This is a genomic window from Xanthomonas phaseoli pv. dieffenbachiae, assembly GCF_008639345.1.
Taxonomy (GTDB): Bacteria; Pseudomonadota; Gammaproteobacteria; order Xanthomonadales; family Xanthomonadaceae; genus Xanthomonas; species Xanthomonas phaseoli.
Genome location: NZ_CP041380.1, coordinates 2,871,029 through 3,332,401 on the forward strand (window position 1 = coordinate 2,871,029; position 461,373 = coordinate 3,332,401).

Here is a 461,373-nt window from a genome sequence, read left to right on the forward strand (position 1 = left end):
CTGTCCAGGGCAGCCAGCGGTACGTCTTCGCAGCGGCAGATCAACGTGTCCGCCTGCGCCAGGGTGCGGATGCGCGGGTCAAGCGCGAATTGCCGCTGCAGCAGGTCGGCAAACGCACGCGCGGCGTGACGCCGTGGCTGCAGGCGCAGCGCCGCCTCCGGTGCATCGGCGGCCATATGCCCGGCCATCGCCCCTTCGATCACTGCGCAATCGCGGCCGCCGATGCCGCAGACTTCACCGGCGGCAAAGACCTGGTTGACGCTGGTACGCAACAGCGCATCCACCTGCACCTGCTGGTGCGCGCCGTAGGCTTGCAGCTGGCAACCCAGCAATTGCGCAAGTTCGGTGTTGGGCACCAGGCCATAGCCCACCGCCAGTTGATCGCAGGCAAGACGCGTGCGGCCGCCGGGCCCGGCGAGTTCCACTTCGCGCAGCTGCGTGTCGCCATGCGCGGCAATCACGATGCTGCCGGCGCGATATGCCACCGCGCGCAGCTGCAGGCGCAACGCCACCGCCTGCGCCGCCTTGCCCGGCCAGCGCCACAACTGCAGTGCGAACTGATGCAGGGCGGCCGGCGAGGTTTGTTCGTGAATGCCGAGCACGCGCGCGCCATGCCGTTGCAACGTGGCCGCACTGGCCAGCAACAACGGGCCACTGCCGGCCACCAGCACGCGCTTGCCCGCCAGCGGCCAGCCCTGCTTGGCCAGCGCCTGCGCCGCGCCGGCACCGGTGACGCCGGGCAGGGTCCAGCCCGGGAATGGCAGCAGCAGTTCGCGCGCACCGGTGGCCAGCACCAATGCGGCGTAATGCAGTTGCAGCGTGCCGTCGGGGCCATCGGCCAGGAGCCAGCCCGGCTGCGCCAGCAAGATCTGCGTGCGCGTCAGCACGGTGATCGATGCATTGCCGGCCACTTGCTGCAGCAATGCGCGCGCATCGGCCGGCGCGCCGTGTTGCACATCGCTGCGCCACACCTGACCGCCGGTCCGTGGCTGCATGTCGACCACGCCCACCCGCACGCCTTGGCTGGCCGCCGCCCGCGCCGCCGCCAGCCCGGCCGGACCGGCGCCGATCACCAACACATCGAAATGCAGCGCGCGCTCAACCATCGGTGCGCACCTGCATGCCATCGCATGCGTCCACCAGGCAGGCGCGTTGCTGTCCCACGCCGTCGATGCGCACGCGGCATTCGAAACACACGCCCATGCCACACAGGGGCGCGCGCGCTTGCCCACTGCTCGATTGCCGAAACTGCAACGTCGCCTGCGCCACTGCCGCCGCCACGCTGGCACCGGCCGGCACCTGGACCAGGCGCCCATCCACGTGCAGACGCACCGTCGCGCTCATGCGCGCGCGCCTTGCACGGCACGCGCCGGTGCGTAGGGCGCCGGGTCGATGGCCGGGGTGCGCCCGAGCAGGCTGTCCACGATCACCCGTGCGCTCCCCAGCGCCGTGGTGACCCCCAACCCCTCGTGACCGGCGGCCACCCACACATCGCGTCGGCCGGGCACCGCCCCCAAATACGGGCGCCCGTCCGGCGTGGCCGGACGCAGGCCGGTCCACACGCGGATCGCCTGCAACTCACGCAGCACCGGCAGGTACGCAAAGGCACGCTGCAACATCTGCTGCAGCACCGGCATCGACACGTCGCGGTCGTGCTCGCCGAACTGGCGCGAGGAACCGATCAGAATCTGCCCAGTGGGCCGCGGCTGCACATTGAAGGCCACGCTGGTCTCGTCGGCCCCATGCGCCGAATCCGCGTAGCCCAGTTCCAGCAGCTGATGCCGGATCAGCCCCGGGTGCCGGTCGGTGATCACCAAATGGCCCTTGCGCGGGCGCAATGCCAGCTCGGGCAATAGCTGCGGCAAGGCCACACCGCTGGCCACCAGCACCGGCCCGGCGAGCATCTGCCCATCGTCCAGACGCACCGCATGCTCCTGCAGCTGCACCACGCGGCGGCCGGCGAACACGCGTGCACCGGACGTGCAGGCCGCGCCTACCAGGTGGCGCGCGACCCGCGGCGGATACACCACCGCTTCATCGGGCACGCGCATGCCGCCAGCCAGCCCGGGCACCAGCTGCGGCTCCAGCGCATACAGCTGCGCGGCATCGATCGCTTCGGCATGCAGGCCGGCCGTTGCCAGGCGCGCGATCTTGGCTGGCACCGCCGCCAGTTCGCGCGCATCGCGGGCCACCCACAGCGTGCCGCAGCGGCTGAATTCGGCGTCGCCGAGCGTGGCGAAGCGTTCCCATAGCCGCAGCGAATACGCCGACAACGCCAGCTCGGCCGGGTCGTCGTCCATCGCCACCAAATGCCCCATCGCCGCTGCGGTGGCGCCACCGCCGATCGGTCCCGGCTCGACGATCGCCACGCGAAGGCCCTCGCCCGCCGCGGCTTCCGCGCAAGCGGCGCCCACGATGCCGGCGCCGATCACGATCAGGTCGTAACTGCGTCGCGTGTATGCGGCAGACGCGGCGGGCCCGGATCCGGCAACCGCAGTCAATCCAGGCGCCGCTGCCGACGCGTGCGTTGCAGCAACGGTCCCTGCCATCGCAGCGGACAGTGCTGCGCCAGGCGGCGTGACCGACGCAAGCACCGGCGCGGGCCGCTGGGGTTCCATCAGGCCACGATGCCCCAGGCGAACGGGTCCGCCGGGTCGATCACCAGCTGCGCGCGCGCGGTGATGTACGCCCGCCCACTGATGCGCGGTGCGATGCCGCGCCCGCTCAGCCGATAACTGCCTTCGAAAGCGCTGCCCAGAATGCCTTGCTGCACCCAGCGCTCGCCTTCGGCCAACTTGCCGTCCGCCGCCAGGCAGGCCAGCTTGGCGCTGGTGCCGGTGCCGCACGGCGAGCGGTCATAGGCCAGCCCCGGGCACAGCACGAAATTGCGCGCCACCCCGCTGCCGTCGGGTGCGGCGCCGTTGACTTCGATATGGTCGATCTCGCCACCGGCCTCGCCGGTGATCCCGGCCGCTTCCAGGGCCAGCCGAATCGCCTCGGTGTAGGCGGTCAGCTCGCGCTGGTGCGCCAGGTCCAGCGCGCACGGCGCATGCTCGGTGATGAAGAACCAGTTACCGCCCCAGGCCACGTCGCCGCGCACCCGGCCATGCCCGGGCACCTCCACTTCCACCCCGCTGGCAAACCGATAGCTCTCGACATTGTCCACCGACACCGTGCCGTCGTCGGCCAACGCTACCCCCACCGTTCCCACCGGTGTCTCGATCCGGTGCTGGCCCGGCCCGATGCGCCCTAACGCGGCCAGCGTGCGGACCACCCCGATGGTGCCGTGCCCGCACATGCCCAGGTAGCCGACATTATTGAAGAAGATCACCCCGGTGCAGGCGCCTGGGTCGCGCGCGGGCAGCAACAAGGCGCCCACCATGGTGTCCGACCCACGCGGTTCGCACGCGATGGCGCTGCGCCAGTGGTCGAACTCGCTGCGAAAGCGTTCGCGGCACTGCGCCAGATCGCCATCGCCCAGATCTGGAAAACCGGAAAGGACCACGCGGGTAGGCTCGCCAGCCGTGTGGGAGTCGATGACGTCGATGGTGTGCATGCCACATGCTCCCACTGCCGACCTGCGGGCGACTAGCGTTCAATGCCGAGTGAAAATGCGGAAATCCGCACAATCACCACCCCAATCACGACCACGCGTTTGCGCTAGGATCATTGCTGGGCTGCACCGTCGTGCAACCGTCTAATCGTGACCGCTACCATGACCCTGATGGACCTCAACCTGCCCGCCCTGGAAATGCAGACGCTGTTCGATGCACTGCCGGATGTGGTGTTCTTCATCAAGGACAGCGAGGGCCGCTACACCCATTGCAACCTGACCCTGGTGCGCCGGCTGGGACGCAAGCTGCGCAGCGAGATCATCGGCCGCTCGCCGCTGGAAGTGTTTCCGTTGCCGCTGGGCGGCAGCTACATGATGCAGGACCGCCGCGTGCTGTGCGGCGAGCTCATCGACAACCAGCTTGAAGTGCATCTGTACCCCAACCGCCTGCCGGGTTGGTGCCTGACCTTCAAACGCCCGCTGTGCGAGGCTAATGAGGTGATCGGCGTGGTCGGCATCTCGCGCGACCTGGGCCAGCCCGACAGCCGTCATTCCGCGTACGAACGCTTGAGCCAGGTCATGGACCACATGCAGGCCAACTTCGGCGACAACCTGCGCGTGCAGAGCCTGGCCGACCTGGCCGGGCTGTCGGTGGCGCAGCTGGAACGCCACTTCCGCCGCGTGTTCCAGGTCACCCCGCAGCAATTGCTGACCAAGTTGCGCATCGAATCGGCGATGCGGCTGCTCTACGGCGACGACAGCATCGCCAGCATCGGGCAACGCTGCGGGTTCGCCGACCAGAGCGCCTTCGCGCGCCAGTTCAAGGCCACCGTCGGTATGACGCCGCGCGATTACCGCGCGCTCAAAGGTCAGTTGTAAGGACACAACTTCGCGTTGACACATCGCTGGCACAAATGCCGAATTCGGCAGGATTTGTCATGCGCTGGCGCAGCTAGGTGAGTCGCCAGACCTGCGTGCGGCGGTGCATGCAATGCGCCCGGGCGCGGCGCTGGAGGCAGCGTCAAGGTGTCGGGGGGGCCGGATGATAGACTTTCGGGTTTCCCCTACTGCGTTGCCAATGGCCAGCTTTTTTCGCCGTCACAAGCCAATCACGCCAGACAGCTCGCGTACCTCGCGCTACAGCCTGGAAGAACTGGCAGCCGCATTCCCCACCGCGCCGTCTGCCGCCACCCCGGCATCGCCGGTCGAAGCGCTCGCCACGGCCGAGCCAGGCACAGAGACGGCTGCAACGCCGGCTGTTGCGCCTGTTGCGCCTGTCACGCCTGCTCCGGCAGGCAGCGAGCCTGCTGCGCCGGCACCGCCGCAGACCACCGCTGCGCCAGCCGACCAGCTGGCACAGGAGATCGCTGCACGCACGGGCCAGGCGCAAAGCGTTGCCGCCGTTCCCAGCGCACCGACAACTCCTGCGGCGCCTGCGCCGACCGCATTGCAGGCGCTGCCAGACCCGGTACCCGCCAGCGCCCCCAGCGCGCCGGTTGTGGTGGTGCCGCCGGTCGTGGCGCAGCCACAGACTGTCCCGACGCCGCCTCCCGTCGTGCCTGCGCAGCCAGCCGCGCCTTCGCAACGCGCAGCCCCTGCCGTGGTCGCGCCGCCGGTCTCGACGCCTGCAGCGGCTGCTGCACCTCCCGCCAGCGCGCCCCCAACCAGTGCCGCGCCGACGGTCACCGCACCGGCCATCGTCAGCGCGCCGCTGCCGAGCACGCAGGACGAGAGCATTGTCGGCCAGCGTGATGCCCTCCCCGCCGCACCGGCCGGAAAACCCGGCTGGCGCGAACGGCTGCGCAACAGCACCTTCGCACGCAGCTTCGGCGGCCTGTTCTCGCGCAACCCCAAGCTCGACGACGACCTGCTCGACGAGATCGAAACTGCGTTGATCACCGCCGACGTCGGCATCGGCGCCACCACCGCGTTGATCGACGGCCTGCGCAAGCGAATGAAGTCGCGCGAATTCGTCGACGCCCAGGCGCTGTTCAAGGCCTTGCGCGCCGACCTCATCGCGCTGCTGCAGCCGGTCTCCAAGCCGCTGGTGATCGACCGCTCGCTCAAACCCTTCGTGGTGCTCACCGTTGGCGTCAACGGCGTCGGCAAGACCACCACCATCGGCAAGCTCGCCAAGCGCTTCAAGGACGAAGGCAACAGTCTGATGCTGGCGGCCGGCGACACCTTCCGTGCTGCCGCGGTGGCGCAATTGCAGGCCTGGGGCGATCGCAATGGCGTGGCCGTGATCGCGCAGGGACAAAACGCCGATGCCGCTTCGGTGGCGTTCGACGCGCTGCAGGCCGCCAAGGCGCGCGGCACCGATGTGTTGATCGCCGACACCGCCGGCCGCCTGCACACCCAGACCGGGCTGATGAACGAGCTCGGCAAGATCCGCCGCGTGCTCGGCAAGATCGATGCCGCCGCGCCGCACGAAGTCTTGATGGTCATCGACGGCACCACCGGCCAGAACGCCATCTCGCAGCTGCGCCAGTTCCATGCTGCCGTGGGTGTCACCGGCCTGGTCGTGACCAAGCTCGATGGCACTGCCAAGGGCGGCGTGGTGTTCGCGCTGGCGCGCGAGTTCAATATCCCGATCCGTTTTGCCGGTATCGGCGAGCGCCCGGAAGATCTGCGCGTCTTCGACCCGGTCGCCTTCGTCGACGCGCTGTTGCCGGACGCGTTGGGCGGCTGATTGGAAGATGCCTGCGCGCATCTGCAACCGCTGTGCGCGCAGGCGCTACAGGCAGGTGGCACGGTGCGGCAGGTGTCATGCGATTGGCCCCAGACAAGACCCGTACTGGAGTTCGCCCAGCCCTTGCCCGCAGGACTCTGAAAGCAAGGCTGCGCGGATGCGTCAGTGGCCTGGTCCCCTGCGCCGACACCACCGCAGTGGCCGCCTGGCGATACAGGATGGCGCTGCGAACGGTGCCTGGGCGCAATGACGTGCCGCTGCGGCGAAGGGATGCGCCGCACGAGGTACGCAGCAGATCCGCTCCGCGTCACGTAACTCTCGCCTCGCCCTCCATCGCCAGCACAGCTCATGCCAGCCGACCACGCCACTCCTTCCGCTGATGCATTCGTCGACCGCCTGTTGCACTGGTTCGACGGCCATGGCCGCCATGATCTGCCCTGGCAGCATCCACGCACGCCCTACCGGGTATGGCTGTCGGAGATCATGCTGCAGCAGACCCAGGTCGCGGTGGTCATTCCGTATTTCCACAAGTTCATGGCGCGCTTCCCTCAGCTGGCCGATCTGGCGGCGGCCGACAACGACACCGTGATGGCGCAGTGGGCCGGACTGGGCTACTACGCCCGCGCGCGCAATCTGCATGCCGCCGCCAAGCAATGCGTCGCGCTGCACGCCCGGCAAGTGCCGCGCGACTTCGATGCACTGCTTGCGCTGCCGGGCATCGGCCGCAGCACGGCAGGCGCGATCCTGAGCCAGGCCTGGAACGATCGCTTCGCGATCATGGACGGCAACGTCAAACGCGTGCTCGCGCGCTTCCACGGCATCGCCGGGTATCCCGGCCTGCCGGCGATCGAAAAACAGTTATGGCAACTGGCCACCACCCATGTTGCGCATGTCCCGGCTGGCCGCCTGGCCGACTACACCCAGGCGCAAATGGATTTCGGCGCCACGCTGTGCACGCGCGCCAAGCCCGCCTGCGTGCTGTGCCCGCTACAGACCGATTGCATCGCACGCCGCGATGGCTTGGTCGAGGCGTTGCCCACCCCCAAACCCGGCAAACCGCTGCCCGAACGCGAGGCCACTGCGCTGTTGCTGCTCAATGCCGATAGCCACATCCTGCTGCAGCGACGCCCGCCAACCGGCATCTGGGCCTCGCTCTGGACGCTGCCGCAGGCCGATACCGACAGCGGCATGCGCGCCTGGTTCGCAGCGCATATCGACGGCACCTACGAGCGCGCCGACGAGATGCCGTTGATCGTGCACACCTTCAGCCATTACCGGCTGCACTTGCAGCCCCTGCGCCTGCGCAAGGTCGCGCTGCGTCCGGCGGTGCGCGACAATGACGATCTACGCTGGGTCGCGCCCGCCGATCTCGCATCGCTGGGCCTGCCGGCGCCGATCCGCAAGTTGCTCGACGCGTTATAAGCGCGTCTCCCAAAGGAATCCGCATGACCCGCACCGTGTTCTGCCACTACCAGCAAAGCGACGCCGAAGGCCTGGATTTCGTGCCGTATCCGGGCGAGCTCGGCCAGCGCATTTTCGCGCAGATCGGCAAGACCGCCTGGCAAGCGTGGCTGGCGCATCAGACCATGCTGATCAACGAAAACCGGCTGTCGCCGCGCGACCCCAAGCACCGTGCCTTTCTCGAAGCGGAGCTGCAGAAGTTCCTATTCGAGCGCAACGCCGACAAGCCGGACGGCTACGTGGCGCCGCTGGGTGAGGAATAGTTGGCGCAGACATTGTGATTTAGGGATTGGCAGCAAGGTCGGGCGTTGACAGCCGGAATGCGGGATCACGCTTCATGGCCGTGCTCCGGGTATCTGGAATGGTGATTGGCGACGACAGGCACTGGCCCGTCCGACATTAACGCGCAATCGACATTTATCACTGACGCTGGCGGCGCGCAGTGGCAAAAGTCGCCTTGATGATTGCGCAAGCGCTCACTGACGCGCAGTTGAATCTGGCCGACGTCGAAGAGGCAGCCGACCGCGTCGCGCAGCGCATTGCCTGCCTTGTTCTGAGCGGTCGGCTGGAGGCTGCGGGTGATGTGGCCGACTGGCGACACGTCTCGCTGCCCATTCGCCGCACGCACGCTGACGCAGCCACGTAGGGACTGCGCGACGCATCGCTGCAGTTCCCTACCCAACGGCACATCGACGGCCCACTGCTGTGGGGCAGCGCGCTATTCGGCATTGTTAGGGGACTGGTCGGGCGCTGCACGGCGCCCGCGTTGCCGAGCGCGTCTGCGTTACGGCCGTCCAGCTGGTGTTCGTGGTCGGTTCGTGTCGCAGTGCTGATCGGCAGGCGGCTGCACCTGCGCTATCGACAGAGCACCGCACATTATCCGCGTCGCTGATCGCATCACTGGCCGCGACGGCTGCATCGCCGCTCATCGGCAATGCACCCCGCTACCTCCGCTCGTATGCATCGGGCCAACGACCCAACGCATGGCCATCGATATCCGGGGAATTTCCACAAAGACGGTGTAGGAGCATCGCGATCTTCACCCGGCAGCCAATCGGCGATTGCAAGCATGTTTCGGTGACGCCACCGCATCGCGATAGCGTCACCGGGCGGCACACGCGCTCAGCCCACCCCGGTCGGCCCATCCAGCAGCATACGGATGCGCTTGAGCAATTCCTTCTGCGTATAGGGTTTGCTGACCACATCGAACTCGGCGCCGCCCACGTCGGTGCGCTGGATGCTGGCATCGGCGTAACCGGTGGTGAGCAGGATCTTGATCTTGGGCAACATGCGGCGCGCCTCACGGGCGAGCATCACTCCGTTCATGCCACCGGGCATGATCAGGTCGGTGAACAACGCATCCACCTGCGGAGTCTTCTCCAAGATCTCCACCGCCTCGCGTCCGCTGGACGCAGACAGGATGCGGTAACCGGCGTTTTCCAGAAACATCCGGGCCACCACCGCCACGTCCTGCTTGTCTTCCACCACCAGGATGGTTTCGTTGCCCCCCTTGTCGATGGCGCGGCTCTTGGCTGCCTGCAAATCGTTTTCGAATTCGCTGGAGGCAGGGAAATACAGCCGCACGGTGGTGCCTTCGCCCACCTCGCTGTAGATGCGCACGGTGCCGCCGGACTGCTTGACGAATCCGTACACCATCGACAAGCCCAGGCCGGTGCCCTGCCCTTCCTCCTTGGTGGTGAAGAACGGTTCCATCACCCGGCTGACCACCTCCGGCGGCATGCCCGAGCCGGTGTCGGTCACGGCGATGCTGACGTAGCGGCCCGGGGCCAGCTGGTGGTACATCGCCAGGTCGTGGCCGGTGATCTCCACGTTCTGGGTTTGCACCGTGACTTCCTTGCGCTCGGCCTGCGCCATCGCGTCGCGCGCATTGATCAACACGTTCAACAACGCCACCTCTGCCTGGGTGGTGTCGATCTGGCAGTTCCACAGCCCTTCTTCCAGCACCTGGCGCAACGTGACGCCGCCCCCCAGCGCGCGCTCGGCCATGTTGGTCATGCCGGCCACCAGCCCGTTGAGGTTCACGACCCGCCCGCGCAGTTTCTGCTTGCGTGAAAACGCCAGCAATTGCTGGGTCAAGGTGGCCGCCTTGGCAGCCGCTGCCGCGGCGTGTTCGGCACTGAAGGCAATCCGCTCGGCATTGCCCCCGCCGGCGCTGGCCATCATCTGGATCACTTCCAGATGTCCAGACATCACCTGCAGCAGATTGTTGAAATCGTGCGCGATGCCGCCCGTCAGCTGGCCCAGGGCCTCCATCTTCTGCGCCTGGCGCAGCGCGTCTTCGGCATCGCGGCGCCGGCTCACATCCAACTGCGAGCCGAAGAAATACACCAGGTTGCCCTTGTTGTCGAACACCGGCGAGATGAACAGCGCATTCCAGAACGAAGAGCCGTCCTTGCGGTAATTCAGCACCTCGGTGGCAATTTCGCTGCGGCTTTCGATCGATTCGCGCACATCGCTGATGCTGGCCGGATCGGTCTCCGGCCCCTGCAGGAAACGGCAGTTATTGCCGATGACCTCATCGGCGGCATAGCCGGTCATCTCCAGAAACGCGCGGTTTGCGAACACGATGGGATTATCCGGAAGATGCGGGTCGGTCACCGTCATTGGCATACGCGTGGTTTCCACGGCGGCAAAGAAGATGTCCGAGCGGTGCTTCTCGACAGGCAGGCCGCTTGTGTCGCTGATCTGAGGCGCCCGCAGCTCTCCGTGACCGGGATCGTTCAAGTGATGTTCTCCGCGGGGCCGTTCCCGTGGCCACAGTTTAGTTGGGTTCGGTGAGGCGATTCGTCACATCCATGAGCATTTCCCGTACGGCCGCGCCCGCCATCGAACCGGATGCGCTGCGATAGCCCCCCCGTCACGGTGCAGGCGTATAGGCAGACAGCAGGACCGGCTGACGCGGATCGGCGGCAATTTCTTTGTGCTCGCGCAGCCGCAGCGCGTCGGCATCGGGCGTGTCCTGGGTGTTCATTTCCCATGCTTCGATCACGCGCTTGTGGAATACGAAAACGCCGCGGCGGCGGTCGTAACGAAAGGTGATGTAGTCGGTCCAGTGTTGTCCGCACGCCACCCCATTTTGCACGGTGAAATACGCGCCCTTCGCGACCAGGCCCTGGTCGCTGTCCAGGAACGGGTCGCACTGTCCGCCTTCGTCGGCTCTGAAGATCACCCGCGTGCTGCGCGCGGCTTGGACAAACCCGCCGTCGGCGTTTGCAACCAGCACCAGCAAGGTACGCGGCGGTGCCGCATCGCCATGGCCACGCAGCGTTTGTTCTGCCGATGCACGCAACGCAACCACGTAATCCAGCCGGCCATCGCCGGTGAGATCTGCGCGAGCGACGCTCATCACCGACTGCCCGGCAGGTAACAACTTGGCAGCGCCGGCGGGCAGCGTGGCGGCGCCGGCTGGCATTGCAAACGTCGCCGTCATTGCCAGCACTGTTGCCCACCACCGGCATCGTGTCGTCATCGCTGTATCCTGGTCTGCGTCGCGGCTGCCAGGATAGCCGGCCGCACCTGCCCCCGCGCGGTGGCATCGGACTGCAACACGCAGGGCCGTGTCGCACGTTCGTCGCATGCGCTGCGGCGCGCACGCACGATGGCGCCGCAATACTGTCGAGCGTCTCCAGCATTGCGTCGCCATGCCGCGTTTTTCGCCAGTGAAGATCGCATGTCAAGCCCGCTTGCCGGCTCACGCCTGGCTGCCGAAATCCCCACGTCCGATTGATGCTTCCACCGCGATGCTGGCCTCGCACCACGGCGTCCAGTGGTGCATTCCCCAACTGACGAATGAGAATCTGCAATGGCAAATCAGAACGACAACAAGGGTGGCACCAGCAACCGCGGCTTTGCTTCGATGGACGAAGACAAGCAGCGCGAAATCGCCTCCAAGGGCGGCAAGGCGGCCCATGAAAGTGGCAACGCCCACGAGTTCACCTCCGAAGAAGCGCGCGAGGCCGGCAAGAAGGGTGGCCAGGCGAGCGGTGGCGGCAACAACCGCTGAGCAGCACAACACGGCAGGTACCACGGCGCTTCCGGAATTGCTGCAGCTCTTCCGGAAGCGTTCTTTTCAAGAATCGTGCAGCGTCTCAGCTGATGCGACAGCACATCGGCACGCTGCTGCCCGATGACAACGATTTTCCGCACGCACTCATACGCCACCGAGCATGCAGCAGCCCCAGGCCCTCTGGGTGGTTACGCACGCATCGAGACGCCGGCGCAGCAGACCAAGGTCCGTCGTGGCCCGCAGTGAACGCGTTCGCCGCGGTCTCGGTGCGGTCGAATACGCCTATCCCGATCATTTACGCAGCACGCTCGCAACCTTGCCAACGACTGCCGGGGTGTAGCTGTTCCACGGCCAGGACAGCGAACTGCCGTTGTACATCGGCAAGAGCGTGAACTTGCGTGGGCGGGTGATGGATCACTTCCGCACGCCACGCGAAGCCGCCTTATTGCGCCAGACCCGTCGCATCAGCGTGTTCGAAATGGCCGGCGATCTTGGCGCGCAGCTATTGGAATCGCAGCTCATCAAATCGATGCGCCCGCTGTACAACCAAAAACTACGTCGCGTCCCGCATCAGTTTTCGATCCGGCTGTATTGTGGCGATGTGTCTATCGTGCATTCGGCCGAGCGCGATCCGGCGGTCACACCGTGGCTGTATGGGCTCTATTCCAGCCCACGCGCCGCCAAGGAAGCACTACGGCGGCTGGCCGATCGCGACCGTCTTTGCTACGGGCTGCTCGGCCTGGAACGCGCCACCGATGGCCGCCCGTGTTTCCGCGCCATGTTGAAGCGCTGTGCCGGTGCCTGCCATGGCGCCGAATCGCTGGGCGACCACGAGACGCGTCTGCGCGCTGCCCTTGAGCATCTGGAACAGGCCGTCTGGCCCTTTCCTGGCGCGGTGGCGTTAAAGGAAGAAGGCAAGCAGTTGCGCCAGTTCCACGTGCTGCGCAACTGGCATTATCTGGGCAGTGCCACCTCGCTGGCTGCTGCCCGCAAACTGAAGACCGCACCCGGCGACTTCGATCGCGATTGCTACCGGATTTTGCGCAAGGGGCTACAAACGCATCTGCACAACGTGGTGTTGCTCTAAGCACGACTTGAGCGGGCGCGCTCATTTCGGCACTCGCAGTAGGCGCTGAGTTCAGGCAAGACATTGCGCGCCTTGCAGCCGAGCTGTCCTGTTCCATCACCAACAACGCCCGCCTGCCTGCACTTGCGTAGCGCACGCGAGAGTCTTCGATGCTTCAGCCGCTCTGCCTCTCGCAGCAGCGGTATTGCTTGGGGTCCAGAAACTCCGCCAGACAAGAACCTACGCGCAGCGCCTGCTCGCGTGCATCGCCCCGGTACTCGCTCTGCCCTGCACCCTCGATCGTGGCCACGGGCGCGGCGCGATCGCGGTGGTAAACGAACGCGGTCGAAAGCCACAGCGTCGCGCCTGGCGCCTGGCTTTCCAGGGTCTCCACACGGAATTCACCGCAGTAGCCGTGGATCAGGGTGCGTCGAAGTGTCTTGTGCGTCATGCGCGCAGTATCGCCATGCGCATTTGAAGACCACGTCGAAATCGATTGCATCGCGCGCACATAGGACCTCCGCGGATGCTGACCGGGCGGCCGAACCAACGCGCGAGTCTGCGTCCACGCTGGATCGCGTCAGCGCACGCACGCGCGCAGCCCAAAGACAGCACACCGCGTGCGCAATCGAGCCGGTGACAAGTGGTGGGGGAAGCAGTAGATCCGGTGGGAACCGGGAAGCCTTGCGAACGAAGGCTTGGATATGGTGGCCGAGGACGGAATCGAACCGCCGACACGGGGATTTTCAATCCCCTGCTCTACCAACTGAGCTACTCGGCCACTTACCCTGCAACACGATGCCTGCGTTGCGAGGACGCGCACTATAGCGAGCAGGCGCAGTTTGGGCAAGCGTTGCGAGCAACTTTATTGCCGGCCGCCGTGGGGGACGCGTTTCTTGCACCGCTTCACGCCGCGCGGCCGGGGACATGGCCTAGCCTGCGCGCGTCCACCGGAGATTGTCATGCTCCTGCCCCGCCTGCTGCTGTCGTTCGTCGCCCTGCTGCCGCTGGCCGCGTTTGCGCAACAGCCGGTGCGCGCGGTGCCGCAGCTGGACATCTCGCGCTATGCCGGCCAGTGGCATGAGATTGCACACCTGCCGGTGTCGTTCCAGAAAAAGTGCCGTAGCGACATTACCGCCATCTACACCTTGCGCGACGATGGCTTGATCGGCGTGCGCAATGGCTGCCGCACCGCCGATGGCAGCCTGACCCAGGCCGACGGCGTGGCGCGCCCGGTCGCCGGCCAGCCCGGGCAGTTGCAGGTGCGCTTCGCTCCCGAGTGGCTGGGTTGGTTGCCGCTGGTGTGGGCCGACTATTGGGTGATCGCGCTCGACCCGGATTACCAATGGGCGGTGGTCGGCGAGCCGGATCGCAAGTACCTGTGGATCCTGTCGCGCTCGCCGCAGATGCAGCGCGCGCAACTGGAACGGCTCAAGGCGCAGGCCACCGCGATGGGCTACGACCTGTCGCCATTGATCGTGGCCGCGCCGGTGTTGTGAGGCCTGCCCGCGCCCCGGCCTAGGATCGCCACCTCCGCTGCGCGCGCTGGGGGAGCAGCGACCGTACTGCGTAGTATTCTTGGCGCCGCCTCATTCCGCCAAGGACCCGAGTCCATGCGTCGTGCCTATCGTCTTCTTCTTGTGTCGCTGGCCTGCGGGTTGCTGCTGAGCGCCTGCGGCGGCGCAGTCCGCCGGGTGTCCGAGCCGGCCGCCAGCATCCAGCAACTGACCGTGCGTGCCGACGGCGCCTGGTCGGTTGACCTGCGCCTGCAGAACTACAGCAGCATCCCGATGCAGTTCGAACGCGTGGCGCTGGAAATCTCTGCCGGCGATCAACTGGCCGGCAAGCTCGACCAGGCAGTGGGCATGTCGATCGGCCCGGAAACCGCCGACGTGGTCACCGTCACCGTGCAACCCACCTCGCTGGGCCGCATCACCGTGGCCGACGTGCTGGCCGGCGGCCGCTCGTTCCCGTATGCGCTCAAGGGCACCGTCTGGGCGACCCCACAGGACAAGAAACAACGCGAGTTCAGTGTGGAATCGCGCAATACGCTCAGCCCGGCTCCCGGCCTCAACGGCGTGCTGCGCTAAGAGTGGCCCTAAGGCGCACGCCTCCCGTACCCGCTTCCAAGGATCCCGCATGAGCAGCTATACCGCCCCGCTGACCGATTTCCGCTTTGCCCTGCACGACGTGCTTGGCGCGCACGCCCTGTTCGCCCGGCTCGGCTACACCGAGGCCAGTGCTGACATCATCGACGCCGTCCTCGAAGAGGCCGGCCGCTTTACCTCGCAAGTGCTGGCGCCGCTCAACAGCGTGGGCGACGAGATCGGTTGCGCGTTCGACAAGAGCACACACGCAGTGACCACCCCGCCCGGCTTCCGCGCCGCCTACGATCAATTCGTGGAAGGCGGCTGGAACGGGCTCACCGCCGAACCGCAATTCGGCGGCCAGGGCATGCCGCACACGCTGGGCGTGCCGCTGAGCGAAATGATCAACGCCGCCAACCTGGCCTGGGGCAACTTCCCGCTGCTGTCGCATGGCGCGATGGAAGCCCTGCGCCAGCACGGGGAGACCTGGCAGCAGGACGTCTTCCTCAAACCGCTGATCGACGGCCGCTGGACCGGCACCATGTGCCTGACCGAACCGCATTGCGGCACCGACCTGGGCCTGCTCAAGACCCGTGCCGAACCCAATGCCGACGGCAGCTACGCCATCACCGGCACCAAGATCTTCATCACCGCCGGCGAGCACGACCTCACCGACAACATCGTGCACCTGGTGCTGGCCAAGCTGCCGGACGCACCGGCCGGCGCCAAGGGCATCTCGCTGTTCGTCACCCCCAAGTTCAAGGTGGACCGCGACGGCACCATGGGCGAGCGCAACGCGCTGCATTGCGGGTCCATCGAACACAAGATGGGCATCAAGGGCTCGGTGACCTGCGTGATGAACTTCGAGGGCGCGCAGGGCTACCTGGTCGGCCAGCCGCACAAGGGCCTGCAGGCGATGTTTACGATGATGAATACCGCACGCCTGAGCGTGGGCCTGCAAGGCATCGGGCTATCCGAGCGCGCCTACCAGAACGCCCTGCGCTACAGCCGCGAGCGGTTGCAATCGCGGGCGCTCAGCGGCGCCAAGTTCCCGGACAAGCCGGCCGACCCGATCATCGTGCACCCGGACGTGCGCCGCATGCTGCTGACCATCAAGTCGCTGACCGAAGGCAGCCGCTTGCTGGCGCTGCACGCGGCCAGCCTGGTGGACGTGGCACATCGTGGCGAAACCGAACGCGAACGCGCCGATGCCGAGACCCTGGTGAGCTTCCTCACCCCGATCTCCAAGGCCTGCCAGACCGAATGGTCGATCGAGAACACCTACCACGCCCTGCAGTGCTTCGGCGGCCACGGCTACATCCGCGAGTACGGCATGGAGCAGCTGGCCCGCGATGCGCGCATCACCACCATCTACGAAGGCACCACCGGCATCCAGGCGCTGGACCTGATCGGGCGCAAGACCGCCGCCAGCCAGGCTGCCGGGCTGAAGTTGTTCCTGGCCGCCGTGGAAACCTTCGCCAACGCGCAGGACGGCAATGCCGCGCTGGCCGAGTTCATCAAGCCGCTGCGCGACAAGTGCAGCGAATGGGCGATGCTGACCCGCGATGTGCTCGATCGCGCCGCGCGCAACCCGGACGAACTGGGCGCGGCCAGCCATGACTACCTGTTTTATTCGGGCTACGTGGTGCTGGCGTACTGGTGGGCGCGTAGCGTGGCCGCTGCCGACGCATCGGCGCATGGCGAGGACTTCAGGCGCGCCAAGCGGGAGACGGCGCGGTTCTACTTTGCGCGTCTCCTGCCGCGCACCCTGACCCATGCCGCCGCCATCCGCAGCGGCGCCGCACCGCTGATGACGCTGGAAGCGGAACTGTTCGGCGAAGGCTGAGTGCTCGCGCCCGGGTGCGCTCCTACGGCTAACGTCGCGGGATTCCGCCGCTGTCGTAGGAGCGGACCTGGCCGCGACTGGGAGTATCGCGCGACAAGGCATCGCGCCCGGGTGCGCTCCCACGGCTAATGCCGCGGAACTCCATCGTTTTCGTAGGAGCGGACCTGGCCGCGACTGGAAGTATCGCGCGACAAGGCGTCGCGCCTGGGTGCGCTCCTACGGCTCATTAAGGCCATCACTGCGTTCGAAGCGTGATCCCGCGGCGCGGCGGCACGGAATCGCAGACAACAGTACTCGCCGAGCCAGTGCTTTCGAGTCACGCGCCAACGCCGTTCGCTGCGATACACAAACTGTCAACGATCGGGTATAAGCTGTTTTCCCGATGGAGACAGACACGCACGTTCGTGATGTGATCGTCCCCGGAGGCAGCCCTGCCCCGGACGCGGGCAGCGCTGTCGCTGCAATCCACCAACTCCCCACGCTTCGCCTGTTGTCGCTCGATGCGCACGGCCGCGTGCTGGACTGGATCAACTGGCAAGACGCTGCCTGCCTGTACGCCCGCGATGCGGTGTCGTGGACGCTGGGCGAGCCTTGCATGCAGATCCACGGCGGCATCTCGCGGCTGACCGGCGAGCGCAGCACGCTGGACCTGCACCCCATCATCGCCGCGCGCGGGCATGCCCGTTCGCGCGCGCTGGACCCGACCCCGACCCTCAGCAACACCGCGTTGTTCGCGCGCGATTCGCAGCTGTGCATGTATTGCGGCCAGCATTTCAGCCGCCCGCACCTGACCCGCGACCACGTCATGCCGGTGTCCAAAGGCGGTCGCGACAGTTGGGAAAACGTGGTGACCGCCTGCTTCCAGTGCAATTCGCGCAAGGCCAACCGTACGCCGCAACAGGCGCATATGCCGCTGCTGGCGGTGCCCTACCGGCCGAGCTGGATCGAGCACCTGATCTTGTCCAACCGCAACATCCTGTCCGATCAGATGGCCTTCCTGCGCGCGCAACTGCCCAGGCGCTCCAAGCTGTCGCTGTAGGCCCACTGGTCACGCGTTGCGCCTTCTGGCGGGTGACTTGCCGCGCCAGGCTCGGCGCAGGGCCAAGGCAGCCACGAATGATTGAGCCTGGACACGCGTGCTCGTGCCCCACGCGCGCAGCAGCGCTGGCGGCTTCCCTGGCGCGCCGGGTGTCCCACGTGACATCGAACCCGGCCACCGCGACCCAAGGCATGACACGCCTCGATACGGCCCAGTGCCCTCCGCCCGACGCAGGCACTGAGGCCGAGTGATCTAGACGACACGGCGCAATCGACCCATCCACAGGTGCGGCAGATTGCCGCAGGTGTCGGTGAGCGCCGCGCGCGCCAAGCGTGCCGTTGCGCGTGCCCATCACTTCCCGCTGACAGCTGAACCGGTTTGCTTGCCGGGCCTTCGCATGGGGAGGACAATACGGCTTCAGAAAATTGACACGATGATGATCGACACCACCCGCTATCCGCGCCTGTCCCGCATCCAGACTCCCGACGATCTGCGCCGCTTCGACGAAGCCGAGCTGACCGCGATCGCCGAAGAACTGCGCTCCTATCTGATCGAATCGGTGGGCAAGAGCGGCGGGCACTTTGCGGCCGGCCTGGGCGTGATCGAGCTCACCGTCGCCCTGCACTACCTGTATCAGACGCCGGTGGACCAGCTGGTGTGGGACGTCGGGCATCAGACCTACCCGCACAAGATCCTCACCGGCCGGCGCGACCAGATCCACACGGTCAAGCAAAAGGACGGCGTTGCGCCGTTTCCCAAGCGCGAAGAGAGCATCTACGACACCTTCGGCGTTGGCCATTCGTCCACCTCGATCTCGGCCGCGCTCGGCATGGCCATCGCTGCGCAGCGTAACGGCGACGAGCGCAAGGTGGTGGCGGTGATCGGCGATGGCGCGATGACGGCCGGCATGGTCTACGAGGCGCTCAACCACGCCGGCGGCATGGACCCGGAACCGAACCTGCTGGTGATCCTCAACGACAACCGCATGTCGATCTCCGAAGCGGTCGGCGGGTTGACCAAGATGCTGGGGCGCGCCAGCGGCAGCCGCACGCTCAATGCGATCCGCGAAGGCGGCAAGAAGATCCTCGGCGACAAGAAGAACAATCCCACCGCGCGCTTCGTGCGTCGCTGGGAGGAACACTGGAAAGGCATGTTCGTGCCGTCCACGTTGTTCGAGGAAATGGGCTTCCATTACACCGGCCCGATCGATGGCCACGACCTGCCCAGCCTGATCGGCGCACTGAAGACCCTGCAGACGCTCAAGGGCCCGCAGCTGCTGCACGTCATCACCACCAAGGGCAAGGGCTACGAGCTGGCCGAAGGCGATCAGATCGGTTATCACGCCGTTGGCCCGTTCGATCCGAGCAAGGGCCTGGTCGCCAAGACCGGTGCCAAGAAGCCGACCTATACCGACGTCTTCAGCGACTGGGTCTGCGACATGGCCGCCGCCGAGCCCAAGTTGCTGGTGATCACCCCGGCAATGCGCGAGGGCTCGGGCCTGGTGCGCTTCAGCAAGGAATATCCGCAGCGCTACTTCGACGTGGCCATTGCCGAGCAGCATGCGGTCACGCTGGCCGCCGGCATGGCGACCCAGGGCGCCAAGCCGGTGGTCGCGATCTATTCCACGTTCCTGCAGCGCGGCTACGACCAACTGGTGCACGACGTGGCGGTGCAGCAACTGGATGTGCTGTTTGCGATCGATCGCGGTGGCGTGGTCGGCCCGGATGGCGCTACCCATGCCGGCAATCTGGACCTGAGCTTCCTGCGCTGCGTGCCGCACATGGTCGTGATGGCGCCGGCCGATGAGGCCGAATGCCGTCAGATGCTGAGCACCGGCGTGCAGTACCAAGGCCCGGCGGCGGTGCGCTACCCGCGCGGCACCGGCCCCGGCGCAGCATTGGACACCTCGCTGGCCACCCTGCCGATCGGCAAGGCGCAGCTGCGTCACAGCGGCACCCGCATTGCCCTGCTCGGCTTCGGCGCGACCGTGGATGCGGCGGAGGCAGTGGGCCGCGAACTGGGCCTGACGGTGGTCAACATGCGCTTCGTCAAGCCACTGGACAAGTCGCTGCTGCTGGAGCTTGCAAAAACCCACGACGGCTTCGTCACCATCGAAGACAACGTGGTTGCCGGCGGCGCAGGTTCTGGCGTGTCGGAACTGCTCAACGCCGAAGCCATTACCGTGCCGATGCTGCACCTGGGCCTGCCGGACAGCTTCCAGCATCACGCCAGCCGCGAAGACCTGCTGGCCGAGGCCGGCATCGACCAGGCCGGTATCCGCGCTGCCGTGCTCAAGCGCTGGCCGCAGCTGATGACCAGCAAGACGCCTGCGTTGAACGCAGCTGCAGGCTGATCGCCCCTACAGGCTCGTTGTGGCGCGTGCCGCATTACACCGGCGGCACCGCGCCAGTCTGCGCGAAATCCTCCACCAGGTGCGCGATGCGCGCCTGCGATTGGATCAGCTGTAGCTCCGCCTGCAGGCGACGCACGCCGCGTGGCACCTCGCCGGCGCCGAGCGCCTGACGCAGCAACGCCGGCAAGCCATCCAGATCGCGCAACCACCAGGCAGCGCCCGCTACCTGCAGGCGCGCGGCGTGATCGAACTGGTCGTAGTCCAGCGGGTAGACGATGGCCGGCAATCCCGCGGCAAGGCAGGCGTAGAGAATGCCGGCACCGCCGTGATGGATCACCAATGCGTAGCGGTGCAGGTGCTGTGCGTAATCCACATAGGGCAGCCGCTGATAATTGCCCTGCCCCGGCTGCGGCGGAGCGCCGGTGTCGCCGTCGCTGAAATGGAAAATCACCTCCGGGAACTGCGGCGCCAGCGCGCGCAACACGCCATCCATGCGCTGCTTGACCCATTGCAGATGCGTGCCCAGCGTCACCAGCACATGTCGGCGACCGTCGACGAAGGTGGGCGCAGTCACCGACGAAGGCGGCGTGCACAACTGCGGCCCGACGAAGCGCACTGCCGCCGGCCAATGCTGCGCCAGCTCGAACGACGGTACTCCCAGGGCCAGGATGCACTGCGGCGAATACACCGCCTCGCTGCGATCGCTGCGATAGATCGCCGGCAACCCGCACGCGCGCATCTGGCGCCGATAGCACAGGTGCAGGGTCCGTTTGAAACCACGCGTGAGCCGGCGCGCCGCTGCATGCCAGACACGCTGCAAGGGCGTGGTCGCAGGCAGCAATCCACCAATGTATGCGGGCGGCCCATCCGTGGTTTCGATCACGCACGGCGACGGCATGCTGGTCCACCAGGCGATGCCCATCGCCTGTGCGGCCAGTCCTGCGCTGGGCAGGGTGAAGTCGACGATCACCAGATCCGGCCGCCGCTCGCGCCAGCGCTGCTGTAGCACTTCGCCCAGCTGCGCCATGAGCCCGAGCGCATGGTGCAACTGCCGACGCAGGCGCACGGGGTTGTGGCCCACGGCGTGCGGCGGGTTGGCGATGGAAAGCAGCAAGCGATCGGCATGCGCGTCCAGCACGCTGGCAGCGGTGAGCCCACATGCTTCGATGCGCGCCTGCGCGGCAGGCGTACTGATGACGCAGACCTGGTGCTGCGCGCTGAGTTGTTGCGCGATTGCCAGGATGGGATGCAGATGGCCGCTGTAGGGCGGTGCGATCAGATCAATGCGCATGCGCTGCGCCCTGTCGCGTCCGTTCGATCTGCGCGAGGAAGCGCTGGCACTCGGCAAGCACCTTGGCGTTGCGCAGGTACGCCATGTGTCCGCACGCAGGCCTCGCATCGACGTGCCCATCGAACAATGTTCGAGAGATCCAGTCGCTGCGGCCCTGTACCACGCGCAGCTGGCCGAACACTGCGGGCGCATCGCACACCGGGCCGTACGCAAAAACCGCCAGACGTGCGCGCAACGCATCCGGCAACTGCAAAGCGGTCAATAGCTGCAGCCCGCAGCTGCCGGCAAGAAGCAGCGTCATCGGCGCCTGATCCAGCAGCGCATGCACACGCTTGCGATCGGCCTCGGCAAGGCGGGCATGCCGGGCCGCAAGATACTGCCGCGCATTGGACAGGCTGGCACGCCACAACGGCGTGCGCCGGTGCGGCACGTTGTTTCGGCGGTACGGATAATTGCAGTCCACCAACTGCCTGCCCGTGCCCCGCAGCTCTTGCAGAAATGCCCCCTGCTCCGCACTCAAGGCGCAGCTTGCCGGATCGCTCTGCCCGGTGAGGAAGGCGATCTGCAGCGGACCCGACTCACTCTGCACGAAAGCACCCATTGGCTAACACGCGGTAGCGCCGCGTGCGCCAGCGGATCGTGCGCACCAGCACGGCGTGCAGCAGATGCAACGGCTGCAGGCATTCGGCGCAGAGCGACACCAGCAGGCGATGGCGAACGGCGCCGGTGACGCGCCATTGCACACCGCACAGCAGCAACGCGCGCACCAGCAAGACGATCAATACGCACAGTGCAGCCGGCCAGGTGTGTTGCACGCAAGCGCAAACCAGCATGGCCACCAGCAGCACCGGCGGCAGCCCCTGCAACACGCCGATGGCACTGCGTACGCGCAGGCGTTGACGGCCTAGCAGGATCGTTGCGAACAGCATCCAGCGATGCATCTGGCGCACATAGCCACGCAGGTCGGGCATGGCGGTACGCATCGCCACCGGCGCAGTGGATTGCCAGAGTCGCCCGCCGCGGTCGCGCACCAGGGTCGCGAAGGCCAGATCGTCGGTCAGTTGCTCCAGCAATGCGGCAAAGCCGCCCCAGCGGCGCAGCTGTTCGGTACGCGCGGCGTAGCACATGCCATTGATGGTCAGCGGCGCTGCGAATGGCAGCCACCCCAAGTATGTGAGCGCGGCATTGTTGTTGACGAACTGCGCCAACAGGCGCCCGGCCAGCGTGGCGCTGTCGCGGTAATACGGCAGCGCGGTGACGACATCGGCATGCGTGAGGTCCGACAACAGTTGCGACAGCGCATGTCCGCCCAGATGCGCATCGTCGTCGAGAATCAGGCTGACAGGCGCATCGATGTGCGGCAACGCGTAATCGAGTTTCCAGGCCTTGGGGTTGATGCCTGCTGGTGCCGCCGGCACCAGCAGGCGCGCGATACGCCGCTGCGGATAGCGCGCAACGACAGCATCGGCAGCAGCGTTTCCCGGGCCATCGTCGGCATCCAGCAACCAGACGAACTGCGCCTGCGGCAATGCCTGCACGTTGGCGCTGAGCACCTCTTGCAGGTGCGCATCGCCACCAAGAATCGGCTGCAGGATCGCCACGTCGGCCGGCGTTGCAATGGCACTGCGCGCTGAGCTCCTGCGTTCGCCACGCATGATCCACAGCACGGCCGCCGTCTTGACCAGCAGCACGGCCAGATACAGCGCCGCCAGGAGGGGGACGATCAGGCCCACTGCGCTGCCTGCCAACGCACGAAGGCGTCCACGCCCTCGTCCAGGCCGACACTGGGCGGGCCGAGATCGGCCAGCGTGCGGCGCGGATCGAAGGTCTTGGAGTACGCGAACACGCCAACGCCGAAACGCGTGATCGGCGGCTCGCCGCGCAGCCGCAGCCCTCGATACACCGCCTCCACCACGCTGGCCATGCGCAATGCGGTGCCGATGCGTACCTCGCGCCGCGGCAACGGCAGTTGCAGGCGCGCCAGCACCTCCAGCAACAAGTGCTGCAGGTCCACCGGGTGTGCGTTGGTGAGGTTGTACGCCGGCTGCAACTGCGGCGCGGTGGCCGCGCGGTACAGGTAATCGCACAGCGTATCGATATAGATCAGGTCGCCGATCACCGGTTCGGTCTGGCCGACAAAACGTGGCAAGGCACCCTTGCGCGCGGCGGCGATCACGCGCGGAAACAGCACCGTATCGCCGGGCCCGAACACCGCACGCGGGCGCAACACGCTCTTTTCCCCGGGATAGTCGTCGAGCAGGGTTTCGCCAAGATATTTGGTTCGTGCGTAGGTATTGACGAACGCCGGGCCGATCGGGCTGTCTTCATCCAGGTCGTATTGATGCGCTTCGCGATAGAACACCGAACTGGAGGAGACATACAGCAGGCGCGGGCAACCGTGCCGCTTGCAGAAGTCGATGACGTTGGCGGTGGCCTGCACGTTGTGCTGGTGGAACTGCGCGCGCGTTCCCCACGGCGAGGCCAGCGCGGCCGCATGGATCACCACATCCGGTCGCCAGTCCAGCGCGAACGGTTGGCTCAGATCGATGCGATGGTAGCTGGGCAGATCGCTGGCGCGCCGCCCGATGCCATGGATCTCCACACCGGGCCGCCCCTGGAAACGCCGCAGGAACGAGCCACCGACAAAACCGGATGCACCGGTCACGAGAATGCGCAGGCTCATCGCCACTCCGGTTGATAACGGTCAAGACTGGGCTGGCAATGCGAAGGCAGGATGACCAGCTCCGGATGCGCCTGCGACAGGCCGTGCAGTTGCCGCACGGTGCGCTGGAATGCGTGCCAGTCGTGCATCAGCAAACGCGTGGGCCAGGCTGGCCATTGCAGCGAGGCCCAGGTGGCCGAGGACCACACCGCGTCCGCACACAGCAACACCTCGCGGTCGTGCTGGTCGCGTACCCATAGCCCCATCTGGCCGGGCACGTGCCCGGGTAGCGGTACCGCGAGCACGCTGCCGTCCTCGAACAGATCGTAGGCCGGGCCGAGCTCCTGCCAGGCTCCAGTCAACGCGCACTGCGGTGCCTGGTCGGCGAACTGCAGGCGCTGGTCGAAGTCGTCGGGCAACAACTGCGGCAGCAAGGCGCGGCGCAACCCGCCCACGCGCGAGCAGCTGCGCAGCTGCTGGTAGTCCGCGCGCAGGCAGATGAAGCGCGCATTCGGCAGATCGCGCAGGCCACCGATATGATCGGCGTGGAAGTGCGAAATCAGACACCAGGCGATCTCGTCCAGCTGCACGTCGCGACGCGCCAGTTGCGCGCCCAAGGTTTCGTGCGCCGGCAGCGTCACCGGCGTGGTCCAGCGGTACAGGCGCTCCGGCCACGGATCGGTGGCGCGAAAAAAATGCTCCGCATAGCCGGTGTCGTAGAGCAGCGCGCCGCGCTGTGGATGCCGAATTAGCACGCTCAAGGCTGGAAACTCGACCGCGTGCCAATGTCCATCGGCGCGCACCATGCGTTCGCAATGTCGGCAATGGCCGATGCGCAGCAGGTCGAGGGAAATACGCGGCGCCATCAGTAGCGCAACACCATGCCGCCGATCGCCAAGCCGGCGCCGGTGCCGAGCAAGGCGACCAGCTCGCCGCGCTGCAGTTGCCGACCCACCACCGCATGATGCAAGGCATGCGGCAACGAGGCGGCCACCTGGTTGCCGGTGGTCGGCAGGATGCGCACCACCTGCTCGGCACGCAGCCCCAGCGCCTGCACCACATGATCCAGGCCGCCACCGGAGGCCTGGTGCGGCACCAGCCAGTGCAACGCAGTGGCCGCAACTCCCGCCTCGTCCAGCAGCTGCGTCCAGAACGCCGGCAGGTAACGCGCGGCAAAGCGATACGCGCCGCGGCCATCCATCCAGAACAGGCGCGAAGCGGCGGGTGCGCTTGCTTCTCCGTGCGGCGCGCGGGTGCCGCCGCCGCCGATGCGACACAGGTCCGCGCCGTTGCCATAACTGGCAAGGCGGCTGGACAGCAACGCCGAGCCCTGCTCTGCACTGCTGCGCCCGACCACGACCGCGGCAGCACCATCGCCGAACAATCCCGCCGTGCCGGGGTTGGCATCGTCCAGCCCAGCCGAGGCCACTTCGCTGGAGACGATCAACACGCGCCGATAGCGGCCCAGGGCCAGCGCATTGGCGGCCATGTCCAGCGCCACCAGGAAGCTCAGGCAGGTGGCATTGACATCGAATGCGGGAATGCCGGAATCGCCCAACCCCAATGCGCGCTGGATCAGCACCGCCTGACAGGGAATTGGTTGCTCCATGACCGCACAAGCCGAGATCAGGCAATCGATCTGGCTGCCGTCGATGCCGGCATTGTCCAACGCCTGCTGCGCCGCGGCCGCTCCCATCGACGATGCCGTTTCGCCCTCGCCCACGTAGTGGCGGGTGACAACCCCCAGGCGTGCGGCCGTGGTTCCGGCCGGCAACTGCCAGCGCGCGTCCAACTCGCCCGAGCTGACTTCGCGCGCCGGGACATGGCGTCCGGTGCCCAGGATGCGTAGCGGCAATGCGTTCAACACGAAGCTCTCGGCAAAGAAGGCGCGCAGCATACCGTGGCAGGAACGGCCGGCCTAACCCCCGCACGGCCAGTCGCCCTGCGCGATCGCGGTGCCGTCCGGGCGGAGCGCGACACGGCTCCGGCGATCGGGCGCGGCAAGCACCGCTCCAAACGGCTGCAAGCGCTGCACAACCCGCATCGCCAGCGCACCGCAGCAGGCACTCGCGTGTGCAGACGTGCCTGGGGCGCATGCGCGCCGTCCTGCGCGTCAGGCGATCAAGGCGCTTGCACCTCATAGCCCAGCGCTTGCAGGCGTGCCAGATAGCCATCCGGCGCGGTCAACCGACTGATCGGCAGCACCGCGAACGTGCTGCGATTGCGTTGCAGCGCGGCGGTAGCGATGCCCAGCCAATGCTCGCGCATGCGCCGTTCCAGGTCGTCGATGCCGCGTTTCTTTGCAGCAGCGGAGCTGGCCATTGCGCCCATGCAGGCGGCCCGCGGGTCTTCGCGCGGCAGCTGACGCAAGGCCTCGATATCGCCCACCGACCAGGCATTGGCGCGCTCCACCATCGTCGGCAGGTCGCGTTCCACTGTCACCAGGATGCTACGGAAACACGCGGTATCGTCCATTCCGCCGGCCCGAAATTCCTTGAGCGCCTGGCGCGGGTCCTTGATCTTGTAGTCCAGTGCGGTCGGTGTGGGTTTGATGCCCGCACGCTTGGCGGCGCGTTCCACCACTGGCCAAACCACCGGCGAACGGGCCAGGCCGGAGCGCTTGATCGCCGCCTGATACAACTCGCCGGCGGCCAGCATCGGGCGCTTGCGCTCCACGCCGCGGTCGCTGCCGAGATAGCGCGCCTTGGACACGCTCCAGCGCGCATACAGGTCGGCCGGCAAGATATCGCGCAGCTCGCGCCCGTCTTCGTTCTTCATCGCTTGCATGGCCGACGGCAGCAAGGTCAGCTTGCCGAAGAATCCCATGTCCGCATCCACCTGCACGGTTGGCGCTTCCAGCACCTGCTGGGACTGGCCGATGATGGTTTCCACCTCGGTCGACTGCCACTGCAGTCGCCTTGGCAATGGCGACGAGGTACCCAGGATCCACAACACATGATCGCCCTTGCTGACCTTCCACAAGCCCGGCCCGGGCTGCACGCCGCGCACGACCATGGCTTCCAGATCCACCACGGCCGGTGCCGGCGCCGCCTTGGGCGGCACGGCTTCACCGGCGGTCGCCAGCAGCGACACCAACATCAACCCCATTCCCCATCCCGCGGCCTTGCGTTGCATGGTGTGTCGCCCCTGTTTGAGGCGGACAGTACGCCAAGCCGGCAGCGGCCGCGTTAGGGAAGCGTTTGGCCGAACTCGCAGTCGACGGCTAGCGTGGCAGCAGCGTCGCCAGGTGTGCGGCCAACGGCGAAGCCTCGTCGAGCAGCGCAAAGCCTTCCCAGACAAATCCCGGCGACACCGTGCAGCCCACCAAGGTGAAGTCGCCGAGCGAGCGTGCCGCTTGCCAACAGCCTGCCGGCACCACATGCATCGGCTCGCCGCGTTCGGCGGCATCCACGATCACGAGCTGCACTTGATCGGTGCAGGTGTCGTAGATCAGCAGTTCCAAGGCATCGCCCAACTGCCAGTGCCAGGTTTCTTCCGCATCGACGCGGTGCCACGCACTGCATTCGCCTGCATTCAACAAAAAGCGGATGGCAGTCATTGCCGGACGGGTCTGCCCGTTGTCGGTCACCTGACGCGCGGAGGCGTAGACGCGGCGATAGTGTCCGCCTTCCGGATGCGGGGCGAGCTCCAGCGAGCGGATCAGGGCGGCGGCGGTCGGATGCATGCGCGCATGCTAGGCCAGACACGCCCGCGCTGCATCAGGGCAGCTGCTTTCCCGCGCGCAGACAGGTACGGAAGAACACCAGCAGATCCCAGCTATAGCGCTTGAGCAAACGGCGTGGCTCGTTGAGCAGCCGATACATCCACTCCATATGCAGGCTTCGCACCCACTCGGGCGCGCGCTTGGCGGTACCGGACAAGAAGTCGAGCAACGCGCCCACCCCAAAGACCAGCGGCACGCTCAGCGCGTGGCTATGGTCCAGGATCCAGCGCTCCTGCAGCGGGTTGCCGAACGCCACCAGCAGCACATCGGCACCGGAGCGATTGATACGCTCGGCCAGGCCCTCGCCCGCCGCCGCAAATTCGCCATAGCCGTCGCACATGCCGACCACCTGCTGCCCCAAGGTCCCGGTCAGCGTCGCCGCAGCGGTCTTGCCCACACCCGGACGGCCGCCCAACAGAAAGAACTTCAGCGGCTGCGCACTCTCACGGCACAGATACGGAATCAGGTCGGTGCCATTGAGGTTGCCGGCAAAGCGGCGGCCGTGGATCAGCCGAGCAGCCAGATCCATGCCGATCCCGTCGTTGACGATACGCACGCTGGGCTCGCGCATGCGCATCCGCAGCGACTGGCACTGCACGATGAAATTGGTATTGGCGAAGAACACCCGCCGCGGCTGACGAGCGGCCAGCGCGTGGAACAGATCCAGCGCGAAGGCTTCCTGCGTGGTGGACGACACCGGAAAGCCGCCTAACGGAATCACCACACCAGGCGGCGTGGTTCCGCTGGCAATCCCCGTTGTTTCCACATCCACGCGCTGGCCCTGCGTCATCGAATCACCAAAGGTCGTAAGGGAAGGCAGCCAACAGCCCCGCCTGCAGCTTTTCCAGATCGAAATCGCCGTTGCCGCCCAGTTGCAGACACTCTTCCACGCTGTTGCCGGAATGCCATTGCAGACGCCCGGTACCGTTGTAGTAGTCGTCGTACTTGAAGCGATCTTCGCCGTTGCCCCAATCCAGGTACACCGCCGGAATTCCATAGGCTTCGGCAAGGATCAGGCCGTGCAGCGAGCTACTGATCACCAACTCCGCGCCAAGCAAGGCGCTCATGAAGGTTGCGGGCTTGACGTTGGGAAATACCAAGTGATCCTTGTACGCGCTGTACTTTTCGACCGGCTCGTTGAAGTGCGGAACGATGGCGAACGGGCGCTTGTTGACCGCGCCAAGCGCATCGGCCGGAAAGAACATCGGCGTCAGCAGCCCGGGATCGCCATACACTTCCGGCACGGCGATGCCGCGATCGAGCAGAAACTTGCGCGTCTTCGGCCCACGCACCGCGCGGACATCGAGCGTACTGAAGGTGTTGCGCTCGGCAGGAATCTTGCCGTTGATGCCACTGCCCCAGACGGTGTCGCCGTCTTTGGCAAAGTGCAGCACCGAGCCGATCGCGATCAGCTTCTTGCTCAGATCCCGCTTCTCGATCAGCGTCTTGTCCTGCAAGGACAGCACGCAGGAGACGATTACCTTGGACAGGTGATCCCCCATATTCACGCCAGCGTTCTTGGGCTGCCACCAGAACAGCGCACGACGTTCTGCATGTTCTATCCATTTCTGCAGCAAGGCGTTGGCCATAACGTATGAGTCTCCTAATGAAAAAATGTGCGCCGCATCAGTGCGAGAGCGCAGCCTCCGACGAGGCATGCACCGCTGCGCTTTGCTGTGGATACAAACGGGTTTCCGGATACGCCCCTGGGTCCAGCACGCGATCGGTGGTGTCGGACCAATTCAGGCACTGGCGATAACGCACACGCGGCGCTTCCAGGGCGCGGCCGATTGCGGCAACGACAGAATCGGCGTCGCCCGGAGTGTAGCCGAAACGTGACTGATACGGCCCCACCACGGCGTTCGGACACACCGCAGGCAAGCCGAAAAAGTCGTATTGCAGCAACTTCATCGAACTGTCGGCCAGGTAGACCGGCACCTGCTCGGAGGCATACGGCGCAATCCCGAACCGCGCGTGCTTGATATAGCCAATGGTCTCGGCATGCTTCATCTCGCCGTAGACCACCACGTTATCGCCGTAGCCCGGATGCCGGCCCATGCCCGAGCCGATCACATGAAACGTCACCTGAGGGAAGGCCTTGCTGGCAACCACGAAGAATTCCGGATCGAACAACATCGAACCGACCGCCACTGCGTGGATGCCCTCGCCGTACGGCGACGGGTCGCCGAGTTGATCCAGGTTGTGATCGACGCCATGGCCAACGTGATAGACGTTGTCGCGGCTGGCGATCTCCTCTGCCATTGCCGGCGACACCAGTGCAATCACATCGAGCTTGGGCGCTACGCGGTCGAACTCGCGCTCGATATAGGACGCAACATTGATCGTGCTCAATCCGTCTGACGCGCGGTATACCAGCTTGGCTACAGGATTGACGCGCTTGGCCAGTTCGATGAAAGCCACCGCAATGCCGCTTTCGAACACGATTACGTCCGCCTCGCGCATCCAGTCGAGTAGCTGGCGCGGCGGATGCGCGGCATACCAACGGAACATCGCATCCTCGACCGACCGCAACCATGGACGACGCGTATTGAACGGATGCACCGTCGTGCGCCACAGGTAGCAGTCGACACCCTTATGCGAGACGACCGTGTTTGCGGTTTCGTCGAGCGGCAGCCGCATATCGCCCTTCATGCGCGACAACCGGCTGTAACGCAGCGAGAAGAATCGCGTGGTCCCGCGCAACGCCAGTTGATCGGTAATGAAGTGGATATTGGCGCGCCGCGGCGTGCGGTAATCGTGGGCGGACAAGACCAGATAGCAAGGCCGGCGGATGCCGGAAGCGGCGGCGGGTGTATCGCTCATGGGCCGTGTCCTATGAATGAGTGAGAGAAAGCATGACCGACTGCAGGCGAAGACAATGTCGACTCATCGACGTGCCTTGGCCTGGGTCAGCAGCTTGCGGATGTTGATGATCGCAATCACATCGCGACGGAATGCAGGCCAGATCGCCAAGGCAAGCAGGCAGACGGCAAGCATTGTCACTGCGCCGACAGCCAGTTGCTCCCACAGCGGGCCGCCCACCGTAATGGAGGCGTAATACGCACAGCCACCCGCCGCCCCGTAGGCGACCATGGCGCGCAGCGCATTGGTGAAGAGAGCTCCGACCGGCGCGTCTGAAATCTTGCCGATCCACAGCAGCGACAGCGGCCAGGTCAACAACAGACCGAACGAATAGCCGATCGCCACACCCATCGCGCCCCAGCGCGAGCCAACGAAAATGCAGGCAATCAGCAGGACGCGGCTGACCAGCGAATACACCAGCTGCGCGCGCATCAGCCCCCGCGCAAGGAACACCCAGTACGTTGCATAGGCCGCCGTCTGGAAGATACCGCCCAGTGTCAGCACCTGGAACAGCGGCACCGCCTCACGCCACTGCTCGCCCAGTACCAGCACGATCAGCGGCATCGCCAGTGCGCAGGCAAACGCAAACAGCGCAAAGATCAGGTGCACCATGACGGTCTGCCCGCGCAGCAGGAAGGCACTAAAGCGCTCGCGGTCGTCCTGCAACTGCGACAACACCGGCAGCGCCACGCTGGTGGCAGGCGCATTGATCTGGTTCAACGGCATCATCAACAGCTGGAATGCGCGGTTGTACAAGCCCAGCGCGTCCGGTCCGGTCCGCCAACCGATGATGACCTGGCCCACGTTGCGACTGGCATACCCGAGCAACTGCGCTGCCATCAGGTTCCAGCCGAAACTCATGAAATCGCGCATCGGCGCCGAACGTCGGTAGCCACCCGGTAACCAGCGCGCGCAGCTGGCGGCGATAATGAAATTGACGCCGGCCTGCACCACCTGCTGTACCACCAGCGCCCAGTAGCCCCAGCCCAGCAGCGCAGCGGCAACCGCCGCGCCAAGACCGAGCACCTGCGAGCCCACGTCGCTTAGCGCCACCTGCCCGAAGCGCAGCCCGCGGCTCAGGTGCGCGCGGTACTGCGTGGTCATGCCGTTGATCAGGAAGGTGACCGCCAGCGCCTGGGAAATCGTCACCAGGGCCGGCTCCTTGTAGAAGTTGGCAATCAGATGCGCCGAGGCGAACACCACCAGCGACAGCAGCAGACCAATGCCGCTGTTGATCCAGAACAGGTTGTCGCGCTGCTCGCGACTGACTTGCTTGGCTTGCACGGCTGCCGCCGACAGGCCGAAATCGCGCAGGATCTCGGCGGCGCCGACGATGGCGGTGACCATCGCCATCAGACCGTAGTCGTAAGGCGTCAGCAGACGCGCCAACAGGATGATGCCGCCGAACTGCACCACCATCTTGGCCGACTGGCCAAGCATGGTCACCGCTGCGCCACCGGCAGCGCGCGACCCAAGACTGCGCTGTGGCGGTGGCGGCGGTGTGGAAGATGTCATCGTAGGTGTCTCAGCGGTCACAGCGCGGCGTCTCCATCCTTGCCCAACGCTTCCAGATAGGTGCGGTAATGCAATTGTCCAATCCGCGGCCAGTCGCGCTGCGAGAGATCCGGTGCCGGGCCGCGTGGCGCAGCGCGCACCTTGTCCAGCATGCCGGTCAGCAACGCGGCATCGAACTCGCCTTCGTACAGGAACACCCAACCGGGGCCCACTTCCTCGGCGATGGCCGCGTTGGATTCGCTCCATGGCGCCAGCACCGGACGCGCCAGCGACAGCGCCAGCAGCAACGTGCCGGAGTTATGCATCTGCCGATACGGCAACACCACCAGTTCGGCCGCGCTGACTTCTCGCGCCAGCACCGGCTCTTCCACATAGGCCAGCAATGCGCTGATCCGCGGATCCTGCGCACAGGCGTCCTCCACCAAGGTGCGCATCTGCGGCGTGGCCGGGTTGCCGACAATACGCAGGCTGAGACGCGTATCGTCGACCTCGCGCATGACCTCCAGCAAGGTTTCGACGCCTTTGTACGGGCGAATCAGGCCAAAGTGCAGCAACCGCCCCGGCACCGTGCTGCCCTGCTCCATGGTCGCGAACCAGTCGCGATAATGGCCGTGCAGAATCGTGTCGGTGAACGGCGGACGCGGCGGCGTGGTCGCATTGATGCGAATCCAGCGCCGCGTCAGCCGGTCGATCCAGCGCAGCAGGCTACGTTCGCGCCAGCCGCGGTCCTCATGCGGTGCAAGATTGTGCAAGGTGCGTACCACCGGCGTGCCGGTCAGCTGCAGCTTGAGCAACAACAACGCCGCGCAGACCTGCTTGGCTAACGTCCCGGCAGCAGTCGGATGGCGTAGCAGGTATTCGGGCCAATGCAGATGCAACACGTCGTAACGCGACAGCAATGCGTCGCGCATCGAAAAGAACCGCGGATGCACTGCGGCAGGCAGCGCGTCGTAGAGCTGGGTCAGGTACGGGTTGGTGTTGGCATTGGGCTTTTCGGTGGAAAACAGCACCGTCACCTGCGGCTGCGTTGCCGCATGCGTCATCGGCGCAGAAGCAAGCGTGCTCATCGCACAGCCTCCTGCACGCGCGGAATACCCAACGCATCGTGATATTCGTCGACGTAGCGCCCGACCACGTGCTTCCAGTCATAGCGGCTCACATAGGCCATGGACGCCGCGCGACGGGTGTCGAAATCGCTGTCGGACTGCAACGCAAGCGCCTGCACCTGATCTGCTGCCGCTTCGATCCTGTCGCGGTTGACGATCACGCCCTGGCCCGATTCGCTGGCGAGCCGCACGAATGGCGGGATATCGCTGAAGATAGGAATCAAGCCCGCACTCATCGCTTCGACCGCCGCGATACCAAAGCCTTCATGCCGCGACAGGCACACGAAGAACTGCGCCTGCTGCATCAATGCACGCAACTGCTCCTGCGAGGGCGACATGCTCAGCTGCACCTTGTCCTGCAGCCCGCGTTCGGCAATTGCCTTGCGCAGATCAGCTTCGTTCAGATCGTACTGGCGGCCGGCAATGATCAGCCGCCAGTGCGGGTCGCGGTTGAGCGCTGCCTGCAACAGCTCCAGGGTTTCGATCAGCCCCTTGTTGACCGACCACCGCCCGAAATACAGCATGGTCCGGCCGGGCGCGGTCGCTCCCTGCCCTGCATATTTGTCTACATCCACGCCGTTTTCGATCACCCGCAGCCGCGCCGGTGCCACGACCTTGGCGAACAGATCGCCATCGTTTTCGCTGGTGGCGATCACCCGCGCATAGGCCAGCGCCGAGGTACGCGTGAGTGTCTGGAACCACAGCTGTTTCATGCGCGATGCGTAGGCGGTATGGAAAAACCCGCCGTGCGTGGACACCACCATCGGCTTGCCGTGCAGCGGCTTGGTCAATGCCAGATAGTCGTAAAAAAAATCGATGCCATGCACATGCACGACATCGGCCGAACGAATCGCACCGAGCACTGAAGGCGCCAGCGGGTAGCGCGACGAGCCGCGGTAGCCAATCCGTCGGATCGGTAGCCCCTGGTGCGTCTCCTGCGCCGAAAGCTGCGCACCGGGATCGGTGAACACACGATCCAGCGTCACGATCTCGACCGTGTCGGCACTGGTGGCTTGATGTTGGCGGGCAACATTGAGAACGACCTCTTCCATGCCCCCGATCGAAGGATGGAATTGGCGGACGACATGCACCACTTTCATTACGCCACTCTCCTTTGCCAGCGGCGCGCACTCTGTTGCTGCGACGGCTGATGATTCTGAAAACTCGTCATTTGCGTTTCAACCCCAACATCCATGGTGCGACCAGCACCAGCACCGCGCGCATCGGCACGCTTGCAGCAATCGCGAAAGCGCTCAGCCCCAACGCCCAGGCAGGTGTACCGATTGCGCTACGTGCGACCAGGCCCGTACGCGCCACCACGCTGGTGGTCACCAAGAAAACCAGGGTATGCGTGCACAGGATCAGCAAGGTGTTGGTGCCAATCCATTGCACCCAGCGCAGGCGCCGAATGAAATAGGCGACGCAAAACGTCATCGCCGTCCCGAGCAGACTGACCAGCAGGAAGACGGCCGCCGACCGCCCGAACTGCAGGTTGTTCACATCCACCTGCCCGTTCCACCCCGCCAGCCACCACCACAGTGCAGCCAACGGCAACAAGGCAAGCGCCCACACCTGCGCGCGCAGCGATCGCAACGCATCGGAGAACCGCGCCAGCCAACCGCCAACTGCAATGAAGAACAGCGCCACTGGCAGCACATCCAGCGCGAGCGGCAGGCGCTGCTGTAGCAAAGGAAACCAGCCCGCCCACGCCAGCGCTATCGGCAGACTGACCGCCGCCACCGCAGCCGCACTCAATCGCGCACGCAACGCAATGTAAGCCAGCGTTGTGACAAATAACGCGGGCAGGAACCACAGCGCCGGAAGCACATACAGGCGTGACCCGTTGGCCCACAGCAATCCCGTGAGCGGGTGCCACCACGGGCGCGCCTGCGGATGACCCGCATGCCCGTCGATCGCAGCAGTCAACAACCACAGCGCATAGGCCACCATGAAAAACGCGAGATACGGCACCAGCAGCGTGCGCGCCAGTTTTGCGACCGATGCCCCGGTCAATGCCCGCTGTCCAAAACGCTCGCCAACCCACCCCGACAACACGAAAAACAGCGGCACATGGAAGCTGTAAGCGAACAGCTTGTACGCTGGCGGCATGCCGCTGGCATGGCCCAGCACCACCAGCGCGATGGCCAACGCCTTGGCGGCGTCGATCTGCCAGTCGCGCGTCCGCGCAGGCGCCGTTTCGGCGTCCGCCAGGTGATGGGCACGCATAGCGTGCGGTGAAGAGAATTCGCGTGTCATGCCAAGGCGCCGCTCATGCCGCCACCCGACGCGCACCCAGCGCCCACGGCGCGAAGCGCATCAGGATCCAACGCAGCGGCACGCTGGCGGCCAATGCGAACAGCGTGACAAACACCGCCCAACCAAGCCCCGGACGCGCACCGCCAAATCCACCAGCCAAAGCGGCAACACCGGAGAGCACGAAGAACACCAACATATGCGTACAGAGAATCAGCAAGGTGTTGCGGCCGATCCACTGCAGCCACGCCCAATGCTGTACCAGCCGCGCCGCGCAGATCACCATCAACGAACCAAGCAACGCGCTCACCAGGAACAGCGCGGGGTTGCGTCCGAATTCGAGCATGTTGACGTCGATTCGCCCGTTGGCGACGGCCAACCAGGCCACCGCCAATGCCAATGCCAACACGACCGTTGCCAGCGCGCTTCCGGCCAAGGAGGTTGGCAGGCGTGGCGAAACGTAGATCAGCAAGGCGCCCAATGCGTAATAGCAGAGCGACACCGGTAGCACATCCAAACCGAAAAAAATCCGCAAATGTTGGGCGGGGAACCAGTTCATCCAGAACCATGCCACGATCAATGTCAGCCCCACGATCAGCAACGGCGACATCAGCCGGCGCAAGACCATGTAGCTCACCACGGTTACCAACATGACGGGCAAGAACCACAGCGGAGGCTGCACATACAGGTCCGGGCCAATACCGGTGAACATCGCGACGATCGGCTCCCACCACGGGTGACTTCCCCAGCGCGCAGCCTTTTCGCCGATATTGCGGGTCAGCAACCAGTAGGCATAGCCAAGCAGGTAGAACGTGACATACGGCAGCAGCAAGCTGCGTACATGCCGGCCGACCGAGCGCCTGTCCAGTCCAGTCGTGGTCGACGCATAACCCGCTGCCAACCAGCCGGATACCAAGAAAAACAGCGGCACGTGGAAGCTATAGGCGAACAAGGTCATGCCATGTGGGACGCCCTTGGCATGACAGAACACCACCAGCAGGATCGCAATGGCCTTGGTGGCATCGATACGCGGGTCGCGGACGCGACCGCCTGTTGCAACCTGCGCGGCTGCGGCCGGCAAAGCCGACGGCGATGCCGGCGTTGCCGACACACTCACCGTGCCGCTCCGGCAGGCAACGGCAGCTGCGCGCCATCTGCCGCTGGATCGTCCTTGATCAGAGCAGTCTGCGTGCCGGACGCAGACCAGGTCGGCAGCATGTGCCACATGTAGCCACAGACGAACCACCACAACGCCGAGGTCTTGATCGAGAAGTAGCCGTTGGAGACAAGCAAGCTCAAGGCGAACGCGAAGATCGCCAGGTTCTTGAACAGCTGCCCTTCCTTGCTCGGCATCAGCAGCAGGAACGAATAGGCCAGCAGGAAGGCCAGCACGCCCACGATCGACTGCGATGCGATGAAGTACGAAATGCCACTGTCGAAGTAACGATACGCCTGCGCAAAATCCAGCCCCATCCAGGATTCGAACGACAGGTTATTCATCGAATAAACGGTGAAGAACACGCGCCCCATCGTGGTGTCCTGGTATGCGGTGATGCCCGTGACCCAGACCAGCAGCCATGCGCTCATGATCACCAGCAGGAACACCAAGAACGCCAGTCGCTGGTCCAACCGTTTCAATAGCGGCGTCAGCAGCACCATCAAGACACAGGTGCCCGCCGCCAATCGTCCGTCTGAGGCCACGATCATGAAGCCGATCAACCCCACCGACAGGATCAGCGCCGCCGGTCGCATCCAACGCCAGAACACCAGCACGGTCGCGGTGAAGAAGCAGATGTAGTTACCCATCGTCACCGGCTCGATGAACATCGAAGAGGCGCGCGGCAGATTGGAGCCCGGCAGGAAGTTACGTTCGCCTGGCCGGGTGGCGCTGACGAACAGATTACTGTCTTCGTTCCAAAAGCCTTCGGCGCTCATGCCGCGCGCGTTGACGAAGAAGCTCTTCGGATTGATCAGATCGCCGTATTTGACCGGCATTGCCAGCTCGAATGCGGCAACCAGCGACACGATGATGGTCATGCGGATGAACAGCTTGGGCACCGAGCCGGTGTAGGCTGAGCCAAGCACGACGAAGGCGAACACCACCAGCGCGTCGCGGAAGAACTTGGGGTCGATCTGCCAGTTCACCAAAAACCGCACGAACATCAGCGTGACGATCAACCCGAGTCCGCTGACGATCAGGGCAATGCGCTTGCGGCTCAACGAACCCAGGCCAAGCAGGAAGCACGCCGCGTAGACCATGAACTCGACCGCGTAGGTGATCACCGGGCGCACGGTGAACACGTTCGCGTTGATGAATGCCAGTACCAGGTTATAACCCACGCCGACCAGCAAGGTCAGCTCGATCAGCAGGTTATGCCAGCGCACGCGAGTTTCCTCGCTCATTCGAATCAGCATGCATATGCCCGCTTGAAAGGAGCGGCTGCAATGCAGCCGCCCGCGGCGCCGGACGCGCCAGCTCGCACGCTCCCCACCATCATCAGTACGCGGTCTTCTGTCCGAGCACGCGTACAGCGGTCAGCACGATGATGCGGATATCCAGCCACAACGACCAACGGCGGATATAGTCGAGGTCGTACTGGATACGCTTCTTCATCGTCCGCAGTTCCGGGGTTTCGCCACGGAACCCGTTCACCTGCGCCCAACCGGTGATTCCCGGCTTGACGTAGTGACGTTGCATGTAATGGTTGATCAGCTTCTCGTAGTGCGTGTTGTGCTGCGCAGCGTGCGGGCGCGGCCCGACGATCGACATGCTGCCACCCAACACGTTGAAGATCTGCGGCAGTTCATCCAGGCTGCTACGGCGCAGGAACGCACCGAAACGCGTGATACGTACATCGTTCTTGGTCGCCTGCTGAATCGTCGTGCCATGGTCGTCATGCACGCGCATCGAGCGGAACTTAAACATGTAGAACTCGCGGCCACCCAGACCATGACGGCGCTGACGGAAGAACACCGGGCCCGGCGAACTCAACTTGACGCCCACTGCAATGGCGGCCATCAGCGGCCACAGGCCAAGCAGCGCGATCACGGCCAGAATCTTGTCCTGCAACGCCTTGGCCACCACGAAGTAATTGTCGCGGTCCACGCCGCCCTGGCGCAGATTGATCACCGGCACGTTGCCGATCTGCTCGCCAGACTGATTGAGCAGACCGAAATCGAACAGGTCAGGCACCAGCTTGACGTTGATCGGGTAACGGTCCAGGCGCTGCAACAGTTGCTTGATGTGATCGCGTTCGCCCAGCGGCAGCGAGATCCACACCTGCTCGACCTGATTTTCCTTCAGGTAGTCGATCAACGCATCCGGCTCGCCCAGGCACGGCAACGACTGACGCTGCTCGGTCACGGCAATGTCGTAGGGGGTGCGGAAATAACCGACCAGGTTCATGCCCACCCACGAGTTACGGCTCAGGTAGTGGTTGATTTTCATCACCGGGTGACGCAGCCCCACCACCACCACACGCTGCACGTCCACGCCCTGGGTACGCAGATGGTTCAGGAAGCCGCGCAGCACCGTGCGTGCCGCCACTAGCGAGGCCAGGCCACCGACGAACCACAAGCCAATCCATCCGCGCGACACCTGCTCGCCCACCTGCACAATCAGCGCATGCACGGCAAACAGCGCGAACACACCGCCGAACGCGCCGCCCAGCACCATCAGTTCGCTCAACAGTCCACGGCCGCGCCAGCTGCGGTAGAGCGGGAACAGCGCAAAGCAGATCACCGAATACAGCAGCGTGGTCGCGATCGCCAGCCTATACGGCGCTGCCGGCACCCAGGAGCCAAACACGATGCGATAAGCAACCAGACCGGACACCACAACCATGGTCAGGTCGAAGACGCGCAGAACCAGATCGGCCGCAGCCGAATATTTGGACAACAATCGCGGCGAAGAAGTTGTGTAAGTCGCGCTACTCAAGTCTGCCAAAAGCATGGGGATGTCCTCCAAACTCGATACGACGCATGCGGGGGAACATACGAATCGCACGCGAGCTTTCAATCATCTCCGCCAAGCGATCACCGCGGTAACACCTACCGACCCCAGATCACTCGACAGCCCTTTGTTTCAACAGAGACAAACTTTCAAACGAAGGAGCCCGAAACATACGGGATCCGACCTTTTCCACGCTGAATCAGTTGTCACTTTAATTAACCATCGTTTTGCAACATCACGATGTCAATTCGGCCGTGTTTCCGGCCCATTGACACGTAGGAAGTACCGCACCAGAGCCACAGCCAAACCTAGGAATACGCCAAAGATCAGGCCCAAAGCGAGGTTCAATTTCAGTTTCGGCGAAGTCTTCGACGTAGGCACATCTGCGGTATCGACGATGGTCACGTTGTTGGCGCCGACATTGCCTGCCACACCGATTTCCTTGTAGCGCTGAAGCAGCGCATCGTAGAGCTGACGATTGGTGTCGACGTCGCGCTTGAGCATGTTGTAACGAATGCTGCGACCCTGCAGATCCAGCTCGTTGTTCCGCAGACCGGCGATGCGCTCGTTGAGCAACTGCTCCTGGTGCACCGACGCATCGTAGGTCGCCTTCAGCGACTGGCGCACATTCACGACCTCGCCGTTGATCTGCCGACGAGACTCTTCGATCTGCGCCTTCAGACGCTGCATCTCCGGGTAATCCGGCTTGAAGGTCGACAACTTCTGCTGGTACTCGGTGGTTAGACGCACTTGCTCGCTACGCAGGCTCTGGATCAACGGACTGCTGAGCACCTGCGGCAACGACATGCCATCGCCACTGGCTGCCTGGCGCCAGGCGGCCTCGGCCTTGATACGGGCATCCTGAGCGGACGCCAGCAAGGCGTTGAGATCGGTCAGGTTCTGTGCCGGCAACGAAGGTTTGTCGTCGCCCACCGACACAATCTGCTCGTCGGTCGAGTACGCAACCAACGACTTCTCCGAATCTTCCACCTTGCTGCGCAACTGCTCCAGTCGCTCGGCGAGGAACTTGGTCGCGAACGAGGACGCCTTCATGCGGCGTTCCTGCGTACTGATGATGAACATCTTCGCGTACGTATTGGCGATCTTGGCCGACAGCACCGGGTCCGGCGAGTCGTAATTGACGTAGACCAGTCGCGAATTGAGGATGGGCTCGACCACCAGGCCGGCCAGCAACGTATCGGTGAGACTGCGCTCGATGATCGCCTGACGCGAATCGACCGATTTGCCTGCCTCCGGATTTTTCGCCGCGGCCTTCTCCAGTGCCTCGTCCACCTGGTCCTTGAACGCCGGCTCCTTGTCGAGCTTGGCTTCGCGGATCACTGCACGTGCCAGCGAACGGCTCTGCAGCAGCTGATACTGGGTCTGGTAGAAATCGCGGTCCTGCGGCGACTCCACCGGCATCAGGTTGTCGACGTTCACCACGTTCAGCGAATCGCGTTCGATCTGCAGCGTGCTGGTCGCGCGGTACTTCTCCGGCATCAGCAGCGTGATGGCCAGCGCCAGCAGCAGTGCGGCCAGTGCGATCGCGATAATCAACCAACGCTGCGACACCAGGGCGCGCCAGTAGTCGAGCAACCCCACATCGGCAAGTTCGAGATGCCCGTGACGCTGCGACGAAGAGAAACGATTGTCGGAATTCATGCTCATCGGTAAGCGCGCCACACCATCACAAGAGGAGTCAGTTCCAGCATGGTGCGCAACCACACGCGCGCATCCGAGCGGTACACCACCACGATGTCGCCGCCATAAATCTCAGGATCCGGGTTGGTGCCCTTCTCGATTTCGGTCAGGTCGAACCGCGCGAGCATCTTTTGCCCGTTGACCATGCGGAACACGATGACATTGCCGCGGCTGGCGACCGTACTCACGCCCTTGGCCTGCGCGATGGCCTGCTGCAAGGTCAGGTTGGCCCCGATCACCGGATAAATGCCCGGCTCGTCGACCGCTCCGGTCACGGTGACACGACGGCCGTTGGATTCCTGCACGAACACCGACACCTGCGGATTTTGCAGGTAGCCGTTGCGGTATCGGTCGGCCACCATCTTTTCCAGCTCGCCGACGCCCATGCCGGCCGCATTCACATCGCCAATCAGCGGCAACGAAATGTGGCCGTTCTGATCGATACGGACCTGCCGTTCCAGATCGTCGATCTGGAACACCTTGACCAGCAGCAGGTCGCCTGGCGAGAGCCGATACTCGGGCTGCACTGCGGACATTGCGAGCGGGTCAGGCAGGGGCAACGAGGTCGCCATATCCTTACCGGTGCTGCAAGCGCCCAGTGTTATCGAGCAGATCAACGCCAGGCTGAGCGCTTGGCAGAATCGTCCGATCAGTTTCTTCATGCGTGTGGCTGGCTGCCTCGGTTGGGTGGGACAGGAGCTCGCGCAGCATTCAACCGGCCAAACACGCCAGCACGAACGTACGACAGAGGGTTCATCCCGGGACATCGGGATCACGACAGGTAAGGCGTGTTGCACTGCACTATGGCACAGAAAAATCGCACCGCAAGAGACCGCACGCCATTTTTTTGACAGCGTTGGCCTATTGATTCAAGTTCGTCGATATCGCGTTAACGAACCGTGATCCACGTTTGAATCTGGAGAAAATGTTTCGGAGTGTTTTCGGACACTTAGCACCATTGCGTGATCCAAGTCCATAGCGAACCGGACCGCAAAAAGCGGGCGCTAGTGCGCCGTTCATGCTGCATCGCGATATGCCGATATGCGTATTCGCCCAGTTGGTCGCCGACACAAAAATGCAATGTTGCAGCGCAACAAAAAAGCCCATGACATGACGTCATGGGCTCAATGTTTGGTCGGGGTAGCCGGATTCGAACCGACGACCACTAGTCCCCCAGACTAGTGCGCTACCAGGCTGCGCTATACCCCGAAGATGCTGCGTTCCGCCGCGAGGGCGGCCTGCCATTATAGCGGCTTTATGAAGCGTTTTCCTAGCGGCGCAGCAGTTGCAGGACTTCTTCCAGCTCCATCCGCACCTGCTTGATGATCTGATTGCTCAGCGCCGACTCGCTCTTGGCACCGTCGCCCTCCAGGCGCAGGCGCGCACCGCCGATGGTATAGCCCTGCTCGTACAGCAGGCCGCGGATCTGACGCACCATCAGCACGTCATGGCGCTGATAGTAGCGCCGGTTCCCGCGCCGCTTGACCGGCTCCAGGCTGGGAAACTCGGTTTCCCAATAACGCAGCACATGCGGCTTGACGTCGCATAGCTCGCTCACCTCACCGATGGTGAAATAGCGCTTGGCCGGGATTGGCGGTAGCTCGCGATTACTGCCCGGATCCAGCATAAGCCTCCACCCGTTCCTTGAGTTTTTGACCGGGGCGGAACGTCACCACCGTCCGTGCCGAGATCGGAATTTCTTCGCCGGTCTTGGGATTGCGACCGGGCCGTTGGTTCTTTCGCCGCAGATCGAAGTTGCCGAAACCCGACAGCTTCACCTGACGGCCCTGCTCCAGCGCATCGCGCAGCACATCGAAGAACGCGTCGACAAATTCCTTTGCCTCACGCTTGTTCAGACCGACCTCGTCGAACAGACGTTCGGCCATCTCCGCTTTCGTCAATGCCATGCCAATCCCCTGGTTACTGCCTCAACTCCGGATCCGGGCGCGATGTTCGCGCTCGATCACGGCCACCACATCGGTGACGACCGCATCCACGTCCCGGTCGGTGAGAGTGCGCGAGTTATCCTGCAAAATCAAGCCCATAGCCAGACTCTTGAAACCTGGCTCGACCCCCTGCCCGACATAGCGGTCGAACAATTGCACCTCACGCAACAATGGCCCGACCGTCGTGCGTACGCTGGCCGACACTGCCGCCCAGCTCACTTCGTCGGGCACCAGGAAGGCCAGATCGCGGCGCACCGAAGGGAAACGCGACAGCTCGCCAGCGCGCGGCAGGGTCCGCTGGGTCAAGGGCATCAGCTGCAACTCGAACGCGATCACGTCCACATCGATGTCCAGCGCCTTGGCCAGACGCGGATGCACCTGCCCGATCCAGCCGATACAGACGCCGTCGCGATAGATATCGGCCGACCGGCCCGGGTGCCCGAACGGCTGCGTCGACGGCTGGAACTCCAGCTGCGCGCCACTGGCCGCAGCCAGTGCCATCAGGTCGCCCTTCAAGTCATGGAAATCCACCTTGCGCGCTGGCTCGCCCCACTGCAGCGCCAGCGCATCGCCGCACACCGCCGCGGCAACGTGTTGCGATTCGTCGGGTGCTGCACCGGCATCGGCCGCAGCCGCGAACACCTTTCCCAGCTCGAACAACCGCACCCGCCCAGCCTGACGCGCCGCATTGCGGCCCAACGTGGCGACCAGGCCCGGCAACAGGCGCGGACGCATGACCGCCAACTCCGCACTGAGCGGGTTGGCCAACGGCACCAGGCCTTCGGTGAGCTGCCAACGCTCCAGCAAGGCCGCATCGACGAAGGCGTAATTGATGGTTTCCTGCAGCTCGCGCGCCACCAGCTGGCGCCGCACGCTGAGCTCGTCCAGCCGGGTTTCGCTCGGCATCGCGATGCGGCTGGCGCCACCAGGCAGCGTGGTCGGCACCCGGTCGTAACCGTGGATACGCGCCAGCTCTTCAATGAGATCCTCTTCGATGGCGATATCGAAGCGACGGCCCGGGGCCATCACCTCCCAGCCTTCGGCAACCGCCTCGACGTGCGTGCCGAGCGCACGCAGCATGCGCACGACGTCGGCATCGTCGATCTGGATACCGAGCACGCGTGCAATGCGCGCGCGGCGCAAGCGGATGCGCGCTGGCTGCGGCAGATGCTCCGGCAGCTGCGCATGCACCACCGGGCCAGGCATACCGCCGGCCAGTTCCAGCACCAGGCGCGTCGCCACTTCAAGTGCCTGCGGCGGCAATGCCGGATCCACGCCACGCTCGAAACGGTGCCCGGCATCGGTATGCAGGCCGAGTTTGCGGCCACGGCCCATGATGGCCGCAGGGTCGAAGTACGCCGACTCCAGGAACACGTTACGGGTGGTTTCGGTGACGCGTGTGTCCAGCCCGCCCATCAAGCCGGCCAATGCAACCGGACGCCCGGCATCGGTGATGGTCAGAAAACTATCGTCCAACGTGACCTGGCGGCCGTCCAGCAGCGCCAGCTGCTCGCCGGCGCGGGAACGGCGCACGCCGATCGGCCCCTGCAAGGTGTCCAGGTCGAAGGCATGCATCGGCTGGCCCAGTTCCAGCATCACGTACTGGGTGATGTCCACCAGCAACGACACCGGACGCACGCCGCTGCGGCGCAGGCGCTCGGCCAGCCACACCGGCGTCTTGGCGGCCGGGTCGATGCCTTCGATCACACGGCCGCAATAACGCGGCGCATCTTTACCGGCGTCCAGTTCCACTGCCAGCGTACGCGTGGACACCGGCGCCACGGCAACAGCGTCGAACGCCACCACTTCGCTGGCGCACGCGGCGGCCACGTCGAAGGCGATGCCGCGTACGCTGAAACAATCGGCACGATTGGGCGTGAGCTTGATCTCGATGCTGGCATCGGGCAGCCCCAGATACTCCGCCAGCGCCTGCCCCACCGGCGCATCGTCCGGCAACTCGAACAGGCCCGAGGCATCGCTGTCCAGGCCGAGTTCCTTGGCCGAACACAACATGCCGTTGGACGCCACACCGCGCAGCTTGGCCGCAGTGATCGTCAACTCGCCGATCTTTGCACCGACCAGCGCCAACGGTGCCACCAGACCCGCACGCGCATTGGGCGCGCCACACACGATCTGCAGCAACTCGCCCTGCCCGGCATCGACGCTGCAGACCTGCAGACGATCGGCCTCCGGATGACGCACCGCCTCGACGATACGCGCCACCACCACCTGACCAAGCGACTCGCCCAGCGGCGTGACCTCTTCGACTTCCAGACCGATCGCCGTCAGCGTCGCGGCCAGTTCGTCGCGCGTGGCCTGGATAGGAACGTGGCTGCGCAGCCAATTTTCAGAGAATTTCATGAGAGGCCGGGATTCGGGAATCGGGATTGGAGATTCGTATAAAGCAGCATGCCGGAACGGTGCGGAACAGGGGCGCTGTTGCCAATCCCCAATCCCGAATCACCACTCCCCGCCGTCAGGCGAACTGCCGAAGAAAACGCACATCGTTCTCGAAGAACGCGCGCAGGTCGTTGACGCCATAACGCAGCATCGCGAAGCGTTCCACGCCCAGGCCGAAGGCGAAGCCGGTGTAGCGTTCGGGGTCGATACCGACGCTACGCAGCACGTTCGGGTGCACCATGCCGCAGCCCAGCACTTCCAGCCAGCGCGTGCTGCCGTCCGGCTGCTGCCAGGCGATATCCACTTCCGCGCCCGGTTCCACAAACGGGAAATAGCTGGGGCGGAAGCGCATTTCGAAATCGCGCTCGAAGAACGCGCGCACGAACTCGGACAAGGTGCCCTTGAGGTCGGCGAAGTTGGAGTGCTCGTCCACCAACAGGCCTTCGACCTGATGGAACATCGGCGAGTGGGTCTGATCCGAATCGGAGCGATACACCTTGCCGGCCGCAATCATGCGCAGCGGCGGCTTGTGTGCGTCCATGTAGCGCACCTGCACACCGGAGGTGTGGGTCCGCAGCAGGCGTCCGTCGCCGAAATAGAACGTGTCGTGCATCGCGCGCGCCGGATGGTGCGGCGGGAAATTCAGCGCTTCGAAGTTGTGCCAGTCGTCCTCGATTTCCGGGCCGTCCGACAGCTCGTAGCCGAGACGGGCGAAGATTTCGACGATGCGCTCCAGCGTGCGCGTGACCGGATGCAGCCCGCCGCGCTCGCTGCGGCGGCCCGGCAAGGTGACGTCGATGCGTTCGCCGGCAAGACGGGCATCCAGCGCGGCGGTTTCCAGCGTGTGCTTGCGCTCGGCCAGCGCTGCAGTCAGCGCGTCGCGCGACAGATTGATCGCCTCGCCAGCCGCCTTGCGTTGCTCTGCCGGCAACGTCCCGAGCTGCTTGAGCTGGGCGGTAATGCTGCCGCTCTTGCCCAGCAATGCGACACGCAAAGCTTCCAGTTGGTCCGGCGTCTGCGCCGCGGCAACATCGGCCAGCGCGCGTTCGGTCAGGGATTGAATCTCACTCATTGCACTTGCGCCTCAACTGCTAACCGAACGGTGTTTCCGGATGCACCGGAACGCATTGTCATTGCATTGACCTGTCATCGCCCACTTGGCACTTCGCTAAAACGCAAAAGGGGAAGGACTCGCGCCCTCCCCCTGCATCTCTGCGTCTCATCTCACCGAAGGCACGCACACCAAGTGTGACTACATCCGATGACCCGCTTTTCTAAGCAGTCCGCACATGGATGTGCGGGCTCCTGCGAGGGACTCGCACACACAGCGTGCGGACTCTTGCGAGGGACTATCTCATTAAGAAGTCCGCAGATGGATGTGCGGGCTCTTGCAGAGGGACCTGCATTTACGCCGCCAGCGCGCCCTTTGCTTTCTCGGCCAGCGCGGCAAAGCCGGCGGCGTCGTGCACGGCGATATCAGCCAGCACCTTGCGGTCCAGGGTGATGCCGGCCTTGAGCAGGCCATTCATGAAACGGCTGTAGCTCATGCCGTTGATGCGGGCAGCCGCATTGATGCGGGTGATCCACAACGAACGGAAATTACGCTTCTTCTGCTTACGGCCAATGTAGGCGTACTGCTGCGCCTTGATGACCGCCTGCTTGGCAACGCGGAAGACCTTGCGGCGAGCGTTATAGTAGCCCTTCGCCAGGGTCAGAATTTTCTTGTGGCGGCGGCGCGCCTGCACACCACGCTTTACTCGTGCCATGGTTCAGTCCTCAGAGATAGGGAAGCATACGATCAAGACGGCCTGCGTCCTCGGCACGGACGTGATTCGTCTGCCGCAGGTTGCGCTTCCGCTTGGTCGCTTTCTTCGTGAGGATGTGGCTACGGTTTGCGTGGCCGCACTTGTACTTGCCGGAGGCGGTCTTGCGGAAACGCTTGGCCGCCGCCCGGTTGGTCTTGATCTTGGGCATTGCAATGTCCTTGATGGTGTTTTGTCACTGACACGGGCGGCAGTCTTGCGACCACGCTTTCCATCCTTGCCCTTGCCTGCTTGTAAGTCCTTGATCGAACACGATCCGGACAGGTCCTGGTGCCGCTTGCGCGGCGCCCCGATAAAACCGGGCCGCACAGTCTACCCGTTGCCGGGAATTGTTGCAACTGATTGATCCTGCAACCACAACGGCCCCCGCTGGGGGCCGGGCAGCAACGAAGAAGATCCTTAGACCTTCTTCTTGGGCGCGATCATCATGACCATCTGGCGCCCTTCCAGGCGCGGACGCGACTCGATGACGATATCGTCGCCCAGATCGGCCTCGATCCGGGCCGCCATCTCGCGACCGAGCTCCTGGTGGCTCATTTCGCGGCCACGGAAGCGGATGTTGACCTTGACCTTGTCGCCCTCTTCCAGGAAGCGGCGCATGTTGCGCAGCTTGATCTGATAGTCGCCCTCGTCGGTGACCGGGCGGAACTTCAGTTCCTTGATCTCGACCTGCTTGGTCTTCTTCTTGGCCTCGTTGGCCTTTTTCTGCTGCTCGAACTTGAACTTGCCGAAATCCATGATCTTGCAGACCGGCGGATCGGCCTGCGGCTGGATTTCGACCAGATCCAGGCCTTCTTCTTCGGCCTTGGCGAGCGCTTCGTCGCGCGACAACACGCCGACCATCTCTCCGTCGCTGCCGATCACGCGAACGCGCGGCACCCGGATTTCTTGGTTCTTGCGGTTCTGTTTGTTGTCAGGGGTACTGATATTGCAATCTCCCAGAGGAATCGAACCGGCGCATCCGGATCATCCAGACCGGCCGGGGTTGGCTCACGCTGCCTGCTCTGCCTGCAGACGTTCGATGAAGGCCGAGACCGTCATGGTCCCAAGATCTTCGCCTGAACGGGTCCGCACGGCGACAGCACCATTTTCCTTCTCACGGTCGCCGACCACGAGCAGATATGGCACGCGTTGCAGCGTATGCTCGCGAATCTTATAACCGATCTTCTCGTTACGCAAATCGGCGCTGACACGGAAGCCTTGATTTGCAAGGGTTTTCCGCACCGAGTCGACATATTCAGCCTGAGCATCGGTGATGTTGGCGACAACGACCTGCACCGGGGCCAGCCAGGACGGGAATGCACCGGCGTGGTGCTCGATCAAAATGCCGATGAAACGCTCCATGGAACCAACGATGGCCCGGTGCAGCATGACCGGATGCTTCTTCTGGCTGTTTTCGTCCACGTACTCGGCGCCGAGGCGGCCCGGCATCATGAAATCGACCTGCATGGTGCCCAGCTGCCAGGTGCGGCCGATGGCGTCCTTGAGGTGGTACTCGATCTTGGGGCCGTAGAAGGCGCCTTCGCCCGGCAGCTCCTGCCATTCCACCCCGCACACGCCCAGCGCACTGCGCAGCGCAGCTTCGGCCTTGTCCCAGGTGGCATCGTCGCCCAGACGCTTCTCCGGGCGCAGCGCGATCTTGATCTGGATGTCGTCGAAGCCGAACGCTTTGTAGACCGCCAGCGCCTGCTGGTGGAAGGCGGTGACTTCGGATTCGATCTGCGATTCCAGGCAGAACACGTGCCCGTCGTCCTGGGTGAAGCCGCGCACGCGCAGGATGCCGTGCAGCGCGCCGGAGGGTTCGTTGCGATGGCAGGCGCCGAACTCGCCGTAGCGGATCGGCAGGTCGCGGTAGCTGTGCAGGCCCTGGTTGAACACCTGCACGTGGCCCGGGCAGTTCATCGGCTTGACTGCGTAGGTGCGCTTTTCCGACTCGGTGAAGAACATCGCGTCCTGGTAGTTGTCCCAGTGGCCGGACTTCTGCCACAGCGACACATCCAGTATCTGCGGGCAGCGCACTTCGCCATAGCCGCTGTCGCGGTAGACCTTGCGCATGTACTGCTCGACCACCTGCCACAGCGACCAGCCCTTGGGGTGCCAGAACACCAGGCCGGGCGCCTCTTCCTGCAGGTGGAACAGGTCCTGCGCCTTGCCGATGCGGCGGTGGTCGCGCTTGTCGGCTTCCTCCATGCGCAGGATGTAGGCGTCGAGCTGCTTCTTGTCGGCCCAGGCGGTGCCGTAGATACGCTGCAACTGCTCGTTCTTGGCGTCGCCGCGCCAGTAGGCGCCGGAGATGCGGGTCAGCTTGAACGCCTTGAGGAAGCGCGTGTTCGGTACGTGCGGGCCGCGGCACATGTCCACGTATTCCTGGTGGTAGTACAGGCCCATCGCGGTGATGTCCTCGGACATGTCCTCGATCAGACGCAGCTTGTACTCCTCGCCGCGCTGGGCGAATACCTCGATCACCTCGGCGCGCGGGGTAACCTTTTTGATCACGTCGTAATCCTGCGCGATCAGCTCCTGCATGCGCTGCTCGATCGCGGCCATGTCGTCGGGCGTGAACGGGCGCTCGCTGTAGATGTCGTAATAGAAGCCTTCGGCGATGACCGGGCCGATCACCATCTTGACCTCGGGATACAGCTGCTTGACCGCGTGCCCGACCAGGTGAGCGCAGGAGTGGCGGATGATCTCCACGCCTTCCGCATCTTTGGCAGTGATGATGCGCAGGCTGGCGTCATGGTCGATGACGTCGCTGGCGTCGACCAGCTGGCCGTCGACCTGGCCGGCGATGGTGGCCTTGGCCAGGCCGGCGCCGATCGACTGGGCGACCTGCATCACCGAGACGGGGGATTCGAATTCGCGGCGGCTGCCGTCGGGGAGCGTGATGTTGATCATGGGCAAGAATGAGGTCTGGTCTGGCTGCAGCGGTCGGCTGCCATGGGAGATCTGGCCATTGCTGGTCAGGCTCGAAGGAGAATGCGGGACGTGGGGCAAGACGGCGCCATGCAGGCGCTCTGCGCGCTGGCGCAGGCAAGGATCAGCGGTGGGCGGTGGTAGTGCTCATGTCGCACGCTGGGCCGGCGCGGGGCGCGGGCCACCTTCTCGCAAGGGGTCTTGGGTGCGAATGGTAAACCAATCAGCCGTCCGCTGCGTATGGCGGCACGGCGCTGGCGGGCGCATGGCATGATGCCGGCCACCTGTCCTGCCGTTGCCAACCATGACCATCAAGGGTAAAGCCACCTCGCTGGATATCGCCTACCTGGCCGGCGTGTCGCAGCCGACCGTGTCGCGCGCACTGCGCGGCAGCCCGATGGTCAACGAGGAAACCCGCAAGCGCATCCTGCGCATCGCCCGCGAGCTGAACTACAAGGTCGACAAGAACGCCTCCTCGCTCCGTCTGCGCAATGCCGGCACGCTGGCACTGCTGTTCTTCGAAGACCCCACCGCCGACGATTCGCTGATCAACCCGTTCTTTCATTCCATGCTTGGCTCGATCACCCGCGCCTGCGCGCTGCAGGGCTACGACCTGCTGGTGTCGTTCCAGCAGTTGTCCAAGGATTGGCAGGCCGATTACGAAGACAGCAACAAGGCCGACGGCATCATCCTGCTGGGCTATGGCGACTACCAGGAGTCGCGCCAGCGGCTGCAACTGCTGGTCGAGCAAGGCACCCATTTCGTGCGCTGGGGCGCGGCCCTGCCCGGCCAGCCCGGCATTTCGATCGGCAGCGACAATTACCAGGGCGGGCTGGACATCACCGACCATCTACTGGCGCAGGGCTGCCGGCGCATCGCGTTTGTCGGACACGCGTCCAACCATTATCCCGAATTCGAAGAACGCTACCGCGGCCATGCCGCTGCGCTGGCGCAGCATGGCTTGGCGGCCGATCCGGCGCTGCAGTTCGATGCGATCACCACCGAATTGTCTGGCTACACCGCGTGCCTGGCACTGCTGGACAGCGGCAATGCGTTCGATGCGGTGTGCGCAGCCAGCGATCTGATTGCGATCGGTGCGATGCGCGCCCTGCGCGAGCGCGGCCTGCGGGTGCCGCAGGACGTCGCGGTCAGCGGCTTCGACGATATTGCGTTGGCGGCGTCGGTTGCGCCCGCGCTGTCGACCGTGCAGCAGGACACCAAGCAGGCCGGCACACTGCTGGTGGAAAGCCTGGTTGCCCTGATTCGTGGCGAGGCGGCGCAGAGCCGCACGATTCCGGTGCGTCTGGCGCTCCGCGATTCCTCGCGCAGCAGCGGGCTGCAGCGGCCACTGGGATGGGCGCCATCCGGCGCAGAGACAGGCGATGCGATGACGGGTCGAGCGGCGGATGGTGCGGTCAGGCGCTGATTCGGGATTCGGGATTCGGGATTCGGGATTCGGGATTCGGGATTCGGGATTCGGGATTCGGGATTCGGGAATCGGGAACCGGGAACCGGGAACCGGGAACCGGGAATCGGGAATCGGGAATCGCGACAGCATGCACGGTGTGCCGCGATCGGTCGCCACCTGCTGATGTCGTTGCAGGAGCGGACCCGGCCGCGGCGAGGCGTTGCCGATATCGGTGATGCCCCATGCGTAGCGCCCCGAGCATAAAGCGCCCGGGGGCGCTCCTAGTGGTTGCGGGCGTCGCGGGCGGCTTGTTCGGCCATCTGCGTGTCGAGTTGCTTGCGCAATGCGGGATCGGTGACCGGCGCGTCCGAGAGCAGCACGCGCACGCCATGCGCCGGCACCGCTGTTGCGAAATCACCCCGCACCTGCAATTGCTCGCCACTGACTGCATCGCGCCACGCGCCAGGCTGCAGGAAGCGCCTCACTTGAATGGTGGCTGCGGTATCGGCCTTGTTGAGCAGCACCAATGCGGTCTGGGTTGTACCAGCATGCTGGTAGACACGCAGGAACGCGGCTTGATCGCCGTGTAACTGCACATCGACCTGCACGCCACGCTGCAATGCCGGAGTGTTGCGTCGCACCTGGGCGATGCGTTGCAACGGGCCGAAGATCGGGCTCTGCGGTGCATTGCGAATGCGCTCGGCGCCGAAGTAATTGCGGTTGCCGGCATGTTCGGCGCGCCCGCGCATGAAGCCGATTTCCGAGCCGTAATAGATCACCGGAATGCCGCGGGCGGTGAACAACCAGTTGTGCGCATCGATGAATCCGTTATCGCTGGCATCCAGGCGCGCCATGTCGTGGTTATCGTAGAAGCTCATCAACTCATAGGGGTTCGCATAGGGCCCCTGACGCAGGAACAAGGGCGCGGAGAGCTTCTCGAAGCCGGCCTGTTCATGACCGAACACCGCGGCAATCTGCTGTTTCAGCGGGAAATCCAGCACGCTGACGCCGGCATTGCGCGTCCAGGTATGCCCGGCGATCTTGTTGGCGTCGTAATCGAAGGCTTCGCCGAACATGAAAAAGCCAGGGCGTTTTGCACGAATGCGCGCCACGAAGGCATGCCAGAAGCGATCCGGCATCCAGCCGATGGTGTCGATGCGAAACGCATCGGCGCCCTGCTCCATCCACTGCAGGTATGCGCCGGCCAGATAATCCAGCACTGCCGGATTGTTTTCGTTGAGGTCGGACAATTCCGCCAGCCCGCCGCCGGTGTTGTAGAAAGCATGCAACGGGTTGTGCTGGGGATCCAGTTGCGCAGGCGCAAGATTCTGGTGGTCGGCGACCAGGCGCCCCTGTGCATCGTAGAGCTTGCCAAAGCCGGGTTGCGCCTGCGGCATGGTGTAGGCCGGCGAACCATGGTTGCCCACGATGTCCAACACGACCTTTAGCTTGCTGGCATGCATGGCGCGAGTGAAGCCTGCGAAATCCAGGCCCGGACTGGGCAGATGTTCGTCGAGCTTGTAGAAGTTGACGCCCCAATAGCCGTGGTAGCCAGTCTTGCCATGGTCGCTGAGCGTGCTGCCGCAAGTGATCGGCTTGCCGCCGGTAAACGCTTCGTCGGGATTGTCGACGATCGGGGTGATCCAGACCGCCCCGAAGCCCAGGTCGCGGATGTAATCGGCATGCTCAACGATGCCTTTGAAATCGCCACCGAGATAGCCGATGTTGTCCTCGCTGCCGTCGGCGCATGGTGTGGGCACATCGAAGGTGCGATGCGCCCCGCCCTGGTCGCGATGGTCGTTGCCGGTATCGCCGTTGACGAAGCGGTCGGTCACCACGAAGTACACCGCCTCGGCGGCGAACGGCTCCAGGGTGCCGTAGTAGTCCTTGGTTGCAGGCGCCGCCATTGCCGCGCCCGCGTACATCGTCAACGCTACATACATCGCACTGCGCATCACTGCCCTCCCGAGGCCACTGGAACCCGCACCACGCACACACCTGCAATCAACAGGCTGAGCCCGCCGATGGCCAATGCATAGATCGGCTGCCCGCCCAGCCACGCGCGCAGCACAAAGCCCAGCGCGCTGGCGGCAACCAACTGCGGAATCACGATGAAGAAATTGAAGATGCCCATGTACACGCCCATCTTTGGCGCAGGCACGCTGTCTGACAGCAAGGCATACGGCAGCGACAGGATCGAGGCCCAGGCGAAACCGACGCCCACCATCGACAGCAGCAACCACTGCGGATCGCGGATGACCAGCATCGACAACAAGCCGGCGGCACCCAGCCACAGATTGCACAGATGGCTCCAGCGCAAGCCGATCGCACGCACCAGTAGCGGAATCACCACTGCAGCCAATGCTGCAAACCCGTTATAGGCGCCGAACAACACGCCGACCCAGTTTGCGCCGTCGTTGTAGGCGGCCGAAGCGGTGTCGTTCGCACCGAAATGCACTTGCGTCACTGCGGCAGTGGTGTAGATCCACATCGCAAACAAGGCAAACCACGAGAAGAACTGCACCCAGGCCAGGCGGCGCATCGTCGCCGGCATGCTGCGCACGTCCTGCACGATCGCCACCAACATACTGGTGGCGGGCAGCATGCGCGCCAACGCAAGCAAGACGCCGTAGGCAAAACACAACCCGGCCAGCACATACAGCATGCGGTCGCCATGCTGCCAGGCGATGGCCGCGGCAAGCAGCACGCCCAGACCGCACCACAGCATGCCTGCCAGGGGCGTTGGCGCCATGCCGGTGCTTGCCACCTGCGCGAGAGGCGGATGTGCATCGTCAAAACCGGCAAGCTGCGCTGGGCTGTACTCGCGCGTACGCAGCACCGTCCAGGTGATCGACAGGAACAGTACCGCTGCGCCGAGGTAGAACGCATAGCGCACACTGTCGGGCAATTGGCCTGGCGGCGCAGTGTTGGCAATGCCCCAATGGGTCAGCAGCCAGGGCAGAAAACTCGCGACGATCGCGCCGATGCCGATGAAGAAGCTCTGCATCGCGTAGCCGGTCGGCCGCTGCGACGGCGGCAACTGATCGCCCACCAGCGCACGGAAAGGCTCCATCGAGATGTTGATCGATGCATCCAGCACCCACAGCGTGCCGGCGGCCACCCAGAGCATGGGCGCGTTGGGCATCACCAGCAAGGCCAACGTGGTGAAGACAGCGCCCACCATGAAGTACGGACGCCGGCGGCCCCACGGGGTCCAGGTGCGATCGGACAGGTAACCGATGACCGGTTGCACGATCAGCCCGGTGAGCGGTGCGGCGATCCACAGGCCAGGCACGTCGTCGACCTGCGCGCCCAGGGTCTGGAAGATGCGGCTGGCATTGGCGTTCTGCAGTGCGAAGCCGAACTGGATGCCGAGAAAGCCGAAGCACATGTTCCAGATCTGCCAGAAATTCAAGCGTGGCTTGGCGGTCATGGCGCGACCTCCACGCGTGCTGCAGGCCCGACCAACAATGCACTGACCTGCGCAGCATTGATCACACCATCGCGGCCGCCGCGGCCGCCGTTGTACTGCGCAAAATGCGCCAACGCGCTCATGTTGAAGCCGTTCTCGAGCCGGAAGGTACAGGCCTGGCCCGCCACCGCATCGAAACTGACTTGGGTGGAAAGCTGCTCGCCCACGCTATGCGGCATCACGATGACCTGCGATTGCGCAGGTTTCCCCGGGCATTCCAGCACCAGGTGTTTCACCGCTGCCGTGATACCGGTATTGATTGGACCACTGGCATTGCGGTAACGCAGCGCTACCCGATGCACGCCTGCACGTGCCGGACGCCAGCTCCAGTGCTGGCTGCCCGGCAACTGCTGCAGTGGGCCCAGCGTCAACGACGGGCTATGCAGCGACTCCAGACCATCGCGCCGCCGGGTCAGGCTGAGCACATGCAGCAGGCCATCGTCGGGAAGATCCCAGTGCGCGCTGGCATCGAGTGCGCGGCCGTCCAGATACAGCGTTGTTCCTTCCGGAATGCCGATGCGATACGTGTTGCCGATCCGTTGCGCGACCGGCGCCTGGGGCGTCTGCGGTGCGAACACCTGTTTCGGACGCGGCGGCGGCGTGAGGTCGGCAGTGCGCCCGACCAACTGCACCAGCGTGGTCTGACCCTGCCGTTCGATACGCCCTGCTACCAGCAACTCGCCGGTATCGTTCGCCGGGCGCTGCAGCACATACCGTTGCGCGCCGTGTTCCAGCACGATCTGTTTGGCGTCGCCAAACAACTGGGGCAGCAAGGACCGCGGCAACTTCGGCTGCAGGCTGCCATCGGCCGACAGACCGAACACCCCTTCCCGCACTGCAGCCAGATAGCCGGCAACCGACCACAGCTGGCGTGGCGAGTTGACCACCGGGCCACTGCGTGCACCCTCTTCCACGTGCACAGCAAGACTCTGCATCTCGTAGTTTTCCATGTTGGAACCCGCCAGCGCGCTACCGCGCATCAGCGATTGCAGCTCCAACGCGATGCGTGGCGCATCGTCCAGCGTGCGTGCGGCGCGCAGCGCATAGGCGCTGACGAACGGCCAGACAGCGCGGTTGTGATAGATCGGCTGCGCGGCCTCCTGCGGCCACACCACTGGGCTGCCACCCGCGACCATCGGGTAATTGCGCAACGCAACGCGTGCCCGCTGCGGCGGAAACACATCGACCAGCACGCCCAGCGAGAGACCGAGCAGATCCACCTTGGCGTAGCGCACCGGATGCGCGGCGCTGCCGAGATAGCTGACGTATTGGCTGCTGGTCGCATCCCAAAAACGCCTATCGATGGCCTGGCGCAGTGCATCAGCCCACTGCGCGTATTGCGCAGCGCGTGCATCGCCATGCTGGCGCGCCAACTGTTCGGCCAGGCGCAATGCCTGGTAATGCAGCACGTTGGTGGAGAGCGCAAAGGATTCGGCAATGAATCGCACATCCTCGCGCGTCCAGTCCGGGTAGGTCTGTTCGCGCCAATCCAGAAACGAGGTTTCGCCGTGGTAGAGACCGATCTGAGCGTCGAAGACGGCATCGCGGTCCTGCGCAATCGTCGCCCGCAGCGCCTGCCACACCTGTTCGGCAAATGGCTTGTCGTCCAACAGGCCGCGCGCGGCAAGGAACCACACCACACGGTCGCTGCTGATCGGCCAGCTGCCACCGGAGCCGGTGTCCTGCGCCACGAACAGTCCCGGCGTGCGCCCATCGCGTGCGGCAGAGAGCTTGAAGCGCAGTGCATTGCGCGTGCGCTCCGGCTCCAGCTGCGCCAACGCAAGATCGGCCGCAAAGCTGACATCGCGCGTCCACACGTACGGCCAGCGCTCGCCGGTTTCGAAGCAGGCGCACGGCACCGGCCTGCCGTCGTTGAAGGCGGGGTCGCGGATCGCCTCGACGCGGTCGTCGGCCATTTCCTGCTGTGCCAGCGCGAACAAGGCGTCGAACAGCGGGCTGGCGGTGTGCGTGCGCATCGGTTGTGCCGCAATGCGGCGTTCGCCTTGCGGCCAGCGCAACACGAAGCTGCCATCCTCCAACGCCTGCGCTTGGGCCCGGCGCCCGTGAAATTCCAGTTCGTCGGCCAGTGCCGGCGAGCTTGCCGCAACGCCCAGCGTTGCAGCCATGCAGATCATCTTCAACATCGAAGCGGCAAGACAGCTTGCGCCGTCGGCCTTCCTCCCTCGTTGCACGCGTTATGGTGCGCAGCACGGACGTGCCACGGGCGCGGACCCTCCCAGGTGCCGTGTCGCCATGGTAGACGCGCACTCCACTGTTCCGCACCACTGCATACGTATTCATGGGCTTCCAGCAGCGCGCACCACGGCGCATCCACTACCAGGCACTGCATAGTCACTGCTTGCGCAACGGTCACCTTGGGAGGGGATATGCCGCTGTCTTCACGTCGAGCGCACTCGACACTGGGCGCCGCATGGATCGCCCAGCTGCTGGTCCTCACGCTGTTCGGCGGGACTGCGCCGCAACTGCATGCCGAAGCCACCACCGTCAGCGTGGAGTCGCCGAACAAGGTGCTGCAGGTCAGCCTGGACGTGGATGGCGGCACGCCTTATTACCGCGTGCAGCGCCTGGGCGAGGCGGTGGTGCAACGCTCGCGACTGGGGTTCGAGCTACGCGACGGCCGGCTGGACCGCGGCATGGTGGTGCTTGCGCAAACACGTCAAAGCCACGATGACACCTGGGAGCAGCCCTGGGGCGAAACGCGGCTGGTGCGCAATCACTACAACGAATTGCGCGTGAGCCTGGGCGAGCGCGACGGTGCGCAGCGCACCTTCGAGGTGATCTTCCGCGTCTACGACGACGGGCTGGGCCTGCGCTATCACTTCCCCAAGCAAGCAGGTATGCGCGAGGCAGTCATCGACGAGGAAGTAACCGAATTCGCCATCGCGCAACCTGCCGATGCGTGGTGGATTCCCGCAGGCGAGCCGATCCACTACGAATATCTGTATCGGCACACGCCGTTGAACCAGGTTGCACTGGCGCATACGCCACTCACGCTGCGCACCGACAGCGGGCTGCACATCGCACTGCATGAAGCGGCCTTGGTCGACTACGCCGGCATGTGGCTGCGCCGCACCGACAACCAGCGCCTGCGCGCGCAGCTGTCGCCGGCGGCCGAAGGCTGGAAGGTACGCCGCAGCCTGCCCTTCGATACGCCATGGCGCACGCTGCAGATCGCCGATCAGGCCACCGGCCTGGTGGAATCCAACCTCATCCTCAACCTCAACGAGCCCAATGTGCTGGGCGAGGTGAGCTGGATCAAGCCATCCAAGTATGTGGGCGTGTGGTGGTCGATGCATCTCAATCAACAGACCTGGGCCACTGGCCCCAAACACGGCGCAACCACCGCGACGACAAAACGCTATATCGACTTCGCCGCCGACCACGGCTTTCGCGGCGTGCTGGTCGAAGGCTGGAATCCCGGCTGGGACGGGGAATGGTTCGGCAATGGCGGCAGCTTCGATTTCACCCGGCCCACGCCGGATTTCGACCTGCCCGCACTCAGCAAGTACGCCGCCGGCAAGGGCGTACACCTGATCGGCCATCATGAAACCGGGTGCGCAGTGGACCATTACGAAGATCAAATCGCCGAAGCGATGGACTTGTATGCGCGCTTCGGCGTGGACTCGGTCAAGACCGGCTATGTCTGCGACGACGGCCAGGTGGAGCGGCGCAATCCCGCGGGCGGCACGCCGCTGCGCGAATGGCACGATGGGCAATGGATGGCGCGTCACCACCTGCACGTGGTGCAGGAAGCAGCGCAACGCCACATCGCGGTCAATGCGCACGAGCCGATCAAGGACACCGGGCTGCGCCGTACCTATCCCAACTGGATCTCGCGCGAAGGCGCGCGTGGCATGGAATACAACGCCTGGGGCCAGCCGCCCAATCCGCCCGAGCACGAAGTCAACCTGGTGTTTACCCGGCTGCTCGCAGGGCCGATGGATTACACGCCTGGCATCGTCAGCCTGAAGGGCCGCAACGGCCAGGCGATTCCCAGCACGTTGGCGCGTCAGTTGGCGCTGTATGTGACGCTCTACAGCCCGATCCAGATGGCCGCCGATCTGCCCGAGCACTATCTGCAACACCGCGACGCGTTTCGCTTCATCGAAGACGTGGCAGTGGACTGGGACCAGACCCGTGCGCTGAATGGCGAGGTAGGCGATTACGTCACCATCGCACGCAAGGACCGGCATAGCCGCGACTGGTTCCTGGGCAGCATCACCGACGAACACGGCCGCCTGCTGCAGGTGCCGCTGGGCTTTCTCGAACCCGGCGTTCGCTACACCGCGCAGATCTATCGCGATGGCGACGGCGCGGACTATGCCAGCAACCCGTTCGCCTTCGTGCGCGAAGAACGTCAGGTCAGCAGTGCCGATATGTTGGAGCTACGTCTGGCACCGGGCGGTGGTCAGGCCATTCGCTTTGTTCCGATGGGTGGCAAACGCTGACTACGCCATCGCGTGGGCGCCGGCATGCACAGCCGGCGCGATCGATTGCACGGCGCAGCGCTCGTACCGCCGCTGCGCATCGCGCACCATGTCGTTACCGAGCGCAATCACCGTGCTGTCGCCGGCATGGCCCTGGATGGAATCGATTTCATCGCGCAACACCGCAGTGAATACGTATGCAGTGCACGTTTGCACCCAGGTGCCGTGTCTACCATACGTCGCAGTCGCGTAACGTCCATCGTGGCGCGCGACGCATGACATCCAGGCAACTGCCGGATCAAAAATCAGAAACAACATGTACCTGGGAGGGGAAAATGTTGAAACACAAGCGCTCCGCGCTGAGTATCGCCCTGGCTGTTGCCATGGCACCGACATGGGTAGCCGCGCAAACGGCAGCGCCTGCACAAGCAAGCGACGCCCAACAAGGCGCGTCCGAACGGACTGCTGGCGCGGTCACCGACCTGGACAAGGTCCAGGTCACCGGCCTGCGCCGCGCAATCGAAGGCGCCATCTCGGTCAAGCGCGACTCCACTTCGATCGTGGAAGCCATCTCGGCCGAAGACATCGGTCGCCTGCCGGACGTGAGCATCGCCGAATCGCTGGCGCGCCTGCCCGGCCTGGCTGCGCAACGCGTGGCCGGCCGTGCGCAGGTGATCAGCGTGCGCGGCCTGTCGCCGGACTTTTCCACCACGCTGCTCAACGGGCGCGAAGTGGTCAGCACCGGCGACAACCGCAGCGTGGAGTTCGACCAATACCCGTCCGAACTGGTCAGCGGCGTCACCGTCTACAAGACCCCCGATGCCGGCCTGGTCGGACAGGGCCTGTCGGGCACGGTGGACATGCAGACCGCACGCCCGCTCAGCTACAACGAGCGCGTGATCGCCATCGGTGGCCGCTATCAGCGCAATTCGCTGGGCAAGGCCGCTAACGTCGACCCGTATGGCAACCGTTTCAATGTCAGCTACATCGACCAATTCGCCGACCGCACCATCGGCCTGACCATCGGTTACGCGCACACCGACATGCCGATCCAGGAAAACCAGGTGGGCCTGTACGAACCGTGGCAGCAGGTCAACGCACAGCGGCAGCGTCCTGGCGTCGCCGATGGCGTGTACTTCTCCGATGGCATAAAGGCCCTGCGGCGCACCGGCAATCAGAAGCGCGACGGCGTCATGGCCACGCTGCAGTATCGCCCGTCCAATGCCTGGACCAGCACGCTCGATGCGTTCCACACCGAAGCCGAGCAGATCGACACCGCCAACCAGTTCGAGCTCAATCTGAGCAACTACAACGGCGGCTACACGCCCGGCCTGAACATCAGCAACGTGCGCGTCAACGATCGCAATACCTTCATTGGCGGCGATGCCAGCGGCGTCTATCCGTTGGTGCGTGGCATGTACAACAAGCGCGAAGACAAGATCGATGCGTTCGGCTGGAATAATGAGATCACCGCCGGCTCCGTCAAGATCGTCGCCGACCTGAACTACTCCAAGGCCACCCGCGACGAACTGAACCTGGAGAACAATCTTCAGCGTGCCCCCATGCCGCAGCTGGACACCGTGGGCGTGTCGGTCGTCGGCAACGGCTTCTCCCAGCTGTCGCCGGGCATGAATTATTCCAATCCGGACGAGCTGTTCCTCACTAACACCATCTACGGTTCCGGCTACGGCAAAGTGCCGAGCGTGGAAGACGTGCTCAAGGGCGCGCGCCTGCAGGCCAACTTCCCGATGCCCGAAGCGCTGAGCTGGTTCTCGGACCTGGATGTGGGCGTCAACTACGCCAATCGCCGAAAGCAGAAGACCCAGCCGGAAGGCAACATCACGCTGGGCGCTCAGGGCGAGGCCACGGTGGCGGCGGATCTGCAATACGCACCGGTCAATCTCGGCTTTGCCGGTCTCGGCTCCCTGCCCGCATGGAATGTGCCAGCCACGGTGGCGCGCTACATGGTGTTCAACCCCAGCGACGACGCCTCGTTCCTGGTGTCCAAGGCGTGGACGGTGGAAGAAAAAATCACCACCGCCTGGCTGCGTGCAAATATCAATACCGAATGGGGCGAAGTGGGTGTGCGCGGCAATATCGGCGTGCAACTGCAGAGTGCCGACCAGTCCTCGCAGGCGAATTACTGGGATGCCTCGCAGCCGGCCGGTAGCGAAGTGCGGCCCATCGACGATGGCAAGACCTACCGCGACTGGCTGCCCAGCTTGAACCTGGCTTTCCAGTTCCCGTACGAGCAGACGCTGCGCTTTGCGATGGCCAAGCAGGTCGCACGCCCGCGCGTGGACCAACTACGTGCCTCGCTGGAATTCGGTGTCGACACCTCGACCGGGCGCCCCGGAGCCAGCGGTGGCAACCCCATGCTCGACCCATGGCGCGCCAATGCCCTGGACATCTCCTACGAGAAGTATTTTGCCGACCGTGCTTACGTGGCCGCGGCGTTCTTCTACAAGGACCTCAAGAGCTACATCTACACCCAGAGCCGCGACAACTACGATTTCTCCGCACTGGTGGCCGGCTACGTGCCGCCGCCGGGCTCTGCACCGGTGCTGACCACCGGCACCTTCAGCGCCCCGTTCAACGGCAAGGGCGGCACTTTGCGCGGCGTCGAACTCACCGCCTCGCTGCCGCTGGATCTGGTCTTCGCGCCCTTGGAAGGCTTCGGCATCCAGGCCAGCGCCACCTTCAACGACAGCGACGTCAAGATCCGCGACCCGGAAAGCGCCTCCAGCGTGGGCGACGGTGAAATCAGCCTGCCGGGCTTGTCCAAACGCGTCTACAACCTGACTGCCTACTACGAGCACAAGGGCTTCGAAGCACGCGTCAGCCAGCGTCGGCGCTCGGACTTCATCGGCGAAATCGGCAATTTCAACGGCAACCGCACGTTGCGCTACGTGGTCGGCGAAAACATCACCGACGCGCAGATCAGCTACAACTTCAGCGAAGCCAGCGCCCTGTCCGGACTGACCCTGCTGCTGCAGGCCAGCAACCTCAGCAACTCGCCGTATCGCACATATGCAGAAACCAAGGACCGCCCGCTGGAATACATCGAGTGGGGCCGTACGTTTGTGCTGGGTGTGAACTACAAGTTCTGATCTGCTGCAGCAACAAATAGCGGCCCTGTAGTCCCTCTCCCCCGGGAGAGGGGTTGGGGTGAGGGTACGGATTCAAACACAATCAGCTCCAGGTGTACTGCTTCATATTCTGTAGATTTTTCAAAAAGGCCGCTCTCCAATACGCGCAATGCAACCCAAAGCGCCCTGCCCCAGCGTAAGCTCCCCCGTCAAGCAGACAGTCCAAAAGTAGACCTTCTGGCGTGTTGGTTGCGGTACTCGGTCGGCGTTAGGCCGCCGAGCGCGTCATGGGGCCGCTGTTCGTTGTAATCGATCATCCACCAATGGGTAGCTTCGCGGATATCGTCGAGGCGGGTGAAGAGGTGCTGGTCGAGCACTTCTTCCCGGAAGGTGCGGTTGAAACGTTCGATGAAGGCGTTCTGGTTCGGCTTGCCGGGCTGGATGTACTGGATCGCCACGCCATTGACCTTCAGCCAGCTGGTAAATGCGTCGCCCAGAAACTCTGGTCCGTTGTCGGAACGCACGACCTGCGGCAGGCCATGATCGTGCTTGATCTGCTCGAACACGCGCACCAGACGATGCGAGTTGATCGACGTATCCACCTCGATGTGGAGCACCTCGCGGTTGAAGTCGTCGACCACGTTGAAGGTGCGGAAGCGTCGGCCGCACGCCAGAGCGTCGCTCATGAAGTCGACCGACCAGACGGTATCAGGCAACCTTGGGACATACAGCGCGACACGCTCGCGCTTGGGAAGCCGCCGCTTCGCAGCGCGGCGCAGGTTGAGCCGCATGGCCTTGTACACGCGATAGATTCGCTTCGGGTTCCAGTCAGGTCGCGTCCTGCGCAGTACGTCGCTGCATTTCCAAAAGCCGCGACTGGGGCGGTCTTCGACGACACGTGCGATCGCCGCGATCAACTCGGCATCGCGTACTGTCCAGTCGAGCGGTGGCGCATACCACGCCGCACGTGCAAGCCCGACGCATGCACAGGACCGACGCAGCGGCCGCGCGTGTACCTCGATCAGGTACCGCACGGCCTCGCGCTTGCGCGCCGGCCCTAGAGTTTTTTTGCGATGAGATCCTTCATGGCCGCATTGTCGAGCGCCAACTCGGCGTACATCCGCTTGAGCTTGGCGTTCTCCGACTCAAGCTCCTTGACCCGCCGCAGCTCCGAAGCCTCCAGGCCTCCGTACTTACTCTTCCACTGGTAGTACGTCGCTGTGCTGATACCAACCTGGCGACAGACGTCCTTGACCGGCACGCCGGCGTCGGCCTGCTTGAGCGTCGCGACGATCTGCGTCTCGGTGAACTTTGAGGTGCGCATAGAACCTCCTGGCTGAGGTAACGATGCCAGAAATATCCACTTATGCGGTGTCTGTCAGGCTGGGGAGCTTACGGGTGCTTCAGGCCGTAAGCCAGGCGATCGGAGTGACTTTCGGCGCGTAGGCGGTGGGCGGTCCAGGTCTCACCCCGGCCATATGCGTTTTCGAAAGCGCGCCGGGAGTCCCTCGACTGCGAAAACGAGTGTTCCGTGCGGCTGTTTCGCGAGGCAGCGCTGTCGGCCGCAGCCCGGTCCGCCGAAACCGCTTTTACCGTCACACGTCTTGCTTTAGCATCGCCACCGCGCTGACGGAAAGGAAGGCTGGCGATGGACGAATATCAGCACACCGTGCTGACCAGGGGCGGATATCGCGTTGTGGCGATTACGCGTGACGAGGTGTACGCACCCGACGCGGTCGTGGCATACGCCGTTGTGACCGATGCGGGTACGCGAATCACGCCGGATTTGTCCCTGGACCAGGCCAAGGTCTGGATCGATTCGCTGGTGGAGAGCGAGAGCGGCGGGCGCAAGTCCGAGCTTGTCGACCATAAGCCGGTCGTGCGTCGCTAGCCCGCCATCGTGATGCAAGCCTAAGGAGAAGGGCGCATGTCCAAACCCAAAATCATCGCAATCGCCACGCTGGTGGCGGTCCTAGTCGGATACTGCCTGTCTGGCTATCTGACCCTGCTGTTGCTGCGGCTCGACACCGGTCTGTACGGGTGGGACACCTACTACCGCTATTTCAGTGCGCTTGGGTTGCCCCAAGTGGCGCCTTACGCGACCAAGATCAAGATTGCGGGCGTGCTTGGATTCGGCCTGCCGGTGCTGGTCTGGGCGATTGCCGTTGTGCTCATCGTCAAGCCCAAGGCGCGCGCCCTGCACGGTGACGCGCGCTTCGCCGGCGCCGCCGATCTCTCCAAACATGGGCTGTTCAAGCCCAGCGGAAACGGCATCGTCGTCGGCAAGTTCAACGGCAAGCTGGTGCGATTGAGCGGCCAGCAATTCGTGATTCTTGCTGCGCCGACGCGCTCGGGTAAGGGTGTCGGCGTCGTCATCCCGAACCTCTTGGAGTATCAGGAGTCGGTGGTGGTCCTGGACATCAAGCAGGAAAACTTCGACCTGACCAGTGGTTGGCGCGCCAGCCAGGGCCACGAGGTCTTCCTGTTCAATCCGTTCGCCGAAGATCGTCGCACGCATCGCTGGAATCCGTTGACCTACGTGTCGAACGACCCCGCATTTCGCGTTTCGGATCTGATGAGCATTGCGGCGATGCTGTATCCAGATGGGTCGGACGACCAGAAGTTCTGGGTCAGCCAGGCGCGTAATGCCTTCATGGCATTCGCGCTGTACCTGTTCGAAAACTGGGACGAGGAGCTCGCGCTCGGTTTTCCGGGCGGGGCGGGGGCACCCACCTTGGGCGGGATTTATCGCCTCTCTTCGGGTGACGGCACCGATCTCAAGAAATACCTGAAGTCGCTGTCCGAGCGGCGGTTCCTCAGCAGCAACGCCAAGTCGGCCTTTGCCAACATGCTGTCCCAGGCGGATGAGACCTTCGCCTCGATCATGGGCACCTTGAAGGAGCCGCTCAATGCGTGGATCAATCCGGTGCTGGACGCCGCCACCAGTGCGGACGACTTCGTGCTCACGGACCTTCGCAAGAAGAAGATGACCATCTACATCGGCATCCAGCCCAACAAGCTTGCCGAAAGCCGCCTGATCATCAATCTGCTCTTCAGCCAGATCATCAACCTCAACACCCGCGAATTGCCCAAGTCCAACCCTGAGCTCAAATATCAGTGCCTGTTGCTGATGGACGAATTCACCTCGATCGGCAAGGTGGACATCATCGCGACCGCGGTAGCCTACATGGCCGGCTACAACATCCGCCTGCTGCCCATCATCCAGAGCATGGCCCAGCTGGACGCGACCTACGGTAAAGATCTGTCACGCACCATCATCACCAACCACGCCCTGCAGATCCTCTACGCACCGCGTGAGCAGCAGGATGCCAACGACTATTCCGAGATGCTGGGTTACACCACCATCAAGAAGAAGAATGTCACCCGAGGGCGGGAGACCACCCACAGCGTGTCAGAAGAGCGTCGGGCGCTGATGTTGCCGCAGGAACTCAAGGCCATGGGCAACGAGAAGGAAGTGTTCTTGTACGAGGGGATCCCGCATCCGGTGAAGTGCGACAAGATTCGCTACTACGAGGATCGCTACTTCACTGCGCGTTTGTTGCCGAAAACTGAAGTGAAAACGCTTACCATCAAAGTGTGATGACTGCCTCGTTTGCGGTGCGGGGCTTGGCGCGCAATTCTTGACGGATCTGCTTGTTAAGGGCAAAGTTAGCAAGAATCTGCGGTATGGATAGATGGTCGTAGGGGAGCGGCGCCGGATGGGCCGTACTGGAGTAAGGCTATGGATGGTTTTTCAGCGTATTCATTTTTCTTGGCAGCACAGACTCGCAACTGGGACGCCCCGGCGAGTTGGAGGACTGCGAGAAACGCATCAATAACAGGTTTCCTCCGGTACCCACTGGTGCGCGGAGGCTTAGTGCTGTCCGTCTTAAGCCCGAAATTTCATGAGTTGGAGAAGTCAGAGTGAATCCGATGTATGTGTCCAAGCTGTCGTTGGTGCTAGTGGCTGCAGCATTGGTAGGCGCGTGCGCGACCAAGCCTGCTCCTGACTTTGGTGGCCGTTGGAAGCACGTCAACCACTTTGACGAGGCGCCTACCGAGATCCCGCTCTACACCTCGTACACGTATCAGGCCACGCCCATGGACGGCACGTTGAAGACCATGCTGGAGCGCTGGGCGGCGGACTCCAATATGCAGCTGTCCTACAACTTGCCATCGGACTACACCTTGATCGGGCCGGTTTCCGCAATCAGCACGACCAGCGTCCAGCAGGCTGCAACCGAGCTGAGTGCCGTGTACGCAGCTCAAGGGGTTTCGGTGTCGGTTTCTGCCAACAAGTTGTTGGTTCAGCCAGTGCCAGTGTCGTCTGGCGCCAAGCTCTAAAGGTTGCTGTCGGCTCGATGCCTGTCAGGCATGGAGCCGGCGGTGTTCCTACCTTCTCAAGTACCCGCGACGCGTTGCGGCAATAGTTTCAGGCCTGACAAGGCCTTACGGTGACGGATCTAGACATGTTGCGTAAGAAGGTCAGTGAAAAGGACGGCTCCGCCCAAGTAGGTGCGGCCGTTCAAAAAGCGGTGAATTACGAGGTCAGCATTGCAGACCTCGCGCGTCGCAGCGAAAAGCGTGCCTGGATCGTGGCGACCTTGTCGATGCTGGTCACCGTCATGACAGCGGGCGGCTACTACTACATGCTGCCGCTGAAGGAAAAAGTGCCGTATCTGGTCATGGCAGATGCGTATTCGGGCACTAGTACCATCGCCAAGCTTGAGCCCAACTTTGGCGGTCGGGCCATCAGCACCAGCGAAGCGCTGGCGCGCAGCAATATCGCACGGTTCATTATTGCGCGTGAGTCTTACGACGCCTCGAACATAAGCGATCGTGATTGGAATACCGTGGTAGCAATGGCAACCACCGGCGTGCTGGCAGAGTATCGGGCCCTTCACGCTGCCAATAACGCTGCCAGGCCGTTCAACGTTTATGGTAGAAATCGCGCGATCCGCATCAGCATATTGAGTATCACACTTATCGGCGGCAAGGGTAAGCCGTTTACGGGGGCTACTGTGCGCTTTCAACGCAGCCTTTATGATAAGAGTTCAACAGTATCCACACTATTGGATAACAAGATTGCGACGATGGAGTTCGCTTATCAAGATAATCTGCAGATGAGCGACGACTTGAGGGTAGAAAATCCACTGGGTTTCCGGGTTTCTGACTATCGCGTAGACAACGACTACTCCGCATTGCCTGCGGTTCCAGCTTCTGGAGCTCAGGCCCAAGTCCCAACAGCCGCGCCGGGAGTCTCTGCCACGCAACCAGGACTGCCAATGACGGCTGCGCCCCCCGTCCCAGGGGCCGTACCACAAGGATCCCTGCCTCTACAGCAGTCTGTTCCGCCAGCGGGAACAGTCCAGCAGCAACCGGGGGCAATGTACCCTAATCAGGCTCAGCCGGCGATTCAGCCTCAAGGAACAATAAATAATGTCAATGGAGCGAACGGTAGATGAAATTCTTTAGCCGACACAGGATGGCGCTACCAGCGTTGATTCCATTACTCCTTTTTGTTTTCCCTGCTGTTGCGCAAGTCGTGCAAGAGTATGAGTACGAGCCAAATCGCATCTACCCAGTCCGAACCGGTCTTGGTATTACAACCCAGGTTGAGCTTAGTCCAAACGAGAAAATTCTGGACTACAGTACCGGTTTCACAGGCGGTTGGGAGTTGACCCGTCGTGAAAACGTGTTTTATTTGAAGCCTAAGAACGTCGATGTCGACACGAATATGATGATTCGTACGGCAACGCACTCCTATATTCTTGAGCTCAAAGTTGTTGCAACCGATTGGCAACGATTGGAGCAGGCGAAGCAAGCTGGTGTGCAGTACAAGGTTGTTTTTACTTACCCTAAAGACACCAGTTTCAACGGGGCTGAGGAGGCAGTTGCGGTGAAAGATGGCCCGCAGTTGAATTCTAAAATATTGAAGGATCGTCGTTATTATTACGATTATGATTATTCAACCCGGACCAAGAAATCCTGGCTGGTCCCGAGTCGGGTATATGATGATGGGAAGTTCACTTATATAAATATGGATTTGACTCGCTTCCCTACCGGCAACTTTCCGGCCGTTTTTGGTCGAGAAAAAGAGCATAGCGAAGATTTTCTGGTCAATACGACAGTGGAAGGAAATACATTGATCGTGCACGGCACCTACCCATTTTTGGTGGTTCGCCATGGCAACAATGTGGTCGGTCTGCGAAGGAATAAGCAAAAGTGAACTCAAATCCGCCAAACAATTCAGATGAGCGCATCCACGGAGAGAGCGATGCGCAGGCACGTGCTGAGCACGACAGTAATCCCTATTTTGCAAGGCAGCGCGCAACCGAGTCTCCAGACTTGGATGCAAATGAGCCCGTTCTTCAGTCTAACGACTTAAAGCGGCTTAACCGTAAAGCTCTATTTTTTCTGGCTGGCGTTGCACTGCTGCTGGTTCTCGCGATTTTCTGGCTTGTGTCGCGCGATTCGAAGAAAGCAGAGGTAGTGAAGCCGCGTGCAGAAACCGTGGTAGCGCCCGCTCTTCCTCAAAACATCACTCCAACAGCGGAGCCTGATCCGGTGCCGCTTGCTCAGCAGCAGTATCTGCCGCCGCTGCCGGTGACGCAGCCGCCCGAGTACAACAGTGCCCCTATCACAGCTGCTCCTGAGAGAGAAAGGGGGCCTACATTGCTCGAAAGGCGTATTCTAGCTGAACAAGATGCTAGGGCCGGTGCTCCCAGTGCTCCGGCGGCGAATGGACTTCTTGGAGCACAATCGCCTGCAGATCAGGAAGATAATCAAGTAACTTTGGCCAAGCCAATCAGTAATCCAGATGGACTGCTAGTCCGTGGGACTTATATACGGTGCATATTGGAGACGCGAATTATTAGCGATTTCGATGGATTTACTTCATGCATTGTTACTGAGCCTGTGTACTCGATCAACGGCCACAAGTTGCTCTTGCCGAAAGGGTCGAAGATGTTGGGTCAGTACGCAGCCAAGGAGCCAACATCTGCGCGCATGCAGGTGGTCTGGGATCGGATCACAACGCCAAACGGGCTCGACGTGAAGCTGGAAGGGCCTGGTATCGATAATCTTGGTAGTGCGGGTCACCCAGGTCAATACGATGCCCATTGGGGTAACAAGATTGCGTCTGCGCTTTTCATAAGTATGCTCAGTGATGCTTTCAAGTATGCTGCGGCTGAATACGGCCCTCAGACTACGACCGTTGGTGTGGGTAGTGGTGTTATCACTCAGCAACCATTCGAAAGCAATACTGCGCGCAGTATCCAGGATATTGCGGAGCAGGCCGTCGCCAAGTCTGGTCGCCGTCCTTCTACTGTTACGATTAACCAGGGAACCGTTCTGAATGTCTACGTCGCCAAAGACGTTGATTTCACAGCGGTGCTGCCGAAGTGAACGACGCTTTCGCTGTGACAATCGAAGATTCACCAGTCGCGAGGATCTCAAATGATTTCCTGGACTATCAATATTCTGTGCTCGGGATATTGGATTATCTCAATTCTCCGGAAGTTACGGAGATTTGCATCAATCGTCCAGGGGAACTTTATCTTGAAACCATTAATGGTTGGCAGCGAGTAGATGTACCTTCTTTGACCTTCGACCGTGCAAGACAGTTTTGCACCGCGGTTGTAAACGAAAGCAACACCGGTCAGCGGATTACTGACGCTGATCCGGTGGTTTCATTGACATTCCCCACCGGGCAGCGTGCACAGTTTGTAATTCCCCCGGCCTGCGATGCTGGTAAGGTGTCGATCACAATTCGGCTGCCTTCGAAGCACACCAAGACCCTTGAGCAATACAAGCACGACGGGTTCTTCGATCAGGTTTTGGAGCAAGCTGCTGACGTCAGTGATCAGGACCGCGAGCTGCTTGATCTTCGACGCAATAGAGACTACTCAGAGTTCTTCAAAAAGTGTGTTCTTTATAAAAAGAATGTCGTGGTTGCAGGCGCCACCGGAAGTGGCAAGACCACTTTTATGAAAGCTCTAGTGAATCACATTCCCAATGAGGAGCGTTTAGTTACTATCGAGGATGCACGTGAGCTATTCATCAGTCAGCCTAATTCTGTGCATCTCCTTTATTCGAAAGGAGGTCAAAGCGCTAGCAATGTGACGGCCAAGAGCTGTATGGAGGCGTGTCTGCGCATGAAGCCAGATCGGATCATATTGGCTGAGTTACGTGGTGATGAATCGTTTTATTTCATACGAAACTGCGCATCGGGGCATCCTGGCTCGATCACAAGTTGTCACGCAGGTAGTGTTGAGCAGACCTGGGATCAACTGGCACTGATGGTTAAAGCCTCGAACGAAGGTTCAGGGCTAGAATTTGACGTGATCAAACGCCTGCTGCGTATGACGATCGACATCGTTGTGCACATCAAGGCACATGCAGGCAGGCGTTACATCACAGGGATCGATTTTGATCCTGTTAGAACCCTTCGGGGCGGTTAGATCGCCGTTACCGGTGGGCACCGTATGAGCTTAAGGAAACCACTATGTCGCCTGGTATGGAACTGATGGGGTGCACTGGATTGGCTGTTCCCGGCGAAGTGATGCAGCACGTCGTCCGGGTAGAGTCTTCGCGGAATCCCTATGCGATCGGTGTAGTCGGCGGGAGACTCGTTCGAGAGCCGAAAGGACTGGAAGAAGCTGTTGCTACCGCAAAGATGCTAGAGCAGAAGGGATACAACTTTTCGCTGGGGCTGGGCCAGGTCAATCGATACAATCTTTTGAAGTACGGCATTACCAGCTATGAGATGGCATTTGCCAAATGCCCAAATCTCGTTGCGGCCTCTCGGATTCTAGCCGAGTGTCATTCTCGTTCCGGTGCAGATTGGGGTAAGTCTTTTAGCTGCTACTATTCCGGAAATTTTGAAACTGGTTTCAAGCATGGATACGTCCAGAAAATTTATGCATCCATTCGCCAGTCAGGAGCGGCGGCTGGAGGCGCGGAGCCGATCAGTGTCATTCCCAATCGGCCAATCAAAATCAAGGTACAGAGCTCGGTGCGGCAGGCAGCGGCCGAGTTGACCGACGCTCTTGTTTCCCGCCGTATTCAAGATTTAAGTCAGCGGTCCTTTCGTGACGACCAGAGATCGGATGCTAACGTAGGGTCACCCTTAGATCAGGGACAGGCTCAACCTTCTCCAACGCCTGCCACCCCTAGCGATCTATACGTCATTCAATCGACCGGCCAGGGTCATGGCGTCGCCGTTCCCGCTTCCGCCGCTCGGCCACGGCCCGTAAGTCCTGCTTTGCAACCCGCTCCGACTGAAGCGCCGACGCTTCCTCAGAAGGGGCAGGTAGATAATGCTTTCGTTTTTTGACAAGGATGAAAAAATGCAATGGATAGCTGTGTGTCCCCCTGTTCTAGGAGATAATTGATGAAAATGTTAAATGATAAGCAATTGGTTGCCGATGCTAAAATGATTGGTATACAGGCCCTAAAGGCCGTAATTTTTACCTCCGCCTTGCTGGTTGCGGGAGGCGCGGGTGCACAGGTGGGTGATCTGGCAAAGACTGACGAAAAGGTCTGTGGATTCTTGGATAATATTAATTCGCTGCTCACCATGGGCTCTGTTGCAGTTGTGACGATTGCAGTGATTGTCGCTGGTTATCAGATTGCATTTGCTCACAAGAGAATATCCGAGGTTTCGCCGATTCTGATTGGCGGTGTTTTAATTGGCGCTGCAGGACAGATTGCAAACATGGTCATCGGTAAGCGCGATAGTCAGTGCCAAGGCGAGGCGGCGATGGCTTTGTTCCAAGCTCTGCATCATTATGCATAAGGATGTACTCTTTCGTGGTTGCACCCGTCCTGCAATGTTTTTAGGGGTTCCTTATATTCCTTTTTTCATTGGTGCTGGCGGTGGCCTCATGATGGGTATGTATTTTAATCTTTGGTTTTTACTGACTATTCCCGTCATTGTTTTCGTCATGCAGCAAATGGCTAAGCGTGATGAAATGATTTTTAGATTGTTGGCGTTGCGGTGGTTGTTTAGATTTCGTGCTCGAAATCTTCAACGATATTCGGGTATGTGGATTTTTAGCCCTAATGAATATCGTAAAGTTCCTCCTGGAAAGCGTTAATTGAAGGACGTCTTGAATGGCCAACCCCATGCACAAAGGTGCATGGGGTTGATATTTTTAATGATCTAAGTTTTTCAATGCCTTTTTACTCTTATTGGTAAGGTCATGTTTAGTCCAGATAGCCCGATCAGCGAATTTGTCTCTATTTCGACGCATGTTGCCCCGTCGGTTCTTAAGACAACAGGAGGTGATTATCTTCTGATCTGGCATCTTGCGGGCCTACCATTTGTCGGACGGGATGAATTTGAGCTAGAGCAGCGGCATAATACGTTTAATCGACTTCTGCAGACACTGCGTGCGCCGGATTTCGCTAACGTTGCATTTTGGGTGCACGATGTTCGTCGCCGCCGCAAGATTGGAGATGAAAGTCGCTTCAAACAGGCATTTAATCAAAACCTGTCTGACGAGTATTATTCTGCATTGTCTTCCCAGAAAATCATGCAAAATGAGCTTTATTTCAGCATGATTTATCGTCCAGTGATAACTGGTAGAAGGTTGGTTGAAAAGTCTGCTGATCCTGAACGCATCCGCTCAGAGGAAGAGCAGGCTGTTGCAAAAATGATCGAACTTGCCACGAACGTCGAGGCAGTGCTCAAGGATTATTCGCCTTATCGGCTAGGAATGTACGAAGCAAAAAATGGCATTGTTTTTTCCGAAACTCTAGAGTTTTTAGGATATTTGCTGAATCGTATTGATGAGCCGGTTCCGGTATTGCAGGCCCCCGTACAAGCTTACTTGCCTGTAAGCAAGCATATGTTTGCAAATAAAACAGGTGATTTCGTTATACGGACGCCTGACGGAATTAATCACTTTGGCGCGATTCTTAATGTTAAAGAGTATGCGGATGGTACATATCCAGGCATCCTCAATGGCTTGAAATATCTTGATTTTGAATATGTAGTGACTCACTCCTTTAGTCCTGTCGGCCGACATGAGGCATTGAAGGTGCTGGAACGTACTAAGGGCATGATGATTTCGTCAGGTGACAAATCGTCTAGCCAGATACGTGACCTGGATATAGCTATGGATGACGTTGCCTCCGGTAACTTCGTCCTTGGTGAGTATCATTTCACCATCGCGATCTATGCTGATAGTCAAGAAAAGCTTGCGCGTCAAATTGCTACTACCAGAGCAGAATTGTCTAATGCAGGCTTCGTATCCTCAAAAGAGGATTTGGCCGTAGCTTCGTCTTTTTATGCGCAGTTGCCTGGGAATTGGCGCTTTCGTACGCGTATCGCAAATCTTAGCTCACTTAATTTTCTGGGTCTTTCACCGCTGCATAATTTTGCGCAGGGGAAGCAGCGAAACAATCCATGGGGCGAGTGTGTTACTACTCTGCAGACGACTAACGGCCAGCCCTACTACTTTAATTTCCATGCTACGCATCCTGCTGAAAATTCACTGGGTGAAAAAGCAATTGCTAACACAATGGTAATTGGTAAATCTGGCACCGGCAAAACTGCTTTAATTAATTTCTTATTAAGTCAGGTTCAGAAGTTCGATCCTATTCCGACCATTTTCTTCTTTGATAAAGATCGGGGGGCTGAGATTTTCGTGCGCGCTTGTGGGGGGAATTATTTGGCGCTCGAAAACGGTGTGTCGACTGGTTTCAACCCGTTTCAATGCGAGAGGAACGAGGCGAATACTCAATTTCTTGCAGAGCTAATCAAGGTGTTAGGCGGTAAGTCTGAATACAGCTCGCGTGAAGAGGAGGATATATTCAGGGCTGTGGAGGGGATGCTGGATACCCCGATGCATCTGCGTAGCATGAGTAATTTTCGTAAAAGTCTACCCAATATGGGTGACGACGGGCTTTATGCCCGACTGCGACGATGGACAGCCGGTAATTCGCTTGGTTGGGTGTTCGACAATCCACTAGATACGATTGATTTGCAGAAAGCCTCTATTATTGGTTTTGATTACACGGATATGATTGACAATGCCGAGGTGCGCGCCCCGGTTATCAACTACCTGCTGCATAGGCTTGAATCTTTGATAGATGGACGCCCTCTAATTTACGTCATGGATGAATTCTGGAAGATCCTCGATGGCAAAGGGGGGCTGAAGGAGTTTGCGAAAAACAAACAAAAGACTATTCGAAAGCAGAATGGAATGGGTATATTTGCGACCCAAAGTCCAGAGGATGCACTTGCCAGCGATATTGCTGCGGCGCTCATCGAGCAGACCGCCACTATGATTTTGCTGCCCAACCCTAATGCTAGTCGTGACGACTATATCGAGGGTCTCAAGCTCACTGACGCCGAGTATCAGGTCGTGGTGTCACTGGACGAGCGGTCGCGTTGCTTCCTGGTCAAGCAAGGGCATGCCTCAGCTGTGTGTCAGCTCAATTTGCGAGGCATGGACGACGCGCTTTCCGTGATCTCTTCTTCCACTGACAACATCGAAATTATGCATGATGTCTTGTCGCGTAAGGCAGGTCAGTTGGGAGTAAGTATTGACCAGCTCACGCCCGAACAATGGCTAGAAGATTTCTATGCGAATCGTAAGGGTTCTGGCAAGCGTAAGTCGAATAGCGGTAGTGTCGAAGATCGCGTGTAGTTTTTTGATTGATTCGGCCGATGATTTATATAGGGCGCCACGTGCGTAGGACGTTGTCTTGACTCTGTGGCGATGTGGTTCAGGTCTTGGCTTGCTTCGTGTCCGGAGCAGGCCGTCCGCATGGACTTCGCTGTCGACTTTGTCGATTGCCGTTGTTTCATGCAAATACGAACCGCATGGGCGGCGCGCAGGCTGCTGAAATTTTGGCTCCACGAGGGCTAGTTCGAGAATTAGGTCAATAAGCTGCTTTTTGTGCTGTCGCTAAGGCGCTGACAGTAGGTGCTCGCAACAGTGGCTGCCTACGCGATCCGTCCATTGACCACCAGTGATCTGTCCGCAAGAGCAATGAATACGTATGCACGCCCACGCTCTTGCAGCGTCACGCCGCTAGGCTAACGCCCTTAGTCGGTGGCCGTGTTGGCTGCCAGCAGTGGCCCGGGAGGGGCGTGCATGTTGCAGACACCATGGTGGCGCGGGGCGGTCATCTATCAGATCTATCCGCGTAGTTTTCTGGATTCCAACGGCGATGGGGTCGGCGATCTGCCGGGCATCATTGCCAAGCTCGACTACATCGCTGGGCTAGGTGTGGATGCGATCTGGATCTCGCCGTTCTTCAAGTCGCCGATGGCCGATTTCGGCTATGACATCGCAGACTATCGTGCCGTGGATCCGTTGTTCGGAACGCTGGACGATTTCGATCGTCTGCTCGACAAGGCGCATACGCTCGGGCTGAAAGTAATGATCGACCAGGTGCTGAGCCACACCTCGATCGAACATGCGTGGTTCCAGGAAAGCCGCCAGGACCGAACAAATGCGAAGGCCGATTGGTATGTATGGGCCGATCCGCGCGAGGACGGGACGCCGCCCAACAATTGGTTGTCGCTATTCGGTGGTGTGGCGTGGCAATGGGAGCCGCGGCGCGAGCAGTACTACCTGCATAACTTCCTGGTGGATCAGCCCGACCTCAATTTCCACAATATCGAGGTGCAGCAGGCGACCCTGGACAATGTGCGGTTCTGGTTGGACCGAGGGGTGGATGGCTTCCGCCTGGATGCAATCAACTTCTGCTTCCATGACGCGCAGCTGCGCGATAACCCAGCCAAGCCGGCCGACAGGCGGGTGGGGCGGGGCTTTAGCGCGGACAATCCGTATGCCTATCAGTACCACTACTTCAACAACACGCAGCCGGAAAACCTGACGTTCCTGGAACGCCTGCGTGCGCTGCTTGACCGCTATCCCAATGCGGTGAGCCTGGGCGAGATTTCTTCGGAAGACTCGCTGGCGACCACGGCCGAATACACCGCCAAGGGCCGCTTGCACATGGGCTACAGCTTCGAGTTGCTGGTGCAGGACTACAGCGCGGCCTATATCCGCGAAACGGTGAGCCGGCTCGAGGCCACCATGTTGGAAGGATGGCCGTGCTGGGCGATTTCCAATCATGATGTGGTGCGTGCGGTGACGCGTTGGGGCGGCGAAGAAGCATCGCCTGCGTTCGCTCGCATGGTGGTGGCGCTCCTGTGTTCGTTGCGCGGTTCGGTCTGCCTGTACCAAGGCGAGGAGCTTGGGTTGAGTGAGGCGGATGTGGCCTTCGAGGATCTGCAGGATCCGTACGGCATCACGTTCTGGCCGACCTTCAAAGGCCGCGACGGGTGCCGTACGCCGATGCCGTGGACCGATGCGCCGTCGGCGGGTTTCACCAGCGGCAAGCCGTGGCTGCCGTTGTCCGAGCCGCACCGTCTGGCTGCAGTGAGTGTGCAGCAGGACGATGCCCAGTCTGTGCTGAGTGCCGTGCGGGCATTTCTTGCCTGGCGTAAGGGCATGCCAGCGCTACGCGAAGGCGCGATCATGTTCTACGACACAGCAGAGCCGGTGCTGATGTTCCGGCGTGAGCATGCGGGCCAGGTCATGCTGTTGGCGTTCAATTTGTCCTCCGACGTTGCCGAGCTTGCGCTGCCTGAAGGCGCATGGGAACAGATCGATGTCCCCGGTGTGGCGCGGGGCGTGATCGAGGATGGACGGGTGAGCTTGCCTGGGCACGCGGTGGTGTGCGCCACGGGCGAGGGCTGATAGCACCGTTTCACAGTCGGGCATGCTGCGATTGAGTGAGACAGGCGAGGCGTTCGATCGGGATGCCTCGCTTTTTTGTATGCGATGTCAGCTACCAATCAGTGCTTGCGCCGGGCGCTGTGCCCGGCAAGCGATTCAAGATGCGTCATATCGAGGGGCTGTTGCAGGAAACGGCAATGCATCTGCGCCGGCCCGATCAAGCTGCAGGCGCAGGGTGCCTGATGACGCTGCGTGCGATCGCGACGTCGTCAATCGACGCGCTTGGCTCGCGTGTTACGGCGTTTGATGCGCATGGTAACGTCGAGAAGCCAGGGGGGTATGTGGCGCTCAGCACACCCGATTCCCTGGATTGAAAGCGGCTGACAGAACGCAGCGAGCATGGCGTGTATGGGGCCCGTTGAGCTGGAGTGCACGAGCAGCACATGCCCCCTTCCAGCTCCGGTATCGCCCGCTTGGCGTTTGCATGGTCTTGTTATTAGCTGCTCTCGTGGCGATTGTGTTTACCCGAATGGTGGTGGTGCTCACTCAAAAGAAAAGCCGCCGGTCTTTAACCGGCGGCTTCTGAGTAGGCAACATGATGAGGTTCTGGCGTAAGCTCCCCAGCCTGACAGACACCGCATAAGTGGATATTTCTGGCATCGTTACCTCAGCCAGGAGGTTCTATGCGCACCTCAAAGTTCACCGAGACGCAGATCGTCGCGACGCTCAAGCAGGCCGACGCCGGCGTGCCGGTCAAGGACGTCTGTCGCCAGGTTGGTATCAGCACAGCGACGTACTACCAGTGGAAGAGTAAGTACGGAGGCCTGGAGGCTTCGGAGCTGCGGCGGGTCAAGGAGCTTGAGTCGGAGAACGCCAAGCTCAAGCGGATGTACGCCGAGTTGGCGCTCGACAATGCGGCCATGAAGGATCTCATCGCAAAAAAACTCTAGGGCCGGCGCGCAAGCGCGAGGCCGTGCGGTACCTGATCGAGGTACACGCGCGGCCGCTGCGTCGGTCCTGTGCATGCGTCGGGCTTGCACGTGCGGCGTGGTATGCGCCACCGCTCGACTGGACAGTACGCGATGCCGAGTTGATCGCGGCGATCGCACGTGTCGTCGAAGACCGCCCCAGTCGCGGCTTTTGGAAATGCAGCGACGTACTGCGCAGGACGCGACCTGACTGGAACCCGAAGCGAATCTATCGCGTGTACAAGGCCATGCGGCTCAACCTGCGCCGCGCTGCGAAGCGGCGGCTTCCCAAGCGCGAGCGTGTCGCGCTGTATGTCCCAAGGTTGCCTGATACCGTCTGGTCGGTCGACTTCATGAGCGACGCTCTGGCGTGCGGCCGACGCTTCCGCACCTTCAACGTGGTCGACGACTTCAACCGCGAGGTGCTCCACATCGAGGTGGATACGTCGATCAACTCGCATCGTCTGGTGCGCGTGTTCGAGCAGATCAAGCACGATCATGGCCTGCCGCAGGTCGTGCGTTCCGACAACGGACCAGAGTTTCTGGGCGACGCATTTACCAGCTGGCTGAAGGTCAATGGCGTGGCGATCCAGTACATCCAGCCCGGCAAGCCGAACCAGAACGCCTTCATCGAACGTTTCAACCGCACCTTCCGGGAAGAAGTGCTCGACCAGCACCTCTTCACCCGCCTCGACGATATCCGCGAAGCTACCCATTGGTGGATGATCGATTACAACGAACAGCGGCCCCATGACGCGCTCGGCGGCCTAACGCCGACCGAGTACCGCAACCAACACGCCAGAAGGTCTACTTTTGGACTGTCTGCTTGACGGGGGAGCTTACGCACCCATTCGCGGCAAAAGCCCCCATCAGCCGAGCGCTACACAGTCACCCCGCGACCATCGATCAAGCCACTGTTCCAAGATAGGAAGAGAGCGGCGCGGGGAGTTCATCGCTCGGATGGGGCGAGACTCGCTGGCGTCTCGCCCCATCGGCAACGTGTAGATCAGATAGATGGCGCAGCACGATTCGGCATCGCCATGGCAACGCCGCGCACCTGGGCGGGATTTTTTGATCGCAGCCAGCCACTTTCATAGGCGACGGGCGCCTCGGCATCGTCAGTCGACAAGCGACGCGCAGCGCAAGCACATATGCAAGTGCAGAAAGGCTGGGATTTAAGTTCAGCAGACCCGGGCTGACGCATGCCAACGCTGCGAGAGCGTTTGCTTGGGATCACTTTGGGTCAGTGGCAGACGTTGCTGCCGATATTGAATCCACTCAAGACCCTGTGCCATCTGGACTTAGAGTGGTGGGCGGTACAGGGTTCGAACCTGTGACCCCTACCATGTCAAGGTAGTGCTCTACCGCTGAGCTAACCGCCCGAATCCTGCTTCAGCATTGCGCTGTGCAGGGCGCGCATTCTAGCGCAGGGATTTAAGGACTACAAGCCCTTCAGCAACCCACTCCCCCCTGCCCTAGCCCAGACTTACCGCTTTCAACTTCTGGATCTGATCGCGGATTTGAGCCGCGGCCTCGAACTCCAGATCCTTGGCGTGCTGATACATCTTCTGCTCCAGACTCTTGAGCTTGCCGGCGATTTCCGCAGGCTTCATGGCACGGTAATCGGGCGCGTCCTCTGCGACCTGGCGCGATTTCGAACGACCCTTGCCCGACTTCTTGTCGGCCGCATCGTCGCGCGCGCCTTCCATGATGTCGGCGATCGGCCGTTCGACGGATTTCGGCGTGATGCCATGTTCCAGGTTGTACTCGACCTGCTTCTCGCGGCGACGATCGGTCTCGTCGATTGCCGCCTGCATCGAACGCGTCACCTTGTCGGCATACAGAATGGCTTTGCCGCGCAGATTGCGTGCGGCACGGCCGATGGTCTGGATCAGCGACCCGGTCGACCGCAGGAAGCCTTCCTTGTCGGCATCCAGGATCGCCACCAGCGAGACTTCCGGCATGTCCAAGCCCTCGCGCAGCAGATTGATGCCCACGAGCACATCGAACTTGCCCAGGCGCAGGTCGCGAATGATCTCCACGCGCTCGACGGTGTCGATATCCGAGTGCAGGTAGCGCACCCGAATTCCGTGTTCTCCCAGGTACTCGGTGAGGTTCTCGGCCATGCGCTTGGTCAACGTGGTCACCAGCACGCGATCGCCGAGCTTGATGCGCTCGTGAACCTCGGACATGAGGTCGTCGACCTGCGTACCAACTGGTCTGATCTCCACCACCGGGTCGATCAGACCGGTTGGGCGCACCACCAGCTCAGTGACTTCGCCGGCAGACTCGCGTACCTCATAAGGACCCGGCGTTGCCGAAACATAGATGCTGCGTGGTGAACGCGCCTCCCACTCTTCGAAACGCAAGGGTCGGTTGTCCAAGGCGGACGGCAAGCGAAAACCGAACTCCACCAGCGTTTCCTTGCGCGAACGGTCGCCCTTGTACATCGCACCGATCTGCGGAATGGTCACATGCGACTCATCGATGACCAGCAGTGCGTCCGGCGGCAGGTAGTCGAACAGGGTCGGCGGCGGCTCGCCCGGCGCCTTGCCGGTGAGATGCCGCGAGTAGTTTTCGATACCGTTGCAGAAACCCACTTCGGCCATCATTTCCAGATCGAATTGCGTGCGCTGGGCCAGACGTTGGGCCTCGACCAGCTTGTTCTGCGCGTAGAGCTGTTCCAGGCGTTCTTTCAGCTCTTCCTTGATGGTGTCCACCGCACTCAAGGTGCGCTCGCGCGTCGTGGCGTAATGGGTTTTCGGGTACACGGTGTAGCGCTGCAACTTGCGCAAGGTTTCGCCCGTGAGCGGATCGAACAACGTCAGCTGCTCGATGTCCCCATCGAACAACTCGATGCGCAAGGCTTCGGTATCCGACTCGGCCGGGAACACATCCAACACCTCGCCGCGTACGCGAAAGGCACCGCGCGTGAGTTCGAACTCGTTGCGGGTGTATTGCAGATCGGTGAGATGGCGGATCAACTGGCGCTGATCGATGTGCTCGCCAACCGACAGGATCAGACGCAGCGATAGGTAGTCCTCCGGCGCGCCAAGGCCGTAGATGGCCGACACCGTCGCCACCACCAGCGAATCGCGCCGGGACAGCAAGGTCTTGGTCGCCGACAAACGCATCTGCTCGATGTGTTCATTGATCGAACTGTCCTTCTCGATGAAGGTGTCCGACGAGGGCACATAGGCCTCCGGCTGGTAGTAGTCGTAGTAGCTGACGAAGTACTCGACCGCGTTATGCGGGAAGAACGACTTGAACTCGCCGTACAGCTGCGCCGCCAACGTCTTGTTGGGCGCCATCACCAGGGTCGGCTTCTGCACCTGCTGGACCACATTGGCAATGGTGTAGGTCTTGCCCGAACCGGTCACGCCCAACAGCGTCTGCTTGGCCAGCCCGGCTTCGAAGTTGGCCACCAACTTGTCGATGGCCGCAGGCTGGTCGCCCGCCGGCGAGTAAGGGGATACGAGCTGAAAACGGTCGGTCATTGAGCGGATCTCGGGAGGCTGCACGAATTTACGGAGGCCAGCATCGGTAGAACCCTGACAGCCATTCAAGGGGAGGCAGCGTTACCTTGCAAACAATCAATGTTGAGACTGCTTGCTCCACTTCAAGGAGACGCGCAATGGACGCAGCAGGCTATTTGAGCGCGAGAGGGTACACCGCAGTCCAGTTGCTCATCGTGATGGCGGTCATCGGGATCGGCGCAGCCATCGGCGTGCCCAGCTTCAAAAGCCTCATTGAGTGGCAGCGAGCGACCACCCGCGTGCATCTGCTGACTGCGCACCTTGCGATGGCCAGAAGTCTTGCCGTCACCCAAGGCGAGCCCGTCAGCCTTTGCCCCTCCACTGACGGCACACGTTGCCGAACAGATCGCATCTGGAGCCAAGGATGGATCCTCTTTAAGGATCCAGGGCGCGGCGGGCAGCCGCCAACTTCCGCATCCGTGATCAGAGCGGAGTACGGCTTCGCCACCGGCGGCATCGATATCGTCAGCACAGCTGGACGATCAATCGTTCGCTTCCTGCCGAACGGCCGCAGCAGTGGCACGAATATCACCATAAGCCTCTGCAGCAACGCTAGGCGCCTCGCTGACGTGGTGGTCAACAACTCCGGAAGGGCGCGCACTGTGCGCTACACCAGCCCTACCAGCTGCGCAGCCCGATGAGCGGGCAAACAAAAAGCCGCGACACGTCGCGGCTTTTTGAACATCTTGGCGCCCGAAGTTGGACTCGAACCAACGACCCCCTGATTAACAGTCAAGTGCTCTAACCGGCTGAGCTATTCGGGCGGGGTCCGCATTGTAGCAGGATTCAGACCCGATGCAACACCCTTCGGACGTTTTTTTGCACTACCAACAATCCGATTTGTTGCCCCTTGAGTTGCTCTTGCGAGAAGCCTGATCAATGCTCAAGGTGCCGCACTTGTCGGCGGCCTGGGCAGCAGCCGGCGTTGCCGTGATGACGTATCCGGACTGCGTCTGTTGTGTCAAGGCAAGAGTATAAGCCGCCGTCCCTCCCTCACGCGGCGACACGTTGGTCGGCAGAGTAAAGCCCGAGTATGTGTTCTGCACTGTGTGGAACCGCTCTGCGAGCTGCCCATATTCCACCAGGTCAACCTTTGCCTGTGCGCGCCTCGACTTCCGCACATGTTCGGTGTAACTGGGGTACGCAATCGCTGACAAGATTGCGACCACTGCAACCACAATCATCAGCTCAATGAGCGTAAAGCCACGCACTTGCGCCGCAGTGCGCTTCATAACTTTTGCACGGGAACGTTCGAATAGCATCGTCACTGGATCTGCCTCCACGACTGTCTTCCGCAGGGATAAGGAACATACATCGGCTGCGCGCCAGCCACATTGATTACCATCCAGCAAGAGCTACCACCGGGTGGCAGAGACCCGCCTGTCTCGGAGGGAGTCAAGCGTGGAATTGCTGAAACACCCACGTCTTTCACGGGCGTCGTCCCCTGCGTGGTCAACGACGTCGCCGCAGTGCCGGAGGCAAAAGCTGCCCCGGAGGGAGAGCCGTTTCTTGCGACATCCAGCGCCGCACCACCTGTGCGGGTGTTCAACCCAAACAGCCAGTTGCTCCCCTGAGATGCACAGCCCACGCTGTTGGGATTGGGAACATAAGTGGGTATAAAAACAATACCCGACGCAACACTAGGATTCCCCACCATACGCTCGCCAGCCGGTAGATCCACATACCACCCCTGCCCGCCTGCCACGCTAGAGCCCATCACCAGACTGCGAGATGTACCAGAGGTGGCGATCGAGTTGGCCTGGAGGTTCGAACGCGTAATCGTGCTGGTGACGCTCCCCGTAGCGACGTCGTTGATGCCATACAGAGACTGGATCGCTGTATCGAACGGGTCGTTCTGGAAAGAGAAGCTGCCAGTACCGAAGAACAACGTCACACCACCATTTTCACCGGCACTGGCCACCAGGCCACCCGTGATCGGCTGCCGGTATGTCGCGCCATTCTCGACAGACGTGCGACTGGTGAACAGCGGAACCGTCAGCGCAGTCGTAGTGTTGCGCAAATCGAATTTCCAAATAGCTCCCTTTTGATCGGCAGCATAGACAGTATCTGCGTAGCCATCACGCACTCTTTCCGACTGGCCCGTGCCGCCCCACCGATCAACAACCACGATATTGCCCAAACCGTTGCTACCAGAGACAGTACTGCCGCTCTCGGCAGCTTCAATCATCGTTACGGTCGGCGTGCCTGTCTTGATATCCACAAGAAACAGGACAGCCTTCCCGCTAGCGCTGTTGTAGCCGTTGCCGAAGACCGCCTTCCAGGTCACCGTGCCATTCGAACTCAAGATCGGCACGATGACTGGCTTGCCGAGCACAAATCCGATATTGGCACGTATGGCAGCGGACAACGAGCTGTCGAGATCGCTAATCTCCCAAAGCCGGCTAGCCGCAGTCACACTGGTAGGCGTCGTAACGTCCATCGCAAAAACACTTCGGCCGCCAGCGCCAGCAGTGCCGACTAGGCTGGCCTTCCATGCGCCGCCGTAGTAGGTGTCGGATATGGCCAAGGGCCCATCGACATAGTAGCGGTGACCGAATTTCTGATCGCTTTGATTGGCCGGGTCATACGGCAAGAGAAGATTCCCCATATGGCCCAGTGCGGTCGACGGGATATATGCAAAACGCTCGACCCCGCCGTTGGAGGCCATAACGCCATCGCCATTCATACCACCGTCGAAACCGTGCAGCATTCCATCATTGGCCCCCACATAGACCATATAGTTACGGCCGGCCTTTTTCGTATTCAAATAGGCCTGATAGGTAGCCCCAGGGTTGCCCGGCAGGCTTCCGTAACCATAATCATCCAGTGGACTACTGATCACGGGAGTCGAGTTGACGATGTCGCCCAGAACAGTCGTTCGGTCACGCAAGCGACCTCCGCTTCGCACTTCTCCAGACGCGTCCCCGCGCAAATATGCAGTCGCCGTCGCTGCATTCGCCCCAAGAGTTGCAAGATCCAAAGCAGTGCACAAGGACATGCCCGGGTAAAGCGCAGTCGACTTGGTGCAAAGATCCGACAAAGAGACATTCGTCTCGTTGAACGCCGAAACCACCCCGGCCTTGCTCACCAACACATTACGCGCTGCAGCGGACGGCATGCGCGCGCTAGCTTCCCATGCAGCAGTGCTGACCGCTACGCGGGTCTGCGGGTTGACCGAGACAGTGTACCCGGTGAGCCGCCCAAACCAGTCTGTGCCCTCATTTGCAATTTCATAGTTCGGGGCAACCGAGAAGGATCCTACGCCGATGCGGGCACCACTCTGAGCCAGAGTACCTGAAGGCGAAGAGCCCGCCGTCACCGACGAAAGCACACGTCGCATTGCTTGAGTGATTTCGGCCGGGGTCCGGGCGTTGATGTACTGGCCACGCGTGTTCGTAGCCGCATGCCAGATATCGTCGACAGTGCTTCGCTCATCGTTCTCGCGAGGCGGCCAATTTTGATAAATCGCCGGGGTCGTGTACGCGTCCTGCACAACATTTGGATTGAAAAGATTACCTCGTGCACCCAAAGTAATGCCATAGAAGTTAACATGCAGATTCTTCTGACAATCCAGCCTTACACTTGCATTAGCGGTGTTGCATGAACTCGGAACGGGCACCAAACCAGAGGGCATATCCGCTCGAATGGGAGAACCACCGTTTATATTATTGTAATACTTGGCAGCAATGTCGCCCATGGTGTTATCGTACGTGTCGGCAAAAGGAATCCCCATATTCCCGTCGCCGCTCGCGTTACTTACGGATGGGCCATCCTGATTACTGTATCCATCCGTAAACAGCATGACCGCATTTTTTTGGCATGCCAACTGCACAGGAGCTGCACTATCAGTCCGCTGAAACTGGATACCAGCGGCGTTGACCGCCTGCCGATTTGGCGTTCCGCCACTAGCGGGCAGGGCTAGAATCGAATTATACAGGGCGGTCTTCTCGCTTTGCGTACCCATGTTGCGCATAGGCAATTTTTCATTAACCGAGTCATAACTTGCGTTCTGGTTAATCCTAAAAAAACCAACTCGCATATTATTAACGTTAGCTAACGACCTGGTCATGCCAGCAATGATTGCTCGATTTCGATTTCCATAGAATGAAAACCAATTTGCAAAGTTTTGAAGGGCATCAATATTTGTGGCCTTTATTGTGTACTTCCACATATCGCAGCCAGTACCACATACATTACGCACCCGATCGCGCTGGACCGCATCGTAAGCGGCGGTGCCAGCGAGAAGCGGCCTGGCGTCCGTGTCGCTTGTATAAGGCACAAAGAAAGTCGCCGGCCAGAACCTGATCAGCAGCGTCTGCGAACCACCATTCCAGGTTACGTCGGAAGTCGTTATCTGTTCATTCCCGAAATAAAGATTTCCATTATTATCCTGGAAACGCTGCTTGTATCCAGTACCGCGAGGGAGCACCATTCCGTTCTGAATTCTGAAACTGCTGCTGAAATCATCCCCCATATAGTTGGAAGCAAGCGCTACAGTGGCGCCGGCTTGGAGGGGGTTGATCCGCGTGTTGACCAAATCCGCCTGAGGAAAAGGATTTCCATCGTTATTTATCCACGGGTCGTACTTGACCTCAGGATCGTAATAGGTGGGGTTGTAGGCAGCAGAGCGCGCAAACCCAAGGCTATCCAGGGGTGGGATGCCGCGACGGTTTTCGTCGATACGAACGCCGGGCAGGACATGGTTATAACCACACCCCACGCTTGGCGAATCCTCGGTGTTCAATACGCCCTGAGCAGAAAAGAAGCTGAGTCTAGCCGTGCTCCAGCATCCTTGACCGTCCTGTCCTGGAAACTGGGTCTGAAATGTCATCGAGCCCGAATCGTCCACCGCCATGATGAACGCAGGAGGCGTCTGCACCTGATCGTTCATCGGCGCCTGAGCCAGTACGCCCTGTCCTTGCGCAGCAATCAAGGTGTAGATGAAGAACCCTAACCCGACCGCACCCGTCAGTGCCGAAGCAAGGACCACTTTTTTCGTGTGAGCTGTCATTTGCGTTTCTTCAGAGTTTGAAAACGGTATCTATCGCTGCTTCGGAACTGGCATTATCGTTGTCGTCGGCAGCAACACCGGTAATTTGAAAAACTGGAGATGCTGGATCGACCGGCTGGCCCATCCCGATGTTTGCTTCGCCCTGGATACATTGATCGATCTGACGGACATTGACCGCACGATTGGATGTCTGCGACTGGGCCCATTGCATCGGATCAAAGCCATCGTCGCACACCCGCTTGATGTCACCCGAATTCACCAGACTAGAGGTATCGCTCGAAGACGTGGTTCGATTTGAGATCTTCTCCACAGAATTCTCGGCGTTTCTAACCGTTCCCTCTGCCTCCTCGAACGCACGATTCACTGCGCGATAATTCGACGCCATCTTCTCCTGCATGCCGGAGACTTGAATACCTGCAATGCCGATTAATGCCAACAGCACCAAAATTATCAGCGCAACATATAGGACAGCACCCTTCTCCCGTCCAGACCCGACTCTTGGCATCATGCGCTTTTTGAACACAGGTAGCATTCTCATGATCAATTTCCGAACAATCGGTTACGGAGAGCCACGGAAAGTTCATAGCTGGCCCGATATCGTCCATCATTGGTCGTAGGTGGGATTACCGTTACTCCCAATACACCAAGACGATTTTCGGTACGCTGCGCTGCTGCGGCAGCAGGAGTCGGACTGCGCACAAGAACGCCAACCTGCACCTGACCAACCCGCCGCCATTGATTAGCGGCTGCTGCATCGGTTGTAACGGCAACATCGCTGGCAACCCTCTGCACGGTGATGTTGCCGACGGGAGGAGTCTGCGTCGCAATTGTTTCGGTAGTGTCCAATCCATAAAGGAATTGAAGGCTTTCGATGCCTTCTACCAGTTCTTCGCTGGTGTATTGGCCATTACCTCCGGCCCGAGCCCGGCGCAGCGCAGGCTCTCCGGTATCTGGATTGTTGGCGACGTAGTAGACCAGTGATTCCGCACGATAAACCATGGTCTGCCCGGTGGGCTGTACGACATATCTTCCGGCCAGGTTGACTCCTGAGGCCACCACGGTTCCGGCCGTGGTCGTGCCGGCAAAAACGTCGGCATGTGCGCAATCGGCAATTCCGAACAGTGTTGGTGCGGCAACGCCATCATCCGTCAGCCGCGCCCAGCGGGTGGCATCCATTGTCAATGTCGTATTGGAACCCGCCGCCACGATACCCGTCGCAGGGACGCCTTCGGCGGAAAGAAAACGCAAGACGATGATATCGCTACCCGCTACTGGCGCTGGACTGAGGTTCTGGATTGCCGCAGGCAATCCAGTGACAGAACCTGCGCTCGCTCCGATAGTGACCGCTTGCCCGGGAGCAGTACCCGGCGCCTCGTACCCTTGAATTGATACAGAAAAGTCAAGCGGTGTGCCGCTCCCCGTTGTGGCAGAAAGATTGACTCGTGGATCGCCTTGCCCCTTCACAAACTGCGCCTGATCGTTGACACATCCAAAATGCCCGGCCATCCGGATATCACGGGCCAGATAATCCAGCGCGAAGCGCCCATTCTCCTGAGCGCGCGAGGCGCCCTCGGATAGCTGAGCAGCAGTACGCGATGCGGAAAAAATCTGGATGACGCCCAACAGCAGCACCAGCCCGATCACCATCGCAATCATGAGCTCGATCAGGGACACACCCGCATTGCGCCTATACCCACTCATCGCAGTCAAATCTCCGTACGTAGGGCAAAACTTGTAATGGTGTCGGGATTATCCTTATCCCAGCGCTGATCGCCCCAGCTGATCGACACTGTCGCCACTCCATTTACATAAGTGACAGTAGCGGCGGCTTTATCTCCCAAAGCTTTTGCGACCTGACACTGCCATCGCGCAATGTTTTGAGCGACAGGAACCGCGGTGCCGGTGGGGTAAGCGCAGGCGCCCGTCGGGGTAACAGAACCGGCAGCGAACGTAGCAGCAGTGTACTGCGTCACCAGATACCGGTTCGATCGCATTTGATCGGTGAGGTCGTATGCAAGATTGGTCGCCTGCGTCCGGTAATTTGCACTTTGCACGAACCGTACATTCATGGTCTGCAGCAATGCGAACCCCAGCAAACCGAAGGCCAGCACAAGAATGGCGATCAGCACTTCGATCAAAGTGAAGCCCCGCGACGAGCGCGCGTTGAAGCGAGCAAGCTTGCTCATACACAAGTCTCTTTTTTGCTACGAATTTGCCCAGATGCGTTCACAGTTAATGACCGCCTCAGTGGCTGACTACCGCACTGATCCGGCCGGAGAGTGACTTGCTGGTCTGCAGCTGCGCGACGTCGACCACGGGCATCGAAGGCGATTACCGTCCCGCTGGTAGGCCCCTGGACAACGAGCAAGGGATTGCCGGTCGAGTAGCGCAGCACGGTTTCCCCGGCGTCGAAGCTGCCGTTCCCATTAGTGTCGCTCCAAGCCATAACTCCTCCACTCCAGTTGCCGTCGCAGCTATTACCGTTAGAGCTGCCACAGATGCCTCCGCCTCGACCGTTGCGGATGGCCTCGCTTCTGGAAAGATTTAGAAGAGCAATGAGCTCATTGTTGGCGGCAGCCACACGGTTTGATCGCAAAACCCCTTGAAAGCTCGGATAACCGATGGCGACCACGATCGCAAGCACAGCGATCGTTACCATGAGTTCAATCAGAGTGAACCCGCGTGAACGGACAACAGGCATTAGACGCTCCCCAGCGTTGGCCCTAGCAGCTTCGTCAAAGTTCACACCCGACGCAATCGGCCGCGGATGGGCGGTAAAAATGGCCGACGAACGACGTCGGCCAGGCCGTAACTCCGCAAAATCCTTAGGTCACCACCCGATAACAAGGCCGGTAGTCCCCCGAGATCTTCATCCGGCGCTGCTCGACGAAGCCGCGCAGGAGTTCGTCCAGTGCCTGCATGATCTCGGGATCGCCGTGGATTTCGAAGGGGCCGAATTCCTCGATGCGGCGCATGCCGTCTTCCTTGACGTTGCCGGCGACGATGCCGGAGAAGGCACGGCGCAGGTCGGCGGCAAGGGCCGGCGCCGGGCGGCCGTGGTGCAGGTCCAGCGCAGCCATCGCTTCGTGGCTAGGCTCGAAGGGCTGCTGGTACTCGAGCGGGATGTGCACGGACCAGTTGAAGTAATACGAGTCTTTCTGGTCCTTGCGGTGTGCGCGCACTCCGTGGACCCCCTCGGCCATACGGCGCGCCACGGCGACCGGGTCGCCGACGATGATCTCGTAGCGCGAGGCGGCAGCGTTCCCCAGGGTGAGGCGAATGAAACGGTCGATCTGCTCGAAGTACGGCGCGGCGATGGTCGGGCCGGTGAGGATCAGCGGGAACGGCACATCCGCGTTTTCTTCGCGCAGCAGGATGCCGAGCAGATAGAGAATTTCCTCTGCGGTACCGACGCCGCCTGGGAAGACCAGGATGCCGTGCCCGATGCGGACGAAGGCCTCAAGGCGCTTCTCGATGTCCGGCATGATCACCAGATGGTTGACGATCGGGTTCGGCGATTCGGCGGCAATGATGCCGGGCTCGGTGACGCCGATGTAGCGGGTATTGTGCTTGCGCTGCTTGGCATGCGCGATGGTGGCGCCCTTCATCGGACCCTTCATGGCGCCCGGGCCGCAGCCGGTGCAGATATCCAGCCCGCGCAAGCCAAGCTCGTAGCCGACCTGCTTGGTGTAGAGGTATTCATCGCGCGAGATGGAATGGCCGCCCCAGCACACGACCAGGTTCGGGTCCAACGGTTGCAGGATGCGCGCATTACGCAGCTGACCGAACACGGCATTGGTGATGCCTTCGCTGGTGTCCAGGTCGGCGCGCTGCGCTTCGAGCTCGATGGCCATGTAGGCGAGGTCGCGCACAACGGCGAACAACAGCTCGGCCACGCCGCGGATGATCTCGCCATCGACGAACGCCATTGCCGGCGCGTTGGTCAGATCGATGCGGATGCCGCGGTCTTGCTGGTTCACCTGGATGTCGAAATCCGGGTAGAGATCGCGTGCGGCACGCGGGTCGTCCGATGCGCTTCCGCTGGTCAGCACGGCCAGCGCACAGCGGCGCAACAGCTCATGCATGCCACCGCTGGATGCGTCGCGCAACCGTGCTACTTCTGCCTTGGACAACACATCCAGCCCACCGCGCGGATAGATCCGCGCATCCACCACCGGCAGCGCCCGTGCTGCCGTACTGCTGAGTTCCATAGCATGCTCCTGTCGTATGCACGGAACTTTAGCGTACTCACCCGCACAAAAGAAAACGGCCGGGAGACCCCGGCCGTTTTTTCAAACATCGACACGCTAGCCGGCTTTAGAACTGGTAGCGGAAGCCCAGCTGCAGCGCCCAGCGGGAGATGCCCTTGTCGTCGTAGATGGTCGCGGCATCCGGCTCGTTGAAGCGGTAAACGTACTTGCCGGTCGCTGCATCGATACCGCCGTATTCAGCGACACCCTTGAAGCCCGGGAATGCGTACTCATCGACGCGGCCCCACTTCTTGTTGAGCAGGTTGCCCACGTTCATGACGTCGACCCAGATCTGCGCCTTGTTGCCATCGAAGAAACCAGGAAGCTCCTGCTCGATGTGTAGATCGAACTGGTTGACCCACGAATTACGCACCGCATTGCGACCGGCAACCTGGCCCTTGTGCGTGGACAAGTACTGGTCATTGTTGACGTAATTCCAGAACGCGTTTTCTTCGGCCGCGTTACGGAACAGCACATCGCCGCGCGCCGCCGGGATATACAACAGGTCGTTGGAGCGACCGTCGCCATTGGCATCGTTGTCGAACGTATAGCTATAGGGACGACCGCTACGGCCTTGATACACAAGACCGACCTTTGTTGCAAAATCGCCGAAGAAATTATGCTTCCACTGCAGCGTACCCAGGAAACTGTCCTTAATTTCGTATGCAGAGGTTGCATTGACCTCTTCATTCGCCTGGAAGGTTGCGGTGTTGAGCAACTGCGAACTCGAAGTGGAACTGGTCAGACCGCTGACTTCCTTCGCGTTCGAGTAGGTATAAGCCAAGCTCCACGACCAGTCGCTGTCATTGAACGGCTTGTTCAAGCCGACAGTGAAACTCTGTGAGCCACCCCGATCGGTGGGGCGCGCAATGATGGCATCGTTGAAGCTCATGTTGCGACCAGCACGAATATCGGTACCGCTGTTCACACATGACGAGCCAGCCGCAACACCCGTCTCGCGGAGACATGCATTACCCAGGGAATTCCAATTAGCCGGATTGCGGCCATTGGCGTTCCAGTAGATGTCACGACCATCCTGGCCAACTGCCGTCGGATTACCGAGATTGAGCTGCTGGTAATAAATCGCTTCCTTGACTTTGGTCACCACGCCTTCCATCGAGGCGACGATGCCGTACCACGGCAACTCGGTATCGAACGCGAGGTTTGCTTTCCAAACGGACGGCTGACTCAGATCCTTGTCAACAAAGTCGACCGACTGCGTGGCGCCCGATGTTCCGCGCGGCTGGTTGTTGATATCCGGCGTGAAGCGGATACCACTGTTGGAGGCGTTATTGAAGTTGTAATCGGTGTAAGCCAAACCCGTATTGGAATACGGGTTGGACAACCAAACCGACGCGGCAGCACCCTGGAACAGACCAACACCGCCACGCAGCTGGGTCGGACGATCTGCATCGAAGGTGTAGTTGAAACCAAAGCGCGGCTGCCACAAGCCATTGCCGTCAATGGTTTCATCATTGCGAAGACCGAATGCGTTGAACGCAGCCTGGTTGAACTGCGGTGAGTTCTTCACCATCGGTTCGTCGTAACGCAGGCCGAAGTTCAGCGTCAGGTTGCTATTGACGGCCCAAGAATCCTGCAAGAACACGCCCACGTTCCGCATGCCCCACTTCGCAGCGATATTATCGATCCCGGTGGGCGAATACGAGTAACGATACGCGTTCGGCAGATTCGCCTGGTAGTTGGCAACCGAATTGAAGGTGTAGCTGCCGAAGACACGCGGACCGTACAAGTTGTAGATGTCGTTGTCTTCGTAGTCGAACCCGAACTTGACCGTGTGGTCATTCAAGAACAGCGTGCCGGCGAAGAACGCGTTCCAGGTTTCGGTGCGCAACTCGTTAGCCTGAGTATTGGCTTCAGTACCAAGATTTAAGGTGTTGTTGCCAAAACGCACAGCGATGGCCGGCAACTGCGATGCCGCAGTACGAACTGCCGAGTAATCGCGATAAGACACCTTGGCTTCGGTCGAGAAAGTATCGGTCCAATCGCTGAACAACTGACCGGTGTAGGTCTCGAGCTCGAAGTCGCGCACATAGTGGTACGAGTTCAACGCCAGCTGGTTGTTGCCGAACCCGTTGAGATTGGCCGTGCTCTGCTCGGACTTGCCATAGCGGAACGAACCACGATGCTTATCGCTGATGTTCCAATCCAGCTTGAAGCCCTTCTCTTCCGAATCAGAATCCAAAGCCGGCAAGGCCAGGGTCCCAGGGTCGAAGCCATAGACATTGCGCGAGATATCGATCACCTGATCGACCTGCGCCTGGGTAATACCGACTTCATTGCTGGCACCAGAACCGGCCGGACCATAGCCACTGTTACCGGTAAACACGCCCTTGCCCTTGTACTTCTCGTAGTTGGCGAAGAAGAACAATTTGTCCTTGACGATCGGGCCGCCAAGGGTCAGACCATACGTCGCTTCGTTGTCGAACAGCTGCGGGCGGATGTTGTTCTGATTCTTGCCCGACCAGTCGTTCTCGCGATAAGTGCCGTAGACCGAACCATGGAATTCGTTTGTGCCCGACTTGGTGACGGCATTGATCACGCCACCGGTGCCGCCACTGATCGTAACGTCGTAGTTAGCCACGTCCACCGAGATTTCATCGATGACATCCATCGAGAACGGCTGGCGCGGGGTCGGCAGGCTGTTGGATTCCAGACCGAAGGCGTCGTTGGTGCTGATGCCGTCGACGCGGATCGCGTTGTAACGCGGGTTCTGGCCGGCGATGGAGATTTCGTTGCGGGCCTTGTCGGTTTGCGCAACGCGCGGATCCAGGCGCACATAGTCCTGCAGGTTACGGTTGATCGATGGCAGCGACTCGATTTCTTCGCGGGTCACGTTGGTGCCAGTGCCCATCTTGTTCGCGCTGAAAATGGCCGAGCCGTAATTGCCGGCGATTGCCTGCACGGTGCCCAGCGTCGCCAGATCGCCGCCCAGGGCGGCATCGACCTGGTTGACCTTGTCCAGATTCAGATACACGCCTTCGCGGGTGGTGTTGCCAGCGCCCGAAGCGGTAATGGTGATGGTGTACGGCCCGCCCACACGCAAGCCGCGCGCGTTATAGCGTCCGCTGGCATCGGTGGTGGCGCGGCTGACCGTTCCGGACTCCACATGCGTGATGGTGACTTCGGCGTTCGGGACGGGCTGGCCGCCACTGCCGGTCACCAGGCCGGCGACGCCAGCCGAGGTGCTTTGCGCAAATACAGGAGCGGCGGCGAGCGCGGCGACAAGGCCAAGCGTCAGCTTGGACATGCGGAGATAACGGGGATGGGTCATTTCGGTAGCCTCGATACAGGTTGGGCAGTGACAAAAAGGCGCAGTCAGCCCAACCGTTCCCGGGGGTGGGCTGCCGATGATCTGGGGTCCCTTGCCGCGCGACTGGTTGCTGCCGCAACGGTTAACAACAGATTAACACGCTAAGGCCTGATTGTGACGACGGCGTGACAAACTTCGCGCACTGCTACATGAACTGCGAAGTTAGGGGCGCAATCGCCAAATCGTGCAAGGTCGCAACCGGAGCGAGACGCACGTCGCGCCTCTGGCGCCGCAAAGTCGCGAGATCGGGTCAATTTGCCCAAACGCCCCCATTCGGCCACCGCGTGCGTGCTGCGCATGGTGGCGCCACTGTCCAAGCACCCCACCGAATATGACATTCCACCTGCACTCTTGCGTCACTGACGGATCGGCCTCAAGACAGGCGCGAGCGGCCAGGTGCTGCGCCGTCTTCCTCGTCCAGAGACCATCACGTCGCAACGCCACTTTTCCGGACGCGACGCTGCGCTGGCCGCCGTCACCATGAACCGTAGGCACGTCACCACAGCTGGCGCGGGTTGAATCCAGGCCATCGGCGCACGTCGACGTCCACATGCGACGCGATCGGCAAGCTGCGGGGCTGCGCTAGATCGACACCGGCAGCTTGAAATACGTGCCCAGGCCGTCCAGGAACATCTGTACCGAGATGGCGACCAGCAGCATGCCCATCAAGCGCTCGATGGCCGTCAGGGCGCGGTGGCCGAGCAGTTTGTATAACAGCGGCGCGGCGGCCAGGATCGACGAGGCGCCGATCCAGGCGATCATCAGGGCAAGGCTCCAGTCCCACAGCCGCGTGGGCTCGTTGCTGCCCATGAGCATCACCGCGGCCATGCCAGACGGGCCGGCCACCAGCGGGATGGCCAGCGGCACGATGAAGGGCTCGCCGTCGGGGATCTCGCCCATCAGGCCTTCGGGCCGCGGGAAGATCATGCGGATGCCGATCACGAACAGCACGATGCCGCCGGCGATGGCCACCGACTCCTGGCGCAGGTGCATCAGCTCCAGCGCGTACTTGCCGCCCCACAGGAACGCCATCAACACGCACAGGGCGATCAGCAGTTCACGCGCAAGCACGAAGCGCTGGCGCTTGGGTGGCAGCGGCTTGAGCACGCTGAGAAACACCGGAATGTTGCCCAGCGGGTCGAGAATCAGGAACAGCAGCAGCGCCGCGGAAAGAATGGTCATACCGACGGACTCCAGATCGCACCGCGATGCGTCGCCCCTGCGGCCGACAGCACGCTGACGCATGCAGGTGCGTAACGTGCGGCATCGACCGCGTCGTTGTCTTCGTGATGGGTGAATGCGCGTGCGCGCAATGCGGTGCGCATCGGGCCGGGCTGCAGGCCGCTGACGCGCACCGGGCCGGCGGCGGTTTCATGATGCAAGGTGGCGATCAAGCCGCGCTGCGCATGTTGGGCGGCGCCATACGCCCCCCAATAGGCCCGACCCACACGCGCGGGGTCGTCCACCACGAAGACAGCTGCCGCATCGTCCTGCTGCCGCAACAACGGCAGACACGCCTGGGTCAGCCAGGCACGCGCGGTCAGGTTGACGTGCAGGGTGCGTGCGAAATCTGCAGGTGAGGCCAGTTCGGTTGGCGTCAGGCCGGAAAAGTCGGCAGCGCACTGCAGCAGGCCATGCAGACCACCAAGTTCGGTCTGCAACCGTTGCGCAAGCGTGGCGTAGTCGTCCGGCGTGGCGCCGGCCAGATCCAGCGGATACAGCAGCGGCTCGGCACCCAGCGCTGCCACCGCGTCGTAGATGCGCTCCAGCGGGCGCACCTTGCGACCAAGCAGGACCACCGTGGCGCCTGCAGCCGCACATGCCTGCGCCGCGGCGGCGCCGAGGCCGCCGCCGGCGCCGGTCACCAGCACGACCCGTCCCGACAAGGCGGCCGACTGCGGCTGGGCCTGCACCGAACTCACGGCTGGTACGCCTCGCTGACAATGCGCTTGAGCTCGCCGGCCTCGAATAGTTCCAGCGTGATGTCGCAGCCGCCGATCAGCTCGCCATGGATGAACAACTGCGGAAACGTAGGCCAGTTGGAGTAGCGCGGCAGATTTGCGCGCACTTCGGGCTCTTCCAACACGTTGACCGTACGCAGTTGGTCGGCACCGGCGGCCACCAAGGCCTGCACGGCGCGACTGGAAAACTCGCACATCGGAAATTGCGGGGTGCCTTTCATGAACAGCACGATCGGGTGTTGTTCGACTTCGGCCTGGATCCGTTCCATCACCGGCATTGGACTCTCCTGACTGGGAGCGGCAGGCCCGACCGCCGGGTCGGATAGACTTCCGCAAAGGCGCGCATTGTAAGCCTTCAGCGCGACCTATCGCCGCACTCCCTTCGCTGCCACTGCCATCATGCCGATCGAACACGTTGCACTGCCCTACTCTCGCGCTGCCCTGGAGCCGCATCTGTCCGCCGCAACACTGGAGGCGCATCACGGCGTCTGTCACCGCAGCGAGGTCGAACAGCTCAACGCGCGCATCGAAGGCAGCGAATTTGCTGAGTTGACGCTGGAAGAGATCATCGCGCAGGCGCAGGGCACGCTGTTTCATCTGGCCGCACAGGTGTGGAACCACAATTTCTATTGGCAGTGCCTGCGGCCGCGCGCTGGCGGGGAGCCACTTGGACGGCTGGGCGACGGCATCGCCAAATCGTTCGGCGACTTCGTGCATTTCAAGCAGGAGTTCACGCGTGTGGCGTTGAGCAGCTTCGGCTCGGGCTGGGTGTGGCTGGTGCAGCGCCCGGACGGCGCGCTGGCAGTGGTCGCCACACCCAACGCCTCCACCCCACTCACCGGGCCGGACATCCCGCTGCTCGCCTGCGATATCTGGGAGCACGCGTACTACCTGGACTACCAGCAGGATCGCGCGCGCTACCTGGAGGCGTTCTGGAAGCTGGTGAACTGGGATTTTGTCGCAAGCCGGCTGGGCTGACCTGGCCGCTCAGCGTTCAGACGCAGATGCGGACTGGCTCATCTGCTGGAACATCGCAGAACGGGTCCGCGCCCGACACCGACGCGCCCTCGCAGACGGCGCGCGGCGTCGCATGCGATCACCACCGAGACGCTGCGCGCATCAGCCTTCGTTCAAACGCGCAACCACTGGCCGAGCCTGCGCATCGCGCTGCAGCGCAGCGCCGGCATCGCTCACTGCCAGCGCCAGCGCCTGCGCCGTCTCCGCGCGCAGCGTTGCGTGTCCCACCTTGCGTCCATCGCGCGCTTGCTTGCCGTAGTCGTGCCAATGCCCACCGGGCACCGCCAGGAACGCCCTGGCGTCTGGCATCGCGCCCAGCCAGTTGAGCATGCAGGCGTGGCCGCGCATCGCAGTACTGCCCAGTGGCAAGCCAAGCACGGCCCGCACATGATTTTCGAATTGCGAGGTCTCGGCGCCCTCGATGGTCCAATGCCCCGAGTTATGCACGCGCGGCGCCATTTCGTTGGCAAGCAACTCACCGTCGCGCACGAACAGTTCCAGCGCAAATACGCCGACATAGTCGAGCTTTTCCGCCACGGCACGCGCGTGCGATTCGGCCGAGGCTTGTAGCGCCGCCTCCACGCTCGCCGGTGCCAGGCTGGCCGACAGCACACCGTCCACATGCCAATTTTCGGTCAATGGCCAGGCGCGGAATTCGCCATCGCGCCCGCGCACTGCAACCACGCTGACCTCGCGCTGGAACGGCACGAACGCTTCCACGATCAACCCGACGTGCGCCGCCTGTGCGCCAAGCGCGTCCCACGCTGCATCGGCATCGGCGAGCGACTTGATACGGAACTGGCCCTTGCCGTCGTAGCCGAAGCGGCGGGTCTTCAGCACGCAGGGCGTACCGATCCGCGCAAGTGCTGCGTCCAGGCCGGCGCGGTCGTCGATCGCGGCAAACTCGGGCACCGGAATGCCGAGCTCGCGGAACAGGGTTTTTTCGCTGAGCCGGTCCTGCGCAACCGCAAGCGCAGCCGGACTCGGAAACACCGGCACCTGGGCGGCAAGTTGCTGCGCGCTGGCGGCCGGCACGTTTTCGAAATCGAAGGTGATCACGTCCACCTGCTGGGCGAATGCGGCCAGGGTCGCCGCGTCTTCGAACGCGCCAACCTGCAGCGGTGCCACCTGGCCTGCGCAGGCATCGGCTGCCGGGTCGAAGACCGCAAAGCGTATGCCCAGCGGCGCCCCAGCCAGTACCAACATGCGCGCCAGCTGGCCGCCACCGAGAATGCCGACCGTGCTCATTGGCGTGGGTCGTCGCTGGCCATGACATCGTCGGTCTGTTTGGCGCGGAACTGCGCCAGCGCCTGACCGACCTGCGCCTGCTCGGGCGCCAGCATGGCCGCCGCAAACAACGCCGCATTGGCCGCACCCGCATTGCCGATGGCGAAGGTCGCCACCGGAATGCCGGCCGGCATCTGCACGATCGACAGCAGCGAATCCATGCCGTTCAGCGCCTTGGACTGCACCGGCACGCCAAGCACCGGCACTGCGGTCTTGGCCGCCAGCATGCCCGGCAGGTGCGCCGCGCCGCCGGCGCCGGCAATGATCGCGCGCAGTCCGCGTTCGCCAGCCTGCTCGGCGTAGGCGAACAGGACGTCCGGGGTACGGTGCGCCGAGACCACCTTGACTTCGTACGGCACGCCCAGTGCGTCGAGCTTCTGAGCTGCGTGTTGCATGGTCTCCCAATCCGAACGGGAACCCATCACGATGCCGACCAGCGGCGCGGAGTGGTTGGAGGTCATGGCCCTGCCCTGCGGTAAAGACGTATTCTAGCCAATCTCCACGCAAGACAAGACTTCGATGGATCGCAAATTGCTCGACCTGCTGTGCTCGCCCGACACCCGCCAGCCGCTTTCGCTGCTCGACGGCAAGGGCCTGGAAGCACTCAATGCCGCCATCGCCGGCGGAACCCTGCAGCGCGCCGACGGCGCCGCGCAAACCCAGCCGCTGCGCGAAGCGCTGATCACCCGCGACCGCAAGCAGATCTTCCGCGTCGACGACGGCATTCCGGTGTTGCTGGCCGAGGAAGCCATCGCCACCGCACACATCGCCGACTTCCCCGAGAAGTGAGCCTGACCGTGCGCACCAACGTGCCGGACGCGCCACCGGCCGAATCGGTCGACGCCGACGTAGCGCGCGCCCTGGCCGAAGACATCGGCAGTGGCGATGTCACCGCTGCGCTATTGCCCGACCAGGCCGACAGCGCCTATCTGCTATGCAAGCAGGACGCGGTGATCGCCGGACGCCCCTGGTTTGATGCCACGCACCGCGCGCTCGACCCGCAGGTACGCATCGACTGGCAAGTGCATGAAGGCCAGCACGTCGGAGCCGGCACGGTGCTCGCGCTGTTGCAGGGGCGCAGCCGTAGCCTGGTCAGTGCCGAACGCACCTCGCTCAATTTCATGCAGACGCTGTCTGCCACGGCGACCACCACCGCGGCATATGTGGCTGCGGTGGCCGGCACGCGCGCGCGCATCCTGGACACACGCAAGACGCTGCCTGGCCTGCGCGCCGCGCAGAAATATGCCGTGCGCTGCGGCGGTGGCGACAATCACCGCATCGGCCTGTTCGACACGGTGATGCTCAAGGAGAACCACATCCGCGCCGCCGGTTCGTTGAGCGCGGCCGTGCATGCCGCACGCGCGCAGCAACCGCAGCTGCCGCTGGTGGTCGAAGTGGAAACGCTGGAACAGCTACACGAAGCACTGCAGGTTGGCTGCACACGCATCCTGATCGACGACTTCGACCAGGCAATGCGCCGAGAAGCGGTGCGTATCGTTGCTGCATTACCGCCGGAGCGACGCATTCCGCTGGAGGTCTCCGGCAGCGTGGATCTGGGCGGCATTCGCGCCATTGCCGAAGACGGAGTGGACTGCATTTCGATTGGCGGGCTCACCAAGCACGTGCAGGCAGTGGATCTGTCGCTCAAACTCGGCCCGCCGCCAAAGCGCTGATTTCACGCGTGCGCGCAGCCGGCTCTGGCAGCCTGCTGCGATTGTTTCCGTGCAGGACCTGCAATGACCGTCAAACCTTGGCCGTGGATCTGCTTCTTGCTGGCAGGTATCGGAAGCAGCGCTGCGGCTGCGGAAGTGTGCGATATCCCGCCACGGTTCGGAACGAGTCCCGCCGCGATCGCCATCGTGCGCAACGCCTGCAATGAGCATCGACTGTGGCAACGCCCGTTTATCGATGCCAAGGGTCGCCTGGCCAGCCTTGGCGTTACCGAAGCCGAATCGGGCTATCTCGCCGATCATGCCGTGGTCGCCTGGCAACGCGTTGCAGGCTACTGGCGCGACAGCGGCACGCTTGCGTCGATGGGCGGACGCCCCGGCGCATCGAGTTGCGCGGCACTGGATGGTACGCGCTACACCGCCAGCGACTGCCGGGCATTCCTGATCGACAACCCATGGTCGGCCGCTTTCATCTCCTGGGTAATGACGCAATCGGGGTTGAGCGGTTTTCATCGCTCCGCGCGCCATCTGGATTACATCCGCAGCGCCTACAACGACGGCGCTACCGGCCCGTACCGGTTCACCGATCCTGCAGTCGAGAAGCCGGCGCCAGGCGATCTGCTGTGTCTGCTGCGCGGCCGCAGCACTGCGTTGGGCTATGCCGGCCTGAAAGCCGCGCTGGGCGGCAGTGCGCCGATGCCGTGGCAGTCGCATTGCGATGTCGTGGTAGCCGCCAATGTCGGCGGCGATCGCACGTTGTATCTGATCGGCGGCAACGTCTTCAACACGGTGATGATGCGCAAGATGCCGCTGGATCGCGCCGGCCGCGTGGTGTTGCCAACACCGCAATCGGACAGCAGCCAGGATCAGAACGAAGACAGCTTGGGCATCGCCAGCGAATGCACGCCGGCGCACGAAGAACTGTGCGACTTCAATCGCCGCGACTGGGCCGCACTGTTGAAACTGCGTCCTGATGCGGCAATGGTTGCGCCGGCACCGACCGCGCCGCTGCCCACACCCGACACCGTGCCTACAGAACAAACAATGCCGCCGGGCTTCCCACGCGTCGTGCCACCACGCCCGGAAGCCCAGCCTGCGCCGACACAACAACAGCAACCTGAGTAAAGACGGATTCCAAGCCCCTCTCCTGCGGGAGAGGAGTTGGGGTGAGGGTACGTGACGGAGGCTTCGCTCAGTTCACAGCACCAGGCTCCGCCCATACCCTCATCCGGCGCTACGCGCCACCTTCTTCCGGTGGGAGAAGGAACAAAGCTGCTGGCGACGGGTGTGGGTAGGACGAGGCCGCAACGCCGAAGCGGCACATCAACTGCACGATGCGGCGCACCTTGTCCGACGCCATGCATTTCCTCTTGGTGCGAGCAGGAGTCAGACAGCCCTGCTAGCCACAACAAAAAAAAAACGGGCCGAAGCCCGCTTTTTTGTCATGCATCATGCGTGATGCATCAGCATGCGGCGATTACTCCGCCGACGCCTGCACGCCTTCGCCTTCTTCCACTGCCTTGATCGACAGACGGATGCGGCCCTGCTTGTCCACTTCCAGCACCTTGACGCGGACCAGATCGCCTTCCTTCAACTTGTCGCCGACCTTCTCCACGCGCTCGCTGGAAATCTGCGACACGTGCACCAGGCCGTCCTTGCCCGGCAGGATGGTGACGAACGCACCGAAGTCCATGATCTTGGCGACCTTGCCTTCGTAGATGCGGCCCGGCTCCACGTCCGAGGTGATCTGCTCGATGCGCGACTTGGCAGCCTGCGCGGCAATCGCGTTGACCGAAGCGATGATGATCGTGCCATCGTCCTGGATGTCGATCTGCGTGCCGGTTTCCTTGGTAATGGCCTGGATGGTCGAGCCACCCTTGCCGATCACTTCGCGGATCTTGTCCGGGTGGATCTTGATGGTCAGCAGTCGCGGCGCGTAGTCGCTCAGCTCCTGACGCGGGGTGGTCAGCGCATGCGCCATCTCGCCCAGGATATGCAGACGGCCAGCTTTGGCCTGCTGCAATGCCTGCTTCATGATCTCTTCGGTGATGCCTTCGATCTTGATGTCCATCTGCAGCGCGGACACGCCTTCGGCAGTACCGGCCACCTTGAAGTCCATGTCGCCGAGGTGATCTTCGTCACCCAGGATGTCGGAGAGCACGACGAAGTCGTTGCCTTCCTTGACCAGACCCATCGCGATACCTGCGACCGGCGCCTTGATCGGCACGCCGGCATCCATCAGCGCCAGCGAGCTGCCGCAAACCGATGCCATCGAGGACGAACCGTTGGACTCGGTGATTTCCGAGACCACGCGAATGGTGTACGGGAATTCTTCCAGAGTCGGCATCACGGCCAGCACGCCGCGCTTGGCCAGGCGGCCGTGGCCGATTTCGCGACGCTTCGGCGCACCGAAACGACCGCACTCGCCCACCGAATACGGAGGGAAGTTGTAATGGAACAGGAAGTTTTCCTTGTACTCGCCCGACACTGCGTCGATGACCTGACCGTCGCGCGCGGTGCCCAGCGTGGTGATCACGATCGCCTGCGTCTCGCCGCGGGTAAACAGCGCCGAGCCATGGGTACGCGGCAACACGCCGGCCTTGGCGCTGATCGGACGCACGGTATCCAGTGCACGGCCGTCGATGCGCACCTTGCTGCTCAACACCGAACCACGCATGGTCTGGTATTCCAGCTCGCCGAATTCCTTGGCCAGATCACCGGCAGCCCAGCCTTCGATGGTCGCGCGCGGCGCCAGGGCGCCCAGCACGTCCTTCTTGATCGCCGAAATCGCATCGCGGCGCTGCAGCTTGTCGCGCACCTGGAATGCCGACGCCAGCTGGTCGCCCACCGCTTCCTTCAGTGCGGCGATCATGCCGTCGTTCTTGGCCGGGGCCACCCAATCGGACGGCTTGGTGCCGGCTTCGACGGTCAGCTCGTTGATGACGTTGATGACCTTCTGCATCTCGCGATGACCGAACGTCACTGCGCCCAGCATCACTTCTTCGGACAGCAGCTCGGCTTCGGACTCGACCATCAGCACCGCGTTGGCGGTACCGGCCACGACCAGCTCCAGCTGCGAATCCTTCAGCTCGGTCACGGTCGGGTTGAGGATGTATTCGCCATTCTTGTAGCCGACCTTGGCGGCGCCGATCGGGCCCTTGAAGGGGGTGCCGGCCAGCGACAGTGCAGCCGAGGCGCCGATCAGCGCGGCGATGTCGCCGTCGATGTCCGGATTCATCGACATCACGGTGGCGATGATCTGCACTTCGTTCTTGTAGTCCTCCGGGAACAGCGGACGGATCGGACGATCGATCAGGCGCGAGATCAACGTTTCCTTCTCGGTCGCGCGTCCTTCGCGCTTGAAGAAGCCGCCCGGGATGCGGCCGCCAGCGTAGAACTTCTCCTGATAATCGACCGTCAGAGGAAAGAAGTCCTGCCCTTCGCGCGCGCTCTTGGCGGCGACGGCGGTGACCAGCAGTACGGTGTCGTCGAACTTGACGATCACGGCACCGCCTGCCTGGCGAGCGATTTCGCCCGTCTCAAGGGTGACGGTGTGCTTGCCGTACTGGAAGGTTTTGGTGATTTTTGCCACGGAGGTTTTTTCCCTTAGGTATTGCTGTCTGCGTTGGACCGTCGTCGACCCATGCCGAGAACGGGCGGCCGGGAGGCTCCGGCCCAAAAGTGCGTCTTGCTTAAAACGGAGTGCGATTGACCAAAACAAAACCGCGGCGCATCGCTGCGCCGCGGCGGTAGGACTCGATTAGCGGCGCAGGCCGAGCTTCTCGATCAAGGACTTGTAACGCTCGTTGTCCTTCTTCTTCAGGTAGTCGAGCAGGCTGCGACGACGGTTGACCATCTGCAGCAGACCACGGCGGCTGTGGTGATCCTTCTTGTGGGTCTTGAAGTGACCGGTCAGCAGCTCGATGCGTGCGGTGAGCAGAGCGACCTGCACTTCCGGCGAACCGGTGTCCTGGGCGCTGCGCTTGTTGTCTTCAATAACTTTCTGGGTGTCGACGGACATGATGTTTTCTCGATAGATGCGTGGTCGACAGGAACGTGCGTGACGCACCGTCGGACTCGCCGTTTGCTTAGGATGAGCGCGCTTGGCGCAAAGGTGCCCCGATCGGGGCCGCGAAATTGTAACGTCGCCCGGCCCGGGTAACAAGTTGACAGAATCTTAACAGGCTGGAATTTCGTTCAGTCCATTGAACAATCGCTGCGGCGACAAGCGCCCGTCGGCGTCGACCAGGCCTAGTCCCGAGGGGGTTCCGTCCGGTCCGAATACGGCGACCTGCCCCGCCGGAAATGCGGCGTCACGCAGGCGCTGGCCCATGCGGAAACGCGCCGCGTGGTTCTGATCGAGCACGATTCGCGCAAAATCGGCCAGGCCGGCCTCGATCGGCAGCAAGAGTGCCTGTGCCTCGGCGCCCGCCTCCAGCGCGGCCGACAACGCCTCCAGCGTGATCATCTGTGGAGCGCGAAACGGCTCCACCCACAGCCGACGCAACGAGGCGATGTGCGCCCCACATCCCAGCACCTCGCCCAGGTCGCGTGCCAGGCTGCGAATATACGTGCCCGAGCCGCAGGTCACGCGCAGGCGCAGACGTGGGGCGCTGTAGCCCAGCACCTCGATCGCCTGCACATCCACCTCGCGCACCGGCGCTTCGATGCGTTCGCCGCGTCGCGCCTTGGCATACAGCGGCTCGCCGCCTTGCTTGAGCGCGGAATAAATCGGCGCTTGTTGCTGGATACGGCCGATGAAGGGCGCCAACGCCGCCTGCAGATCGGACTCGCTCAGGTCCGGCACCGCACGCTGGCGCAGCGGCTCGCCGTCGGCGTCGTCGGTGTCGGTGGTGACGCCCAACACGATCTCGGCGTCGTACGCCTTGGCTGAACCGAGCAGCAGCCCGGCGATCTTGGTGGCTTCGCCAAAACAGAGCGGCAACAGGCCGGTGGCCAGCGGATCCAGGCTGCCGGTATGGCCGCCCTTCTCAGCGCGCAATAACCGACGTGCGGCCTGCAGTGCATTGTTGGAGCTCAACCCGGCCGGCTTGTCCAGCAGCAGGATGCCGTGCAACGGGCGATAGACGATGCGGGGTTTCAAAAGATCGGTGCTCGAATCAGGCGCAGTGCGCGCCCGCGGGAATCAGGGCCGCGGCAGGCGCGGCAGGCCGTGACAGCGCTCAGCGCTGTTCGGCATCTTCATCGCTGGATGTGGCCTCGGGGCCAACGTCGTCCAGGTCACGCAGCAGATTGTCGATGCGTTCGCCGCGATCGACCGAATCGTCGTAATGGAAGTGCAGCTCCGGCACATGGCGCAGCTTCATCGCGCGCGCCAACTGCGTACGCAGCTGGCCGGCGATTTCCTTGAGCCCCTTGACCGCTTCGGCCGAACGCTCCTGCTGCAGCGCGGTGACGAACACCTTGGCGTGCGCCAGGTCGCGACTGATTTCGACGTCAGACACGCTGACCGACGGCAGGCCATGGTCGCGCACGGCCGCGTGCACGATCGTGCCGAGGTCGCGACGCACCTGCGCAGACACCCGGTCGGTGCGATGGAATGATTTGGTTGGCATGGTCGTGGACCTGGTTGATTCGGAGGGCCAGTTGGCACCGAAGCCAAAAACAAACGCGGGCGGCCATGCCGCCCTCGCCTTGCAGAACCTGCATTGGACAACTCCGCCGAGCGGAGTCCGGGGCCGGTCGGCCCCGGCAGCCGTTACAGCGTACGGGCCACTTCGATACGCTCGAAGCACTCGATCTGGTCGCCGGCCTTGACGTCGTTGTAAGCCTTCACGCCGATACCGCATTCGGTGCCGTTACGCACTTCGTCAACGTTTTCCTTGAAGCGACGCAGCGATTCCAGCTCGCCTTCGAACACCACGACGCTGTCGCGGAGTACGCGGATCGGCTTGCTGCGCTTGACCACGCCTTCGATGACCATGCAGCCTGCAACCGCGCCGAACTTCGAGCTGCGGAACACATCGCGGACCTGTGCGATGCCGATGATCTCTTCGCGGATTTCCACGCCGAGCAGACCGGAGGCCACCTGCTTCACCTGATCGATCACGTCATAGATGATCGAGAAATAACGCAGATCGATGCCGTTGGACTCGACGATCTTGCGCGCCGAGGCATCCGCACGCACGTTGAAGCCGATGATCGTCGCCTTGGAAGCAGCAGCCGAATTGGCGTCCGATTCGGTGATGCCGCCCACGCCGGAGTGGATCACGTTGATGCGGATGTCCTCGTTGGACAACGCCACCAACGACTGCTTGAGTGCTTCCACCGAGCCCTGCACGTCAGCCTTGATCACCAGGTTCAGCACCTGCTGGCCTTCGCCCTTGCCCATCTGGGCCAGGATGTCTTCCATGCGGTTGGTGGCCGAGGCAACCAGACGCGATTCGCGGCGCTTGGTTTCGCGCTGCTGCGCCACGTCCTTGGCCAGGCGCTCGTCGTCGACGACCACGAAGTCGTCGCCCGCCTCCGGCACGCCGGACAAACCCAGCACCTGCACCGGAATCGACGGGCCCGCCGAGGCCGGCTGATGACCGGTTTCGTCGAACAACGCACGCACGCGACCGTACTGGATGCCGCACACCAGATAGTCGCCACGCTTCAGCGCACCCTGCTGCACCAGCACCGTCGCGACCGGGCCGCGGCCCTTGTCCAGCGAGGATTCGATGACGGTACCGCTGGCGCGGCCCTCGGCCACGGCCTTGAGTTCCAGCACTTCGGCCTGCAACGAAATCGCATCCAGCAGCGTGTCCACGCCGGTACCGACCTTGGCAGAGACTTCGATGAACTGGGTGTCGCCACCGAACTCTTCGGCCACTACGTTTTCGGCCAGCAGCTCGTTCTTGACCCGCAGCGGATCGGCGCCGGTCTTGTCGATCTTGTTGACCGCCACGATCAGCGGTACGCCTGCCGCCTTGGCATGCGCAACCGCTTCCTTGGTCTGCGGCATCACGCCGTCGTCGGCGGCAACGACCAGCACCACGATGTCGGTGATCTTGGCGCCACGGGCACGCATCGAGGTAAATGCGGCATGGCCGGGCGTATCCAGGAAGCTGATGACGCCACGACCGGTTTCGACGTGGTACGCACCGATGTGCTGGGTAATGCCGCCGGCTTCGCCGGAGGCGATCTTGGTACGGCGGATATAGTCCAGCAGCGAGGTCTTGCCGTGATCGACGTGACCCATGATGGTGACCACCGGCGGACGCGACGTGGCTTCGCCCTGCGCATCTTCGGCATGCGCCAGCAGCGCGTCCTCGAAGTCGGCATTGTCGGCACGCACGGCCTTATGGCCGAGCTCTTCGGTCACCAGTGCGGCGGTGTCGTGATCGATGCTCTGGGTGATGGTCGCCATGACGCCCATCTTGAACAACGCCTTGACCACGTCGCCGCCCTTGAGCGCGAGCTTCTGCGCCAGGTCTGCCACGGTGATGGTCTCGCCGATCGCCACTTCACGCACCACCGGTGCGGTCGGACGCTCGAACCCATGCGGGCCACTGTTGGCCTGGCTGCCACGGCCGTTGTCATTACCACGACGCGAGGACGACGAACCCGGGCGGCCGGTCGGCTTGCCGCGCACATTGGAACGCCGCGCGCGATCGGCCGCGGACAGATGCAACTGCCCGGCAAAGCGCTTGGTCGCATCGTCGTCTTCGACACCGGCCACCATGACGTGCGAACCGCGCGTCTTGTGCTTGGCGGCATTGCTGCGGTCGTCCGCACGTGCCGGCGCTGCCGGACGCGAGGCCGGGGATGCACCGGCCGGGCGCGCCGCACGCGGTGCGGACGACGGCGAAGCAGCAGAACGTGCAGCCGGCGCGGCGGCAGACGGCGTCGGCGCGTCAGCAACCGGGGCCGGCGCACTGGCAGCCGCAGCGGCTTCCTCGGCAGCCTTGCGCTCGGCTTCTGCACGGTCCTTGGCGGCCTGCTCTTCCTCGCGCTTGCGCTGAATTGCCTCGTCGCGCACACGGTCGCTTTCGGCCAGGCGCTGCTGCTCTTCGAGGTTGCGCTGACGCGACTCCTCGAGCTTGCGCAGGATATCGGCGCGCTCTTCGTCCGGCGTCATCGGCGCGGCCCGGCCGCTGCCTTCGTTCTCGGACTTCACGTAGGTGCGCTTCTGCCGCACTTCCACATTGACCGTGGTCTTGGTGCGGCCGGCGTTGACAGTGACTTCCTGCAGCTTGCGCCGATTGAGCGTGATTTTCTTGGCTGCTTCGCTCGCCGCTTCGGCAGACGTTTCCGCCTTGCCATGCGTGCGACGCAGGAAGCCAAGCAGTTTCATCTTCTCGGTGCTGGTCACGACCTGGTCGGGACCGCTGAACTTCATTCCGGCCTCGGCCAGTTGAACCAGCAGTTTATCGACCGGCGTGTTGACCAGTTCGGCAAGCTTGCGGATGGTGGTTTGCTGCGACATTCGGATCCTATGATCTGGTTGGCGCCCCCTCGCCCAGAGCAAGGGATACGCTGATTCTAAGCCCTGATGGGGTCAGGGCGCGGTTCATTGCCGGCTCATTCGCCGCGCTCCAAACGGGCGATCTCCTCGGCGCGGGCCGCCAGGATCAGCGCCGCGGCGCGCTCCTGGGTCATGCCCTCGATGCCGAAGTCGACGATCTCGTCCGCGGCCAGGTCGGACAAGTCCTCGCTGGTACGCACGCCGTGCTCGGCCAGCGCAAAAGCCGTCTCCTCGTCCATCCCCTCCAGCGCCAGCAGGTCCTCGGCGGGCTGAGTTCCTTCCAGGCCTTCCTCCTCGGCCAGCGCGGCGTTCAGCAGCGCATCGCGGGCACGGGCGCGCAGTTCCTCAACGATGTCTTCGTCGAAGCCTTCCACCGCCAGCAACTCGCCGACCGGCACATAGGCAATTTCTTCGACCGTATTGAAACCTTCGGAGACCAGGATCGCGGAAATTTCCTCGTCCACTTCCAGGCGGTCCATGAACAGCTGGCGTGCCGCGGCCTGCTCGGCCTCGGACTTGGCGGCCACCTGGTCGGCGGTCATCACGTTGAGCTGCCAACCGGTCAGGCGGCTGGCCAAACGCACGTTCTGGCCGCCCTTGCCGATCGCCTGCGCCAGGCGGTCTTCCGCCACCGCCAGGTCCATCGAGTGCTTGTCTTCATCGACAATGATCGACTGCACTTCGGCAGGCGCCATCGCGTTGATGACGAAGTTGGCCGGGTTCTCGTTCCACAACACGATGTCCACGCGCTCGCCATTGAGCTCGTTGGACACCGCCTGCACACGTGAACCGCGCATGCCGATGCACGCGCCGATGGGATCGGTGCGGGCGTCGTGCGCGATCACGGCAATCTTGGCGCGGTCGCCCGGATCGCGTGCGCAAGCCTTGATCTCGACCAGGCCCTGACCGACTTCCGGCACCTCGAGCTTGAACAGCTCGATCATGAATTCCGGTGCGGCACGGCTGATGAACAGCTGCGGGCCACGAGGCTCGGAGCGCACTTCGGCCAGATAGCCGCGCACGCGGTCGCCGGGACGCAGCACGTCGCGCGGAATGCCCTTGTCCTTCGGAATGAAGGCTTCGGCGTTGCCGCCAAGATCGACAAAGATATTGCCGCGCTCTGCACGCTTGACCACGCCGGTGATCAACTCGCCTACGCGATCCTTCCACGCATCCACCACCTGCTGGCGCTCGGCCTCGCGCACACGCTGCACGATCACCTGCTTGGCAGCCTGCGCGGCGATACGGCCGAAGTCGGGGTTCTCGATCTGCTCTTCGATGTAATCGCCCACTTCCACGCCGTCGGCCTCGTCGATGGCATCCATCAGACGCACCTGGCGGTCAGGGGATTCCATCACCACGTCATCGGCAACCACTTCCCAGCGACGGTAGGTTTCGTAAGTACCGTCCTTGTGATCGATGGTGACGCGGGCCAGCACGTCCTGGTCGGGATAGCGCTTCTTCGCTGCGGACGCCAGCGCAGCTTCGATCGCTTCGAAGATCACTTCGCGCGGCACGCCCTTTTCATTGGCGACCGCATCCACTACCAGCAAAAGTTCCTTGCTCATTTCGTCACTCCGCGCGCGGCTTGCCAGCCGCCGACTCGTTGGATGGTTTCTTCTTTTCGTGCCCGGGTTTCTTCGGGCCGGGCTTGTTCGGTTTCTGCGGTGCCAGACCCAGCGCAACCCAATCCGGCACGATGCGCGCTTTGTCGATATTGTCGTAGCCGATCTGCACGTCCTTGCCATCGACGGCGAACACCACCGCATCTGCCTCGGCATCGATGCGCAGGATCTCGCCCTGGAAGCGGCGCCGCCCATCCTGCGCCAGCTTCAAGACGATCTTTGCCGACTCACCGGTATGGCGCGCGAACTGTTCCAGCGTGAACAGCGGACGATCCACGCCTGGCGATGACACTTCCAGCGTGTAGTTGCCGCTGATCGGGTCTTCCACGTCGAGCTGGGCAGAGACCTCGCGGCTCACGCGCTCGCAGTCGTCGACATTGATGACGCGCTCGGGATGTTCGGCCAACGGCACATCGATATAGAGGCGCAATGTGGCGCCGCCTGGAGCGGGAAGATATTCCACACCCAGCAGTTCCAAGCCCAGGGACTCAACCGTTGGACTCAGCAGATTCGCGATTTCGGTCGCTTTTTCGCTCACAGACTGCCCTGATCAGATGATTGCCAGTAGAACCCCGGCAACCGGCAGCAAACTTTCCGGTTCCGGAAAAAACAAGGGGCCCGATGGGCCCCTTGCGTGAAAAAAGCCCGACCTCTCTGGGTCGGCGTAAAGACGGGAACATGCGTCCTTACGATCCAAGAAGTTGAATTACTGCGATGAAGCAACAATTCGAAACTTGGTAGCGGGGGCAGGATTTGAACCTGCGACCTTCGGGTTATGAGCCCGACGAGCTGCCAGACTGCTCCACCCCGCAGCAGAAGCGGAATTATGAAGAACTTGAGCGGCAATTGCAAGCCCTAGTTTTTCATCTGTTGAACAGCGTGGCGGCTGTTCAACGTCGCGGCGAATAATACCCGCATTGCAACAAAAACGAAACAGTCAACGCAGCCCTATTTCAGAGCGGCGCCGCACAGGCTGCGCGACACCGTCTTACGTCGCGCCAACATGGCGGTCTCAGGCGAGCCCGGCGAACGCGCGCTGGCACCACACCATGATCGGGCTCCAGGCCAGGCCAAGTGCAAGCAGGGCCAGCGCGTTGACGCCGAGCACGGTGCCGAGCACACGATCGTTATTGGCCGGCAACGGCTCACCTACAGGCTCGTCGAAGTACATGACCTTGATGACGCGCAGGTAGTAGTACGCACCGATCACTGCACAGATCACACCAACCAAGGCTAGCCACAGCATGTCGCCCTTCACTGCCGCGCCCAGCACCGCCAACTTGGTCCAGAAACCAAGGAACGGCGGGATGCCCGCAAGCGACGCCATGATGCACAGCACCAGGCCGGCCATCCACGGATTGCGCGCGTTGAGTCCCTTGAAGTCGTCGATGTTTTCCGCTTCGAATCCATTGCGCGACAGCGCGATAATGGCGCCGAAGGACGCGGTAGACATGATGGTGTAGCTGACCGCGTAGAACATGGCAGCCGCATAGCCCTCTTCACCACCGCCAGCCACGCCCATCAGCAGGAAGCCGATATGCGAGACCGTCGAGTATGCAAGCATGCGCTTGAGGTTGCTCTGCGCAATGGCCATCAGGTTACCGACCACCAGCGACACCGCCGACAAGCCGCCGATCAGCAGATGCCACTGCGGCGACAACGGGCCCATACCGACTTCCAGCAGGCGATAGGCCATACCGAACGCCGCAAGCTTGGGCGCCGAGCTGATGAACAACGCGATCGGCGCAGGCGCACCCTGATACACATCGGGCAGCCACATGTGGAAAGGCGCAGCACCCAGCTTGAAGGCGACGCCGGCGATCATGAAGATGGTGCCGGTCAGCAGCAAGGTGCGTTCGTTCGAGCCTTCGATTACATCGTGGATGCCGGCCAGGCTAAGCGTACCAGTGGCGCCGTAGACCAAGGACATGCCGTACAGCAGCAGACCCGACGCGAGCGACCCGAGCACGAAATACTTCATCGCCGCTTCGGTGGCCAGGCCGTTGTCGCGATTGGAGGCGACCAATGCGTAGGAGCACAGCGCCAGCAGTTCCAGCCCCAGATAGACCATCAGCAGGCTACCGGCCGAGGCCAGCAACATCATGCCGGCAGTGGCGAACAGCACCAGCACCGGGATTTCGCCCTGGTAGAGATTGCGCTCGCGCAGGTAGGTCCAGCCATAGACCAGGCTCAACCCGCTGACCAGCACGATCACCGTCTTCATGACATCGGCTGCCGTATCGCGGACGAACATACCGTTGAAGATATCGCCCTGCCCGCCCGTGCCGGTCGCAAGCAACACGAGTACCACGGCAAGCACGGCAACGGAGAACAGGTGGGTCCAGACCTTGTTCCGCTGGCTCACGAATAGGTCGAGCATCAGCAGTGCGAAGGCGCCGCCGATCAGCACCAGCTCCGGTACGAGCGGAGCCAGGTCAGCGGTGGTCAACGGCGCGAGCGTTGGCGTGGTCATCATTAAATCCTGGAAATCAAAACGTACGGCAAGCGGTCAGAGCTTGGTCGCGGCAATCTGGGTTGCCAGCTTGGCGATCGACGGTTCCATCAGATCGGTCAGCGGCTTCGGGTAGAGGCCCAGGGCCAGCACGCCAGCGGCGAACACCCCCAGCACGAATGCTTCGCGGCCATTGATGTCCTTCAGCTCGGCCACATGGGCGTTGGCCACTTCGCCGAAAAACACGCGCCTATAGAGCCACAGCGTGTACGCGGCGGTGATCACCAGCGTGGTGGCGGCGCCGAAGGCGACCAACGGATGCTTCTGGAAGCTGGCCAGGATGACCATGAACTCGCCGACGAAACCACTTGTTCCAGGCAGGCCGGCATTGGCCATGAAGAACAACATCGCGAAGGTGGCGAACCAGGGCATCACGTTGACCACGCCGCCGTAGTCGGCGATGCGACGGGTATGCATGCGGTCGTAGAGCACGCCGATGCACGAGAACATCGCACCGGACACGAAACCGTGCGAGATCATCTGCACCATCGCACCCTGCAAGCCCAGACGGGCAGCATCGGTGCTGCCGTACTCGCGCACCAGAGTGAACGCGATGAAGGTACCGAGCGTGACGAAACCCATGTGCGCGATGGACGAATAAGCCACCAGCTTCTTCATGTCGTCCTGTACCAACGCCACCAGGCCGACATAGATCACCGCAATCAGCGATAGCGTGATGACCAGCCAGGCGAACTCATGACTCGCATCGGGCACGATCGGCAGGTTGAAGCGCAGGAAGCCGTAGCCGCCGATCTTCAACGCAATCGCCGCCAGGATCACCGAACCGGCTGTGGGCGCCTCGACGTGCGCGTCCGGCAGCCAGGTATGCACCGGGAACATCGGCACCTTGACTGCGAAGGCGATCAGGAACGCGAAGAAGATCCAGGTCTGTTCCTTGGCTGTCAGCTGCAGCGCATACAGGTCGGCGAGCTGGAAGCTTCCGCCCTTCAGATACAGATACACAAGGCCCACCAGCATCAGCACCGAGCCGAGGAAAGTGTAGAGGAAGAACTTCATCGCGGCATAGATGCGCCGCGGCCCGCCCCAGACACCGATGATCAAGAACATCGGGATCAGCATGGCTTCGAAGAACACGTAGAACAACATTGCGTCGGTGGCGGCGAAGATACCGACGGTGACGCCTTCCAGGATCAGGAAGGCAGCCACGTACTGATTGACGCGCTTGTCGATCGAGCGCCAGGCACCGATCAGGGCCAGCACCGTCACCAGCGTGGTCAGCACGATCAACGCGACCGCGATGCCATCCACGCCCAGGTTGTAGCCGATGTTATAGGCCGGAATCCAGGCATGCAGTTCGATGAACTGCATGGCGTCATTGGCCGTGTCGTAGCCCAGCAGCGGCAGACTCAGCGCAAAGGTCGCCACCGCTACCGCCAAGGATGCCCAGCGGGCAGTCTCGGCGTTGCGCAACGCAAGGATCAGGGCGCCACCGATAATCGGCAGCCAGATCAAGATAGACAGTAAAGGCCAGTTCGACACGTTTTCTTATTCCGTACAGGTCAACGCCAGAAATGCATCAGTACCGCCAACAAGGCGATCAAACCGATGATCATTGCGAAGGCGTAGTGATAGAGGAAACCGGATTGCGTGCGACGCAGCAGATTTGCAGCCAGGTCGATCAGTCGGGCAGAACCGTTGACGACAGCGCCGTCGACCACATGGGTATCGACTGCGCGTGACGCCTTGCCAAGAACCACGCCACCACCGGCGAAGCCATTGATCCAAACCTTGTCTAAGAAGTACTTGTTCTCAAGTATCCAAACCAGCCACGAAAGCTTCTTACGTGATGTCGCTGCCCACTCAGGCTTCCAGAGATAGAACAGCGCGGCAAGCAGCAGGCCGGCAACCGTCAGGAAGAAAGGAGCGGCCAGCAGGCCATGCCGTGCGAATGCCACCGGACCATGAAACTCCTTGGCCAATGCACCAACGGTATCGCGTGCCGGATCGTAGAAATCGACGATACCGGTGAAGAACGAGACTGCCTGGCCCTGCATGGCGTGCGCCGCATGGTTGCCTTGCCAGTCGGTACCGAACAACATCGGACCGATGGTGAAGAAACCAATCGCCACCGAGGGGATTGCCAGCAGGATCAACGGCAGCGTCACAACCCACTTGGACTCATGCGGCTCGTGCGCACCGTGATGACCATGTCCGTGATCGTCGTGGCCATGCGCATCGTGCGCGTGAACCTGCGCTTCGGCATCGGTATGCGCGCTGTCGTGATGCGAATGCGCGTCGTGCGCATGGGCGTCGCGGAAGCGCTCCTTGCCATGGAAGGTCAGGAACAGCAGACGGAAGCTGTAAAAGCTGGTCACCAATACACCACCTAACACAGCCCAATAGCCATAGAGTGCGATCAAGCTATGCGACTCATGCGCATGATGCGCGGCCGCTTCGATGATGGTGTCCTTGGAGTAGAAACCGGAGAAGAACGGCGTACCGACCAGCGCCAGGGTACCGATCACGCTGGTCCAGTAGGTGACCTTCATGTACTTGCGCAGGCCGCCCATCTTGCGCATGTCCTGCTCGTGGTGCATGCCGATGATCACCGAGCCGGCCGCCAGGAACAGCAGCGCTTTGAAGAAGGCATGCGTCATCAGATGGAACACGGCAGCCGAATAGGCCGACACGCCCAATGCCACGGTCATGTAACCCAGCTGCGACAGCGTGGAGTACGCAACCACGCGCTTGATGTCGTTCTGCACGATGCCGATCAGGCCGGTGAAGAAGGCCGTGGTCGCACCGATGACCAGGATGAAGTTCAGGGCGGTCTCCGACAGCTCGAACAGCGGCGACATGCGCGCCACCATGAAGATGCCGGCGGTGACCATCGTTGCGGCATGGATCAGCGCCGAGATCGGCGTGGGGCCTTCCATCGAGTCCGGCAGCCACACGTGCAACGGCACCTGGGCCGACTTGCCCATCGCACCGATGAACAGGCAGATGCAGATCAGCGTCATCACGCTCCATTCGTGGCCCGCGAACAGCTGCACCTTGGCACCGGCCATCGTGGTTGCGTTAGCGAACACGGTGGAGTAATCCAACGAGCCGAACCACAGCAGCACACCGGCGATACCGAGGATGAAACCGAAGTCGCCGACGCGATTGACCAAGAACGCCTTCATGTTGGCGAACACGGCGGTCGGCCGCTTGAACCAGAAACCGATCAGCAGGTACGACACCAGACCCACCGCTTCCCAGCCGAAGAACAGCTGCAGGAAGTTGTTGCTCATCACCAGCGTGAGCATGGAGAACGTGAACAACGAGATATAGCTGAAGAAGCGCTGGTAGCCCGGGTCTTCTTCCATGTAGCCGATGGTGTAGATGTGCACCAGCAGCGACACGAAGGTCACTACCACCATCATCATTGCGGTCAGGCGGTCGACCATGAAGCCGACATGCGCCGAGTAATTGCCGACATCAAAGAACGTGTAAAGGTTCTGGTTGAACGGGCTGGCGCCCTGCTCCACCAGCTGATACAGCGTCAGGCACGACAACACGCAGCTGACCGCAACACCGAGGATGGTGACGTACTGCGCGCCCTTGCGCCCGACCTGGCGCCCGAACAGGCCGGCGATGATGCTGCCGACCAGCGGTGCAAGCACCACTGCGATCAACAGACTCTTGGAGAGAGTGATTTCCATCTACAGGTCAGCCCTTCAACGTATCGACTTCGGCCACATTGATCGTGCGGCGCGTGCGGAACAGAGTCACCAGGATCGCAAGGCCGATTGCAGCCTCCGCAGCGGCAACCGTCAAAATGAAGAACACGAACAACTGACCGGCGGTATCGCCGAGCTCGCGCGAGAACGCGATGAAGTTGACGTTGACCGACAGCAACATCAACTCGATCGACATCAGTAGCACGATGACGTTCTTGCGGTTGAGGAAGATGCCGGCCAGCGAGATGCAGAACAGCACCGCGCCCAGTCCAAGCAGGTGGCCCAAGGTAATCAAGACTTCGCCTCCTGTCCGTCGGCCGCGTCGATCTGCGGCGCAACCTGTACCGGCTTTTCAACCGCCATTTTGACCATGCGCAGACGGTCGCCCGCCTTCACCCGGGACTGCTCGCCGGCATTCTGCAACTTGATACCAGTGCGCTTGCGCAGGGTCAGCATCACTGCAGCCACCACCGCCACCGTCAGGATCACCGCAGCAAATTCGAACGGCAGCAGGAATTCTGTGTACAGGCTCTTGGCCAGCCAGGTCAGATTCGAGCTGTCAGCCGCTTGCGCAGCTGCGTTGTCTGCCGGGAACGGCGTGGCGCTGCGCGCCTTGACGCCGATCAACGTGACCATCTGCGCGAGCATGGCAACGGCCACGATGACGCCCAGCGGCATGTACTTGACCCAACCCTCGCGCAGGCGGCTGGTATCGATGTCCAGCATCATCACCACGAACAGGAACAGCACCATCACCGCGCCGACATAGACCAGCACCAGGGTCACGCCGAGGAATTCAGCCCCGACCAACAACCAGATGCATGCCATGGAGAAGAACGTGAGGATCAGGCACAACACGGCGTATACCGGGTTGCGCACGCTGATCACCGCACCGGCGGACACGACCGCGACGGCGGAGAAGGCGTAGAAAGCAATAGTGACCCAGTCCATCATGACCTCAACGGAAGGCGGCATCGGCAGCGCGACGCTCGGCGATCTCGGTCTCTAACCGGTCTCCGATCGCCAGCAACTGCGGCTTGTTGACAATGTTTTCGCCACGCTTCTCGAAGTGGTACTCGAGGATGTGCGTTTCGACGATCGAGTCCACCGGGCAGCTTTCTTCGCAGAAGCCGCAGAAGATGCACTTGAACAGATCGATGTCGTAGCGCGTGGTGCGGCGGGTGCCGTCCTCGCGCTTGGCCGAGTCGATGGTGATCGCCAGCGCCGGGCACACCGCCTCGCACAGTTTGCAGGCGATGCAACGCTCTTCGCCGTTGGGATAACGGCGCAGCGCATGCAGGCCACGAAAGCGCGGCGACTGCGGGAACTTCTCCATCGGATACAGCACGGTGTACTTGGGCTTGAACGTGTATTTCAACGTCAGCCACAAGCCGCCGAGCAGCTCGAGCAGCAGCAAGCTCTTGAAGTAATGGGTGATCTTGTTCATCAATTACACGCCCTTCTGGATCACGCCGTAAAACACCATCAACGCCGTCACTGCGATCCATACGATCGTGAGCGGAATGAAGACCTTCCAGCCCAGACGCATGATCTGGTCGTAGCGGTAACGCGGGAAGCTGGCGCGGAACCAGATGTAGGCGCTGGCGAAGAAGAACACCTTCATCAGCAGCCACGGCCAGCCGCCCTTCCACAACCAGTCGATCCACGGCGAAACATCCGCATTGACCCAACCCTGGATCGGGCTCAGCCAGCCACCGAGGAAGAAGATCGAGATCAGGAAGCTGACCAGGATCATGTTGGCGTATTCGGCCAGGAAGAACAGCGCGAACGCGCCGCCCGAGTATTCCACCATGTGACCGGCGACGATTTCCGATTCGCCTTCCACCACGTCGAACGGCGCGCGGTTGGTTTCGGCGACGCCGGAGACCCAGTAGACGATGAACAACGGGAACAGCGGAATCAGGAACCAGTCGAAGAAGCCGGAGTTGCCGGCCTGCGCGAACACGATCTGGCTCAGGTTGACGCTGCCGGAGGCAATCATCACACCGACCAGCGCAAAGCCCATCGCGATCTCGTAGCTGACCACCTGCGCAGCCGAACGCATCGCGCCCAGGAAGGCGTACTTCGAGTTCGACGCCCAGCCGGCCAGGATGATGCCGTACACGCCCAACGAGGTCATCGCCAGCAGATACAGCAGGCCGACGTTGGCATTGGACAACACCAGCTTCGCATCGAACGGCACCACCGACCATGCGGCGAAGGCCGGCGCCAGTGCCAGCAGCGGTGCGATGACGAACATCGCCTTGTGCGAGCTGGTTGGCTGCACGATCTCCTTGAACAGGAGTTTGAACACGTCGGCGAAGGCCTGGAAGATGCCCATCCCCACGTACATGGGCCCGTGGCGCACGTGCATCCAGCCGATCAGCTTGCGCTCCCAGACCACGTAGAAGGCCACCGCCACGATCACCGGCACGGCGATCAGCAGGATCTTCAAGACCGACCACAGCACCACGCCGCCATCGCCCAGCCCCAGGAACCACTGGTGCAAGGGGTCGACCAGGTTCAACAGCAATTCGTTCATGCGGCCACCACCGTTACACGACCGGCACCGAGCGGCGCGGTTGCGCCATGGCCGGATTCGATCCACACCGTGCCCGGTGCGACGCGCTTGTCCAGCACCACCGGCAACGTTGCCTTACCGGCATCGGTACCGACCTTGACCATCTGACCCGCCTGGACGTGCAACTGCGTCGCCTGCTCCGGATGCATCGCCACGCATGGCGCGATGTTGAGCGGATGCGACTGCAGTGCAGCAGCCCGACGCACCACTGCATCGGTGCGGTAGATCGCTGCCGTTGCAGCGACCTCCAGCCCATCGCTGGCGGGCGCTGGCTGTGCCGAGGTCGTCGGCGTCACGCTGCGGTTCTGCATGCCGGCGCGCAGGCCGACCAGATCGATGAATTCGAAACCGGGCAGACCCAGTTCACCGCCCAGTGCACGCAACACGCGCCAGCCATCGCGTGCTTCGACCGGCAGGCGGCCAGCAGCGCGTGCGGTCTGTACGCGACCATCGAGATTGGTCAGCGATGCATCGATTTCCGGCAACGCGCCGATCGGCAGGATCACATCGGCCACATCGCGCGTGGACGCACAGGCGAACTGACTGAAGGCCACCACCTTGGCGCCTGCCAGAGCGCTGCGTGCAGCGGCGGCGTCGGCAAAATCCAGGCCTGGCTCGACGCCATACAGCACGTACGCCTGACGCGGTTGGGCCAGCATGCCGGCGACATCGCGCGCGGTGGGCAGCACGCCCTGCGACACCAGACCGACGGCATTGGCACCCTGCGGGATGCGGCACAGCGACGCCCCGGTTGCGGCAGCAAAATCGCGTGCGGCAGCACGCAACGCGGCAGCCTGCGGATGATTTTCGGCCAACGCACCAACGACGACCACGGCGCGGCTTGCAGCCTTGACCGTATCGCGCAGCGTCGCATCGCTCAGTGCGCCCGCCAACTGCGACGGCGCCACCACGGTGCGGCTTGCCTGGGTGAAGGCGAAATCGAAGTCGACCGGGTTGACCGAATGAATCTGCGTACGATTCTGGATGTGCGCCTTGCGCAGACGTGCATGCAGCAACGGCAGCTCATGCCGCACATTGGTGCCGAACAACACCACCACATCGGCCTGTTCGATCTCGGCCAGCGGCGTGGCGAAGGCTTCGGCCACCGCAGCGTCGGAGAAATCGCGATTGAGCAAACGGTGATCCAGATTGCCGCTACCCAGCCCTTCGGCCAGACGCGCGAGCAATGCGCCTTCTTCATTGGAGGTGGACGGATGCACGAGCACGCCAAGCGCATCGCCGGCGTTTTCGCGCAGGATCTGCGTAGCGGCGGCCAGACCTTCGGCCCAGCTCACTTCAGTCCACTGCCCGTTGACCTTCTTCAGCGGCTTGACCGCACGGTCTTCGGCATACAGGCCCTGATGCGAATAACGGTCGCGGTCGGACAGCCAGCATTCGTTGACCGCCTCGTTCTCACGCGGCACGGTGCGCAGCACTTCGCCGCGACGCACGTGCAGGAACAGGTTCGAGCCCATCGCATCGTGGTAACCCAGCGATTCGCGCGCCATCAGTTCCCACGGACGTGCACGGAACTGGAACACCTTGTTGGTCAGCGCGCCCACCGGGCAGACGTCGATGACGTTGCCGGAAATCTCGGTGGTCAGCGGCTTGCCATCGTAGGTGCCGATCTGCAGGTTCTCGCCGCGATACATGCCACCCAGCTCGTAGGTACCGGCGATGTCCGCGGTGAAACGCACGCAGCGCGTGCACTGGATGCAGCGGGTCATCTCGGTGGCGACCAGCGGGCCGATGTCCTCGTCGGGCACCACGCGCTTGCGCTCGTTGAAGCGGCTGACCGAACGGCCATAGCCGAGCGAGACGTCCTGCAATTCGCACTCGCCGCCCTGATCACAGATCGGGCAGTCCAGCGGGTGGTTGATCAGCAGGAATTCCATCACGCTGCGCTGGTACTTCAGCGCCTTCTCGCTGCGCGTGGTGACCTTCATGCCATCCATCACCGGCGTGGCGCAGGCCGGCGACGGCTTGGGCGACTTTTCGACATCGACCAGGCACATGCGGCAATTGGCCGCGATCGGCAGCTTCTCGTGGTAGCAGAAGCGCGGGATCGGAATGCCGGCCTTGTCGGCCGCCTGAATGATCATCGAGCCCTTCGGCACGACCAGACTCTGGCCGTCGATTTCGACGGTCACATGATCCGGCGGCACGTTCGGGTTCACTGGTTGGGCGCTCATGCAGCCACTCCGACTTGCGTATCGACGATCGAACGACCGTTGACGATGTAGTACTCGAACTCGTCCCAGAACTGGCGCAGGAAGCCTTGGATCGGCCATGCCGCCGCTTCGCCGAACGCACAGATGGTGTGGCCTTCGATCTGGCCGGCGACGGTGCGCAGCTGATGCAGGTCTTCCATCGTTGCCTTGCCGGCGACGATGCGCTCCAGCACGCGGTGCATCCAGCCGGTGCCCTCGCGGCACGGGGTGCACTGGCCGCAGGATTCCTTGTGGAAGAACTGCGAGATGCGGCAGGCGAAACGTACGCAGCAGACGCTGTCGTCCAGCACCACGATGGCACCCGAGCCCAGACCGGTGCCCAGCGCACGCAAGGTGTCGTAGTCCATCTGCAAGCCAGCGACCTGGTCGGCCTTCAGCACCGGCATCGACACACCGCCGGGCACCACGCCCTTGAGCTTGCGACCCGGGCGCAGACCGCCGGCCATTTCCAGCAGTTCGTCGAAGGTGGTGCCGAGCGGCACTTCGAAGTTGCCGCCCTTCTGCACGCAACCGGACACCGAGAAGATCTTCGGGCCGCCGTTCTTGGTCTTGCTCAAACCAAGGAACCACTCCGGGCCGTTGCGAATGATCGCCGGCACCGACGCATAGGTCTCGGTGTTGTTGATGGTGGTCGGCTTGCCGTACAGGCCGAAATTGGCCGGGAACGGCGGCTTGTAGCGCGGCTGGCCCTTCTTGCCTTCCAGCGATTCCATCAGCGCGGTTTCTTCGCCGCAGATGTAGGCACCGGCGCCCAGCGCACCGTAGATATCGATATCCACGCCGCTGCCGAGGATGTTCTTGCCCAGCCAGCCATTTGCGTAGGCGTCGGCCAGCGCCAGCTCGAAGTTCTCGAACGGCTCATGGTGGAACTCGCCACGCAGGTAGTTGTAGCCCACGGTCGAACCGGTGGCGTAGCAGGCGATCGCCATGCCCTCCACCACCGAATGCGGGTTATAGCGCAGGATGTCGCGGTCCTTGCAGGTGCCCGGCTCGGATTCGTCCGAGTTGCACAGGATGTACTTCTGCATCGTGCCCTTGGGCATGAACGACCACTTCAACCCGGTCGGAAAGCCTGCGCCACCACGGCCGCGCAGGTTCGACGCCTTGACCATCTCGATGACATCGGCCGGCGGGATCTTCTCTTCGAGGATCTTGCGCAGCGCGGCGTAGCCACCGGTTTTCAGATAGCTCTCATACGACCACGGAGTGTCGTAATGCAGGGTCGTGTAGACGACCTGATGCGGCTGCGGCGCCGGACCGACCGGGCCTGAGGGTGCGTGATGATGTGCCATGTCTTACTCCAGCCCGTCCAGCAGCGCGTCGACCTTTTCTTTCGTCAGGTGCTCGTGATAGTGGCCATTGATGACCATCATCGGCGCCGCGGAGCAGGCAGCCAGGCACTCTTCTTCGCGCTTGAGGTAGACGCGCCCATCGGCCGTCGACTGCCCCAGCTTGCAACCCAGTTTCTTTTCCGCGTGCGCCAACAGATCTTCGGCGCCATTGAGCCAGCAGCTGATATTGGTGCAGAACGCCACGTTATGACGGCCGACGCGTTCGGTCTCGAACATCGAGTAGAAGCTGGCGACCTCATAGGCCCACACCGGCGGCAGCTCCAGGTACTTGGCCACGCCCACGATCAATTCGTCGGTCAGCCAGCCCTGGTTCTGTTCCTGCGCGGCATGCAGACCCTGCAGCACCGCAGAACGCTTGCGGTCGGGCGGGAACTTGGTCAGCCAGTGATCGATGTGCGCGCGCGTCTTGTCGCTCAGCACCACCAGCGGATCGACGTCGCGCGCCGCTTCGAAATTACCCGTCGCCTTCATCGGTCAACCTCACCGAAAACCAAATCGTAAGTACCGATCATCGCCACGACGTCGGCCAGCAAATAGCCACGCACCACCGCGTCCATCGACGACAAATGCGCAAAACCCGGCGCGCGCAGATGCACGCGGAACGGCTTGTTGGCGCCGTCTGACATCAGGTAGCAACCGAACTCGCCCTTCGGCGCTTCGACCGCGCTGTAGGTTTCGCCAGCCGGCACGCAGTAGCCTTCACTGAACAGCTTGAAGTGATGGATCAGCGCTTCCATGTCGTCCTTCATGCCTTCGCGGCTGGGCGGAGCGACCTTGAAATTGGTGACCATGACCGGGCCGGGGTTGGCCTTCAGCCACTTCACGCACTGCTTGATGATGCGGTTGGATTCGCGCATCTCGGCCACGCGCACCAGGTAGCGGTCATAGCAGTCGCCGTTGGTACCGACCGGGATATCGAAATCCACTGCGTCGTACTTGGCATAGGGCTGCTTCTTGCGCAGATCCCACTCGATACCCGAACCACGCAGCATCGGGCCGGTCATGCCCCAGGCGCGCGCCAGATCCGGGCTGATGATGCCCACATCCACAGTGCGCTGCTTCCAGATACGGTTATCGGTCAGCAGGGTCTCGTATTCGTCCACGCGTGCCGGGAAGGTATTGGTGAACTCTTCCAGGAAGTCCAGCATGGTGCCTTCGCGCCCCGCATTGCGCTTCTTCAGCGCACCGCCCTTGTGCCAACGCGACTCCTTGTACTGCGGCATACGATCAGGCAGATCGCGGTAGACGCCGCCGGGACGGTAGTAGGCGGCATGCATGCGCGCGCCACTGACCGCCTCGTAAACGTCCATCAGTTCTTCGCGCTCGCGAAATGCATACAGCATCACCGCCATCGCACCCAGATCGAGCGCATTGGAACCGACCCACATCAGGTGGTTCTTGATGCGGGTGATCTCGTCGAACATGGTGCGGATGTACTGCGCACGCTCGGGCGCCTCGATTCCCATCAGGGATTCGATCGCGCGCACGTAGGCGTGCTCGTTGCACATCATCGAGACGTAATCCAGACGGTCCATGTACGGAACCGACTGGTTGAACGGCTTGGACTCGGCCAGCTTCTCGGTGCCACGGTGCAGCAGGCCGATATGCGGATCGGCACGCACCACGGTCTCGCCGTCCATTTCCAGGATCAGGCGCAACACGCCGTGCGCCGCAGGATGCTGCGGGCCGAAGTTCATCGTGTAATTGCGGATTTCCTGCTTGCTTTCGACAGGATTGCTCGCGAAGGCATCGGTTGCCTGGCGGAACTCACTCACTTGGCAGTCTCCGACTTGCCCACTTCACCAGCGGCAGTCTCATAACGGGCATCGTCGCGAATGACGCGCGGCACGCCGACGCGCGGCTCGACCGAGGTGACCGGCTCGTACACCACGCGCTTGCGCTCCTCGTCGTAACGCACTTCGACGTTGCCGATCAGCGGGAAGTCCTTGCGGAACGGGTGGCCGACGAATCCGTAGTCGGTCAGGATGCGGCGCAGGTCCGGGTGACCATCGAACACGATGCCGAACAGGTCGAACGCCTCGCGCTCGAACCAGTTCACGCCCGGCCAGATGTCGGTCACCGATGCCACCACCGGCACCTGCTCGTCCGGTGCATAGCAGCGCACGCGCAAACGCTGGTTGTGCTGGTAAGAGATCAGCTGCGCGACCACTGCAAAACGCTGCTTGGGCAGCTGCTGCGGCTGCGCGCCGGCGGAGCTTTCCTGGCTGGGGAATTCGCCCCAGGCGAAACGGCCGACGGCCTTGCCCTCGACGCCGCGGCTGAAGCCCTGCGACGACACGTCGGCGGTATCCCACTCGTCGCTGCCGTAACCCAGGTAATCGACGCCGCACAGGTCGCTGAGCTGTTCGAAGCCGAGCTCGTCACGCAGTGCAAGACAGGTGGCATGCCAGTCGGCGGCAGCGACTTCCAGCGTCACTTCGCCGCGCGGCAATGCCACGGCAATCTGCGCACCGGCGAAACGTGCCGCAAGTCGGTCAGTGAAGGAGGATGCTTGCTCTGCCATGGGGGCTTGGCTGCTCTCGGTAGAAGATGACGGGTGTCAGCGCGCGATCGTCTGGGTACGCCAGATCTTCTTCTGCAGCTGCAAGATGCCGTAGACCAGCGCCTCGGCGGTCGGCGGGCAGCCCGGGACGTAGATGTCCACCGGCACGATGCGGTCGCAACCGCGCACCACCGAATACGAATAATGATAGTAGCCGCCGCCGTTGGCGCAGCTGCCCATCGAGATGACCCACTTCGGATCTGGCATCTGGTCGTAGACCTTGCGCAGCGCCGGGGCCATCTTGTTGACCAGGGTTCCGGCCACGATCATCACGTCGGACTGGCGCGGCGAGGGACGGAACACCACGCCGTAGCGGTCCAGATCCAGGCGCGAGGCGCCTGCGTGCATCATCTCGACGGCGCAGCACGCCAGACCGAAGGTCATCGGCCACATCGAGCCGGTGCGCGCCCAGTTCAGCAGCGCATCGACGCTGGTGGTCACATAGCCCTTTTCGAGCAACGGGTTTTCGCCTTCCGGGCGCAGGATGTCTTCCACCCGGCCTTCCGGCATCGGGTTGGTCATCAGACTATCCAGGGTCTGAATCACTCCCATTCCAGCGCTCCCTTCTTCCACACGTAGATAAAGCCGAGGAACAACATGCCGACGAACAGGCCCATGGTGACCAGCGAACGTGCGCCGATCTCCATGAACACCTGCGTCCACGGCACGATGAAGATGATTTCCAGATCGAACACGATGAACTGGATCGCGATCAGGTAGTAGCGCACATCGAACTTCATGCGCGCGTCTTCGAAGGCTTCGAAGCCGCACTCGTAAGGCGAGAGCTTGCGCGGGTCCGGGCTACGCGGACCGAGGAATCGACCGACCAACATCAGCACGATGCCGATACCGGTGGCGACGATCAGAAACAGCAGACTCGGCAAATATTCGGCCAGCACAGCGATTCTCTCTTGCCTCTGCCCGCACGCGCCGCGTGCCGGCATGGGGTATAGGCAGACCCCGCGCGCGACAAGCGATGCGCAGGAACTGCAGCCAAACAATGGTGCCCAAGAGGGGACTCGAACCCCTACGACCTAAGTCGCTACCACCTCAAGGTAGTGCGTCTACCAATTCCGCCACCTGGGCATACGTTGCGCCGCTGGGCATCCCAGTGCGCAGCGTATTGTAACCGGCTTCAGCGTTTTTGTGCTGGTTCTGAAGCGTTTTCTTCGCTTGCTGCAGGCGCCGGCTGCGCCGGTGCGGACTGCGCAGGCGCCACCGCCGGGGCCGCGGCCGGCTGCGACGGAGCGGTCGGCACCGCACCTGCGGCCGGAGCCTGCGGCAACGGCTTGGTGAGCTCGCCCGCGGCGGCCGGAGCCGGGGTTGCCGACTGCGACATCACACCCAGGTTCTGATCCGTCGGACGTGCGCCGTGCGTGGCGTACCACGCCATGAACAGGCTGATGCTGAAGAACACCACCGCCAGCCACTTGGTCGACTTGGACAGGAAGTTCGACGCACCCTGCGAACCGAACACGGTGCCCGACGCGCCGGCGCCGAAGCCGGAACCGGCCGCGGCACCTGCGCCACGCTGCATCAGGATCAGCGCAATCATCGCCAGGGCGACCAGCACGTAGACCACATTGAGGATCAACATCAGCATTTCGAAATCCGTCCCCGGACAAAACTTAATGGGTTAAAACGCGGCCGCCGCGCGTGCGATGGCCAGGAAATCTTCGGCGACCAGTGATGCGCCGCCAACCAGCCCGCCATCGACGTCAGGCTGTGCGAACAGCTCGCCGGCGTTGTCGGGCTTGACACTGCCCCCGTACAGGATGGGCAACGAATCGGCGATTCTAGCATCCGCCTTCGCGACTTCGCCACGCAGGAAGGCGTGCACGGCCTGGGCCTGCTCCGGGGTCGCAGTGCGGCCGGTGCCAATGGCCCAGATCGGTTCGTAGGCCAGCACCGCGCCTGCAAAGCCGTCACTGCCGACCAGCGCCAGGACCGGGTCGAGCTGGGCACGCAGGATTGCCTTAGTCTGACCGGCTTCACGCTGTTCCAGCGATTCGCCCACGCACAGCACCGGAATCAGCCCGGCATGGATGGCGGCGGCAAACTTGCGCGCCACCAGCTCGCTACTCTCCTGGTGGTATTGGCGGCGCTCGGAGTGGCCGACCAGCCCGTAGCCGGCGCCGACGTCGACCAGCATCGAGGCCGAGACCTCGCCGGTATAGGCGCCCTTCTCGTTGCTGCTGACGTCCTGGGCTCCGAACGCCAGGTGATGGGCCTCGAAATCCTCGATCAGGTCGCCGAGGTAAGGCAGTGGCGGCAGGATGACGACTTCGACACCCTTCAGGGGCATGTGCGCGGCCACCTTGGCCACCAGTTCGGTGGCGAAGGCGCGGCTGCCATGCAGCTTCCAATTTCCGGCAACGATCTTTCGACGCATCAGGCGCAGGTTCCTGAGTTGAAGACAGGCGACAGAATAGCCCAAGGCCTGTCGGCAACCGGCACACTTCTGTCCGCCAGATGTCCTCCCCCTCCCCTTCCAGGAACCTGCCATGTCCGTTTCGCCTGTCTTCGCCGTGATCACCGGCGCATCCAGCGGCATTGGCCGCGAGATTGCGCGCGCATACGCCAGGCGCGGCATGCCGCTGATCCTGACCGCACGACGGGTGGATCGGTTGCAGGCATTGGCCGAGGAATTGCGAGGCACGGTTCGGGTGGAAGTGCTGCCGGCCGACCTGGCCGACCCTGCCGCGGCCGAGGCGCTGGCAGCGCAGATCCAGCGCAACGGCTGGACAGTGGGCACACTGGTCAATAACGCCGGTTACGGCGTGCCGGGCCGCTACCTGCATCACGACTGGGCCACGCATGCGCGCTTCCTGCAGGTGATGGTGGGCGCGGTGTGCGAGCTGACCTGGCGACTGCTGCCCATGATCCGTGCCAGCGGCCAGGGCCGCATTCTCAACGTGGCCTCGTTCGCGGCGCTGACGCCCAGCGCCGATGGGCAGACCCTGTACGCGGCCAGCAAGAGCTTCATGCTGCGCTTCAGCGAATCGCTGGCGCTGGAAAACGCCGATTGCGCGGTCAAGGTGTGTGCCCTGTGCCCGGGCTTTGCATGGTCCGAATTCCATGACGTGACCGGCACTCGCGAGGCGATGTCCACCCTGCCCGACTGGGCCTGACTGCAGGCCGACGCAGTGGCCGAGTATGGAATCGCCGCCCTGGAGCGCGGCCAGGTGCTGGCAGTGCCGGGCTGGCGCTACCGGCTGGTCAACGCAGCATTGCGGCTGTTGCCGCACGCGTTTGCGCTCCGCCTGATGGCGCGCGGTTCGCATCGGGTGCGGCCGCTGGAGTGACGCACCGGCAGGCGGCATGTGCAGAAGAGATCGCCTAGCTCGGCCGCGCGTCTGGCCCGGGCCACCGAAGGGCTTGCAACGCGTACGCAAGCGCAGGTATCGAGCGTCAATGATTTGGGCGCATGCGCATGCAGGTCCAAGCCAGCATCAGCTCACGCGCTGGCCGCCAGCGCTGAACCACCCGCTGTTGTCAGTGATTGACGATCTCGCCGTGCATCGCCGCCAGGCGCGCCAGCAGGCGGTTTTGCGTGCGGCGCGGAATCTTGCGCTGATCCATGGCCCAGTTCAGATCTTCGACCAAGGCATTGAAGTCGCCTTCGCGGATCGCCAGGTGCGCATGTGCCTGCTGCATCGACTTGGCGGTGTCAGGGCATGGGCCGTCGGCAACATGGCAGAACTTTTGCACCAGGCGCTCGTTGAGCATGACGATATTGACGCGTGCGAATTTGTCGACGATGCGTGGGTCGTCGGCGATGCGCGAGAGCATGGTTTCCACCAGCGCTTCGATGCCGGCCTGGCCGCCGAGTTCGTCGTACAGCGTCTGCCGCGCTTGCGTGCTGGCGCAGGCACTCGTCAGGCCCAGCATGCAGAGCAACGACCAGCGCAACCATCGGTTCATCAGAACGCCACCTGCAAGGAGAGATAAGGGCCGCGCTGATCGGCAAGCGTGGCGATATCGCCAAGATCGGCCCAGGCAGCGGTCAACGAGACATGCTTGCTGGGGAACCAGGCGACGAATGCATCTGCCCACGCTTGCTCGCGCGCGAAGCCGAGGTTATTGGGCTTGTCGCGATATTCCACGCCCACCGCCCAGGACGGCGACAGCACCACTGCAGCACTGACCTCCGGAACCAGGCGATAGCTGTTGCGGCGATCGCCGCCGAAGCCGAGCAAGCCGGCCTGGTTGGCGCGGGTAGCGCGCAAGGTGCCGTTGAGCAGTAGCTGATATCCGCCGGCGCCCTGCAGCAACAGGCGGCTCGCGCTGACGTAGATGTCGGTGCCGTGGTCGTCGCGCGCACCGATCGCCAACGGCAAGGTTCCGTTGCGCAGGCGCTTGTATTGCACGCCCAAGCTGACTTGCGGCGCGTGTCCGTACACAAGGTCGCCGGCCACGCGCCACTTGGCACCGACCACGTCCTGGCCAAGCGCATTCCACGGCAAGCCGAGCCGGTCCTGCAAGGCGCCCAGATCCAGACGCTGGCGGGCAAGCGAAAGCTCCAGCCGATTGCCAACCGTGAGCGCGGCGCCCTGCACGTCGAGACGGTAATCGCCGCTGTCGACGTGGGTTGCGAACGCGACGGTGCCAAGCTCGTCGCGCGTGCCGTACCCAGACAACGTGGCCCACGGCACGATGCCGCCGCCGCTACTGCCTTCGATCATCGATACGCCGCCGGTGGCGAGCAGGCGTCCGTCGCCGGCCAGGGCATGCAGCGGCGCAAACACGCCAGCTGCCGCAGCAGCAAGAAGCGCAACACGCAGATGGGCGCTCATCGCTGCACACCTGCATGCGCTGGCGTGGTCATGCCCAGTTGGCGCATGCACCAGGCCACCAGCGGCGCTGCTTCCAGCGGTGGCGAGTACAGATAGCCCTGCACCATGTCGCAGCCGTAGCCGCGCAGCAGCGCAAGCGCCGCGGCGTTTTCGACACCTTCGGCAATGACGCTCAGCCCCAGGTTGTGTCCCAGATCGATCGTGCTGCGGACGATGAAGGCATCGTCGGTGCCGTCGGCCAACTGCATGACGAAGCTCTTGTCGATCTTCAGTTCGTTCACCGGCATGCGCTTGAGTTGTGCCAACGAGGAATAGCCGGTGCCGAAGTCGTCGATGGACAGGCGTACACCGACACTGCGCAACTGATGCAGCATGTGCAGCGCAAATTCGACATCGCGCATCAGGGCACTTTCGGTCAATTCCAGCGTGACCGACTGCGCTGGCACGGCATGATGCTCCAGGCAGCCGCGGACGAAGTCCGGCAAGCCGGGATCGGACAGATCCAGTGCGGACAGATTGATGGCCATGCCCAGTTCCAGCCCCTGCTTGCGCCATTGCGCCTGGCAGCGCAGCGCTTCGTCCAGTACGAAGCGGGTGAGCGGATGGATCACGCCGGAGTGTTCGGCAAGCGGGATGAATTCGTCCGGACCGATCGGCCCGAGCACCGGATGATGCCAGCGCACCAGCACTTCGACCTGTTCGACACGATCGGTGCGCAGACAAATCTTGGGCTGGAAGCGCAAGGTGAGTTCATTGGCGCCGATGGCCTGACGCAGATCGCCGGTGAGGCGCAAACGCCGCAGATGCTGTTCGTCCTGGCCCATGCGGTAGACGCTGGCGCCGAAGGTGGCCGTCGTACCGACCTGCCGCCGTGCGATGTCGGCGCGGCGCAACAAGGTGTCCGGGTCGGCGCCGTGCTCGGGAATCAAGGCGATGCCGATGCTGGCTTCGAGCTGGATGCGCGCCTGCGGCAACACCAGCGGGCGGCGCAACTGCAGCAGCAGGCGCTGCGCATCCTGCTGCACGCTGGCCGCATCGGCTTGCGCCACCACCACCATGAATTCATCGCTGCCCAGCCGACCCACCAGGTTGGGCTCTTGCACCACATCGACGAGCCGGCGTCCGGCTTCCACCAACACCTGGTCGGCGAAATCGTGGCCCAGGCTGTCGTTGAGTTCCTTGAAGCGCTCCAGATCCAGGATCAGCACCGCGGCAGTGCCACCGGATGCCACAGTCTGATCCACCACGTCCTTCAAACGCTCCAGCAACCAGATCCGGTTCGGCAACCCGGTCAAGGCGTCATGGCGGGCCTGATGCAGGATGTGTTGTTCGCGGCTGGCGATCTGGTGCTGCATGCGCCCGAAACTGTCTGCCAGTTCGGCGAGTTCACGGCCCGGCGGCACCTGCACGGCGGTGCGGTAATCGCCGCGCTGAATGCGCCGTGCGGCCTGCACCAGTTGCGCAACGGGTTTGCTCACGCTGCGCGCAAGAAAAATCGCCACACCCAATGCAGCGACCGTGGCCAAGCCTGCCAGCAGCAGGATCCGCAGCTTGAGGATGCGGTACGGCGCGATGGCGCGATCCAGCGATGCCTGCAACGCCACCCGCACCTGGCTGTCGCCCTGGATCGATTGCAGCCTGACCAGATAGCGCGCCTGGTCCAGCGTCAGCGGGATCGATGCAGCCTGCACCTTCTCGACCAGGGGCAATTGCTGCGCAAACTGGGCGCGCGCCGAGGGCTCCAGGGTGGAGGCCAGCACGCGCACTGGCGGGCCATCAGTGAAGAAGGTCGCATCCAGCCCGGTGGTGGTGCGGAAATCCTGCGCCAGGCCATCGCCGGATTCGTTGCCGATCCCAATCCAGCCCACCCGGTTCGGCGCCAGCACCTGCACCACCGCCAACCGCACGATGTGTTGATTCAGCGCCACCACACCGACCGCGCGTCCATCGCGCTGCGCTTGTTGCAGCAATGCCTGCACCGCACGCAATTGTTCGGCCTGCGGGACGTCGGCCAGGCCGGTCAGGAATTGCCCATCGGGCGACAACAACAGCGCGGTTTGCGCCGACATGCGCGCGGCGTGGTTGCGCAGGGCCGATTGCATGGTCGGCACATCGCCGCTTGCAACGGCCGCACGAAACCCGAAATCGTCGGCCAGCACCGACGCCGACTGCAGCAGCTGTTCGTCGCGGCGCATGTTGATGCGTTGCCAGACCCGCTGCCCGATCTCCAGCTCTTCGCCAAGCTGGGCCTTGACGCTGCGCTCGGTCGCCACCTGCACGGCAAGGAAGGTCAGCGCCTGCGTGGCAAGCACGACCAGCACCAGCAAGGCCGCGATGCGGGTATGCAGGCGCATCGACCTCATGGGCGCGGCTTCTTCGAGTCGGCGTTACGGAACTTGTCCTGCAGCGCGCGCACGCGCGCATCCGGTGGCGCCACGGCCGGCGCGGTGCCGGTGGTCTGCAGGGTCACGCGGCGCTGCACCTGCTCGCGTGCGATCACCAACGGCTCGCTGGTGGCAGCGCCCTTGATGCGCGGGTGCCAGACCCGCAGCGTGTAAGTGCCGGCAGGCGCCTCCAGCTGGGCACGGCCATCGCTGCCGGTTTTGCCGAAATACGGCGTGTCCAGCACCACGATGTATCCCAGCATCCAATCGTGGATGTTGCAGCCTATGGTGACCAGACCCGCCTGATCGAAACGCACCGGCGTCGCGGTGGTGCCTTGAAACAGCGGCAGCTCGAAGCGCTTGGCCGGAGAGAACGAATACACCTGATGGCGAATCTGATCGTTGTTCGGAAAGCGCACCAGGGTGCCGGTGCGCACCGCCAGCACGGCAGGCACGAACTGCGAATTGACCTGATCCATCTCCGCAGTCTTGCTGGCGGCTGGCGGAGCAGGCCGCGCCGGCTCCAGGCTCACGACCGCATCGACCAGCACGCCGCCGGCATCGGCGACGGTCACACTGACCGCTGTCGCCGACACCGATCCCACGGCAGCACAGGCCACCAGCACCGACACGACACCCAGCCATTTGATCCATCGCATGCGCACGCCCCCAGCCTTGTGCAATCGGCAGCGGAGCGCCAGGCGAGTCCGACGTCGCGCTAGCGATTAGCCTCGGTTATCGGCCCGAGTGAACGCAAGCTTTAACCAGACGCGAGCGGGATTTTCTGAACAGAAGTGCGGCACCGGTCACCGGTGGGTGCTGCGAGCGCGGCTACCGGCGACGGGCGATGCGTGCCGGCGCTGGCGCCGGATCACTTCAGCTTGATCTCGCGCAGACGCTCTTCCAGGAAGCCATGCGCCGTGATCGGCTCCGGATAACGGCTGGGATTGTCGGCGCTGATGCACGAGGGCAACACGTCGATCAGGAAATCCGGATTGGGGTGCAGGAAGAACGGCACCGAATAGCGCGGCTGGCGCGCCTGCTCGCCCGGCGGATTGACCACACGGTGGATGGTGGACGGATACACGTGATTGGTCAGGCGCTGCAGCATGTCACCGATGTTGACCACGATGGTGTCGGCGTCGGCAGTGAACGGCACCCACTCGCCATCGTGGGAACGCACTTCCAGGCCGGCGGCACTGGCGCCCACCAGCAAGGTGATGAAATTGATGTCGCCATGCGCACCGGCACGCACGTTGGGGATGTCGTCGCTGGTGATCGGCGGGTAATGGATCGGCCGCAGGATCGAATTGCCGTTGTTGGTCTTGTCGACGAAGTAGTCCTGCGGCAGGCCGATATGCAGCGCCAGCGCCGACAGCACGCGCGAACCCAGCTGATCGAGCTGCTGGTACAGCTGGTAGCCGCGCTCGCGGAAACCCGGCACTTCGCTGGGCCACAGGTTCGGCGGCATCACTGCGCGATACGGCGAATCGTCCGCGATCTCGCGGCCGATGTGCCAGAACTCCTTGAGGTCGAAGTGCTTGGAATCCTTGGCGGTTTCCACGCCGAACGCGGTGTAGCCGCGCGCGCCACCGCTGCCTTCCACGTGATAACGGCGCTTGGTCGCTTCCGGCAACGCGAAGAACGCCTTGAACACGTCGTAGGCGGCATCGATGTCGGCCTGGGCGATACCGTGATTGCGGATGCCGGCAAAGCCCCACTGCCGGTAAGCCGCTCCGAGCTCGGCGACGAAGGCGTCGCGGTCGGTGTCGAAACGGGTGATGTCCAGCGTGGGGATGCGCGCGCTCATACGGATGTCTGCAGTCAAGGTCGAAAGGTCGAGAGAAACCTGCTGGTCAGATCAGCAGGCGATACAACAGGTAAAACGTCGCGGCCTTGGCGATGACCACGCAGACGCCAATGACGATCGACTCACGCCGCGTCACGCACTGCACCCGAGAGCCGGTCGAGCGTGTCCTGCATCAGGCCGGCGTCGTCGGCTTCGACGGTCACCCGCACCACCGGCTCGGTGCCCGACGGACGCAGGAACGCGCGGCCACGGCCTTGCACGGCGGCCTGCGCCTGCTGCAATGCCTGGCGCACGTTGGCCGCTTCCACAATGGCCTTGGCGGTACCGCCATCCAGGCGCACGTTGACGGTCTTCTGCGGCACCTTGCTCAGGCTGCCCAGCGCCTCGCGCAGGCTCTGCCCGTCGCGACCCAGCGCCTCGAGCACCTGCAGCGCACTGACGATGCCATCGCCGGTGCTGGCACGGTCCAGGCACAACAGGTGACCGGACGTTTCGCCGCCCAAGGTGCCGCCGCCTTCGACCAGGGCCTGATGCACGTAGCGGTCGCCGACCTTGGCGCGCTGGAACGGGATGTTCAGTGCAGCCAATGCCTGTTCCAGACCGTAATTGGTCATCAAGGTGCCGACCACGGTACCCGCCAGCCGGCCGCTGGCCTGCCACGAGCGCGCGAGCACGTACAGCAGATCGTCGCCATCGACCGGGTTGCCCTGGTCGTCGGCCATCAGCACGCGGTCGCCGTCGCCGTCGAAGGCGATGCCCAGGTGCGCACCGCACTCGCGCACCTTGGCAGCGAGATTCTCGATATGGGTCGAGCCCACACCGGCGTTGATGTTGAGCCCGTCCGGCGCAGCGCCGATGACCACCACGTCGGCGCCCAGCTCGCGGAACAGCATGGGTGCGATGTGGTAGGTGGCGCCGTGCGCGCAATCCAGCACCATCTTCAGCCCGTGCAGGGTGAAACCGCGCGCCACGCTGGCCTTGCAGAATTCGATATAGCGGCCGATGGCATCACGCGTGCGGATGGCCTTGCCCAATCGCTCCGAGTCCACCGTGTGGAACGGCTCGTCCAACGCCGCTTCGATCGCCGCTTCGGTGGCGTCATCGAGCTTCTCGCCTTCGGCGGAGAAGAACTTGATGCCGTTGTCGTAATGCGGATTGTGCGAGGCGCTGATCACCACCCCGGCGTCGGCGCGTAGCGTGCTGGTCAGAAAGGCGATGGCCGGGGTCGGCATCGGTCCGATCAGCTGCACGTCGGCCCCGGCGGCAACCAGGCCGGCTTCCAGCGCCGCTTCGAACATGTAGCCGGAAATGCGGGTGTCCTTGCCGATCAGCACCAACGGCCGCTTGCTGCGGCCCCGGGTCAGCACACGGCCAAGCGCATTGCCCAGGCGCAGCACGAAATCGGCCGAGATCACGCCCTGCCCGACCCGGCCGCGGATGCCGTCGGTGCCGAAATACTTGCGTGCGCTCATGCGGCGTCGGCGTCTTGCGGATGCGGCTGCCGCATCATCATCGCGGTGAGCTCGGCGATGCGGTCGCGCATCTGGCGGCGGTCGCAGATCTGGTCGATGGCGCCGTGATCCAGCAGGAACTCCGAGCGCTGGAAACCTTCCGGCAGCGTTTCGCGCACGGTCTGTTCGATCACGCGCGGGCCGGCAAAGCCGATCAGCGCATGCGGCTCGGCGATGTTGATATCGCCAAGCATCGCGAACGAGGCCGACACGCCGCCGGTGGTGGGATGGGTCAGCACCGAGATATACGGCAGGCCGGCTTCGCGCAGGCGGCCGAGCGCGGCCGAGGTCTTGGCCATCTGCATCAGCGAGAACAGGCCTTCCTGCATGCGCGCGCCGCCACTGGCGGAAAAGCACACGAACGGGCAGCCGACTTCCAGCGCCACTTCGGCCGCGCGCGCAAAGCGCTCGCCGACCACCGACCCCATCGAGCCGCCCATAAAGGCGAAATCGAACGCAGCGGCGACCAGCGGATTGCCCTTGAGCGTGCCGCGCATGGCGATCAGCGCGTCGTATTCGCCGCTGGCCTTCTGGCTGGCCTTGATGCGTTCGCCGTAGCGCTTCTGGTCCTTGAACTTGAGCGCGTCGACCGGCCCGAGCTGCGCGGCGATTTCAGTGGTCGCGGTGTCCGGGTCGAACAGCGAATTCAGGCGCGCGCGGGCGCGGATCGCCATGTGGTGATCGCACTTCGGGCACACCTCGAGGTTCTCTTCGAGTTCCGGGCCGTACAGCGCGCTCCCGCAATTGCTGCACTTTTCCCACAGGCCCTCGGGGACGCTGCGCTTCTTGGCCGGTGTGTTTTCGGTGCGGATGCCGGAGGGCATCAATTTGCTGAGCCAGCTCATGCGTGTATGACAATCCATGCAGGGCGGCCTGGCGGGCCGCAGAGGGGCGACAGTCTAACGCAGCGCCCCAGGCTGGTGCAGCGCGCCGGACATGGCGGGTTGCCGCTGTGGCGGAGCGTTGTGGTGCAAGCTGTCGGGCGATATGCAGCAGGTTGGCATGCTGCGGGGCACCGTGTGTTCAATGGCTGTCAACGCCTTCGCCCAGCCCGGCGCTGCTTCGCCCGTCCCCTCACCTCCCCCCCTCCCGCAGGAGCGGGGCTTTGATTCCTTCTCCGATCGGGACATTGTCCTCGCAGATGGGAGAGACGGTACCCCGCAGGGGTGGATGAGGGTGCGGGCGAAGCCCCGTGCATCCACGCGAGAAGGTCCTGAGGTCTGGCGTTAGCGGTGATCCAGCGCCTGCCGAAGTGGGGCAAGGAACGCTTCGGCGCGCTCACGGGCGCTGCGGACCTCGCCTGCTTCCGCCAACGCGGCGACCAGGGCGCTGCCCACCACCACGCCATCGGCATCCACGGCCATGGCAGCGGCACTGGCCGCATCCTTGATGCCGAAGCCGGCCACCACCGGCGCGCCGGCCCGCTGGCGCAGCTGGCGCAGGCGGTCGCTGGCGGCGTGGGTGTCGAGCAGATTGGAGGCGCCGGTGACGCCGGCAAAGCTGACGTAGTACAGATAGCCCTGCGCGGTGCTGCACAGCATGTCCAGGCGCTGCTCGCTGGTGGTGGGCGAAGCCAGTGCGATCAGCGCCAAGCCGACCTCGGTGAAGATGGTGCGCGTTTCGCCGGCCTCTTCCGGCGGCAGGTCGACCAGCAGCACACCATCCACGCCCGCGGCGACCGCGGCTTCGGCGAAGCGTCGCGTGCCATGGATCTCGATCGGGTTGAGGTAGCCCATCAGCACCACCGGCGTGGTGGCATCTTCGCGGCGAAACTCGTGCACCGCTTCCAGTACATACGCCAGGCCGGCGCCACGTGCCAGCGCGCGCTCGGAGCTGCGCTGGATGGTGGGGCCGTCGGCCATCGGGTCGGAGAACGGCACACCCAACTCGATCACATCGGCACCGGCGCGCACCAGCGCGTGCATCACCGGCACGGTGGCTTCCAGCGATGGGTCGCCGGCGGTGATGAAAGGGATCAGTGCCTTGCGCCCATTGGCACGCAGCTCGGCGAAGCGGGAATCGATACGACGCATGAAATCACTCGAACAAGGGAGGAAAGCCAGCCGCCATGGAACCTCAGGTGGCAAAGAAATACCGCATCAGCGCAAAGCACAGCGCAAACAGGTAGCCGTAGGAAAATCGATCGATGCGCAGCACCGGGTCGCCGCGCCGCGCACGCCACGCACCAAGCGCGGCCATCAGCCCACCGGCGACTAGCGGTACGATCACTAGCGCTGCCAGTCGCGCGCCGTGGGTTGCGGTGAGGTGCTGCGGCAGCAGCCAGAGACTGACACCGCCAAGCAACGCACCCGCGATTGCGTAGCCGACCGCTGCCAGCCCCGGCGAGGGCCTGCGCTCGAACGACTCGGCGACAGCGTGCAGGCCAAGTTCGATCAGCAGCTCGGTCAAGGCCTGCAGCAGCACCTCGGCCACCAACTGGAGCATTCCTTCGAGCATCGCCGCGTCCCTGCATCCGGAGAGAGCGTTAGCCGCAGCCACGCTTAAAGCGCGATTCCCTCGCGCGCCGCGATGGTATGCACATCCTTATCGCCACGCCCGGAGAGATTGCACAACACCAGCGCATCCCTGGGCAGCTCGCGCGCCAGCTTGATCGACTGCGCCACCGCATGGCTGGACTCCAGCGCGGCCAGAATGCCTTCGGTATGCGCCAGCAGATGGAAGGCCGCCATCGCCTCGTCGTCGGTGATGCCCTGGTACACCGCGCGACCGCTGTCGGACAGAAACGAATGCTCCGGGCCCACGCCGGGGTAATCCAGGCCAGCGGAAATCGAATGCGTCTCGGTGATCTGGCCGTCGTCGTCGCAGATCACGTAGGTGCGGTTGCCGTGCAGCACGCCCGGGCGACCTGCGGCGATGGAGGCGGCATGCCGGCCGGTGGCGATGCCGTCGCCGGCCGCTTCGGCGCCATAGATCTTGACGCCGGGATCGTTGAGGAAGGCATGGAACAGACCGATCGCATTGCTGCCGCCACCCACGCAGGCACTGATCGCATCCGGCAGCCGGCCATAGTCCTGCAGCATCTGTTCGCGCGCCTCGCGGCCGACGATGGCGTTGAAGTCGCGCACCATGCGCGGGTACGGGTCCGGGCCGGCCACGGTGCCGATGATGTAGAAGGTGTCGCGCACGTTGGTCACCCAGTCGCGCATGGCTTCGTTGAGCGCGTCCTTGAGCGTGGCCGAGCCGGAGGTCACCGGGATCACCGTGGCGCCGAGCAGCTTCATGCGGTAGACGTTGATCTTCTGCCGCTCGATATCGGTGGCGCCCATATAGACCACGCATTCCAGGCCCAGGCGTGCGGCCACGGTGGCACTGGCAACGCCGTGCTGGCCAGCTCCGGTCTCGGCAATGATGCGGGTCTTGCCCATGCGGCTGGCCAGCAAGGCCTGGCCGATGGTGTTGTTGATCTTGTGCGCGCCGGTGTGGTTCAGGTCTTCGCGCTTGAGCAGGATCTGCGCCCCACCCACTTCACGGCTGAGCCGTTCGGCATGGTAGATCGGGCTGGGACGGCCGACGTAGTGCTTGAGGTCCTTGTCGTATTCGGCAATGAAACTCGGGTCCTGCCGCGCCTGATCGTAGGCAGCGGACAGTTCCTGCAGCGGGCCGATCAAGGTTTCGGCGACGAAACGGCCACCGAACTTGCCGAAGTGGCCGGCAGCATCCGGATAGGCGTAAAAGTCACTGATGGGCTGGGCCGACATGGAAATCCTCTGCAGCAATGCGTCATACGAGAAGCGTCACTCTAGCGCAGCCGCGGCACGGGATAAATCGATAAGATTGCCGCAACCTGTGAGCTGGAATCACACATGAGCACCTTGCTTCCTCCGCTGGCAGCGCTGCGTGCGTTCGACGCTGCCGCGCGCCTGCAGAGCGTCAGCCGTGCTGCCCAGGAACTGCACGTCACCCATGGCGCCATCAGCCGGCACGTGCGCTCCCTGGAACAGGCATTGGGCACCGCGCTGTTTGCGCGCCAGGGCCGCGGCCTGGTGCTGACCGCGGCGGGCGTTCGGCTACGCGATGCCACTGGCGAAGGCTTTGGCCTGATTAGTCAGGCCTGGGCGGCATTGCAACGCCCGGCCACCGAAGCGCCGCTGGTGCTCGGGTGTTCGGGCAGCCTGCTGGCGCGCTGGGTGATTCCGCGCCTAGGACTGCTGCAGCAAGAGCTACCGGATGTGCGCCTGCATCTGTCGGCCAGCGAACAACCGCCCGGCCCGGACCTGGACGGCCTGGATGCTGCCCTGCTGCTGGACACCCCGCCCTGGCCGAGCGAGTGGCAGGTCCGCACCCTGGGCGTGGAGTGGATCGGGCCGGTGTTGAGCCCCCAGCTCGCATCCACCCTGCAGATCGAGGGGAGCGGCCCGGCCGCGCTCGGCGATCACGCGCTGCTGCACACCCGCTCGCGCCCGCAGGCCTGGCCGGAATGGGCCCAGGCGCACGGGCTGGCACCTGAGGGGTTGCACTTCGGCACCGAATTCGAACACCTGGTGTATCTGCTGGAAGCCGCTGCCGCTGGCCTTGGAATCGCGATTGCGCCGCAGCCCTTGGTCGCCGCGGACCTGGCAGCCGGGCGCCTGCTGGCGCCATGGGGCTTCACCGCCACGCCCGGCCGCTGGGTGCTGTGCGCCGCCAAGCGCAACCCGGATCCACGCATCGAACGACTGGCGGGTTGGCTAGGCAAAGCGCTGGCGGAAGATCAGCACATGTCTCTGGCCATGGGTGCAACGAACGCCTGAGCGGCTATCGCAGATGTTCGTTGCAACACTGCATCGCCCGCCCACACCTCGCGACGAGCGTGTGTACCGTCAGGAGCTATACCTGCCGAGCGGAAGGCCACGCATCGGCACAACTAGCCAGAAGACACAAAGACGTCAGTCGCGGCTCAGCCTGAAGGACCGCCATCTAGCGCGCGAACGCTCGTTAAACCGCCTTAAATGGCGAAACCGCGACTGTATCCAGCGAGATGAACGCAACGTGCGGGAAGGTCGCTGAGGGCTGATTAATGATTGCTGATCGTTATTCGGAATTCGGAATTCGGAAAGCATGCTACGCGCACGCACACTGATAGCTATCCAAACGACCCAGCCGCGTCACGCGCCTGCTGTTACGAATCCCCAATCCCGAATCCCAAATCCCACCCTCACGACATGTCGTGACAATCCGCCCGCCGCACTTCCTCGACGAACTTGCGCATCTTGTGGCCGTCCTTGATGCCCGGCGCCAGCTCCACGCCACTGGAAACGTCCACCCCCCAGGGCAAGGTGGCCACGATGGCGTCGAACACGTTGTCGGCGTTGATGCCGCCGGCCAACAGGAACGGACGATGCAAGCCGGTGGGCAGGCGCGACCAGTCGAAGGTCTTGCCGGTGCCGCCGCCCGCGCCGGGCGCATGGCTGTCGAACAGGAAACCAGCGGTATTGGGATAGGACAACTGCAGCGTACGCGCGTTGGCATCTTCGCCATTCACGCCGCTGCTGCCCATCGGCACCGCCTTGAGATACGGCAGGTTGAAGCTGCGGCAGAACGCGTCGTCTTCCTCGCCATGGAACTGCAACAAGGTCGGGCGCACGGTGCGCACCACTTCGCGCACCTCTTCCTTGGAATTGTTGCGGAACAACGCCACCACATCGACCATCGGCGCAGTCGCCTGGCGCATCGCGCGCGCCTCTGCCGGCGCAACGCGCCGGGGGCTGCCATGCGCAAAGATGAAACCTACCGCGTCCACACCCAGCTCGCCGGCCAGCCGGATATCGCCGGCGCGGGTCATGCCACAAAACTTGATACGGGTGCGGTACAGCGATCGATTCATTGGGTCACCTCAGCAGGCAGATGCCACTCTGCAGGATACAGAGGTCCGATAAACACCAGACCCTGTGGCGGCGCTGTCGGGCCGGCCACAGTGCGGTCGCGTCCGGCGAGCAACGTCGCGATCCAGTCGGCCGGCTGCTCGCCGGTACCGACCAAAATCAGCGAGCCCACAATATTCCGCACCATGTGATGAAGGAATGCATTGGCCTGGACCTGCACCTCCACCACCTCGCCGATACGCTGCACGTGGATGGCTTGCAGGTGACGGCGTGCGTGCAAGGCCTGGCATTGCACGCTGCGGAACGCGCTGAAATCGTTCTCGCCCAATAACGCCTGTGCTGCCGCATGCATGGCATCGGCATCGAGCGGGCGACGCTCCCAGCTCAGGGTCTGCCGATACAGCGCCGGGCGAATCTGCCGATTGAGCAGGCGATAGCGGTAACGACGCGCGCGCGCGGAAAAGCGCGCATGGAAGTCATCGGCTGCCGGCACGCACCAGCGCACGGCGATCGACGGCGGCAGGCGCGCAGTGGTGCCCAGCATCCAGCCACGCGGCTCGCGGCGTGCGTCGCTGTCGAAATGCACCACCTGGCATTCGCCATGCACGCCGGCGTCGGTGCGCCCGGCGCAGACCACCTGCACCGGCGCATCGGCGACCGACGACAAGGCTGCCTGCAGGCTGGCCTGCACGCTCGGCCCGCCATGCTCGCCCAACTGCTGCCAGCCCTGGAACTCGCTGCCGTCGTATTCCACGCCCAGCGCGTAACGCATCGGTATCTGCCCTATGAGTGAATCGAAGAAATCCGCGCGCCGGTCATGCCACCGCCAGCGCAGGCGATTGCCAGCCCAGCCCCGCCGCCGCAAAGAAGGTGAAGTGTACGAGCCGCATTGCCTGGTGGGTGCCGAGCCGCGGCAACGCGCGTGCGGCCAGCGCGCAGGTGCGTGCTCAGTCGTCGGACCCGACGCTATGCTCGGACCACACGGCCAAGGTGGTGCCGCCGGGCTCGCGGAAATGAAACCGGCTGCCGCCCGGAAAACCGAATATCGGCTTGACGATCTCCCCGCCTGCGCCACGCACGCGCTCCATTACCGGGGCCAACGCGTCCGCATACAGCACCACCAACGGCCCACCCTGTTCCGGCGCCGGCGCGGCTGCACGGTAGAAGCCGCCGTCCAGGCGGCCATCGTTGAAGGCCAGGTAATCCGGGCCGTAGGCCTGGAATTGCCAACCGAACACCGCTTCGAAAAACGCACGACTGGCATCCGGATCGATGGAGGCGAACTCCACATAATCGATCCGGCGCTCGCGTGCGGCGCCTGTCTGCGCGGGCAGGCAGTCGATCGCCGGGCTCATGCCAGGCGTTCCAGCAGCTCGGCCGCTTCGGCGCGCGTGGCGTCGTCGCCGGTGGCGGCAACTTCCAGCAGCAGGCCGCGCGCGGTGTCCTTGTCGCCCAGGTCCATGTAGGCCACCGCCAGTTCCAGGCGATCGCGCCCGGCCGAGGCGATGCCCCGGCTGGCCGACGCGCTGGGCGCGGCACTCGGTGCCGCAGGCGCACGTTCGAAATCCAGGCTGTCTTGCGTGGCCACCGCGACCGGGGAGGCGTTCGACGGAACATCGCCGATCGTGGGCGCGACATCTGCGTGGCGCGTTTCCACAGCTTCGGACGCCGGTTGCGGCGGGGCCTGCGCCTCGTCGACGGGCGTGGTGTGCTGCGGCGGCGTTGCCACCACCGGCGGTGCGGCACGCAGCGCACGCCAGTCGTCGCTGTTGACCGCCATGGGTGCAGCAGCCGGCTCGGACGGCAGCGGCTCGCGACGCAACACCTCCGACAACGGTTGCTGCGTGTCATGGGCGCGCTCTTCGTCGCGCAGATCGGCCTGCTCGAATTCGGTCTCGTGCACCACATCGCGCTCGCTGGGCTCGGTGGTTGGCGTCGCGTCTTGCGGTTCGGCGGCCTGCACCGGTGCGCCAGGCAGGACGAAGTCGAACTGCCGACGCGGCAACGGCGGCAGCGGCGAGGGTTTGCGGCGGCGCGCGGCCAGCCACGCCACCACGGCAGCGACGATCAACACCAGCCCGCCGATCAACCACAGCGGAAAACCGCCGCCCTGTTGTGCGGCCGCCGGAGTTTCCGACAGGCGTTTTTGCACGGCCGCCAGATCGCTGTCCTTCATGGCGATCAGCGCTTGCTGTTGCTGCTTGAGCTTTTCCAGATCCGCCACGCGGGTCCGCAGGTCCTGCAATTCCGCATCGCGGGTGGCGATGTCTTCCTTGGCCTGTTGCAATTGTTGATTGGCCGCCATCTCGCCCTCGCCTTCGGCACTGGTGCCGGACGTGACGCCGGCGGTGTTGGTCTGACTCGCCACTGCAGGGGCGATTTCGAGCCGCGCGCCGTTGCCGGACGCTGCGGCAGGCGTGGCGGGCGGCGGCGTGGCGGTAGCGGCAGCGCCGGCCTCGGCCGGTTGCGGCACCGCCGATCGCGCCTGCCGCCACTGCGCGGCCTGCTCGCGCACCATGACCGCCGCTTCGGCCGCACCGACCTGGGCAAGTGCGTCTTCCTGCGGCGTGCGCAGCACCGCGCCCTGCTTCAGGCGGTTGATGTTGCCGTTGATGAAGGCGTCCGGATTGGTGCGCAGCAACGCCAGCATGGTCTGGTCCAGCGAATTCCCGCTGGAACGCGCCACTACCGCGGCGATCTCCGACAAGGTCTGGCCCGCGCGCACGGCCGGCAACGCATCGCCGGCCTGCGTCGCAGACCCGGCAGACGCACTGGCAGTCGCACGTGCGGCCGGTTCGGCGCTGGCGTTGTCTTGCGCGGTGCGGTCGGCGACCGGCGCCGGCTCGCGTGCAATCGCATTGCTGGAACCGGCACGCGGCGCTTCGATGGCCGGCTCGGCGATGGCGGCCGCGGTATTGGGCGCATCGACCAAGGCGGAATATTCGCGCACCAGCCGGCCCTGGCCCCACTCCACCTCGATCAGGAAGTTGATCGCCGGCTGGTCCACCGCCTGGCTGCTGGTGACGCGGATCACTGCCCGCCCGCGTGCGTCCTGCGCGAACTGGAACTGCAGATTGCTGACCAGCCCTTGTGGGCGCTCCAGGCCGACCCGCGCAAACGTGGTGGCCGATGCAAGCGCCACGCGCGCGTTGTCGAGCTCGCCCGGCTCGTTGGAGATGACCGGAATCTCGGCCACCAGCGGTTGCCCGGGCTTGGACAGCACCCGGATATCGCCCAGCCCCAACGCCATTGCGGCGCCGCTGCAGGCCATCAGCAGCAACGCACCTATCCCTTGTATCGGACGCATCGCGCCCCCGCCCCTATGTTTCATGGGCATCAATATAGCCGCTGAATGAGCGAAAAAGTCGGTGCCGTGATCCAGAGCGCTGCGCCAGCGACGCTGCCGCAGTGCGGCATGCATGCGTGGCCACTGCAAACAGGCAAGCGTTGATGGGCGCTCGCACTGCGCGAGGTCTCCAGCGCGCAACGGTTTGTCGGCAGATTGCGTGGTGCAACGTCACGAACTGCGCGATGCCACGATGTGACACCAATGTCGCGTCCTCTGCAGGCAATGGCGTGTGCGAGCGGCGGGCGGCGTGACGGCTCGCGCAAGCTGCAAGACCCCTCGACGCGTAGGGCGTGCGATAGCAGGCGACACGCGCACGTACGCATGTCTGCAGGCACGCGACGGGCAGCGCGCGTGCAGGTTGGAGCTTGGTTGAGAATCGAGCAGACCTTCTACGCGTCGGCGCGCACCCTGCCAGAGCGCTTGCTCGCGGTGCGCCTGTCTGGAAAGCATCATTGCGCGCCGACATGCTCGTGCATGTGCACGGCGGTGTAGAGCCGCCAACCGCGTGAAGCGACCAGTCCTCATGCAGGTGCAACCGGCGCGCTCAGCACCGCAGTGAACCGCAGTGACCGGGCGGTGCCTGCTGCACCATGCACGGGCCGCGCGCGCCGATGGCGACTGCGCGGCCGTTTTTGTCGTGCCCCTCAGCCTTCCTGTGCGACCAGTTCGGCCAACTGCACGGCGTTGAGCGCGGCGCCCTTGCGGATGTTGTCGGAGACGATCCACAGGTTCAGGCCACGCGGATGCGAGAAGTCTTCGCGGATGCGACCGACAAACACCGCATCCTTGCCGGACGCATGCGTGACCGGGGTCGGGTAGCCGCCGGGCTTGCGCTCGTCCACCACTTCCACGCCGGGCGATGCTTCCAGCAGCGCGCGCGCCGCTTCCACGGTGATCTTGTCGCGGGTCTCGATCGCCACCGCTTCGGAATGGCCGTAGAACACCGGCACGCGCACCGCGGTGGGATTCACCTGGATGCTGTCGTCGCCGAGGATCTTGCGGGTTTCCCAGACCAGCTTCATCTCTTCCTTGGTGTAGCCGTTGTCCTGGAAGTCGTCGATGTGCGGGATCAGGTTGAAGGCGATCTGCACCGGGAAACGCTGCGGATCGATGTCCTGGAAGCTCAGCAGCTCGCTGGTCTGCTTGCCCAGTTCTTCCATCGCCGAACGCCCGCCGCCGGAGACCGACTGGTAGGTCGCCACATTGATGCGCTCGATGCCGTACTTGCGGTGAATCGGGCCCAGCGCCACCAGCATCTGCATGGTCGAGCAATTGGGATTGGCGATGATGCCGCGCGGGCGCTGCTTGAGCGCCTCCGGGTTGACCTCGGACACCACCAGCGGCACGTCGTCGTCGTAACGGAAGGCCGAGGAGTTATCGATCACCACCGCACCGGCCGCGGCGAACTTGGGGCCGTATTCCTTGGACACGCTGCCGCCGGCGGAGAACAGCGCGATGTCCACGCCGGCGGGGTCGAACTCGGCCAGGTCCAGCACATCGACCTTGCCGCCATTGAACTCCACCTGCCCGCCCGCCGAGCGCGACGACGCCAGCGCGTACAGGGTGGCGACCGGGAAGTTGCGCTCGGCCAGGATGCTCAGCATGGTCTCGCCGACAGCGCCGGTGGCGCCCACGACGGCGACGTTGAAACGACGGTTTTCGTTGCTCATGAGTTTGTCTTTATCGAAAGGGGAAATGAGGAAGCACTGCGCGCTGGGTTCGGGGAACCTCCAACGCTGGCCGCGGAGGTTCCCTATCGTTTGGTCGAAATGGTTTTGCTCGCGCCCACGATCGCGCCGCCACGTTTGGCAGCGGCAATCGCATCGGCATTGAGCGCGCTCGGCGGGTTGCCGGCATGCGGGCCCTTGCCCAGCGCAGCGATCAGGTTGTCAACCGCCAGTTGCACCATCGCGCGGCGGGTGGCCAGGCTGGCGCTGCCGATATGCGGGGTGAGCACCACGTTGTGCAGCGCCAGCAACTCCGGACGCACACGCGGCTCGCCTTCGTAGACATCCAGGCCGGCACCGGCCAGGCGGCCGTTGGCCAGCGCGTCGGCCAGCGCCAGCTCATCGACGATGCCGCCGCGGGCGATATTCACCAGCGTGGCAGTCGCGCGCATCTTGCCCAGCGCCGCGCCGTCGATGAAGTGATGCGACTCCGTGGTGTACGGCAGCACCAGCACCAGGTGATCGGACTGCGCCAGCAACGTCTCGAAATCGACGTACTGCGCGCCCAGCGCCTGTTCGGTGGCGGCCGGCAACTGGCTGCGGTTGTGATACAGCACGCGCATGCCGAAACCGTGCGCGCCGCGCCGCGCGATGCCCTGCCCGATCCGGCCCATGCCCAGGATGCCGAGCGTGCTGCCGTGGATATCGGCGCCGAGCATGGTCTTGAACGACCATTGCCCCCACTGCCCGTCGCGCAACCAGCGCTCGGACTCGGTGATGCGGCGCGCGGTGGCCATCAGCAGCGCGAAGCCGAGATCGGCGGTGGTTTCGGTGAGTACGTCCGGCGTGTTGCTGGCCAGGATGCCGGCGGCGCTCAGCGCATCCAGATCCAGGTTGTTGTAGCCCACGCCGACATTGGCGATGGCGCGCAGCTGCGGCGCGGAGGCGATTTCGGTCGCGCCGATACGCTCGTTGAGGGTGATCAGGGCGCCGTCCAGCGGTGCCAGTTGCGCAGCCAGCTCGGCCGGCGAATACGCGCTGACGCGCTGCGTGGTGGTCAGCTCGAAATGCTCGCCCAACTGCGCGACGACATCGTCGAACAGCGGCTGGCTGACCCACACCTTGGCGCGACGGCCGTCAGACATCGACCTGCCCGGGAATGCGGGGCGACACCTCGCCCACATCGCCGCATTGCGCACGGTGACGCAGCGCCTGGTCCATCAGCACCAGCGCCATCATCGCCTCGGCGATCGGCGTGGCGCGGATGCCCACGCACGGGTCGTGCCGGCCGGTGGTGATGACATCGACCACGCTGCCGTCGGCATCCACCGTGGCGCCGGGCAAGCGCAGGCTGGAGGTGGGCTTGAGCACCATCGAGGCGGTGACCGCCTGGCCGGTGGAGATTCCGCCCAGGATGCCGCCAGCATGGTTGCTGAGAAAGCCTTCCGGGGTGATCAGGTCGCGGTGCTCGGTGCCCTTCTGCGCCGCGCTGGCAAAGCCGTCGCCGATCTCCACGCCCTTGACTGCATTGATGCTCATCAAGGCCGCCACGAGTTCGGCATCGAGCTTGCCGTAGATCGGCTCGCCCCAGCCTGCGGGCACGCCGCCAGCGACCACGTCCACCCGCGCACCGACCGAATCGCCGGATTTACGCAGCGCATCCATGTAGGTTTCCAGTTCCGGCACCTGCGCGGCATGCGGCCAGAAAAACGGGTTGTCTTCCACCGCATCCCAGTCGAAACCAGCGGGACGGATCTGGCCCAGTTGCGACAGGAAACCGCGCACCAGCACGCCATAACGCTGCTTGAGCCACTTCTTGGCGATCACGCCGGCGGCCACGCGCATGGTGGTTTCGCGCGCCGACGAGCGCCCGCCGCCGCGCGGATCGCGAATGCCGTACTTCTGCCAGTAGGTGTAATCCGCATGGCCCGGACGGAACTGCTGGGCGATATTGCTGTAGTCCTTGCTGCGCTGATCGGTGTTGCGGATCAGCAAGCCGATCGGCGTGCCGGTGGTGCGGCCTTCGTACACGCCGGACAGGATCTCGATGGCGTCGGCCTCGCGGCGCGCGGAGGTGTGCCGGCTCTTGCCGCTGGCGCGGCGCTGCAGGTCGTGGGCGAACTCTTCCGGCGCCAGCTCCAGGCCGGGAGGACAGCCGTCGACGACGCAGCCGATCGCCGGCCCGTGCGATTCGCCGAAGGTGGTGACAGTGAACAGCTTGCCGAACGAATTGGCACTCATGCGCGCAGGCTCATCGCTGCGCGGCCAGCTCGGCGATGCGGGCGCCGTGGGCGATCAATTCGCGGCATTCCACCGCGAAAATGCCCATCTGCCCCACCTTGAACTCGACCCAGGCCAGATCCACTTCCGGCAGCAGCTTGACCAGGTGCTGCTCGGACTCGCCCACCTCGCAGATCAGCAGGCCGTCTTCGCTCAGGTGCTGCGGCGCATCGCGCAGGATCTTCAGCACCAGGTCCAGGCCATCGTCGCCGGCGCGCAGGCCCAGTTCGGGCTCGTAGGAATACTCCTGCGGCAGCGCGTCGGTTTCGTCGTTGGTGACGTACGGCGGGTTGGTGACGATCAGGTCGTACTGGCGACCGCCCAGGCTGGCGAACAGGTCCGACTTGAGCAAGCTGACATTGTCGGCATGCAGGCGCGCCTTGTTTTCGGCGGCCAGCGCCAGCGCATCGTCGCTGATGTCCACGCCGTCCACATCCCACTGCGGGTTGTAGTGGCCCATCGCGATGGCAATACAGCCCGAACCGGTGCACAGGTCGAGCGCACGGGTCACCTCGCGCCCGCCCAGCCACGGCTCGAAGCCGGCTTCGATCAGTTCGGCGATCGGCGAACGCGGCACCAGCGCACGCGCATCGCTCTTGAAACTCAGGCCGGCAAACCAGGCCTCGCCGGTGAGGTACGCGGCCGGCACGCGCTCGGTGATGCGGCGCTCGAACAGACCGAGCACCTGCTCTTTTTCCGAGCGCAGCAAGCGCGCCTGGCCGTAGGCCGGGCCCAGATCGTGCGGCAGATGCAGGCTGTGCAGCACCAGTTGGGTGGCTTCGTCCAGCGCATTGTCGTAGCTGTGGCCGAAGGTCAGACCGGCTGCGTTGAAACGGCTGGTGCCATAGCGGATCAGGTCGATGATGGTGTGCAGTTCGTCGGCCGCGGCGGCAGTCATGGCAACAACTAAAGAGGAATCGGCCCCCGATTATAGAGGTCGGATCGGTATCATGAGCGTCCGTTGCACTGGAAACCGCCATGTTCAATCGCAATACCGGCATCGTGCTACTGGTGGCCCTGGCCGCTGGCCTGGGGATGTTGCTGGGCCAGAAGTTCCTTGGCGGCGCGCCCAGTTCGCCATGGCCCCCCACCAAGACCATCACCTTTTATCCGCAGCCGCGCCCGCTGCCGCAATTCAGCCTGCGCCAGTCCGACGGCACCCAGTTGGTGCCCGGCGAGCTCAAGGGGCATTGGACGCTGGTGTTTCTGGGCTTCACGTTTTGCCCCGATGTCTGCCCCACCACCTTGACCGATCTGGCCGTGGCGCAACAGCAATGGGAAAGCATTCCCGATGGCTTGCGCCCGCGCGTGCTGTTCGTCTCGGTGGACCCGCAGCGCGATCCGCCTGCGCGCCTGGGCGAGTACGCGCACGCCTTCCACAAGGACACCCTGGCCGCCACTGCCGACGTGCCGGCGCTGGAGCGCTTTGCCACCGCGCTGGGCTTCGTGTTCCAGAAGGTGCCGGGCAAGGGCTATGCGCAGAATCCCAACGACTACAGCATGGATCATTCGGCCGGCATCGCCGTGCTCGATCCGCAAGGCCGTCTGGCCGGGTTGATCCGTCCCCCGCTTGATCCGAAGGCGATCGCCGCCGACCTCCAACAGCTGACCAAGGTAACCGCTCCGTGAGTCTCGTCACTTCCCTGACCTACGTGCTGCCGCACCGGTTGCTGTCGTCGCTGGCGCGCGCGCTGGCCTATTCGCAGACCCCCTCCACCAAGCAGTGGTTGATCGACACGGTCACGCGCAAGTTCGGCGTGGACCTGAGCGAGGCACAGGAGCCGGATCCGCGCGCCTACCCCACCTTCAACGCGTTTTTTACCCGCGCCTTGAAGCCCGGCGCGCGCGTGCCGGATGCCGACCCTGCGGCGGTGCTGATGCCGGCCGACGGCCGCATCAGCCAGCTCGGCCCGATCGAGAACGGCCGCATTTTCCAGGCCAAGGGGCAGTCGTTCACCGCTGCCGAGTTGCTTGGCGACGAAGCGGCCGCAGTGCCGTTCAACAACGGTCTGTTCGCCACCGTGTATCTCTCGCCCAAGGACTACCACCGCGTGCATATGCCGTGGACCGGCACCCTGCGCGAAACCGTGCACGTGCCCGGCCGGCTGTTCAGCGTGGGCCCGGATGCAGTGCGCAACGTGCCGCGCCTGTTCGCGCGCAACGAGCGGCTGGTGTGTCACTTCGACACCGAGTTCGGCCCGATGGCCTCGGTGATGGTTGGCGCGTTATTGGTCTCGGGTGTGGAGACGGTCTGGAGCGGCGTGGAGATTCCGCGCTATGGCGACCGCATCACGCGCAAGGACTATCGCGGCAAGGGCATCGTGCTGGAAAAGTTCGCGGAGATGGCCCGGTTCAATTACGGCTCGACCGTGATCGTGCTGCTGCCGCCGGGCGTGGCCACGCTAGATGGCAATCTTGCGGCCGAAACATCGGTTCGTCTTGGCCAGGCGCTCGCCCGTCGCCAGTGAAGTGCAACACCGCGGCGTAGGAGCGGACTTGGCCGTAACCAGACATTCCCGACGATGCGCAGCCCCTACGCGCACCGTCTTGCTCGGCCCAAGATAAAAAACACACGGCACACAACAGGGCGATTTGGAGGCTTCGTCGCTGCCGGTTCCGCTCCCGCGGCAACCAGACTTGTCACGAGCTCGCCGCCATCGCAGGAGCGGACCTGGCCGCGACCAAGCATGCCCGAGAACGCGGCGCATACCCGCGCGCTGTGTTCCCAGCTTCAGATCGAAAAGCTCCAGCCCGTGTTTGAGGCTACCGGACCGGCGTTGACGCGGCCTGGCCTGCCCCACGCTAGCGGGTTCAGCCCGATGCGCACCGCCGCCTAACAGGTGCGGCCATCAGCACCGCACCAACAGCGCATGGTTCAGCGATCGCAACCGGCCAGCTTGATGCTCTGCCCGGGCTTGAGGGCGTACGACGGTGCCTTCAAACCGTTGGCCTTGGCCAGCTCCTTGATCTCGCATTGGTATTTGTTCGCCACGCGACCGAGCGTGTCGCCCTTGGCGATGGTGTAGCTGCGTACCTGCTTGGCCTTGGGCTTGGCCACTGCCGGCTGGCCGGTAGCGACCGTGGTCGGGATGCCGGCCATCTGGCTGACATCGCCCACCGCGACGCTGGGCACGTACTCAGGCGCGCTGCTGCTGCGCACGATCGCGCTGTTGAGGTCGGCGGTGATCAGGGTACGTGCCAGATCCGCACGCGGGCCGTTGACGCAGTAACGGGTGTAGAGGTTGACGATGCGGTTGGTGGCATTGATGACCGTGCCGGCCGGAATCCAGCCGTCGGATTCGTAACGCGGGTTGAGATTGCGCAGCGCACGCATGTAGCCGTCGCGCGTGCCCATGCTGCCCAGGCAGATGGTGAGTTCGTAGATGGTGGTCGACTTGGCCAGCTTGAGCGTGGCCGGCTGCGCATCGAGCTTGGGGAAATCCACCCCGTACTGGCGCGGGTGCAGGAAGATCCACGCCGCCGCGATCACCATCGGCACGTAGTCCTTTGTTTCGGCCGGGAACTGGTTATAGACGTCCTGCTCCCAGAAGCCGCGCCCGCCGCTCTGCGAGAACACGCGTGCGGCACGGCCTTCGCCGCCGTTGTAGGCGGCCAGTGCCAGTTCGATGCTGCGGTTGAGCCCGGCCATGCGCTCATTGAGGTAGGCGGCGCTGGCTTCGGCGGCACTGCGTGCATCAAAGCGCGTATCGAAGCCGGTGCCGTCCGGGCCCAGCCCGAAGCGACGTCCGGTGGCAGGCATGAACTGCATCAACCCGGCCGCACCCGCGCGCGAGCTGGCATGCACCTTGCCGTTGGATTCCTTGGCCATGATGCCGAACAGCAGCGCTTCTGGAAGGCCGCGCTTCTGCCATTCCGGCCACATCACGCCGCGCAGGTTGCTGTAGTTTTCGTAGCTGGTCAGCAGCGCCGGGCGCATATCGGTGAGCCAGCGCCGGATACCGGCCTGCACGGCCGGGTTGTACTGCACCATCTTGTCGAAGTCGTGGCGCTGGTCGTTGAGCAGCGTGGCGACACGCGCGGCCTCTGGCACGCCGTTCGACGCCGGGCCGAGATGGTCCGGGTCGGCTTGCAGCAGCGTGTCGTCGTCTTCCGGATCTTCGGCGGCCGGCGCCTCGGCATCGGCGCGCGCCTTGAGCAGGCGCTTGTAGGTGGCCAACTGGTTGGACACCAGGCAACCACGTTGCTTGATGCAGGCGTCGATGATGTCTTCCATGTCCTCCAGCGCGGCATCGCCTTCGGCGGTGCCCTTGGGGTCGGAGTTGTTCACCAGCACCAGCGCATCGCGATAGCGCTTTTCGGCGGCGGCCATGCGCGCATCGAGCGCGGCGGCCTTCTCCGTGTCGCGTTTGGAGATGGCGTGGGCGGCGGGGACGACAGACATCAGCGCCACCACAGCCAGGACAGGCCATGGGCGCAAACCAAAATGAGCGAGCGGCATCGTAGGCAGTACAGCGGAAAGGCAGGCAGGGTAGCCGCCGGGGCAACATCGGGGCAAGGCAGCGGGGCCACCGGGGTCAGTGGGCCGTTAGCTTGGTGGGCGCGATCGATGCGTGCGGCACCTGCCAACCGGCTCACCGACGCGAGGAATTGGGTGCGTCTGCGGCTGCAGCGCTGCGCGTGCATGATCGCCCGTTCGACCCAGCCTGCCGACCAGGATCTGCCGAGTTGCCGGCCGGCATTGCCCACTGGGTTTGCCCGTTAGAATCGGCCCTTTCCTACCGGATCAGCGCAATGGCCTCGTTCCTGCTCGGTAAAGGCGTCACCGACGATATCCCGGTTGTGCTGGAAGGCCGCTTCGGCAACCGCCACGGGCTGGTAGCCGGCGCCACCGGCACCGGCAAGACCGTGACCTTGATGACCCTGGCCGAAGGCTTCTCGCGGCTGGGCGTTCCGGTGTTCCTGGCGGACGTGAAAGGCGATGTCGCCGGCCTGGCCGTGGCCGGTGATGGCGCGCCCGGCGTGCTGCAGCGCGCCAACGATTTGGGCATGACCGACTACGCCCCGACCGCCAACCCGGTGGTGTTCTGGGACCTGTATGGCCAGCTGGGGCATCCGGTGCGTACCGCCGTCAGCGAGATGGGCCCCACCCTGCTCGCCCGGATTCTGGAACTCAACGACATCCAGTCCGGTGTGCTGGACATCGTGTTCAAGCTGGCCGACGACCGCGGCTTGCTGCTCCTGAACCTGGACGACCTGCGCGCGCTGCTCGCGCTGGTGGTCGAAGAGCGCAAGGAGCTCTCCACCAGTTATGGACTGGTGTCCAGCCAATCGGTGGCCGCCATCCAGCGCGCCTTGCTGCGTTTGTCCCAGGACGGCGGCGAACAGTTCTTCGGCGAGCCTGCGCTGGAGCTGGCCGAACTGATGCGCGTCGCGCCGGATGGCCGTGGCGTGATCGGCATCCTGGCTGCCAACCAACTGGTGCTCAAGCCCAAGCTGTACTCCACCTTCCTGCTGTGGCTGCTGTCGGAACTGTTCGAACGCTTGCCCGAAGTAGGCGACCTGGAACAACCCAAACTGGTGTTCGTGTTCGACGAGGCGCACCTGCTGTTCGACGATGCGCCGGCGGCGCTGGTGCAGCGCATCGAACAAGTGGTGCGCCTGATTCGTTCCAAGGGCGTGGGCGTGTATTTCTGCTCGCAGTTTCCCGACGACATTCCCGACAACATCCTCGGCCAGCTCGGCAACCGCGTGCAGCACGCACTGCGCGCCTACACCCCGCGCGACCAGAAAGCAGTCAAGACCGCCGCGCAAACCTTCGTCGGCAATCCCAAGCTCGATGTCGCCGCCGCCATCTCCAGCCTGGGCACCGGCGAGGCGCTGGTGTCGCCGCTGCAGGGCAAGGGCGTGCCGGCGCCGGTACAGCAGACCTTGATCGCACCGCCGCGCTGCCGGATGGGGCCGATCACGCCGCCCGAACGCGCGCAGGTACGCGCCTGCAGCCCGGTCGGCACCCGCTACGACACCGCGATCAACCGCGAATCGGCTGCCGAACTGCTGGCGCGTCGCGTCGAACAGGTGGCCGAACACAATGCCGCACCGCCTGCCCGCACTCGCGAAGACGACGACGCGCACGACAGCGGCTTCGGCCAGGCGGTCAAGGACGCGGTGTTCGGCACCGGCCGCCGCCAGGGCATGCTCGAAGCGATGGCCAAGCAGACCTCGCGCACGGTGGGCAACAAGATCGGCCAGCAAATCGTGCGCGGCATCTTCGGTAGCATTTTTGGTGGGAAGCGGTGAGCCTTGCATTGCAACCAGCGTGGTTGTGCGCCTCCACGCAATAAAGCCTGACCAACAAGGCATCGCAATCGAGCGTGCTCGCGCAGCACCACATCCGGAGGTCAAGGAGACTCGCAGATGCAAGCAGATGCAGCTGTTATTTCGTCACTTTTTTTACTCATCAGCGCGGGCACAACCTTCGCTGAGCAGAACGCAAATCAAGACGACCCGCCCAGCGCATGGCCACAGGGCAGGCAGCACCTGCTTGCAGGTCACTATGTCGGCAAGCTGCACCCAGACAATACGCAATGCCAGGCCGTTAGCGCAGAACTCTGGCTTGAGGCCAAAGGAAACAAGGAAAGCCGGCGATACATTTTGAAGACGGCATGTATCGCGCCCGAAACGCAACGCAACACCACCACCACAACCGAACGTGGACCTTGGTGGCTCGATAAGAACGGAGACGAGTGCCTGATTCTCTCGCGCGACGACGTCTCCGATCTCTCGCTCAATCCGAATATGTATGGATTTCGGATCGACCAAGAAACTGATCCGAAAGGGCAGCAAGCTAGCTTTTCGTTAGCTCAAGACGGCAATAACTGCCACAGCGGCAATCCACTAGAACATCGAGACAAAGTGTTGAGACGAGCTCGTTGAGCGAGAGCCTGGGCATCCGCGCGTTGCGTGTTTGCCTACTTACCCATACTGGGCAGGGTAGACAGCGCGCACCTCAATCCAACACACCATGCAACTTGGCGTACTGCAACAGCATGATGGTCTTGGCATCGGCGATCTCACCTGAGCCGATCATCGCCAGCGCTGCATCCAGCGACAGCTCCAGCACTTCGATCTCTTCGCCGTCTTCTTCGAGTCCACCGCCCTGATTGAGCTTGTCGCCGTCGAAGTATTCGCCGACGAAGAAGTACAGGCGTTCGGTGACCGAGCCAGGGCTCATGAAGGCCTCGAACACCTTGCGCACGTCGTCGATGCGGTAGCCAGTTTCTTCTTGGGTTTCCTTGCGGATGCAGGTCAGCGCATCGTCCTGGTCGAGCAGGCCGGCACAGGTTTCGATCAACATGCCATCCGGGTTGCCATTGAGCAGCGTCGGCAGGCGGAACTGACGGGTGAGCATCACCGTCTGCTTGGCTCGGCTATACAGCAGGATGGTGGCGCCGTTGCCACGATCGTAGGCCTCGCGCGACAAGGTCTGCCAGCGGCCGTCCTTGCGCTGGAAATCGAACGTGACCTTGCGCAGCACATACCAATTGTCCGAGAGCACATCGATGCTGCGAATGCGGACCTGCGGGTTGCCGGTGGCAGACGGAATCAAGCAATACTCCTTGTGATGCGGGCGATGGCAGTGCCGCGGCTGCGGCTGCGGCGCGCGGTCGCTCGCAGGACCGCAAGAGCGCGGCGGGCCACCATTTTACCTGTGGCTCGATTGGAACCTCGGACAGTCACGCACGCACCGCATTGGCGGGCTGCCGATGCGCCGACGCTGCTGTCGGACACAGCATGCTCCAATGCAATGCCGGCACTGATGCACTGCCTGGCCAGCAGTTTGCAGACCATGCCCGCGACATGTCGCCGGTCGCGGGCGATCCAGGTTTGTCGGCTTGACCACCCCTGATTGCGTGGCGACACGCGGCCCCGCACAATCCGGTCACATCACACGCTTGGGGAGCGTCATGGAAGACCGTTTTCGCGCACGCACGCTGGCCGCGCAAGCTGCGCCTGCACCGTTCTGGACCCGCATTCCCGCCATCGCCACCTACCCGCTGCGTGGCTCGGCGCTATATGCGCTGATCGCATTGACGCTGTGCAGCGCATTGTTGGTGCTGCCGGGCATCCTGAAACTGGTGATTGCCGGTGTGCTGGGCATGGCGACCTACACCTATGCCTTCGACATTCTGCGCCACACCGCCGATGGCCAGACCGATGCGCCACGCCTGGGCTACAACAGCTTCGACAGCGCGGTACTGCGCCTGATCCTGCTGGCCATCGCGCTGGGCATCGTGATCGGCGTGGGAGCCGTGATCGCCGGCCCGTTCGGCCTGGCAGTTGCCTATCTGGGCACCATGCTGCTGCTGCCGGGCATGCTGATCTCGCTGGCCATCGACGGCAGCCTGCGCCGCGCACTCAACCCCGCCGTCTCCATCGACATGGCGCTCCGGATCGGCTGGCCGTATCTGGCCGCCTACGGCCTGCTCTACGTGATCCAGGGCAGCGGCACGGCAGCGGTCTTCTTCGCTACCAAATACCTTCCGCCGCTCGTGCGCGAAGCGACGGTCATGGTGACCTCGATCTGGACGCTGTTCGCCAGCTTTCACTTGCTGGGGTACCTGGTGTACCAGTACCACGAAGAGCTGGGCTATGTGCCCAGTGGCGCGGATGCGCACGAACGCAGCGACCCGGACCAGCGCCTGCTCGACGAAGCGGAACAGTACGTGCGCGACGGGCATTCCGACGAAGCCTTTCAGGCCTTGCGTGGCGCGGTGCGCTCGCGCGCGGTGAGCCTGGCGGTGCACGAGCTGTATCAGCGCTTGCTGCGCCAACACCATCGCAACGACGAACTACGCGAACACACTCGCCAATACATCAATCGGCTGTTGCAGGAAAAGCAGGAACGGCGCGCGCTCGCGCTGCAGCGCGAAGCGCTGGACATCGACGCCACATTTACGCCACTGACGCCTGAGCAGGCCAACCTGCTGGCCGAGCGCGCAAAGATGGCCGGGCAGTTCCAACTGGTCACCGATGGCCTGCTGGCCGCCATCGCTGCGTGGCCGCGCGACCCGATGCTGCCTGCCTGGTCGCTGGACGCCGGCGTGCTGCTCGCCGAGCGCTTCGGTCGCGACGAGCAAGCGCGGGCCGTCTTGCAGAATGCGACGGATCGCTGCGACGACGAAGCATTGCGCGCGAAGCTGGATGCGGCACTGAAAGCGGTGGCCATTCAGCCGGCGTGATCGGCTGAGGACCCTTCTGCAGGTTCCAGACAGACAGAGTCCATCACACCCAGAACCATCCCTGTCGGCCAACTCGACCGGCTTTTGCCCGCCCGGCGTCGCGCGCGTCAAGGCGCGCGCGTCGAGCGGAACCGCTCACCCGTTCTCGAGCAAAAAACGCGCCTTGTTCGCCTGTGCCTGCTCGGGAAACTGATCCAGCACTTGGCGCAACAAGCGCGTACGTTGCGCACCGTCTTGCAGCTCACCGTGACGCAAGGCAAGCACGAACCACTGTTGGGCTAATTCGTCGCGGGGCGTACTCAGTTCGCCGTCCTTCAACAGACACTCGGCATCGGCCAACAGGCCGTTACGCATGCACGCAGCGATCAGCGCCTTGCGCGCCGTCGGACTGCAGGCGATCTTGGCCTTGCCGAGTTCGGAGGCGACTGCCAGCTGGATGCGCGTCTGTTCGGCGCTGTGGGTTTGCAGGGCCAGCAGCGTCTCGGCGTGGCGCAGGCTGTCCTGGCTGCGCCCTGCATGACGCGCGGCGCGATAACGCGCAAGCGCAACCTCCAGATTGTGCGGCTGCTCGCTCGCCAACTCCGCCAGCACATGTTCGGCCTCGGCGTTTTCCATCCGGCCCAGATGGCGCTGCGCACGCGCCCAGCGATCGTCCACCGCAACTGCGTCGCCCTCCTCCATGAATACCGGCCGGGTCTGCCGCAACACCACCAGCAAGGCGCCCAACAAGGCACCGCTCACCAGTCCCCCGGCATGCGCCTCAAAGGCGACTGCGCCGTCGTCGTTGGATGCCAGGCTATACAACTCCCAGCCCAGCCACAGCGGCAATAGCAGGATCGCCGGGCCGCGTGCGTAATTGAAGACCACGAAAAACCAATAGAAAAAACGGACCCTGCGCCTGCCCCAGACCACGCAGAACGCGCCCATCAGCGCAGCGATGGCGCCGGAGGCGCCCAGACCGCCGCCGGGCTCGCCCCAGCGCCACCACAAGCTGGCCAGGCTGGCGCCGAATCCGCCGAGCACATACAACAACAGGAACCAGCCACTGCCGATCGCGCCTTCCAGCAAGGTACCCAAGGCAAGCAGAAACAGCATGTTGCCCAGCAAATGATCGAAGCTGCCGTGCAGGAACGTGGCGGTCAGCATGCGCGCTGGCGACCATTCGGAACTGCGCTGCAAGTGGCGCAGCGTAAATATCTTTGACAGCCGCGTTTGGTAAGGCGCACGCAATGCACGCCACTCGCGCAGATGCGCGTCGTCCTTGAACAAGCTGCCGCTACGCAGGGCGTGTTCGAAGGCGACATCGTGCATCGTCAGGTGCGCCAGATACGCGATGCGTTGCGGTTTAGGCACGCTGTCCAGTTTTGCCTGGCGTGCCGCGCGCAGCTTGGCGTTGGCGGTCTGCTGCAGGTAGCGCGCATGCGCATCGGCCTCCAGCGCGCCCAAGCCGGAGTGCACGTAATAGTGCACGGCGCTCTCGACCAGGCTGTCGTCCTTGCGTTGGTAGCCCAGGTAGACCGCCACATTGATCAGCACCAGCAGCAGCGTTACCCAGGGGATGTTCTGGCGCGACCAGGGTTTGTGCAGCGGCATGATCAGCATGACAACGTCCGTGTCCTAAGAATGGCGCAAAGCTTCGCTGTGCGGCGGCAGATGCGCAAGCACGTCATGCGCGCTAGCATCGCGGCCCCGCCGTTCGAAACTGCCTGCCCCATGAGCCGTTGGCGCCCACCTGCCGAGAAAAGCACCGCGCTGATCACGCCCGAAGGCCATGCCCGCCTCAAGGCCGAGCTGGACGACTTGTGGCGCGTACGCCGGCCCGACGTGGTACGTGCCCTTGCGGCGGCCGCCGCCGAAGGCGACCGCTCTGAAAACGCGGAATACACCTATCGCAAGAAGCAGCTCGGTGAAATCGATCGGCGTGTGCGCTATCTGAGCAAACGGCTGGAAACGTTGCGCGTGGTGGATACGGCACCCACCGACGCGAACGCGGTGTTCTTCGGCGCGCAGGTGGAACTGGAAGATGCCGACAGCGGCGAGCTGCTGCGCTACCGCATCGTCGGCCCGGACGAAACCGATGCGGGACGCGGCTGGATCAGCATCGATTCGCCCCTGGCGCGCGCACTACTGAAAAAGCGCGTGGACGACGAATTCGACGCGCACTTGCCGGCCGGCAAGCACACGTTTGTGGTGGTGTCGGTGCAATACGTGCCGTTGTAGGCGATAGACAGCGCGCGAAGCGACTCTGGCGCCGTGCATCAGCAACGGCGGTCATCGACACCCGGAGAACCGAACACCTATGACCCCAGCACTGCCTCGCGGCGCGCTGATGCGCTCGCACGCTCCCTCATGCGGCACTGTCATGCCCACACGCGATGCGGGTAGTGCAGCGCGTCGTGTGGGGGGGGCGACTGCGCGTGGCACGCCGCGTCGCGCGCAGGCCCGCCCCTGTGGCTTGGCGTGCCCAGCGGGCATGTGCGCCGACGGTCCGGCGCAGCCGGGAGCACCGACGCGATCGGCCATCGACCATCGGCCATCCGGCAGCCTGCGGCGGCTAGACGATCTGCAGGTTCAACGTCCGTCCTGGCTGCATCGCAGGGCCAGACGGCAGTGCATCACCGAACAGATCGTGCTCGTCGCTGTCGGTGATTTCCACATCGACCAGATCGCCCACCTTCAAGCCGAGCTCGCCGCCGTTCTGGATATGCACCAGCCCGTCGATTTCCGGGGCATCGGCACGCGAGCGGGCGACCGCGATGTCGTCTTCGATCACATCCACCAGGCACTGCTGCACGCTGCCGATCTTGGATTCCAGACGTAACGCAGAGATCTGCGCCTGCTTGGCCATGAAGCGCGCCTGGCGCTCCTGCTTCACTTCCTCGGGCACCTGGTCCGGCAAGGCATTGGCGCTGGCGCCGTCGACCGGCGAATACGCAAACGCACCGACGCGGTCCAGCTGCGCCTGATCCAGGAAGTCCAGCAGGGATTCGAATTCGGCGTCGGTTTCGCCAGGGAAACCGACGATGAAGGTCGAGCGCACGGTGATCTCCGGGCACATTGCCTTCCAGCGCTGCACGCGCTCCAGGGTTTTTTCCACCGCGCCCGGGCGCTTCATCAATTTGAGGATGCGCGGACTGGCGTGCTGGAACGGGATGTCCAGATACGGCAGCAGCTTGCCTTCGGCCATCAGCGGAATGACATCGTCCACGTGCGGGTACGGGTACACGTAATGCAGGCGCGTCCACACGCCCAGCTCCGACAAGCCCTCGCACAGCGCCTTCATGCGGGTCTGGTACATGCGGTCGCGCCACGGGCGCTCGGCGTACTTCAGGTCCACGCCGTAGGCCGAGGTGTCCTGCGACACCACCAGCAATTCCTTGACGCCACCGCGCACCAGCCGCTCGGCTTCGCGCAGCACTTCATCGACCGGACGCGAGACCAGATCGCCGCGCATCGAGGGAATGATGCAGAAGCTGCACCGATGATTGCAGCCTTCGGAAATCTTCAAGTAAGCGTAATGGCGCGGGGTCAGCTTGATGCCGTAGTCCGGCACCAGATCGACGAACGGATCGTGACGCGGCGGCAACGCCGCGTGCACTGCCTCCATGACGCTCTGGTAGTCCTGCGGGCCGGATACCGCCAGCACTTGCGGGTACGCCTCACGAATCTGCTCCGGGCGCTTGCCCAGGCAGCCGGTGACGATGACCTTGCCGTTGGCGTTCATCGCCTCGCCGATCGCATCCAGCGATTCGGTCACCGCCGAATCGATGAAGCCGCAGGTATTGACCACCACCACATCGGCGGCGTCGTAACTGGGCACGATGTCGTAGCCCTCCACGCGCAGCTGGGTGAGGATGCGTTCGGAATCGACGAGCGCCTTCGGGCAGCCAAGGCTGACGAAGCCGACTTTGGGGTTCAGCTGGGACATGGAAGCAGGAGCCTGGGAAACGGAGCGGCCTGGGGCCTGAGCGGGTCAATTATAGCGGCGCGGGGGCGGCGCTCTGAACCGCATGCCGCGCACGCGGGGCCATCTTAGCGGAACCCTCACCTTCACCCCCGCCGATCCGGTCGATAATGCGCGCCTCCCCCAGACTGCAGCAGGAGTTTCCATGGGTCACTGGACCACGCTCGACACCCCCGACGGCCAAGTCGCCGCCTGGCACGCCACACCCGCTTCCAGCCCGCGCGGCGGCCTGGTGGTGATTCAAGAGATCTTCGGCGTCAACGAACATATCCGTGCGGTGGCCGACGATTACGCTGCGCGCGGTTACGAGGTGCTGGCACCGGCCTTTTTCGATCTGGAAGAAAAAGATGTGCAGTTGCCGTACGACCAGGAAAGCCTGCAGCGGGGCCTGGCACTGGCCAATGCGGTCGGCCTGGAGCGCGCTGTGGAGGTGGTGAAAGCCGCCGCCACCCTGCTGACCCGCGCCGGCAAGGTGGGCACGGTGGGCTACTGCTGGGGCGGCTCGGTCGCGCTGCTGTCGGCCATTCGCCTGGGGCTGCCGTCGGTGAGCTACTACGGCGGCCGCAACACCCAGCTGCTGGACGAAACCCCCAAGGCGCCGGTGATGTTCCACTTCGGCGAGCGCGATGCCAGCATCCCGCCCGAGGCGATCCAGGCCCATCGCGAGAAACTGCCGCAGATGGAAACCTTCGTGTATCCGACCGGGCACGCCTTCAACCGCAGCATCGACCCCACCCACTACGACGCCGACAGCGCCGAGCGTGCATTGGAGCGCACCCTGGGCTTCTTCGCGGCGCACCTGGGATGAGCGACGCCGCACCGGACAGGCCTGCGGGCGACTTCCAGCTCGATCCGCGCCTTGCAGCCGACAGTGTGTTCGTCGCCGACGGACCACTGTCGCAGGTGCGGCTGATGGACGACAGCCGCTTCCCGTGGCTAGTGCTGGTGCCACGGGTGGCCGATGTCAGTGAGTGGATCGATCTGGATGGCGGCCAGCAGCGTTTATTGCTGGCCGAAATCAACCAGCTCTCGCAGTTGCTACGCGCCGAACCTGGGGTGGGCAAGCTCAATATCGGCGCGCTAGGCAACATCGTGCGGCAGCTGCATGTGCATCTGGTCGGCCGTCACCCCGGCGATGCCGCCTGGCCCGGGCCCGTCTGGGGCAGCGGCAGTGCGCAGCGCTTTACGGCCGACGCGTTGCAGCAGCATGTCGCGACGTGGGCGCAACGGCTACGATAGGCGCCTGTCTTTCAACCAGTCTCCCGCATGAAATCCAATGTCGTCGCCGCGCTGATCCTGATCCTCGTCGGCCTGCTGTTCTTGGCCAACAACCTAGGCTGGACCAATCTCAGCATTGGTCGCTTGATCGCCACGTGGTGGCCAGCCGCATTGGTTGCATGCGGAATCGGCATGCTGTTCGGGCGCGGCAAATAGGTGGCGCCGGGATTGAGGAGTTGGGATTCGGGATTGGTTAGAGCGGGCTGATTGCGCTGCTGATGTTCCAGCGGATCGACGGGATTGGCGCTTGCGCGTTGAGGTGCGCTGCTGCGCTCCGCTGGCGAAGTCGCACCGAATGAGGCGACCGGCATGACGTTTGTCATCTGCAATTGTTGACTTCCGGCACCTGATCGCGGGGCGCATCGGGCGCAGCATGGCCTCATACCCAACGAGGACATCGCCATGAACTACCGCCTGATCCCCGCCCTGTTCCTGATTGTCATGGGCGCGCTGTTTCTGCTGGACAACCTGGGGCTGGCCCATCTGGACGTGGGCAACCTGATCGCAACCTGGTGGCCGGTATTTCTGATCGCCGCCGGCGTGCGCCAGCTGCTGCGCTATCGCGAGAAAACGGCCGCAACCTGCTGAAGGTCACGGCCGCGCCATTGCATCAAGAGCGGCCAACAACGTAATGAGCGGCCCGGCAGGCGGGCATGAACGACCCGATATGTACGCAGCGTGCATGCCGGTTCCGAGTGCCGGCCGCGCCCGCCTGGCAGTGAGCGCAGCCGTCTTGTTCGCTGCCCTACGTGCGCGGCAAGGTCACACCGGTCTGGCCCTGATACTTGCCGCCGCGGTCCTTGTACGAGGTTTCGCACACTTCGTCGGACTGGAAAAACAGCATCTGCGCCACGCCTTCGTTGGCATAGATGCGCGCCGGCAGCGGCGTGGTATTGCTGAATTCCAGCGTCACGTGGCCTTCCCACTCAGGCTCCAGCGGGGTCACGTTGACGATGATGCCGCAGCGTGCGTAGGTACTCTTGCCCAGGCACACCACCAGCGTGTCGCGCGGGATGCGGAAATATTCCACCGTGCGCGCCAGTGCGAAGCTGTTGGGCGGAATGATGCAGACATCCGATTCGATATCGACAAAGCTGCCGGGATCGAAGTGCTTCGGATCGACGATCGTCGAGTTGATATTGGTAAAGACCTTGAACTCGCGCGAGCAGCGTACGTCGTACCCGTAGCTGGAGGTGCCGAAGCTGACGATGCGCTGCCCGGCGGCATCGTGCTTGATCTGGCCGGGTTCGAACGGCTCGATCATCGCGTGCTGTTCGGCCATGCGCTTGATCCAGCGGTCGCTCTTGATGCTCATGCGGTGTTCCTTGAAGACGGAAGGCGGCGGGCCGAACGGCCCGCGCGAAGACAGCGAATTCTACCAGCGGCCGGCATCGCCGGCCCCGATGCGCTACAGCAGGGACGCCGAGATCGGGATGCTGGCGCGTGGGCGTTTGCCCAGCTCCTCGGCAAGCCGCGTCGCCGCCGCCAGGTAGGCCTTGGCCGCCACCGACTCCGGTGCGGCGACCACGATCGGCTGACCGGTATCGCCTTGCTCGCGGATTGTAATCTCCAGCGGCAACGAGCCCAGCAACGGCACACCGTACTGCACCGCCATGCGCTCGCCGCCGCCTTCGCCGAACAGATGCTCGCGATGCCCGCAGTTGCTGCAGGTATGCACCGCCATGTTCTCGACGATGCCCAGCACCGGCACCTCGACCTTTTCGAACATCTTCAAGGCCTTGCGCGCGTCCAGCGTGGCGATGTCCTGCGGGGTGGTGACGATCACCGCACCGGCCACCGGAATCTTCTGCGACAGGGTCAACTGGATGTCGCCGGTGCCCGGTGGCAGGTCGATCAGTAGATAGTCCAGGTCGTCCCACAGGGTGTCGTTGAACAGCTGGGTCAGCGCGGACGTCGCCATCGGCCCGCGCCAGATCATCGGGGTGTCCTGATCGACCAGCAGGCCGATCGACATCGCCTCGATCCCGAACGCACGCAACGGCTCGATCGACTTGTTGTCCGGGCTGTCCGGGCGCCCGCTCAGGCCCAGCATCGCCGGCACGCTGGGGCCATAGATATCGGCATCCAGCACGCCGACGCGCGCGCCCAACTGACGCAGCGCCAGTGCCAGATTCACCGCAGTGGTGGACTTGCCCACGCCGCCCTTGCCCGACCCCACCGCAATCACGTTGCGGATGCGCGGATGTGGCGCCAATGCGCCCTGCACCGCGTGCGCGGCGATTCTGCGCTCGCCCGTCATGCGCCAACTGCCTGCGCAACGGCGCGTGCCGCTACCGAACCACGTTCCACCATTGTGTTCATCGCTTACTCGACTGGTTGTGTGCCAATGCGCGAGCGAGGCAAGCATCGCCCGGCGCGACATCAAAGAGGGCGTCAGTGTACTGGCTCGGCCAAAAACAGCTGATGTGTTCGGCAACCCCGACCGACGCTCGCGCGTTGCCGCGTGCCATGGTGTGACATATTTTGCAAATATGGACACAAAATTAAGGAATTGTTACGTTCGAAAAGTTCAGCCGGCGCTCAGCGAGCCCAGCTGTGCCAATCGAATTTCAAGCAAGGATCTGCAGCATCATGTCGAGCCGTACCCCGCAACGCACCCGCCACCACCGCCTCAGCACCGCACTTTTCGGCGTACTTGCCGCGTCCGCAGGCAACGCCGCCGCCCAATCGGAAAATGGCGTCGCGCCCGATACGACCGATCTGGACAAAGTCACCGTCACTGGCTCGCGGATCGCGCGCACCGGCTTTGTCACGCCCTCGCCCGTCACCGCGATCACCGCAGAGGAAATCCGCGCCACCGGCGCGACCACCCTCAGCGACCTGATGGCGCGTATGCCGGCACTCGCCCCGACCTACACGCTAGGCAACTCCACACGCTTCATCGGCACGGCCGGCCTGGGCCTGCTCGACCTGCGCGCAATGGGTGCAGACCGCACGCTGGTGCTGGTCAACGGCCGTCGCCATGTGGGCTCCAGCCCGGGTTCAACCGCGGTGGACGTCAACACGATCCCGGTGGAATGGATCGAACGCGTGGAAGTCATCACCGGCGGCGCGTCCGCGGTGTACGGCGCCGACGCCGTGGCCGGCGTGGTCAATTTCATTCTCAAGAAATCGTTCACCGGCTTCGAAACCCGCGCGCAGACCGGCCTGGCCGACGAAGGCAATTTCAACCGCTCGTTTGCCAGCTTTTCTGCCGGTACCGATTTCGCAGGCGGCCGCGGCAACATCGCGGTGTCCGGCGAATACAGCAAGCAAGATCGCTTTGGTCGCGGCAATCGCGCCATCGGCCGCGAGTATCTGGTGAGTGTGCCCAATCCCGGCTTCGACCCCACCCGTCCGGCAAGCGAACGCAACCCCCAGAACGTGCTCAGTGGCCCTGGCGGCAACCATTCGACCTCCTACGGCGGCACCTTCAACCTGGGCACGTTCGATTTCCGTAACCCGGCCAGCTACGGCAACCGCTATTTGTTCAACGACGATGGCAGCTTCCGGCGCAACCGTTACGACGGCTCGGTGGTGAGCAACACCTCGTGCGTGGACTGCGATTTTGTCGACCTCAACGCGGTGGCCGACCTGCAACCGGGCTTCGACCGCAAAAGCGTCAATACGATGATCAACTTCGAGATCAGCGAAAACCATCGCGTGTTCTTCGAAGGCAAATACAGCGAAACCGATGCGGAATTCTTCAGCCAACCCGCATTCGACAGCTCGCTGCGCGTGCGTCGCCAGAACCCGTACGTCAGTCCCGAACTCGGCGCCTTGATGGATTCGCGCGGCGCCACCCAGATCCTGATGAACCGCTTCAACGTCGATGCCGGCCGTCGCGGCGAAAACATCGAGCGCAAGACCTACCGCGCCGTGCTCGGTGCCGAAGGCAACTTCACCGACAACTGGACCTACGACGTATCTGCCAACTACGGCAAGACCACGGTCGACCGCCTCAACCTCAACAACCGTATCAACGAGCGTTGGCAGGCCGGTATCGATGCGGCGCGCGATGCCAGCGGCAACATCGTGTGCCGCACCACGCTGGATCCGACTGCAGTCAATCCCAATACCGGCCGCGTGTACTCGGCACTGGCCCGCGAAGGCTGCGTGCCCTTCAGCGTGTTCGGCAATGGGGCGGTTACCCCGGAAGCGGCTGCGTGGTTCAACACCACCGCGCGCTCGCAGGCCAAGATCCAGCAGACCGTGTTCAGTGCTTCGGTGGCCAACAGCAGCCTGCTGTCGCTGCCGGCCGGCGACATCGGCTTTGCCGGCGGCGTGGAATACCGCAAGGAACAGAGCGAGGAAGTCGCCGATCCATTGGCCGCGTCGGGCGCGACCTTCCTCAACGCGATCCCGAACAGTGGCGGCGACTACAGCGTCAAGGAAGTGTTCGTCGAAAGCACCGTCCCGCTGCTGGCCGGCCTGCCGGGCGTGGAGCGCCTGGCGCTGGACGTGGCGGGACGCTATTCGGACTACAGCAGCATCGGCTCGACCAAGACCTGGAACATCGGGCTGGACTGGACCATCATCCCGTCGCTGCGGTTGCGCGGCACGCTGGCACAGGCCGTACGCGCGCCCAGCATCGGCGAGCTGTACGCATCGCAGAGCGAAAACTTCGCCACCATCAACGACCCCTGCAATTACCTGCCCACCAACACCAACCGCCCCGGCACCGCCGGCGATGTGGCATTGCGTCAGGCCAACTGCAGCGCGCTGGGCGTGCCGGTCGGCTGGATCGACACCTATACCTCCACGCGCCCCGGCGTGAGCGGCGGCAATCCGGAACTCAAGCCGGAGCGCGCGCGCAGCCTCTCGTATGGCGTGGTGTGGCAGCCGGAGTTCTTCGAAGGATTCGGCATGTCGATCGACTACTGGCGCATCGACCTGCGCGATGCCATCGGCACGGTGACCGCGGAAACCAATGCCACCCGTTGCGTGGATAACCCCGGCGGGATCGGCAACAGTTTTTGCGGCTTCGTGCAGCGCGCCCCGCTCGGCGGCTTCACCGACCCGCAGGGGCGCATCTATCCCGAGCACAGCATCATCGGCTGGCAGGCACTCAACGAAAACCTCGCCCGTTCGCGTCGCGTGGGCGTGGATCTGGAAATGGACTACCGCTTCCGGCTCGGCGAAGGCAATACCGTGCTGCGCTTCGTCGGCACCCGCCTGATCCAGTCGCGCGAATGGGTATTCCAGGACTTCCCGGCCGAATACGACGAGTATGTGACCTCCGTGACCGACCCGCGTTGGCGTGCGCAGTTCCAGACCAAGTACAACCGGAACGAGTGGCGCGCCTCGTGGGACATGAACTATGTGGACGGCAACCTGCGCGTGACCCCGGAGAGCTATAACAGCAACCCTGGCTCGGCCAGCCCGATCAGGAACGGCTCGTACGTCTACCACAACTTTCAGTTCGGCTATCAATTCCCCGGCTCGAAGATCGACGTGTACCTGGGCATCGACAACGCCTTCGACAAGGATCCGCCACGCAACTACTTCGGCGCGGATTTCACATCTGCGCTGTATGACAACGTGGGCCGGTTCTTCTACCTGGGGACGACGGTGAAATTCTGACGGCCCCACGCACCTAGAAAAAGCCCCGCTTGTCGGGGCTTTTTTTGCGGCTTTGCCAACGCGGTAGATCTTCGCTTGCCGCGCGCAATATTCAAAGCGTTCGATCCAGTCGGTTACACCAAGCAATCTGTATCGAACGTAACTATTAAGTCGAAAGCGTCGCTCCAGGCCGTTTGCCTACGTGTGCAACACAACGCCACTTTGTGCCGAATTCCTCACTTTCGACGCGGATTCTGGTTATTTCATTAACAAATCATGTCAGACGCTTGCACTCTGTAGCAGGCATTCATTACGTTCGGGTTAAGGCCATCTGACTCCCCGATGACCGCCCCTTATCCGAACTCCAGTTGAAAGGTCAGGAATGAGCAATCAGTTTCGTCGCCAAGTCCTCAAACGCACCGCCCTCGCTGTCGTGCTCGGTGCATGCCTAACCAACGGCGCGGTCTACGCGCAGAGCACCACCGGCAGCATTTACGGTAGCGCCCCGTCCGAAGCCGGCAGCACGATCGTCGTGCAGAGCGACACCGGTCTCAGCCGCACCATCACGGTGGATGCAAATGGCCGCTACAACCTCGGCTCGCTGCCGGTGGGCGCCTACACCGTCACCCTGAAGCGCGGCGACCAGGTCGTCGACACCCGCAAGAACGTGCAGCTGCGCGTCGGCTCGGGCACCGAAGTGTCCTTCGCTGGCGCGGCCGCATCGGGCAGCAACGCCGATGCAACCACGCTCGGCGCGATCACCGTCACCGCCGCCAACGCGCCGAAGATCGATGTCAGCTCGACCAGCTCGCGCTCGGTGATCACGTCCGAGCAGTTGGCTACCTTGCCGCTGGGCCGCAGCGCCGAAGCGATTGCGTTGCTGGCGCCGGGTGCGGTGGCTGGTAGCGGCGCGTTCAATAACGGTTCGCGCTCGGTGGTCTCTTTCGGCGGTTCCGGCGTTACCGAAAATGCTTATTACATCAATGGTTTCAACGTCAGCAATCCACTGAGCAACCTGGGTGGCGTCAGCCTGCCCTATGGCGCAATTGATCAGCAGGAAACCTATACCGGTGGTTACAGCTCGCGCTACGGGCGCTCGACAGGTGGCGTGATCAGCCAGGTCGGCAAGCGCGGCACCAACGAATGGCACTTCGGCGCGCAGGCGGTGTGGGAGCCGAAGAACCTAGCGAGTTCGGTCGGCGATGTTTGGTACCCAAGCAATACGCTCAACTCCAATCCGCGCTACAAGTATGAGGATCCTGATCTGCCGGGCACGATCTATCGCAGCGGCAAGGGCGACGTGCAAAGCCGCACGGTCTATAGCGCCTACGCCGGTGGCCCGCTGATTGAAGACAAACTGTTTATCTTCGTTGCTGGCGAAACCGACAAGACCGACGGTGCGGCAACCAACACAGCGACCGCGGCTACCGCGCAAGGACGCAATCATTACGAATACAGCTCGCCAAAGTTCTACGGAAAGATCGACTGGAACATTAACGACAACAATATTCTCGAGTACACCCGTATCGAGAATACGGATCGTCGTGCTGGCGCTTACAGCAACTATGACTACGAGACACGATCCGATGGGGGGCCGTCCGGCCTCTACGCGGATACTTATAAGATCAAAGATAGCTACGATATCTTCAAGTACACCGGCTACATCACCGACAACCTAACGGTGAACGCTACTTGGGGCCGCAGCACGCAGCACAACCAACAGTTCAACCCGCTGGTATCTTCGCTGCCTTTCATCGCCGGCTTGAATTTGCAAAATCCGGCCATCACCGGTGGCACGCCGATCTCCAACAACCAGGCGACCAACCGTTCCAAAGCAGATGACCCGATTAACAAGACGCGCAATCTGCGTCTGGAGTTGAACTACCGGCTAGGCGACCACGATCTGACCGCTGGTGTGGACAACATGTACTTCAACGCCTACGACGAAGGCGTGCGCACGACCGGTCCAGGATATCAATGGATCTACGGCAGCGCTGGTGACGAAGTTTCGCCAGTTCGCGGAACGCTGGGCGTGGGCGCTACCGGCCCGGGCACCGACGGCTACTACGCGCAACGACGTATCTTCACCACCACCACCAGCATGGCGGTAGAGCAGAAGGCTTACTACTTGGAAGACCGCTGGCAGGTCAACGACCATTGGTTGCTGACCCTGGGTATCCGCAACGACAAGTTCACCAACTTCAATAGCGATCACGTGCCCTATGTCGACAGCGGCGACCAGTGGGCACCACGCTTGGGCGCTAGCTGGGACGTGTTCGGCGACTCCTCGCTGAAGATTTTCGCCAATTTGGGACGCTACTACCTCGCCCTGCCTAATCAGGTCGCGATTCGCGGTGCGTCTGCTTCGACCTACACGGACGAGTATTTCGCCTATACCGGCATCGATGCCAACGGCGAACCGACGGGCCTGCGGCCAATCGGCCCAGGTCCAGTGTCGAGCAATGGGGAATACGGCCAGGCTCCGGATCCGAATGCCTTTGCGCCAACCGATTTGAAGTCTCAGTATCAGGATGAGTTCATCCTGGGCTTCGAGAAGACGTTGGGCGAAAGCTGGAACTCGGGCGCAAAAGTCACCTACCGCAAATTGCAGGCCGCCATCGACGACGTTTGCGATACCGGACGTATTGCAGACAAGTTAGAAGCTAGCGGTGGCAACCCGGACGCGGTAGATATTCCCGGCTGCGTAATGTTCAACCCAGGTAAAACCAACACCTACAATCTCGCTAACGTGGATGGCTCCGGATATACCCAAGTATCCATGTCGCAGTCCGACTGGGGCTTCACCGACAAAGCCAAGCGCAGTTATGTCTCGGTCGACCTGTTCCTGGAACACCCGTTTGATGAAAAGTGGTACGGCCGCATCGATTACACCTGGTCGCACAGCTACGGCAACACCGAAGGTCAGGTGAAGTCGGACCTCGGCCAGGCCGACGTATCCAAAACGCAGGATTGGGATTCTGCCGAGCTGATGTATTACGCCGGCGGCAGCCTGGCTAATGATCGGCGCCACCAGATCAAGGCGTTCGGTGCCTACCAGATCAACCCGGAATGGATGGCCTCCGCTACCCTTCGCGTGATGTCGGGCACACCGATCAGTTGCTTGGGCTTCTACGGCGGCCCGGATGCGGCGGCGGTCGACTACGACCCGATCGGCTACGGCTCTTCGTACCACTATTGCGGCCTACAACCATCGTCTCCTGGCGACGCAGGCCGTACGCCGTGGATCAAGAACCTCGATCTGGGCTTGACCTACCGCCCGACGTTCGCCGATCACAAGCTGGCTTTTGGCGTGCAGATCTTCAACGTCCTCAACGATCGAACGGTCAATCGTGTCGATGGCGTCTACGAAGGCGATGTTCCCTTCAACGTCTCCAACACCTACCGGGTAGGTCTGCAGCCTTACAACTACAACACGCCACGCTATGTACGCCTAACCGCCTCGTACGATTTCTGATGCGAGAAGAGGATCGAAGACGTCACGACGTCTTCGATCCGTCATCGGTATTTGCTCCAAGCCCCGGCTAGTTCGGGGCTTTTTTTGCAGATGGGTAGCGGTTTGGCTCAGCCGCGGAGAATCACCCGCGCCGCATTATGCCCAGGCGCACCCGTCACACCTCCGCCGGGATGGGTCCCGGATCCACACAGATACAACCCCGGCACCGCGCCGCGATACGCACCCTGGCCCAGCAGCGGGCGTGCGCTGAAAAGTTGATTGAGGCTAAGGGCGCCGTGGAAGATGTCGCCGCCAACCAGGCCGAAGATGCGTTCCAGATCGAGCGGGCTCAGCACTTGCCGGCCCAGGACCGATGCGGCAAACCCGGGCGCGTAGCGCTCCACCGTGGCGATCATCAGATCGGCCACCTCTTCGCGGTAATCGTCCCATCGCCTGCCGTCGGGCAGTTGCGGTGCTACATGCTGGCAGAACAGGCTGGCGACATGCTGGCCCGGCGGCGCAAGGGTGTGGTCCAGGGTGCTGGGAATGAGCAGTTCGACCACGGGCTCACGCGACCATCCCAACGTGCGCGCGTCATGCCAGGCGCGGTCCATGTAGTCCAGGCTCGGTGCCAGGATGATGCCGGCGGTCAGGTGATCGCCATCGCCGGGTAACGCGGTGAAGTCCGGCAGGCGCGAGAGCGCGACATTCATGCGGAAGGTGCCCGACCCGCAGCGGTAATGGGCAATACGTTCGCGCGTCGTCGCAGGCACGTCGCCTGGGCGCATCAGGCGCTGATACAGCAATTTCGGGTTGACGTTGGCCACGACCGCGCGGGCGCGGATCGTGTCGCCAGCAGTCGTGACGACACCGACCGCATGCCCCTGCTCTACCAGCACGTGCGCCACCGCGCAGCCGGTACGGATCTGCGCCCCGTGCTCGCGCGCGCTGGCGGCCATGGCCTGAGTGATCGCGCCCATGCCACCGATGGCGTGGCCCCACGCTCCCTTGACCCCATTGCTCTGCCCGAACACGTGATGCAACAACACGTAGGCGGTGCCCGGCGTGTAGGGGCTGGCGTAATTGCCGACGATTCCATCGAAGCCGAACAAGGCCTTGATCGGCGCGCTTTCGAACCAGCGATCCAGATACTCGGCCGCTGAAATCGTAAACAGGTCCAACAGCTCCTGGCGCAATGTCAGCGGCAGGCCTTGCAACTGCAGCCCAAGCTTGCCTGCCTGCCATAGCTGCGGCAATGCCCGCAGCCAGCCGCCATCGGTGACGTCGGGTGGTGGCTGCAAGGCCAGCGCACGCAATACGTCGGCCAGTTGCTCCAACCGCGCTTCGTAGGCAGGCAAGGCGGCAGCATCCCGCGCTGAAAACTTGGCAACTTCCTGTGCCGTGCGCCCTGCCCCGGCAAGCAGATAGTCACCGTTCGGCAACGGCAGAAAATTGTTGATCCGTCGCGGCACCACATGCAGGCCATGGCGCTCCAGTGCCAGATCGGCGATGACCTTGGGCTGCAGCAACGACACCGTGTACGCCGCCACCGAATTGCGGAAACCGGGATGAAATTCCTCGGTCACCGCCGCGCCGCCAACCACCTCGCGCGCTTCCAACACCAGCACCCGCTTGCCAGCCTTGGCCAGATAGGCAGCGCACACCAACCCATTGTGGCCGGCGCCGATGATCAGTGCATCCAAAGGTTCAGGGGCGATGGGCATGCACTGGTATATAGCACCGCTCACCCGCGCCCACCATCTGGCAGCGGCAGCGTCTGAGCACCTGCCCGTCGCTCCCAACGCACCCACGCGCCGGCGCGTGCCGCCGGCAAGACGAAGAACGGCCGCTGCAAAGTCGCCTTAGGCGTTGCAGCAAGTGCCACGCCTAAGGATTCGCGGCTGAGCAGGCCGGCACGTCAAGCCGACAGCTGGATATTGCGTGATCGGCAGCGCCGCCGTTGCACTGCTGGCGCTGGCCAGGTGGCTCACATGATGGTCGACGCCGCCGCGCCCCAACAGCTGGCGCCTCGCCCGGCCCTCTACACCCCGCACCCATGACCTTCGACACCATGCCATCCGGCTGGCGAGGCGTAGAGTGCCGGCCACGGCCCCGGCGACGGGGCTTCCCATTGATGCTTCTGGAGTCCTTCGTGATTCGTACACCTCATTTATTGACGCTGACCCTGGCCGTGGCCACCGCCCTGAGCGGTTGCAAAAAGTCCGAAGACGCCGCTCCCGCGGCCCCGGCGGGCGACACCGCGGCCACCACCCCGGCGGCGCCCAAGACGCTGCCCCTGGACCAGAGCAAGCTGCCGGCAGTGAACCAGTTCACCGCGGCCGACCTGGACCCCAGCAGCAACGCCTGTACCGATCTGAACGCCTATGCCAATGCCAAGTTCCTGGCCGCCAACCCGGTGCCGAGCGACCGCACCAGCTGGGGCGCGTTCGAGATGCTCGACGAGCGCTCCAATGCGATCCAGCGGCAGTTGGTGGAACAAGCCGCCGCCGACAGCAAGGCCACCGGCGTGGAAAAGATCGTCGGCGACCTGTGGTCGACCGGCATGGACGAAGCCAAGATCAATGCGCAGGGCATCGAGCCGCTGAAGCCGGAACTGGCCGCCATCGACGCCATCAGCGACCAGACCAAGCTGGTCGACTACCTGCGCAGCAGCGCGGCCAAGGGCAACAACGCGCTTTTCGGCTTCGGCGCCGAAGCGGACTTCAAGAAGTCCAGCCAGAACATCGCCTACGCCATGCAGGGCGGCCTGGGCCTGCCGGACCCGGAGTACTACACCAGCCCCGCCAACAAGGCCAAGCTGGAGGCCTACCAGGCGCACGTGGCCAAGGTGCTGGAACTGTCCGGCGTGGCTGCGGCCGATGCCGCCGCGCAGGCCAAGCAAGTGGCCGCCTTCGAAACCCGCCTGGCCAAGGTCTCCAAGACCAGCACGCAGATGTCGCGCGATGCCTCGCTGGCCTATAACCCGATTTCCCCGGCCGAGGCCGACAAGCTGACCCCGAACTGGTCGTGGACCGAGTTCTTCAAGTCGCAGGGCGTGGCCACGCCGGAGATGTTCTCGCTGGCGATCCCCGCCTTCCACCAGGAAGTGAGCAAGATGATCGCCGACACCGACCCGGCGATCTGGCGCGCCTACCTGCGCTTCCACACCGTCGATGGCGCTTCGCCGTTCCTGAGCCAGCCGTTCGTCGATGAGAGCTTTGCGTTCTACAACAAGACCATGCGCGGCCAGAAGGAAATCAAGCCGCGTTGGAAGCGCGTGCTGGCCACCATCAACGGCCAGGCCGGAGAAGCGCTGGGCCAGCTGTACGTCAAGGTCGCCTTCCCGGCCGATTCCAAGGCCAAGATGGAAACCTTGGTGACCAATCTGCGCACCGCGCTCAAGGCCCGCATCGAAAAGCTGGACTGGATGAGCCCGGAGACCAAGACCAAGGCGATCGCCAAGTGGGAAAGCTTCACGCCCAAGATCGGCTACCCGGAAAAGTGGCGCGAGTGGAACGGCCTGAGCACCGGCCGCGACAGCTACCTGGGCAACGTGATGGCGGCGCAGGAATTCAACTACAAGTGGAACCTGTCCAAGATCGGCAAGCCGGTAGACAAGACCGAATGGGGCATGAGCCCGCAGACGGTCAACGCCTACTACAACCCGCTGCAGAACGAGATCGTGTTCCCGGCCGCCATCCTGCAGCCGCCGTTCTTCGACCCGAATGCGCCGGAAGAAATGAACTACGGCGGCATCGGTGCAGTGATCGGCCATGAGATGACCCACGGTTACGACGACCAGGGCAGCCGCTTCGGCGCCGATGGCAACTTCATCCCCGATCCGGGTTGGTGGACGCAGAAGGACCTGGACGCGTTCAAGGCCCGCACCGGCAAGCTGGTGGCGCAGTTCGACGGCTACCGCACGCCGGCCGGCGACAAGGTCAAGGGCGACCTGACCCTGGGCGAGAACATCGCCGACCTGGGTGGCCTGAACACCGCCTACGACGCCATGAAGACCGCCACCGCCGGCAAGGACGACCCCAAGACCGACGGCATCACCCGCGACCAGCGCTTCTTCCTCAACTGGGCCACGGTGTGGCGTCGCAACTTCACCCCGGAAGAACTGGTCGTGCGGCTGAAGACCGACCCGCATGCGCCGGCCAACTTCCGCGCCATCGGTGCGCCTTCAAACATGCCGGCATTCGCCGCCGCGTTCTCGTGCAAGCCGGGCGATGCGATGGTGCGCCAGGGCGACAAGCAGGTCGTGATCTGGTAATTGCGCATTGCTGTAACTGATGCGGGCGGCGATCGAAAGATCGTCGCCCGTTTTTTTGGAGGCAATGCAGTGCAATGCCGGCACGATCGCGCGCTGCGCGTCCAAACGCCCGGACGCACCAGGCCTTGTCCCGTACAGGGTGCACCGGCCGTGCCTGCATCCATCAGGCGGCAATCGCGCGCCCTGCGTTGAACAGCCCTGATCACCGAGGTTTACCGCGCTGTTTGTTCGCTCGCGGGATGGCGTGATGCGGTGTTTCTTCGCGCATCAGGCGCATCTGTGGGCTGACAGTCGGCAACTTAAATGCAAGGCTCAACAAAGCTCACATGCATGCGCCAGCACGGCAGCGCCCGCCTATCCTCGGCGCTCCTTCCCGCGACTTTCCTCCATGTCGGCCATCAAGACTTCGACACTCGCCCTTTCCCTGCTGGTCGCCCTGGGGGGCTGCAACCGCACGCCCGACGATCGCAACGTGCCAATGCCGGCCACGCAGGCGCCCGCAGCAACCGCTCCTGCATCCAGGCCTGCCTTCGATATCGGCGATCTGGATACCGGGTCGGGCGCTTGCACGAACCTGGATACCTTCGTCAATGCCAAGTGGGCCAAGGCCAATCCGATCCCACCCGACAAGACCAGCTGGGGCGTGTTCGACGAACTGCTGGAAAAGAGCCTGGCCACGCAGCGACAGATTATCGAAGCCGCCGCAAAGCAGGCAGACAAACAGGCCGATCCCCTGACCCGCAAGCTGGGCTTGCTGTACGCCTCCGGCATGGATGAAGCCGCCATCGAAGCAGCAGGCGACCAGCCCATCCGTCCGCAGCTGGAAGCCATTGCCGCACTCGACTCCAGCACCGCGATTGCCGACTACATCACCAAACGCTACGCAGAGGGCGACGCACTCGTGTTCGAGTTCGGTGCCGGCCCCGATTTCCACAAGGCTGAGCAGCAGATCGGCTTTGCCGGGGAAGGTGGCCTGGGCCTGCCGACCAAGGACTATTACACCGCTGCGCAATACGCTCCCATCCGCGCAGCCTACCTCGCCTACATCGCCAAGTCGTTCGAACTCACCGGCAGCGATGCCGACACGGCCAAACGCCAGGCAAAGGACGTCATGACCCTCGAATCGCGCCTGGCTGCTGCATCGCTTGCACCGACCGACGCCCGCCAACCCAAGAATCAATACCACTTCCTCAGCGTTGCCGATGCCGACAAGATCACGCCGCACTTTTCGTGGACAACCTTCTTCGCCGCGCAGGGCGTGGATGTCGGCCCCGGCTTCTCGCTGTCGCAACCGCGCTTTTTTGCAGCATTCGACCAACAACTAGCCACCGCGCCGGTGGCGCAGTGGCAGGCATATCTGCGCTTCCACACCATCGATGACGCGTCCAGGCAGCTCAGCAAGGCGTTCGTCGATAACAACTTCGCCTTTTATGGAAAGACGCTGTCCGGGCAGCCCGAACAGCGGCCGCGCTGGAAGCGCGTCCTTGGTGCGGTCAACGTCGCCATGGGCGAAGGCCTGGGCCAACTGTACGTCGCCAAGGTCTTCACGCCCGACACCAAGCAACGCGCCGCCGAATTGGTGGACAACATCCGCGCCGCACTCAAGACGCGAATCGAGCACGTCGACTGGATGAGCGAGCAAACCAAGGCCAAGGCCTTGGCGAAGTGGGAAACCTTCCTGCCCAACATCGGGTACCCGGACACGTGGCGCGACTGGTCCGGGCTGGATATCGTGCCTGGCGCGTATTACCGCAACCTGCAGGCCGCGGCGAAGTTCAACTACCACTACGACATTGCGCAGATCGGCAAACCCACCGATCGCAAGCGCTGGACGATGACGCCGCAGACGGTCAACGCGTACTACAGCCCCCAGACGAACACCATCAATTTCCCGGCCGCCATCCTGCAGCCGCCATTCTTCGATGCCAACGCGGATGACGCGCTGAACTACGGCGCGATCGGCGCCGTCATCGGCCATGAGGCGTCGCATGGTTTCGACGATCAAGGCAGCCAGTTCGATGGTGCGGGCAACAATGTCAATTGGTGGACCCCGCAGGATCGCAAAGCCTTCGAAGCACGCACAGATTTGCTGGTCAAGCAATTCGACGCCTATGTGCCGCTGCCGAACCATCCAACCCTGCACGTCAACGGCAAGCTCACCCTGGGCGAAAACATCGCCGATCTGGGCGGCATCAACATTGCCTACGACGCATTGCAAACCGCATTGCGTGCGCATCCCGAGCGCGCACAGGCGATCGATGGCTACCGCCCGGAACAACGGTTTTTCCTGGGCTTTGCACGTAACTGGCGCGAGCGGGTCCGCGAGCAGCAGCAACTGGTCTATCTGGCTTCCGACCCGCACTCGCCCTCCAACCTGCGGGCCATCGCCTCGCCCTCCAACATGCCGCAGTTCGCCCAGGCGTTCTCCTGCAAGGCAGGCGATGCGATGGTGCGCCCGGACAAGGACCGCGTGGTGATCTGGTAAGCGACTGCAAGGGCTTCCAATGCGACACCTCCGTACAGGCCCGCACGCGCGGGCCTGTCACGTTCATGCAAACGGCCGTTAGCGAGGACGAACGGCAGCAGGCGCCTGCCTGCACGGCCCCCGGCCTTGCTAAACTCCGCCGACTTCAATCTGGCCACCCTTCTTCTCGATGCCCACCATTCGTCCGCTTGCCCTCGCTCTTGGCTTCAGCCTGATCTCGCTGCTGTCGGCCCCCGACGCCGACGCCGCTCGCAAGAAGAAGGCCGCAGCGCCCAAGGCTCCGGCCGTCTCGGCGGCCTGCACCAATTTCTACGACTACGCCAACGCCAGCTGGCTCAAGGCCAACCCCGTGCCGCAGGCCGGCGCCGTCACCGCGCTGGGTCAATTGTCCGAGCGCGCCCTGCAGCAGCAGCGCGAGTTGCTCGATGCATCGATGAAGTCCCCGCAGGGCAACGTGCAGAAGCTGCTCGGCGATTTCTGGGCCAGCGGCCTGGACGAGGCAGCTGTCGAGAAGGACGGCTCCAACCCGATCGCCCCGCTGCTCTCGCGCATCGACGCGATCAAGAAGGCCAAGGATGTGCCCGCTTCCATCGCCGCGTTGCATCAGGTCGGTATTCCGGTTGGCTTCAATTTCGGCCCGGACGTGGACCTGAAGGCGCTCGATCGCCATATCGGTTACTTCATGCAGGGCGGCATGGGCCTGCCCGACCCGGCCTTCTACACCCGCACCGACGCCGACACCCAGGCGCTGATGGGACGCTACCGCGCGTACGTCAAGCAGATCCTGGCGCTCACCGGCACCGCCGCCGACAAGCTCGACGCCGACGCCGCCTCCGTGCTGCAGATCGAAACCGCGCTGGCGCGTAGCGCGCAGTCGGTGCAGGGCATCAACAACCCGTTCAACAACTACGCACCGATCGCCACCAAGGAACTGAGCAAGCAGTACAAGAACCTGCGCCTGGCCGACTTCCTGGAAGCGCAGGGCGTCAAGGACGACCTGGTGTCGATGGCCGACCCGGCCATGTTCAAGCAGCTCGACAGCATGATCGTTAGCATCAAGCCGGACCAGTGGAAGGCCTACCTGCGCTGGCGCGTGGGCGATGCGATGGCGCCGTACCTGTCCAAGAGCTTCCACGATGCCGAATACCAGTTCCGCGGCCGTCTGCTGCGTGGCGATGCGGTGCCGCCGCAGCGTTGGCAGCAGGTGCTGGACGCGATCAACGTGGCCGCCGGCCCGATGCTCGGCCGCGAGTACGTGTCGCGTAATCTGAGCAGCGACACCCGTCGCCAGGCCGAAGCCATCGCCGACCAGGTGCGCGATGCGCAACTGGCCGCGCTGGAGCGCACCGGTTGGGGCAACGGCGAGGTGGTGGCCGAAGCCAAGGCCAAGCTGGCCGCGATGAAGATCGAAGTCGGCGCACCGCGACGCGACCTGGATTACACCGTGCAGCCGATGGGGCGCGGTAGCTTCGGCGGCAATATGCTGATCGCCTCGACCTGGCGCCACCGCGAAGAGATGAAGCGCATCGGCAAGGGCAACGCCGACCGTCGCTGGGACGTGCTGCCGCAGCAGCCAGCGGTGGCCTACGACATCGCGCAGAACCGCCTGATCGTCACCGCCGCCGTGTTGCAGGCGCCGGTGTTGACCACCGGCGGCACCCAGGCGGCGCAGTACGGTGCCTACGGTGCGCTGGTCGCACACGAGATCACCCGTGCGATCGATGCCAAGGGCTCGCTGGTCGATGCCAAGGGCCAATTGCGCAGCTGGTGGACGCCGGCCGAAAAGGCGAGCTGGACGATGCTGACCAACAAGGTCGCCACGCAGTTCTCGGCCTACCCGTACCCGGGCGTGCCCAACGCCAAGGTCAATGGCGCGCAGACCGCCGAAGAAAACCTGGCCGATCTGGCCGGCGTCGAATTGGCCTGGCAGGCGTTCAGCAAGGCGCAGCCGGCAGCCACCGATGCCGACAAGCAGGCCTTCTTCACCGCTTGGGCCGGACTGTGGGCGCAGCAGTTGTCGCCCAACGAAGCGGTACAGCGCGCAAGCGCCGACATCCGCGCACCGGGCCAGTGGCGCACCAACGGCCCGCTGTCCAACTTGCCGGAATTCGGTGCGGCCTTCAGCTGCAAGGCCGGCCAGCCGATGCAGCGCGTGGATGCGGACCAGATCAAGATCTGGCGCTGATAGCTAGCGGGTGGCAATGAAAGAGAGCGCGGAATCCGCGCTCTTTTTTTGTGTGCATCGCCTGCGAAATTCCGTAGGAGCGGCCCCGGCCGCGACGGGCAATATCGATAGAGTCTCATCGCGGCATAGGCCGCTCCTACGGGTCATGCGGTAACCGCGCACTTTCAACGTCGCGCGCAATCCAACCAACCACCGTGTTGTGCGGATAATGCATTTACCCGCCCTCTGATGTCCCGCCCAATCCAGCTCAACCAATCCCATGAGCGCCGCGGGCTGCGATAAGGCATTACCGATAAGCCTCTTCGTGGCCGGAACCGCTCCCCGGATGCAAGACGTCCAGCACCGTGCCGTTTAGCTCAACGCACCACGCGCAACGGCGGCTTGCGCCCTTTGCGGCCGCCCTTGCCACCGCCGAATGGCGACTGGCCACGCCAGTAGCGGATCATCAGCCAGCCGAACAGCATGCCGCCCAGATGCGCGAAATGGGCCACGCCAGGCTGCCAACCGGTCGCCCCGAGCACCAACTCGATCGCGCCGAACACGATCACGAACGTCCGCGCCTTCATTGGAATCGGCGGGAACAGCAGCATCACGCGCTGGTTGGGGAACAGCATTCCATACGCCAGCAGCAAACCGAACACGCCGCCCGATGCGCCCACGACCGGCGCACCGCTTTGCGTGAACCAGGCCATCAACAACTGGCACAGGCCGGCGCCGGCGACGCACACCAGGTAGTAGGTCAGAAAGCGCTTCTGGCCCCAGGTCTGTTCCAACGGCGCGCCAAACATGAAGAGCGCCAGCATGTTGAAAAACAGATGGTTGAAGCCGCCATGCAGGAACGCGTAGGTCAGCAGCTGCCACGGCATGAAGCTGGCGCCCGGCGAAAACGCGTCGAAGCCGTTGGACAGCGGCCACAACATCAGCCACGACAACACGCTGTCCGATGGCAACACGCCAGCGCCCAGGTCGCCCACCGCCCATTGCAGCAGGAACAAGCCGATGTTGGCGATCAGTAAGGCTTTGGTGATGGGCGGCAGTTGAGGCATGGCGGCTTCCTTCGGAATGCTGCCGATGATAACGGCAGGCTTATGAAGGCCCCCACACGGCCGCGTCCAAGCGCTGCGCGGCACTGGCACGACGCACACGGCCCCGTTCCACCTGGACGCCCTCGGCGCGCAGGCGCTGGCATTGCTCCCGGTAGCCTGCCGAGCCATCGGGCAAGGCAATTCGGCCATCGCTGCGTAAGACGCGGTGCCAGGGTAGCTGCGGGTCGTCGTTGCCGCTGAGCACGCGTGCCACCAGCCGCGCACGGCCCGGCAGGCCGGCGCGCTGGGCAACTTCCCCATAACCGGCGACTTCGCCCACGGGAATGGCGCGGATCACCTGGAGAATCCGCAGCCGCGCCTGCTCGCCGGACAGTGACTCACCTTTGGAGGCGTCACGAACAGGCACGCTGGCAGTGCCGCGCGCGGCTAGATGGCGAGATCTGGACATCGCGCAAGCATGCCAGCTGACGGGGCTAGATGTGCGCGTGCGGATCGCCCTGTAGGCGAAGGGAACGTTGCAACCCCTCCCCCCGGGAAAGGGTTGGGGTGAGGGTACGGGCGCCGCAAGCAACCGCTCAGGCAACGCGACACCCCGTCATTGCCCGGTTCAAATTACAAAACGCTTTGAACCATCGGATCGAGCTGGATCGATGACTCGCCTGTGCCGAGGCCTGTCACGAGGGCAGAGGCTTCGATCCTTCCCCGCATCGATACGCCGCCCCCGTCGGGGAGAGAAGGTGGCGCGCAGCGCTGGATACGGCTACGGCTGCAACGGCGATATCCCAGCCGGGCATCGATCAAGGCATCGCCTCATTCCGCCACATCGCAACCAACCACCGGCAGCGGCAGCGACGCCACCGCGCACCAGCCCTCAATGCATCAACACAATCTCTTCGGACGAGGTGGGATGAATCGCCACGGTCTCCTCGAAGTCCCGCTTGGTCGCGCCCATCTTTACCGCCACTGCAAAGCCTTGCAGCATTTCGTCGGCGCTCTCACCCAAAAGGTGCACGCCGACCACCCGTTCTTCTTCGCCCACGCACACCAGCTTGAACAGACTGCGCTGCGGCGCGTCGGCCAGCGCGTGCAGCATCGGGCGGAAATTGCTGCGGTACACGCGCACCGCGCCGTTGTAGCGCGCACGCGCCTGCTCTTCGGTGAGCCCGACATGGCCGAGCGGCGGGTGCGAAAACACCACGCTGGGCACGTTTTCGTAGTCCATGCGCGCATCCGGTTGGTGACCGAACAGGCGGTCCATCAGCTTGCGCCCCGCCGCAATCGCCACCGGCGTCAGCCCGACCTTGCCGCCCACATCGCCGATCGCGTGAATATTCGGCACGTTGGTGGTCTGCCCGTCGTCCACCACCACTTCGCCCTTGTCGCCAAGCGCAACACCCACCGTGTCCAGACCCAGCCCGGCGGTATTGGCGCGACGGCCCACCGCAAAGAACACCTTGTCGAAGACGTCGTTGCCCTGCTCGCGCGGATGCACGGAATGCCCATGCACGCGCAGCGCACCGTGCAGATCGCGCTCCAGTGCGGTGGTGGTGAAACCGAAGTGCAGCCGCACGCCCAGATGACGCAGGTTGTCGGCCAACTGCAAGGTCAGTTCCGCATCGAAGCGTTCCAGCAAGCGCTCGCCCTGCACGAACAGATGCACGCGGCTCCCCAAGGCCTGCAGCAGCCCGGCGATTTCCACCGCGATATAGCCACCGCCGATAATCGCGACCTGCTCGGGCGCATGGCAGAGGTTGAAGAAATCGTCGGAGACTTCGCCATGTTCTGCGCCCTGCACGTCCGGGCGTAACGGGTGTGCGCCGGTGGCGATCACGATGTGCTCGGCGGTCACCGGCACGCCGTCGCTGCCCATGACGGTATGGCGGTCCTGCAGCACGCCACGCTGCGGGATCAAGACCACGCCATCTTCATTGAGGCGGCGTCGATAACTGGCGTGGATGTTGGCGATGTACCCATGCCGATGCGTAACCAGCTCCTGCCAGGCCAAGGTCGGGCGCGGCAGATCGAATCCCAATGCGCTGGCCAACTCGATCTTGCCGGCCAGATCGGCTGCCAGCCACATCGCCTTCTTCGGCACGCAACCGAGATTGACGCAGGTGCCGCCCAATTCGGAGGGCTCCATGATCGCCACGCGCGCGCCATGTCTTGCTGCGCGAAATCCCGCCGCAAGCCCCCCGGAGCCGCCGCCCAGAATCACCACGTCGTAGTCGTAACGCGCACTCATGCGAAACGCTCCGCCCGGTAAGGATGCGGGTCCAGCGCGGGTGCGCGCCCCGTGATCAGGTCGGCCATCAATTGTCCGCTTGCAGTGCTCATGCTGATACCGAGCATGCCATGCCCGGCTGCGAGCCAGACGTGAGGATGGCCCGGCACCGCGCCCAGGACCGGTACATCGTCCCAGGTCATCGGCCGCCAGCCGTACCAGCGCTCGATCACCGCAGGCCCGCAGGGCGCCTGCAGATAGTCGGTCGCTGCACGCTCCAACGCAGCCAGGCGGGTGGCGTTGAGCTGCGTATCGCGTCCGGAAAATTCCATCGTGCTGCCGATGCGCAGGCGCTCGCGCCACGGCACCACGAACACCCAACGGTCCTTCAACACCACCGGGCGGCGCGGCATCAGATGTGGCGCGCTGTAGGTAATCGAATAGCCCTTGCCGGCCTGCACCGGCAGGCGCAAACCAAGTTGCGCCGCCAGCACCGGCGACCATGGCCCAGTAGCGATCACCACCTCGCGCGCACGGCGCTTGCCGTGCTCGGTCTGCACGCAGCTGCCAGCTCCATCGGGCACGATCGCCTGCACCCGGCAGTGCGCATCGATCACCACGCCACGTGCGCGCAGCACTCTCGCAAGCTCTGCGGTGTATTGCTCCGGGCGCAGATGCGCATCGCCCGGGAAGTGGATCGCGCCGGCGATCCCATCGCGAAATGCGGGATCCTGGCGTACGTAGTCCGCACCATCGATGAACTCCGCCCGGATACCCCACTGCGCCAGCAGTGCGCATTCGTCGCGGTATTGCGCAAAGCGGCGCGCATCGCCAAACACGTAATCCAGCCCGTCGTTACGAAACTCGCACTCCAACCCGTACCGCGCCACCCACGCGTCGAAGCGCTGCCGCGCATCGTGCAACAGCGCTGCGCGCGCCTGTGCACTGGATTGCCAATCGCGTGCATTGCAGCGCCGCGCAAAGCGCAGCAGCCAGCGCCACAACCCCGGATCCAGGCGCGGCGGGATATACAGCGGCGCATCCGGGGTGAACATCCATTTCAGTGCCTGCGCAATCATGCCGGGCGCCGCCAGCGGCGGTGCATGGCTCGGCGTGATGGTGCCGCAATTGCCGTAGGAGGTCGCCGCACCGGGCGCACCGGCATCGAGCACACGCACCTGCCGGCCCGCGTCGACAAGTGCCAGCGCGGTGGCCAGGCCAATCGCGCCCGCACCGATCACCACCACATCATCGCCGCTGCCGTGCATGCAGGCGCTACCCGGTGCGCCCGGTGCCACGCCACATCGGCGGCACCTGCAGATAGGTCGCGCTGCGCCATAGCCACTCCATCGGCCCGAAGCGGAACCAGTGCAGCCAGCACCGGCTCAGCAGTACCTGCAGCGCGAACAGCGCCAGCGCGAACGGCAGCTGCCACACCCGCGGCAGCTGTTCGAAATAGCCCAGCCCGTAGCCATAGAAGATGCCGGTGCAGACCAGCGATTGCAGCAGATAATTGCTCAATGCCATCCGCCCCGCTGGCGCAAGCCATGCCAGACGCGGTGCCAGGCGCACCACCCATGCGGCATAGCCCAGGCACATCAACGGCCCTGCAATCAGCGACAGCGCGAAGGCGCCGGACAGGCGCAGGTCCAGCCGCGCCGGATCGATCCACGGCTCCAATGCATAACTTGCCAGCATCACGCCCAGCCCGAGCGGCAACACGCCATAGCGCAACGTCGCAAACACGCGTGGGAAGCGCTCGGGCGTGGCGATCGCACCGCTGCGCACGAACCAGCTGCCGGCCAGGAACATGCCGAGCATGGCCGGGCCGTTGATGCTGAGGCCGGTCATCGCCTGCTGAAAGTCATGCCAGCGCTGCACCGTCGCCTGCAGGTAGGTGCCGCTGCCGAACGCGGCGCGCTGCGCCTGCACATTCGCCAGCGCCTGCTGCGCGGCGTCAGCCATCGCCGCTTTCCACTGCACCGTCGCCGCAGGATCGGCCTGCGCCAACTCGCCTGCCACCCCGTACAGCAGGGTCAGTCCGGGTGCGCACAGGTACACGAACGCAGCGAGCCACGGCAGCGTCATCGTCGGCACGTTGCGCGCACCGAGCAGCAGCAACGCCAGCAGGGCATAAGTCACCAGGACATCGCCAGACCACACCAGCAATGCATGGGCAAGCCCGATCGCCAACAGCCCGAGGGTGCGGCGCAGATACAGGCCGAAGAACGCGCGCCCGGCGCGCGCGGCGCGTTGCGCCATCACCGCAAAGCCCATGCCGAACAACAGCGAAAACAGCGTGTAGAACTTGCCTTGCACGAACACGTAGACCAGCGCATCGGCAACCCGGTCGGCGCCATGCCAATGCGGCTCCACGCCGGTCATGGCCAGATCGAGCGGCCCGACAAAGGCTTCCATGTTCATCAGCAGGATGCCCAGCAGCGCCACGCCGCGCAGGACATCCAGCACGACGATGCGCTCTGTCGCAGCAATGGGGAGCAGCACGTCGCGGGATGTCATCACGGCTCAGGCAACCAGATGCGGCGGCACGCGCCGCAGAATGCAAACGGCCCACCAATGGGGTGGGCCGTCAGGAACAGCAATCATGCACGCACCGCGGCAACCCACACGCATGGCCCGATCTGCGCGCAGCCTGCATGCGCCACCGTAGCGCCGGATGAGCGGCCTACGTCAGTGGCGCGCAGACGTCCCACTGTCAAACCGCCGCGGGCGCGTGCTTGCCCCACCCTCAGTGGTGATGACCGCCGTCGCCGTGTACGTGGCCGTGGTCGCGTTCTTCCGCGGTGGCTTCGCGCACTTCGACGATCTCCACGTCGAAATGCAGGTCCTTGCCGGCCATGGGGTGATTGAGGTCCACATCGACCACGCTCATGCCGACTTTCTGCACCGTCACTGCGCGCGGGCCGAAGTTGGTCTGCAGCACGACCTGGGTGCCGGGCACCAGCTTGGTGGCGCCGAAATGCTTCTTGGGCACGCGCTGGCTCAAGCCTTCGCGGTATTCGCCGTAGGCTTCGGTCGCCTTGACGTCCACGCCGAAGCTCTCGCCGGCTTCCTTACCCATCATGGCCGCTTCCAGGCCCGGGATGATGTTGCCGTGGCCGATCATGATCGCCAACGGGTCACGCTCCTTGGAGCTCTCGATCGGCTCCTGGCCGATCTCCGAAACGGTGTAATGGAAGCGGACAACGCTGTCTTTTTCGATCTTCATGCCTGGCTCTGAATGGGCTGCCCGGTGGCAGACGGTTGAGGACGGCTTGTCGGCCGCCGGGTGCGCCGCCATCATGGCGACCTTTCGAACCGCCCATTATCCCGGCTCCATGCATATCACGCCAGTTTTCGCCGCCTGCGCCCGACGCGCCGCGGCCAGCCTGCTGCTGGGCCTGCTGCTGCTTGGGGGCTGTTCGTCGCACGCGCCGGTGCGGCGCCCGGCCGCGTCCCCACCGGCAGCGCGCGTGTGGCCGCAGGTAGCGCCGGCCGACCCGGCTGCCGCCAACAACATCTTGATGCGCGCGCTGGGGCTGGTAGGCACCCCATACCGATTCGGCGGCAACACGCCGGAGACCGGCTTCGACTGCAGCGGGCTGGTCACCTATGTCTACAAGGATGTCCTGGCCTTGGCGCTACCGCGCACCTCGCGCGAACTGGCCGCAATCCAGGGCCCACGCATCCCGCCCGAGCGACTTGCCACCGGCGATCTGGTGTTCTTTGGCTCCGGAGGCAACGTGACGCACGTCGGCATTTATATCGGTGAAGGCCGCTTCGTGCATGCCCCGACCACCGGCGGTACAGTCCGCTTGGACTTCCTTGATGGAGCTTACTGGCGCGACCATTATTCAGGTTCAAAGCGGGTTTTGCATTGAAATGTGACGCAAATCACAAGTCATAAAACGGAAAGTTAACTTTTTTTGAACGTAACGATTCTTTCACCGGGGCATCATCTCGCATCGACAGCAGAACTGTGATTCCCGCGTGACGAACGACGAACAGATCAAAACTGGCGCCGCACCGCTTCCGCCCCGGAAACCGCTCCGCCTGCTATGCGCCACCGCTCTCTTGATTGCAGCACTTCCCGCATTCGCGCAGACCGCCAGCAGCACGCCATCCGCTCCGCAGACGACCACGCCTGACAGCGCCGTCGCCGCCGAGAAAGCCGCAACCCGCAGCCGCGCCGACGCCGCTGCCACTGCAACACTGGCCGCCCTGCTTCCGCATCTGGCTGCCAACGACGCCATTCCGCTGATGGACCGCTCGGCGATGTTCGCCGGCGATCTCAGCCGCCTGCTTGCCAATTACGACGTGTCGCAGAGCGCAGCCAATGCTGCCCAGAACGCCGTGGCCGACAGCCGCGTGCAGGTGATCCTGCAGCGCGCCATGGCCCTGCTCGGCACCCCGTACGTCTGGGGCGGCGAGTCCACCGAAGGGTTCGACTGCAGCGGCCTGGTCGGCTATGTGTTCAAGACTGCGCTCGGCATCGACCTGCCGCGCGTCTCGCGCGACATCGCCCGCGACGAATCGGCCGAACTGATCAAGGACCCGAGCGCGCTGAAGGCCGGCGACCTGGTGTTCTTCGGCAAGCGCGGTCGTATCGACCATGTCGGCCTGGTGGTCGGCGACGGTAAGTTCCTGCACGCGCCCAGCCGCGGCAAGGACGTGCGCGTGGATTCGCTGGCCAGCGGCTACTGGAGCGAGAAGTTCATCCAGGCGCGTCGGGTGCTGTAACGCTCGGTTGCCCGGACTCCGTCGAACAAGGCCGCGACGCTCTCGCGGCCTTTTTGTTGCGCGGAACCGGGCCGCGACGCCCGTGTGCCACCGCGCGGCCTCCCGGCGCCTATCGGCCTCCGTGCCAGTCGCTCCGAGGGTGTTGACGCTGCCAGCGCCGCCTACGCTGTCATCGGGCAGATGACCTACCCGCAGGCATGATGCGGATTACTGCGAAGTGTCGGCCTTGTACCGCGCCATGGTGTCCTCGATGCCCTTGCTCAATTCCATCACTTTGAGCGCGTATTCGGCCAGGCGTTGATCTTCCGGGGTGTCGGGCCGCCAGGACGGCACTTCGACCGGGGTGACCCCGTCCGGGTCCATCGCCACGAACACGATGATGCAATGCGTGCACAGGCGCGAGTCGCCTCCCATCGGACTGCGCGCGCGTACATCGATGGCGAAATGCATGCTGCTGCGGCCGGTGTAGACGAGTTTGGCCGACACCGCCACCAGATCGCCGATGCGCACCGGCGCCACGAACCGGATACCGCCCACCGCCACGGTGACGCAGTAATGCCCGCTCCAACCACTGGCGGCGGCAAAGCCAACCTGGTCGATCCACTTCATTACCACGCCGCCATGCACCTTGCCGCCGAAGTTGACGTCGCTGGGCTCGGCCAGAAAACGAAATGTCAGATCACGCTGTTGGCCAATCACCGCCCGCCCTCGTCAATGGATGAGCTGGAAGTGTGCCATGCGGTTGAAGCGCGTCGTACCCGCAACGCGATTGCCGCACCGGCCGACGTGAGCGCCTAAGAACGTCGGTCGGCACACGCAGCGTTTTCGCATCTGTCCATCAGCAAATGCCGGATGCCTCGAAGCTCACCCGCGAGCGTGAGAAGCCAGATCGCCCCACGCACACTGCCCGGCGTTGTCAGCCAACATCCCCAAGCACACTCAACCGCCAAGCACCTCAAGGTTGTCGCGCTTGCGCAGACGCAGCCACGGGAAATGCGGTTGCGACAATCTGAGCGCCTTTCGCGCACGTGCACTCCAACGACGCGGGTCGAACAACCACTGCACTGCAAAGCGATCGAACGTCGCGTAGGTATGCTGGTGGTAATGCGCGGCCAGTTCCGGGACGCCCAGCTCGGTGAAGTAGCGCAGGCTGCGTGCGGCGCTCTCCTGGCCGCGCTGCGGCGTGGCGTAGAGCGGGCTATCGAGAATATGCAGCTCGCCATCCTCGCGCAGGTGCGCGAGCAGACGTTCGATCAGCGCGCCAGGATCGGCAAAATATTGCACGCAGGCGGGGAGCACGATGATGTCGAACACCTCGCGCGGCAGTGCCACGGTCTGGATGTCGCCAGCGATGAAACTCAGGCCCGCTGCATGGCCGAACACGCGTGCGGCCTGGGTGAGCTCGGTGCGATTGACGTCGATGCCGCAGACCTCGCGTTGCAGCGACTGCGCCAGCAAGTGCGATAGCCAGCCGTTGCCGCAGCCGAGTTCGAGGATGGCGCCCTCGCCGGCATGCGTGCCCAGGTGCTGCACCAGCAAGCTGCTCGACAGCGCGCGCACGCGCCATTCCAGCGTTGCCGCCAGTTTTCCGCCCGGACGCGGCAGGCTGCGCACCTGCGCATCGGTGTACAGCCGGCCTTCCTTGCGCCGGATCTCCAGGTAGTGCTGCTCGAAGGGGTCCTCCGCCAGGCCGCGCTGCACGAACACACCATCGACGTGTTCCAGCTCGGGCAGCTGCTGCAGCCGTTCGCGCAGCATGGGACATCCGGCACGCATCGGGTCTTCAGCGCAGTGGCTTGGCACTGTCGGCGGGCGGATCTTCCAGCCCGACATTGGTCGACGCCGCGTCGTAGATGCGCTTGTCGAGCAGCCCGGTTTCCTTTGCCACCAGCACCGGCACCAGCATCTGCCCGGTGACATTGGTCATGGTGCGCATCATGTCGAGGATGCGATCGATGGCGTACAGGTAGCCGATCACTTCCAGCGGCAAATTGGCTGCACTCAGCACCACCGTCGCCATGATGACCGCGGTGCCCGGCACGCCGGCCGTGCCGAAGCTGCCGAGCACCGAGGCGATCAGCACCACGAAATACTGATTGGCGGTCAGCGGCACGCCGGTGTATTGCGCAATGAACACCGCGCACAATGCCGGAAAGATCGCGCCGCAACCGTCCATCTTGATGCTGGCGCCCAGCGGCACCGCGAATGCGGCGTAGTCCTTGCTGACCCCCAGGTTATGCGTGATCGACCGCATCGCCACCGGCATTGCCGCAAAGCTCGACGAGCTCACGAACGCCACCTGCATGCCAGGCGCGGCACCGCGGAAGAACTTCCACGGGTTAAGCCCATGAGCGAGCAACAGGCTGCTGTAGACCACCACAATATGGATCGCGCAGGCGACGTACAGCGCGAGCACGAAATTGCCGAACGGCAGCAGTTTCGAAAAACCGTAGCTGCCGACCAGGCCAGCGATCAGGCCAAAGGTGCCGAGCGGGGTCATCTCCAGCACGAAGCGCGTCACCTGGATCATGATGTCGCTCAGTTGCCCGGTGAGCTTGCGCGCCTCGGCCACCCGCTCGCCGAGCTTGACCATTGCAAAGCCGAGCAACGCGGCGAAGAAGATCACCGGCAGGATCGAGCCACGCCCCGCCGCCAGCACCGTTTCGCCGGCCGCGTTGGTCTTGGTGCCGATGCCGGTCAGTGCGTAGAACGGATTGGACGGCACCACATCCAGCAGCACCTGGACCGGGCTGGGCACATCGCGCGGCTTCCAGGCCGAATCCACGCTCAGACTGAAATGGCCGGCGCCCGGCTGCATGATCGTGCCGACCGCCAGGCCCACCCCCACCGCCAATGCTGCGGTGATGACAAACCATAAAAACGTGCGCCCGCCGAGTGCGGCAACGGATTTTTGCCCGTGTAGCGACGAGATCGCATTGATCACCGCAAAGAACACCAGCGGGATGGCGATCATCTTGATCAGCGTGACGTACAGGTCACCCAGCGGACCGAACCACACGTCGGCCGCCGGGCCCATGGCCCAGCCGACCAGCGCGCCGAGGACAAAGCCGGCCACCACGCGTTGCCAGAACGGAATGCGCAACCACGCCGCAACCAGTTTCATGTCGTCGAATCTTCCGGGGGGGAAAGTGCTTGCACCATAGCCCAGGGCCGCCTTGCCCGCGAGACCACAGCTGGAACAGCGCTGTGTCATCGGTGTGACACCACCCAGCGCGGCATAATGGGGATTGATTCAGCCACGAGTTCGATGCCGATGCGTTACCGCCTGCCTACCCTCGCCGCCCTGACCACGCTGTGCGTCGCCGCCTGCGCTTCCACGACGGGGAGCAGCACCTCTGCGCCCGCGTCGGTCCGCGTGGAGGTACCGCCGGTGGTGCACCCGGCCGGCGAAACCCCGCAATGGTGGTACCGCTCGGGCGCCGCCCGGGCCGCCGGCAACGGCGCCATGGCCGGCAAGGCGCGTAACGTGATCCTGTTCCTGGGCGATGGCATGAGCCTGACCACGGTTGCCGCCGCACGCATCCTGGATGGCCAGCGCAAGGGCGGCCCGGGCGAGGAAAACCTGTTGTCGTGGGAACAATTCCCCGCCACCGCTTTCAGCAAGACCTACAACACCGACTCGCAGACGCCGGATTCGGCCGGCACCATGACCTCCATCACCACCGGCGTGAAGTCGCACATGGGCGCGATCGGGGTCAGCAGCGGCAACCGCAGCGACTGTGCCGACAGCTTGAACAAGGGTCTGCTGAGCTGGCTGCAGCTGGCCGACAGTGCCGGCATGGCCACCGGCATCGTCACCACCACGCGCCTGACCCATGCCACGCCGGCGGCAACCTATGCGCATTCGCCGGACCGCAACTGGGAAAACGACACCGACCTTCCAGAGTCGGCGCGTGCTGCCGGTTGCCAGGACATTGCCCAGCAATTGCTCTCCACCGCCCGCTACGGCCGCGGCCCGCAGGTGGTGCTGGGCGGAGGACGCAGCCAGTTCCAGGGCGTGCAGGAGCGCGACCCGGAATACGACGACAAGGTGGGCCTGCGCCTGGACGGCCGCGATCTGGTGGCCGAATGGAAACAAGCGCACCCGCAGGGCGCCTATGTCTGGAACGAGCAGCAATTGCAGGCAGCGTCCGGTGCACCGGCGCTGCTGGGCTTGTTCGAACCGGACCACATGCAGTTCGACCACGACCGCAACCGCACCCCGCAGGGCGAGCCCAGCCTGACCGAGATGACCCGCACCGCGATCCAGTCGCTGTCGCGTGACCCGAATGGCTTCGTGCTGATGGTCGAAGGCGGCCGTATCGATCACGCCAACCACGCCGGCAACGCCTACCGCGCGCTCGACGAAACCGTGTCGCTGTCCGATGCCGTGCGCGCTGCCGTGCAGACTGCGCCACCGGATACGCTGATCATCGTCACCGCCGATCATTCGCACACGCTCAACTTCGTCGGCTACCCGGTGCGCGGCAATCCGATCCTGGGCAAGGTACGCGGCACCGGCGGCGAAGAAGGCGACCGCAGCCAGCTGGCCACCGACCTGGCCGGCCAGCCCTACACCACGCTCAGCTACGCCAACGGCCCCGGCTACACCGGTGCCAGCAACGCGCAGCCGGCCGGGCCCAAGAAATATCCACACGAACCCAGCAGCAGCGAGCCGGCCGCCGGCCGCCCGGACCTGACCCACGTCGACACCGAGGCCCCCAGCTACATGCAGGAAGCGCTGGTGCCGACCAAATCCGAAAGCCATGGCGGCGAAGATGTGGGCATCTGGGCCACCGGCCCAGGCAGCGCGGCGTTCCGCGGCACGCTGGAAGAGAACGTGATCTACCACGTCATCGTCCAGGCCACCCCGCGCCTGCGCGAGCGCCTGTGCAAGGCAGGCACCTGCGACGCGGCTGGTGTGCCGGTCCAATTGCCCAAGCCGGCCACGTTCGAGGCTGCGGTCAAGCGCTGATGCGCAGGCGGCGCTGCGGCGATGGCGGGCGAGCCGGCGCGTGATGCGGTTGACGCAGCGCCACGCGAGCTGCCCGCCCGGCGTCGCCAACGCCGGGTGCGAGCACGCCTGCAAACGGCCGCAATCCGCGGCGGTCGGTGGGGCGCTCGGATGGGTCGCCGCAGACCGATGCGGTGAGCGCGCACGGCAGCCCGTTGCAGCCAAGGCTGCAGCTGCGCACGGCTGTTCGCGCCGTCGGACGCGGGCGACAACGGAATCGTCGATGCGTCCCAAGCAGAGCACACCCCACGCGGGCGACCGACCGGCCATCACGCAACAGGGATGGCCTCTGCATACCGAGCGCGCAGGATCCGCTGCAAGGTTGCGCCTGTGCTGACCGGCACCCCGCTCCTGCTGCCAGCCACCCCGCCCGGTCCGGTCCTGCTGGCCTACAGCGGCGGGATGGATTCCAGTGTGCTGCTGCACCTGCTGGCGGCAACGCCGCGTTATCGACACGCAGGATTGCGCGCGCTGCATGTGCATCATGGGCTGCATGCCGATGCCGATACCTGGGCCAGGCATTGCCAATGCACCTGCGACGCGCTGCAGGTGCCGTTGCAGATCGTGCGGGTGCAGGTGGCACGCGACAGCGGGCTTGGGCTGGAAGCGGCGGCACGCCACGCGCGCCACGCGGCGTTCGCGCAGGCGCTCACTGCTGGCGAATGGCTGGCGCTGGCACATCATCGCGACGACCAGGCGGAAACGTTCCTGCTGCGTGCGCTGCGTGCTTCCGGCCCCGAAGGCCTGGCGGCGATGCGGCCGCAGCGCCCATTCGCCAACGGCACGCTGTGGCGCCCGATGCTGGCGCATGCTCGCGCAGACCTGCTCGCCTACGCGCATGCGCAAGGGTTGCGCTGGATCGAAGATCCCAGCAATGCCGATCCACGCCACGACCGCAATTTCCTGCGCAACCAAGTCATGCCGTTGCTGCAGCAACGCTGGCCGCAAGCACCGGATGCGTTGGCGCGTAGTGCGCAACTGAGCGCCGATGCCAGTGCATTACTGCTGCAGCAGGACATGGCGTTGTTGCCGAGCGTGCGGACCGCAAGCGGCGCGCTGGATCTGCAGGCATTGCGCGCGCAACCGGTGGAACGAAGGGCACGGCTGTTGCGCGCCTGGGTGAGCGCGGCGCACGCGCCGCCGCTGCCTGCGCAAGGTGTGGCCGCACTGGAACAGGAAATCGCCAATCACGCCGCAGATCGGCACGCCTGCTTTGCGTGGCAGCAGGTTGAAGTACGCCGCTGGCGCCAGTGCCTGTTTCTGCATCGCCCCGTTGCGGCCTGGCCGTCGGACTGGCATGCGCAATGGGACGGCGCAGCGCCCCTGCACCTGCCCGACGGTGCGCAGTTGCAGTTGCTCGGCGCACCCGGCCTGCGCTTTGCGCAGCCGCTGCTGGTGCGCGCACGCCAGGGCGGCGAGCGCATCGTATTGCCGCGGCGCACACATTCGCACCAGCTCAAACACCTGCTGCAGGCGCTGGATCTACCGCCGTGGGAACGCGGGCGCCTGCCGATCCTGTGGGAAGGCAAGCAGGTGCTCGCCGCCGGCGACTGCATCATTTCCGGCACCTTGGACGCATGGCTGCAGGCCAATGTCGCAGCGCTGCAGTGGCGCACGGCTGCCGATGCGAATTGACCCGCCTGCGCGCGCGCCGCACACTTTAGCGATGGCCAAGAAGTCCTTGAACGAAACGTCCCCGGTTGCCCGCTTCGAACAGTCGCTGGAAGAACTCGAGCAAGTGGTGCAGAAGATGGAAGTCGGCGATCTGAGCCTGGAGCAATCGCTCACGGCCTACGAACGCGGCATCGGCTTGTACCGCGATTGCCAGCAGGCGCTGGAACAGGCCGAACTGCGCGTGCGCCTGTTGACCGACCCCGCCCGCCCCGAGCTTGCCGAAGCCTTCGAACCGCCGTCGCTGGACGGCTGAGGTGAGCTCGGCGCTGTTCGACCACTGGATCGCCCGCACCGAACGCAGCCTGGAGGCCGGCCTGCCGAGCGCCACGCATGCGCCGCAGGGCCTGCATGCAGCGATGCGCCATGCCGTGTTGGGTGGGGGCAAGCGCATGCGTCCGCTGCTGGTCTACGCAAGCGGCGCGTTGTTCGGCGCGTCCGAGGATCAGCTCGACACGCCCGCGGTGGCGGTAGAGCTGATTCACGCCTATTCGCTGGTGCACGACGACTTGCCGGCGATGGACGACGACGCGCTGCGGCGCGGTCAGCCCACCGTGCATATCGCCTTCGACGAGGCCACCGCGATTCTGGCCGGCGACGCCTTGCAGACGCGCGCATTCGAATTACTCGCCACTGCCTCTGCCAGCGCCGAACTGCGCGTTAGCTGGATGCAGAGCCTGGCCACCGCTGCGGGCGCGGCCGGCATGTGCGGCGGCCAGGCGCTGGATATCGATGCGACCGGGCAACTGCAATCGCTGCAGGATCTGCAACGCATGCATGCGCTCAAGACCGGCGCGTTGATCCGCGCAGCGGTGCGGATGGGCGCACTCACCGGAGACGCCGCGGCGGCCGACCAGCAACGTCTGGACGAGTTTGCCGACGCGCTGGGCCTGGCCTTCCAGGTGCGCGACGACATCCTGGATGTGGAATCGAGCTCGGCGCAGCTGGGCAAGACCGCCGGCAAGGACGCGGCGCAAGCCAAATCCACCTACCCCGCCCTGCTGGGGATGGACGGCGCCAAGGCGAAGCTGGCCGAACTGGCCGCGCGCATGCATGACCTCCTGCAGCCCTACGGGCCACCCGGCGAGACATTGGCCACGTTGGGCCGGTTTGCGGTGAACCGCGCGCACTAGGCGCGGTTGCCGACGCCGCTAGAGCGCAGCAGGCGAGAAACGGCCGCTGCCGAATCGATTCGAAGCGCCTCGGGTGCCGCAACGGCGCGCTATTCGCTCGCGCGGGCCACATCGAGACGATTTGCGACATGAACCGGACGCGCCGGACACGATTTGCGCACTCCGTGCGCCAGCGCACGGTCAACCTCTGCAGCGGCAGCGGGCGTCCGGCGAACTCGGTCACACATTGCAACTTTTCTTGCGCACGTTTGTGTCAGCCGTCGACACATTGGACGCTACAACACATGACAGACCGCACGCTTTAAAGCTGAATTGTCTACATCCGTGATATTTCAGTAGCGTTCATAGGTGCGCTGCGAACAAAAATATTCGCAATTGAATAACTTGTCGCGTCCGCTCGTCGTGCCTAGGTTTGGCTTGCCCGCATCCGCGGACATCCCCCGATCACACGGAGAGTTACTGGTGAAGAACGTTTTTTTCGCATCGTTTGCAGCAGGCACGCTGGCCGTTGTTGGCGTCCTCGGATCGGCGCAGGCGCAGTCCGTGCGCGGACCGGTTCCGTTGACCATCGAACTGTCGCCAGTGGCCGACCAGGCTGGGCGTCATCAGGGCAAGATCGCCGTCACCGTCACCAATCACGGCAGCCAGATCGCACGCGTGCCGACCTATCAGCTGCCGCTGAAGTCGCTGGATAACGGCATCCTGGAAGTGAGCCGCGACGGCAAGCCAGTGGACTACACCGGGCGCCTGGTCAAACGCGGCCTGCCCAAGGCGGCCGACTTCACCATCCTGCAGCCAGGCCAGAGCGTGAAGGGCGAGGTCGATCTGGCCGGCGCGTACGATCTGTCCACCAGCGGCAACTACACCATCCAGGTGCGCTCGGCGCTGCAGTACGCGTCCTTTTCCGACGGCAGCCTGATGAAGGCGGCGGCCAACGGCGAGCCGGCCGTGGCCACCAGCACCCCGCTCACCGTCTGGCTGGACGGTGCACGCCGTGGCGTCCAGCGCGAGCTCGCAGTCGGCCCGACCGCCGTGGTCAACGGCATCAACTACCTCAACTGCAGCACCACCCGCACCAGCCAGGCCGGCAGTGCCGTCACTGCCGCGCGCAACTACTCGCAGAACGCGCGCAACTACCTCAACGCCGGCAGCACCGGCGCGCGCTACACCACCTGGTTCGGTACCTATAACGCCTCGCGCTACAGCCGGGTCAGCTCGAACTTCGTCAACATCGACAATGCGCTGGACCAGAACAACGGCCAGCTGACGATCAACTGCAGCTGCGATGCGGATCTGGCGGACGCCTATGCCTACGTCTATCCGAACCAGCCGTACGAGATCCACGTCTGCAACGCCTTCTGGAGTGCGTCGACCACCGGCACCGACTCCAAGGCCGGCACGCTGGTGCACGAAACCAGCCACTTCACGGTCGTCGCCGGCACCCAGGACCGCGTCTATGGCCAGTCCGGCGCGCGCAGCCTGGCGATCAGCAACCCGGCCCAGGCCATCACCAACGCCGACAGCCATGAGTACTTCGCCGAAAACACCCCGGCGCAGAACTGATCGCGCCATCGGCTGATACGACAAAGGCCCGGCATCGCTGCCGGGCCTTTGTTGTTTCCTCCGCGCCGATTACTTGATCAGGCGCAGCGCAAACGGGTAACGGTAGTGCTCGCCGTTGTTGGCCTTGACTGCGGCCAGGATGCACAGCACCAGGTTGGCAATCCACACCAGCGTCGGCAGGAAGAACAGGATGCCGAACGAGACAATGGTCAGGACGATCGCCGCCACGGTGGCAATGAGCACGGTGATCTGGAAATTCAGCGCTTCCTTGGCTTGATCGGTCGCGAACGGCTTGGACGGGTTGGCGTCCTTGCTGATTAACCAAATCACCAACGCACCGACGAACGAGGTCACGATGCCGAGCAGATGCGCGGCCAGCGCGAGCGTGCGCTCCTCCGACGGACTGGTGCCGACCGGCGGCGGTGGCGGTGCGGCCTGCGATTCGAATTCGCTCATCATGTCTCCCCGTGCATGGTTGTGGTGCGGCGGACTATAGCAACGATTCAGCCAGCCACCAGTGCGGAAAGACATGGGCGCACGCCTGGCCGTGGCTGCAAAGGGCCACGTCATTTCGAAAAAAGGCCTTGCCGTGCTGCGAGCTCGCGCCGCCCGCACCATGCAGGCGACGTGTTCACCGGCGTTGTCGCTGCATGGCGAGCGCTCGCACATCGCGCGCCGCCGCATGAGCCATCGGCTCTACACACTCGCGTGGGAGACAGCGGTCGCGAAGGTGAGCTGCCCGCTTCGGCGCCACGTGCATGTACCGTCCAGTTCCAGCGGCTGCCTGCCGGGCGTGCGCCTGCACCACACGCTGCCGCGCGCAAACCGGCCAGGTCGGCACCGCCAAGGCCGCTCAGCTATCGCCTGCCACCGTCATGCGGTTGATCAGCACCGAGCCGATCTTGACGTGCGAGCGCGGGTCGACGTCGCTGCCCACCGCTTCGATGCCGGCGAACATGTCGCGTAGATTGCCGGCGATGGTCAGGCCATCGACCGGGTAGGCAATCACGCCGTTCTCGATCCAGAAGCCACCGGCGCCGCGCGAATAGTCGCCGGTGACGGGATTGACGCCATTGCCCATCAATTCGGTGACCAGCAGGCCGCGCGACATGCCGGCAATCATCGACGCCAGATCGCCCGCATTGGCGGTGACCTGCAGGTTATGCACGCCACCGGCATTGGCGGTGGTCTGCAGGCCCAGCTTGCGCGCCGAATAGCTGCCCAGCACATAGCGCTGCAGCACACCGTCGGTGATCAGCGCCGAACGCCGTGTCGCCACGCCTTCGCCGTCGAAGGCCGCCGAGCGCAAACCGCGGCGCAGGTGCGGCAGCTCTTCGATATTGAACCAGTCCGGGAACAACTTGCTGCCGACGCTGTCGAGCAGGAAGCTGGCACGGCGATACAGCGCGCCGCCGGAGACCGCACCGAGCAGGTGGCCGACCAGCGAGCGCGCCACTTCCGGTGCGAACAGCACCGGCAACTGACCGGTGGGCAGCGACCGCGGCTGCAAGCGCGCCACGGTACGCTCGGCGGCACGACGGCCGATGGCGTCGGGCGCTTCCAGGTCCTCGCGTGCCAGCGCACTGCTGTACCAGCCGTCGCGCTGCATGCCGTCGCCCTGGCCGGCGATCAGCGCGCAGCTGATCGAATGATGGGTGCCACGCTCGCGGCCGATGAAGCCATGCGAATTGGCGTACACCGACAAGCTGAGACCGGTGCTGGCCGAGGCGCCGTCGGAGTTGCTGATGCGCGCGTCGGCGTCGCGGCCGGCGGTTTCGCAGGCCAGCGCCAGATCCACGGCGGTGTCGGCGTCCAGCGCCCACGGATGCCAGCTATCCAGCTCGGGGAACTCGCGCGCCATCAATTCCGGATCGGCCAGGCCGGCGGCCACGTCGTCCTCGGTGAAGCGGGCGATCGCGCAGGCCTGCGCCACGGTGGATTCCAGGCTGGAATCCTGCAGGTCGGCAGTGCTGGCACTGCCCTTGCGCTTGCCGAAGTAGACCGTAACCGCAATGCCGCGATCGCGCGTGGATTCGACCGTCTCCACATCGCCCAGCCGCACATTCACGTCCAGGCCGCGCTCTTCGCTGCAGCTGACTTCGGCTTGCGTGGCGCCGGCGGCGCGCGCGCGCTCGAGCAGGCGCTGGGAGATGTCGGTGAGCGCATCCAGGCGCTGCAGGCTGTCGTCGGTAACGCGGATTTCGGAGGAGAGTGCGTTCAATGCTTTATCCTTGGAAACGCGGATCCGTCCGCGAAAGCCCGGCCGTCCATGGCCGGAGTGTTTGAATTCGGTGCGGAATTGTTCCGCCGACGCGCGGCCGTTCGAGGCCGCAGATGTTTATCAACCAAGTTTCGGGATGTGGTGGCAATGCGCGGACGCGATGAAGAGACCGGTGAATTTCGTGGCGCCAGCCGCAGCCAGCAACGGCGCGAGGCGTTGGAGATTTTCGACCTGGGCGAAAAGCTGGTGGCGCTGACCCCGGCGCAGCTGGCCAAGTTGCCGGTGCCCGAATCGCTGATCCCGCATATCGAAGAGAGCAAGCGCATCACCTCGCATATCGCGCACAAGCGGCAACTGGCGTTTCTGGCCAAGCACATGCGCCGCGAGGACGAGCAGACCCTGGCCGCGATCCGCGATGCGCTGGACGCCAACAGCGACACCGCGCGCCGCGAAGTGGCGGCGATCCACCGGGTCGAACGCTGGCGCGAACGCCTGCTCGCCGAAGGCGACGTGGCGCTGGCCGAACTGCTGGAAGCCTACCCGGCCGCCGACCGCCAGCAACTGCGTCAGCTGGTGCGCAACGCGATCCACGAACGCGCCAAAAACAAGCCTCCGCGCGCCTACCGCGAACTGTTCCAGGTCCTGCGCGAGCTGTCGCAGGAGCAGGGATTGGAGAGTGGGGATTCGGGATTGGACGACGACCAGGATCTGGAAGACGAAGAATAGGAGCTGGCGGCCGCAATCGTGGAGCCGCTCAACCGGCGCCTCCGCCGCAGCCAACCGCGGCAACCAGCGTCCACCATCAGCAACCCGGGCGGGCGACACCTGAGCGCCAAGGACGCTGCGCACCTCTATCGCCGCGCTTCCCGACGCTCTGACCCCCAATCGCGGTTTCGAGACCGGCGCAGTACACGGCACGGCCACATGGCGCCCCGCTCCTGCCGTTACCAATCCCGAATCCCGATTCCCAAATCCCCGCATCTCAGGCCTGCGTTCCGCCAACCGTAATGCCGTCGATCAACAGCGAGGGCTGGCCGACACCGACCGGTACGCTCTGCCCGTCCTTGCCGCACACGCCTACGCCTTCGTCCAATGCCAGGTCGTTGCCGATCATGCGCACCTTCTGCATGGTCTCCGGGCCGTTGCCGATCAAGGTGGCGCCCTTGACCGGCGCGGTCACCTTGCCGTCTTCGATCAAATAGGCCTCGGTAGCCGAGAACACGTATTTGCCGCTGGTGATGTCGACCTGGCCGCCGCCGAAGTTCACCGCATAGATGCCCTTCTTGACCGAGCGGATCATCTCTTCCGGGTCGTGCTGGCCGGCGCGCATGTAGGTGTTGGTCATGCGCGGCATGGTCAGGTGCGCGAACGATTCGCGGCGGCCGTTGCCGGTGGGCGCCACGCCCATCAGGCGCGCGTTGTGGCTGTCCTGCATGTAGCCCACCAGCACGCCGTCTTCGATCAGCGTGGTGCACTGGCTGGGCGTGCCTTCGTCGTCGATATTGAGCGAGCCGCGACGGCCATCCAGGGTGCCGTCGTCGACGATGGTCACGCCCGGCGAGGCCACGCGCTCGCCGATGCGCCCGGCGTAGACACTGGTGCCCTTGCGGTTGAAGTCGCCTTCCAGGCCGTGCCCCACCGCCTCGTGCAGCAGCACGCCGGGCCAGCCCGGGCCGAGCACCACCGGCATCACCCCGGCCGGCGCCGGGATCGCGTCCAGATTCACCAGCGCCTGGCGCAGCGCTTCGCGTGCAAACCCTTCCGGGCGGCCGTCGGCGAACAGCTCGGCATAGCCGTAACGCCCGCCGCCGCCGGAATAACCGGATTCGCGCCGGCCGCCCTGTTCGACGATCACCTGCACGTTCAAGCGCACCAGCGGGCGCACGTCGGCCGCCAGCACGCCGTCGCTGCGGGCGATCAGCACCGTGTCCACGCCGCCGGACAGGCTCACCATCACTTGATTGACGCGCGGGTCGGCAGCGCGCAGGAACTGGTCGATCCGGCGCAGCAGGTCCACCTTGGTGGCGCTGTCCATGTCGTCGATGGGATCGGTGGCCGGGTACAACGCACGGCCGTTGCCGCGCACCAGCGCGCGGGTGGATTGCGCGCCGCCCTCGCGCGAGATCGCGCGCGCGGACTGCGCCGCTTCCAGTAGGGCATCGCGATGGATGTCGTCGGAATAGGCGAAGCCGGTTTTCTCGCCGGCGATTGCGCGCACACCCACGCCTTGTTCGATGGAATGCGCACCGTCCTTGGCGATGCCGTCTTCCACGCTCCAGCTCTCGCGCCGCGAATGCTGGAAATACAGATCGCCGAAGTCGATGCCCGGGCCCAGCAGGGCGCCGAAGGTGCGATCGAGATGGCCGGCGTCCAGGCCGGAAGGAAGCAGCAGCCGGGTTTCGGCCAGAGTGAGAGCGTTATCGGTCATGTGGTCAGGATGGGGCCCGCGCGCCGGGGAGACAAGTCGTTCGGCTGAACATGCGCGCAGCTATCATCGCCAGCCAGCTCTTCACCGATCGCCCGCGCATGAAGCTCATCGCCCACGTCCTGGACGGCCACACGCTGGACATCCGCCCTGCCCCGCACGAGCGTGCGTGGATGGACGCCACCGACCAGCGCTACGCCTACCGCTGCCTGCCGCTGGCGATCGCCAATGCGCATGGCTGGGAGCTGCTGTGCCAGTCCGGTTTCGAAGCCAGTTGGGACGGCAGCGACGCACTGGCGGCGATCACCATCACGGCCGATGCGCAGACGCACGCACCGGCGATCAGCCACTTCGGCTACGGCGTGCTGACCTTCCACGTACCGTGCCTGTTCCGCACCGACACCGGCATCGACCTGTTCGTGACCGGCCCGCTCAACCGGCCCAAGGACGGCATCGGCGCGCTGAGCGGCATGGTGGAAACCGACTGGAGCCCGCACACCTTCACCATGAACTGGCGCTTCACCCGGCCCGGGCGGGTGCGCTTCGAGGCGGGCGAGCCGTTCTGTCATCTGTTACCGCTGCAGCGACAGTTGATCGAGCAGATACAACCGCAGTGGAAACCGCTTTCCGAAGCGCCGCAGCTGGCGCAGCAACACGCCGACTGGACCCAAAGCCGCACGCGCTTTCTCGATGAGCTGCCCGATGCGCACTCGGCCGCGGCGCGCGAGAAATGGCAGCGCGGCTACTTTCTTGGCTTGACCGCACCCGCACAGCCGCCAGTGCCGGGCCATCGCTCGCGACTGCGCTTGCCGATGTTCACCCGCGCCGGCAGCGAGGACACGCCCGCAGAGTGAGGCCGACGGACTCCGTCAGCGCTGCGTCGGATCTGCCTTGCCGGACTTGCCCGACGGTGCGGCCGGTTTGCTCGGCGCCCGCTCGCGCGCCTCGCGCTCCATCACGTCCACCTGCGGGTCTTTCCACGGCCCGGTGACGTGATAGGTCTTTGCCCCAATGGCGCCCAGCGGTTTGCCGAGCACCGCGTTGGCGGCTGCGCCGACGGCGGCACCCACCGGGCCACCGGCCACTGCGCCGACCACGGTCAGCAGGTTGCCGGCCTTGGGGTTCACGTCCACGGTCTGGTCGAAGGTCTGCGCGCGCAGGTCGGTCTGGCCACGAATCGCGATGTCGGCAGCCGGGCCTTCGATGCGGATGGCGTCGGTGCGCGCGAAACCCTCGCCGAAGCGCACCTCGCCGGCCAGCTTGTTGAAGGCCAGACCCTTGGAGAAGAAATCGCGGAAGTCGAACATCAACCGGCGCGGCAGCTGCGCCACGCTCAGCAGGCCGAGTACGCGGCCGGCGCCCGGATCCACTTCCAGCAACTGGCCGTTGCGCACATCGACCTTCAGGTTCCCATCCAGCGAACCGAGCGCGAAACCGGTTGGTGAGCCCTGCCAGCCGGCGTTGAGCTCCAGTTGCCCTTCGCCGCCGCGCAGTTGGCCGCCCAGGGTGAGGTTCTGCAGCAGATTGCCCAGGTTGCGGCTGTCCACGCGCGCCGACAGCCGCGTGCTGGCCGCCTCGCCCTTGCCGCGCCAGGCCCCGGTGAGGCCGATGTTCTGATCGTCCGAGCGCAGCTGCAGCTGATCCACCTGCATGCCGTCGGTGAGCCGGCTGCTGCGCAGGGTGGCCGCGCCGAAGGTCATCTTGCCGATCTGCAGATCGGCGATATCCAATGCCAGCGGCGGGATCGACACCGGGTCGAATTCGGCCACCGCACGGCGCGCGGGCTCCGGCAACGCGCCTGCCAAGGGGTCGCCCGGTTCGGGCGCGGCCGGCTCGGCAGGCGCCTCCACCGGCTGCCAGTGCACGGTCTTCAACGTGCCCTGCACCGTTGCGCCGTCGGCATTGGGAACAGTGAGCTGGCCGGCCAGCGAGGGGCCGTCCAGCGTCACCGCCACCGTATCGCGGGTGGGGCGCAGACGCAGACGCGTCTGCGGGAACACCCCGCCGATCATCAGCAACCGATCTGCCTGCACATCCACCTGCTGCAACGGCATCGGGTCCTTGGTAGGCACCGCCGGCTGCCCGGGCAACGGTGGCATGTCGGCGTCGCCGCTGCTGCCGCGCGCCAGGCTGATCCAGTCGATCGCATCCAGCGACGCGGCGCGGCCGGTCACCACCAGCCCGTTGGCGGGCGGCCGTTCGGTAACGGTGTCGGTGCCCATCACCACGCGCACGCCGGTTTGCTCGCCATGGCTGCTGGCCTTGAGCGCGACCAGCTTGCCGAATCCCACATCGATGTCGCCATCGCCCAGCGGCAGCGCGACCTTGACCCGGGTATCCAATGGCTCGCTGGCGGCCTTGTCCAACGGCGCGGGCAGATCCAGCGTGGTGCCGACCAGATTGGACCGCAGCGTCAGCACCGCGTTCGCATCGGTCTGCCCGGCTGGCGGCAGCGGCACATCCACGCCCACCTGCCAGGGCGCACTGCCATGCACGTACGGGCGCAGCCATTCCATCTGGGGTGCACGGTCGAACAGTTCCTTGGCATCCAGGGTGGCGCCAAGACGCGCTTCGAAGGCTTGCGCGGGGTCCTGCACCAAGCCGCCGGCGCGCAACGACAATTCGCCGCTGCGGCCTTCGTGCTGCACGCTCAGCCGCTCGGCAGCAAAGCCGGTGTCGCGGTACTGGGCCTGCCCGCTGACCTGATCGAAGGCCAGATCCCAACGCGCGTCGGCCAGCTTGGCGCCCTGCAGGGCCACTGTGCCCTGCAGATGCCCACCGACGCCATGCGTCCGCAGGGGGCGCAGCAGGTCGAAGGTCACGGCGGCCGGCCCGGACACGGTGAGATTGCGCAAGGTGTCGCCGTAGCGCCGCTCCAGCGGACTCTTGCGCAACATGCCGAGCAGTTGCGCCGCATCGGCCTGGGTGGAGGCGCGGACGTAAAGTTCGGAGGTGGCAAAGCTGGGAATGCCCGCTTCCAGCTGCGCGATCGGGGTACCGGCCAGATCGCCCTGCCCTTGCAGCGAGAAGCCGTTGCCGATGAAGCTCAGGTGGGCCTGAACCTGCTCCATCGCCGGCCAGTCCGGCTGGAAGCGGATCTGGCCATCGCGGATCTGCCCGAACGCTTCGAAGCGCCCGTCGTTATTGTCGAACGGCCAATCGTCCAGATCGCCGCTGACCAGGCCAGTGCCGCCGGTGACGGTGCCGCCGGCCACGGCCATGTCGAGCCAGTCGATGGCGGCCTCGCTCATCTTGGAGCGGATCCAGAACTTGCGCGCCACCGGCAACGCCACATCGTCCAGTTGGGCCGCCAGCTGCATGCGTGGGCGGCTGCCATCGCCCTGGAACCACAACCCGCCACGCACGTTGGCGCCGTAATCCTTGCCCTGCACGCGCAGCGCCGGAGTGGCGACCTGCCAGCCCGCGCCTTCGCGCCAACCGACGATCTTGCCGGCCAGCTGGATCTCGTGCACCACGCCGAAGCCGGTCGGCCAGTCGAAACGCAGCGTGGCGTCGGGCGCGGGGTCCAGCTCGACGCCCTGCGCGTCGCCATCGAGGGTGCCGCGCAGGCCACTGATGCCAGGCGCATTGCCCACCGGCAGAAACCCCAGCGCTTCGATCTGGCCCTGCGCGCGCAGCGTGCCGCCTTGCTCGCCGACCACCTGCAGGTCGGCCACGCGCAGCTGCGGTTTGGACAGGCTCAGCCAGCGCCGCAAGGCAGGCGACAACTGCTCGCTGAGGGCGGCAGCTGCGATCAGGCCCGAGACATCCACATGCTTGGCCACGACCGCATAGCGGCGCCCGCCGGCAATGCTCAGCCCGTCCAGGTGTTGCAGCTGCGCTGCCTGGCCCAGGCGCAGCAGCGGCGCGTCCACGCGCCAGCCGCCATCGATGGTCTGCCAGCGCGCACGCGCCTGCAGCCGTTCCCAGGTGAGCGTACGCCGCGCGGTTTCGTCCGGCAGTGCGGCCCCGGACAGGCGCAGCTGCTGTAGGTCGACATCTACGCTCACTGCGGCGATCCGGCGCGCGCGCAATTGCGCCCAGGCCTGCAAGCGCCCACCACCGCCATCCACGCGCATGCCACCGAACTGCAGCAGCGACGCCCACGCAGACAGGTCGGCCGGGTCGGCTTGCATGTAGGCACTGCCGTCGCCGCTGTCGCGGTCGAATTCCAGCACCGCCGTCAGCGGCGCGCGCTTGAGATCGATCCAGCTACGGCTGCCCACCTTCACGGTCGAGCCGCTGACGCGCAGGCGCAGGTCGATACGCGGCAGCGTGGTGTCCAGTCCGATCGACGGCGCAGCCACATGCAGGCGCGCTTCGGCCAGCTGGATCTCGCCAAGCCGGCGCAGCGCATCCAGCGGATCGGAGTTTCCGCCGCCGGGCATGCCCTGGACCGACCACACACCGTCGTCGCTGCGCTGCAAGGTCAGCGCCAGGCCGCGCAGACGTATCTCGGTCAGCGAATGGCCCGGCAGCAACCCGGCGTACATCGCCAGCAGCACTTCGGCCTGGCCGACACGCACCTCGCCGTGCGGACCGATACGCAGCCCATCCAGCCGCAGCAGCGGACCGCGCCGGGTCCATTCGGTCTGCAGCCGGTCGAACGCAATCGGCTGACCGGCACGCTGGCTCAGCCACTGCGCGATCTGCTGCGGATGTTCCTCGGCCAACGGCAGCGCCTGGCTGGCCGCGCCCACCAACAACGCGACCGCCACCAGCGCAAGCGCGCAGGCAGTGATCGCATAGCGGCGAAACAGACGCAGACGGCGGCGCAGCGGGGTGGGCATTAACGGCTGGGAATGGGGAATGGGGAATCGTAAGGGCACCGGCCCCGGCTTACGAACGGTCAGCCGCCTGATTGCGCATCCAGGCTGAAGGGATAACCAAAGCGCCGTTGAGCGGACGTTGCTCCACACCCATTCCCCACTCCCGATTCCCGATTCGCGGCCTCACAGCAACACCACATCAAACTGCTCCTGCAGATACTGGTCGTCGGACTGGAAGCGGATGCTCTTGCCGAGGAACTCTTCCAGTTCGGCCACGGCGGCGGACTCTTCCTCGGTGATGCGGGCGACCACTTTCGAGGAGGCGATCACCAGCAGGCGCGCGGCATCGAACTGGCGCACCGCGCGGGTGATCTCGCGGAAGATCTCGTAGGTCACCGTTTCGGCGGTCTTGATGGTGCCGCGCCCGCCGCAGTGCCCACAGGTCTCCGACAGCTGGCGCTCCAGGCTTTCGACGGTGCGCTTGCGGGTCATTTCCACCAGGCCCAACGGCGAGAACTCGTACACGGTGGTCTTGGCGTGATCGCGTGCCAGCGCTTTTTCCAGGGTGCGCAGCACCTGTCGGCGGTGCTCCGGATCGTCCATGTCGATGAAGTCGATGATGATGATGCCGCCCAGGTTGCGCAGGCGCAGTTGCCGCGCCACCGCCTGCGCGGCCTCCAGGTTGGTGCGAAAGACGGTTTCTTCAAGATTGCGCTGACCGACGAACGAGCCGGTATTGACGTCGATGGTGGTCATCGCCTCGGTCTGGTCGATCACCAGATAGCCGCCGGATTTGAGTGGCACCTGCTTGTTCAGCGCACGCCCGATCTCGTCTTCGACCCCGTACAGGTCGAAGATCGGGCGGTCGCCGGTGTACAGCTCCAGTCGCTCGGCCAGCACCGGCATGTACTTGGCCACGAAGGCCTGCAGCTGCACGAAGGTCTCGTTGGAATCGACCTTGACCTTTTCCACGTCGCGGCGAATCAGGTCGCGCACCGCACGCAGCGGCAGGCTCAGGTCTTCGTAGATGATGCTGCACGGCGGCGCTTCGCGGCCGCGGCGCTCGACCACGTTCCAGACCCGCGACAGGTAGGCTATGTCCTCGGCCAGCGCCTCGGCCGGCTGGCCCTCGGCGTTGGTGCGGATGATGTAGCCGAAGCCGCCATGCTGGGCCGAGACCTCGCTGACGATGGTCTTCAGGCGCAGCCGCTCGGCTTCGTCTTCGATGCGCGCCGACACCCCCACCACCTTGGACTGCGGCAACAGCACCAGATAGCGCGAAGGGATGCTGATCTGCGTGGTCAACCGCGCACCCTTGGTGCCGATCGGGTCCTTGACCACCTGCACCACGATCTCCTGGCCGTCGCGCAGCAGCTCCACGATCGGCACCGAGGCCGGCGGCGGCGGCGGGATCGGGGTTTCTTCGGTATCGACCACGCTGGCGGGCGCCGGTGCCAGCCGGACCACATCGTTGGCATGCAGGAACGCGGCACGCTCCAGCCCCACTTCGACGAAGGCCGCCTGCATGCCGGGCATCACCCGCTGCACCTTGCCCTTGTAGATATTGCCCACCACGCCCCGGCGCCAGCCGCGCTCGATATGCAACTCCTGCAGCATGCCGTTCTCGATCACCGCCACACGGGTCTCGCGCGGGGTGACGTTGACCAAAATCTCTTCCGACATCAATGCGCTCCGAAGGCAGTGAGCAACTGCGAGGTGTGATACAGCGGCAATCCCATCACGCCGGAATAGCTGCCGGACAGATGGGCGATGAAGCGTTCGGCGCGGCCCTGGATCGCATAGGCGCCAGCCTTGCCCATCGGCTCGCCGCAGGCGGCGTAGGCGGCGATCTGCGCATCATCGAGGGTGTCGAAGGTGACCTCCGACACCACCAATGCCTGCGCCGGCGCGCGCCGTGCGCAGACTAGAACCACCGCCGTGAGCACCTGGTGGGTGCGCCCGGACAACGCGCGCAGCATGGCGACGGCATCGTCCACATCGACCGGCTTGCCGAACACCCGCTCGCCCAGCACCACTTCGGTATCGGAGCCCAGCACGATGGCGTCGGGGTCGGCGGCCTGTACCAGCGCCAGCCCGGCGTGCGCCTTCTCAAACGCAACGCGCTGCACGTACTGGTCGGGCGATTCATCGGCTGCGCGCAGCTCGGGCACATCCAGTTGCAACGTCTGGAACGGCACATCCAGGCGTTGCAGGAGTTCTTGTCGGCGCGGCGAACGGGAAGCGAGATAGAGCATCCGTCCAGCATACCTGTTGCCTGCACTCGCCCGCTTGCCTGGTGAACGCACACACCGTTGCCAACGGGGTGGTCGTGCTCGACTCACAACACATTCATCGACCTGCCAACACGCTCCCCACACAGACAAGGAGATCTCATGCGTACCCATCTCAAGCCGTTGTTGCTGGCCCTGTCCATCGCTGCCGGAACCGCCATGACTGCCCACGCCCAACCTGCGTCGAGCTACACCATTCCCAGCGACGGCACCCTGCTCAACGTCTCGGCCGAGGCCGAGGCCAAGCGTGTGCCGGACATCGCCACGCTGTCTGCCGGTGTGGTCACCCAGGCCGCTGACGGCAACGCCGCCATGCGCCAGAACGCCGAACAGATGAGCAAGGTCATGGCCGCGGTCAAGGCCGCCGGCATCGCCGACAAGGACGTGCAAACCAGCGGCATCAACCTGAGCCCTCAGTACACCTACAAGGAGAACGAAGCGCCCAAGATCAACGGTTACCAGGCCAGCAACACGGTCAGCCTCAAGGTGCGCGACATCACCCGCCTGGGCAAGGTGCTCGACGCGCTGGTTGCGCAAGGCGCCAACGACATCAACGGCCCCAGCTTTTCGATCGACCAACCCGAGCCGGTCTACGACGAAGCCCGGGTTGCCGCACTGAAGAAGGCCCAGGCGCGCGCCGAGACGTATGCCAAATCGCTGGGCCTGAAGGTGCGCCGCATCGTCAGCATCTCCGAAGGCCGCAGCGGCGGCGCGGTCCGCCCGATGATGATGGCCGCCTCGATGCGCTCGGCCAAGGCCGAGATGGACACCCCGGTCGCACCCGGCGAAAGCACCTTGTCGATCAACCTGGAGGTGACGTTCGAACTGGGGCGTTGACAGGGCAGACCATCATCCAGTCCCACGCGTTGCATTTGCACTGCCCTCCCCGGAGGGCAGTGTCGTTTGCACGCTTGCCAGTGCACACCTCACCTCTGGCCGCCGCGAGTCGCTGGTGATCACCACTGACTGGCGGCTGGCGACCTTCTCCATGACCAAAACAATTGCTTGGTTCAAGTGTCCAGGGTCACGCCCATTTGTCCTGAATACGCGTTCTTGGTTGTTTGTGCTTAAAAAAACATGAAATTCAGAGAAATCGTTCTTTAAGCAGGCGCGACCGCTCTCTAGCATCGGTTGTCAACGCACCGTCATCTTCGTGACGGCGCTCATCCGGAGAGCGATAGAGATGACCAGCCACGCCGCGCGGCGACGCCGCTCGTTCCGCTCCACCTCGCCTGCGCGCTATGGCCGCATCAGCATGCTTGCGCTTGCCCTGAGCGGCGCCGTCGGCATGCTCCCACCGGCACTGCAGCCGCGCAAAGTACCACTGCTGGCATCTACGGAAGCGCGCCGGCCAGTGCAGGTGCAACGGTCACCGCGCAGAGCGATACCGGTCTGACGCGCACGGCAACGGTCGATGCCAATGGCCGTTATGCCATCGGCAACCTTCCGGTCGGCACTTACACCGTCACGCTGCAACGCGAAGGCCAGGCCGCCGAAACCCGCAAGAACATCGAATTGCGCGTTGGCGCCGGTACCGATGTGTCCTTCGGCAGCAGCAGTGCGTCCGACGACACTGCCACCCTGGGCACCATCACGGTGACCGGCAAAAATATTTCGCCGGTGGACGTCTCTGCCACTGCTTCACGTACCGTCATTACGGCCGAGCAACTGCAGCGCTTGCCGCTGGCACGCTCGGGCGAAGCGATCGCGTTGTTGTCGCCTGGCGCGGTACAGGGCAGCGGCTATTTCGGCAACGCCATTTCCTTCGGCGGCGCCGGCGTCACCGAGAACGCCTACTACCTCAACGGCTATCTCAGCTCCAATCCGCTGACCAACATTGGCGGCGTCACCCCTGCCCTACGGCGCCATCGACCAACAAGAGACCTATACCGGCGGCTATAGCGCCCGCTACGGCCGCTCGGCCGGCGGCGTGCTCAGCCAGGTCGGCAAGCGCGGCACCAACGAGTGGCATTTTGGCGCGCAGGCATTGTGGCGTCCGAAGTCGCTCTCCAGCGACTACAAAAACGTCTTCTACCCTGATGCCGCACCGCCTGCCGGCTATGAGTACAGCGATGAAAGCCTGCCCGGCACGCTTTACCGCAGCCGAAAGGACGACACCTTCTGGAACACGGTCTACAGCGTCTATGCCGGCGGCCCGCTGGTCGAAGACCGCTTGTTCGTTTTCGTTGCCGCAGAGCAGGAACGCACCGAAGGTGTTTCCACTGCACGCCGAGACGACCCGGTCATCGGCCGCAACAACTATCGCATTGATGAGCCGAAGGTCTACGCCAAAATCGACTGGAACATCAACGACAGCAATATCCTCGAACTGACCGGCGTCAAGAACAATTATCGCGAAGGCGGTGCTTATACCGATTTCAACGGATACCCAGACGTTGTCAGCGACGCCAACGGCGCATTCGCCGATACGGTCAAGGTCAACGACCGTTACTACATCGGCAAGTACACCAGCTATATCACCGACGATCTGACTCTGAGCGCCACTTATGGCAAGAGTCGCCAGACCGACTTCCGCAACAACCCCAGCACCGCACCGCTACTGACCAACACCAATCTGCAGGACCCGGCTATCACCGGGGGCAGCGAGATCCGCAACAACCAGACCTCCAGCCAGGCACGCGACGGCGAAAACAAGACGCGCGGCCTGCGCATCGATCTGGAATACGTGCTGGGCAGCCACACTCTGACCGCAGGTGTGGACAACATGTATTTCAATGCCGACAACGAAGGTGTCATCACCACGGGTCCGGGCTACCGCTGGATCTATGGCCGCTCCTCCCGCCCCACCTCGCCCATCAGCGCTGCACTGGGCGTGGGTCCGGCCGGTGGCAACGGCTACTACGTCTATCGCTCGGTATTCAATACGGCGACCAGCATGTCAGTCGCGCAGAAGGCTTACTTCCTCGAAGACAAGTGGCAAGTCAACGACAAGCTGCTGCTGACATTGGGTCTTCGCAACGACAAGTTCACCAACTTCAATGATCTGGGTGAGGCTTACGTGACCAGCGGCGATCAGTGGGCGCCGCGCCTGGGACTTAGCTGGGATGTGTTCGGCGACTCGTCGCTGAAGGTCTACGGCAACGCCGGTCGCTATTATCTGGCGCTGCCCAACAGCGTGGCCATCCGTGGCGCGTCGCCGTCCACTTTCACGCGCGAATACTTCACCTACGCCGGCATCGATGCGCAAGGCAACCCGACCGGGCTGACGCCGGTCTCAGTGGATCCATCCGCCGGGTTCTCCTGTTCGGGCAACATCGTGTCGTCCAACCTGGAATGCGGCCAGGCACCGGATGCCGCCGGCATCGCCGCCACCGACCTGAAGTCGATGTACCAGGATGAGTTCATGCTCGGCTTCGACAAGACCTTGGGCGAGAGTTGGGTCACCGGCGCCAAGGCCACCTATCGCACGCTCGGCGCCACCATCGACGACGTCTGCGATGCGGACCGCATGCGGACAAAGTTGACGGCATCGGGCGTCGACCCGAGCACCGTCAATGTGCCTGGCTGCATCATCTTCAATCCCGGCGAAACCAATTCCTTCAGCCTCGCCAATCTCGATGGCTCGGGTCGCACCTCGGTGACGATGTCGCCGACGGACTGGGGCTTCGACAAGAAGGCCAAGCGCACGTACCTGGCAGTGGACCTGTTCCTGCAGCATCCATTCGACGGTAAGTGGGAAGGCCGTATCGATTACACCTGGTCGCGCAACTTCGGCAATACCGAGGGCCAGGTGAAATCGGATATCGGGCAGACCGATGTGTCCAAGACCCAGGACTGGGATGCTGCTGCGCTGATGTGGTACTCGGGCGGCTACCTGGCCAACGATCGCCGCCACCAGATCAAGCTTTACGGCTCATACCAGATCGCACCGGAATGGCTGATCGCGGGCAATGTCCGCATCCTGTCGGGCACCCCGAAATCCTGCCTGGGATATGTGAGCATCAACGGCATCAGCGAAGATTCCGATGCCGGCGATCCGGTGGGCTATGGTTCTTCGTACCACACCTGCAATGGCCAACCGTCGCGTCCGGGCGATGCTGGCCGGTTGCCGTGGACCAAGATCGTCGACCTGGGCCTGACCTACCGCCCGGCATTTGCCGACAAGAAACTGGCCGTCACCCTGCAGGGCTTCAACATCTTCAACGAACGCAAGCCGCTGCAAGTGGACTCCACCTGGGAAGACAGCCCCTACACCCTGTCCAACACCTACGGCATGGGGGTCTATTTCACCCAGCCGCGCTACGCGGTGCTGTCCGTGTCGTACGACTACTGACGCACTCTCCCGTCAGCGTCGCTTCCCCAGCCCTGCGAAGGGCTGGGCTTTTCTTCGATCCACGCCCAGCTTCGGCTGGGCGTTTTGTTTGCGCGGATGAGTGCCGCGATTGACCCAAGCGGACACGCGTGAGCCGCAACGTGTCCCCAAGCACCATGAGCATCACGCGTGCCGCGTCGACGGCTGGGTGCCACCACGCACATTTGCATGGCGCTTGTGCGGTCGCCACCGCTGCGGTAAACCTACGCCACCGGATGGTGTTGTGCGTCCGGGTCGCGCTGGTCCTTTCCGCAGTTCCGTTCTGGAGGTGGATGATGGTTCGCACGCAATCGCAGGTTTCTTCCCGACCCCTTGGCATCGACCCCTCGCGCGTCCTGGCGATGAGCACGGCCGTGGCATTGCACCTACTGGCGGGCGGGTTGTTGTTGATTCCGCTCTCGCACCGGGCCATTCCGCAGCAGACCGCGCCAAAGGAACGCTGGCTCATGCCGGTCAGCATCCCGACACCGCCGCCACCGCGGGTGTTCCCCGTCGAAGTAAAGTTCACGCCGAAAACGCATTCACCGACCAAGCCGCTGCCGGTAACGGTGCAGGCCCCGCTGATCAGTGAAACCTCCGTTGTCGACAGCGCACCGTCTGCCGTTGCCGCAACGGCCTCCGACGTTGTTGCAGACAGCGCGCCGCCAACCACCGCTCCCAGCGGCCCGGTCGAAGCAGGTCAACTGCAGTATCTGAGTTCGCCCGCGCCGAGCTATCCGGCGGCCGCATTGCGTGCAGGCCAGCAAGGCACGGTACTGCTGCGCGTACTGGTTGGCACCGATGGACGTCCGGCCGAAGTGAGCGTGCAGACCAGCAGTGGTCATCGCATGCTCGACCTGGCCGCGCGCAGCCAGGTGCTGCGCAACTGGCGCTTCCAGCCGGCGATGCAGAACGGCCAGGCCGTGCAGGCCTATGGCCTGGTGCCGGTGAGCTTCTCGCTCAATTGAGCGGCGAGCGGATGCGGCGGCCTGCAATCGCAGCCGCCGCATCGATATGGCTCGGCACACACGTTTCGTTAGCCGCGTTTATGCGCGGTGATAGGGATGGTTGGCCAGCATCGCCGCGGCGCGATACAGCTGCTCGGCGACAATCAGGCGCACCAGCATGTGCGGCAGGGTCAGCGGCCCGATCGACCAGCTTTCGCTGGCACTTCTCAGCACCTCTGCCGCGTGGCCTTCCGGCCCGCCGATGAGAAACGCCAGGTCGCGGCCCTGTCCGCGCCAATGCTCCATGCGCTGGGCGAGCTGTTCGGAACTGAGCGGGCGCCCCGGGACATCGAGCGCCACCACGTAGGCGTTTTTCGGCAGCGCGGCGAGCACGCGACGGCCCTCGTCGTCGGTCGCGCGCTGCGCGTCGCGGCCCTTGCCGCGCAGGCCGGGCTCGATCTCGACCAGCTCCAGCGGCATCCAGTGCGAGAGACGTTTCTGGTATTCGGCAAAACCTTGCGCCACCCAGCTCGGTGCGCGCTCGCCGGTGGCGATGAGTCGGCATTTCATCGCCACATGATATCCGCGTCACAGCCCGGGCAGCCCACGGCGATTTGTCACTGCGTGTCATGGTGTGGTTACAGCCGGCAATTAGTGTCGCCCGACCACCCAGCCACGCAGGAGTCGTTCGATGCCGATTTTCGATCCCGCCCGCCGCCAGGTTCTCAAGGGCAGTGCTGCCGTCATGGCCGCCGGCGCCCTTGGCAGCTTGAGTGCGCTGCAGTCGCGCCAGGCCCAGGCCGCCACCTCGCCTACCACGCAACTTGCGCCGGTCCCGAGCCGGTACGGCCCACTCGCCCCGGTCCCCGACCAGAGCACCGGTTTGCCGCTGCTGCAGCTGCCTCAGGGCTTCAGCTACCGCTCGTTCGGCTGGAGCGGCGACCGCATGGACGACGGCCAACCCTGCCCCGACCGGCATGACGGCATGGCTGTGGTCGGCCTGCGCCGACCCGACTGGCGCCCCGGTAGCGATCCGCTGCGCGGCCTGGAATACGTGTTGATCCGCAACCACGAACGCGGCGCAGGCAGCCCGTTTCGCGCCCCGGCGATGTACGACACCGGCATCGTCAGCGGCACCCAGCAGGCCGGCGGCGGCACCACCACGCTCAGCTACGGCCGGCGCGGCTGGGGCAGCCTGGAGCCCAGCCTGGGCGGCACCCTGGTCAACTGCGCCGGTGGCCCCACGCCCTGGGGCACCTGGCTGAGCTGCGAAGAGATCAAGACCAATGCGGTCTCCAGCACCGGCCGCAAGCATGGCTATGTGTTCGAGGTGGACCCGGACAGCCACCGCACCACCGGCCGTCCGCTGGTGGGCCTGGGCCGTTTCAGCCATGAAGCGGTGGCGATCGACCCGCGCACCGGTATCGTCTATCTCACCGAGGACGACCGCAACAAGGCCGGCCTGTATCGCTTCATCCCCAACGACCGCCGTGGCCGCAACGGCTCGCTGGAAAACGGAGGGCGATTGCAAGCCGCGCGGGTGCGCGGGCGCCGTAATGCCGACCTCACCGTGGTCAGCATCGGCCAGCAATTCCAGCTGGAATGGGTGGATATCTCCGAGCCCGACCTGGACAGCATCGCCGCCCCAACCGGCTTTGCCGATATCGGCGCCAACGACACCCTGAGCGGTCCGTTCGCACAAGCCTGGGCCGATGGCGCGCTGCGCATGAGCCGCGGCGAAGGCATCTGGTACAGCTACGGCAAGATGTTCATCGTCGACACCAGCACCGGCGTGGATGCGCAGGGGCGCCGTGGTTACGGCAACGGTGCGGTGTGGGTGCTGGACCTGTTTACCCAACGCCTGAGCGCGCTTTTCGTCAGCGGCGATCAGCTGGCCGCGCACAACCCGGACAACGTGACGGTGAGTGCGCGCGGCGGCGTGGTGTTGTGCGAAGACGGCGGCGAAAGCCCGGACGCATACGGCCCTGGCGCGCGTCTGCTCGGCCTGACGCGCAACGGCGAGTCGTTCTATCTGGCCAAGAACAATGTGCAGCTGACCTCGCAGCAGATCGCCGATGCCGGCAAGACGATCGCCGAGGGCGACTACCGCGACACCGAGTTCTGCGGCGCGTGCTGGGACCCGTTGGCGCGTACCTTGTTCGTCAACATCCAGACGCCGGGCATCACCCTGGCCATCACCGGGCCGTGGGAACGCGGACCGCTGTAAGCGCGGCGGCAGGCAGGCACCGGCGGACGAGCCGCTGCTGCGCACCGGCCGGGCAGCGGCTCGCCCGGAGTTGCGCAGCGCCGATCGAGGCTTGCGCGCTGGTTCGTCCAAACACGAACGGCGCCCAAGGGCGCCGTTCGTTCGTCCTGTCACGTCGACGACGCGATGCGCAGACTCAGCGCAGTTCGTCGGACTCGTCTTCGTCGGACGGGCGTTGATCGCCCACGGTCCACAGACGCTCCAGCGCATAGAACTCGCGCACGCGCGGCAGCATCACATGCACCACCACATCGCCCAGGTCGACCAGCACCCATTCGGCTTCGCGCTCGCCTTCCACGCCCAGCGGCATCACGTCTAGACGCTTGGCGAACTTGACCACTTCGTCGGCGATCGATTTGACGTGGCGGGTCGAGGTGCCGGAGACCACCACCATGTAGTCGCAGACGCTGGACTTGCCGCGCACATCGATCTCGACCACGTCCTTGGCCTTGAGTTCTTCGACAGCCTCGCGCACGGTAGCCAACAGGGCCGGCACGGACGGCGGCGGGTTCGGAAGGGAGGTCTTGATGACTTGGGCTTGGCTGGTCAAAGCGGCAACTCGATGGAATTGGCGTGAATTATAGGCCGGTCCGTGCGGACGCGTGTTCAGGTAGCCGGGCGGACGCGACGGTACAGGCCTTCGCGCTGGATCATTCCGGCCACCGGGGGCGGCACCAGACTCTGCCAGTGCGCGCCGGTGGCGATGCGTGAGCGCACCGCGCTGGCCGATTCGCCGCGCAGTGGCTGATGCAGCAGATACAGGCAGCCCGCCGGCGCGCCGACCAGCGCGTCCGCGCCAGCGACCCAGCGGCCCTGCACCGCCGCGGCCAGCTGCGGGGCGTCGGCCAGCGCCAAGGCCGTGCCCGGTCTGGCGGCAACCACGAAATGCGCCAAGCCGAACAACGCCTCCCACTGATGCCAGTGGTGCAGCCCGACGAAGGCATCGGCGCCGAGCAACCAGGCGATCGGCGCTGCAGGGCCGAGTTCGGCGCGCAGCTCGCGCAAGGTATCGACCGTGTAGGACGGCGCATCGCACTGCGCGGCGCGCTGCAGTTCGCGGGTATCCAGTTGCAGGCCTGGATAGTCGGCCAGCGCCAGTTGCAGCATCTGCGCACGCTGCGCGGCGGTGGCGCCGGGTGCAGGACGATGCGGCGGGTCGGCGGCCGGCACCAGTTGCACGCATGCGCCCAGTTCGTCGCGCGCCTCACAGGCGATGGCCAGATGGCCCAGGTGGATCGGGTCGAAGGTGCCGCCGTAATAAAGATGGAGCTGGGAATCGGGATTGGGGATTCGGGAATCGGAAGAGCCAGGGTCCGCCAAGTGGTCGGGATGGGAGTGTTGCTGTTCCTGCGATCCGGAAGAGCTGATTGCAGGGCTGGCCTGCGCAAGCTGGTCGGAATGGGCTCGCTGCCGGTCACCGTGCCCTTCCAGGCTCCCCGGTCCCCGGTCCCGGACCCCGGCGTCCCTAGCTCTCACGCCAACAATCTCACCGCACGGGCTTCGGCCACGGCCACCAGCAGGCGCTCCAGACCAACCCAGGCATCGCCGTCGGCGCGGCCCTTGGCCATGCGATCGACCTGCCCGGCTTCGGCGACGAAGCGTTCCCAGCGGCGCGGTTCGGGGTGACGCTGCAGCGCGCGCTTGAAGGGCGCCTGGCGCGATTCCCACAGCCCTTGCGCCTTCATTTCGGCGGCCAGGTTGCCGCCGTTGGCCTGCACCTTCGCCAATGAGGCGGTGCGCAGCAGTTCCTTGATCAGGATCGGCATCAGCGCGGCGACCGCCTCGCCTTCGCCGCGCAGGCCGGCAAGCATGCGGATCACCGCGGCCGGCTGCCCGGACAACGTGGTTTCGGCCAGCCGGAACACGTCGTAGCGCGCGGCATCGGCCACCAGCGATTCCATTGCCTCCAGATCCAGCGTCTTGCCGTCGGCCAACAGGGCAAGCTTGTCGATTTCCTGTGCGGCGGCGAGCAGGTTGCCTTCCACCCGCTCGCTCAGGCGCTGCACGGCAGCAGCGTCGGCGCGCAGGCCGTGCGCGCGCAGGCGGCGCTCGATCCAGTCAGACAGTTCGTGCGGCTTGATCGCCCAGGCCACCGCGATGGTGCCGATGCGACCGACCGCCTCCGCCCACTTGCCGTGGTGCGCCTTGCTCCAGTCGTTGGCGGTGATCAGCAGCACCACGTCCGGCGGCGGGTCGGCGCAGAAGCGGGTGATGACCTCGGCCCCGTCCTTGCCGGGCTTGCCGCTGGGCAGGCGCACTTCGACCAGGCGGCGCGGACTGAACAGGCTGGGCGCATTGAAGCTGGCGTCGAGCTGGTTCCAGTCGAACTCGCGGCCATCGGCATCGAACACTTCGCGTTCGCCGATGCCTTCGGCGCGCGCCCGCGCGCGCACCGCGTCGGCGGCCTCAAGCACACGCAAGGTCTCCGGGCCGGCGATCAGATACACCGGCTGCAATGGCTGGCTGGACTGGCCGGCCAGCTGCTCTGGGCGAAGTTCCATCACCGAAAACGCGGGGCGCGGCTCAGTTGCCCGACGTGGGCGCGGGCGGCAACGAAGCCGGCACGCTGGATTCGGGCGTCGTGGTGGGCTGCGCTGGCGCCGTCGGGGCCGGCGGCAATGGCGCGGTCGGCGTGCTTTCCAGACCTTCGCCGCGCTGCAGGCGTGCCCGCACCACGCTGTCGATACGACGCAGGATCGAGGCCGACATGTCCTTGCGCAGTTCGTCGGCCAGGATTTCGCGCTCGGTTGCCGTACCGGTGGCGTCCACCGGTGGCGACACGTAGTCGCGCGACAGCTCGATCACCTGCTGCGGCACCAACACCGAGCCATTGGCAGTGGTGACGGTGAAAATGGCCGCGTAGCGCAGGCTGTATTCCTGGGCGCGGCCCTGGCTATCGATGGCGATCGGCAGGTCGCCCCAACGCTCGGACAACACCTGCACCTGCGCAAAGCCGGTCTTGGCGTCTTCATCTGCCAGCGTGGCACCGGAGGCCTTGAGACCACGCCGCAACAGCTTGGCCAGCTCGCTGTACTGCACGGCGGACTGCACCTTCACCGCCGGTGTGTCCGGCGGCAACGCCAGCGAATTGCGCAAATGGAAGCCGCAGGCGGTGAGGCTTGAGACAAGCACGAGGGACGCAGCGAAGGCAGTAGGGAATCGAATCATGGGCACAGTCTGGATGAGCGCCCCGGCGGCGGCAACAGGCGGCTAGCCTGCCCGAGACCGCGTGAACGGGGCTTGAGAGGACACCGCGAAACACTGCGGCGCCCCAGGAATGAAAAAACGCGTCGCCACGCGCCGGTGAAGCCAATCGTCGGCAACCACGGCCAAAACTCTATAAATGCATCGTGCGCGCCAGTGAATGCGATGTCGAAAACGAAAGCCGTGCCCAACTAAGCCACGCCCCGCGCCGATGCAGTGATCTTGCTAAACCCGGCAGCGCATCGTCATGCACCGATGGAATGAACGCCGCAGACGCCTGGCACTTCTCGCCGATCACCCTCGCCTTCCTGGTTGCCGCGGCGCCCATGCGGTGCATCGCCAGAGCCGTCGCAGCAGCACACCGCACATCGCACGTCGGTGCAGCGTGCAGTCGCTGCACCGGCAATATCACCGATGCGCCCTCACCGCGCCGGAACACTCTCGCCACCGCCGCGTCGCTACACCGATCCGGCGCACTGCCCGGGCCGGCGAAGGCCACCGGCCGGATCAGCGCGGCTTACCCCGCGACGATGTTCACGATCTTGCCGGGCACGATGATGATCTTGCGCACGCTCAGGCCTTCGAGGAACTTGGCGGCGTTCGGCTCGGCCTGCGCCAGTGCTTCGATCTGCTCGCGGGTCGCATCGGCAGCGACGTCGATGGTGCCGCGCAACTTGCCGTTGATCTGCACGGCCAGCGTCAACGCATCGCGCACCAGCGCGCTGGCATCGGCCTGCGGGAACGCCACGTTTTCCAACAGCGTCTCGCCACGACCCAGGACCTGCCACAACGCGTGGCTGGCGTGCGGAGTGATCGGGTTGAGCAACAGCACCATCGCCTCCAGCGCTTCCTGGCGCACCGCGCGGCCCTGCTCGCTGGCATCGTCGAACTTGGCCAGCGCGTTGGACAGTTCCATCACCGCGGCAATGGCGGTGTTGAAGCTGTGGCGGCGGCCATAATCGTCGCTGACCTTGCCGATGGTTTCATGGGTCTTGCGGCGGATCGCCTTCTGTTCGGCGCTCAGGCTGGCGGCATCCAGCGCCGCTGCACTGCCCTCGCCCACATGCTTGTGTACCTGCACCCACAGCCGGCGCATGAAGCGCGCCATGCCGTCCACGCCGGCTTCGTTCCACTCCAGCGACTGCTCGGGCGGCGCGGCGAACATCGAGAACAGCCGCACCGTATCGGCGCCGTACTTGGCCACCATCGACTGCGGGTCCACGCCGTTGTTCTTGGACTTGGACATCTTCTCGGTGCCGCCGATGTGTACCGGCTGGCCGTCGGCAATCAGCACCGCACCGGTGACGCGGCCGCGCTCGTCGCGCTGGATTTCGACGTCGGCCGGGTTGATCCAGTCCTTGCCGCCATTGTCGGCATCGCGATAGAAGGTGTCGGCGATGACCATGCCCTGGGTGAGCAGATTGGTCACCGGCTCGTCGCTGTCCACCAGCCGCGCGTCGCGCATGAGCTTGTGATAGAAGCGGAAATACATCAGGTGCAGGATCGCGTGCTCGATGCCGCCCACGTACAGGTCGGCCGGCATCCAGTAGTTGGCGCGGCGGTCGACCATGTCGCGCGCATTGGGGCTGGTGTAGCGCGCCACGTACCAGCTGGACTCCATGAAGGTGTCGAAGGTGTCGGTCTCGCGCTCGGCCGGGCCGCCGCAGTCAGGGCAAGTGGTCTGGCGCCAGCTCGGGTCGGTCTTGATCGGCGAACCGGTGCCGACAAATTCCACGTTCTCCGGCAGCACCACCGGCAACTGGTCTTCCGGCACCGGCACCGCGCCGCACTTGGCGCAGTAGATCACCGGAATCGGGCAGCCCCAATAGCGCTGGCGGCTCACGCCCCAGTCGCGCAGGCGGTAGTTGACCCGGCGCTGGCCCTGGCCCTTGCGCTCGAAGCGCTCGGCCAGCGCCTCGAAGGCGCCGCCGAAATCCAGCCCATCGAACTCGGCCGAATTGACCAGCTCCAGCTCGCGGCTCTTGTCGGTATACCAGTCGCGCCACTGGGTGGCGTCCCAGCTCTGCTCGTCGTCGTTGCGCGGCTCGCGCAGCTTGACCACCTGCACGATCGGCAGGCCATACTTGTTGGCGAATTCGAAATCGCGCTGGTCGTGGCCCGGCACTGCCATCACCGCGCCGGTGCCATAGCCCATCAGCACGAAGTTGGCCACCCACACCGGCACCTGCTCGCCGCTAATCGGGTGGACCGCGGTCAGGCCGGTGGCCATGCCGCGTTTTTCCTGGGTTTCCAGCTCGGCTTCGGAGACGCCGCCGTGCTTGAGCTCTTCCAACAGGCGCGCCAGCTCCGGATTGGATTTGGCCGCGTGCAAGGCCAGCGGATGCTCGGCGGCGATCGACACGAAGGTCACGCCCATCAGCGTGTCCGGCCGGGTGGTGAACACGCGCAGCGGGTCCAGTGCGGCGCCGTCGGTATCGCGCACGTCGAACTGGATCTCCAGGCCTTCCGAACGGCCGATCCAGTTGCGCTGCATGGTCTTGACCGAATCCGGCCAGCCGTCCAGCTGGTCCAGGCCGTCCAGCAGTTCCTGGGCGTAATCGGTGATGCGCAGGAACCACTGCGGGATCTCGCGTTTTTCCACCAGCGCGCCGGAGCGCCAGCCGCGGCCGTCGATGACCTGCTCGTTGGCCAGCACGGTCTGGTCGATCGGGTCCCAGTTCACCACCGCATTGCGGCGGTAGGCCAGGCCCTTGCGCATCAAGCGGGTGAACATGCGCTGCTCGTGCACGTAGTAGTCCGGCGTGCAGGTGGCGAACTCGCGCGACCAGTCGATGGCGTAGCCCAGCGATTTCAGCTGCGCGCGCATGTGCTCGATGTTGGCGTAGGTCCACTTGGCCGGCGCGGTCTTGTTCTTGATGGCGGCGTTTTCGGCCGGCAAACCGAACGCATCCCAGCCCATCGGCTGCAGCACGTTGTGGCCGGTCATGCGCTTGTAGCGGCTGACCACGTCGGAGATGGTGTAGTTGCGCACATGGCCCATGTGCAGCGCACCGGACGGGTACGGCAGCATCGACAGGCAATAGAACTTGGGTTTCTCCGAGTTCTCGTCGACCTGGAAGGCGCGGGTGGCGTCCCAGAACTGCTGGGCGGAAGATTCGACCTGCTGCGGGTCGTAGACGTTCGGTTCGACGGTGGACATTGGGAGCGGATGCTCGGGCGGTGCAAAGCGGTACAGGGTACCGCAGTGCAGCAGGTGGACCAAACCGTTACCGCAGCGCCAACGGCTTCGGCGGCCAGATCCAGCCCGCCACCGCCAGCCAGCCGACCCAGGCCAGGAACGCCAGCCGTTGCGCAATGGCCTGGCGCACCAGGCCGGGCGGCCCGAACGCCAGCACCGCCACCAGCAATCCTGCCGCCAGGCTCAACCAGGCCAGGGTGCGGGTTGCGGCATCGTTGAGCAGCGCGGCGGCAATCAACAACATGCCCGGCACGAACGCCACGGCCCACAACAACCAGGCGGTGGCATGGGCCTGGCTGGCGCGGCCATCCAGATCGGTGGGGTCCAGCGGCAGCATGCCCATGCCCAGAAAGGCCAGGCCGGCCAGCACGATCAACTGCCCGCCCACGCGCAGACTCCAGCTGGCCTTGGCCGGCATGCGCGCCAGCAGACTCACCCCGGTGGCCATGCCCAGCGCGCCCACCAGCACGAACGCGACCAGATTGAAGCCCAGCGCATGCGGCACGCCCTGCGCGCCTAACAGCGCCACCGGATGGCTGGTCTGCAGATAGCCCGGCAGCGTGACGCCGAAACCGGCCAGCGCCAATACGAAAACCGTTGCGGCGATCAGGCCCATGTAGCGCTGTGCGCGCTCGGTGGTTGCCATTGGCTTACTCCAACACGGGGCGCGAAGCGCCGCCAGGACGCGGCATTGTCGTGCCGGTCGGGCGCGGCGTGAACCCCCGGTGCTCACACGGCCATGCGGAAGGCCCTGGCCCGGGCACGTTCGCGCGTCATTGCCGCTAGGCTTGTGTCAGCCGCGTTTGCCACCATTACCTCCCACTGTCGCCGCACTTAACTTCTGGAAGCCCATGTCCGACAAGCCGCATGTATTCGATGCCACCACCGACACCTTCGAGACCGAGGTCCTGCAGAAATCGTTGACCACACCGGTCCTGGTGGACTTCTGGGCCACCTGGTGCGGCCCCTGCAAGTCGCTGACGCCAATCCTGGAAAAGCTGGCCGGCGAGTACAACGGTGCGTTCGAGCTGGGCAAGGTCGACGTGGACAAGGAACAGCAGATCGCCGCGGCGTTCCAGATCCGTTCGGTGCCGACGGTGTTCCTGGTCAAGGGCGGCGAGATCGTCGACGGCTTCCCCGGCGCGATGCCGGAAGGCCAGGTGCGCGAATTCCTGACCCAGCACGGCGTGCTGCCGGCCGAGCCGCAGGTGGCCGAAGAGGTGCCGCTGGCGCCGCTCGACCCGCAGGCGCAGGCCGCAGCGCTGCGTGAAGCGGTCGCCGCCGAACCGGACAAGGACGAACTCAAGCTGGACCTGGCGCTGGCGCTGCTCAAGACCGGCGACACCACCGAGGCCGAGCAGTTGATCGACGCCCTGCCCGCCAATCTGGCCACCGACGATCGCGCGGTGCGCGCCAAGGCGCGGCTGAGTTTTGCCAACGTCCTCAAGGACGCCCCGGACGCCGGCGCCTTGCAGGCCGCCGTGGATGCCAACGGCGCGGACCTGCGCGCCCGTCACCTGCTCGGCGTGCGCCACCTGCTCGACGGCAACGACGAAGCGGCGCTGGAGCAGTTCCTGGAAATGCTGCGCCAGGACCGCAGCTTCGACGACAACCTGCCGCGCCGTAGCCTGATCGATGCCTTCCGCGTGATCGAGGACGAAGACCTGGTCGGCCGCTATCGTCGCAAGATGTCGGCGCTGGTGTTCTGACAGCCAGTGGCGCTGCGGCGCCACACGGACACGTAGGAGCGGACCCGGCCGCGACCAGGCGGTACTCGCCAGGCCCCGATAAGGTATTCGCGGGAAGCGCGCCGTCGCGGCCAGGTCCGCTCCTACGGAGGCTGCACCACCACGGTGGGCTCTTGCCCGGTGTGCACCAAGCGGCAATGCACACCATGCGACTGCGTAAGCGGAGATGACCCACCGTCTGGACCGGTTTGCAGTACGAACACGACCGTCTCGATGTCGGCATGCGGCAAGCCTCCATACGCATGCGAATGTTATGCTGAGCACTTTCTCTTGCCAAGGAAACAGGCCCGCATGCGCGCATCGTTGTTCAAGTTAGGCATCAATCTTTGGCCGCCGTTCTTGTTCGCCGGCATCCACGTCACCGTGCTCTCGGCCGACTACCGTTTTGCGCGGGTGGAGCTGCGCCAGCGCCCGTGGAATCGCAACTATGTCGGCACCCATTTCGGCGGCAGCCTGTTTGCGATGACCGACCCGTTCTGGATGCTGCTGGTGATGCAGAACCTGGGCCGCGACTACTACGTCTGGGACAAGGCCGGCAGCATCGAATTCGTCAAGCCCGGGCGCGGCACGGTAACGGCGGATTTCGTCATCGACGACAGCATGCTGGCGCAATTGCGCCAGGCCACCGCAAACGGCGAGAAACATCTGCGCTGGTTCGAGAACACGGTCTACAACCGCGACGGCGAAGTGGTCGCACAGGTCCGCAAGCAGCTCTACGTCAAACGCAAGCCGGCCCGCTGAGGATGACGGCCGTGATGCTGCCATGCCAGCTGATGCGGCGATGCATGCTTCGCTCACCTCGCCGCTCACGCAACGGATGATGCCGGCGCGAAACCTGCACGCCCTCACGACCAGCTGCAGGCGCCGCAGCAGGAACCGCGGCGTCCGCACCGCGCCAACGAAAAACGATCTGAAACTTTCATACGCAATGGGTAGCGACGCCTTACGGCCGACCGCCTTCATATCGGCAGCAACTTCCTAGGCGGCTTCCGCACCGAACGCTTAAATACGCGCCTGCAAACGGGCATCCGTCCATTGCACTTTTCCGCCTGCACTGCGAGCTGCTCGTCCGACGGCTCCGCAATCGGGCGATCCTTCAGACCTGCACGTAGTTGCGCCTTCAGGCGTTCGCAGGCGGCACCCCAACGCGCTGTGCAAGACCGCTGCGTCGCCGAAAAAGAGCCACCTGCTGGTCGCCTGGATGCCGTCCAGCGCGATGCTGGCGCTCCGCGCGCGCTGATGCAGCGTGGGAGGATTCGCCCGCTTCCGGACGCCACGGCCCGGTCTTGGCGGCGAATCATTCGCCAGACCCGAGCAGTGTCACTGTCAGCGCCCAATCACCGCAAAAAAAGCGCGAATCGGCGGCGCAACGCACGAAGCGCGAGCCTGACGTCACTCGCTAAATGCGCACGCTTGCCTGTTTACTCAAGTCAGCTATGAAGGCTGTAGTGGACACAGGGGTTTCGGCACCTCAGGTGATACCCGTCTCGAATAACCTCGCTTAGCATGCGGTCCGCTGCGGCAGCCCTGAAGCGCAGCACCCGTGTTGGCCTGCACCCGCGCCGACCTGCTCGCCATGGACAGGCATCCGGGAGATTGCTGACGAGACAGAGACCGGCCAACGGCCGAACTCCAGCGCCTTTAAAAAGACCGCGCTCTGTCACGTACGCCACATTGATGCGGACCAAGCGCCGTCTCGGAACCTCATTTGGTTCGCGTACGGCGATAGAAGATCTGCTGTGCAGACAGGCGGCATAGGGCTCTGGTAGTTCAATTTTCGCGCAGTGCATTCACCACCTCGCCTCCATCACTACCGGCAGGCTCAGGATTGCACCAGGAACCTCGCCAAGGGTGGAAGGTTCCACGGCATCTGCGATGCAATCCCATGCGATGCGCACCAATCGTCTGGTACGCAAGCAATCTATCTGCCGTATCCACGTCAGGAGATATCCCGATGAAGTCATCCGCATCCGTCGATCCGGCCAGCCGCAGTGCGAGGACGCACTCGCCTGAGATTCAGGAAACAGAGCTCGCCATTGCCTCCACCTCTGCGGCGGTCATCCCGCAATCCGCGCCTGATCCCGCACTCAGCCCACTTGGGCGCGCGCCCGTCAGGCGCAATAGCGGAACCACGTTAGGGGCGCTGCTAGCCAGGCCCGAGCAAGACGCCCAGGCCCTCGCTCCGCAACCGGTCACCTCATCGACTGCAACCAAGGCGACGCTGGCACGGCTTCGTCAGCAATTGGCCTCGGACAATGCACGCGCAATCGCACCGGACTTGGCGGCCGATCTGATCAGCAGGCTCAGGCCGATGAAATCGCCCGGCACCACGGGTGCGCAGGCACGCGCGGCCACGCATGCGGACTTGGTCAGCCGCATCAGCGAACAAGATGTGAGCGATTGGTACAAGGCGCAGGGGCTGAACGAAAACGACGTGGCCACCCTGCGGCGCACCGCACTGCTCTCCGGCCTGCCCAACCCGAGCGGCAGCTTCCTCACCAATGCCATGCAGTACATCGTCTCGCCGTGGATTAACTATGCGACACGCCAACCCTGGGCGGGCGCTGGGTTCGGCCTGGCGACCATGCTGGTCGCCGCACCTGTGAATGCCGGCCAACAATCGGCGGTTGTCAGCCTGTGCGAGTCGATTCGCGAACACGGCGCTCACGTCATCGTGCCGGACAAGAAGCAGATCAATGACAAGCACTGGCTCCCCGAACTGGCAAGCGCCCTCGAGGAAAAGATCGAAACGTTCGCCAACGCCTGCGACAGGTTTCGCGAGATCCAGCGTGATCCAAATTCCCCACATGCAGAACGCGCAGCGGCAGCCGAGGTCTTGCTGACAGCAGAGAAGGATCTGCACCAGGCCCAGCATGATTTCGTCATGACCCAGGGCGCGCACGATCGCCAGTGGCAAGGCAACCGCTGGCAGGCCATTCCACGCATCTTACGTTCGCCGGTCGCCAGCACGCTGGGGCTGCTCAGCAAGACAGGCGCGATGCGTGCGCTGTCGCCGACGGCGCAGACCGTTGGCGCGATGTTGATGACGGCTGCACAACATGTGGCCGCCGGTTTCGACGAGCAAGCCAAGCAGGAAGCCAACAACAAGCTCAACCTGTTGTACGCCGACGTACTGACCGCCGCAGGCAAGCAGAAGCTGGCCAGCGGCACGGCGGTCAGCGCAGAAGACATCAAGGCCGACAAACTACGCAGCCTGATCCAGTCGCCCACCCAAGCCCTGGTCAAGCGCGTCACCGCCGGGGTCGCCGAGCTGGAGAAGCTGCTGGCGGATGCGGTGACAGCAGAGGATGCGCAGCACGGCGCAATCACGGCAGACGACCGCGACATCGAGGCCGGCGACGCCAGCAAGGCAATGCAGGACCTGCGCTTGCTGCGCAACGACCTTGAGGCATTGCGTGAGGGCAGGCTCGACCAAATCGACCCGAACGGCACCGCATCCAAGCTGCTTATCGGTGCCGAAAAATCTGTGCTGTCGCAGCAGCTGTTCAACGATATCGCCAAGAAATACAACTATCTCGAGTTCACCGCGCAAACCGCACAGCGCATCGGCCAGATGTTCCATCTGGTCTTCCTGGGCAGCGCCGCATCGTCGGTGATCAGCAAACTCGTTTCGGCCGCCCAGGGCGGGACCCGCAATGCTCCGGTCGCGCAAAGCCTGGCGGTGTCGGCGATATCCGGAGGCATGGCCACCGTTGGCGCCCTGAACCAGCACACCGCCATCACCATCAAGAACAACCGTCGCGAGGGAAGCACCGACATCGGGCTGGGCAAGCAGGTAAGCCGCGGCGTCATGGGCGCGATGCATGAAACGCTCTCCCAGCGCCGTGCGACCAAGGCCAGCAAGGCCATCAACGCCTTGTTGGAGGGCAATGACGTTGAAGCGCTGCTAGCAGCGGCAAGAGCGTTGCCTGCGCAGGAGGCAAGCGCCTCTTCCAGCCAGCCACAGGATCTGCCATCGACATCCAGGGCGGCACCACCGCGCCGGGAACATGTTTCGGCCCCGAGTAGCCCGAACCGATCGAGGCTGGGGCAGACGAACGACGAGATAACCCGGTCCAAGAGTGCTCGGAACTTGGGGGTGGAACTCCACGAGTTCGCGCGCATGGCCGGCAAACACTCCAAGGATTTGGTGTGAGGTGATCATCCGGCATGTTGCAGGGCCTTGCCTGCCTGCAACATGCCGCATGCCGTGCCCCGGGCGCGGGACGAAGGCATGGGTCAGCAAGCCTGACCACACGCACTGCCGGCATGCAGGCAGCGTGATCCCGATGCGGACTTTGTTCGAAAGATGCCGAGGGTTTTGAGTCGCCCGATTGTTCATCGCAGCGCATGTGCACGTCAGCGCTGTGTGCGAAGGCCGCTCGGCGATGGGCGTCACCCAGCCACGCAGTCGATGGACGCGACGTCATGCCCAGCACGAACAGCACGATGGCGATGATGATGCCCGCCCAGAACAGGAACTTGGCGATCCCCATCGCCGCGCCGGCCATGCGTGCGAAGCCAGCCGCCGCACCGGACGCGACCTTATCCATTGGCGATATCGTTTGACGATGGGTGTACGGCGTCCTCGGCGGCCGCGCTGGCGCGCGGATGCCGAAGCGGACTCAGTGCCGGATCAGGACAGCATCAGGCCGAACATGCACACCGCTGCATCGTTCACCTCGGCGCTGAACGACGCGAGATCGCCCCTATGAGCGTCGGATCGTCGCCGCTCTGCCAAAGGCATCGATCCTCGGCCATCGTGCGGCTGGCGACCGCAGCCCAAGCGCGCAGACACCGCACGTGGCCGGCGAATGTGAGCGACATGTGTGCAAGGCAGGCTGCCAGTGGGCGACGCTCACGGCCTGCTCGCTGGGGCATGCGGAGTCTGGGGCCTCCCAACCCACATGGAATGCGTTCATGAAAACGATCAACGTCATCACTCTGGTGCTTCTTATCGTCGGCGGATTGAACTGGGGGCTGGTGGGCCTGTTCCAGTTCGATCTGGTTGCCGCACTGTTCGGCGGACAGGACGCGCTGCTGTCGCGTGTGGTCTACACGCTGGTGGGTGTCTCGGCGCTGTGGCAGCTGGTACCGCTGTTCCGCAACAACCATGGCACCGCCGAGCATCACACCAGCCCGCACGTGCGCAACAATCCGTAATCTCCTGCCCGCGGCAGGTCTGCGCATCTGCACATGACGCCGACGCGCTGCGTCGGCGTCATGCCATGCAATGCATGCTTTGCGTCCGGGCGCGTGGTCGGCAAGAATCGCAGACACCTCCCTGCTGGCTGCCTTCATGCTCCTGCGCACTGTTGCTTCCGCCTGCCTGCTCGCCCTGCTGCTACCCGCAGCCGCCAACGCGGCTTACCGTAGCCCGCAACAGATTCTCGACAGCTCGCCGAGCAGTGCCTGGCGCGCGCTCGATCCGGACCGCACGCTGTACCTGGAGCTGGATGCCGGCCGGGTCATCATCGAGCTGGCGCCGCAATTCGCGCCGGAACACGTCGCCAACATTCGCACGCTGGCACATGAGCGCTTCTGGGACGGGCTGAGCATCTATCGCTCGCAGGACAATTTCGTGGTGCAGTTCGGCGACCCCGATGGCGAGACACCGGCCAAGGCTAAATCGCTGGGCTCGGCCAAGACGCATCTGCCTGCCGAATTCGAACGCCCATCGCAGGGCCTGGATTTCCAACGCCTACCCGATAGCGATGGCTGGGCGCCGCAGGTGGGCTTTGTCGACGGCTTCCCGGTCGGCCGCGACACGGCCACCGGCAAGACCTGGCTGGCGCATTGCTACGGCACCCTGGGCGCAGGCCGCAACAACGACGAAGACAGCAGCATCGGCGCCGAACTGTACGTGGTCACCGGGCAATCGCCGCGCCAGTTGGATCGCAACATCACCGTGGTCGGGCGTGTGGTCAAGGGCATGGAATTGCTCAGCGTGACGCCGCGCGGCCCCGACCCGATGGGCTTCTACGAAGACCCCGCGCAACGCGCGCCGATCCGCGCGATCCGGCTGGCCAGCGAAGTGCCAGCGCCCGAGCGCACACCGCTGCAATTGCTGCGCACCGACAGCCAGACCTTTCGCGACGTGGTCGAGGCGCGCCGCAACCGCAAGGACGATTTCTACAAGCGCCCGGCCGGGCACATCGACCTGTGCAATGTGCCATTGCCGGTGCGTGCGCCGCCGGCGGGTTGAATCGGAATCGGGAATCGAGAATCGAAAAAGCGAGTCGCGTCCGTTCAGCGGGCGCGCTGGCTGAAGGCGACGCTGCCGAGGATCAGCACCGCGGCGACCAGCATGGTCCAGGTGAGCGGTTCGCCCAGCAGCGACCATGCCAGCAGCGCGCCGAACACCGGCACCAGATAGGTCACCGTGGACGCACGGGCCGGGCCGATGCGCTGGATCAGCCGGTAATACATCAAGAACGCCAGCCCGGTGCACACCACACCCAGCGCGGTGGCGCAGGCCCACACCAGCGCCGGCACCGGCGTGGTCGGCCATTGCCACCAGGCCAAGGGCGCCAGCAAGAGCGCACTGCAGCCCAGGGTGGACGCCGCCGACGCAGCAGGCGGCAAATCGCCCATATGGCGCTTCACCAGGTTGTAGCCGATGCCGTACAGCAGCGAGGCAGTTGCACCAGCCAGCGCTGCCGGCCCGACGCTCAGACCGGCGGATTTGCCGGTGGCCAACACCAGCACGCCGATAAACCCCACCAGCAACGCCAGTGCGCGACGCGTGCCGATTCGTTCGCCGAAAAACAGGAAGGCGATCAGCGCGGTAAACAGCACCGTCATCGCGTTGCAGATCGCCCCGACTGCCGCCGGTGCATGTTGCGCGCCCCAAGCGAACAGCAGGAACGGCAACGCCGAGTTGAGCACACCGATTGCCGCCAGCATCGGCCAGCGATGCAACGGGAAACGTTCGCGTGCCAGCCACAGGAATGGCAGCAGCACCAACGCACCCAGCGCCAGGCGAATTTCCACCAGTGCCACGGTGCCGAACTTGGGCGCGGCCACGCGCATGAACAGGAACGAGCAGCCCCACACGACGCCCAGGAAACCAAGCTCAAGCGGCGTGCGCCAGTGGTGGACCGCAAGCTCCGCCTGCGCCGGAGATTGGGCGCTCATGGCCGTGCTCCCGAACCGTGCCATGCAGGAATGAAACGGCAGAAGACAGCAGCAGGCAGACAAAGAGACATGGCACGATCGTCGCGAAGGGATGACGCAGCATCGGTTGCCGCCATGGGCGCGACAAGCGCGTAGTATCGGGGCGAGCCACAAATCTCACTCATGCCTCGATGAATCTGCGTCCTACCCTGTTGCCTGCGCTGGGCGTGTTCGCCGCGGCCGCCCGCCACCAGAACTTCGCCCACGCCGCCGAAGAACTGCACCTCACCGCCAGCGCAGTCAGCCACCATGTGCGCAAGCTCGAAGCGCTGCTGGGTGCGACCTTGTTCCAGCGGCTACCGCGCGGCGTCAAGCTCACCGCCGAAGGCCGCCAGCTGGCCGATGCGGCCACCGCCGCGCTGGCCGAGATTGCTGCGGTCGCCGGCAACCTGCATCCGCGCGAAGACGCCATTCCACTGCGCGTCACCACGTTGCGGTCGCTGTCGTACTGCTGGTTGTTGCCGCGGCTGCCGCGCTTTTGCCGCGCCTATCCGCATATCCGCATGGACCTGCAATCGGATACGGCGTTTTCGCGTTTCGAAGAAGGCGGCCCGGACCTGGGCATTCGCTATGGCCAAGGCGCATGGCCCGGACTGACCTCGCATCATCTGATGGACGACGAGCTGTTCCCGGTGGCCTCGCCGTCGTTGCCGGAAGTGGCTGCCCTGCGCACGCCGGCGCAGATCGCGCAATTGCCGCTGCTGACCGACATGTCGCCGCAGGGGTGGCGCGACTGGTTCCGCGCAGCCCAGGTCCGCGGTACCACCGTGCCGCCCATGCACACCTTCAACGACAGCACCGATGCAATGCGCGCCGCCGTGTATGGCCTGGGCGCGGTGCTGGCGCGCAAGCACATCGCCCAGCCCTACCTGCAGCGTTACGAACTGGTACGCCTGCCCGGCCCCACGCTCAAGGCGCGTTACGCGTACTACATCGTGCACCTCAGCCACCGCGAGCTCAGCCCGGCCGCGGCATTGTTCATCGACTGGCTCAAGCGCGAAGCACAGGACGAACGCACCCCGATGCCGGCACTGCCTGCCGAGCTGGTGGCGTTGCCGCGGAGCGAAGATATACAGGAGCCGCGTGCGCGGCGACGTTTGCCTGGCGCATCGGCGGCGAAATGAAATCACCCGGGGATCTCGAAGATTTTGCTGCCCTTCGCGCTAGGGGAAAAGGTGCGCCGCAGGGGCGAATGACGGTAAGAGCGCGGTAGTGGAGCCTGCTGCACTTGCGGGTTCGCCCCGTCCCCTCACCTCCGCCCCATGCCGCGCCTTTGCCCGCGCCAAGAGCGCGCGCGCCAAGAGCGCGCGCGCCATTGGCGCGCAAGCATTGCATCGGCGCCCTGCAGGAGAGGGCTACAAACACGCCCTGAGCGACGCTGCATAAATCGCTTGACAGCCAGCCCCATCAAGATCATTAATTAGCTAATTCGTTAATTAGCTAAACCCATCCATGTCAATCGATCGCATTTTCGAGGCCCTGGCTTCCCGGCCACGCCGGGAAATCCTGGCCTACCTGTCTGCGCAGGAATTGACTGCCGGACAGATCGGCGAACGGTTTGCGATGAGCGCACCAGCAATTTCGCGCCATCTCTCCGTGCTGTCTGCGGCCGGGCTGGTCAGCAGCGAGCGCCGCGGCCAATTCGTGGTGTATCGGCTGACGCCCGACAACATGGTCAATACGCTCAGCGGCTTCGCATTCGAGGTCTGTCCCAAGGCAGGCCCGCTGCAGCGCGAGTCGCGCAAGCTGGCGAAAAAGACCCGCTGATCCTCCACTCGACTTCTGCTGCAAGGACATGCCATGGACCCCCAACGGATCGTCGCAGACACAAGCTTTCCACGTGTATCGCTGCCCTCGTACAGCGGTGGCCGCCCGGTCGAGGTGATGCTGATCGCGCAACTGGACCCAGGCGCAGGCGATAGCTTGATTGCGCAGACCGGCGAACGGCAGCGATGCCACCCTGCGCACCACGATGCCCTGGATGAACCGTCGGCGCAGTTGTCGGCACCGGACTTCGGCCATGACGATCGTGCCTCGCTATTTTCGTTTTCGGTCGGACCGCAGGGGCATCCGTTTCACTGCCATGCCGGCAATCGCGTGTTCACCGCAATCACCGGAAGCGGCGGTGCACAACTGCGCTTTTCCACCGCGTCGGCGCAGCAGTTGCGTCAGGACCCGCGGGCCTTCCTGCAGGCGTTGCGCTACGTGGATCTGCCCGGCGACAGCCTGTTTACGGTGCGCTTCGGCGGCGGAACGTGGCACCAGTTCGTACCTTCGCAGTGGAACGCGCCACACTCGGCGTTCTTTGCGCTGTCCTGCCATCCGGACGAAGCCGGCGGCGACTTGAGCCCCGAGCAGCAAGCCTTGGTCACGCAAGGCACGGCGACCATTGCCAGCTTGACCGAGCTGCTGCCGCCTCCCGTCGCAGCGCTGCTGCAGTCCGATGCCTTTCATGCGGCGGATGTGCCTACCGTGTCGCTGTCGCTGCACGTCAAACCGCAGAGCTGGCAGCAGCGCGCCTGTGGCCGTGTGCGCCGCTGGAGCGGGCGCATCCGCCAGCTGCCGCCGCGTACCCGCCGCCCCGGATTTGTCGCCACCCGTGTGGCACCGCTACGGATCCGCTCGCTGCAGGCACTGCCGGCCGATGCATTGCTGCGCGAGCAGTTGGGCGAGCAGGTGCATTTTCAGGACACCCATCAGCTGCGTTTGGACACACGCCAACTGCGCAGCGACAGCCTGCAAGGCCTGATGTGCGACTTGCTGCAGGCATTCATCGATCAGCCGCCGGGCGGCGTGAGCGGTTTGATGCGTCTGCGCAACCTGATGGTCAAGCCATTGGGACTACGCACCTCGCATCTAGGCTGCCCGGTGTCTTCGTTGCTCGACCCGAGCGCAGCGCACCGTTTCGCCGGGCGCTTCCCAGTGCTGGCACAACGCAGCGACGCCGATGGGCAGCAAGTGCAGATCGTGCTGGGCGCCGACGACAAACATCTGCGCTTCCGCTCGTCGGTGGCACTGCGTCGGGTCGGCACGCACGAGATCGAGCTGACGATGGCCACACGGGTGAGCTGCCGCAACTGGTTTGGCCGCATTTACATGGCCTGCATCCATCACGCGCATCACCACTACGTCATGCCGACGATGCTGCGCGCCGCAGTGAGCCGGGTAATGCATTCCGACCCGGTCACACGCCAGGCATGGCCGGCACAGCCGGCGTGATGTGAGCAGCGCACCGTCACCTGGTTTTGTCCTGGCGATGCCTAGGCTTGATGTCCCCAATCCACAGGATACTCCCATGCCTACCCTCCGCATGCGCATCACCGGCACCGACGACGACGCGCGTGCCATTGCCAACCTGCTGCAAAGCATCGACGGCATCGAGCACGTAGAAGAAGTGGACGACCTGATGCCGCACCTGGACGACGAAGATTCCAGCTCAGCAGGCCTGTCGGACGACGAAGGTCCGGGCAGCCACGAGTTCGAAGTGGAAGCCGGCAACGAGGCTACCGCGCAGAAGGTACGTGACGCAGTGCAAGAGCTGGCGCTGCAGCTGGATGTGTTTGTGGAATACGAAGTCGACGAAGGTTGAGCCAGGCTCAACCTACTTGCCGCACATGACTGCCCGGCTGGATAGCAGGTGACGCTGTGACGCGTCTGCTGCGCGTTGGCATGTGCTGCGTGCTTGAGCCGCGTGCGCCCAGCACTGACAACGCACGCCGCATGCAACATCAAATCGAATGACCCCGCAGCTGCGCGCCAGTACCGCGCAGCTGCGGTGCATCAGGACATCCGGCGCCGACGTACGCGCCAGCGCCACGCCTGCAGCAACAACCAGCCGGCGATCAGTGCGACCACAGCCACCGGCAGCAGCGCCGCCACTGCGCGGATAACGAATGCCACGCTGCTGGAAAACACCTCGCCGAACTCGGCAGCGGCTTCTGCGATCTCGCCCCTGCCCTGCTCGCCACCGGTGCTGCTGAAATTGAGCGTCAGCAGCTGCGTGCGCACCCGACGCTGCTGTTGCGCGGCTTGCTGTTGGGTCTGCTGCGCTTCGGCCTCGATCTCGGCCAGCCGCTTGGACAGGGCCAGCAGATCGGTCACCGCCAGATCGCGGCGCTGCTGCAATTCCAGCAGGCGCGCATGCTCTTTTTGCAGCCGGGCCTGCGCCAGGCTGGTGTCGGCGATCTGCTGCGCCAGGTCTTCGGCCCGCGTGCTACGCGCGGCGACATCGCCATGCTGGCCGGCCAACTGCACCATGGGTTCGATCCCGTCTGGCGCCAGCCGTACGCTGACGCGCCCACTGGGGTCGCGCCCACCTTCCTGCTCGACCGCCAGCAAGGCGCAGTCGCCGAACTGCGCGCCCTGGCAGGCAGTGCGTATCGCGGCGATGCGCTGGCCGATCTGGTCGGCAGGCAGCTCGATCCGCACATCGTGCTCGTAGGCCAACGCATTGCTCTGCGCGGCGGGCGGTGCCGGCGCCGCAGCGCCGCCATCGGCCGCCATCTCTGCGTGATGCTTCGCACACCCGCATAGCGCCCATCCCAGCAGCATCGCGGTGGCGTACCGCTGCATGGCGCGGCTCATCGGCTGGCTCCGTCGACGGCATGCACCTGCAGCCCGGCAAGATCCAGGGCCGGCAGGCAACGCACATTGACCGCGACGCCCATTTTCGCCGGTCTTGGGATTGAGGCCTTCGCTGAAGGGCGCGATCCCGCACTGCGGGCAATAGTGGTGATCGATGTGCTGCTGGTTGAAACGGTAGCTGCCGACAGCTTCCGGCGTGGCCTGAAGCTGCAGCTGGGTGCGCGCGCCGAACCAGAGCAAGCCGCCGCGGCGGCGACACAGCGAACAGTTGCAGTCGTAGACCTCGGTGATGGGCGCTTCGGTCTGCAGATCGAACGCGATGCGTCCGCAATGACAGCTACCGGCATAGTGCATGTGATCCTCCTTGGAACAGGCCACCGTGCGGGTGGCAAGCATGATGTTGCGTCTACGCGCAGCCTGAGGAGCGAGGCGGCGCCCGGGAACCGGAGTGTACGAGCGATCGCGCCCGCAACGTGCACCCGTCGTGTGCCCCGCGCGATCGCGCCGCTGACCGGCTGGCAGGATCGGGGGCGGCCGTCCCTGCGTGGTGAGCATCTGTGAGGGAACCTGGAGGGCGCGCAGAAGCCGGAGGGTGCAAGCGGCACAAGCAGGTCCAAGCCTCGGCCGCGCCCGCCTGGCGGTGGGGGCGGCCGATTTATTGGCTGACCCACACCAATGGCGGATGCGCATGCGCGCGCAGATGCCTATGCTGGCGGTTTGATTCCACCAGGACCCACGATGCGTCAACGCCTGCTTGTCCTCGCCCTGCTCGCCGGCCTCAGCGCCTGCCAGCAACAGCCCGAATCGCCGCAAGCCGGCACCACCGCAGCTCCCACCCAGGACGCACAGACCCCGGATGCGCGCTTTGCCGCATTGTCCAAACAGGCCCTTGACACCTGGATGCAGCTGTCGCCGGTGACCGCCACCCAGACCGGCGACCATCGCTTCGATGCGCAGATCGACGACCTGAGCGCCGGCGGCCGCCAGCGCAGCGTGGATGCGGGCAAGAAGCTGCTGGCCACCCTGGATGCGATCGACGTCACCAAGCTCTCGCGCGAGAACCAGGTGGATGCGGCCATTCTGCGCAACCAGCTGCAATCGGAGATCTGGAATACCGAGGTGCTGCAAAGCTGGGCCTGGGACCCGCAGCTCTACAACGGCCTGGCCGGCAGCGCGCTGTACAGCCTGATGGCGCGCGAATTCGCGCCGCTGCCCGAGCGCCTGACTGCGGCCACCCAGCGCATGGAAAAGATCCCGAGCATCTTTGCGCAGGCACGCGAGAACCTGGACCCGGCGCGCGTGCCGAAGATCCATGCCGAAACGGTGGCCAAGCAGAACAAGGGCATCCTGAGCATCGTCGACAGCTTCATCGCGCCCAACATCAGCCAGCTTGGCCCGATCGAGGCGGCGAGTGCGCAGGCGGCCATCGACAACCTGCGCAAGGCAGTGGCCGAGCAGCAGACCTGGCTGGACACCGTGCTGGTCCCCAATGCCAAGGGCGACTTCCGCATCGGTGCGGAAAAATACGATCAGAAGCTGAAATTCGCACTGCTGTCGTCGCTGTCGCGTGCCGACATCAAACAGCGTGCCGAATCCGAGCTCAAGCGCGTGCGCAGCGACATGTACGGGATTGCACGCACGGTGCTCAAGGACAAGCCCGGCGCCCCCAAGTTGCCCGAATCGCCCACCGACGACCAGCAGCAGGCGGCGATCGAAGCGGCCCTGGAGCTGGCGTATGCCGACAAGCCGGCGCGCGACAAGGTGGTGGACGCCGCCAAGGCCGCGCTGGCGCAATCGACCGAGTTCGTGCGCCAGAAGGATTTGATGACGCTGCCCGATTCGCCGGTGGACATCATCCTGATGCCGGAATTCCAGCGTGGCGTCGCGGTGGCGTATTGCGATTCGCCCGGCCCGCTCGACAAGAATCTGAAGACGTTCTACGCGGTGTCGCCGATTCCCGACGACTGGAACGACAAGCAGGTCGATTCGTTCCTGCGCGAATACAACACCCGCATGATCCAGCTGCTCAGCATCCATGAGGGCACCCCGGGTCATTACCTGGAAGGCTGGCATTCGGCCAAGTTCCCCTCCACGCTGCGCGCGGTGCTGCGCTCTGGCATGTTCGCCGAAGGCTGGGCGGTGTACACCGAGCGCATGATGCAGGAGCAGGGTTACCTGGATAACGACCCGCTGTTCCACCTGGTGCAGCTCAAGTTCTACCTGCGCACCATCGCCAATGCCATTCTCGACCAGGGCGTGCATGTGGACGGCTGGGATCGCGACAAGGCGATGCACCTGATGACCCACGACACCTTCCAGCAGGAAAGCGAAGCGGCGGGCAAGTGGGTGCGTGCACAGCTCTCGTCCGCACAGCTGCCGACCTACTTCGTTGGCGTGCAGGAACATCTGGACACGCGCAAGGCGGTACAGGACAAGCTCGGCGAGACCTTCAACCTGAAGGCCTATCACGACCAGATGCTGTCGTACGGCGCACCGCCGGTCCGCTTCGCGCGCGAGCTGATGCTGGATCAACCGATCGAGTGATTGATCCGTCACCCACGCGCGGGAGAGGGGCGTGCTCCGGTAGCCGAATAAGCGGCTGCATGCCGCCCTTCTCCCGCGCGCGGGAGAAAGTGCCCCGCAGGGGGGCGCCTGGCAAAAAGGTGTCACCACCTACGGCGTCGAACGCGTCGCCACGCGCCTCCAGAAATGACACACCAAGTGGCTTCCCTCGTGCCCTCACCCCAACCCCTCTCCCGCACGCGGGAGAGGGGCGTGCTCCGGCAGCCGAATAAGCGGTTGCATGCGGCCCTTCTCCCGCGCGCGGGAGAAGGTGCCCCGCAGGGGGCGCCTCGCAGAGGTGTCACCGCCTGCGATGCCAAACGCGTCGCCACGCGCCTTCGGAATGAAACGGCAGGTGGCTTCCCACGTGCCCTCACCGTGCCCTCGCCCCACCCCCTCTCCCGCACGCGGGAGAGCGGCGTCCTACGGCGGCCGAATAAGCGGTCGCATGTGGCCCCTCTCCCGCACGCAGGAGAAGGGCTACGGTCGCGCCGAGCTCGCGCATCTCTTCAATCACGCATCCGCAGCAACAAATCCACCGGTCTGCCGCGCCCACAGGCGCGCATACAGTCCGCCATGCGCGATCAACTCCGCATGCGTGCCGGTCTCGACGATGCGGCCGCCGTCCATCACCACCAGCCGGTCCATGCGCGCGATGGTCGAGAGCCGATGCGCGATGGCAATCACCGTCTTGTTGCCCATCAGCGCGTCCAGGCTGTCCTGGATGGCGGCCTCCACTTCCGAATCCAGCGCCGAGGTCGCCTCGTCCAGGATCAGGATCGGCGCGTCCTTGAGCAATACCCGCGCAATTGCAATGCGCTGGCGCTGACCGCCGGAGAGTTTCACCCCGCGCTCGCCCACATGCGCATCGAAACCGCGACGGCCTTCGCCATCGATCAGCGTGTCGATGAAACTGTCGGCGCGGGCCTTGCGCACGGCGTCGAGAAGTTGCGCCTCGCTGGCCTGCGGCCGCCCGTACAGCAGGTTATCGCGGATCGAGCGATGCAACAGCGAGGTGTCCTGGGTCACCAACCGATCTGCCCGCGCAGGCTTTCCTGCGTCACGCTCGCGATGTCCTGCCCGTCGATCAGGATGCGGCCCTGCTCCAGGTCGTACAGCCGCAGCAACACATTGACCAGGGTGGATTTGCCGGCACCGGACGGCCCGACCAGGCCGATCTTTTCGCCGGCGCGCACCTGCAGATCCAGCCCGGCAATCACCCCACCGCGCTTGCCGTAGTGGAAATGGATGTGCTCGAACTGCACCTGCCCCTGGGTTACCTGCAGCGGCACCGCATCCGCTGCATCCTGTACCTGCACCGGTTGCGAGATGGTCTGCATGCCGTCCTGCACGGTGCCGATGTCCTCGAAGATGCCGTTGACCGTCCACATGATCCAGCCGGACATGTTGTGGATACGGATCACCAAGCCGGTGGCCAGGGTGATCGCGCCCACGCTGATCTGGCCGCGGCTCCACAACCACAGCGCCAGCGCGCAGGTCCCCACGATCAAAAAACCGTTTGCCACGGCGATGGCGGTATCCATGGCGGTGGTCACCCGGGTCTGCCCGCGATGCTTGACCGCCAGCTCGTCGATGGCATCGCGCACATACGCCTGTTCGCGGCCGGCATGGGCGAACAACTTGAGCGTGGAAATATTGGTATAGCCATCGACGATGCGGCCGGTCGCCTTGGAGCGCGCATCGGAGGCAACCCATGCGCGCGCCTTCATGCGCGGCACGAAGAACGCCATCAGCGCGACGTACACCACCAGCCAGAGCAGCAGCGGCGCCATCAACCAGGGGTCTGCCTGCGCGAACAGCCACAGCGCACTGCCGGTATAGACCACGATGTACCACAGTGCATCCACCATCTGCACGGCCGATTCGCGCAGCGAGGTGCCGGTCTGCATCACCCGGTTGGCGATGCGCCCGGCAAAATCGTTGTTGAAGAAGCCCAGGCTCTGGCGCACCACGTAGTTGTGCATCAGCCAGCGCGAACGGTTGCTCAGGCCCGGCACGATCGCCTGATTGACCAACAAATTGTGCAAGCCGGTGAAAAACGGCCTTGCCACCAGCGTGATCACCGCCATCCAGATCAGTTCGCCCGCATGCTGCCGGAAGAAATCCGGCCCTGGCTTGCCGGCAAGCATGTCGACGATGCGGCCGAGGAAATCGAACATCGCCACTTCCACCAGCGCCAGCAACAGCCCGGCGATCAAGGTGGCTAGCAGGATCGGCCACAACGGCCGCAGATAATGCAGATAGAAGCGCCACACGCTGCGTGGCGGCATCTCCCGCTCGATCGGCGGGAAAATATCGATCAGGGACTCGAACCAGCGGAACATGGCGCAGACTTCAAAAAAACCGGGGTCCCAGGCTAGCCGATCGGGCGTCAAGCCGCAGTGGCGCGGATCGGCACGCGCGGCCTGGTCAGCCCATGCAATGGGTCAATGCTCTGGCGATGAGAACTAGAGACGAGGTCTGCAGCGCCTTCGCCCCTGGGGCGCCACCACTGTCACTCGCGCACGCGCGCGAGCAGGCGATTGACCTCCGGCAGATCGAAATGCCCGGGTTCCAAGCGCCCACCCAAGCTCGCCAGTTCCTGCACATGCTGCGGGTGGTCCGGGTCGGCGATGATGCGCAACAGCGCCTGGTAATGACCGATGCCGCCACTGCGCTCCGGCGGGCAGGCATTGGCACCGTCCATGCAGCGCGCCACGCGAAGGCCGGCATCGGCCGGCAACCGCGCTTCCACCTGCAGGCGATGTTGCCAGCCGGCGCCGGCGCCGTAGAAATAATCGAAGCCTTCCAGCGCGCCCACCGCGCTTTCCAGCGTGACACGCCCGGCGTGCTTGAGCCGGGGACGCTCGGGCACATCCAGCCCGGATTCGCCATAACGTCCGCCACCAAGGTCGAACTCGTAGGGATGGATGCCAGTCCAGCCCATCACCGGCTGCAACACGCGATGCAGCGTGGCCAGGCGCACCGCACCGGACACCAGCAGGCGCCGCCAGATCAGCGGCGCACTGCCGGTCAATGCCACATGCAGTTGATACACCGGCGCAGGTGCCTGCAGCGCTTGCTGCGCGGATTTCTTTCTTGCCTTGGTCATCATGTGATGCGTTTGCCTGCCTGTTACCAGTATGGCGTGCCAGGCAGGCGAATGCAGACGCCGTCCAGCTCCGCGCGTCAGTCGACTGCGCAACGCCAGGCGGGCGCGCCCGGTGCTCGGGTCCGGATGTACCCCATGTACATCCGGACTCTGAGCGCCCATCCACGCCCGCCTGGCCGCGACTGGCTGCGGTGTGCTGACAACGCTCAGGCACCGCGGCGCAGGCGCAAACCGAACAGCAGGTCATACAGGATCGGAATCAGGCCCAGCGTCACCAGCGTGCCCAACGCCAGCCCACCGATCATGGTGATCGCCATGCCCGTCCACAATGGGCCTGCAAACAGCATCAGCGGCACCAGGCCAACGATGCAGGTGAGCTTGGTCATGACGATCGGGCGCAGCCGCTTGACCGCGGCCGCCACCACCGCGTCGCGGCGCGGCAGGCCATCGGCAAGTTCGGCTTCGATGCGCTCCAGCAGCAACACCGCGTTGTTGACGATGATGCCGGCCAGCGCCAGCAGGCCGAAGGTCGCCATGAAGCCGAACGGATAGCCGGTTATCACCAGCGCCAGTGCCGCACCGATCAGCACGAATGGCACCGCCGACAGCACGATGAACAACTTGCGGAACGAGTTGAACTGCCACACGAACAGCAACAGGATCGCGCCCAGCGCATGCGGCATGTAGTGCAGCAAGGCCTGATTGGCTTCGGCCGAATCTTCCAGCTCGCCACCGATCTCCACGCGGTAGCCGGGCGGCAATTTGAGCGCGGCGATTGGCGCGGACAGCCGTTCGACGATCTCGGTCGCGGTCAGTTGCGGGTTGCGTGCGGTCACGGTGATGGCACGGCTGAGATTGCGCCGCTGGATCGCCGACGGCTCGCTGTCGCGCAGCACCGTGGCGACCGCCGCCAACGGGACCGGTGCGCCGCCTGCCTGCGGGTACACCAACGTATCGGCCGGATTGCCGTTGGCGGCGCGCTCGTCGGTGCTGCCGCGCACGACGACCGGCACATCGGTGCCATCGTCGCGGATCAAGGTGGCGTCCACGCCGCTGTAGCGCCCCTGCAAGGCCTGCGCAATGTCTTCGCTGCTCACACCGGCGCGGCGGGCCTTGAGCTGGTCCACCTGCACCACGTAGCGCGAAATGCGCGCCTGCCAATCGTCCTGCACGTCCACGGTGCCCGGCACCGCCCGCAACGCCCTGGCAATCGCGGCAGCGCTGCTGCGCAGGACGGCCTCGTCCGGACCCACCACGCGATACACCGCCATCCCGGCTTCGGTGGCGCCCAGCGAAAAACGCTTGGGCTCGGCACGCAGCGCGGGGAAGTGGCTGCGCACATGCGAGCGCACCCGTGCGATCACCGCATCGATGTCGGTTCCCGGCCGCACGCTGACCGTGAAGTAGGCCTGGTTGGCCGCCGGCAGCGGCGGGTTCAGGCCCAACACGATGCGCGGCCCGCCATCGGCGACATACCCGATGCTGTCCACCACCTCGGGGTTGGCATGGCGGTCGCCCAACCAGCGGCTGAGTTCACTCACCGTGCGCAGGGTCTGGCGTGCATCGCTGCCCGCCTGCAACGTCACCGGCATCTGGAACTGCAGGCGGTCGGACTTGGGCAGGAAGTCGTACGGAATGGACACCAGCACGGTGACCGCCACCGCAAGCATCGCCGTCATCGCACCGATGAACAGCACCTTGTGCTGCAGCACGCGTTCGATCACGCGGCGGTAGCCGCGATAGAACCGCGACTCGCCGGCGTCGCTGGTCTTGGCGACATGCACCTTGGCGAAGTACATGCACAGCAGCGGCGTCACCGTGATGCTCAGCAACCACGAGCCCAGCAGCGTCACGCCGAGCACGGTGGCCAGCGAGCGCAGGTATTCGTTGGTGCTGGTCTGGCCGAAGAAGAACGGCGAGAACGCCAGCACGATGACCAACGAGGAGGTCAGCAAGGGTGTCGCCAACGTCCGGCCCGCATCGATGCAGGCCTGGCGGCGTTCCTCGCCGGCCACCAGACGGCGCTCGATGTCTTCGGCAATCACGATGCCGTTGTCCACCAACAAGCCCAACGCAAGAATGATGGCGGCAATCGAGACCGTCTGCAGCTCCACGTCCAGCACACGCATGACGATCAGCGAGGCGAAGATGGTCAACGGCACGATCGCGCCGACGATCAACCCGGTGCGCCAGCCCAGGAACAGCATCACCACCGCCATGACGATGACAATGGTCTCGCCCATGACGTGATGCATCTTGCCCATCTCGCGCTCGACCACATCGGCCTGGAAGCTCACCACGTGCTGGGTGAAGCCGACAGGCAGCTCACGCGCGGTGTCGTCGAGCTTGGCGCGCAGCGCCTTGCCGAAGTCGGCGATATTGGTGCCGGGCTGCATCGAGACCGAGACCACCACCGCCGGCTGTCCCTGGTAGACGGCCGCGCTTTGCGGCGGGTCGGTCGGCATCACCTGCACCTGTGCCAGCTCGCCCAGGGTCACTTCGCGGGTACCGCCGGCAGGCGCGCCTGGCACGCTCAGCAGCACGCCGCGCAACTGCTCGGGCGTGCGGATTTCGCCGGACGTGGCCACGGTCAGCGCCAGCCCGGACACCGCGACCTGCCCACCGGAGCCCACCACATTCTGCGCGCGCAACTGCGCCATCACGCTGGCGGGCGTCAATCCGCTCGCCAGCAACCGCGCGCGATCGAACGACACATACACTGCCTCGTCCTGCAGGCCATACACCTTCACCTGCTCCACGCCGGGCAAGGCGTATAGCTGCTCGCGCATGCGCCGCAACGGGGCGCGCATTTCGCTCATCGAAAAGCCCGTTGCGGTCACCGCAATCGAGGCTACCGACACGCGCCCGAAGTCGTCGTCGACGAAGGGGCCAAGCGTGCCCGCAGGCAATTGCGCGCCGGCCTCCGCGGCCTTGGCGCGAACGCGCTGCCACAGCGCAGGCAGATCCTGCACATCGTCATAGGCGGTCAGCTGCACGATCGCGCTGCCCGGGTGCACCGTGGTGACGATGCGCTTGATGCCGGCCAACTCGCGCAAGCGCTCTTCCACCGGACGCGCCAGCAGGTTTTCCACCTGCTCGCTGGGCATGCCGGGATAGGCCACCGACACCAGCGTGTCGCGCACGGTCACCGACGGTTCTTCCTGCGATGGGAAACCGAGAAACGCCACGATGCCGCCGATCAGGATCATCGCTGCGGCAAACAGCGTCAGCCGGCTCGAGCGCATCGCCATCTGGGTCAGCTTCATGGCGTGCGACCTCCGCTCAGCTGCGTTTGCGCCTGCAGTGGCGTCACCGGCTGGCCGTTCACCAAGAAGCCCACCCCGGCGCTCACCACCTGCTCGCCTGCACGCAGCCCGCGCAGAATCTGCACACGCTCGCCGACGATCGTCCCCAGGTCGACCGCGCGTTCGATCACGGCCCGCTTTGCCGGCTGGTAAACGAACACGCTGGCCCGCTGCCGGTTGAGCCGGGGCAATACCGCCGACAACGGCACGCTCGGCGTGGAAGCGGCAGGAGGCGGCAGCGTCAGCATCACGCTGTCGCCGCTACGCAGCGACGGCGCGGCGGCGAGCGGTTCCAGCAACGCCTGTACGGTCGTGGCATTGTCCAGGCGGCTGGAAAGACTGCGCAGACGCAGTTCGATCGGCGCCTCGCCCGTATCCATGCGGGCACGCACGGTCTGCCCCGGCGCCAGGCCGGCACCGGCAGTTGCCGGCAGCGTGGCGACCAGTTGCACACGGCCCTGCCCTTCCACCTGCAGCACCACCTGCCCCGCCGCCACATCGGCCTGCGGCTGCTGCAGGCGCGCCACCACGCTGCCATCGAAGGGCGCACGAAGCTCGCCCAAACGCGTGCCGCGGCGCGCCATGGCCAGGTCGGCCCTGGCCACCTGCAGCTGCGCGGCGGCCGCATCTGCCGCCGCCCGCGCGGCCGTCAAGGTGGCATTGGAACTGGCGCCGTCATCGAACATTGCCTGTTGCTGGCGCAATTGCAGTTGCCGTTCGCCAGACTGCGCCAGTGCCGCGCGCACGTTGGCATCGGCCTGCTGTTCGCGCAGGCGCAGCGGTTCATCGTCCAGCCGTGCCAGCAGTTGCCCGCGGGTCACCCGGTCGCCGACATCCACCAGCACTGCCGACAGACGGCCTGCCCCTTCGAACCCCAGCTCGGCGCGTTGTTCCTGGCGCACCAGCGCCGGCACCTGCAGCGGGTTATCGCTCCCGCTGCCGAAGCGCTCCAGCTTCACCGCGCGCGGTGTCTCGGTGGCCGGCGCATCCGGCCCGCTGCATGCGGCCAGTCCCAGCAGCAACGTGCCGCACACCAGGCCGCGATAAAACATCGTCATCATTCGATCCCCCGGTGTATGCCGCTCAGCGGCTGTAGGTCAGTGCAAGGTTGCCGCTCACCACGCTGCGGCGTGCCACCAGCGGGCTGTCTTCGGCGTTGTCGAGGTAGCGCGTTCCGGTGACCCCCACCGTGGTGGCCCAGTGCTCGCCCAGCGAGTGCGTCCAGCTGCCACCTACCGCGGCGGCATACGCACCGGACCCGGCATTGAAGGCGGCAAAGCGGGTGCGCGCGGCTTGCGCATCGCTGACACCGAAGTAAGCCTGATTGAAGCGGCGGTCGCCGCCATGCACGTCCAGGTCCAAGGTGACCGTGTCGCTGGCGCTATGCAGCAGGGTGAACTCCATCCCGGCGCGATAGCGGTTGCGGCGCGCAGCATCCTTGAGCGTGAATTCCGCCTCCGCATTGACGTTCATGTAGGGCGTCACTTGCTGCATCACCAGCGTACGTGCCGTCACCGAGCCAGGCACATCGCCCATGCCGGCCAGCAGGCGCGAGCCCGGCCGCCAGTTGCTGTCGCGTTGCAGCCGGCCCAGGTCGTAATACAGCGATTGCGATATGTAGAAGCCGGACTTGCTCTGGAATTGCAGGCCTCCACCGCGCGAGGTGTCGAAGAACAACACGCCACGCTGCACCACCAGCACCGGATTGAATTGCACGCGCGCGCTCGGCACCGGCATACTCCGGCGTGGCCACCGCTGCGGCGCCGGCGGTGATCTCGGTGCGGTCTCCCAGCAGGCGCGAACTTCCGGTCAGATCGGTTTGTGCGTGCGCGATGCACGGGATGGCGCTCATGCAGGCAAGGAGGCTGGCGCGAACCACATGGTTGCCGCGCAGGCGATTGAAGGACGATACGTTCATCGAATTCTCCGTCGGAAGTCAGGAAGCGGTGGGCAGGCGCACGCCATAGAACGCCTGAAACAGCGCAATACGGCTCAGCACGCGTTGACGTGCGGTATCCAGGTAATCGAGTTCGGTCTGGGCGATGCGGGTCCGCTCGGCCAGCAGCGCGCTGCGGTCTTGAAGACCGGCATCCACGCGTTGTTGCATGCGAGCAAGTCGCAGTTGCTCGCGTTCGACCTGCTCGCGCGCGCGGCTCGGCCTGCGACAAGGTGGCGTGGGCGTCGAGCGCGTTGGCGACCTCGCGAAATGCCGCTTCGATTGCCTGCTCGTAGGCAACCACATCGGCGCGTTTGCGCAGTTGCGCCAGGTCCAGGTTGGCGCGATTGCGGCCGCCATCGAACAACGGCAGATTCACTTGCGGCATGAAGCTCCACACGCCGTGGCCTGCAGAAAACAAGCCGTTCAATCCGTCGCTGGCCGTGCCCACGCTGCTGCTCAAGGTGATCGACGGAAAAAACGCCGCGCGCGCCGCGCCGATATCGGCATTGGCCGCGCGCAGCTCCAGCTCGGCCTGCTGGATGTCCGGGCGTTGCAGCAACAGCGACGAATCCAGCGCGCGCCACGCACTTGCCGACGTATCGGCGGCGATCAGCCCCTGCAGATCGCCGGGTACCGGCGTGCTGTCGTAGCCGGCCAGCAATTGCAGCGCGCGCACCGCAGCGGCGTGGTTGTCGTTGCCCTGCAGGGCCGCCACATGGGCCTGGTCGGCCTGCCGCTGCTGCGCATCGCGCTCGTCGCGCGCAATCAGCCCCACCTGATATTGCCGCTCGGCGATGGCAAGCAATGCAGCGCTGTCGGCATCCAGCGATTGCAGCTGGTGCAGCGCCTGCGCGGTGGTGCGCTCGGCGGTGTAGGCGCGCAGCACCTCTGCAATCAGGGCGCCACGCGCCGCGTCGCGGCCATGGGTGCTGGCCAAGTAGCGCTGGCGTGCGGCCTCGGACATCGCCTGCAGCTTGCCGAAAAAGTCCACTTCGAAATTGCCGATCCCCGCATTGGCAATCACCAGATCCTGCTGGTAACGCGCATCCAGCGTCGGGTTGTCGAAATGTTGCCGCAGCTGCTGTGCGCCGACGGCGAGCGTCGGCAGGCGCGACGCCTGCGCGATGCCGTATTGCGCACGCGCCTGTTCTACCTGCAACGCCGCACGGCGGAAATCGCCGTTGTGGGCCAAGGCACGTTCGACCAGCGGCCGCAGGTCGCGGTCTGGCGCGAAGGCCTGCAGAAACGCGCGCTCTTGCGCGTTCAACGCGACCGCGGCGGTCGCATCGGCGTCGGGCTGAGCGGATGCCGGTGCGGGTGCGGCCTGCGGGCTGCCGAACGTGGCCGGCACGCTGACCACCGGGCGCTGGTAGGCCGGCGTCAGCGAGCAGCCAGCAGACAGCACCGCACTGGCGGCAACCAGGCACACGCAAGACCAACGATGCGGAATAATTTGTGGAATCATGATGTCGGAGCACAGAGCCAATCTCGACCGACATCCTCGACCCGCAGCGTCCAGGTTGTTTTCGGGAATTATCCAGATTTGATCGAGACGACAGGGCAACACGCCATGACAGGCAAAAAGGTTCTGCTGGTGGAAGACGACAGCGATAGCGCCAGCATTCTGGAGGCCTATCTGCGCCGCGACGGCTTCGATGTGGCGGTGGCCGGCGATGGCGAACGCGCCATCCAGCTACACCGGCAATGGGCACCGGATCTGGTGCTGCTGGACGTGATGCTGCCCAAGCTCAGCGGCATCGAGGTGCTGTCGACGATCCGCCGCGCCGGCGACACGCCGGTGATCATGGTCACCGCCATCGGCGACGAGCCGGAAAAGCTCGGCGCCCTGCGCTACGGCGCCGACGATTACGTGGTCAAGCCGTACAGCCCCAAGGAGGTGGTGGCGCGCGTGCATGCGGTGCTACGCCGGAGCGTGGCGGTGCGCGCACCGGGCGAGCCGTTGCAGCACGGTCGGCTCAGCGTGGATCCGGCCGCCGTGGTGGCCAGCGTGCAACACGAAAACGGCGACAGCGTGGCGCTGGATCTGACCCCGACCGAATTCAACCTGCTCGCGCTGCTGCTCAAGACGCCGTTCAAGGCCTTTACGCGCAGCGAACTGCTCGACGCCTGCCTGCCCGACAGCGATGCATTGGAACGGGTGGTGGATTCGCACATCCACAACCTGCGCCGCAAACTCGAAGTGCATGGCATCACCGGTGTGCTGGTCACCGTGCGTGCAGTGGGGTATCGCTTTCAATGAAGGTGCTGCGGCGGTTTCATGCCTGGCGCAACCAGGCGCCCCTGTGGTGGTGGGTGGGGCTGCGCATGAGCGCGCTGGCGGTGGTGACCATGATGGTCATCGCGTTCGGCATGTGGTGCTATTTCAACCTGCGCTACAGCCTGATCCTGAGCACCGTGCCGGCCGGGCCGCGTGCGGAGATCTCCGAGCTGATCGAGCAGCCCAGGGCCAACCAGGCCCGCCTGTGGGAGCTGTTCCAGCGCTATTACGACATCGAAAATTTCCTGCCCGGGCTGGCCAATCCGGACTGGTGGATGCTGGGCGCCATGATGGCCATCTCGGTGCCGGTCATTTTGTTCTGCGGCCTGCTCGCGTCGCGGCCGCTCTCGCGGCAGTTTTCGCAGGTGGCTTTCGCGGCGCACCGGGTCAGCGATGGCGATTTCGGCGCACGCGCACAAGTGGTGCGCGGCGCGCCGGACGAGCTCACCGCGCTGGCCGAGGACTTCAATACGATGAGCGGCAGGCTGCAGCAGTACGAGCGCGAATTACGCGACTCCAGCGCGATGCTGGCGCATGAATTGCGCACCCCGCTCAATGCCGCGATGGGACGCGTGCAAGGCATGCTGGACGACGTCTTCCCGCGCGAACCCGAGCAACTGCGGCTGGTACATCGCCAGCTGGAGCAGATCAATCGCCTGATCGGCGACCTGCACCTGGTGTCGCTGGCGCGTGCCGGCCAGCTGGTGCTGGAGCCGGAAAGCGTCGAGCTGCGGGAGCTCGTCGCCGAGCGTATCGAATGGGCAGGGCCGGCACTGCGCGAGGCGCAGATGACCATCCACTACCCCACGCATCCGGCGCTGCGCCTGCATGCCGACCGGCACCGGCTGGGCCAGGTGCTGTCGATCCTGATCGATAACGCGTTGCGCTACGCCGCAGCCGGCAAGCTGCTGGAGATCCAGATGCGTCGCGACGGCAACAGCGTGCAGCTCACCGTCGGCGACCGCGGTCCCGGCGTGGCGCCTGCGCAACTGCCGCACCTGCTGGACCGCTTCTGGCGTGCCGACAGCTCGCGCGCGCGGCATTCCGGCGGCAGCGGCCTAGGCCTGGCGATCGCCTCGGCCATCTGCCAGGCGCACGATGGCCAACTGGTCGTCAGCAATCGCCCCGGCGGTGGCCTGCTGGCCAGCGTGCAGTTACCGCTGGGGCGTTGACGCAACGCCCGGCCGCGCACACGCCAGTGCAAGTGCCCGCACCCGCGGGCAGTTGCGCGCCCGATCACCGCGATTGCAGGCTCGGCACCGCATCGCTCACATGGGCGTGGCGGCGCATGATCCAGTTGAACAACGGAGTGGCCATCAGCGTGGACAGGATCGCCATCAGCACCAGCACCGAGAACAGGCCCTGTTCGATGACACCGGCCTGCAAGCCGATATTGATGATGATCAGCTCCATCAGCCCGCGTGCATTCATCAGCGAGCCGATCGCCATCGCGTCGCGGTTGTTCTCGCCGGTCGCACGCGCCGCGGCCCAGCAAGCCACGCCCTTGCCGATGAACGATGCGGCCAGGATCGCCACGCCAGCCAGCATGATCTGCGGCTGCAGCAACACGCTGAGCTGGGTTTTCAAGCCCGAATAGGTGAAGAACATCGGCAGCAGCAACACCACGACGAACGGCTGCAGCATCTCGCGCAGCTTCTCGGTCAATGCGCCCCTGGGCAAGCAGACCCCGAGCAGGAAACCGCCGAACACCGCATGGATGCCGATCGCATCCATCGCCCAGGCGCTGACGCAGAACAGGATCAGCACCACCGCCAGGACACTGTTGCTCAGCGGCTGGCCGGGCACCACATGATCGGCCAGCCGCTTGAGCAGATGCCGGCCGACGAAAATCATGAACACCGCATAGCCGATGCCGCCGCCGATGGCCAGGTAGGCACTGCCCCAACTGCCGCCGAAACTGGCCAGCACCACGGCCAAAATGCACCACGCTGCCGCATCGTCGAACGCGCCGGCGGTCAGCGCCAAGGTGCCCAACGGGCTATTGGTCAGACCGCGTTCGTGGATGATGCGCGCCAGCATCGGGAAGGCGGTGATCGCAATGGCCGCGCCCAGGAACAGCGACGCTTCGGTCAGCTTGGCCTGTTCCGAAAACAGGCCTTCCACGTTGATCAGCCACGGGCACATGGCAAACGCCAGCAGGAACGGCACCGCGATGCCCGCCATCGACACGCTCATGGCGCTGCGATAGCGCGCGCGGAAGTGGTCGCCGCGGAAATCGGTTCCGACCAGGAACATGTACAGGCCCACGCCGAACTGCGCGAACACATACAGCACGTCCATGGCCTGCTTGGGGAACAGGGCTGCTTGCACGCCCGGCGCCAGCAAGCCGAACAACGAAGGCCCCAGCATCACGCCGGCAATCATTTCGCCCACCACCTGCGGTTGCCCGAGGCGCTTGGCCAGCATGCCGACCAGCCGGCACACCAACAAAATCGCGGCAGCCTGCAAAAAGAAATACACCGACATCTGCGGAGTGGTCATGCGTGCGGCGACATCCCTGAAAAGTGCGCAGATCGTAACCGGAGCTGCCGCACTCCGATAGCGTGCGGCCGCCGTGGCGATCTGAGCCCACCTGCGCGCTTGGGCCCGCCAGGCACGGCGCGCAGGCCATCGGCGCTTGTCTGCATCATGTGCCCGCAGCGGCCTGCGCCGGCACCGGCGTCAGCACCAGGTCCTGGAAATCGAAGCTGAAATCGGTCAGCGGCGAAATCGGTTCCATGCACATCTCGCGCACCGCGCCATCCGGGGTCAGCGCAAAATTGACGAAGGCATCGGCATTCAAGGAGCGGTCGTCCCAGCGCACGATGAAGCTGTCGTGCTGCCAATGCTCCAGCGTGCCCACCAACTGGGCGGTCTTGGCAAACTGCATGCGCAGCCGCTTGCCGTCCTGGACGATCACCACATCGCCGTACCAGGGGTCGCGATAGGTGGTTGCGTAGCTGCGCAGCGGCAGCGACGGCGTCGAACGCGCCGCACGCGCGTCCTGGTGCTTCTTCCAACTTGCGTCCGCATCGCTGTCGGCCTTCTCTACCAGTTTGGCGTAGGCGGCGGTCCAGTCGGTGGACGGCACCTGCAAGAACGCATCCAGCACCTGGAAGGTCACGGCGTTGAACGCAGCGCCCACTTCCTGGTTGGTCAACACCACCACGCCCAGCTTCTGATCCGGCAGCAGCGTCAGGCGCGACACCATGCCGGGCCAGCCGCCGGTATGCCAGACCATGCGATGGCCGCGGTAGTCGCTCAGGCTCCAGCCCTCACCGTAGCCGGCGAAGTTCGGCCGCGCCGCGGCAAGCTCGGGCACCTGCACCTCGCCGATCGGGATCGGCGTGATCATCGACCACATTTCCTGCTGACGCTTGGCGCTGAACAGGGGTTTGCCATCGGGCAGGATGCCGCCGGCCAGCTGCACGTTCATCCACAGCGCCATGTCGTGCGCGCTGGCATAGATGCCGCCGGCACCGGAGTTGTTGGACCAGGTCAGCGGCGCCACCGTGCGCAGCTCGGTAAAGTCGTACTTGGCATGCCCGACTGCCGCGTGATCGCCGGGCTGCAGATGGTCGGCGTTGAAGCGCGTGCCGCGCATGCCCACCGGCTCGAAGATGCGTTGCTGCAGAAACGCCGCGTAACTCTGCCCGGACACCTGCTCGATCACCTTCTGGGCAACGGCATACAGGATGTTGTCGTAGGCATAGCGGTCGCGAAAGCCGCCCTTCAGCGGCACCTTGGCCAGGCGCTGCACGACCTCTTCGGTGGTGTAGCTGGTGCTGGGCCAGAACAACAGATCGCCAGCGCCCAGGCTCAGGCCGCTGCGGTGCGCCAGCAGATCGCGGATGCGCATTTGTCCGCTCACGTACGGGTCGGACATGCGAAACCACGGCAGATGGTCGATGACCTTGTCGTCGAGCGAGAGCTTGCCTTCATCGGCCAGAATCGACAGCGATGCGGCAGTGAAAGCCTTGGTATTGGAGGCAATGGCAAACAACGTGTCGGCCTGCACCGGCGCGGGCTTGCCGGTCTCGCGCACGCCGTAGCCGCGCTCCAGCACCACCTGGCCGTCCTTGACGATGGCCACCGCGAGACCGGGCACGTCGAACTGCTTGCGCACGCGTTCCATCTGCGCATCGAACTGCTGCATGCCGGCGGGAAGCTCGGCCGCGTGCGTTGTCGTCACCAAGCTTGCCACCATCAGCACGCCCCCACTCAGCCATCGGTTCAAGGTCACTGCATCACCTTCAGGTTGTTGGTCAGATCGATCCGCCGGCGCCATCCAGCGCCAGCGGTTGCGGCGCTACCAGCACGCCATTGGCATCGGCATACAGCCAATGGCCCGGAACAAAGGGCACGCCGGCAAAATTCACCGGCACATCCACATCGCCCAGATCGCGTCGCTCGGTACGGCGCGGGCAAGCCGCCAGCGCCAGTACCCCCAGCGGCAACGTGGCAAGAATCTCGACATCGCGCACGCAGCCGTGAATCAGCACGCCGGCCCAGCCGTTGGCCACTGCGGTGGCCGCGATCTGGTCGCCCAGCAGCGCATGCTTCAGCGAGCCCTGCCCGTCCACCACCAGCACGCGGCCATCGCCCGGCGTGGCGGCCAGCTCGCGCACCCGCGAGTTGTCTTCGAAACAGCGCACCGTGACCATCGGTCCGGCGAATGCCGTACGCCCGCCGAAGTGGCGGAACAGCGGCTCGGCGATCGTCACGTCGGGGTAGCGGTCACACAGATCAGGCGTGGTCCAGGTCATCGGGGCGATCTCGCGCGGCAGAGCTGGCATGGTAGCCGGCTGTGGCGGCGCGCGGGCGATGGGGGACCGATGCCCGATACCCGTTACCCGATGTCCGATACCCGATAACGCGACATGCAGGCACGCACGCGCAACGACAGTGCGCGCACGCGGACACCGCTGCGTTCGCCGTTTCATGATGGTCGCTGCAAGGCAGTCGCCATGCGGCGCACTGCCGCGTATGGGCACTCGGCAGTGCGGCGCTGCGCTGGCGTCCAGGGCATCTGCTTGAGGTAAGCACTGCGAAGGCGCCGAATTGCGGCACCGAGACGCAACGCAGCCGACGTGGGTTGCCGGCAGCGGCGCCGTTGGTGGCATGCGCAGCTCGCCTCCTGCGGCGTGTAACCCCAACACGGCAGACCAGCGCAGGGGCAACGCACTTCGGCAAGACGACCGCCCCACTGCGATGCACCGTTGCGTCATGCAGGCTCAACCATTGCCCTTCACCGCGGCGCCTCATTGGCCGCCACGTTTCTCATCGCGCCACCTGCCCCAAGGCTATGATCGGCCGGCGCGCGTCGCACCCATTGACGCATCCGCAACGACGCACGACCTCGCCAGCGAGTATCCATGCAATGACCGATCTGTTCGCTTCCGCCCCGCCCGCCCTCGACGGCATCCACATCGGCATTGGTGGCTGGGTCTATGCGCCGTGGCGCGCGGGCATGTTCTACCCGGAAGGGCTGGTGCAGCGCCGCGAGCTGGAATACGCAAGCCGCCACGTCACCGCCATCGAAATCAACGGAACCTATTACGGCACGCAGAAGCCGGCCACGTACGCGAAGTGGCGCGATGAGGTGCCGCCCGGCTTCGTGTTCTCGGCCAAGGCGCCGCGCCGCATTACCCAGTCGCGCAAGCTGGCCGGTACCAAGGCGCAGGTGGAAGATTTCATCGGCGGCATTGTCGAGCTCGGCGATACGCTTGGGCCGCTGGTGTGGCAATTCGAACAAGGGCACCGGCTGCAGGCCGACGATCTGGACGCGTTTTTGTCGTTGCTGCCCAAGCGTGCAGGCACGCGTGCGCTGCGCCATGTACTGGAGATCCGCGACCATGATGCGGTGGATGCGGCGCTGCTCGCATTGGTGCGCGGCCATGGCGTGGCCACGGTGTTCACCGATTCGGATGAGCACCCCTCGTTCGCCGATCTGTCCACGGATTTCGTCTATGCACGTCTGATGCGCAGCCAGGCGCGCCTGCATGCCGGGTATCCGGCGCCGGCATTGGCGCGCTGGGCAGAGCGCATCAAGTCCTGGCGCCGCGGCGAAGACCCGGCCGACCTGCCGCACGTGGATGCAACGACGGCGCCAGCACCGCAGCCGCGCGAGGTCTTCGTGTTTTTCATCAGTGCGGCGAAGGAACGCAACCCGGCAGCGGCGATGGCGCTGTTGAAACAAGTGTCGGCGCGTTAGAGCAGCTCGCAACGCGACAGCCCAGCGGCGATATGGGCGCGGCGGCTTGGGAATCGGCAGGTTGCATGCGTACGTTCGGATTCTGCGTGCGGCATCCCCAGCCATCTGACGACGGCTTGCTGGTTTATCAGCCGCTCTTGGCCCGCGCATGAGGGCAATCGGCGATGATGGATGCGGCCGTCTCCTTAGCACGGCGTTGCGCGCCGGGGTGCGGTGATCGATCGCGGCGTGGGGTGATGCATCGCTCGTGGACGCTCCTGCCGTGATGCAAGTCGTCGATGGCGGGCGTCTCGCGCGATGACTGCGCGACCGCCTGATCAGCCATCCCTCCATCGGCGCCGCTGCACGCCGCCGCCGATTCCCTCGCAGCGCAACATCACGCCGTTTTCGGCGACAATGACGCATGCCCACGACCGACCTGCGCAAGGCGCAACTGCAAATTCACTTCTGCGTCCTGCTTTGGGGCATCACCGCGATCCTGGGCAAGCTGATCACGCTGCAGGCATTGCCGCTGGTGTGGTGGCGCATGTTGATCGTCGTGGTGGCACTGGCCTTGTGGCCACGCGTGTGGCGGGGGTTGCGCGGCTTGTCCGGGCGTGTAGTGCTGGGCTATTGCGGCATCGGCGCGCTGGTTGCCTTGCACTGGCTCACCTTCTACGGCGCGATCAAGCTGGCCAATGCATCGGTGGCGGCAACCTGTATCGCACTGGCGCCGGTGTTCACCGCGGTGATCGAGCCAGTGGTCACGCATCGCCCATTCCGTCCGCGCGAGCTACTGTTCGGGCTGGCCGTGTTGCCCGGCGTGGCGCTGGTCGTCGGCGGGGTGCCGGACGGCATGCGGGCCGGCGTGGTGGTAGGCGCGATTTCGGCGGTGTTCGTCGGGCTATTCGGCTCGCTCAACAAGCGCATGGTGGCGCATGCCGACCCGCTCACCGTCACCGCGCTGGAACTGGGTGCCGGCACGTTGACCCTGACCCTGCTTGCACCGGCCATGCCGCTGCTGCTGCCAGCGTTACATGGCGATCTGCTGGTAGTGCCCGGCCTGCACGATGCCGTGTTGCTGCTGGCGTTATCACTGGCCTGCACCTTGCTGCCCTTCGCGCTGGCGCTGGTCGCCTTGCGGCATCTGAGCGCCTATTCGGTGCAACTGGTGACCAATCTCGAACCGGTCTACGCCATCGTGCTGGCGATCGCGCTGCTGGGCGAACAACGCGAACTGACCCTGCAGTTCTATCTCGGCGTGGCAATCATTCTCGGCGCGGTATTCCTGCATCCGGTCCTGGAGCGTCGGCGCACGGTCGCGCACCCGGAAGTGCTCGGCACAGCCGAGGCGAAGAACATCGTCGACTGATTGCACTGCGCTGCAAGACCACGCATCTCCACAGCGACCTCTGCGTTGATGCACGCCGACGCTCACGCTGCATCGCGCCGGTTCGGCGCCCGGCACACGGCAATCGACGTCCCATGCGCTCGCCAGGCCATCTGCATCGGCAGGCGCGCAGCCGCGCCCGCCCCTATTCCAGCGCAACCACCTGATCGCGCCCGCCGCGCTTGGCCGCATACAGGGCCTGGTCGGCGCGCTTGATCACTGCCTCCACGCTTTCCTGCGGGTACAAGGTCGCCACGCCGATACTCACCGTCACCGGCAGCGCGATCGTCATCGCCGCCACGCTCTGGCGCAGGTATTCGCATTGCACGCGTGCCTGCAGCAGATCCGCATTGGGGAGCAGCAACACGAATTCCTCGCCGCCATACCGGGCGATGGTGCCGGCACCGGCCATATGCGCACGCAACAACGTGGACAGTTCGCGCAGCACTGCATCGCCCTGATCGTGCCCATGCACATCGTTGACGGTCTTGAAATGATCCACGTCCAGCAGCGCGACCGACAGCGGCTGGCCCACCGCACGCACCTGTTCGGTGGCCGCTGCCAACGCCACCGCGAACGCGCGCCGGTTGGGCAGGCCGGTCAACGGATCGGTGCGGGTCTGTTCGACCAGGTCGGCGTTCAACGCATCCATCTGCGCGTAATAGCCGGCCATCTGCTGTTCGTACCACTCGCGCTCGTGCAACTGCTGGCGCAACTGCCTGCCGGCCAACCGCAACTCGAGCAGGTGCGAGGCCTGCCGCGACAAGGCCTGCAAGGCCTGGCGCTGGTCTTCGCGCAGGTGCGCCGGGGTCTGGTCGAACACGCACAGCGAGCCCAGCGCCATGCCCTGGCTGGTCACCAGCGGCGCGCCGGCGTAGAAGCGTACCCCGCCGCTGCCGACTACCATAGGGTTATCGTGGAAGCGTGGGTCCAGCAAGGTGTCGTCCACCATCAGCACTTCGTCCGGGCGCAGGATCGCGTGCGCGCAGAACGAGATATCGCGTGGTGCCTGGCTGCGTGGCGCACCGTGCGCAGACTTGAACCATTGCCGGTCTTCGTCCACCAGCACCACCGCCGCCATCTGCGTCTCGCACAGCGTGGAGGCAATCATGGTCAGGTCGTCGAATGCACGTTCGGCCGGCGTATCCAGCACGTCGTACTGGCGCAGCGCGGCCAACCGCTCGGCCTCGTTGCTCGGCAATTCCGGTTTGATCACTGCCGCCCCCTGGCTGTTATCTGTGAAAGTATGCCGGAGCCCGGCAAGTGCCACCATCTGGCTGGCCCGCACCTTGCCGTGCCGCAAGCACCGCCCTGGCCGACATCGGCCGTGTCGAAGGGTGATCCATCGGGCGGGCGCAAATACCCGCCGCGGGGTTGCACGTGTGGCGCGGCAGCACGGCAGTACCACGCGCGCATGTGCCGTGTCTGAAACGCCGGCTGCGCTGACCTGGCAGCGATGCAGCCGGCCCGGCACAGGCACTTACCAGTCGGTGCGTTGCGGCAGCAGCCCGCGCAATTCCGCATCGCTGAGGTTGCGCCACTGCCCCGGCTTGAGCGCAGCCAGCTTGATGTTGTCGATGCGCACCCGGCGCAGTTGCGTCACCCGGTAGCCGAATTCGGCAGCCATCAGGCGAATCTGCCGATTCAGGCCTTGCTCCAGCACGATGCGGAAGCCGAATTTGGCAATACGCGCGGTGCGACACGGCAGCGTGGTTTCGTTGTGGATGCGCACGCCGCGTGCCATGCCACGCAGGAATTCGTCGGTGACCGGTTTGTTGACCGCGACCAGATATTCCTTCTGGTGGCGATTTTCCGCACGTAGGATCTCGTTGACGATGTTGCCGTTGCTGGTCAACAGGATCAGCCCTTCGGAGTCCTTGTCGAGCCGGCCGATCGGAAAGATGCGCTGCTCGTGACCGACGAATTCGACGATATTGCCCTTGACCGAACTCTCGGTGGTGCAGGTGATGCCCACCGGCTTGTTGAGCGCGATATAGACGTGCTTGCGACCGCCGAGCTTCTTGGCCTCGCGCATGCGTAGCGGCTGGCCATCCACCAGCACGGTATCTTCCTCGCCCACCACCGCGCCGGTGCCGGCGGGCACGCCATTGACGGTGACCCTGCGTTCTCCGATCAGGCGATCGGCCTCGCGGCGTGAGCAGAAGCCGGTTTCGGCGATGTATTTGTTGAGTCGGATCGTCATCTGCCAATTATCGGCGATTTGGAGCAGGCCGTGCGTCATGCCGGCTGCCCGGGCCAGCAATCGGCAGCAGGCCGTCGCAAAGGCGTGTGCACGCAGCACCGGCATGACGCTGCGCGACGTCGCCTGGGTCAGGCGCGCTTACCCGGAGACGGCCACCAGCTGCGGCGTGTGCAACAGCTCTTCCAGCGGGCATGGACGATGCAGGCTGAAACCCTGCACCTGGCCCACACCGGCGTCGCGCAGACCGGGGATGTCGGCCTCCGATTCCACGCCTTCGGCGACCACCTCGATGCCCAGCGCCAGGCCGACCTGGGCGATCGAATGCACCGCCGCGCGATCCACCGCATCGTGCGCGTAGTTACGGACGAAGCCGCAATCGATCTTCAACACGTCCACGGTGAATTGCTTGAGATAGCCGAACGAGGCAAGGCCGCTGCCGAAGTCGTCCAGCGCCACGTGGCAGCCGCGCGCGCGCACGCTCTGCACGAAACGCTGCGCGTGTTCCAGATCGCCGATGACTGCGGTCTCGGTGATCTCCATGCACAGCTTCGGCACCAGTGCCGGGTAGCGTTCGAACAGGGCACAGACCACGTCGAGAAAATCCGCCTGCGCGATCGATTGCGCAGACAGATTGACGTGGCACAGGTCCAGCGTCGCCACATGCATCGGGTTGGCCGACAACTGCGCGCACAGCGCTTCCAGCACATAGGTATCGACCATGCGCCCCAGGCCGTAACGCTCCACCGCCGGCAAGAATTCACCCGGGCTCAGCACCCTCCCGTCGCTGGCGCGCATGCGCACCAGCACCTCGTACTGCAGGCGCCCCGGGTCGTTCAGCACCTGGATCTTCTGCGCGTACAACAGCAAGCGCTCTTCGGCGATCGCCTGTTGCACCGCACTGATCCAGCCACCATCGTGGCGGCGCTGCGCCAGCGCCAGATCGTTTTCGTTGAAGCAGCGAACGCGGTTGCGGCCTTCTTCCTTGGCCGCATGACAGGCCAGATCGGCGGCGGTCATCAAGGTGGTGAGGTCGCTGACGCCCTGGCGAATCTCCACCACGCCAAAACTGCAACTGGGCGTCAGCGGTCGCCCGCCTTGATGGCTCCACGGTTGACCGAGCACGCCGTGCATGCGTTCCAGCACGATTTGCGCCTGCGCCAGATCGGTATTGGCCAGCAGGATGGCGAACTCATCGCCGCCCAGGCGCCCCAGCCAATCGCCAGAACGCAGCTGCATGGTGATCACGTCGGCGAAGTGACACAGGAACCTGTCGCCGACCGCATGCCCGAAGGTGTCGTTGACCAGCTTGAAGTGATCCAGGTCGACAAAGCACAGCGCGTGGCACATCTGCGGCGATTGCGGCAGCTCGATCAGGCGCAGCAGCCGGCGTTCGATTTCATGCCGATTGATCAGCCCGGTCATCGCATCGTGGCGCGCATGGAAGGCCACTTCGTCGGCCAGCTCGTGCGCGTGCGAGACATCTTCGATCACCGCCAGCACAAGGGTCGGCTCTTCCGGCCCCGGCTCGACCAACGACGCGCTCCAGCGGCCCCACATCACCCCGCCGTCGGCACGCAGAAAGCGCAGCTCTCCGGACTGCAGCAGCTTGGGCCAATCGAGCATGCCGCGGCTGTCCAGCTTGATGTCTTCCGGATGCATCACCTCGGCCAGCGTGCACGCCTGCAGCTCTTCGGGCCGGTAGAGCAGCACATTGGCCATCGACGCATTCGCATCCAGCACGTTGCCGCGCAGGTCGAACTTGACCATGCCCAGCGCCGCCTGCTGAAACGCGGTACGGAAGCGACCTTCATGCGACAGCAGATAATCGCGAATGCGCCGCATCGCCAGTACGCAGGTGATCAACACCAGCAGCAAGGTGGCCAGGCTGCAGACCACCATCACATCGTGCAACAGCCGCGCGCAGCGGGTCAGGCAGGCCAGGAATTCGGCCGCATCGCGGCGCATGCGGCCGTCCAGCAGATGCAGTTCATCGCGCAGTGCCTGCAGCGCACGCGGGTCGGGCCGGTTGGCAGCGTGCACCGAGGCGGCGCGGTCGGCCAGGTCGCTCAATTGCAGGATGCCGGCGTCGGTGCGCTTCCACAGCGCGATGGCGTCGCCGAGATACGGAAATTGATGCCCGTAGCGATACAGCCGCACCATTTGCGGCATGTCTTCATGGGCATTACGCCCAGCGGCCAGACCGGCGTAGACCGCGTCCCAATCGATCACCGGCTGTTCGATCGCCACGCGTGCGGCGCGGTCGCCCAGCGGCACTTCCAGCGCGCGGCAGGCGGCCTGCAGATCGGCCGTATCGCCGCTGCCAAGGTAGCGCTCCATCCAGTACACCGATTCCTGCTGGGCGTTGGACCAGTGGCTCTGGCCGACGATCCAGGCGGTCGCGCCGGACTGGACTTCTATCACTAGCGCCGACACCACCGTCATGCAGACGGCGATACCGATCAACAGCGCCAGAGGAAGCGTCAGCCAGCCACGCACCAGATGCATGGTCTGCCCACCGCCCTTGCCGCGTACTGCCTGCGCCATCGCCGTCCGTCCTTCGCCGCCCCAGTGCGATTCAGGCGCCCACTGGGCGCCTGAAGGCAGTAACGGCCGCAACGGCCGAGTCTGTATGGCTACGCCCGCTTGGCGTCCTGCGATCGGGGTTAGCGACGCTGACGGGATCGGCCTGATCGCCGCCGCCCTGAGGCGCCGTCACGCCCTACCCGCTCGCTATGCTCTTTGATGCATAGCGATACTGGGCAATCCGACCGGCTGTGGTGGCACCTGCCGGCCATGCCGGGCAGGCTTACTCGCCACGCGGCTTCGGCGGACCCTTGCGGTGCGGCGCGCCGGCGCGGTCCATCGGACGGCCCGGGCCGTTCGGGCGCCCGGACGGCTTGCCGCCACGCGGGAAACGCGGCTTGGACGCCGCACCGGCCGCTTCGCCGTCTTCCAGCTTGCGCATGTTCAGCTGCTGGCCGGACACCCAGACCTTCTTCAGGTGGGCGAGCAGTTCGCGCGGCATGTCGGCCGGCAGATCCAGGATCGAGTAATCGTCCTGGATGTCGATACGACCGATATAACGACTTTCCAGACCGGCTTCGTTGGCGATCGCGCCGACGATGTTGGCCGGCTTCACGCCATGGCTGTGGCCTACTTCGATGCGATAGCTCTCCATGCCGAACTCCGGCTCCCCACGTGGGGCCGGCTCGCGGCGCGGACGCTCGCCGGCATTGTCAGCGCGGGGCGGGCGCGGAGCGCGGTCGCTGTCGGCGCGCGGGCCACGTTCGAACGTGGGTTCGAAACGCGGACGCTCGCCCCGGTCGGCACGCTCGTTGCGCTGGCGCGGAGCGGATTCCTCGCGCGCACCGCGCACCGGCGGGGTCAGCAGGAACGGGGCATCGCCCTGCAGCAGCTTGGCCAGCGCGGCGGCGATATCGATCGCCGGCACGTTGTTTTCGGCCTCGTAGCGCTGCAGCAGATCGCGGTACATGTCGATCTGGCCACCGGCCAGGGTCTCGGTGATGCGGGTCATGAAACGCGCGACGCGGGTGTCGTTGACCGCGTCCACGCTCGGCAGCTGCATTTCTTCGATCGGCTGGCGGGTGGCGCGTTCGATCGAACGCAGCATGCCCTTCTCGCGCGGCGTCACGAACAGGATCGCGTCGCCGTTACGCCCGGCACGACCGGTGCGACCGATGCGGTGCACGTAGCTTTCGGTGTCGTAGGGAATGTCATAGTTCAGCACGTGGCTGATGCGCTCCACGTCCAGACCGCGTGCGGCCACGTCGGTGGCGACCAGGATGTCCAGCTTGCCGTCCTTGAGCTGGGCGATGGTCTTCTCGCGTGCGGCCTGCTGCATGTCGCCGTTGATGGCCGCAGCCGCCATGCCGCGCGCCTGCAGCTTCTGCGCCAGCTCTTCGGTGGCCGCCTTGGTGCGCGCGAAGATGATCATGCCGTCGAACGGCTCGACCTCGAGAATGCGGGTCAACGCATCCAGCTTGTGCAGCCCGCTCACCCACCAGTAGCGCTGGCGGATATTGGCCGAGGTGGTGGTCTTGGCCGCGATGGTGACTTCGGCCGGGTCTTTCAGGTAGGTCTGCGCGATCCGGCGGATGGCCGGCGGCATGGTGGCCGAGAACAAGGCCACCTGGCGCTGCTCCGGCAGCTTCTTCAGCACCGCTTCGACATCGTCGATGAAGCCCATGCGCAGCATTTCGTCGGCTTCGTCCAGCACCAGCGTCTTGAGCTGCGACAGATCCAGGGTGCCGCGATCCAGGTGATCGATCACCCGGCCCGGGGTACCGACGACCACGTGCACGCCGCGCTTGAGCGCGCTCAGCTGCTGGGCATACGGCTGGCCGCCGTAGACCGGCAGCACACGGAAGCCGGGAATGGCCTCGGCATATTTCTGGAATGCCTCGGCAACCTGGATGGCCAGCTCGCGGGTCGGGGCCAGCACCAGTGCCTGCGGCTTGACCTGGTTGAGATCGGCGTTGGACAGCACCGGCAGCGCGAACGCGGCGGTCTTGCCGGTGCCGGTCTGGGCCTGGCCGAGCACATCGCGACCGGCCAGCAACGCGGGGATGGTGGCAGCCTGGATCGGCGACGGCGACTCGTAGCCAACATTGGCAACGGCCTTCATCACAGCGTCCGAGAGGCCGAGATCTGCAAACAGCAGCGGCGCGGAAGATTCTTGGGTCATGGGTAACTCCGGAGGCGCCGCACGGAGCCGGCAGGCGCAAAGCAGCATAGTGTGCCTCTTCAGCCCCCTTGCTGTCGAAATTTTCGTGACAGTCCATTCAGGTTGTGAGGAATCGCGCTCCTGCGCGAATCATCCCCGTGTCGCCCCTCACCTGCCCGACTGGAGCCATGCCCCTGGACACAGACCTGCACACCCGCTTCAGCGCCCTGCTGCAGCAACATCGCGGCATCCTGCTGAAGGTGGCGGCCAGCTATTGCCGCGGCCGCGACGACCGCGACGAACTGGCGCAGGAAATCGCCACGCAACTGTGGCGGGCATTTCCCGGCTACGACCCGGGCCGGCGCTTTTCCACCTGGATGTACCGCATCGCCCTGAACGTGGCGATCAGCGATCTGCGCGGCCGCCGCGCGGCCAGCGAGCCGATCGCGCTGGATGCGGTGCAGGAGCGCATTGCCGATCCCCATGCGCACGACCCTGTACGCGAGCAACAGGTGGCCGCGCTGTATGCCTTCATCGCACAGCAACCGCCGCTGGAACGCGCGTTGCTGCTGCTTTATCTGGACCAACACAGCTATCGCGAGATCGGCGAAGTGCTCGGCATCAGCGAAACCAATGTCGCCACCAAACTCAGCCGCCTGAAAACGCGTATGCGCGCCGAGCTGTGACCCCCACCCATCCGCAACCGGAGCAAGACATGGAACTGGACGACATCGCCCTGGCCTGGCGTTCGCTGGAACAGCGACTGGACCAACATGCCGCACTCACCGACCAGGTGCTCGGCGAGCTGCGCAGCCACGCAGCACGCGCCCAGCTACGCCCGTTGTGGCTGAGCCAGTCGGCGCAACTGCTGTGCGCCATCGCACTGAGTGGCATCGTTGCCCACAGCTGGCGTGCGTTCGCCGAACAGGCGGCTGCCGTCGTCGGCGGCGTGTTGCTGCAGGCGTGGTGCGTTGCGCTGGCGGCGTCTGCGGTCCGTCAACTGTGGCTGTTGTCGCAATTGGATTTCGCCAGGCCCCTGCTGCAGACACAGCGCGCGCTTGCACAGCTGCGGCGCTGGCGCACGCGCGTGGCGCCGTGGCTGGGCGTAGCGTTCTGGGTGCTATGGGTGGCATTGGCAGACGCTGCATGGCGGGCCCTCACCGGCCTGTCGTTGCCAACCGCCTGGCTGCTATGCAACCTGCTGGTCGGTGTCATCGGCGGCATCGGCACCTGGCTGGGCTATCGCCGGCTGCAGCGCAGCGGTCACCCCTGGCTGGAACGCCTCGACACCGCGCATGCCGGCCGCAGCGTCGCCCGCACCGAAACCCTGCTGGAACAGATCGCGCGTTTCCAGCGCGAGTAAGCGGATAATCGCGGCCTCCCTGCCACCGAGCACACCATGCAATACCTGGAATTCGACCTGGACGGCGACTACATCGAACTCAACCAGTTGCTCAAGCTGGCCGGCATTGCCGACAGCGGCGGCCAGGGCAAGGCGATCGTCGCCAGCGGCGCGGTCAGCGTCGACGGCGTGCAGGAGCTGCGCAAGACCGCCAAGATCCGTCCCGGTCAGCTGGTGCAGCTGGACGATGTGGAAATCCGCGTGCTGGCATGGGACCCGGACGCCGAGCCCGACGCATGAAGGTGGTGGAGATCGGCCGGCGCAACAACGCACCCTCGGCCGACGATCCAACCCACGACGTCTGTGTTTTTTCGATCGCCATCGACGCGGACCAGCCGTTCTGGCTGGAGAGGTCCATCCGCGGCGGCCATGCCGAGCGAGGCGGCTGCAGCATGCTGGCCTTGCACGAACTGGATGCCTGGCGCGGCGACTGGCGTGCCGAGGTGACCAGGGCCGGTTGCGCCTGGGTGATTCCACTCCTGGAACACGCCCTGCGTACCGACGATGCGCAGGCGTCCATCGATGCCATCCTGGCGCGGGTGCAAGCGCCGGATTGAAACTCGCACCCGCCGGCGACGCTGCATCAAATGCCCAGCAGTGCGCGCACCAGTTTGATGATGCCCCAGAACGACACCACCCAGATGGCGCTGCGCAGGTACGGAATACCCGCGGCATACACCGGCACATACGCCACGCGCGCCCACAGGTAGAGCTGCACGGCGAGTGCTGTTTCTGCGCTGGTGCGCCCGGCCACGCTCACTGCCAGCACGGCAGCCGCGAAGATCGGAAAGGTTTCCAGATAGTTGCGGAACGCGCGGTCCAACCGCGCCGCCACGCCGGTGAGCGGCTTGGCCTCGCCATCGCGTGCGCTGGCATTCCACTTGGTGCCGCGCTGGGCGGTCATGCTGGCCGAGGCGGCCAGCAATTGCACCAGCCCGAGCACCATCGCCCAGCCCAGCATCTGCAGCTCGATCGTCAGTTGCATGCGTTTCTCCTGGCCGATGGAAACATCACTTCACCGCCGTGCGCAGGCTGTAACCGGCCAACCGCCAGGTCTTGTCTTCGTCCAGACGGAACGACACCAGCTCGCGGACCGGCTGTTGCGCCTTGGCAAAACGGGTCGGGAAGCTGACGTTGACATACAGGCCTTCGGGCACCTGCGCGCCGGGGCCGTACTTGACCCGCGTGACCGAGCCCTGCCCGCGCCCCACCACCGCACCCAAGCGCGCGCGTTCGGTGCCGATCTGGCTGACGAAGACATCGCGCTTGACGGCGGTCTTGGCGACCTTGGACGCGCCATCCCACAGGGACGCAACCTGGTTGCCGTCCACCATCTGCGCCACGCGCAAGGCGGCCTGGGTCATCTCGGTGTTCTGCTTGGTCAGCTGCGCCTGCTGCGCCGGGCTAAGCGCCGGCTGCGCTGCGGGCCCCGCAGCGGCCGGTTGCGCCGCAGCCGGGCCAGCGGGACGACTGGCGGCCTGCGGTTGTTGAGCGAACGCCAGCGCTGGAGCCAGTGCCAGCACGATAACCAGACGAGAACGAAGCATGGGACAAGGACCTTGTACGGATCGGGTGGAAAGGAAAGGCGCCCGCCCACCTGTGGGTGGGTAGCGCAGTCTAGGGCGTGTCATGCGCAACACAAGTCTGCGGCTGCAGGTGCGGGGACGGCACTGACGACAACACGCCAAGCGCTGACGCGGGCCTCGGGGAACAACGCACCGCTCGAGCGCGCAAGCGACGAGCAGCAAGCTCTGGCCACGGCCGCACGCATCGACGTCATCGGGTTTGGCAGCGGCGTTTTCCTCCCTCTGTCCGGAGTGGCAGGCATGCTGCGGATATCGGCATCGGTTGGGCGTGGACGCGTGCCGCAACCATTTGAAGTTGCCAAGCCCCCATCCCGCACAAGCACCCACCAACCTTGAAGTTCCAGCGTCGTTGCCTGCGCAATCAGACCTCGCTCCCGGGAGCCGGCGGCACGGCTGTCACGCCACGCGGCCGCCACAGACGCCAACTGACCCAGAAGGCACGCGCGATCGCGGCAATCAGCGCCGCCAGACTCAGCCAGGTTGCCAGTGTCGCCGGCCATTGTTCGTGCATGGCGGCAGCGGCCAGACGCAGCAACTCGGCCACACCGAAGCCGACCAGCACCAGCAGGGCCGACGGGAGATATGCCAGTAACACACCCTTGGTCTTGCCTCGCATATGTCACCGGCTCGGTTGTGATGCAGCGACGATAGGCAGCGCGCAGTGCGATACGCGTGAAGCCGGTCGCTGCGCTCAGCCGTCGGGGTGAAGCGCAGACGGCGGGCCGGCCTGGGCCGCATCCTGCGCAGGCGCGGCGTCTGGCTCGGCTGCAGGTGTCGCCGCACCTGCGGCGTCGCGCTGGACTTGGTCGTTCTGCGCCTGGCCGTTCTGCGCCTGGCCGGTCTGCGCCTGGCCGGTCTGCGCCTCACCGGTCTGCGTTTCGGCCGGCGGGCTGGCGGGCAGCGCCGCGGCATCGGTTTCGGCCAGCGGGCTTTCTTCCGGGCAGGCGGCATCCGGAAAGCCGAAGCGCTGCTTCAAAGCCAGGCCGCAGGCATTGACCGCGTCCAGGTCTGCGCCCTCGCCCTTGCACTTCTGGTCGAAGGCGACCAGAAACGCGTCCTTGCGGCGTACGAAGGCATCGCCGCACTTGCGCATCTGGCGGATGCGTTCCAGATCGTCCTGCACCGCGTTGGTGCCATCCAGCCCGTATTCGCGCAGCTCTTCCATGCTGAGCAGGCGCAGGCTGCGGTTGGGCACGGTCATCATCAGGTCGGCCACCGCCACCGCCACGCCGTTGCGCTCCAGGTAATCCTTGACGTTGCCGTAGACCTCGCGCAGTTCGCGATTGAGCTCGGCGCGCGAGGTGGCCTTGGAGCTGATCCGCATCATGCGGTGAATGCCGACCTTGCCGGCGACCAGGCGGTTGTCGCCGGCCGCCAGCACGAACACGCAGGCGCTGTGGCAGATCGAGCCTTCGCGCACCCAGATGGTCCAGTTGGACTCGCCGATGGTGTCGCCGGCACGGATAGCCGCCTCCACCTGCCCGCCACTGGAGTCCAGGTCCAGGATGCGATGCGGCAACTTCCACTGCTCGGCCACCGAGGCCAGCCGCCACACCAGCGCCGCAAACCCTGCGTTGATCTTGCCGGCGTAGCGCACCCGCACCAGCCCGGTCTCGCGGCACGGCGCCAGCGCCGCTTCCACGCTGGCCCGGTCCAATGCCGGCAACAGCGTGCCGTCGCCGACCTCGCGGCTGTAATCGGTCGCGCAGCTGATCCAGGCCTGGCCCGATTCCAGTTCCGCCTGCGGCCAGCTTGCCTCGCCTGCCTGCGTGCGCGGGCGCGGCGGCGGTACCGGTTCGGGCGTATCCACCGACACCATGTGATCGCCATCGCCGGCCTGCCCCGCACCACTTTGCTGCGCAGCCGCGGCATCGGCGGAGGTCGCCGACCGGTCGCAGGCGGCCAGCAGGAGCAAGCAGGCAAGGGACAGACAAACCGATTTCAGCATGATGTGGGGCACGGAACGCGACGGAGATCACCCGCAGTCTATGGCTGAATGGGTCGAAGGGTTGACCCGGCCATGAACGCGCAGGGCCAACGCAACCCTGTCCGAAAACGGCCAGCCGGCGCCGGAGCGAGCGCATAGACTGGCGCCATGCAGACCGCAACGCCCGACCGAGCCCAATGCGACCGCGCCCGCCTGGCACGCGATGCACGCTTCGACGGGCTGTTTTTCACCGCCGTGCGCAGCACCGGGATCTATTGCCGCCCGGTGTGTCCGGCGCCGCCGCCGAAGCCGGCCAATGTCAGTTACTACCCCACCGCCGCGGCAGCCAGCGCTGCTGGATACCGGCCATGCCTGCGCTGCCGGCCGGAGTTGTCGCCGCAGGCGCAGCAGCATCTGGGCGAAGAAAGCGTGCAGCGTGCGCTGGCGATGATTGCCGACGGCGCGCTGCAGGCGCAGCCGGTGCAGACGCTGGCCGATGCGGTGGGCGTGAGCGCGCGCCAGCTGCAGCGGCAATTCGTGCAGCAGCTGGGTGCCACGCCGATCCAGGTGCACGGCACGCATCGGCTGCTGCTGGCCAAGCAACTGCTGACCGAAACCGCCCTGCCGGTAACCGAGGTCGCGCTCGCAGCCGGCTTCAACAGCCTGCGCCGCTTCAATGCGGCCTTCCTGCAGGGCTGCGGCATGCCGCCCTCTGCACTGCGCAAGCAGCGTGCCGAGGTGCCGGGCGGCGAACTGACATTGCGCCTGGGCTATCGCCCGCCGCTGGATCTGCCGGCGATGCTGGCCTTCCTGCAGCGCCGCGCGATTCCGGGCATCGAGCAGGTCGACGCCAACGGTTACCGGCGCGTGATCGGCGCGCCGGGCAAGGCCAGCGTGATCGAGGTCAGCGCGGCACCGCAGCGCCCGGAACTGCTGCTGCGCATCGGCGCCACCGACCCGCGCCAGGTTCCGCAGATCGTGCGGCGCGTGCGCCGGCTGTTCGATCTGGATGCAGACCTGCAGGCCGTGCACGCCACGCTGGCGCCGGAACCGCTGCTGGCCGAGGCAATTGCACGCCGACCCGGTCTGCGCGTACCCGGCGGCTGGGACGGCTTCGAAGTGGCGGTGCGTGCAGTGCTGGGGCAGCAGATCAGCGTGGCCGGCGCGGCAACGCTGGCAGCGCGCCTGGTGAACCGTCACGGCGGCCATCATGCCGACATGCCACCCGGGCTGGATCGCAGTTTTCCCACGCCCGAACAGTTGGCCGACGCGCCGCTGGAACACCTCGGGCTGCCGCGTGCGCGCGCCGCCACGCTGCGTGCGCTGGCCTCGGCCTGCGCGCAAGGCCAGCTGCACTTCGGTGCCGGGCAGCGCCTGGCTAATTTCATCGCCGCCTGCACCGCGCTACCCGGGATCGGGCCGTGGACCGCGCATTACATCGCCATGCGCGCGTTGTCCCACCCAGATGCGTTCCCGGCCGGCGACCTGATCCTGCAGCAGGTGCTCGGCGCCCCCGGGCGCCTGAGCGAACGCGCTACCGATGCCCGTTCGCAGACATGGCGACCGTGGCGCGCCTACGCCGTGCTGCACCTGTGGCATCTGGCCAACGACCGCAAGGACCCCCGCGCATGAGCACCCTGCACTACGACACCTTCCCCTCGCCGATCGGCGCACTGAGCGTGGCCGCCGACGACACCGGCGTGCACCACATCCTGTTCGCGCAGAACCGCTACGACGCCGTCGGCCGTGCACGCTGGTTGCACGACCCCGATGCGCCACTGGTGCGCGAAGCACGCCAACAGCTGCTCGATTACCTGCACGGCGGGCGACGCAGTTTCGATCTGCCGCTGGCACCGGTCGGCACACCGTTCCAGCTGATGGTCTGGCGCACGCTGGCGCAGATTCCGTTCGGGCAGACCTGGAGCTATGCGCAGCTTGCGCAGGCGGTGGGCAAGCCGGCCGCGAGCCGCGCGGTGGGCGCTGCCAACGGACGCAACCCGCTGCCGATCGTGCTGCCGTGCCATCGCGTGATCGGCGCCAATGGCACGTTGACCGGCTTCGGCGGCGGCCTGCCGACCAAGCAGGCGTTGTTGCAGTTGGAAGGCTGGTCGCCGCGTGGTGCGGCGCGCGCCGACGATCTGTTCGCCCCTGCCTCGCCAGCGCGCACTGGCTGACTTCGCGGCGTCATCGCTGCGCCGTAGACTTACGCCATGATCGACCGACGTCTTGGAATTGCCGCAGCGGCGCTTGCCTTGCTTGCGGCCTGCAGCAGCCAGCCATCCGCGCGCAGCGCGCCCACGCAGCTGCCAACTGCATCTGCGAACATCGCATCGGCCAGCAACCCGCACACCTTGCTGCTGATCTCCATCGACGGCCTGCGCGCGGACATGCTCGATCGCGGCATCACGCCGAACCTGTCGCAACTGGCACGCGAAGGCGTCCGTGCGCGCTGGATGACGCCCGCGTATCCGTCGCTGACGTTTCCCAATCATTACACCCTGGTCACCGGGCTGCGTCCGGACCACCACGGCATCGTGCACAACAGCATGCGCGACCCGACGCTTGGGGGATTCTGGTTGAGCAAGTCCGACGCGGTGGGCGATGCGCGCTGGTGGGGCGGCGAACCGGTGTGGGTGGGCGTAGAAAAATCGGGCCAGCATGCGGCCACCTGGTCGTGGCCAGGCAGCGAGGCGGCGATCAAGGGCGTGCGCCCGTCGCAATGGCGCCATTACCAAAAAGGCGTGCGCCTGGACACGCGCGTGGACGCAGTGCGGGGCTGGCTGAAAACCGACGGTGCCCAGCGCAATCGCCTGGTCACGCTGTACTTCGAACACGTGGACGAAGCCGGCCACGACCACGGCCCGGAATCGCGCGAATACGCCGACGCCGTGCGCGCGGTGGATGCGGCCATCGGCCGGCTGCTGACAGGCATGCAACGCGATGGCACGCGTGCGCGCACCAACATCATCGTGGTCTCCGACCATGGCATGGCCGAGGTGGCGCCAGGGCATGCGATCAGCGTGGAAGACATCGCGCCGCCGCAGATCGCCACCGCAATCACCGACGGCCAGGTGATCGGTTTGGAGCCACTGCCCGGGCAACAGGCCGCTGCCGAGGCCAGCGTGCTTGGCGCGCACGACCACTACGACTGCTGGCGCAAGGCCGAGCTGCCGGCACGCTGGCAGTACGGCAGCCACCCGCGCATTCCGTCGATCGTCTGCCAAATGCACGAAGGCTGGGATGCGCTCTTCCCGGACAAGCTTGCCAAGCGCGCGCGGCAAGGCATGCGTGGCTCGCACGGTTTCGATCCGGCATTGCCGTCGATGCGCGCGGTGTTCCTGGCGCAAGGCCCGGATCTGGCGCAGGGCAAGACACTGCCAGGCTTCGACAACGTGGATGTCTATGCGCTGATGACCCGGCTGCTGGGGATTGCGGCCGCACCCAACGATGGCAACCCGGCAACCTTGCTGCCGGCCCTGCGCATGCCGCCGGCAGCCGACGCCCGGTAATCGCGACCGGCATCCGCAACGCCGCCGCGGTGCGTAAGCGGGCCGCATCAACGCCGACAATGCGCACGCAGGGAAGATCCCGCTCCACCTCGCCACCGCGCAGCGCGTGTTGGCGAGCGCGCAAAAATGCGGATCGCTGTAGACACCGCTGCGGCCCGGCAGTGCGACAATGACGCAATGTCCGGTTCCAATCCCCCGCCGCATCGCTCGCGGCCGCTGTTGTCCAGCGAAGGCTGGCGTCGTCGCGCTGCGCTGTGGGGCGGCGCCATTGCGGTGGCGCTGGTGGCGATCGTGTTCGCCAAGGCCAGCGACGCGGCTTTTCATCTCTTTCAACGCATTACCGCACACTCGATCTGGTGGGCATTGCTGCTGACGCCGGGCATCTTCGCCCTGCTCGCTTGGCTCACCTCCGGTGCGCTGCGGCCCACGCGCGGCAGCGGCATCCCGCAGGTGATCGCCGCGCTGGAGCACCCGGACCCGGCGTTTCGCGACAGCAACCTCTCGTTGCGCGTATCGGTTGGCAAGCTCGCGCTGACCACCTTGTCGCTGCTCGGCGGCGCATCGGTGGGACGCGAAGGACCCACCGTGCATGTCGGCGCCAGCCTGATGCATGTGTTCGGGCGCTGGTTCGGTTTTCGCGACCCACGCGAGCTCTCGCATTTTCTGCTCGCCGGCGGCGCCGCCGGCATCGCGGCTGCGTTCAACACCCCGCTGGCGGGCGTGGTGTTTGCGATCGAAGAACTGAGCGGGCGTTTCGAGCACCGCTTTTCCGGCACCTTGCTCACCGCGGTGATCGTCGGCGGAGTGGTGTCATTAGGCCTGCTGGGCAACTACACCTATTTCGGCAAGGTGGCGGTGGCCTTGCCGTTGGGCCAGGCCTGGCTGGCGATCGCCTTGTGCGGCAGCGTGGCCGGGTTACTTGGCGGCCTTTTCGCGCGGATGGTGCTGGCCAGCGTCAGCGGCAAACCGCGCTGGTTGGGCGCGCTGCGCCAACGGCATCCGGTGCTGCTGGCCGCGTTGTGCGGCGTTGCCCTGGTCGGGCTGGCGCTGGTGTTCGGGCAAGGCGCCTTCGGCACCGGCTACGAACAGGCGCGCAGCCTGGTGCAGGGGCATGCGGTGGTCGGCCACGAGTTCGGCTTGATGAAACTCATCGCCAACCTGGTCTCGTATCTGGCCGGCATTCCGGGCGGACTGTTTTCGCCGGCGCTGGCAGTGGGTGCCGGCATCGGCCACAACCTCTCGGTGCTGATGCCCAGCGTGGACCCGCGCACCTTCGTGCTGTTGGGCATGTGCGCCTATCTCACCGGCGTGACCCAGGCGCCGCTGACCTCGGCGGTGATTTCGCTGGAACTCACCGACACCGGCCAGATGCTGCTGCCGATCCTGGCCACCGTGCTGATCGCGCGCGCAGTCTCCGGGCTGGTCTGCAAGACGCCGATCTATCGTGGCTTGGCCGAGCAATTGCTGCCGGTGCCGGCGCCCGCTGCAGAGCATGCGTCAACGTCGCAGTCCCAGACATTGGCCGGAAACAGCAGCCAGGACGACGCCTCGCCACGAACCTAAGCTGCCGCAACGCTCGCCAGCGGTGCAGCGCGGTAGATCCCCTCTTCGTTGTGCTGCTTCCTGAGGTTATGTATGCGTGCAATGCAGTTCGAGCGTTTCGAACATGTTCCGAAAATTCTGCAGCTCCCGGACCCGACGCCAACCGATGACGGGGTGGTGATCAAAGTGGCGGCCACTGGCATCTGCCGCAGCGATTGGCACGGCTGGATGGGGCACGATCCGGACATTGCATTGCCGCACGTGCCGGGACATGAGTTCGCCGGCGAAGTGGTCGCCTTGGGAAAACACATCTCGGGCTTTGCGATCGGCACCAGGGTCACCGTGCCCTTCGTGTCCGGGTGCGGGCGCTGTGCGCAGTGCCACGGCGGCCATCAGCAAGTGTGCTCGAACCAGTTCCAGCCCGGCTTCACCGCATGGGGATCGTTCGCCGAATATGTCGCGATCGACTTTGCCGAAACGAATCTGGTTAGACTGCCGGACAGCATCGACAGTGCGACGGCGGCAAGCCTGGGATGCCGGTTTGCCACCTCGTTTCGGGCCGTGGTCGATCAGGCCAGAACCGGCCCTGGCGAATGGGTCGTGGTACATGGCTGCGGCGGCGTCGGGCTTTCGGCAGTGATGATCGCAGCGGCACTGGGGGCGCAGGTGATTGCAGTGGACATCTTCGACGACAAGCTGGCGTTCGCCGTTGAATGCGGCGCGGTCGCAACGGTCAACGCGTCGAAAGCGGCCGACACGGTGGAGGCGATTCGCGAGATCACCAAGGGCGGCGCGCATGTTTCCATCGATGCGCTCGGCAGCCCCGCGACCTGTTTCAACTCCATCAGCAACCTGCGGCGGCGCGGCCGTCATGTCCAGGTGGGACTGATGCTGGGCGAACACGCCACGCCCAGGATCCCGATGGCGCAGGTGATCGGCCACGAACTGGAGATCTACGGCAGCCACGGGATGCAGGCGTGGCGGTACGATGCGATGTTGGAGATGATCCAGGCCGGGAAGATCGCACCACAACGGCTCATCGGCAAACGGGTGGACCTGGACGAGGCCATTGCGGTGCTGACCGGCATGGACGCCATGCGCGACCTCGGCATCAGCGTCATTGATCGCTTCTAGCGCAGATCGCCGCCGGCATCCTGCGCATATGGGCGCACGTTGATGGGCCGGGAGCGTAACGACCGCCTGCAAAACGAAAAACGCGGCGCAAGCGCCGCGTTCTGGTGTCGCGAAGCTGGCTGGGATCAGCCGGCCTTGGCGACAGTCTTCTTGGCGACGGCCTTCTTGGCCGGGGCCTTGACCACGCCCTTCTTGGCAACCGGGGCAGCTGCACCCACGACAACCTTGCTCACCGCGTGCGAACGCGAATTGCCGTAGCTGGCGTTGTAGCGCTTGCCCTTGGCGGTCTTACGGTCACCCTTACCCATTTCGTCGACTCCTGAATGTGAATACAAATTCCCGTGCTGGCACAGGTCTGGCGAGGTTTCACCGGCGGCGCCCTCGCGCAAGGCCGACAAGCCTATCACGGCGGCCCCCGGCGCGCGTAGCTGGGCAGCGCCTGGCCGCCCTGCCGAGCTGGCTGCCTGCGGCGCACCGCGTGCGTTGTGCGCGCCGCGCTGTGATCAGGCGAACGCCGTAGAGCGGCCCGAATGGACGAACGGCAGGTCTCGATTCTGCGTGCAGCCCTCGGCCCAAGGGCCATCGCTGCAGCGGTAGCGGTGCTTAGTGCGCGCAGCTGGCGTCGTGCACATGCCCATGCCCGTGATTCAGGCGCAGATTGACCAGATGGGCGATACCGACCAGGGCGCCGCCCAGGGTCATCACCACCGCATGCGGCACCACCGAATGATGGAGCGGGTCGTACAGCAGGCCCAGCCACAGCAACCCCAGACCGGGCAGCAGCAACGCCAGCGCATGCAGCGCTTTATGCCGGCGATACCCCAGCACCAGGCTGAACAGGCCCAGCAGCGTCACGAACACCACGATGGCCCGTTCCACCCCGTCGCCCAGCCAGACCGACAGGCCCAGCGACGGTGCCAGCGCCAGCACCAGTGGCAATACCGCACAGTGCACGGCGCACAGCAGCGAGCCGGTTGCGCCGAAGCGGTCAAGAAGATGGCGAAGGGATGGTAGAGGCATGACGTCCAGCAGGGTACTCGCGGCGACGTGGAATAATATAACATCTTACTGTTCCAGCCCCGCATCAGTGCATCGCGCAGCCATGCGGGCTCGCCGCCGGCGCAGCAGGCAAGCTGCGCCTTACCACTGATACACAGTAACAATTACAGAGTCCGGCCCACCATGCCCCCATTTGCACCCTCGTTCCACCGTTCCGCGCTCTCGCTGGCCCTGGCCAGCCTGCTGACCCCTGCCCTGGCCATGGCCGAGGACGCTCCGGTCGCTGCCGATGGGCAGACCCCGCCCAATTCGGACACCCGCCACGATGCCAGCCCCTCCAGTGGGCGCCATATCAAGGATCTGGACAAGGTGGTGGTCACCGCCAGCCCGTTGCGCGATGCGGCCGGTGAATTGAGCCGCCCGGTGGAAGTGCTGGCCGGCGAGCGCCTGGACGAGGTGCGCAGTTCCAGCCTGGGCGAAACCGTGGCCAGCCTGCCGGGCGTGCAGAGCTCCAACTTCGGGCCCGGCGTGGGCCGTCCGATCATCCGCGGCCTGGACGGCCCGCGCGTTGCAGTGCTGCGCGACGGCCTGTCCACCCAGGACGTGTCCACCGTCAGCCAGGACCATTCCCCGGCGATCGAGCCGTTCCTGGCCAACCAAATCGAAGTGCTGAAGGGTCCGTCCACCCTGTTGTACGGCTCCGGCGCCATCGGCGGCGTGGTCAACGTGGTCGATGGGCGCATCGCCGAGACTCCCGTGGACGGCTTCAGCGGGCGCGCCGAAGCGCGCTTCGACGGCGGCGACAAGGACGGCAACACCGACATGTTCCGCGTCGATGCCGGTAATGGCAGCGGCCTGTCGATCCATGCCGATGGTGTGTATCGCAACCAGAACGACTACGACACGCCGAAGGGCCGCCAGCTCAACAGCTGGATCGATTCCAAGGTGGGCTCGATCGGTGCATCGCTGTCCGGCGACTGGGGTTTTGTCGGCCTGTCGGCATCGCGTTTCCGCGACAACTACGGCAACCCGGGCGAACCGGGCGACCCGTCCATCGGCGAGCGCGGCGTGTCGCTGAAACTGCAGCAGGACCGCTACGACCTCAAGGGCGGGCTGACCGATCCGTGGGGCGACGGCAGCGCACTGCGCTACAGCTTCGGCCATACCGATTACGCGCATACCGAATTCGAAGGCGCCGAAGTCGGCACCGTGTTCACCAAGCGGGCCAACGAAGGCCGCGTGGAAGCCTCGTTCACGTTTGGCAGCGGCTGGCAGACCGCATTCGGCCTGCAGGGCAGCGACAGCACCTTCCAGGCGATCGGCGAAGAATCCTTCGTGCCCAAGACCGATACCCGCTCGCTCGGCGCCTTCGCCGTCGCACGCAACAGTTGGGAGCGCGTCACCGCCGAAGTCGGCGCGCGCGTGGACAAGGTCAAGTACCAGACCGATATCGGCGTGGACCGCGATTTCACGCCGACCAGCTTCTCGGCCAGCGGCGGTTTCCGCTTCAACGAGCAGTGGCGCCTGACCGCCAACCTGGACCACGCCGAACGCGCGCCGGCCGAGGAAGAACTGTTCGCCAACGGCCCGCACATCGCCACCCTCGCCTTCGAGATCGGCGGCGCCGATCTGAAGACCGAGAAGGCCAACCAGGCCGAGCTGGGATTGAATTTCCAGAACGCATGGGTGGATGCCAAGGTGGCGGCGTACTACAACCGCTACAACGACTTCATCTACATCGTCGACACCGGCGGCCAGTGGTTCAACGAAGAAGACAACGACTTCCTGCCGATTCGCCAGTGGACGCAGGCCGACGCGATCTTCCACGGTTTCGAAGGCGAGGCCACCTTCCACCTGGTCAACAACCAGAACGGTGCGTGGGACCTGCGCGTGTTCGGCGATACCGTGCGTGCGCGCCTGAACGATGGCGGCAACCTGCCGCGGATTGCGCCGGGCCGCTTCGGTGCGCAGCTGCGCTGGGATGCGCAGCAGTGGCGCGCATCGGTCGGTGCCACACGCACCATGAAGCAGGACAAGGTGGCAGTGAACGAAACGCCGACCGACGGCTACACCTTCGTCGATGCACATCTGGCGTATCACGTGGACCACGGCAGCACGGCGTGGGAAGTGTTCCTGGACGGCAATAACCTCACCAACCAGGACGCACGCGTGCACACCTCCTTCCTCAAGGACGATGTGATGCTTCCTGGCCGCAGCGCCTCGTTCGGCGTGCGCCTGTTCTTCTGACAGCAGACTCTCTCCCCTGCTGACTGGAAGGAAGGCCGCCTTCGGGCGGCCTTTTTTATGGGCGTTGCCGACTGGTCGGCGTGTACGGCAGCGCGCTGCACCGGGGCTGCAGTCGCGTTCGCCATCGTGCGGAGCTGCATGGCGCACAGGACAGGGGCACCGTCCGCGCTGCAAGCAAGTACCGCCGTGTTCCCAACAGAAAACGCTGCCGCATGCTGCTGCGTCGCACAACAGGCTGCGGCGCATCTGGGGTTAAAACTTCATTAGCACTGCGCTGACAGGGGGCGCACGCGACGCGATAGCGCGGGCGCGCGCGTGCACTGGCTGCCGATGCCTGCACACCGCCGCATGGCTCGGCAGCGTTCTCGCACCTACACAAGGAGCCTTGCGCATGCGTTTTTCATCGCCCCGCTACACCCTCTCGCTCGCCGTCGCTGCCGCGCTGTTGGCACCCGATGGCCGCACGCAAACCGCCACGCCCGCAGCAGCCAATCAAGAGGCCACGACGCTGGATGCGGTCATCGTCAGCGGCACCGCGCGCTTCAAGGGCCTGGCCAAGCGCGATGCCAGCTTTTCGATCACCACGGCCAGCCCGGAACAGATTCAGCAGGCGGTGCCGCAAAGCACCGCCGACCTGCTCAAGATCGTGCCCGGCGTGTGGGCAGAGCCCAGCGGTGGCGGCACCGGTGCCAACATCTTCGTGCGCGGCATGCCATCGGAAGGCGATGCGCCGTTCGTGACCATGCAACTGGATGGCTCACCGCTGTTTCCACCGCCGACCTTGTCGTTCCTGGAGAATTCCACGCTGTTCCGTGTCGATGACACTGTCGAACGCATGGAAGTGCTGCGCGGCGGCTCCAGTCCGATCTTCTCCAACGGCCAGCCCGGCCTGACCGTCAATTTCATCCAGAAAAAAGGCCAGGACGAACCCGAAGGCAGCGTGCGCCTGACCGGCGGCAACAACGCCTTGCGCCGCATCGATGTGTTCAACAGCGGGCCGATGGGCAATGGTTGGTACTACAGCGTGGGCGGCTTTTTTCGCGAAACCGACGGCGTGCGCGACCCGCAGTTCTCCGCCGACAAGGGCGGCCAGTTCAGCGCCACGTTGAGCAAGCGCTGGGACAGCGGCGAGCTGTCGTTCTACGCACGCCACACCGACGATAACAACGCGTTCTACACCGCGATTCCGTTGCTCTCGCGCAACAACGGCAACGATCTTTCCAGTTTCCCCGGCTTGAACGCGCAGACCGGCACCCTGCTCGGCCGCGACTTCCGCAATGTGGAGCTGTTGGTCGGGCCCGATGGCCAGACGTTGCGGCGCGATCTGGCCGACGGGCGCGGCGTCAACATCGACGTGTTCGGCGGCGAATGGAACTGGGAAAGCGGCGGCTGGACCGTTGCCGACCGCTTCAACGTGATCAGCGGCAGCGCGCCGACCTACGCGCTCTTTACCGGCGATGCGCCACAGCGCCTGGGCGATTTCATTGCCGGTTACGGCAGCGGCGGCAGCGCCAGCTACACCAATGGCGGGGGTACGGTGGATCCGAACCAGCAGGTGCTCGAAGCCGGTTGGTGGTCGGTGGACAAGCGCCTGAATTCCTTTACCAACGACCTGCGTCTGAGCCGCGAGCTGTTTGCCGGCAATACGCTCACCGTGGGCGCGTACTACACCAAGTATTCGTCTGCCGATACCTGGTACCTGGGCAACACCATGCTGCTCACCGCGCAAAACAACGCACGCCGCATCGATGTAACGTTGGACGATGGCCGCCAGGCCACGCGCCAGGGGTTCACCAGTACCGCGTTCTTGAACCTGCGCGCCAAGTACGACGGCGAAAACATCGCCGCCTTCGTGGCCGACGAATGGGAGCTGAGCGAACGCCTGCGCCTGGACCTGGGCGCACGCTACGAGCGCCAGAGCGTCACCGGCGATGTGCACGACACCACGACCGTGGATCTGGATGGCAACCCGGCCACGTTGTACGACAACGCCACCTCGCTGGCATTGGCGACCACCCGGCGCATCGATCAGGACGATGAAGCGTTCTCGTGGACAGCTGGCCTGAACTTCACGCTGGACCAGAACAACAGCCTGTTTGCGCGGGTCAACTCCGGGGTGAAGTTTCCCGGCTTCGACAACCTGCGCGATGGGCAGAACCGCGTGCAGGATGTGGATCAATACGAGCTGGGTTTGAAGTCCGGCACAAGCGTCTACGACCTGTATCTCACCGCGTTCTACAACACCTTCAAGAACTCGCCGTTCCAGGCATTCCTGGCCAATGGCGAGAACTTCACCGCTGTGGGCGATTCGCGCGCACGTGGCCTGGAAGTGGAGGGTGCGATCCGGCCGTTCGGCGGGTTCGAGCTGGCTGGCACCGGGGTATGGCTGGATGCGAAATATCGCAACTATCGCGAGTTCACCGGCAACCGGGTGATGCGCCAACCCAAGCGCCAGTTCCGCATCACGCCCAGCTATTACTGGATGCTGCCGTTCGGCGACCTCAAGGTGTTTGCCACCTATTCGTACATCGGCGAGCGCTTTGCAGACCTGGCCAACAGCCAGCGCCTGCCCGCGTACGACATGCTGGACATCGGCGCCAACCTGCATGTGGGCGAACATTGGGAAGTGACGGCCAGCGGCAGCAACGTCACCGACACGCTGGGCCTGACCGAAGGCAACGTGCGCGTGCCTGGCGCAGCCACCGGTGGTGTCTTCATGGGCCGCCCCATCGCCGGGCGGCAGTACCAACTCTCGGTGGCGTACCGCTGGTAGTCCGCCGCCACACCTGAGCCGCGCAGCAGCGGAGACTGCTGCGCGGGACCTCGCTAGCGCATGCCTCGATGCGCAGTCTCGCGACGCTGGCATGCCCGGACCAAAACCGGCGTTGCCAGGCGTTGCGGCACCCATGCGTTTTCCCACGCGCGACGGCCGCTGCAACCCGGTGATGACGGGGCGGAGGCGAACAGCTCGCATGCGAAGCACAACGACGCATCGTGATCGCTTATTTCGATCGAAATGACCGCCCCCGCCAAGTTTTTCTGCAAATTTCGTCGGCAGAACTTCGCATGCAACGCATCACCCGACACGCCCGTCGTAAATTGCGCGATGTGTCACGAAGATCTCGCCGTGTGCATGCCTTGCAGGCAATGCTGTCCCCCTTTGTAATCCAGGCGTTGTTGGTGCAGACGCATCGACAACATCGGCTGCGTCGACACGCACAGGGGAGCCGACGCAGGACCTGACAGCAGCTTTGCATCGGCGCAAATGCGCTTTTGTGACTCAACTGGGATAAACGCACATGGCGCTTGTCGCTGCTTCTTTGCATCGATGTCGCACCCCGGGCATCGACACGTGGCATCTGACTGCCTGCGGTGCAACTCCGCTTGCAGGTTACGTTGGCTGAGGGGCTTTCCGGACCCGGCTGGCATCTGCCGGTTCCTTCACTCGCATTCCTCCTTCCGGCTCCACCAACACCGGCTTCACAGGCGCGAGCTTTCGTGGAGTGGAGCAGTTGCAAGGGCCGATCGCGCGGTTGGCCTGACGGAGGACTGTGTCACTTCGACGGCGCCCACCCTTTGACTGGAATCAGACGGAATGAACTCTTTTCGCAGGCGACCTCTCACGCTGTTGATCGTTGCCCTCCTCGCCGGCAGCACACCACTGTCGGTACTTGCTGCCGCGCAGGCAGCGGCTGCCACCACCCCGGCCACTACCAGCGCCACGGCCAAGGCCAATGGCAACGACCCGTTGCTGCGGTACCAGTGGCATCTCTCCAATCAGGGGCAGGCCGTGATCGGCGACAGCCGTCCGGTCGCCGGCGTGGACATGGATGTCGACATCCTGCATGCCCTGGGCATTCGCGGACGCGGCGTGCGGGTCGGCGTAATAGACAATGGGCTCGAATTGGGCCATGAAGATCTGGCAGACAACATCCTGCCGAACGGGTCGCACAATTTCGGCGACGGCTCGCACGACACCACGCCGATCGACCCGCGCAACGGTCACGGCACGTCCGTCGCCGGCATCATCGGTGCGGTGGGTTGGAATGGCCGCGGCGGACGCGGCGTGGCGCCAGAAGTGCAACTGGCAGGATTCGACTTTCTTGCACGCGATTCTTCGAATACTGATGCCAGCATCCGGTATGCATGGGGCGATGGTCCGGAGGCGCGCAATATCGATGTCTTCAACAACAGCTGGGGGGCGGCTGCCCCGTTCTATTTGGATTTTCCTCTGGAAGACCAGCGCACCTGGCAAGCATTGATGGGGTCGACACGTGGAGGCCTTGGCGGCATTTATGTCAAATCTGCAGGCAATAGCTTCCAGCGGTTCCTTGCGCCCGACGAGAACGGAAACCGCGTCAATATCTGCAGCGCACAATCGCGTGAATTTAAAGTCGGCTGCTCGCTGGCCAACATCGACCCGTTGGCAAATCTGCCCGGGACCATCGTCGTGGCCAGTCTGAATGCAAAGGGCACCCATGCCTCGTATTCGTCCACAGGCTCTGCGTTGTGGGTCTCCGGCCTTGGTGGCGAGTTCGGCTTTCAACGCAAGTTCTATCCCAACGCAGCGTCGACCTTTGCCCCGGATTCGGCGCCTTATGCCTACGACCCGGCGATCGTCACCACCGATCTCAGCGGCTGCGCAGCGGGCGAGAACGTCGAAGCTCCCGACGTGGTCTACAACGCATTGGATGGCAGCAACTCGAAGATCGATGCGTCGTGCAACTACAACGCGATCATGAATGGCACCTCGGCTGCAGCGCCCACCGTGTCTGGCGTGGCTGCGTTGATCCTCAGTGCCAATACGAGCCTGAGCGCACGCGACGTCAAATATATTCTTGCGACCACCGCGCGCCAGATCGATCCGTACCAGCCGCGGGTGGTCTACCAGGGCAGCGTGATCGATCCGGGTTGGATCACCAACGCAGCCGGGCACCGTTTCAGCAACTGGTACGGTTTCGGCCTGGCCGATGCCGCGGCCGCGGTCTACAAGGCGCGCTATTTCACGCCGCTGCCGCCCATGCGCGACACCCAGTGGGTCAGCTCCACCGACGTGGCCAGCCAGATCGGTGGCCCGGCGCGACCGGGCAAGCTGCGCATCCGTGTGCAGCAGGCCATGAAGGTGGAAGCGGTGCAGCTGTCGCTGCAGTCGGCGCACAAGACGCCGTCCAACCTGCGTGTGGTGCTGGTGTCGCCGAGCGGGACGCGCAGCGTGGTCGCCACGCCGTTTTCCGTCCTGGATCCGGCTGCTTATGCGCAGACGGGGTTCTACATCGACCTGACCTCCAGCAATGCGTTCCTGGACGAAAAATCGCGCGGCATCTGGACTCTGGAAGTCACCGACATGAGCGACCCCAGGAGCACTGTCGCACTCAACGCTTTCAAACTTCGCATCGTGGGGCACTGATATGAAACCGATCATTCTTGCTTGCGTGTTGACGCTGTCCATGGCCGCAACCGGTGCTGCCCAGGCAGTGCAATACATGGACGCCAATGCCCTGCGTGCGGCAGCGACCGGCGTGCGTTTCACCTCCGGAGCGGACACGTTCCGCATGCTGCCGGGCACAGTGGTGAGCGAGCACATGCCGCCACGGAACGCAGCATCAGCGCAGCGATCGGCAGCCAAAGCCGGCAGTACAGGTGCAGTGGCCCCCAACGACAAGGTCGCCGCGCGTATCGGGCCGTATGCGGTGGTACTGGATGCGCCTGCAGGTGCTGCGCGCAGTCTCGCCACCAACACCGAACGCCCCATCGCCGCTGCGGTCAATGAGCGCAACGGTCGTGTCGTGCTGGTCAACCCGCAGGTGAAACTCACCGGCACGACGCCGGCCACGGCGACATCGCTGGCGGCCAGCACCGGCGGGACCATTGCGTACACCTCGACGGTAGACGGCAGCGCAGTGATCACCTATGCATCGGTGGAAAGCGCCCAGCGTGCACTACCCGGCCTGCAGCGCAGCAGCGTTGTCGCGCAGGCGGCGCTGGTGGTCATGCAGGCGGTCATGCAACCGATGTAAATACACCGGCCGCAGGCTGACCCCTGCGGCCGTTCCACGGCGGGCAGCAGGCCGGCCGGTCTGGCCGACACCTGCATCTGCGTACACCACCATGACCGATACCATGCCATGACAACCTCTCTCCCGCGGCGATTGCCGCTGTCTTGCGCCTGCCTGCTGGCGCTGGGCCCCTTCTCGCTGACAGCCGCTGCTGCAGCAAACGGGGTCGATGCGCCGACCAGGACAACGCAGAACACAAACCAAACCAGCGACCCGTTGTTCCGCTACCAATGGCATCTGCTCAATCAAGGCCAGCCGGTGTTCGGCGACCAACGTCCACGGCCAGGAGTCGATCTGGATGTGGACATCCTGCATACGCTCGGCATCCGTGGCGCTGGAGTCAAGATGGCGGTCATCGATGGCGGGCTTGAGATTGCGCACGAGGATCTGGTCGACAACATCGTTGCCGGCGGCTCGCACAACTTCTTGAATGGTTCCAACGATCCGACGCCGCCTGCGGATGAAATCGACAATGACCACGGCACCGCGGTCGCCGGCATCATCGCCGCACGTGGATGGAATGGCCTGGGTGGACGTGGCGTCGCGCCGGAGGCGAATGTGGCTGGCTTCAACGCAATTTCCGAGAATGACGGCAGCAAGCAATACGTCGACATCCGCTACTCCTGGGGCGATGGCCCGGAAGCCCGTGCGATGGACGTGTTCAACAACAGCTTCGGCATCTCGACAGCGGTCTATCCATTCAGCGATCTCGACGAGCAGCGCTCCCTGGAAAAAATGATGCGTGCCCAGCGTGGCGGCAAGGGCGGCATCTACGTCAAGGCAGCTGGCAACGATTTCAATACGCTGCTCGATGTGGATGCACAGGGCACGCTGATCGATCGCTGCAGCGACCAGACCCGGCAGCTCGGTGTCGCCTGCAGCAGCGCCAATATCGACAACCTCAACAGCCTGACCACCATGATTGTGGTCGGTGCAGTCAATGCCAACGGCGTACGCGCGAGCTACTCATCGCCCGGATCGGCATTGTGGGTGTCCGGGCTGTCCGGCGAATTTGGCTTCCAGCGTCGCTTCGATCCGCACCCTGAGACGTTCAGCCCGCTCTATACACTGCTCGCTGCGCAGGGTCCGCAGCCATTCTTCTCACCGGCGATCGTCACCACCGATCTGAGCGGTTGCGCGGCAGGCAATAATCGCGACCGCACGCGCGCGCCGCAGAACGCGCTGGATACCAGCCACTCGAAAATCGATGCCTCGTGCAACTACAGCGCACGCATGAATGGCACCTCTGCCTCCGCGCCGACAGTTGCAGGCGTCGCGGCGCTGATGCTGAGCGCCAACCCGCAGCTGACACTGCGCGATGTCAAATACATCCTGGCAACGACGGCGGTACAGGTCGATCCTCATCAAGCCAAGGCGTTCTACAAGGACGCCGTGATCGAGCCCGCCTGGATCACCAACGCGGCCGGCCACCATTTCAGCAATTGGTATGGCTTCGGCTTGGTGGATGCAGCCGCGGCGGTGGAGCGTGCGGTGCATTTCACTCCGCTGCCTGCAATGCAAGACACCGAGTGGACCGTCTATGACGGAAAAAGCAGCACCATCGGCGGTATCAGCTCGCCAGCGCGATTGGCGATCGACATCAAGCAGTCCTTCAAGGTGGAAGGCGTCCAGCTGTACTTCGCAGGGACGCACAAGAATCCTCGTCAGTTGCGCGCCGTGCTGGTCTCGCCCAGCGGCACCCGCAGCACCGTGATGACGCCGTTTTCCACGCTCGATCCGGGCGATGGCTTCGTGGTCTTCCTGACCTCCAGCAATGCGTTCCTGGACGAAGCGTCAGCCGGTCGCTGAACATTGGAGGTGGACGACATGCTCGCCGACAACGGCAAGGAACAACTGCAGGAATTCGAAATGCGCGTGGTGGGCCACTGACATGAAAACTTCTCTGATCGCACTGTTGTGCGTCGTTGCCGCCAGCATGTCTGCACCTGCCTCGGCACAGGTGTTCGATCGCGCCCGCCTGCGTGCTGCCGCAACCGGACAAACCGTTGTGGTGGACCGCGCCAGTTTCCGGCTGATGCCAGCAGCGGTGGTACAGCTGGCCGAGGCCACGCGCGGCACTGCGTCCACGCAATCGCCAAGAAGCACGCAAACCAGCACGAAGGCACCGGTTGCCCGCGTCGATCGCTACGCGATCTACCTCGACACCAGCGGCGCCGCGGACGCGGTTGCGCGCACCACGCGCAGCGCAGCATCGGCGAGCGTCGTTGCCGCGCTGGAAACGCGTAGCGGCCAGCCGGCATTGCTCGGTGCTTCGATCAAATTGTTCGATACCACGCCAGCCATCGCCCGCGCACTGGCTGCGCGTACGGGCGGCAGACTGATCTATGCCTCCGCTACCGACGGCAGCGCGATGATCGGCTACACCTCGGCGATGACGGCATTGGACAATTGCCGCCAGCTGCAAGGCAGCAACGGCGTGGGAGCGATCAAGCCGGAAGTGATCGTTCCGGCGGCACGGCCATTGTGATGCAACTTCACTAGCACTGCGGCAATCATGCGCGCCACCCTGCATTGGCTTGCCGCGTGGCGCGTTTGGCGCAGCCCGCCCTACAGCGGCAGCGGGCTGCGCTCTGCGAACTGCCCGCGCCAATAGGGGTAGTACGGGTACGGCGGCTCCACTGCGCTGGCCTGATCCAGGCGGGCACGCTGGTCGTGAGTCAACGACCAACCCACCGCACCGAGGTTTTCGCGCAGTTGCGCTTCGTTGCGTGCGCCGATCAGCACCGTGCTTACGGTCGGCCGCTGCAGCAGCCAGTTGATGGCGATCTGCGGCACGCTGCGGCCGGTCTCTGCGGCAACGGCATCGAGCGCATCGACGATGTCGAACAAGCGCGCATCGTCGATCGCCGGGCCGGCCGCGGCGGTGGCATGCAGACGGCTGTGTTGCGGCAATGGCTGGCCACGCCGCAGCTTGCCGGTCAGCCGCCCCCAACCGAGCGGGCTCCACACCACCGCCCCGATGCCTTGGTCGATACCCAGCGGCATCAGCTCCCACTCGTAGTCGCGCCCGGCCAGCGAGTAATACGTCTGGTTGGCGACGAAGCGGCTCCAGCCGTGCGCATCGGCGACCGCCTGCGACTTCATCAACTGCCACCCGGAATAATTGGACGCGCCCAGATAGCGCACCTTGCCCGCGCGCACCAGGCCATCCAGCGTGGACAGGGTCTCTTCCATCGGCGTCATGGCATCGAACGCATGCAGCTGCAGCAGATCGATGTAGTCGGTGCGCAAACGTCGCAACGATGCCTCCACCGCACGCAGCAAACGGAAGCGCGACGCGCCGGCATCGTTGGGGCCATCGCCCAGGCGCAGGCCGGTCTTGGTCGAAACAATCACCTGATCGCGGCGGCCTTGCAGCGCCTGGCCAAGGATGTCTTCGGACGCGCCATCGGAATACACATCGGCGGTATCGAACAGGTTGAGCCCTGCTTCCAAACACACCTCGACCATGCGCCGCGCCTGCGCCACATCGGTGTCGCCCCATGCAGAAAACAGCGGCCCCTTGCCGCCGAACGTGCCGGCACCCAGGCCAAGCACGGGCACCTTGAAACCTGAACGGCCGAGTAGACGGGTTTCCATTGAGAATTCCTTGTTCACGTTGAATGAGAGATGCGCTGGGTGACCGCTGGCCGTTTGCGCTTGTGGAGTGTTGGGCGCCAAACCAGTGTTTATGCGCCTCGAACGCCGCCTGGCGCGCAGTGCGCCAACGTGGCCAATGACCAGCGGGCAACCAGCTCAACCCATCTGCGTACAGGCCAGTGGCGCAGTCGCGCGGCGGCGTTGCAACTGCACGCTCCATCGCGCCAGGCCCAGCCCGATGGCACTCAACAGCGCGGCCACCCAGGGCGTTGCGACCAGGCCGGCCTGCGTGGCGATCACCACACCACCCAGCCACGCGCCCAGCGCATTGCCCAGGTTGAAGGCGGCGATGTTGAGGCTGGACGCCAGGTTCTGGCCGGCGCCGCGCGCATGTTCCAGCACCCGCAACTGCAGCGGCGCCACGGTAGCGAAGGCGGCCACGCCCAGCAGCCCCACAACAGCCACCATCGCGGCCTTGCTGTGCAGGGCAAACCCCAGTGCGCCCAGCACCACCACCAATGCCGCCAGACTGCCCAGCAACGCCGCAGTGGGGCGACGGTCCGCCAACCGCCCGCCCAACAGATTGCCGACGATCATGCCGACACCGAACACCAGCAGCACAGGCGACACTGCCGCTTGCGCAAAGCCGGTGACCTGCAGCAGCAGCGGCTGGATGTAGGTGAACACTGCGAACACGCCGGCATAGCCCACCACCGTGATCGCCAGCGCCAGCAGCACCTGCCCCCGCTGCAACACCGCCACTTCCTGCCGCCACGACGCCGGCGTGGCAGCACCCGCCGCGGCCGGCACCCACACCGCGACCGAGGCAGTGGCCAGCACACCGATCGCCGCCACCGCCCAGAAGGTCGCGCGCCAGCCCAGTTGCAGGCCCAGCCAGGCACCGGCCGGCACCCCGAGCAAGGTGGCCACGGTCAGCCCGGCAAACATCAGCGAGATGGCCGACGCGCGGCGTTCGGCCGGCACCAGCGATGTCGCCACCACCGCGCCGACGCCGAAAAACGTGCCGTGGGCCAGCGATGTCAGCACCCGCGCAACCATCAGGCTGGTGTAGTCCGGCGCCAGCGCGCAGGCCACGTTGCCGACGGTGAAGATCAGCATCAGCCCGACCAGCACCGCCTTGCGCGGCAGGCGTGCGCTGGCCAGGGTCAGCACCGGCGCACCGACGAACACGCCCAGCGCATAACCGCTGATCAACAGGCCCGCCGCGCTGAGCGAAACGCCCAGATCTGCGGCCACCTGCTGCAGCAGCCCCATGATCACGAACTCGGTCGTGCCAATGCCGAAGGCACCGATGGTCAGGGCCAGCAACGCCGGCGGAAAGCGCGGCGAACGCGCAAAGGTAATGTTGGACATGGGCATGGGCCAAGGGAGACTCCGCACAGCCTGCGCGCTGCGTTTACTTGCAAAAACCCCTGCTATCCTGATTCACTTTCAATCAATCGTTGACAATTGCATGGACCGTCTTGGCGACATTGCCCTGTTCCTGCGCGTGCTCGACCTGGGCTCGATCACCGCAGGCGCGCGCAGCCTGGATCTGTCGGTGGCGGTCGCCAGCCAGCGTCTCAAGCGCCTGGAACGCGAGCTGGGCGTGCGCCTGCTGCACCGGACCACGCGCCGCCTGCATCCCACTGCCGAAGGCCAGCGGCTGGCCGAACGCGGCCGCGTGCTGGTGGAAGACCTGGACGCACTGGCCGAGGACCTGCGCGAAAGCGCGCACGATGTGGGTGGCGTGCTGCGCATGACCCTGTCCGCCTCATTCGGGCGGCAATACGTGTCGCCGCTGCTGCCCGAATTCCAGGCCCGCCATCCGCGCCTGCGCATCAGCGCCCACCTGAGCGACGACCTGGTGGACCTGGTCAAACAGGGTTTCGATCTGGCGATCCGGATCGGACCACTGGAGGACTCCGGGCTGGTGGCCCGGCGGATTGCCGACAACCGCCGAACCCTGGCGGCCTCGCCCGCCTACCTGCAGCGTCACGGCACGCCACGCACGCCGGACGAACTTGCACAGCACGCCGGCGTGTTGCTGATGGGCCGTGACGGCCGCCAGGACGTGTGGACACTGCAAACGCCAGACGGTGGACCGGTGCGCGTGCGCATGCAGAGCCGCTTCGAAAGCAACTTCGGCGAGCTGATACGCGACGCCGTGGTCGCCGGCCAGGGCATCGCGGTTCATTCGTATTGGCACATCGCCGACGAATTGCGCAGCGGCCGCCTGGTCGAAGTGATGCGCGACTACCCCCCGCCCACCTCGCAGATCAGCGCAGTGATGCCGGCGCGCCAGCTGCAACCGCCGCGCGTGCGTGCGTTCGTGGAGTTCCTGCTGGAGCGGCTGGGCGAGCAGCCGCCTTGGGAGCTGTCGACATAGCGCCGCCGCGCGCATGGGGCCGGCCGGCATCGGCGCTTGCCGTGCGGATGGCGCCGTAGCGACACGCGAGCGCCGCGACCGCGAGCCGGCGGATGGCGCCGTCTGCGGCATGCCAGTCACCGTCGGAAACGACAGCATCGGTGAGCTCTACGCTGCGTCCCACGCGCGCCGACCGCATGAGTGACTGGCTGCCCGAACGCGCGGCGATCGGCCGCATGACGGGACTGGCAAGCTACCGCCCCTGCGGTCAGCATGACCGTGCACGACCGCACGCCTAGGCCGGCGGCGTGCGCAACCGCTGCGGCAATCGCTCCGGCAGATCAACGCCCGCCGCGCAGCAGGCGCTTGTGCAGGCGACGCCGCTGCGCATCGCTCAACAGATGTCCGTGCGTTCGCAACAGCCCCAGGATCTGCAGATGCGCCTGTGCGGTACGCCGCGCCAATTCGGCGGCGGCGGCGGCTTGGAGCCGCTTCCACTCGGCAGGGCTGGTCGGCGTTGGAAAGCTGGAACGTTTTGCGGGCATGGCAGCAGGTGGATGCAAGAGACCTCGCCATGATACGGCCGGCCCGTGATCGCCCTATCAGGGCCAACGCGCAGTTAAAGCGAAGGCGGCCACGACTGCGGCAGCGCTTGGCGGCGGGCGCACGCCCACAACCCGCGCAATGGACCTTGCCGCCCACACCACCTGCACTCTTGTACGATCGGTGCCCTCGCGGCTGGGCCGCATTGCATCGTCGACGGGTTTTCGCATGTCTTCGCTGACCGAGTTGAGCACGATATTGCTGCGTCATGCGCCTGGCGACGGCATGCATTCCACGCCGATCGCCGGGTTGCAGATCATGCGCAGCGCATCGCCGACAGTGGCCATGCCCACTGTGTATACACCCATGCTGTGTCTGGTGGCGCAAGGCCGCAAGCAGGCAATGCTGGGCGCGCAGGCGTACGTCTATCACCCGCAGATGTACCTGGTGGCGTCGGTGGATCTGCCCATCGTCGGCTCGGTCATCGAAGCCAGCAGCGCGCAACCGTATCTGTGTTTCTGCCTGGACCTGGACACCGCGGTGTTCAGCGAGCTTGCGATCAATCATCCGGAACTGGTGGACACCCAGCGCGACGCGGCATCGGCCGGGTTGCTGCTCAATCGCAGCACGCCGCAGTTGCAGGACGCTGCGCTACGGCTGGCGCGCCTGCTCGATCAACCGCATGAAATTGCCGCGCTCGCTCCACTGATCGTGCGCGAACTGTTGTACCGCCTGATGGCCGACCCGGCCAATGCGGCGGTGCGCCAGATGGCCATCGCCGACAGCCGGCTCAACCAGATTTCCAGGGCCATCGTGTGGTTGCGCGAGCACTATGCGCAGCGCTTCAGCATCGAGCAGATCGCCGATCTCTCGGCAATGAGCCGCTCCACCTTCCATGCGCATTTCAAGGCGGTGACCACGCTGACGCCGCTGGAATACCGCTCGCAGCTGCGCGTGCACGAAGCACGCCGCCTGATGGTGGCCGAGGCGCTGACCGCCGCCGATGCCGGCTTCCGGGTTGGCTATGAGAGCGCATCGCAGTTCAGTCGCGACTACGCACGCATTCTCGGCATCTCGCCTGCGCGCGATGCGCAACGGCTGCGTGCCAACGCGCAGGACGCCACCGAAGCGGCGTAAGCGCTGCTGTACGCGGCGCAGGCCGCACCGCGGCCCCGGCCATCCGCCGCAGCGTTCGCTTACGCCAAGGCGGCACCATCACCGCGCCAGTATCGGCATCCACATCCGTCTACTCCTGCGCGTATTGCGCCTCGCTCACCTGCTCCAGCCAGGTGACAGGAGTGCCGTCCTGCGATTCGGCAATGGCGATATGCGTCATCGCCACGTTGGCATTGGCGCCGTGCCAATGCTTGACGCCAGGCGGAATCCACACGATATCGCCCGGGCGAATTTGCTGCGCCGGCTTGCCCCACTCCTGCACGCGCCCCGCGCCAGCGGTCACGATCAGCGTCTGGCCCAGCGGATGGGTATGCCATGCAGTGCGCGCGCCCGGCTCGAAGGTGACGGTGGCGCCGCCGACGCGTGCCGGTGCGTCGGCCTGGAACGGTGCGTCGATGCGCACCTTGCCGGTGAAATACGCGGCCGACCCCACTGCCGACGGCGCCCCGCCCGCCTTGCTCACCTTGATCGGCTGCGCGGCCTCATCCGGTGTCACGGCGGCCAGCATGGAGACGGACATCGCGGTCGCGAACAGTTGCATTGCAGTGCTCCTTCATTTGAGCCTGCGCACTGTAGCGCGCTCGTCCACTGGCATGACCTGGGCACGCACGCATGCTTCATCGCACCCCGGGCGGCCTAAAATCCGCGGGGCACCTCGCGCTTGCCGTCAGCCTCCGGCACCACCGCGCCCGGTCGATACGCCCGCAGGAACAACGCCACCGCACCGCTGACATACGCATCCGCATCCAGCTGTACCGATTGCGCGTCTGTCGCATCGTCGCGCGCGGCAGCGGTGGCCGGCCGCCCGGTCATCAATCCGAAGAAGTGCACCGATGCATCGGGCACGTTGTCGATCACCAAGGCGCCGCGTTGCACCTCGCGCGCCAACAGCGTGCGCATCATGGTGTCGTAGCGCCCGAAGCACAGCGTCCACATTTCCTCGCGCATCTGGCCAGGCAGCAGTGGCGGGCGCACCAGGCCATAGGCGGCATCATCGCGCATGCTGCTGGCAGACACGCGCAGCACTGCATCGGCCACCGCAGCCAGGCGCCGCTCCAACGGGCCCTGCAGCTCCAGCAAGGCCGTCCAGCGATTGGGCGAGGCCTGCGCCAGCGCTTCCAAAGTAGTGCGGAACAGCACCTCCTTGGACGCAAAATGCGCATACACCGTGGCCTTGGACACCATCGCGCGTTCGGCGATGGTGTCCATGCTGGTCCGGTCGAAACCGTGCTGCTGAAACAGCACGCCTGCCGCCGCCAGGATGGCGCCACGCTTTTCGTGTGGCGCACGCCTGGGCGCAACGGGTGGCGCATCGTCATCCACGCGACGGCTCCGCTGGCGGGGTCGCGGCGGCAGTGGGCGCAGCGGTTTGCAGCCAGCCTCCGCCCATGGCCTTGTAGAACGTCACCAGGTTGGTGAAGCGCGACAGCTGGGTGTTGATCAAGGTCTGCTGCGCGCTGTACAGCGAGCGCTGCGCATCCAGCGCCTGCAGATAGCTGTCGATGCCGCGTTCGAAACGCGCTTGCGACAGCTTGTAGCTATCGGCTGTGGCATCCACCAGCGCTTGCTGGGCCTGCAATTGCCTGCCCAGCGTGTCGCGCTGCGCCAACGCGTCGGAAACCTCGCGGAACGCGCTCTGGATCGATTTTTCGTAGCGCGCCACTTCGATATCGCGATTGGCCTTGGCCATGTCCAGATTGGCGCGATTGCGCCCGGCATTGAAGATCGGCAAGGTCAGCGTGGGCACGAAACTCCAGGCACGCGTGCCGGCATCGAACAGCCTGGACAGGCTGCTGCTGGACGAACCGGTAGATGCGGTCAGGCTGATGCTGGGGAAGAACGCTGCCCGCGCCGCACCGATATTGGCGTTGGCCGCACGCAAGTTGCGCTCGGCTTCCAGGATGTCCGGGCGACGTTGCAGCAACTGCGATGGCAGGCCGGCCGGCACGCTGGCCAACACATTGCCTTCCACGCTCGCGTTGTCGGGCAGTGCATGTGGCAGCAATTCCACCGGCACCGACCTGCCGACCAGCAGCACCAGGGCATTGCGATCCTGCGCCACCTGCGCGGTGTAGCGCTCCACATCCACACGTGCGGTTTCCACCGTGGTCTGCGCCTGACGCAAGGTCAGTTGCGAAGCCGCGCCCAGTTCGAAGCTGCGCTGCTGCAGACGATAACTGTCGCTCTGGCTGCTCAGGGTGGATTGCGCCAGCTGCAGCAACTGCTGGTCGGCCGCCAAGGTCAGGTAGGCGGTGGCCACTTCTGCCACCAGGCTGATATGCGTACTGCGGCGTGCCTCGGCGGTGGACAGGAATTGCTGCAACGCCTGTTCCTTCAGGCTGCGCACGCGCCCGAACAGGTCCAGCTCGTAGGCACTGATGCCGATGTTGGCGCTGTAGGTGCGGAACACCTGCGGCTGGCCGGGAATGGCTAGCTCCGAGGGCGTGCGCGCATTGTTGGCGGTGCCGGTGCCCTCGATGGCGGGCAGCAGCGCGGCGCGATCCACCCGGTATTGCGCGCGGGCGACCTCGATATTGAGCGCGGCCACGCGCAGGTCGCGATTATTGTCCAGTGCCAGCGCAATCACCTGCTGCAGCGCCGGATCGGTGAAGACCTCACGCCAGCCGATGTCGGCGATGTACGCCGTGTCGGTGGTGCTGCCGGTATCGGCAGCGGCAGCCGGAGGGGCTGCCGACACATCCGTGCCGGCAAATTGCGCGGGCACCGGTGCGTCGGGCCGCGTGTAGCGCGGCATCAGCGTGCAACCGGAAAGCACGCTGGCCACGCCAAGCGCGCAAAGAGTCATGCGAATCGCGGTCATGTCAGTGTCCTGTGGGTTGCGGTGCGGGCGAGGCAGGTTGTGCACGGCGCTGGAACAGGCCGCACACCAGCACGAAGAACAGCGGCACGAAGAAGATCGCCAGCACCGTGCCGGAGACCATGCCGCCGATCACGGCCGTGCCCAGCGCGTGCTGCGCGCCGGCGCCGGCACCGCTGGTCAATACCAGCGGCACCACGCCGAGGATGAAGGCCAACGAGGTCATCAGGATCGGCCGCAAGCGCATGCGCGCCGCTTCCAGTGCTGCGGCCACCAGGCTCTTGCCGCTCTCGTGCAATTCCCTTGCGAACTCCACGATCAAGATCGCGTTCTTCGATGCCAGGCCAATGGTGGTGAGCAAGCCCACCTGGAAGTACACATCGTTCATTTTCCAGGTCAGCATGGCCGCCAGCAGCGTGCCGAACACGCCCAGCGGCACCACCAGAATCACCGAGAATGGAATCGCCCAGCTTTCGTACAACGCGGCCAGGCACAGGAACACGATCAGGATCGAGACGCTGTACAACAGGCCGGTCTGACCGGACGAGGCTTTTTCCTGACGCGACAACCCGGTCCACTCGAAACCGATGCCCGGTGGCAGCTTGGCGGCTGCGGCTTCGACGATCTGCATTGCCTCGCCGCTGGAGGCCGCACCCGGCAACGCCATGCCCAGGATCTCCATCGACGGCACGCTGTTGTAACGCTCCAGCCGCGGCGACCCGGATTGCCAGCTTGCCGTGGCGAAGGCGTTGAACGGCACCATGGTGCCGGCGCTGTTGCGCACGAACCAGTGGTCGATGTCCTGCGGGTTCATGCGATATGGCGCATCGGCCTGCAGCATCACCTTCTTGACCCGGCCCTTGTCGATGAAGTCGTTGACGTAGGTGCTACCCCACGCGCTGGAGAAGGTGTCGTTGATGTCGGAGATCGACACGCCCATCGCCTGCGCTTTATGCGGGTCGATTTCCAGCTTGAACTCGGGCGTGTCTTCCTGGCCATTGGGGCGCACCGCCACCAGGCGCTTGTCTTGCGACAGTTCTGCCAGCAATTGATTACGCGCCTGCATCAACGCCGCGTGACCCAGATTGGCGCGGTCCTGCAGCATCAGATCGAAGCCGGTGGCATTACCCAACTCCGACACCGCAGGCGGTGCGAACGCAAACACCTTGGCATCGCGGATACCGGCAAAAAATGCCCCGGCCTTGGCCGCCACGTCGGTGACGCTCTGGCCCTTGCCGGTGCGCTCGTCCCACGGCCGCAACTTGACGAAGGCAAAGCCCACGTTCTGGCCGCTACCGGCAAAACTGAAACCGGTCACGGCGAAGACACCGGCAACCGAATCCTTCTGGTCGACCAGGAAATGATGCTCCACCTGCTTGAGCACATCGCTGGTGCGCGCATTGGTGGCACCGGGCGGCAACTGCACCAGCACGAACAAGGTGCCCTGGTCTTCGTCCGGCAGGAATCCCACCGGCAACTTCATGAATCCGAACACCACCAAGGCCAGCAACGCCGCGTAGGCGAGCATGTAGCGCCAGCCCTTGCCGAGCATGTGCCGCACCACGCCCTGGTAGCCGGTGTTGCCGCGATCGAACAGGCGGTTGAACCAACCGAAGAACCCGGTGGTGGCCAGGCCATGACCCTTGTGCACGGGCTTGAGCAAGGTGGCGCACAAGGCCGGGGTCAGGATCATCGCCACCAGTACCGACAAGGTCATCGCCGAGACGATCGTGATCGAGAACTGCCGGTAGATCACGCCGGTGGATCCGCTGAAAAACGCCATCGGCACGAACACCGCCGCCAGCACCAGCGCCACGCCGATCAATGCCCCGGAAATCTGGTCCATCGATTTACGCGTGGCGTCCTTGGGCGACAACTGCTCCTCGCTCATCACGCGCTCGACGTTTTCCACCACCACGATCGCATCGTCCACCAGCAAACCGATCGCCAGCACCATCGCGAACATGGTCAAGGTATTGATGGTGAAACCGAACGCCGCAAGCACACCGAAAGTGCCCAGCAGCACCACCGGCACCGCAATGGTCGGAATCAACGTGGCACGGAAGTTCTGCAGGAACAGGTACATCACCAGGAACACCAGCACCACCGCTTCCACCAGCGTGTGCACCACCTGCTCGATGGAGATGCGCACGAACGGGGTGGTGTCGTACGGCTTTTGCACCTTCATGCCGGGCGGGAAGAACTTTTCCTGCTCTTCCAGGCTTTTATCGATCGCGCGCACCGTATCCAGCGCATTGGCACCGGTGGCCAGTTTGATCGCCAGACCGGCAGCCGGCTTGCCGTTGTAACGGCCCACCGTGTTGTAGCTTTCGCTGCCCAGCTCGATGCGGGCCACATCGCGCAAGCGCACCTGCGCGCCATCGGATTGGGTGCGCAGCAGGATGCTTTCGAATTGCTCAGCGGTCTTCAGCCGGGTCTGCGCAGTGATGGTGGCATTGAGCTGCTGGTTGGCCACCGCCGGCAACGCGCCCAACTGGCCGGCGGAAATCTGCGCGTTCTGCGCCTGGATCGCGTTGCGCACATCCACGGGCGTGAGGTTGAAATTGCTCAGCTTGTTGGGGTCCATCCACACCCGCATCGCGTACTGCGAACCGAACAAGGTGGTGTCACCCACGCCTTCGACGCGGCTGATGGTTTCCTGCACATTGGCGGCCACGTAATCGGACAGGTCCGAATCGCTCATGCTGCCGTCTTCGGACGTAAACGCCAGCAGGTTGAGGAAGTTGGTGGCCGACTTGGTCACCGTCACGCCCTGCTGCTGCACTTCCTGCGGCAACAACGGCGTGGCCAGCGACAACTTGTTCTGCACCTGCACCTGCGCGGTGTCCGGATCGGTGCCGTTTTCGAAGGTCAGGGTGATGGTCACCGCACCGCTGGATTCGCTGGTGGACGCCATGTAGCTGAGATGATCCAGCCCCTTCATCTTCTGCTCGATGACCTGGGTGACGGTGTCTTCCAGCGTCTGCGCCGAGGCGCCCGGGTAGTTGGCGGTGATGGCGACAGCCGGCGGTGCGATGCTGGGGTATTGCGCAATCGGCAAGGTGGCGATGGAGAGGATGCCGGCCAGCATCACGATGATGGCCAACACCCAGGCGAAGATCGGACGATCGATAAAGAAACGTGCCATGACGTGTGATCCCGCCTTCAGTTGGCCGCACGCGGTGCGGTCGGGGCAGCAGGACCGGCAGCATTGCCGGCGGCGGGCGTGGCCTTGGGCTGCCACGGCACGGTCTTGACCTCGATGCCATCGCGCGCGCGCGACGCGCCTTCGACGACCACTTGCTCGCCGGGCTTCAGGCCGCTGCGCACCAGCCACTGGTCGCCCACCGCGCGATCGGTTTCCAGCACGCGCAACTGCAGCTTGTGGTCGGCGCCGACGACGAAGGCGGTGGGTTTACCGGCGCCGTTGCGCGAGACCGCCTGTTGCGGCACCAGCATGCCCTGCTCCTTGACGCCTTCCTGCAGCACCGCGCGCACGTACATGCCCGGCAACAGCTCGGCGTTCGGGTTGGGGAACACTGCGCGCAGGGTGATCGAGCCGGTGTTCTGGTCGACGGTCACGTCGGAGAACGCCAGGTGCCCCTGCAGCGGGTAGGTGCTGCCGTCTTCCAGCAGCAGCGACACCTTGGCCGCGCCGTCGCCGGCCTGTTCCAGATCGCCGCGTGCCATCGCCTGCCGGAGACGCAACACCGCACTGCTGGGCTGGGTGACGTCGATGTAGATCGGGTCCAACTGCTGGATGGTGGTCAGCGCAGTGGCCTGGTTGGCGGTCACCAGCGCACCCGGGGTCACGCTAGAGCGGCCGATGCGTCCGGAGATCGGTGCATCGAGCCGGGCAAACGCCAGGTTGATACGCGCGGTCTCCACGCTGGCCTTGCCGGCTGCCACGTCGGCCTTGGCCTGACCTAGCGCGGCATCGGTGTCGTCACCTTCCTGCTGGCTGATCGCCTTGATCTGCGCCAGTTCCTTGTAGCGCTCGGCCTTGAGCTGCGCGGTGCGAAGGGTCGCCTCGGCCTTGGCCAGCGACGCCTGCGCGCTGGCATAGCTGGCGCGGTACTGGGCCGGGTCGATCTGGTACAGGGTCTGGCCAGCCTTGACGTCGCCGCCCTCGGTGAACTGGCGCGATTGGATGATGCCCCCCACTTGCGGGCGAATTTCGGAGATCAGGTACGGAACGGTGCGCCCCGGCAATTCGGTGGTCAGGGTCACCGGTTGCTGCTTGACGGTCAGCACACCCATTTCCGGGGTGCCTTCCTGCGGCGGCGGGCCTCCCGGCGGGCTGCCGCAGGCGCTCAGCAGGGCGGTGACGACGACGGCAACAGCAAGCAACGACGGGCGAAACGAGGCATGGGCACGCACGGGCAGGTCTCCGACGGAGGTGTAATGATTAAATCTAAACGGTACGGTTCGGTATCCTAATAAGCGCATCCGTAGCCGTCAAGCATTCCTGCCCAGTCGGTATACTTATGAATTATTGGGAGAACCCGATGCGGGTCAGAACCGAAGAAAAACGCGAGGCCATCGTCCAGGCGGCCAGCGAGGTCTTCCTCGAGCTGGGCTTCGAAGGCGCGTCGATGTCGCAGATCGCCGCCCGCGTGGGCGGCTCCAAGCGCACGCTGTACGGCTACTTTCCGTCAAAGGAAGAGCTGTTCGTGGCCGTTGCCAAGGACATGTCGGACCGCTATTTCGATCCGTTGCTGCATGCGCTTTCGCAAAGCAGCGGCCCGGTCGATGAGGCACTGCAGCGCTTCGGCGAGGATGTGCTGCGGTTCCTGTGCGCCCCGCCCAATATCACCAGTTGGCAGACCATCATCGGGGTATCCGGCAGATCGGCGGTCGGCGCGCTGTATTTCAGCGCCGGGCAGGAGGAAGGCATCCAGCGCTTTGCCGAATACCTGCAGGCACAGGTGGATTGCGGCCTGCTCCATTGCGAAGACACCCTGCTTGCCGCCCACCAGTACGCTGCCTTGCTGGAATCGGAAACCTTGATGCCCTGCCTGTTTGGCGCACTCAAGGACCCCGCGCCCGAGTTCCTGCACGACGCGACGCGACGTGCGGTGCAGACGTTTCTGGCCGCGTATGGCGGCAAGGCCGGCAAAGCGGCGTGACGCCCCTTGCGAGGTCACTGCATTGCACTGCGCGAGGACGCGCAGTGCACGTACAGACGCCAAGCCTGCAGCCACTTAGACGTCTAAACCACGCCGCCGCCCCGCTGGCTAGAAGGCAGCGTCGTCATCACCGCATGATTCGACCAGGCAGCGATGCTACATTGTTGGCGCAAGCATGCCGCTGCGGCGATTGAGCGGGGTTGCGATTGACGGTATTGCGATTGCGCTTCAACACGCTGCCATCGCAAGCAGGCTGCCACCCGGGCATCGCGCCACCAGCGCCTTGGAACAGGCCGCGTGTACGCGCGACCTAGGCGCTGATCACTCGGCCACTGCGCATTTCGCGCACAGGCCGTGCACTTCCAGCGTCTGTGCCTGCGGCTGGAACCCGAGCGCCTTGGCGCGGGCTTCCAGTTGCGACACCACGTCGCGATCTTCCAGCTCCACCGCGCTGTGGCAGCGGTCGCAGATCAGGAACGGCACCGAGTGTTGGGCGCTGTTGGGGTGGTGGCAGGCGACGAACGCATTGACCGATTCGAGCTTGTGCACGAAGCCGTTGGCCATCAGGAAATCGAGCGCGCGGTACACCGTGGGCGGGGCGTCGGCGCCCACGCCCTTGCCTTCGCGCACCCAGTCCAGCAGTTCGTAGGCCTTGACCGGCTTGCCGGCGTCGGCGATCAGCCGCAGCACGTTGGCGCGGATCGGCGTCAGCCGCAGGCCGCGTTCGCTGCAGGCACGCTCCACCGCGCGCACGAAACCGTTGGCGTCGTCGACGTGGTGATGCGGTGCGGTACAGGCGAGGTCTTGGGCGTGGGTATGCTTGGTCATACAGGCTCCGGCGTCAGGCCGCTCCAATCTTGATGAGTGCCGCATCGATGCGTTTCAAGGCACCCTCGCGTCCGGCCAAGTACACCGTTTGCGAAATGTCCGGGCTGACCTGGGTGCCGGTGATGGCCACGCGCAGCGGCTGGGCGATCTTGCCCATGCCCAGTTCCAACGCGGCAGCAGCGTCGTGCAGCGCCGCCGAGACGCTCTCCACGCTCCACGTCTCCACCGCAGCCAGCAACTCGCGCGCCTTGCCCAGCGGCACCTCGGCGCCCAGCTTGAGGTGTTTCATCACCGCCGCTTCGTCATAGGTTTCCAGCGGCCGGTACCAGACCACGGCTTTTTCGGCCATTTCCTTCAAGGTCTGCACGCGCTCGCGCAACGCCACCACCACATCGGCGGCGGCCGGGCCGGCAGCGATGTCCACCCCGAGCTTGGCAAGCTGGTACTCCAACTGCGGGGCGATGCTGGCCGGGTCGTCGGTCTTCAGATAATGCTGATTGACCCAGCCGAGCTTGGCCATGTCCAGGCGCGCGGCCTTGGAATTGACGTCCTTGACGTCGAACAGGTCCAGCAATTCCTGCTGGGTGAACAGCTCCTGGTCGCCATGCGACCAGCCCAGGCGCGCCAGATAATTGATCAATGCATGCGGCAGATAGCCGGCGTCCTTGTACTGCATGACGTCGGCCGCGCCGGTGCGCTTGGACAGCTTGGCGCCCTGCTCGTCCAGGATCATCGGCATGTGCGCGAACTTGGGTACCGGTGCGCCCAGTGCCTCATAGATATTGATCTGGCGCGGAGTGTTGTTGATATGGTCGTCGCCGCGGATGACCTCGGTGATGCCCATGTCCCAGTCGTCCACCACCACTGCAAAGTTGTAGGTGGGAAACCCGTCCGGGCGGAAGATCACCATGTCGTCGAGCTCGCTGTTGGCGATCTCGATGCGCCCCTTGATCAGGTCGTCGAACACCACCGTGCCGCCGACGGGATTCTTGAAACGGATGACGCGATTGGGGTCGTCGCGATACGGCAGGTTCTGCTCGCGGGCGGCGCCGTTGTAGCGCGGCTTTTCCTGCCTGGCCATGGCGGCCTCGCGCATGGCGTCGAGTTCTTCGCGGGTTTCGTAGGCGTAATACGCCTTGCCCTGCGCGAGCAACTGCTCGGCAACCTCTTGATAGCGGGCAATGCGCTGGGTCTGGTAGATCGGACCTTCGTCGTAACCCAGGCCCAGCCACTCCATCGCTTCCAGGATGGCGTCGATGGCCGCCTGGGTGCTGCGCTCGCGGTCGGTGTCTTCGATGCGCAGCACGAACTGCCCGCCGCGGTGGCGTGCCTCCAGCCAGCAATACAGGGCGGTGCGGGCGCCGCCGATGTGCAGGTAACCGGTGGGGCTGGGAGCGAAACGGGTGCGGCAGGTCATGGAGCGCTCGGCAAAACGGGAGTCGCCCGATTTTACCTTGCGCAGCGTGGCCCTGCCCGGCCCCTGGCTCAGCGGTTGCGCAGCAGGTCGCCGTACACCACGCACTCGCCGTCGCTGCGGGCCGTGCCCGGCGCGTCGTACAGCACCAGCCAGGTGGGAATCTTGCCCGCCAGTTGCCTGGGCAGGTTGCAGATGGCCTCGGCGCGGTCGCAGTCCTTGCCATGCGGCAGCACTGCCGATTCCAGCAGGTCGTGCTGGAAGCGCACCGGTGCGCGGTTGGCGGCCAGCACGGTGCGCGCATCCGGCCATTTGAACAGGCGGATTTCGCCGTTCAAGACCATCGTCGGCCCGGCCAGCAGGTACAGATCGTCGCCGGAATAATGCAGGTCGCGGATGCCCAGCCCACCCAACTGCAGGAAATGCTTGCGCAGCAGGGTGCCGTCTTCGTCCAGCGGGGCCAGGCGCAAGTGGTCGCCGTGGGCTTCCACCTGGATCTCCAGCAATGCCGTCCAGCCACGCAGCACCGGCCCGCGCAGGCCCAGCAGCAAACGCTGGCCATCGACCACGATGCCTTCGATATCGAAGCCGTTGTCCTTGCCGGGAATCTTCAGGAACGGACCAAAATGCGGGTCGTCGGCAAGCAGGTCGGTGAGCTGGTTGTGCTTGGCATCGCCCTTGAGCCGCAGCGCCCGGCGGCCGTCGGCCGCTTCGCGCACCAGCTGCGGGGTGCCGTCTTGCGCATATTCGATCGGCAGGCAGGCCAGCAGGCGGCGATTGGCATCGAGCTTCAACTTGGTCAGGCGTTTGGCGTTTTCGGCGTCGTCGCGGCCGCGCTTGGCGTTCTTGCGTTTGCTGCCGTGCGAGCCGACGACCCACAAGAATCCATCCGACAGCCCCATGCCTTCCAGGTCGGCCTCCTCGCCGTCTTCGCCCGGCAGATCTAGCAGGTCCGCCAGCGGGAAGCTCTGCCCTTCGCCGAAGCGCAGCGTCTGCCGCTGTGCGGGGTCGAGCTTGCGCAGCCGGTCCACCGCGCAGGCTTCGTCGCCGGCCACCCACAGCCAATCGTCGGTGAAGGCGGCGCCGGACAGATTGCTGTGCACCAGCGCACCGGGCGCGAACTCGAGCCGGACGCTATGCGGAATCAGGGTTTTCTTGGCCATGGGCACCTGCGGCAAGGGATCAACCGAACGCAGCCAGCTTGGCACGCGTCACATCGGGCGCCAACTGCCCCGGCCAATCGCGGTCGTTGGCCACCTGCGCCTGCGTGCGGCTGGCCTCGAACGCGGCGAAGTCCAACTCGGCCAGTGCCCACACGGCCTGGCCCTGGGTCTGCGCCAGCACGCCATCGGCGGGGAAGCCGACATCCATCGGCGCAAACACCGCCGCCTCGCCGGTATTGATGTCCAACGCCGGGCTCCACGGCGCTTGGCCTGCGGTCACCGACTGCGCCACGAACACGCGATTTTCCAGCGCGCGCGCCAGGCATCCGATGCGCACGCGCATGGCGCCGGCAGCGGTGTCGGTGCAGCTGGGCACGATCAACAAGCGCGCACCGGCCTCGTATTGCGCACGTACCGGCAGCGGGAACTCGCTGTCGTAGCAGATCGCAATCGCGGCGCGCATGCCGTCCAGCTCGAACACCTTCAGTTCGTCGCCCGGCTCGATCAGCCCGGTGGCCTTTTCGAAGCCGGTGAGCTGCAGCTTGTCCTGCCAGCCGTGCAGGCCCTCCGGCGTAAACCAGTCGCTGCGATTGCGGTAGCGGCCGTGGCCCAGATCCAGCAGGAAACTGCCGGCAATCAGATGCAGCCGATGTTCCCGCGCCAACCGCGCAAACAGTTCCAGCCATGGCCCACGCAGCGCCTGGATCGCCACCAGCGATTCGGGCAGGCCGGCAGAAATCTGCGTGTCGAACGTTGCGCCCAGCTCCAGCGACAGATATTCGGGCAGCACCACCACCCGCGCACCGGCGTTGGCGGCTTCGGCGATCAGGGTCGATTGGCGCGCCGCAAATGCAGCGAAATCGACAGGCTTGCCGATGGGGTATTTGGCAACGGCAATTTTCATCTGGTGGCCTTTGGGTTGTTGGATCGACGCGGCGAAGCAATCAGAGCGCCTGGCGAGGCAGCGTGCAGCGAGCTTGTACACCGCCGGCGACGCTTGTCAGTCGCTGTAGGGCGGTAGCCGCTCACTGCGGCAACGCACGTGTCCACACAGACAAGCTGTGGTCGATCTCGCCATGTTGCAACTCCGCCCAGTGCAGGTGCACCCGCATGCCCGGCTGCGGGGCGTAACCGCGCTTGCGCCAGAACGCATCGTTAGGGCGGTAATCGGCTGGTTGGCGCGGGTCGTCGGGCGCCCGTTCCACCGAGCAGAACGCGGTCAATCCAAAGCGGCCCAGCGCGCGTGCATGCGCTTCGCGCCGGTCGAAAAATGCATGGCCGATCCCCTGCCCTCGATACGCCGGCAGCAGCACCGATTCGCCGAAATAGAACACGCCGGCCGGATCGATGCCTGCCGCACGGAACGGTGCGTGGAACGCGTCGCTGTCGTCGAGCAGCGGCAGGCCGGTGGAGGCGCCGACCACCGCATCACCATCGCGGACGAGCACGAACACGCTGTCCGGCGAGGCCGCGTAGGCGGCCAGATAACCGTGCTCGTAATCCGCATCGCCTTCGTACAGATACGGCCATGCACGGAAGACGGCGACGCGCAGCCGCGCCAACGCATCCAGATGCGCCAACACCGCCTCGCCACGCACCGTGTCGACGGTGAGGGACATGTCAGTCATGCATGGCATGATAAGCCAGCCTGACGGCGATGGCTCGACGTGGCCATGCGCTCCGCGCGGCGGTTGCCCGACTGCTGGCAGGCAAGCGCCCTCTGCGGTTGTGCGAACACCGAAAGCGGCAAGACGCGCTCGCAATTTGCAACGCACGGCCCCTGCACGATTCCGTTATGCATGCATTTCTTCGCATCGCGGCGCCTTTGTCGGCGCCAACACATCGACTATCTGTACGTGGCGTCGGCAGCCGCTCCATGCAAACACGATGCAGCCGCAACGCTGGCCACCGGGTTCAACGGGCCGAGGACCACGGCGAGCACCACTTCAGACCCCTTTACCGCGGCTCCGCGCGGGGACTCGGCGCACTCCGATGCCGAGTGCATGCCCCGCGCCTCACTTTGGAATCACTACATGATCCTGCAGCGCACGCTTACCCTCAGCATCATCGGGCTCCTGGGATTGTCCGCTACGGCGCATGCACAGCCGACGCCCCATGGAATGGGCCTGATTCCATCGCCCCAGATCCAACCCGCCCTGCCGATGATGGTGGAGCAGGGAATGACCGAGGAGGCGACGATCGCAGCGCTTCCCGCCAGAGTCGATCTGACCCGCTGGGCGATCGAACCCGGCGATCAGAAAGAAGTCAACTCCTGCGTCGGATGGGCGGTCGGCTATACGTTGGCGGGTTGGTACGCCAACGCCTACCAGCAGAAGACGACCAAGTTCGCCCCCATGTACGTCTACTCCCAAATCAATCTCGGTGGCTCCCAGTACGACGGCGGAGCGGCATCGGCGAGCGACGCGCTACGGCTGGCCATCGCGCAAGGCATCGACACACAGCCCCACTATTTCCAGGGAGCCTACGACTGGAAGGACAAGCCCACCAAGGACGAATACGTCAACGCCGGCAAATACAAACCGCCTTATAAGTCGTATACCGCGCTGTTCGCCGATTTTCAGGCAATGGCGGACGCAAGTTGATCAATGCGATCAAGCAATCGCTTTCCAATAGCACCCCGGTGGCGATCGGCCTCTGGGTCCGCAGCGGCTTCTTTTATCTCGACCAAACCAATAATGTTGACTACGATACCAAAACCCCCATCGAAGGCGGCCACGAAGTGATTGCGCTGGGCTACGACCAAGAAGGCTTGCTGATCGAAAACAGCTGGGGCAAAGGCTGGGGCAACAAAGGATTCGCCAAGCTATCCTGGTCGGTGGTGGCCAAGGACGTGATCGAGGCGCATATCGCCAACTGAGGGCCGCATCGGCCCTGTCGATCCCGGCGGGTGGCGCATGCCGCCGCCGGGATCGACACGACAGGCAATGCCGGCCTCAACGCAGGCTGTTGCCAAGCTCGTACCAATCGAGCTTGCGGGTGACCCACATGATGCTGGCCAGGATGCCGAACAGCAGCAACGACCCCATCAGCAGCGCGTTGTCCTCGGAGATCAACAGGCTGTAGAGCACCGCATACAAGGCGGTGAGCATCACCGAGAAGCCAGCCGCGCGGACCCAACTGCGCAACACGCCGGACAGGTAGAAGAACTGCAGGCCGATGCATGCCGCCGCCGACACCAGGTAGGCCTGCCAGAACGCGATGTGTTCGGAAAGGCTGAGCAGCAGCAGGAAGAAGATCGCCAGCGCCAGGCCCACCAGCAGGTATTGCAACGGATGGATGGGCAAACGCTTGATCAGCTCGAACAGCACGAAGGCCACGAAGGTCAGCACCACGAACAGGATGCCGTACTTGCTGGCGCGGTCGGCCTGGGTATACACGTCCACCGGATCGACCAGGCGCACTTCCAGCATATCCAGCGCCGCATGGCTGGACTGCAACTGCGTCTGCGCACCGGTGGCCAGCGACGACAGCGACCAGCTCGCATCGAAGCCCTTCGGCCCGATGCTCGGCGCATTCGGCAGGAAGCGGCCACCGAAGGACGGGTGCTGCCAGTCCGAGCGCAGGGCGATGTCGTTGTTGTCGGCGATCGGCGCGATGGCCAGCCGGCGCGTGCCGTCCAGCACGAACTGCATGTCCACCACGTTGCCGTCCTGCAGCCGGCCGGCGAGCGGGTCGGCCAGCGGACCCAGTTGGGCATGGATGCCCGCCGAACGGTCGGCCAGTGCGCCTGCGCCGCTCTCCAGCGCCAGCGTGCGGCCATCGACCTGCAGGCGTGGCGTGCCGACCAACCCACGCACGTCGGAAATCCCGATTGCCAGATACGGCTGGCCATACACACGGGTCGGCGCAGCCGCATAGTCGAAGGGGTCGTATTCGGCATGCAAGGTGGCCTTCCAGGAATACACCTGCACGCGGTATAAGCCCACCTCGCGCACCGAGGGCAGCATTTCGCCGCCGAGTTTCAGGCGACGCGGCGTTTGCAGCAGCGTACCTTCGCGCTTGCGCCAGACCTTGCGCTGGTTGCCCTGCTCGTCCGGCTCGGTGACCTGCACGTCTTCGGTATACGGCAGCACCCGCACCGGCGCGATGAACTGCTGCTCGCCGGCCTTGCTTTGCGCCACCCGCTCCACCGCCTCGTCGCGGTAACGCGCGCGGTCCTGCACCGCGCCACGGATCAGCAGCAGCGGAACCAACAACAGCAGGATCAGCCCGCCGATGGTGGCGAACCGCAACAACAGTTTCAGGGATTTCATCAGCCGTCCTCAGCTTGGGAGGCGGCCAGGGTGCGCGACGCCGGTGTTGGCGGTTTGAGGCGAATTTGAAGCGAATGTGAAGTGGGCGCCCCGGACAGTTGGCGACCGGCACTGTGACGCATTGACGAAATACGGTTTTCACCGCGGCAAAGTGCCACCCGTACCCAGCACAGGCTTCTGTTTGATCGGCAGCACTTCGCCTTGCCGCCGCACGCCTCGCCTTCACGCGTAACGATGCACGGGCAGGTGCGCAGCCTCCGATCCCTCGTTCTTGTTTGGTCGCGGCTTCCAGTTCGCTGTTGTTCGATGCGGTCCTGAGCCGCATGCGCTGCATCAGCGCTGCCATGGCCGCACGCCCACTCGGCAGTGATTCGGCAACTGCGCACGACTGCATTCATCTCTCAACCTGGAGCCGTCTTCCATGAACTCGCACCGTTCGCTCGCCCTTTGCCTGCTCGCCGCCCTGAGCCTGACCGCCGCCACCGCGCAGGCGGCAGTGCATGGCATGGGCCTGAAGCCTTCGTCGTTGATGCAGCCTGTCACTCCGCTGTTCGGTACCGAGAGCGTGAGCACACCGCTGCCTGCCAGTGTCGACCTGACTGCATGGGCGATCACGCCGGGCGACCAAGGGCAGGTCGATGCCTGCGCGTCATGGGCGACCGCTCATACACTGACCGGTTGGTATGCCAATGCCAACAAACAGGCCCAGACGCGCTTTGCCCCGATGTACCTGTACAGCCAGGTCAACGGCGGCGTGGATGAAGGCTCCACCCTGGAAGCGCCGCTGCAGATCGCGCTTGCGCAGGGCATCGACACCGAGCAGCACTATTCGTGGGGCAACTACGACTGGAAACACCAACCCACTGCCGCCGACAAGGCCAACGCTGCAAAGAACCCGACGCCGTATCGCCACTACACCGTGCTGTATTCGGGCAGGGGGAATGGGGGAAGCGCCCTGATCCAACAGATCAAGCTCGCCCTTGCCTCTTCCACGCCGGTGGCGATCGGCTTCTACGTGCGCCAGGGCTTTGAAGACCTGACAGCCAAGAATCAGGTCGATTACGACATCACAACGCCGATCCTGGGCGGGCATGCGGTCATCGCGCTGGGCTACGACAGCGAAGGACTGATCGTGGAAAACAGCTGGGGCACCGCATGGGGCAACAAGGGCTTCGGCAAACTGTCCTGGTCGGTGGTCGCCAAGGATGTGATCGTCGCGGACGTGGCGTACTAGCACAGCACGAACATCATCACCCCTTCCAGTGCAGCTTCATAGAGCTGCGAGGGATGGCGGGCGAACTGGTTCAGCACGGCCACGCGCCGCACGCTGATCGACGCAGGCGCGGCATGTGCTCTGGCGCATGCCGTCGCCTTGAACGCACAGCTGCCACCGGCGCCGGCCCACCGCGACAACTGCCTGCAGCGACTCAACCGATCGGCAGGCGCAACACCGCACGCGCACCGCCACCGTGGCGATTGCCCAGCATCACGTCCCCGCCATGCAGGCGCGCAACCTCGCGCACGAACGGCAAGCCAAGCCCGGAGCTGCGCTGGCCGGTCTGCGGACGTGCCAACGAATAGAACCGCTCGAAGACGCGCTCGAGCGCGTAATCGGGCACGCCGCTGCCACGGTCTTCGACCACCAACTCCCAGCGCCCATCGCGCAGCCGCGCATGCAGGCGCACATGGCTGTCTTGCTTCGAAAACGCGATGGCGTTTTCGAGCAGATTGATCAGTGCCTGTCTCAGCAGAAAACCATCGCCCAGTACGTCGTGATCGCCTGACGCCCCGGCCCCTGCATCCACTTGCACGGTGACGCCAGCGGCCGCCGCGCGCAGCGCCACCGCGTCCGCCGCAGCCTGCAGCAGCCCATCGATACCGATGCGCTCGCGCTTCTGCAGCCAGCCGTGCTGCTCCACCTCGGCCAGGGCCAGCAGCTTGTCGATGGTTTCGGTGAGCCGGTGTTCCTGCGCGCGGATCGTGGCAACGAAGTGCTGGCGGTCGGCCTCCGGCAGTGGCTCGGTCAACAGCTCCGAAGCACCGCGAATGGCCGCCAGCGGGCTTTTCATCTCGTGCGTCAGCGACTGCACGTACTGCTCCACGTACGCCTTGCCTTCCAGCTTGCGGCGCATGCTCTCCAGCGCGTGGCCCAGATCGCCGATTTCATCGCCACGCGGTTTGGGCGGCGGTACCGGGATGCCGGCGCTCACCGCCTGCGCATAGCGATTGAGCCGGCCGATGCCGCGCATCAACCACCAGGTCATCAAGATGCCGATCAACGCGGAAATGCCGATCAACCAGGCGCCGCGCTGCAGGATGTTGCGCTGGCTGGCTTCGATAAACGGGTCGATGCTGCGATTGGGCTGCGCCAGGGTCAGCACGCCGATCAGTTTGCCGCGGTCGTCCGGTGCATAGATCGGCGCGGCCACATGCATCACCGTGGCGGTAGGGTCGCCATCGATCTCCGGGCTGGAACGCGCGCCGTATTCGCCGCGCAAGGTGCGGTAGACATCGTTCCAGCGCGAGTTGTCGCGGCCCACGTCGCGGCCCAGCGAATCGAACATCACCACGCCGCGCGCATCGGTGACGGTCACGCGGTAATCCACCGTGCTCTTGCGAAAGCGCCATACCCATGCCTTGGGATCGCGCTGCTGCGCCCTGGCCACGTTGCGCGCGAAACTGCCATCGGCAAGCGTGCCGGCGGCCAGTTCGCTGCTGGCGATTTCCGCCAGCACATTGGCCGCATCCACCAGCGTGGATTCCATTGCCTGGCGCACGCCCGGCTTGACCTCGTTGACGAACACCCGCATCACGAAGAACGCGGCCAGGCCCACGATCAGGAAGAAACCCAGAAACAGCTTGAGACCGAGCCGCATGTCAGCGCGCAGCCTCGCTCAGGTCGCCACGTGCGTGCCGGCGCATGCCTACACTTCCAACGCGTAGCCAAGGCCACGGTGGGTGCGGATCGGGTCGACCGGCACGCCGGCCAGGCGCAGCTTGCCGCGCAGCGTCTTGATGTGGGTGTCGACGGTGCGGTCGGCACTGTCGGCGCTGGCATCCCAGCCACGGTCCATCAGTTGCGCACGGCTCAGGATCGCACCGGGGCGCTGCAGCAACGCAGCCAGCAGCGCGTATTCGTAGCGCGTCAGCGGCAGCAGGGTCTGGCCGTAGCGGATGCGGCTGCCCTCGCGGTCGATCGCAAACGCGCCGTGCGGTTGCCAGCCCGATTCGGCCGCCGCGCCGGCATGGCGTCGGCGCAGGCGCGCACGCACGCGCGCCACCAACTCGCGCGGCGAGAACGGCTTGGCCATGTAATCGTCGGCGCCCAGCTCCAGGCCGAGCACGCGGTCGATCTCGTCGTTGCGCGCGGTCAGGAAGATCACCGGCACCTCGCTGAAACTGCGCAAGGTGCGGCACACCTCGAACCCGTTGATGTCCGGCAGGCCCACGTCGAGGATCACCACATCGGCCGGATCGGCGCGCAGGCGCGTCAGCGCATCGCGGCCCAGCAGGCAATGCTCGGGCGCATAGCCCTCGCTGCGCAGCGCGTAGAGCACGGTATCGGCAATGGCGGCTTCGTCTTCGACGACGAGCACACGGGCAGCAGACTCGGACATGCCGCGCAGCATACCGGCATGCGGGCACGGCCTACAGGTGGAGGCGGTCCACGCAGGGCGTGGCAGGACAGGACGCATACCCCATGCTGCTTGCGGCATCGCGCAGCCTCTGGAGGTCGCCACCGTGCGCTTGCACCGCGTCGGCCGCAATGGGCGGCAACAAATCGCGCCGCAGCCTCTACACTGCCGCGATGAACTATCGCCACGCCTTCCATGCCGGCAACCATGCCGACGTGCTCAAGCACATCGCCCTGCTTGCCCTGATCGACACCCTCAAGCGCAAGGACACTCCGTTCTTCGTGCTCGACACGCACGCCGGGCGCGGCCGCTACCAACTCGGGGGTGAAGAGAGCCGCAAGACCAACGAGGCCGATGCCGGCGTGATGCGGCTGATGGCAGAGGCCAGCTTGCCCGAGGTGGTCGAGCGCTATCTGCGCGCGGTGCAGGCCGACAACCAATCCGTTGCCCGCCCGGCCATGCCCGGCCAGAAGCCCACCCGCCCGACCGCCGGCATCCAGCTCAATTACTACCCCGGTTCGCCGCTGCTGGCTGCGCAAGCACTGCGCGAGCAGGACCGCATGGCCTTCTGCGAACTGCAGCCCGACGAAGCCGAGGCGCTCAAGTCCCTGTTCGCCAGGGACAGCAGGGTACGCGTGCACGCCGGCGACGGCTATGCGGCGATCCGCGCCTTCCTGCCGCCGCGCGCTGGCGACACCAAGATCGGCCGCGGGCTGGTGCTGATCGACCCGCCCTACGAAGCGCAGGACGCCGAATACCCGCAGATCATCCACTGCGTGCGCGAGGCGCTGGCGCGCTGGCCGCAGGCGATCTGCATGGTGTGGTACCCGATCAAGCTGCGCCGCAGCCTGCAGCCGTTCATGCGCAAGGCCGCCGCGCTGCCGGCCAAGTCGGTGCTGGTCGCCGAGCTGCAGGTGCGCCCGGACGACTCGCCGCTGCGCCTGACCGGCAGCGGGCTATTGATCGTCAACGCGCCCTGGCAGTTCGACCAGCTGCTGGCGCCGGCGTTGCCGGTGCTCAAGCAGCATCTCGGCGAGCCCGGCGCCTCGACCCGGCTGGAGTGGCTGCGCCAGGACGGCTGAGCCGGCAGGCGCGGGCGCCTGCCCATCGCGGTGGGTATGCAGGCGTTGTCGTTGCACCGCTGCAATGGCCCGCACCATGCGCGCCGCGTGTAATGCCTGCTGCGCCGCCCGCAGATCGCGTGCATGCTGCCGGGCACCGGGATGTGCGTTGCCATGGGCTTGCTGTCCTCGGCGACACAGCAGCTGCCGCGAACACCTCAGCGCAGCGCAGACGAGCGGTTGCTGCACCGGATACACCTATCCCAGGAAGGCCAGGCCGGGTGACAACCGCCTTCCGGCGGCTCCGTTGCTTTCACTCGGCTGCCACAGTGCGCGCCCCATCACGCTCACGACCGGCTCACGGCTCCGCTCGTTACAGTTGTGTGAGAAGCACTGCCACCTCCTGTCGGCCCCCGGCGGCACACCGGATTCATTCACGGTTGCGCGCCGGGCTGGTGCCAGAATCTTCCGATCTTTAAGGAACACCGGTCATGGCCATTCGCAATCGCATGCCTCCCTGGCATGAAAACTTCAGCCTGCCCAATGGCCGCACTCTTCTGCTTCGCCCGATCCGTCCCGAGGATGGTCCGCCGCTGCAGGGAGCTTTCAGCCTGTTGGGACCGGAGGAAATTCGCGCGCGCTTTGTGCGCTCCTCCACCGAAATCACCCCGGAGATGGTGCAACGCCTGACTCATCCCAACCCCAAGAGCGAGATCGTGCTGGTTGCCGCCGAGCAATTGCCGCCCGGCGAAGCACTGGTGGGTGCGGTCGCGCGCGCCGCGTTGGTACCGGGCACACGCCAGGCCGAATACACCATCCTGGTCAGCAGCTTCGTCGCCGGCCAGGGGCTGGGGCGGCAGCTGATGCGCAAGCTGGTCAAGTGGGCACGGCGCAAATACCTGGACTGCCTGTTCGGCGATGTGCTGCAAAGCAATGTGCCGATGCTGCAGTTGGCAGAATCGCTGGGCTTCAAGCCGCAGGCGCACCCGGAATCGCCTGAACTGGTGCGGATGGTGTTGGAGCTGGATGCTTGAGTTGCCGGGATTCGGGATTCGGGATGCGGGATTTGGGATTCGTCAAAGCAGATCGCGGCTGCTTTGCGTGATCGGGGCTTGGGGCTTGCTTCATCACGGAGAGACCCCATTGCGCGGCGGCCTGATGTTCCTCGACGGTAAGCTGCAAGCCCCCGAAAGGATCGGCACGCTGGCTGACACCGAAGGCCACCTACGGGTCCTTCCCCTCGCCGCGTGCAGGATCCTGGGGTGGCATGGATGCCACGCTTCATCCGCGCACGCCGCTCCCCGGAGGGAGACAGCCCGACGTTTCGCCACAGAGAGCTCACAACCGTCGAGAGTGTTGCCGTGATGACGGGAGCGCTGTGTCTGGCTCATACCCAGGCGCCATGTAAAACCGACTGCTGTGATGTCCTCGCCGCGTGCGGAACCTGCGGCGGCATGGATGCCGCCACCGAGCCTGCAGGGACGGATTCATGGCGTGTCCCGCAAGCGGTGAGGGCACCGCGCACTCGAGCGAGTGGGTCTTTGCCTCGCGAGCGTGCGCATGACTTGCACCCGCGTACCCAATGCCATGACCCGCCGTGCACATCCGGTCAGGTAGCCCACCGCCAGCTTTCACGCCGGATGGACCGGGCACTGCGGGGGCTCTGATAAAATCGCCGGCTGATGCCGTCGCCTACCTTCCCCTCCCCGCCGCTGCCCAAGTCCGGCCAGCTCCGCGCCTACTGGCGCGCCCCGTCCTCTCCGACTGCGCTGGCGTGGTCGATTGCGCGGGCAGCCGAAGCGCATGCCGGCCCCCTGCTGGTGATCGCCCGCGATAACCAGAGCGCGCATCAGATCGAAGCCGATCTGCATGCCTTGCTCGGCGAACATGCGGCGCTGCCGGTGGTGCCATTCCCCGATTGGGAAACCCTGCCCTACGACCAGTTCAGCCCGCACCCGGAAATCATCAGCCAGCGGCTGGCCGCCCTGCACCGCCTGCCCGGGCTGACCCGCGGCGTGGTGATCGTGCCGGTGCAGACCTTGCTGCAGCAGTTGGCGCCGCTGAGCTACATCGTCGGCGGCAGCTTCGATCTCACCGTTGGCCAGCGCCTGGATCTGGATGCGGAAAAGCGCCGCCTGGAAAGCGCCGGCTACCGCAACGTGCCGCAGGTGATGGACCCGGGCGATTTCGCGGTCCGCGGCGGCCTGCTGGACGTGTTTCCGATGGGCGCGGACACGCCATTGCGCGTCGAATTGCTGGATGAGGACATCGATTCGATCCGCGTGTTCGACCCGGAATCGCAGCGCTCGCTGGACAAGGTGGACGCGGTCAAGATGCTGCCGGGCCGCGAAGTGCCGATGGACGATGCCAGCGTGGAGCGCGTGCTGGCCTGCCTGCGCGAACGCTTCGACGTGGATACCCGGCGCAGCGCGCTGTACCAGGACCTGAAATCCGGGCTGGCGCCATCGGGCATCGAGTATTACCTGCCGATGTTCTTCGCCAAGACCGCAACGCTATTCGATTACCTGGACAAGCGCGTGCTGCCGGTGATTGCCACCGGCGTGTCCAATGCCGCCGACGCATTCTGGACGCAGGCGCAGAACCGCTACGAACAGCGCCGACACGATGTGGAACGCCCGCTGCTGCCGCCGGACGACCTGTACCAATCGCCGGATGCGCTGCGCGAGCGGCTCAACAAGCTGGCGCGTATCGAAGTGTGGGCCGGCGACCATGCGCGCATCGATGAAGCCGCCCCGCTCGGCGACCAACCGTTGCCGCCGCTGCCGGTGGCCGCAAAAGACGCGCCGGCCGGTCAGGCGCTGGCGACGTTCCTGAGCCATTATCCGGGCCGCGTGCTGGTTGCTGCAGATTCGGCCGGCCGCCGCGAAGCCTTGATGGAAGTGCTGGCCGCCGCGCAGTTGAAGCCGGAGCTGGTCGCCGATGTGCCGGCGTTCCTGGCGGGCACGCTGCGTTTTGGCATCACCGTGGCGCCGCTGGAAGACGGCTTTGCGCTGGATCAGCCGCAGGTTGCGCTGCTGACCGAACGCCAGCTGTTCCCGGAACGGGCCAACCAGCCGCGCCGCGCGCGCCGGGTCGGACGCGAGCCGGAAGCGATCATCCGCGATCTGGGCGAGCTGTCCGAAGGCGCGCCGATCGTGCACGAGGATCACGGCGTGGGCCGCTACCGCGGCCTGATCGTGCTCGATGCCGGTGGCATGCCTGGCGAATTCCTGGAAATCGAATACGCCAAGGGCGACCGGCTGTATGTGCCGGTGGCGCAGCTGCACCTGATCAGCCGCTACTCCGGCGCCTCGGCGGAAACCGCACCGCTGCATTCGCTGGGCGGCGAGCAATGGACCAAGGCCAAGCGCAAGGCCGCCGAAAAGGTCCGCGACGTCGCCGCCGAACTGCTGGAGATCCAGGCGCGACGACGCGCACGCGCCGGCCTGGCCTTGCAGGTGGACCGCGCGATGTACGAGCCGTTCGCGGCTGGATTTCCGTTCGAGGAAACTGGCGACCAGTTGGCCGCCATCGATGCGACGCTGCGCGATCTGGGCAGCAGCCAACCGATGGACCGCGTGGTCTGCGGCGACGTGGGCTTCGGCAAGACCGAAGTCGCGGTACGTGCGGCATTCGCCGCCGCCAGCGCCGGCAAGCAGGTCGCCGTGCTGGTACCGACCACATTGCTGGCCGAACAGCACTACCGCAATTTCCGCGACCGCTTCGCCGATTACCCGATGAAGGTGGAAGTGCTGTCGCGCTTCAAGAGCACCAAGGAAATCAAGGCAGAACTGGAAAAGGTCGCCAGCGGCGAGATCGACGTCATCATCGGCACGCACCGCTTGTTGCAGCCGGATGTGAAGTTCAAGGATCTCGGCCTGGTCGTGGTCGACGAAGAACAGCGCTTCGGCGTGCGGCAGAAAGAAGCGCTCAAGGCGATGCGAGCCAACGTGCACCTGCTCACGCTCACCGCCACGCCCATCCCGCGCACGCTCAACATGGCCATGGCCGGCCTGCGCGACCTGTCGATCATCGCCACCCCGCCGCCGAACCGCCTGGCGGTGCAGACCTTCATCACCGCGTGGGACAACACGCTGCTGCGCGAGGCCTTCCAGCGCGAACTCAGTCGCGGTGGTCAGCTGTATTTCCTGCATAACGACGTGGAAAGCATCGTGCGCATGCAGCGCGATCTGTCCGAACTGGTGCCGGAAGCGCGCATCGGTATCGCGCATGGACAGATGCCCGAGCGCGAGCTGGAACGGGTGATGCTGGATTTCCAGAAGCAGCGCTTCAACGTGTTGCTGTCGACCACGATCATCGAATCGGGCATCGACATTCCCAATGCCAACACCATCATCATCAACCGCGCCGACCGCTTCGGCCTGGCGCAGTTGCATCAGTTGCGCGGCCGCGTGGGTCGCTCGCATCACCGCGCCTATGCGTACCTGGTGGTGCCGGATCGCCGCTCGATGACTTCCGATGCAGAAAAGCGCCTGGAAGCGATTGCCTCGATGGACGAGCTCGGTGCCGGCTTCACCCTGGCCACGCACGACCTGGAAATCCGCGGCGCCGGTGAGTTGCTCGGCGAAGACCAAAGCGGCCAGATGGCCGAGGTCGGCTTCAGCCTGTATACCGAACTGCTCGAGCGCGCGGTGCGCAGCATCCGCCAGGGCAAGCTGCCCGACCTGGATGCCGGCGAGGAAGTGCGCGGCGCCGACGTCGAACTGCACGTGGCCTCGCTGATTCCCGAGGATTATCTGCCCGACGTGCATACGCGGCTGACCTTGTACAAGCGCATTTCCAGCGCCCGCGATGCCGATGCGCTGCGCGAACTGCAGGTGGAGATGATCGACCGCTTCGGCCTGCTGCCGGACCCGGTCAAGCACCTGTTCGCCATTGCCGAGCTCAAGCTGCAGGCCAATGCGCTGGGCGTGCGCAAGCTGGATCTGGGCGAAAACGGTGGGCGGCTGGTGTTCGAGGCCAAGCCGGCGATCGACCCGATGACCATCATCCAGATGATCCAGAAACAGCCGAAGATCTACACGATGGATGGCCCGGACAAATTGCGCATCAAGCTGCCGATGCCCGAAGGCGCCGACCGCTTCAATGCGGCACGCGGCCTGTTGGCGGCGTTGTCGCCGGGCTGAAGCACTGCGGCGCGGGCAAGCGACGACCGCACCCAGCTCGACCATCACGCGTGACGAGCGACCAGGCCGGCGAACAAGCCCCGGCCTGGTCGCATTCGCCCGTCAGCTAACGCGCCGCGCATCCTGTGTGGATGAACCGCCTGCCGGTGCTTTACGGGCGCGAGCAGGCCGGGCTCCGCCCGCCACGCCGTGCCGAAACTGTGGCGAACTGTCCAACAGGACAGACCCGGATAGTCCCCCTGAGCCTGCTTGCGACAAAGCTGAGCAATTAATCCACAGGCGGTGACGGATTTCGCAAATCCGTCATCGCACTGAATTTTGCCTAAATATTTCCAAAAGGCGCCGATACCTGCATAGACCGGCATGGTCCGTGTGCAGCGCTGCTCACACCCGTCCAGGCCGTCGCGACCTTCCCAGGCCATGGCACGCACCCGTGCGCCATCGCACCGCTTGAGGCACCGATGAACACGCCACTGTCCGATCTACCCGCGCCGCTGACCCTTGCCCTGGAGGGCGAGATGACCATTCGTCGCGCGGCCGAGCTCAAGCCGTTGCTGCAGCCGGCCTTGCTGCATCCGGGTGGACTGCATCTGGACCTGGCCGCCGTCAGCGAGATCGATACCACCGGCCTGCAATTGTTGCTGGCCACCAAGCAGGCGATCCAGGCCGATGGCCGGCCGTTTTCGCTGACCGATTCCAGCCGTGCGGTGGTCGATGTCATCGAGCTGCTTGGCCTGCTCGAGGCCCTGTACCCGCATGCGGTGGCAGGCTTGGGCGAACGAATTCACTAACGGACTGGTGACGCGCGCATGGACATGAACCAGCTGATGCAGACCTTCTTGGCCGAGAGCCGGGACCTGCTCGAAGACATGGAACGGCATCTGCTCGAAGCCGAGCGCGGCGAACCGTCGCCGGATGCGGTCAATGCCATCTTCCGCGCCGCGCACACCATCAAGGGCTCCGGCGGCCTGTTCGACCTGCCGCAGCTGGTCGGCTTCACCCATGTGGTGGAAAGCGTGCTGGATCTGGTCCGCGACGAAGCGCTGAGCTTGAGTTCGGAACTGATCGGGCTGCTGCTGGTGTGCTGCGACCATATCCATGCCTTGGTGGAAACCGCCGCAGACCCGAGCCACGCCGACCCGGTCGCGCTGGCCGCCGAAGCCGAGCCGCTGCTGGCGCAACTGCAGACGTATCTGCAACGCAGCGGCAGCGGCGTCACCGCGGCCGCCGCTGCGCAAGGCGCACCGGAAAAGCAGAGCGGTTACTGGCGCATCACCCTGAAACTGTTTGCCGACGCACTGCGCTTCGGCAATTCGCCGCTCAAGCTGATTCGCAACCTGCGCAGCCTGGGCTCGGTCGAATCGATCAACACCGACATCAGCCAGCTGCCGGCATTCGACGACCTCGATCCGGAAGCCAATTACCTGGGCTTCCAGATCCTGCTACGCAGCGATGCCGACCGCGCCGCCATCGAGGAGGTGTTCGAATTCGTCCGCGAAGATTGCGACCTGGAAATCGTGTCGGTTCCGGCGCCATCCGATGCCGCTGAATTGCTGGCCGCCGAAACAGCAGCCAGCCCGGCGCCGAACAAGCCGCTTGCTGCAGTCCCCAGCGCCGCTCCGGCCCCAGGCCGTGCCGCGCCCGACGCTGCCGCGCGCAGCGCCGACGCACGTTCCATCCGCGTGGATGCCGACAAGCTCGATCGCATGATCGATCTGGTCGGCGAACTCATCATCGCCGTGTCCAGCACCAGTGCCAATGCGCAACGCACCGGCGATGCGCAATTGCTGGAATCGGCCTCGATCCTGGCCGGCCTGGTCGAAGACGTGCGCGAAAGCGCGTTGCAGCTGCGCATGGTCAAGATCGGCGGCACCTTCAGCCGCTTCCAGCGCGTGGTGCACGACGTGGCCCGCGAACTGGGCAAGGACATCGCGCTGGTGGTGGCCGGCGAAGACACCGAACTGGACAAGTCGGTGGTGGAAAAGATCGGCGACCCGCTCACCCATCTGGTGCGCAATGCGATGGACCACGGCATCGAGCCGGCAGACGTGCGCGTGGCGCGCGGCAAGCCCGCACGCGGCACCGTCGGGCTCAACGCATATCACGACTCCGGCAGCATCGTCATCCAGATCACCGACGACGGTGGCGGCTTGAACCGCGACCGCATCCTGGCCAAGGCGCTCGAACGTGGCCTGATCGAACCAGGCCGCCAACTCAGCGACCGCGACGTCTTCGCGATGATCTTCGAACCGGGGTTTTCCACGGCGGAAAAGGTCACCAATCTGTCCGGGCGCGGCGTGGGAATGGACGTGGTCAAGCGCAACATCACCGCACTGCGCGGCACGGTCGAGATCGACAGCGCCGCCGGCATGGGCACCACCATCTCGGTGCGCCTGCCGCTGACGCTGGCCATCATCAACGGCTTCCAGGTCGGCGTGGGCAAATCGGTCTTCGTGGTGCCGCTGGATGTGGTCGAAGAGTGCGTGGAGTTCACCCCCGACTACGCCAGCGACTACATCGACCTGCGCGGCAGCGTGTTGCCGTACGTGCGCCTGCGCGAACTGTTCGCGCTGGGCGGCAAGACGCCGGCACGCGAAAGCATCGTGGTGATCCGCCAGGGCGCGCAGCGCTTCGGCCTGGTGGTGGACACCCTGCTCGGCGAATGGCAGACGGTGATCAAGCCGCTGTCCAAGGTGTTCGCGCAGGTCAAAGGCATCAGCGGCTCGAGCATTCTGGGAAGCGGCGATGTCGCACTGATTCTGGATGTGCCCAGCCTGATTCAGCAGTTGCATCCCAACCAGGACGCGTTGGCGGCCTGAACGCCCGCGCCATCTCCGGTCCGAACCGTCGTTTGTCGTTACCTGACTCCAGGAAGCTACCGTCATGTCACACCGTCTCCCGATCGCCAAGCAGTTGTGGTTCACCGCCGCGCTTGCAATCGCCCTGCCCGTTGTCGTGGTTGTCGCCGGCGTGGCGCTGACGCTCTCGCACGCGGTCTTGCTGGGCACCAGCATCGTTGCAGCATTGATCAGCGGCGCCTTGCTGGCCTGGGCAATCCGTATCGCCAGCGCGTCGCTGGAGATGGCCACCACCACGCTGGACGCGTTCTCGCGCGGTAACTTCGACGTGGCGCTGCCGCAAGTGCGCGACGACCAGGCCAGCGATGTCCTGCGCGGGCTGCGCAAGGTGCAGAGCGGCATCCGCCACGTCAACGAGGAAATCGATCGCGTTTGCCGCGAACACGACGCCGGCGAGATCGACGCGCGCATCGATGTGGCGCGCTGCGACGGCGATTTCCGCACCATGGGCGATGGCATCAACCGCCTGGTGGCCAGCCATATCGCGGTGAAAAAGCAGGCGATGGCATGCGTGGCCGAGTTCGGCCGCGGCAATTTTTCCGCCGAACTCGAGCGCCTGCCGGGCAAGAAGGCCTTCATCAACGAGGTGGTGGACCAGATCCGCGGCAACCTCATCGGCATGGTCGCCGAGGTCAATCGCATGTCCGCCGAACACGATGCCGGCGATATCGACGTGGTCATCGATACCCAGCGCTTCACCGGCGATTTCCGTCGCATGGCCGAAAGCATCAACGCGATGGTGGCCAGCCATATCGCGGTCAAGAAGCAAGCCATTGCCTGCGTGGGCGAATTCGGCCGCGGCAACTTCACCGCACAGCTGCCGTTGCTGCCGGGCAAGAAGCGCTTCATCAACGACACCATCGAACAGGTGCGCGGCAACCTCACCGGCCTGATCGCCGAGATCAACCACATGTCGGCCGAACATGAAGCCGGCGACATCGACGTGGTCATCGACAGCACCCGCTTCGACGGCGACTTTCGCAGCATGGCGCTGGGCATCAACCAGATGGTGGGCGCGCACATCGCGGTCAAGAAACTGGCGATGGGCGTGGTGGCCGAATTCGGCCGTGGCAACTTCGATGCGCCGCTGGCGCAGCTGCCGGGCAAGAAGGCCTTCATCAACGACACCGTGGAGCGCGCGCGCGGCAACCTGCGCAGTATTTCCGAAGTGATCCAGGTCATGGGCGCGATGGCCGAAGGCGACCTCACCCACACCGTGGAAGGCCGCTACGAAGGCGCCTTCGCCGACATGCAGCGCTACGTCAACACCACCATGAGCCGGCTGACCGAGATCGTCGATGAGGTCAACCGCAACGCCGAAAACCTGGCCAGTGCGTCGGAAGAAGTCAGCGCCACCGCGCAGGCGCTTGCGCAGGCCGCCAGCGAACAGGCGGCCGGCGTGGAAGAAACCAGCGCCTCGCTGGAGCAGATGACCGCCTCCATCGCGCAGAACACCGAGAACGCGCGTGTCACCGACAGCATGGCGGCCAAGGCGGCCAGCGAAGCGGCCGACGGTGGCGACACCGTGCGCGCCACCGTGGTGGCAATGAAGGACATCGCCAAGAAGATCGGCATCATCGACGACATCGCGTATCAGACCAATCTGCTGGCGCTCAATGCCGCCATCGAAGCCGCGCGCGCCGGCGAACACGGCAAGGGCTTTGCGGTGGTCGCCGCCGAAGTGCGCAAGCTGGCCGAGCGCAGCCAGATCGCTGCGCAGGAAATCGGCGAAGTGGCTGGCTCCAGCGTGGAACTGGCCGAAAGCGCCGGCCGCGTGCTCGGCGAGATGGTACCTTCGATCCGCCGCACCTCCGACCTGGTGCAGGAAATCGCCGCCGCGTCCGAAGAACAGACCGCCGGTGTCAGCCAGATCAATACCGCCGTGGGCCAGTTGAACCAGACCACCCAATCGGCCGCCGCCAATGCCGAAGAACTGGCCGCCACCTCGGAAGAAATGAGCGCGCAGGCCGAACAGCTGCAGCAGCTGATGGGCTTCTTCCGGCTGGGCAATGGCAGCCGCGGCGCCGCGTCGGGCAGCAGCAGGCAGGGGCCGCGCAGGATCGCAGCGCATGCGCCTGCCACGGTGAGCAGCGCGCAGCCGCGACGCACCAACGTGCGCCAGCTCAGTGCGGTGGCCGCCACCGCCGATGCGATCGACGAATCGCAATTCGCCAGCTTCTGAGGAGCCGACGATGCACGCGCTTCCTGCAACCGACCACCAGGTGCCGTCCGCGACGGCACCGCAGCAATACCTGACCTTTCTGCTGGGCCGGGAGATGTTCGGCCTGGGCATCCTGGGCATCAAGGAAATCATCGAATACCGCGTGCCGACCGATGTGCCGATGATGCCGCCGGCGCTGCGCGGGGTGATCAACCTGCGCGGTGCGGTGGTGCCGGTGGTGGATCTGCAGCAACGCTTCGGCCGCAACGCCAGCGCGATCACCAAGCGCAGCTGCATCGTGATCGTGGAGATCGCGCATGGTGAGCTGCATCAGGTGCTCGGGCTGTTGGTGGATGCGGTCAGCGAAGTGCTGGAAATCGCGCCGGCCGACATCGTCGACACGCCCAGCTTCGGCGCCGGCATCGCGCGCGATTTCATCCACGCCATGGGCAAGATCGGCGAGCGCTTTGTGATCCTGCTCGATGCCGACGCCGTGCTGGGCCACGACACGCTCGCCCAGCTGCCGGCCGCCGAGCTGGCGGCCTGACCTCACGCATGCACTCAAGGACTCCCATGCGCCCCGCTCTTCTCTCCTGCAACTGCACGCTGGCCGGCCCGGTCCTGGTCGTGGACGACAGCGTGGTCCAGCGCGAACACGCCATGGCGCTGTGTCGCCAGCTCGGCGCAAGCGTGGTCGACGGTGCCGTCGACGGAAACTCGGCCCTGGAGTGGCTGACGCGCGCCCAGGCGCCATCGTTGTTGCTGGTGGACCTGGAAATGCCGGGCATGGACGGGGTGCAGTTGCTCGACGCCCTGGCGCGCGGCAAATACAGCGTGCCGGTGGTGGTGGTATCGCAACGCGGCGGTGCCTTGATCGATGCGGTGATGCAACTCAGCCGCAGTGCCGGCGTGCGCGTGCTCGGCGGCATCGAAAAGCCGATGAACCTGCAAGATCTGGCCACCGTGCTGGATTGCGAACCGGAACCGGCCGCCGACGCACCGGCGTTTGCGCCGGTGGCGATTTCGCCGCTGATGTCCAGCGGTGGCGCCGCCGCCTCGCGGCTGGACCGTGCCATGCGGCGCGGCGAGATCCGCGTGGCCTACCAACCCAAGCTCGGTCTGAAGGACGGCCGCCTGCGGGGCGTGGAAGCGCTCGCGCGCTGGCGCCGCCCGCAAGGCGACATGATCGGCCCGGACCGGTTCATTCCGCTGGCCGAACGCGAAGGCTTGATCCACGCGTTGACGCAGCAGGTCATCGACAAGGCCATCGCGCAATTGGTGGACTGGCGCGCCGAAGGCCTCGACCTGAGCCTGGCCTTGAACCTGTCGCCTCGGCTGTTGGGCGAAGACCACTTTCTCGAAGAACTGTGCGCCAAGCTGGGCGAGAACGGCTTGAGCCCGGCCGACCTGGTGCTGGAGCTCACCGAAAGCGCCATCGTCGAGCCGGCCAATGCGCTGAGCATGCTGGCGCGTTTGCGCCTGCACGGGTTCGGCCTGTCCATCGACGACTACGGCACCGGCTTCTCCTCGCTGCAGCGTCTGGCCAGCATCCCCTTTACCGAACTCAAGCTCGATCGCAGCTTCGTGCATGCGGCGCATCGCAGCCGCAGCCAGCGCACCGTGCTCGAATCCACGCTGGAACTGGCGCATCGGCTCGAACTCACCGCCGTGGCGGAAGGCGTGGAAACGCCCGACGACTGGCGGCTGTTGCGCGAACTTGGCTGCGACCTGGCCCAAGGCTATCTGATGGCCTCGCCGATGCCCGGGCCGATGCTGTCGGAGTGGTGGCGCGAACACGCCGGGCGCATCGCGCGCCTGAGCGACAGCACGTTCCACAGCGATGCGGACGTGGCCTGAGCCGATGAGCACCGCGACCGCCATCACCGAACAGGAGTTCGGCCGTTTCCAGCGCTTCATCTTCGAAGCGGCCGGCATCACCATTTCCTCCGGCAAGAAGGCGATGCTGTGCGGCCGCCTGGGCAAGCGCCTGCGCGAACATCAGTTCAGCAGCTACACGCAGTATCTGCAGCTGTTGGAAAGCCGGCAGGACCGCCGGGAAATCCAGACTGCGATCGACCTGCTCACCACCAACGAAACCTACTTCTTTCGCGAGCCCAAGCATTTCGAGCTGCTGCGCAAGCTGGCCGGCGAACACCGTGGCGGGCTGCCGTTCCGCTGCTGGAGCGCTGCCAGTTCCAGCGGCGAAGAAGCCTACAGCATGGCGATGGTGCTGGACGACACCTTGCAGGGCCGCCCGTTCGAAGTGGTGGGCAGCGACATCAGCACCCGCGTCCTGGCCAAGGCACGCACCGGCCATTACGCGCTGCAACGTATCGACGGGATCCCGCAGGCCTATCTCAAACGCTACTGCCTGCGTGGCCAGGGCGAGTACGACGGCACCTTGCTGGTGGAGCGGCGGCTGCGCGAACGCGTGCAGTTCGTGCACGCCAATCTCAATGCCGCGTTGCCGGCGCTGGGCAGCTTCGATGCGATCTTCCTGCGCAATGTCATGATCTATTTCAATGGTCAGACCAAGCGCGAAGTGATCCTGCGCGTGCTGTCCAACCTCAAGTCGGGCGGGCACTTCTGCATCGGCCATTCGGAAAGCCTGTGCGAACTCGACATCGATCTGGTCCAGGTGGCACCCTCGATTTTCCGCAAGGCATGACCCAAGGATTTACCGTGTCCACAGCGCTCCATCGCCCGGCCACCAACCCCACGACCATCAAGGCCATGGTGGTCGACGATTCGGCAGTGGTGCGCCAGGTGCTGGTGGGCGTGCTCAACGATGCGCCGGGCATCGACGTCATCGCCACTGCTGCCGACCCGCTGCTGGCGATCGAAAAAATGCGCCAGCACTGGCCGGATGTCATCGTGCTGGACGTGGAAATGCCGCGCATGGACGGCATCACCTTTCTGCGCAAGATCATGAGCGAACGGCCCACGCCGGTGGTGATCTGCTCCACGCTCACCGAAAAAGGCGCGCGCGTCACCATGGATGCGCTGGCCGCCGGCGCGGTGGCGGTGGTGACCAAACCCCGCCTGGGTCTGAAGCAATTTCTCACCGACTCTGCCGACGAACTGGTGGCGACCGTGCGCAGCGCCGCGCGCGCCAACGTCAAACGGCTGGCCGCGCGCGTGACTGCCGCGCCGCTGGAAGCGGAGGTCAAGCACACTGCCGATGTCATCCTGCCGGCGCAAAGCGGGCGTGCGCTGGCGCAGACCACCGAACGCATCGTCGCCATCGGCACCTCCACCGGCGGCACCCAGGCCCTGGAAGAAGTGCTCACGGCGCTGCCGCGCGTCTGCCCGGGCATCGTGATCGTGCAGCACATGCCGGAGAAATTCACCGCCGCCTTCGCCGCCCGTCTGAACGGCCTGTGCCAGATCGCGGTCAAGGAAGCCGCCAACAACGACCGCGTGATGCCGGGCCGTGCATTGATCGCACCCGGCGGCAAACATCTGCTGCTGCGTCGCAGTGGCGCGCAGTATTTCGTCGAAGTACTGGAAGGCCCACCGGTCAACCGGCATCGCCCGTCGGTCGATGTGCTGTTCCGCTCGGCCGCGCGCGCGGCCGGCAGCAATGCGCTGGGCATCATCATGACCGGCATGGGCGACGACGGCGCCGCCGGCCTGCTGGAAATGCGCCAGGCCGGCGCACGCACGGTGGCGCAGGACGAACACACCAGCATCGTGTTCGGCATGCCCAAGGAAGCGATCAAGCGCGGCGGCGCAGACCGTATCCTCCCGCTGGGCGCGATGGCACGCGAGATCGTGACGCAGCTGCAATAACGCGACCGACGTTCACGCCGCGCGCCAAATAAATCCGACAGAACCGGCGCGTCTACCCCCTCTTACGCGTCTTCCGCGCAACACACCCGCTGCACCTGCTCACAGAGCCTGTGCATCTGCTGGACACAGCCATTGCCTCTGCTCCAATGCAGCCATTGCCCCTGCTCCAATGCAGCCATCGCGTCTGCTCCAAAGCAGCCACTGCCTCTTCGCCGCACCGACGCGCGCATTCTCCCCTCCATGAAAAACCGCCACCCGTCCTTCTCCCGCTGGCGGGAGATCTACCCTTCTCCCGCCGGCGGGAGAAGGTGCCCGAAGGGCGGATGAGGGCAGCACGCCAAGCAGCCAGCTACAACTGCGACTCCAGCGGCAACCAGCCCATCACCGCGGCTGCACCGCGTCGCCACACGCTCGCGGCCGGCTCGCGCGACCACACCTCGGGCGGCTGCGCGGCATCGTCGTGCCAACGCAGTTCGCCCTGCTCCAGGGTCACGCGGTAACTCACCGGCGCACTGACCTTGTGGTTGTAGAGCCGCTCCAGTTCTGCGGTGACCACGCGGTCATTGAACAGCAGGCCCATTTCGGTATTGAGGTTCATCGAGCGCGGGTCCAGATTGAACGAGCCGATGAAACCGCTGCTGTCGTCCACGACAAATGCCTTGGTATGCAGGCTCGCACCGCTGGAACCGAACAGGCTGCCGTCCGGCTTGCCCATCGGCTTGAGCTCATGCAGGCGCACACCCTGCTGCAGGAGCGGCACCCGATAGCCGGCGTAGCCGCTGTGCACTGCCACCACGTCGTTGGCGGCCAGCGAATTGGTCAGGATGCTCACGCGCACATTGCGCTGGCGCAGATTGCCGATCCAGCGCATGCCCTCCTCGCCCGGCACGAAATACGGCGAAATCACTTTCAGCTCGCGCCGGGCGTGCGCCATTTCGCCGATCAGCACCGGCGTCATCCAGTCGGCTTGTGGCGGCGCACCTTCGGCTTTTTCCGGCGGATCGGAAACGATGCGCGCCTGCGACACCCAGTGCACCGGGCGGTCGCCCTGCATCAGTTCGCGCACGCTTGGCGAGCGCTTGAGCCGCTCCACATACGGATGCGCGCGCGCCGATGCCATGCCCGCGTCCAGGCTGCCACGCAAGGCCTCCAGCGCCTGCGGCTTTGCGGTGACCAGCGCAGACAGCGGTAAGGCATTGGGACTATTCCAGTACGCGTCGAATACCCGCTCGGCCTGGCCCACCGCCGGCCCCATCAGCGCCGCATCCATATCCATGAAATTGGTGTCGCGCGCCGCGTCGAAGTATTCGTCGCCAACGTTGCGCCCGCCCACCACTGCGATGCGGCCATCGGCAATCCAGGCCTTGTTGTGCATGCGGCGATTGATGCTGAACATGCGTAGCACCATCTCCACGCCGCGCATCAAGGTGCCTTCGCGCGCGCGCGTGGGGTTGAACAGGCGAATCTCGATCAACGGATGGCTATCCAGGGCAGCCAGTACCGAATCGCTGCCATGGATATTCATGTCGTCCAGCAGCAAGCGCACGCGTACCCCGCGATCGGCCGCGCGCAGCAATTCGTTATGCAGCAGGTTGCCGGTGAAATCGGCATGCCAGATGTAGTACTGCAGATCCAGGCTGCGCCCGGCCGCACGCGCGGTGAGCGCACATACCGCAAACGCATCGACGTTGTCCGGCAGGATCACCATGCCGGTCTGGTCGGCGTGCGCCTGTTGCAATGGCGCCACCACCTTGTCGATGGGCGTCGCCACCGCCGCGGCAGGCAGCACGTGACTGACCGGCCCGCGTTGGCGGTCGGCAAAGCGCCCGTAGCCGTAGAGCGATAACGCGCTGGCCAGCACCAGCACCAGCAGCGCAATGCCGAACCATTTGAAGAATTTCCGCTTCGTCACTGCCGATTCCGCGATTCGCAGCGCGGCAGTGTAGAGCCCACGCGGGCAGGCCGGTGTGCAGACGCTGCCACAAGCAACCTCGACAATTGCAGCAAAAACGGACGGGTGTCGTGGACACGAGGACACGAGGACTCGCAGCACCGCGTGCGGCACGGGGCCAACGCGGTGGTTTACGCGACATCAGCGGTGTGGCGCGCGAGTTGCCGAAGCACCAGTGCGCGCCCACGTCGCTTACCAGATGGTCACCCGCTGCTGGTCGCCACGCACCATCGCATCGCCGGGCTTGCACTGGAACGCCTGCGCAAACGCCGGCATGTTCGACGGTGCACCGTTGGCACGGAAATTCGCCGGTGCGTGCGGGTCGGTGTTCAGGCGCACGCGCAATTCGCCATCGGTGAAGTTGCGGCGCCAGACCGTGGCCCAGTTCATGAAGAACCGCTGGTCCTGCGAATAGCCGTCGATCTGCGTGTTGGCGGCCGGCTGCTCCTGCAACGCCATTTGCAAGGCATCGTACGCCACGGTCAAGCCGCCCAGATCGCCGATGTTCTCGCCCAGCGTCAGCTTGCCTTTGACGTGCACGCCCTTGATCGCTTCATAGCCATCGAACTGCGCCACCAGCTGGTCGGTGCGCTCGGTGAACAGCTTGCGGTCTGCATCGGTCCACCAGCTATCGAAGTTGCCCTTGGCATCGAACTGGCTGCCGGAATCGTCGTAGCCATGCATCATTTCGTGCCCGATCACCGCACCGATGCCCCCGTAGTTCAAGGCCGGATCGGCCTTGGGGTCGAAGAACGGCGGCTGCAGGATCGCGGCCGGAAACACGATCTCGTTGCGCGTGGCGTTGTAGTACGCATTCACCGTCTGCGGAGTCATGTGCCATTCGCGCTTGTCGACCGGCTTGCCGATCTTGTCCAGCATGTAGCGGTAGTTGAATGCCTGCGCGGCCTGCATGTTGGCAAGGAAGCCATCGCCACGCGTCTGGAGGCCCGACCAATCGCGCCACTGGTCCGGGTAACCGATCTTTGGAGTGAAGCTGGCCCATTTTTCCAATGCGCGCTGTTTGGTGTCCGCGCTCATCCAATCGAGCTTTTCCAGCCGCGCCTTGAGCGCCGCCGACAGGTTCTGCACCAGTTGCTGCATCTGCTCCTTCGATTCGGCCGGGAATGCAGATTGCACGTACAGCTGGCCCAGGGCCTCGCCCATCGCCTCGTTGACCGCGTTCAAGGTGCGCTTCCAGCGCGGCAGCATGTCCTGCTGCCCGCGCAGGGTCTTGGCGTAGAAATCGAAATTGGCCTGCTCGAACGGCTTGGCCAGATACGGCGCCGCTTCGTCCACCGTATGGAAGCGCAAGTACGCCTTCCAGGTATCGACCGGCGTATCGGCCAGCATCGCATCGAGCTCGGCGAAATAGCCCGGCTGGCTCAGCGAGAAGGTGCCGGCCGGCACCTTGAGCGTGGCGAAGAACGCCTTCCAGTCGAAGTGCGGCGTGATGGCGTTGGCGCCGGCCACATCGACCGGGTTGTAGCGCTTGGCCGGGTCGCGCAGTTCGATACGCGACAACGACGCATTGGCCAGGCGCGTCTCGAACGCCATCACCGCCTTGGCCTGTGCGGCCGCCTGCGGTGCCGGGAGACCCGACAGCTCCAGCATCCGCGCGATGTAGGCCACGTACTGCTCGCGGATCTTTGCCTGCGCCGGATCGGTGTAATAGCCCTCTTCGGGCAAGCCCAGACCGCCCTGCCCTGCGTAGGCGATCATCTGCTCGGAATTCTTGTAGTCGGCATTGGCACCGAACGAAAACACCAAGCCCTGACCTTGCGCATACCTGTCGCGCAACCAGGCGGCGATGGCCGGCGCATCGGTCAATGCATCGATGTCCTTCAGCTGCGGCTGCAGCGGCGTGATGCCGGCTTTGTCGATCGCCGCTTCATCCGAACCGGTCCGCCATAGGTCGGCGATCTTGGCATCCACCGACCCGGCCGACAGATTGCCGCGCGCCAGTTGCTCCACCAACGCGTGCTGGATGGTCAGCGAACGCTCGGCCAGCACTTCAAAGCTGCCCCAGCTGGTGCGATCGGAGGGCACTGGGTTGGCCTTGAGCCACTTGGCGTTGACGAACCCATTGAGGTCCTGACATGCAGCGATGCTCGGGTCCAGATCGCCGCTGCTGAACGCCACGATCGGTGCATCGAGCTTGGACACGTCCACCTTGGTCGGTACCGCCTGCGGCGCGGCAGGCGCCACCTTGGCAGCGTCGTCGGAGGCGCCGCACGCAGACAGCGCGACCACCATGGCAACCGCGAGCGACAGCGGGGCTAACTTGCGCAACTTCATTGAATTCTCCAGGGCATGACCGCGCAGGCGCGATCGAAAAAAGTCGACATCCGCTCGGCAAGCGCGGGCGAAGGACCGCGCAGCGCAGGCGCTTGTCTCTTCGTCCGTCGCTCGGCAACCGGCCAGACCACATCGGTGCAGCGGCACCGCCACATGAGGTCCGATGCCGTGCGGTATGAAAGTCCATTGCATCTGTACAGCACGTGCGCGTCCTTGATCGGCACGCGACGCGCCATTTCCACCCACCTGCACGCCGGCGCACCTTGCGCCATCGCATGCGCTCAACGCCGCGCGTAAAACGGCGCCATCAACAGATACAACGGATACGCCATCACCATCAGCACCAGGGCAACCTCGTGCCCCGACGTCGCATCGGCCCACGCTTCCATCTGTCGCGCCGGCCCAGCCACGCCAAACCCCAGCAACAGCACCCCCATCGCGCAGATCAGCAGCGCCAGCGCCAGCCCCGCGCCGGAGATGTCGCCAGCAGCCAGGGCAACAAAGGCCGCGCCCCCGGCCACCAGCATGCCGAGCGTCACCAGATACGCGCGGCAGTAAACGGCAGTCATCTGCCGGGTTTTGCGTTTGCCGGACATCGTGTTTCGCCTGCACCTCGGTGCGGAGCGCGCAGCGCACCGTCGTACCGCTTCCATTCACCACCGCACGCATTCCATTCACCACCGCACGCAGCCTCCTTTGCAGCCGCGTGCACACAAGAACACGCGCTGCACGCACCGCGCGCCGCGCTGCAACCGCCAACGGCGATTATTTCGCCTTGCCCTGGTTGGCCACCGCTTCGGCAGCGCGCTTGGCCGCTTCCGGATCGCCAAGGTAGCGGTAGCTCTGCACCCGCAAGGCTTCGTCCAGCTCGAACAACAACGGAATGCCGGTGGGGATGTTGAGCTCGAGGATCTGCTCGTTGGAGACATCGTTGAGGTACTTGTACAGCGCGCGCAGCGAATTGCCGTGCGCAGTCACCAGCACGGTCTGCCCGGCCTTCAACTGCGGCGCGATCGCGTCGTGCCAGTACGGCAACACGCGCACCAGCGTGGTTGCCAGCGACTCGGTCCCCGGCAACGCATTGCGGTCCAGGGTGGCGTAGCGACGATCGTGGCACGGGTGGCCCGGGTCGTTGACGTCCATCGCCGGCGGCGGGATGTCGTACGAACGGCGCCAGATCTTGACCTGCTCCTCGCCGTGCTTGGCCGCGGTTTCGGCCTTGTCCAGGCCCTGCAGGCCACCATAGTGGCGCTCGTTGAGGCGCCAGCTCTTGGACACCGGCAGCCAGTCCTGGTCGAGTTCCTTCAACGCGCCCTGCAGCGTGTGGATGGCGCGCTTGAGCACCGAGGTGTGGGCGACATCGAACTGCAGCCCTTCGTCTTTCATCAGCTTGCCGGCCGCCGCAGCTTCCTGGCGGCCCTGCTCGGTGAGGTCCACATCCACCCAGCCGGTGAAACGGTTGTCCAGATTCCATTGGCTCTGGCCATGGCGCAGCAGTACGAGTTTGCGGGTCACTACGGTTCTCCGATTGGGGCCGATCAGCCTGCGATTGTAGCGGCAGCTCGTGCATCGCAGGCGTGCACGAGATCGCCACATGCAGCGCGCGATGCTGTGGCGATGCAGACCAACGACCCCGTCTTCGCCGGTTGGGACGGCAGCGTGATTCAGGCGCGACAGTTGCAGCAGCAACTGGCACGGCGCGTGGTGCTCGACGACGCGGTAGGCGCAACGCCGCAGTTGCTTGCAGGGTTCGATGTCGGTTTCGAAGACGATGGCCAGACCACCCGTGCGGCCGTCGTGTTGCTGGATGCGCAGACGCTGCTGCCGCTGGAAACGCACGTCGCGCGCGTGCCGACCTCGATGCCCTATGTCCCCGGCCTGCTCAGTTTTCGCGAATTGCCGGCCTTGCTGCAGGCCCTGGCGCGGCTGTCGCGTACGCCGGATCTGGTGTTCATCGATGGCCAGGGCATCGCACACCCGCGCAGGCTTGGAATTGCGGCGCACTTCGGCGTGGTCACCGGCCTGCCGTGCATCGGCATCGCCAAGCAACGCCTGGCCGGCAGCTTCGCCGAGCCTGGGCCGGCACGCGGCGACCACACGCCGATCCTGCTGGGCGGTGCGCAGATCGGCTGGGCACTGCGCAGCAAACCGCGCTGCAATCCCTTGATTGTCTCGCCCGGCCATCGTGTGTCGATGCAAGGCGCACTCGACTGGACCCTGCGCACCTTGCGCGCCTATCGCCTGCCCGAGCCCACGCGCCTGGCCGACCGGCTGGCCTCGCACCGCGGCGAGGTGACGGTACCGGCCACCTACCCCGCTCAGCTGCTGTGAGCAGGCGTCGCATCAGTGGCCACGGCCACGAGCGGCAGCGCCGGCCGCACTGGCACGGCGCTGCAGCGACCAATCAGTTGTAGGTGATGACGATGCCACCGGAACTATTGATCCGGAAGAAAATCATTTGCTTGTCTAACGGAGGCCGGTAATTCACCGAAGCCCCCACTGCATAGGGCTGATCGCCGCACGAGGACGCGGACGAAACGACCTGATAGGTGGTCGCCGTGCTGAGCGTCGGCCCTGCAACACTCCTGCCGGAGTAGACCGCATAGCAGGCGGCCGCGCTTCCATTGATCAAAAATGCCAGCGAGCGGACATTGGCGGACGCACTGATGATGAGACTGGGGACAGCCCGGGCGCTCTGCGCACTACCAAGGCAGGGCGCCAGCGCTGCCATCACCAAGAAGAGCAGCGATGTTGACTTCCTTCCTGAGATCGATAACGACATAACGTATTCCTCGGATTGGGAGTAGGAATCTGAAACGCATCGAGTAAAACGCTAAAGCGCGAGCGAGTTGCCGCCACGTGTGCAGCGCAGACGATGCACGGCAAGTGACCGTTGCCGATCTGGAACCTGAAACACGCAATGAAGGCCAAGGCGCTCGCAGAGCGTGCAACGCCGCCATTATTCATGGCGCAATGACCCACGCAGCTTGGCAAAACGCAGCTGGGGTGCGCCGGTACGTTTCCCGCAACGCAACTTCGTTCGTGTTGCAACACGCCGCTGCCAGCGCCTCGTCGACCGATGCTCGGCAGCGCAACGGCGACCTCTGTCGACGGCCGCTCGCGTTGGAAGATCAGGCCAACCATGGTGGCCGCAAGCGCCCCAGGCCTTACCACTTGCAGACATGCGGACGGGAATGGCGCCCGCGCCTACGCCTCGACGTTGCGGCCTGCATCGTCGCGGACCGCAGCGCTGGATGAGTCGTCTGCGCGGCCAACGATGTCCACGTTGGCAACGCATCTGCCTGCAAAGGACCAGGGCTTTGTCGCCATGAACTGCTGTCGCGCCGCGTCCGCGTGGCGTTCGCGATGCGGCGCCAGCCGCTGCGCCGATGACGCATTCTTCCGATGCGCATGAAGCGCCATGACTCGGACACTGCGTTTTACGCCACGCGCCCGCCTCGGCCACCGCGCATGCGAAGCTCGTGCCCACATCATCAACTCCGCGAGATCGCGCATGACCACCCTGATCGCTCCACGCGTCCACGACATCGGCGGACTGGAAGTGCGCCGCGCCGTGCCCACCCTGCAGGCGCGCAGCGTCGGCCCGTTCGTGTTCGTCGACCACATGGGCCCAGCCGTGCTGGAGCCGGATCACGGCATCGATGTACGCCCACATCCGCACATCGGCCTGGCCACGGTCACGTTCTTGTGGGCCGGCGAAATCGGCCACCGCGATACGCTCGGCTCGGACCAGGTGATCCGCCCGGGCGACGTCAACTGGATGACCGCCGGCCGCAGCATCGCCCATTCCGAGCGCACGCCCGGCCCGGAGCGCGCACGCGAACACGCCTTGCACGGCATGCAAACCTGGATCGCCTTGCCGCGCTCGGCCGAAGACACCGCGCCCGCGTTCCATCACCACGCGGCGGCAAGCTTGCCGCAGCAGCGCCGCGATGGCGTGTGGCTGCGCGTGATCGCCGGCCGCGCATATGGCGAGGAATCGCCGGTACAGGTGTTCAGCGGGACGCTGAACGTGGCGCTGGACCTGGCGCCCGACGCCGAACTCGATCTGGACACCGGGCACGCCGAGCGCGCTCTGTACATCCTGGAAGGCGAGGCGCAGCTGGATGGTGCCGATGTGCCAGCCCGCCACTTGATCGTGCCCTCGCCCGGCGCCCGCGGCCGCTTGCGCGCCAAGACCCCGCTCAAGGCGATGTTGCTCGGCGGCGAGCCGCTGGATGGGCCGCGTCATCTTTGGTGGAACTTCGTGTCCAGCTCCAAGGAGCGCATCGAGCAGGCCAAGGACGACTGGCAGGCAGGCCGCTTCGGCAGCATTCCTGGCGACGACAAGGAGTTCATTCCGCTGCCCGAAACACCGGCCCCAAAACCGGTTAATTACCCTTGAAACCGTGCGCTGCGCGCGTGGACCGGCACGCGCAATCACCAGGTCTCGGAACGGAAGTGCCGCGCTGCGCATGCGATGCCAGGCGCATGTGCGACACCACTTGAGCCGATTCGCAAAACTGTGGTAGTGATTGCTTTGTAGACGGAGCGCGCTGCGTAGACGGCAGTCCTCGAGCGGGGAGTTCGAGGCACTGCAACGGCACGAAATCGGCGCGCCCGCATCGTCATCCAATGCCGGGGAATCGTGTATGAAGTCTGCATCCTGCCTTGTTGGCCTGAGCTTGCTGCTGGCCGCTGCCACCGCCCATGCCCAGACCTCGCCGGTCTGCCCGCCGTTGCCACCGGCCTCCGGCCTGCAGTGGAACGAGCTCGCCGGTGCCGATTACCTGGTCTGCAAGGCCATGACTGCCGATGGTCGGCAGGTGGTCGGCGTGATGCTCACCACCCGCGACCCGGCGATGACACTGTCACGCGACCGCCGCGCCGAAAAGGGCCAGATCCAGCAGGAAGATTTCTACTGGTACAAGCTCGACCTCGGCGGCAGCAACGTGCCGGGCATGGAATCGCGCCGCGTCACCGTGGTCGAACTGGGCAAGAAGCGCTACGCGCAGCTGTGGATTGATGGTGCCAGCACCGAAGAACTCGCCTCGATGCAGTCGATGGTGCAGAACATGGATCTGCAACCGGCCAGCCTGGCGCTGCAGCGCTGACGCAACGCGCGTTACAGCGCTGCGCGCCGCTGCTGTAACGGCCTTGCAGCGCGCGGGCTTGCCGGCGCGCTGCACACATTGCCTGACGATATCCGCCGCTAGCGCGTGGCCGCAGATCGCCATTGCGCGCGGATGCTGGTGCCTCAGGCGTGTCGCGCCGACGCGCGTGAGGCAACGTTCAAGCGGCGTGCAGATGCACCACGCGCGCCGGATGCGTCCAGCCGCTCAACGATTTCGAATCCGCCGGCCATCACGTGCGGCGACCCGTTGGAGATCGCGCACGGTTGCGAACGTTGCAGCAGTAGCGCAGGTCGTGGCACGCCCGGAAGCGGTGTGGACCGATCGCCCGGTCCGATTCCGATCTCGCATTCACCGAACCCGAAGACCGCCGGCAAGCGTCTGTCAGTCGCATTGAATCGCCGTGTCTCCACCGCCGCCAGCGGCCTGCAACTGACTGTCGATGCGCACCTCGCCGGTAAGCAGGCGATGGATCGGGCATTTGTCGGCCACCTCCATCAACCGTGCGCGTTGCTCGTCGTCGAGCGCCCCGTCGAGCACCACCTCGCGGGCGATCGCCGTGCCGGCAGCGCCGCGCTGCGTGTAATGCAGATGCACGTGCACCGCCGTCAGCGGCCACTGCTTGCGCGCGGCCACCATCGACACCGTGATGGCGGTGCACGCGCCCAGTGCGCCCAATACCTGCGATTCGGGATCCGGCCCGACGTCGCTGCCACCATTGGCCAGCTGCGTATCGCCGCTCCAGGTGTGCAGCCCGTCGTGGATGCTGACCGTGTACGGCACCGTGCCGGTGCGCACGCTGACGGGGCGGTCACTCATCGCCGGCTCCCGCTCTTGCACGCGGGCCGGTTCAAAACCGGCCTTCCTGGAAATCGACGAACGCCTGCATCAGCTCCTGCTTGGTGTTCATCACGAACGGGCCGTGCCGCATCACCGGCTCGTTGAGCGGGCGGCCGGCGACCAGGATCAGTTGCGCACCGTCGGCACCGGCGTGCAGGCGCAGGCGCTGTCCACCGCCCAACACGGCCAGTTGCTGCGCCGGCAACGCGCGCGCGGTGTCGCTCTCGCCCACCGTCAGCGCGCCCTCGAAGGCATACGCGAACGCGTTATGCCCGCTGGGCAGCTGGTACTCCCATTCCACGTTCGGTTCCAGTGCGATATCCAGGTACACCGGGCTGGTGGCGGGCTGCACGATCGGCCCGACCACCTCGCCCACCGCACCGGCAATCACCTTGACCGTCACGCCGGGCGCCGGGTGCGCCACCGGAATGTGGTCGGGTGCGTACTCCTGGTACTTGGGATCGGTCATCTTGTCGCGCGCCGGCAGGTTCACCCACAACTGAAAGCCGCGCATGCGTCCGGATTCCTGCTCCGGCATTTCCGAATGGATCAGCCCGCGCCCGGCAGTCATCCACTGCACGCTGCCCGGGGTCAGCAGGCCTTCGTTGCCGTGGTTGTCCTTGTGGCGCATGCGTCCGTCGAGCATGTAAGTCACGGTCTCGAAACCGCGATGCGGGTGGCTGGGGAAACCGGCCAGGTAGTCTTCGGCCTTGTCGGTGCCGAATTCATCCAGCATCAGGAACGGGTCCAGTTCCGGCAGCTGCTGCGTACCGATGACGCGGGTCAGCTTGACCCCGGCCCCGTCGGAAGTCGGCATGCCGCGAATGGTGCGCAGTACATGCGCTGCTGTGGTGGTCGTGGTGCTCATCGCTTGTCCCTGTGCCCTGTGGCGAAGCGCCAATGATGGGTGCGCGCGGGCCGCCGCCCAACCGCGACCATTGCAACCGATCGTTCCAAACGCCGCCAGCGCCAGCGCCCCTAACCGATCCGTGACCGCAGCACTCTACGACCAAAGTTCTAACCCGTTGCGCCCGCCTGGCATTGACCGCGGCCGGGCGTGGGTGGACCCTTGAACGAATCGTTCCTGAGGGGCATGCATGAAAGGGTTCTCGAAGCTGGCCTGGGGCGCGTTGGCGCTGCTGGCCGCGTTCTGCCTGGGCACCGTCGCGCTGCGGCGTGGCGAGCATATCAACGCGTTATGGATCGTGGTGGCGGCGGTGTCGATCTACCTGATCGCCTACCGGTTCTACAGCCTGTTCATCGCCGACAAGGTGATGCAGCTGGACATCACCCGCGCCACCCCGGCGGTCGCCAACAACGACGGCCTGGATTACGTGCCCACCAACAAGCACGTGCTGTTCGGCCATCACTTTGCTGCCATCGCCGGCGCCGGGCCCCTGGTCGGCCCGGTGCTCGCCGCGCAGATGGGCTACCTGCCCGGGCTGCTGTGGCTGGTGGTCGGCGTGGTGTTCGCCGGTGCGGTGCAGGACTTCGTGGTGCTGTTCCTGTCCAGCCGTCGCAACGGCCGCTCGCTGGGCGATCTGGTGCGCGAGGAGATGGGCCAGGTGCCCGGCACCATCGCCCTGTTCGGCGCCTTCCTGATCATGATCATCATCCTGGCGGTGCTGGCGATGGTGGTGGTCAAGGCGCTGGCGGAAAGCCCGTGGGGCATGTTCACCGTCATCGCCACCATGCCCATCGCGATCATGATGGGCGTGTACATGCGCTACATCCGCGTCGGCAAGATCGGCGAGATCTCGGTGGTGGGGTTGATCCTGCTGCTGGGCGCGATCTGGCTGGGCGGCAAGGTGGCGGCGGACCCGACCTGGGGCCCGGCCTTCACCTTCACCGCCAAGCAGATCACCTGGATGCTGATCGGCTACGGCTTCGTCGCCTCGGTGCTGCCGGTGTGGCTGCTACTGGCGCCGCGCGACTACCTGTCCACCTTCCTCAAGATCGGCACCATCCTGGCGCTGGCGATCGGCATCCTGGTCGTGATGCCGGACCTGAAGATGCCGGCGCTCACGCAATTTGCCTCCACCGGCGACGGCCCGGTGTGGAAGGGCGGCATCTTCCCGTTCCTGTTTATCACCATTGCCTGCGGCGCGGTCTCCGGTTTCCATGCGCTGATCGCCTCCGGCACCACGCCCAAGCTGCTCGCCAACGAAGGCCACATGCGCTACATCGGCTACGGCGGCATGCTGATGGAATCGTTCGTGGCGATCATGGCGCTGGTGGCCGCGTCGATCATCGAGCCGGGCATCTATTTCGCCATGAACAGCCCGGCTTCGCTGGTCGGCACCGACACCGTGGCGGTGGCCGCCAAGATCAGCGAGTGGGGCTTTTCGATCACCCCGCAGGTGCTCGAGGCCACCGCACGCGATATCGGCGAGCACAGCATCCTGGCGCGCGCCGGCGGTGCACCGACGCTGGCGGTGGGCATCGCGCAGATCCTGCACCAGTTGCTGCCGGGCGAAGACACCATGGCGTTCTGGTACCACTTCGCCATCCTGTTCGAAGCACTGTTCATCCTGACCGCAGTGGATGCCGGTACGCGCGCCGGCCGCTTCATGCTGCAGGACCTGCTGGGCAACTTCGTCCCGGCGTTGAAGAAGACCGAGTCGTGGACCGCCAACATCATCGCCACCGCCGGTTGCGTGGCGCTGTGGGGCTACCTGCTCTACACCGGCGTGATCGATCCGTTCGGCGGCATCCAGACCTTGTGGCCGTTGTTCGGCATCTCCAACCAGATGCTGGCCGGGATCGCGTTGATGCTGGGCACGGTGGTGCTGTTCAAGATGAAGCGCGAGCGTTATGCCTGGGTCACCATCGTGCCGGCGCTGTGGCTGCTGCTGTGCACGACCTACGCGGGGCTGATCAAGATCTTCGACAGCAACCCGGCGCAGGGCTTTTTGGCGCAGGCGCACAAGTTCCAGGCCGCCATCGCCAGCAATACCATCACCGCGCCAGCCAAGACGGTGCCGCAGATGCAGCAGATCGTCACCAATGCCTACGTCAACACCGGGCTGACGGTGCTGTTCCTGTTCGTGGTCGGCTCGATCCTGATCTATTCGATCAAGACCATCGTGGCGGCACGCCGCAACCCGCAACGCACCGACCGCGAAACCCCGTACGTGGCGTTGCAGCCGCACCAGATGGCAGACCTGTAATGGGCACGCAACTCGTCCTGGCCAGTCACTATCAGGCGCATCGCCGCATCTGGCGGCGCCTGATCCAGACTGCGCGGCTGTGCTGCGGCATTCCCGACTACGACAACTACGTGCGCCACATGCTGGAAAAGCATCCCGATAAACCGGTGATGGACTATCCCGCCTTTTTCCGCGAACGCCAGGATGCGCGCTATGGCGGCAAGAGTGGGTTCCGGTGTTGTTGACGTGGCCGGCTGGTGAATAATTAGTCGGCGAATCAAGAAGTAGACCCGCAACAGGGCGCGATGCGAATCGCGCCCTGTTGCGTTGGCTCGACCGAGCGCACTGGAAGGGCTAGGGGCGACTGATGAAACGTGTCTTGCCGTGATCAAGCACTGCGATAGATCAGTTGCAGAGGAGCTGAACTGGGCGTGCTGCAGGGCCCTTGTCCGCCCGCTATCGCGAGACACGCCGTGAAGCCATCCATGGAAGCTCTTGCGCGGCACCTATGCCGCCTACGGTAGGCGGGCAAGAACCAGTCGAGCTGGTCGATGTGCGCGGTACGAGCAGCGCATTGTGAGACTCGATAAAACGAATCGCGTATTGGCTCATGCGCTTTCGTCGCGATGCCTGTCGGATGTCATGGCCAATCAATCCGCAGCAAAAAACCCCATCGACACGTGTAGGAACCTGTTCGCGGCAGTGCGCTGCCTTCGTCAGCCGCCAGTCGACTGTCCAGTGCGGTGTCCTCGCCGCTTGCGGGACGGGCTCGCTGCGTGTCGCAGACACCGCACGCCCCTCACCAAGCTGCCGTCTTAACCAGCCCGCTTTCGCGTCAGCCGCGCAAACAACGCAGGCAAATCCCGCATATCGTCGAATACCTCGAGCACACCGATGCGGCGCAAGGTGTCGCCATGCCCCGGTGGAATGTGGCTTGCTCCGGTAAACCCGAGCACCTGCATGCCGGCCGTCACGGCCGCCGTTGCACCGGTGGGGCTGTCTTCGATGACCAGGCAACGCTCCGGCGCTACGCCGGCGGTGCGTGCCGCCAGCAGATACACGTCTGGCGCCGGCTTGGGCCGCTCCACCATGTCGGCGCTGAAAATACGTCCCGCCGCACGCGCGGCGAGCCCGGCCCGTTCCACCGAGGCAAGCACATTGTGGCGCCGGCTATTGGAGGCCACCGCCAACGGCAGCGGAATCTGTTCCAGCGCCTCGCGCACGCCCGCGATCGGCTGCACCTGCGCCTGGATCAAGGCCTCGCTGCGCGCCTGGATCTGCGCGAGCAGAGTCTGCGGCAACTGCAGCGCAAAGCGCTCTTCCACCCGCCGCAACACCTCGCGTGTGGTCTGCCCGAAGGTGGTTTCCAGCAGCTGTTCCAGCGGCTCGCTTGGCACGAAAGACCCCAGCGTCTCACGCATTACCCGGTCGGCCAGTATCTCGCTGTCGACAAGAACGCCATCACAGTCACTGATCAGTAGCTCGTACGCCATTGCACCCATCTGCTCGCAAAGCGCCATTATGCCGGTCTGGGTGTGACCGTCGGCTGTGGGGCAGCAGGCTGGCGTCATGAATACCTTCGCCGCTTGCAGCATGCAGCATGCGCACTACCGGGACAGGCGGCCCCGAGCATGCGGCCCGCCACACCGTCATTTCACAAAAAGCCATGTCACGAAATCTTACCGCAAGCGTTTTTTGCAGCTGCTAGGATCTGCCCCGCTGCGGCGGGACTTGCCGCAGCGTCATCAGGAATGCGATCAGGAGAAGGAGATTTCGATGCAACCGCGATTCCCTGCCCTGCTCGTTCTTGCGACCTCGTTTTTCGCGGTCTCATGCACCGCCTCAGCCGGTGCCAAGGAGCAAACCACCATGTCAGCTACGCTGCAGGACCACACCGTCGCCTTCCGCGACCCCGCCCTGACCGATATCGCCAAGGCCATTGCGCACGGTGATGTTGCCCAGATCAAGGCACTCGCCCCCACTGTCGATCTCGCCGCGCATGGCGACCAAAACGTCACCTTGCTCGAATGGGCAATCTGGAACGAACAACCGCGTTCCTTGGCCGCATTGCTCGATGCAGGCGCAGATCCGTCGTTGCCTGGCATGGACCAGGAAACGGTCGTGCACATGGCCGCCATGGCCCAAGACCTGGAATATCTGCAAATCTTGTTGCAGCACAAGGCGCCTATCGATGTGGTGAGCAAGCGTGCGGGCTGGACACCGCTGTTCCGCGCGGTGCAGAGCAAGCGCGATGCGCAGATCGATTTGCTGATCAAGGCCGGTGCGGATGTACAGCGCGTCGACCATACCGGCAACAGCCTGCTGCACCTTGCAGCGCAAAGTGGTGCAGCTAGCCCTGCAGTGCTCGCCCTGCTCAAGGCCGGTGTCGATCCCTCCGTGCGCAATGCCCAGCAGAAGACTTTCCAGGCGTATTTCTTCACCACGCCGGACCGCCTGCTCAATGCCAGCGGGCAGCAGGTGAGGTCGGAAGTGCGCGCGTGGTTGAACGCCCACAACATTCCCGTGGAAAGCAGCCGCTAAGCGCGCTTTTCGCATGACGAACGCAAGGAGCCGCGCATGAGCCCGTCAGTATCTTCTTCTTCTTCCACCCCGTTCGCAGAATCGATGCGCGGGCAACAACCGCACCCGGAGGACCGCCAGTTCCCCGCGATGCTGCAAGACCTCTACGCCACCGCCGCCCAACGGCGCGAAGGCGGCGCCGAAACCTTTGCCGCCTTGCCCAACGGCTGGTCGCGCATGGACGACCACGCGCTGCAGCAAGCAGGCATCGACCCTGCCCTGCTGCACGACGCCAAGAGCGGCTTCGATGCCGCGTTCTATCGCAATGATCAGGGGCAGGTGGTGCTGGGCTTCTGCGGCACCGACGAAGGCAAGGACTGGAAGCACAACATCGGCCAGGGCCTGGGCTTGGACGATGCGCAATACGCTTCGGCGATCCAGCTCGGCAGCCAGGCCAAACAGGCGTTCGGCGACCAGGTGGTGATCAGCGGGCATTCGCTAGGTGGCGGCCTGGCCGCGGCATCGGCAATGGTCAACGACATTCCGGCGGTGACCTATAACGCCGCCGGCGTCAACGACCGCACGCTGGAGCGCCAAGGTCTGGATGCATCGGCGGCCAAGGACTACGCCAATAGCGAATTGATCCGCGGCTACCACGTCAAGAACGAAATCCTGACCCATCTGCAGGAAGACAGCATCCCGCTCAAATGGGCCATGCCCAATGCGGCCGGTCATCAGATCGAACTGCCGGAGCCGGACCCGTTGTCCTTCGGCCAGCGCCTGGTGCCGGGCATGATGCTCAAGCACCGGCTGGATCTGCACGGCATCGATTCGGTGATGAAGGCGCAGGACATGCAGTTGCAGGACCGGGCGCGCGGCAACGCATTGCAGCCCGGCAGCCAGCTGTTCAACGACGCGGTAGTGAAACTGGATGGACAACGCGACCGCCTGGGGCTGCGCGACGACACCGCGTTTCTCAATACCGCCGCCAGCGTGGCCGCGCGTGCAGGCAACGATGGCCTGCAGCGCATCGATCACCTGGTGCCCAACCGTGATGGCGACAGCCTGATTGCGGTACAGGGGCGCATGGACGACCCGGCCCATCTGCGCAGCCATGTGCAGACAGCGTCCGCGGCCAACGAGCCAGCACAGACCAACGTCAGCCAGTTGCAACAGCACAATCAGCAACACACCCAACAGCCGCCGCAACAGCAGGAAGAACAGCGCCGGGTGATTCAGCAGTAAGGCTCCGGTGGCCCGCGCAATGTGCGGGCCACTCTTTGCCTTGCCCGTGGCTGGCAGCAGCGCGTCCAGGTCGGGCGCAATCGCTGTCGGCTTCGCGCAGTGAAGCGTGTCTTTGAGAATCGCGCGCGTCTTCGAACCGTAGCGCGACGCAACTGACGCCGTGTCACAGGAGTCGTCAGCCAATCGCGCACGGTGCGCAGAAGCGCCATGCCGGCGCGGCACGTGGCGCAACGCCGAGCATCGCCCGGCCGCTCTGGCGATTGCACGGCAGCGTAATACCGCACCCAGTCGCGGAGTCGTGGCGTTGCGGGTTGCAGCGCGCGTTATCCAGCGCCCGCCATCGCCCGCAAGGTGATACCGACCAGATAAGCCAGATAGGTGCCCGTGGCGTAGCCCATCGTGCCCAGCAACACGCCGACCGGCGCCAATGCCGGGTGAAACGCCGCGGCCACCACCGGCGCGGAGGCGGGGCCACCGATATTGGATTGCGAGCCGATCGCAAAATAGAAGAACGGCACCCGCAACAACCGGCCAAGCCCCCATAACACCGCGATATGCACGGCAATCCAGATCAGGCCGAGCAGGAACAACCATGGCCGGTCCAGCAGCGCCAGCAGATCCATCTGCATGCCGATGCAGGCGATCAGGAAATACAGCAGCACGGTGCCGATCTTGGACGCGCCCGCGCCGTCCAGCGTGCGCGCATGGGTGAAGCTCAGCAGCAGGCCCAGGCTGGTCGCCAGCACCACCACCCACACGAATGGCGTGTCCAGACTGAACTGGCTGGCCCAATGCAACTGCGCCTTGCACCACGCGGCAAGAGGATTGGCCAGGGCATGCGCAACGCCGACGCCACCGAACGCCACCGCCACGATCACCATCAGGTCGGCCAAGCTGGGAATGCGCGCATGCTCGGCCTGGAAGCGCGCCATGCGCTCCCGCAAGGCGTCCAGCGCCTGGGTGTCGGCACCGCTGCGTGCGTCGATCTTGCGCGCGCGGCCGGCCAGGAAGATCAGCGCCGCCATCCACACATAGCCCACCCCGACATCGACTACGGCGAACTGCCCGAACGTGGTTGCGTCCACATCGAACACTTCGCGCATCGCCAGCATGTTGGCGCCGCCGCCGATCCAGCTGCCCGCCAGCGCTGCCATGCCGGCCCAGGTATCGCCGGCCACCGTGGCCGGATGCAGCCAGCCCATCGCCCAGAACGCCACCACTGCACCCAGCATGATGCTCAGCGATGCGCCCAGATACATGGCCACCAGCTTGGGACCGAGCCGCAGGATCGCACGCAGGTCGATGCTCAAGGTCAGCAGGATCAACGCGGCAGGCAGCAGCACGTCGCGGGCGATCGGGTTGTACAACCGTGTGTTGACACCGTCGATCAAACCGGCCGTGTTGTAGATGCCCGGCAGCAGATAACACAGCAACAAGGCCGGCACCCATGCGTAGAAGCGCCGCCAGAATCCTTGCTCACGCGCGGACGTCCAGAACACCGCGCCCAGGGTGGCGGCGATCAGGCCGAACACGACAATATCGTTTTGAATCAGCGCAGCACCGGCAGCATTCACGACAGGCGGACATCCAGAAAGGTAGCCGCCAGAGTGCGGACCGGACCAAGGCGGCCGATCCCTCGAATCTAGCCGACCCGGACGTCTGCGCAAACCCGGCACGGCTGCGGATAGACGCCACCGTCGGCAAGGACTTACCTGCAGCAAGCGGTCCGGTTTTCTACGGCCTCAGCCGTAGCGCCGCACCACCCGGTCGCCGCCGCCGGTGTTGACCACCACGCCGCTGGGCTGGCCAGTGGTCAGGCAGTGCAGCTTGGCCACCAGTTCGGCAAAGTCCAGCGCGCCCTGTTCGCGCAGATACCGCAACGGCAACCAGTGCGGGCGGGTTACCCACCAGCCGCCCTGTGCGGGGTGGATACGTACGACATAACGAGACTCGTCCATCAGGCCTCCGGCCAGTGCGTATAGCGGTCGAGCGAGGCGCACGGGGCGTAGGGCCGCAATGCGCGAGGAATGGGAATGCCTTCTCCCGTCCGGTATGCCGGCGCGCCCTTACTCAAGGGGCCGCGGGAGAGTAGCCAATGGCCCCGCGTCCGGCATAGCCAGGATGTTCTTTTACGCATGCCGATGCCGTCGGGCTGACACTGGCAGGGCGGTAGGAAAATTCTTACGTGACACACATCACGTCCAGCGCTACATTCGGTCAGGACTGGTGAACGCCGCGTCATCAGTAACCGTCAGACGAGCGCGGACGGTGCGTAGTGGGTGATCAGTCGCTCTTGAAGACTGCCTCTGGGGAGGGGTTGCATGCATCTGCTTAGGAAATTCCAGTTTTCGGTCAAGACCGCCATGGTGATTGGCTATGTGTTGGTGATCAGGGAAGCGGTCGTGCTGTGGTCGTAAGGCTGATGCACGGTTGAACGCGTCGGCCGGGCACGTCGGTTGATAGGCGAAAAGGATAGGTAACGCACCTGGACCGGTGTCGGTGATCGGTACCGGTCGCGCCAGCGTTCGTGCGTGTAGCGACAGTGCTTGCCGTTTACGCGCGGCCGCCGCGCCTGTCGTGTCAGGGCACAGGCTGCCAGAGATCTGGGTGCATACCCGTCATGGCGTCTCAGTCCGCATCGACCCAGCCGCGCTGCTGCGCGGCGGCCAGATCGGCAGGGGTATCGATATCCAGCGCCAACGCCGGGGCGCTGACGCACCCCAGGCTCTGCAGGTCGAGGCTGGCGAACAGGCCGCGCAGGCCGCTATCGGCCTGCAACGGAACATCCGCCCAGGCCGCATGCGTGACCACCGCGGGAATGCCGCGCACGCCGCTGTAGCCACTGGTTGCACACCCGGAGACGGCGCGATCGGCTTCTTCCAGCAGGGAGCGCAAATGCGGGGCATCCAGCGCAGGCTGATCGCACCCCAGGATCAGGCTGCGTCGCAACGCCTGGTCGCCCTGCACGTGCCGGCGCAGTGCGGCCAGGCTGGAACCCATGCCCTCGGCCCAGTCGGGATGCCGGAGTATTTCGACATCCAGATCCTGCAACAGCTCGCTCAACGTATCGGCATCGGCACCCAGCGCGACCACGCAGCGGCGCGGCGCAGTCAGTAATGCGATGCGTGCGGCGCGGCGCAGCAGCGGCTCGCCGTCGCGCATCAACAATTGCTTCGAGCGGCCAAGCCGGCGCCCTGCCCCGGCGCCCAGCACCAGTGCCGCGTGATCACCACTCATGGGCAACACGCTGCTGCCGCGGCGGCGACCAAGAGAGGTGTCGCTTGCGAGACGGCGAGAGTACCGAGATTTTCGCCGACCTCACCACGCGCGAAACGAATGGCGGCGAGAGAACTGACGCGAACGGCATCACGCGAGACGTCGACGTGGCGATCCGGAACAAGGGTCATGGCGACGTGCTACTTGATTGGAAGACAGCTGCAGCCTAGAGCGCGGGCTGTGCGTGCGAGGTGACCACACCTTGCGCGTGCCACCGTTGTAGAAGCGAAGTCTTTCCAATTGCGATGAAGATTGCTGCGTGCTGTCGGAAGCCAGTCACGATACTGCTCGAAGGTAGCCGTCTTTCACTCAACCGGCTGCAATGCGCCTTGATGACTCACGCCCGCGGAAGAAGCAGCCAGCGACTAGCGGCCTGCCGTGACGACCTGCACGTCCGCCACCGCCTGCGTGGCTTCGGCGATGATGCCGAGCGCGATGGTATGTGGCGACGAGCGCCCCATGCGCCAACCCGCCGGCAAACGCAGACGTGCGAACGAGGCGTCGCTGTATCCAAGCGCGCGCAACGCCTGTAAACGACCTTCGCGCTTCTGCCGGCTGCCGAGGATGCCGATGCAGGCGACGGGGGATGCCAAGCCGCGCCGCGCAACCTGCAGATCGATCTCGGCATCGTGGGCCAGGCTATACAGCGCAGTATCGGCATCCAGATGCAGGTCCTGCAGCGCATCGCCCAGCGCGCGCCGGTCGTAGTGCTCGGACGCCAAGCCCGGCGGGGGTTCGCCAGGGCCATGCGGCCGCAACACGCGCACTTCGATGCCCATCTGGCTGGACAACGACACCAGCGCCAGTAGCGATGGGTCGGCCCCCACCAGCACCAGCCGTAACGGCGGGCGATGGGTGCGCACGAATTCGCCCGCATGTGCGTCCTGTGCATTTGCCAGGTAACGCACCGTGCCGGACGCACGATCCAAGGCCACATGAAATGCGCGCCGATGCTGGCGCGCGTTACGCCAACGTGCGAGGTGTTCACCCAGATCAGGCACCGGCCACACCAGCACGCCGATACGCCCGCCGCAGCTGAGCTGGATGTCCAGCACTTGGCTGCCTTCGCCATAATCCAGCCAACGCGGCTGACCATCGCGCAGCGCTTCCATGGCCTCATGCGCCACCGCCGCCTCGACGCAGCCGCCTGAGACGTAGCCTGCCACGCTCCCATCGGCGCAGATGGCCATTTCGCTCCCCAGCGGGCGCGGAGAGGAGCCTTGCACATCGATCAAAGTCGCCATCGCCACGCGCTGCCCTGCACGGTGCCAGGCGCTCAGCGTTGGCAACAAATCGTCGAGCAACGCGTAGCCCGGCCATGCAGGCCATGCCGACGGCACATGCGTGACCGGGGCAACCACCGCGCTCACGCGCGCAGCATCTCGGGCAGGTGCGGCAGCAGTTTGTCCAGGGTCACCGGGTAGTCGCGCACCCGCACGCCGGTTGCGTTGTAGACCGCGTTGGCGATCGCCGCTGCCACGCCGCAGATGCCCAGCTCACCCACGCCCTTGGCCTTCATCGGCGACGACAATGGGTCGCTTTCTTCCAGGAACACCACGTCCTGATGCGGGATGTCCGCATGCACCGGCACTTCATAACCGGCCAGGTCGTGGTTGACGAAGAAGCCCAGGCGCTTGTCCACTGCCAGCTCTTCCATCAGTGCCGCGCCGGCGCCCATGGTCATGCCGCCGATGACCTGGCTGCGCGCAGATTTGGGATTGAGGATGCGCCCCGCGGCGCACACGGCAAGCATGCGCCGGATGCGCACTTCGGCGGTGGCCACCTCCACGCCCACCTCGACGAAATGCGCGCCGAAGGTGGAGAGTTGATGCGTCTTGCTGAGGTCGCCGAATTCGATCTTGTCTTCCACCACCAGCGCGCCGTTGGCCGCGGCATCGCCGAGTGCGATGCGCTTGCCGCCGGCACGCACATGGCCATCGGCAAATTCGGCAGCGGCCGGATTCAGGCCCAGTTGCTTGGCTACCGCTTCGCGCAATTTGACTGCGGCTGCATAGACGCCTGCGGTGGAGCTGTTCGCGCCCCATTGCCCACCGGAGCCCGCAGAAGCCGGGAAGCTCGAATCGCCCAGGCGCACGTCCACCCAGTTGAGCGGGACGCCGAGCATTTCCGCGGCGGTCTGAGCAATGATGGTGTAGGAGCCGGTTCCGATATCGGTCATGTCGGTTTCCACCACCACGCGCCCGCCCTGCTCCAGACGCATGCGTGCGCCGGAGGTCATGACCGGCGCATTGCGAAACGCCGTGGCAACGCCCATGCCGACCAGCCAACGACCGTCGCGCATGCTGGCCGGCTTGGCCTTGCGCTTGGACCATTCGAATCGCTTTGCACCATCTTCCAGGCACTTGATCAGCTGACGCTGCGAGAACGGACGCTGCGGATTTTCCGGGTCCACCTGGGTGTCGTTGACGATGCGGAACTTGACCGGATCCATGTCGAGCTTTTCGGCCATCTCGTCCATCGCGATCTCCAGCGCCATCAATCCCGGCGCCTCGCCCGGCGCGCGCATCGCGTTGCCCTCGGGCAGATCGAGCACGGCCAGGCGCGTGGTAATCAGGCGGTTGGCACCGGCGTACAGCAACTGCGTCTGTGCCGCGGCAATTTCCGGGCTGCCGTCGGGCAGGTCGCCCGACCAGCTTTCATGTGCAATCGCGGTCAGCTTGCCGTCGCGCCCGGCACCAAGCCGGATACGTTGCACCGTGGCCGGGCGATGGGTGGTGTTATTGGCGATCAGCGGCCGCGGCAGCATGACCTTGACCGGATGTCCGACCTGACGGGCCGCCAGCGATGCCAGCACTGCATCGGCACGCAGAAAGAGCTTGCCGCCGAAACCGCCGCCGACGTACGGCGACATGATCCGCACGTTTTCGCGCGGGATGCCCAGCGTCCTGGCCAGATCGCCGGCACCCCAGTTGATCATCTGATTGGAGGTCCACACGCTGAGCTTGTCGCCCTCCCACATGGCGATCGATGCGTGCGGCTCCATCATCGCGTGGGAATGATCGGGTGTGGTGTATTCGGCATCCAGCTGCACTGGCGCCGACGCGAAGGCAGCGTCGAAGTTGCCGACATTGCTGTTGGGCGCGTCGCCCTTCTTGGTCACCTTGGCGCCGGCACGGGCCTTTTCCAGATCGTAGGCGCCAACGTGACGACCGTAATCGACCTTGATCAACTGGCCGGCCGCACGTGCTTGCTCGAAGGTTTCCGCCACCACCACGGCAATGGCCTGGTGGTAATGCGCGATCTCGGGGCCGCCCAACAACTTGGCGGTGTTGAACTTGCCCTTTTGCAGCTTGCCTGCGTTCTGCGCAGTCACGATGCCCAGCACGCCGGGCGCCTTGCGCGCCGCGCTCAGATCGATGCTGCGGATGGTGCCCTTGGCGACGCCTGCACCCACCACGTGCCCGTAGGCGGGTTGGCCCGGCAAGTCGTGATGTTCGTACGCATACGGGGCCTGCCCGGTGGTCTTGAGTGGCCCATCGATACGGTCGACGGGCTTGCCGACGACAGTGAGCTGATCGATGGGGTTGGTGCCGGCGGGAGTATCGAATTTCATATCAGGCCCTCGTGTCGGCCAAGATCGCGGCCAAGGTGCGCTCGACCAGCGGCAGCTTGAATGCGTTGTGTTCGGTGGGCTGTGCGCCGTCGAGCAGCACGGACGCAATGGCGCGGGCACCCTCTTTCGATCGGGTTTCGGCCGCTTCGCTGCGCCATGGCTTGTGCGCGACGCCGCCGACTGCGACGCGTGCACTGCCATCGCGCTGCACGACGGTCGCCACCGACACCAGGGCGAACGCATACGAGGCACGGTCGCGCACCTTGCGATACACATGCATGCCACCGAGCGGCTTGGGCAAGGTAACGGCGGTGATCAATTCGCCGCGCTCCAGCACGGTTTCCAGATGCGGCGTCGTTCCCGGTGCCCGGTAGAACTCGGACAGGGCCACCGCGCGTGTCTGCCCATCCGGGCGTACCGTCTCCACCACGGCATCGAGCAGGCGCATGGCGATGGCCATATCGCTGGGATGTGTGGCGATGCACGCCTCGCTGGCACCGATCACTGCCAGCTGACGGTTATAGCCGCCGATGGCCGCGCAGCCGCTGCCAGGCAGTCGCTTGTTGCACGGCTGATTGGTGTCGTAGAAATAGGGACAACGCGTCCGTTGCAGCAGATTACCTGCCGTGGTGGCGCGATTGCGCAGCTGTCCCGAGGCACCGGCCAACAATGCGCGCGACAGCACGGCGTAATCGCGGCGCACGCGTTGGTCGGCCGCGAGGTCGGTGTTGCGCACCAATGCACCGATGCGCAGGCCGCCGTCGGGCGTGGCCTCGATGGTATCCAGGCGCAGGCCGTTGACATCGATCAGATGCGACGGCGTTTCGATCTGCAGCTTCATCAGATCGAGCAAGTTGGTCCCGCCTGCGATGAACTTGGCACCGGGCTGACGCGCGGCCTTGGCTGCAGCATCGGCTGGCGAGGTGGCGCGCTCGTAGCTAAAGGCCTTCATGCGCGGCCTCCGGCAACATCGTTGATGGCTTCAACGATGTTGGAATAGGCACCGCAGCGGCAAATATTGCCGCTCATGCGCTCCTGCAACTCGGGCGTGGTGAGTCTGGTCTTGCCGGTGAGGTCTTCGGTGACATGGCTGGGAATGCCACGCTTCACCTCGTCCAGCACCGCCACTGCCGAACAGATCTGCCCGGGCGTGCAATACCCGCATTGGTAGCCATCGTGCTTGACGAACGCCGCCTGCATCGGATGTAGCTTGTCCGGCGTGCCCAACCCTTCGATGGTGGTGACCTTGGCGCCCTCGTGCATCACTGCCAGCGACAGGCACGCGTTCATGCGTTGGCCGTCGACGATGACCGTACAGGCGCCGCACTGGCCATGATCGCAGCCCTTCTTGGTGCCGGTGAGATGCAGATGTTCGCGCAGCGCATCCAGCAAGGTGGTGCGGTTATCCAATGTCAGCGTGACCGGCTTGCCGTTCACCTCGAAAGCAACCTGGCTGGATGCATTGGCAGGCTCGGCTGCCGGCCGCTGCGACATCGCAGTGGCCGCAGTGGCCGCCCTCGATTGGGTTGCGGCAACGCTGGCTGCGGATGCCGTTCCTGCGATCAATACCTCGCGACGGGTCATCTTGATGTCTCTCATGGCTGGCATCTCCAACAATGCCGGCTTTTACAGTTCTCAACAAATGTGCAGCGCTGCCGGTCACAAGCGCGTGAGTGCGCGGCCGCGGGGGTGGGCGTGAAGCGGCGTATGGCCGGATCCTAATGCCCGCCTTTACCGGCATTGGCGATGGTTGCTGCGTGCGCCTATGAACACTGCGAGGACCGGCCCATGCGCCGATGACGTTGGAGTCGGACGGGCCAGCCAAGCAGTTTCCTGGAATAGTGCGCGTGCACGCGTACTGGTCACGGCGAGCAGCGAACGAACCCGAGGAGCATTGGTTGTGCTCGCCAGCAGCGCCATGCAGGCGGCAGCCCTTGCACACGTCGATGAGTGAATTGGCGCGTCGGCGGTGCGAATGCTTCGCCGACGCGCGGTGCAGCAGGCTGGATCAGAACTCCAGCGTGATCTTGCCCAGATGCCTACCGGCCTTCTGCAGTGCGAAGGCGTCACCGATCTCATCCAGCGCAAAACTGCGATCGATCACCGGCCGCAGCGGCAAGCTGTCGAGTGCACGCACCAGGTCCTGTTGATGCCTGCGGCTGCCAACGACCAGTCCTTGCAAGCGTTGCTGGCGCCCCATCATTTCGGCAGTCGGAACCGGCCCAGCGGCACCGGTCAAAACGCCGATCAAGGCGATGTGCCCGCCCACGCGCGCTGCACGGATCGATTGCGTCAACGTGCCCGGACCGCCGACCTCGACCACATGGTCCACCCCGCGCCCGTCGGTGATGTCCAAGACCTGCGCCGACCATTCGGGATGCTGCCGATAGTTGATGAGATGGTCGGCACCGAGCGCTCGCACCTTCTCCAGTTTCTCATCGGATGAGGATGTGGCGATCACGCGCGCTCCCATCGCCTTGGCAAATTGCAGCGCGAAGATCGACACGCCGCCGGTGCCCAGAACCAGCACGCTGTCGCCGGCCTTGAGCCGGCCATTGACCGCAAGCGCCCGCCATGCGGTGACACCGGCAGTGGTCAGCGTCGCAGCCTCGGCGTGGCTGTAACCGCGGGGTGCATGGGTGAATGCCTGCGCATCGGCGACGACCGCCGAGCGCGCATAGCCGTCGACGCCGTCGCCCGGGGTGGTGGCAAAACCGGCATGCAACGGCTCGCCGTCCAGCCACTGCGGGAAGAAGGTAGAGACCACATGATCGCCCACCGCGAACTCGTCCACCTCCGGCCCCACCGCTTCCACCACACCTGCGCCATCGGACATCGGAATACGCCCGTCTGCGGTCGGCATCTGCCCGAGCGCAACGCCTAGATCATGAAAATTGAGCGAACTGGCATGCAGGCGCACGCGGATCTGACCGCGTGCAGGTTGCCCCGGATCGGGCAATGCAACCGACTGCAGCGATGCGATGGCGGCCGGATGGCGAAGACGAATGGCTTGCATGGGCAACTCCTGAGCGTGATTCAGTGCCTGCAATAGCATGCTGTCCGTTACGCAAACGCAGTCGAGCTGGCTCTGACATCTGTCGCCGTGCGCGCTGATGCGCTGCAGCGGCTGCCGCGCGTGGCGACGCGGGAAGCGGGCTGTTGCATGCAAGGCGAGGCAGCAATCACAGATCTGTCATTGCACGTGTTGATCCATCGAGGTGCGGGTGCCGCCACGCGTAGGCTGGCACGGCGGTTGCATCGCCCTGGTATCCAGACAGGTAGCCACAGTGACGTCAACAAGCAAGCGGCGGCGGCAACGTGCTCAGCGCATCGCGCTGCATTTCGTGCTGACTGCCTCGTGGATGCTACTGCTCGGTTCGGAATACTGGTCCATCCATGAAGAGCGCGCGACCGCGCTGCGCAGCGCCCAGGCGCAGTCGTTGAATCTGGCCAATTCGCTGGCGCAGCATGCCAGCGACACCTTGTCCATTGCCGACGCAGTGCTGTCCGGGCTGGTGTCGCGGGTCGAACACGACCAGGGCTCCAGCGCCGCGCGTTCTGCGACGCATGAGTTTCTGGTGCGCGAAGCGCGCCGCTCCGATCGCCTGCATGGCATCTTCATCTATGCCGCGGACGGCAGTTGGGTGAGCTCGTCGCTGGACAGCACCCCCAGGACGCACAACAACGCCGACCGTGCCTATTTCAAATACCACCGCGACCATCGCGACGCCTTGTCGCTGGTCGGCCCGCCCGTGCAGAGCCGCTCGGACGGCTCCTGGGTGATGACCTTGAGCCGCCGTCTCAATACCCCCCGTGGCGAGTTCGCCGGCGTGGTGCTGGTCACCCTGCAGCTGAAGTATTTCCAGAACTACTACAGCACCTTCGAAGTCGGCCCGCACGGCACCATCGGCATGACCAACGACGATGGCATCGTGATGGTGCGCCGGCCCGACAAACAGGGCGTGATCGGCACCTCGATCGCGGGGACGTCGATCTACGTGACCATGCGCGCACGCAGGCACGGCACCGCCACCTATCGCTCGCCGATCGACGGCGTGGAGCGCATCTCCAGCTTTGCGCCTGCGCGACCCTATCCGCTGACCGTGCTGACCGGCGTTTCGGTGGACGATGCGTTGGCGAACTGGCGGCAAGCCGCGCGCCAACGCATCGTGGTGGCCGCACTGGGCTGCACCCTGCTGCTGGGCGTGGGGATCTGGCTGGACCTGCAACTGCGCCGCATGCATCGCAACGAGGCCAAGCTGAGCACCGAAGCCTGGGTAGACGCATTGACCGGCATCGCCAATCGTCGCGCCTTCGACCACCGGTTATCGCGTGCATTGCAGGACGCGGTTCGCCTGGAGGCGCCGTTGTCGGTGCTGATGATCGATGTCGATCACTTCAAGCTCTACAACGACACCTATGGCCACGTGAACGGCGATGCCTGCCTACGCCTGATCGCAGGCGCCATTGCCGGATGCTCGCGCCGCAGCGAAGACCTCGCCGCGCGTTACGGCGGTGAAGAGTTCGGCATGATCCTGCCGCACACCGATGCCGCCGGCGCGCTGCGCCTGGCCGACGCCGTGCGCAATGCGGTTGCCGAGCTCGGCCTGATGCACCTGTCTAGCCCCACCAGCGCGCACGTCACCGTCAGCATCGGCGCAGCCACGTTCGAACCGGGCGAAGCGCCGCTGAGCCCCAACGGCATCGTGCAGGACGCCGATTCGGCGCTGTATCGCGCCAAGCAGAAGGGACGCAATCGCACGTCGGCCTAGACCTGCAGGGACGCCGAACCTGCCGTAGAGATCAGGCGGCTGTCGCGAGGTGGATGTCGCGAGCTTGAGCAACGCATCGACGGCGCACCCACCGCGTGCGTTGCGCGCAAGCCTGCGATGGATGGGCGCTGCACGCACACCGCGCGCGCCTCCGAGCACGCGCGACACCCGCCAGGCTCTTGCCAACATCCTGCCCAAACCGGCCGCTGTCTGCGCGTACTTCCCATCACGCAGAAGGCCCGCGCAATGCGGGCCTTCCTGGATGACGCAACGACGAACGGTCCTCAGAACGGGATATCGTCGTCGGCGAAATCGTCCATCGGCGGTGCCGACTGTTGCTGGGCCGGCTGCTGACGGCGCGGCGCATAGTCCTGCCCACCGCCACCGTATCCACCGCCCTGCCCACCGCCGCCGCCCTGCTGACGCGGTGCCGAGCGCTGCGGGCGATCGCCGCCCATCCCGCCACCGCCGCCTTCACCACGGCCGCCGAGCATCTGCATCTCGTTGGCGACGATGTCGGTGCTGTACTTCTCCACGCCGTCCTGGCCGGTGTACTTGTCGTAGCGCAGTTCGCCTTCGACATAGACCTGCGACCCCTTGCGCAGGTATTCGCCGGCAATTTCGCCCAGCTTTCCGAAAAACACCACGCGGTGCCACTCGGTACGTTCCTGGTTATTGCCGTCGCGGTCCTTGCGCATGCTGGTGGTAGCCAGGCTCACGCGCGTGATTGCCATGCCGGCCTGGGTGTATTTGGTATCGGGATCGTTGCCGAGGTTGCCGACGAGGATGACTTTGTTGATGCCGCGGGCCATAGGTGCTTCCGAGATGATGCGCTGGCGCCGGGAGCGCGCAACGATGAATGTCTGTGCGGCAATGTTACCGCACCTGCCGCTCGGCGGTCCTGGCAGGTTGCCGCGCGGCGCTGCCCGGCAAGTGCCCTGCCAAGGGTCGGAAATCCAGCCCGCACGGACCTTTGCGGGTAACGTCCCAACTGCGCAGGGCGGCAAATGTGAAGATGCCGGGCGTGCCTGGCGGGACGGATCCGGCCGGGGCACCTATAATCGGCCCACATCACGAACGCCTGCGCATGACCATCGCCGAAGACCTCCCCACCGTGCTGGGCCTGCCCCAGATCCAGTCCCTCGCCGCGCCCGACATGGCCGCGGTCGACGCACTGATCCGCCGCCGTCTGGCCTCGGACGTCGTGCTGATCAACCAGATTGCCGACCACATCATCTCTGCCGGCGGCAAGCGCCTGCGCCCGATGCTGGTGATGCTGGCCGGCCACGCCGCTGGCGGCTCCGGCCCGGAGCATCACCAACTGGCGGCGATCATCGAATTCATCCATACCTCCACGCTGCTGCACGACGACGTGGTGGACGAGTCGGACCTGCGCCGCGGACGCAGCACCGCCAATGCGTTATGGGGCAATGCGCCCAGCGTACTGGTGGGCGACTTCCTGTATTCGCGCAGCTTCCAGCTGATGGTCGAACTGGACCGCATGCAAGTCATGCAGATCCTGGCCGACACCACCAACCGCATCGCCGAAGGCGAGGTGCTGCAGCTGTTGCACGTGCACAACCCGGACACCGACGAAGCCGCCTACCTGCGCGTGATCGAGCGCAAGACCGCGGTGCTGTTCGCCGCCGGCACGCGTCTGGGTGCGCTTGCCTCCGGCGCAAGTGCGCAGGTGCAGCAGCACCTGTACGACTACGGCATGCAGCTGGGCTTTGCCTTCCAGATCGCCGACGACGTGCTCGACTATGCCGCCGAGGCCGCGGACCTGGGCAAGAACCTGGGCGACGACCTGGCCGAAGGCAAGGCAACCCTGCCGCTGATCCACGCGATGGCGCATTCGGATGCGAGCACCCGAGAGCGCCTGCGACAGATCGTCGAGCAAGGCGATGCAGCGGCCATGCCGGAAGTGCTGGCAGCCATCCATGCCACCGGCGGGCTGGACTACAGCCGTCAACGCGCGGCCGAATACGCCGCTGCCGCCGAACAGGCGCTGGAAACCCTGCCGCCCAGCCCTGCCGTGGCGGCACTGCGCGGCCTGGCGCGCTACGCGGTCGAGCGCACGCACTGATCCGGCGCGCTGGGCGCGCCGGACGGGATTTGTGATTGGAGATTCGCAAAGGCGGCTTGATCGCGGTTTTGCGAGTCCCGACATCGGTTAGCCGAATGGTTGATCAGCGCAACCCCCGAGCAAAAACTCAGGGGTTTGATTCGCTGAAAGACGGGACTTCGCTCTTGCGAGTCCCGACTCCCCAATCCCCCAATCCCGGCTTATCGCCCAAACCGCTCGTCGAAGAAATCGCCCAGCATGCGATACGCCCGCTTGGCCGCGCGCGGGTTGTACAGGCAGCCCGGCGGGCTGTTGGCATCTGCCTCGGCAAAGCAATGCACCGCGCCGCTGAAATTGACGAATTGCCAATCCGCGCCGGCGGCATTCATTTCGGTTTCGAACGCGGCGATATCCGCCTTGCTCACGCTCTTGTCGTCGGCACCGTTGAGCACCAGCAGCGGCGTCCTGGCCGAGCCGGCGGCGGCCGGGCTGGGAGTCGCGATGCCGCCATGCAGGCTGACCACACCGGCCAGCTGCGCGCCTGAGCGCACCAGTTCCAGCACCGTGGTACCGCCGAAGCAGAAGCCCACCGCACCGATGCGCGCTGCGTCCAACGGCGCCTTGCCGGCCTGCGCCTTGAGCACCTCTACCGCTTTGAGCGCGCGTGCGCGCAGCTCCGGCGGATCCTTTTTCAGGGCGCCAGCGAATTGCCCAGCCTCGCTGTCATTGGCCGGGCGCTTGCCCTTGCCGTACACGTCGGCCACCAGCACCACGTAATCGTCGCCGGCCAGCTGCTTGGCCTTGGTCACCGCCGAGTCGTTGACACCGCGCCAGTTGGGCACCATCACCAGGCCCGGGCGCTTGGCATCGCCGGCATCGTCGTACACCAGCACGCCGCTGTAGGTGTCCTTGCCGATCTTCCATTCCAGCGGCTTGGCCTGCATCGCCGCTGCTGCGGGGAAGGCCAGCGAAGCCAGGACACCGATCAACCCAACGCCACGCCATGTCCGTTGCTTGTACATGTGCTTGCTCCCAGGATGGTGTGGCGAGTGTAGGCGCTGGCACCGTGCAGGAGGGGTCATCATCGGCGCGGCCGGCAGCGGCGCGGCCAGTTGGCTGGGCCAAGCGCACCGGGCGTATCCGCATCCGCATCCGTGGCGAGCTACGGTTTTCGGGGCGACCCGGGCAACGCCTTGGCCTCGGAACTGGGCCAGGCAGCAACACGTAGCGGACAGCCCTCAGGTGAACCTTGGACAGCGCTCAGGAGCGGCGCTATCGGGGTGAGACATCACGGCCGCGCCTGCCTGGAGGTGAACCGCGCCGGTTCCTGTCGGCGGCTTCTAGTGGATACCCAATCCGTCAATCGCGCTGATCGCTGCCGGATCGAACCCTGCCAGCTGGGCGAAATGCCGGCCGCGGGCTACGTAGTCGCTGTAGGCGCCGAAGCTGGGCGCCCCCGGCGAGAGCAGCACCACGCCGCCCTGCTCGCCCAGCGCAGCGCGCGCCAGTCCCATGGCGTGTTCGAGATCGTTGGCCGCATGCAAGCCGAAGCGCCCCGCCTCGGCCAGCGGCGCCAGCAATGCATGGATGCGTGGGCCGTTGGCGCCCATGGTCACGATTTCCAGCGGCGCCCGCTGCGCCATCTGCTGGGCGAAATCGTGCCAATCCAGCCCGCGATCATGGCCACCAACCAGTAGCGCCACGCGTCGCTGCGCAAAGCACGCCAGTGCCGCCAGCGAGGCATGAGGGGTGGTGCTGATCGAATCGTTGACGTAGCCGATGCCATCCACGCTTCCCAGCCACTGCAAGCGGTTCGGCAATGGACGAAAGCTCGCTGCCGCCGGCGCAAGTGCCGCCGCATCCAGGCCCAAGGCCTCTACCGCCGCCAGCACCGCGCACAGGTTGCGGCGGTTGTGCTCGCCCGGCAGCGGCACATCGGCGGTATCGAAAATGGCCTGCTCGCCGCGGTACACCACGTCGCCACGCAGATGCCAGCCGGCGGAATGATTGAACCAACGCACCTGGCTATCGGGTAACTGCAACCCGGCAAGCAGCGGGTCGGCAGCGTTGAGCAAGACAATCCGCGGCCGGCCTTCGGTTACCAGCGACAGCTTGTCGCGCACATAGCGCGCTTCGTCGCCATGCCAGTCCAGATGCTCGGGAAACAGATTCAACACCAGCGCCAGCTCGGGGCGCGCGCCGCTGCGCCCGACATCGCCGGTCTGGTAGCTGGACAACTCGATCGCCCAATACGCCGGTGGCGGCTGCGGTGCCAGCACTTCCAGCAAGGGCTGGCCGATATTGCCGACCAATGCGGTGCGATGCCCGGCCGCGCGCAGCAGGTGCGCCAGCAGCGCGGTGGTGGTGCTCTTGCCCTTGGTGCCGGTCACGCAAATGACGCCAGGCACGCTGCCGTCCGCCTGCGCGTGTTCGGCAAACCACAACGCGGTGCCGCCGATGAAGCACGTACCCTGCGCGGTAGCTGCCAGTGCCTCGGCGCGATACGGGCTGATGCCGGGCGACTTCACCACGATCTCGAATCGCCCAAGCGCCTGCGCGCTGGCATCGGTTTCCACCTGCAAGGCCGCATCTGCCAGCGCCTCGATCTCGCGCGCCTCTTCGGCGTTGCAGAACACCGTCAGCGCTTGCGTCGGCAGCTGCGCGCGCAGCGCACGATACGCTGCGCGTCCTTCGCGCCCCCAGCCCCACAACGCAACGGTCTTGCCTTCAAGCTGCGAAATTCGCACGCACGCGCTCCCACAGCGTCGACGGAACCCGGTGCTCGCCATCGATGGCCATGAGTGGCTCGACCTGCAGATCACTTGGGTCGAGTTGCGGCTGGATGTCACGGATGAAGCGCTTCACCAACGCGTCCTCCTTCCACTCGGCGCGGCTGGCCAGCACCGCCATCGCCGCGCGCGATTCGCGGCCTTCGCCCACGCATTCGAACGGCTTGTGGTCCTGGAATTCCAGCAGCGCGTCGTAGCCGCCGGCCTGGGTCGCATCGTCGAGCAGATTGCGTCCGAAGATGTTGACCAACCGCGTCTTGGGCATGAACGGCGCCAGCGCCAGGAACACGAAATGGCATTTCGGGCACACGCCGCACCAGCGATGCACCGGGCGCTCGCCCATGATGTGGAAGTTGCGGTTGCAGCTGGAAAAGTGCGCGTCGTAGTGATCGGTCTTGGCGAATTGCCGCGCCACCGCCAACTCGGACAGCGGCCGCAGCAACGAGTAATAGCGCAGATCGGCCGCCACATGCCGCTGCACGTAATCGCCGAATGCCTGCTCGAACGCCCAGCCCTTGGACCACTGGTGATTGACCTCGCCGGTGCCGGGAATCTGGCTGCCGTAGCTGGCCGAACGTTCGTTGGAGAACACCACCTGGTCCACCCCGTTGAGCAGCGCCGCCAGCACCAGGATGGCCGAGTTCACCGCGGTCACCGGGATATGCCCGTTCCACGCGCCCTGGCGATTGAGTTCGAATAATTCCGGTGCCAGCACGCGGCCGATGTTGAGGACCGGCAAACCGGTGCGTTCTGCACAGGCACGGATCAGTTGCGAACCGCCGATCCAGCTGACGGTCTGCGCCACGCCGGCCTGGCGCAGCGCCTCGATGCTGACCAGCGAATCCTTGCCGCCACCGATCGCCACCAGCGCATGCTCGCGCAACCCCACTGCCGGCGCGGCGGCAGAGGCCTGCGCCGCCACCGGGAAGTGGATCTTGCCGTGCAGATGCAAGCCATTTCGGTAGGCAAATTCGCCCAGGCCGTGCAGATACACGCTTTCCACCAGCGCGGCCGTCTCGGCATCGATGGCGTAGCTGTCGATGGCGATGTTCGGCGGCACAGCAGCCTTGAAATAACTGACCCCTGCAATGAGATGCAGCAGCCGCAACGCCTGTTGCACGGCAGTCGCCTGCGCGCCTTCCAGCACAAAAGGGGCGCCCGGCACTGCCACGGTCTCGACCAGCTCCGGGCCTTGATCGAAGGCATACACCAGCGTGGCCACGCCGGTCTGCGCGTCGAGTGCGCAACGCACGAAACGGAAGGTGGACATCTGATGTTTGTCGAAAGCGCTCATGGACTACCTGCAGAAACACGTACACGACGCAGATAACGTCGGCACAGGACATATTCAATCATGGAAAACGGCACCGCCGCCCATAGCAGCGGCAGGCAACCGATCACGAACAGCAGCAGCATCACGTCCGAGCGAATCACCGTTGCGTCGCCGGTGATGGCCAACGCGACCAGCAGATACAGCAGCAGCGCCGGCAGATAGCCAAGCGCACCCAGCACCACGGTGCGCAATGCCATGCCGCCGGCGTGCTGCGCTCGTGCCCGCTGGGCACGCCGACGCTGCCAGAGCGCTGCGCTCCACGCGCCGATGCCGGCAGCGACCAACGCGGGGATTGCCCACTTCAAGCTATCGGTCCACGGGGCCGGTTGCCCGGCGATGTCGATGGCGGTGGAAAACACCATCGCCACGCCACCGGCCAACGTGCTGAGTGCGACGAACTCAGCCAGTGGGCGCATCGATCACCTCTTCGCGCGGCAATTCGCGCTGATTGTAGGTGCTGGCCATCGAGTAGCCGTAGGCACCGGCATCGGCGACCAGCACCACATCGCCCGGCGCGGTGGTCGCAGGCAGCCGGCGACGCTTGCCGAACACGTCCGACGATTCGCAGATCGGCCCGACGATATCGAACGTACCATCGGCCGGCGCGTCGAGTTGGCTGAGGTTTTCGATGTCGTGCCAGGCGTCGTACAACGCCGGGCGAATCAAAGTGTTCATGCCCGCATCCAGGCCCACGCGGTGCACGCCGTCCTTCTCGATCACCTGGGTGACGCTAGCCAGCAATACGCCGGCTTCTGCCACCAGATAGCGGCCCGGCTCGATCGCCAGGCGGTAGCCCGGATGCACGGCCTTGACCTCGGCCAGGCCCTTGGCCCACACCTCCAGATCGAACGGCTCGTCTTCGGCGCTGTACGGAATCGGCAGGCCGCCACCGATATCGATGGTTTCCACCGTGCCGATACGGCGCGCGAAGCCGGCCAACTCGTCGTACATCATCCGCCAGTGCTCGCCGGTCTCCACGCCACTGCCCAGATGCGCATGCACGCCGGTGATGGTGAGTTCGAGCGTGCGCGCCACCTCGACAAATTCATCCACGCGCGTGGACGACAGGCCGAACTTGGACGCTTTGCCGCCGGTGTTGACCTTCTCGTGGTGCCCGTCGCCGTGCCCCAGATCGATGCGCAGCCAGATATTGCGGCCACGGAACACCTCGGGCCAGTTGCGCAGCGCTTCGACGTTGTCCACGGTCACCGTCACGCCCAGCGCGAAGGCCGCTTCGTATTCGGCCTTGAGCGCAAAGCTCGGCGTGAACAGCACGCGCCGCGGCGACAGTTCCGGCAGCGCCTGGAATACGCGGCGCAATTCGCCGTGCGAGACGCATTCCAGCCCGAAGCCGGCCTGTTCCAGCGCCATCAAGATGGCCGGATGCGCATTGGCCTTGATCGCGTAATAGCGCTGATCCACCGCGGCAATCTGCGCCAGCGCATGCGCACGCGCGCGCACCGTGGGCAGGTGGTACGCGTAACGCGGCGTGCCGGCCTTGGACAGCGACAGCAGATGCGCGCGCTCGGCATGCCACCACGGCGTGGGACGCGGACGTACCGAGCCGATGATCTGCCGCCAGCGCGGGCCGAATACCTCGCCCTCGCTGACCGGCATCGCGCCGCTGTCGATCAGTTCCGCGTGCAGGATCGGCAGCAAACCGTCGGCATCGGCTTCATCGATGACGAAAGTCAGGTTCAAGTCGTTGGACGACTGCGAAATCATGTGCACGCGTTCCTGCCCGAACGTGGCCCACACATCGGAGAGCTTGTGCAGCAGCGAACGCATGCCGCGCCCGACCAGCGTGATGGCCGCGCACGGCACGATGATCTTGACCTTGCAGATCTGCGACAGATCCGCCGACAACGCCGCCAGCACATCGGTGTTGACCAGGTTTTCCGAAGGATCCAGCGACACGGTGACGTTGGTCTCGGCCGAACCGATCAGATCCACCGACAGGCCATGCTTCTTGAACAGCGTGAACACATCGGCCAGGAAGCCGACCTGCTGCCACATGCCGATACCTTCCATCGACACCAGCACGATGCCGTTGCGGCGGCTGATCGCCTTGACGCCCAACACCGGCTCGGCATTGCCATCGATGCTGGTGCCCGGCAGATCCGGGCGTTCGGTGTCCAGGATCGCCATCGGCACGCCGGAATCGCGGCACGGCTTGATCGAACGCGGATGCAGCACCTTGGCGCCGGTGGTGGCGATCTCCTGCGCTTCGTAGTAATCCAGCCGGGTCAGCAGGCGTGCGTCGGGCACTTCCTTCGGGTTGGCGCTGAACATGCCGGGCACGTCGGTCCAGATTTCCACCCGGCTGGCGCCGAGCAGCGCACCGAAGTACGCCGCCGAGGTATCCGAACCGCCACGTCCCAGAATCGCTGTGCCGCCATCGGCATGCCGCGAAATGAAACCTTGCGTGATCAGCAAGCGTGTCGGCTGCGCGGCGAAACGCGTGCGCCACTCCGCATCGGACTGCCACTGGCACGACACCGACAGGCGCTTGGACCATTCGCTCTGATTGGGCTGCGGCGGCAGCGCCGACAGCCACTGGCGCGCATCCAGCCAGCCCATGTCCAGGCCGCTGGCATGCAGATACGCCGCACCGATGGTGGAGGACAGCAACTCGCCCTGCCCCAACACCTCGGCCTGCCACTCCAGCGTGCGCGTTGCAGCGCGCGCGTCGCCCAGCAAAGCATGCAGCGCGGCCAGTCGTTCGCCCAGCACCGCATCGGCGTCCAGTTCGAGCTCGGCCAGGAAGTCGCGATGGCGTTGGTCCAGTGCCGCCACGCGCTGTGCGCTATCGGCGGCGCCGTCGGCAATGGCGGTGAGCTCGTTGGTCACGCCCGACAATGCGGACACCACCACCAGCACGCGACCGCCGGTCTCGTTCGCCCGTTTGCTCGCCAGTTTTCCAATCGTGTCCCAGCGATGACGACGCGACACCGAAGTGCCGCCGAACTTGAGGACGATCCAACGATCGGTAGAGTGGGGAGCTGACATTGAGATAGGCGTTTAGGATGGGGGGAAGATGCCCGGGATGCCGAGCGGAACCTCCGATTCTACTGCCAATGCCGCTCGCATGACCCCGAGTGCGATCACAGCGTTCCGTCGCACGTCCACTGCCGTATCGGTTTGCACTGCAACCATCGCCGCGCTCCCTTCGATCGAGATTTCCCCAGCATGAGCAAGCACCGCTATCTGCAACTGGATGTTTTCGCCGCCCGGGCCGGCAGCGGCAACCCGCTGGGCGTGGTCTTCAATGCAGAGACGTTGTCGTCTGCGCAGATGCAGCAGATCGCCGCGTGGCTGGATCTGTCCGAGACCATCTTCTTCCTGCCGGTCAGCGTGCCCGATGCCGACTACCACATCCGCATCTTCACCCCGCGTGCCGAGCTGCCATTTGCCGGCCACCCCAGCGTCGGCGCAGCGTGGGCGGCGGTGACCCACGGCGTGACCGCGTACAAGCCCGACGGCCGGCTGCGCCAGCAATGTGCGGCCGGCGTGCTGCCGGTCGAGGTATTCGACCGGCACGGCGCCTTGCTGGTACGACTGCGCGCACCGCGCGCACGCACCATCGACACGGGCGACACGTACGCCCAGGCGCTTCGTGCCGCCTGCACTGGCCTGCGCGCGAGTGCGCAGCCTGCCGCGCTCTGGAACAACGGCCCGAACTGGTGGCTGCAGGAATTGGCCGACGCGCAGGCGGTACGGCAGGCAGCCCCGGACCTTGCCGCCATCGCGCGCCTGACCCAGGCCAGCGCCGCCGTTGGCCTGGCCATCTACGCGCCCGTGCACGATGGCGATGCCGACCTGGTCGTCCGCGCGTTCTGCCCGGGCGATGGCATTGCGGAAGACCCGGTCACCGGCAGCGCCAATGCCTGTATTGCCGCACGCTTGCACGGCGAAGGCCGCCTGCCCGGGGCGGGATCGCGCTACCTCGCCAGCCAGGGCCGCGAGGTTGGCCGCGACGGCCGTGTCCATGTGGAGGTGGACGCGCAAGGCGAAGTCTGGATTGGCGGAGCGACGCAGCAGGTGATCGACGGCCGCATCGATTGGTAAGCTGCCGCGCCCTCACCGCGGATCGACGCTCATGACCACTCGCCGTTTCCTGCAATTGGATGTGTTCTCCGCACGCCCCGGCAGCGGCAATCCGCTGGCGGTGGTGCTGGATGCGCAGGGCCTGGACGATGCGGCGATGCAGGCCATCGCACGCTGGACCAAGCTGCCGGAAACCACCTTCGTCTTTCCCGCCGAAGGCGCACACAGCAGCTACCGGCTGCGCATGTTTTCGCCGCAAAAAGAGGTGCCGTTTGCCGGCCATCCCAGCGTGGGCACTGCACATGCCGTGCTCGAAGCCGGCCTGGCCGCACCACAGGACGGCGTCCTGGTGCAGGACGGCATCGCGGGTCGGTTGCCGCTGCGCGTCGAGCAGCGCGGCAGCCACCGCAGCATCGCGATCCGCACGCCACGCGCGCGCGTGGCCGAGCAGGTGAATGCCGACGATCCGCGCCTGCGCGATGCCTTGCAGGGCTGGCCGCTGGGCACGCTACCGCCTGCGCTGATGGACGGCGGCCGCACCTGGTGGGTGGTCGAACTCGCCAGCGAAGCGGCGTTGCGCGGCCTGCAGCCGGACTGGGACGCGATTGCCGGATTGGCAGAATCCACCGGCAGCATGGGCGTGTTTGCGTATGCACGCGCCAACGCGCCAGGCACCTACGATCTGGCGGTACGTGCCTTCGTCGGCAATGGCCGGCGTTTCGAGGATGCGGCGTCCGGCGCGGCCAATGCGGTCCTCGCCGCATGGCTGGACAGCCGTGACGCATTGCCCGGCACCGACCGTCGTTATGTCGTCAGCCAGGGCCGCGAAATCGGCTTCGATGCCCTGTTGGAACTGAACATCGACGCAGATGGTGACGTGTGGTCGGGTGGCCAGGTGCAGACGGTGATTCGCGGCACGTTGGACTGGGCTTAGAGCGGCAGCAACGCTGCTGCGCACGGATCCAACGCAGCGGGATGGCCTGCAGGTGCTGCCAATTTCTGATCACGGCCGGTGCACCGGGCATCAACGCTTGCGTGAAACAGCAAGGCGCCCGGCATCGATCAGCGCCGAAGCATTGTTGAGGCGCTATTGCAGGCCGCAATCACCGCGCAAAACGCAAGAACGCTGCGGTTGCCCGCAGCGTTCTTTTTCAGCCAGATGCCGGAACCAGCGGCACCGCATGCATCCGGCACCGATCAGTCAGGGCGAACGTCCACGCGCACCCGGATACGGTCGCCCGGGTTGTAGTCGCTACGCGTGTGGTAAGTGCGGCCGGCGTATTCGTAGGTGACGTCATATCCATCCACACGGTCGCGCTCGCGACGGTAGGACACCGGCTCGCACACCCTCACATTGCCCTGATACGTGCGGTGATTGGCCTCGTAGATCGAGCGTCCCGCCGCGACGCCCGCCATGGTGCCCACGGCGGTGCCGACCAGACGACCATTGCCGCCGCCGACCTGGCTGCCGAGAACGGCGCCCGCAATGCCGCCGATGACGCTGGCAACGCCGCGATTGGACACACCGGCCTGAGCATAGCCACCGTCGCGGTAGTACCCGTCATTGCTGGTGTAGTAACCGTCGGCGGGACGATCGTAGCAACGTTCGCTGGTGCGTTCGTTGTACGAGTCGGCAACGATGATCGGATCCACGCGCACGACGCGCGCGTATTCGTAGCGGCCATCCTCGTAGCCGCTGTCATAGCGCTGTGCCGTGGCATTGCCCGCCACGACCAGACCCATCACCAGAGCACCAAGCACGAGAGTTTTCATTGCGGCAGCTTCATAGGGAGGACACGCTGCCGATGCTCGGCCTGCGCCAGTGAAACCGCACTGAACCAACCCGGCCACGAAAAGCCCTATTCAGGTTGCCGCCAGCTGCGCGCGCCGGGCGTCTACGCCGACGCGTCGCAGCGGTATCGGCACTAGTTGGAAAACTCGCTTTCCAGGCTGATCGGCACGGCGCTCAGCGCCTTGGACACCGGGCAATTTTTCTTGGCGCTGTCGGCCAGCTCGCGGAACTTGGCCTCGTCGATGCCCGGCACCACGGCCTTGAGCTTGAGGCGAATCTGCGACAACTGCGGGCCGCCTTCCATCGATAGATCCACATCGGCGCGCGTATCCAGCGAGGCCGGCGGAAAACCGGCTTCGGTCAACTGCGCAGACAACGCCATGGTGAAACAGCCGGCATGCGCAGCGGCGATGAGCTCTTCCGGATTGGTGCCCTTCTCGTCGCCGAAGCGGCTGCTGAAGGCATAACGGGTGTTGTCCATCAGGCCGCTCTGTGGCGTGCTGAGCTGGCCCTTGCCGGTCTTGAGGTCGCCTTCCCAGTGGGCGGTGGCGTGACGTGAAATACCCATTGCAATCTCCTGCGCTGAAAGGAGCGCTCACGATAGGTGAGTGGGTGTTAGCTGGTGGTGCTGGGATTCGGGATTCGGGATTCGCAAGAGCAGACCGCCGGGCACGTTAGGCAGCAAGCGACTGTTTGTCTGCACGCATGACGTTGCGCATCGAACGTCACCGCGCAACGGGCCACGATGTACGTTCGGGGAGAAGCGGCTGTCTCTTCGCAATCACCGATGCATGGATCAAAGGCCACCGCGCGTTGGTTGCGAGGTGGCATTGCCGCTCGTGGAGCGGCTAACAAGAGGCATGCGCAGCCGTGCTCAGCCGAGCAGGGTTTCCAGCACGGCCATGCGCACGGCGACGCCGTTGGCGACCTGCCGTAGCACGCAGGATTGCGCGCCGTCGGCCACTTCATCGGTGATTTCCACGCCGCGGTTGATCGGGCCCGGGTGCAGCACCGCGGCGTCGCGGCCGGCACGCGCCAGGCGCTCGCGGGTCAGACCGTATTCGGCGTGGTACTGCTCCAGCGAGGGCACCAGGCCTTCTTCCATGCGCTCGCGCTGCAGGCGCAGCATCATCAGCGCATCGGCACCTTCGAGCATCGCATCGAAATCCTGGCCGACCACGCAGCCCTCCAGTATGCCGTCATCGGGCAGCAGGCTGGCCGGGCCGCAGACGCGGATCTCGCCGGCGCCCAGCGTGCGCAAGGCATGCAGGTCCGAGCGCGCCACGCGCGAGTGCTTGACGTCGCCGACGATGACGACCTTGAGCTTGGAAAAATCGGTGCCCTTGGCCTGGCGCAGGGTGAGCATGTCGAGCAGGCCCTGGGTGGGATGCGCGCTACGCCCGTCGCCGGCATTGATCAACGCGGTGCCCTCGCCCGCGGCTGCGGCCAGCGCTTCCACCGCGCCGTCGTCGGGGTGACGCACCACGAAGCCGCGCACGCCCATCGCTTCGAGATTCTTCAAGGTGTCGCGTGCGGTTTCGCCCTTGCGGGTGGAGGAGGTGGATGCATCGAAATTGAGCACGTCCGCGCCCAGCCGCTGCGCCGCCAGATGGAAGGAGCTGCGCGTGCGCGTGGAGGGTTCGAAGAACAGCGTGCACACCGCCGTGCCCGCCAGCACGCTGCGCTTGCCCACACGCCCGACCGCCGCATCGCGGATCTGGCCGGCGCGGTCGAGCAATTGCAGCAGGGTGGTGCGCGGCAGTCCTTCCAGGGTGAGCAGGTGGCGCGGGCGTCCGTCCGAATCGAGTTGCATGGTGGTCATCGCAGGTCGGGAGTCAAGGAAGAAAGGTGGCTTGGTCGGGCGCGGCCAACCAGCGTTCGACGATCACCGCGGCGGCCATCGCATCGAGCGCTTCGGCATCGCGGCGGCGCTTGCGCCCATCGGCACGCTCGCGCGCGAAACGCTGCGCAGCCTCAACCGAACTGGAGCGCTCGTCGATCAGCACAACCGGTCGCGCGTAGCGCTCGCGCAGCTGGCGGGCGAACGCGTGTGCGCGTTTGCGGGCGGGTTGGTCCTTGTCGTCCAGCGTGAGCGGGTCGCCGACCACCAGACCATCCGGTTGCCATTGCTTGTAGACGCGGTCCAGCGCAACCCAGTCCGGGCCGTTGGCATGCACATTGATGACGGCCACCGCGCGCGCGCCGGCACCGAGCGCGGTTCCGACTGCCACGCCGATCCGGCGCGACCCCACGTCGAAGCCCAGCACCGTGCCATCGGGGCGAATCGCGCCCGCCTCAGGCATGCCCGGAATAATCCGTGAGCCGGAACAGGTCCACGCCGATGCGCCCGGCAGCGGTCTGCCAGCGATCTTCCAGCGCGGTCGCAAACAGCACATTGGCATCCGACGGCGCGGTGAGCCAGCTGTTCTCGCCCAGCTCGAATTCCAGCTGGCCGGCGCCCCAACCCGCGCAGCCCAAGGCGACCAGCGCATTACGCGGGCCGTTGCCGGCCGCCATCGCTTCGAGGATGTCGCGCGAGGTGGTCAGGAACACGCCCTGCCCCACTTCCAGGCTGGAATCCCATTCGCGCGCATCGTCATGGATCACGAAACCGCGCTCGGGATGCACCGGCCCGCCGCTGAGCACGACCTGCTCGCGCAGCGGCTCGTCGTCGGTGTCGATGCCCATCTGCGACAACACTTCGCCCAGGGTGTATTCGGAGGGCCGGTTGACCAGCACGCCCATGGCGCCGTTCTCGTCGTGCTGACAGATCAGCGCGACGCTGCGCGAAAAGGTGGGGTCGGACAGCGCCGGAAGCGCAATCAGCAGTTGGTTGGCCAGAGGCGTGGGCAAAACGGACATGGCCGCATTCTAGCCGTTCGCTTCGCCGCGCGCAGAGCCGCTGCCATACTTGGCGCCTGACGCCGCCAAGGACCGACGATGCCGACCATACCCGCCGCCGCACTTGCCGATACGCCACTGCCCCGCCAGACCCGCGCCTGCATCGTACTTGTCGCGCTGCTGCAGGGCTGCCTGCTGTATCTGGCCGCATGGGGTGAACAACAGGGCGTGCGGCCGTTCAACGATCTGGGGGTTCGGATCTGCTGGTACACCATGGTGTTGACCGTACCCAGCCTGGTGCTGCTGAGTCTGCAGCATCTGAGCGATTGGCGCCTGTGGCAGCACGTGGCCGTCAGCACCCTGGTGCTGGCCGCCCTGGCCAGCTGGGCGGCGTGGAGCGCCACAGGCGCGCCAGCCCTGCAGACTGGCGAGGTGCTGTGGTCGTTCACTTTTACCGTCACGGTCGGGTGGTTCGTCGCCCTGCCCTGGCTGCAGCACCGGCAACGGCACGGCCATTGGCGGGCCGGCTACCACGATCTGTTTGAATTCGCCTGGCAGAACGCGCTGACCCTGGCACTGGCGCTGCTGTTCGTCTGGGTGTGCTGGATGGTGCTGTGGTTGTGGGCCAGCCTGTTTGCACTGGTCAAGATCATGGTTTTCCGGGAACTGTTCCGCGAACAGGCCTTCATCTATCTGGCGACCGGCATCATCGCCGGGCTGGGCATCCTGATCGGGCGCACCCAGCACCGCGCGGTGCAGGTGATGCGGCAGATCCTGTTCTCGCTGTGCACCGGCCTGCTGCCGTTGCTAGCAGGCATCGCGCTGCTGTTCCTGCTGGTGTTGCCGTTCACTGGGTTGCAGGCGCTGTGGCAGACCCGTTCGGCGGCGTCGATCCTGCTGAGCCTGGTGTTCGGGCTGGTGCTGTTCACCAATGCGGTGTACCGCGATGGCAGTGTGCAGCCGCCGTATCCGCGCTGGCTGCGTCGGGTGGTTGAGGCCGGCCTGGTCATCCTGCCGCTGCATGCGGGGCTGGCGGCCTATGCGGTGGCGTTGCGTATTGCGCAGCACGGCTGGACCAGCGAGCGTCTCTGCGCCGCGTTGCTGGCCGTGTTGGCGCTGGGGTACGCCCTGGCCTACGCGTTTGCGGTGCTGCGGCCACGCGCCCACCGTTGGCTGCCGCATCTGGCCAGCGGCAACAAGACGCTGTCGTGGGTGGTGATCGGCCTGGCGATCCTGGTCAACACCCCGTTGCTGGACCCGTACCGCATCACTGTGCGCAGCCAGATGCAGCGGCTGGCCAACGCCACGCCCGACGCCGTGAACAAGAACCTGGAGTTTCTGCGCTTCGAGAACGGTCGCCGCGGCTATCTAGCGGTGCAGTCGCTACGCCAGGACCCCACCTTTGCCGGCGACGCGGTGCGCAAACAGAAGCTGGAGCGGCTGCTGGCACGCACCACACGCTGGAGCGACGATGAGGACCCCGAGCATCCGCAGACCAAAGAACTGACCGACCTGGCCCAGGTCCGTACGCATGTGACCGTGGCGGCGGGCAAGGCAGAGCCGCCTGCGGATTGGTGGAACTATCTGATGACCTCGACACCGCGCCTGCAGGATCGCGGGGAGTGCACGCAGAACGACAGCAACTGCGTGGTCAGCAGCGACGACCTCGACGGCGATAGCAAACCCGACGTGCTGTTGTGCAATGTCAAAGGCGAGTATGCGATCGACTGCGTGCTGCATGCACGCAACCAGCAGGGCTGGTACCAGGCAGGCACGACCCGGCTCTATTCCGGCAGCGTCAATGCCCAGAATGCATTGCGCGAGGCCCTGCGCAACGGCCAGATCCAGACACGGCCACCCCGCTGGCCGGACCTGGTGCTTCCGGGCGACCGCCGCATCAGCATCAAACCGACAGAAGAAGGCATCAGGTAGATCCGTTGCCATGAGCGGCTATTGCACCATCGCCCCAGGCCATCCGGTCCATGGCCACTACCACGATCACGAGTACGGCTTTCCGCAGCGCGACGAACGCGAGTTGTTCGAGCGGCTGGTGCTGGAGATCAACCAGGCCGGACTGAGCTGGGAAACCATCCTGCGCAAGCGCGTCAATTTCCAGAAGGCCTACGACGGCTTCGACGTGGACACTGTTGCGGCATATGCCGACCAGGACATCAGCAGGTTGATGGGCGATGCCGGCATCATCCGCAACCGTCTCAAGGTGCTGGCGGCCATCCACAACGCGCAGGTCATCCAGGCGCTACGCACCACGCACGGCGGCTTCGCGCAGTGGCTGGACGCCCACCACCCGCTCGACAAACCGGCCTGGGTCAAGCTGTTCAAGAAGACCTTCCGTTTCACCGGCGGCGAAATCACCGGCGAGTTCCTGATGAGCCTGGGCTACCTGCCCGGCGCACATCACGCCCGGTGCCCGGTGTTTGCGCAGATCCGGGCACTGGCGCCGCCCTGGTTGCAGGCGCAGAAGCCGGCGAAAACGCGCACGGTCCAGCGCGGCTAGACACCTCTTGCACGGCGCACGCGAAATGCTCGGGCGCATGGCTATTCGCATCGGCATTTCCGGTTGGCGTTATGCACGCTGGCGCGGCACGTTTTATCCGGTTGGCCTGGCCCAGCGGCGTGAGCTCGAATACGCCGCGGGTTGCTTTCCCAGCGTGGAAATCAATGGCTCCTTTTATTCGCTGCAGCGCCCGGACAGCTTCCAGCGCTGGCATGACGAAACGCCCGAGGACTTCGTGTTTTCGGTCAAGGGCCCGCGCTTCATCACCCATATGAAGCGCCTGCGCGATTGCGAGCAGGCGCTGGCCAACTTCTTCGCTTCCGGAATATTGCGGCTGGGCGCCAAACTGGGCCCGATCCTGTGGCAGCTACCGCCGACACTCCGGTTCGATGCCGCGCTGCTGGACGCATTTCTAGGCAGCCTGCCGCGCGATAGCAAGGCCGCGTTGGCGCGGGCGCGCCAGCGCGATACCGCGCTGATGCAGGGGCGCAGCGCCCTGGCGATCGATCGCCAGCGGCCGATCCGTCACGCATTGGAAGTGCGTCACGACAGCTTCTGCGATCCAGCCTGCATGCGCCTGCTGCGGCGTCACAATGTCGCGGTGGTGGTCGCCGACACCGCAGGGAAATTCCCGTACCTGGAGGACGTCAGCGCCGATTTCGTCTATGTGCGCCTGCATGGCGATGCGCAGTTGTACGCCAGCGGCTACAGCGACACCGCACTGGATCGCTGGGCAGCACGCATCGCCGCGTGGGCCGACGGAGCCGAACCGCACGATGCAGCCCGTGTCGGTGCACGCGCCCGCAAACGCGCAATGCGCGATGTGTACTGTTATTTCGACAACGACATGAAGGTGCATGCGCCGTTCGATGCGCGCGGATTGATGCAACGGCTGCAGTTGCCTACCGATTGCCCGGCACGCGAAAACATCGAGAACCGCTGACAAACGACGGCACGTGGCGCCAGGCGGGCCTGGCCGGCGCGCGGAAAGCGGCATGCATCGCTGGCACGCTGCGCCTGCGGGGGAGCCAGCCGCGCCCGCTGACCGCTGCCTGCGACGTCGTGTTCGCCGCTCCCGGACGTGCCATGCCAGCGATCTTCGGCCCGCGTCACACGCCCATATACCGGTGCGGGCGGTGATTGAACATCAGCACCAGACTTAGCATCAGGGCACCGATGGCCGAATACAGCACATTGTCCGGGGTCAGCACGAAGAAGGCGACCAGCATCAGCATCGCATCGAAGCTCATTTGCACCTTGCCCGCGCTCCAGCCACGCTCGCGCTGCAGGTACACCGCCAGGATGCCGATGCCGCCAAGGCTGCCGCGGTGGCGAATGAAGAACAAGATCCCCAGGCCAGACAGCGCACCGCCGACGATCGCCGAAAAGGCCGTGCTCATGTGCGCATAGTCGGCCCAGCGCGGCAGCAGGTTGGTCAGCACGCCGCACGCGCCGACTGCCGCGAAGGTCTTCAGGGTGAATTCCCACCCCATCCGGCGCACGCTGAGCCAGTAGAACGGCAAATTGACCAGTACGAACACCAGGCCGAAATTCCAGTGCAGCGCGTAGTGCAACAGGAAGGCCACGCCGGCCATGCCGCCGATCATCAGCCCCCCCTTGGCGAAGATGGCCAGACCGAGCGATGCCACCAGGGTCGCCAGCACCATGCCTTGCGCATCCTCAGCCACCGAATGATGGAAGGCGTGATCGTCGGCGGCAGTCCCGGCCGAATCCGGCGGAGGCGTGAGCGGACCGGCGGTGACCACGGCACCATCGTCGGGCAAGGGTTCTTGCTCCGGTCGCAGATCGGAATCGGGAAGGCTCACGGGCTTGGGCACTGCAGTGGGGTGCGATATTAGACACTATCGACCCATCCGGTTACATCTGAAACCGGGCCGACGCCTCGCCGGCGCGCTGCGTGACCGGGGCACCTGGGCAGGCGGTCGTCCGCCGCCCTCCTCCGCAGCAACCGGGCATGCCGGGGTGGCGCGGCAAAGGTAGGGCCGGGCTCCTCGATCGTCGGCAGATGCGCGCACGACGCGAGCCGGACCGTCATTTTCCTCGGTGCGCCCAGGCGCTCCCTCCGCTCGGCGGACAGGGCCGCGTGGTCGGTGCGATCCTGGCGCAACGCTGGCCGCCACACCGGGCATGAATTGGCAGCCACGCGCAGACGCGCTGGCGCCGCCGTGGGGCCAGCAGGTCAGCGCCGTGTATATCTGGTCATATCCCCGCGCTTGTGACCCGTCGGCACAGGCACCCCGTGCACGCGGACGCCGAGACGCGCAGCCCTCAGCGCACTTCGGAAATTTCCACCCCGTCCAGGCCCTGCGACAAGGTCTTGGCATCGCCGCCCTGCGAGAGCTTGATGCGCAGACGCACTTCGTTCTGCGAGTCGGCGTAGCGCAACGCGTCTTCGTAGCTGATTTCGCCGGCCTGGTAGAGCTCGAACAGGCTCTGGTCGAAGGTGCGCATGCCCAGGTTGGTGGACTCCTTCATGATCTCCTTGAGCTTGTGGATCTCGCCGTCGCGGATGTAGTCCTGCACCAGCGGCGTGCCCAGCATGATTTCCATCGCCACGCGGCGGCCGCGGCCGTCCGGGGTCGGAATCAGCTGCTGCGCGACCACGCCCTTGAGGTTGAGCGACAGGTCCATCAACAGCTGGTTGCGCCGATCCTCGGGGAAGAAGTTGATGATGCGGTCCATCGCCTGGTTGGCGTTGTTGGCGTGCAGCGTGCACAGCACCAGGTGGCCGGTTTCGGCGAAGGCGATCGCATGGTCCATGCCTTCGCGGGTGCGCACCTCGCCGATCATGATCACGTCCGGCGCCTGGCGCAGGGTGTTCTTCAGCGCGTTTTCCCAGCTGTCGGTATCGATGCCGACCTCGCGCTGGGTAATGATGCAGCCCTCGTGCTTGTGCACGAATTCGATCGGGTCTTCGATGGTGATGATGTGCCCGGTCGAGTTCTGGTTGCGGTAGCCGATCATCGCCGCCAGCGAGGTCGACTTACCGGTCCCGGTGGCGCCGACGAAGATGATGATGCCGCGCTTGGTCATCGACAGCGTCTTGATCACCGGCGGCAAGCTCAGCTCGTCCACGGTGGGGATGCGCGTTTCGATCCGGCGCAGCACCATGCCCACCTGGTTACGCTGGTAGAAACAGCTCACACGAAAACGCCCGACCCCGGACACGCCGATGGCGAAATTGCACTCGTGGGTCTTTTCGAATTCCTCGCGCTGCGACGGCGTCATCACGTTCAACACCAGGTCGCGGCTCTGCTGCGCGGTCAACGGCGTCTGCGTGATCGGGCTGATCTTGCCGTGCACCTTGATCGCCGGCGGCATCCCCGAGGTGATGAACAGATCCGACGCCTTCTGATGCGCCATCAGCTTGAGGAAGGAGGTGAAGTCGATGGTGCTCATGGCGTGCTCCCTCGGAGCCGGGAATGGGGAATCGAGAAACGGGAATTGGAGAAGCCGGGCAACGGACTCGGTGACGGGAACGCGCTTTTGCGATTCCCCATTCCCGATTCCCTATTCCCGAATCACTCGAATATCCGCTTGTCCTTGGCGTACTCGCGGGCCTGGTTGCGCGTGATCAGGCTGCGCTTGACCAGGTCCTGCAGATGCTGATCCAGCGTCTGCATGCCGTATTGCTGGCCGGTCTGGATCGAGGAATACATCTGCGCCACCTTGTCCTCGCGGATCAGGTTGCGGATGGCCGGGGTGCCGACCATGATTTCCCACGCCGCCGTACGGCCGCCGCCGACCTTCTTCAACAGCGCCTGCGAAATCACCGCGCGCAGCGATTCGGACAGCATCGAGCGCACCATCGGCTTTTCGCCGGCCGGGAACACGTCGATGATGCGGTCGATGGTCTTGGCCGCCGAGCTGGTGTGCAGGGTGCCGAACACCAGGTGGCCGGTTTCCGCCGCGGTGAGCGCCAGGCGGATGGTTTCCAGGTCGCGCAATTCGCCGACCAGGATGATGTCCGGGTCTTCGCGCAGTGCCGAGCGCAGCGCCTCGTTGAAACCGTGGGTGTCGCGGTGCACCTCGCGCTGGTTGATCAAGCACTTCTGCGAGGTGTGGACGAATTCGATCGGGTCCTCGACGGTGAGGATATGCCCGTACTCATTCTTGTTGATGTAGTCGATCATGCCGGCCAGCGTGGTCGACTTGCCCGAACCGGTCGGGCCGGTCACCAGGATCAGGCCCTGCGGCTGGTCGATCAGCTGGCGGAAGATCGGCGGGCAGCCCAGGTCTTCCAGCGTCAACACTTCGGAGGGAATGGTACGGAACACCGCACCGGCACCGCGGTTCTGGTTGAACGCGTTGACGCGAAAACGCGCCAGCGACGGAATCTCGAACGAAAAGTCGACCTCGAGGAATTCCTCGTAATCGCGCCGCTGCTTGTCCGACATGATGTCGTACACCAGCGCATGCACCTGCTTATGGTCCAGCGCCGGAATATTGATGCGACGGACATCGCCATCGACACGGATCATCGGCGGCAGCCCTGCAGACAGGTGCAGGTCCGATGCCTTGTTCTTGACAGAAAACGCCAATAGTTCAGCGATATCCATGCGCTGCTTTTCCCCTAGGCTGCGATTGGAAGGTACTCCCCGGCCGGCAGTATAGCGTTCTGGCTGCCGGCGGGAAGCAGCCCCATCGCCGGTTCAGGTCGGCCGCGACGCGCCTGGCTGAAGCCTTTGCCTTTCGCCCGGCTGCGGAACTGCCCAAGGCCGAACGGCTGGTGCGCGGTGGCATCAACGAATGCTGGCGAGCGCAGCGCTGGCCCGAGCGTAGCCGGTCGCGCTGCCGTCAGTGCGTGTCGCGCCGGGCCCCGGCCGGACGTGGGGACGGTCGCCCACCTTGCTTTCAAACACTCCTCTAAATACGCGCAGCGCCGACGCCTCGATACAGGCACGCGGCAGCCCCCAACTGGATGGAAGCGTCCGCGGACGGCACTATAGCGCTCCCGCCTTTCTCCGGAATGCCACGTGCCGGCTTCGTCGCTGCAGCAGATTCTCGATGCCATCCACGCCGCAGCGGCCGCACGCGCGCGGGCCGACGTGCGGCTACTGGCAGTCTCCAAGACCAAGCCGGCTGACGCCGTCGCCGCCCTGGCCGCGCAGGGCCAGCGCGCCTTCGGCGAAAACTACGTGCAGGAAGCCGATGCCAAGATTGCCCAGTTGCGTGCGTTGGGTTTGGAATGGCATTTGATCGGCCACCTGCAATCCAACAAGGCCGAACTGGCGAGCCAGTGCTTCGATTGGGTGCAGACGGTGGACCGCGCCAAATTGATTCCACTGCTGGCGCGCCACCGCCCGGACGACCGCGCGCCGTTGAATGTGTTGATCCAGGTCAACATCGACGACGAGGACAGCAAGCATGGCTGCGCACCCGAAGCGATCGACAGCCTGGCCGACGCGATCGCCCTGCAACCGCGTCTGCAGCTACGCGGACTGATGGCGATCCCTGCTCCGTTTCCCGATCAGGCACGACGCCAGGCCGCGTTCACGCGCATGCAGGCGCTGTTCCAGCAGCTGCAAGTCCGTTATCGGCAGGTGGACACCTTGTCGATGGGCATGAGCGCGGATTTCGCCGAAGCGATCGCGGCCGGCGCCACCATGGTGCGGGTGGGTACGGCGTTGTTCGGTGCGCGCGATCAGGCGCCGGCCGCCTCTGCCTGATCGCATCGCCTCCCACATCGATCCGTCTTATTAAGGTGCCGCAATGAACACACCTGCTTCGTCTTCGTCCTCGTCTTCCGCTGCGACGTCCATCGCCTTTGTCGGTGGCGGCAATATGGCGCGCAGCCTGATTGCCGGGCTGATCCGGCAAGGCACGCCGGCTGCCAGCATCTGCGTGGCCGAGCCGGTGGCCGATCTGCGGGACGCATTGGCGCGCGACTTCGGCGTGCAGGTCGTCGAAGATGCGCGCGCCGCCGTCGATGCGGCCACGACCTGGGTCTTGGCGGTCAAGCCGCAGGTCTTGCCAATGGTGTGCGCGCAACTGGCCGACCTTGCGCAGGCACAACAACCGCTGCTGGTTTCCATCGCGGCCGGCATCACCGCCACGCAGCTGCAGCGCTGGTCGGGCGGCGACATCGCGGTGGTTCGTGCGATGCCCAACACACCCGCCCTGCTCGGCGCCGGTGTCACCGGGCTGTACGCCAACGCGCGCGCGTCCGCGGCGCAACGGCAACAGGCCACCCAACTGCTGGGTAGCGCCGGCGTCACCGTCTGGATCGACGACGAAGCGCAGATGGATGCGGTGACCGCGGTCTCCGGCAGCGGACCGGCCTATGTCTTCCTGTTGGCAGAAGCGATGGAAGCTGCCGCGCAAGCGCAGGGCCTGCCCGCCGCAACCGCGCGCACCCTGGTGCTGCAAACGCTGCTCGGCGCCGCACGCATGCTCACCGAATCGGGCGAACCACCGGAGGTCCTGCGTCGCCGCGTGACCTCGCCAAACGGTACGACCCACGCCGCCATCGAGACGTTCCGGGCCGGCGGCTTTGAAGCCCTCACCGCCCAGGCCATTGCCGCAGCGACCGAACGCGGCCGCAGTTTGTCCGCTGCCAATGACTGATTGAAACGCGGCGGCGTCTGTATCTAGCGCATCGCGTGGCACCTTCGCGCGGCGCGCATGGCAAGACGACCACGATTCGAACATCTGCGCAAAGCGCCGCGCCAGCGCCTGGATCGCCGGAATGTGGATGCAGGGCGATACGGCGCCGAAGGCTGCATCGCGCCCAAAAACCGCTCCATTTGCCGTACATGCAACGCGCGTCCACGTCTGCAATCGATGGCAGCCATCTCGTCGGCGCGTGGCCCCCGTTACGTGCATCCCCCAAAACGGCTGGCCTTATCGGCTGGTTGCATCGTCCTCACGGATGCGCGTTGCGGCCTTTGCTCGCGCAAACGATCTGCTGCTGTGCGTCAGACCCGCAGCGAACGTGCGCATGGCACGGGCAAGCCGATGCGTTTTGTCCGCTTTTTCTGCCGCTGGTGAACGAATCCCCGTCGAAAGATGCTTTTTTCGTGCTGTTTCATCGTTTGCCTATTGGCGGCGCGCAGCAGTTGCCCTACATTTCGCGTTGCCGACTGGGTCGGCAGACCCAACACCACCAACGAATACGGAACACATCACTCATGGCAAAAACCGCCGCTAAGAAGGCTGCCCCCAAGAAGGCAGTGAAAAAGGTCGCCGCGACCAAGACCGCAAAGCCGGCCAAGGCCGCTGCTGCCAAGTCCGCTGCGCCCAAGCCGATCAAGGAAGCACTGAGCAAGACCGGCCTGGTCGCGCACATTGCCGAAAGCACCCAGTTGGCTCCGAAGGACGTCCGCTCCGTGCTGGCGTCGCTGGAAGCCACCGCACACGCCTCGCTGAGCAAGAAGGGCGTCGGCAGCTTCACCATCCCGGGCATGCTCAAGCTGACCACCGTGCACGTGCCGGCCAAGCCGAAGCGCAAGGGCATCAACCCGTTCACCAAGGAAGAGCAGATCTTCGCCGCCAAGCCGGCGACCACCAAGCTCAAGTCACGTCCACTGAAGAAGTTGAAGGACGCGGCGCTCTAATCGAGCACGCATCCGGTATCACGAAGACGGCCTGCGGGCCGTCTTTTTTTATCGTCCCAAAAAGTGCAGCACATACCGCTCATCGGTAGTGCCCTACCCTGCATGCTGATTCGCCATCTGCAGGTGCACGTGAGCGGTCCGTCGAACACCCTGCCATCGTCGCCACGCCGAGCGTCCACACCTAGCCCCGCACGTCGGCTGCGCAGCATTGTTGTCTCCATTGCGCTGTTGTGCGTGCTGGCGGTGGCCGCGCGTTGGGCCTGGCAGCTGCCAATCGCCCATGAGCTCCGTACCAGTTGGGAGCTGTCGCAAATGCCGCCGCCTGCGCAGTTGCATGTGCCGGTGGAAGGCGTGCGTGCGCGACAGATTGCCGACACCTTTGGCGCACCCCGCGGCCGCGACCGCACGCATGCGGGCGTGGATATCTTCGCGCCACGCGGTACGCCTGTGGTGGCCGCGACGCGCGGCGTGGTCAGCGCCATCCGCGACCAGGGCCTGGGCGGAAAGCAGGTCTGGCTGCTGGGTCCGGCGATGGAACGGCATTACTACGCACATCTTGACGATTGGGCTGCCGGCCTAGCGGTAGGCGATGTGGTCGAGCCCGGCACCCTGCTCGGCAAGGTCGGCACCACCGGCAATGCGCGCGGCACGCCGCCGCACCTGCACTATGGTGTCTATGGACGCAACGGTGCGTACGATCCGCTGCCACTCCTGCGCAAACCTGCCGCTCGGCCAGCAAACTGAGCACGTTGGAACACTGCGTCATGAGCCGCCCTATCGAGACGATTGCGTCCTACGCCTATGGTGAGCACAGCCCAGAACGACGCGACCCATATGTCCCGCAAACGCTATCGCATCACGGTCACGCCGATCGAAAACGACGGCCGCCCCTGTGACGACCGCTGCACCATCGAATTCGAACAACGTTCGCGCGCCGATTGGATGCGGCTACTGGAAGAACTGCACCTGCGCCGCGACCTGAGCAGCGACGAATGCGCGGCACTGACCGTAGGCTCGCAGTTGCTGGAAGACCTGGCGGCCCGCCCACGCGCCCAGCCCAGCGATGCGCTGGACGCATTGCGTCCCAAACTGCAGCTGCTGCTGGAACGCCTGCAGCGCGTGCACCCCGCCACCGGCGCCTGAAGACGCATCGCCGCACGTACCCGCTACACTGCGCACCTCGGGGATGGGGACGCGCCATGCGCTTGATGGGGATGCTCGTTGTCGCAGCCGCACTTTCCGGTTGCAGCTGTCATCGCACTGGCGATCCGCAGGCAAATGACGCGTCGGCGACGCACGTTGCGAGCGCACCGCGCCCGCGCGATGACGCCGCTGCCGACACCACCGCCGCATCACCTAACCCTGCAACTGATCCCACCGATCCCATGACGCTGGCCAACTACGCGCAAGCAAGCGCCACCGTTCAACGCTACCTCGGTGCATTGCCGGGAGCGGCGCGCGCGCAGGCCGATGCCTTATGGACCGGCGGTCGCCCTCCCCCGGTGCCGGACGATGCGGCCTTGCGTGCCATCGCCAATATCCAGTCGATGCGCATCAACAACGACCCGCCCTTTGCACTGGATCAGGCGCAGCCACCACAGCGTATCGAAGTGCCGGTTCAATTGACGGTACGCACCACCACCGGCACCCAACGCCTGGTCGGCGCATACCGACTGCAGCCTCGTGCCGGCAGCAATAGCTGGGAAATCTATTCGGCCACGCTGCAGCCGGTATTGCGCTAACCCGTGGTTCACCGGCGCCGACTAAGGTGATGTCACCTGTTGCCGGAGTCACTCGATGAAACTGCGTTCGCTTGCCGGATCCATGCTCGCCCTCGCCTTGGCAATGCCCATCACCGGCGCCTGGGCTGCGCCGCAGATCCAGGGAAAACAGATCAGCGTGCAGGCCAGCGACCTGCAGCAGTATCTGGGTGGCCGCTTCCCGCAGACACACGACACGCTGGGCGGGCTGATCGCCATGACGGTCAGTAACCCGGCGCTATCGTTGCCGCCAGGCGATCGGCTGAAGATGGCGTTCGATCTCGCCGTAGCGACCGCAGGCGGCGCTCCCGCACCGGTCGGCAACGTCACCTTGACCAGCGCACTGCGCTATGACGTGGCCAAGCAGGGCTTTTATCTCGACCAACCCAGCATCGACGACTTCCGCCCCGCCCACGCCGGCGCAAAGCTCGACCACAGCACGCGGCAGCTGCTCAATACCTGGCTGGCCGACTACGCGCGCAAGGAGCCGATCTACCGGATCGATCCGGCCATTGCGTCCATGATGGGTGCGGTGCAGGTGGAATCGGTCGGCATCCAGAACGGGCGGGTTGCGGTCAACTTCAACCAGAACATCGAGCAGCTGGTGCCCGCGGCAGCGCTGTCCGGGAAGTAGGCCTGCTTGGTATTCGCGTCGGTGACGCTATCCGTGCAACGCTCCACACTGGAAGACCCGACGCATCCGCGCCGGGTCTTTCTTGTCTCAAGCTGATACGGGCCCGTGAGGAACCTATGCAGCCAGGGCCTTGGCCACGGCTGCGGCGAATGCAGGAATGTCGTCCGGCTTGCGGCTGGTGATCAATTGGCCATCGACCACCACTTCGGCATCCTGCCAGCGCGCACCGGCGTTGATCAGGTCCGTCCTGACCGACGGCCATGAGGTGACCTTGCGGTCGCGGACCAAATCGCTTTCGAGCAACAACCACGGTCCATGGCAGATCGCTGCCACCGGTTTTTGCGCGGTCGAAAACGCACGAATGAACGCGATTGCCTGTTCGTCGGTCCGCAGCGTGTCCGGATTGAGCACACCGCCAGGCAACACCAGTGCGTCGTAGGATTCGGCCGTTGCCTGAGCGAGCTGCCGATCGACCGTTACCGAATCGCCCCAGTCTGTGTGATTCCAGCCGCGAATCTGCGCGCCATCTCCGGGCGCGATCACCTCGACCTTGGCGCCCCAGCTTTCCAGCAGGCGCTTGGGTTCGGTCAGTTCGGATTGCTCGGAGCCATCGGTGGCCAGCACGGCGACGGTCTTGCCAGAGAGCGAATAAGACATGAGGGGCTCCTCGAAAAGAAGCCCAAACCCTAGGAATCACGCCGTTGCGCAGTTGTGAACCGATGTGTGCGTGGCGTCAGTGCGCGCCACGCTCCACGTGCTCAGCGCTTGGGTTGCAACATCGTTCCGGTGCAATTCTTCGAGCCGCACCGGCATTCCCAAATTTTCTTCAGGCGCGGCGTATGACGCTCGGCGAGGGTGATGCCGTAGTTGTAGGTGAGCTCTTCGCCGGGTTTGATGTCGCGCTTGGCCTCGATGAAGATCTTGTCCTTGCGGCGGTCGTCGCCCTCGGCTTCTTCGATCACCGCCTCGCAATTGGGATCGCAGCTATGGTTGATCCAGCGCGCGACATTGCCTTCGTAATTGGCGTCCAGCACGTAGTCGTCGCTGAGCGTGAACAAAAAGGTATGTCCGCTCTCCACATCGCCCGTGTCGTCGGCATCCACCTCGGCATGCGTGCGCAGCCGCCCCTTGTATTGAATGATGCGCTCGCCCTTGCGGAGCGGGGCGAGGGCGAACATGCCATTGCCGTGGATACGAGACTTGCGGGCGGCAACTTTGCGCGACATGTAGGGGTCCAGTGATGGGGCCGCTCATTGTGACCGCAGCGCGCCAATGCGCCAAGCACAAGCGCAGCATGCGCCGCAACGGGCCACGCTTGCCGGCGGCTGAACCACGCCGTTGGCCCCGCCCTGCTGGAAAGAGTACAATTTCGGTCCGCTTTAGAATTCCGCCTTCCCCATGCTGCGCGTCACCAAACTCACCGATTACGCCACCGTGGTGCTGACCGTCCTGGCGGCACGCTGCGATCAGGTGCTCAGCGCAAGCGAATTGGCCGAACAGGCTGGCCTGGAAGCACCGACTGTCAGCAAGATTCTCAAGCCGTTGTCGCAGGCAGGCCTGGTTGAAGGCTTGCGCGGTGTGCACGGCGGTTACCGGCTCGCGCGCGCCGCCAGCGACATCACCCTGGTGGAGATCGTCGAAGCGATGGAAGGTCCGCTGGCGATCACCGAATGCAGCCAGGACCACAGCCAGTGCGGTATTGCGCAGCGCTGCGGCGTGCGATCGAACTGGCGCCTGATCAACGACGTGGTCGGCGATGCCTTGCGTCGCGTCACGCTCGCGCAGATGTTGCAGCCCCTCTCTCTCCCTGGCGACACCCGTCGGCGTTCCATCGCCGCACGCGTCGCGACCACCTGACCTGTAGGCAGCCCAATGGCCACCGAACTTGCTCCTCCGCAGAATGCGCAGATCCTCGAACGGCTGGGTCGACGTTACGACGCCGGCTTCATCACCGAAATCGAATCGGACTCACTCCCGCCCGGCCTGGACGAAGACATCATCCGTGCGTTGTCGGCCAAGAAGGACGAGCCGGAATGGATGACCGACTGGCGTCTTGAGGCCTATCGCCACTGGCTGAAGATGCCGATGCCGGAGTGGGCAAAATTGCAGATCGCGCCGATCGACTTCCAGGCGCTGAGCTATTACTCCGCACCCAAGGGCCCGAAATATGCCTCGTTGGACGAGGTGCCCAAGGAATTGCTGGACACCTACGACAAGCTGGGCGTGCCGCTGCACGAGCGCGCCAAGCTCGCCGGGGTCGCCGTGGATGCGGTGTTCGATTCGGTCTCGGTCGGCACCACCTTCCGCAAGGAGCTGGCCGAAAAGGGCGTGATCTTCTGTTCGATGTCCGAGGCCATCAAGGAGCACCCGGAGATCGTCAGGCAGTACCTGGGCAGCGTGGTACCGGTGGGCGACAACTACTTTGCCGCGCTCAACTCGGCCGTGTTCTCCGATGGCAGTTTCGTGTTCATCCCCAAGGGCGTGCGTTGCCCGATGGAATTGAGCACTTACTTCCGCATCAATGCCGGCCATACCGGCCAGTTCGAGCGCACCCTGATCGTGTGCGAAGACAAGGCCTACGTCTCGTATCTGGAAGGCTGCACGGCGCCGATGCGCGACGAGAACCAGCTGCATGCAGCGGTCGTCGAGCTGGTGACGCTGGAAGATGCAGAAATCAAGTATTCGACCGTGCAGAACTGGTACCCGGGCGACGAGGAAGGCCGCGGCGGCATCTACAACTTCGTCACCAAGCGTGCCGAATGCCGTGGCGCGCGCAGCAAGGTGACCTGGACCCAGGTCGAAACCGGCTCGGCGATCACCTGGAAGTATCCGTCCTGCGTGCTGATTGGCGACGATTCGGTGGGCGAATTCCATTCGGTCGCGTTGACCCACCACCGTCAGCAGGCCGACACCGGCACCAAGATGATCCACATCGGCAAGCGCACCAAGAGCAAGATCGTCAGCAAGGGCATCAGTGCTGGACGTGGTCAGAACACCTATCGCGGCCAGGTCAAGGTGGACCGCAATGCCGACGGTGCACGCAACTACACGCAGTGCGATTCGCTGTTGATCGGCAAGCAATGCGGCGCCCACACCTTTCCCTATATCGAGGTGAAGAACCCGGGCGCCACCGTCGAACACGAGGCCACCACCTCCAAGATCAGCGACGACCAACTCTTCTATTGCCGCGCGCGTGGCATCAGCCAGGAAGATGCGGTGTCATTGATCGTCGACGGCTTCTGCAAGCAGGTGTTCCGCGAACTGCCGATGGAGTTCGCGGTGGAAGCCAAGAAGCTGCTGGAAGTCTCGCTGGAAGGCAGCGTCGGCTGACGCTGCCTTAGAGATTCGGCATTAGGGATCGGGGATTCGCAGAACCCCACACCGATGCCGACCGGCTGACTCGCGTTTACCAATCCCAAATTTCGAATCCCCAATCCCATGCTCAAGATCACCAACCTCCACGCCAGCATCGCCGGCAAAGACATCCTCAAGGGCCTGTCGCTGGACATCCAGCCCGGCCAGGTGCACGCCATCATGGGTCCCAACGGCGCGGGTAAATCCACGCTGGGCAATGTACTGGCCGGTCGCGATGGCTATGAGGTCAGCGCAGGCAGCGTGCAGTTCGACGGCAAGGATCTTCTCGACCTGCCGCCGGAAGAACGCGCCGCAGCCGGCCTGTTCCTGGCCTTCCAGTACCCGGTGGAAATCCCCGGCGTCAACAACACCTATTTCCTGCGCGCCGCGCTCAATGCGCAGCGCAAGGCGCGCGGCGAAGACGAGCTGGATTCGATGCAGTTCCTCAAGCTGGTGCGGCAGAAGCTGGCCGTGCTGCACCTGAAGGACGAGCTGCTGCATCGCGGCGTCAACGAAGGCTTCTCCGGCGGCGAAAAGAAGCGCAACGAGATCTTCCAGCTGGCGGTGCTCGAGCCCAAGCTCGCCATCCTGGACGAGACCGATTCCGGCCTGGACATCGATGCGCTCAAGAGCGTGGCCGACGGCGTCAACGCGTTGCGTTCGCCCGAGCGTTCGTTCCTGGTCATCACCCACTATCAGCGCCTGCTCGACTACATCAAACCGGACGTGGTGCATGTGCTGGCCGAGGGCCGCATCGTGCAGAGCGGCGGCCCGGAACTGGCGCTGGAGCTGGAAAAGCATGGCTACCACTTCCTGAAGGACCGCGTGGTGCCTGAGGTTGCCGCCTGATGAGCGCCCTGCTCGATTCCCTGGCGCGCGGTTTCTGCGGTGGTGACGCACGCCGCGCCGAGCTCGATGCCGCCCTGCAGACCGGCCTGCCCGGCCCACGTGCCGAGGCCTGGAAATACACCTCGTTGCGGCAGCTAGAGCGGCGCAGCTTCCAGCCTGCCCCGTTGGTGCCGACGCTGGTGGATGCGGCCGCGCTGGACGACATCCCGTCGCCGCGCCTGATCTTCGTCAACGGCCGCCCGTCCGAAGCGCTCAGCGATCTGTCCACGTTGCCGGAAGGCGTGCAGCTGGACACCTTGTCTGCATCGCTGGCTGCGAGCGACGAGGCGCAGCAGTTGCTGGGCCGCCGTTTCGACGGCAGCGATGAAGTCTTTGCGCGCCTGAATGCCGCGCTTGCCGACGAAGGCGTGCTGGTGCGCGTGCATGCCGGCGCGCAGATCGCACTGCCGCTGCAGTTGGTGTTCGTCGGCGTGGCCGGCGAGCAGGATCTGTCGTGGCATCACCGCCACCTGATCGAATTGCGTGCCGGCGCCGCATTGCAGGTCGTCGAGCATCACCTGCATGTCGGCGATGCGGCGCATCTGGACAACAGCGTGATGCATGTGCATCTGGCCCAGGGTGCAGCGTTGTCGCACGCGCGCGTGCAGGCCGGCAGCGCACATGCGACGTCGCTGCTGCGCACCGACGCGGTGCTGGCGCGCGAGGCGCGCTACCAGCGTGTGGACCTGGAGCTGGGTGCCGGCCTGTCGCGGCACGAGCTCAACGTGCGCCTGGAAGGCAACAACGCCCGGCTGACCGCCAATGGCGTGCTGCTCGGCAACGGCCGCCGGCATGTGGACACGCGCCTGGGCATCGAGCACATCGCGCGCGACACCGCCTGCGAACTGTTATGGCGCGGCGTGGGCGCAGACCGCAGCCGCGTGGTGTTCCATGGGGGCATCCGCATCCGCACAGGTGCCGACGGCACCGATGCACGGTTGTCCAACAAGAATCTGCTGCTGTCGTCCAACGCCGAAATCGACACCCAGCCGGTGCTGGTGATCGATGCCGATGAAGTACAGGCCGCGCATGGTGCCACGGTGGGCCAGCTCGACGACAACGCCTTGTTCTACCTGCGCTCGCGCGGCTTGCCGCAAGAAGAGGCGCAGCGCCTGCTGAGTGCCGCGTTCTGTCATGAGCCCTTGCGCGTGCTGCCGGCCGCCTTGAGTGCCGTGCTGGCGTTGCAACTGGACCGTGCATTGAATTCGGCGGGCGTGGCATGAACATGCCTGCCGTTTCGCCCAGCGCAGCGCCCGACTGGGACCGTGTGCGCCTGGATTTCCCGCTGCTGATGCGGCAGGTGCATGGCAAGCCGCTGATCTATTTCGACAACGCCAACACCGGCCAGAAGCCGCTGCAGGTGATTGCCGCCACCGACGAGTTCTACCGGCGCCAGAACGCCAACGTGAGCCGTGCGGTGCATGCGCTCGGCAGCGAAGCGACCGACGCCTTCGAGGGCGCGCGCAGCAAACTGGCGCGTTTTCTCAACGTCCGCGCCGATGAGCTGGTGCTGTGCAGCGGCACCACCTTTGCGATCAATCTAGTGGCGTATTCGTGGGCATTGCCGCGGCTGGGCGCCGGCGATGTGATCCTGATTTCGCGCATGGAGCACCATGCCAACATCGTGCCGTGGCAGTTGGTGGCCCAGCGTACCGGCGCCACCATTCGCGTGGCCGAAATCACGCCCGACGGCGCGCTGGATCTGGATGCCTTGCGCAAGGCGATGACCCCGGACGTCAAACTGCTGGCGATCACCCACGTGTCCAACGTGCTGGGCACGGTCAACCCGGTACGCGAGATCTGCCGCGAAGCGCGCAAGCGCGGCATCGTCACCCTGGTGGACGGCTCGCAGGCGGCACCGCATCGGCGCATCGACGTGGCCAGCATCGGCTGCGATTTCTACGCCATCACCGGGCACAAGATGTGCGGCCCTACCGGTACCGGCGCACTGTGGGCACGTCGCGAGCATCTGCAGGCGATGCCGCCGTTTTTGGGCGGCGGCGAGATGATCAAGGAAGTCAGCTTCGAGAACACCGTCTTCAACGATGCGCCGCACAAGTTCGAAGCCGGCACGCCCAACATCGCCGGTTTCGTCGGCCTGGGCGCGGCAGTCGATTACCTGGGATCGCTCGGGCTGGCGCATGTGGAAGCACGCGAAGCCGAGCTGCTCGCCCATTTCACCGAAGAGCTGCAACGCATCGATGGTCTGCGCATCTTCGGCACCACGCCCGACAAGGCCGCGGTGGTGTCGTTCCTGATCGAAGGTGCGCATTCGCACGACCTGGCCACCCTGCTCGACCTGGAAGGCGTCGCGGTGCGCTCGGGCCAGCACTGTGCGCATCCGCTGCTGCAGTACTACGGTGTCGCCGCCACCTGCCGCGCGTCACTGGCGTTCTACAACACGCACGACGAAATCGAACGCTTCGTCGCCGCGTTGGTGAAGGTGCGTCGACTGTTGGGCTGATGAGAATCGGGAATCGGGAATCGGGAATGGAGAATCGAAAGAGCGGTTCTCCCGAACGCCGGTGACATGCGATGCATGGAACACGGCTCATCGGGCAGCGCAGCGCTTCCCCCCATTCCGCATTCCCCATTCCCGATTAAACTGTGTCCATGCAGACCACCACTTTCCGCACCGCCACCGTCGCTGACATCGACGCCCTTGTCCTGCTGGTGACCTCGGCCTATCGCGGCGACAGCAGCCGCGTGGGCTGGACCACCGAGGCCGATATTCTCGAGGGTGCGCGTATCGATCCGGCCGTGCTGCGCGACGATATCCTGCGCGAACGCAGCCTGGTGCTGGTGGTCGAACAGGATGGGCGTCCGGTGGCCTGTGCGCATATCGCCGACGACCACGGCGCCGGGTACTTCGGGATGTTTGCGGTGGATCCTTCGTTGCAGGGCAGCGGGCTCGGCAAGACGCTGTTGGCCGAAGCCGAGCGCCTTGCACATCGCCAATGGCAGGTGCCGGTGATGCGCATGAGCGTCATCGATGTGCGCGATGAACTCATCGCCTTCTACGAACGCCGCGGCTATCGCCGCACCGGCATCGTCAAACCCTTCCCGTATGGCGACGAGCGCTTCGGCATTCCGCTGCGCCAGGATCTGCGTTTTGAGGTGCTGGAAAAGCAGTTGCACGAGCCGACCCCGTGAGCGACACCTGGACCTTCGTCTGTGCCAGCGATGCGCTGCTGCCCGGTGAAATGCAGACCGTCTGGGACGAGGTCACCGACACGCCGATCGTGGTGTTCAACCTCGATGGCGCCTTGTATGCGCTGGAAGACCGCTGCAGCCACGAAGACTACGAGCTGTCGCCCGGCAGCTTCGATCCGGTTGCCGGCACCATCGAATGCCAATTGCATGGCGCGCGCTTCAATATTCGCGACGGCCGCCCTTTATGCGCACCTGCCTACACGGCCGTGCCCAAGTTCCCGGTCAAGCGCGAACACGACGGCATCTGGACCCGCGACGACCGCTGACTGACGCGATGCGATGCGGCGGCCGTTCCGCTCGACGGCGCCACGTGACAGCGCCTGCCATCGACTCGCAAATATTGCAAAGAAGAATGATTTGCATTTAAGATCGCATCCTTAAGGCCTTCTTAACAACTGGCCTGTCTGCGATCCCATGCAACCAGCCCTGCTCGACACCCGCCCCGCTCGTTCGCTCCGCCTGCGCCCCCTCGCGCAGCGCTTCAGCTTGCCTGGTTCGGGCGACTGTCGGCGCAGCGCTTCAGGTTAGCCGGCGCAGCGCCCACGCATTCCATCCCGCATCCGCCGAGCCATCGCCAGGTGGGAGCCTCGACTCCTCTTTGAGACCTTCCATGACGCCTCGCATTTCCCCGCTCGCTTCGGCCGTGTTGCTGACGCTGTCCGCCCCCGCTTTCGCCCAGCCCGACGATGTGGCGGCGCCTCCAGGGGCGGTGGATCTGGATGCGATCCGGGTGCAGCAGGAACGTGCGCAAAAGCCGTCTTCGCCCAAGTACACAGAAGCGCTGCGCGACACGCCGCAGACCATTACCGTGGTCACCAAGCAGACCATGGACCAGCAGAATCTGCTGTCGCTGCGCGATGTGCTCAGCACCCTGCCCGGGATCACCTTCGGCGCGGGCGAAGGCGGCGGCGGCTATGGCGACAGCATCAATTTGCGCGGCTTCACCGCCAGCAGCGACATCACCACCGACGGCGTGCGCGACAGCGCACAGTACAGCCGCAGCGACACCTTCAACCTCGAATCCGTCGAGCTCATCAACGGTGCCAACTCGGCCATGTCCGGCGCAGGCTCGGTCGGTGGCAACATCAACCTGGTCACCAAGACTGCCGGCCAGGGCGACTTCACCAACGTCATGATCGGCGGCGGCAGCGACCGTTACGGCCGCCTCACTGCCGACAGCAACTACGACTTCGAAAACGGCATTGCCGTGCGCTTGAATGCGATGGGCCACACCCAGGACGTGCCGGGCCGCGACGAAGAATTCCGTCACCGTTGGGGTTTTGCTCCGTCGGTGGCGTTCGGCCTGGGTTCGGACACGCGCTTTACGCTGAGCTACCTGCACCAGCACGACAACAACCTGCCGCAGTACGGCGTGCCGTTCGCGCTCAGCCCGTTCAACGATGGCCCGTTGCCGGGCGTGGACCGCGAAACCTATTACGGCTATCGCAATGTGTCGCGCCAGGACATCGACGTGGACATGCTCACCGGCGTGCTGGAAATGGACTTCGACGACAACGTCAAACTGCGCAGCCTGGCGCGCTTGCAGCGCGTGGATCAGCGCACCATCGCCACTGCACCTGAGGGCACCTGGTGCCTGCCCGACAACACCAACGCCTACACCGGCCGCGCCTGCGTAGGCCAGCCACCGTCGACCTGGAACCCCAACAGCGGGCCGCGCGGACTGGTGCGCGATACCGAAAACTTCATCGCGCACAGCCAGACCGACCTGACCGCCACATTGCACACCGGCGCCATCGAACATCGCCTCGTCGCCGGTGTCGCCTTCAGCAAGGAAGATTTCGAACTGGATAGCGGTTCGCTGTTCCGCAATGCCGACGGCTCCACCACCGGCATCACCTACCCGCTGCAGTCGTTCGACAACCCGTACAACATCTGGACCGGACCGCAGAACTATTTCCGCACCGGCCGCAGCAAGGGCAGCCTGACCAACCAGGCGGTGTACCTGTTCGACACCTTGCAGTTCAACGAGCAGTGGATGCTCAATCTGGGCGGCCGCTACGAGCACAACGAAGGCGACACCACCACCTATACCGTCAACGCCACCGGCGGCATCACCGGCGTGGCCGCAGGCTTCCCGGCCGGCAGCAAGGACGACCTGTTTTCGTATCGCGCCGGACTGGTATTCAAGCCGGTCGACAACGCCAGCCTGTATCTGTCCTATGCAAATGCGAAGACGCCCTCCAAGGCCTCGGTCAACGGCTCGTGCACGCCGATTGCCACCTCCACGGTGGGTGCCAACTGCAATGTCGAACCGGAAACCGCGGTCAATATCGAACTGGGCGGCAAGTGGGATGCGTTGGACGAGCGCCTGGCGCTGACCGCCGCAGTGTTCCGCAACGAACGCGAGAACTACAAGGTCAACAGCGGCGACCCGCTGGTCCCCGAGCAGGTGCTGGACGGCAAGGCGCGCGTGGACGGCATTGCGCTGGGCGCGGCCGGCTACCTGACCGAGCGCTGGTCCATCTTCGCCAACTACACTTTCCTGGACAGCGAAGTGCTGCAGAGCGTGTCCAATCGCACCGCCAGCCTCACAGGCGACCCCATCGCCGGGCGCGAGCTGGTGCAGACCCCGCGTAATGCCGGCAACCTCTGGACCACCTACCAGCTCAACCAGTGGACCTTCGGGTACGGCGTCAACTATCAGGGCAGCTTCTACCCGAACAACACCTCGACCGCGGTGTATCGCAAGACCGACGCCTATTGGGTGCACCGCGCCATGGTCGGCCTGCGCGTCAACGAGTGGCTCAGCCTGCAATTGAACGTCAACAACCTGTTCGACAAGGAGTACTACACCAGCATCCGCAACAACCTCACTGTCAACGCCGCAGGAACCGTCACGGCGGGCAGCGGTTGGGCATTGCCGGGTGATGGCCGCTCGGCAGTGTTGAACGCCACCTTCAGCTTCTAACCCTCAGGCATGCCGTCCGCGCAACGCGGGCGGCGTGGAGACCACCGCATGTTGTTGCCCATCCCCGATGTGCTCAGCCCCGCGCAGCTCGGCCAGTTGCGCGCGCAGCTGGACGTGGCCGACTGGGCAGACGGCCGCATCACCGCCGGCCCCCAATCGGCACAGGTCAAGGACAACGCACAGTTGCCCGAAGACAGCGCCGTCGCACGCGAAGCCGGCGCGCTGGTGCTGGAGGCGCTGGCGCGCAGCAGCACGTTCTTCTCGGCAGTGTTGCCGCGCAGGATCTACCCGCCGCTGTTCAATCGCTACAGCGGCGGGCAGTCGTTCGGCTATCACGTGGACAACGCGGTGCGCTACGACCGCAGTCGCGGCGGTGCCGAAGCGGTGCGCACCGATGTCTCCGCCACGCTGTTTCTCAGCGACCCGGACAGCTACGACGGTGGCGAGCTGGTCATCGAAGACACCTACGGCACGCAGTCGGTCAAGCTGCCGGCCGGGCACCTGCTGATCTATCCGGGCACGAGTCTGCACAGGGTCATGCCGGTCACGCGTGGCGCGCGTGTGGCGTGTTTTTTCTGGACACAAAGCATGCTGCGCGACGCTGCGCAGCGCCGCCTGTTGTTCGAACTGGATGTCTCGATCCGCCGCCTCACCCAGGACACGCCCGGGCATCCCTCATTGATCCAGCTCACCGGCGTGTACCACAACCTGTTGCGGCAATGGGCCGATGTCTGAGCCGGCGCTGGACATCGCGCAGCTGAGCGCATTGCTGCGCGGGCAGCCGGAACAGGCACGTGCGCTCTTGCACAACGCCGCTGCGAACCATGACGTAGGCGCACAGCTGCTGCTCGCACAGATGTATGCCGAAGGACGCGGCATTGCCGCAGATCCGGCTGCCGCGATGCTGTGGTACGAAGTGGCCGCCAACGCAGGGTGTGCGGAGGCGATGAACCAGCTTGGCCGCTGCCATGAGCTCGGGTTTGGCACGGCCATCAACGAGGTGCTGGCCGTGCTGTGGTATCGCCGCGCCGCCGACCATGGCCTGGCGTGGGGCATGTACAACCTGGCGCACCTGTACGCCTCCGGGCGCGGCGTGGCGCAGGACCATGCGCAGGCATTGGCGCTGTACCGCCGCGCGGCCGAAGCCGGTCATGCCAAGTCGATGAACTTCCTGGCGCGCTATCTCGACCAGGGCCTGGCCTGCGCTGCAGATCCCATGGCCGCATGCGTGTGGTACCGGCGCTCTGCCGAAGCGGGCGATTTCCGCGGCCAGGCCGGCTACGCCACGCTGCTTGCCGACAGCGGCGAGCTGGATCAGGCCGAGACATGGATGCGTCGCGCCATCGCAGGTGGCCACGCCGGCTTTCTGCAGCAGCTTGCGCCACTGCTGGCCGGCGCGCACCATCCACGCCTGCGCGCCTTGCTGCACGAGGTGGCTGCACGGCAGCGACAACTGCAGCCCTGCGTTTCCGAACAGGTGGCCTGAGCGCAGCATGTCGACCTCAGACCACGCTCACCTCGCCAGCGCACAGCAACGTCGCGGTTTCTGGCTGCGCATGCTGCATCAGTGGCACTGGATCAGCTCGGCGCTGTGCCTGATCGGCATGTTGCTGTTTACGGTCACCGGACTGACCTTGAACCACGCCGCACGCATCGAAGCCAGCCCATCGACCGAGCAACGCTCGCTGACGCTGCCGCCTGCCCTGCTGCACACGCTGGGCAACCGGCAGGACGGCAATGCACCGCTGCCGCCGCGTGTGGCGCAATGGTTGGGACGCCAGCTCGACATCGGCATCGGCGCGCGCACCGGCGAATGGTCGGCCGACGAGGTGTATGTCGCACTGCCCCGCCCAGGCGGCGACGCGTGGCTGAGCCTGGACCGCACGACGGGTGCAATCGAATACGAGCGCACATCGCGTGGCTGGGTGGCCTATCTCAACGATCTGCACAAAGGCCGCAACGCCGGGCCGGCCTGGGGCTGGTTCATCGACGTGTTCGCCATCGCCTGCCTGGTGTTCTGCATCACCGGCCTGTTCCTTCTACACCTGCATGCACGGCAGCGGCGCATGACCTGGCCGCTGGTCGGCCTGGGCCTGCTGATTCCGTTGCTGCTTGCCCTGCTGTTGATCCACTGAACCTTTCTACCGGAGACGATCATGCGCGTCACGTTGACCATCGCCTTGAGCGGCCTGCTCGCCATGCCCGCATATGCGGCCACGCTCGACATCAATGTCGAAATCCCCAAGCTCACCGTCGCCGAATACCACCGCCCGTATGTCGCGATCTGGCTGGAAGGCGCAGATCAGGAGGTCGCCGCCAATCTGGCGGTCTGGCATCAATCCAGGGACACCGCCGAAGGCCACGGCACCAAATGGCTGCCGGATCTGCGCCAGTGGTGGCGCAAGAGCGGCCGCACCCTGAGCGTCCCGGTCGATGGCGTCACCGGCCCCACCCGGCCTGCCGGCGCGCATGCGCTGTCGTTCTCCGACACCAAGGGCGCATTGAAGTCGCTGCCGGCGGGGCACTACACGCTGGTGGTGGAAGCCGCCCGCGAAGTTGGCGGCCGCGAGCTGGTCAAGCTGCCTTTCACCTGGCCGGCGACGTCCGCGCAAACAGCCAAAGCCAGCGGTAGCAGCGAGCTCGGTGCGATCAGCCTGGTGGCAAAGCCCTGAACACCGCGTTGGCGTTGGCAGTTCTCTCCAGCATGTCGATTTTTCCACAGTGCATACCTCGCGCATGGCGGCAACGCGTGTCGCTTCACACCTGGCGCTTTCTACGTACCCGGACAGCGTTGCAGTCTCGCGCTGCTCCGACATGCGCCCCATCGTCGTCATCGTCTTTCAAGGAGTCGTCATGAAACGCTCGCTCGTCCTGGTCGTCCTGCTTGCCGCACTGCCGGTCAGCGCACTCGCCCACAAGGCCTGGTTGTTGCCGTCGCAGACCGTCGTCGCTGGCGATGCGCCATGGATCACCGTGGATGCCGCAGTGTCCAACGATCTGTTCTACTTCAACCACGTGCCGCTGCGACTGGATAACCTGAGCATCACCGCCCCCGATGGCAGTGCGCTCACGCCGGAAAACCCGGCGACCGGCAAATACCGCAGCGTGTTCGACCTGCAGCTCACCCAGCCCGGCACCTACAAGCTCGCCATCGTCAACGCAGGCCTGTTCGCCAGCTGGAAGGAAGACGGCAAACCCAAACGCTGGCGCGGCAACGAAGCCAGCTTCGCCACCGAAGTGCCGAAAAACGCCAAGGAATTGCAGGTCTCGCAATCGCTCAACCGCGTGGAAACCTTCGTCACCCGCGGTGCACCGTCGACCATCGTGTTCAAGCCCAGCGGCAAGGGCATCGAGCTGATTCCGGTAACGCACCCCAACGATCTGGTCGCCGGCGAAGCGGCGCAATTCACCCTGCAGCTGGACGGCAAACCGGCCGCCGGGCTGGAGATCGACATCGTGCGCGGTGGCACCCGGTACCGCAATGCGCAAAACGAGATCAAGCTCAAGACCGATGCCAAGGGTGGCTTCAGCGTGACCTGGCCGGAAGCCGGAATGTACTGGCTGGAAACCACCAGCGAAGACACAAAGACCTCGCTGCCGCAGGCCAAGCAACGTCGCCTGGGCTATGTCGCCACGCTGGAAGTGCTGCCGCAATAAGAGCGGCACGCACAAACCACAGCGCTCGCCGCCAGGCGGGCGCGACCGTCGCATGCTGCGGTGAATACCCTTCGCGCATACCGGTTTCTGCGCACTTTCCAGCCACTGACGACCGATCGCGAGGTTCTTGGCCTCCAGCGGTCAGGCACGGCAGCAAGGGCACCTTTGCGGCATGCTGCCGCTTCCCGCACCCACCCTGTCACGCCATGCCCGCAGCGCCTTCCAACCACGAAATCGCCACCCTGGGCGGCCGCAGCATGGGCACCACCTGGAGCGTGAAGCTGGTGGCGCCGCGCGGGCGCGACCTGCATCCGCTGCATGCCTGTATCCAGGCCGCACTGGATCGTGTCGTCCGGCAGATGAGCACCTGGGAGCCCGACTCGGACATCAGTCGCTACAACCGTGCGAGCGCGGGTCATTGGCAGACGCTGCCTGCCGAGTTCCACGCGGTACTACGCGCCGCCCTGGACATCGCCCAGGCCAGTGGCGGCGCCTTCGATCCCACCATCGGCCCGATGGTCGAGCTGTGGGGCTTCGGCGCCTCCGGCGGCCGACGACGCGTGCCTTCGCGCGAGCAGATCGGGCTGGCCGGCTTGCGTTGCGGCTGGCAGCGCCTGGATCTGGACGGCATGCGCGTGCTGCAGCCTGGCGCAGTGGCGCTGGATCTTTCGGGGATTGCCAAGGGATTTGGCGTGGACTGCGTACACCACGCGCTCATGCAGGCCGGCATCGCGAGCGCGTTGATCGAAGTCGGCGGCGAATTGTTCGGATACGGTCGCAAACCCGATGGCAGCGCGTGGCGCGTGCTGGTGGAATCGGCACCCGACGAAGATGCAGGCGCGGCATTGCCGGCACGCGTCCTCGCGCTGGATGGGCTGGCGGTGGCTACCTCTGGGGATCGCTGGCACCGCTTCGACGCCGACGGCGTCCGCTACGCGCACACGTTCGACCCGCGCACCGGCGTACCGGTGCCGCATGCGCCTGCCGCGGTCACCGTGCTCGCAAACGATGCGATGCACGCAGATGCGTGGGCCACGGCAATGACGGTGCTCGGCGTGGATGATGGACTCGCCCATGCGCGCACTGCGCATCTTGCGGTGCGCTTCCTGTCGCGTAACGACGGCGCGCTGCACGAATCGATGAGCCCTGCCTTCGAACAGCATCTGGCTGCGTCATGAATCTTGCACGACCACGCGCCCGGCTTGGCAACAGCCTGGTGTTGCTTGCATTGGCGGCGCTGCTCGGATGGTTCGGCAGCCTGCATGACGGCGCGTGGTGGAGCCCACCGACGCCGCACCGCTGGCAACTGGCGGCATTGGGCGTGGTGGCATACGCCGCTCTCTGCGCGCTCGTCGTATGGCGCTCATCCATCGGCGCTAGCGCGCAACGCGGCGACGCCAGCGGCGTGTTGATCGCCTGGGCGAGCCAGACCGGGTTCGCGCGCGAACTGGCCGAACGCAGCGCCGCCGCTTTGCAGTCGGCTGGGATAGGCGCGGTGGCGCTGCCGTTGGATGCCGTGGATGCCAGCCAACTCGCGCGCGTGCCGCGGCTGTTGTGCATTGTCAGCACCACCGGCGAAGGCGATGCACCCGACCATCTGCAGGCCGCCGAGCATCGCTGGTTGACCGGTGACGGCCAGGATCTGGCCGCACTCCGCTACGCCGTACTGGCGCTAGGCGACCGGCGCTACACGCAGTTCTGCGCATTCGGTCGGCGCCTGGACGATCGCCTGCAGGCACGCGGTGCCGCACCCTTGTTCGCGCGCATCGAGGTCGACAACGCCGACCCACAGGCGCTGCAACAGTGGCAGCGACAACTGGCGAAACTGGCCCCCGCACTCGCGACGCAGCCGGATTGGAGCGTACCGACCTACGCAGCCTGGCAACTGCGCGAGCGCATCCACGTCAATCCCGGCAGTGCCGGCTCGCCGATCTATCGGCTGCGGCTGACGCCGTGCGATGGCCAGTTACCCACGTGGAAAGCAGGCGACATCGCCGAGATCGCGCCACGCCATCCAGCCGCCACGGTGGACGCCTGGTTGCAGCGGCATCGCTACGATGGCGCGCAGTCTATCGACAACCGCATGCTGCGCGACTGGCTCAGCGGCGCGCAGCTTCCCGCCGATCTGGCTGCCCACAGGGAGAAACATGCAGCCCCATCCCGAAAAGCAGCGGAACGAGCAGCTGCAAGGCTTGACGCAAAAATCGTTGCTCCGGTGGATCTAGCGCCAATCGCAGGCAACGCAACCGAAGAGACGAAAGCACAGGCGACTGCACTCCCGGAAACAGCTTCCGGGATCGGCACCGCATCGCCACTGGAGATGGAAACGCTGGTGCGCAATCTGGTGGCCCTCCCTCATCGCGAGTACTCGCTCGCCTCCCTCCCCGACGAAGGTCATATCGAGCTGCTGATACGCCAGCACCGCCACAGCGACGGCAGCCCGGGCCTGGGCAGCGGCTGGCTGTGCGTGCATGCACCGATCGGCGCACCGATTGCATTGCGCCTACGCAGCAACCCCGGCTTCCACCCGCCGGCTCCCGATCGGCCCATGCTGCTGATCGGCAACGGCACTGGCATCGCCGGCCTGCGCGCGCATCTGCGCGCACGTATCGCTGCCGGAGCGCGGCGCAACTGGTTGGTGTTCGGCGAACGCAACGCTGCGCAAGACGCGCTCTACGCCGACGAACTGCAGCAATGGCAACACGCCGGCTGGCTCGAACGTCTGGACCGCGTGTATTCGCGCGATCAGGACCAATCTGCACGCTATGTGCAACACGCGCTGGCTGCAGCGGCCGCCGACGTGCGCCTATGGGTCGAACAAGACGCCTGCCTCTACGTGTGCGGCAGCCTGCGCGGCATGGCGCCGGAGGTAGACCAGGCGCTAGACAATATCCTGGGTGCATCGGTCAGGCAGCAACTGCTACACGACGGCCGGTACCGACGCGATGTGTACTGATCCGCGTCACCGCGCCGCCAAACCTTCACGCCAATAATCGGCCAGACACGCGTCGACGCACTGGTCCGCATTTCATCCAGCATGCCTTCGACACAGGACACCTGCCCGCTCGCCCCACAAATGCGCCGGACGCAAACCGCGGGCAAACGTACATCCAAGATATCCGAACTGTACGCAAGCAGTAGGGGCGCGTGGCCACCGACCGAGTCGCCGCAGGCAGGACTGAGTAGCGCTGTCGGTCAAGTTCAATGTTCCGGCAACGGACTCACCCGGATCGCCAACAATTCGCCGCCACCGTCGAGCACGTAACGGGTGCGCGTCGCTGCGCTCAGCCATGCGGTATCGCCAGCCGCCAACGGCGGCAAACCGCTGTCCCGCCCGAAACTCGCCTGGCCGGCAAGCAGATGAATCGCCCAGGCGCTACCCGGGTCGGCAAAGAACAACATGGTGCCGACCAGCGGACGATGCAGCAGCTCGGTCTGCAGCAAGTCGCGCCGCCACATCAGGTTGAAATCCTGGGTAGGACCGTCCAGCAACACCGCCTCAACCGCCTCTTCGCCGGCAAATCGCACGCGCTGATAGGGCGGCACTAAGTCGACACACCTGCTACGCGAAGCGTTTGCACCCAGGCGCTCACCCGCGCCCCACGAGCCATCGACAGCAGCATGCTCGTCAGCACTCCCTGCGCCACTAGTGTCCGGACCAGCACCCTTCCGGGCATCCGCAGCGGTTTGGATTCCAGCAGTTGTGGCGCTGCCATTCGCGTGAGCGCTAGCACTGCCACTCTTGCGAGCACAGGTGTGGGTGTGGGTGTGGGTGTTGGTGTGGGTGTTGGTGTGGGTGTTGGTGTTGGTGTTGGTGTTGGTGTTGGTGTCGGTGTCGGTGTCGGCATCGCCACTGCCGAACATCAAGCGCATGCCGTTACCCCGAAGCAGCACCAACTCACGATCGATGCCTGCGAATGCCGAAAACGCGGCATCCTGCTCGATTTCGGCAATCGACAACCGCAATGCCCACTGCGCCGTATTGCCCAGGCGCAGGATCTCCCGAGTCCAACCCAACTGATTGCGCCACCGCTCACGGCGGTACTCATTGGCCGGAATCACCCGGCTGCTCAGGTCTGTCAGCTGCATCGGCGCATTGTGCCTCAAGCTCGCGCCTCGAGATCAGGCCGTATGTTGCCGCGTCGCCTACCTTTCTCGGCAAGACGCATAGTCGTCCGCCTTTATCGGCAAGACGCGTAGCCAGTGACCTGAATATCTAGCGGCGGGCTACGACACGACCATCGTAAGGCGGGCTCTACCGATGCTCGTATGCATGAGTCGCTCGAACGCTTTGAGGCTTTGCGGCGCAGTCCATCTCAGCTGAAGATTCCCGACACGTTTTGCTGCCCACTTCAGCACACCTTGGCGGTGCGCGATCCCAAGATCTTCACGGGCCCAAAACGAAAAACGCCCGGCTGCACATCCAAGTGCAACACCGGGCGATTCCACATCCTTGTCGGCTTCCAGCCATCCCCCAGACATCCTGTCCAGTTAGGTTGCGGCCACGCATCCTCGCGTCGAACCGTATCTCGGATCCCTTCCCCTTAACGCCGTCCCACCGGTTTCACCGCCGCCCCCTTGGCAGCCTTCTTGGCAGGAGCCATCGTGGCTCCTACTTCGATCAGGTCACGATTCCGTTCGACCGTCTTGAGTCCGATGCCCTTGACCAGTGCCAGTTCCTCGGCACTTTTGAAGGGACCGTTTGCCTGACGGTGCTCGACGATTGCCTCGGCTTTTGATCGCCCGACATTCGTCAGCACCTTGTCCAATTCCTCAGCAGACGCGGTGTTGATATCGACCTTGTCGAGCGCATACGCATTCGAGGACAACAACAACGCCAGTAGCAGGGACTTCAGGACTACGGTAAATGACTTCATTGCAACGCTCCTTGTGGCTTGGGTGATGGTCCTAGCCAGCATTCCTGCCGGCGGAGCCAGTGTCCCGCGCCACATGCAGCAATCCTATAGCCAACGAACTTTTCACACAGCCGGTGAACTGCGCGCCGCCTTGTAGGGAAATCCCTACCCCATGTCACCGGCGTAGAATGTGCTGCTACGTCACGCATTCGGAGCCTTCATGGACAGCGCCAAGATCGACCAATTCATCAGCGACACCTGGGACCGCGAGATCGTCCCGCAACTGGTCGATTACATCCGTATCCCCAACAAGTCGCCGATGTTCGACGCCGACTGGGTGGCCAATGGCTACATGGAGCAGGCCGTGACCCTGATGGAAACCTGGGCGCGCGCGCAGGCCATCGACGGCATGCAGGTCGAGGTAGTGCGCCTGGAAGGCCGCACCCCATTGATCTTCATCGAGATCCCGGCCACCGGCCCCGAATCGGGCGACGACACCGTGCTGTTGTACGGGCACCTGGACAAGCAGCCGGAGATGACCGGCTGGGACGCGGACCTGGGGCCCTGGGAGCCGGTGCTGCGCGAGGACAAGTTGTATGGGCGCGGTGGCGCCGACGACGGCTATGCCATCTTCGGTTCGCTGGCCGCAATCCTGGCGCTGCGTACCCAGGGCCTGCCGCATGCGCGTTGCGTGGTGCTGATCGAGGCCTGCGAAGAGTCCGGCAGCTACGATTTGCCGGCCTATGTGGACCATCTGGCCGAGCGCATCGGCAAGCCGTCGCTGGTGGTGTGCCTGGATTCGGGCTGCGGCAATTACGAACAGCTGTGGTGCACCACCTCGTTGCGCGGGCTGACCGGCGGCAACCTGACGGTCAAGGTGCTGGAAGAAGGCGTGCACTCGGGCGATGCCTCGGGCGTGGTGCCGTCCAGCTTCCGCCTGCTGCGCCAGCTGCTGTCGCGCATCGAGGACGAAACCACCGGCCGCATCCTGCTCGACGGCCTGCATGTGGAGGTGCCCGCCGAGCGGCTGACCCAGGCCAAGGCGGCCGCCGCGACGCTGGATACCGCGATCTTCGACAAGTTCCCGATGGTCGATGGGCTGGTGCCGATGCATGAGGATCTGACCGAGCTGGTGTTGAACCGGACCTGGCGCCCGGCGCTGTCGATTACCGGGGTGGATGGCATGCCGCCGCTGGCTTCGGCTGGCAATGTGCTGCGTCCGCAGACCGCAGTGAAACTGTCGCTGCGACTGCCGCCAACGGCCGATGGCAAGGCCTGCGGCGAGTTGCTCAAGGCAGCGCTGTTGCGCGACCCGCCCAATGGCGCGCAGGTGAGCCTGGAGCTGGAAAAGGCCTCCTCCGGCTGGAATGCACCGGCGATGGCACCATGGCTGGAAAAGGCGATCGACGACGCCAGCCGGGCTTTTTTCGACAAGCCGGCGATGTACATGGGCGAAGGCGGCTCGATCCCGTTCATGGGCATGCTTGGCGAGAAGTTTCCCGGCGCGCAGTTCATGATCACCGGCGTGCTGGGGCCGCATTCCAATGCGCATGGGCCGAACGAGTTCCTGCACATCCCGATGGGCAAGCGGGTGACGGCCTGCGTCTCGAAGGTAATTGCCGACCATCATGCCGCCTGCCTGCGCGGGGAAACCAGCGGCTCGCCGGTGGCAGCCGATAGCGGCACCCGTCATGGCGGGCATGGTTGCTGTTGAGTTAGCGGTTGAACCGGTGCATCCGGTTGGCTTGAATCAGTTGCTGGGAAAGCTGAGTAGTGGTTTGTGCGGGTGCTTGCATGGGTTGGTGGGTTGGTGGTCTGGCTGCCTGGTTGGTGGTCTGGTTGCCTGGTTGGCGATCAGGCTCATGGTGCGACTTGGCCGCCTGACTTCACGCGTTGCCTGGCCCCGTACCCTCACCCCAACCCCTCTCCCGATGGGAGAGGGGCTCAGGATCTGCTCCTCTTCGGGGAAGGATTTGGAAGTGGCTTGCCGATGCAGAGCCGTTTTTCCCCTGAAGCGTCGCCTGCGATGCTTTTGGTTTTGCAAACCTCATCCCCCGACATTTTCCTGCGGACATGTCTCCTGGGAAGCGGCTGGCCGGAGAGATGGATGGCTTCGCATGAAATCAAAAGCGCACAGCGGCAGAAGCCGATCACTACGCTCTCTGAAGTCGATGCATCGGCGCGATCGCTCCTGCGCCCACTGCGCCAGGCGGCGACATCCGAAATGCTAGTCTGCCGATCCCGTCCACCTTCGGTGCTGCGATGAATCATCTGTTTGGTAGCGACAGCTGGCTCTACATTCTGCTGGTCGGTTTTGTGGTTGGGCTGCTGGCGCGCTTCATTACGCCGGGTACGCAACGTCTGGGCTGCCTGCTGACGATCGTGCTGGGCATTGCCGGTGCCGTGGTCGCCAGCTGGTTTGGCCGCTACATGGGGTGGTACCACGCAGGCGAGCCGGCCGGTTTCCTTGGCGCGCTGCTCGGAGCGATCGCCATCCTGGCGTTGTTGCGGTTGTTCAGTGGCAACAAGCGCTGAGCGTTTCGACGCGTCTCTGCTGCGTTTATTCATCACTCCACTACACCTTCTCTCTCCATGACGTCACTCCATCCGGATCCTGCGCGCGATGCGCGTCGCCTGCACTGGGCGCAACAAGCGCTTGACGATCCACACGCCTCGCTGCAGCGCGCATCGGTCGATGCGGGGTTTCGCAGTTATTGGCGCACACGCGGGCGTGGTGTGGATCGCATCTTGATGGATGCGCCACCGCAGCTGGAAAACGTGGCGCCGTGGCTGCGCATGCATGCGCTCCTGGGCGCCCATGGGGTACGCGTGCCGCAGGTGCTCGCACAGGATCTGGACACCGGCTTTCTACTGCTGGAGGACTTGGGCGTTCCGACGCTGGCACAGGTTCTCACCGACGCCAACGCCGACGACTTGCTGGATGGCGCGATTGCTCAACTGTTGTTGCTACAAAAAATCCCCCCACCTGCCGATAGCGGCGTGTTTGGCGAAGCACTGCTTCAACGCGATGCCGGTTTGTTCGAAGAATGGTTTTTGGGCCGCCACCTGGGCGTGCAGCTGGACTGCGCCCATGCCGAGCAATTGCAATTGGTGCAGCGCCGTCTGATGGACAACGCGCTGGCCCAGCCGCGCGTGTTCACCCACCGCGATTTCATGCCGCGCAATCTGATGCCGGTACCCGATGGCCCGGCGGTGCTGGATTTCCAGGATTGCGTGATCGGCCCGATCGCCTACGACCCGATCAGCCTGTTCAAGGACACGTCGGTGAGCTGGCCGATCGTTCGGGTAGACGGCTGGCTGCAGCGCTATCACGCCCGGGCAACGGCGGCCGGGTTGCCGGTTCCGCCGCTGGCGCACTTCCTGCGCGATGCGGACTGGATGGGCGTGCAGCGCCATCTGAAAAACCTGGGGATTTTCTCGCGCCTGAGTCATCGCGATGGCAAGCATTGGTATCTGGACAACGTGCCGCGTTTCATTGCGTATCTGGACGAAGTACTGCCGCGCTACGCCGAGCTTGCGCCGCTCATCGGCCTGCTGGAAGAGGTGATCAAACCCGCGCTGGCTGCGCGTGCGCAGCAGGCCACGGCATGAAGGCGCTGATCTTCGCCGCAGGATTCGGCGAGCGCATGCGCCCGCTGACCGAACACACGCCCAAGCCGTTACTGTCCGTCGGCGGTGCGCCGTTGATCGTGTGGCATCTGCGCAAGTTGGCGGCGCTGGGGGTGGACGAGGCGGTGATCAATACCTCGTGGCTGGCCGAGCAGTTCCCGCAGATGTTGGGAGACGGCAGCGCGTACGGTCTGCGGCTGACCTATTCCTACGAAGGGACCACGCCGCTGGAAACTGGCGGCGGCATGTTGCACGCGCTTCCGCTGTTGGGCGATGCGCCCTTTTTGCTGATCAACGGCGACATCTGGACCGATTTCGATTTTTCCCGTCTGTCGCGTGCGCCGGAGGGATTGGCGCAACTGGTGCTGGTCGACCAACCTGCATATGCAGCGCGTGCGGATTTCGCGATGGACGCCGATGGCAAGGTACGCGCCGATCTCCCTGCTACGCATACTTATGCCGGCATCGGTGTCTATCGGCCAGCATTGCTACGCGATTGGCCATCGGTGATTGGCCCGCTGCCCGCACAGGGCAGCACGGCGCCGCGGTTTGCGCTGGCGCCGATCCTGCGCGCGCAGATGGCGGCAGGCTTGATCGATGGCATTCACCATTCCGGGCGCTGGACCGATGTCGGCACGCCGCAGCGGCTGGCGGCGCTGGATGCGCAGTTGCTGCACGACGGCGGCTGATCGTGGTCACAACGCCGCATCGCCCGGTGTGCATCGGCATTGCGTGCACCATGCGCCCCGACCATCTCGAGGGTCCTTGCAGGCAACCCGAGGGCCGTCGCACCTACTCTTATCCATGCGCACCGACCATCCCGACGGGTCCTTGCCCGCCCACCGTCGCGGGACCTTGAGCGGCATGGATGCCGCGCCGGAGCCTACAAGGACGTACTTGCGGCGTGTGCCGCGACGATGGGCGGGCAAGGGCCTTGCAGCAGAGCCACAGACCGGCTGCCCTGCAAGCTCTAGGCGATGTGCCTCGAGCGCCTGGACCTGCCATAGCTATGCTGATGGGAATCGCGAAGCAGCTCGAGCCTGCGTAGCGGTGATCGTGGTAACTCTGTCAGCTGCTCTAAGACCCACGATCCTCAACCACACGCCGCAGAAATGGCACGGTGATACGGCGTTTTGCAGCCAACGATTCGCGATCCAGACGATCCAGCAAGGCCACCAGCCCCGCCAGTTCGCGCTCGCTGTGGGTCAGTAGCCAGTCGATCGCCGCTTCGTCCAGCGCCAGGCCGCGACGCTGCGCGCGGTCGCGCAGCACCGCCGCGCGTGCCGCATCGTCGAGCACCGGCAACCCGATCCGGATGCATTGCGACAACCGCGAACGCAGGTCTGGCAACACCAACGCCAGCCCATCGGGCATTTGTCGCGCGGTGTACAACAGCGTGATGCCGGCCGCGCGCGCGCGATTGTGGAAATCGAACAACGCCACTTCGTCGTCGCGCTGTCCGGCGATGCTTTCCACGCCATCCAGGGCGACCAGGCTGCGGCCTTCCAGCGCTTCGAGCGCATCACGCAGACGGCCGGCGGCCGCCTGCAGCGGCAGATACGCCGGCGCGCGCCCGGCCTGCTCGGCGGCGGCGCACAGCGACAGCGCCAGATGCGTCTTGCCGGTGCCGGCGGGGCCGGAAAGGTACAACCAATCGCTCACCTGCCCGGCAGCCAGTGCCTGCAACTGCGCGAGCAGGCCGTCGGGCGCGGCGATGTAGCTGTCGAAGCGCTGATCGGGCGGCGCGCGCAACGCCAGCGGCAACTGCGGAACACTCACAACCGGTCCGCGTCCTTGCTGGGGTCGATGATCACGCTGCGCTCGGGCGTGGACTGCAGCACGATGCCGGCACGCTCGCCCGCATACAGATCGCTGCGCGTGTACTGCTCATGCGCATAGCGCAACAACACGTTGGCCACCGCCGCCACCGGCAATGCCAACAACATACCGAGGAAGCCGAACAACTGGCCGCCGGCCATCACCGCGAAGATCACCGCCACCGGATGCAGGCCGATCTTGTCGCCGACGATGCGCGGCGTGAGCACATAGCTTTCCAGCAACTGGCCCACCGTGAACACGACGCCCACACCGATCAGCAATTTCAGATCCAACCCTTGCGCCTGCACGATGGCTGCCAGCAATGCGAGCACGATGCCTGTGGTCGCGCCCAGGTACGGGATGAAGCTGATCAAGCCGGCGATGATGCCGATCAACAGGCCCAGGTTGAGCCCGATGATGGACATGCCGGTGGCGTAGATCGCCCCCAGCGCCAGCATCACCAGGAACTGGCCGCGGATAAAGCCACCGAGCACGTCGTTGGATTCCTGTGCCAGGCGACTCACGGTACCGATGTAGGCGCGCGGGATGACGGCAGCCACGCGTTCGACCAACCGGTCCCAGTCGCGCAGGAAGTAGAACGCCAGGATCGGCAGCAGCGCCAGGTTGATCACCCAGGTCACCATCGCAAAGCCCGAGCGCGACACGTAGCCGAAGAGCGTCTTGGCGGCGCCACCGGCCTGTTCCCAGTGGCTGCGGATCCAGTCGATCAAGCGCTCCGGGTCCAGCCAGGCCATCAGCTGCATGCCGGTCTTGGCTTCCAGCCACGGAATGGCGGTCCCGGTGGCCCAGTTGCGCATCTGCGGCAGCGCATCGATCAAGGTCATGATCTGGCGCTCGATCATCGGCACCAGAATCATCAGCGCCAGCACGAACAGCAGCGTCGCCAGCACGAAGACCAGCATCACTGCGACATTACGCGAGCGTCCGGCACGTTCGATGCGATCCACCAGCGGGTCGCCCAGCCATGCCAGCAACAACGCCAGCACGAACGGGGTCAGGATCGGCGCCAGCAGCGAGACTACCCACAACACACCGACAATCACCGCCGCCCATTTGAGGCGACGCAGGAACAGGGCAATCTCGGCTTCGGGAGTCAAAGTCATTTCAGGCGGTACTCGGCGTGCTCGTTTTCGAGAATGATCGGGCCTTCGGTCGGTACCGAGACCGACACCAGCGGGCTGTTGTCGCCGAGCATACGGTTGAGGCCGGAAATACCCGTGAGCAATTCCAGGTCCAGTTCCATCCGGTCGCCATTGGCGCTGACCGGGCGAATGCTGCGGACCACCGAAACGCCCTGCAGCGCGGCCGACACGCGCAGGTAGTCGTCGGCGCTGCTGATGCCGGTGATCACCACGCGGTAGACACCGGGCACGCCCGAATCCACCCGCTTGGCATAGCGCTTGACCAGTGCATCGGCGGCGCCGTCGGCACCGGCCGCCATGGCGCGGCGTGCGTCGCCGTCGCTGCTGGTCCAGCTGGACAGCACATTGCCGTTGTCCACGAACACCCAATCGGCGGTCCAGCCGGCGTCACTGCGGTAGAGCTTGCCGATCAGCTGCATCGGCGGGCTGTACTTGGCCGAGGCGCGCGACACCGCGGCGGTGTCCTTGCGCCAGATCGCGCCAGCCAGTGCCTGCTCGGCGGCCGCGCCGCTCGGCAACCCGAGTCGGTAGCCGCGTTCGATCGCACGGTCCAGCACGCTGCGCGCGGCATTGGCCTGGGCCACGCCAACCAGACGTGGGCCGCTGCCGTCGTCGATGGCCAACCACAGCACCGGCTTGGGGCGCGGCAACGGCCACACCGGCAGGCCCAGCGCGGCGATCAGGCCATCCACATCCGATTGCCGGAACCGTGCCACCAGGGTCGTACGGAAGGTCGGCGCGCCGGTGCGCGAGGTGCCCTGATCCTGGCGGTAGTCGTAGTGGTCGACGTAGTTGGGCGCGTTGCGCAGCGCCTGCGGCACGCCGGGGCGGCTCATCACGCCGCGGTCGCCGGAGACCTTGCCCAGCACTGCACCCAGCGCGCGCGCCAGTGCGCCGGGGCGATCGGATTCGCTCTGGCTATTGACCGGCACTTCGGCGTCGTAGGCACTTTGCGCCTTGGCAACGTCGCCTTCGGTGCGCAGGTCTGCTTGCGCAAAGGCCGGGGCAACGGGCATGGCGACCACGAGGGCGAGAAAGAAAGCGAGACTGCGGCGCATCGACGGTTCCATGACATAAGCGTATCCGGGTGAATTGTTGCCCGAATGGGGCGCTAGCGCCAACGTGGCTGCTAAAATCGCTGCCTTTACCGCCGAGCCACCCCCGCCCGTGACCAGCCAAACGCCTTCCAGCCCCTCGCCCATGACCTACCGCGACGCGGGTGTCGACATCGACGCCGGCAATGCATTGGTCGAACGCATCAAACCGCTGGTCAAGCGCAGCTTCCGGCCAGAGGTGATGGGCGGCCTGGGTGGCTTCGGCGCGCTGTTCGACCTGTCCGGCAAATACAAGGAGCCGGTGCTGGTCTCGGGCACCGACGGCGTGGGCACCAAGCTCAAGCTGGCCCAGCAGTTGGGCCGGCACGACACCATCGGCATCGATCTGGTGGGCATGTGCGTCAACGACGTGCTGGTGCAGGGCGCCGAGCCGCTGTTCTTCCTGGATTACTTCGCCACCGGCAAGCTGGATGTGGACACCGCCGCGGCGGTGGTGGGCGGCATCGCGCGTGGCTGCGAGCTCTCCGGTTGCGCACTGATCGGCGGCGAAACTGCCGAAATGCCCGACATGTACCCGCCGGGCGAATACGACCTGGCCGGCTTCACCGTGGGCGCGGTGGAAAAATCGCAGCTGCTGGATGGCGCGCAGGTGCGCGCCGGCGACGTGCTGATCGGCATCGCCTCCTCCGGCCCGCATTCCAATGGCTATTCGTTGATCCGCAAGATCTACGAGCGCGCCGGCGCCCCGGCCGAACACGTACTGGACGATGGCAGCAAGCTGATCGATGCGCTGATGGCGCCGACCGCGCTGTACGTCAAGCCGGTGCTGGCGCTGCTCAAGGCGCATGGCGAGGCGATCCATGCCATGGCCCATATCACCGGCGGCGGATTGACCGAAAACATCATCCGCGTCGTTCCGGACGGGCTGGGCCTGGACATCGATGCCACCGCCTGGACGCTGCCGCCGGTCTTCGCCTGGCTGCAGCGCGAAGGTGCGGTGGCCGATGCCGAAATGTGGCGCACCTTCAACTGCGGCATCGGCTTCGTGCTGATCGCCTCGCCCGAGCAAGCCGCCACGCTCGAGCAGGCGCTGGATGCGCAGTCGCTGGCGCACTGGCGTATCGGCCAGGTGGTCAGTGCGCACGGCGACGAACGCGTGCGGATCGGCTGAGAGAAGACCTGCATGGACGCGTCCCCGATCGCCAGCCCTTCCGCTGCCACTGTCGCTGCCAGCGCCGAAGATCTGCAGCACCTCAAGCTGCTGTCGATCTTCGACTACGTGCTGGCTGGCATCACCGGGCTGTTTTCGCTGATTCCGCTGATCCACCTGTTCATGGGGCTGGCCATCGTGACCGGGCGGCTGCCCATGAAGGACAGCACCGGGCAGGCGGCGCCCCAGGAGATACAGCTGTTCGGCTGGGTCTTCGTGATCATTGCAGCGATGCTCATCCTGGGTGGACTCAGCATGGCCGGCTTCATGGCCTATGCCGGCCGTTGCATCGCCCAGCGCAGGCGGCATCTGTTGTGCCTGATCGTGGCCGGCATCTCCTGCTCGTTCATGCCGTTCGGCACCGTCGTCGGTGTGTTTACGCTGGTGGTGCTGCTGCGTCCGCAGGTCAAGGCGTTGTTCGGCATCGCCGCACCCGCCACCTGAGATCGACGTGAGCACATCCGCGTTGCGCCTTCCCAAGCTGGCGGCATTGCTCATCACGGTTGCGGTCTTTTCGGTGAGCTGGATCTCGCCGCTGTGGCCGGTGGAACAGGCACTGCACAGTTCGTTGACGGTGCTGGGGCTGCTTGCGATGGTGTGGGCCGACCGTCGCTGGCAGCTGGGCACGGGTGCATTCTTGGCCATCTGCGTGTTCATCGCCATGCACTGCATTGGCGCACGCTGGCTGTATTCCAACGTGCCCTATGAGCAATGGAGCCTGCAGCTGCTGCACTGGTCGCCCAGCGCCACGTTCGGCTGGACACGCAATCATTTCGATCGGCTGATCCATCTGCTGTTCGGGCTGTGCTTCACGCCAGCCATTGCGCAGCTGGCGATGCAGCGGTGGCCACGCCTGACGCTTCGGCAAGCGTTCGTGCTGACGGCGATGACCATCATGTGCGTCAGCCTGGTCTACGAATGGTTCGAATGGGGCATCGCGCTGCTGCTGTCGCCGCAGGCGGCCGAAGCCTACAACGGCCAGCAGGGCGACCTCTGGGATGCGCATACCGACATGCTGCTGGCCACCCTTGGCAGCCTGGCGGCCTACCCCGTTGTGAGGACTTTATCCAATGCACGCACCTGACGCCCGCCTGCGCCTGGCCGTGCTGGCGTCCGGGCGCGGCAGCAACCTGCAGGCCATCCTGGATGCGATCGCCAGCGGGCGCCTGCATGCCGAGGTGGTCGGGGTGTTCTCCGATCGGCCGCAGGCGCCGGCCCTGCACAAGGTCGAGCAAGCGCTGCGCTGGAGCGCCAGCCCGCGCGATTTCGCCGACCGCGCTGCCTTCGATGCCGCGCTGGGCGATGCTATCGCCGCCGTGCAGCCGGACTGGGTGATCTGCGCCGGCTACATGCGCATCCTGGGCGAGCCGCTGGTGCGCCGTTTCGCCGGGAGCATGCTCAACATCCACCCGTCGCTGCTGCCCAAATACCGCGGGCTGCACACGCACGCGCGCGCGCTGGAAGCCGGCGATGCGGAGCACGGTGCCAGCGTGCACCTGGTGGTGCCGGAGCTGGATGCCGGCGCAGTGATCGCGCAGGCGCGCGTGCCGGTCCTGCCCTGCGACAGCGCCGAGCAGCTGGCCGCGCGGGTGCTGGCGCGCGAGCACCCGCTGCTCCTGGCCACGCTGGAGCTGCTAGCCAGTGGCCGCGTCGCGGTGCACGGCGACAGCGTGCTTATCGACGGTCAGTGCCTGTTTACGCCACTGCGACTAGAGTCCGCAAACACCGCGCTCGCCTGAATGCGGAAGACATTCCCCTCATCCCGTTCCGGACATCCTTGCGGCCTCCGTGCCCGCGACCAGCGCATGAACGTCATCCCGATCGCCGCCGCGCTGTTAACTGTTGCCTTGCTTACCGAGGCCGGCCCCGGCCGTGCGCAACAAGCGCCCGCCGCGCCTGTGCCAGCGGCGCCCGCCCCGGTCACGACTCCGGGCGCCGCGCCGACGCCGCCCGTTGCCCTGCCCGCTAGCACCTGGACGCCGCCGCCGCTGGAGCCGTTCGTGGCGACCTATCAAGCGTTCTATCGTGGCAAGGAAGCGGGCGATGCCACCATGCAGGTCAGTCACGGCGAGGGTAGCCAGTGGCGCATCGACATGTCGGTGCGTGGCCGCAAGGGCTTCGCCAGCATCCTGGGCCTGAACCTGGAGCAGAGCACGGTGTTCCGCGTGGATGGCGACACGTATGTGCCGCTGAGCCAGAGCACCGTGCGCAAGGCAGTGTTCTTCGGCAAGAAGGTCACCGGCGTCTACAACTGGCAGGCCGGCACAGCGCAATGGAACGGCGATCTGAAGGAAGATCGCCAGCAGCCGATTCCCTTGCAGCACGGCGACCAGAGCGCGTTGTCGCTGAACCTGTCGCTGATGCGCGACGCGCAGCCCGGGCGCAGCCTCAGCTATCGCTACGTCGACGTGGGCAAGGTGCGCAAATACGACTACCGCGCTGCCGATGCCACCGAAGTGGTGCAGGTGGGCGATCTGAGCTACGACGCGTTGCGGGTGTACCGCGTCAACAGCGGCGACAACGAAACCATCCTCTGGATCGCCAACGGGGTCCCCACTCCGGTGCGCATCCTGCAACGTGACAAAGGTGAGGATCAGATCGATCTGCGCCTGGTCGAATACCAAGGAGCCTAAGCGATGAAAATCTTCTCCCGTACCAGCGCCGTGATCGCTGCCGCCGCATTGGCGATGTCCAGCGTGCCCGCATTTGCCATGCAACCGTTCCAGGCCGACTACTCGGCCAACTACATGGGCATGCAGGCCAACGGCACCATGACCCTGGCCGCTGCCGGCGCCAACCAGTGGCGCTATACGCTGACCATCCAGAACCAGCTGGCCAACCTGACCCAGAGCACGGTGTTCGAAGAAGCCAATGGCCAACTGCGCCCGGTCAGCAGCAACGACACCTCGTCGATGATGGTCAAGCGCCGTAACGTCACCGCCAACTACGACTGGAAGACCAGTCAGGCGACCTGGGGCGGCGACATCAAGCCGGACCGCCGCGGCCCGGTGAAACTGCAGCCCGGCGACATGGATGCGCTGCTGATCAACCTGGCGATCACCCGTGACCTGGCCGCCGGCAAGCCGCTGAACTACCGCATGGTGGACGAAGGCCGTATCAAGCCGATGAGCTACAAGGTGGTCGGCAAGGAAACCATCACCGTCAACGGCAAGCAGGAGCAGGCCACCAAGGTGTCGCGCGTGGATGGCGACAAGGAATTGATTGCGTGGGTGGTCAAGGACCTGCCGGTCCCGGCGCGCCTGTTGCAAAAGGAAAAAGGCCAAGACGCGCTGGATCTGACCATCAAGTCGCTGCGCTGAGCGACCCGCGCGCCACCGAGCGTGCCCAGGAATGCGCTGAGGTGCGCTGCTGGGCACCACTATTGGACGGGCAATCTGCCAATCGCGGTTTAAAGCGTGGTGAACCGAGTGTGCGGTGCCCTCACCGCTCCCGGGATACGCCGTGAATCCGTCCGTGGAGGCTCGGTGGCGGCATCCATGCCGCCACACGGTCCCGCAATCAGCGAGGACACCGCACCAGGCAGTTCGCGCGCCGCGTGGTTGAAAGCGGGAGCAGCAACGGTCGGTTGAAGACACGGTGAGGACACCACCTCAAACACTTTACGTGCCTGGATTGAAGAACCAAGAAGCCACGCCGGAGCACTGAATGTTGCTCGGTCGAACTCTGCACACCGACCATCATCACCGGTCCTTGCCCGCTCACCGTCGCGGGACCTTTGGCAGCGTGGATGCCGCCAAAGCGCTGACATAGACGTACTTGCAGCGTGTCCGTGATGGCGGGCGGCAAGCACCCCGCAGCCAAGCCGCAGCTCAGCCGCTCTTCACACACCGATCGGAGCCAGACCGAGCGACAACCTATCAGGGCTTGCCAGCAGCCTTGTCATCGCCGGTCATGAACACCGTGCGGCAATCCACGCGAATCTGCTGGTCGTTCTTGCGCCAATAGAACAGGTCGCAATGGCGCTTGCCTTCGACGGTCTTCTTCACAGCCACTGCATAGAACGACTGCGCGATCTCTTCGCGGCTGGCAGTGCCGTCGTTGTTCCAGTCCATGTCCTTGAACTCCACGCCCTGGGTGATGGCCATGCCCACGCTCCAGGCATAGGCCAGCCACGCCAGGATCAGCACGATCACGCCGAGCAGGATCTTGCGCCGGGTGGTGAAACGGCCGCGCAGGATCATGCGGTGCGCTGAATGGTCGCGCCCAGCGCCCCCAGCTTCTCCTCGATGTTTTCGTAGCCACGGTCCAGGTGGTAGATGCGATCGATGGTGGTGTCGCCATCGGCGACCAGGCCCGCCAGGATCAGCGATGCCGACGCGCGCAGGTCGGTCGCCATCACCGGCGCGCCGCTCAGGCGTTCGGCACCGCGCACGATGGCGGTGTGGCCTTCGACCTGGATATCCGCGCCCAGGCGCAGCAGCTCGTTGACGTGCATGAAGCGGTTTTCGAAGATGGTTTCGTTGATCACGCCCACGCCATCGGCCACGCAGTTGAGCGCCATGAATTGCGCCTGCATGTCGGTGGGAAACGCCGGGTACGGCGCGGTGGTCAGGCTGACTGCGCGCGGACGCTTGCCCTGCATGTCCAGCGTGATGCTGTCGGCGGTGGTGGTGATGGTGGCGCCGGCCTCGGTCAGCTTGTCCAGCACCGCATCCAGCGTTTCCGGGCGCGCGCGGCGCACGGTGACGCTGCCGCCGGTCATCGCCGCGGCGACCAGGAAGGTGCCGGTTTCGATGCGGTCGGGCAACACCGCGTGATGGCCGCCGCCCAGGCGCTCGACGCCCTGCACCACGATGCGCGGCGTGCCGGCGCCTTCGATCTGCGCACCGAGTGCGATCAGGCAGTCGGCCAGGTCGGTGACTTCCGGTTCCATCGCCGCGTTTTCCAGCACCGTGGTGCCTTCGGCGAGCACGGCGGCCATCAGTACGTTCTCGGTGCCGGTGACGCTGACCATGTCGAACACGTAGCGGCCGCCCTTCAGGCGCCCGTTGCTGGTGGCCTTGATGTAGCCGTTCTCCACGCTGATCTCGGCACCCAGCGCCTGCAGGCCCTTGATGTGCTGGTCCACCGGGCGCGAGCCGATCGCGCAGCCGCCGGGCAGCGACACTTCGGCAGTGCCGTAGCGCGCCAGCAGCGGGCCCAGCACCAGGATCGAGGCGCGCATGGTCTTGACCAACTCATAGGGCGCGACCTGGTGCGTGACCGAGCGCGGGTCGACCAGGATCGAGCGGCCCTTGGCCAGCGTGCCTTCGTCGATGGTGACCTCGGCGCCCAGCTCGCTGAGCAGCTTCACCGTGGTGATCACGTCGTGCAGGTGCGGCACGTTGCTGATTTCCACCGGCGCATCGGCCAGCAGGGTCGCGCACAGGATCGGCAGCACTGCGTTCTTGGCACCGGAAATATTGACTTCGCCATGCAGCGCTTGGCCGCCGGTCACTACGATTTTTGCCATGGGAATCTGAGAAATCCGAAAGTAGAAAGGATGTCGGGGGAATGAGGAGAGGGACGTGTCGACCGTAGTGCACGCGGCGCGCGGTGAAACCGGGGGATCGAGCGGCGCCGGGTACGGCCCGGGACGCGCTGGATACCGTGACTGCGTGAGCGTGGACGACAACAGCCGAGGAATGCAGGTGCATAACGCTTACCGCCCCTGCCCTGCACACCGCTTTCGGCCCAGCCCGCCTGATGGCGAGCGCGGCGGCTGCGTTCAGCCTTCCTCGGGCGTCAGGGTCTTCAGCTGCAGCGCGTGGATCGCCCCACCCATCAGATCGCCCAGGGTGGCGTAAACCATACGATGCCGCGCCAGCGGGGCCTTGCCGGCAAAGGCCGGGCTGACCACGGTGGCCTCGAAGTGCACGCCGTCGTCGCCGTGCACGTCGACGCGGGCTTCGGGCAAGCCGGATTCGATGAGTTTACGGATGGTTTCGGCGTCCAAAGGGCGTTTCCTCATAAAATGAGCGCACATTCTACTCTTCACCCGAGTCCTGCATGGCTGTCTCGCACTTGCCCTCCGCCACCGTCAGCGACGCCAGCCTGGTCGCCAGCGGCCAGCGCGTGCTGGAGATCGAGCGCGAGGCCCTGGCCAGCGTGGGCGCACGCATCGGCAGCGAGTTTGCCGCGGCCTGCCGGCTGGTGCTGGCCTCGCGCGGACGGGTGGTCGCCACCGGCATGGGCAAGTCCGGCCATGTGGCGCGCAAGATCGCCGCCACCCTCGCCTCGACCGGCACGCCGGCGTTCTTCGTTCACCCCGGCGAGGCCGGCCATGGCGACCTGGGCATGATCACCGAGGCCGACATCGTGCTGGCGCTGTCGTACTCCGGGGAATCGGACGAAGTGCGCATGCTGCTGCCGGTGCTCAAGCGCCAGGGCAACCCGATCATCGCCATGACCGGGCGCGCCAGTTCCACCCTGGCCCAGGCCGCCGACGTGCACCTGGACGTCAGCGTCTCCGCCGAGGCCTGCCCGCTGCACCTGGCCCCGACCTCCAGCACCACCGCCTCGCTGGCGATGGGCGATGCGCTGGCGGTAGCGCTACTGGATGCGCGCGGCTTCACCGCCGACGACTTCGCCCGCTCGCACCCGGCCGGCAGCCTGGGCCGGCGCCTGCTGCTGCACATCACCGATGTGATGCACGCCGGCGAGGGCCTGCCGCGTGTGCGCGAAGACGCCAGCCTGAGCGAGGCGTTGATGGAAATGAGCCGCAAGCGGCTGGGCATGACCGCCGTGGTGGACGCCGACGACCGTCTGATCGGCCTGTTCACCGACGGCGACCTGCGCCGTGCGCTGGACAGCGACATCGACGTGCGCAGCGCCGGCATCGCGCAGGTGATGACGCGCAACCCGCGCACCATCGGCGCCGACCAGCTGGCCGCCGAGGCCGCGCGGCTGATGGAGGACTACAAGATCAACGGCCTGATCGTGGTGGATGCGCAGCACCGCGCGGTGGGTGCATTGAACATTCACGACCTGTTGCGCGCCAAGGTGGTTTAACAGGTTCAGTTTTCAACCGCCGGACCCCGTTCTCACCGATTCGTGCCGATGCCCTATTCCCCTTTGCAGCACCTTCCCGCCGAGCTGATCGAGCGCGCCGCGCGCGTCCGCCTGGCCTGTTTCGACGTCGACGGCACGCTGACCGACGGCCGCCTGTACTACGACCACGCCGGTCACGAGAGCAAGGCGTTCAATGTGCTCGATGGCCAGGGTCTCAAGCAGCTCGATCACGCTGGCATCCATGTCGCGCTGATCACTGCGCGCGCCAGCCTGTCGGCGGAAAAGCGCGGCCAGGATCTGGGCCTGCATGTGCAGATCGGGGTCAAGAACAAGCGCCTGGCGGTGCTGGCACTGTGCCAGGAGCACGGCCTGTCGCTGGACCAGGTGCTGTTCATGGGCGATGACCTCCCCGACCTGCCTGCCCTGCTCGCAGTCGGCCTGCCGGTGGCGCCGGCCAACGCGCACCCTTGGATCGCCGAGCGCGTGCAGTGGCATACCCGCGCCCGTGGCGGCGAAGGCGCCGCGCGCGAAGTCTGCGATGTGGTGCTGGCCGCACAAGGCCAGGTCGAACGCATCATCGAAGGGTTCTCGGCATGAATTGGAGCTGGCGCACCACCCTGGGCGTGGTGCTGTTCGTCGCCGCCGTCGTCTCCGGCTGGTCGGCCTGGAAGCAGCGCGCGCGCCCGGCCGCCGCGGCCGTGCAGGAGTCCGGCGCCGACTACATCCTGCGCGACTTCGAGTTGATCGCCCTGGACAAGCAGAGCGGCAAGGAATCGATGACGCTGCGCGCACCGGAGATGCATCGCAACCGGGCCGACCAGACCGCCGACATCACCACGCCGGTGTTCCTGATGCCCGATAACGCCAACCTGCCGTGGACCCTGCGCTCCAAGACCGGGTGGGTCAACCCGGACGGCACCCAGCTGCGCCTGCGCGGCGATGTCGAGGGCGATAGCCCCACCGGCGGCGCCACTCCGCCAACCACGTTCCGTACCCAAAGCCTGGACGTGTTCCCGCAACAGAACATCGCCAAGACCGACGCGCCGGTGACCATGACCCGCCCGGGTATCATGCAGAGCGGCGTCGGCTTCGAAGCCGACCTCAAATCACGCCAGTACAAGCTCCTCTCTCAGGTCAAGACCCGCTATGAACCGAATGCTGCCCGCTAAACTGGCGTTTGCCGCACTGCTGCTGCCTGCACTGGCAATGGCCAAGACCAGCGATCGCAACCAGCCGATGGCGATCGACTCCAATGCCAACGATTGCAACATGCTCGACGACAGCGGCAAGTGCCGTTTCAGCGGCAATGTGGTGATCACCCAGGGCACGCTGGAAATCCACGCCGACACCGCCGATATCTTCCAGAAGAACGGCCAGACCGATCGCGTGGTGCTCAACGGCAAGCAGGCAACGCTCAAGCAGGAGATGGACGACGGCGCGATGATGCACGGCCAGGCCGACAACATCGAATACAAGGTCGCCGACGAAATCATCATCCTGACCGGCAATTACAAGGTCGATTCGCCCAAGGGCACCAACGCCGGCCAGCGCATGGTCTACAACACCAAGACCGGCAACATGCAGAGCGGCGGCGACGGTAGCCGCGTGCGCACCATCATCCAGCCCAAGACCGCAGCTCCGGGAGCAGCGGCGCCTGCTGCCGCACCGGCGACCAACCCGGCCCCGGCAGCCGCCAAGCCCGCTGCCAAGCCGCAGGGGAAGAAGTAATGCTGGTCGCCACCGGTCTGCGCAAGAAGTACAAGCAACGCGAAGTGGTCAAGGAATTCGGCCTTACGCTCGAGGCCGGCGAGGTGGTGGGCCTGCTCGGCCCCAACGGCGCCGGCAAGACGACGTGCTTCTACATGATCGTGGGTCTGGTCGAAGCCGATGCCGGGCGGATCGAATTGGACGGCCGCGACCTCACTGCCGAGCCGATGTACGCACGCGCCAAGCTGGGCGTCGGCTACCTGCCGCAGGAACCCTCGATCTTCCGCAAGCTCACCGTGGCCGACAACATCCGCCTGGTGCTGGAGCTGCGCGAGGAACTCGACAACGCCGGCCGTGAGAAAGAACTGGTCTCGCTGCTGGAAGAGTTGCAGATCACCCACGTGGCCGATCAACTCGGCGCCAGCCTCTCCGGCGGCGAGCGGCGCCGCTGCGAGATCGCACGTGCGCTGGCGGCCAAGCCGCGCATGATGCTGCTGGACGAACCCTTCGCCGGCGTGGACCCGATTTCGGTCGGCGAGATCCAGCGCATCATCATCCACCTCAAGGAGCGCGGCATCGGTGTCCTGATCACCGACCACAACGTGCGCGAGACCTTGGGAATCTGCGACCGCGCGTATATCCTCGCCGAGGGGGGCGTGCTGGCGCAGGGGGCACCGGACACGCTGCTAGCCAATCCCGACGTCCGTCGCGTGTATCTGGGGGAAACTTTCCGCCTTTGAGCGCGTCGCCGCGCCAACGCTTTTTCCAGTCAGTGCCCGCATGAAAGCCCGGCTCCAGACATCGTTAGGACAGCAGTTGGTCATGACGCCGCAATTGCGTCAGGCGATCAAGCTATTGCAGATGTCCACCACCGAGCTGGAAGTGGAAATCGCCGAGGCCGTTGAAACCAATCCGCTGCTGGAGTGGGCCGACGAAGCCGCGTATGCGGCCAGCGACGTCGCGGTGGACGCCTCGCCGTCCGCGTCCGCCGAAGCACCTCAGCGCGAAGAAGTCGCGCCTGCCGAGCGCGACGAGGATTGGTCGCAGGACGAACTGCAGTGGACCGGCTCGGGCAGCGGCGGCAGCTTCGACGACGACGAGTCCGGCGATGCCGCAGAGCGCGTGGCCGAATCCGAAACACTGGCCGACCACCTCTTGTGGCAGCTGCATCTGTCGCCGCTGTCGCCGCGCGACCGCCAGATCGGCGCGATGCTGATCGACGCGCTCGACGAAAACGGCTACCTGCGCGAACCGCTGTCGGCCATTCTCGAAACCCTGGCGCTGGGCGCAGCGGTCGACGAGGCCGATGTGCTCACCGTCCTGCATCAGATCCAGCGCTTCGACCCGGTGGGCGTGGGCGCGCGCACCCTGGGCGAATGCCTAGCGTTGCAGCTGGGGGTGCTCGATGCGGACACGCCTGGCCGGGAGCTGGCGCTGCAGATCGTTGCCGGCCCGCTGGAACGGCTGCCGCGCAGCGGCGTGACCGGGCTGGCCCACGAGCTCAAGCGCTCCACTGCCGATGTGGAACAGGCGGTGCAGCTGGTGCGCTCGCTGGACCCGCGCCCGGGCAAACAGATCGGCGACCTGTCGCAGGACACCTATGTCGTGCCCGATTGCGTGATCTGGCGCCAGCGCGGGGTCTGGCGGGCCGCGCTGGCCGGCCGCGCGCAGCCCAAGGTCACCATCCACCGCGGCTACGAAAACCTGATCCGCAGTTGCGGCGAGTCCGACGCCGGCTACCTGCGCGGCCAGTTGCAGGAGGCACGCTGGTTGCTCAAGAGCCTGGAGGCGCGCGGCGAGACCCTGCTGCGGGTGGTGCGCTGTCTGCTGGAACACCAGGCCGGGTTCCTGGAGTTCGGCGCGCAGGCCTTGCGCCCGCTGACGCTGCGCGAAATCGCAGGCGAGCTCGGGCTGCACGAATCCACCATTTCCCGCGCGATCGCCCGCAAGTACGTGCGCACCCCGCGCGGGACCATCGCGCTGCGCGCATTCTTCGCCTCCGGCATCGACACCGACAGCGGCGGCGAGGCCTCCAGCACCGCCATCCAGGCCATGATCCGGCGCCTGATCGACGCGGAAAACCCGCGCAAACCGCTCTCCGACGCCAAACTGGCCGACCTGCTGAAAACATCCGGCGTACCAGTGGCGCGGCGCACCGTTGCGAAGTATCGTGAGGCCATGAACATTTCCGCCTCCCACGAACGCGTGCGCATCGCCTGACGTTGCAACCACCGCAACGCCGGCATGCGCCGGGTTTGTCGGATCACCGGAACGGTTCATTGGCCCACCGACCAATGGAGGTATCCGATGCGTATCGAGACGTATGGCCACCAGCTTGAAGTGACCCCCGCCCTGCGGGAGTACGTGGCAAGCAAGCTGCAGCGATTGCAGCGCCATTTCGACCAGCACTGCGAAGTCCGAACGCAGCTGGCCGTCCGCAAGCCGGACCACCACGTGGTCGCCACCGTCAACCTTCCCGGTCGCACCCTGCACGCAGATGCCAGCGGCTCCACCATGTATGCGGCCATCGACCTGCTGGTCGACAAGCTCGACCGCCTGGTCCTCAAGCACAAAGAGAAGAAATGTAACCACCACGCCCGCGAGGTGCGCGACAATCCTGCGTGACGCTTCCCGCTTGATGCCCTCATGCCCTTAACCGATCTGATGGCGGCCGTGCGCACCCTGGTGTCGCCGGCCGCCGATCGCGACACCGTCCTGCATGCCGCCGCCGACCTGCTCTCCTGTCGTCAGGCCGGCGCCGACGAGCTCTACGCCAACCTGTGCGAGCGCGAGGCCCTGGGCAGTACCGCCATTGGCCACGGCATCGCCATTCCGCATGGGCGCTGCCCCAATCTCACCGAGCCACGCGGGGCCTTGCTGCGGCTGGCCACGCCGGTCTCCTTCGGCGGCGACGAGCCGGTGGACCTGGTGTTTGCCATGGCCGTGCCGGCGCACTACACCCACCAGCACCTGATGCTGCTGTCCGAGCTGGCCGAACGATTCTCCGATGCCGACTTCCGTCGAAACCTGCGCGCCGCACCCAATGCCGATGCCCTGATGGCGCTGCTCGCCGACGTGCCGCCCACGCAGGCGAGTGCGGCATGAATACCAGCATCACCGCACGCGAACTGTTCGACCAGCAGCGCGACAAGCTGGCCCTGCGCTGGGTCGCCGGTCCCAAGGGCGAGCACCGCGAGATCCAGGCCGGCAGCAACAACGCGCGGCGCCCGTCGCTGGCCGGCTACCTCAATGTGATCTATCCCAACAAGGTGCAGATCTTGGGCACCGAGGAACTGGCCTGGCTGGACTCGCTGGATGCGCGCCAGCGCTGGGAAACCATCGAAAAGATCATCCAGGTGCAACCGCTGGCGCTGGCGATCAGCAAGAACCAGTCCTGCCCGGAAGATCTGCGCGCGGCGGCCGACGAATCCAATACGCCGCTGTGGATCTCGTCCAAGCGCGGCCACGAACTGCTCAACCACCTTTCCTACCATCTGGCGCGCACGCTGGCGCCACGGGTCACGCTGCATGGCGTGTTCATGGAGATCTACTCGATCGGCGTGCTGATCACCGGCGAAGCCGGCTCGGGCAAGAGCGAGCTGGCGCTGGAACTGCTCAGCCGCGGCCACCGGCTGGTGGCCGACGATGCGCCCGAGTTCACCCAGATCGCGCCCGACGTGCTCGACGGTACCTGCCCCGAATTGCTCCAGGATTTGCTGGAAGTGCGCGGCCTCGGCGTGTTGAATGTGCGCGACATGTTCGGCGACACCGCGGTGAAGAAGAACAAGTACCTGCGCCTGATCGTGCACCTGACCCGGCCGATGACCGAGCCCACGCCGTCCGGCTACGAGCGTCTGACCGGCGACTCCGGCAGCCGCCATGTGCTGGACCTGGACGTGCCGCTGATCACCCTGCCGGTGATGCCCGGCCGCAACCTGGCCGTGCTGACCGAAGCGGCGACCCGGCTGCATATCCTGCGCACCAAGGGCATCGACCCGGCCGCGTTGTTCATCGCCCGCCATAGCAACCTGCTGGAGCGACGCACGCCATGAGTATCGCGCCCTCCACGCTGATGATCGTGAGCGGGCTGTCCGGCTCGGGCAAATCGGTCGCGCTGAAGACCTTCGAAGACCTGGATTACTACTGCTCGGACAACCTGCCGGTGGAGCTGCTGCCGGACTTCGTCAAAAGCCGCCTGCGTGGCAACCCGATCGGCGACCAGCGCCTGGCGGTGGGCATCGATGTGCGCAGCCGCAGCGACCTGACCCAGCTGGCGCAGTGGCGCCAGGCCGCGCAGGAATACGGCATCGAGGCGCGGCTGCTGTTTTTCGAGGCCAGCGACGAGGCGTTGATCAAGCGGTATGCCGATACCCGTCGCCGCCACCCGCTCAGCCATCTCGGCCTGGCATTGCCGGAAGCGATCACCCGCGAGCGCCAGTTGACCGAACCCTTGCGCACGCAGGCCGATGCCGTCATCGACACCAGCACCCTCAACGTGCATCAATTGCGCCGCCGCGTGGTCACCGAGTTCGCGCTTGGTTCCCATGATCGGCTGTCGCTGCTGTTCGAATCGTTTGCCTACAAGCGCGGCGTGCCGGCCGAAGCCGACTTCGTGTTCGATGCGCGCGTGCTGCCCAATCCGCATTGGGATCCGGAGCTGCGCCCGCTGACCGGCCGCGATGCCGGCGTGCGCGACTATCTGGACAACGAGGCCGACGTGCAGCGTTACAGCGCGCAGATCGTGGACCTGCTCGACACCTGGCTGCCGCGGCTGCGCAACGACACCCGCAGCTATGTGACCATCGCCTTCGGCTGCACCGGCGGCAAGCACCGCTCGGTGTACATGGCCGAACGCATGGCCCGACATGCGCGCGAACAAGGCTGGCCGGAAGTGGCGACGTTTCATCGCGAGCAGGACTGAGGGGCTGGGATTCGGGATTCGGGATTCGGGATTCGGGATTCGGGATTCGGGGATCGGGGATCGGGGATCGGGGATCGGGAATCGTTGCAGCGGCATCCTGCGAGGTAAGCGTGCTTTACCTACGTTGAGGACGAGACGCTCGCTGGCCTTATTCTTAGGTTGGAGTGCTTGCGCGCTGGCTGGCGTGTGGCGGACGCTGCGCAGGCCAACGACGCTGTAGCTGGTGCGACTGGATCGCCGACGTTCCCGAAAGCCGCTTGGCGTTCTCGTTCGGCGCGCCATGCAACGCTGCACGACCGATGCGCTGTCGCCGTCACCACCAATGCGTCGTGGTATTCCGCCGTGCATGGCGACATGTCCCCGCGCGCTGCAGGGAAACGGCAGCGCTCGCTTGCGCTGCAGGCCGTACTGCTGGCGCTGCGCACGTCGCGGATCGCGCCACGCCGGCAGCGCACGATGGCGCACATGCTGCCGCCGCGTCGCTGCCGCGGTCCTAAACGGCTATTCAGTTCGCAACGCATCTGTGTAGGCAGACGCTATCGCGCAGTCATGCTGACCTGTTAACGTTTCGACATGGCCTGTGGCATTCTCCTCATTACTCATCCCGGCATCGGCGCGGCGTTGTTGAACGTGGCGACGGGGCTGTTGCGGCAATTGCCGTTGAAGACCGAAGCATTCGAGGTGCCCTTCGATGCAGACCTGGACGCGTTGCTGCCCCAGGCATCGTCGGCGATGCGCCGGGTCGACAGCGGTGACGGCGTGCTGGTCATGACCGACCTGTACGGCGCCAGCCCCAGCAATCTGGCCAACCGTCTGGCCAAGCTGGGCACACCGGTTCGCCGGGTGTCCGCACTGAGCCTGCCGATGCTGCTGCGCGTGATGAACTACCCCGAACAAGGATTGCAGGAGCTGCCCGCCACTGCGGCGGCCGGTACCCGCAACGGAGCGATCATCGACGATGCTTGAACGCGAACTCATAGTTTCCAACCGACTCGGACTGCATGCGCGGGCCACCGCCAAGCTGGTGCAGACGTTGTCGTCGTATCGCAGCAACGCCACCCTGGCGGCCAAGGGGCGCGAGGTGAATGCCAAGAGCATCATGGGCGTGATGTTGCTGGCCGCAGGCCAAGGCACCAGCGTGGTGGTGCGGCTGGATGGCGAAGACGAAGCCGAGGCCTTGCAGGCGCTGGTGGACCTGTTCGAGCGCCGTTTCGACGAGGACAGCTGAGCATGCGCGGCGTCGGTGCCGTTGCGACCGACACGGCGCCGCTGCGCCAGGGACGCGCATGAGCCTGCGCCTGCGCGGACATGGCGCTGCACGCGGCAACGCGCTTGGCCGCGCACGCGTGCGCCAGAGCCATACCCTGGAAGTGGCCGAACAACGCGTGCCCGCCAGTCAGGTGGAAACGCAGCTGCAGCGCCTGCATGTAGCCATCGCCTCGGCACGGGTCGAGATGCAGCAGCTGCGCGATCGCCTGCACGGCGCACTGGCGAGCGAGGTCGGCGAATTCCTCGAGTTGCATGCATTGCTGCTCGATGACCCCGAGCTGCTGAAAGGCCTGGATGAGCTGATCCGCACCCACCGCTACAGCGCCGACTATGCCTTGCGTGTGCAGCGCGACCGTCTGGCGGCAGTGTTCGACGGGATGGAGGATGCATATCTCAAGAGCCGCATGGACGATCTGGATCACGTGATCGGTCGCATCCACGCGTTCTTGCACAAGCGCGCCCCCGACCTCAAGGGTGTGGCCGGCGAGATCCTGGTGTGCGACAACGTGGCACCTTCCGAGCTGGCGCAGCTGCAGGCACAAGGCGTGGTCGGCATCGTCACCACCGCCGGCAGCACGCTGTCGCACAGCGCGATCCTGGCGCGCAGCCTGCACCTGCCGTTGGTGGTGGGCGTCGGCGATGCGCTGCAGCGCATCGAAGATGGCGATGTGTTGATTGTCGATGCCGGCTCGGGCCAGGTGATCGTCGACCCCAAGCCCGAACATCTGCGCGACTACCGCGAGCGCCTGCGTGCGCTGGCCAAGGAACAGCGCGAGCTGGGCCGGCTGCGCTCCAAGCCCACGCGCACGCGCGACAACGTCGACATCACCCTGCTGGCCAACGCCGAATCGCTGGAAGACGTGGCCAACGCGCATGCGCTCGGCGCCAGCGGCCTGGGCTTGTACCGCACCGAATTCCTGTTCCTGCAGCGCAACGAGCTGCCGGACGAAGACGAACAGTTCCACACCTACCGCGACACCGTGCTGGGCATGAGCGGCCGCCCGGTCACCATCCGCACCCTGGACCTTGGCGCCGACAAGGCCGACCGCACCGGCCTGACCTTGAGCGATGAGGACAACCCGGCGCTGGGCCTGCGCGGGGTGCGCCTGTCGCTGGCGCGGCCGGCGGTGGCACAGGCGCAATTGCGCGCGATCCTGCGTGCGTCCGGCTATGGGCCGGTGCGCATCCTGGTGCCGATGGTCAGCGGCCGCGAAGAAATCCTGCAGCTGCGCAAGCAGTTGAAGAAGCTCACCGCGCAGCTGCGTGCCGAAGGCCACGAGATCGCCGAGCATATTCCGCTGGGTGCGATGATCGAGGTACCGGCTGCGGCATTGGCGCTGGACTGCTTCATCGACGATATCGATTTCCTGTCCATCGGCACCAACGACCTGGTGCAGTACCTGCTGGCGGTGGATCGCAACAACGAGGCGCTGGGCGAGCTGTATTCGCCCCTGCATCCCGCCGTCCTCCGACTGATCGCCCAGGTCATCGCCACCGGACGCACCTGTGGCAAGCCGGTCGCGGTGTGCGGCGAAATCGCCGGCGATCCGCGCTTCGTACCGATGCTGCTGGCATTGGGGCTCACCGAGTTCAGCCTGCATCCGGCCACCCTGCTGGAAGTGCGCCGCGCGGTGCGCGACGCCCACCTGGGCGAGTTGCGCGTGCACGGCGAAAAATTGCTGCGCGCCCGCGATCGCAAGGGCATCGAGAAATGGCTGGCCGGCCATGCGCAGACCATGTTGCGTTAACGCCACAGGCGACGGTGAGGTCTCACAGAGACCTCATGACAACTCGAAAATCACCATGGGACCAGTGGGCCGAGCTCAACGAGATCGAGTACAAGCTCAAGCTCAAAAGCGACAGTGAGGTGCCACCCGAGGATGGCTGGACCGATGATCAGCGCATCATGGCAACCGTCAACCAAGTCCATTTTCGCTCATACCGCATCGAGCGGCGACAAGACATCCTCTTTACCCCATTGCGACGGCAACAGACTGCCCAAAGGGTTGACCGCGTGATGCTGATTACGGCTGTGATGCTGTTGCTATACGTGCTGCTGAGGTAAGCCCTGACAGTCCATTCAAGCCGGAACCGCTGTGCGTGTCGGCGTACTTCAGGCAACTTCGCCCCCGCGCACGCAGCGATACGAAGAGTTGGCCACGCGTAGCAGCTTGCGCACGCCTCACGTCGTTGGTCCGATGCGGCGGACTCCCGCGCAATAGACGCACCAATTCAAGTCGCATTCGGCATCACTTCGGCAATCCGCACGCATCCGGCACGCCCCTGTATGTTTCGTCACCATACGCAAGCGATAATGCCTTGCTGACCCAGCACCGCGTCCTTGACTGATGGCGCGTCCACTCTTCCGGGAAGCCGCGCATGGCCGAAGCCGTCCGCCACGACAAAACCGCGCGCCAGCTACGCCTGCTGTCCGACGCGCTGGATAGCGGACGCCTGGGGCCGGTACGCCGGTTGGTCAATACGCTGGCGCCGGCGGAAATCGGCAACCTGCTCGAATCGCTGCCACCGGGCAAGCGCGAAGTGGTGTGGGGGCTGGTCGATCCGGAAGACGATGGCGAGGTGCTGCTGCACGTCGGCGACGAAGTACGCGAAAGCCTGCTGGCCGACATGGACCCGGACGAGATCGTGGCTGCGGTCGAAGACCTGGACATCGACGATCTGGCCAACCTGGTCGAAGACCTGCCCGACACCGTCATCGATGAAGTGCTCAAGTCGATGGACCGCGAAAACCGCGAGCGGCTCGAGCAGGTGCTCTCGTATCCGGAAGACACCGCCGGGCGCCTGATGAACCCGGACGTGGTCACCGTGCGCGCCGACGTCAATGTGGATGTGGTGCTGCGCTATCTACGCCTGCGCGGCGAGCTGCCCGACCACACCGATCACCTGTACGTGGTGAGCCGGCGCCACCAATACCTGGGCCGCGTGCCGCTGGCGGCGCTGGTCACCCACGAAGACAGCACGCCGGTCAACCGGCTGATCGACGACGAGCAGCCGGCCATCGATGTCGGCGATGGGTCCGACGAGGTGGCGCGGCGCTTCTCCGACCACGACTGGATCTCCGCACCGGTGGTGGACGACAACAACATCCTGCTCGGCCGCATCACCATCGACGACGTGGTCGACATCATCCGCGAGCAGGCCGAGCACCAGGCCATGAGCGCGGCCGGCCTGGACGAAGACGAAGACATGTTCAGCCCGGCACGGCGCGCATTCCGGCGCCGCCTGATCTGGCTGAGCATCAATCTGTGCACCGCGTTCCTGGCCTCCAGCGTGGTCAGCAGGTTCGAAGGCACCATCGAAAAACTGGTGGCGCTGGCGGCGCTGATGCCGATCGTGGCCGGCATGGGCGGCAATGCCGGCACCCAGGTGCTGGCCCTGATGGTGCGCGGTCTGGCACTGGGCCAGATCGGCTCCTCCAACGTGATGACCTTGCTCAAGAAAGAGCTCACTGTCGCGCTGATCAACGGGCTGTGCCTGGGCATCGGGCTTGGCTTGATCGTGCTGGCCTGGTTCCGGCAACCGATGCTCTCGCTGGTGATCGGCACCGCGTTGACGGTGAACATGCTCACTGCCGCCTTCGGCGGAGTGCTGGTGCCGGTGACCCTGAAACGGTTGGGCTTCGATCCGGCATTGGCCGGTGGCGTGATCCTGACCACCCTGACCGACGTGATGGGCTTTCTGAGCTTCCTGGGCCTGGCCACGTTGATCCTGCTGCCCTGACCTGCGCTACCCGCCCGGCGGCCACGCAGGCGATGACGACAAGCAGATGAATATTCGACAGGAATCGCCTCGCCTCGACACGCCAACGCACCGGCATGCGGTAATACTGCATAGATGTGATCGGTCGGGAGAGCTGCGTGATTCGTCGTTGTCTTGTTGTCATTGCCATTGCGCTGCTGCTGGCCGGCTGTTCCAGCATGGCTGAGCGCCACCACGACCAGCGCCGCGGCCACTTCGTCACCCGCACGCTGAAAATGGAAGGGCGCCTGTACCGCTATCAGGTGTTCGTACCCGCGTCCAAGGTGCCGCAGCCGCGGCCCATCGTGCTGTTCCTGCATGGCTCGGGCGAGCGCGGCGACAATGGGCGCGATCAGGCCGAAGTCGGCCTGGGCCCGTACTTGAGCGAACACACCGCCGACTTCCCCGCGCTTGTCGTATTGCCGCAAGTGCCCAATGACGAAGAGTGGATGGGCGTCAATGCGCGCATGGCGATCGCGGCGCTGGATGCGGCCAGTGCCGAGTTCGCTGCCGACCCGCAGCGCACCTACCTCACCGGCATTTCAATGGGCGGCTATGGCGCCTGGGAAATCGGGCTGATGCAGCCGCAACGGTTTGCGGCGATCGTGCCGATCTGCGGCGCACTCAAGGCACCGCGCGATGAACGCCGCACCTTGTACGTGAGCCTGGTAGCGAAGGAAGCGGACCCGTACACCGCGGCAGTGACGCAACTCAAGCACGTGCCGATCTGGATGTTCCATGGCGCCAAGGACGATTCGGTGCCGCCGCACGACGACCGCGCGCTCTACCGGGCCGCGAAGGGCGTCGGCGCCAATGTGCGTTACAGCGAATATCCGCAAGGCAACCACAATGCCTGGGACGCGACCTATGCGGATCCGGCGATGTGGGAATGGATGTTCAAGCAGCGCCTGCGCTGACGCTGTGCAGCGCCACGCGGGCACCGCGCCCGCGTGCGGGCATGACACGGCCAATGCGCCTCAGTGGTGATACCCGGTGTCGGCGGTGATCTTGCCGCGGAAGACGCGGTACGACCATACCGTGTAGCCCAGGATCAGGGGCAGCAGCATGACCAGCCCCACCATCGCGAACAGCTGCGAAGACGGCGGCGCGGCAGCCTGCCAGATGGTGTAGACCGGCGGCACCAGATACGGCCACATGCCCAGCACCAGGCCCAAAAAGCCCAGTACGAACAAGCCCATCGCCAGCAGGAAGGGCAGCGCGTCCGAGCGCGCGGACTCGCTCGCACGCCATAGCGCAACGCCCACGATGGCGACCAGCAGCGGCACCGGCATCAGCCACAGATAGTGCGTGCCATTGAACCAGCGCTCCATCACATGCGACTGCAGCGAGGGCAACCAGGCGCTGACCAGGCCGATGAAGATCAATACGCTGATGGTCAACGGCCGGCTCAACTGCCGCGCCAACTGCTGCACGTGGCCCTCCGTCTTGAGAATCAGCCAGGTACTGCCGAGCAGCGCATAGCCGAACACCAAGGCGGCGCCGGTCAGCATCGCGAATGGGCTGAACCAGCCCCAGATGCCGCCGACGTAGCGGTCGTTCTCGATCGGCAGCCCCTGCACCAGCGCGCCCAGGATCACGCCCTGCGCGAAGGTGGCCAGGATCGAACCGCCGGCAAACGCATTGCTCCACAAGCGCCGCGAGCGATGCGCCTTGAAGCGGAATTCGAATGCAACGCCGCGGAACACCAAAGCCATCACCATCAACAGCACCGGCAGATACAGCGCCGACAAGATCACCGCATACGCCTTGGGAAATGCGGCCAGCAGCCCTGCCCCGCCGAGCACCAGCCAGGTTTCGTTGCCGTCCCAGATCGGCGCGGCGGTGTTCATCATCAGATCCAGCTGCGCTTCGTCCTTGCGGAACGGCGCCAGGATGCCGATGCCAAGCACGAAGCCGTCCAGCACGACGTACATCAGCACCCCGAAGCCGATCACCGCAAACCACGCCACCGGCAATATGCTCGTCATCTCCATCATGCAGCTCCGTCGATCGATTCGTCGGCCGCCGACAGCGGGCGTGCGGGCGTGTGTTCGCCATGATCCAGCTGCGGCGCATCATGCGGTGTCGGTCCGATCTTGCCGATCTTGACCAGATACCAGATGCCCCAGCCGAACACGAACGCGTAGCCGGCGACATACACCGCCAGCGAGATGGCGGTCATCAGCGCAGACTGCGGGCCCACCGCGTCGGCGGTGCGCAACAAGCCGTAAACCACATAGGGCTGACGGCCGATTTCGGTGACGAACCAGCCCGAAACCAGCGCGATGAAGCCGCTCGGCAACATCCAGCGCCACACCGCCAGCAACCAGCGCCACTGCACCAACTTGCCGCGCCACAACGCGAACGCAGACACCCAGGCCACGAGCAGCATCATTGAGCCGATCCCCACCATGATGCGGAAGGCGAAGAACACCGGCGTCACCGGTGGGCGCTCGCTTGCCGGCACCGACGTCAGCGGCGCGATGCTGCCATCCGGGCGATGGGTCAGGATCAGGCTGCCCAGGCGCGGAATCGCCACCTCATAGTCGTTACGCTCGGCCTGCGCGTTGGGTAACGCAAACACCACCAGCGGGAACCCCTCGCCCGGCTTTTCGGCATGCCAGTGCGCTTCCATCGCCGCGATCTTCATCGGCTGATGCTTGAGCGTGTTCAAGCCGTGCATGTCGCCGACGACGATCTGCAGCGGTACGGCAATCGCGGCAAACACCACGGCCAGCTTGAGCATGCGCAGCCCTGCCTGGCGGTGCACGCCACGATGCAGATACCACGCGCCCACGGCACCCACCACGAAGCAGGTGGTGATGAACGAGCCCAGCGCCATGTGCGCAAGCCGATACGGGAAAGAAGGGTTGAAGATGATCTGCAACCAGTCCACCGGATGCACCACGCCGCCGCTGACCTCATAACCGGCCGGGGTCTGCAACCAGCTGTTGGACGACAGGATCCAGAACGTGGAAAACAACGTGCCCAGCGCCACCATGCAGGTGGCCAGGAAATGCAGGCGCTCGGAAATGCGACCCCAGCCGAACATCATCACGCCCAGGAAACTGGCTTCCAGAAAGAACGCGGTGAGTACTTCATAGCTCAGCAGTGGCCCGATCACGCCACCGGCCACGCGGCTCAATTCCGGCCAGTTGGCCCCGAACTGGAAGGCCATCACGATGCCGCTGACCACGCCCATGCCGAAAGACACCGCAAAGATCTTCTGCCAGAAAAAATACAGCTCGCGCCAGACCGGCAGGCGGGTGCGCAACCAGCGCCATTCCAGAAACGCCAGCAGGCTGGAAAGCCCGATGGTGAATGCCGGAAACAACACGTGGAACGCGATGACGAATCCGAACTGTATCCGCGATAACAGCAGTGCGTCCATGGAGAACCCTCCAGGAAAAAGTGATCGTCGGCGTGCAGGTCGCAGGGCGATCGCCGGGATGCACTGCATCGGGCGATCGCGCGCACGCTGCTGCGCTACGCGATCATGATAGGGACGGTCGGGCCCGTTCCCGATGCGACACGGCGTCGCATCTGCGACAAATTGCCGCCCTTGTACTGCAGAGCGCCGCATCACACGCCATGCAGTGCAGTGCACCGAAGCGGCCCAATCGCGCGAACGCTGTCACTGCGATACGCCGCGCGCCAGTCATTGCACGTCGACAGGCGGCGCAACCCGCCATGCCGGTGCCGTCCAACCGGGTCGCCGGAACGCTATGGCCGCACCCGCTCCCAGATGCGCAGGAAGTTGCCGCTATACACATCCACGATGCGTTGGGTGGGCCAGCCGGCATCCAGCATCGCCTGCGTGAGCTTGGGCAGATCCGCCCCGCTGCGCATCCCGGTCGGCACGCTGGAAATGCCGCCATCGAAATCGCTACCGAAACTCAGGTATTTCCATGGATCTTCGACGATCCCCATGGCGGCAATCTGCCGGGCAAACGCTTCGTAGTACGCAACGACAAAGGCAAGATCGGCATCCATGTCCGGCGTGCCATCGGCCAGATAGGCGTGTTGCAAGAAGTACGGCGCCAGGATGACGCTGATGCAGCCACCGGTCTGCACGATGGCACGGATCGCCGCATCGTCGAGCGCCCGGTCCAGGTGACGCGAGGGCCGCGTTTCCACACCACGCGTGACGCTGCGCGATGCGCCATGCGAGACGAAGGCCGGCACGTTGCGACGGATGCAGATGCCGCAGGCGTCAAGGATCCCCTGGCTCGAGGTATGCGAAAGATCCACCAGAAGCCCGGCATCGATGCAGCGCTCCACCACCTGCCGGCCAAACGCCGTCAGCCCCGCACCCTTCTTCTCGCGCCACGGATTGAGCGATGCATAGCCGGCCTGGGAGATGTCGGTATGGCTGAAATGGTTGAGCGTCAGATAGGCGGCGCCGGCCTTGGCCGCACTGTCCAGACGCGCCAGCCGCAGCGCCTGGCTGCGGACACCGCGTGGTCCAAGCATGTGCGCACCCTCCAACGACAGGATGGCGCAGCACAGACCCGCTGCGCGAATCGCGCGTAGCTCGGCGGCGCTGCGTGCCAGCCGCATCCGCCCATCGCTCGCCGCCACCATCTTCTGGACATAGCGCCGATGCGCCACCCAGTGCTTCCAGGGGTCGAGAAAAGGCACACCGATGAGGTTTTCCCACAGTGCGTGGGCGCTGAAACAGGCACCGCCATAGCCGCCGGCAAGAAAGTCTGGGCCGCTCACGTGGTACATCAGCGGTTGGTTGCGACCTCTCGGCGAGGTCTTGGACATCAACCAGAGGATCGCAGAACGCCGATGCGCTTTCCAATCGCCCTTCCAGAAATCGAAGCCGCCCAGCCGCGACAGATACAGCGAATCCAGATGCGTATCGACCGGACACGCCAATGCATGCACTGCGTCCAGCGTGCGCGGCGGAGCCAAGTCAGCCAGGTTGTCGGAGGAAACTGCATGCATGGGCGAACCCCGGCAATGACGTCTGAAGAAGTCACCCATAAGAGCGCGTTACTGCATTGAATATCCCGCCGCAATTGTTCGAGCGCCCTGATGGGTCGAGCATGTGCGTTCAGATGAGAGTAACCGAACTGGACCATCAAATCCGCAACGCGAGTGCCCGGCCCGAGAGGAAAACGCAGGACTGCTGACGCATTTCTCGTTTCGCTTGGCACTGCAATCGGTGCGGCGGTTTTTTGTTTGACCCGTCGTCATCCAACCAGGTGGCGACGAGTCCTGGAAACCTCTGGTGACGATGCCGCATGCTGCGACGAGAAGCCTGCCGATATCGGTAAGTCCTGCGTGTGCAACCGCAGCGGTTCCTGGACAGGCGGATTAGCGCGCGTGCGCGATTGCGGGCGCGCTACCCCGATGCCGTGATCCGTGGCCAGGCCGGCACCGGGACACATGAACTTTGCCAGCAACGACCGGGGCAATTCCCGGTCGCATTCGCGTCATGCGCGCTGGCCGCTGGTGACAGCTGACAAGCCCGCCACCGCATGCAACGCACCAGCGCACTGGCACGCTCACCATCCCTCACATGCGCGCACGCAGGCGCCGCGCAACTTCGCTGACCGCTGCGATGACTGCGGTCAGCGCGACCATCGAGAGGAATTGCGCGCGCGTATCGGCCGAAGAGGCCAACAACACGAAGATCACGGCCAGGATGACCAGCGCCAACACCGTCAGAAACGGATAGCCGCGCATGCGGAACGGCAACGCAAGGCCGGCACGGTCCGCGCGGGCGCGCAAGATCAGTTGCGACACCAGCGAGATCGTCCACACCAGCAGGCAGGTGGCGCCGACGATGTTGAGCAGCATGGGCAACACCTTGTTCGGATACAGCAACTCCAGCGCTGCGGCGGCGAAGCCGAACAACACGCTGGCGATCACCGCCACCAGCGGCACCTGCTCGCCGCTGGTCCTGGCCAGCAGCCGCGGCGCTTCGCCACGCTGGGCCAGCGAGAAGATCATCCGCGAGGCGCCGTATAGGTTGGCGTTGAGCGCCGACAGCAGCGCCACCACCGCCACCAGGGTGATCGCCGTGGCGGCACCGGGAATGCGCGCCACGTCCAGCACAGCCGCGAACGGCGAGCTGAGCGCGGCGCTGGTCCACGGCACCACCGCCACGATCACGCTGATCGACCCGATATAGAACACCAGGATGCGCCAGGCAACGGTGCGGATGGTGCGTGCCAGGCTACGTCCCGGGTCGGCGGTTTCCGCTGCGGCCACCGCCACGATTTCGGTGCCGCCGAAGGCAAACACCACCACCAGCAGGGCCGAGCCGATACCAGCCAGACCCTTCGGCGCAAAGCCGCCGTTCTGCGTGAAGTTGGACAGCCCGGGCGACGCCACGCCGGGCAACCAGCCCGCCAGCAAGGCCACGCCGATCAGCAGGAACACCACGATCGCCAGCACTTTCAGAATGGCGAACCAGAATTCGAACTCGCCAAAGTTGCGCACGCCAAGCAGATTGATCGCAGTGAACGTGGCCATGAACAGCAACGCCAGCAACGGCACCGGCAACGCCGGCCAGACCGTGGCCAGCAGCCCGGCGGCGCCTACCGCTTCGGCCGCAATCACCACCACCACCTGAAACCACCACAGCCAGCCCACGGTGGCGCCGGCCGTCGGGCCCATCGCATCGGCCGCGTACACCGAAAAGGCCCCGCTGGCCGGCTTGGCGGCGGCCATTTCGCCCAGCGCGTTCATCACGATGATGACCAACGCCCCGGCAATCAGATACGAGATCAGCACCGCCGGCCCGGCCGCGTGGATGCCCACGCCGGAACCCAGAAACAGCCCGGCGCCGATCGCCGTGCCCAGGCCCATCATCATCAATTGCCGCGGCTTCAGCGCATGGCGCAATGCAGGCGCGGCGGGCGCAGCGGTCTCAGCAACGGAATCGGTCGGAAGCGGCATGGACAGGCTTGCATGGATGGAATCGCGACACGATACCGTTGGTGGCATTGGCGTAGGGCTTACTGCCGTCCGGCGTGCTCCAGGTGATGCCGCTGCCAACGTAGTTGTTGATCAGGTCCCAGTAGCCGATCTCGCTGCTGTCGCGCGAGGTCACCGGGTTCTTGATGTTCTCGAAGTAGTTGGACTCGATCTTGGCCACCCCACCCATGCGCACGTTGATGCCCGAGGTGAGCACATTGTTGAAGTAGTTGTTGTAGATGTGGCTCAAACCGCGGCGCTGCAATGGCAAACGCGATTCCACGTTCTCGAAGCGGTTGTGGTGATACGTGGTGCGCGCAGCCGCGTTCTTGGTGTCGCTGTCGCTGTAGCCGTTGAGCGCGACCTTTTGATAGTTGTAGACATAGTTGTAGGACACGGTGACGTGGTGCACGCCCTTCTTCATGTCGATGCCGCCGTCGAAGGAGGCATCGCCTGCACCGGAGCACTTGGTGAGCGAGGCGAAGATGGTGTTGTGGTCGATCCAGATCTTGGACGGCTCGCCGCTGGAGTTGCCTTCCAGCGAGATCGAATCCGCATCTTCGCCGCCTTGCAGCAAGCCGATGGTCATGTTCTGGATGATCACGTTGTGCGCATTGCCTACCACACGCACGCCGAAGTTCGCCGAAGAGCCATTGGCGCCCTTGATGGTGATATCGCTCTTGTTCTTGATCTGCACGGTCTTGGCCGGCAGCTTCCATTGCGCGCACACGTCCTTGATGCTGCCGAAGTCGAACTGGCCGGTGTAGTTGAGCACCAGCCCGCCGCTACCGGAATAGTTATCGATGGTGGCCTGCACCGCTTCGAACGTCGCCACGTTGACTGGCGACTTGTTGCCGCCGCCGGTAGTCGCCGCACCGTAGCCAACCGGGCCGGCAATCGCGCCGGCGGCGCAAGCGGACAGTGCAAGCGCAAGTGCGCCCTGGAGCGTCTTGATGATCATGTAGCCTCTCCCAATGAAGTCGACAAGCGATGCCGGCCGTCAGCGCAGTGGCGACGACAACAGCAAGGCGATGCGTGGGGGGCTGCATTCTTCGCGCGATTTAAAGCATAAAACAATTATTCATCTTCGAAACTTAGACACACCGCGGCGTTCTCTTTCCGGGACATGCAAAAGAGACAGCGAAGGACAGCCGGGACAGGACACGCCAATGCCAGGCGATCGCCATGTGTGGATCGATGCATGCGTGCGTGCGCCTGCAGATGCCGGCGATGCGCAGGCGTTGGAATGTGCAGCGCGATTGCGCCTGCAAACCGTCACGATCTACATGCCGGCGCAGCGGCAGGCATCGGCGCACTCAGTGCATGCCTGGCGATCGCAGCTGGCCAATTGCACTGCAGTCATGCATTGCAGCGCTGCGTCCACATCGGCATGAACAGGCGCACGCAAGCTGTCGCGCGCGAGCGCCGGCGCGGCGCACCAGAGCGAATACGTGCATGGCTACCGATCGTCTGCGTTGCCTTCCACGCTGCGGCCTGTGCGCTGCGACGCTCGCACATCAACGCGCGCTAGCGGCCTGAAACGGGCTTACGTCGATGCTCGAACCTCCATTGACACAGCTGCCCGGACTGCGTGCAGCGATGGAAGCACACCCACGCTGCAGGGCCCGCATCGCAGGCACGGATGGATGGTGTCTGCCCACAGCGACATGATCGCGGCAGGCAGCGAAACGTAGTGCCGTTGATCGGCCCGCTGGCGATCGCCCCAGCACACCCTGCACGCTCAAACAGCGCGATTGGCCAGTGTTGACGAGCGCAGCATTTGTCCACCGGGCCACGGTGTCTGATCGTCCAGGAAATTGCCGACCAGGCGCATGCACGCCGCACGTTCTTCCACGTGCGGCATGTGGCTGGAGTTGGCGAACACGTGCCAGCGCGCATCCGGGATCAAGCGCGCATAGGGCTCCACCGTTTCCGGCGTGGCTTCGTCGTACTTGCCAGAGAGCACCAACGTGGGCGCGGTGATGCGGTGCAGGCGCTCGATGATGCTCCAGTTGCGCAAGCTGCCCACCACGTGGAATTCGGTCGGGCCGTTCATGGCGTGATACACGGTTGGGTCGGCGTCGATGGCGGCGAACGTTCGCGCCACCTCGGCAGGCCACGGCAGCACGCGACACACGTGCTGCGCGTAGAACACCTGGCTGGCAGCGCGGTAGGCCGGATGGTCCAGCGTACCGGCGGCTTCGTGCTCGTCCAGTACGGCCTGGATATCGTCAGGCAGGCGCGCGCGCAGGCGCAGCGCAGCCGCGCGCCACAACCCCATCGAGGCGGGCGAATTGGCGATGACCAGCGCTCGCAGGCCGGCCGGACGGCGCACCGCATGTTCGGCGGCCAGCATTCCGCCCCAGGACTGGCCCAGCAATGCGTACTGCGACAGCCCCAGATGCGCGATCAGCGCCTGCAGCTCGTCCAGAAACAGCCCCACTGTCCAGAAGCCTGGCTCGGCATTGCGCAGATGCGTGGAGTTGCCGTTGCCCAGCTGGTCGTAGTGGATCACCGCGCGGCCGTTGGCCGCCAGGTCCTTGAAGCTGTCCACGTAGTCGTGCGTGCATCCGGGGCCGCCGTGCAGCACCAGCAGCGGGCAGGCATCTGCGCACAGGTCGCCGGTAATGCGGTACCAGGTGCGGTAGCCGCGGAATTCGACGTAACCCTCGGTGCACTGCATGACCTGCGCCTGCCTACGGCAATGATGAACCCCGAGCCTAGCGAGCACGCCGAGCGGGGTTAACTGGCAAATTTCACAGGTTTGGGCGCGCCCGGATGCGCGGTTGGCGCTGGCCGATAGCCGGTTGGAGCGAACGCGTTGCGTCGCCGAAAGCAACGTCTATCGCGCGACTCAGCAGCGCTTTTGGATCGAAATGTCGGCTTCCAATCAGCGCATCTATTGCCGCTGCGAACGCCACTGGACTCCATTTGGCCCACGAACGGATCGGCGTTCAGAACACAGGTGGCCGCGCCAGGGAAACGGCAATGCATGTGCGCTCTGCCGCTCCGAAACCGCCGAAGCCGCGCGCGCCGCAGCCGACACAGGCACGCTCAAAGAATACTTATGGCTCCAGCAACCGATAGTGCATACCACGCACCACTGCTTCCACGCGATTGCGTGCGCCCAGCTTGCGGGCGGCCGAATTCAGATGCAGGTTCACCGTGGCGGTTGAACGGTTGAGTGCCGCGGCAATCCGCTTGGACGTCAGGCCTTTTGCCGAATACTGCAGGCATTCGCGCTCACGACGGGTCAGCGCGATGTGGTGGCAGCGGCGCTCCTGCGGGTCCAGCAATTCCTGCGCGCGCGCCTGGAAGGCATGCGCCAGCAACAGGAAGGGCAGCAACTGCGCTTCGGCCAAACGCGGCGCCTGGGCGGCGGCGGCATCGATCGCGCCGCTGAAGGTGGCAAATGCGCCACCAGGCAAATGCAGCGGCACGGTGACACCGGTGCACATGCCGCTATCGCAGAGATAGCGGGTCACTTGCCGGTGCTGCCCCCCCACATATTCCACGCCCGCGCCGTGGCCGTCAGTGCGGTACGACCATACGAACGGCGTGGTACGTCGCGTTGCACGCTGCTGAACGGGGTCATGTTGGTAGTACCCGTACTCGCACCACACATGCTGCATATCGCCCGGCGCATTGCGCTGCATGAACACCGTTGGCGTGATCAGCGCCCCCTCCAGACTCAGGGGCACCGGCGCGTAGTCGTACACCAGCGATTGGAAACCGAGCGCGCAGACATCGCGAAATACCCGGTCCAGACAGCTATCGAGCGTCTGCAACGCCTGCAGATCGCGGCCCAGGCTGGCCAGAATGTCGAACATGATGATCCTTCGGTACCGGTGGTTGCCAGCAGATGACATCCAGCATGGAAAACCTAGCACTTTTGCCAATGGATGGGCTTGCCGGCCACATTATCGTCACAATGCCGGTCACATGGCGGCAGCACGAAACGGGCGTTCAGCTCGTCCAGGCGCTCGTGTTGCGTGCCGGCATTCCTTTCAACGGACACCTGCATGACCGACACGCCCCGCCGCGACGATGCGGCCACGCTGGAACGCTTCGGCTACGCACAGGAGCTCAAGCGGCAGCTCACGCTCAAGGATCTGCTGATCTACGGGCTGGTGTGCATGGTGCCCACGGCGCCGTTCTCGATCTTCGGCGGCGTCTTCGACATTAGTGCCGGGATGGTGCCGCTGACCTACCTGGTCGGCTTCGTGGCGATGCTGCTCACCGCACTGAGCTACCAGCAGATGTCACAGGCATTTCCGGTGGCCGGTTCGGTGTATGCCTATGTCGGACGCGGGCTGAGCAACGGCATGGGATTTCTGGCCGGCTGGGCGATTCTGCTCGACTACCTGCTGGTGCCGACCCTGCTGTATGTGGTCGGCGCCAATGCGATGCAGACCGTACTGCCGGCAATACCGCAGCCGGCGTGGATTGGGTTCTTCGTGGTGCTCAACACGGTGGTGAACCTGCGTGGCATCGAAACCACCGCACGCGCCAATCGTTTTTTCCTGCTCGCGCAGTTGCTGGTACTGGCGGTGTTCGTGGTGCTGGCGACACTGGCGATCCAGCGCGGCGTCAATGGGGCGCACTGGAGCTGGCGCCCACTGTATAACCCACAGGCGTTTTCGCCGCAGCTGATCTTCAGCGCGTTGTCGGTGGCGGTGGTGTCGTTCCTCGGCTTCGATGCCATCTCCACCATGTCCGAGGAAGCGCGCGGCGGTAATCGCGTGGTGGGGCGCGCGACCTTGCTGGCCTTGCTGATCGTGGCCGGGCTGTTCGTCCTGCAAACTTGGCTGGCGGCATTGCTGCAGCCGGACCTGCAGCGCTACCCAAGCGCGCAGGCATCCAACGATGCGTTCTTCGAGATCGGCCGATTGATCGCCGGGCCATGGCTGCAGATCGTCATTGCGCTCACTGTGGCGATCAGCGCGGCAATCGCCAATTCATTGGTCGCACAGGCGGCCACGTCGCGGCTGTTGTTCGCCATGGCGCGCGACCGGCAGTTGCCGGGCTTCCTGCGCTACATCCACCCGCGCACCGGCGTACCGCAGCGTGCGATCCTGCTGGTGGCGGGCCTGAGCCTGGTACTGGGCGAAGTCTTCGTCGGGCAGATCGCGCTGCTGTCGTCGTTGTGCAACGTCGGCGCACTGACCGCCTTCGTGTTGTTGCATATCGCAGTGCTGTGGCACTTCCGCACCCACGGCCGGCGTGTGCTGCATGGCGTGGTGCCCTTGATCGGAATCGTCATCCTGGCCTATGTGCTGCTCAATGCGGACCTGCATGCACAACTGGGTGGCGCTGCATGGATGGCGGTGGGGCTGACGGTCCTGGCGTTTCTGAAACTCAGCGGACGTTCCACCGAATTGCGCGCCAGCGACGCGCTGGAATAGCCGCGACAGCCGCGCTGTCTGTTGCGCCGCCGTATTCCGTGCGGCCAGCCACGCGCCGCGAGTCTTCGCAGCTGCATTGTGCCGGCCTGCACGCGTGATCAGACGCGAGAAGCGCGATGCTGCAGATGACCTGATCAACACAACGATGGCCGCATGGCGCATGCACAAGGTGCCGGGCCGCTTCGCGCGCGTTGCAAGGCGCTGGTGCAAGCAACTTGTCCATCGCCACTGCGTGCGCCGGCGCACTCGCAAGACCGACGACCCGCACGCAAGACGCAGCACATCGATACGCGAAAAGTAGATTGTATTTATAGCAACCATTTATCCACGAACGAGATTTTCAGCACATATTCAGCCTTGAAGTTTCGCTAGTCTCGTTCGGCGCCAACGATGGCGCCCGCTTGTTGCAGCCCCCGCTGCAGCCTGACGATCCCTGACGAGAAGGACTACCCATGAATCGCAAGAACGCGATGTATCTGGCGTTGTTTTCCGCTATTTCCGGCGCCGCAGCGGCCGCACCGCCCACCGAGATGGATGCAGCGCCGGTCACCACCGCGCCGCAGGCGGCCAAGCTTGATGCGGCCACGTTGCAATCGGCAAGCTTGCGCGGCGGCGTTCTGCCCACGCGCGTGGTGCAACTTACCGCACCCACCAGCGCCGAGATCGGCCGTGTGCGCGAGCGTCGCATTGCGCAGGTCAAGCATGGACAGCCGTTGCAGATCGGTTTTTCGCGTGCAGTCGCACAGCCAACGGTGAACCTGTCCAAGCTCGATTGGCAGATGGCTCCCGATGGCTCGCGCGTGGCCAGCCTCAAGGTCAGCTCCGCACAGGCGGCATCGCTGCGTGCATCGTTGATACTGCGTGGCGCAGGTGCAACGCCTGGCGACCCGTCCAAGGTGACGCTGCGCTTTGCCGGCAACGATGGTCGCGTGTTCGAGCAATCCGGCGCCAGCTTTGCTGCCAGCGGCAACGATATCGGCTGGTCGCCGACGGTGAGTGGCGAGGACCTGCTGGTCGAGCTGTCGCTGCCGGCCGGGTTATATCCGGAGAACTTCAGCCTCAGCATTCCGCAGCTGTCGCATCTGGATATCAGCCCCACTGCCAGCCCGCGCGACATGATGACCATTGCCATCGGCGAGAGCGATTCGTGTGAGAACGACATCGTCTGCCGTGCCAATCCCACGACCGGCTTCACCAGCGCCGCAAAGGCAGTGGCGCGCATGGTGTTCACCACCAGCCAGGGCTCGTTCCTGTGCACCGGCACGCTGCTGAACAACACCAACTCGCCCAAACGCAACCTGTTCTGGACCGCAGCGCATTGCATCAGCACGCAGACCGTGGCCAACACGCTGCAGACATACTGGTTCTACGATGCGGCCAGCTGCAATGGCAGTACGGCCAGCTCGCAGGCAACCACATTGACGGGCGGTGCGTTCCTGCGGCACGCCAACACGACGCGCGACACCGCATTGCTGGAGCTGAAGACCGCACCGCCAAGCGGCGCGTTCTATGCAGCGTGGAATAGCGCGGCGATCGGTTCCACCGGCACCTCGATTGTCGGCATCCACCACCCATCAGGCGACGTCAAGAAGTATTCGCTGGGTGCGGTCAATGCATTGAACAGCTCCATCGATGGCAAGAGCCCGCTCTATCGGGTGGTGTGGAGCGACGGCGTGACCGAAGGCGGCTCATCCGGCTCGGGCCTGTTCACCGTCGCCAGCAATGGCGCCTATCAGCTTCGTGGTGGCCTATATGGGGGTTACTCCTTCTGCAGCGCGCAGACTGATCCGGACTACTACTCGCGCTTCTCGGACGTGTATTCCACCATTTCCACCTACTTCGGCCAGTAAGCGGTAAGCCGCATGGCAGGGCGACCTTGCGCGCCTGCCACGCTGATCGCCTCGCCCGGCAATCCGATTGCCGGGCGACGCGTCTTCGGCCCGGCGAACGTGTATGCGTTAACTCATGCACTGCAACGTCCGCACGCTGTCTAATGACACCACCCTATTGTTGCCACTCACTCATGGCAACGGCGTGATGCGCTCGCGCGAGGCATCGCTCCACGGCTGTTTTTTGCAGACTCGTTCAACAAGCTTGTCGCTGTGCTGTTGCCGGCACGCTGGATTTACCAGATCCACGTCGGCCAAGCTGGCAATGCCTGATTGACCCCGGCGGCACCAACGCCGCATCGGCGGCAAGCGGCGCAATGATGCAGACTGATGGGGTCTGTTCCCTCACAACGGCTGCCCATGGTTCGCGTACGTACCTCACTGCTAGTCATCACCCTTGTGGCCTTGGCGCTGCAAACCCCTGCCCTGGCGGCCGGCAAGCCGGCCGATCGCCAGGACATCAAGGCCTACGCCCTGCAGCGATGCCTGGATAACAACTACACGCATAGCGGCAAGTACGCACCCGATCAGCTGCGCGACCGCTCGTATCTGCTCACCACCTATGCGATGGACAACGCCAAGGCCGGCGCGACCGACCGCCTGCATCGGTTTGTCGACGCCAACACGGCGGGTTTGGACAAGCGCGAAGTCCCGATGAAGGACGAAGCGCGCCGCGGCCCGTTCAATCGCATCTTCGCCCAGTGCATGGCGTTCTATCGTTCGCCGGCCTTGAATCAATTCATTGCACGCGAATTCTGAGCGTGGCGACAGAAGCAGCGAAAAAATAGCGCCCTGACCGCGGCTTCGGATCACTGCCAGCGAGGCCTGCCGTATCGTGTATAGCGCACGCAGGGATTGCATCGACACTCAACCCTCACATCGACACGAGCCACAATGACCACCTTCCAGCCATCCCGCTCCCGTCGCGCGCTGCTACGCACTGCATTCGCGGCGAGTGCGCTGACCGCAGTGGGGCAGCTCGATGCCGCTGCGCGTCCGGCGGTGCGACACACATCCGCCAAGCCCGACTCTGCGCCACCTGCCCCCTTTCCAGCCAAGGGCAGCGTGCTGGTGCTGCTGGGCACCAAGGGTGGCCCGACGCCCTCGCCCTTGCGGGCGGCGGCCGCCAATGCCCTGGTCATCGACGGGCAACCGTATCTCATCGATTGCGGCAACGGCGTGGCGCAGCAACTGGTCAAGGCCGGCATTCGACTGCCCATGCTGCGCGATATCTTTCTGACCCACCACCATTCCGACCACAATGCCGATCTGCTCAACGTGGTGTGGCTGGCCTGGGCCAGTGGCCTGCAGACGCCGGTGCATCTGTATGGCCCGCCCGGCATCGCCAGGATGGTGGAAGCGTTTGTCGCGATGAATGCCATCGACATCCAGGCACGCATCCGTGAGGAAGGCCGCCCGCCGTTCGAAGCACTCGTCCATGTGCATGAGTTCGACCAGCCCGGCACCGTTTTGAAGAACGATCAGGTCACCGTCACTGCTACCTTGGTGGACCATTACACGCTCAAGCCGGCCTTCGCCTATCGGTTCGAAGCGCCCGACCGCAGCGTGGTGTTCTCCGGCGATACGCGCTACCTGCCCGCGCTGGCCGAGTTCGCGAAGAACTCCGATGTCCTGGTGCACGAGGTGATGTATCTGGCGGCGCTACAAACGATGCTGAAGGCCAACGACAACGCCCCCACATTGCTCGACCATCTGCTCAAGAGCCACTCCACCAGCGAAGAGGTCGGCATGATTGCGGCTGCAGCCAACGCGAAGATGCTGGTGCTCAGTCACTTCGTCCCCGGCGGCGATGCATCCATCACCGATGCGATGTGGAGCGGAGGCGCGCGCAAGCATTACGCCGGGCCGATCGTAGTGGGAAAGGATCTGATGCGGCTATAGCGCGGGCGCGCACTGCGCCCGCGCGCAGCGAGCCACTAGGCAGGCACCGGGCTGCGCATCCCCCACACCTGCTCGCCTGCCTTGCAGTAGCGCTCGATGAAGTCCTGCTGCGACGGCATCTGCCGCACGGCGTGCTGGATCGGCTGGGCGATACCGTCGAGCAGGCGACGCAGGTCGTGGTCGGAAAATGCGCGCGTCAGCGGATGATGCTGCTCGGGCGCGATGCCCTGCCCCATCAGCACGTGGGTCCAGGAATCGACACGGAACAACTCATCGGCACCCTGCCAGGCGTGCGCGCGTTCGCGCCAGGCACGCAGGCGCAGCGCCAGCGACTCGGGCAGTTCCATCTGCCGGCATTGCTGCCATAGCGGTTCGTCGCGCTGGGTGGCGTGATAGTGCAAGGTGACGAAGTCGCGCACGTGCTCCATTTCAGCGCGGCTGACGTCGTTGAACAGCTGCACCTGCGAGGGTGCAATACCTTCGGCCGGAAACAGCGCCAGCAGCCGCACCACTGCAGAGATGGTGAGATGGATGCTGGTGGATTCCAGTGGCTCGATAAAACCGCTGGCCAGACCGAGCGAGACCACATTCTTGTTCCAGGCCTTGAGTCGGCGGCCGGTGCGGAACGGCACCATCCAGGGATCCTTCACCGCAGGCGCGGCCACATCGCGCAGCAGCTTCGCATGTGCCTCGTCATCGGACAGGTGCTTGCTCGAAAACACCAGGCCGTTGCCGACGCGATGCTGCAACGGAATATGCCAGCGCCAGCCGGCTTCGTGCGCGATGGCGCGGGTATAGGGCACCGGTGGGCCGAGGGCTTGGGTCTGCACCGCCACCGCACGGTCGCACGGCAGCCAATGGCTCCAGTCTTCGTAGCCGGTGTGCAGGGTCTGCTCGATCAGCAGCCCGCGGAAGCCGCTGCAATCGATGAACAAATCGCCTTCGATCACTTGCCCGTCTTCCAGCACCAGGCTGGCGACATCGCCGCTGTGCGGCTGCACGGTCACCTGCTGAATCCTGCCTTCGATACGCGTGACGCCGCAGGCCTCGCTGCGCGCGCGCAGGAACTTGGCATACAGCGCCGCATCCAGGTGATAGGCGTAATTGACAGCCGGCTCGCCGTGCAGCGCAAAGCGGTCCACGCGCGAGGCCACCGTTTCCAGGCAGTAATCGCCGAAGTTGCCCGGCATGCCGCGGCGCTGGCTTTCCAGCCACAGGTGATGAAACGCGCACACCAGGGTGCTCTGCCCGGTGATGCCGAACGGATGGATGTAGCGCTCGCCCTGGCGGCGCCAATGCTCGAAGGAGATCGACAGCTTGAAGGTGCCTGCCACCGCACGCAGGAATTCCTGCTCGTCGATCTGCAGGAACCGGTGGAAGGTGCGGATGGGCGGCACCGTGGATTCGCCCACACCAACGGTGCCGATCTGCTCGGACTCGACCAGGGTGATGTCCAGCAAATTGCGGAATTGATGCGAAAGCGCACAGGCAGCGATCCAGCCGGCCGTTCCACCACCGGCGATCACCACCTTGCGAATCTGAGCCTGAGTCACTGCGCACTCCTGTGGAATGGGTTGAGGGCGGCGCTGCACATCAGCGGTTCAACTTGCCGATCAGCATGGCGCGCAGCTGCCGCGACAGCATGGGGTCGATCGGGCCGAGCGCATGCCGTGCCGGTTCGGGAAGATGTTCGCCGGCCTGCTCGGCAGGGCCGAACACGTAGTAATCGAACAATGCGCGCCAGGCCTGTTTTTCCGCTGCCGGACGGTCGCGAATGGCCCACAGCGCGTGATACAGCGCCGGCATCGCGGCAGGCAGATGCGCTGGCGCACTGCTCCACCAGTAATTGATCAGCACGTTGAACGGCTGCAGCGATTGGACGTGGTGCCACCACATGCTCGGAATGAACAACGCATCGCCCGGCTCCAGCACCACGCTGCGCGCATGCGGCAAGGCATCGGCAAAACGCGGAAAGCGTTGCAGGTCCGGATGGGCGAAATCGACCATGCTCACCACCTGCCCGCCCGGCGTGGGATCGAGCGGACCCGGATACAGATTGGCGACCTGCTCTGGCGGAAACAGCGTAAAGCGCCGTTGCCCGACCGCACAGCACGCCAGGTTATCCAGCGCATCGTAGTGGCATGAAGCGATCACCCGGTTGCCGATCCAGATGCTGGGCTGCACGTGGCCACCGTTGGCGGCGACATCCAGATCGTTGTGCGCGCGCAGCCCCGGCAGATTGGCGTCCACCGGCAACGAGGCCAGGTAATAAGTGGGCGGCTGCGGGTCGTCACGATGCGCCGCGATGGCATCCAGCAAGGTGCTTACGCTGCCGCGCTGCACCTGGAAGTTGAGCACGCTGCAATCGTCGCGATAGAACGGGCGGCTGCCGATCTCCGGGGCGCCATACGAATACTGCAGGGGGCGGCCGGTATCGTGCGCACGCAACAGCGCCATGGCTTCATCGGCGCTGCGCAGCCCGGCCTGCACCAGCGACCAGCTGCGCGCAACGCCGCGCAGCACCACCGGTTCGGCGGCCTCGCAAAGTGCGGACAGCGGCAATGCCTCAGGATCGCAGTCGCTGCGCTCGACGATGGCGACGCCCGCGGCGACGGACAGATCGGTGGCGCGTGCGGCCATACGCTCAGGCGTACGCAGCAACGGGGTCGCTGTGCGACTGCTGCAGGCGGCGCTGCTTTTCGGCCATCAGCCGGCGCACATTGTGCAGCGATGCCAGCATCAGGAAGGCACCTTCCAGATAGCCGGCCTGATGCAACTGCTGCAGCGCGTGCGCATCCAGGGCGGCAAGCCGCTCGCGGTCGATGGCGAACAAGCCCTGCAACTGCGTGGCATGGCTGGCATCCAGCGCAACCTCCAGGCGCACCGGTTGAATCAGCCCAAGCGCGTCGAAGGCGGCCGCCATCGCCTGCCCTGCGTCCACGCCATCGCGGATGCCGCGCAACACGCCGATGATATGTTCCAGATACGGGCTGTGCCCGCCCTGCGGCAGGAACACCGCTTCGCCCTCGCTGCGGCTGATGCGCGGATGTTCCAGGTCGACATGGATCACCGGCTCCTGTACCAAGGCCCCATCGACGTGTTGCTCCTGGAAACCGATCAGGAACGGTCCCTTGGCAACGATGCCCGGCAGGTAGCTGGCATTCCAGCGCCCGTCCTGCAGAAACAGGTTTTCATCCTGCGCAAAGCCCAGCAGCGCCACCGGCTGGTAACCACTTCCGGCCGGATCCTTGCGGAAGAACAGCGGATACTCGCGCTGCAGCTCGGCATATTCGGTGACGAAGGCCGGCACCACGCCGATTGCATCGCCAAATTCCGCACCAAAGCGCAGGATCACGCGCAGGTCGTGATGGGCCACGTTGTTGAGCACTGCGTATCGGGTCATCTAAAACTCCAGCAGCCGTCCGTCGCGGAGGGCTGCAGTCATGAAGAAACTCGGTCGCACGCATTCCCCGCGCGCTTATCGATGCTGAGCATTGCCAAAAATGCGTGCGCCGGCAAGCCGCAGGGCAGCAACACGCTGCGCCGCGACGAAGGCCAGCGCATGACGCATGCGTTCGCACTGCAAGCCGACGGCCTCTCCATAGACGGAGCGGGCACGGCGGCACTACACGGCTGTAGAACGCACGCGAGCAACGGCGCAACAACCGGTTGCGGCCGCCATCACACGATGGCGGCCGCAGGATTTACGACGAACAACGCGTGGTAATTCAGAACGCGTACCGCACGCCCAGCGTGTAACGCGGCTGCTGGTCGATCAGGCGGATGATCTGTTTGTCCGAGCGGCCGTGCCAACGCACGTCCTCACCGGTCAGGTTGATCGCCTCGAAGCCCACCGACAGCTGCTTGTTGAAGGCGTAGCTGACGCTCAGGTCGAACTGCTGATACGGCTCGACGTAGTACGGGTTGCGGTTGGCATTGTCCTGGTTGGCAGCGATCAGGTATTCGTCACGCCAGTTCTAGGCCAGGCGTGCGCTCCAGCCATACTTTTCGTACATCAGCATGACGTTGGCGGTGTCGCTCAGGCCGAGCAATGCAAACTGATCGCGATCGATGACGGTGTTATCGAACGCCACATCTCCTTCCACGATGGTGTAGTTGGCGTAGATGCCGAAACCGGTGCTGCCGAAGAAGTACTGGCCGCCGAGTTCCCAGCCGTGGATGTTGGCCTTGTTCTGGTTGATCGGCCGCGACACATCGAACTGATACAGCGGGTCGGAGGCGTTGCCGGCGATATCGTAGGCATTCTCCAGCGCAAGGCTCTGCGCCGAACTGCCGTTGTAGGCGCTCAGCCCGCCGGTGGCAGCCGCATTGCGCAGCAGCGCCATGGCCGCAAACAGCGAGGTGTCGTTGGCCGAACATGCGCCTGCGACATCGTTGCCGGCCGCACCCACCTGGGCGGCGCAGGCCCCGCTTTGCAGGAACGCCAGCGCAGCCTGAGCATCCGGCCCGGAGGTGGGGTCGGTCAGTCCGTACAGCGATTCACGCGTAACGGTATTGCCGATGAAATTGCTCACGCGCTTGTTCCAGAACGTCGCTGACACATAGCTGGCATCGGCGAAATACCACTCCAGTGCCAGATCGAGGTTGTCCGATTCCAACGGATCGAGCGTGGGCGTCTGCGAGTCGCCGCCGGCGCGGTTGGACGGGTTGATCAGGATCGAGCCGTTGGGCGTGTTGGGCGTGGGCCCGGCGATGAGATTGTTGTACGGTGCGCGTGCGATGGTCTGGCCAAACGAGGCGCGGCCTTTCAGCGAATCGGTGAAATCGATGCTGAAGTCCATGTTGGGCAGGATGTAGTTATAGCTGGTCTTCTCGCTGAAAGGCTGCTGGTCGGTGGAACGGATCAACTGGAAGTCGTTGTTGGACAGCCACAGCAGCGCGGTGGGCGTGGCCACCTGCGAGGTGGACTCCACATCGGTGCGCTCGTAGCGCAGCCCCAGGCGCGTATTGGTGGTCATCCCGGCGATGGCGCCGGCAATTTCCAACTGTACGTAGGCCGCGCGGGTCTTTTCCTCCACCCGGTTGTCGGCGGTGTATTGCGGGTTGTAGCGCGTGGTTGCGCCGTACTGGCTTCCGCCCCACAGCGCCAGCTGATCTGCATCGCCACGCCATGCACTGGAGGCCGCGCCGCTGGGATTGAAATCCTTGAACATGCCGGTGATGCTCACCGGCTGCAGCAATGCGACCATGCCCGGCTCGTTGCCCGCATTGGCCACGCCCCAATCGCCCAGCGTCGAATTGGTCTCGCTGACGAGCCGATGCATGGTGGTGTTGGTGGAACTCACGCCGAACTGGAAGCGCCCGTCGTCGAAATCGAACTTTCCGTCCAGCCGTCCTTCCTTGGTTTCGGTCACCTGCTTCTGATAGAAAATACGCAGCACCTGCGAGCCGAGCTCGGCAGGGGTGAAAGCGGGATTGACCACGCCATTGGTGTTTGCCAGCGAATCGGCCGCAGTGGGGTACCAGGTGCGTGCGCCGATCGGCAAGGAATTGTTGAACCACAATTCCTGCCCCCATTGGCCACCGCAGTACGGCCCGTTGGTGCAGTTGTTGGTGCCGGCGAAACTGAAATAGGTCGCGCTGCCGCCGGTGGTCGGGTCGTTGGGCAAGCTCTGCGTCTTGGAATTGTGCGCATCGAAGCTCAACTGGAAGCGGTCGCTCACTTGCCAATCGGCATTGAAGCCCAGCGAGCCGAGCGTGTACTTCTGCTCGTTGCGCTGTTGTTCCATGCCGAAGTCCTTCGCGCCATTGGGAACATCGCGCAGATAGACCGGCGTGGCCACGGCCTGGCCGGTGTCGAAGGTCAGATCGGTAAAGCTGTTGGCGCGCTGCAGCCAGATGCCCTGTTCACCGCGCTCTTCGCGGATCTCGTTGGCCGAGTAGGTGTAATCCAGGGTCAGGGTCAGGCTGTCGGTCGGTGCGAACTGCATCACCGCCTGGCCATTCATGCGTTCGCGCTGGAAATCGGCGAACGCATAGCGCAGGTCGTTGGGCATGCCGTACAACTGGCCGATCGCCGGCGCGTTGGTCACCACCGCGTCCGGGCGCAGCGCCGGGTCGGTGCCGGTCCAGCGCTGGATATTCCAGGTATTTTCGGTGGCTTGGACAGAACCGCCATGGCGCTTCTGGTAGCTGGCACTCAGGCCGATACCGAAGGTCTTGTCCGGGTTGGTATAGCTGAAGATGCCCGACACTTCCGGGGTGAGCGAATCGCCGAAGGGCTCAGAGCGGTCGGACACCATCTTGGCGCCGGCATTGGCCACCACGCCATCGTGGTTGAACGGCTTGTCGGTCTGGATATTGATCGTCGCACCGATCCCGCCGCTGGGCGCCGTTGCGCGGCTGGTCTTGAACACTTCGATGCCGGTGATGGCTTCGGAAGCGAGCTGGGCGAAGTTGAACGCGCGCGTGCCGACATCCACGCCGCCGATCGGTGTCTGGCCGGGCGCGCCGAAGGCATCGGCACCGGGGATCAGGCGGCCGTTGAGGGTGACGGTGTTGAACTGCGGGCCGAAGCCGCGTGCGGTGACCTGCGCGCCTTCGCCATCGCGGCGTTCGATGGAAATACCGGTGATGCGTTGCAGTGATTCGGCCAGGTTGGTGTCCGGAAACTTGCCGATGTCTTCGGCGCTGATCGCATCCACCACGCCTGCGGCATCGCGCTTGATGCCCATCGATTGGTTGAGGCTGTTGCGGATACCGGTCACGTTGACGGCGTCCAAGGTGGTGGCGGAATCGCTGCTGGATTGCGGCGCCGGTGCAGGCGGCGGAGCGACATCCTGTGCAAAGGCGGGATTGATGACCAACAGGCCACCAACGAAGGTGAACATGGCCTTCGACTTGAAGCTGTTCAACGTACGACGCATCGATGTGTCCTCGGGAGTGGAGTCCAACCGCCAACGGCCGATATCGCGGCATGCGATACGGCGGAATCGTGGCCACTGCCCGACAGGTCGTGGCCAACGCTGCTGCAACTGCTGGAGCCACCAATCCAACGCCATGCATGGGTCTTGCAAGCGCAGCCGGCGCCTGGATCGGACATGCCCTGATGGCATTCCCCTCCTTTCACCGCGCCGCACGCGCCACGCAACAACCGCTTGACGTTGTGTCAGTTGCCCTCGATCTGTCCCCTAGCACGCAGGCTGACGATCGCCCCTTCGATCGTCGACCTGCGGTGTGCGCATGCACGTCTACCCGCCGCAGCAACGGCGCTGCTCTGCCAATGCTGCGTGTGTTGCAGGTTCTTTGCACGACGTGTCAGCCGGTGATAGCGCTAACATGCCGCGCAGCCTAGTCAGGGCATAAAGGGCTTGTCACCGTGCGTTGCAGCATAGTGATGGCTGTGCACTGTTACAGCCGATACCGCAGTCGCTTGAGCCCGCATACGGTTTTCAATGCCGGCGGGGCTGTAAGCGTTATCACGGCATTACGCAAAAACCGTCGGGTCGAATGGTGAAATTTGCATAATGAACGTGTCGCACTGGAGTCGGATGCGGCGACTGCGCAAACTTTGAATGACGACCAGCGCCGCGCGTCTAGATTGCGCATGTCGACGTCGGCGCTGCACCGGACACGGCAGCACGCTGCAGGCGCCTGCCGATTACACGTCGCCTGTGTATCAATGCAGCAACAAGCATCGCGCATGAACAAGACAATGCGCGCTTCGCAATCGATTGCGCTGATCTGGGCGACTGATATACGCCGTCAGTCGTCGTCGGGCGAACCATCGTCATCGCACGGGAACCGCGGCGTCTGTGTGCTACCGAACGATGCCACGCAACTGCTGCGCTCGTCGGGTTGTCAACGCAGGCGATTATGTCCGTTCCCGTCGGCGGTTGCCGCACGCAGCCACCGACGCGACCGCGCTGCGGCCACGTCGGCACCCACGCCTCGCGCAATGCTCAGCCGGTCACGTCCACGCGCGCGTCGCTGCGGTCGGCATCTGGCAGCACATGGTCGGGGTCCAAGGTGACGTGCAGCACCTTCTGGGTGGTCGGCAGCGTCAGCGTGGGCGTGGTGGTCTGCAGCCAGGTTTCCACCGGCACGCGCCGGTCCAGGTGGCTGCCATCGGCCAGGTCCGCACGCACGGTTACCGGCATCACCAGCTTCTGCCGGCTGCGCAATGTGACGTGCACGCCCTTGGCAGGATCGTGGTCGACGTAATGCGCTTCGGTGATGCCCATGTCCAGCTGCCAGTTGTTGAGATACCAGCCGCGCCACCACCAGGACAGATCTTCGCCACTTTCGCTTTCCATCAGCCGAAAAAAGTCCGACGGCGTGGGATGCTTGTAAGCCCAGGTGGCGATGTATTTGCGAAACGCAGGATCGAAGCGTGCCGGACCCAGGATCTGCTCGCGCAACAGCACCAGCCCCAACGCGCCCTTGAAGTAGGTCAGCGGATGGCGATAGGTCTCGCTGGTGGAATCGGCGTTGTCCATCAGCGTGGGCGCATGGGTGTCGGCCAGTAGCGGCAGGATTTCGTCGACCGGGTTGCCGCCTTTGGGCGCGTATTCCGAATCGCGCTTGGGCGCATATTCCCCCTTGTTGAACGCATCCGATGCATACACGTCGATGAAGGTGTTGAAGCCTTCATCCATGAACGCATGCCGGCGCTCGTTGGAGCCGACAATCATCGGGAACCAGGTGTGGCCGATTTCGTGTGCGGTGATCCAGAACAAGTCCTTGCCGCCGTCTTCGAAACCATCGAAGACGATGCCGGGATATTCCATGCCGGCTCCATAACCACCCAGGTTGATCGCGGCTGGCCACGGGTACGGATACCACTGCGAAAAATGCTCGATGGCGCCTTTGACGTATTCGGTCGAGCGGTTCCACTTGTCTGCGCCCACACCTTCCACCGGGTACACCGACATCGCAAGCGCGTGCTTGCCGCCCGGCAGATTGATGCGCGCCGCGTCCCAGACGAACGCCGGCGATGCGGCAAATGCGACATCGCGGGTGTGGTCCATGTGGAAGCGCCAGGTCTGCGTGCCCTTGCCCGCCGGCTTGGCCGCACGTGCGGTTACCTCGGCAGGCGTGCGGATCAACACGGTGCGGTCGCTTCCGCTGGCTTGCTCCAGGCGTTGCTGTTCGGTGCGGCTGAGTACGTCCTGGGGATTGGTCAGCGCACCGGAGCCGGCGACCAGAAAGCCCTCCGGCACGGTCACTGCGTAGTCGAAATTGCCGTACTCCAGGTAGAACTCCGATCCCAGGTAGGGTTGCGTGTCCCAGCCACGCAGATCGTCGTACACCGCCATGCGCGGGTACCACTGCGCAATCTCGTAGATCTCGCCTTGCTTGCTGGCACTCACTGCGGTGCGCCCGCCCCAGGTGCCGGGGATCGTGTAGCGATAGCGAATATGCACGGTGAGCGCCTTGCCCTGCCCGGCCAGCGGTTGCGGCAGATCCACCCGCATGCGGGTGTCGTCGACGATGAAGTGCGCTGACTGGCGGCGCCCGCCTTGATCGATCTCGACGCTGGCGATCTGCATGCCATCGGTGAACTCTTTGCGCCTGAGCGGCCGGCTGGCGGCAGCGCGCGCGTCGGCGCGGTAGATGTTCTGGTCCAGTTGCAGCCACAGCACGTCCAGCGTGTCGGGGCTGTGGTTGGTGTAGGTGATGGCGGCCTCGCCGCTGAGGGAATGCGTTGCCGGGTCGATGCTGGCGCTGAGGTCGTAGTCGGCGCGGTTTTGCCAGAACGCCGGGCCAGGTACACCGCTGCCGCTGCGATAGGCATTGGGAGCGTCGGGCAATTGCAGGGGCGCGAACAAGGCCAGCGGATCGAACACGCTGGCCGGAGCAGGCGTGGCGGCCGTGGCGGCGCTGGCGGGCGCGGCAGCGGCAAGCGCCGGCGCAGTGACGCAGGCCAGAGACAATGCAACGGTGAGTGATCGGCGCACGGTGGGGGTCATGCGAAATCCTGCGGCGGAGGGGATTCCCATCCTACGGCGCAGAGTGTCGCGCGCGGCAATGCCATTGGTCCCGGTTGCGGCTGCCTGAGGTTTCGGAGGTGGCCGCCACTGGCTGCCTTGATGGAGCCGGCCACGCACCGCACGCGCAGATCGTCCGCGCTCCGCCGGCCCTCCCCTGCACGGCCCGGTGCGACGGGACGGCTGGCCAGGCGGACTTACTCCGCCCTCAGACCACCTAACCGCAACGCCCCCTCGCCACCGTGGCCCAGGGCATCGTCCGGATTGCTCAGGCGGCAGCGGCGCAGCGACAGGCAGCCGCAGCCGATGCAATCGGTGAGCTGATCGCGCAAGGCCTGTAGTTCGTCGATGCGCGCGTCCAGCTGGCCCCGCCAGCGCGCCGACATGCGCGCCCACTCCGCACGCGTGGGCGTGCGTTGATCCGGCAACACCGAGAAGGCATCGAGCACCTGCTGCAGCGGCACGCCCAGTCGCTGCGCCACGCGAATCACCGCGATGCGCCGCAATACATCGCGCGCATAACGACGCTGGTTGCCGGCGGTGCGCAGGCTGCTGATCAACCCCTTGCGCTCGTAGAAGTGCAGCGCCGACACCGCAACACCACTGCGCTTGGCGACCTCGCCCACGGACAACTCACGTTGCATTGCCTTGACCTCAACCTAGGTTGAGGCAGGATGCTGCGCGGCCTTCACCGGTGCAAGTACCGGTCACGCCTCTACACACGTTTCGTTCCTGGATGTTCGATGCCGACCGAAAGACCGATCACTGCCGCAGCGCTGTCCACCCAAACGCAGCCCATCTCCATCCTGGCCGCGCCCTACCGCGCGGCGACGCTGGGCATGGTGGCGCTGGTGTCGCTCAACGCGTTCGAGTCGTTGGCGGTTGCCGCCGCCATGCCGACGGTGGCGCGCGAGTTGAACGGCCTGCCGCTGTACGCGTTGGCATTCGGCGGCACGCTGGCCACCAGCGTGATCGGGATGACGGCGGCCGGGCGCTGGAGCGACCGCGCCGGCCCTGGCGGTGCATTGGCGGCCGGCCTGCTGTGCTTTGTGGTCGGCCTGCTGGTCGCCGGCCTGGCACCGAGCATGCCGATGTTGATCGCCGGTCGCTTGCTGCAGGGCTTGGGGGCCGGCGCCTATTCGGTGGCCTTGTACGTCATCGTGGGGCGGCTGTATCCGGAGGTCTTGCGCCCGCGCGTGTTTGCCGCGTTTTCGGCCGGCTGGGTGGTGCCGTCGTTGATCGGCCCGGGCATCAGCGGACTGATCGTGCAGCAGCTGGGCTGGCGCTGGGTATTTTTGTCGGTGCCGCTCCTGGCGATTCCGGCTGGGTCGATGCTGTGGCCGGCGCTGCGCGGGCAGAGCTGGACACGCGGCAGTTCCGACGCGCCCACCGCCTCGATGGGGTGGGCGATCGGCGCGGCGGTGGGCGTGCTTGGCGTGTATCTGGGCGGGCAACTGCACGGCAGGCTGGCGCCGGGCGCCATGCTGCCGGCCGTGTTGCTCACCGCGTATTGTGCGTGGCGCCTGCTGCCGGCTGGCACGCTGCGGCTGGCGCGCGGGTTGCCGAGCGTGATCGCGCTGCGCGGCATTGCGGCGGCCGCCTTCTTTGGCTTTGAGGCGTTTTTGCCGCTGCTGCTGTCGCGCGAACGCGGGCTTTCGCCGCTGCTGGCCGGCGTGGCACTGAGCGTGGGTGCGTTGGGCTGGTTTGGTGGTTCGTGGTACCAGGGCCACAGCCGCGTCGGTTGGTCGCGTGCCCGCCTGCTCAAGAGCGGCGCGCTATTGATGACGCTGGGCATTGCGATCAGCGCGGGCGCGGTGTGGCCGGCGATTCCCGTGCCGTTGGCCATTGCCGGGTGGGCGCTGACCGGCCTGGGCATGGGCCTGCTGTATCCCAGCCTGTCGGTGGTGCTGTTGTCGCTATCGCCACCGGCGCAGCAAGGCGCCAACAGCTCTGCCTTGCAACTGAGTGAAGCCATCGCGGTGGCGGCCATGCTGGCGCTCGCGGGTGCCTTGTTCGCTGCGCTGCTGACATCGGCCACGCGTGCCGCCTACCTGAGCGTGTTCGCGTTGGCGTGGTTGCTGGCGGTGGCGAGCTTTTTTGTAGCGCGACGGGTGTGATGCGTCCGCGGCAGCGACGCGGCATCGGCGTGAGGCCGCACCGCGATTGCCCGGGCAACGTGGCCGGTCGATGGCAGCACGCCAATGAGCTCTAAGGCTCAGCTGGTCGGAACGACCGACGTGATCACCAGGTTCACCACATGTCGAGGCGTCGCTCGATGCCGGCCTGGTACCACGGCGATGCCAGCGCGACCACTTTGCCGATCCTGCCGGGATCGCATGGACCCACACACGAAAAAAGTTCTCCGCAAACGGGTGGTCATTTTTTCGCCACCCATCTTGACAGCATTGCGGGCCGGGGCCTGCGCGCACTTGTCCACAGCCTTGTGCAACTTCCATCCACGGGGGGTGTGGAAAAGATGCGTCGCTTTGCATGCGCCTGAGGCCTTGCGCGGCGCTGGCGCATATGTCATGCGCGACCCGCGAGGCCAGCGTACTGCCGCTGTCGCCGCCGGCACCACCTGGGCATCGCTCCCCACACCCGTCTGCAGGTGCGCCGCAAAGGACGCCAGACGCCGATCGGCGGCACCGCCACTTCGCAATGGCGATGCACTCCTCCTACACCTCAATCAGTGATGACGTGCGGCACGAAGCGCGAGGTGTCGCGGGTGATCGGGCCATCGTCGTCGCGCATGCCCAGTCCGGCAGGGCGATCGGCGACGACCCAGCTGCCCACCAACGCATGCCGCCCGTCGAACACCGGCAGCGGGTGATGCGCCTGCAAAATCGCCGGGCCGTCCACGTACGGGCCATCGGTCTGCGCGGCCTCGCCTTGCGCCGTCACCAGCGCGATATTGGCGCCCTCGCGCGAGAGCAGCGGCTTGCGTACCCAGCCTACGGTTGGCGCCTCGCCGGCTTGCGCAAAGCGGGCAGGCAGCAGATTTGGGTGCCCCTGATGGCGGTCCCACAGCAACGGCAGGATGCCCTTGTTGCTCAACACCGATTTCCATGCCGGCTCGATCAGGCGCACCCGGTCGGCAATCAATGCCGGTCCGAAGCGCTCTTCCATCATGAATTCCAGCGGATAGAGCTTGAACAGCGTGTGGATCACCCGATCCTGTTCGTCGGTGAACCAGCCTTCGGCGCTCAGGCCGATATCTTCGATGGCCACTTCCTCGGTGCTGATGCCCACCTGATGCGCACAGTCGCGCAGGTAACGCACCGTAGCGCGATCTTCCAGCGAATCGCGCACCGCCGCAAAATGCATCTGCGCGCCGATCGCGCCATCCACCGCCAACGCGCCCAGGGTTTCGCACAGCAGGTCCTGGATCAGGTTGTACTGATCGGTGCCCTTGGGCAGTGCACCGCTGGCGATCTGCTGTTCCAGCCATAGCCATTGGAAATACGCCGATTCGTAGAGCGAGGTCGGCGTGTCGTAATTGAGTTCGTACAACTTGGCCGGGCCATCGCCCGAATACGCCAGGTCCATGCGCCCATACAGATGCGGGTCGCGCTCTTTCCAGGAGTTGGCGATCCAGTCCCAATAGAACGGCGGGATGGCCAGCCGGGTCAGCAGCGCTTCCGAGTTCACCACCTCGTCCACCAATTGCATCGCCATGTCGTGCAACGCTTGCGTCGGCGCTTCGATGTCGTCTTCGATCTGACGCAGCGAAAACGCGTAGTAGGCGCTTTCGTCCCAATACGGCTCGCCGTCGATGGTGTGGAAGTGGAAGCCCAGCGATTCGGCCTGCGCGCGCCAGTCCGCGCGTTCGGGGATCAGAATGCGTTGCATGTCAGCCGCCGAAGCCCGAGCTGCGCCCGCCGCTGCCGAACGAACTGCGCGCCGCCGCGCTGGAACCGAAGCCCGAACGCGACACGGTGATGGCGCGCGTGGGCATGTCGATGGCGCCGCTGCGCCCACGCACGGTGCCGATGCGGTTGCTGGCCAGATCGCCGTTGGGCTTGTAGTAACCGCCACTGCGGTAATCGCGGTACAGCGGAATCGAGCCGCCATAGCGATACCCGCCGCCGCTTATGTTGCCCAGCGCATACCCCAACAGAAACCCGCCCATCGGCGGGATCCAGCTCTGCTGCCCCTGCGGGTTGGTGATCGCCGTACAGCTGCCGAACTGTTCATCGCACTCGTAGCGCGTGGTGAAGCGCGGCGCGGCCTGCTGATGCTTGGCCACCGCCTCGTCGTAGGCCTTGAGGCATTGCTGGATATCGGACTGTTCCTGCTTGATCTGGTAACAGTCCGAAGCCGACTGCAGCACCACGCCGGTCTCCGGCTCCGAGCCGCAGCCGGTGACGAAGGCGGCCGGCAGCGCAGCCATCAAGGTGAGTTTGAGATTGCGTGATCGCTTCATGCCTGCGCTCCGTTACGGCGTGATCGCGGCGGCATTGATCAGCCCCACCGCGATCGACACGCCGGCCGAAAAAATACCGGCGGCGGTGATGTTGTCGGTGATCTGCCGCGAGATGCGCCCGGCCACCAGATTGGCCAGCAGATAGGCCACCACCTGGATGCCGCAGGCCACCAGGCCCCAGATCAGCGCGTCGACCAGGCTCACCGAATGGGTAATGGCCGAATGCAGCGGCAGCGCCACGCCGATCAGGTTGCCGGCCAGCGCGGTGGCCGCTGCCACATTGCCTTGCCGCAG

General features: G+C 64.7%; 387 protein-coding genes, 6 tRNA genes and 13 pseudogenes (2 of these 406 only partly in view). 180 read left to right on the plus strand and 226 right to left on the minus strand.

The window, feature by feature from the left end:
- The 4 genes from FLG15_RS13005 to FLG15_RS13020 form a co-directional block, all read right to left on the minus strand.
- On the minus strand, positions 1-1,106 hold the 5' portion of the coding sequence (locus FLG15_RS13005; protein WP_209227246.1) for an FAD-dependent oxidoreductase. Its footprint begins 208 nt before the window's first position; 1,106 of the gene's 1,314 nt are visible here — the first part of the coding sequence; it begins with the start codon at positions 1,104-1,106; the stop codon falls past the left edge of the window.
- On the minus strand, positions 1,099-1,344 hold the full coding sequence (locus tag FLG15_RS13010; RefSeq protein WP_057678198.1) for a 2Fe-2S iron-sulfur cluster-binding protein: 246 nt from the start codon (positions 1,342-1,344) through the stop codon (positions 1,099-1,101). Before FLG15_RS13010 ends, FLG15_RS13005 begins: the two co-directional genes overlap by 8 nt.
- The gene (locus FLG15_RS13015; RefSeq protein ID WP_139790934.1) at positions 1,341-2,501 is read right to left on the minus strand and encodes an NAD(P)/FAD-dependent oxidoreductase; all 1,161 of its coding nucleotides are present in this window, start codon (positions 2,499-2,501) and stop codon (positions 1,341-1,343) included. Before FLG15_RS13015 ends, FLG15_RS13010 begins: the two co-directional genes overlap by 4 nt.
- A 116-nt stretch (positions 2,502-2,617) precedes the next feature.
- Entirely contained in the window at positions 2,618-3,556 is a 939-nt protein-coding gene (locus FLG15_RS13020) for a proline racemase family protein (protein ID WP_150146511.1), read from the minus strand.
- 159 nt (positions 3,557-3,715) lie between these two features.
- Here FLG15_RS13020 and FLG15_RS13025 point away from each other — a divergent pair, with 159 nt between their 5' ends.
- The 6 genes and pseudogenes from FLG15_RS13025 (at position 3,716) to FLG15_RS13055 (ending at position 8,598) form a co-directional block, all read left to right on the plus strand.
- Positions 3,716-4,432, plus strand: a complete 717-nt coding sequence (locus FLG15_RS13025) for an AraC family transcriptional regulator (RefSeq protein ID WP_017157083.1) — start codon at positions 3,716-3,718, stop codon at positions 4,430-4,432.
- 199 nt (positions 4,433-4,631) lie between these two features.
- The gene (ftsY, locus tag FLG15_RS13030) at positions 4,632-6,245 is read left to right on the plus strand and encodes a signal recognition particle-docking protein FtsY (protein ID WP_057678201.1); all 1,614 of its coding nucleotides are present in this window, start codon (positions 4,632-4,634) and stop codon (positions 6,243-6,245) included.
- A 348-nt stretch (positions 6,246-6,593) separates the two neighbouring features.
- Positions 6,594-7,667 (plus strand): A/G-specific adenine glycosylase, encoded by a 1,074-nt coding sequence (mutY, locus tag FLG15_RS13040; protein WP_057678202.1) that lies wholly within the window; start codon positions 6,594-6,596, stop codon positions 7,665-7,667.
- A 23-nt stretch (positions 7,668-7,690) separates the two neighbouring features.
- The gene (locus FLG15_RS13045; protein ID WP_017157086.1) at positions 7,691-7,969 is read left to right on the plus strand and encodes an oxidative damage protection protein; all 279 of its coding nucleotides are present in this window, start codon (positions 7,691-7,693) and stop codon (positions 7,967-7,969) included.
- A 105-nt stretch (positions 7,970-8,074) separates the two neighbouring features.
- A pseudogene (locus tag FLG15_RS13050) lies at positions 8,075-8,339 on the plus strand (hypothetical protein).
- A 16-nt stretch (positions 8,340-8,355) separates the two neighbouring features.
- A pseudogene (locus FLG15_RS13055) lies at positions 8,356-8,598 on the plus strand (hypothetical protein).
- A gap of 230 nt (positions 8,599-8,828) precedes the next feature.
- Here FLG15_RS13055 and FLG15_RS13060 read toward each other — a convergent pair.
- Both FLG15_RS13060 and FLG15_RS13065 read right to left on the minus strand, forming a co-directional pair.
- The gene (locus tag FLG15_RS13060) at positions 8,829-10,451 is read right to left on the minus strand and encodes a hybrid sensor histidine kinase/response regulator (protein ID WP_150146514.1); all 1,623 of its coding nucleotides are present in this window, start codon (positions 10,449-10,451) and stop codon (positions 8,829-8,831) included.
- 133 nt (positions 10,452-10,584) lie between these two features.
- Positions 10,585-11,157 (minus strand): hypothetical protein, encoded by a 573-nt coding sequence (locus FLG15_RS13065; RefSeq protein WP_150147688.1) that lies wholly within the window; start codon positions 11,155-11,157, stop codon positions 10,585-10,587.
- Positions 11,158-11,529: 372 nt separating this feature from the next.
- On the opposite strand from FLG15_RS13065, the gene FLG15_RS13070 reads away from it, so the two are divergent.
- Both FLG15_RS13070 and cho read left to right on the plus strand, forming a co-directional pair.
- The gene (locus FLG15_RS13070) at positions 11,530-11,730 is read left to right on the plus strand and encodes a KGG domain-containing protein (protein WP_005914053.1); all 201 of its coding nucleotides are present in this window, start codon (positions 11,530-11,532) and stop codon (positions 11,728-11,730) included.
- Between the two features lie 343 nt (positions 11,731-12,073).
- Entirely contained in the window at positions 12,074-12,820 is a 747-nt protein-coding gene (cho, locus tag FLG15_RS13075) for an excinuclease Cho (RefSeq protein WP_244665583.1), read from the plus strand.
- 154 nt (positions 12,821-12,974) lie between these two features.
- Here cho and FLG15_RS13080 read toward each other — a convergent pair whose 3' ends face one another.
- A complete protein-coding gene (locus tag FLG15_RS13080) occupies positions 12,975-13,250 on the minus strand; it encodes a hypothetical protein (RefSeq protein WP_057687113.1) in 276 nt (91 codons plus the stop codon).
- A 254-nt stretch (positions 13,251-13,504) separates the two neighbouring features.
- Positions 13,505-13,580, minus strand: a tRNA-Phe gene (locus FLG15_RS13085).
- 181 nt (positions 13,581-13,761) lie between these two features.
- On the opposite strand from FLG15_RS13085, the gene FLG15_RS13090 reads away from it, so the two are divergent.
- The 5 genes from FLG15_RS13090 to dxs all read left to right on the plus strand — a co-directional run bounded on the left by FLG15_RS13090 (position 13,762) and on the right by dxs (position 20,124).
- On the plus strand, positions 13,762-14,298 hold the full coding sequence (locus tag FLG15_RS13090; protein ID WP_150146517.1) for a lipocalin family protein: 537 nt from the start codon (positions 13,762-13,764) through the stop codon (positions 14,296-14,298).
- A 114-nt stretch (positions 14,299-14,412) separates the two neighbouring features.
- The gene (locus FLG15_RS13095) at positions 14,413-14,889 is read left to right on the plus strand and encodes an LEA/WHy family protein (protein WP_039568802.1); all 477 of its coding nucleotides are present in this window, start codon (positions 14,413-14,415) and stop codon (positions 14,887-14,889) included.
- A gap of 49 nt (positions 14,890-14,938) precedes the next feature.
- A complete protein-coding gene (locus FLG15_RS13100; protein ID WP_057677559.1) occupies positions 14,939-16,732 on the plus strand; it encodes an acyl-CoA dehydrogenase C-terminal domain-containing protein in 1,794 nt (597 codons plus the stop codon).
- 382 nt (positions 16,733-17,114) lie between these two features.
- A complete protein-coding gene (locus tag FLG15_RS13105) occupies positions 17,115-17,771 on the plus strand; it encodes an HNH endonuclease (protein ID WP_057677558.1) in 657 nt (218 codons plus the stop codon).
- A 436-nt stretch (positions 17,772-18,207) separates the two neighbouring features.
- Entirely contained in the window at positions 18,208-20,124 is a 1,917-nt protein-coding gene (dxs, locus tag FLG15_RS13110; protein ID WP_057677564.1) for a 1-deoxy-D-xylulose-5-phosphate synthase, read from the plus strand.
- Positions 20,125-20,158: 34 nt separating this feature from the next.
- On the opposite strand, the gene FLG15_RS13115 is transcribed toward dxs, so the two are convergent.
- The 29 genes from FLG15_RS13115 to thrS all read right to left on the minus strand — a co-directional run bounded on the left by FLG15_RS13115 (position 20,159) and on the right by thrS (position 50,254).
- On the minus strand, positions 20,159-21,415 hold the full coding sequence (locus FLG15_RS13115) for a glycosyltransferase (protein ID WP_057677557.1): 1,257 nt from the start codon (positions 21,413-21,415) through the stop codon (positions 20,159-20,161).
- Positions 21,405-22,016 carry a hypothetical protein gene (locus tag FLG15_RS13120; RefSeq protein WP_057677556.1) on the minus strand — a complete coding sequence of 204 codons (612 nt, stop codon included), beginning with the start codon at positions 22,014-22,016 and terminating at the stop codon, positions 21,405-21,407. Before FLG15_RS13120 ends, FLG15_RS13115 begins: the two co-directional genes overlap by 11 nt.
- On the minus strand, positions 21,994-23,148 hold the full coding sequence (locus tag FLG15_RS13125) for a glycosyltransferase (RefSeq protein ID WP_057677563.1): 1,155 nt from the start codon (positions 23,146-23,148) through the stop codon (positions 21,994-21,996). The genes FLG15_RS13120 and FLG15_RS13125 overlap by 23 nt, the downstream gene beginning before the upstream one ends.
- Entirely contained in the window at positions 23,139-24,098 is a 960-nt protein-coding gene (locus tag FLG15_RS13130; RefSeq protein WP_057677555.1) for an NAD-dependent epimerase/dehydratase family protein, read from the minus strand. Before FLG15_RS13130 ends, FLG15_RS13125 begins: the two co-directional genes overlap by 10 nt.
- Positions 24,095-24,943 carry an MBL fold metallo-hydrolase gene (locus tag FLG15_RS13135; protein ID WP_057677554.1) on the minus strand — a complete coding sequence of 283 codons (849 nt, stop codon included), beginning with the start codon at positions 24,941-24,943 and terminating at the stop codon, positions 24,095-24,097. The genes FLG15_RS13130 and FLG15_RS13135 overlap by 4 nt, the downstream gene beginning before the upstream one ends.
- The gene (locus FLG15_RS13140; RefSeq protein WP_057677553.1) at positions 24,943-25,974 is read right to left on the minus strand and encodes a 3-oxoacyl-[acyl-carrier-protein] synthase III C-terminal domain-containing protein; all 1,032 of its coding nucleotides are present in this window, start codon (positions 25,972-25,974) and stop codon (positions 24,943-24,945) included. Before FLG15_RS13140 ends, FLG15_RS13135 begins: the two co-directional genes overlap by 1 nt.
- A 224-nt stretch (positions 25,975-26,198) precedes the next feature.
- Positions 26,199-27,212: a TraB/GumN family protein gene (locus FLG15_RS13145; protein ID WP_057677552.1), complete on the minus strand. Its 1,014-nt coding sequence runs from the start codon at positions 27,210-27,212 to the stop codon at positions 26,199-26,201.
- Positions 27,213-27,300: 88 nt separating this feature from the next.
- Positions 27,301-27,762, minus strand: a complete 462-nt coding sequence (locus tag FLG15_RS13150) for a cupin domain-containing protein (RefSeq protein ID WP_150146520.1) — start codon at positions 27,760-27,762, stop codon at positions 27,301-27,303.
- Positions 27,763-27,796: 34 nt separating this feature from the next.
- Positions 27,797-28,591, minus strand: a complete 795-nt coding sequence (locus FLG15_RS13155) for a WecB/TagA/CpsF family glycosyltransferase (RefSeq protein WP_057677550.1) — start codon at positions 28,589-28,591, stop codon at positions 27,797-27,799.
- A gap of 4 nt (positions 28,592-28,595) precedes the next feature.
- Positions 28,596-29,390, minus strand: coding sequence for a polysaccharide pyruvyl transferase family protein (locus FLG15_RS13160; RefSeq protein WP_039568823.1), 795 nt, complete (start codon positions 29,388-29,390; stop codon positions 28,596-28,598).
- A gap of 37 nt (positions 29,391-29,427) precedes the next feature.
- Positions 29,428-30,624 (minus strand): GumK N-terminal domain-containing glycosyltransferase, encoded by a 1,197-nt coding sequence (locus FLG15_RS13165; RefSeq protein ID WP_057677549.1) that lies wholly within the window; start codon positions 30,622-30,624, stop codon positions 29,428-29,430.
- 63 nt (positions 30,625-30,687) lie between these two features.
- Positions 30,688-32,178: a lipopolysaccharide biosynthesis protein gene (locus tag FLG15_RS13170; RefSeq protein ID WP_039568828.1), complete on the minus strand. Its 1,491-nt coding sequence runs from the start codon at positions 32,176-32,178 to the stop codon at positions 30,688-30,690.
- A 17-nt stretch (positions 32,179-32,195) separates the two neighbouring features.
- The gene (locus FLG15_RS13175) at positions 32,196-33,245 is read right to left on the minus strand and encodes a glycosyltransferase (protein WP_057677548.1); all 1,050 of its coding nucleotides are present in this window, start codon (positions 33,243-33,245) and stop codon (positions 32,196-32,198) included.
- Entirely contained in the window at positions 33,242-34,384 is a 1,143-nt protein-coding gene (locus FLG15_RS13180; RefSeq protein ID WP_150146523.1) for a glycosyltransferase family 4 protein, read from the minus strand. The genes FLG15_RS13175 and FLG15_RS13180 overlap by 4 nt, the downstream gene beginning before the upstream one ends.
- 67 nt (positions 34,385-34,451) lie before the next feature.
- Complete coding sequence (locus tag FLG15_RS13185) at positions 34,452-35,510, minus strand: acyltransferase family protein (protein WP_139790931.1); 1,059 nt, start codon at positions 35,508-35,510, stop codon at positions 34,452-34,454.
- A gap of 43 nt (positions 35,511-35,553) precedes the next feature.
- Positions 35,554-36,654 carry an acyltransferase family protein gene (locus tag FLG15_RS13190; RefSeq protein WP_150146527.1) on the minus strand — a complete coding sequence of 367 codons (1,101 nt, stop codon included), beginning with the start codon at positions 36,652-36,654 and terminating at the stop codon, positions 35,554-35,556.
- Positions 36,651-37,940: a polysaccharide biosynthesis protein GumE gene (locus FLG15_RS13195; protein ID WP_209228205.1), complete on the minus strand. Its 1,290-nt coding sequence runs from the start codon at positions 37,938-37,940 to the stop codon at positions 36,651-36,653. The genes FLG15_RS13190 and FLG15_RS13195 overlap by 4 nt, the downstream gene beginning before the upstream one ends.
- Positions 37,941-38,034: 94 nt before the next feature.
- Positions 38,035-39,489, minus strand: a complete 1,455-nt coding sequence (locus tag FLG15_RS13200; protein WP_057677544.1) for an undecaprenyl-phosphate glucose phosphotransferase — start codon at positions 39,487-39,489, stop codon at positions 38,035-38,037.
- A 243-nt stretch (positions 39,490-39,732) separates the two neighbouring features.
- Positions 39,733-41,172: a GumC family protein gene (locus FLG15_RS13205; RefSeq protein WP_017157116.1), complete on the minus strand. Its 1,440-nt coding sequence runs from the start codon at positions 41,170-41,172 to the stop codon at positions 39,733-39,735.
- Positions 41,154-41,852 carry a polysaccharide biosynthesis/export family protein gene (locus tag FLG15_RS13210; protein ID WP_005914015.1) on the minus strand — a complete coding sequence of 233 codons (699 nt, stop codon included), beginning with the start codon at positions 41,850-41,852 and terminating at the stop codon, positions 41,154-41,156. Before FLG15_RS13210 ends, FLG15_RS13205 begins: the two co-directional genes overlap by 19 nt.
- 470 nt (positions 41,853-42,322) lie before the next feature.
- A tRNA-Pro gene (locus FLG15_RS13215) sits at positions 42,323-42,399 on the minus strand.
- A 61-nt stretch (positions 42,400-42,460) separates the two neighbouring features.
- On the minus strand, positions 42,461-42,817 hold the full coding sequence (locus FLG15_RS13220) for a MerR family transcriptional regulator (protein WP_005995911.1): 357 nt from the start codon (positions 42,815-42,817) through the stop codon (positions 42,461-42,463).
- On the minus strand, positions 42,798-43,097 hold the full coding sequence (locus FLG15_RS13225) for an integration host factor subunit alpha (protein ID WP_002811076.1): 300 nt from the start codon (positions 43,095-43,097) through the stop codon (positions 42,798-42,800). The genes FLG15_RS13220 and FLG15_RS13225 overlap by 20 nt, the downstream gene beginning before the upstream one ends.
- Positions 43,098-43,118: 21 nt before the next feature.
- Entirely contained in the window at positions 43,119-45,497 is a 2,379-nt protein-coding gene (gene pheT / locus FLG15_RS13230; RefSeq protein WP_150146533.1) for a phenylalanine--tRNA ligase subunit beta, read from the minus strand.
- Positions 45,498-45,612: 115 nt separating this feature from the next.
- Positions 45,613-46,608, minus strand: a complete 996-nt coding sequence (pheS, locus tag FLG15_RS13235) for a phenylalanine--tRNA ligase subunit alpha (RefSeq protein WP_008574581.1) — start codon at positions 46,606-46,608, stop codon at positions 45,613-45,615.
- 334 nt (positions 46,609-46,942) lie between these two features.
- Positions 46,943-47,302: a 50S ribosomal protein L20 gene (rplT, locus tag FLG15_RS13240; protein ID WP_017157120.1), complete on the minus strand. Its 360-nt coding sequence runs from the start codon at positions 47,300-47,302 to the stop codon at positions 46,943-46,945.
- 10 nt (positions 47,303-47,312) lie between these two features.
- Positions 47,313-47,510, minus strand: coding sequence for a 50S ribosomal protein L35 (rpmI, locus tag FLG15_RS13245; RefSeq protein WP_002811096.1), 198 nt, complete (start codon positions 47,508-47,510; stop codon positions 47,313-47,315).
- A 248-nt stretch (positions 47,511-47,758) separates the two neighbouring features.
- Positions 47,759-48,301 carry a translation initiation factor IF-3 gene (infC, locus tag FLG15_RS13250; protein WP_077708941.1) on the minus strand — a complete coding sequence of 181 codons (543 nt, stop codon included), beginning with the start codon at positions 48,299-48,301 and terminating at the stop codon, positions 47,759-47,761.
- A gap of 48 nt (positions 48,302-48,349) precedes the next feature.
- Complete coding sequence (thrS, locus tag FLG15_RS13255; protein WP_057677542.1) at positions 48,350-50,254, minus strand: threonine--tRNA ligase; 1,905 nt, start codon at positions 50,252-50,254, stop codon at positions 48,350-48,352.
- Between the two features lie 322 nt (positions 50,255-50,576).
- Between thrS and FLG15_RS13260 the strand changes: the two genes are divergently transcribed.
- The gene (locus tag FLG15_RS13260; RefSeq protein WP_057677541.1) at positions 50,577-51,698 is read left to right on the plus strand and encodes a LacI family DNA-binding transcriptional regulator; all 1,122 of its coding nucleotides are present in this window, start codon (positions 50,577-50,579) and stop codon (positions 51,696-51,698) included.
- Positions 51,699-51,961: 263 nt separating this feature from the next.
- Here the strand turns inward: FLG15_RS13260 and FLG15_RS13270 are convergent, their stop codons facing one another.
- Genes FLG15_RS13270 through FLG15_RS13280 form a run of 3 tightly spaced genes read right to left on the minus strand, consistent with a single transcriptional unit; the run spans position 51,962 to position 57,296 of the window.
- Positions 51,962-53,587 (minus strand): alpha-amylase family glycosyl hydrolase, encoded by a 1,626-nt coding sequence (locus FLG15_RS13270; protein WP_209228208.1) that lies wholly within the window; start codon positions 53,585-53,587, stop codon positions 51,962-51,964.
- 47 nt (positions 53,588-53,634) lie between these two features.
- Positions 53,635-55,113 carry an MFS transporter gene (locus FLG15_RS13275; protein WP_057677540.1) on the minus strand — a complete coding sequence of 493 codons (1,479 nt, stop codon included), beginning with the start codon at positions 55,111-55,113 and terminating at the stop codon, positions 53,635-53,637.
- Positions 55,110-57,296 carry a glucosidase family protein gene (locus FLG15_RS13280; RefSeq protein ID WP_150146542.1) on the minus strand — a complete coding sequence of 729 codons (2,187 nt, stop codon included), beginning with the start codon at positions 57,294-57,296 and terminating at the stop codon, positions 55,110-55,112. The genes FLG15_RS13275 and FLG15_RS13280 overlap by 4 nt, the downstream gene beginning before the upstream one ends.
- Positions 57,297-57,539: 243 nt before the next feature.
- Here FLG15_RS13280 and FLG15_RS13285 point away from each other — a divergent pair, with 243 nt between their 5' ends.
- Positions 57,540-59,621, plus strand: coding sequence for a glycoside hydrolase family 97 protein (locus FLG15_RS13285; RefSeq protein ID WP_057677538.1), 2,082 nt, complete (start codon positions 57,540-57,542; stop codon positions 59,619-59,621).
- Here the strand turns inward: FLG15_RS13285 and FLG15_RS13290 are convergent, their stop codons facing one another.
- A complete protein-coding gene (locus FLG15_RS13290; RefSeq protein ID WP_057677537.1) occupies positions 59,622-59,918 on the minus strand; it encodes a hypothetical protein in 297 nt (98 codons plus the stop codon).
- A gap of 17 nt (positions 59,919-59,935) precedes the next feature.
- On the opposite strand from FLG15_RS13290, the gene FLG15_RS13295 reads away from it, so the two are divergent.
- Positions 59,936-62,710 (plus strand): TonB-dependent receptor, encoded by a 2,775-nt coding sequence (locus FLG15_RS13295; protein WP_057677536.1) that lies wholly within the window; start codon positions 59,936-59,938, stop codon positions 62,708-62,710.
- A gap of 188 nt (positions 62,711-62,898) precedes the next feature.
- Here FLG15_RS13295 and FLG15_RS13300 read toward each other — a convergent pair.
- Positions 62,899-64,013, minus strand: a protein-coding gene (locus FLG15_RS13300) for an IS3 family transposase (RefSeq protein ID WP_170922305.1) whose coding sequence is annotated in 2 segments (ribosomal slippage) — positions 62,899-63,761 and positions 63,761-64,013 — 1,116 coding nt in all. Because the reading frame shifts where the segments join, the coding sequence is not laid out codon by codon here.
- 324 nt (positions 64,014-64,337) lie between these two features.
- On the opposite strand from FLG15_RS13300, the gene FLG15_RS13305 reads away from it, so the two are divergent.
- The 14 genes from FLG15_RS13305 to FLG15_RS13370 all read left to right on the plus strand — a co-directional run bounded on the left by FLG15_RS13305 (position 64,338) and on the right by FLG15_RS13370 (position 79,192).
- Complete coding sequence (locus FLG15_RS13305; RefSeq protein ID WP_011347916.1) at positions 64,338-64,580, plus strand: hypothetical protein; 243 nt, start codon at positions 64,338-64,340, stop codon at positions 64,578-64,580.
- A gap of 36 nt (positions 64,581-64,616) precedes the next feature.
- Positions 64,617-66,290: a type IV secretory system conjugative DNA transfer family protein gene (locus tag FLG15_RS13310; RefSeq protein WP_017155023.1), complete on the plus strand. Its 1,674-nt coding sequence runs from the start codon at positions 64,617-64,619 to the stop codon at positions 66,288-66,290.
- Positions 66,291-66,622: 332 nt separating this feature from the next.
- Positions 66,623-67,033 carry a TcpQ domain-containing protein gene (locus tag FLG15_RS13315; RefSeq protein ID WP_005914237.1) on the plus strand — a complete coding sequence of 137 codons (411 nt, stop codon included), beginning with the start codon at positions 66,623-66,625 and terminating at the stop codon, positions 67,031-67,033.
- Positions 67,034-67,158: 125 nt separating this feature from the next.
- Entirely contained in the window at positions 67,159-68,154 is a 996-nt protein-coding gene (locus tag FLG15_RS13320) for a type IV secretion system protein (protein ID WP_057677528.1), read from the plus strand.
- Positions 68,151-68,918 carry a TrbG/VirB9 family P-type conjugative transfer protein gene (locus tag FLG15_RS13325; protein WP_057677529.1) on the plus strand — a complete coding sequence of 256 codons (768 nt, stop codon included), beginning with the start codon at positions 68,151-68,153 and terminating at the stop codon, positions 68,916-68,918. The genes FLG15_RS13320 and FLG15_RS13325 overlap by 4 nt, the downstream gene beginning before the upstream one ends.
- Positions 68,915-70,096: a TraB/TrbI/VirB10 family type IV secretion system protein gene (locus tag FLG15_RS13330; RefSeq protein WP_057677530.1), complete on the plus strand. Its 1,182-nt coding sequence runs from the start codon at positions 68,915-68,917 to the stop codon at positions 70,094-70,096. Before FLG15_RS13325 ends, FLG15_RS13330 begins: the two co-directional genes overlap by 4 nt.
- Before the next feature lie 14 nt (positions 70,097-70,110).
- Positions 70,111-71,151: a P-type DNA transfer ATPase VirB11 gene (virB11, locus tag FLG15_RS13335; protein ID WP_057677560.1), complete on the plus strand. Its 1,041-nt coding sequence runs from the start codon at positions 70,111-70,113 to the stop codon at positions 71,149-71,151.
- Between the two features lie 56 nt (positions 71,152-71,207).
- Positions 71,208-72,026, plus strand: a complete 819-nt coding sequence (locus tag FLG15_RS13340; RefSeq protein WP_057677531.1) for a lytic transglycosylase domain-containing protein — start codon at positions 71,208-71,210, stop codon at positions 72,024-72,026.
- A gap of 57 nt (positions 72,027-72,083) precedes the next feature.
- Complete coding sequence (locus FLG15_RS13345; protein ID WP_057677532.1) at positions 72,084-72,488, plus strand: TrbC/VirB2 family protein; 405 nt, start codon at positions 72,084-72,086, stop codon at positions 72,486-72,488.
- Positions 72,481-72,789, plus strand: coding sequence for a VirB3 family type IV secretion system protein (locus FLG15_RS13350; protein WP_057677533.1), 309 nt, complete (start codon positions 72,481-72,483; stop codon positions 72,787-72,789). The genes FLG15_RS13345 and FLG15_RS13350 overlap by 8 nt, the downstream gene beginning before the upstream one ends.
- 105 nt (positions 72,790-72,894) lie before the next feature.
- Positions 72,895-75,348: a VirB4 family type IV secretion/conjugal transfer ATPase gene (locus FLG15_RS13355; protein ID WP_150146545.1), complete on the plus strand. Its 2,454-nt coding sequence runs from the start codon at positions 72,895-72,897 to the stop codon at positions 75,346-75,348.
- A gap of 450 nt (positions 75,349-75,798) precedes the next feature.
- Entirely contained in the window at positions 75,799-77,415 is a 1,617-nt protein-coding gene (locus FLG15_RS13360) for an alpha-amylase family glycosyl hydrolase (protein WP_057677535.1), read from the plus strand.
- 62 nt (positions 77,416-77,477) lie between these two features.
- A complete protein-coding gene (locus FLG15_RS13365) occupies positions 77,478-77,768 on the plus strand; it encodes a hypothetical protein (RefSeq protein WP_236493578.1) in 291 nt (96 codons plus the stop codon).
- A gap of 309 nt (positions 77,769-78,077) precedes the next feature.
- Positions 78,078-79,192, plus strand: a protein-coding gene (locus FLG15_RS13370; RefSeq protein ID WP_170922305.1) for an IS3 family transposase whose coding sequence is annotated in 2 segments (ribosomal slippage) — positions 78,078-78,330 and positions 78,330-79,192 — 1,116 coding nt in all. Because the reading frame shifts where the segments join, the coding sequence is not laid out codon by codon here.
- A 477-nt stretch (positions 79,193-79,669) separates the two neighbouring features.
- On the opposite strand, the gene FLG15_RS13375 is transcribed toward FLG15_RS13370, so the two are convergent.
- Positions 79,670-79,744, minus strand: a tRNA-Val gene (locus FLG15_RS13375).
- A gap of 93 nt (positions 79,745-79,837) precedes the next feature.
- A complete protein-coding gene (gene uvrB, locus FLG15_RS13380; protein ID WP_150146549.1) occupies positions 79,838-81,859 on the minus strand; it encodes an excinuclease ABC subunit UvrB in 2,022 nt (673 codons plus the stop codon).
- A 137-nt stretch (positions 81,860-81,996) separates the two neighbouring features.
- Here uvrB and FLG15_RS13385 point away from each other — a divergent pair, with 137 nt between their 5' ends.
- Complete coding sequence (locus tag FLG15_RS13385) at positions 81,997-82,539, plus strand: GspH/FimT family pseudopilin (protein ID WP_057679711.1); 543 nt, start codon at positions 81,997-81,999, stop codon at positions 82,537-82,539.
- Positions 82,540-82,585: 46 nt separating this feature from the next.
- Here FLG15_RS13385 and FLG15_RS13390 read toward each other — a convergent pair.
- From FLG15_RS13390 to grxD, 12 genes are all read right to left on the minus strand, one after another.
- A tRNA-Asn gene (locus FLG15_RS13390) sits at positions 82,586-82,662 on the minus strand.
- A 60-nt stretch (positions 82,663-82,722) separates the two neighbouring features.
- Complete coding sequence (locus tag FLG15_RS13395; protein WP_057679718.1) at positions 82,723-83,130, minus strand: type IV pilin protein; 408 nt, start codon at positions 83,128-83,130, stop codon at positions 82,723-82,725.
- 32 nt (positions 83,131-83,162) lie between these two features.
- Complete coding sequence (locus tag FLG15_RS13400; RefSeq protein WP_150146552.1) at positions 83,163-86,909, minus strand: pilus assembly protein; 3,747 nt, start codon at positions 86,907-86,909, stop codon at positions 83,163-83,165.
- 10 nt (positions 86,910-86,919) lie between these two features.
- A complete protein-coding gene (locus FLG15_RS13405; RefSeq protein ID WP_057679719.1) occupies positions 86,920-87,447 on the minus strand; it encodes a pilus assembly PilX family protein in 528 nt (175 codons plus the stop codon).
- A gap of 2 nt (positions 87,448-87,449) precedes the next feature.
- The gene (locus FLG15_RS13410) at positions 87,450-88,610 is read right to left on the minus strand and encodes a PilW family protein (RefSeq protein WP_081022761.1); all 1,161 of its coding nucleotides are present in this window, start codon (positions 88,608-88,610) and stop codon (positions 87,450-87,452) included.
- Between the two features lie 5 nt (positions 88,611-88,615).
- Positions 88,616-89,095, minus strand: a complete 480-nt coding sequence (pilV, locus tag FLG15_RS13415; protein WP_057679713.1) for a type IV pilus modification protein PilV — start codon at positions 89,093-89,095, stop codon at positions 88,616-88,618.
- Entirely contained in the window at positions 89,092-89,610 is a 519-nt protein-coding gene (locus tag FLG15_RS13420) for a GspH/FimT family pseudopilin (protein ID WP_081022786.1), read from the minus strand. Before FLG15_RS13420 ends, pilV begins: the two co-directional genes overlap by 4 nt.
- 124 nt (positions 89,611-89,734) lie before the next feature.
- Complete coding sequence (ppnN, locus tag FLG15_RS13425; RefSeq protein ID WP_057679714.1) at positions 89,735-91,120, minus strand: nucleotide 5'-monophosphate nucleosidase PpnN; 1,386 nt, start codon at positions 91,118-91,120, stop codon at positions 89,735-89,737.
- Between the two features lie 106 nt (positions 91,121-91,226).
- Positions 91,227-94,451, minus strand: a complete 3,225-nt coding sequence (locus tag FLG15_RS13430; RefSeq protein WP_057679715.1) for a TonB-dependent receptor — start codon at positions 94,449-94,451, stop codon at positions 91,227-91,229.
- A gap of 621 nt (positions 94,452-95,072) precedes the next feature.
- A complete protein-coding gene (locus FLG15_RS13440; RefSeq protein WP_003485603.1) occupies positions 95,073-95,672 on the minus strand; it encodes a YhgN family NAAT transporter in 600 nt (199 codons plus the stop codon).
- Positions 95,669-96,412 carry an SDR family NAD(P)-dependent oxidoreductase gene (locus FLG15_RS13445; RefSeq protein WP_057679716.1) on the minus strand — a complete coding sequence of 248 codons (744 nt, stop codon included), beginning with the start codon at positions 96,410-96,412 and terminating at the stop codon, positions 95,669-95,671. The genes FLG15_RS13440 and FLG15_RS13445 overlap by 4 nt, the downstream gene beginning before the upstream one ends.
- Entirely contained in the window at positions 96,409-96,729 is a 321-nt protein-coding gene (gene grxD / locus FLG15_RS13450; RefSeq protein ID WP_003485599.1) for a Grx4 family monothiol glutaredoxin, read from the minus strand. The genes FLG15_RS13445 and grxD overlap by 4 nt, the downstream gene beginning before the upstream one ends.
- A 121-nt stretch (positions 96,730-96,850) precedes the next feature.
- Between grxD and FLG15_RS13455 the strand changes: the two genes are divergently transcribed.
- On the plus strand, positions 96,851-97,429 hold the full coding sequence (locus FLG15_RS13455; RefSeq protein ID WP_057679717.1) for a superoxide dismutase: 579 nt from the start codon (positions 96,851-96,853) through the stop codon (positions 97,427-97,429).
- A 141-nt stretch (positions 97,430-97,570) separates the two neighbouring features.
- On the opposite strand, the gene FLG15_RS13460 is transcribed toward FLG15_RS13455, so the two are convergent.
- Together FLG15_RS13460 and purE are read right to left on the minus strand one after the other, a co-directional pair.
- The gene (locus tag FLG15_RS13460; RefSeq protein WP_057686980.1) at positions 97,571-98,716 is read right to left on the minus strand and encodes a 5-(carboxyamino)imidazole ribonucleotide synthase; all 1,146 of its coding nucleotides are present in this window, start codon (positions 98,714-98,716) and stop codon (positions 97,571-97,573) included.
- Complete coding sequence (gene purE / locus FLG15_RS13465; RefSeq protein WP_017156106.1) at positions 98,713-99,216, minus strand: 5-(carboxyamino)imidazole ribonucleotide mutase; 504 nt, start codon at positions 99,214-99,216, stop codon at positions 98,713-98,715. The genes FLG15_RS13460 and purE overlap by 4 nt, the downstream gene beginning before the upstream one ends.
- A gap of 58 nt (positions 99,217-99,274) precedes the next feature.
- On the opposite strand from purE, the gene FLG15_RS13470 reads away from it, so the two are divergent.
- The 3 genes from FLG15_RS13470 to FLG15_RS13480 all read left to right on the plus strand — a co-directional run bounded on the left by FLG15_RS13470 (position 99,275) and on the right by FLG15_RS13480 (position 101,550).
- Positions 99,275-99,544, plus strand: coding sequence for a Trm112 family protein (locus FLG15_RS13470; protein WP_017156105.1), 270 nt, complete (start codon positions 99,275-99,277; stop codon positions 99,542-99,544).
- Positions 99,541-100,428, plus strand: a complete 888-nt coding sequence (gene nadC / locus FLG15_RS13475; RefSeq protein ID WP_057678317.1) for a carboxylating nicotinate-nucleotide diphosphorylase — start codon at positions 99,541-99,543, stop codon at positions 100,426-100,428. Before FLG15_RS13470 ends, nadC begins: the two co-directional genes overlap by 4 nt.
- Positions 100,429-100,491: 63 nt before the next feature.
- Positions 100,492-101,550 carry a DUF2272 domain-containing protein gene (locus FLG15_RS13480; protein WP_150146555.1) on the plus strand — a complete coding sequence of 353 codons (1,059 nt, stop codon included), beginning with the start codon at positions 100,492-100,494 and terminating at the stop codon, positions 101,548-101,550.
- A 352-nt stretch (positions 101,551-101,902) separates the two neighbouring features.
- Here FLG15_RS13480 and pnp read toward each other — a convergent pair whose 3' ends face one another.
- The 25 genes from pnp to tpiA all read right to left on the minus strand — a co-directional run bounded on the left by pnp (position 101,903) and on the right by tpiA (position 127,834).
- Positions 101,903-104,017 carry a polyribonucleotide nucleotidyltransferase gene (gene pnp / locus FLG15_RS13485; protein ID WP_017156102.1) on the minus strand — a complete coding sequence of 705 codons (2,115 nt, stop codon included), beginning with the start codon at positions 104,015-104,017 and terminating at the stop codon, positions 101,903-101,905.
- A gap of 168 nt (positions 104,018-104,185) precedes the next feature.
- Positions 104,186-104,446: a 30S ribosomal protein S15 gene (gene rpsO, locus FLG15_RS13490; protein WP_003485583.1), complete on the minus strand. Its 261-nt coding sequence runs from the start codon at positions 104,444-104,446 to the stop codon at positions 104,186-104,188.
- 156 nt (positions 104,447-104,602) lie between these two features.
- Entirely contained in the window at positions 104,603-105,529 is a 927-nt protein-coding gene (gene truB, locus FLG15_RS13495) for a tRNA pseudouridine(55) synthase TruB (RefSeq protein ID WP_057678319.1), read from the minus strand.
- 79 nt (positions 105,530-105,608) lie between these two features.
- A complete protein-coding gene (rbfA, locus tag FLG15_RS13500; protein ID WP_005914265.1) occupies positions 105,609-106,001 on the minus strand; it encodes a 30S ribosome-binding factor RbfA in 393 nt (130 codons plus the stop codon).
- A gap of 143 nt (positions 106,002-106,144) precedes the next feature.
- Entirely contained in the window at positions 106,145-108,856 is a 2,712-nt protein-coding gene (gene infB / locus FLG15_RS13505; protein WP_057678320.1) for a translation initiation factor IF-2, read from the minus strand.
- A gap of 95 nt (positions 108,857-108,951) precedes the next feature.
- The gene (nusA, locus tag FLG15_RS13510; RefSeq protein WP_017156099.1) at positions 108,952-110,463 is read right to left on the minus strand and encodes a transcription termination factor NusA; all 1,512 of its coding nucleotides are present in this window, start codon (positions 110,461-110,463) and stop codon (positions 108,952-108,954) included.
- Positions 110,464-110,467: 4 nt separating this feature from the next.
- A complete protein-coding gene (gene rimP, locus FLG15_RS13515) occupies positions 110,468-111,058 on the minus strand; it encodes a ribosome maturation factor RimP (RefSeq protein WP_057678321.1) in 591 nt (196 codons plus the stop codon).
- A gap of 197 nt (positions 111,059-111,255) precedes the next feature.
- A tRNA-Met gene (locus FLG15_RS13520) sits at positions 111,256-111,332 on the minus strand.
- Positions 111,333-111,532: 200 nt separating this feature from the next.
- Positions 111,533-112,993 carry an NADH-quinone oxidoreductase subunit NuoN gene (nuoN, locus tag FLG15_RS13525; protein WP_057678322.1) on the minus strand — a complete coding sequence of 487 codons (1,461 nt, stop codon included), beginning with the start codon at positions 112,991-112,993 and terminating at the stop codon, positions 111,533-111,535.
- Positions 112,994-113,029: 36 nt separating this feature from the next.
- Positions 113,030-114,532 carry an NADH-quinone oxidoreductase subunit M gene (locus FLG15_RS13530; RefSeq protein ID WP_057678323.1) on the minus strand — a complete coding sequence of 501 codons (1,503 nt, stop codon included), beginning with the start codon at positions 114,530-114,532 and terminating at the stop codon, positions 113,030-113,032.
- 20 nt (positions 114,533-114,552) lie between these two features.
- Positions 114,553-116,697 (minus strand): NADH-quinone oxidoreductase subunit L, encoded by a 2,145-nt coding sequence (nuoL, locus tag FLG15_RS13535; protein ID WP_057678324.1) that lies wholly within the window; start codon positions 116,695-116,697, stop codon positions 114,553-114,555.
- 7 nt (positions 116,698-116,704) lie between these two features.
- Entirely contained in the window at positions 116,705-117,010 is a 306-nt protein-coding gene (gene nuoK / locus FLG15_RS13540; RefSeq protein ID WP_005914274.1) for an NADH-quinone oxidoreductase subunit NuoK, read from the minus strand.
- Complete coding sequence (locus FLG15_RS13545; RefSeq protein ID WP_011051772.1) at positions 117,007-117,669, minus strand: NADH-quinone oxidoreductase subunit J; 663 nt, start codon at positions 117,667-117,669, stop codon at positions 117,007-117,009. The genes nuoK and FLG15_RS13545 overlap by 4 nt, the downstream gene beginning before the upstream one ends.
- 4 nt (positions 117,670-117,673) lie before the next feature.
- The gene (gene nuoI, locus FLG15_RS13550; protein ID WP_003485557.1) at positions 117,674-118,162 is read right to left on the minus strand and encodes an NADH-quinone oxidoreductase subunit NuoI; all 489 of its coding nucleotides are present in this window, start codon (positions 118,160-118,162) and stop codon (positions 117,674-117,676) included.
- 3 nt (positions 118,163-118,165) lie between these two features.
- Positions 118,166-119,257 (minus strand): NADH-quinone oxidoreductase subunit NuoH, encoded by a 1,092-nt coding sequence (nuoH, locus tag FLG15_RS13555; protein ID WP_057678325.1) that lies wholly within the window; start codon positions 119,255-119,257, stop codon positions 118,166-118,168.
- On the minus strand, positions 119,254-121,488 hold the full coding sequence (nuoG, locus tag FLG15_RS13560) for an NADH-quinone oxidoreductase subunit NuoG (RefSeq protein ID WP_057678326.1): 2,235 nt from the start codon (positions 121,486-121,488) through the stop codon (positions 119,254-119,256). Before nuoG ends, nuoH begins: the two co-directional genes overlap by 4 nt.
- Positions 121,485-122,819 (minus strand): NADH-quinone oxidoreductase subunit NuoF, encoded by a 1,335-nt coding sequence (nuoF, locus tag FLG15_RS13565; RefSeq protein ID WP_003485551.1) that lies wholly within the window; start codon positions 122,817-122,819, stop codon positions 121,485-121,487. Before nuoF ends, nuoG begins: the two co-directional genes overlap by 4 nt.
- Positions 122,820-122,822: 3 nt before the next feature.
- Positions 122,823-123,350 (minus strand): NADH-quinone oxidoreductase subunit NuoE, encoded by a 528-nt coding sequence (gene nuoE / locus FLG15_RS13570; protein WP_057678327.1) that lies wholly within the window; start codon positions 123,348-123,350, stop codon positions 122,823-122,825.
- Complete coding sequence (locus FLG15_RS13575; RefSeq protein ID WP_008570969.1) at positions 123,347-124,654, minus strand: NADH-quinone oxidoreductase subunit D; 1,308 nt, start codon at positions 124,652-124,654, stop codon at positions 123,347-123,349. The genes nuoE and FLG15_RS13575 overlap by 4 nt, the downstream gene beginning before the upstream one ends.
- A complete protein-coding gene (locus FLG15_RS13580) occupies positions 124,651-125,403 on the minus strand; it encodes an NADH-quinone oxidoreductase subunit C (protein WP_003485543.1) in 753 nt (250 codons plus the stop codon). Before FLG15_RS13580 ends, FLG15_RS13575 begins: the two co-directional genes overlap by 4 nt.
- Before the next feature lie 36 nt (positions 125,404-125,439).
- Positions 125,440-125,994 (minus strand): NuoB/complex I 20 kDa subunit family protein, encoded by a 555-nt coding sequence (locus tag FLG15_RS13585; RefSeq protein ID WP_005914280.1) that lies wholly within the window; start codon positions 125,992-125,994, stop codon positions 125,440-125,442.
- Complete coding sequence (locus FLG15_RS13590) at positions 125,985-126,341, minus strand: NADH-quinone oxidoreductase subunit A (RefSeq protein ID WP_003485539.1); 357 nt, start codon at positions 126,339-126,341, stop codon at positions 125,985-125,987. The genes FLG15_RS13585 and FLG15_RS13590 overlap by 10 nt, the downstream gene beginning before the upstream one ends.
- Positions 126,342-126,443: 102 nt before the next feature.
- Positions 126,444-126,528, minus strand: a tRNA-Leu gene (locus FLG15_RS13595).
- Positions 126,529-126,577: 49 nt separating this feature from the next.
- Positions 126,578-127,045, minus strand: coding sequence for a preprotein translocase subunit SecG (gene secG / locus FLG15_RS13600; RefSeq protein ID WP_150146558.1), 468 nt, complete (start codon positions 127,043-127,045; stop codon positions 126,578-126,580).
- Positions 127,046-127,078: 33 nt separating this feature from the next.
- Positions 127,079-127,834, minus strand: coding sequence for a triose-phosphate isomerase (gene tpiA, locus FLG15_RS13605; RefSeq protein ID WP_150146561.1), 756 nt, complete (start codon positions 127,832-127,834; stop codon positions 127,079-127,081).
- Between the two features lie 112 nt (positions 127,835-127,946).
- Between tpiA and FLG15_RS13610 the strand changes: the two are divergent.
- Positions 127,947-128,747: pseudogene (locus FLG15_RS13610) on the plus strand (SDR family NAD(P)-dependent oxidoreductase).
- Positions 128,748-128,937: 190 nt separating this feature from the next.
- Here the strand turns inward: FLG15_RS13610 and FLG15_RS13615 are convergent.
- From FLG15_RS13615 to trpB, 10 genes are all read right to left on the minus strand, one after another.
- On the minus strand, positions 128,938-129,366 hold the full coding sequence (locus FLG15_RS13615) for a group I truncated hemoglobin (protein WP_017156088.1): 429 nt from the start codon (positions 129,364-129,366) through the stop codon (positions 128,938-128,940).
- A complete protein-coding gene (locus tag FLG15_RS13620; protein ID WP_057678330.1) occupies positions 129,366-130,238 on the minus strand; it encodes a DUF3034 family protein in 873 nt (290 codons plus the stop codon). Before FLG15_RS13620 ends, FLG15_RS13615 begins: the two co-directional genes overlap by 1 nt.
- Complete coding sequence (locus FLG15_RS13625) at positions 130,235-132,601, minus strand: putative bifunctional diguanylate cyclase/phosphodiesterase (RefSeq protein ID WP_057678331.1); 2,367 nt, start codon at positions 132,599-132,601, stop codon at positions 130,235-130,237. The genes FLG15_RS13620 and FLG15_RS13625 overlap by 4 nt, the downstream gene beginning before the upstream one ends.
- Positions 132,598-133,281 carry a methylamine utilization protein gene (locus FLG15_RS13630; protein ID WP_057678332.1) on the minus strand — a complete coding sequence of 228 codons (684 nt, stop codon included), beginning with the start codon at positions 133,279-133,281 and terminating at the stop codon, positions 132,598-132,600. The genes FLG15_RS13625 and FLG15_RS13630 overlap by 4 nt, the downstream gene beginning before the upstream one ends.
- A 212-nt stretch (positions 133,282-133,493) precedes the next feature.
- The gene (locus FLG15_RS13635; RefSeq protein WP_057686979.1) at positions 133,494-134,432 is read right to left on the minus strand and encodes an isopenicillin N synthase family dioxygenase; all 939 of its coding nucleotides are present in this window, start codon (positions 134,430-134,432) and stop codon (positions 133,494-133,496) included.
- 122 nt (positions 134,433-134,554) lie between these two features.
- Entirely contained in the window at positions 134,555-135,904 is a 1,350-nt protein-coding gene (glmM, locus tag FLG15_RS13640) for a phosphoglucosamine mutase (RefSeq protein ID WP_057677609.1), read from the minus strand.
- On the minus strand, positions 135,901-136,788 hold the full coding sequence (gene accD, locus FLG15_RS13645) for an acetyl-CoA carboxylase, carboxyltransferase subunit beta (RefSeq protein WP_003485520.1): 888 nt from the start codon (positions 136,786-136,788) through the stop codon (positions 135,901-135,903). Before accD ends, glmM begins: the two co-directional genes overlap by 4 nt.
- A 381-nt stretch (positions 136,789-137,169) precedes the next feature.
- Entirely contained in the window at positions 137,170-137,976 is an 807-nt protein-coding gene (trpA, locus tag FLG15_RS13650) for a tryptophan synthase subunit alpha (protein ID WP_057677610.1), read from the minus strand.
- 43 nt (positions 137,977-138,019) lie between these two features.
- Entirely contained in the window at positions 138,020-138,400 is a 381-nt protein-coding gene (locus tag FLG15_RS13655; protein ID WP_057677611.1) for a hypothetical protein, read from the minus strand.
- A 44-nt stretch (positions 138,401-138,444) separates the two neighbouring features.
- Positions 138,445-139,662: a tryptophan synthase subunit beta gene (gene trpB, locus FLG15_RS13660; protein WP_005914297.1), complete on the minus strand. Its 1,218-nt coding sequence runs from the start codon at positions 139,660-139,662 to the stop codon at positions 138,445-138,447.
- Between the two features lie 105 nt (positions 139,663-139,767).
- Here trpB and FLG15_RS13665 point away from each other — a divergent pair, with 105 nt between their 5' ends.
- Positions 139,768-140,694: a LysR family transcriptional regulator gene (locus FLG15_RS13665; protein WP_057677612.1), complete on the plus strand. Its 927-nt coding sequence runs from the start codon at positions 139,768-139,770 to the stop codon at positions 140,692-140,694.
- A 404-nt stretch (positions 140,695-141,098) separates the two neighbouring features.
- Here FLG15_RS13665 and FLG15_RS13670 read toward each other — a convergent pair whose 3' ends face one another.
- The 8 genes from FLG15_RS13670 to prmB all read right to left on the minus strand — a co-directional run bounded on the left by FLG15_RS13670 (position 141,099) and on the right by prmB (position 149,959).
- Positions 141,099-141,767 (minus strand): phosphoribosylanthranilate isomerase, encoded by a 669-nt coding sequence (locus FLG15_RS13670; RefSeq protein WP_008570953.1) that lies wholly within the window; start codon positions 141,765-141,767, stop codon positions 141,099-141,101.
- Positions 141,764-142,537 (minus strand): tRNA pseudouridine(38-40) synthase TruA, encoded by a 774-nt coding sequence (truA, locus tag FLG15_RS13675; protein WP_008570951.1) that lies wholly within the window; start codon positions 142,535-142,537, stop codon positions 141,764-141,766. Before truA ends, FLG15_RS13670 begins: the two co-directional genes overlap by 4 nt.
- A 175-nt stretch (positions 142,538-142,712) precedes the next feature.
- Positions 142,713-143,120, minus strand: a complete 408-nt coding sequence (locus FLG15_RS13680) for a VOC family protein (RefSeq protein ID WP_039567208.1) — start codon at positions 143,118-143,120, stop codon at positions 142,713-142,715.
- A complete protein-coding gene (locus tag FLG15_RS13685) occupies positions 143,117-145,072 on the minus strand; it encodes a type IV pilus assembly protein FimV (RefSeq protein WP_485130653.1) in 1,956 nt (651 codons plus the stop codon). Before FLG15_RS13685 ends, FLG15_RS13680 begins: the two co-directional genes overlap by 4 nt.
- Positions 145,073-145,758: 686 nt before the next feature.
- The gene (locus FLG15_RS13690) at positions 145,759-146,784 is read right to left on the minus strand and encodes an aspartate-semialdehyde dehydrogenase (protein WP_150146567.1); all 1,026 of its coding nucleotides are present in this window, start codon (positions 146,782-146,784) and stop codon (positions 145,759-145,761) included.
- An 83-nt stretch (positions 146,785-146,867) separates the two neighbouring features.
- The gene (locus FLG15_RS13695) at positions 146,868-147,926 is read right to left on the minus strand and encodes a 2-hydroxyacid dehydrogenase (RefSeq protein WP_057677616.1); all 1,059 of its coding nucleotides are present in this window, start codon (positions 147,924-147,926) and stop codon (positions 146,868-146,870) included.
- The gene (gene aroC, locus FLG15_RS13700) at positions 147,919-149,022 is read right to left on the minus strand and encodes a chorismate synthase (protein WP_057677617.1); all 1,104 of its coding nucleotides are present in this window, start codon (positions 149,020-149,022) and stop codon (positions 147,919-147,921) included. The genes FLG15_RS13695 and aroC overlap by 8 nt, the downstream gene beginning before the upstream one ends.
- A gap of 10 nt (positions 149,023-149,032) precedes the next feature.
- A complete protein-coding gene (prmB, locus tag FLG15_RS13705) occupies positions 149,033-149,959 on the minus strand; it encodes a 50S ribosomal protein L3 N(5)-glutamine methyltransferase (RefSeq protein WP_057686978.1) in 927 nt (308 codons plus the stop codon).
- Positions 149,960-150,039: 80 nt separating this feature from the next.
- Here prmB and FLG15_RS13710 point away from each other — a divergent pair, with 80 nt between their 5' ends.
- Together FLG15_RS13710 and asd are read left to right on the plus strand one after the other, a co-directional pair.
- Positions 150,040-150,690 (plus strand): SCO family protein, encoded by a 651-nt coding sequence (locus FLG15_RS13710; RefSeq protein WP_008577518.1) that lies wholly within the window; start codon positions 150,040-150,042, stop codon positions 150,688-150,690.
- Positions 150,687-151,529 carry an archaetidylserine decarboxylase gene (gene asd / locus FLG15_RS13715; RefSeq protein WP_039567218.1) on the plus strand — a complete coding sequence of 281 codons (843 nt, stop codon included), beginning with the start codon at positions 150,687-150,689 and terminating at the stop codon, positions 151,527-151,529. Before FLG15_RS13710 ends, asd begins: the two co-directional genes overlap by 4 nt.
- Before the next feature lie 407 nt (positions 151,530-151,936).
- Here the strand turns inward: asd and FLG15_RS13720 are convergent, their stop codons facing one another.
- Positions 151,937-153,520: a transglycosylase SLT domain-containing protein gene (locus FLG15_RS13720; protein ID WP_057678819.1), complete on the minus strand. Its 1,584-nt coding sequence runs from the start codon at positions 153,518-153,520 to the stop codon at positions 151,937-151,939.
- 293 nt (positions 153,521-153,813) lie between these two features.
- Here FLG15_RS13720 and FLG15_RS13730 point away from each other — a divergent pair, with 293 nt between their 5' ends.
- Positions 153,814-155,319 carry a helicase HerA-like domain-containing protein gene (locus tag FLG15_RS13730; RefSeq protein WP_150146570.1) on the plus strand — a complete coding sequence of 502 codons (1,506 nt, stop codon included), beginning with the start codon at positions 153,814-153,816 and terminating at the stop codon, positions 155,317-155,319.
- Between the two features lie 117 nt (positions 155,320-155,436).
- Positions 155,437-155,955: a hypothetical protein gene (locus FLG15_RS13735; RefSeq protein WP_057678821.1), complete on the plus strand. Its 519-nt coding sequence runs from the start codon at positions 155,437-155,439 to the stop codon at positions 155,953-155,955.
- Between the two features lie 73 nt (positions 155,956-156,028).
- Here FLG15_RS13735 and nudK read toward each other — a convergent pair whose 3' ends face one another.
- Positions 156,029-156,628 carry a GDP-mannose pyrophosphatase NudK gene (gene nudK / locus FLG15_RS13740; RefSeq protein ID WP_057678822.1) on the minus strand — a complete coding sequence of 200 codons (600 nt, stop codon included), beginning with the start codon at positions 156,626-156,628 and terminating at the stop codon, positions 156,029-156,031.
- Positions 156,629-156,986: 358 nt separating this feature from the next.
- Between nudK and FLG15_RS13745 the strand changes: the two genes are divergently transcribed.
- On the plus strand, positions 156,987-158,261 hold the full coding sequence (locus FLG15_RS13745) for a DUF4013 domain-containing protein (RefSeq protein ID WP_057678823.1): 1,275 nt from the start codon (positions 156,987-156,989) through the stop codon (positions 158,259-158,261).
- A gap of 135 nt (positions 158,262-158,396) precedes the next feature.
- Here the strand turns inward: FLG15_RS13745 and FLG15_RS13755 are convergent, their stop codons facing one another.
- Positions 158,397-159,863: a rhomboid family intramembrane serine protease gene (locus tag FLG15_RS13755; RefSeq protein WP_057678824.1), complete on the minus strand. Its 1,467-nt coding sequence runs from the start codon at positions 159,861-159,863 to the stop codon at positions 158,397-158,399.
- Positions 159,864-159,974: 111 nt separating this feature from the next.
- Between FLG15_RS13755 and greB the strand changes: the two genes are divergently transcribed.
- Positions 159,975-160,481 (plus strand): transcription elongation factor GreB, encoded by a 507-nt coding sequence (gene greB, locus FLG15_RS13760; RefSeq protein ID WP_150146573.1) that lies wholly within the window; start codon positions 159,975-159,977, stop codon positions 160,479-160,481.
- Positions 160,482-160,815: 334 nt separating this feature from the next.
- Here greB and rimO read toward each other — a convergent pair whose 3' ends face one another.
- A complete protein-coding gene (gene rimO, locus FLG15_RS13765; RefSeq protein WP_150146576.1) occupies positions 160,816-162,189 on the minus strand; it encodes a 30S ribosomal protein S12 methylthiotransferase RimO in 1,374 nt (457 codons plus the stop codon).
- A 181-nt stretch (positions 162,190-162,370) separates the two neighbouring features.
- On the opposite strand from rimO, the gene FLG15_RS13770 reads away from it, so the two are divergent.
- The 4 genes from FLG15_RS13770 (at position 162,371) to FLG15_RS13785 (ending at position 164,091) form a co-directional block, all read left to right on the plus strand.
- Positions 162,371-163,033: a dienelactone hydrolase family protein gene (locus FLG15_RS13770; RefSeq protein ID WP_039567227.1), complete on the plus strand. Its 663-nt coding sequence runs from the start codon at positions 162,371-162,373 to the stop codon at positions 163,031-163,033.
- Positions 163,030-163,464 carry an HIT domain-containing protein gene (locus tag FLG15_RS13775; RefSeq protein ID WP_057678826.1) on the plus strand — a complete coding sequence of 145 codons (435 nt, stop codon included), beginning with the start codon at positions 163,030-163,032 and terminating at the stop codon, positions 163,462-163,464. Before FLG15_RS13770 ends, FLG15_RS13775 begins: the two co-directional genes overlap by 4 nt.
- Positions 163,465-163,491: 27 nt before the next feature.
- The gene (locus tag FLG15_RS13780) at positions 163,492-163,659 is read left to right on the plus strand and encodes a LiaI-LiaF-like domain-containing protein (RefSeq protein WP_008577498.1); all 168 of its coding nucleotides are present in this window, start codon (positions 163,492-163,494) and stop codon (positions 163,657-163,659) included.
- 246 nt (positions 163,660-163,905) lie between these two features.
- Complete coding sequence (locus FLG15_RS13785) at positions 163,906-164,091, plus strand: LiaF transmembrane domain-containing protein (protein ID WP_057678827.1); 186 nt, start codon at positions 163,906-163,908, stop codon at positions 164,089-164,091.
- A gap of 157 nt (positions 164,092-164,248) precedes the next feature.
- Here FLG15_RS13785 and dcd read toward each other — a convergent pair whose 3' ends face one another.
- Together dcd and apbC are read right to left on the minus strand one after the other, a co-directional pair.
- The gene (gene dcd, locus FLG15_RS13795; RefSeq protein WP_005912996.1) at positions 164,249-164,818 is read right to left on the minus strand and encodes a dCTP deaminase; all 570 of its coding nucleotides are present in this window, start codon (positions 164,816-164,818) and stop codon (positions 164,249-164,251) included.
- Positions 164,819-164,911: 93 nt separating this feature from the next.
- Complete coding sequence (gene apbC, locus FLG15_RS13805) at positions 164,912-165,763, minus strand: iron-sulfur cluster carrier protein ApbC (protein WP_057678828.1); 852 nt, start codon at positions 165,761-165,763, stop codon at positions 164,912-164,914.
- A gap of 332 nt (positions 165,764-166,095) precedes the next feature.
- Between apbC and FLG15_RS13810 the strand changes: the two genes are divergently transcribed.
- Entirely contained in the window at positions 166,096-169,086 is a 2,991-nt protein-coding gene (locus FLG15_RS13810) for a TonB-dependent receptor plug domain-containing protein (protein ID WP_057678829.1), read from the plus strand.
- Between the two features lie 361 nt (positions 169,087-169,447).
- A complete protein-coding gene (locus FLG15_RS13815) occupies positions 169,448-172,540 on the plus strand; it encodes a TonB-dependent receptor (protein ID WP_017159243.1) in 3,093 nt (1,030 codons plus the stop codon).
- A gap of 107 nt (positions 172,541-172,647) precedes the next feature.
- On the opposite strand, the gene FLG15_RS13820 is transcribed toward FLG15_RS13815, so the two are convergent.
- Positions 172,648-174,243, minus strand: a complete 1,596-nt coding sequence (locus tag FLG15_RS13820; RefSeq protein WP_150146579.1) for a phytoene desaturase family protein — start codon at positions 174,241-174,243, stop codon at positions 172,648-172,650.
- A gap of 410 nt (positions 174,244-174,653) precedes the next feature.
- On the opposite strand from FLG15_RS13820, the gene FLG15_RS13825 reads away from it, so the two are divergent.
- The 3 genes from FLG15_RS13825 to FLG15_RS13835 all read left to right on the plus strand — a co-directional run bounded on the left by FLG15_RS13825 (position 174,654) and on the right by FLG15_RS13835 (position 181,465).
- Positions 174,654-176,795 (plus strand): M13 family metallopeptidase, encoded by a 2,142-nt coding sequence (locus tag FLG15_RS13825; protein WP_150146582.1) that lies wholly within the window; start codon positions 174,654-174,656, stop codon positions 176,793-176,795.
- Positions 176,796-177,183: 388 nt separating this feature from the next.
- The gene (locus FLG15_RS13830) at positions 177,184-179,280 is read left to right on the plus strand and encodes a M13 family metallopeptidase (RefSeq protein ID WP_150146585.1); all 2,097 of its coding nucleotides are present in this window, start codon (positions 177,184-177,186) and stop codon (positions 179,278-179,280) included.
- Positions 179,281-179,449: 169 nt separating this feature from the next.
- Positions 179,450-181,465: a M13 family metallopeptidase gene (locus FLG15_RS13835; protein ID WP_150146588.1), complete on the plus strand. Its 2,016-nt coding sequence runs from the start codon at positions 179,450-179,452 to the stop codon at positions 181,463-181,465.
- A 356-nt stretch (positions 181,466-181,821) separates the two neighbouring features.
- Here FLG15_RS13835 and FLG15_RS13840 read toward each other — a convergent pair whose 3' ends face one another.
- The 6 genes from FLG15_RS13840 to FLG15_RS13865 form a co-directional block, all read right to left on the minus strand.
- Positions 181,822-182,511, minus strand: a complete 690-nt coding sequence (locus FLG15_RS13840; protein ID WP_017156378.1) for a rhomboid family intramembrane serine protease — start codon at positions 182,509-182,511, stop codon at positions 181,822-181,824.
- A 40-nt stretch (positions 182,512-182,551) separates the two neighbouring features.
- Complete coding sequence (locus FLG15_RS13845) at positions 182,552-182,959, minus strand: MGMT family protein (protein ID WP_057678834.1); 408 nt, start codon at positions 182,957-182,959, stop codon at positions 182,552-182,554.
- A gap of 423 nt (positions 182,960-183,382) precedes the next feature.
- Positions 183,383-184,753 carry a glutathione-disulfide reductase gene (gene gorA / locus FLG15_RS13850; RefSeq protein WP_057678835.1) on the minus strand — a complete coding sequence of 457 codons (1,371 nt, stop codon included), beginning with the start codon at positions 184,751-184,753 and terminating at the stop codon, positions 183,383-183,385.
- Complete coding sequence (locus FLG15_RS13855) at positions 184,750-186,030, minus strand: NAD(P)/FAD-dependent oxidoreductase (RefSeq protein ID WP_170922397.1); 1,281 nt, start codon at positions 186,028-186,030, stop codon at positions 184,750-184,752. The genes gorA and FLG15_RS13855 overlap by 4 nt, the downstream gene beginning before the upstream one ends.
- On the minus strand, positions 186,008-187,252 hold the full coding sequence (locus FLG15_RS13860; RefSeq protein ID WP_150146591.1) for a DUF418 domain-containing protein: 1,245 nt from the start codon (positions 187,250-187,252) through the stop codon (positions 186,008-186,010). The genes FLG15_RS13855 and FLG15_RS13860 overlap by 23 nt, the downstream gene beginning before the upstream one ends.
- 229 nt (positions 187,253-187,481) lie before the next feature.
- The gene (locus FLG15_RS13865; protein WP_017156383.1) at positions 187,482-187,961 is read right to left on the minus strand and encodes an FKBP-type peptidyl-prolyl cis-trans isomerase; all 480 of its coding nucleotides are present in this window, start codon (positions 187,959-187,961) and stop codon (positions 187,482-187,484) included.
- A 109-nt stretch (positions 187,962-188,070) separates the two neighbouring features.
- On the opposite strand from FLG15_RS13865, the gene FLG15_RS13870 reads away from it, so the two are divergent.
- Entirely contained in the window at positions 188,071-188,613 is a 543-nt protein-coding gene (locus FLG15_RS13870) for a C40 family peptidase (RefSeq protein WP_057677497.1), read from the plus strand.
- Positions 188,614-188,722: 109 nt separating this feature from the next.
- Entirely contained in the window at positions 188,723-189,472 is a 750-nt protein-coding gene (locus FLG15_RS13875) for a C40 family peptidase (protein WP_017168813.1), read from the plus strand.
- Between the two features lie 207 nt (positions 189,473-189,679).
- On the opposite strand, the gene FLG15_RS13880 is transcribed toward FLG15_RS13875, so the two are convergent.
- The 3 genes from FLG15_RS13880 to FLG15_RS13890 form a co-directional block, all read right to left on the minus strand.
- A complete protein-coding gene (locus FLG15_RS13880; protein WP_057677496.1) occupies positions 189,680-190,171 on the minus strand; it encodes an acyl-CoA thioesterase in 492 nt (163 codons plus the stop codon).
- Positions 190,172-190,411: 240 nt separating this feature from the next.
- On the minus strand, positions 190,412-191,248 hold the full coding sequence (locus FLG15_RS13885) for a class I SAM-dependent methyltransferase (RefSeq protein WP_150146594.1): 837 nt from the start codon (positions 191,246-191,248) through the stop codon (positions 190,412-190,414).
- A gap of 7 nt (positions 191,249-191,255) precedes the next feature.
- Positions 191,256-192,596 (minus strand): dicarboxylate/amino acid:cation symporter, encoded by a 1,341-nt coding sequence (locus tag FLG15_RS13890; RefSeq protein WP_057677494.1) that lies wholly within the window; start codon positions 192,594-192,596, stop codon positions 191,256-191,258.
- A 144-nt stretch (positions 192,597-192,740) separates the two neighbouring features.
- Here FLG15_RS13890 and FLG15_RS13895 point away from each other — a divergent pair, with 144 nt between their 5' ends.
- The 5 genes from FLG15_RS13895 to FLG15_RS13925 all read left to right on the plus strand — a co-directional run bounded on the left by FLG15_RS13895 (position 192,741) and on the right by FLG15_RS13925 (position 198,853).
- On the plus strand, positions 192,741-194,447 hold the full coding sequence (locus tag FLG15_RS13895; protein WP_057677493.1) for an alkaline phosphatase family protein: 1,707 nt from the start codon (positions 192,741-192,743) through the stop codon (positions 194,445-194,447).
- 369 nt (positions 194,448-194,816) lie between these two features.
- Positions 194,817-196,121, plus strand: a complete 1,305-nt coding sequence (gene tilS / locus FLG15_RS13905) for a tRNA lysidine(34) synthetase TilS (protein ID WP_057677491.1) — start codon at positions 194,817-194,819, stop codon at positions 196,119-196,121.
- 31 nt (positions 196,122-196,152) lie between these two features.
- Entirely contained in the window at positions 196,153-196,413 is a 261-nt protein-coding gene (locus tag FLG15_RS13910) for an exodeoxyribonuclease VII small subunit (RefSeq protein ID WP_150146597.1), read from the plus strand.
- 1 nt (position 196,414) lies between these two features.
- On the plus strand, positions 196,415-197,290 hold the full coding sequence (locus FLG15_RS13915) for a polyprenyl synthetase family protein (protein WP_150146600.1): 876 nt from the start codon (positions 196,415-196,417) through the stop codon (positions 197,288-197,290).
- 462 nt (positions 197,291-197,752) lie between these two features.
- The gene (locus tag FLG15_RS13925; RefSeq protein WP_057677489.1) at positions 197,753-198,853 is read left to right on the plus strand and encodes a M35 family metalloendopeptidase; all 1,101 of its coding nucleotides are present in this window, start codon (positions 197,753-197,755) and stop codon (positions 198,851-198,853) included.
- A gap of 69 nt (positions 198,854-198,922) precedes the next feature.
- Here the strand turns inward: FLG15_RS13925 and FLG15_RS13930 are convergent, their stop codons facing one another.
- Positions 198,923-199,384 carry a DUF4870 domain-containing protein gene (locus tag FLG15_RS13930; RefSeq protein WP_017156393.1) on the minus strand — a complete coding sequence of 154 codons (462 nt, stop codon included), beginning with the start codon at positions 199,382-199,384 and terminating at the stop codon, positions 198,923-198,925.
- 322 nt (positions 199,385-199,706) lie between these two features.
- Positions 199,707-201,074, minus strand: a complete 1,368-nt coding sequence (gene pmbA, locus FLG15_RS13935) for a metalloprotease PmbA (protein ID WP_150146603.1) — start codon at positions 201,072-201,074, stop codon at positions 199,707-199,709.
- Between the two features lie 147 nt (positions 201,075-201,221).
- Here pmbA and yjgA point away from each other — a divergent pair, with 147 nt between their 5' ends.
- Positions 201,222-201,800, plus strand: a complete 579-nt coding sequence (gene yjgA / locus FLG15_RS13940) for a ribosome biogenesis factor YjgA (RefSeq protein ID WP_057677487.1) — start codon at positions 201,222-201,224, stop codon at positions 201,798-201,800.
- A gap of 256 nt (positions 201,801-202,056) precedes the next feature.
- Here yjgA and tldD read toward each other — a convergent pair whose 3' ends face one another.
- Positions 202,057-203,502 (minus strand): metalloprotease TldD, encoded by a 1,446-nt coding sequence (gene tldD, locus FLG15_RS13945; protein ID WP_057677486.1) that lies wholly within the window; start codon positions 203,500-203,502, stop codon positions 202,057-202,059.
- 98 nt (positions 203,503-203,600) lie between these two features.
- On the opposite strand from tldD, the gene FLG15_RS13950 reads away from it, so the two are divergent.
- A complete protein-coding gene (locus FLG15_RS13950) occupies positions 203,601-204,353 on the plus strand; it encodes a DUF6065 family protein (protein ID WP_057677501.1) in 753 nt (250 codons plus the stop codon).
- A 15-nt stretch (positions 204,354-204,368) separates the two neighbouring features.
- Here FLG15_RS13950 and FLG15_RS13955 read toward each other — a convergent pair whose 3' ends face one another.
- From FLG15_RS13955 to FLG15_RS13965, 3 genes are all read right to left on the minus strand, one after another.
- Positions 204,369-208,289, minus strand: coding sequence for a YhdP family protein (locus tag FLG15_RS13955; RefSeq protein WP_057677485.1), 3,921 nt, complete (start codon positions 208,287-208,289; stop codon positions 204,369-204,371).
- Positions 208,290-208,451: 162 nt separating this feature from the next.
- Entirely contained in the window at positions 208,452-209,951 is a 1,500-nt protein-coding gene (rng, locus tag FLG15_RS13960) for a ribonuclease G (protein WP_054319332.1), read from the minus strand.
- Positions 209,951-210,523 carry a Maf-like protein gene (locus tag FLG15_RS13965; protein WP_057677484.1) on the minus strand — a complete coding sequence of 191 codons (573 nt, stop codon included), beginning with the start codon at positions 210,521-210,523 and terminating at the stop codon, positions 209,951-209,953. The genes rng and FLG15_RS13965 overlap by 1 nt, the downstream gene beginning before the upstream one ends.
- A gap of 138 nt (positions 210,524-210,661) precedes the next feature.
- Between FLG15_RS13965 and FLG15_RS13970 the strand changes: the two genes are divergently transcribed.
- The 3 genes and pseudogenes from FLG15_RS13970 to FLG15_RS13980 all read left to right on the plus strand — a co-directional run bounded on the left by FLG15_RS13970 (position 210,662) and on the right by FLG15_RS13980 (position 215,839).
- Positions 210,662-211,396, plus strand: a complete 735-nt coding sequence (locus FLG15_RS13970) for an SIMPL domain-containing protein (protein ID WP_057677483.1) — start codon at positions 210,662-210,664, stop codon at positions 211,394-211,396.
- 346 nt (positions 211,397-211,742) lie between these two features.
- A pseudogene (locus FLG15_RS13975) lies at positions 211,743-214,853 on the plus strand (TonB-dependent receptor domain-containing protein).
- Positions 214,854-215,164: 311 nt separating this feature from the next.
- A complete protein-coding gene (locus FLG15_RS13980; protein ID WP_057677482.1) occupies positions 215,165-215,839 on the plus strand; it encodes an energy transducer TonB in 675 nt (224 codons plus the stop codon).
- Positions 215,840-215,917: 78 nt separating this feature from the next.
- Here FLG15_RS13980 and rlmH read toward each other — a convergent pair whose 3' ends face one another.
- Positions 215,918-216,388 (minus strand): 23S rRNA (pseudouridine(1915)-N(3))-methyltransferase RlmH, encoded by a 471-nt coding sequence (rlmH, locus tag FLG15_RS13985; RefSeq protein ID WP_039570316.1) that lies wholly within the window; start codon positions 216,386-216,388, stop codon positions 215,918-215,920.
- 121 nt (positions 216,389-216,509) lie between these two features.
- On the opposite strand from rlmH, the gene FLG15_RS13990 reads away from it, so the two are divergent.
- A complete protein-coding gene (locus tag FLG15_RS13990) occupies positions 216,510-218,045 on the plus strand; it encodes an alkaline phosphatase PhoX (protein ID WP_057677481.1) in 1,536 nt (511 codons plus the stop codon).
- A gap of 175 nt (positions 218,046-218,220) precedes the next feature.
- Here FLG15_RS13990 and rsfS read toward each other — a convergent pair whose 3' ends face one another.
- The 6 genes from rsfS to FLG15_RS14020 form a co-directional block, all read right to left on the minus strand.
- Entirely contained in the window at positions 218,221-218,634 is a 414-nt protein-coding gene (gene rsfS / locus FLG15_RS13995) for a ribosome silencing factor (RefSeq protein WP_005912943.1), read from the minus strand.
- A gap of 56 nt (positions 218,635-218,690) precedes the next feature.
- Entirely contained in the window at positions 218,691-219,560 is an 870-nt protein-coding gene (gene nadD / locus FLG15_RS14000; RefSeq protein ID WP_057677480.1) for a nicotinate-nucleotide adenylyltransferase, read from the minus strand.
- Positions 219,557-220,585, minus strand: coding sequence for a DNA polymerase III subunit delta (gene holA, locus FLG15_RS14005; RefSeq protein WP_057677479.1), 1,029 nt, complete (start codon positions 220,583-220,585; stop codon positions 219,557-219,559). The genes nadD and holA overlap by 4 nt, the downstream gene beginning before the upstream one ends.
- 22 nt (positions 220,586-220,607) lie before the next feature.
- Complete coding sequence (locus FLG15_RS14010) at positions 220,608-221,252, minus strand: LPS-assembly lipoprotein LptE (RefSeq protein WP_057685516.1); 645 nt, start codon at positions 221,250-221,252, stop codon at positions 220,608-220,610.
- Positions 221,253-221,805: 553 nt separating this feature from the next.
- A complete protein-coding gene (leuS, locus tag FLG15_RS14015; RefSeq protein WP_057677477.1) occupies positions 221,806-224,448 on the minus strand; it encodes a leucine--tRNA ligase in 2,643 nt (880 codons plus the stop codon).
- Positions 224,449-224,515: 67 nt separating this feature from the next.
- Positions 224,516-225,133 (minus strand): DUF998 domain-containing protein, encoded by a 618-nt coding sequence (locus FLG15_RS14020; protein WP_057677476.1) that lies wholly within the window; start codon positions 225,131-225,133, stop codon positions 224,516-224,518.
- A 205-nt stretch (positions 225,134-225,338) separates the two neighbouring features.
- Here FLG15_RS14020 and trxA point away from each other — a divergent pair, with 205 nt between their 5' ends.
- The 4 genes and pseudogenes from trxA to xopN all read left to right on the plus strand — a co-directional run bounded on the left by trxA (position 225,339) and on the right by xopN (position 230,391).
- Entirely contained in the window at positions 225,339-226,196 is an 858-nt protein-coding gene (gene trxA, locus FLG15_RS14025; RefSeq protein WP_017157145.1) for a thioredoxin, read from the plus strand.
- A 330-nt stretch (positions 226,197-226,526) separates the two neighbouring features.
- A complete protein-coding gene (locus FLG15_RS14030) occupies positions 226,527-226,976 on the plus strand; it encodes a DUF4442 domain-containing protein (RefSeq protein WP_057677475.1) in 450 nt (149 codons plus the stop codon).
- A gap of 22 nt (positions 226,977-226,998) precedes the next feature.
- Positions 226,999-227,475, plus strand: a pseudogene (locus FLG15_RS14035) (hypothetical protein).
- 714 nt (positions 227,476-228,189) lie between these two features.
- Complete coding sequence (gene xopN / locus FLG15_RS14040) at positions 228,190-230,391, plus strand: type III secretion system effector XopN (RefSeq protein WP_057677474.1); 2,202 nt, start codon at positions 228,190-228,192, stop codon at positions 230,389-230,391.
- Between the two features lie 268 nt (positions 230,392-230,659).
- Here xopN and FLG15_RS14045 read toward each other — a convergent pair.
- Positions 230,660-230,764, minus strand: a pseudogene (locus FLG15_RS14045) (DUF1328 domain-containing protein); the annotation flags it as partial.
- Positions 230,765-231,155: 391 nt separating this feature from the next.
- On the opposite strand from FLG15_RS14045, the gene FLG15_RS14050 reads away from it, so the two are divergent.
- Both FLG15_RS14050 and FLG15_RS14055 read left to right on the plus strand, forming a co-directional pair.
- Positions 231,156-231,398: a DUF378 domain-containing protein gene (locus tag FLG15_RS14050; protein WP_017157139.1), complete on the plus strand. Its 243-nt coding sequence runs from the start codon at positions 231,156-231,158 to the stop codon at positions 231,396-231,398.
- A 70-nt stretch (positions 231,399-231,468) separates the two neighbouring features.
- Positions 231,469-232,440 (plus strand): peptidylprolyl isomerase, encoded by a 972-nt coding sequence (locus FLG15_RS14055; RefSeq protein ID WP_057677473.1) that lies wholly within the window; start codon positions 231,469-231,471, stop codon positions 232,438-232,440.
- 44 nt (positions 232,441-232,484) lie between these two features.
- On the opposite strand, the gene FLG15_RS14060 is transcribed toward FLG15_RS14055, so the two are convergent.
- Entirely contained in the window at positions 232,485-233,372 is an 888-nt protein-coding gene (locus FLG15_RS14060) for a DMT family transporter (protein ID WP_150146607.1), read from the minus strand.
- Positions 233,373-233,542: 170 nt separating this feature from the next.
- On the opposite strand from FLG15_RS14060, the gene FLG15_RS14065 reads away from it, so the two are divergent.
- From FLG15_RS14065 to FLG15_RS14080, 4 genes are all read left to right on the plus strand, one after another.
- Entirely contained in the window at positions 233,543-234,535 is a 993-nt protein-coding gene (locus FLG15_RS14065; protein ID WP_057677472.1) for a LysR substrate-binding domain-containing protein, read from the plus strand.
- Positions 234,536-234,863: 328 nt separating this feature from the next.
- The gene (locus tag FLG15_RS14070; protein WP_017157135.1) at positions 234,864-235,178 is read left to right on the plus strand and encodes a metalloregulator ArsR/SmtB family transcription factor; all 315 of its coding nucleotides are present in this window, start codon (positions 234,864-234,866) and stop codon (positions 235,176-235,178) included.
- A gap of 117 nt (positions 235,179-235,295) precedes the next feature.
- Positions 235,296-236,630 carry a DUF2867 domain-containing protein gene (locus FLG15_RS14075; RefSeq protein WP_237377097.1) on the plus strand — a complete coding sequence of 445 codons (1,335 nt, stop codon included), beginning with the start codon at positions 235,296-235,298 and terminating at the stop codon, positions 236,628-236,630.
- A 76-nt stretch (positions 236,631-236,706) separates the two neighbouring features.
- Positions 236,707-237,000 carry a hypothetical protein gene (locus FLG15_RS14080; RefSeq protein ID WP_005912915.1) on the plus strand — a complete coding sequence of 98 codons (294 nt, stop codon included), beginning with the start codon at positions 236,707-236,709 and terminating at the stop codon, positions 236,998-237,000.
- Positions 237,001-237,191: 191 nt separating this feature from the next.
- On the opposite strand, the gene FLG15_RS14085 is transcribed toward FLG15_RS14080, so the two are convergent.
- Positions 237,192-237,995: a DUF4349 domain-containing protein gene (locus FLG15_RS14085; RefSeq protein ID WP_057677471.1), complete on the minus strand. Its 804-nt coding sequence runs from the start codon at positions 237,993-237,995 to the stop codon at positions 237,192-237,194.
- Positions 237,992-238,391 (minus strand): annotated as a pseudogene (locus FLG15_RS14090) (GFA family protein). Before FLG15_RS14090 ends, FLG15_RS14085 begins: the two are co-directional and overlap by 4 nt.
- A 342-nt stretch (positions 238,392-238,733) precedes the next feature.
- Between FLG15_RS14090 and FLG15_RS14095 the strand changes: the two are divergent.
- Positions 238,734-240,539: a DUF885 domain-containing protein gene (locus tag FLG15_RS14095; RefSeq protein WP_057677499.1), complete on the plus strand. Its 1,806-nt coding sequence runs from the start codon at positions 238,734-238,736 to the stop codon at positions 240,537-240,539.
- Between the two features lie 531 nt (positions 240,540-241,070).
- Here the strand turns inward: FLG15_RS14095 and FLG15_RS14100 are convergent.
- From FLG15_RS14100 to FLG15_RS14125, 6 genes and pseudogenes are all read right to left on the minus strand, one after another.
- Positions 241,071-242,902, minus strand: a pseudogene (locus FLG15_RS14100) (ABC transporter ATP-binding protein).
- Between the two features lie 170 nt (positions 242,903-243,072).
- Positions 243,073-243,672: a plasmid pRiA4b ORF-3 family protein gene (locus FLG15_RS14105; protein ID WP_057677469.1), complete on the minus strand. Its 600-nt coding sequence runs from the start codon at positions 243,670-243,672 to the stop codon at positions 243,073-243,075.
- A 203-nt stretch (positions 243,673-243,875) separates the two neighbouring features.
- Positions 243,876-246,935, minus strand: coding sequence for an efflux RND transporter permease subunit (locus FLG15_RS14110; protein WP_150146610.1), 3,060 nt, complete (start codon positions 246,933-246,935; stop codon positions 243,876-243,878).
- Complete coding sequence (locus tag FLG15_RS14115; protein WP_057677468.1) at positions 246,932-248,035, minus strand: efflux RND transporter periplasmic adaptor subunit; 1,104 nt, start codon at positions 248,033-248,035, stop codon at positions 246,932-246,934. Before FLG15_RS14115 ends, FLG15_RS14110 begins: the two co-directional genes overlap by 4 nt.
- Positions 248,036-248,057: 22 nt before the next feature.
- A pseudogene (locus FLG15_RS14120) lies at positions 248,058-248,892 on the minus strand (MipA/OmpV family protein).
- Positions 248,893-248,910: 18 nt separating this feature from the next.
- Positions 248,911-250,378 (minus strand): annotated as a pseudogene (locus FLG15_RS14125) (efflux transporter outer membrane subunit).
- A 105-nt stretch (positions 250,379-250,483) separates the two neighbouring features.
- Here FLG15_RS14125 and FLG15_RS14130 point away from each other — a divergent pair.
- Positions 250,484-251,173, plus strand: a complete 690-nt coding sequence (locus FLG15_RS14130) for a response regulator (protein WP_005912893.1) — start codon at positions 250,484-250,486, stop codon at positions 251,171-251,173.
- Entirely contained in the window at positions 251,170-252,363 is a 1,194-nt protein-coding gene (locus FLG15_RS14135; RefSeq protein ID WP_057677467.1) for a sensor histidine kinase, read from the plus strand. Before FLG15_RS14130 ends, FLG15_RS14135 begins: the two co-directional genes overlap by 4 nt.
- Positions 252,364-252,427: 64 nt before the next feature.
- Here the strand turns inward: FLG15_RS14135 and FLG15_RS14140 are convergent, their stop codons facing one another.
- The 3 genes from FLG15_RS14140 to rraA all read right to left on the minus strand — a co-directional run bounded on the left by FLG15_RS14140 (position 252,428) and on the right by rraA (position 255,957).
- A complete protein-coding gene (locus tag FLG15_RS14140; protein ID WP_057677466.1) occupies positions 252,428-253,693 on the minus strand; it encodes a cation:proton antiporter in 1,266 nt (421 codons plus the stop codon).
- 145 nt (positions 253,694-253,838) lie between these two features.
- On the minus strand, positions 253,839-255,434 hold the full coding sequence (locus FLG15_RS14145; RefSeq protein ID WP_335338807.1) for a serine hydrolase: 1,596 nt from the start codon (positions 255,432-255,434) through the stop codon (positions 253,839-253,841).
- Between the two features lie 22 nt (positions 255,435-255,456).
- Complete coding sequence (gene rraA / locus FLG15_RS14150; protein ID WP_150147691.1) at positions 255,457-255,957, minus strand: ribonuclease E activity regulator RraA; 501 nt, start codon at positions 255,955-255,957, stop codon at positions 255,457-255,459.
- A gap of 614 nt (positions 255,958-256,571) precedes the next feature.
- On the opposite strand from rraA, the gene FLG15_RS14155 reads away from it, so the two are divergent.
- Positions 256,572-257,405 (plus strand): DUF72 domain-containing protein, encoded by an 834-nt coding sequence (locus FLG15_RS14155; protein ID WP_057686977.1) that lies wholly within the window; start codon positions 256,572-256,574, stop codon positions 257,403-257,405.
- A 403-nt stretch (positions 257,406-257,808) separates the two neighbouring features.
- Positions 257,809-258,756 (plus strand): DMT family transporter, encoded by a 948-nt coding sequence (locus FLG15_RS14160; RefSeq protein WP_057679024.1) that lies wholly within the window; start codon positions 257,809-257,811, stop codon positions 258,754-258,756.
- Positions 258,757-258,919: 163 nt separating this feature from the next.
- On the opposite strand, the gene FLG15_RS14165 is transcribed toward FLG15_RS14160, so the two are convergent.
- The 4 genes from FLG15_RS14165 to FLG15_RS14180 all read right to left on the minus strand — a co-directional run bounded on the left by FLG15_RS14165 (position 258,920) and on the right by FLG15_RS14180 (position 265,682).
- On the minus strand, positions 258,920-260,047 hold the full coding sequence (locus tag FLG15_RS14165; RefSeq protein WP_057679025.1) for a GGDEF domain-containing protein: 1,128 nt from the start codon (positions 260,045-260,047) through the stop codon (positions 258,920-258,922).
- Between the two features lie 207 nt (positions 260,048-260,254).
- Positions 260,255-260,977: a pseudouridine synthase gene (locus tag FLG15_RS14170; RefSeq protein ID WP_033473845.1), complete on the minus strand. Its 723-nt coding sequence runs from the start codon at positions 260,975-260,977 to the stop codon at positions 260,255-260,257.
- A gap of 138 nt (positions 260,978-261,115) precedes the next feature.
- On the minus strand, positions 261,116-263,521 hold the full coding sequence (locus FLG15_RS14175; RefSeq protein WP_057679026.1) for a putative bifunctional diguanylate cyclase/phosphodiesterase: 2,406 nt from the start codon (positions 263,519-263,521) through the stop codon (positions 261,116-261,118).
- A 262-nt stretch (positions 263,522-263,783) separates the two neighbouring features.
- Complete coding sequence (locus FLG15_RS14180) at positions 263,784-265,682, minus strand: DEAD/DEAH box helicase (RefSeq protein WP_057679027.1); 1,899 nt, start codon at positions 265,680-265,682, stop codon at positions 263,784-263,786.
- Between the two features lie 167 nt (positions 265,683-265,849).
- Between FLG15_RS14180 and FLG15_RS14185 the strand changes: the two genes are divergently transcribed.
- The 4 genes from FLG15_RS14185 to FLG15_RS14200 are packed head-to-tail and all read left to right on the plus strand — an operon-like array spanning position 265,850 to position 267,620.
- Positions 265,850-266,347 carry an RNA polymerase sigma factor gene (locus FLG15_RS14185; protein ID WP_150146613.1) on the plus strand — a complete coding sequence of 166 codons (498 nt, stop codon included), beginning with the start codon at positions 265,850-265,852 and terminating at the stop codon, positions 266,345-266,347.
- A 29-nt stretch (positions 266,348-266,376) separates the two neighbouring features.
- Positions 266,377-267,024 (plus strand): hypothetical protein, encoded by a 648-nt coding sequence (locus tag FLG15_RS14190; protein ID WP_057679029.1) that lies wholly within the window; start codon positions 266,377-266,379, stop codon positions 267,022-267,024.
- Between the two features lie 36 nt (positions 267,025-267,060).
- Positions 267,061-267,303 carry an RNA-binding S4 domain-containing protein gene (locus tag FLG15_RS14195; protein ID WP_005929320.1) on the plus strand — a complete coding sequence of 81 codons (243 nt, stop codon included), beginning with the start codon at positions 267,061-267,063 and terminating at the stop codon, positions 267,301-267,303.
- Complete coding sequence (locus FLG15_RS14200) at positions 267,300-267,620, plus strand: hypothetical protein (RefSeq protein ID WP_057679030.1); 321 nt, start codon at positions 267,300-267,302, stop codon at positions 267,618-267,620. Before FLG15_RS14195 ends, FLG15_RS14200 begins: the two co-directional genes overlap by 4 nt.
- Positions 267,621-267,646: 26 nt before the next feature.
- Here the strand turns inward: FLG15_RS14200 and FLG15_RS14205 are convergent, their stop codons facing one another.
- From FLG15_RS14205 to FLG15_RS14220, 4 genes are all read right to left on the minus strand, one after another.
- Positions 267,647-268,048 (minus strand): MAPEG family protein, encoded by a 402-nt coding sequence (locus tag FLG15_RS14205; RefSeq protein ID WP_017155823.1) that lies wholly within the window; start codon positions 268,046-268,048, stop codon positions 267,647-267,649.
- 25 nt (positions 268,049-268,073) lie between these two features.
- Entirely contained in the window at positions 268,074-268,610 is a 537-nt protein-coding gene (locus tag FLG15_RS14210) for a DUF4019 domain-containing protein (protein ID WP_039570263.1), read from the minus strand.
- Positions 268,611-269,010: 400 nt separating this feature from the next.
- Positions 269,011-269,265 (minus strand): hypothetical protein, encoded by a 255-nt coding sequence (locus FLG15_RS14215; RefSeq protein WP_057679031.1) that lies wholly within the window; start codon positions 269,263-269,265, stop codon positions 269,011-269,013.
- A gap of 75 nt (positions 269,266-269,340) precedes the next feature.
- Positions 269,341-270,597 (minus strand): COG3904 family protein, encoded by a 1,257-nt coding sequence (locus FLG15_RS14220; protein WP_150146617.1) that lies wholly within the window; start codon positions 270,595-270,597, stop codon positions 269,341-269,343.
- A gap of 147 nt (positions 270,598-270,744) precedes the next feature.
- On the opposite strand from FLG15_RS14220, the gene FLG15_RS14225 reads away from it, so the two are divergent.
- From FLG15_RS14225 to FLG15_RS14250, 5 genes are all read left to right on the plus strand, one after another.
- The gene (locus tag FLG15_RS14225) at positions 270,745-272,208 is read left to right on the plus strand and encodes an AlkA N-terminal domain-containing protein (protein WP_150146620.1); all 1,464 of its coding nucleotides are present in this window, start codon (positions 270,745-270,747) and stop codon (positions 272,206-272,208) included.
- Positions 272,205-272,750 (plus strand): methylated-DNA--[protein]-cysteine S-methyltransferase, encoded by a 546-nt coding sequence (locus FLG15_RS14230; protein WP_150146622.1) that lies wholly within the window; start codon positions 272,205-272,207, stop codon positions 272,748-272,750. The genes FLG15_RS14225 and FLG15_RS14230 overlap by 4 nt, the downstream gene beginning before the upstream one ends.
- A gap of 36 nt (positions 272,751-272,786) precedes the next feature.
- Positions 272,787-274,085, plus strand: a complete 1,299-nt coding sequence (locus FLG15_RS14235; protein ID WP_150146625.1) for an alkaline phosphatase family protein — start codon at positions 272,787-272,789, stop codon at positions 274,083-274,085.
- Between the two features lie 177 nt (positions 274,086-274,262).
- A complete protein-coding gene (locus tag FLG15_RS14245; RefSeq protein WP_057659920.1) occupies positions 274,263-275,648 on the plus strand; it encodes a chloride channel protein in 1,386 nt (461 codons plus the stop codon).
- 72 nt (positions 275,649-275,720) lie between these two features.
- Positions 275,721-276,761 (plus strand): zinc-dependent alcohol dehydrogenase family protein, encoded by a 1,041-nt coding sequence (locus FLG15_RS14250; RefSeq protein WP_017158554.1) that lies wholly within the window; start codon positions 275,721-275,723, stop codon positions 276,759-276,761.
- Between the two features lie 125 nt (positions 276,762-276,886).
- Here FLG15_RS14250 and FLG15_RS14255 read toward each other — a convergent pair whose 3' ends face one another.
- Complete coding sequence (locus FLG15_RS14255) at positions 276,887-277,069, minus strand: 30S ribosomal protein THX (RefSeq protein WP_008571876.1); 183 nt, start codon at positions 277,067-277,069, stop codon at positions 276,887-276,889.
- Positions 277,070-277,364: 295 nt separating this feature from the next.
- A complete protein-coding gene (locus tag FLG15_RS14260) occupies positions 277,365-277,781 on the minus strand; it encodes a MerC domain-containing protein (RefSeq protein WP_057659922.1) in 417 nt (138 codons plus the stop codon).
- 162 nt (positions 277,782-277,943) lie between these two features.
- Between FLG15_RS14260 and FLG15_RS14265 the strand changes: the two genes are divergently transcribed.
- From FLG15_RS14265 to FLG15_RS14290, 6 genes and pseudogenes are all read left to right on the plus strand, one after another.
- A complete protein-coding gene (locus FLG15_RS14265; protein WP_057678357.1) occupies positions 277,944-280,007 on the plus strand; it encodes a TonB-dependent receptor in 2,064 nt (687 codons plus the stop codon).
- A 391-nt stretch (positions 280,008-280,398) separates the two neighbouring features.
- Positions 280,399-282,780 carry a TonB-dependent receptor gene (locus tag FLG15_RS14270; protein ID WP_057678358.1) on the plus strand — a complete coding sequence of 794 codons (2,382 nt, stop codon included), beginning with the start codon at positions 280,399-280,401 and terminating at the stop codon, positions 282,778-282,780.
- Positions 282,781-283,635: 855 nt separating this feature from the next.
- Positions 283,636-285,414: a S8 family peptidase gene (locus FLG15_RS14275; RefSeq protein ID WP_150147694.1), complete on the plus strand. Its 1,779-nt coding sequence runs from the start codon at positions 283,636-283,638 to the stop codon at positions 285,412-285,414.
- A gap of 1 nt (position 285,415) precedes the next feature.
- Positions 285,416-286,024, plus strand: coding sequence for a hypothetical protein (locus FLG15_RS14280; RefSeq protein WP_057659931.1), 609 nt, complete (start codon positions 285,416-285,418; stop codon positions 286,022-286,024).
- A gap of 108 nt (positions 286,025-286,132) precedes the next feature.
- Positions 286,133-287,953: pseudogene (locus tag FLG15_RS14285) on the plus strand (S8 family serine peptidase).
- A gap of 1 nt (position 287,954) precedes the next feature.
- A complete protein-coding gene (locus FLG15_RS14290) occupies positions 287,955-288,551 on the plus strand; it encodes a hypothetical protein (RefSeq protein WP_057678361.1) in 597 nt (198 codons plus the stop codon).
- An 80-nt stretch (positions 288,552-288,631) separates the two neighbouring features.
- Here the strand turns inward: FLG15_RS14290 and FLG15_RS14295 are convergent, their stop codons facing one another.
- Both FLG15_RS14295 and FLG15_RS14300 read right to left on the minus strand, forming a co-directional pair.
- Positions 288,632-289,663, minus strand: coding sequence for an aldo/keto reductase (locus FLG15_RS14295; RefSeq protein ID WP_039570585.1), 1,032 nt, complete (start codon positions 289,661-289,663; stop codon positions 288,632-288,634).
- 156 nt (positions 289,664-289,819) lie between these two features.
- Complete coding sequence (locus FLG15_RS14300; RefSeq protein WP_057678362.1) at positions 289,820-291,037, minus strand: MFS transporter; 1,218 nt, start codon at positions 291,035-291,037, stop codon at positions 289,820-289,822.
- Between the two features lie 100 nt (positions 291,038-291,137).
- Here FLG15_RS14300 and FLG15_RS14305 point away from each other — a divergent pair, with 100 nt between their 5' ends.
- Complete coding sequence (locus FLG15_RS14305; protein ID WP_057678363.1) at positions 291,138-292,052, plus strand: LysR family transcriptional regulator; 915 nt, start codon at positions 291,138-291,140, stop codon at positions 292,050-292,052.
- Positions 292,053-292,372: 320 nt separating this feature from the next.
- On the opposite strand, the gene FLG15_RS14310 is transcribed toward FLG15_RS14305, so the two are convergent.
- Positions 292,373-292,576 (minus strand): hypothetical protein, encoded by a 204-nt coding sequence (locus tag FLG15_RS14310; protein WP_057678364.1) that lies wholly within the window; start codon positions 292,574-292,576, stop codon positions 292,373-292,375.
- A gap of 226 nt (positions 292,577-292,802) precedes the next feature.
- Between FLG15_RS14310 and FLG15_RS14315 the strand changes: the two genes are divergently transcribed.
- Complete coding sequence (locus FLG15_RS14315) at positions 292,803-293,711, plus strand: AraC family transcriptional regulator (RefSeq protein ID WP_057678365.1); 909 nt, start codon at positions 292,803-292,805, stop codon at positions 293,709-293,711.
- Between the two features lie 109 nt (positions 293,712-293,820).
- On the opposite strand, the gene FLG15_RS14320 is transcribed toward FLG15_RS14315, so the two are convergent.
- The 5 genes from FLG15_RS14320 to FLG15_RS14340 all read right to left on the minus strand — a co-directional run bounded on the left by FLG15_RS14320 (position 293,821) and on the right by FLG15_RS14340 (position 300,948).
- Entirely contained in the window at positions 293,821-294,291 is a 471-nt protein-coding gene (locus FLG15_RS14320; RefSeq protein WP_057678366.1) for a (R)-mandelonitrile lyase, read from the minus strand.
- A gap of 95 nt (positions 294,292-294,386) precedes the next feature.
- On the minus strand, positions 294,387-295,073 hold the full coding sequence (locus FLG15_RS14325; protein WP_057678367.1) for a TetR/AcrR family transcriptional regulator: 687 nt from the start codon (positions 295,071-295,073) through the stop codon (positions 294,387-294,389).
- A complete protein-coding gene (locus tag FLG15_RS14330; protein WP_057678368.1) occupies positions 295,066-296,571 on the minus strand; it encodes an efflux transporter outer membrane subunit in 1,506 nt (501 codons plus the stop codon). Before FLG15_RS14330 ends, FLG15_RS14325 begins: the two co-directional genes overlap by 8 nt.
- A gap of 1 nt (position 296,572) precedes the next feature.
- On the minus strand, positions 296,573-299,716 hold the full coding sequence (locus FLG15_RS14335; RefSeq protein ID WP_150146628.1) for an efflux RND transporter permease subunit: 3,144 nt from the start codon (positions 299,714-299,716) through the stop codon (positions 296,573-296,575).
- A gap of 17 nt (positions 299,717-299,733) precedes the next feature.
- Positions 299,734-300,948, minus strand: a complete 1,215-nt coding sequence (locus tag FLG15_RS14340) for an efflux RND transporter periplasmic adaptor subunit (RefSeq protein ID WP_057678370.1) — start codon at positions 300,946-300,948, stop codon at positions 299,734-299,736.
- A gap of 107 nt (positions 300,949-301,055) precedes the next feature.
- Here FLG15_RS14340 and FLG15_RS14345 point away from each other — a divergent pair, with 107 nt between their 5' ends.
- Positions 301,056-301,697 (plus strand): TetR/AcrR family transcriptional regulator, encoded by a 642-nt coding sequence (locus FLG15_RS14345; RefSeq protein ID WP_057678371.1) that lies wholly within the window; start codon positions 301,056-301,058, stop codon positions 301,695-301,697.
- A 321-nt stretch (positions 301,698-302,018) separates the two neighbouring features.
- Here the strand turns inward: FLG15_RS14345 and FLG15_RS14350 are convergent, their stop codons facing one another.
- The 5 genes from FLG15_RS14350 to FLG15_RS14370 form a co-directional block, all read right to left on the minus strand.
- Positions 302,019-302,525 carry a transcriptional repressor gene (locus tag FLG15_RS14350; protein WP_017157169.1) on the minus strand — a complete coding sequence of 169 codons (507 nt, stop codon included), beginning with the start codon at positions 302,523-302,525 and terminating at the stop codon, positions 302,019-302,021.
- A 13-nt stretch (positions 302,526-302,538) separates the two neighbouring features.
- Complete coding sequence (gene gltX, locus FLG15_RS14355; RefSeq protein ID WP_017157170.1) at positions 302,539-303,942, minus strand: glutamate--tRNA ligase; 1,404 nt, start codon at positions 303,940-303,942, stop codon at positions 302,539-302,541.
- A gap of 68 nt (positions 303,943-304,010) precedes the next feature.
- Complete coding sequence (locus tag FLG15_RS14360; RefSeq protein ID WP_150146631.1) at positions 304,011-305,102, minus strand: DUF3616 domain-containing protein; 1,092 nt, start codon at positions 305,100-305,102, stop codon at positions 304,011-304,013.
- A 19-nt stretch (positions 305,103-305,121) separates the two neighbouring features.
- On the minus strand, positions 305,122-306,006 hold the full coding sequence (locus FLG15_RS14365; RefSeq protein WP_057678372.1) for a carbon-nitrogen hydrolase family protein: 885 nt from the start codon (positions 306,004-306,006) through the stop codon (positions 305,122-305,124).
- 121 nt (positions 306,007-306,127) lie between these two features.
- The gene (locus FLG15_RS14370; RefSeq protein WP_057678373.1) at positions 306,128-306,739 is read right to left on the minus strand and encodes a GNAT family N-acetyltransferase; all 612 of its coding nucleotides are present in this window, start codon (positions 306,737-306,739) and stop codon (positions 306,128-306,130) included.
- Positions 306,740-307,135: 396 nt separating this feature from the next.
- Here FLG15_RS14370 and FLG15_RS14375 point away from each other — a divergent pair.
- Positions 307,136-307,980, plus strand: a pseudogene (locus tag FLG15_RS14375) (C1 family peptidase).
- 76 nt (positions 307,981-308,056) lie between these two features.
- Here FLG15_RS14375 and creD read toward each other — a convergent pair.
- Entirely contained in the window at positions 308,057-309,376 is a 1,320-nt protein-coding gene (creD, locus tag FLG15_RS14380; RefSeq protein WP_039570552.1) for a cell envelope integrity protein CreD, read from the minus strand.
- Positions 309,377-309,797: 421 nt separating this feature from the next.
- On the opposite strand from creD, the gene FLG15_RS14385 reads away from it, so the two are divergent.
- Entirely contained in the window at positions 309,798-310,610 is an 813-nt protein-coding gene (locus FLG15_RS14385; protein WP_057678374.1) for a C1 family peptidase, read from the plus strand.
- On the opposite strand, the gene FLG15_RS14390 is transcribed toward FLG15_RS14385, so the two are convergent.
- Genes FLG15_RS14390 through creB form a run of 3 tightly spaced genes read right to left on the minus strand, consistent with a single transcriptional unit; the run spans position 310,607 to position 313,005 of the window.
- Positions 310,607-310,789 (minus strand): hypothetical protein, encoded by a 183-nt coding sequence (locus tag FLG15_RS14390; RefSeq protein WP_057678375.1) that lies wholly within the window; start codon positions 310,787-310,789, stop codon positions 310,607-310,609. The genes FLG15_RS14385 and FLG15_RS14390 overlap by 4 nt on opposite strands.
- A 14-nt stretch (positions 310,790-310,803) precedes the next feature.
- Positions 310,804-312,252: a two-component system sensor histidine kinase CreC gene (creC, locus tag FLG15_RS14395; protein WP_057686973.1), complete on the minus strand. Its 1,449-nt coding sequence runs from the start codon at positions 312,250-312,252 to the stop codon at positions 310,804-310,806.
- 48 nt (positions 312,253-312,300) lie between these two features.
- Positions 312,301-313,005, minus strand: coding sequence for a two-component system response regulator CreB (creB, locus tag FLG15_RS14400; protein ID WP_170922399.1), 705 nt, complete (start codon positions 313,003-313,005; stop codon positions 312,301-312,303).
- A 179-nt stretch (positions 313,006-313,184) separates the two neighbouring features.
- Between creB and FLG15_RS14405 the strand changes: the two genes are divergently transcribed.
- The 10 genes from FLG15_RS14405 to FLG15_RS14455 all read left to right on the plus strand — a co-directional run bounded on the left by FLG15_RS14405 (position 313,185) and on the right by FLG15_RS14455 (position 328,030).
- Positions 313,185-314,093: a 23S rRNA (adenine(2030)-N(6))-methyltransferase RlmJ gene (locus tag FLG15_RS14405; RefSeq protein WP_150147697.1), complete on the plus strand. Its 909-nt coding sequence runs from the start codon at positions 313,185-313,187 to the stop codon at positions 314,091-314,093.
- A 470-nt stretch (positions 314,094-314,563) separates the two neighbouring features.
- Positions 314,564-315,106: a GNAT family N-acetyltransferase gene (locus FLG15_RS14410; protein ID WP_003488532.1), complete on the plus strand. Its 543-nt coding sequence runs from the start codon at positions 314,564-314,566 to the stop codon at positions 315,104-315,106.
- Between the two features lie 648 nt (positions 315,107-315,754).
- Positions 315,755-319,219 carry a transcription-repair coupling factor gene (mfd, locus tag FLG15_RS14420; RefSeq protein ID WP_150146636.1) on the plus strand — a complete coding sequence of 1,155 codons (3,465 nt, stop codon included), beginning with the start codon at positions 315,755-315,757 and terminating at the stop codon, positions 319,217-319,219.
- Between the two features lie 461 nt (positions 319,220-319,680).
- A complete protein-coding gene (locus FLG15_RS14425; RefSeq protein ID WP_003488096.1) occupies positions 319,681-320,010 on the plus strand; it encodes an STAS domain-containing protein in 330 nt (109 codons plus the stop codon).
- 18 nt (positions 320,011-320,028) lie between these two features.
- On the plus strand, positions 320,029-322,038 hold the full coding sequence (locus FLG15_RS14430) for a chemotaxis protein CheA (RefSeq protein WP_057686972.1): 2,010 nt from the start codon (positions 320,029-320,031) through the stop codon (positions 322,036-322,038).
- A 64-nt stretch (positions 322,039-322,102) separates the two neighbouring features.
- The gene (locus FLG15_RS14435) at positions 322,103-324,259 is read left to right on the plus strand and encodes a methyl-accepting chemotaxis protein (protein WP_057686971.1); all 2,157 of its coding nucleotides are present in this window, start codon (positions 322,103-322,105) and stop codon (positions 324,257-324,259) included.
- A gap of 10 nt (positions 324,260-324,269) precedes the next feature.
- Positions 324,270-324,785, plus strand: coding sequence for a chemotaxis protein CheW (locus FLG15_RS14440; protein ID WP_057679891.1), 516 nt, complete (start codon positions 324,270-324,272; stop codon positions 324,783-324,785).
- A 26-nt stretch (positions 324,786-324,811) separates the two neighbouring features.
- Complete coding sequence (locus FLG15_RS14445) at positions 324,812-326,095, plus strand: EAL domain-containing response regulator (RefSeq protein ID WP_057679890.1); 1,284 nt, start codon at positions 324,812-324,814, stop codon at positions 326,093-326,095.
- A gap of 4 nt (positions 326,096-326,099) precedes the next feature.
- Positions 326,100-326,906, plus strand: coding sequence for a CheR family methyltransferase (locus FLG15_RS14450; protein WP_057679889.1), 807 nt, complete (start codon positions 326,100-326,102; stop codon positions 326,904-326,906).
- Positions 326,903-328,030 carry a protein-glutamate methylesterase/protein-glutamine glutaminase gene (locus FLG15_RS14455; protein ID WP_057679888.1) on the plus strand — a complete coding sequence of 376 codons (1,128 nt, stop codon included), beginning with the start codon at positions 326,903-326,905 and terminating at the stop codon, positions 328,028-328,030. Before FLG15_RS14450 ends, FLG15_RS14455 begins: the two co-directional genes overlap by 4 nt.
- A gap of 349 nt (positions 328,031-328,379) precedes the next feature.
- Here FLG15_RS14455 and FLG15_RS14460 read toward each other — a convergent pair whose 3' ends face one another.
- From FLG15_RS14460 to gpmA, 4 genes are all read right to left on the minus strand, one after another.
- Positions 328,380-329,942 (minus strand): phospholipase D family protein, encoded by a 1,563-nt coding sequence (locus FLG15_RS14460; protein WP_057677945.1) that lies wholly within the window; start codon positions 329,940-329,942, stop codon positions 328,380-328,382.
- Between the two features lie 231 nt (positions 329,943-330,173).
- Positions 330,174-332,276, minus strand: a complete 2,103-nt coding sequence (locus tag FLG15_RS14465) for a M13 family metallopeptidase (RefSeq protein WP_057677944.1) — start codon at positions 332,274-332,276, stop codon at positions 330,174-330,176.
- A 281-nt stretch (positions 332,277-332,557) separates the two neighbouring features.
- Positions 332,558-332,872 (minus strand): hypothetical protein, encoded by a 315-nt coding sequence (locus FLG15_RS14470; protein WP_057677943.1) that lies wholly within the window; start codon positions 332,870-332,872, stop codon positions 332,558-332,560.
- Positions 332,873-333,041: 169 nt separating this feature from the next.
- Complete coding sequence (gpmA, locus tag FLG15_RS14475) at positions 333,042-333,791, minus strand: 2,3-diphosphoglycerate-dependent phosphoglycerate mutase (RefSeq protein WP_057677942.1); 750 nt, start codon at positions 333,789-333,791, stop codon at positions 333,042-333,044.
- 102 nt (positions 333,792-333,893) lie between these two features.
- On the opposite strand from gpmA, the gene nfi reads away from it, so the two are divergent.
- Entirely contained in the window at positions 333,894-334,607 is a 714-nt protein-coding gene (gene nfi, locus FLG15_RS14480; RefSeq protein WP_057677947.1) for a deoxyribonuclease V, read from the plus strand.
- Positions 334,608-334,680: 73 nt separating this feature from the next.
- On the opposite strand, the gene FLG15_RS14485 is transcribed toward nfi, so the two are convergent.
- A complete protein-coding gene (locus FLG15_RS14485; RefSeq protein WP_150146639.1) occupies positions 334,681-335,058 on the minus strand; it encodes a hypothetical protein in 378 nt (125 codons plus the stop codon).
- Between the two features lie 732 nt (positions 335,059-335,790).
- Here FLG15_RS14485 and FLG15_RS14490 point away from each other — a divergent pair.
- Positions 335,791-336,681, plus strand: a complete 891-nt coding sequence (locus FLG15_RS14490) for a pirin family protein (protein ID WP_150146642.1) — start codon at positions 335,791-335,793, stop codon at positions 336,679-336,681.
- Positions 336,682-336,928: 247 nt separating this feature from the next.
- Entirely contained in the window at positions 336,929-337,390 is a 462-nt protein-coding gene (locus tag FLG15_RS14495; RefSeq protein ID WP_039570517.1) for a hypothetical protein, read from the plus strand.
- A gap of 402 nt (positions 337,391-337,792) precedes the next feature.
- Here FLG15_RS14495 and FLG15_RS14500 read toward each other — a convergent pair whose 3' ends face one another.
- The gene (locus tag FLG15_RS14500) at positions 337,793-338,227 is read right to left on the minus strand and encodes an OsmC family protein (RefSeq protein ID WP_057677939.1); all 435 of its coding nucleotides are present in this window, start codon (positions 338,225-338,227) and stop codon (positions 337,793-337,795) included.
- Between the two features lie 31 nt (positions 338,228-338,258).
- Positions 338,259-339,116 (minus strand): pirin family protein, encoded by an 858-nt coding sequence (locus FLG15_RS14505; protein ID WP_017157199.1) that lies wholly within the window; start codon positions 339,114-339,116, stop codon positions 338,259-338,261.
- Positions 339,117-339,345: 229 nt separating this feature from the next.
- Here FLG15_RS14505 and FLG15_RS14510 point away from each other — a divergent pair, with 229 nt between their 5' ends.
- Entirely contained in the window at positions 339,346-341,418 is a 2,073-nt protein-coding gene (locus tag FLG15_RS14510) for a carbon starvation CstA family protein (protein WP_057677938.1), read from the plus strand.
- A complete protein-coding gene (locus FLG15_RS14515) occupies positions 341,418-341,642 on the plus strand; it encodes a YbdD/YjiX family protein (RefSeq protein WP_003488133.1) in 225 nt (74 codons plus the stop codon). Before FLG15_RS14510 ends, FLG15_RS14515 begins: the two co-directional genes overlap by 1 nt.
- 570 nt (positions 341,643-342,212) lie before the next feature.
- Here FLG15_RS14515 and FLG15_RS14520 read toward each other — a convergent pair.
- A complete protein-coding gene (locus FLG15_RS14520; protein ID WP_057677937.1) occupies positions 342,213-342,917 on the minus strand; it encodes an HAD family hydrolase in 705 nt (234 codons plus the stop codon).
- 211 nt (positions 342,918-343,128) lie between these two features.
- Between FLG15_RS14520 and FLG15_RS14525 the strand changes: the two genes are divergently transcribed.
- Both FLG15_RS14525 and FLG15_RS14530 read left to right on the plus strand, forming a co-directional pair.
- A complete protein-coding gene (locus FLG15_RS14525; RefSeq protein WP_162267533.1) occupies positions 343,129-343,938 on the plus strand; it encodes an ankyrin repeat domain-containing protein in 810 nt (269 codons plus the stop codon).
- Between the two features lie 36 nt (positions 343,939-343,974).
- Positions 343,975-345,162, plus strand: a complete 1,188-nt coding sequence (locus tag FLG15_RS14530; RefSeq protein ID WP_057677936.1) for a Tle-like phospholipase domain-containing protein — start codon at positions 343,975-343,977, stop codon at positions 345,160-345,162.
- A gap of 323 nt (positions 345,163-345,485) precedes the next feature.
- On the opposite strand, the gene FLG15_RS14535 is transcribed toward FLG15_RS14530, so the two are convergent.
- From FLG15_RS14535 to FLG15_RS14575, 8 genes are all read right to left on the minus strand, one after another.
- Entirely contained in the window at positions 345,486-346,736 is a 1,251-nt protein-coding gene (locus FLG15_RS14535; protein WP_150146645.1) for a DUF819 family protein, read from the minus strand.
- 168 nt (positions 346,737-346,904) lie between these two features.
- Positions 346,905-347,120: a hypothetical protein gene (locus FLG15_RS14540; RefSeq protein WP_057677934.1), complete on the minus strand. Its 216-nt coding sequence runs from the start codon at positions 347,118-347,120 to the stop codon at positions 346,905-346,907.
- Between the two features lie 670 nt (positions 347,121-347,790).
- On the minus strand, positions 347,791-348,399 hold the full coding sequence (locus FLG15_RS14550; protein ID WP_057686970.1) for a nucleotidyltransferase family protein: 609 nt from the start codon (positions 348,397-348,399) through the stop codon (positions 347,791-347,793).
- A gap of 404 nt (positions 348,400-348,803) precedes the next feature.
- Positions 348,804-349,808 carry an XdhC family protein gene (locus FLG15_RS14555; RefSeq protein ID WP_057677932.1) on the minus strand — a complete coding sequence of 335 codons (1,005 nt, stop codon included), beginning with the start codon at positions 349,806-349,808 and terminating at the stop codon, positions 348,804-348,806.
- Entirely contained in the window at positions 349,805-352,012 is a 2,208-nt protein-coding gene (paoC, locus tag FLG15_RS14560) for an aldehyde oxidoreductase molybdenum-binding subunit PaoC (protein ID WP_057677931.1), read from the minus strand. The genes FLG15_RS14555 and paoC overlap by 4 nt, the downstream gene beginning before the upstream one ends.
- A 1-nt stretch (position 352,013) precedes the next feature.
- On the minus strand, positions 352,014-352,964 hold the full coding sequence (locus tag FLG15_RS14565; RefSeq protein ID WP_057677930.1) for an FAD binding domain-containing protein: 951 nt from the start codon (positions 352,962-352,964) through the stop codon (positions 352,014-352,016).
- Positions 352,961-353,611: an aldehyde dehydrogenase iron-sulfur subunit PaoA gene (gene paoA / locus FLG15_RS14570; RefSeq protein ID WP_057677929.1), complete on the minus strand. Its 651-nt coding sequence runs from the start codon at positions 353,609-353,611 to the stop codon at positions 352,961-352,963. The genes FLG15_RS14565 and paoA overlap by 4 nt, the downstream gene beginning before the upstream one ends.
- Before the next feature lie 409 nt (positions 353,612-354,020).
- Positions 354,021-355,028 carry a zinc-dependent alcohol dehydrogenase family protein gene (locus FLG15_RS14575; protein WP_057662349.1) on the minus strand — a complete coding sequence of 336 codons (1,008 nt, stop codon included), beginning with the start codon at positions 355,026-355,028 and terminating at the stop codon, positions 354,021-354,023.
- A gap of 208 nt (positions 355,029-355,236) precedes the next feature.
- Between FLG15_RS14575 and FLG15_RS14580 the strand changes: the two genes are divergently transcribed.
- Positions 355,237-356,784 (plus strand): sensor domain-containing diguanylate cyclase, encoded by a 1,548-nt coding sequence (locus FLG15_RS14580; RefSeq protein WP_170922401.1) that lies wholly within the window; start codon positions 355,237-355,239, stop codon positions 356,782-356,784.
- 284 nt (positions 356,785-357,068) lie between these two features.
- Here FLG15_RS14580 and FLG15_RS14585 read toward each other — a convergent pair whose 3' ends face one another.
- Entirely contained in the window at positions 357,069-357,596 is a 528-nt protein-coding gene (locus tag FLG15_RS14585; RefSeq protein WP_017157214.1) for a single-stranded DNA-binding protein, read from the minus strand.
- 275 nt (positions 357,597-357,871) lie between these two features.
- Here FLG15_RS14585 and FLG15_RS14590 point away from each other — a divergent pair, with 275 nt between their 5' ends.
- Positions 357,872-358,870 (plus strand): polyprenyl synthetase family protein, encoded by a 999-nt coding sequence (locus FLG15_RS14590; RefSeq protein ID WP_057662341.1) that lies wholly within the window; start codon positions 357,872-357,874, stop codon positions 358,868-358,870.
- 200 nt (positions 358,871-359,070) lie between these two features.
- On the opposite strand, the gene FLG15_RS14595 is transcribed toward FLG15_RS14590, so the two are convergent.
- The 5 genes from FLG15_RS14595 to FLG15_RS14615 all read right to left on the minus strand — a co-directional run bounded on the left by FLG15_RS14595 (position 359,071) and on the right by FLG15_RS14615 (position 365,980).
- A complete protein-coding gene (locus FLG15_RS14595; RefSeq protein ID WP_017157216.1) occupies positions 359,071-359,871 on the minus strand; it encodes a dienelactone hydrolase family protein in 801 nt (266 codons plus the stop codon).
- Between the two features lie 318 nt (positions 359,872-360,189).
- Positions 360,190-361,596, minus strand: a complete 1,407-nt coding sequence (gene murD / locus FLG15_RS14600) for a UDP-N-acetylmuramoyl-L-alanine--D-glutamate ligase (RefSeq protein WP_057677926.1) — start codon at positions 361,594-361,596, stop codon at positions 360,190-360,192.
- The gene (gene murL / locus FLG15_RS14605; protein ID WP_150146648.1) at positions 361,577-362,932 is read right to left on the minus strand and encodes a UDP-N-acetyl-alpha-D-muramoyl-L-alanyl-L-glutamate epimerase; all 1,356 of its coding nucleotides are present in this window, start codon (positions 362,930-362,932) and stop codon (positions 361,577-361,579) included. Before murL ends, murD begins: the two co-directional genes overlap by 20 nt.
- A complete protein-coding gene (locus tag FLG15_RS14610) occupies positions 362,929-363,387 on the minus strand; it encodes a hypothetical protein (RefSeq protein WP_017157219.1) in 459 nt (152 codons plus the stop codon). Before FLG15_RS14610 ends, murL begins: the two co-directional genes overlap by 4 nt.
- Positions 363,371-365,980, minus strand: a complete 2,610-nt coding sequence (locus FLG15_RS14615; RefSeq protein ID WP_057686969.1) for a bifunctional aspartate kinase/diaminopimelate decarboxylase — start codon at positions 365,978-365,980, stop codon at positions 363,371-363,373. Before FLG15_RS14615 ends, FLG15_RS14610 begins: the two co-directional genes overlap by 17 nt.
- Positions 365,981-366,160: 180 nt before the next feature.
- Between FLG15_RS14615 and FLG15_RS14620 the strand changes: the two genes are divergently transcribed.
- On the plus strand, positions 366,161-367,039 hold the full coding sequence (locus FLG15_RS14620; RefSeq protein WP_057679635.1) for a PhzF family phenazine biosynthesis protein: 879 nt from the start codon (positions 366,161-366,163) through the stop codon (positions 367,037-367,039).
- 31 nt (positions 367,040-367,070) lie between these two features.
- Positions 367,071-367,952, plus strand: a complete 882-nt coding sequence (locus FLG15_RS14625; RefSeq protein WP_057679634.1) for a PhzF family phenazine biosynthesis protein — start codon at positions 367,071-367,073, stop codon at positions 367,950-367,952.
- A 263-nt stretch (positions 367,953-368,215) separates the two neighbouring features.
- Here the strand turns inward: FLG15_RS14625 and FLG15_RS14630 are convergent, their stop codons facing one another.
- The 5 genes from FLG15_RS14630 to FLG15_RS14650 all read right to left on the minus strand — a co-directional run bounded on the left by FLG15_RS14630 (position 368,216) and on the right by FLG15_RS14650 (position 371,672).
- Positions 368,216-368,791, minus strand: coding sequence for a glycine zipper 2TM domain-containing protein (locus FLG15_RS14630; protein WP_017157223.1), 576 nt, complete (start codon positions 368,789-368,791; stop codon positions 368,216-368,218).
- A gap of 152 nt (positions 368,792-368,943) precedes the next feature.
- A complete protein-coding gene (locus FLG15_RS14635) occupies positions 368,944-369,378 on the minus strand; it encodes an OsmC family protein (RefSeq protein ID WP_057679633.1) in 435 nt (144 codons plus the stop codon).
- A 306-nt stretch (positions 369,379-369,684) separates the two neighbouring features.
- On the minus strand, positions 369,685-370,632 hold the full coding sequence (locus FLG15_RS14640) for an aspartate carbamoyltransferase catalytic subunit (RefSeq protein WP_057679632.1): 948 nt from the start codon (positions 370,630-370,632) through the stop codon (positions 369,685-369,687).
- Positions 370,633-370,645: 13 nt separating this feature from the next.
- On the minus strand, positions 370,646-371,113 hold the full coding sequence (gene ruvX, locus FLG15_RS14645; RefSeq protein ID WP_057679631.1) for a Holliday junction resolvase RuvX: 468 nt from the start codon (positions 371,111-371,113) through the stop codon (positions 370,646-370,648).
- The gene (locus tag FLG15_RS14650; protein WP_003489930.1) at positions 371,106-371,672 is read right to left on the minus strand and encodes a YqgE/AlgH family protein; all 567 of its coding nucleotides are present in this window, start codon (positions 371,670-371,672) and stop codon (positions 371,106-371,108) included. The genes ruvX and FLG15_RS14650 overlap by 8 nt, the downstream gene beginning before the upstream one ends.
- 78 nt (positions 371,673-371,750) lie before the next feature.
- Between FLG15_RS14650 and FLG15_RS14655 the strand changes: the two genes are divergently transcribed.
- Genes FLG15_RS14655 through FLG15_RS14665 form a run of 3 tightly spaced genes read left to right on the plus strand, consistent with a single transcriptional unit; the run spans position 371,751 to position 375,109 of the window.
- Positions 371,751-373,583, plus strand: a complete 1,833-nt coding sequence (locus tag FLG15_RS14655; protein WP_057679630.1) for a DUF4153 domain-containing protein — start codon at positions 371,751-371,753, stop codon at positions 373,581-373,583.
- Between the two features lie 10 nt (positions 373,584-373,593).
- Positions 373,594-374,166, plus strand: coding sequence for a DNA-3-methyladenine glycosylase I (locus tag FLG15_RS14660; protein ID WP_057679629.1), 573 nt, complete (start codon positions 373,594-373,596; stop codon positions 374,164-374,166).
- 7 nt (positions 374,167-374,173) lie between these two features.
- Positions 374,174-375,109, plus strand: a complete 936-nt coding sequence (locus tag FLG15_RS14665) for a DUF72 domain-containing protein (RefSeq protein ID WP_170922402.1) — start codon at positions 374,174-374,176, stop codon at positions 375,107-375,109.
- 166 nt (positions 375,110-375,275) lie between these two features.
- Here FLG15_RS14665 and FLG15_RS14670 read toward each other — a convergent pair whose 3' ends face one another.
- From FLG15_RS14670 to FLG15_RS14680, 3 genes are all read right to left on the minus strand, one after another.
- Positions 375,276-375,950: a YitT family protein gene (locus FLG15_RS14670; protein ID WP_057679636.1), complete on the minus strand. Its 675-nt coding sequence runs from the start codon at positions 375,948-375,950 to the stop codon at positions 375,276-375,278.
- A gap of 505 nt (positions 375,951-376,455) precedes the next feature.
- Positions 376,456-377,586, minus strand: coding sequence for a PilT/PilU family type 4a pilus ATPase (locus FLG15_RS14675; protein ID WP_008571827.1), 1,131 nt, complete (start codon positions 377,584-377,586; stop codon positions 376,456-376,458).
- A gap of 122 nt (positions 377,587-377,708) precedes the next feature.
- A complete protein-coding gene (locus FLG15_RS14680) occupies positions 377,709-378,746 on the minus strand; it encodes a type IV pilus twitching motility protein PilT (protein WP_003489919.1) in 1,038 nt (345 codons plus the stop codon).
- 417 nt (positions 378,747-379,163) lie between these two features.
- Between FLG15_RS14680 and FLG15_RS14685 the strand changes: the two genes are divergently transcribed.
- The 7 genes from FLG15_RS14685 (at position 379,164) to FLG15_RS14715 (ending at position 384,137) form a co-directional block, all read left to right on the plus strand.
- On the plus strand, positions 379,164-379,856 hold the full coding sequence (locus FLG15_RS14685) for a YggS family pyridoxal phosphate-dependent enzyme (protein WP_057679627.1): 693 nt from the start codon (positions 379,164-379,166) through the stop codon (positions 379,854-379,856).
- Positions 379,857-379,899: 43 nt separating this feature from the next.
- Positions 379,900-380,754 (plus strand): pyrroline-5-carboxylate reductase, encoded by an 855-nt coding sequence (gene proC / locus FLG15_RS14690; protein WP_057679626.1) that lies wholly within the window; start codon positions 379,900-379,902, stop codon positions 380,752-380,754.
- Between the two features lie 563 nt (positions 380,755-381,317).
- On the plus strand, positions 381,318-381,743 hold the full coding sequence (locus FLG15_RS14695) for an HU family DNA-binding protein (RefSeq protein ID WP_017159922.1): 426 nt from the start codon (positions 381,318-381,320) through the stop codon (positions 381,741-381,743).
- 102 nt (positions 381,744-381,845) lie between these two features.
- Positions 381,846-382,487: a M23 family metallopeptidase gene (locus FLG15_RS14700; RefSeq protein WP_057679625.1), complete on the plus strand. Its 642-nt coding sequence runs from the start codon at positions 381,846-381,848 to the stop codon at positions 382,485-382,487.
- A gap of 57 nt (positions 382,488-382,544) precedes the next feature.
- A complete protein-coding gene (locus tag FLG15_RS14705; RefSeq protein ID WP_003489901.1) occupies positions 382,545-382,886 on the plus strand; it encodes a DUF3861 family protein in 342 nt (113 codons plus the stop codon).
- 242 nt (positions 382,887-383,128) lie between these two features.
- The gene (locus FLG15_RS14710) at positions 383,129-383,485 is read left to right on the plus strand and encodes a hypothetical protein (RefSeq protein WP_081022750.1); all 357 of its coding nucleotides are present in this window, start codon (positions 383,129-383,131) and stop codon (positions 383,483-383,485) included.
- A 55-nt stretch (positions 383,486-383,540) separates the two neighbouring features.
- On the plus strand, positions 383,541-384,137 hold the full coding sequence (locus tag FLG15_RS14715; protein WP_017157677.1) for a YceB family lipoprotein: 597 nt from the start codon (positions 383,541-383,543) through the stop codon (positions 384,135-384,137).
- A gap of 114 nt (positions 384,138-384,251) precedes the next feature.
- On the opposite strand, the gene FLG15_RS14720 is transcribed toward FLG15_RS14715, so the two are convergent.
- Together FLG15_RS14720 and FLG15_RS14725 are read right to left on the minus strand one after the other, a co-directional pair.
- The gene (locus tag FLG15_RS14720) at positions 384,252-384,794 is read right to left on the minus strand and encodes a type 1 glutamine amidotransferase domain-containing protein (RefSeq protein WP_150146651.1); all 543 of its coding nucleotides are present in this window, start codon (positions 384,792-384,794) and stop codon (positions 384,252-384,254) included.
- 101 nt (positions 384,795-384,895) lie between these two features.
- The gene (locus FLG15_RS14725; protein ID WP_003487757.1) at positions 384,896-385,363 is read right to left on the minus strand and encodes an SET domain-containing protein; all 468 of its coding nucleotides are present in this window, start codon (positions 385,361-385,363) and stop codon (positions 384,896-384,898) included.
- A 172-nt stretch (positions 385,364-385,535) separates the two neighbouring features.
- On the opposite strand from FLG15_RS14725, the gene FLG15_RS14730 reads away from it, so the two are divergent.
- The 15 genes from FLG15_RS14730 to FLG15_RS14800 all read left to right on the plus strand — a co-directional run bounded on the left by FLG15_RS14730 (position 385,536) and on the right by FLG15_RS14800 (position 401,134).
- Positions 385,536-385,994, plus strand: coding sequence for an SUF system Fe-S cluster assembly regulator (locus FLG15_RS14730; RefSeq protein ID WP_003487759.1), 459 nt, complete (start codon positions 385,536-385,538; stop codon positions 385,992-385,994).
- Between the two features lie 15 nt (positions 385,995-386,009).
- Complete coding sequence (gene sufB / locus FLG15_RS14735; protein ID WP_057679621.1) at positions 386,010-387,467, plus strand: Fe-S cluster assembly protein SufB; 1,458 nt, start codon at positions 386,010-386,012, stop codon at positions 387,465-387,467.
- Between the two features lie 108 nt (positions 387,468-387,575).
- Entirely contained in the window at positions 387,576-388,340 is a 765-nt protein-coding gene (sufC, locus tag FLG15_RS14740; RefSeq protein WP_017158996.1) for a Fe-S cluster assembly ATPase SufC, read from the plus strand.
- The gene (sufD, locus tag FLG15_RS14745) at positions 388,340-389,602 is read left to right on the plus strand and encodes a Fe-S cluster assembly protein SufD (RefSeq protein ID WP_057679620.1); all 1,263 of its coding nucleotides are present in this window, start codon (positions 388,340-388,342) and stop codon (positions 389,600-389,602) included. The genes sufC and sufD overlap by 1 nt, the downstream gene beginning before the upstream one ends.
- On the plus strand, positions 389,599-390,843 hold the full coding sequence (locus FLG15_RS14750) for a cysteine desulfurase (RefSeq protein ID WP_057679619.1): 1,245 nt from the start codon (positions 389,599-389,601) through the stop codon (positions 390,841-390,843). The genes sufD and FLG15_RS14750 overlap by 4 nt, the downstream gene beginning before the upstream one ends.
- Before the next feature lie 149 nt (positions 390,844-390,992).
- Positions 390,993-391,532: a GNAT family N-acetyltransferase gene (locus FLG15_RS14755; protein WP_057679618.1), complete on the plus strand. Its 540-nt coding sequence runs from the start codon at positions 390,993-390,995 to the stop codon at positions 391,530-391,532.
- A complete protein-coding gene (locus FLG15_RS14760; protein WP_057679617.1) occupies positions 391,529-391,858 on the plus strand; it encodes a non-heme iron oxygenase ferredoxin subunit in 330 nt (109 codons plus the stop codon). Before FLG15_RS14755 ends, FLG15_RS14760 begins: the two co-directional genes overlap by 4 nt.
- A gap of 344 nt (positions 391,859-392,202) precedes the next feature.
- Complete coding sequence (locus FLG15_RS14765; protein ID WP_057679616.1) at positions 392,203-394,521, plus strand: TonB-dependent receptor; 2,319 nt, start codon at positions 392,203-392,205, stop codon at positions 394,519-394,521.
- Positions 394,522-394,569: 48 nt separating this feature from the next.
- Positions 394,570-395,256, plus strand: coding sequence for a Fe2+-dependent dioxygenase (locus tag FLG15_RS14770; RefSeq protein WP_057679615.1), 687 nt, complete (start codon positions 394,570-394,572; stop codon positions 395,254-395,256).
- A complete protein-coding gene (locus FLG15_RS14775; protein WP_057679614.1) occupies positions 395,249-396,007 on the plus strand; it encodes a tetratricopeptide repeat protein in 759 nt (252 codons plus the stop codon). The genes FLG15_RS14770 and FLG15_RS14775 overlap by 8 nt, the downstream gene beginning before the upstream one ends.
- Before the next feature lie 7 nt (positions 396,008-396,014).
- A complete protein-coding gene (locus tag FLG15_RS14780; RefSeq protein ID WP_057679613.1) occupies positions 396,015-396,656 on the plus strand; it encodes a PepSY-associated TM helix domain-containing protein in 642 nt (213 codons plus the stop codon).
- A 21-nt stretch (positions 396,657-396,677) separates the two neighbouring features.
- Positions 396,678-397,193 (plus strand): DUF2271 domain-containing protein, encoded by a 516-nt coding sequence (locus tag FLG15_RS14785; RefSeq protein ID WP_057679612.1) that lies wholly within the window; start codon positions 396,678-396,680, stop codon positions 397,191-397,193.
- A gap of 181 nt (positions 397,194-397,374) precedes the next feature.
- Entirely contained in the window at positions 397,375-398,178 is an 804-nt protein-coding gene (locus tag FLG15_RS14790; protein ID WP_057679611.1) for a DUF4198 domain-containing protein, read from the plus strand.
- Between the two features lie 206 nt (positions 398,179-398,384).
- Positions 398,385-399,356 carry an FAD:protein FMN transferase gene (locus tag FLG15_RS14795; protein ID WP_017157691.1) on the plus strand — a complete coding sequence of 324 codons (972 nt, stop codon included), beginning with the start codon at positions 398,385-398,387 and terminating at the stop codon, positions 399,354-399,356.
- On the plus strand, positions 399,353-401,134 hold the full coding sequence (locus FLG15_RS14800; protein ID WP_057679609.1) for a flavodoxin domain-containing protein: 1,782 nt from the start codon (positions 399,353-399,355) through the stop codon (positions 401,132-401,134). The genes FLG15_RS14795 and FLG15_RS14800 overlap by 4 nt, the downstream gene beginning before the upstream one ends.
- 245 nt (positions 401,135-401,379) lie before the next feature.
- Here FLG15_RS14800 and FLG15_RS14805 read toward each other — a convergent pair whose 3' ends face one another.
- Entirely contained in the window at positions 401,380-402,267 is an 888-nt protein-coding gene (locus FLG15_RS14805; RefSeq protein WP_150146654.1) for a HutD/Ves family protein, read from the minus strand.
- Positions 402,268-402,722: 455 nt separating this feature from the next.
- The gene (locus FLG15_RS14810) at positions 402,723-403,097 is read right to left on the minus strand and encodes a ComEA family DNA-binding protein (RefSeq protein WP_006452365.1); all 375 of its coding nucleotides are present in this window, start codon (positions 403,095-403,097) and stop codon (positions 402,723-402,725) included.
- Positions 403,098-403,254: 157 nt separating this feature from the next.
- On the opposite strand from FLG15_RS14810, the gene FLG15_RS14815 reads away from it, so the two are divergent.
- The 4 genes from FLG15_RS14815 (at position 403,255) to murU (ending at position 407,353) form a co-directional block, all read left to right on the plus strand.
- The gene (locus tag FLG15_RS14815; RefSeq protein ID WP_150146657.1) at positions 403,255-404,748 is read left to right on the plus strand and encodes a M20 family metallopeptidase; all 1,494 of its coding nucleotides are present in this window, start codon (positions 403,255-403,257) and stop codon (positions 404,746-404,748) included.
- 548 nt (positions 404,749-405,296) lie between these two features.
- The gene (locus FLG15_RS14820; protein WP_017157695.1) at positions 405,297-405,569 is read left to right on the plus strand and encodes a GlsB/YeaQ/YmgE family stress response membrane protein; all 273 of its coding nucleotides are present in this window, start codon (positions 405,297-405,299) and stop codon (positions 405,567-405,569) included.
- Between the two features lie 57 nt (positions 405,570-405,626).
- Positions 405,627-406,646: an aminoglycoside phosphotransferase family protein gene (locus FLG15_RS14825; RefSeq protein ID WP_039583622.1), complete on the plus strand. Its 1,020-nt coding sequence runs from the start codon at positions 405,627-405,629 to the stop codon at positions 406,644-406,646.
- A complete protein-coding gene (gene murU, locus FLG15_RS14830; protein WP_057679605.1) occupies positions 406,643-407,353 on the plus strand; it encodes an N-acetylmuramate alpha-1-phosphate uridylyltransferase MurU in 711 nt (236 codons plus the stop codon). The genes FLG15_RS14825 and murU overlap by 4 nt, the downstream gene beginning before the upstream one ends.
- A 388-nt stretch (positions 407,354-407,741) precedes the next feature.
- On the opposite strand, the gene hda is transcribed toward murU, so the two are convergent.
- From hda to FLG15_RS14845, 3 genes are read right to left on the minus strand one after another with little or no spacing between them, the layout of a single operon-like run.
- Positions 407,742-408,443: a DnaA regulatory inactivator Hda gene (hda, locus tag FLG15_RS14835; RefSeq protein WP_057679989.1), complete on the minus strand. Its 702-nt coding sequence runs from the start codon at positions 408,441-408,443 to the stop codon at positions 407,742-407,744.
- Positions 408,440-409,606: an AI-2E family transporter gene (locus FLG15_RS14840; protein ID WP_057679990.1), complete on the minus strand. Its 1,167-nt coding sequence runs from the start codon at positions 409,604-409,606 to the stop codon at positions 408,440-408,442. Before FLG15_RS14840 ends, hda begins: the two co-directional genes overlap by 4 nt.
- A complete protein-coding gene (locus FLG15_RS14845; protein WP_057679991.1) occupies positions 409,603-410,715 on the minus strand; it encodes a DUF2066 domain-containing protein in 1,113 nt (370 codons plus the stop codon). The genes FLG15_RS14840 and FLG15_RS14845 overlap by 4 nt, the downstream gene beginning before the upstream one ends.
- Before the next feature lie 22 nt (positions 410,716-410,737).
- Between FLG15_RS14845 and purM the strand changes: the two genes are divergently transcribed.
- The 6 genes from purM (at position 410,738) to FLG15_RS14875 (ending at position 415,230) form a co-directional block, all read left to right on the plus strand.
- On the plus strand, positions 410,738-411,871 hold the full coding sequence (purM, locus tag FLG15_RS14850; RefSeq protein ID WP_170922403.1) for a phosphoribosylformylglycinamidine cyclo-ligase: 1,134 nt from the start codon (positions 410,738-410,740) through the stop codon (positions 411,869-411,871).
- Positions 411,872-411,883: 12 nt separating this feature from the next.
- On the plus strand, positions 411,884-412,354 hold the full coding sequence (locus FLG15_RS14855; protein ID WP_150146659.1) for a hypothetical protein: 471 nt from the start codon (positions 411,884-411,886) through the stop codon (positions 412,352-412,354).
- Positions 412,355-412,376: 22 nt separating this feature from the next.
- A complete protein-coding gene (locus FLG15_RS14860) occupies positions 412,377-412,994 on the plus strand; it encodes a DUF2238 domain-containing protein (RefSeq protein ID WP_057679993.1) in 618 nt (205 codons plus the stop codon).
- Positions 412,981-413,649, plus strand: coding sequence for a phosphoribosylglycinamide formyltransferase (gene purN / locus FLG15_RS14865; RefSeq protein ID WP_057686966.1), 669 nt, complete (start codon positions 412,981-412,983; stop codon positions 413,647-413,649). The genes FLG15_RS14860 and purN overlap by 14 nt, the downstream gene beginning before the upstream one ends.
- A 66-nt stretch (positions 413,650-413,715) precedes the next feature.
- A complete protein-coding gene (locus tag FLG15_RS14870; RefSeq protein ID WP_057679283.1) occupies positions 413,716-414,543 on the plus strand; it encodes a DUF3108 domain-containing protein in 828 nt (275 codons plus the stop codon).
- Between the two features lie 3 nt (positions 414,544-414,546).
- On the plus strand, positions 414,547-415,230 hold the full coding sequence (locus tag FLG15_RS14875; protein WP_039572766.1) for a DUF3108 domain-containing protein: 684 nt from the start codon (positions 414,547-414,549) through the stop codon (positions 415,228-415,230).
- A gap of 558 nt (positions 415,231-415,788) precedes the next feature.
- On the opposite strand, the gene FLG15_RS14880 is transcribed toward FLG15_RS14875, so the two are convergent.
- The 3 genes from FLG15_RS14880 to FLG15_RS14890 all read right to left on the minus strand — a co-directional run bounded on the left by FLG15_RS14880 (position 415,789) and on the right by FLG15_RS14890 (position 417,866).
- A complete protein-coding gene (locus tag FLG15_RS14880) occupies positions 415,789-416,112 on the minus strand; it encodes a hypothetical protein (protein WP_017157707.1) in 324 nt (107 codons plus the stop codon).
- The gene (gene murA, locus FLG15_RS14885) at positions 416,109-417,383 is read right to left on the minus strand and encodes a UDP-N-acetylglucosamine 1-carboxyvinyltransferase (protein WP_017157708.1); all 1,275 of its coding nucleotides are present in this window, start codon (positions 417,381-417,383) and stop codon (positions 416,109-416,111) included. The genes FLG15_RS14880 and murA overlap by 4 nt, the downstream gene beginning before the upstream one ends.
- Before the next feature lie 255 nt (positions 417,384-417,638).
- Positions 417,639-417,866: a BolA family protein gene (locus FLG15_RS14890; RefSeq protein WP_057679285.1), complete on the minus strand. Its 228-nt coding sequence runs from the start codon at positions 417,864-417,866 to the stop codon at positions 417,639-417,641.
- A gap of 53 nt (positions 417,867-417,919) precedes the next feature.
- Between FLG15_RS14890 and FLG15_RS14895 the strand changes: the two genes are divergently transcribed.
- The 16 genes from FLG15_RS14895 (at position 417,920) to FLG15_RS14970 (ending at position 431,494) form a co-directional block, all read left to right on the plus strand.
- Positions 417,920-418,921: a KpsF/GutQ family sugar-phosphate isomerase gene (locus FLG15_RS14895; protein ID WP_057679286.1), complete on the plus strand. Its 1,002-nt coding sequence runs from the start codon at positions 417,920-417,922 to the stop codon at positions 418,919-418,921.
- A gap of 48 nt (positions 418,922-418,969) precedes the next feature.
- The gene (locus FLG15_RS14900) at positions 418,970-419,518 is read left to right on the plus strand and encodes a KdsC family phosphatase (protein WP_007964352.1); all 549 of its coding nucleotides are present in this window, start codon (positions 418,970-418,972) and stop codon (positions 419,516-419,518) included.
- Positions 419,515-420,090, plus strand: a complete 576-nt coding sequence (lptC, locus tag FLG15_RS14905) for an LPS export ABC transporter periplasmic protein LptC (protein WP_150146662.1) — start codon at positions 419,515-419,517, stop codon at positions 420,088-420,090. The genes FLG15_RS14900 and lptC overlap by 4 nt, the downstream gene beginning before the upstream one ends.
- Entirely contained in the window at positions 420,068-420,649 is a 582-nt protein-coding gene (lptA, locus tag FLG15_RS14910; protein WP_081022747.1) for a lipopolysaccharide transport periplasmic protein LptA, read from the plus strand. Before lptC ends, lptA begins: the two co-directional genes overlap by 23 nt.
- The gene (gene lptB, locus FLG15_RS14915; RefSeq protein ID WP_008572666.1) at positions 420,649-421,368 is read left to right on the plus strand and encodes an LPS export ABC transporter ATP-binding protein; all 720 of its coding nucleotides are present in this window, start codon (positions 420,649-420,651) and stop codon (positions 421,366-421,368) included. The genes lptA and lptB overlap by 1 nt, the downstream gene beginning before the upstream one ends.
- Positions 421,369-421,408: 40 nt before the next feature.
- Entirely contained in the window at positions 421,409-422,848 is a 1,440-nt protein-coding gene (locus FLG15_RS14920) for an RNA polymerase factor sigma-54 (protein WP_057679289.1), read from the plus strand.
- A gap of 87 nt (positions 422,849-422,935) precedes the next feature.
- On the plus strand, positions 422,936-423,253 hold the full coding sequence (gene hpf, locus FLG15_RS14925) for a ribosome hibernation-promoting factor, HPF/YfiA family (protein ID WP_005913379.1): 318 nt from the start codon (positions 422,936-422,938) through the stop codon (positions 423,251-423,253).
- A gap of 21 nt (positions 423,254-423,274) precedes the next feature.
- Complete coding sequence (locus tag FLG15_RS14930; protein ID WP_017157714.1) at positions 423,275-423,733, plus strand: PTS sugar transporter subunit IIA; 459 nt, start codon at positions 423,275-423,277, stop codon at positions 423,731-423,733.
- A complete protein-coding gene (gene hprK, locus FLG15_RS14935; RefSeq protein WP_150146664.1) occupies positions 423,730-424,680 on the plus strand; it encodes an HPr(Ser) kinase/phosphatase in 951 nt (316 codons plus the stop codon). The genes FLG15_RS14930 and hprK overlap by 4 nt, the downstream gene beginning before the upstream one ends.
- Complete coding sequence (gene rapZ / locus FLG15_RS14940; protein WP_017157715.1) at positions 424,677-425,549, plus strand: RNase adapter RapZ; 873 nt, start codon at positions 424,677-424,679, stop codon at positions 425,547-425,549. Before hprK ends, rapZ begins: the two co-directional genes overlap by 4 nt.
- 573 nt (positions 425,550-426,122) lie before the next feature.
- On the plus strand, positions 426,123-426,515 hold the full coding sequence (locus FLG15_RS14945) for a PTS sugar transporter subunit IIA (RefSeq protein ID WP_017154797.1): 393 nt from the start codon (positions 426,123-426,125) through the stop codon (positions 426,513-426,515).
- Positions 426,508-426,777: an HPr family phosphocarrier protein gene (locus FLG15_RS14950; protein WP_005913389.1), complete on the plus strand. Its 270-nt coding sequence runs from the start codon at positions 426,508-426,510 to the stop codon at positions 426,775-426,777. Before FLG15_RS14945 ends, FLG15_RS14950 begins: the two co-directional genes overlap by 8 nt.
- 58 nt (positions 426,778-426,835) lie before the next feature.
- Positions 426,836-428,566 (plus strand): phosphoenolpyruvate--protein phosphotransferase, encoded by a 1,731-nt coding sequence (ptsP, locus tag FLG15_RS14955; protein WP_150146667.1) that lies wholly within the window; start codon positions 426,836-426,838, stop codon positions 428,564-428,566.
- A 14-nt stretch (positions 428,567-428,580) separates the two neighbouring features.
- A complete protein-coding gene (locus tag FLG15_RS14960) occupies positions 428,581-428,883 on the plus strand; it encodes a hypothetical protein (protein WP_057679292.1) in 303 nt (100 codons plus the stop codon).
- Between the two features lie 314 nt (positions 428,884-429,197).
- Complete coding sequence (gene mgtE / locus FLG15_RS14965) at positions 429,198-430,559, plus strand: magnesium transporter (RefSeq protein ID WP_003487859.1); 1,362 nt, start codon at positions 429,198-429,200, stop codon at positions 430,557-430,559.
- Positions 430,560-430,669: 110 nt separating this feature from the next.
- On the plus strand, positions 430,670-431,494 hold the full coding sequence (locus FLG15_RS14970; RefSeq protein WP_017154793.1) for a carboxylesterase family protein: 825 nt from the start codon (positions 430,670-430,672) through the stop codon (positions 431,492-431,494).
- A 60-nt stretch (positions 431,495-431,554) separates the two neighbouring features.
- Here the strand turns inward: FLG15_RS14970 and cydB are convergent, their stop codons facing one another.
- The 5 genes from cydB to FLG15_RS14995 form a co-directional block, all read right to left on the minus strand.
- Complete coding sequence (gene cydB / locus FLG15_RS14975) at positions 431,555-432,571, minus strand: cytochrome d ubiquinol oxidase subunit II (RefSeq protein WP_057679294.1); 1,017 nt, start codon at positions 432,569-432,571, stop codon at positions 431,555-431,557.
- Positions 432,571-433,968, minus strand: a complete 1,398-nt coding sequence (locus tag FLG15_RS14980; RefSeq protein WP_017154791.1) for a cytochrome ubiquinol oxidase subunit I — start codon at positions 433,966-433,968, stop codon at positions 432,571-432,573. The genes cydB and FLG15_RS14980 overlap by 1 nt, the downstream gene beginning before the upstream one ends.
- Before the next feature lie 332 nt (positions 433,969-434,300).
- Positions 434,301-435,530, minus strand: coding sequence for a dipeptidase (locus tag FLG15_RS14985; RefSeq protein WP_150146669.1), 1,230 nt, complete (start codon positions 435,528-435,530; stop codon positions 434,301-434,303).
- 573 nt (positions 435,531-436,103) lie between these two features.
- A complete protein-coding gene (locus FLG15_RS14990; protein ID WP_039574018.1) occupies positions 436,104-437,492 on the minus strand; it encodes an amino acid permease in 1,389 nt (462 codons plus the stop codon).
- Entirely contained in the window at positions 437,464-438,471 is a 1,008-nt protein-coding gene (locus FLG15_RS14995; protein ID WP_150146671.1) for a pectate lyase family protein, read from the minus strand. The genes FLG15_RS14990 and FLG15_RS14995 overlap by 29 nt, the downstream gene beginning before the upstream one ends.
- A 244-nt stretch (positions 438,472-438,715) precedes the next feature.
- On the opposite strand from FLG15_RS14995, the gene FLG15_RS23515 reads away from it, so the two are divergent.
- The gene (locus FLG15_RS23515; RefSeq protein WP_237377095.1) at positions 438,716-438,904 is read left to right on the plus strand and encodes a hypothetical protein; all 189 of its coding nucleotides are present in this window, start codon (positions 438,716-438,718) and stop codon (positions 438,902-438,904) included.
- 347 nt (positions 438,905-439,251) lie between these two features.
- Here FLG15_RS23515 and FLG15_RS15005 read toward each other — a convergent pair whose 3' ends face one another.
- Entirely contained in the window at positions 439,252-440,193 is a 942-nt protein-coding gene (locus tag FLG15_RS15005; RefSeq protein ID WP_057679299.1) for a proline iminopeptidase-family hydrolase, read from the minus strand.
- Positions 440,194-440,575: 382 nt separating this feature from the next.
- Positions 440,576-441,340, minus strand: a complete 765-nt coding sequence (locus FLG15_RS15015; RefSeq protein ID WP_057679300.1) for a LuxR family transcriptional regulator — start codon at positions 441,338-441,340, stop codon at positions 440,576-440,578.
- 192 nt (positions 441,341-441,532) lie between these two features.
- On the opposite strand from FLG15_RS15015, the gene FLG15_RS15020 reads away from it, so the two are divergent.
- The 5 genes from FLG15_RS15020 (at position 441,533) to FLG15_RS15045 (ending at position 446,706) form a co-directional block, all read left to right on the plus strand.
- Entirely contained in the window at positions 441,533-442,915 is a 1,383-nt protein-coding gene (locus FLG15_RS15020) for an APC family permease (protein WP_150146675.1), read from the plus strand.
- A 94-nt stretch (positions 442,916-443,009) separates the two neighbouring features.
- Complete coding sequence (locus FLG15_RS15025) at positions 443,010-443,216, plus strand: hypothetical protein (protein WP_057679302.1); 207 nt, start codon at positions 443,010-443,012, stop codon at positions 443,214-443,216.
- Positions 443,217-443,367: 151 nt separating this feature from the next.
- Positions 443,368-444,765: a trypsin-like serine peptidase gene (locus FLG15_RS15030; RefSeq protein ID WP_150146678.1), complete on the plus strand. Its 1,398-nt coding sequence runs from the start codon at positions 443,368-443,370 to the stop codon at positions 444,763-444,765.
- 399 nt (positions 444,766-445,164) lie between these two features.
- On the plus strand, positions 445,165-445,563 hold the full coding sequence (locus tag FLG15_RS15040; RefSeq protein ID WP_057678741.1) for a hypothetical protein: 399 nt from the start codon (positions 445,165-445,167) through the stop codon (positions 445,561-445,563).
- Positions 445,564-445,698: 135 nt separating this feature from the next.
- On the plus strand, positions 445,699-446,706 hold the full coding sequence (locus tag FLG15_RS15045) for an MBL fold metallo-hydrolase (RefSeq protein WP_150146681.1): 1,008 nt from the start codon (positions 445,699-445,701) through the stop codon (positions 446,704-446,706).
- A 35-nt stretch (positions 446,707-446,741) separates the two neighbouring features.
- Here FLG15_RS15045 and FLG15_RS15050 read toward each other — a convergent pair whose 3' ends face one another.
- Genes FLG15_RS15050 through FLG15_RS15060 form a run of 3 tightly spaced genes read right to left on the minus strand, consistent with a single transcriptional unit; the run spans position 446,742 to position 450,109 of the window.
- Complete coding sequence (locus FLG15_RS15050; protein ID WP_057678739.1) at positions 446,742-448,259, minus strand: tryptophan halogenase family protein; 1,518 nt, start codon at positions 448,257-448,259, stop codon at positions 446,742-446,744.
- A 40-nt stretch (positions 448,260-448,299) separates the two neighbouring features.
- Entirely contained in the window at positions 448,300-449,346 is a 1,047-nt protein-coding gene (locus FLG15_RS15055) for a cupin-like domain-containing protein (protein ID WP_057678738.1), read from the minus strand.
- Positions 449,347-449,350: 4 nt separating this feature from the next.
- On the minus strand, positions 449,351-450,109 hold the full coding sequence (locus FLG15_RS15060) for a SapC family protein (protein ID WP_057664084.1): 759 nt from the start codon (positions 450,107-450,109) through the stop codon (positions 449,351-449,353).
- An 81-nt stretch (positions 450,110-450,190) separates the two neighbouring features.
- On the opposite strand from FLG15_RS15060, the gene FLG15_RS23520 reads away from it, so the two are divergent.
- The gene (locus FLG15_RS23520; RefSeq protein WP_057664081.1) at positions 450,191-450,433 is read left to right on the plus strand and encodes a hypothetical protein; all 243 of its coding nucleotides are present in this window, start codon (positions 450,191-450,193) and stop codon (positions 450,431-450,433) included.
- 1 nt (position 450,434) lies between these two features.
- On the opposite strand, the pseudogene FLG15_RS15065 reads toward FLG15_RS23520, so the two are convergent.
- From FLG15_RS15065 to soxR, 3 genes and pseudogenes are all read right to left on the minus strand, one after another.
- Positions 450,435-453,593 (minus strand): annotated as a pseudogene (locus FLG15_RS15065) (TonB-dependent receptor).
- A gap of 1,035 nt (positions 453,594-454,628) precedes the next feature.
- A complete protein-coding gene (locus FLG15_RS15075; protein ID WP_057664075.1) occupies positions 454,629-456,638 on the minus strand; it encodes a M1 family metallopeptidase in 2,010 nt (669 codons plus the stop codon).
- A gap of 215 nt (positions 456,639-456,853) precedes the next feature.
- A complete protein-coding gene (soxR, locus tag FLG15_RS15080; RefSeq protein ID WP_057678736.1) occupies positions 456,854-457,300 on the minus strand; it encodes a redox-sensitive transcriptional activator SoxR in 447 nt (148 codons plus the stop codon).
- Positions 457,301-457,399: 99 nt separating this feature from the next.
- Here soxR and FLG15_RS15085 point away from each other — a divergent pair, with 99 nt between their 5' ends.
- On the plus strand, positions 457,400-458,773 hold the full coding sequence (locus FLG15_RS15085; protein ID WP_057678735.1) for an MFS transporter: 1,374 nt from the start codon (positions 457,400-457,402) through the stop codon (positions 458,771-458,773).
- 565 nt (positions 458,774-459,338) lie between these two features.
- On the opposite strand, the gene FLG15_RS15095 is transcribed toward FLG15_RS15085, so the two are convergent.
- The 3 genes in view from FLG15_RS15095 to FLG15_RS15105 are tightly spaced (at most 12 nt apart) and all read right to left on the minus strand, a layout consistent with a single transcriptional unit that may run on beyond the window.
- Positions 459,339-460,505, minus strand: a complete 1,167-nt coding sequence (locus tag FLG15_RS15095) for a glutathionylspermidine synthase family protein (RefSeq protein WP_057678734.1) — start codon at positions 460,503-460,505, stop codon at positions 459,339-459,341.
- A 1-nt stretch (position 460,506) separates the two neighbouring features.
- Complete coding sequence (locus FLG15_RS15100) at positions 460,507-461,079, minus strand: DUF1190 domain-containing protein (RefSeq protein ID WP_057678733.1); 573 nt, start codon at positions 461,077-461,079, stop codon at positions 460,507-460,509.
- Between the two features lie 12 nt (positions 461,080-461,091).
- Positions 461,092-461,373, minus strand: the 3' portion of a protein-coding gene (locus FLG15_RS15105; protein ID WP_057678732.1) for a DUF350 domain-containing protein. The gene runs 123 nt beyond the window's last position; only the last 282 of its 405 coding nucleotides appear in the window; its start codon lies beyond the right edge, outside the window — the gene reads right to left on this strand; the stop codon is at positions 461,092-461,094.

Excerpts from the sequence above, each read along its gene's own strand:
- FLG15_RS13010 (WP_057678198.1), bottom strand. The coding sequence starts at position 1,344 with ATGAGCGCGACGGTGCGTCTGCACGTGGATGGGCGCCTGGTCCAGGTG.
- FLG15_RS13020 (WP_150146511.1), bottom strand. The coding sequence starts at position 3,556 with ATGCACACCATCGACGTCATCGACTCCCACACGGCTGGCGAGCCTACC.
- FLG15_RS13025 (WP_017157083.1), top strand. The coding sequence starts at position 3,716 with ATGACCCTGATGGACCTCAACCTGCCCGCCCTGGAAATGCAGACGCTG.
- ftsY (WP_057678201.1), top strand. The coding sequence starts at position 4,632 with ATGGCCAGCTTTTTTCGCCGTCACAAGCCAATCACGCCAGACAGCTCG.
- mutY (WP_057678202.1), top strand. The coding sequence starts at position 6,594 with ATGCCAGCCGACCACGCCACTCCTTCCGCTGATGCATTCGTCGACCGC.
- FLG15_RS13045 (WP_017157086.1), top strand. The coding sequence starts at position 7,691 with ATGACCCGCACCGTGTTCTGCCACTACCAGCAAAGCGACGCCGAAGGC.
- FLG15_RS13065 (WP_150147688.1), bottom strand. The coding sequence starts at position 11,157 with ATGACGGCGACGTTTGCAATGCCAGCCGGCGCCGCCACGCTGCCCGCC.
- FLG15_RS13070 (WP_005914053.1), top strand. The coding sequence starts at position 11,530 with ATGGCAAATCAGAACGACAACAAGGGTGGCACCAGCAACCGCGGCTTT.
- FLG15_RS13080 (WP_057687113.1), bottom strand. The coding sequence starts at position 13,250 with ATGACGCACAAGACACTTCGACGCACCCTGATCCACGGCTACTGCGGT.
- FLG15_RS13090 (WP_150146517.1), top strand. The coding sequence starts at position 13,762 with ATGCTCCTGCCCCGCCTGCTGCTGTCGTTCGTCGCCCTGCTGCCGCTG.
- FLG15_RS13095 (WP_039568802.1), top strand. The coding sequence starts at position 14,413 with ATGCGTCGTGCCTATCGTCTTCTTCTTGTGTCGCTGGCCTGCGGGTTG.
- FLG15_RS13100 (WP_057677559.1), top strand. The coding sequence starts at position 14,939 with ATGAGCAGCTATACCGCCCCGCTGACCGATTTCCGCTTTGCCCTGCAC.
- FLG15_RS13105 (WP_057677558.1), top strand. The coding sequence starts at position 17,115 with ATGGAGACAGACACGCACGTTCGTGATGTGATCGTCCCCGGAGGCAGC.
- dxs (WP_057677564.1), top strand. The coding sequence starts at position 18,208 with ATGATCGACACCACCCGCTATCCGCGCCTGTCCCGCATCCAGACTCCC.
- FLG15_RS13115 (WP_057677557.1), bottom strand. The coding sequence starts at position 21,415 with ATGCGCATTGATCTGATCGCACCGCCCTACAGCGGCCATCTGCATCCC.
- FLG15_RS13120 (WP_057677556.1), bottom strand. The coding sequence starts at position 22,016 with ATGGGTGCTTTCGTGCAGAGTGAGTCGGGTCCGCTGCAGATCGCCTTC.
- FLG15_RS13130 (WP_057677555.1), bottom strand. The coding sequence starts at position 24,098 with ATGAGCCTGCGCATTCTCGTGACCGGTGCATCCGGTTTTGTCGGTGGC.
- FLG15_RS13135 (WP_057677554.1), bottom strand. The coding sequence starts at position 24,943 with ATGGCGCCGCGTATTTCCCTCGACCTGCTGCGCATCGGCCATTGCCGA.
- FLG15_RS13140 (WP_057677553.1), bottom strand. The coding sequence starts at position 25,974 with ATGCTGCGCGCCTTCTTTGCCGAGAGCTTCGTGTTGAACGCATTGCCG.
- FLG15_RS13145 (WP_057677552.1), bottom strand. The coding sequence starts at position 27,212 with ATGCAACGCAAGGCCGCGGGATGGGGAATGGGGTTGATGTTGGTGTCG.
- FLG15_RS13150 (WP_150146520.1), bottom strand. The coding sequence starts at position 27,762 with ATGCATCCGACCGCCGCCGCCCTGATCCGCTCGCTGGAGCTCGCCCCG.
- FLG15_RS13155 (WP_057677550.1), bottom strand. The coding sequence starts at position 28,591 with ATGACGCAGGGCCAGCGCGTGGATGTGGAAACAACGGGGATTGCCAGC.
- FLG15_RS13160 (WP_039568823.1), bottom strand. The coding sequence starts at position 29,390 with ATGGCCAACGCCTTGCTGCAGAAATGGATAGAACATGCAGAACGTCGT.
- FLG15_RS13165 (WP_057677549.1), bottom strand. The coding sequence starts at position 30,624 with ATGAGCGATACACCCGCCGCCGCTTCCGGCATCCGCCGGCCTTGCTAT.
- FLG15_RS13170 (WP_039568828.1), bottom strand. The coding sequence starts at position 32,178 with ATGACATCTTCCACACCGCCGCCACCGCCACAGCGCAGTCTTGGGTCG.
- FLG15_RS13175 (WP_057677548.1), bottom strand. The coding sequence starts at position 33,245 with ATGAGCACGCTTGCTTCTGCGCCGATGACGCATGCGGCAACGCAGCCG.
- FLG15_RS13180 (WP_150146523.1), bottom strand. The coding sequence starts at position 34,384 with ATGAAAGTGGTGCATGTCGTCCGCCAATTCCATCCTTCGATCGGGGGC.
- FLG15_RS13185 (WP_139790931.1), bottom strand. The coding sequence starts at position 35,510 with ATGCGTGCCCATCACCTGGCGGACGCCGAAACGGCGCCTGCGCGGACG.
- FLG15_RS13195 (WP_209228205.1), bottom strand. The coding sequence starts at position 37,940 with ATGAGCGAGGAAACTCGCGTGCGCTGGCATAACCTGCTGATCGAGCTG.
- FLG15_RS13200 (WP_057677544.1), bottom strand. The coding sequence starts at position 39,489 with ATGCTTTTGGCAGACTTGAGTAGCGCGACTTACACAACTTCTTCGCCG.
- FLG15_RS13210 (WP_005914015.1), bottom strand. The coding sequence starts at position 41,852 with ATGAAGAAACTGATCGGACGATTCTGCCAAGCGCTCAGCCTGGCGTTG.
- FLG15_RS13220 (WP_005995911.1), bottom strand. The coding sequence starts at position 42,817 with ATGCTGGATCCGGGCAGTAATCGCGAGCTACCGCCAATCCCGGCCAAG.
- FLG15_RS13225 (WP_002811076.1), bottom strand. The coding sequence starts at position 43,097 with ATGGCATTGACGAAAGCGGAGATGGCCGAACGTCTGTTCGACGAGGTC.
- pheT (WP_150146533.1), bottom strand. The coding sequence starts at position 45,497 with ATGAAATTCTCTGAAAATTGGCTGCGCAGCCACGTTCCTATCCAGGCC.
- pheS (WP_008574581.1), bottom strand. The coding sequence starts at position 46,608 with ATGAGTGAGATTCAATCCCTGACCGAACGCGCGCTGGCCGATGTTGCC.
- rplT (WP_017157120.1), bottom strand. The coding sequence starts at position 47,302 with ATGGCACGAGTAAAGCGTGGTGTGCAGGCGCGCCGCCGCCACAAGAAA.
- rpmI (WP_002811096.1), bottom strand. The coding sequence starts at position 47,510 with ATGCCCAAGATCAAGACCAACCGGGCGGCGGCCAAGCGTTTCCGCAAG.
- thrS (WP_057677542.1), bottom strand. The coding sequence starts at position 50,254 with ATGATCAACATCACGCTCCCCGACGGCAGCCGCCGCGAATTCGAATCC.
- FLG15_RS13260 (WP_057677541.1), top strand. The coding sequence starts at position 50,577 with ATGACCATCAAGGGTAAAGCCACCTCGCTGGATATCGCCTACCTGGCC.
- FLG15_RS13270 (WP_209228208.1), bottom strand. The coding sequence starts at position 53,587 with ATGGCGGCGCCTGCAACCAAGGACTACTACGGCACCCTGGAGCCGTTC.
- FLG15_RS13275 (WP_057677540.1), bottom strand. The coding sequence starts at position 55,113 with ATGACCGCCAAGCCACGCTTGAATTTCTGGCAGATCTGGAACATGTGC.
- FLG15_RS13280 (WP_150146542.1), bottom strand. The coding sequence starts at position 57,296 with ATGTTGAAGATGATCTGCATGGCTGCAACGCTGGGCGTTGCGGCAAGC.
- FLG15_RS13285 (WP_057677538.1), top strand. The coding sequence starts at position 57,540 with ATGCCGCTGTCTTCACGTCGAGCGCACTCGACACTGGGCGCCGCATGG.
- FLG15_RS13290 (WP_057677537.1), bottom strand. The coding sequence starts at position 59,918 with ATGTTGTTTCTGATTTTTGATCCGGCAGTTGCCTGGATGTCATGCGTC.
- FLG15_RS13295 (WP_057677536.1), top strand. The coding sequence starts at position 59,936 with ATGTTGAAACACAAGCGCTCCGCGCTGAGTATCGCCCTGGCTGTTGCC.
- FLG15_RS13305 (WP_011347916.1), top strand. The coding sequence starts at position 64,338 with ATGGACGAATATCAGCACACCGTGCTGACCAGGGGCGGATATCGCGTT.
- FLG15_RS13310 (WP_017155023.1), top strand. The coding sequence starts at position 64,617 with ATGTCCAAACCCAAAATCATCGCAATCGCCACGCTGGTGGCGGTCCTA.
- FLG15_RS13315 (WP_005914237.1), top strand. The coding sequence starts at position 66,623 with ATGTATGTGTCCAAGCTGTCGTTGGTGCTAGTGGCTGCAGCATTGGTA.
- FLG15_RS13320 (WP_057677528.1), top strand. The coding sequence starts at position 67,159 with ATGTTGCGTAAGAAGGTCAGTGAAAAGGACGGCTCCGCCCAAGTAGGT.
- FLG15_RS13325 (WP_057677529.1), top strand. The coding sequence starts at position 68,151 with ATGAAATTCTTTAGCCGACACAGGATGGCGCTACCAGCGTTGATTCCA.
- FLG15_RS13340 (WP_057677531.1), top strand. The coding sequence starts at position 71,208 with ATGGAACTGATGGGGTGCACTGGATTGGCTGTTCCCGGCGAAGTGATG.
- FLG15_RS13345 (WP_057677532.1), top strand. The coding sequence starts at position 72,084 with ATGAAAATGTTAAATGATAAGCAATTGGTTGCCGATGCTAAAATGATT.
- FLG15_RS13350 (WP_057677533.1), top strand. The coding sequence starts at position 72,481 with ATGCATAAGGATGTACTCTTTCGTGGTTGCACCCGTCCTGCAATGTTT.
- FLG15_RS13355 (WP_150146545.1), top strand. The coding sequence starts at position 72,895 with ATGTTTAGTCCAGATAGCCCGATCAGCGAATTTGTCTCTATTTCGACG.
- FLG15_RS13360 (WP_057677535.1), top strand. The coding sequence starts at position 75,799 with ATGTTGCAGACACCATGGTGGCGCGGGGCGGTCATCTATCAGATCTAT.
- FLG15_RS13365 (WP_236493578.1), top strand. The coding sequence starts at position 77,478 with ATGCCTCGCTTTTTTGTATGCGATGTCAGCTACCAATCAGTGCTTGCG.
- uvrB (WP_150146549.1), bottom strand. The coding sequence starts at position 81,859 with ATGACCGACCGTTTTCAGCTCGTATCCCCTTACTCGCCGGCGGGCGAC.
- FLG15_RS13385 (WP_057679711.1), top strand. The coding sequence starts at position 81,997 with ATGGACGCAGCAGGCTATTTGAGCGCGAGAGGGTACACCGCAGTCCAG.
- FLG15_RS13395 (WP_057679718.1), bottom strand. The coding sequence starts at position 83,130 with ATGAAGCGCACTGCGGCGCAAGTGCGTGGCTTTACGCTCATTGAGCTG.
- FLG15_RS13400 (WP_150146552.1), bottom strand. The coding sequence starts at position 86,909 with ATGACAGCTCACACGAAAAAAGTGGTCCTTGCTTCGGCACTGACGGGT.
- FLG15_RS13405 (WP_057679719.1), bottom strand. The coding sequence starts at position 87,447 with ATGAGAATGCTACCTGTGTTCAAAAAGCGCATGATGCCAAGAGTCGGG.
- FLG15_RS13410 (WP_081022761.1), bottom strand. The coding sequence starts at position 88,610 with ATGAGTGGGTATAGGCGCAATGCGGGTGTGTCCCTGATCGAGCTCATG.
- pilV (WP_057679713.1), bottom strand. The coding sequence starts at position 89,095 with ATGAGCAAGCTTGCTCGCTTCAACGCGCGCTCGTCGCGGGGCTTCACT.
- FLG15_RS13420 (WP_081022786.1), bottom strand. The coding sequence starts at position 89,610 with ATGCCTGTTGTCCGTTCACGCGGGTTCACTCTGATTGAACTCATGGTA.
- ppnN (WP_057679714.1), bottom strand. The coding sequence starts at position 91,120 with ATGGAACTCAGCAGTACGGCAGCACGGGCGCTGCCGGTGGTGGATGCG.
- FLG15_RS13430 (WP_057679715.1), bottom strand. The coding sequence starts at position 94,451 with ATGACCCATCCCCGTTATCTCCGCATGTCCAAGCTGACGCTTGGCCTT.
- FLG15_RS13440 (WP_003485603.1), bottom strand. The coding sequence starts at position 95,672 with ATGACCATTCTTTCCGCGGCGCTGCTGCTGTTCCTGATTCTCGACCCG.
- grxD (WP_003485599.1), bottom strand. The coding sequence starts at position 96,729 with ATGCCGGTGATGGAACGGATCCAGGCCGAAGTCGAACAACACCCGATC.
- FLG15_RS13455 (WP_057679717.1), top strand. The coding sequence starts at position 96,851 with ATGCCGATCGAACACGTTGCACTGCCCTACTCTCGCGCTGCCCTGGAG.
- FLG15_RS13460 (WP_057686980.1), bottom strand. The coding sequence starts at position 98,716 with ATGAGCACGGTCGGCATTCTCGGTGGCGGCCAGCTGGCGCGCATGTTG.
- purE (WP_017156106.1), bottom strand. The coding sequence starts at position 99,216 with ATGACCTCCAACCACTCCGCGCCGCTGGTCGGCATCGTGATGGGTTCC.
- FLG15_RS13470 (WP_017156105.1), top strand. The coding sequence starts at position 99,275 with ATGGATCGCAAATTGCTCGACCTGCTGTGCTCGCCCGACACCCGCCAG.
- FLG15_RS13480 (WP_150146555.1), top strand. The coding sequence starts at position 100,492 with ATGACCGTCAAACCTTGGCCGTGGATCTGCTTCTTGCTGGCAGGTATC.
- rpsO (WP_003485583.1), bottom strand. The coding sequence starts at position 104,446 with ATGTCCGTCGACACCCAGAAAGTTATTGAAGACAACAAGCGCAGCGCC.
- rbfA (WP_005914265.1), bottom strand. The coding sequence starts at position 106,001 with ATGCCAACCAAATCATTCCATCGCACCGACCGGGTGTCTGCGCAGGTG.
- infB (WP_057678320.1), bottom strand. The coding sequence starts at position 108,856 with ATGTCGCAGCAAACCACCATCCGCAAGCTTGCCGAACTGGTCAACACG.
- nusA (WP_017156099.1), bottom strand. The coding sequence starts at position 110,463 with ATGAGCAAGGAACTTTTGCTGGTAGTGGATGCGGTCGCCAATGAAAAG.
- nuoN (WP_057678322.1), bottom strand. The coding sequence starts at position 112,993 with ATGACCACGCCAACGCTCGCGCCGTTGACCACCGCTGACCTGGCTCCG.
- nuoL (WP_057678324.1), bottom strand. The coding sequence starts at position 116,697 with ATGGAAATCACTCTCTCCAAGAGTCTGTTGATCGCAGTGGTGCTTGCA.
- FLG15_RS13545 (WP_011051772.1), bottom strand. The coding sequence starts at position 117,669 with ATGATGGACTGGGTCACTATTGCTTTCTACGCCTTCTCCGCCGTCGCG.
- nuoI (WP_003485557.1), bottom strand. The coding sequence starts at position 118,162 with ATGAACAAGATCACCCATTACTTCAAGAGCTTGCTGCTGCTCGAGCTG.
- nuoH (WP_057678325.1), bottom strand. The coding sequence starts at position 119,257 with ATGAACGAATTGCTGTTGAACCTGGTCGACCCCTTGCACCAGTGGTTC.
- nuoG (WP_057678326.1), bottom strand. The coding sequence starts at position 121,488 with ATGAGCGCCCAACCAGTGAACCCGAACGTGCCGCCGGATCATGTGACC.
- nuoF (WP_003485551.1), bottom strand. The coding sequence starts at position 122,819 with ATGGCACATCATCACGCACCCTCAGGCCCGGTCGGTCCGGCGCCGCAG.
- nuoE (WP_057678327.1), bottom strand. The coding sequence starts at position 123,350 with ATGAAGGCGACGGGTAATTTCGAAGCGGCGCGCGACGTCGATCCGCTG.
- FLG15_RS13580 (WP_003485543.1), bottom strand. The coding sequence starts at position 125,403 with ATGGCAGAGCAAGCATCCTCCTTCACTGACCGACTTGCGGCACGTTTC.
- FLG15_RS13585 (WP_005914280.1), bottom strand. The coding sequence starts at position 125,994 with ATGGGAGTGATTCAGACCCTGGATAGTCTGATGACCAACCCGATGCCG.
- secG (WP_150146558.1), bottom strand. The coding sequence starts at position 127,045 with ATGCTGATGTTGATCCTCAATGTGGTCTACGTGCTGGTCGCCCTGGCG.
- tpiA (WP_150146561.1), bottom strand. The coding sequence starts at position 127,834 with ATGCGTCGAAAGATCGTTGCCGGAAATTGGAAGCTGCATGGCAGCCGC.
- FLG15_RS13615 (WP_017156088.1), bottom strand. The coding sequence starts at position 129,366 with ATGAACCGATGGTTGCGCTGGTCGTTGCTCTGCATGCTGGGCCTGACG.
- FLG15_RS13620 (WP_057678330.1), bottom strand. The coding sequence starts at position 130,238 with ATGAGCGCCCATCTGCGTGTTGCGCTTCTTGCTGCTGCGGCAGCTGGC.
- FLG15_RS13625 (WP_057678331.1), bottom strand. The coding sequence starts at position 132,601 with ATGAGGTCGATGCGCCTGCATACCCGCATCGCGGCCTTGCTGGTGCTG.
- FLG15_RS13630 (WP_057678332.1), bottom strand. The coding sequence starts at position 133,281 with ATGCGATGGATCAAATGGCTGGGTGTCGTGTCGGTGCTGGTGGCCTGT.
- FLG15_RS13635 (WP_057686979.1), bottom strand. The coding sequence starts at position 134,432 with ATGAGCGCGCGCATCCCCACGCTGGACATCACCCGTTTCGACACCGAC.
- glmM (WP_057677609.1), bottom strand. The coding sequence starts at position 135,904 with ATGAGCGCACGCAAGTATTTCGGCACCGACGGCATCCGCGGCCGGGTC.
- accD (WP_003485520.1), bottom strand. The coding sequence starts at position 136,788 with ATGAGCTGGCTCAGCAAATTGATGCCCTCCGGCATCCGCACCGAAAAC.
- trpA (WP_057677610.1), bottom strand. The coding sequence starts at position 137,976 with ATGCGTCGTATCGATTCCCGCTTCGCCGAGCTGCGTGCCAATGGGCGC.
- FLG15_RS13655 (WP_057677611.1), bottom strand. The coding sequence starts at position 138,400 with ATGCTCGAAGGAATGCTCCAGTTGGTGGCCGAGGTGCTGCTGCAGGCC.
- trpB (WP_005914297.1), bottom strand. The coding sequence starts at position 139,662 with ATGTCGGCCCAGCCCATCAGTGACTTTTACGCCTATCCGGATGCTGCC.
- FLG15_RS13665 (WP_057677612.1), top strand. The coding sequence starts at position 139,768 with ATGAGCACCTTGCTTCCTCCGCTGGCAGCGCTGCGTGCGTTCGACGCT.
- FLG15_RS13670 (WP_008570953.1), bottom strand. The coding sequence starts at position 141,767 with ATGAATCGATCGCTGTACCGCACCCGTATCAAGTTTTGTGGCATGACC.
- truA (WP_008570951.1), bottom strand. The coding sequence starts at position 142,537 with ATGCGTTACGCGCTGGGCGTGGAATACGACGGCAGCGAGTTCCAGGGC.
- FLG15_RS13680 (WP_039567208.1), bottom strand. The coding sequence starts at position 143,120 with ATGAGCCCGGCGATCGACTGCCTGCCCGCGCAGACAGGCGCCGCACGC.
- FLG15_RS13685 (WP_485130653.1), bottom strand. The coding sequence starts at position 145,072 with ATGCGTCCGATACAAGGGATAGGTGCGTTGCTGCTGATGGCCTGCAGC.
- FLG15_RS13690 (WP_150146567.1), bottom strand. The coding sequence starts at position 146,784 with ATGAGCAACGAAAACCGTCGTTTCAACGTCGCCGTCGTGGGCGCCACC.
- FLG15_RS13695 (WP_057677616.1), bottom strand. The coding sequence starts at position 147,926 with ATGTCTGACGGCCGTCGCGCCAAGGTGTGGGTCAGCCAGCCGCTGTTC.
- aroC (WP_057677617.1), bottom strand. The coding sequence starts at position 149,022 with ATGAGTGCCAATTCGTTCGGCAAGCTGTTCACTGTCACCACCTTCGGC.
- prmB (WP_057686978.1), bottom strand. The coding sequence starts at position 149,959 with ATGACTGCCGCCGCGGCCGACGAACTGCACACCATCATCGACCTGATC.
- FLG15_RS13710 (WP_008577518.1), top strand. The coding sequence starts at position 150,040 with ATGTTCAATCGCAATACCGGCATCGTGCTACTGGTGGCCCTGGCCGCT.
- FLG15_RS13720 (WP_057678819.1), bottom strand. The coding sequence starts at position 153,520 with ATGCCGCTCGCTCATTTTGGTTTGCGCCCATGGCCTGTCCTGGCTGTG.
- FLG15_RS13730 (WP_150146570.1), top strand. The coding sequence starts at position 153,814 with ATGGCCTCGTTCCTGCTCGGTAAAGGCGTCACCGACGATATCCCGGTT.
- FLG15_RS13735 (WP_057678821.1), top strand. The coding sequence starts at position 155,437 with ATGCAAGCAGATGCAGCTGTTATTTCGTCACTTTTTTTACTCATCAGC.
- FLG15_RS13745 (WP_057678823.1), top strand. The coding sequence starts at position 156,987 with ATGGAAGACCGTTTTCGCGCACGCACGCTGGCCGCGCAAGCTGCGCCT.
- FLG15_RS13755 (WP_057678824.1), bottom strand. The coding sequence starts at position 159,863 with ATGCTGATCATGCCGCTGCACAAACCCTGGTCGCGCCAGAACATCCCC.
- greB (WP_150146573.1), top strand. The coding sequence starts at position 159,975 with ATGAGCCGTTGGCGCCCACCTGCCGAGAAAAGCACCGCGCTGATCACG.
- rimO (WP_150146576.1), bottom strand. The coding sequence starts at position 162,189 with ATGTCCCAGCTGAACCCCAAAGTCGGCTTCGTCAGCCTTGGCTGCCCG.
- FLG15_RS13770 (WP_039567227.1), top strand. The coding sequence starts at position 162,371 with ATGGGTCACTGGACCACGCTCGACACCCCCGACGGCCAAGTCGCCGCC.
- FLG15_RS13775 (WP_057678826.1), top strand. The coding sequence starts at position 163,030 with ATGAGCGACGCCGCACCGGACAGGCCTGCGGGCGACTTCCAGCTCGAT.
- FLG15_RS13780 (WP_008577498.1), top strand. The coding sequence starts at position 163,492 with ATGAAATCCAATGTCGTCGCCGCGCTGATCCTGATCCTCGTCGGCCTG.
- FLG15_RS13785 (WP_057678827.1), top strand. The coding sequence starts at position 163,906 with ATGAACTACCGCCTGATCCCCGCCCTGTTCCTGATTGTCATGGGCGCG.
- dcd (WP_005912996.1), bottom strand. The coding sequence starts at position 164,818 with ATGAGCATCAAGAGCGACCGCTGGATCAAGCGCATGGCCGAACAGCAC.
- apbC (WP_057678828.1), bottom strand. The coding sequence starts at position 165,763 with ATGACGGGCGAGCGCAGAATCGCCGCGCACGCGGTGCAGGGCGCATTG.
- FLG15_RS13810 (WP_057678829.1), top strand. The coding sequence starts at position 166,096 with ATGTCGAGCCGTACCCCGCAACGCACCCGCCACCACCGCCTCAGCACC.
- FLG15_RS13815 (WP_017159243.1), top strand. The coding sequence starts at position 169,448 with ATGAGCAATCAGTTTCGTCGCCAAGTCCTCAAACGCACCGCCCTCGCT.
- FLG15_RS13820 (WP_150146579.1), bottom strand. The coding sequence starts at position 174,243 with ATGCCCATCGCCCCTGAACCTTTGGATGCACTGATCATCGGCGCCGGC.
- FLG15_RS13825 (WP_150146582.1), top strand. The coding sequence starts at position 174,654 with ATGCTTCTGGAGTCCTTCGTGATTCGTACACCTCATTTATTGACGCTG.
- FLG15_RS13830 (WP_150146585.1), top strand. The coding sequence starts at position 177,184 with ATGTCGGCCATCAAGACTTCGACACTCGCCCTTTCCCTGCTGGTCGCC.
- FLG15_RS13835 (WP_150146588.1), top strand. The coding sequence starts at position 179,450 with ATGCCCACCATTCGTCCGCTTGCCCTCGCTCTTGGCTTCAGCCTGATC.
- FLG15_RS13840 (WP_017156378.1), bottom strand. The coding sequence starts at position 182,511 with ATGCCTCAACTGCCGCCCATCACCAAAGCCTTACTGATCGCCAACATC.
- FLG15_RS13845 (WP_057678834.1), bottom strand. The coding sequence starts at position 182,959 with ATGTCCAGATCTCGCCATCTAGCCGCGCGCGGCACTGCCAGCGTGCCT.
- gorA (WP_057678835.1), bottom strand. The coding sequence starts at position 184,753 with ATGAGTGCGCGTTACGACTACGACGTGGTGATTCTGGGCGGCGGCTCC.
- FLG15_RS13860 (WP_150146591.1), bottom strand. The coding sequence starts at position 187,252 with ATGACATCCCGCGACGTGCTGCTCCCCATTGCTGCGACAGAGCGCATC.
- FLG15_RS13865 (WP_017156383.1), bottom strand. The coding sequence starts at position 187,961 with ATGAAGATCGAAAAAGACAGCGTTGTCCGCTTCCATTACACCGTTTCG.
- FLG15_RS13870 (WP_057677497.1), top strand. The coding sequence starts at position 188,071 with ATGCATATCACGCCAGTTTTCGCCGCCTGCGCCCGACGCGCCGCGGCC.
- FLG15_RS13885 (WP_150146594.1), bottom strand. The coding sequence starts at position 191,248 with ATGCGTGCCGGATGTCCCATGCTGCGCGAACGGCTGCAGCAGCTGCCC.
- FLG15_RS13890 (WP_057677494.1), bottom strand. The coding sequence starts at position 192,596 with ATGAAACTGGTTGCGGCGTGGTTGCGCATTCCGTTCTGGCAACGCGTG.
- FLG15_RS13895 (WP_057677493.1), top strand. The coding sequence starts at position 192,741 with ATGCCGATGCGTTACCGCCTGCCTACCCTCGCCGCCCTGACCACGCTG.
- FLG15_RS13910 (WP_150146597.1), top strand. The coding sequence starts at position 196,153 with ATGGCCAAGAAGTCCTTGAACGAAACGTCCCCGGTTGCCCGCTTCGAA.
- FLG15_RS13930 (WP_017156393.1), bottom strand. The coding sequence starts at position 199,384 with ATGTCTTTCCGCACTGGTGGCTGGCTGAATCGTTGCTATAGTCCGCCG.
- yjgA (WP_057677487.1), top strand. The coding sequence starts at position 201,222 with ATGCGCGGACGCGATGAAGAGACCGGTGAATTTCGTGGCGCCAGCCGC.
- tldD (WP_057677486.1), bottom strand. The coding sequence starts at position 203,502 with ATGACCGATAACGCTCTCACTCTGGCCGAAACCCGGCTGCTGCTTCCT.
- FLG15_RS13950 (WP_057677501.1), top strand. The coding sequence starts at position 203,601 with ATGAAGCTCATCGCCCACGTCCTGGACGGCCACACGCTGGACATCCGC.
- FLG15_RS13955 (WP_057677485.1), bottom strand. The coding sequence starts at position 208,289 with ATGCCCACCCCGCTGCGCCGCCGTCTGCGTCTGTTTCGCCGCTATGCG.
- rng (WP_054319332.1), bottom strand. The coding sequence starts at position 209,951 with ATGTCGGAAGAGATTTTGGTCAACGTCACCCCGCGCGAGACCCGTGTG.
- FLG15_RS13965 (WP_057677484.1), bottom strand. The coding sequence starts at position 210,523 with ATGCTCTATCTCGCTTCCCGTTCGCCGCGCCGACAAGAACTCCTGCAA.
- FLG15_RS13970 (WP_057677483.1), top strand. The coding sequence starts at position 210,662 with ATGCGTACCCATCTCAAGCCGTTGTTGCTGGCCCTGTCCATCGCTGCC.
- FLG15_RS13980 (WP_057677482.1), top strand. The coding sequence starts at position 215,165 with ATGATGGTTCGCACGCAATCGCAGGTTTCTTCCCGACCCCTTGGCATC.
- rlmH (WP_039570316.1), bottom strand. The coding sequence starts at position 216,388 with ATGAAATGCCGACTCATCGCCACCGGCGAGCGCGCACCGAGCTGGGTG.
- FLG15_RS13990 (WP_057677481.1), top strand. The coding sequence starts at position 216,510 with ATGCCGATTTTCGATCCCGCCCGCCGCCAGGTTCTCAAGGGCAGTGCT.
- holA (WP_057677479.1), bottom strand. The coding sequence starts at position 220,585 with ATGGAACTTCGCCCAGAGCAGCTGGCCGGCCAGTCCAGCCAGCCATTG.
- FLG15_RS14010 (WP_057685516.1), bottom strand. The coding sequence starts at position 221,252 with ATGATTCGATTCCCTACTGCCTTCGCTGCGTCCCTCGTGCTTGTCTCA.
- leuS (WP_057677477.1), bottom strand. The coding sequence starts at position 224,448 with ATGTCCACCGTCGAACCGAACGTCTACGACCCGCAGCAGGTCGAATCT.
- FLG15_RS14020 (WP_057677476.1), bottom strand. The coding sequence starts at position 225,133 with ATGGCAACCACCGAGCGCGCACAGCGCTACATGGGCCTGATCGCCGCA.
- trxA (WP_017157145.1), top strand. The coding sequence starts at position 225,339 with ATGTCCGACAAGCCGCATGTATTCGATGCCACCACCGACACCTTCGAG.
- FLG15_RS14030 (WP_057677475.1), top strand. The coding sequence starts at position 226,527 with ATGCGCGCATCGTTGTTCAAGTTAGGCATCAATCTTTGGCCGCCGTTC.
- xopN (WP_057677474.1), top strand. The coding sequence starts at position 228,190 with ATGAAGTCATCCGCATCCGTCGATCCGGCCAGCCGCAGTGCGAGGACG.
- FLG15_RS14050 (WP_017157139.1), top strand. The coding sequence starts at position 231,156 with ATGAAAACGATCAACGTCATCACTCTGGTGCTTCTTATCGTCGGCGGA.
- FLG15_RS14055 (WP_057677473.1), top strand. The coding sequence starts at position 231,469 with ATGCATGCTTTGCGTCCGGGCGCGTGGTCGGCAAGAATCGCAGACACC.
- FLG15_RS14060 (WP_150146607.1), bottom strand. The coding sequence starts at position 233,372 with ATGAGCGCCCAATCTCCGGCGCAGGCGGAGCTTGCGGTCCACCACTGG.
- FLG15_RS14065 (WP_057677472.1), top strand. The coding sequence starts at position 233,543 with ATGAATCTGCGTCCTACCCTGTTGCCTGCGCTGGGCGTGTTCGCCGCG.
- FLG15_RS14070 (WP_017157135.1), top strand. The coding sequence starts at position 234,864 with ATGTCAATCGATCGCATTTTCGAGGCCCTGGCTTCCCGGCCACGCCGG.
- FLG15_RS14075 (WP_237377097.1), top strand. The coding sequence starts at position 235,296 with ATGCTGATCGCGCAACTGGACCCAGGCGCAGGCGATAGCTTGATTGCG.
- FLG15_RS14080 (WP_005912915.1), top strand. The coding sequence starts at position 236,707 with ATGCCTACCCTCCGCATGCGCATCACCGGCACCGACGACGACGCGCGT.
- FLG15_RS14085 (WP_057677471.1), bottom strand. The coding sequence starts at position 237,995 with ATGAGCCGCGCCATGCAGCGGTACGCCACCGCGATGCTGCTGGGATGG.
- FLG15_RS14095 (WP_057677499.1), top strand. The coding sequence starts at position 238,734 with ATGCGTCAACGCCTGCTTGTCCTCGCCCTGCTCGCCGGCCTCAGCGCC.
- FLG15_RS14105 (WP_057677469.1), bottom strand. The coding sequence starts at position 243,672 with ATGATGACCAAGGCAAGAAAGAAATCCGCGCAGCAAGCGCTGCAGGCA.
- FLG15_RS14110 (WP_150146610.1), bottom strand. The coding sequence starts at position 246,935 with ATGAAGCTGACCCAGATGGCGATGCGCTCGAGCCGGCTGACGCTGTTT.
- FLG15_RS14115 (WP_057677468.1), bottom strand. The coding sequence starts at position 248,035 with ATGATGACGATGTTTTATCGCGGCCTGGTGTGCGGCACGTTGCTGCTG.
- FLG15_RS14130 (WP_005912893.1), top strand. The coding sequence starts at position 250,484 with ATGACAGGCAAAAAGGTTCTGCTGGTGGAAGACGACAGCGATAGCGCC.
- FLG15_RS14135 (WP_057677467.1), top strand. The coding sequence starts at position 251,170 with ATGAAGGTGCTGCGGCGGTTTCATGCCTGGCGCAACCAGGCGCCCCTG.
- FLG15_RS14140 (WP_057677466.1), bottom strand. The coding sequence starts at position 253,693 with ATGACCACTCCGCAGATGTCGGTGTATTTCTTTTTGCAGGCTGCCGCG.
- rraA (WP_150147691.1), bottom strand. The coding sequence starts at position 255,957 with ATGACCTGGACCACGCCTGATCTGTGTGACCGCTACCCCGACGTGACG.
- FLG15_RS14155 (WP_057686977.1), top strand. The coding sequence starts at position 256,572 with ATGACCGATCTGTTCGCTTCCGCCCCGCCCGCCCTCGACGGCATCCAC.
- FLG15_RS14160 (WP_057679024.1), top strand. The coding sequence starts at position 257,809 with ATGCCCACGACCGACCTGCGCAAGGCGCAACTGCAAATTCACTTCTGC.
- FLG15_RS14165 (WP_057679025.1), bottom strand. The coding sequence starts at position 260,047 with ATGGTGGCACTTGCCGGGCTCCGGCATACTTTCACAGATAACAGCCAG.
- FLG15_RS14170 (WP_033473845.1), bottom strand. The coding sequence starts at position 260,977 with ATGACGATCCGACTCAACAAATACATCGCCGAAACCGGCTTCTGCTCA.
- FLG15_RS14175 (WP_057679026.1), bottom strand. The coding sequence starts at position 263,521 with ATGGCGCAGGCAGTACGCGGCAAGGGCGGTGGGCAGACCATGCATCTG.
- FLG15_RS14180 (WP_057679027.1), bottom strand. The coding sequence starts at position 265,682 with ATGACCCAAGAATCTTCCGCGCCGCTGCTGTTTGCAGATCTCGGCCTC.
- FLG15_RS14185 (WP_150146613.1), top strand. The coding sequence starts at position 265,850 with ATGCCCCTGGACACAGACCTGCACACCCGCTTCAGCGCCCTGCTGCAG.
- FLG15_RS14190 (WP_057679029.1), top strand. The coding sequence starts at position 266,377 with ATGGAACTGGACGACATCGCCCTGGCCTGGCGTTCGCTGGAACAGCGA.
- FLG15_RS14195 (WP_005929320.1), top strand. The coding sequence starts at position 267,061 with ATGCAATACCTGGAATTCGACCTGGACGGCGACTACATCGAACTCAAC.
- FLG15_RS14200 (WP_057679030.1), top strand. The coding sequence starts at position 267,300 with ATGAAGGTGGTGGAGATCGGCCGGCGCAACAACGCACCCTCGGCCGAC.
- FLG15_RS14205 (WP_017155823.1), bottom strand. The coding sequence starts at position 268,048 with ATGCAACTGACGATCGAGCTGCAGATGCTGGGCTGGGCGATGGTGCTC.
- FLG15_RS14210 (WP_039570263.1), bottom strand. The coding sequence starts at position 268,610 with ATGCTTCGTTCTCGTCTGGTTATCGTGCTGGCACTGGCTCCAGCGCTG.
- FLG15_RS14215 (WP_057679031.1), bottom strand. The coding sequence starts at position 269,265 with ATGCGAGGCAAGACCAAGGGTGTGTTACTGGCATATCTCCCGTCGGCC.
- FLG15_RS14220 (WP_150146617.1), bottom strand. The coding sequence starts at position 270,597 with ATGCTGAAATCGGTTTGTCTGTCCCTTGCCTGCTTGCTCCTGCTGGCC.
- FLG15_RS14225 (WP_150146620.1), top strand. The coding sequence starts at position 270,745 with ATGCAGACCGCAACGCCCGACCGAGCCCAATGCGACCGCGCCCGCCTG.
- FLG15_RS14230 (WP_150146622.1), top strand. The coding sequence starts at position 272,205 with ATGAGCACCCTGCACTACGACACCTTCCCCTCGCCGATCGGCGCACTG.
- FLG15_RS14235 (WP_150146625.1), top strand. The coding sequence starts at position 272,787 with ATGATCGACCGACGTCTTGGAATTGCCGCAGCGGCGCTTGCCTTGCTT.
- FLG15_RS14245 (WP_057659920.1), top strand. The coding sequence starts at position 274,263 with ATGTCCGGTTCCAATCCCCCGCCGCATCGCTCGCGGCCGCTGTTGTCC.
- FLG15_RS14250 (WP_017158554.1), top strand. The coding sequence starts at position 275,721 with ATGCGTGCAATGCAGTTCGAGCGTTTCGAACATGTTCCGAAAATTCTG.
- FLG15_RS14255 (WP_008571876.1), bottom strand. The coding sequence starts at position 277,069 with ATGGGTAAGGGTGACCGTAAGACCGCCAAGGGCAAGCGCTACAACGCC.
- FLG15_RS14260 (WP_057659922.1), bottom strand. The coding sequence starts at position 277,781 with ATGCCTCTACCATCCCTTCGCCATCTTCTTGACCGCTTCGGCGCAACC.
- FLG15_RS14265 (WP_057678357.1), top strand. The coding sequence starts at position 277,944 with ATGCCCCCATTTGCACCCTCGTTCCACCGTTCCGCGCTCTCGCTGGCC.
- FLG15_RS14270 (WP_057678358.1), top strand. The coding sequence starts at position 280,399 with ATGCGTTTTTCATCGCCCCGCTACACCCTCTCGCTCGCCGTCGCTGCC.
- FLG15_RS14280 (WP_057659931.1), top strand. The coding sequence starts at position 285,416 with ATGAAACCGATCATTCTTGCTTGCGTGTTGACGCTGTCCATGGCCGCA.
- FLG15_RS14290 (WP_057678361.1), top strand. The coding sequence starts at position 287,955 with ATGAAAACTTCTCTGATCGCACTGTTGTGCGTCGTTGCCGCCAGCATG.
- FLG15_RS14295 (WP_039570585.1), bottom strand. The coding sequence starts at position 289,663 with ATGGAAACCCGTCTACTCGGCCGTTCAGGTTTCAAGGTGCCCGTGCTT.
- FLG15_RS14300 (WP_057678362.1), bottom strand. The coding sequence starts at position 291,037 with ATGTCCAACATTACCTTTGCGCGTTCGCCGCGCTTTCCGCCGGCGTTG.
- FLG15_RS14305 (WP_057678363.1), top strand. The coding sequence starts at position 291,138 with ATGGACCGTCTTGGCGACATTGCCCTGTTCCTGCGCGTGCTCGACCTG.
- FLG15_RS14310 (WP_057678364.1), bottom strand. The coding sequence starts at position 292,576 with ATGCCCGCAAAACGTTCCAGCTTTCCAACGCCGACCAGCCCTGCCGAG.
- FLG15_RS14315 (WP_057678365.1), top strand. The coding sequence starts at position 292,803 with ATGTCTTCGCTGACCGAGTTGAGCACGATATTGCTGCGTCATGCGCCT.
- FLG15_RS14320 (WP_057678366.1), bottom strand. The coding sequence starts at position 294,291 with ATGCAACTGTTCGCGACCGCGATGTCCGTCTCCATGCTGGCCGCCGTG.
- FLG15_RS14330 (WP_057678368.1), bottom strand. The coding sequence starts at position 296,571 with ATGACCGCGATTCGCATGACTCTTTGCGCGCTTGGCGTGGCCAGCGTG.
- FLG15_RS14335 (WP_150146628.1), bottom strand. The coding sequence starts at position 299,716 with ATGGCACGTTTCTTTATCGATCGTCCGATCTTCGCCTGGGTGTTGGCC.
- FLG15_RS14345 (WP_057678371.1), top strand. The coding sequence starts at position 301,056 with ATGAATTATTGGGAGAACCCGATGCGGGTCAGAACCGAAGAAAAACGC.
- FLG15_RS14350 (WP_017157169.1), bottom strand. The coding sequence starts at position 302,525 with ATGACCAAGCATACCCACGCCCAAGACCTCGCCTGTACCGCACCGCAT.
- gltX (WP_017157170.1), bottom strand. The coding sequence starts at position 303,942 with ATGACCTGCCGCACCCGTTTCGCTCCCAGCCCCACCGGTTACCTGCAC.
- FLG15_RS14360 (WP_150146631.1), bottom strand. The coding sequence starts at position 305,102 with ATGGCCAAGAAAACCCTGATTCCGCATAGCGTCCGGCTCGAGTTCGCG.
- FLG15_RS14365 (WP_057678372.1), bottom strand. The coding sequence starts at position 306,006 with ATGAAAATTGCCGTTGCCAAATACCCCATCGGCAAGCCTGTCGATTTC.
- FLG15_RS14370 (WP_057678373.1), bottom strand. The coding sequence starts at position 306,739 with ATGCCATGCATGACTGACATGTCCCTCACCGTCGACACGGTGCGTGGC.
- creD (WP_039570552.1), bottom strand. The coding sequence starts at position 309,376 with ATGAAATCCCTGAAACTGTTGTTGCGGTTCGCCACCATCGGCGGGCTG.
- FLG15_RS14385 (WP_057678374.1), top strand. The coding sequence starts at position 309,798 with ATGAACTCGCACCGTTCGCTCGCCCTTTGCCTGCTCGCCGCCCTGAGC.
- creC (WP_057686973.1), bottom strand. The coding sequence starts at position 312,252 with ATGCGGCTCGGTCTCAAGCTGTTTCTGGGTTTCTTCCTGATCGTGGGC.
- creB (WP_170922399.1), bottom strand. The coding sequence starts at position 313,005 with ATGCTGCGCGGCATGTCCGAGTCTGCTGCCCGTGTGCTCGTCGTCGAA.
- FLG15_RS14405 (WP_150147697.1), top strand. The coding sequence starts at position 313,185 with ATGAACTATCGCCACGCCTTCCATGCCGGCAACCATGCCGACGTGCTC.
- FLG15_RS14410 (WP_003488532.1), top strand. The coding sequence starts at position 314,564 with ATGGCCATTCGCAATCGCATGCCTCCCTGGCATGAAAACTTCAGCCTG.
- mfd (WP_150146636.1), top strand. The coding sequence starts at position 315,755 with ATGCCGTCGCCTACCTTCCCCTCCCCGCCGCTGCCCAAGTCCGGCCAG.
- FLG15_RS14425 (WP_003488096.1), top strand. The coding sequence starts at position 319,681 with ATGAACACGCCACTGTCCGATCTACCCGCGCCGCTGACCCTTGCCCTG.
- FLG15_RS14430 (WP_057686972.1), top strand. The coding sequence starts at position 320,029 with ATGGACATGAACCAGCTGATGCAGACCTTCTTGGCCGAGAGCCGGGAC.
- FLG15_RS14435 (WP_057686971.1), top strand. The coding sequence starts at position 322,103 with ATGTCACACCGTCTCCCGATCGCCAAGCAGTTGTGGTTCACCGCCGCG.
- FLG15_RS14440 (WP_057679891.1), top strand. The coding sequence starts at position 324,270 with ATGCACGCGCTTCCTGCAACCGACCACCAGGTGCCGTCCGCGACGGCA.
- FLG15_RS14445 (WP_057679890.1), top strand. The coding sequence starts at position 324,812 with ATGCGCCCCGCTCTTCTCTCCTGCAACTGCACGCTGGCCGGCCCGGTC.
- FLG15_RS14450 (WP_057679889.1), top strand. The coding sequence starts at position 326,100 with ATGAGCACCGCGACCGCCATCACCGAACAGGAGTTCGGCCGTTTCCAG.
- FLG15_RS14455 (WP_057679888.1), top strand. The coding sequence starts at position 326,903 with ATGACCCAAGGATTTACCGTGTCCACAGCGCTCCATCGCCCGGCCACC.
- FLG15_RS14465 (WP_057677944.1), bottom strand. The coding sequence starts at position 332,276 with ATGAAGTTGCGCAAGTTAGCCCCGCTGTCGCTCGCGGTTGCCATGGTG.
- FLG15_RS14470 (WP_057677943.1), bottom strand. The coding sequence starts at position 332,872 with ATGTCCGGCAAACGCAAAACCCGGCAGATGACTGCCGTTTACTGCCGC.
- nfi (WP_057677947.1), top strand. The coding sequence starts at position 333,894 with ATGCAGACCAACGACCCCGTCTTCGCCGGTTGGGACGGCAGCGTGATT.
- FLG15_RS14485 (WP_150146639.1), bottom strand. The coding sequence starts at position 335,058 with ATGTCGTTATCGATCTCAGGAAGGAAGTCAACATCGCTGCTCTTCTTG.
- FLG15_RS14490 (WP_150146642.1), top strand. The coding sequence starts at position 335,791 with ATGACCACCCTGATCGCTCCACGCGTCCACGACATCGGCGGACTGGAA.
- FLG15_RS14495 (WP_039570517.1), top strand. The coding sequence starts at position 336,929 with ATGAAGTCTGCATCCTGCCTTGTTGGCCTGAGCTTGCTGCTGGCCGCT.
- FLG15_RS14500 (WP_057677939.1), bottom strand. The coding sequence starts at position 338,227 with ATGAGTGACCGCCCCGTCAGCGTGCGCACCGGCACGGTGCCGTACACG.
- FLG15_RS14505 (WP_017157199.1), bottom strand. The coding sequence starts at position 339,116 with ATGAGCACCACGACCACCACAGCAGCGCATGTACTGCGCACCATTCGC.
- FLG15_RS14510 (WP_057677938.1), top strand. The coding sequence starts at position 339,346 with ATGAAAGGGTTCTCGAAGCTGGCCTGGGGCGCGTTGGCGCTGCTGGCC.
- FLG15_RS14515 (WP_003488133.1), top strand. The coding sequence starts at position 341,418 with ATGGGCACGCAACTCGTCCTGGCCAGTCACTATCAGGCGCATCGCCGC.
- FLG15_RS14520 (WP_057677937.1), bottom strand. The coding sequence starts at position 342,917 with ATGGCGCTTTGCGAGCAGATGGGTGCAATGGCGTACGAGCTACTGATC.
- FLG15_RS14530 (WP_057677936.1), top strand. The coding sequence starts at position 343,975 with ATGAGCCCGTCAGTATCTTCTTCTTCTTCCACCCCGTTCGCAGAATCG.
- FLG15_RS14540 (WP_057677934.1), bottom strand. The coding sequence starts at position 347,120 with ATGGACGAGTCTCGTTATGTCGTACGTATCCACCCCGCACAGGGCGGC.
- FLG15_RS14550 (WP_057686970.1), bottom strand. The coding sequence starts at position 348,399 with ATGAGTGGTGATCACGCGGCACTGGTGCTGGGCGCCGGGGCAGGGCGC.
- paoC (WP_057677931.1), bottom strand. The coding sequence starts at position 352,012 with ATGAAATTCGATACTCCCGCCGGCACCAACCCCATCGATCAGCTCACT.
- FLG15_RS14565 (WP_057677930.1), bottom strand. The coding sequence starts at position 352,964 with ATGAAGGCCTTTAGCTACGAGCGCGCCACCTCGCCAGCCGATGCTGCA.
- paoA (WP_057677929.1), bottom strand. The coding sequence starts at position 353,611 with ATGAGAGACATCAAGATGACCCGTCGCGAGGTATTGATCGCAGGAACG.
- FLG15_RS14575 (WP_057662349.1), bottom strand. The coding sequence starts at position 355,028 with ATGCAAGCCATTCGTCTTCGCCATCCGGCCGCCATCGCATCGCTGCAG.
- FLG15_RS14585 (WP_017157214.1), bottom strand. The coding sequence starts at position 357,596 with ATGGCCCGCGGCATCAACAAAGTCATCCTCGTCGGCAACCTCGGCAAC.
- FLG15_RS14590 (WP_057662341.1), top strand. The coding sequence starts at position 357,872 with ATGACCATCGCCGAAGACCTCCCCACCGTGCTGGGCCTGCCCCAGATC.
- FLG15_RS14595 (WP_017157216.1), bottom strand. The coding sequence starts at position 359,871 with ATGTACAAGCAACGGACATGGCGTGGCGTTGGGTTGATCGGTGTCCTG.
- murL (WP_150146648.1), bottom strand. The coding sequence starts at position 362,932 with ATGAGCGCTTTCGACAAACATCAGATGTCCACCTTCCGTTTCGTGCGT.
- FLG15_RS14610 (WP_017157219.1), bottom strand. The coding sequence starts at position 363,387 with ATGCGCCCACTGGCTGAGTTCGTCGCACTCAGCACGTTGGCCGGTGGC.
- FLG15_RS14615 (WP_057686969.1), bottom strand. The coding sequence starts at position 365,980 with ATGTCAGCTCCCCACTCTACCGATCGTTGGATCGTCCTCAAGTTCGGC.
- FLG15_RS14620 (WP_057679635.1), top strand. The coding sequence starts at position 366,161 with ATGAGCAAGCACCGCTATCTGCAACTGGATGTTTTCGCCGCCCGGGCC.
- FLG15_RS14625 (WP_057679634.1), top strand. The coding sequence starts at position 367,071 with ATGACCACTCGCCGTTTCCTGCAATTGGATGTGTTCTCCGCACGCCCC.
- FLG15_RS14630 (WP_017157223.1), bottom strand. The coding sequence starts at position 368,791 with ATGAAAACTCTCGTGCTTGGTGCTCTGGTGATGGGTCTGGTCGTGGCG.
- FLG15_RS14635 (WP_057679633.1), bottom strand. The coding sequence starts at position 369,378 with ATGGGTATTTCACGTCACGCCACCGCCCACTGGGAAGGCGACCTCAAG.
- FLG15_RS14640 (WP_057679632.1), bottom strand. The coding sequence starts at position 370,632 with ATGACCACCATGCAACTCGATTCGGACGGACGCCCGCGCCACCTGCTC.
- ruvX (WP_057679631.1), bottom strand. The coding sequence starts at position 371,113 with ATGCCTGAGGCGGGCGCGATTCGCCCCGATGGCACGGTGCTGGGCTTC.
- FLG15_RS14650 (WP_003489930.1), bottom strand. The coding sequence starts at position 371,672 with ATGTCCGTTTTGCCCACGCCTCTGGCCAACCAACTGCTGATTGCGCTT.
- FLG15_RS14655 (WP_057679630.1), top strand. The coding sequence starts at position 371,751 with ATGCCGACCATACCCGCCGCCGCACTTGCCGATACGCCACTGCCCCGC.
- FLG15_RS14660 (WP_057679629.1), top strand. The coding sequence starts at position 373,594 with ATGAGCGGCTATTGCACCATCGCCCCAGGCCATCCGGTCCATGGCCAC.
- FLG15_RS14675 (WP_008571827.1), bottom strand. The coding sequence starts at position 377,586 with ATGAGCACCATCGACTTCACCTCCTTCCTCAAGCTGATGGCGCATCAG.
- FLG15_RS14680 (WP_003489919.1), bottom strand. The coding sequence starts at position 378,746 with ATGGATATCGCTGAACTATTGGCGTTTTCTGTCAAGAACAAGGCATCG.
- proC (WP_057679626.1), top strand. The coding sequence starts at position 379,900 with ATGAACACACCTGCTTCGTCTTCGTCCTCGTCTTCCGCTGCGACGTCC.
- FLG15_RS14695 (WP_017159922.1), top strand. The coding sequence starts at position 381,318 with ATGGCAAAAACCGCCGCTAAGAAGGCTGCCCCCAAGAAGGCAGTGAAA.
- FLG15_RS14700 (WP_057679625.1), top strand. The coding sequence starts at position 381,846 with ATGCTGATTCGCCATCTGCAGGTGCACGTGAGCGGTCCGTCGAACACC.
- FLG15_RS14705 (WP_003489901.1), top strand. The coding sequence starts at position 382,545 with ATGGTGAGCACAGCCCAGAACGACGCGACCCATATGTCCCGCAAACGC.
- FLG15_RS14710 (WP_081022750.1), top strand. The coding sequence starts at position 383,129 with ATGACGCTGGCCAACTACGCGCAAGCAAGCGCCACCGTTCAACGCTAC.
- FLG15_RS14715 (WP_017157677.1), top strand. The coding sequence starts at position 383,541 with ATGAAACTGCGTTCGCTTGCCGGATCCATGCTCGCCCTCGCCTTGGCA.
- FLG15_RS14720 (WP_150146651.1), bottom strand. The coding sequence starts at position 384,794 with ATGTCTTATTCGCTCTCTGGCAAGACCGTCGCCGTGCTGGCCACCGAT.
- FLG15_RS14725 (WP_003487757.1), bottom strand. The coding sequence starts at position 385,363 with ATGTCGCGCAAAGTTGCCGCCCGCAAGTCTCGTATCCACGGCAATGGC.
- FLG15_RS14730 (WP_003487759.1), top strand. The coding sequence starts at position 385,536 with ATGCTGCGCGTCACCAAACTCACCGATTACGCCACCGTGGTGCTGACC.
- sufB (WP_057679621.1), top strand. The coding sequence starts at position 386,010 with ATGGCCACCGAACTTGCTCCTCCGCAGAATGCGCAGATCCTCGAACGG.
- sufC (WP_017158996.1), top strand. The coding sequence starts at position 387,576 with ATGCTCAAGATCACCAACCTCCACGCCAGCATCGCCGGCAAAGACATC.
- sufD (WP_057679620.1), top strand. The coding sequence starts at position 388,340 with ATGAGCGCCCTGCTCGATTCCCTGGCGCGCGGTTTCTGCGGTGGTGAC.
- FLG15_RS14750 (WP_057679619.1), top strand. The coding sequence starts at position 389,599 with ATGAACATGCCTGCCGTTTCGCCCAGCGCAGCGCCCGACTGGGACCGT.
- FLG15_RS14755 (WP_057679618.1), top strand. The coding sequence starts at position 390,993 with ATGCAGACCACCACTTTCCGCACCGCCACCGTCGCTGACATCGACGCC.
- FLG15_RS14765 (WP_057679616.1), top strand. The coding sequence starts at position 392,203 with ATGACGCCTCGCATTTCCCCGCTCGCTTCGGCCGTGTTGCTGACGCTG.
- FLG15_RS14770 (WP_057679615.1), top strand. The coding sequence starts at position 394,570 with ATGTTGTTGCCCATCCCCGATGTGCTCAGCCCCGCGCAGCTCGGCCAG.
- FLG15_RS14775 (WP_057679614.1), top strand. The coding sequence starts at position 395,249 with ATGTCTGAGCCGGCGCTGGACATCGCGCAGCTGAGCGCATTGCTGCGC.
- FLG15_RS14780 (WP_057679613.1), top strand. The coding sequence starts at position 396,015 with ATGTCGACCTCAGACCACGCTCACCTCGCCAGCGCACAGCAACGTCGC.
- FLG15_RS14785 (WP_057679612.1), top strand. The coding sequence starts at position 396,678 with ATGCGCGTCACGTTGACCATCGCCTTGAGCGGCCTGCTCGCCATGCCC.
- FLG15_RS14790 (WP_057679611.1), top strand. The coding sequence starts at position 397,375 with ATGAAACGCTCGCTCGTCCTGGTCGTCCTGCTTGCCGCACTGCCGGTC.
- FLG15_RS14795 (WP_017157691.1), top strand. The coding sequence starts at position 398,385 with ATGCCCGCAGCGCCTTCCAACCACGAAATCGCCACCCTGGGCGGCCGC.
- FLG15_RS14800 (WP_057679609.1), top strand. The coding sequence starts at position 399,353 with ATGAATCTTGCACGACCACGCGCCCGGCTTGGCAACAGCCTGGTGTTG.
- FLG15_RS14805 (WP_150146654.1), bottom strand. The coding sequence starts at position 402,267 with ATGCAGCTGACAGACCTGAGCAGCCGGGTGATTCCGGCCAATGAGTAC.
- FLG15_RS14810 (WP_006452365.1), bottom strand. The coding sequence starts at position 403,097 with ATGCTGGCTAGGACCATCACCCAAGCCACAAGGAGCGTTGCAATGAAG.
- FLG15_RS14815 (WP_150146657.1), top strand. The coding sequence starts at position 403,255 with ATGGACAGCGCCAAGATCGACCAATTCATCAGCGACACCTGGGACCGC.
- FLG15_RS14820 (WP_017157695.1), top strand. The coding sequence starts at position 405,297 with ATGAATCATCTGTTTGGTAGCGACAGCTGGCTCTACATTCTGCTGGTC.
- FLG15_RS14825 (WP_039583622.1), top strand. The coding sequence starts at position 405,627 with ATGACGTCACTCCATCCGGATCCTGCGCGCGATGCGCGTCGCCTGCAC.
- murU (WP_057679605.1), top strand. The coding sequence starts at position 406,643 with ATGAAGGCGCTGATCTTCGCCGCAGGATTCGGCGAGCGCATGCGCCCG.
- FLG15_RS14840 (WP_057679990.1), bottom strand. The coding sequence starts at position 409,606 with ATGACTTTGACTCCCGAAGCCGAGATTGCCCTGTTCCTGCGTCGCCTC.
- FLG15_RS14845 (WP_057679991.1), bottom strand. The coding sequence starts at position 410,715 with ATGGAACCGTCGATGCGCCGCAGTCTCGCTTTCTTTCTCGCCCTCGTG.
- FLG15_RS14855 (WP_150146659.1), top strand. The coding sequence starts at position 411,884 with ATGGACGCGTCCCCGATCGCCAGCCCTTCCGCTGCCACTGTCGCTGCC.
- purN (WP_057686966.1), top strand. The coding sequence starts at position 412,981 with ATGCACGCACCTGACGCCCGCCTGCGCCTGGCCGTGCTGGCGTCCGGG.
- FLG15_RS14870 (WP_057679283.1), top strand. The coding sequence starts at position 413,716 with ATGAACGTCATCCCGATCGCCGCCGCGCTGTTAACTGTTGCCTTGCTT.
- FLG15_RS14875 (WP_039572766.1), top strand. The coding sequence starts at position 414,547 with ATGAAAATCTTCTCCCGTACCAGCGCCGTGATCGCTGCCGCCGCATTG.
- FLG15_RS14880 (WP_017157707.1), bottom strand. The coding sequence starts at position 416,112 with ATGATCCTGCGCGGCCGTTTCACCACCCGGCGCAAGATCCTGCTCGGC.
- murA (WP_017157708.1), bottom strand. The coding sequence starts at position 417,383 with ATGGCAAAAATCGTAGTGACCGGCGGCCAAGCGCTGCATGGCGAAGTC.
- FLG15_RS14895 (WP_057679286.1), top strand. The coding sequence starts at position 417,920 with ATGGCTGTCTCGCACTTGCCCTCCGCCACCGTCAGCGACGCCAGCCTG.
- FLG15_RS14900 (WP_007964352.1), top strand. The coding sequence starts at position 418,970 with ATGCCCTATTCCCCTTTGCAGCACCTTCCCGCCGAGCTGATCGAGCGC.
- lptC (WP_150146662.1), top strand. The coding sequence starts at position 419,515 with ATGAATTGGAGCTGGCGCACCACCCTGGGCGTGGTGCTGTTCGTCGCC.
- lptA (WP_081022747.1), top strand. The coding sequence starts at position 420,068 with ATGAACCGAATGCTGCCCGCTAAACTGGCGTTTGCCGCACTGCTGCTG.
- lptB (WP_008572666.1), top strand. The coding sequence starts at position 420,649 with ATGCTGGTCGCCACCGGTCTGCGCAAGAAGTACAAGCAACGCGAAGTG.
- FLG15_RS14920 (WP_057679289.1), top strand. The coding sequence starts at position 421,409 with ATGAAAGCCCGGCTCCAGACATCGTTAGGACAGCAGTTGGTCATGACG.
- hpf (WP_005913379.1), top strand. The coding sequence starts at position 422,936 with ATGCGTATCGAGACGTATGGCCACCAGCTTGAAGTGACCCCCGCCCTG.
- FLG15_RS14930 (WP_017157714.1), top strand. The coding sequence starts at position 423,275 with ATGCCCTTAACCGATCTGATGGCGGCCGTGCGCACCCTGGTGTCGCCG.
- hprK (WP_150146664.1), top strand. The coding sequence starts at position 423,730 with ATGAATACCAGCATCACCGCACGCGAACTGTTCGACCAGCAGCGCGAC.
- rapZ (WP_017157715.1), top strand. The coding sequence starts at position 424,677 with ATGAGTATCGCGCCCTCCACGCTGATGATCGTGAGCGGGCTGTCCGGC.
- FLG15_RS14945 (WP_017154797.1), top strand. The coding sequence starts at position 426,123 with ATGGCCTGTGGCATTCTCCTCATTACTCATCCCGGCATCGGCGCGGCG.
- FLG15_RS14950 (WP_005913389.1), top strand. The coding sequence starts at position 426,508 with ATGCTTGAACGCGAACTCATAGTTTCCAACCGACTCGGACTGCATGCG.
- ptsP (WP_150146667.1), top strand. The coding sequence starts at position 426,836 with ATGAGCCTGCGCCTGCGCGGACATGGCGCTGCACGCGGCAACGCGCTT.
- mgtE (WP_003487859.1), top strand. The coding sequence starts at position 429,198 with ATGGCCGAAGCCGTCCGCCACGACAAAACCGCGCGCCAGCTACGCCTG.
- cydB (WP_057679294.1), bottom strand. The coding sequence starts at position 432,571 with ATGGAGATGACGAGCATATTGCCGGTGGCGTGGTTTGCGGTGATCGGC.
- FLG15_RS14980 (WP_017154791.1), bottom strand. The coding sequence starts at position 433,968 with ATGGACGCACTGCTGTTATCGCGGATACAGTTCGGATTCGTCATCGCG.
- FLG15_RS14985 (WP_150146669.1), bottom strand. The coding sequence starts at position 435,530 with ATGCATGCAGTTTCCTCCGACAACCTGGCTGACTTGGCTCCGCCGCGC.
- FLG15_RS14990 (WP_039574018.1), bottom strand. The coding sequence starts at position 437,492 with ATGCCGCTTCCGACCGATTCCGTTGCTGAGACCGCTGCGCCCGCCGCG.
- FLG15_RS14995 (WP_150146671.1), bottom strand. The coding sequence starts at position 438,471 with ATGATCATCAAGACGCTCCAGGGCGCACTTGCGCTTGCACTGTCCGCT.
- FLG15_RS15005 (WP_057679299.1), bottom strand. The coding sequence starts at position 440,193 with ATGCAGTGCACCGAGGGTTACGTCGAATTCCGCGGCTACCGCACCTGG.
- FLG15_RS15015 (WP_057679300.1), bottom strand. The coding sequence starts at position 441,340 with ATGTTCGACATTCTGGCCAGCCTGGGCCGCGATCTGCAGGCGTTGCAG.
- FLG15_RS15020 (WP_150146675.1), top strand. The coding sequence starts at position 441,533 with ATGACCGACACGCCCCGCCGCGACGATGCGGCCACGCTGGAACGCTTC.
- FLG15_RS15030 (WP_150146678.1), top strand. The coding sequence starts at position 443,368 with ATGAATCGCAAGAACGCGATGTATCTGGCGTTGTTTTCCGCTATTTCC.
- FLG15_RS15040 (WP_057678741.1), top strand. The coding sequence starts at position 445,165 with ATGGTTCGCGTACGTACCTCACTGCTAGTCATCACCCTTGTGGCCTTG.
- FLG15_RS15045 (WP_150146681.1), top strand. The coding sequence starts at position 445,699 with ATGACCACCTTCCAGCCATCCCGCTCCCGTCGCGCGCTGCTACGCACT.
- FLG15_RS15055 (WP_057678738.1), bottom strand. The coding sequence starts at position 449,346 with ATGGCCGCACGCGCCACCGATCTGTCCGTCGCCGCGGGCGTCGCCATC.
- FLG15_RS15060 (WP_057664084.1), bottom strand. The coding sequence starts at position 450,109 with ATGACCCGATACGCAGTGCTCAACAACGTGGCCCATCACGACCTGCGC.
- FLG15_RS23520 (WP_057664081.1), top strand. The coding sequence starts at position 450,191 with ATGCTGAGCATTGCCAAAAATGCGTGCGCCGGCAAGCCGCAGGGCAGC.
- FLG15_RS15075 (WP_057664075.1), bottom strand. The coding sequence starts at position 456,638 with ATGACCCCCACCGTGCGCCGATCACTCACCGTTGCATTGTCTCTGGCC.
- soxR (WP_057678736.1), bottom strand. The coding sequence starts at position 457,300 with ATGCAACGTGAGTTGTCCGTGGGCGAGGTCGCCAAGCGCAGTGGTGTT.
- FLG15_RS15085 (WP_057678735.1), top strand. The coding sequence starts at position 457,400 with ATGCCGACCGAAAGACCGATCACTGCCGCAGCGCTGTCCACCCAAACG.
- FLG15_RS15095 (WP_057678734.1), bottom strand. The coding sequence starts at position 460,505 with ATGCAACGCATTCTGATCCCCGAACGCGCGGACTGGCGCGCGCAGGCC.
- FLG15_RS15100 (WP_057678733.1), bottom strand. The coding sequence starts at position 461,079 with ATGAAGCGATCACGCAATCTCAAACTCACCTTGATGGCTGCGCTGCCG.